Raw genomic sequence first — 355,993 nt, forward strand, 5'->3', positions numbered from 1 at the left:
TCCGAGCTTTGACAATACGATCGTCGCTTTGCAGCGTACCGGTCGCATGCTCGGCCGCGCGCAGCGTGCCTTTTCGATCCTGACGGGCACGGTCACCAACGACAATCTGGACGCGATCGACGCGGCCCTGTCGCCCAAGCTGGCAGCGCATAGCGATACGCTGTTCCTGAACGACAAGATTTTCGCACGGGTCAAGGCGGTTTACGACAATCGAGCCGCGATGAGCATGACGGCCGAAGACGCGGTGCTGCTGGAAAAAACCTATGAACGTTTCGTCCACGCCGGTGCCGAACTTTCACCCGAAGCAAAGCAGCAATTGCGCGATATCAATACGCAGCTTTCGACGCTGGATACCAAATTCGGCCAGATGCTGTCGCAAGCGAGCAAGGACAATGCGCTGGTCGTGTCCGACCGTGCGGCGCTGGCGGGACTGTCGGATGCAGAGATTACCGCAGCGGCCAAGGCTGCCAGCGATCGCGGGCTGGACGGGCAATATGTGATTGCGCTGCAAAACACGACGCAGCAGCCGCTGCTCGCCTCGCTCGACAATCGCGAAACGCGCAAGGCGCTGTTCGACAAAAGCTGGAACCGCGCCGTCAACGGCGATGCCAATGACACGCGCGAGATCGTAAAGCAGATTGCGACTCTGCGTGCCCAAAAGGCCGCCCTGTTCGGCGAGCCCGACTATGCCAGCTATCAGATGTACGATCGCATGGCCGAAACGCCCGAAAACGCGATCACCTTCATGCAGGGTTTGGCCGGTCCGACGGCGAAAGCCCAATTGATCGATGCTGCAGCGATCAATGCGATGATCAAGGCCGATGGCGGCGACTTTACCGTACAGCCGTGGGACTGGGATTATTACGCATCCAAGGTCCGTGCCGAGAAATTCGCCATCGACGACAATGCGATCAAGCCGTTCTTCGAAGTCAATCGCGTGCTGGAAGACGGTGTCTTTTTCGCGGCGAACAAGCTGTACGGGCTGAGCTTTGAAAAGCGCACCGACATCCCCGTCTGGCATCCTACCGTCTCGGTCTATACCGTGTTCGACAAGGACGGTTCCGAACTTGCGCTGTTCTATTTCGATCCGTTCCAGCGCGACAGCAAGCGCGGCGGGGCATGGATGTCGAGCTTTGTCGGCCAGTCCGGTCTGTATGGCGAAAAACCCGTTATTTACAATGTTCTGAACATCCCCCCTCCGGCCGAGGGTGAGCCCGCGCTGACCGATTTCGACAATGTGGAAACGATGTTCCACGAATTCGGCCATGCGCTTCACGGCATGTTCTCCGATGTGAAATATCCCTCGCTTGCAGGTACCGCGACTCCCCGCGATTTCGTGGAATTTCCCAGCCAGGCGAACGAGAAATGGGCGGTCGAACCCAGCGTGCTGGCCAATTACGCGAGGCATTACCAGACCGGCGCGCCCATGCCCGCCGATCTGCTGAAAAAGGTGCAGGACGCGCAAGGTTTCGATCAGGGCTACGCACTGGGCGAAACGCTTTCGGCAGCCATGCTGGACATGAAGTGGCATGATCTGGGCGCCGGCGAGATTCCCGCGGACGTGAATGCGTTCGAGGCGCAGGCACTGGCTTCCACGGGGCTGCACACCGATCTAGTGCCCCCGCGCTATCGCACGAGCTATTTCCGGCATGTCTGGGGCAGCGGTTATGCGGCGGGTTATTACGCCTATCTGTGGACCGAAATGCTGTCGGCCAATACCGGCGAATGGTATGATGCGAATGGCGGATTGACCCGCGCCAATGGCGACAAGTTCCGCGCCACCGTGCTGTCACGCGGCGGGACCATCGATTACAACGATGCGTTCGTGGCTTTGACAGGCAAGGAACCACAGGTCGCGCCGCTGCTGCGCGCACGCGGCTTGCTGTATACCGGCGAATAAGAGCGGCTATTCCAGCCGGAAACACCCCCGTCCGCCGCGTCGTTGCAGCGGGCGGGGTTGTCATTTGAGTATCGGTCAAGACGCGCGAAATTGGCGACCCCAGGGGTTGGCGTGCGGCGCGAGCGTCCTGCAAGCGCATCGCGCGCCGCCGCCTCCTCCTGCTTGGTAAGATCGCGCCCGGCCGGCCCTGCTAGCACAGCAGCGATAACGGAAAGCGCTGCCCCATCATGGCTGTAATAGACCAGCGTGGCTTCCTTGTGCGTTTCGACCAACCTTGCGCTATTTCGGAAAAGACCTTCTGGCGCTGGCGCAAGTCGCAAGGGCAGCGCGCTGACCGTCATGCTGCGCACGCAGGGTTTTGCGCGAAAATCAACTGGATTGCCGCCTTCGGACTTTCATTCCTGCGCCATCGCGCCATAATCGGCCCATATGGCGAGCGAACTTCACCTTACCCCCGTTTTGTCCGATGCATTGGTGATTCTGGGGGCGGCAGGGATCGTCATTCCCGTATTCGCCCGTTTTCGCGTCACCCCGATCATCGGTTTCATTCTGGTTGGCATGGCGGTCGGACCGTTCGGTCTGGGCCGCCTGGTGTTCGATTATCCATGGCTGCAATATGTGACCATAACCGACCCGCAAGGATTGGACCCCTTTGCGGAATTCGGGATCATCCTGCTGTTGTTCACCATCGGGCTGGAACTCAGCTTTAACCGCCTGTGGGCGATGCGGCGGCTGGTGTTCGGGCTGGGCGCGCTGGAACTGACGATATCGGCGGCGCTGATCGCCTTCGCGCTGATGGTAATGGGCCAGTACTGGAGCGGCGCTCTGGGCCTTGGCCTTGCACTGGCCCTGTCGTCGACCGCATTGGTACTGCCGATATCGGGCACCAAATCGCCGGTGGGCAAGGCGGCCCTGTCGATGCTGCTGTTCGAGGATATCGCCATCGTCCCCATCATCTTCCTGCTGGGCGCGATGGCACCTTATGCCGCGACCGAGGGGATGGACGGGTTGTGGACCACGCTTTGGACCGGCGCGCTGACGGTGGCCGTGCTGATGATCGGGGGCCGTTTCATGCTGCCCCGCCTGTTCGCACAGGCTGCCCGCACCAAAAGCCCCGAACTGTTTCTGGCCGCCAGCCTGCTGGTGGTGATCATCGCCAGCCTTGCGACCGCTGCGGTAGGGTTGTCGCCCATCGTCGGCGCGCTGATCGCGGGTTTGCTGATCGCAGAAACCGAATATCACACCGAGGTCGAAGGCATCACCGCACCGTTCAAAGGGCTGGCACTGGGTATCTTTCTAATTACGGTCGGCATGGGTGTCGATCTGGGCGTGGTGATCGACAATATCGGCCCGATTGCCCTGGCCGTTGCGGGCGTGCTGCTGGCAAAGGCGCTGGTCACCGGCGTGTTGCTGCGCATGATGGGCGCGCGGCGCGGGACGGCAGTGGAAACGGGCATATTGATGTCCGCTCCATCGGAAACCACGCTGATCGTGATGGCCGCTGCCGCCAGCGCGCAGCTGATCCAGCCCCAGACGGCGCAATTCTGGCAGATCGTTACAGCCATCGGCCTGACCATCACCCCGATCCTTGCGCTCATCGGCAAGGCGGTTGCCCGCCGCGTAGATGCCGCGCCGCCCGTGCCGGTAGAGGAAGTTGCGCAGGAACGCGCCATCATCCTCGGCTATGGCCGCGTGGGGCAATTGGTGGCCGAGATGATGCAAAAGCATGGTCGCCCGTTCCTTGCCATCGATGCCGACCCCGAGGTCGCCCATATCGCGCGCAAGAAGCAGCACCCCTTGCTGTTCGCCGATGCGCGCGGCCCTGCGCTCGACCGGCTGGATTTGTCAGGCGCGAACGCCTTTATCCTGACGATGGATGAGCCGGTGCTGGCCGCGCGCCTTGTAAAGAAGCTGCGTGAGAGCCATCCCGATGTGCCCATCATCTCGCGCGCCCGCGATACCAGCCACGCGGCGGAACTCTATCGCGCGGGCGCAACCGATGCCGTGCCCGAAACGCTGGAAAGCTCTCTGCAATTGAGCGAGGCGGCGCTGGTCAGCGTGGGCACCGCCGTGGGGCCCGTCATCGCGTCGATCCACGAAAAGCGCGACGAATTCCGCGACCAGCTAATGCTGGAAGGCGAATTGAGCAAAAGGCCAAAGCTGAAAACCTCCCCCGCAGCTGCGGAGTGAGGGTTTCGCCATGACCGCAGCGATCAGCCTGCCATAGCCGCCTTTACCGCAGCGATGGCATCGGCGGCTTTGTCGCCGTCAGGACCGCCGCCTTGCGCCATATCGGCACGGCCGCCGCCGCCCTTTCCGCCCAGGGCTGCCACGCCTTCACGCAGCAGCGCCACCGCGTCGAAACGGCCGGTCAGATCGTCGGTGACCGCCACGGCAATGGCCGCGCGCCCTTCGTTGACGGCAACGATGGCCGCGACACCCGAACCCATGCGCTTTTTCGCCTCGTCCAGCAGGCCGCGCAATTCCTTGGGGTTCATCCCGTCGAGCACCTGTCCGGAGAACTTGACCCCGCCAATGTCCTCGTCCGCGGGGCCCGCCGCCGCGCCGCCGCCACTGGCACCGGCCAGCGCGAGCGCCTTTTTCGCTTCGGCCAGTTCCTTGTCCAGCTTCCGGCGTTCGTCGACCAACGCTTGCACACGCTCCAGCGCCTCGTCCGGAGAAGCCTTGATCGCACCGGCAATCGCCTTCAACGCATCCTCACGCGCGACGAGCCATTGGCGCGCTACCTCGCCCGTCAATGCCTCGACACGGCGCACGCCCGAAGATACCGCGCTTTCCGACACGATGCGGAACACGCCGATATCGCCCAGCGCATTGACATGGGTGCCGCCGCAAAGCTCGACCGAGTAATTGCGCGCTCCCGTCCCGACACGCCCCATCGACAGCACGCGGACTTCGTCGCCGTATTTCTCGCCAAATAGCGCCATCGCGCCCGCTTCGATCGCATCGTCGGGGCTCATCAGGCGCGTCGTCACGGTTTCGTTATGGCGGATTTCGGCATTCACCTCGGCCTCGATCGCGGCAATGTCCTCGTCGGTCAGCGCTTTGGGATGCGAGAAGTCGAAGCGCAGGCGGTCTTCCGCGACCAGCGAGCCCTTTTGCGTGACATGGCCGCCAAGCCGGTTGCGCAGGGCAGCATGCAACAGATGCGTGGCCGAATGGTTGGCACGGATTGCGTCACGACGCTCCGCATCGACGGTCAGATGCACCGTCTCGCCGACCGCGATGGCTCCGGCCTCGATTTTGCCGTGATGGGCGTGGAGGCGACCTAGCGGCTTGCTGGTGTCCGAGATGGTAATCTTCAGCCCGTCGGGGCGCGTGATGGTGCCTGCATCGCCGCTCTGGCCGCCACTCTCGCCATAAAACGGGGTCTGGTTCGTCAGCACGATGACGTCCTGCCCTGCACCGGCGCTTTGGGTTTCCGCACCATTGACGATCAGCGCTACGACCGTGCCCTCGCCAGCAGTAGAGGTATAGCCGGTGAATTCGGTCGCACCTTCGCGTTCCGCGATGTCGAACCAGACCTCGCCCGAAGCCGCATCGCCCGAACCCTTCCATGCAGCACGAGCGGCAGCCTTCTGCTCGGCCATGGCGGCATCGAAACCGGCGCGGTCGACGCTGACCTTGCGGGCGCGAAGTGCGTCTTCGGTAAGGTCATAGGGGAAGCCGTAAGTGTCATAGAGCTTGAACGCGGTTTCGCCGGGGAGTTCGTCACCCTCTCCCAATCCGGCGGCAGCGTCGTCGAGCAGGCGGAGCCCCTTTTCCAGCGTCTGGCGGAAACGGGTTTCCTCACGCTCCAGCACTTCCTCGACCAGCGGCTGCGCGCGGGTCAGTTCGGGATAGGCCTGCCCCATTTCAGCCACCAGAGCGGGAACGAGCCGATGCATCAGCGGTTCGCCCGCACCCAGCAAATGCGCGTGGCGCATCGCGCGGCGCATGATCCGGCGCAGCACATAGCCGCGCCCTTCGTTCGACGGCAGAACGCCGTCTGCCAGCAGAAAACCGGTCGAGCGCAAATGATCCGCGATCACGCGATGGCTGGCGCGGGCATCGCCCTCCGCCGCTACGCCGGTCAGGCTTTCCGATGCGGCGATCAGCGCCTTGAACGTGTCGATATCGTAATTGTCATGCACGCCTTGCATCACGGCCGAGATGCGTTCCAGCCCCATGCCGGTATCGATCGACGGTTTGGGCAGCGGCTGGCGGGTGCCGTCGGCCTGCTGCTCGAACTGCATGAAGACGAGGTTCCAGATCTCGATAAAGCGGTCGCCGTCTTCCTCGGGCGATCCGGGAGGGCCGCCCCAGATCTTGTCGCCATGATCGTAAAAGATCTCGCTGCACGGGCCGCATGGCCCGGTATCGCCCATCGACCAGAAATTGTCGCTGGTGGCGATCCGGATGATGCGTTCTTCGGGAAGGCCCGCAATCTTGCGCCACAGGTCGAACGCTTCATCATCCGTATGATAGACGGTTGCAGTCAGCTTCTCGGGCGCGAGGCCCCATTCCCTGGTCAGCAGGGTCCAGGCGTTGAGGATCGCCTCTTCCTTGAAATAATCCCCGAACGAGAAATTGCCGAGCATCTCGAAGAACGTGTGGTGCCGCGCCGTATAGCCGACATTGTCGAGATCGTTGTGCTTACCGCCCGCGCGCACGCATTTCTGCGAAGAGGTTGCGCGCGGGATTTCGCGCTTTTCCAGACCGGTGAATACGTTCTTGAAGGGCACCATGCCCGCGTTCACGAACATCAGCGTCGGATCGTTATAAGGAACGAGCGGTGCTGAATGGACCTTCTCGTGCCCCTTACCGGCAAAGTAGTTCAGGAACGAGGAGCGGATATCATTGGTCGACGTCATGCGGGGCAGTTAGGACAGGCGCGCCGCTTCGACAAGAAGCCATCGTGCACAATGCCCGTTCTGTCCCGTTTCGTGTTGCCCAAAGGCCAGGTCGCCAAGCCCCCAAAGAGAAAGGGCGAGGATCGCTCCCCGCCCCTTCCGTAAAAATCAATCGCAGTGGCCGGTCATTCGTCGCCGCTGTCGTCATTGCCGGGATTGGTCATCATTTCCTCGGCCACCTGATCGGTTTTGCCGCGAATCGCCGCCTCCAGCTTTTCGCGCAGTTCGGGGTTCTCCTTCAGGAAGGTCTTCGCATTCTCGCGCCCCTGCCCGATCCGCACGCTGTCATAGCTGAACCATGCGCCCGACTTCTCGACCAGACCTGCCTTGACCCCTAGGTCGAGTATCTCGCCAACCTTGGAAATGCCTTCGCCATACATGATGTCGAACTCGACCTGCTTGAACGGCGGCGCGACCTTGTTCTTCACCACTTTCACGCGAGTGGCGTTGCCGACGATATCGTCGCGGTCCTTGATCTGGCCGGTGCGGCGAATGTCGAGGCGGACCGAGGCATAGAATTTCAGCGCGTTGCCGCCCGTCGTCGTCTCGGGGTTGCCGTACATTACGCCGATCTTCATGCGGACCTGGTTGATGAAGATCACCATGCACTTGGAACGGTTGATCGAACCGGTCAGCTTGCGCAGCGCCTGGCTCATCAAGCGGGCCTGCAGGCCGACATGGCTGTCGCCCATCTCGCCCTCGATCTCCGCGCGGGGCACCAGCGCAGCGACCGAATCGACCACCAGCACGTCGATGGCGTTCGACCGCACCAGCGTATCGGTGATTTCCAGCGCCTGCTCACCCGTGTCGGGCTGCGAAACGATCAGCTCGTCAATGTCCACGCCCAGCTTTTTGGCATAGACAGGGTCGAGCGCATGCTCGGCATCCACGAAGGCCGCCGTGCCGCCCGCCTTTTGCGCTTCTGCGATGGCATGCAGCGCCAGCGTGGTCTTGCCCGAGCTTTCGGGACCGTAAATCTCGATAATGCGGCCCTTGGGCAGGCCGCCGATGCCCAGCGCAATGTCCAGACCCAGCGACCCGGTCGAGATCGCCTCTACATTCATCGCTTCGCGACTGCCCAGCTTCATGGCCGAGCCCTTGCCGAATGCCCGGTCGATCTGGGCGAGTGCGGCGTCCAGCGCCTTTTGACGATCCACGTCGGATTCCCCGTTCACGAGTTTCAGATTTGCTGCCATTTCACGGCCCCCTGCTGCCTAGTTAGTTGCCCCCAAAGGTCAACTGCATGGACAGCTATGTATCGCATATGTTCCACTAGAACAAGGGGGGAACAAAGAAATTTCCTACAGGGCCTATCCGCCGTTTTCCGCCGGTTTCGCGCCAGCCGCCCGTTCACCCAAGATAGCCCCAGTTTTCTTTCCTATCTGCGCGACGGAAAAAGGCTTGGGCAGGAAATGCATGCCGGCGAAATCGATCTGGCGGCGCAATTGCTCCTCGGCATAGCCGGACATGAACAGGACCGGCAGGTCGGGCTTCAGCTTGCGAATCTCGCGCGCCATGGCGGGGCCGTCCATCGTGGGCATCACGACATCTGAAATCACCAGATCGAATTCGCCGCCGTTCTGCACGATCTGCAGGCCTTCCTCGCCATCATTGGCGGTGGTCACCGTATAGCCCTGTCGCACCAGCGCCCGTTCGGCCACGGCGCGGACGGTATCCTCGTCCTCCACCAGCAGGATGCGGCCCGTGCCGCCGAATACGGCGCGCGGCTCTGCCTCGGGCTGTTTGCGGGCAGGTTCCGTCCCTGCCGCGGGAACATGTACGGGAAGATAGACGGTAAAGCGCGCGCCCTCGCCCGGCTCGCTTTCGGCGAAGATATAGCCGCCCGATTGCTTGACGATGCCATAGACGGTGGAAAGGCCAAGCCCCGTCCCCTTGCCCATTTCCTTGGTCGTATAGAACGGTTCGAAAATCTTGCCCAGGGCATCGGCGGGTATGCCTGTGCCCGTATCCTCCACCACCAGAGCGGTATAATTGCCCGAAGGCAGAACGTCGTTCTTCATACCACGAATATCGCGCGGCCCGATCTTGCGGGTCGAGATCGTCAGGACACCGCCTTCGAAATCGCCCTTCGACATCATCGCGTCGCGCGCGTTGACGGCCAGATTGACGATCACCTGCTCCAGTTGCTGCGGATCGGCGCGCACCGCGCCCAGCGCACGGTCATGATCGACGCGCAGCTCGATCTTCTCACCGATCAGCCGCTTGAGGAGATTCGAAACCTCGCTCACCACGTCGGGCAATTGCAGCGTTTGCGGGCGCAATGTCTGCTGGCGGGAAAAGGCCAGCAATTGCCGGGTCAGCGATGCGGCGCGGTTGGAATTCGCCTTGATCTGCTGGATGTCGTCGTAATCGCTGTCGCCCGGCGCATGGCGCAGCAGCATCAGATCGCAGTAGCCGATGATCGCGGTCAGCACATTGTTGAAATCATGCGCCACGCCGCCCGCCAGCTGGCCCACCGCCTGCATCTTGGTCGCCTGCGCGACCTGCCGCTTCAGCCGCGTTTCCTCGGTCGTGTCCTTCAGGCTGAGCAGCACCGCCGCATCGCCCAGCCCGCGCACGCCCGCAAGGCTGAGCGTCACCGGCTCGTCCGGGCTTGCATCCAGACGCACCGGCATGGCGCCCGAGGTGGATGCGCCCGATGCATGGCGGCGGATCGAATCGGCAAAGGCGCCCTTGTCCTCGCGCACCACCAGATCGCTGGGGAACGGCGGAATTTCGCCCTGTTCCTCCAGCCCCGCGGCGCGGCGGAACGCCTTGTTCGCGAACAGGAAGCGTCCGTCGCGGTCGGTCATGGCAAGTCCCAGCGGCAGCAGGGCCAGCAATGCCTCGATCTCGGGCAAGGCGGCCGAATCGCTGGCGCGGATACCGCCGTCGAGGATCAGGAACAGCGAAGGCGCGGTCTCGTCGGGCGGCAGATCGGGATCGGCGATCGGAATATGCAGCAGACGCAAATCCTCTCCGCTCGTCCCCTCGCGGGCATAGAAGATGCGGTCATATTCGTCGGCGGTCAGGAATTCGACGAATTCGCGCCCCGCCAGCTCGCTTTCGCTGTCGCCCGTTGCGCGGCGCAGGAAATCGGCGTTCGCGCCCAGTATCTCGCCATCGGCATTGACGGCGGCGGCCTGAATCCCCGCGCGCGACAAGGCATTGCCCAGCTTGTCTGCCAGCAGACGCACGACCCGCGCGCCAAGGTCGACCATTTCGACCGGCGATAGTTCCCAGACCAGATAGTCCTGCCCGCGCCCCGCCCGCCGGATGACCGCGTGCCAGCGCCCGCTGGTGCCGACCAGCGATTCGACGCGGATCGTGCCCGTGCGCCACGCTTCACGTGCGCCTTCGCGCAGGCGGTCGGTCGAATCCTCGTCCAGTTCCAGATCGGGCGGCGCGCTGTCGAAACCGAACCATTCGCCATAGCGCGTGTTGGCGCACACCACGCGGCCCGCCCCGTCGGTAATGACGGTGGCCAGATTATCCCGCTCTATCGCAGAAACGGTGACAGACCAGTCGGGCGGCGCAAGGCTTTGCTGTTCGGGCACCGCATTGCGCGCGGCCAGCGTCCGCAGCGCCAGCGCAAAGATGACCGCGCCGCCCGCATAGGCCGCGGTCAGCAGCCAGATGCCCGACAGCAGCTGAATAATGACGGCGCTGATCACCAGGGCCGCCGCGACCGGCAGCCAGTCAGGCCATGTCGAAAGCCCGCGCGGGCCGGTTACGCTATTGCTGCTCAGCTTTCAGATCCCATCGCCGCGACTTCGCGACGGCGGCGCATGGTGCGAAACCTTTTGCGCCCGATCCACCAGCGCCAACCCCATGACGACACGAGATAACCCACCCCTGCCGACACGACCGCAAGCACCAGAAAACCGAATACCGTCACCCCCGCAAGCTGGAACAATTCGCGCAGCCAGTCCAGCCTGCCGCCTTCTATTTCCTGCATCGCCGACTGTGCGGTGGTAGCATCGATCTTCAGGATGAAACTGCCCAGCCGGTTCGCCGCCACGGCCCAGAACGGGAAGGTGAACGGGTTGGTGACGAAAGTAACCAGCGTCGCCACCGGCACATTGGCGCGGGTCGGCAGGGCAAGGAATGCGGCAAGGAAAATCTGGCCCAGCGGCACCACGAAACCCGCGAACAGGCCCAGTGCCACACCGCGCGGCACCGACCGGCGCGTAAAGCGCCACAATTCGGGCGACAGAAAGCGATGCGCAATCGGCGCCAGCCAGCGGTTATTGGCCAGCCCCTCACGCGTGGGCATGTGCGTGCGTGTCCAGCGGATCATGCGATTCAGCACTGACGGGACCTTTAGAACCTTTATCAACCAGCCGCTCTGCGCCCGTATGGCCAGAGCGATTCCCGGCATCGTTCGCCATAGCCGATGCCGATACACAAGATATGAACGGGACCGCCGATTTTCGACGTAAGCCCGAAATTTCCGGTCCAACCGACGGGCAGTCAGACCAAAGCGTCTGCCGCTAGCCGTTTTCCCGCATCAGGCGCGCCTTGTCGCGCTGCCAGTCGCGGTCCTTGATCGTCGCGCGCTTGTCGTGGGTCTGCTTGCCCTTGGCCAGCGCCAGTTCGACCTTTGCCCGTCCCTTGCCGTTGAAATAGACCGACATGGGAATCAGCGTCATGCCCTTGCGCTCTACCGCACCGACCAGCTTTTCGATTTCGCGGTGGTGGAGCAGCAGCTTGCGCGGGCGCTTTGGCTCGTGGTTGAAACGGTTGCCGTGGCTGAATTCGGGTATATTGGCATTGACCAGCCATGCCTCGCCGTCGCGCACCTCGGCATAGGCTTCCTTGATCGAGCCTTCGCCGAAACGCAGCGATTTCACCTCGGTCCCCGTCAGCGAGATCCCCGCTTCGAAAGTATCTTCGATAAAATAGTCGAACCGCGCGCGACGATTGTCGGCGACGGTCTTCACCTTGTCGAAAGCAGAGGGTTTGGGGCGGGCCATAATATCAATCTAGGCGCTGCCACCGCCCTGCAAAAGGGGCGGCAGCGGAAAACAAAAGGAAAGGAGCCTGCGGTCAGGCCGTTTCCAGCAATCCGGCATGCACCAGCGCCGCGACCACAGCCTGCCGCGCGGGTTCGCTGCAAGCGGTCAGCGGCAGGCGGACCGAACCGTTCATCCAGTCATGCACCCGCGACAGCGCATATTTGACCGGTGCCGGCGAGGAATCCTCGAACATGGCGTAATGCAGCGGATAGAGCCGGTCGTTGATCTTGCGGGCGAGCGCAAAATCATTGCTGGCGCAGGCTTTCTGGAATTCGGCGCACAGTCCCGGCGCGACATTGGCCGTCACCGAAATACAGCCCGCAGCCCCCGCCGCATTGGCAGGCAGCGACAATTCGTCGTCGCCCGACAACTGGCAGAAATCGCGGCCGATGCCCATGCGGTGATCGACCACGCGCGACAGGTCGCCGCTCGCATCCTTGATGCCGATGATCTTTTCGGGGAACAGGTTCACCAGTTCGCACACCGTTTCCGGTTCGATATCGGTGACCGTCCGGCCCGGCACGTTATATAGCACGATTGGCAGGTCCGAATGGGTCGCCAGATGCGAAAAATGGGCGATCAGGCCGGCCTGACTTGGCCGGTTGTAATAAGGCGCGACGACCAGTGCCGCATCCGCGCCGTATCGAGCCGCATGCTCCATGTGCATAAGTGCGGTTGCGGTATCGTTCGACCCGCAACCGGCTATAACCGGCACACGGCCCGCCGCCTGTTCCACGCAAATCTGGACCACGCGGTGGTGCTCGTCGACAGAGAGAGTAGAGGCCTCGCCCGTGGTGCCGCATGGGACCAGCGCGGACGAACCGCTCTCAATCTGCCAGTCGATCAATCGGCGGAAAGCGGCTTCGTCAACCGCGCCGTCGTTAAAGGGGGTGACCAGTGCCGGAATCGAACCCGAGAACATTGTTGGAATCGCTCCTGAATACAGTATCTTGTTGGCGGGGCTTGCCGCGATCCTGCGGGATCACCTGCGCGAACCCGCCGTTCATTCGCTGATAAGGAGGGACCCCCTACTATGTCCAGCATGGACACAAAACGTCTTTCTCGCCTTTTTACCGGACTTCGTACCGGCGTTGCGCCTTTGGCCGTACTGGCGCTGACTGCTTCGCCCGCGTTGGCAGACGATGCGGCGGCGGGCACCGCATCGGCAACGCAGGATCATTTCAGCGACGTTCAATGGCAGCCGGGGGACTGGGAAAGGGCGCGTCAGCGCCAGATGGCGGTTCGTCCCGGCCCGATGGCCTATGCCGTGTCGCGCTGGCAGCAATTGCAGAACCAGTCGAACCCCAGCTTTGCCGAGGTTTCGGGCTTTATCGCGCAATATCCCGGCCTTCCCAATCAGGAATCGCTGCAGGAAAAGGCCGAGGGGCGGCTGGCCAGCGAATATGTGGATGCCGCGCGGCTGGTGTCCTTTTTCGACAGCCATCCCCCGCTGACCGCGCAGGGACAGGCGCAATATGCCTTGGCACTGCGGTCGCTGGGCCGCCCGCAGGCGATCGACGCGGCCCGCCGCGCATGGCGCGCTGGCGCGATGTCGCCCACGGCAGAGGCTTCGCTTTCGGCCATGTTCGGCGGCGCGTTCACCACGGCCGACCATCTGGCCCGCGTGGACGAACTGCTGTGGCAGAACGAGGGTGAGGCCGCGGCGCGGCAGATGCGCTATATCACCGGCTCCGAACGCGGGTTGATGATGGCACGGCTGGCTGCGGCGCAAGGGAGCGATCCTTCGGCACTGGGGCTGCAGGTTCCGGCCAGCGCGGCGGGCGATCCGGGCTGGATCTATAACCGCGCACGCCAGTTGCGCAGTTCGGGCCAGCAGGCGGCGGCGCGCAGCTTTATCGTCAATTCTCCTGCCCTGAACGGTATTCCGACCGATCCGCTGCAATTCGTGCGCGAAATGCGTTATCAGGCGGGCTTCGCGGTCGAAAGCGGCGATATCGGCACAGCTGTCCGCATCGCACAGCGCGCGGATTCGGCCTTTCCGGCAGGCACCGATGTTTCGAAACTGTCGGGCCCGATCCGCGACGAATATGAAAAGCTGTTCTACACGGTCGGCGAGGCTGCGATGCGGCGCGGCGACAATGGCAGCGCGGCGCGCATGTTCGCCATTTACGGCGCATCGCAGATGACTGCCCCTGCCCGCACCAAGGGATTCTATTTCGCCGGACTTGCCGCGCAAAAGGCAGGCATGGGCGATTTCAGTCGCGCCGAATTCGAAAAGGCCGCGGCCTATCCCGACCAGTTCTATGGCCAGATGGCGCTGGAAAAACTGGGCCGTCCGCTGGCGGTACCGGCAGGCCGCCTTGCCACCCCCAGTGCCGAGGCGCGCGCCGAATTCAACCGCCGCCCGCTGGTGCAGGCTTCGCGCGAAGTCGGCCGTGCGGGCGACTGGCGCACCGGCGTCGCCTTTTTCAAGGAGCTGGGCCGACAGGCGGAGACGGCAGAAGAATATGCGCTGATCGCCGAGCTGGCGCGCGAAACCGGCCGCCGCGACCTTGCCGTAATCGCAGGACGCGAGGCTTCGACCAAGCAGGTCTATGCATTCTCGCCCTATGCGTTTCCGCGTGTCGACGTGCCGACGGGCGCGGGCGACTGGACGATGGTGCACGCGATCTCCCGTCAGGAAAGCCAGTTCGCCACCGATGCCGTCAGCCATGCGGGCGCGCGCGGGCTGATGCAGCTGATGCCCGGCACCGCGCAGGAACAGGCCGGCAAGATGTATCTGAGCTATAATTCCGGCTCTCTCATCAGCGATCCGCAATATAACATCCGCCTCGGTTCGGGCTATTTCGCGCGAATGATGGATGTGTTTGGCGGTTCCTATCCGCTGGCCATCGCGGCCTATAATGCGGGCCCCGGCAATGTCGGCAAATGGCTGCGCGCCAATGGCGATCCGCGTCGGGGCGAAATCGGCTGGATCGAATGGATCGAGGCTATTCCGTTCAGCGAAACGCGCCGCTATGTCGCCCGCGTGCTGGAAAACGCGGCCTATTACGACGCGCTCTATCCCGATGCGGGCAATAACAGCGGGGCCTATCCGCTCAGCTATTACATGCGCAAGCAACCGGGAAGCTGATCTTTATCCCATCGAAAACAGCGCCGGGCCGGGTGACAGGATCATCCGGCCCACGCTAGGGCAAATCCGATGAAACCGACCGGCAATCCCATCACCCCGCAAGGGTTCGCGGCCATGCGCGCGCGATATGATACGCTGCTGGGCAAGGACCGGCCCGAAATTGTCGAGATCATCAGCTGGGCGGCCGGAAACGGCGACCGCAGCGAGAACGGCGATTATATCTATGGCCGCAAGAAATTGCGCGAGATCGATCGCGAACTAGCCCGCCTCGCCCGCCGGATGAAGGCGGCGCGCGTCGTCAATCCGGCAGAACAGCCCGACAAGGGGCGCGTCTATTTCGGTGCGACCGTGACCATCGCGGACGAGAATGACGAGCATCGCATTGTGACCATCGTCGGCGATGACGAAGCCGATGCGGGCGCGCACCGGATCGGCTGGGGCAGCCCGCTGGCCCGTGCCTTGTGCGGCGCGGCGACGGGCGATTTGCGCACCGTGCGCCTTCCTGCGGGGGACAAGGAGTGGGAAGTCATAGGGATCGCCTATGATTAGGCGCCTTGCCCTGCTGGCGCTGATGGGCCTTGCCGTGCCCGCCATGGCGGCTCCGCGGGCGATTTCGGTGCATGCAGGCTGGGGCGCGTTTCAGGATGGCAAGCGCTGCTATGCCATTGCCGAGGCCGAGCCATCAACCGCCGCGCGCGAACTGAACCCTTTCGCGTCTGTCTCGCTTTCGCCCGATGCCCCTGCGCTTCAATTACGCCTGTCACGGGTGGTCCGCACGGGCAGCGCGGTCACGCTGCAGATCGGCAACCGGCGTTTTCGACTGTCGGGCGAAGGCGCGACGGCCACAAGCCGCGACACCGAGCGCGGCGGCAGCAAGGCGATTATCGCCGCCTTGCGAGAGGCGGACAGCATGACCGTTTTCGCCCGCGACCAGAGATCGCGCTATTTCCGGGACATCTATAATCTGACCGGTGCGCCCACCGCGATGGATGCCGCCATAGTCGCTTGCGCCCGCTGAGCCATTGGCTTGCGAAAACGGAAAAGGGCGGAACCGGTGTTGACCGGCCCCGCCCCTTTCGTGTCAGAGACTAACGCTTAGAAGCGCATGCCGACCGAACCGACGATCTGGTGACGGTCGGTATCGATGTCGAAACGGTCGCTTTCGATATCGTTGCCGTAATCGAACTCGGCCTCGCCATAGTTCGAGTAGCGATATTCGAATTTCGCGAAGGTGTTCTCGCTCATCGCATATTCGACACCGGCACCCAGACGAAAGCCGTCGGTGTCGATATTATCCTTCAGCTCGGTTTCACCGTCGCGGGCCAGCACGTTGTAACGCGCATTGGTGTAACCGCCCTTCACATAGGCAAGCACATCGGGCGCAACCTTCGCACCGACGCGCGCACCGATATAGAGGTCGCGGCCCGTATCGACGCGGCCAAGGCCAAAGCCTTCGAAATCGCCGCCGTCGCTATATTCGGTCTTGGCGGTGGAATCGGTGTATTCACCTTCGAGACCCAGCACGACGCCGCCCATATCGACGTCATAGCCAAGGCCGACACCATAGAGCAGGCCGTCGATGCTTTCGTCGTCCATGTCGTTCAGGTCATTGTCGGAATCCGAACCGGCATTCGAAATATCATAGCCGATGATCGCCTCGACGCGCGGGCCCGAGAAATCGTAATCGCCCGACTGCGCAGCGGCTGGCATGGCGACGATGGCGGCAGCGGTACCGGCGGCGGCCATGGAAATCAGCTTTTTCATAAGTACTCCAATCATTTCCCTCATTGCCCCTTTCGCGGGGCATGGACCGGGGAAATGCCTGGACACAATCTTGCGTTTCATGAACATAAGACAACAATGTGACTTGCCGCATATTATACACTTCAGGTCGCCAGAATGTGCAGGATTTGCGACAAACACCTTGCGATACAATAAGATGCGGAACTTTTCCGGAATTCATGCTTCGCGCGCGTTCTTTATATATGACGCAAGATGATCTAGGGGCGTGGGCCATGAACGCGATAACGCAAGACCAGCCCGGCATCGCCTTGCCGGAGGAAGAGATCGCCCGGGTGGCCGGCGTTTACGCCGCGACCGGCCATGCCCGTGCCGAGGGTGTTCTGGAAGAAGGGCACGCCGCGATGCTGGTCCATTTCATGATGACCGGAGCCGAATGGTGGCGGGCGTTCAATCAGGGAGAGCGCACGTGGGATCTGGGGCCCGATTCAATCGCGGAGCTGGAGAATACACCCAAGGGTGCCCAGCTGAACGCCGCGATCTATGAAGGTGCGCGCGAACAGTTCCAGCGCTATTGCGATGTCTCCCGCGTATCCGAAGACCCGGCGGAGCGCGCCGTGCGCGGCAATGTGCTGGACCGGCTTCTCGACCTGTTCAATTCGGATGCCGGTCTGGACCTGTTTCGCAGGCTGACAGGCGACGATCGCATCACCCTGGTCGACGGACAGGCCACACGCTATCAGCCCGGTCATTTCCTGACGCGCCATCATGACGAGATCGAGGGGCGAAGCCGCATCGCCGCCTATGTGCTGAACCTGTCGCCGCGTTGGCGACCGGAATGGGGCGGGTTGCTGCAATTCCACGACGACGATGGCGATATCACCACCGGCTATGTCCCGCGGTTCAACACGCTACACCTGCTTCGAGTGCCGCAATGCCATTCGGTGAGTTTCGTCACCCCCTTCGCGGGCGGCCCGCGCCTGTCCGTCACCGGATGGTTGCGCAGCGCCTGAAGCGCTCGCTTTCCGGCGGGACTGGCGCAACGGGGCGCTTCCGCTTATATGGCGGCGCATCATGACAGCAGTGCCAGCCAATATGCCCATTCCGGGCCACATCGATCCCGTGCCCGTCCCGCGCCCGATTACCGAGCGGGAGGATGGCCGCATCGATTTGCTTGGCCTGCCCAAGAAGCAGATTGCGGGCCTGTTCGAGGAAGCAGGTCTGGACAAGAAACAGGCAAAGCTGCGCGCCAAGCAGGTCTATCACTGGATCTATCACCGCGGCATTTCGGAATTCGATGCGATGACCGACATCGCCAAGACCATGCGCCCGTGGCTGGCCGAGCGTTTCGTCATCGCCCGCCCCGAAGTGGTCGAGGCCCAGCATTCGAGCGACGGCACGCGCAAATGGCTGCTGCGCACCGCCGACAACCATGATTACGAGATGGTGTTCATTCCCGACGCGGATCGCGGCACGCTCTGCGTGTCGAGCCAGGTCGGCTGCACGCTGAATTGCCGGTTCTGTCACACCGGCACGATGCGCCTTGTCCGCAATCTGACCCCCGGGGAAATCGTCGGACAGGTCATGCTGGCCCGCGATGCACTGGGCGAATGGCCCAAGGGGCGGATGGACATGGCCGACGAGGAGACGGAAGCGGAATATACCGCGGACGGGCGCCTCCTTACCAATATCGTGATGATGGGGATGGGCGAACCGCTGTATAATTTCGACAATGTCCGCGACGCGCTGGGCATTGTGATGGACGGCGAAGGGCTGGCCCTGTCCAAGCGGCGCATCACATTGTCGACCAGCGGCGTGGTGCCGATGATGGACCGCTGCGGCGCGGAGATCGGCGTGAATCTTGCCGTCTCGCTCCATGCCGTGACCAAGGATGTGCGCGACGAGATCGTGCCCATCAACAAGAAATACGGGATCGAGGAACTGCTGCAGGCCTGCGCCGACTATCCCGGCGCGTCGAATGCGCGGCGCATCACATTCGAATATGTGATGTTGAAGGACAAGAACGACAGCGACGACGACGCGCGCGAGCTTGTTCGCCTGATCAAGAAATACAGGCTGCCGGCGAAGGTGAACCTGATCCCGTTCAACCCTTGGCCCGGCGCACCCTATGAATGCTCGACGCCCGAACGCATCCGCAGCTTTTCGAATATCGTGTTCGAAGCCGGTATCAGCGCCCCCGTTCGCACCCCGCGCGGGCGCGACATCGACGCGGCTTGCGGCCAGCTGAAAACGGCCGCGGAAAAGAAAAGCCGCGCCGAGCTTGACCGGATCGCGGCGGAGAAACAGGCGGCGCTGGACTAATCGTTTTCTTCGCGCAGGTCATATGTGCTGCGCGCATCGGCCACGGCCTGCTTGTTCCGGAATGCCCATTCGCCCAGCCGGCTGACCGGCCCGCGCAGCGATTCGCCCAGCGCGGTCAGCGTATAATCCACCCGCGGCGGAACGCTGGGCGTTACCTTGCGGCTGACAAGGCCATCGCGCTCCAGCCCGCGCAGCGTGCGGGTCAGCATACGCTGCGATATGCCGTCGATCTCGCGCCGCAGCTGGTTGAACCGCATCGATCCGCCGCCCAGTTGCATAACGACTTGCATCGACCATTTGTCACCGACACGCGACAATACTTCGGTAAAGGCGGGGCATGCTGCTGCCGAATGCGCGAATTGGCCTGCAACAGTCACATCGGTGTGCCCTGCGGACGATAGTGTGCCTTCTTGCACGATGCCGTCGGTCGTCTCCATATACCGGTGGTTATCGTTTGATACCGGAGTTGTCACATGAAAATTCTACGAGTCGATTCAAGCACGAACGGTGCCGAATCCGTAACGCGTGAAGTCACCGATCTGATCGTCGAAAAGCTTAAAACACAATATCCCGATGCCGAGATCGTGACCCGCGATCTTGGCACCGAACCGCTCGCTCATTTGAATCCTGTCACGACTGGCGCCATTCGACTGGGCGAAGACCAGTGGACCGACGACATGAGGGCCGCTGCCCCCGCGGAAAGGGCCATACTCGAAGAGTTTCTGTCGGCCGATATCGTCGTGGTCGGCGCACCGATGTATAACTTCACGATCCCCTCTTCCCTGAAGGCATGGATCGACCGGCTGGGCGTGCCGCGCGTGACTTTCCGCTATTCCGCATCCGGTCCCGAAGGGCTGGCCGGCGGGCGCAAGGTGATTGTCGCATCGGGTCGTGGCGGCACTTATGGTGATGACAGCCCCATCGATTATCAGGAAAGCCTGCTGACCGCATTCTTCGGCTTTATCGGCATCACCGATGTTACCGTGATTCGCGCCGAAGGCGTCGGCAGGCCCGACGGGCGTTCGAATGCCATAGCCGCCGCGAAAGAACAGATCGCGGCGCTGTAAACCGGCCCCCTCCCCTTTCCTGCTTCGCAGTCGGTGTTCGATCCGGTTTGGTATTCAACGGGTTAACCTCATTTCATCGCCCGCTGGACACCATTCACCCGAGACAACACTGGCTGACAGGATCGTTCATCAAAGGTTTGGCTTTCCTGAAGCAATCTGCATGCAAAGCCGTCCTCGTGGCGGCATCTGTTTAGGAAAGGGACGTAACAATGAAAATGGCACTGATCGGAACCGTGCTTGCCGCCGCCGTGGCCATTCCGGCAGCCCCCGCCGCTGCCGATCCACCGCCATGGGCCCCTGCCTATGGCAAGCGCGCCAAGGACCGCCACCACTACGAACCGCGCCGCATGCGTTCGGGCGACCGTTACTGGCGCGGCGACGATGGCCGCTATCGCTGTAAGCGGGACGATGGCACCACCGGTCTGATCATCGGTGCGGCCGGCGGCGCATTGCTGGGCCGCGAAATCGATGGCGGACGCGACCGCACCACCGGCACCGTGCTGGGCGCGGCTGCGGGCGCGCTGATCGGGCGCGAGATCGATCGCGGCAACGCACGCTGCCGCTAAGATACCTTGCTATAGTCGAACCGACAGGAACGGGGCCGGAAAGCATCTGCCTTTCCGGCCCTTTTCATTGCCAGCCAACCATGGCTAGTTGACGGACATGACCAAGCCAGCCGTTTTGATCACCGGTGCCGCCAAACGACTGGGCGCGACCATGGCACAGCGTTTTGCCGATGCTGGCTGGCACGTCGTGATCCATTATCGCAGCTCGGCCGATGCGGCTCAGGCGCTTTGCGATGCCCTGCCCTCTGCCGAAACGGTTCAGGCCGATCTGTCCGATGCACAAGCGATCGCCGCCATGGCCGACGATCTGGTGGCCCGATTGCCCGACTGGCGCGCCATGGTGAACAGCGCCTCGCTGTTCGAATATGACGATGCACGCGCCATTGATCCCGCCATTTTCGCGCGCGCCATGCATACCAATGCGGCAGGTCCTGTCCTGCTGGCGCAGCGCTTTCTGGCCCGCGCGAATGCCGCGCAAGGCAAGCGCGTGATCAATGTGCTCGACCAGAAATTGTGGAACGCCAATCCTGATTTCTTCTCCTATTCCATGTCAAAGGCCGCGCTGGGTATGGCGACGCGCATGCTGGCGATGGAACATCGGGGCAGTGCCGACCGCATCTATGGCCTCGCGCCCGGTGCGATGCTGCCCAGCCATGACCAGCAGGCTGACGAGCATCAGACCAGCGGGCGCATGAACCTGTTGCAAAGGCTGACCCGCCCCGAAGAGCTGGCCGATGCGGCGGTGTTTCTGGCGCGGGGCCATCTGGCGAGCGGAGAGACGATATGCGTCGATTCCGGACAGCATCTGTTGGATCAGCCCCGCGACGTGTTGTTCATGGCGCGCGCGGCAACAGGTGCCTGAAGCGGCCTGTCAAAAACGGGCAATCAATCCTTGATCCCGCGCAATCAGGCCATAATCTGAACGGCAACGCTCCACGCGCATATAGTTTCATCTGGAGAAACCGCCCATGATCGGCGCCAAGCGTCTTCTTGAAACCATGCTGGCCAAAGCGGTGAAGCGCGGGCGACTGCGCATTGCCTATGCCGACGGATCGACCAGTTCCTTCGGCACGCCCGACGGGGTCATGCCCGAAGTTTCGATCCGCTTTACCGACAGAAGCGTCCCCCGCGATATCGTCATGGACATGCGCCTTGGTGCGGCAGAGGCATTCATGGATGGCCGGCTGATCGTCGAGGATGGCGGCGGCATCATGGAAATGGTCGAGCTGTTGCAGGGCAATAACCATTGGGACGCGGGCCAGCGCATTTCACCGCCCCGTTTCCGCCGCCGCATGGCCGACCGGCTGAAATTCCTTGCCACCCAGTTCAACAAGGCAACAAGTTCCAAGGCCAATGTCGCCCATCATTACGACATCGGGAACGACCTCTACCGCCTGATGCTGGATGCGCCCCATATGCAATACAGCTGTGCCTATTGGCCGCGCGAGGGGATGACGCTGGAGGAAGCGCAGACCGAAAAGCTGGCGCATATCGCTGCCAAGCTGGACCTGAAACCGGGGCAATCGGTGCTGGACATCGGCTGCGGCTGGGGCGGCATGGCGATTTTTCTGGCCCGTCATGCCGATGTAAAGGTGCTGGGCATCACGCTGAGCGAGGAGCAGCTGGCCCTCGCCCGCGAACGGGCACAGGCGGCGGGCGTGGCCGACCGCGTAACCTTCCGGCTGGTCGATTACCGCGATCTCGCGGCCGAAGGGGCGCAATTCGACCGGATCGTATCGGTCGGCATGTTCGAACATGTCGGACAACCGCAATTCGAAACCTATTTCCGCTGCTGCGCCCGGCTGATGAAAGAGGATGGCGTCGCGCTGATCCACACCATCGGTCGCATGGGCAAACCCGGCACGACCGATGCCTTTACGCGCAAATATATCTTCCCGGGCGGTTACATACCCGCCCTGTCCGAAACCGTCGCCGCGAGCGAGAAGGTGCGCCTGATCGCTTCCGATGTAGAGACATTGCGCCTTCATTACGCGCTGACATTGCGCGAATGGTATCAGCGCTGCCTTGCGCACAAGGACCAGATCGTCGCCATGTATGACGAGAAGTTCTTCCGCATGTGGACATTCTATCTGTCGGGCGCGACCGCCGCGTTCGAAAGCGGCGGCATGTGCAATTTCCAGATCCAGTATGTCCGCAACCGCCGCGCCCTGCCGCTGCACCGCGACTATATGGCAGAGGCCGAGCGGATGATCATGGCCGGGGAAAACGCGCCCACGCCCGAAAAGGCGCTTTCGACGGCCTGAAACAGCGCCGCTTCCCCTTGCCCCCTTATCCGCTCTGTTTTAGGGGCGCGCTGCGACGCGCATTCGCGCCGGAACCGCATATGCATCCTGTTCAGAAAGCCATGCAGCCATGACCGACACATCGAACATCAAAAAGGTCGTCCTTGCCTATTCGGGCGGTCTCGACACATCCGTCATCCTGAAATGGCTGCAAGTGACCTATAATTGCGAGGTGGTGACCTTTACCGCCGATCTGGGTCAGGGCGAGGAACTGGAACCCGCGCGGGCCAAGGCCAAGCTGATGGGCCTGCCCGACGAAAATATCTATATCGACGATCTGCGCGAGGAATTCGTGCGCGATTTCGTCTTTCCGATGATGCGCGCCAATGCCCGATACGAAGGCGATTATCTGCTGGGCACCAGCATCGCGCGCCCGCTGATTTCCAAGCGGCTGATCGAAATCGCGCATGAAACCGGCGCCGACGCGATCGCCCATGGCGCAACCGGCAAGGGTAACGACCAGGTCCGTTTCGAACTGTCGGCCTATGCGCTCGACCCCGACATCCGCGTGATCGCCCCGTGGCGCGAATGGGATCTGAACAGCCGCACCGCGCTGATCCAGTGGGCCGAGGCGCACCAGATTCCCGTGCCCAAGGACAAGCGCGGCGAAAGCCCGTTCTCGGTCGACGCGAACCTCCTCCACACTTCGTCGGAAGGCAAAGTGCTGGAAGACCCGTGGGAAGAAACGCCCGATTACGTGTATTCGCGCACGGTCAATCCCGAGGATGCGCCCGATACGCCCGAATATGTCGAAATCGGCTTTGAAAAGGGCGACGGCATATCGCTGAACGGCACGGCGATGAGCCCTGCCACGCTGTTGGCTGCCCTCAACGATCTGGGCCGCAAGCATGGCATCGGCCGGCTCGATCTGGTGGAAAACCGCTTCGTCGGCATGAAGTCGCGCGGCATGTATGAAACGCCCGGCGGCACGATCTATGCCGCTGCCCATCGCGGGATCGAACAGATCACGCTAGATCGCGGCGCAGCCCATCTGAAGGATGAGCTGATGCCGAAATATGCCGAGCTGATCTATAACGGCTTCTGGTTCGCGCCAGAGCGCGAGATGTTGCAGGCCGCGATCGACCTGTCGCAGCAGAAAGTCACCGGCACGGTGCGGCTGAAGCTGTATAAAGGCGGCGTGCATCTGGTGGGCCGCAAGAGCCCGATGAGCCTCTATTCCGAAAAGCATGTCACGTTCGAGGATGATGCCGGCGCCTATGACCAGAAGGATGCGGCAGGCTTCATCCATCTGAACGCATTGCGTCTGAAGCTGCTGGCCAAGCAGGGCGGCTGAGACCGGAGAATTTTATCCACCGGCTGCGTGGCGGTAAAAATGGCGGATTTCCGCCACGCCGCGCGCCGGGCACCGGACGAAACCGGGCACTCATAGTGGCTTTTCCACTCTTGTCCACTGCAAAACTGCTTTTCTGTGGATAAGTTAATTGCGCGACTCATGCATGCGGCGCATTCTTCAATTGTCGAACGGGAAGGTTGCTTTCCGGATCATGCCGCAAGGCACTGAAACGGGACGATTTACCGAAACGTACGATGCATCGGTCAAAGACCGGCAAGACGGAAACGGCACCCCTTTGAAGGCTTCCTTGTGAAGCATTCGAAATGCCCGACCGGATCGCACAAAGTCGATGGGCGATGGATGGCCAGAAAACCGGCAATCGCGGACAAATCACGCGGCCTTCGGGTCGATGATGCGGATGAAGCGGCAGCAGGAGACATGGCCTCGGTATGCGGATGCGCTTGCAAACCGATCCCGACGGGCTTTGCCCATGGCGATCGAACGGCAAGGCGGAAACAGACCGGATGCCGGCGCGAGCGCCGTGCGACAGAGGCGATGGCCTTACGGTCAATGCCGAAACCGCCGGGCGCCAAGCCTTCCAATCGTGCCAGCACGAGTTGGAAGCCACGGGCCGGTGAGAGTGGGGCCGGTAGCGATACCGGCCCCATTTGCTTTGGTCCGGTTCGCCCGACAGCATCCACAACAGCGACAAAACAGGCTGATTCGCCGCGCCATATGCGGCGCATAAATGCGCCGAATGCGCGCGTTAACGCAAAAATGCCGGTTCAAATGTGGCCGAAAGGCGGCAAACCGAAACCAATTGGAAGTTTTTGCTGCTATTGTCCGGCCCCATGAAGACGCAAGTCAACATGCGGCTGCGCCCGATGCGCGCCATCGCCCTATTCGGCATCGTCACCATGGCGGCAATGCCGGTATCCGTCGCCCGCGCAGGCACCGAGGACCCGATGGCCGCCGCGCTGGAGGCCGAACTCGCCCTCACCGCTGTTCCGGCGACTGCCATTGATAACGCAGGGTCCGCCGGTACGGTTCCTGAATTGGCCGAAACCGAAGCCGCAGAGCCCGAGATTGCCGAATTGCTCGGCACCGGCGAAGCCAGCTGGTACGGCCCCAAATTCGCAGGGCGCCGGACGGCCAGCGGCGAGACTTTCGACCCGACGGAACTGACGGCCGCGCACCGCACCCTGCCCTTCGGCAGCCTTGTGCGCGTTACGTCAAACCGTACCGGCAAGTCGGTAGTGGTCCGCATCAACGATCGCGGCCCCTATCACGGCAATCGCGTGATTGACTTGTCCGAAGCCGCCGCCAAGGAAATCGGCATCAAGAGCCGCGGGCGCGGCAATGTCGATCTGGCGCTGCTCGAAGGCTAAGGCCTACTTGGCGGGCGCTGTTTGCGGCTCGGCCGCTTTTGCCTCCACTTCAGCCTCTATCGCTTCATCCGCAGCTTCAAGCGTTTCGCCTCCGGCATCGGGCGCTTCGATCGCGCCCGGCGTTTTCAGCGGCGCGGCACCGGTTTGCGTCATGCACCATCGCACCTGTTCCATCGCGCGATCGCGGTGTTCGCCGTCAAGGTCGGACAGGGTAAAACCCTGCTGTGCCAGCCGCCCCGTGGTGCAATCGCACAGGCGCTTCAGCTGCTTCTCTCCATTGGCCAGCGCGGCCAGCTTCACGTCGCAGCGTTCCAGCGCCTCGGTCCGCTCGGGCGTCTCCAGTCCCGGTGGCGGATCGTCGCAGGCTGCCAATGCGACCAGCATCGCCAGCGGCACAACCGCAAAACCCGTCTTAGAAATGCGTGGCAATTGGCCTACTCCGCCCGTTCAGTCCGCTTGCAACTCTTTCGCATGTGCGCCGCGCATGCAAGCCTGTCGGACACGCTACCCCCCGCGCAAAAGCTGCACGCCATAGTCGCGTTCGAACAAATACAGCGCCAGCCGCGCCGCATCGCCGCGCGGGCCCTCCAGATCGCTGCCCGCACGGTCGAGCAATAAGCGGGCATCGTCATGCGCGGCTTCGAGCAATTCCGTAATCTGTTCGAGGCTGGCGACGCGAAAGGCAGTTTCGCCCGACTGGCGCGTACCCAGGATTTCGCCCCCACCGCGCAGCCGCAAATCCTCTTCGGCAAGGCGGAAACCGTCCTGCGTCTCACGCATCAGCGCAAGCCGCTCACGCCCCGTTTCGCTCAACATCTGGCCGCGCAGCAGCAGGCAGACCGATTCCGCCGCCCCGCGCCCGACGCGCCCGCGCAACTGGTGCAGCTGGGCAAGGCCGAAGCGCTCCGCCTGTTCGATCACCATCAGCGAGGCATTGGGCACATTCACCCCCACCTCGATCACCGTGGTCGCCACCAGCACCGCAACTTCGCCGCTGGCAAAGCGGGCCATGTTCGCGTCCTTGATCTCGGGCCGCAATTGCCCGTGGACAAGGGTCACATTCCCCTCGCCCAGCACGTGCTTCAGCGCATCGAAACGCTCTTCGGCCGCGGCCAGATCCTCGCGCTCGTGCTCGTGCACCATGGGGCACACCCAATAGGCCTGCTTACCCGATTGTACATGGCGGACCAGACCGGCGACGACATCGTCCATCCGCTCGACCGGCACGACGCGCGTATCGATGGGTTTGCGCCCCGGCGGCAATTCGTCCAGCTGGCTGACTTCCATCTCGCCATGCTGGGCCAGCAGCAGGGTACGCGGGATGGGTGTTGCGGTCATGGCAAGGCAATGGGCCGTGGTGCGCGCCTTTTGCTGCAACATCAGCCGCTGCCCCACGCCAAAGCGGTGCTGTTCGTCGATCACCACAAGACCAAGATCGCGGTAATTCACGCTGTCCTGAAAGATGGCATGGGTGCCAACGACGATATGGATCGATCCATCCAGCAGCCCCATCATGATGGATTCGCGCGCACGCCCCTTGTCCCTGCCCGTCAGCAATGCGATTTCGACGCCGGTGCCGCGTGCCATTTCCTGCAGGGTCGCGTGATGCTGGCGCGCCAGAATTTCGGTGGGTGCCAGCAGAGCGGCCTGTTTACCGCATTCGATGGCGTTCAGCATGGCAAGCAGCGCCACTACCGTCTTGCCGCTGCCGACATCGCCTTGCAACAGGCGCAACATCGGGTGCGGCTGCGCCATATCGCCCTCTATCTCGCGGATCGAGCGCGCCTGCGCGCCGGTCAGCGCAAAGGGCAGCGTCAGCCGGTCGCGCAAACGACCGTCGCCCTGCATCGACGTGCCCTTGCGGCGGCGATTGTCGGCACGCACCAGCATCAGCGCCAGCGCGCTGGCGAACAACTCGTCATAGGCAAGCCGGTCGCGCGCTTCCTTGTGCCGCCCGCGGTGGACCAGGTGCAGCGCATCGCGCCATTTCGGCCAGCCGCGCCGCTCCATCACGCCGGGCTCGATCCATTCGGGCAATTCGGGCAGCGCGCCCAGTGCCTGCTCGATCAATGGTTGCAGCCGCCCTGCCGTCAGCCCGTCGGACAGCGGGTAAACCGGCTCACACGTCTGGCCCAGCGCCGTGCCGCCATCCTCCGACACGTGATCGGGGTGCACCATTTGCAGCGTGTCGTTAAATTGCTCCAGCTTGCCCGCCACCCAGCGCGCTTCTTCCAGCGGCAGCAATTTGCGCGCGGAATAGGATGCCCGCCCGAAATAGGTCAGCGCGATCCGTTCGCCTGCGCCATCCTCGGCCATCACGCGGAACGGACCCCGCCCGCTGCCGCTGGCGCGATAGGCCTTGGGCGTCAGCCTGATGATGATGTGTTCGCCGATCCCGCCTTCGGCCAGCGCGCCGATCTGGCGGCGTTCGATAAATCGGTCGGGCAGATGATAGGCGAAATCCTTCACATGCCGCAGGCCCAGCCGGTCTAGCGGCTTTTCAAGCTTCGCGCCGACGCCCTTCAGGCTATCGGCAGCGGCGAACAGGGGATTGAGCACTTCGGGACGCATGACGATGCTATAGCGCCGCATTCCGGCGCTTGCACCGCATCGCGCACGAGTATACCCGACCAGCATGAGCGACACCGCGAAACCCGACCAAGACCGGCTGAACCCTGAACGTTTGGGGCGGGCCAAGTTCCGCGCATGGCACCGCGGCACGCGCGAAGCCGATTTCATGATCGGCGGCTATTTCGACAAATGCCACGCCGAATGGGTGGAACAGGAATTGGCCTGGTTCGAGGCCTTGCTGGACGAGGACGACGTCGACATCATGGCATGGGCACTGGGCACGCAATTGCCGCCCGATCGCTTTGCAGGGCCAATGATGGATGCGCTGCAACGGCTGGATTACGTTCATATCCATAGATAGGCGGGCCCGGCAGCCGCCGATCGGGGGTTGCGGCAGGTGTATTCCGTCGCCAGATAGCGCCCCGAAATGACGAATTGCGCATGACCGATCTTCCCCGCCTGATCGCCGCGGATCAACCGCTGGTGCTGTCTTCGCTTGCGCGCGGCGCATTGCCGCTGGTCCTGTCCGATCTGGCGCGCGCGGCGCGCGGCACGGGCAATGCCGCACGCGCGGTCTTCGTCGCACCCGACGAGCAGGCGATGCAGGCAATCGCCGATGCCGCCCCGTTCTTCGCGCCCGAACTGGATGTGATCGAGTTTCCGGCGTGGGACTGTCTGCCCTATGACCGGTCCAGCCCTGCATTGTCGGTCAGCGCGCGGCGACTGGCGGCACTGCAGGCTCTAAACAATCGTGGGCAGGGCAAGGCCGACGGCCCGCAATTGCTGGTCACCACGGTCAATGCGCTATTGCAACGCGTGCTGACCCCGTTCCGCATACGCGAAGCTACGCGCATGCTGAAACCGGGGGCGGAGATCGGGCACGAAAGCCTGATCGCGCTGCTGCAACGACAGGGTTATGCGCGCAGCGATACGGCGATCGACGCAGGCGAATTTGCGGTGCGGGGTTCGATCTTCGATATCGTGCCATCGGGCCTGAAGACGCAGAATGACGCGGGCGAGACGATACAGGCGGGCCTGCGACTGGACTTCTTCGGCGACGAGCTGGAGAGCATGCGCCTGTATGATCCCACCACCCAGCGCACCACGGGCGTGGCCGAACAGCATCTGCTGCTGCCCGCGAGCGAGGCGCTGTTGTCGGAAGACACGATCAAGCGGTTCCGCGGCAATTACCGCGAGATGTTCGGCGCGAATGCCACCGGCGACCCGTTGTATCAGGCGGTGAGCGAGGGGCGGCGGCTGGCAGGGATGGAGCACTGGCTGCCCCTGTTCGAGGAAAAGCTGTCCACCCTGTTCGATCATCTGGGCAAGGACGACACGATTGTCATCGATGGCGGCGCGATCCGCGCGGGTGAGGAGCGCCTGGCCGAAATCCGCGATTACCGGCAGGCCCGCCAGCAGGTCGCGGGACAAAAGGCAGGCAGCTATCGCCCGCTGGCGACCGACGCGCTCTATCTGTCCGAGGATGAATTCAACGCCGCGCTGGCAAGCTGGCCGGTGCACCGCTGCTCGATCTTTGCCGAACCCGAAAGCGACAGGACGCTGGATTTCGGCTTTGCCTCTGCCCGGGATTTCGCGCCCGAGCGTTCGCGCTCGGAAAACATCTATGATGCCGCGTCGAAGCATCTGGAAAAGCAGGCGAAAGCAGACAAGCGCGTGGTGCTCGCCTGCTATTCCACCGGATCGCGCGGGCGGATCGTTTCGCAATTGGGCGAAGCCGGAAAGCGCGAACCCGCGCTGGCCGACAGCTGGCAGGAAGCGCTGGGAATCGCGGCCAAGGGACGCCCTGTCGCCGTGGTGCTGCCGCTGGAGAGCGGGTTTGCCAGCGAACAGATCGAGCTGCTGACCGAACGCGACCTGCTGGGCGACCGGCTGGTCCGCCGCAAGAAACGTCGCAAGGACGCCGATGCGTTTCTGGCCGAATTGCAGGCGCTGTCGCCGGGCGATCTCATCGTCCACATGGACCACGGCATCGGCCGCTATCTGGGCTTGCAATCGGTGCCCGTGGGCAAAAGCCCGCATGATTGCGTCGCGCTGGAATATCACGGCGGCGACAAGCTGTATGTTCCGGTCGAAAACCTCGACGTGCTGTCGCGCTATGGGTCCGAGAACGAGAATGCCGCGCTCGACCGATTGGGCGGAGAGGCGTGGCAAAAGCGCAAGAGCCGCCTGAAAGAGCGCATTCGCGAAATCGCGCATGAATTGCTGGCCACCGCCGCCAAGCGCGCGCTGCAAAAGGCGCCGGTGATCGAACCGGATGCCGATTACAATGCATTCGTCGACCGTTTTCCCTGGGACGAGACGGACGATCAGGACCGTGCCATCGGCGACGTGATGGGCGATCTGGCCGACGGGCGCGCGATGGACCGGCTGGTCTGCGGCGATGTCGGCTTTGGCAAGACAGAGGTGGCCCTGCGCGCCGCTTTCCTTGCGGCAATGGCAGGGCAGCAGGTCGTGATGATCGCGCCGACCACCTTGCTTGCCCGCCAGCATTACGCCAATTTTACCGAGCGGTTTGCCGGTTTCCCCATCAAAATCGGCCGGCTGTCGCGCCTTGTCCCCGCGAAAGAGGCCGCCGAAACGCGCGACGGGCTAGAGGCCGGTACCGTCGATATCGTCGTCGGAACCCATGCGATCCTGTCCAAGAGCGTCAGGTTCAAGCGCCTCGGCCTTGTCATCGTGGACGAGGAGCAGCGCTTTGGCGTCACGCATAAGGAAAAGCTGAAAGCCCTGCGCGCCAATGTGCATGTGCTGACCCTGACCGCCACGCCCATCCCGCGCACGTTGCAGATGGCGATGTCGGGCCTGCGCGAGCTTTCGGTCATCCAGACCCCGCCCGTCGACCGGCTGGCGGTGCGCACCTATGTGATGGAATGGGACGATATGGTCGTGCGCGAGGCTTTGCTGCGCGAACATCATCGCGGCGGTCAGAGCTTTATCGTCGTGCCGCGTATTTCCGACATGGGCGCGATAGAGGACTGGCTGCGCGAGAACGTGCCCGAGGTGCGCTATGTCGCCGCCCATGGCCAGATGCCCGCGACCGAGCTGGAAGAGCGCATGAGCGCGTTCTATGAGAAGAAATACGAAGTGCTGCTGTCGACCACCGTGGTCGAAAGCGGGTTGGACATCCCCTCGGCCAATACCATCGTGATCCACCGCGCCGACAAATTCGGCCTTGCCCAGCTGTATCAGCTGCGCGGGCGCGTCGGCCGGTCGAAACTGCGTGCCTATGCGCTGCTGACGCATGATGCCGGGGTGCAATTGTCCGAAGTCGCCGAAAAGCGGCTGAAGGTGCTGGGCGATCTGGATTCGCTGGGCGCGGGCTTCCAGCTCGCCAGCCACGATCTGGATATCCGCGGCGCAGGCAATCTGCTGGGCGACGAACAATCGGGGCATATCAAGGAAGTCGGCTTCGAACTCTATCAATCGATGCTGGAAGACGCGATCATGGCGGCCAAGGCGGGCGATCTGGGCGTGGTGGAGGACCGCACCGGCCTGTCCCCGCAGATCACCGTCGACGCCCCGATCATGATTCCCGAGGACTATGTTCCCGATCTGGCCGTGCGCATGGCGCTGTATCGCCGCCTGAACGATGCCGACGACAAGGACGCGATCGAGGGAATCGCCGCCGAAATGATCGACCGTTTCGGCCCGCTGCCTTCCCCGACCGAGAATCTCGTCAAGCTGATCGAGATCAAGGCGCAGGCACTGGCCGCCAATATCGCCAAGATCGATGTCGGCCCGCGCGGCGCGCTGATCCATTTCCACAAGGACCAGTTCCCCGATCCCATGGGCCTTATCGCCTATGTCGAACGGTTGAAGGGCACCGCGCGCCTGCGGCCCGACAACAAGCTGGTGATCGAACGCGCATGGGGTGATCCGAAGGCACGGCTGAACGGGCTGTTCCAGCTGACCAAGGGGCTGTCGTCCATCGTGCGGCGAGCGGGGAAACAGGCGCAACCCGCCTGATCGACCCGTCAGCCGCCCGATGGTCCCATTCCGGCGATTGCCATTACGCCCTACCATCCATAGGGTCCGCCGCGACAAGCCGACTAGAGGGGCGCATGGCAGAGTATAAGCGACTGGCGCTGGCCGTTTCCGACACCGACAAGGCGCAGCGCGCCGCCCAGCGCCTGCAGGGTGAGCACGACTGGGCACCGCTGGAGGACGCCGATGCCGTGGTCGTGCTGGGCGGCGACGGTTTCATGCTTCAGACGTTGCACCAGATGCTGGAGGCAAAGCGGATCATCCCCGCCTATGGCCTGAACCTTGGCACGGTCGGCTTCCTGATGAACAAGCTGGGCAGCGTGGGTGGCCCGATCGTCGAACGCGTGGCCAATGCCCGTGCGCAGACCGTCTCGCCCCTCGACATGACTGCCGTGACGCGCAGCGGCGAGACGATCACCGGCCATGCCATCAACGAAGTCTCGTTGCTCAGGGAAACACGCCAGACCGCCAAGCTGCAGATCAGCGTCGGCGGCAAGATCCGCATCCCCGAACTCGCCTGCGACGGTGTGCTGGTGGCGACCCCTGCGGGCTCCACAGCCTATAATTTCTCGGCCAATGGCCCGATCCTGCCCTTGTCCTGCGGGCTGCTGGCGCTGACCCCGATCAGCGCATTCCGCCCCCGTCGCTGGCGCGGGGCGATCCTGCCCGATCATCTGCCGATATCGATCAAGGCGCTGAACGTATCGAAACGGCCCGTTTCCGCGGTGGCCGATCAAAAGGAAATCCGCGACATCGTCAGCATCGATGTGAAGATCGCGCATGAATGCGACCTCACCCTGCTGTTCGACCGCGGCCACAGCCTGGACGAGCGGATCGTGGGCGAGCAATTCATGATCTGACCTGCACTCTGCTGATCCTCCGCCCTCGCCCGACCAGCGTCGCCTGGTACGCAGGACGCTTGTGGGCGTCGGTGTGGTTCTTGAAGTGACGGCCCTGCACCGGGTTGGCCCTTCCAGAGCCAATCCATTCCTTTGGCCGGCCGGTTTCTGCGGTCCGCACGCAGTTTTGCACAGCAAGCCCGTCCGGACCGGAAAAGATGTGAAATTCGGCTCTTGCCAAACGCCGCGCCCCTCCATATAGGCACGGCCCTGCCCCCTAAGTACCGCTTGGGGGCTGCTCCCCGATAGCTCAGCGGTAGAGCATTCGACTGTTAATCGAATGGCCGTAGGTTCGAATCCTACTCGGGGAGCCACTTTCCTTTTCGCAGGCGTTCGCCAGCGACCGCAAAACACCCAGAAACCCTAGGAAAACTAATCCGCAAGCGCCCGCGTGCGTGCGTTGCGTTTCGTCCCCTTTCGCGTTAGTGGTGGGGGACGAAATGGGGGAACAGACCAAACTCTAACTTTGAGGCGGGCATGGGCAAGTTGACGCAGGCACATATCAAGGCAGCCATCGGCAAACCGGGGAGACACCACGATGGCGACGGGCTGGTGCTGTTCGTTCGCGAATCTGGCCAAGCAAGCTGGGTGGCCCGCATTCAACATGACGGCACCCGGCGCGAGTTTGGCTTGGGAAGTCTTCGTGCAGTCGGGCTTGGCGAGGCGCGAGAGAAGGCTTCGACGGTCAAGGCCGCACTGGTAGCTGGTCGCGATCCGCATTTGGCGTTGAAACCGCCCAAGGAAATGACACGGACGTTCCGCGAGGCTGCCTTGGGCTTTCTGGAAGCCAAGGCAGCGGACGCCAAAATCTCCGACGCCAAGCGCAAGCAAAACCTTTCGCAGTTGAAGACATATGCATTCCCTGCCCTTGGCAAGTTGCAAGTCCAGAGCATCGACGCGGATGCCATAGCGGCCTGCCTTCGCCCGATCTGGACGCGCAAGCCGGAAACCGCACGCAAGGTCCGCAGCCTGATCATTCGGACGCTGCGCTTCGCTCGACCTGATGGCGCGCTGTTCATCGGCACGCTCGGCCCCGCTGTTGCCGACCGCCTGCCCGCACAGCCCAAGCGGGGGAACTTTGAGGCCATGCCTTACGCCGAACTGCCCGCCTTCATGTCCCGGTTGACGGACAAGGGCGGTATGGGTGCACTGGCATTGCAGGCAGCAATCCTGACCGCCGCGCGCAGTGGCGAGGTTCGGGGCGCGACGTGGGGCGAACTCGATCTGGATGCCGCCGTCTGGACGGTCCCGGCGGAGCGCATGAAAGCGCGGCGTGCTCACCGTGTTCCGCTATCGCCAGCCGCAGTTGCCCTGTTTCGCAAGGCCGCTGCGATCAAGCGCGCCGGAACCGACCTGATCTTCCCTGCCAATAGCGGCAAGTCGCTGAGCGATATGACGCTGACGAAAGTCCTACGGGATATGGACGCCCCTTTCACCGTCCACGGCTTCCGCTCCACCTTCCGCGATTGGGCTGCCGAACAGACGAGCCTGCCCGGCGAAGTGGCAGAAGCCGCTCTTGCGCACGTAGTGCCCAAGGCAGTTGAAGCCGCTTATCGGCGCACTGATTTCTTCGACAAGCGCCGCGAACTGATGGATTCCTGGAGCCGATTTGCCTCTGGAGGCAATGCCGCGTCCGTTTTGACGTTTGCTCCCCGATCTGCTCTCTGACACCGCTCACCGGCCATCCCAGCGATAGCGTATAAGTCGGATTACTTATCCCCAAAAACGGCTTATTTCAGCCATTTTCGCCTTGCGCAAACCACCGCAGCGAATCATGATGTTCCCCACGTGTTCCCGCGCAATCATTCGATTGCGAGCGGGAACCAACAAAAAGGAACATGGCGTATGGAACCCGTCCTTTGCAGTATCGCCGAAGCCGCCCGCAGCTTGGGCATTGGAAAGACCAAGACCTACGAACTGATATCCAACAATATGCTTGAGTGCGTGACTATCGGCACCCGCCGTCTGGTCAAGGTCGCAAGCATTAAGAATCTGGTCGGCACCGGCACGACCGACAGGGCAGCCTGATATGGCCCAGCCACAGGATACCCCTTCGATTGCCGACAAGTCGGTCAAACGGCCAAAGAAGCGCGGCCACCTCTTCATTGTCGATCTGCCCACCTTCGCGAAGGTATGCGACCTCGGCGATCCCGATGCAGCGGCGGCATATCTCATCCTTGCGGCAGGCACAGGCCCGGATAATCGCACCAGCACATGGTCGCGTGAAGCCATCAACCAGCGCACGGCATTGAACTGGCGAAAGGCTGATGCCGCAATGGCAAAGCTGGAGCAGAACGGCTTGATACGCTGGAAAAGCGGCAAAGGCACTCGAAAGCCTAGGATCGACCTTCCGCCCATTGAAACGCGACCGGCCATGCCAAGGAATGTAGCTGCTCTTTCTGCGCGCATCGAGCAAGGCCACCAGCCTCGCAATCCGAGCGAACGTTCCGCCGCTACAATTGGCGTGCGCGATGGTTGGCTTGCGCGCGACGCCAACGGTGTGCTGTCGATCATCTCCGACCGCCCATTGGAGAAAGCATTTCTGCCGATGGAACTTGTCGGCGACACATTTGGCTCAGCAGGCGGTCCAACGACCACAGTGATAGATCGCATCAGATTATCACGAGATCCGATGGCCCTGCGATTGCTGGTTGACCTCTACGCTTTGCAAGACTTGGCGGAATTTGGTGGTGTGGATCGACAGCACTTTTACCGGAAATTTGAAAGGCAGAAAGCCGGAGCAACCGGGTCATTGCAAATTTGGAAATTCACACGTGGCGGATCATGGGTGGCCTGGAAAGGGCCGCTCGATCATCATTGGCGTGAGCCAACCACTGAAGAGAAGAAGCAGGATAAGAATGCTGGTTCCGACTTCTTCGGCCGAGCAGAAATTCTAGCCGATGCCGGTGCGCTGGAATGGGTCTATTATCTGGCCGAGGATGAAACCGAAACTGCCCCATTGATCTACCCCGTCGCCGTTGAGCGCCATGGCAAGATGATCTGGACCGAACTGGAGTCCATCATTGGCGGCTATGCCATTCGCGCCGCCTGTGCATTGGACGGGGCCGGATGAGAGAATGCAAAGGATTGGGAAGGCTGGGCCCCATCTTCTTTCATACTTTCTGCCGACAAGTTGGCCCGCCAAGCGGCAATGGTTGGTGTTCCACGCCTCCGCCATCGAGCACGCACCACTAATGCATCGCGCTGGCGTCAGGAACTCGTCGATGGTGCTGGCAGCATAATTGCGATGTTTCGAGGCATTATCAGCGAGAATGCGCCAGCTTTGCTCGAAGAAGCTGATCGCCGGTTTGCTGACTTCAACGGTAGTTCAACGGAGATTTCAACGCAGGGTTCAACGCTGGATCAAGGCGACATCAACGATACCTCACAGTCAACTATACACGACCGAACTCGCGCGCCCGCGCGCTCGGAGGATGCGGACGCATCCGAGTTTCCGTCTGTCTGGTTGGATCGCGTGGAGCGGGAAGAAGCGGAAGCCATCGGCACAACGCTGGGCAGATTCATCACAGATTGGCAGGACGATACCGAGGAACATTTCCGTGCAACAGGCGAGAGGTTTTGACCATGTTGGCAGAGCGGCATTTCTTGAACGCGACATACTGGATTTCCAAGGCACCATCTTTTCCATTCACTGGTGAACCACAGCCGATAAGAGGATCAGTCGTTATTCCGTTTCCGGCTGATCGCATAAGGCGAAGCTGCATTGAACGACAAAACCATCGCCATGAATGATATCGAGCGCCGAGCACTCTGGCGGAATTGGTGCGATGAAGGCGGATACCTTCCGGCAGTGCTCGCGGGCCTCACCTGCGGTGCCACAACGCGAGGGGGAACGCCGTGCAAGCGTCGCGATCTTTATCGTTCCGGGCGGTGCAAGTTGCATGGTGGCCTCTCCACCGGCCCGCGAACAGCAAAGGGGAAGCGGCGCTCCGCTCGCAACGGAAAATGCGTCTCGAAAGGCAAACTCCATGGGAGGGTGAAGAAAGCTAATGATTTAGGAAAATCTGGCGACGCGCCCGCTGGCGGGGAACGCTGACATGGGTGGCTACGGCTCAGGACGATACGGTGGCAGGCCTACCGTGGATTCGTCTTTTCGCATCGATCTGGCTTGGATGCTGCGGACCGGACGAGCCAGAAATGGCTCTTGGCTGAGTGGTAGCCTGTCATGGTCCAGAGGCGGCGAGGAAGTCGGCTCTATTGGCTATCAGGCGATCATGCACCAGCCGGGCGACGAGCGACTGGAACTGTCCTACACGCGCGGCAGCGGCAAGGATCGGGAGCAAGTCCGCCAGACCGTGCGCCTTTGCCATACCGTCCCCCAATATGGCGGCAAGCGATGGTGGATGATTTGCCCCTTTCGCCATATTCGCGTGGGCAAACTTTATATGCCGCCCGGCGGCGACCGTTTCGCATCCCGGCAGGCATGGCGGCTGGGTTATCAGTGCCAGCGCGACGCGGCACGGGATCGTCCGTTTGAACGGCTGTTCCGGCTGCAAAAGAAATTGGGCTGCGATCAGGGCTGGGAGGCGGGTTTACGTCGCCCCAAAGGTATGTGGAACCGGACGTTTGATCGTCACATGGAGCGCTATTGGGAACTGGACGATGAATGCGCGCTGGAAATGATGGTGGTGATGCGGCGACTTGGCGGCTGGCCCTCCCCCGTCTAGCGTGCCGCGAATCTAGTTCTGGGGGTTAAATGTCTACGCCGCTTCGCCAACTTCTTGCTCAATACCGTGCAGCGGCCAAAACAGAACGCGAAAAGGGAACCTATTTCGAGCGGCTGGCCCTAGCGTTCATCAAGCATGATCCGGGCATGGTCCAAGAATACGAGGACGTTTGGACCTTCACTGATTGGGCCAAGGCCCACCGGCTGGACGGCAAGGATATCGGCATCGATCTGGTGGCCAAAATCCGGGACGAGGACAGCTTTTGCGCCATCCAGTGCAAATTCTATGCGGAAGGCTACCGCATCCAGAAGGGCGATATCGACAGCTTCCTTGCCAGCAGCGCCACCAAACATTTCTCGCGCGGGCTGGTGTTCGACACCACCGGCGCGCCGTGGAGCATCAATGCCGAAGCGTTGCTGGATGATCTGAACGTCACCCGCATCGGACTGGACCGGCTGGAGGAAAGCCCGATTGATTGGGCCGCATGGTTCCAGCGGGACGAAATAAAGGTTGCCGCGCCCAAGTCCCTGCGCCCCCACCAGATCGACGCGTTGACGGCTGTTCAAGACGGATTGGCGGACGCCGACCGGGGCAAGCTTATCATGGCTTGCGGCACCGGCAAGACCTTCACCGGCCTCAAGATTGCCGAGGAAATGACAGGTCCGGGCAAGACCGTGCTGGTGCTGGTGCCGTCGCTGGCACTGATGAGCCAGACCATCCGCGAATGGACCATCGATAGCGCCACGCCGCTGCGGTCCTATGCTGTGTGTTCGGACGTGCAGGTGGGGAAGCGCCGCCGCGATGCTGATGACGTGGCCGAAGTCGAACTGCACGATCTGGATTATCCTGCCACGACCAATGCCGCCAAACTGGCCAGCCGCGCGCACCATCCCGCGCCGGATCGCATGACGGTGGTTTTCTCGACCTACCAGTCCATTCAGGTAATCAGCGACGCCCAAAAGCTGCACAGCTTCCCCGAGTTTGACCTGATCATCTGTGACGAGGCCCACCGCACCACCGGGGCCACGCTGGCAGGTGAGGACGAAAGCAACTTCGTCAAAATCCACAATCAAGCATTCATCGCGGGCAAGAAGCGCATCTACATGACGGCCACGCCCCGCGTTTATGGCGAGGCGGTAAAGGCCAAGGCCAGCGAGGCATCCGCTGAACTGGCATCCATGGATGACGAAACCCTCTACGGCAAAACGCTGTTCACGCGCGGCTTTGGCTGGGCAGTCGAGAACCAGCTACTGACCGATTACAAGGTGCTGGTGCTGGCGGTTGATGAAGGCATGGTCAGCGGCGGCGTGCAGCACCGCCTTGCCGATGGCGGCACCGAATTGAAGCTGGACGACGCCACCAAAATCATCGGCTGCTACAAGGCGCTGACCAAGGCGGGCCTGAAGGGCGAACTGCTCACCGATGGCCAGCCGATGCATCGGGCGCTGGCCTTCTGCAAGGATATCGCGTCCTCCAAGCTGGTGCGGACCGAGTTCGCCAACGTGGTCAGCGAATATCTGGCATCGGACGAAGGGCAGGAAGCCATGGGCGATACAGCCCGGCTGGAATGCGAACTTCGCCATGTAGACGGCACAATGGGCGCTAAGGAGCGCGGCGTGCATCTCGACTGGTTGAAAGAGGATGCGGGCGAAGACGTTGCGCGCATCCTGTCCAATGCCCGCTGCCTGTCCGAAGGCGTGGACGTGCCCGCGCTGGACGCCATCCTGTTCATGCACCCGCGCAAGAGCCAAATTGACGTGGTGCAATCGGTGGGCCGCGTCATGCGCCGCGCGCCGGGCAAGCAGCTTGGCTATGTCATCTTGCCGATTGGCGTTCCGGCTGGCGTCACGCCAGAACAGGCGCTGGACGATAACGAGCGATACCGCGTCGTATGGCAAATCCTGAACGCGCTACGCAGCCATGACGAGCGCTTCGATGCCAAATTGAACCAAGCTGATCTAGGCGTGGACATCACCGGCTTCATCGAGGTTGTCGCTGTCAGCAACAAACTGCCCACTCGCTCTTCGACGACCATCGCGGGACCCGGAATAGGGCAAGGCGGCGCGCGCGGTGATGGTGACGACGAACCGACTGGCGGAGACAGCACTCCGCGCGGCGGCGACGGAACTCAGGGCGCATTTGCCTTTGACGAGTTCTCCCGCGCCATCATGGCCAAGATCGTCAAGAAGTGCGGACGACGGGACTATTGGGAGGACTGGGCAGGCGATATCGCCAAGATTGCTCAGACCCACATCACCCGCATCACCGCGCTGGTGGAAAAACCGGGCACACCGGAACGCGAGGCGTTTGAAGGCTTCCTTGCCGAAATCCGCGATGACCTGAACGATACCATTTCACAGGGCGAAGCCATCGAGATGCTGGCGCAACACCTGATTACACGCCCGGTTTTCGATGCGCTCTTCGAGGGATACGACTTCGCGCGCAATAATCCCGTCTCCAAGGCGCTAGAAGCGGTCCTGGAAGCGCTGGACGAACATCGGCTGGGCAAGGAAGCGCAAAGCCTCGAACGCTTCTATGAAAGCGTGAAGCGCCGCGCGGCGGGCATCGACAACGCCGAGGCCAAGCAGAAGATCGTGGTCGAACTCTACGACAAGTTCTTCCGCAACGCTTTCCCCAAGATGACCGAGCGGCTGGGCATCGTCTACACCCCGGTGGAGGTGGTGGACTTCATCATCCATTCGGTGAACGAGGTGCTGCAAAGCGAGTTCGGGCAGACGCTGGGCAGCAAGGGGGTGCATATCATGGACCCCTTCACCGGCACGGGCACCTTCATCACCCGGCTGCTACAGTCCGGCCTGATAAAACAGGAGGAATTGGCGTGGAAATACCAGAACGAAATCCACGCGAATGAGATCGTGTTGCTGGCCTACTACATCGCGGCCATCAACATCGAGGCGGTCTATCACTCGCTGTCTGGCGGCGATTACCAGCCGTTCGGTGGCATCTGCCTGACCGACACGTTTCAGCTTTACGAGCAGGACAAAGACCTGATCGCCCACCTGATGCCGGACAATAGCCACCGCCGCACCCGGCAGAGAGAGCTGGATATCCGTGTCATCATTGGCAACCCGCCCTATTCGGTGGGACAGAGAAGCGAGAACGACAACGCCGATAATGTCGAATACCCCCGGCTAGATGGCCGCATCCGCGAAACCTATGCCAAGCTTTCTAAGGCGACCTTGGCCAAGGGCTTATATGACAGCTATATCCGCGCGATCCGCTGGGCCAGCGACCGCATCGGCGATGCTGGCGTCGTGGCCTTCGTCTCCAACGCCGGATGGCTGGATGCGAACACCACCGATGGCCTGCGCCAATGCCTGACGGACGAGTTTGCCAGCATCCATGTTTTTCACTTGCGCGGCAATGCCCGCACCTCTGGTGAGACACGCCGCAAGGAGAAAGACAACGTATTCGGTCAAGGGACTCGCACCCCGGTGGCCATCGCCCTGCTGGTGAAGAACCCTGAGGCAGCAACTCATGGCCAAATCCATTTTCACGATATTGGCGATTATCTGACCCGCGACGACAAACTGGCGACCATCGCCAAGTTTGGCAGCATCGGCGGTATCACCACGGCGGGCGGCTGGCAGACCATCACGCCGGATGAGCATGGGGACTGGCTGGGTCAACGCGACAAGGCGTTTGATACCTTCTTGGCTCTAGGTGACAAGAAGGGTGGCGGCACAAAGCTGTTCGATAACTTTTCTCAAGGAGTGCTGACCGCTCGCGATAGTTGGGCCTACAATGCAAGCCGCAATGGCGTTGCGACCAATATGCGCGCGATGATCGAAGCTTATAATGCCGAACTGGAACGCTTTGATGATGCCCACCCTCGTGCTGATCGCAAAGCGCGGGGTCATGCGGTTGATGGGTTCATAGATACCGACCCGAGCAAGATCAGTTGGACGCGGGCACTGAAGGGCGATCTAGCCAAGGGCAAAACCTTCGCCTTCGATGCGGGTTGCCTAGCCCCAAGCATCTATCGTCCGTTTACGCGGCAATGGCTCTACTTCAGCCGCACGTTCAACGAGATGGTCTATCAGATGCCGCGCATCTTCCCGATGGGCGAGGACGCCGACAATCGGGTGATTTGCACATCGGGGACTGGCGCACTCGAGTTTTCGGCTTTGATGACGGAGAGACTGCCCAGCTTTGACAACATTTCCAAAGGTCAATGCTTCCCCCGCTACCTTTACGATGGCGAAATCGAGCCGACCGACGCCGGTGCCCAAGGCGGACTTTTCGCCGCCGCACCAGCCGCACAGGGCGGACGACGCGATGCAATCACCGATGAAGGCTTGGCACATTTTCAGGCCGCCTATCCGGGTGAGACGATCACCAAGGATGACCTGTTCCACTACGTCTATGGCCTGCTGCACAGCGAGGACTACCGCGCCCGCTTTGCCGATAACCTGGCCAAGCAGTTGCCCCGTATTCCAGCCGTCAAGAAGGCGGCGGACTTCTGGGCCTTTGCCGAGGCCGGGCGCAAGCTGGGCGACCTGCATTGCGATTTCGACAGCGCAGAACCGTTCCCCGTCACCATCGCGCAAGGCGATCTGCGGCTGGCCAATATCCCCGACCCGGTGAAGTTCTACCGCGTCGAGAAGATGAAGTTCGGCGGCAAGCGCCCGAACCTCGACAAGTCCACCGTGATCTACAACCCGCACATCACCATCACCGGCATCCCGCTGGAGGCATACGATTACGTGGTGAACGGCAAGCCCGCCCTCGAATGGGTGATGGAACGCCAGTGCGTCAAAACCGACAAGGCCAGCGGCATCGTCAACGACGCCAACCGTTACGCCACCGAAACCGTGGGCGATCCGGCCTATCCCTTGGTGTTGTTACAGCGAGTTATCACCGTAAGCCTTGAAACGATGAAAATCGTGCGCAACCTGCCCAAGCTGGAAATCGACTGACCATGATTGACGAGTTGTGTCACCGTGCTGGTGGGCGGGTTGCGCTGCTAATCGGCAATGGCATTCACCTCTATCCAAACGGGGGCCAAAGCTGGAACGCATTGGTTGAACGCTTGGCGCGAACCAACGGGTTCGCTTCGCCGGAAAAGGCAAAGAACCTGGCGATGCCGGAGTTCTACGATCTGATTGATTTGGGGCGGCCTGCCGAGAATGGCTCCAAGTCGGCCAGTCAGGCTTATCCGCTGAAGCGGCAGTTCTGTGATGGGATGGAAGGCTGGCAGCCTTCAGCGCACCATCAGGGAATCGTGGAATGGGCGATAAGGCATGGCTCCCCCATCCTGACCACAAATTTCGACCTTACGTTTGCTAAAGCCGCTCAGGCAGAAAGCCACTCACTGTTTCGCCCGCGTGGCAGCCGAAAACGCGCATCTGACTATTACCCTTGGGAAAAATATTTCGCCCGAGTGCCACTGGATCAGCCATGCGACGGATTTGGCGTCTGGCACATAAACGGTTTCATCTCGCATATCCGAAGCATCCGCTTGGGCCTCAGTGATTACATGGGCTGCGTGACGCGCAGTCGTCCATGGATTCTGGACGCAAGGGAGTTTCCCCACTGGGCCGCCGAAGACACTTGGCTGGATATCCTGTTTAAGATGCCCCTTGTTGTATTTGGCGTGGGGCTAGAGGGACAGGAAGTGTGGTTACGTTGGCTCCTGATTCAACGGGCCAACCTTTACAAGAAGCGCGGTGGTGCGCGTCCCCCTGCTTGGTATGTTTACCCGGTCGGAGAAGATGACGAACGACAGCGCGAAAAGCGGTTCTTCTTGGAATGCCTTGGTGTGGAACCATTCGAGGTCACTGACTATCCGGCGATCTACGATCCGCAGCATTGGGCTGGCTGATATTTTCTGGCTGACTTTGGCAATAAGGAACCGACGGAATGACCAGTCGCGGCAAAGACTCAAATGAAGTGGTCGAGTTCATGACGTTATTCACCCGCCTCAAGGACTGGTGCGATGACGAGCCGGAGGACTTGGCAGACTTTGCTGAAAGTGATTCCAGCATCAAGGAAATCTGCAACATGCTTGCACTGCGGGCGGGCTTCCTCAGAATGTCCGAACGACGAGGACGTGCGCTGTTTGCATCGCCGGTTGACCCACACTTCCTTGAGGCCTGGCGCGATTATGAAGTGCGGTATCAGACCGTTCTCAGCAATATCTGGCTATCTGACCTTTTTGCGGAACTTGCCACCGAAAACGATAGAGCCAATCCGCTTCCTGATCAGCGCTGGGAGGATGCCGATGCCGAAGGAGAGGACCTCGCTGGCGGCATTGATCGCGCAATTGCTTTCGCACAGGACAATATCGATCAAGAACACCGCTGGGCTGACCAGCCGGATTTTGAACAGCAGGTTCGCGAGGGCCTTAATGCTTGGGAGCGCTTCAAGGAGGAAACCGATTTCGACTTGCGTGGCGTGTTTCGCAGGCGATTGCTTGTGCCATTTGTCCTCGTGCCCCGCCATGTGGCAGCCAAGCACAGCGCATCAGACAAGCACTCGATGCTCAGAAATCTCCAACAGGCCCACGACGCCTTCATCTATGGCGCGACCTACGCCGCACTGGCCCTGATGCGCTCGCTCATGGAGTCAGTCCTACGCGACCACTATGGTGCGACTGGTCGAGACTTGGAGGAGCGCATTCGCAACTCCAGCCGCAAGTTGCCGTCCGAAGCCAATCAAGCTGCCCTGCATCGGTTGCGCAAACTGGCCAACGGAATCCTGCATCTCGACCGGGAAAAGGATGAGGGCCTGCCAAAGCTGGACGACGTTCGACTGGAAAAGGAGATTGTCTCCTTGCTGTTCGTTCTCCGTGCATTGATTGAGGGCGCAAAGCGGTGATCCGGCCTGTCGCTAGCAGCTGTTCCAGCGGGCCATCACTGTCAGCCTTGAAACAATGAAGATCGTGCGCAGCGTGCCGAAGCTGGAAATCGACTGAAAGGGGACGGATTGTGCAACCGGAGCAGATAATCTTCTTTGATGTCGAGACTACCGGGCTTAGTCGCACAACGGATCGTGTCGTTCAGATCGCATGGGTGCTGACAGACCGGCGCGGAAATATCTCTTCGAAGCAAAACCTCGTGGTCAAACCAGAAGGCTACACGATCCCGGCTCAGGCTTCTGCAATTCATGGCATTGACACTCAATCGGCCTTGCGGTTCGGGAAGTCCGCGTTTGAAGTCCTTTCAAGCTTCGCCGCTGATGCAAAAAAGGCCGACATAGTGGTTGGGCACAATGTGGCCTTTGACCTTGGCATTGCGGGTGCCGATCTTCGACGCCACGCAATAGACCTGTCATTCAATGACAAGGTCCAGATTTGCACAATGCGCTCATCTACTGGCTGGTGCCGAATCCCTAAAACCAACGGGCTTCCGGGATACAAATTCCCTAGGCTCGAGGAATTGCATTATCGCCTCTTCGGACATGATTTCGAACATGCACATGATGCCATGGCTGATGTCCTCGCGACCATGCGCTGCTTTTATGAACTGATCCGCCTTGAAGTGATCCAGCTTCCGAAACCAGTCGTCACGAATGAAAATGTGTCAAACCATGCGCCAAACAATCAGGCTCAGGCTAGCGCAGGTGCAGGACGAAAACGCGCTTCCCAGAATGTTTCAGGATTTGCGCTCACGAGACACGTTCGAGCGGCCTGTGCTCATTGTTCAACGATTATCGACGTTACGTTGAACCACGGCGAAACCCAAATTGCCTGCCCAGCGTGTCATCGCATCAATCGGGCATAATTGACCGTCAAATGTCTGCCCGCATTCGCAGCCTATCGGCAGCACGGTGGGGGAACGAATGGGGGAATAACCTTTTCGACACCTATCTATTTTAGATAATAAGCAAGCTATTTCCGATAGATAGTCAAAACTGATTATATTCCTACTCGGAGCCACTTCCTTCCTTTCGCAAGCAACGGCGCCGCTAGGCCGGAACGGGCACGGCGCTATCTGCCGCGCAACCCCCTTGAAATCAGGCATTTTTGTGGCACCGCGACAAGCCGCGCGCGTCGCGCGGCAAGGCGTTGTGACGGGCGGATCGTATTGGCCGTTCGATGCGTTTTCCTATCAAAGCCCGAATGGTCGGGCACGCAAATCGAAAGGAAGACGCCATGGGCGAGCTGACCGAGAAGATCAAAGGCAACACCAATGAAGCCATCGGCGAAGTCAAGCAGCAGAGCGGCAATCCGCAGACGCGACGGGAAGGCCGCGAGCAGGAAGTCAAGGGCAAGGCCCAGCAGCTGAAGGGCGAAGTCGAAGGCGCGCTCGGCAACGACATCTGATCGCCGCCGCATCGCGATCAAAGACAAGGGCGTCCCTGCCATCGCAGGGGCGCCCTTTCTGTTTCGCGGGCTTTAGTTTATTTGGCCGAAATCGCGTCGGTCCATTTACGGTCGGCAATCTCGTCGCGTTTCGCCGTGAAATCATCCTTCGACAGGATCTCGACCGCGGGGTTCAGCCCCATATGTTCGGCAAGAAGCTTCATATCCTTGCGCGTGGGCGATCCGTAAAGCGCAGCATGGCTGCTGCGCAGATAGAGCCGCAAATCGCCGCCTTCGACTGCCAGCAGGCTGACGTTCAATGACTTGCGCGACTGGCCGCCCAGACGGCGGCACAGGCGGATGGCAAGGCCCCAGCCGATCGCCTCGTGCAGCCGGTCTTCGGGCGCAAGAGCCGCGATCGCTTCGGGCATGGCAGTCTGGCCGCTATTGGCCATGATCGCCGCGGCCAGCATGCCTCGTTCCGTATCAGACAGATCGAGCCAGCGCTTGTAGAGCGCCCATTCCACCGCCTGCGTGGTACGCAGGTTCGGCTCCACCTGCATTGAAGCGAGTGCCAGCATGGTCGCCGCCAGCCGCAGCCGTTCGGTGCCGTGCCGTTCGCCGGGCAATGCTGCCACGGTCCAGCCCGCAACGCGCGCGGAAACCGCCGGCGAGGCACCGATTTGTGATGAAAACTGCCCGACACCTGCCAAAAGCGGGTCCTGCGCGCGCTCGGCCTTGCTCAGCCGTGCGTTCAAAAGCCCTTCGCGCAGACCCCATGAGGAGAACACCAGACCTTCGGGCTGCAAACGCGCGAGCAATGCACCCAGCAAGACCGCCGCGCCCGGCAGGATCGCGGCGCGCATCGACGATACGCGCGGCACCGCTTTCAGCTCGCTATTGTCAGTACGCGCGATACGCTTGGCCAGCTTCGCCGCTTCGGACGATGTCATGCCAAGACCGTGCGGATCCGACAGCGGGTGCGACTGGCGGTGCATCGCATAAAGCGCCATCGCCCGCCACGTGCCGCCCACCATGAACAGTGGCCCCGTGATCGAATGGTCCCAGCCGGCATCGTGCAGCGCCTGTTCGATCACCTCGTCCAGCCGCCCCTCACCCTGCTCCAGCAGCGCGGCCAGACGCAGCGTGCCCAGCGGCATGCTGACCCCGCCCTGCGGCTCGCCATCGCGGATGGCGACGAGTTCAAGACTGCCGCCCCCCAGATCGGCGACCACGCCGTCGCGGCCGGGAAACGCGCCGGTCACGCCCATGGCGCTGATCCGTGCCTCTTCCTCGCCCGAGATCAGCTCGGGACTGAGCCCCAGATCGCGGACCTTTGCCAGAAACTCGGCCCCATTGGACGCATCGCGCACGGCGGCGGTCGCCACCGTCTGCACGTCCTCGATCTCCAGATCCGAAAGGATCAGCGCAAAACGGGCAAGCCCGGCCAGTGCCAGTTCCATCGCCTCGTCCGGCATGCGGCCCGTATCGGCCAGATCGCGGCCCAGCCGCGCCGTGACCTTTTCATTCATCAGCACCGATGGCGCGCGCGGCGATCCGCCATAGACGACCATGCGGACGGTGTTGGAACCGATATCGATAACGGCGCAGCTATAGCCGCCATTGTGCCTTGCGGCTTCGCGATTGCGTCGGGTGATTGAACTCATCGTCTCGATCTTGTCAGACCTGCGCACCCTTGCGCAAGGCGAGGCGCGGCACGGCATCTTCGACAAGTGCCTGTCCGCGGCCCGAAAGCGAGGGGTTGGTCATGAAATAATTGTGCAGGTTAAATGGCCTGTCGGTGGAATCGGCGCGGGTATAGCTGCCATCGGCCTGCAATATCCAGCTTTGTTCGGTGTCCAGCAGATTGGCCAGCAGCACCTGTTGCAGGATCTGGTCGTGCACCGTGCGGTTGCGGATCGGCACCATCGCCTCGACCCTGCGGTCCAGATTGCGGCTCATCGCGTCGGCGCTGGTGATGAACACACGCGCGCGCGGACTGGGAAGGCGATAGCCGTTGGCAAAGGCCCAGATACGGCTGTGTTCAAGAAAGCGACCGATGATCGATTTGACCTCGATCGTATCGGAAATGCCGGGAATGCCGGTTTTCAGGCAACAGATGCCGCGCACCACAAGGCTGACGGGCACGCCCGCCTGCCCCGCTTCATACAGCTTGTCGATCACGCCCTTGTCGGTCAGCGAATTGAGCTTGGCCCAGATCGCGGCGGGGCGTCCGGCCTGCTGATTCGCGATTTCGCGGTCGATGTTGCGATACAGCTCGTTCCGCATGTCGATGGGCGAGACGACCAGCTGTTCCAGCCCGTGCGGTTCGACATAGCCGGTGACAAAATTAAACAACTTGGCAGCGTCGCGGCCAAAGCGCGGATCGGCGGTAAAGAACGACAGATCGGTATAGATGCGCGTCGTCACCGGATGGTAATTGCCGGTGCCAAAGTGGCAATAGGTGCGATATTTGCTGCCCTCGCGCCGCACGACCATCGACACCTTGGCGTGGGTCTTCCAGTCGACGAAGCCATAGATCACCTGCACGCCCGCGCGTTCCAGCTGATTGGCCCAAAGAAGGTTCTGTTCCTCGTCGAAACGAGCTTTCAGTTCGACCACGGCGGTCACCGACTTGCCTGCCTCAGCCGCCGCGATCAGCGCATTGATGATCGCCGATTGCTTGCCTGCGCGGTACAATGTCTGCTTGATCGCCACCACATCGGGATCGTTCGCGGCCTGACGCACGAAATCGACCACCACCTCGAAACTTTCGTAAGGGTGATGGATGACGATGTCCTTTTCGCAGATCGCGGCAAAGCAGTCCCCGTCGTGCTCCATGATGCGTTCGGGATAGCGCGGGGAATAGGGCTCGAATTTCAGCTCGGGCCGGTCCTCGTCGACGATGTCGGACAGGCCTTCGACGCCGATCATGCCATTGGTCTTGATGACCTGCACATCGGTCAGGCCCAGCTGTTCGCGCAGCAATTCGCCCGCGACGGGATCGAAATCCTCTTCGATTTCAAGCTGGATCACCTTGCCGCGGCGGCGGCGCTGGATCGCCGTGCGGAAATAGCGGACAAGATCTTCGGCCTCTTCCTCAAGCTCGATATCCGAATCGCGCAACACGCGGAACGCGCCGTCTCCCTCGATCCGGAAGCCGGGGAACAGCAAATCCGCGAAACGGCAGATCAGCCGTTCTATGGAAATATAGGTCGCCTCTTCCCCGCCCGGCACGCGCACGAATCGCGGCAGGGCCGACGGGATCAGGATCATCTCTACCACCTGCTCGCCGTCCGAAATGCGGGTCAGGTGGAACAGCACACCCAGACCCTGGTTCGCGACGAAGGGAAACGGGTGGGCCGGATCGATCGCCTGCGGGGTCAGAACCGGCAGCAAGTGATCGAGGAAATATTCCTTGAGCCAGTTGCGCGCGTCGACATCGATGCGGCCTTCGTCGGCAACATGGATGCGCTCCTTGACCAGCAGGCCGTGAAGCTCGCGCCAGATGTCCTGCTGCTCGGCCTGCAATGCCTCGGTCGCCTCGCGGATGGCGGCAAGCTGCTGCGAAGGGGTGCGCCCCTCTATCGACAGTTTTGAAATGCCGCGCCGGACCTGCCCCGCCAGTCCCGCCACGCGGATCATCATGAATTCGTCGAGATTGCTGCCCGAGATCGAGAGGAAGCGAACGCGTTCCAGCAGCGGGTAATCGGGGCGCGCAGCCTCTGCCAGAACGCGCCTGTTGAACGCAAGCCAGCTCAGTTCGCGATTGTAATAGAGGTCCTGCGGAGGGATCGAGTCCATCGCCGCAGGTGTTGCATCGGCCGGCTCGGACCTGGTCATCTCGTTCATCACGCTCGCCATAGAGGATCGGATCGGGCAGCATCGGAACTGCCCGCCGCGCGATGCGGATGCGGTGTTACGACCGTGTTACAGTTTTCTAACCGGGATCGGACCGTCATCATGGCTGCATGGGCTGCTGAATGGCAGAAAACCGCCCCGAAACCGGTGCGGCAACCCCATGATCATGCGCGTTTGCAGCATGGGTTACAAGGCCGGAATAAGGCGGCGCAGTGCGCGGATATTATGCGCCCTATGATCGCACACATAAAAAAGGGTGCGGTCTGGCAAAGGGGGACGGCCAGACCACACCCTGCGTGGCAATCGTTTTGCCGAGTCGCGAAATCAGTCGGCCTTGGCCATCCGCGATCCGGTGAACTCGCCGCGATCCAGCATGCCCAGCGCCTTGCGCGCCAGCACCCGCGAATCGGCCCATGAACCGTCCGCCGTTTCCATCTGATAGCGCATGCGATTATCCGCCACGCGCGTGAACATGGCCCGTGCCTTATCCGTATCGCCCTGCCGCGCATATTCGACGCCGCGGTTCAAAAGCTGCACCGGATCGCCATTGTCGATGATGGCGGCAACCTCGATCTCGTCGGCCACAGCGGGCTGCGGCGCGGCATTCGCCTTATAGTCGGCGGCTCCGGCATTGCTGGCGGCACTCCCCGCCATAAGCAGGCCTGCAAGCAGCGTAGCAATCGCCATATCTTACTCTCCTTATCCGTCTCGTTGAGCAAAACATGCGCCCGATCACCCCGATCTGCAACATTTCTGTAACATTGTCATTTTTCTGAAACATTCACGGCAAGCACCCCCATAAAAGTTTTTGCAGGCGCGAAACCGCTGATTTCCGCGGCTTTGGACAAATATGTCAGCCGGATGATCATTTGATTGCAAAGAAACTGTCACAAGGCGGGTCTAGCGGGGCCTCGCGATCCGAAATCGCACGCAATTCGATTCTCGGTACCAAGGGGACCAACCGCCGTGACCAATATTCACCGCTCGCTTATTCTTGGCTGCAGCATGCTGGCGCTTGCCGGCTGCGGTGGCGACCAAATCGTCTCCCCCGGCACGGGCGGTGACATCATCATCACGAACCCGACGCCGACTCCCACGCCGACGCCGACTCCCACGCCGACCCCGACCCCGTCGGTGACGCCGGCAACCGGTTGCCCGACCATCAATTCGACGGGCGGTCTGACCGATTCGGGAACGATCACCGGCGACGCGGGCGAATATCGCATCTGCACGCTGCCCGCGACTTTCGACGAGAGTGACAACCTGCCTTACATCGAAGGCCTGCTCTATGCGATCAACGGCCGCGTTGACGTGGGCACCGATGGCGGCGCGACCGACACCGGCGCGGACAGCGACGTGACCCTGTCGATCGAACCCGGCGCGATCCTGTATGGCGCGACCGGCCGTTCGTATCTGGTCGTCAACCGCGGCAACCAGATCGACGCCGTCGGCAGCGAGGACATGCCGATCATCTTCACCAGCCGTGACAACGTGCTGGGCCTTGCGACCGACAATTCGGACGCGCAGTGGGGCGGCGTCGTGCTGCTCGGCCGCGCACCGGTTTCGGATTGCCGCGACGGCGTTCCGAACAAGGCCAACCAGGCCAATTGCGAGCAGGAGCTTGAAGGCGCTGCCGTGACCACGCTGTTCGGCGGCAACACGCCCGGCGACAGCTCGGGCACCATGCAATATTTCCAGATCCGTTATTCGGGCTTCACGCTGGAAGGCGGTTCGGAACTGCAGTCGCTGACCACCGGCGGCACCGGCTCGGGCACCACCATCGACCACTGGATGAGCTTCAACAGCTCGGACGACGGCACCGAGTTCTTCGGCGGCGAAGTCAACATGAAGAACGTTGTGGTCGTGGGCGCTTCGGACGACTCGCTCGACGTCGACACCGGCGCGCAGGCGAACCTGCAATATGTGATCGTGGCCCAGCGCACGAGCGCCGGCGACAACATCATCGAGCTGGACTCGCCCGATGACGATTACACCACCGGCGCCCTGCCGCGCACCAATCTGCAGATCGCAAATGCGACCTTCATCTCGCGCAGCTCGGCCAGTGCACAGGCGCTGCGACTGCGCGGCGGTGCGCAGTTCGGCCTGGTCAACACGGTTATGGACATCGACGGCGACAAGACCTGCATCCGCCTCGACGAAGCGGTTACTCTGGCCCAGAACCCGACCTTTGAATCGGTGGTCGCAGATTGCGGCACGACCCAGCCGTTCCGCGGTTCGTCGGGCGTCACCAATGCCGAAGTCGAAGCCGCTTTCGACGCCGGCGACAATAACGACTCGGCTTTCGCCATCACCCTCACCGGCTCGTTCATCAACGGCACCGGAGAGGCGGGCGTGACCGCATTCGACCCGACCGCCCTGTCGAGCTTCTTCGATGCGACCGTTTATGTCGGCGCCGTCGAGGACGCGACCGACACCTGGTACGAGGGCTGGACCTGCGACAGCGCCACCCTCACCTTTGGCAATAACACCGGCCTGTGCACCGAACTGCCGGTTTATTCCTGATAGCGTAATCGGGGAGGGCGCGTTTGACCGGACGAGTGCCGGCATCCGCCCTCCCCCTTTTCGTTTTGCGATTTTGACGGGCCCACGGGGCCCGACCCGACTGATCCATTGAGGGGGTTTCAAAGCCATGTCGACCGGCAAGCGCCTTGCAGGCGTACTCCTGCTTTCCACCGCGCTTTCCTTTCCCGCCACCGGTTTCGCGCAGGACGTAATCGGCGTACCCCCGGGCGATGATCCCAGCACCGAAGCTGCCGAGATCCAGCAGGCCGAGGATGCACTGGGCCCCGGCGCCGAGGTTCTGGCCGATAGCGACGAGCAGACCGAGGACGATTATTCCGAGCCCGATATCTCGGTGCCCGGCGGCGACATCATCGTCACCGGCCGGCGTATTCGCGACGTGACCCGTTCGTCGACGCAGGTCGTCAACGTGCTGTCCGCCGAACAGATCGCCCGCACCGGCGAAGGCGACATCGCGGGCGCGCTCAACCGCGTGACCGGCCTGTCGGTTGTCGGCGACGGCCGCGTTTACGTGCGCGGCCTGGGTGACCGTTATTCGCTCGCCATGCTGAACGGCTTGCCCCTGCCCAGCCCCGAACCGCTGAGCCGCGTCGTTCCGCTCGACATTTTTCCGACGAATGTCATTGCATCCTCGCTGGTGCAAAAGACCTATTCGCCCAACTTCCCCGGCGAATTCGGCGGCGGTGTGATCAACCTCACCACCCGCGCCGTGCCCGAGGAAAGCTTCTTCACCATTTCGGTCAGCGGTGGCGGCGATACGCGCACCACGGGCCGCGACGGCCTGTCCTATTTCGGGTCCGACATCGACTGGACCGGTTTCGACAACGGTAACCGCGATCGTCCTTCGAACCTCGAGGCCTTTATCGACAGCGGCGAGCGGATCGAAAATACCGATATCGCCACACAGGAAGGGATCGCCGCGCAGATCTGGCCGACCAATCTGGCCACTGTGCAGAAAATCGGCAATCTGCCCCCGAACTGGTCGGCTTCGGCCACGGCGGGCACATCGTTTGACGTCGGTTCCGACGCGGTTCTGGGCGTGATCGCCACCGCAGGCCTGAAAAACAGCTGGCGTAACCGTCTGGTCGTTTCGCAGACCGGCAACACCGATCTGGAACTGCGCGACGATTCCGAAAACTTCATCACCGACCAGCGCATGTTGTTCAACGCGCTGGTGGGCATCGGCATGGATTTCGGCGAGCACACCATCCGCTGGACCAACCTGTATATCCGCGACACGCGCAAGCAGGCCAGCCTTGCCAATTCGTTCCAGTACGAAGACGAATATGACGTCGTCACGCAGAACACGGCATGGTACGAACGCCAGCTGATCGACAGCCAGATCGTGGGCGAGTTCGAATTCGGGCCGCTGTCGGTCGATGTGCGCGGCGGCTATGCCCGCACCGACCGCGAGGCACCGTATAATCTGACCTTCAACTATGTCCGCACCAATCTGGACACCCCGACCGGCGATTATTACGTCGCCAATGTCACCGGCAACCAGATCCAGAACGTCGACCCGATCACCTCGGTGTTCGAGGATTTGCAGGAAGAGCTCTGGTTCGGCGGCATCGACGCCAGCTATGAAATCCTGCCGAACCTCGTCTCGACGGTCGGCTATGCCTATTCGGACACGGACCGCTATTCCGAACGCCGCGAATTCCAGCTGCAGATGAGCGTCGATCCCAATATGGTCGATTATGGCCTGACGAACGAAGTGCTGACCGCCGTCGGCCTGCGTCGTCCGGGCGACATCGTGAACGGCGCGACGCTGGCGGGCTTTAACGTCGGGCTGGTTGAGCCTTCGGAAAATCCCGCCTTCAACGCCGCGTTGGAAGTGCATGCGGGCTATGGCCAGCTGCGCTGGCTGCCGCTGGACACGATGACGGTCGATGTCGGCGTACGCTATGAAAGCGGCAAGCAGAACGTGGCTTTGGCGCCGGTGTTCAGCGACATCGACCCGACAGCCGCCGTCACCAATATCGAGAAGGATTACTTCCTCCCCGCCGCGACGCTGACCTGGGAAGCGAGCGACGATCTGCAGCTGCGCCTGTCTGCATCGAAGACCATCGGTCGCCCGCAGTTCCGCGAGCTGATCGAGCAGACCTATTACGATCCCGAAAACAACCGCCAGTTTCGCGGCAACCCGTTCCTGACCGATAGCGAGCTGTTCAATGCGGAAGCGCGCGGCGAATATTATCTGGGTGGCGGCGACCGGCTGAGCGTGGCGGGCTTCTACAAGGAAATCGACAATCCGATCGAGGCGGTGACCAACATCACCTCGGGCGGCGGGCGCATCACCAGCTTTATCAACGTGCCCAAGGCCAAGCTGTATGGCGCCGAACTGGAAGCGCAATATAGCTATGAGCTGTTCGACGTCGGCGGCTGGTTCGAAACGAAGCAGTTGATGCTGATCGCGAACTACACCTATTCGAAATCCGAACTGTCCGGCTTTGACGGTGCGACCACGGCACCCTTCCCTGGCAGCCCGGTTACCATCGACAGCTATTTCGACACGGGCGACGCCATGACCGGTCAGTCCGAGCATGTCGCCAACCTGCAGTTCGGGCTGGAAGACATGGACGTGCTTCAGCAGTTCACCATCCTGCTGAACTATGCCAGCGAGCGTGTGATCGGCTATGGCCCGCAGCAGCCCCCGATCGTCGAGGATCCCGGCCTGACCGTGGATTTCGTAGCCCGTACCGAAGCCAGCTTCCTGGGCCAGAACGTCGAACTGAATTTCCAGGCGCGCAATATTTTTGCCCGCGACCATCTGGAATATCAGGACAACGGCACCAACCGGATCGAGGTCAACAGCTACAAGCGTGGCGCCTCATTCTCGCTGGGTGCTTCGATGGAATTCTGATCCACGGTATTTTCTGCACCTGCCGGCCCGGTTTCCCAGCGGAACCGGGCCTCTTTTTTGCATGCACCACCCACGATCGGCGCCCCTTCCCTGACACATCGGGATACGGAATTTCCCAAGCCTAAAGAAGTCTTTGCCTAAACAGGTTTCACTTGGCACTAACAGGCCCAGGGGACTGAATAGGGGGAAATTTCCTGATGCGTTTTGCAACCGCGCTGCTGCTTGCACCTGTCATGCTGGCGGCAACGCCCGCCCTTGCGGGAGAGGAGGTCGTCTATGGCCCCGCGCCCGACTGGGTGGATGCCCTTGCGACCGATCTGATCGATACCGACGCCAAAACCGCGATCGCGCGTTACGACGTGCAGCAAAGGATCGAGGGCGGAACCGTCACCGTCTATATCGACCGCGCGATCAAGCTTGACAGTGCCGAGGCGCTGACTCAGGCAGGCACCAGCACGGCGACATGGATGCCCGAAAAGGGCGATCTGACGATCCACGCCGTACGCATCCTGCGCGGGGACGAAATTGTCGACGTGCTGGCAGGCGGAGAGAAATACACCGTCCTGCGGCGCGAGATGCAGCTGGAAAGCCGCACGCTGGACGGCATGTTAACGGCAACCATGGCCGTGCCGGGCCTGCGCATCGGCGATGTGCTGAATATCGTATTCAGCCAGACTATTCATGACGAAACGCTGGCTGGCGGCGCGCAGCTCAATTCCTTTCTCTTCGCCAAGCCGGCCGAAGCAGGTTTCGCACGCAATGTCGTATCCTGGCCCGCGGACGAGGCGATAAGCTGGAAGGCCGGCCCCGACTTGCCGCAGCCGCAAGAGGAAACGCGCAAGGGTTACCGCTATATCCGCTTTGACCTGCCGCTGGACGAGCGGGACGAATTGCCTGACGACGCGCCCAGCCGCTATACGCGGCCCCAGATCGTTCAGGCAGGCACGTTCCAAAGTTGGGAGCAGGTCTCTGCGGTCTTCGCCCCGCTGTACGACATGACCGGCTCCATCGAACCGGGCAGCCCGCTGGCCAAAGAAGTCGCGCGCATTGCCGGTGCCACCGATGACCCGCTGGAACGCGCCGCGATGGCCACTCGGCTGGTGCAGGAACGCATCGGCTATTTGATGAACGGCATGTCGGGCGGCAATTACACCCCGCAGGCTCCGGCGAGGACGTGGGAACTGCGCTTTGGCGATTGCAAGGCGAAATCGGTGTTGCTGCTGGCGCTGCTGCACGATCTGGGCATCGATGCCGAACCGGTCCTTGTGAACACGCAATACAGCGATGCCGCGCCAGAAATGGTGCCGATGCCTGCGGCTTTCGATCATGTGATCGTGCGCGCCGATATCGACGGAACGCCATACTGGCTCGATGGCACGATGACCGGAACGCGGATCGGCAATATCGCCAATACGCCGCCCTATCGCTTTGCGCTGCCCATCCGCGCCGACGGCACCGGCCTGCAACCGGTCGAACCGCGCGTGCCGGCACAGGCCGACATGACCATGACGGTCGTGCTCGACCAGCGCGGCGGCGTCGATATCCCGACGCTGGCCACCGTTACCACCCGCCTTTCGGGTGCCAGCGCCAGCAATCTGGCCGCAGGCGTTGGACAAATGAGCGAGGAACAACGCGACAAACTGCTGGAAAACTTTGCCGGAAGCAGCCCGCTGGGCGCGCTCACGCTGGTCGACGGGGATGTCGAAACCGATGACGAAGCGGGCACGGTCAGCTTTACCATTACGGGGCTGATGACCACGCCATGGCATACCGAAGGCGCCCGCAAGCGGCACGACTTCGATATGCTGCCCGCCGCCGGATATGAATTCAACGCCGACCGCGCGCGGGCTGCGTGGCGCGATATTCCGGTCGAACTGGGTTATCCGGGTCTGGTCGAAGCGGATGTCACCATTCTGCTACCCGAACAGGGAGAAGGCTTCGTCCTGCGCGGGCGCCCCGATCTCGACATCGGTTACAGCGGAGAGCGGGTGATCCGCCATGTCGAACTGGCCGGCGACCGGCTGGTGGCGCACGAACGGCTGGAAAGCACCGGCGGCGAGATGCCTTCTGCCGAGATCGGCCGTGCCCGCACGCAGGCGGCGCGCGCCAGCAATGCAGCGCCCTTCCTGCTCTCGCCCGCCGACGCGCCGCGTGCATGGCAATATGCGCAGCCCGATCTGGCAAAGCGGCTTGCCCCGTACGAGGATGCCTATGCCAAAGCGATCGAACGCGATGACGAGGATGCACGCAGCTATACCAACCGTGCCCTGTTCCGGCAGCTGACAGGCCGCCTTGCCCTGTCGCTGGAGGATATGGACGCCGCCATCGCCATCGATCCCGGTGCCGACAATTACCGCAGCCGGGGCTTTACCCGCCGCAATCTGGGGCGCGGCAAGGATGCCCTCGCCGACTTCCGCAAGGCATTCGAATTCGACCCCACCGGCTATAACGCCCGTATTCTCGCCGGTCAGCTGGCGCGCATGGGAGAGACTGAAGAGGCGCTCGAACTGCTCGACGATTACGACGACTACGGCGACGACCACGAAGCATTTGTCTATGTCCGGTCCGAAGTGCTCGCCTATGCCGACCGCGCCGACGAAGGCATGGCGATGCTGGATGCCCTGATCGAGGAGCAGCCCGGCAAGGGATACCACATGAACAATGCGTGCTGGTATCGCGCCCGCTTCCACGTGGGCAAGGACAACATGATCGAGATGTGCGACAAGGCAGTCGAACAGGCCGGCAATCCGGCATCGGTGCTCGACAGCAGGGCGCTGGCATGGCTGACCATGGGCGATCCTGCAAAGGCCAAGGCCGATGCCGAAGCCGCCTTGGCCACAGCGCCCGATGCCTATCGCACGCGCTATATTCTGGGCTTTGCGCAGCGCCGACTGGGTGAGGATGGCGGCGATGCGATCATCGACTATGTCGCAGACACATGGCCCGGCATTGCCGAGGATTACGCCCGCTATGGCCTGAAGCCGTAAGCGACCCTAGCCGATGTCGAGCACATAGCCGAGCGAGCGAACCGTTCGCAGCGGATTGCCTGCGCCCGCCGCTTTCAGCGCGCGGCGCAGTCGTCCGATCCAGACATCGACCGTGCGTTCGTCGATCGGCGGCTCCAGCTTGCCCAGCCCCTCGATCAACTCGTGCCTTGTCAGCACGCGATTCGGATTCTCGGCGAAAAAGCGCAGCAGGCGAAATTCATTGGGTCGCAGCGTGACCGGCGTCTGTCCCCAACGCGCCTGTAACGCCATCAGATCGATGGCAAGATCGCCTGCCTGCAACAATTGCGTCGCATGGCGATGGCGGCTGCGCGCCTGAACTGCCAATACGCGATCAAGCACCGCATTGCGGTCCAGCGGACCGACCATGTAATCGTCGGCCCCCGCGCTCAGCGCGCGGCGGCGGTCTTCGATGTCGTCGCGTTCCAATACCATGGTGACATGGGCATCGCGCGTGCGTTCGTCGGCGCGCAGGCGGCGGCACATTTCAAGCCCCGACAGATCGTCCATGACCCAATCGACAAAGGCCCAGATCGGCCCGTCGAGCAGGCGGCGCGGGCCGCTTGCTTCCAGCCGTTCGAAAACGAAGCGCATCTCGTCATGCGCGAAAGGCTCCATCGCCTCTGCGTACGGGTCGGTCAGATAGATGTAAACTTGGTCCACGATGCGACAGTCCCCCGGTTGCGGGGACGGGTTGGCGCAATGATGTGACGCATTCGTGACGCTTTCGCGGCGATCGTAACAATGAACGAAAACAGGCCTTCGGACAGCGAAAAAACCTGTCCGAAGGCCCGAATTATTGCCGGTGACGGCTGAAGATCAGCTGATCGCGCCGTGGCAATGCTTATATTTGTTGCCCGAACCGCAGGGGCACGGCGAATTGCGGTTGATGTCCATCCCCGCATAGGGATTCTCCCGCTCCGACCCGCCGGGGCCGACCTGTGCAAAGGTCGAACCCGCCAGCGCGCCGAACAGCGCCTCGCGTCCCAGCGAACCGTCGCCGTCATTGCTGTTGTCGGTGCCGGTCAGCGGATCGACATGGCCCGTCATCAGCCCCGCGCCCTGATCGGCTTCGGGCAGCATCGCACCCGGATTGGTCAGGAATTCGGGCAGTTCGGGCAGCGGCGCCGGTTCGGGCGCGGCCATACGAAGATTGGTCGTCATCAATATGCGGGTCACATCCTCGCGGATCGCTTCCAGCATGCGTTCGAACAGCGCGAATGCTTCCTGCTTGTACTCGTTGATCGGCTGCTTTTGCGCATAGGCGCGCAGCCCCACCACCTGCCGCAGCGCGTCGAGCGTGGCGAGATGTTCCTTCCAGTGGAAATCCAGCCGGTCGAGCAGCACCGATTTTTCGACTTGCCGCCAGATCGACGGGTCAACGCTGGCAATCTTGGCGTCCATCTTCGCATCGGCCTGCGCGGCAAGACGCTGTTCGATGTCCTCGGGATCGATGCCGTCTTCATCCAGCCACGCCTCGATCGGCGCATCCTCGCCGGTGATGTCCGCGAAACGCTCCTTCAGCCCCTCGACATTCCATTGCTCTGGATAGGACCCCGGCGGGCACGCTTCTCCCACCAGCCAGTTGACCGTGTCGCTGCGCATGTCGAGCACAACATCGTCCACCGTTTCGCTGTCCATGATTTCCGAACGCTGTTCGTAAATCACCTTGCGCTGGTCGTTCATCACATTGTCGTATTCGACGACCTGCTTACGGATATCGTAATTGCGCGCCTCGACCTTTTTCTGCGCGGTTTCGATGGCTTTCGACAGCCATTTGCTGCCGATCGCCTCGCCGTCCTGCAGATTGGCGTTCATCATCTTGGAAAAAAGCGTGTCGGGCCCGAAAATACGCAGCAGATCGTCTTCGAGGCACAGGTAGAACCGCGACAGGCCCGGATCGCCCTGACGGCCCGAACGGCCGCGCAACTGGTTGTCGATGCGGCGCGATTCGTGGCGTTCGGTGCCCAGCACGAACAGGCCGCCAGCCTCCAGCACGCGCTGGCGTTCGGCGGCGATCTCGTCCTTGATCTTCGCGACGGCGGCATCGCGCTCGGGCCCTTCGGGCATGTCGCGCAATTCATCCTCTGTGCGGAATTCCAGATTGCCGCCCAGCTGGATGTCGGTGCCGCGGCCCGCCATATTGGTCGCAATGGTCACCGCGCCGATGCGGCCCGCCTGCGCCACGATATGGGCTTCCTGTTCGTGCATGCGCGCGTTGAGGACGGAGTGCCGGACCCCTTCCTTGGTCAGGAAGTCCGACAAAAGCTCGGATTTCTCGATCGACACCGTGCCGACCAGAACCGGCTGCCCGATCTCGTTCTTTTCCTTGATCGCCTTGGCAATGGCGGCGAATTTTTCCAGCGTCGTCTTATAGAACTGGTCTTCCTCGTCGATGCGCGCGACCGGCAGGTTGGTCGGAATCTCGACCACGTTCAGCTTGTAGATGTCGAAGAACTCTGGCGCCTCGGTAGCGGCGGTGCCGGTCATGCCCGCAAGCTTGGGATACATGCGGAAATAGTTCTGGAAAGTGATCGAGGCCATGGTCTGGTTCTCGGGCTCGATCTTCACGCCTTCCTTGGCCTCAACCGCCTGATGCAGGCCGTTCGACCAGCGGCGGCCATCCATCATGCGGCCCGTGAACTCGTCGATGATGACGACCTTGTCGTCCTTCACGATGTAATCGGTGTCGCGCTTGAACATCATGTTCGCGCGCAATGCCTGATCGAGGTGATGGACGACCTGCGTATTTTCGAAATCGTAGAGGTTTTCGGTTTCCAGCAAGCCCGCCGCGATCAGCTTCTGTTCGACCTTCTCGATCCCGTCCTCGGTCCAGCCGATATTCTTGGTCTTCTCGTCCTTTTCGTAATCCTCTTCATCCATCGTTTTCACAATGGCGTCGATGGCAACGTAAAGCTCGGACTTGTCCTCGGTCGGGCCCGAGATGATCAGCGGGGTCCGTGCTTCGTCGATCAGGATCGAGTCTACCTCGTCGACGATCGCGAAATTGAACGGGCGATGCACCTGCTGGTCGCGCGAATGTTTCATATTGTCGCGCAGATAGTCGAAGCCCAGCTCGTTATTGGTCGAGTAGGTGATGTCCGAATTATAGGCCTCGCGCCGCTGGGTTTCGTGCAAATTGGGCACGATCACACCCACGGTCAGCCCCAGGAAATTATAAAGCTTGCCCATCGTTTCGGCATCGCGGCGGGCAAGATAGTCGTTGACGGTCACGACATGGACGCCCTTGCCCTCCAGCGCGTTCAGGTAAACCGCCAGCGTGGCCACCAGCGTCTTGCCCTCACCCGTGCGCATTTCGGCGATTTCGCCGCGATGGAGGACGATACCGCCCACCATCTGCACGTCGAAATGGCGCATGCCGAACACGCGCTTCGATGCCTCGCGCACGACGGCGAAGGCTTGCGGCAGGATATCGTCCAGCGTTTCGCCCTCGGCCAGCCGTTCGCGGAACGTCACGGTCGCGCCCTGCAATTGCTCGTCCGACAAAGCCTCGTAATCGGGCTCTAGCGCGTTGATCTTCGCGACGATCTTTTCGATCGATTTGACGTAACGGTCGTTGGAGGACCCGAAAATATTTTTGGCAAGGCCGCCGAACATGGGCGTTCCCCTCTATGATGCGGTTCGTGGAAGAATGGCGTGACCCTTCGTTCAGGGCCTGAAGTTCTGGGTTTGACGGCGCGGTGCGTATGGCACGCGGCCCCGAAACAAAAAAAAGCCGCGCAGCCAATGGCCGGCGACAGTTCGCAATCTCACTCTAGCGGTCGGTCCACCAGCATGACGGTGGGCACGATGATCGTGCGATAGCTGCGTGCAAAGGGCTTGCCCAGTTCGCGGTCGCGCTGTTTCTGCCGTGCGGACACGCTGCATTCGCAGTGCCGTTCCACGCGGATCGAGGGCGCAGCCTGCTGCCCCGCCGATTCGCTGCATTCGGCACTGACCACCATGCGCGCATGGGCGGGCGCGACCAGACTGGTCATGCCGAGCACAAGGGCAAAGAGGGCGAGGAGCCGTTTCATGCGTGCGACAAGATAGGGACTATCACGCCCCCCGTCCAGCGCGAGCAGGCGATATGGACAATTTTACCGGTCCGGCATCAAATGCCGGCGACTGGCAGAAGATGACCGGCCGAAGATGACTGGCCAAAGATCAGGCGAACAGATCGTGATCCATATCCTTCTGGTGCGAATTGGGCACCGGAAGCTGGCAATCCTCGCACTCGCGGTCGATCTCGGGGTCGTCGTCGACCTCGGTCCGGCCCATGCCCATCAATTGCGCGGTCATGGTGATCGGCATCATCCACCACTCCAGCCAAAAGGCCTGAAGCGACAGGTTGAGGTCTCGCGGTTTGCAATCGTCGGTCATGGCGTTCACCGGACACTCCCAAAAAACCGCCAGTCGCGTGGCGGCCTGTTATACGGGCGACATGCTATGCCTGTTCACCCTTTCCGGGGAACGGAGGGAATGTTATCTTGTTCCGGCGCTTGAGGGAACCGGTTTAATGCACGCGCCGCAAAGACGCGTGATGCACTTTCAAGAACCGCAATTCGCTCGCGGGATTATTCCCACTCGATGGTCCCCGGCGGCTTCGACGTGTAGTCATAGACCACGCGGTTGATGCCCTTCACCTCGTTCACGATGCGCGTCGCGCATTGGGCAAGGAATGCGCCATCAAAGGGATAGACGTCGGCTGTCATGCCATCGGTGCTGGTCACCGCGCGCAGGGCGCAGACGAAGTCATAGGTGCGATAATCCCCCATCACACCCACGGTCTTGACCGGCAAAAGAACGGCGAAGGCCTGCCAGATCGCGTCATACAGGCCGGCGTTGCGGATTTCTTCGAGATAGATCGCATCGGCCTTGCGCAAGATGTCTGCCTTTTCGCGGCTGACTTCGCCCGGAATGCGGATGGCAAGACCGGGTCCGGGGAACGGATGGCGGCCCACGAAAATATCGGGCAGGCCCAGTTCGCGGCCCAGTTCGCGTACTTCGTCCTTGAACAATTCGCGCAAGGGTTCGACCAGATCCATGTTCATGCGCTCGGGCAGGCCGCCGACATTATGGTGGCTCTTGATCGTCACCGACGGCCCGCCGGTAAACGAAACGCTTTCGATCACGTCAGGATAAAGCGTGCCCTGCGCAAGGAAGTCGGCGCCGCCGATCTTGTTGGCCTCGTCCTCGAACACGTCGATAAAGGTCTTGCCGATGAACTTGCGCTTGGCTTCAGGGTCGGAGACGCCCTCAAGCCCCTTCATAAACAGCGTCGTCGCGTCCACGTGGACCAGCGGGATATTGTAATGGCCGCGAAACAGCGAAACGACCTGATCCGCCTCGCCCATGCGCATCAGCCCGTGATCGACGAAAACACAGGTCAGCTGGTCGCCGATGGCCTCGTGGATCAGAACGGCGGCCACCGCGCTGTCGACACCGCCCGACAACCCGCAAATGACTTTGGCGTCGCCGACCTGCTCGCGGATTTCGGCGATCTTCACCTCGCGGAACTGCGCCATGGTCCAGTCGCCCGCACAGCCGCAGACATGGCGCACGAAATTGGCGATCAGCTTTCCGCCATCGGGCGTGTGCACGACTTCGGGATGGAATTGCGTTCCGTAAAAGCGGCGCTTTTCGTCCGCGATCACGGCAAAGGGTGCGCCGTCGCTGGTGGCCACGATTTCGAAGCCGGGTGCGAATTTGGTCACCTTGTCGCCATGGCTCATCCAGACCTGATGACGTTCGCCCGATTGCCACAGCCCGTCGAACAGCGCGCATTTCTCGGTCACGGTCAGGAACGCGCGGCCGAATTCGCCGCCCTCGCCGGTTTCGTGCCCCGGACGGACTTCTCCGCCCAGCTGATGCGTCATGACCTGCTGGCCGTAACAGATGCCCAGAATCGGCACCCCCGCCTCGAACAGCATTTGCGGCGCGCGGGGGCTGTTCTCGTCGGGCACGCTGGCGGGGCTGCCCGACAGGATGATCCCGCGCGGCTTCATCCGCTTGAACGCCTCTTCCGCCATGGTGAACGGCGCGATTTCGGAATAGACGCCCGCCTCGCGCACGCGGCGCGCGATCAGTTGCGTTACCTGACTGCCAAAATCGACGATCAGGATCGTGTCCGCGCTGGAATCGGAGCCGATGCGCGCCGCCGCGCCCGAATTTGCTGAGGGTTCATGAGCCATGGCCGCGCGATAGAAACGGTTCCCGATTCTGTCCAGATGCGCCGGTCAATTCGGATCAGAGGGCAACTATCACACCCTTTCCGCCACATGCTTCGTTAATACACAATTTAGTGTTGCATAAAACGCAAGCGTAGGGGCTTTTTTCGCATTTGCACAATCGAATGGTGCAGTGCACAACACACTCGAACGAATGATAACTGGCTGACCAAAACCAGACTGGATGTTTGAACCTGGCGGCAACTTTTTAGGAGGAAAATATGCGTAAGTTTATCGTTCCTGCTCTGGCCGCTCTTGCCACTTTCGGCATTGCTCCGGCCGCGCACGCTGAAGACGTCGAAGTCCGCGTGGACTTCTCGGATCTCGACCTGTCGCAGGAAACCGACGTAAATGCGCTCAAGTCGCGCGTTCTCGCCGAAGTGACCGAAACCTGCAATGAAGAGGTTCCGACCTTCGCCAGCCGTCTGCTCGTCCGTTCGTGCATCCGCGACGCGATGGAACAGGCCGATGCGCAGATCGAAGCGCAGCGTTCGCTGGCCATGGGCTCGACCGCCGAACTCGGCTGATCGCACCAGGCAGAATTCCGAAGGGGGCCGTTCCGGATCGCCGGAGCGGCCCTTTTCCTTTGGTTTTAGTCCTTGCGGGCGCGATTTTGCCCCTTCTCACTCTTCTTACTGCCGGAATTGTGGAAAATCGCCGCGCGGGCTGCGGTTCCGCTTGGGGGATTGGACCACAATTCCTATATCGTGGTCATGGAAGATAACGGTGCAACGCCTGCCAAGACGGGCGGAAACAACGGCTACGGGGCCGAATCGATCAAGGTGCTGAAGGGGCTGGACGCTGTCCGCAAGCGCCCGGGCATGTACATCGGCGACACCGACGACGGCTCGGGCCTGCACCATATGGTGTTCGAAGTGTCCGACAACGCCATCGACGAGGCGCTGGCGGGCCATTGCGACCGCGTGATCATCGAATTGCATCCCGATAATTCGGTCAGCGTCGACGACAACGGCCGCGGCATCCCCACCGACATTCACAAGGAAGAGGGCGTGTCGGCGGCAGAGGTCATCATGACCCAGTTGCACGCGGGCGGTAAGTTCGAAAACACCAGCGACGACAATGCCTATAAGGTGTCGGGCGGTTTGCACGGCGTAGGCGTTTCGGTGGTGAACGCATTGTCCGAGTGGCTGGAACTGACGATCTGGCGCGACGGCAAGGAGCACTGGATGCGGTTCGAGCATGGCAATGCCGTCGCTCCGCTGAAAGTGGTCGGCGATGCGCCGCTGAATGACGACGGCGAGCCGCGCAAGGGTACGCGCGTGCGCTTTCTTGCCAGTGACGAGACGTTCAAGAACGTCAACGAATATGATTTCGAGAAGCTGGAACACCGCTATCGCGAGCTGGCCTTCCTGAATTCGGGCGTGCGGATCATCCTCAAGGACCTGCGGCACGAGGAACCGGCCCAGCACGATCTGTTCTACGAAGGCGGGATCGGCGCGTTCGTCGCCTATCTCGACCGCAACAAGCAGCCGATGATCCCCGAACCCATCGCGATCAGCGCGGACAAGGACGGGATCGGGATCGAAGTCGCTCTCGAATGGAACGATTCCTATTACGAGAACGTGCTGTGCTTCACCAACAACATCCCGCAGCGTGATGGCGGCACCCACCTCGCCGCCTTTCGCGCGGCGCTGACGCGCACGCTCAATGGCTATGCCGACCGTTCGGGCCTGATCAAGAAGGAAAAGGTCAGCCTGTCGGGTGAGGATATGCGCGAAGGGCTGACCGCGATCGTTTCGGTCAAGCTGCCCGATCCCAAGTTCTCGTCGCAGACCAAGGACAAGCTGGTCAGTTCCGAAGTGCGTCAGCCGCTGGAAGCGCTGATGGGCGACAAGATGACCGAATGGCTGGAAGAAAACCCCGCCAATGCCAAGGCGATCATCCAGAAGGTCGTCGACGCCGCTGCCGCGCGCGAGGCGGCCCGCCGCGCCCGCGAAATGAGCCGCAAGGGCGCGATGAGCGTCGCCAGCCTGCCGGGCAAATTATCCGACTGCCGCGAGCGCGACGCGACCAAATGCGAACTCTTTTTGGTCGAGGGCGATTCCGCAGGTGGTTCGGCCAAGAACGGGCGCGACAGCCAGTATCAGGCGATCCTGCCCCTGCGCGGCAAGATCCTGAACGTCGAACGCGCGCGTTTCGACCGCATCATTTCGTCAAAGGAAGTCGGCACGCTGATTCAGGCGATGGGCACGGGCCTGCGTGACGAATTCGATCTGGAAAAGCTGCGTTATCACAAGATCGTGATCATGACCGACGCCGACGTCGACGGCGCGCATATCCGTACGCTGCTGCTCACTTTCTTCCACCGCCAGATGCCTGAAATCGTAAAGGCGGGGCACCTCTATATCGCGCAGCCGCCGCTGTATAAGGTCGCGAAGGGCCGGTCGGAGGTTTACCTCAAGGATAATGACGCGCTCGAACGCTATCTTGTCGATGCGGGTCTGGGCAATCGCGTGCTGGAAACCGCCGGCGGCGCACGCAGCGGCGACGATCTCGCCGCGCTGGTGGAAAAGGCACGCCGGTTCAGGAACGCATTGGGCTTTGCGCCCAACCGATATGATCAGGGCGTGATCGAGGCGCTGGCCCTGTCGGGCGCGCTGGCCCCCGGCATCGATGCCGCAACCCGCGAAGCCGCCTTGCAACGCGCAGCACAGTGGCTGCAGCGCGGGGACGAGGAAGCGCGCTGGTCGGCGCAGATCAATGACGAGGGCTATGGCATTTCGCGCGTCTGGCGCGGGGTGACCGATTATCACCTGATCGAGAACAAGTTCCTCGAAAGCGCGGAAGCCCGCAAGATCAGCAAGCTGGCCGAGGAACTGGCCGAACCGTTCGAACAGGGTGCCAGCCTTGTCCGCATTTCCCAGCAAGCGCAGACCGATGCTGCCGAAGAGGACGAGGAAGCGGTCGAAACGCCGACCGGCGCATCGATGAACCGGCCCAGCCAGTTGCTCGACCAGATCATGGCGGCGGGCCGCAAGGGCCTGTCGGTGCAGCGTTACAAAGGTCTTGGCGAGATGAATGCCGAGCAACTTTGGGAAACCACGCTCGACCCCAACAACCGCGCCCTGCTGCAGGTCAAGGTCGAGGACGCCGACGTAACGGACGAGATATTTACCCGTCTGATGGGCGATGTGGTCGAACCGCGCCGCGAATTCATTCAGGAAAATGCGCTAAACGTCGCCAATCTGGATATCTGACCGGATAAGCCGCTGCCTGCGCCAACGCGCGGGCGGCGGTTCAGACTTGCGCCCCGGTTTCGCAGGAAGCCGCACGTTCGGCCAGCAGGATCGCGCCCAGCGGCCCCGCATCATGCCCCAGAACCGGCGGCACCACGATCCGCGCCATCGCATCGTCATCGATATCGGGCAGATAGCCCGCCAGTAACGCAGGCACCTTGCGCGCGGCCCCTTGCACCATGGCGCGCTGCCCCAGCCCCACGCCGCCACCGATCACGATCCTCTGCGGCGAAAGCGTCAGCATGAGATTGGCGATCAGCCGCGCCAGATCGCCCGCGACCGTTTCCCAGCGCGGATCGCCTGCCGCCACTGCCGCCGGATCCGCACCCAAGCGCGCGTGAAGAGCGGGACCGCTTACCAACCCTTCGATGCAATCGCCATGGAAGGGGCAAATTCCGGCAAAATCGTCACCAGCCTCGCGCCCCAGCATCATGTGGCCCAGTTCGGGATGCAGCCGCCCGTGCGCGGGCCTGCCACCCACGACCACGCCGCCGCCGATGCCGGTGCCGATGGTGATATAGATCAGGCTGTCGCACCCCTGCCCCGCCCCCAGTGACATTTCGGCCAGGGCAGCGGCATTCACATCGGTATCGAGCGCAAAAGGCACGCCGAAACCTGACAGTCCGGCCAGCAGATCGGCCCCTTCCCAGCCGGGTTTGGGCGTTGCCAGAACATGACCGTAATCGGGGGCGGCCCGATCGATGCGCACGGGGCCGAAAGCGGCAATTCCGATGGCGGCAAGCGCCTCACTAGCATGCCAGCGTGCCAGCAATTCGCGCGCCGCGTGCAGCGTAGCCTCTGGCGTGGTGGTCGGGATCGTTACCCGCTCTGCAATGGCCCTGCCATATGCGCGTGCGGCCACCAGCTTGGTGCCGCCGATTTCCAGTCCCGCAAGATGCGATCCGGCATCATGTAACAACACGCCATCCTTTCACGCAATTTCGCAGTTGCAATGCAACACGACACGGACCGATAAGCACAGGCCATGATACGCGCCGCTCTGCATCACCGCACCGCCTATGTCTATGACAGGCCCGTCCGTCTTGGCCCGCAGGTGATCCGCCTGCGCCCAGCCCCGCACACACGGACAGAGGTGCCCAATTACGCGCTGAAAATCGAACCGGCGGGCCATTTCATCAACTGGCAACAAGACCCGCATGGCAACTGGCTGGCACGCGTCGTCTTTCCCGAACGCGTGACCAGCTTTTCCATTGATGTCGATCTGATCGCGGACATGGCGGTCATCAACCCCTTCGACTTTTTCGTCGAGGAAGAGGCCGAAGAGGTCCCCTTTTCCTATACCGACGAAGCAAGGGCCGAGCTTGCCGCCTATTTCGATGCCGAACCTGCGGGCGAGAAGTTCGAGGCACTGGTCGGCGAATGGGCAGGCAAGCAGCAGGGCCGCACCATCGATTTTCTGGTGGCCATCAATCAGGCGCTGGAACAGCGGATTTCCTATGTCGTGCGCATGGAACCCGGCGTGCAGACGCCCGAAGAGACGCTGGAACTGGGCACAGGCAGTTGCCGCGATACGGGCTGGCTGCTGGTAAACCTGTTGCGGCGGCTGGGTTATGCCGCGCGTTTCGTATCGGGCTATCTGATCCAGATGAAGGCCGATGTCGAACCGGTCGAAGGTCCCAAGGGGCCCGAGGCCGATTTCACCGATCTTCATGCATGGTGCGAGATTTTCGTCCCCGGCGCAGGCTGGATCGGGCTGGACCCCACCAGCGGGCTGTTCGCGGGCGAAGGCCATATTCCGCTGGCCGCAACGCCGCATTTCCGCTCTGCCGCGCCGATCACCGGCGTGGCCGAACCCGCCGAAGTCGATTTCACCTTCGAGATGAGCGTCGACCGTGTGCACGAGGCTGTGCGCATCACCAAGCCCTTTACCGACGGCCGCTGGCAGGCTCTGCTCGATCTGGGTGCCAGGGTGGACGAGGCGCTGGAAGCAGGTGATGTGCGCCTGACCATGGGGGGCGAACCGACCTTTGTCGCGGCGGCCGACCCCGAAGCGCCCGAATGGAACGGCGAGGCCGTGGGCCCGACCAAGGCCGATTATGCCAACCGCCTGATCCGCAAGTTGCGCGACCGTTTCGCGCCGGGGGCCCTGCTGCACCACGGACAGGGCAAATGGTATCCGGGCGAAAGCCTGCCACGCTGGGGCTTTTCGCTCTATTGGCGGCACGATGGCGCGCCGATCTGGCAAAACCCCGATCTGATCGCGGGCGGCAGCGACGATCCCGATGCGGCGGTCGAACAGATCGTCGATGCCGAAGACGCACAAGCGCTGATCGAAGGCACCGCGACGGTGCTGGGGCTTGGCGGCGAAACGGTGCAGGCGGTTTACGAAGACCCGCAGAAATGGATCGAGCGCGAGGGGGAACTGCCGGTCAATGTGACGGCGCTCGACCCCAAGATCGAAGACCCCGAGGAACGCCAGCGCATCGTAAAAACCTTTACGCGCGGGCTGACCAAGCCGGTGGGTTTCGCCCTGCCGATCCAGCGGCAACAGGCCCAGCCCGCCAAGGGTCCGCGGTGGAAGACCGAACAATGGACCACGCGGCGTGGCGCGCTGTTCGCGGTGCCGGGCGATTCGGCACTGGGCTATCGCCTGCCGCTCGGCTCGCTGCCGCATGTGTCCAAATCCGACTTTCCCTATATCCACCCGCGCGTATCCACCGATGCGGCCGAGCCATTGGCCGATTTCCGGCGGCAGTCGGTCCCCGTCGGCAGCGACAGCCGCGAGGCCGCGCCACCTGCCGAGGGCTTTGCGCCGACCGGTCAGCGGGTCGAGCGCGTCGCAGGGCCCGATGGTCATGCACAGGACCGCGTCGAACAGGAAATCAGCGCCGATGCCGTCCGCACCGCCATGACGGTCGAGCCGCGCGGCGATTACCTGTCGGTGTTCATCCCGCCGGTCGAAGCGATGGAGGATTTCCTCGAACTTGTCGCCGCGATCGAGGACGTCGCCGCGAAAATGGACAAGCCGGTGCGGATCGAGGGGTATTCCCCGCCGCCCGACCCGCGCGTCAACGTGCTGAAGGTCACTCCCGATCCCGGCGTGATCGAGGTGAACATCCACCCTGCTGCCAGTTTCGAGGAAATCCGCGCGATTACCGAAGGGCTGTACGAAGACGCGCGCGAAGTGGGGCTGACGGCCGACAAGTTCATGGTCGACGGGCGTTCGGTAGGCACGGGCGGTGGCAACCATATCGTGCTGGGCGGCAAGACCCTGCCCGACAGCCCCTTCGTGCGGCGGCCTGACCTGCTGAAAAGCTTTGTGCTTTACTGGCAGCGCCATCCGTCGCTGTCCTATCTGTTTTCCGGCCTGTTCATCGGCCCCACCAGCCAGGCCCCGCGCTTCGACGAAGCCCGGCATGACAGCCTGTACGAGCTGGATATCGCGCTGGCGCAAGTGCCCGGCCCCGAAACGCCGCCGCAATTCCCGTGGATCAGCGATCTGCTGTTCCGCAACCTGCTGGTCGACGTAACGGGCAATACGCATCGCAGCGAAATTTGCATCGACAAGCTCTATTCGCCCGACGGGCCGACGGGACGCCTTGGGCTGGTCGAGTTCCGCGGCTTCGAAATGCCGCCCGACGCGAAGATGAGCGTGGCGCAATTGCTGTTGATCCGCGCGCTGACGGCCATGTTCTGGCAGCGCCCCCTGTCGGGTTCGCTGGTCCGTTGGGGCACCAGCCTGCACGACCGGTTTCTGCTGCCCCATTTCTGCTGGTCCGATTTCCTCGACGTGCTTCAGGACCTGCGCGAGGCGGGCTTCGATTTCGACCCGAACTGGTTCGAGGCGCAACGCCAGTTCCGTTTCCCGATCCATGGCGAGGTCGAGGCGGGCGGCGTGGCGCTGGAAATCGCCCATGCGCTGGAGCCGTGGAACGTGCTGGGAGAAACCGGCGCGATCGGCGGCACGGTGCGCTATGTCGATTCCAGCACCGAACGGCTGCAGGTCAAGGCACGCGGGCTTGTCCCCGGACGCCATGTCGTTGCCTGCAACGGGCGCCGCGTGCCGTTGCACCCCACGGGCAAGCCGGGAGAAGCGGTCGGCGGCATCCGGTACAAGGCCTGGGCCCCGCCCTCGTGCCTCCATCCGCTCCTCGCCGCAGACGCTCCGCTCACCTTCGATGTGTTCGACAGCTGGAACAATCGCTCGCTGGGTGGTTGTGTCTATCATGTGGCGCATCCGGGCGGACGATCCTATGACGACGTACCGGTCAATGATTTCGAGGCGGAGGCACGCCGCCGGGCACGGTTCCAGCCGTTCGGCCACACGCCCGGCGATGTCGAGATTCCGCCCGCAGAGGATGGGGGAGAGTTCCCGATGACACTGGACCTGCGACGGCCCAAGCGCGGATAATGAACGACGGTTCGCCTGTTTTTCAGGGGGATACCCTTTTCGGCCCCGATCCCGGCAGCGATCCGCTGGGCTGGTATCCCGCGCCCGAAAGCGGCGATATCTTCGCCTCTGCCAGCAGCGATATGGCGCCGCTGTGGCATCGTGTGGCCGCCGCCCTGTGCCAGCTTGGCGAAGGCAATCTGGGGCAGATACAGTCCTATCTCGACCGCAATGTCGAGGATCTGGGCCTTGCCTTCCGCCTGACAGGGGACGAGCGGGAGCGGCCATGGCCATTGGGGCCGATGCCGGTGCTGATCGGCGCATCCGAATGGGACGTTCTGGAAGCGGGGCTGATCCAGCGGGCCGAATTGCTCGAACATGTCGTCGCCGACATCTATAGCGCGCAAAATCTGGTGGGCGAAGGGCATTTGCCCGCCGCTCTGGCCAGCGGAAGCCCCAATTTCGCGCGCAAAATGGTCGGTTTGCGTCCCCCGGGCGGCTATCATTTGCGCGTCTATGCCGTCGATCTGGCACGCGGTCCCAATGGCGAATGGCGCGTGCTGGCCGATCGCACGCGGCTGCCCACCGGCATCGGCTATGCGCTGGAAAACCGGCTGGCGCTGATCCGCAGTACCGGCAATCTGCTGGCGGGCATCGGCGCGCGCCGCATTACCGAATTTTTCGAGGCCCTGCGGTTCGGGATTGCCGAGGATTGCCAGCGGTCGGACCCGCGCATCGGCCTGTTGACCCCCGGACGGTTTAACCAGAGCTATCCCGAACAGGCGCATCTGGCCCGCCATCTCGGCTTCTCTCTGGTCGAAGGCCGCGACCTGACGGTGCGCGACGGGCGACTTTATGTGCGCACGGTTGCCGGGTTGAAGCGGATCGACGGGTTGTGGCGCTGGATCAATACCGCCGATATCGATCCGCTGGCATTCGACCAGCATTCGCAGATCGGCGTCGCGGGACTGATCGAGGCGTGCCGGTCGGGGCAATTGTCGGTGGCGAACTGGCCGGGTGCGGGCGTGGTGGAATCGCGCGCCATGTCGGCCTTTCTGCCGCGGCTTGCCCAGGTGGTGACCGGCGGGCCGCTGATCCTGCCCAATGCGGCGACATGGTGGTGCGGGCAAAAGGCCGAGCGGGACGAGGCGCTGGCCCGTTTCGACGAGCTGGTCTTTGCCTCCTCGTTTCGTGGCAGCATCCCCGGCATTCCCGAAGGCAGCACGCGTATCGGCGCGCAGATTCCGCCCGAAGAGCGAGTAGTACTGCTGCAAGGGCTGGCCCGCCGCCCGATGGATTATGTCGCGCAGGAAATCGTCGAAACCTCGACCGCGCCCGCCATCGTCGACGGGCGGTTCGAACCGCGCCGTTTTACTTTGCGCTGCTTTCTTGCGCGCGGGGCGAACGGGCAATGGGTGGTCATGCCGGGCGGCTTCGCGCGCATTTCCAAACAGGGCCATCTGCGCACCGCCTTGATGGAGCGCGACGATTTCTCCGCCGATCTGTGCGTGGTCGACGGACAAGGAAGCGCCCGTACCGTGCGCCCGCCCAATCTGGACCCGCCATCGGTGCGGCGCGGCGGCGGGCAATTGCCCAGCCAGGCCGCCGATAATCTGTTCTGGTTGGGCCGTTATGGCGAACGCCTGAACCTGACCGCTCGGATCGTGCGCATTCTGGTTGAAAATTCCGATGGCCCCGCAGGACGCGCCGCCGTGCCCGAAGCGGTGACCACCGCCGACCGGCTGGCTGCGCTGCTACGCCAATGGGGTGCCGCGCCTGCTCCGACCAAAGAGGAAGCGCATCCCGCCCCGCACGACATGGCGGTCGCCGCACTGACCGACAAGACGCTGAACGGGTCGATCCCCGTTCTTATCGAAAAGGCGCAGCAGATCGCGCTTTTGCTGCGCGACCGGTTGTCGCGCGACAGCTGGCGCGCGGTTCAGCGGCCCCTGCCTCCCGTGGATGCAATGGACAGCGATACGCTGATCGATGCGTGCGACATGGTGGTCGGGCGCGGCGCTGCGGTGGCGCAATTGCTGTCGGACAATATGGGGCGCAGCGCGGCATGGCGCTTCTTTGACATGGGCATCGCGATCGAACGCGGGTCGATGATGCTGCAGGCAGCACAAGCCATAGTTCCCGGTAGTGCCAGCGCCGAAGACCTGACTGCGCTGCTCGACCTGATCGACGGCATATCGCTTTATCGCAGCCGCTATCTCACGATCCCCTTCATCGCGCCCGTGCTCGACATGGCGCTGCTTGACCCTGCGGAGCCGCGCGGCCTTGCCTATCAGGCCAAGCGCGTGGCCGAACATCTGGCCGCCCTGCCTGACCTTCGCGAAGACGGCCTTCCCGAAGAGCCGCTGCGCATGGCGCAAATGCTCGACGCGAAGATCGGCGGCCTCGATGCCGAAGACCTCGACACCAATGTGCTTCAGGGGCTGCGCGACGATCTGGGCGCCTTGTCGGCTGCGATCGGGCGGCGCTATTTCCTGCAACCGGACAGGCCCGCCCCGCGCGATCCGGGGGCGCTGCTGGCATGAGCGGCCCCGTCACCTTCCGCGTCAAACATCGCACCGACCTGTCCTATGCCGCCCCCGTGGCGCAGGCGCGCTTCAACATCAGGCTCAAACCCTATCCATGGGCGGGGCAGGAGATTTCGGACCAGTCGCTCGTGCTCGATCCTGTGCCCGCCAGCGCGGTGGACGAGGACGGGCCCTATCTCGTCAACACCACGCGCGTCCGGTTTGAGCAGCCGCTCAGCGAATTGACCGTGCAGAGCAGCTTTACCGTCGCGATCACCCCGCCGCGCGCACCCGCGACGGCCATGACGATCGAGGACGTGCGCGAAATGGCCGCCGCTTCACGCGATCTCAGCGTATGGTCGCCCGCGCCCTATCTGTTCGCGTCGCGCATCGCAGGGCTGGATCAGGCAATCGCGGACTGGGCCGCGCCGATCCTGTCGCCCGACCGTTCGATCGTGCAGGCCGCCCATGATCTGACCCATGCGGTGCATGAAAAGATCGCCTATGTGTCCGGCTCCTCCACCAGCCGCACACCCCCGCAAGAGGCATTCGCGGCGGGACGCGGCGTGTGTCAGGATCAAAGCCACGTGATGATCGCCGCGCTGCGTTCGCATGCGATCCCGGCGGCCTATATCTCGGGCTATCTCAACACCCGCCCGCCGCCGGGTCAGGAAAAGCTGGTCGGCGCCGATGCGATGCATGCATGGGTGGCGGTATGGTGCGGAGAGGATGGCTGGGTCGCATTCGATCCGACCAACGACCGGCTGGCCGATACCGATCACGTGACCGTGGGCATGGGGCGCGATTTTGCCGATGTCTCGCCCATCGACGGCGTGTTCGTGGGTTCGGCGGTGCAGGATCTGAAATATGCGGTCGATGTCCGCCGCATCGACGAAATGGCGGATCAGGGGGCAGGCACGCCCGCCCCCTGATCCGGTATTCCCGTCAATCCCGCGCCAGTTCGCGCGAGCGTTCGGCGGCCGCCTCGACCGCTTCGGCCAGCAGGGCGCGCAGGCGGCCCGTGCCCATCAGCACATCCAGCGCCGCCGCCGTGGTGCCGTTGGGGCTGGTCACATTGCTGCGAAGCTGGCCCGGATCCTCGTCCGACGAACGCGCATAGACCGCCGCGCCATAGACCGTCTGGATCGCCAGCTCTTTCGCCAGATCTTCGGGAAGTCCCGATTTGACGCCCGCCTCGGCCATCGCCTCGATAAAATGGAAGACATAGGCAGGGCCAGAACCAGACACGCCGGTTACCGCGTCCATCAGGCTCTCTTCCTCGACAAAGGCGACGCTGCCGCTGGCCGACAGCAGCGTTTCGCAAACGGCGCGTGCTTCACCGGTCACGGCATCATTGGCACAGCAGACCATCATGCCCTTGCCCACGGCCGCGGGCGTATTGGGCATGCAGCGGATAACCGCGCTCCCCTCGCCCAGCGCCTTTTCGATGGTGCCCAGCAAGGTGCCCGCCGCAACCGATACGAATGTCGTGCCCGCCGCCGCAAAGGGGCGGTAATCGGCCAGCACCTTGGCCATCACCTGCGGCTTGACCGCGATGATCGCCATCGCCGGGGCCTCTCCGCCGATGATATCGTCCACGCTGGCATGAACCTTGGCGCCCGTTCCCCCTGCGCGTTTACGCAGATCGTCATTGGGTTCGACCACGTCGATCCGATTCGCCGGTGTGCCCTGTTCGATCCAGCCTTTCAGCATGGCAAAGCCCATGTTCCCGCATCCGACGAGAAGCACCCGACCATCGGGTTGCGCGTTCGTTTCGTTGCTGGAAATATCCGTGCTCATAATTCCTCTTTCAGGTCGAATGTCTGTCTTTTCGGATCGAAGTCCGCTGCGAACGGTTGCAGCTAACATAAAGAGATGATTTGGCCACCCGCAGCAGGCGGGAATTTGCCGATCAGGAGAGACAACGTTCAACCCGCCGAAAGGACCCCATGCTCGACAGGACTGCCGATTTGAACGACAAGTTTGCCCGTTTTGCGCCCCCCATCCGCGAAGCAACGCCGCTGCGACAGGCGATTACCGATGCCTATCGCCGCCCCGAACCGCAGGCCGTGGCCGAATTGCTGCCGCGCGCGACCATGCCCGACCATTTGCGCCAGCAGATCGAACAGACCGCCCGCGATCTGGTGCTGAAAGTCCGCAAGAAGCAGGACGGCTGGGGCGTCGACGGCCTGATGCAGGAATATTCGCTGTCCAGCGAAGAGGGCGTCGCGCTGATGTGTCTGGCCGAAGCCCTGCTGCGCATTCCCGATGCGGGCACGCGCGACGCGCTGGTGAAGGACAAGATCGCGCGCGGCAACTGGCGTTCGCATCTGGCGCCCGATCACTCACTGTTCGTGAACGCGGCCACATGGGGTCTTGTTGTCACGGGCGAGCTTTCCGAACGAACCGACGAATTCGGCCTTGCCGCCGCGCTGAAACGCCTGATCGCCCGCGCGGGCGAGCCGGTGATCCGGTCGGGCGTGCGCCTTGCCATGGAATTCATGGGCGAACATTTCGTCGCGGGCGAGACGATCGAGGAAGCGATCAAGCACGCCAAGGGCCCCGAAGCGCGGGGCTTTACCTATAGCTATGACATGCTGGGCGAGGCCGCGGTCGATCTGAACGATGCCGCAGCCTATTACGCAGCCTATGAGAAGGCGATCCATGCCATCGGCCGCCGCGCCGACGGAAAGCCGGTCCACACCGCGCCGGGCATTTCGGTCAAGCTGTCGGCCCTGCACCCGCGTTACCAGCGCGCACAGGCCGGACGGGTGATGAAGGAACTGCTGCCCCGCGTCCGTGCACTGGCCGTGCTGGCGAAATCATATGGCATCGGCTTTAACATCGATGCCGAGGAAGCCGACCGGCTGGAACTGTCGCTCGACATTATCGAGGAACTGGCCACCGCGCACGAGCTGGCGGGCTGGAACGGGCTTGGCTGCGTCATCCAGGCGTATGGCAAGCGTTGCCCGCAAGTGCTGGACTGGCTGATCGATCTGGCCAAACGGTCCGAACGCCGCATTCCGGTGCGTCTGGTGAAAGGCGCCTATTGGGATGCCGAGATCAAGCGCGCCCAGCTGGACGGGCTGCCGGATTTTCCCGTCTATACGCGCAAGGTTCACACCGACCTGTCCTATATCGCCTGCGCCCGCCAGCTGATCGAGGCGCGCGAGCATATTTTTCCGCAATTCGCCACGCATAACGCGCAGACTCTGGCGACGATCTATCACCTTGCGGACGAGATCAAGGGCCGCCCGTTCGAGGCAGGCGATTACGAGTTCCAGTGCCTGCACGGCATGGGCGAGGAACTGTATGACGAGGTCGTTCCCAAGAAAAAGCTGAACCGCCCCTGCCGCATCTATGCGCCGGTCGGCACGCATGAGACGCTGCTCGCCTATCTGGTGCGGCGCTTGCTGGAAAACGGGGCCAACAGCTCGTTCCTGAACCGCATTTCCAATCCCGATGTCGCCATCGCGGATCTGACTGCCGATCCGGCGCAGCAAGTGGCCGAAATGGAACGCCCCGGCAGCATGCATCCGCAGATCTCCCTGCCCCTGGGAATATTCCCGATGCGGCTGAATTCGGCAGGCATCGACCTGACGAACGAGGATCGTCTGGCCGAACTGACCGAAAATCTGAAGGAAAGCGCCAGCCGCGAATGGGTGGCGGGCGAAGCGGGCACCGGCACGCCCCGCGATGTGACCAATCCGGCGGACCGGCGCGATATCGTCGGGGTCAGCCACGATCTGTCGCCCGACGATGTGCCGGCCATTGCCTCTATCGTCGCCGCATCGCACTGGAACGAGGTGCCCGTCAGCCAAAGGGCTTCGGCGCTGCACCGCGCGGCCGATACGATGCAGGCGCAAATGGGCGTGCTGATCGGCCTGACCATCCGCGAGGCGGGCAAGAGCGCCACCAATGCCATTGCCGAAGTACGCGAGGCGATCGATTTCCTGCGCTATTACGCGAACCGCGCGGTCGAAAGCTTTGGGCACGAGCAGGAGCCTTTGGGCACGATCTGCTGTATTTCGCCGTGGAACTTCCCGCTTGCCATCTTCACCGGACAGGTCGCGGCCGCATTGGTCGGCGGCAATTCGGTGCTGGCGAAACCGGCCGAGGAAACGCCTTTGGTCGCCGCCGAAGCCGTGCGTATCCTGCACGAGGCAGGGATTCCCGACCACGCTCTGCGGCTGGTTCCCGGCGACGGCGCGGTGGGCGCGGCACTGGTCGCGTCGGAAGATGTGCACGGCGTGATGTTCACCGGATCGACACAGGTCGCACAGCTGATTCAAAAGCGATTGTCCAAGCGCCTGTCGCCTGCGGGCAAGCCGATCCCGCTGATCGCGGAAACAGGCGGCATCAATGCGATGATCGTCGATTCCTCCGCCCTTGCCGAACAGGTGGTGCGCGATGTGATCGCCAGCGCCTTCGACAGCGCGGGGCAGCGTTGTTCGGCCCTGCGCCTGCTGTGCATTCAGGACGATGTCTATGACCGCACACTGGGCCTGTTGAAGGGGGCATTGGCGCAGCTGGCGATCGGTTCCACCACGCAATTGTCGAACGATATCGGCCCCGTCATCACCGACGAGGCGCTGGAAGGTATCGAGAGCCATATCGCCGAGATGGAGGTCGCTGGGCACAAGGTCACGCGGCTGAAACTGCCGCAAGGGGTCGAGCATGGCAGCTTTGTAGCGCCGACCATCATCGAACTGGATTCGACGACCGAACTGACCCGTGAAGTGTTCGGGCCGGTGCTGCATGTCACCCGTTTCGCGCGCCACGATCTTGTGCCGTTGGTGCACGAGATCAACCTGTCGGGATATGGGTTGACCTTTGGCCTGCACACGCGGCTGGACGGCACGGTCGATCAGGTCGCCCGCGTGATCGAGGCGGGGAATATCTATATCAACCGCAATCAGATCGGCGCGATCGTGGGCAGCCAGCCGTTTGGCGGGCATCGCCTGTCGGGCACGGGGCCAAAGGCGGGCGGTCCGCTTTACCTGGGCCGCCTTGTCAGCCAGCCCCCTGCCCTGCCAATGGCGCTGTCCGATCCGGCCGTGCACCAATATTCGCAATGGCTGCGCATGCGCGGCGAGATTGCAGCATCCGACGCCGCCCGTGCCTGTGCCGATCAGGGCGGGCTGGGTTACCGCGAAGTCCTGCCCGGTCCGGTGGGCGAACGGAACAGCTATGAACTGCGCAAGCGGGGCCATATTCTGGTCCGACCCAAGACCACGGCCGGTTTCCAGCAGCAGCTGGCCGCCGTGCTGGCCACCGGCAATATCGCCTTGCTCGAAGATATGGGCTGGTCCGCCGATCTTCCCCCCGAATTGCACGGAAGGGTCGAGGCGCTGGCGCATCAGCCGGTCGCGGGCGCGCTGGTCGAAGGGGACGAAAGCGATCTGCGCGCGGCGCTGGCCGAATTTGCCGGGCGCGACGGGCCGCTGGTGCTGACCCAATCCGCCAGCGAGGCGGATTGCGCATCGGACAAGCCCGCCTATTGCCTGCACTGGCTGTTGGAGGAAGTCTCGATCTCGGTCGACACGACGGCAGCGGGCGGCAATGCCAGCCTGATGACGCTTGAATAATCGTGTCGGGGCCGGTTTTGCGACCGGCCCCGACACCGCGTCAGTTTAGATGCCAGCTGGGACATTCGACGGCGCTGGCAGTGCCCCTTTTGAACACTTTTGCGCGCATGCCGAACGCATCATTGCCCCATGTCTGGTTGGGACCGGCGGAAACCATCACCTTGTCCCCCGCAGCCAGATCGATATCCGCGCTGATCTGGGTCCGGCCGTTGGACAAAATCTTGGTCGTCAGCGTGTTGCCGTTGCGATCGATGGACAGGTCGATGCCATCGCCGCCCTCCTGACGCTTGTGGAAGCAGGCCGTGACAGTCACCGACATGGCCTTGTCTGCCTGCCATTGCCAAAGGGCCCGCAGAGGATCACTCGCATCGCGCGCCGGAACCGCGCCGTCGGGACCCAAGGCCAGCACCGCGTCCCACGCACTGCGCATGTCGCTGGTGTACCATTGCGCGGTATAGGTTAACGGGTTCATCCCGCCATCGCGGCTGCGCGCGAAATATGTCCAGTCGCCCGTGCCGAATTGCAGCAGCGTATCGGCCAGCACATTGCTGGTTCCCGGATCGCTGATATTGCCGCCTATGAATATCACCGGAACATCGGACACCTGCATCTGGCTGTTCGATGGCAAGCGGTTGCCATAGGCGTCATAGGCCTCGGTCGCGCCTTCCACTTGAATGGTGCGCGGCGTACCCCATACGACGGTCGCCCCCTTTCCATAGCGATAGGCGAACAGACCGGAATCGCCGGTGTTCAGCTTGACCGGATTACCGTGGGGCAGCAGCTTTGTCGTGGCCAGACGCACGGCCCGCCCCTGCTGTTTTATTGTGGAGCCGTCGAACAGGCCCAGGTTGGGAAACCAGCGCTCTTCGAACAGCGCGTACCATATTGCCGCGTCGACCCCGGCAGCCGCCATCAGGGTGATCGATTTGATTCCTTCGGAGGCAGCAAGTTTCTGGTCGGTATGGTCATGCGCGAACTCGGACGCCCAGATCTCGACCTCTTTACCGTTGTCGCGCATCGCCTTTTTCAGCAACGCAATCTCCATCGGCAGGCCATAGGCATAGCCCGAATAGGGATGCACCGCGACGCCATCGATGTGATTCAGAATGCCCGCGGCAAAGAATTTTTCCAGATAGCCGGTGCCGATCAGATTGGTCGAACCCCCAAGGATGCGAATATCGTCATGGCTTGATCCCATGGCGGCCTCGATATCTTTCAACAGCGCGATATAGGTGTCTTCCAGATCGTAACCGTCCGGATAGCTAAGGCCGAGGCCGCCGCCGCCGTTGATTTCGTTCCCGATCTCGAACGCGGCAATGCACGATCCGAAATGATCGGCCACGGCACGCAGAAATTTGGCAAAGGCCGCGCGAGAAGCGGGGGAATAGACAAACTTACCGCCGTCGTAATTCGGGTTTGTCGGTATCTGGACAAGCAATAGTTTCTTGCCGCGCGCGCAGGCAGCCTCAAGCTTTTGCGCGGTCGCGCCGGTAAAGTCGATCTTGCCTTTGGTGATCTCGGCCTGATCCCACTCCATCTCGTCACGCAGAAGAGTGACGGAAATCTCGTCGGCCCGGTCGATCGTATCAAGCTGCCAACCCTGACTGAAATGGGTGGCAGCGCCCAGTTCCATCGTCCCTGATGGCACGCTGACCGAAGTGGGTGCGGGAGCAGGTGCTGGTGCCGGAGATGGCGCAGGAGTTGGTGCCGGAGTTGGTGCCGGAGTTGGTGCAGGTGTCGGACCCGGCGTCGGCGCGGGCGCTGCGGTTACAGGAAGAGAAGCAACCGTTTCGGTGCCCGCTTCGCCCCCGCCACAGCCAGCCAGACAGGCCAGCGCCGTTCCTGCCAGTAACAACATTCCCCGACTGTTCGCCATGAAGCCCGCCCTTCGCAAGTGCGATTTGTTGCCAGATCGCGGCGGGCCCGATCCCGAATACGGCCCGTCGCTTGCGCCATGGCTTTGTGGGAAAGGGTAAATTTGGGATTAACGCGCCTCCCCCGATCGGCTCTGACGTGGGGAAGGCGCGGCGGAATGTTATACGGAAGAAAAGCGTCAGCCTTTCAGCCGCGCGGCATGCCATGCGACATGCTCGGCCATAAATGTCGAGATGAAGTAATAGGAATGATCATATCCCGCCTGCATGCGGATGTCGGCCTTCATTCCGGCAGCGGTTACCGCCTGTTCAAGCAGGCCGGTTTTCAGCTGTTCTTCAAGGAAATTATCCGCCGTCCCCTGATCGACCAAAAGATCGGGCAGGCGCGCGCCGTCCGCGATCAGGGCGCAGGCGTCATACTCGCGCCAGGCGGCTTGGTCGGACCCGATATAGCCTGTCAGCGCCTTTTCGCCCCAAGGGCAGTTCAACGGACTGACGATGGGCGCAAACGCGCTGGTCGAACGGAACCGCCCCGGATTGCGCAGCGATATGGTCAGCGCGCCATGCCCGCCCATCGAATGGCCGGTAATGCCCTGCCGCGCCATATCGGCGGGGAAATGAGCCTGTATCAGCGCGGGCAATTCCTCTTCGATATAGCGGCGCATGTTGAAATGCGTGGCCCATGGCTTCTGTGTCGCATCGACATAGAACCCTGCCCCCTTGCCAAAGTCATAGGCTTCGTCATCGGGAACATCGTCGCCGCGCGGGGATGTATCGGGCGCGACGAAGATAATGCCGTGCTGCGCGCAGGCGGCGCGATATTCGCCCTTTTCGGTCACATTGGCTTGGGTGCAAGTCAGACCCGACAGATAGGTCAGCACCGGCAGCATTGCACCTTCGGCATGGTCGGGCACGAAGACGGAGAATGTCATCTCCGTATTCGTCGCCTTACTCTGGTGCTTATAGACGCCCTGCGTGCCGCCGTGGCTGCGATTCAGCGATATCGTTTCGAGTGTCACTTCGGCTCCATGAATTTCATTGCGCATAATTTGTGCCCGTCAGGATCGCGCAAATAGGCGAGATAAATCTGCCCGCGCGCGCCTCGGTCGCGGATGCCGGGCGCATCCTCGATCAGCGTGCCGCCATGGTCCAGCCCCGCCCGAACCCATGCCGCACCCTGTTCGGGGCTGTCGACGCGGAAACCGATGGTCGAGCCGTTGCTGACAGTCGCTTCTTTTTCGTCCAGCGGTGCGCCCACGATCAGCAAGGCGCCATCGTGGCTGTAGAAATAGCGGTCGCGGTCGGGGTCCTTCGCCCCTTCCCCGCCGCCCAGCGCACCGATCAACGCGTCATAGAAACGCTTGGCACGGGCGGTATCATTGCTACCGATATGGACGTGGCTGAACATAAGGCTCTCCTCAATTGGCCAGAGCCCGCCTGCTATCAGTAAACGACCACGCTGCGAATGCTCTCGCCCGCATGCATCAGGTCAAACCCCTTGTTGATTTCCTCAAGGGTCAAGACATGGGTGATCATCGGGTCGATCTCGATCTGGCCGTTCATGTACCAGTCGACGATCTTGGGCACATCGGTCCGGCCCTTCGCGCCGCCGAATGCCGTGCCCTTCCACACGCGGCCAGTGACCAGCTGGAACGGGCGCGTGCTGATTTCCTTGCCTGCTTCGGCCACGCCGATGATGATGCTTTCGCCCCAGCCGCGATGACATGCTTCCAGCGCGGTGCGCATCACATTGGTGTTGCCCGTGCAGTCAAAGGTGTAATCCGCGCCCCCGTCGGTCATGGCGACGACCTTCTGCACGATGTCGTCATGGCTCATGCCCTTGGTGTTGAGGAAGTCGGTCATGCCGAACTTGCGGCCCCATTCCTCGCGGTCGGGGTTGAGGTCGATGCCGATGATCTTCGACGCGCCTGCCATCTTCGCGCCCTGAATGACGTTGAGGCCAATACCGCCAAGGCCGAACACGACCACATTGTCGCCCACCTGCACCTTGGCCGTGTTGGTCACCGCGCCGACACCGGTGGTGACGCCGCAGCCGATGTAGCAGCTGGTCTTGAACGGAGCGTCCTCGCGGATCTTGGCAACCGCGATTTCGGGCAGGACGGTAAAATTCGAGAAGGTCGAGCAGCCCATGTAGTGATGGATCATCTCGCCCTTATAGCTGAAGCGGCTGGTGCCGTCGGGCATCAGCCCCTTGCCCTGCGTGGCGCGGATCGCGGTGCACAGATTGGTCTTGCCCGACAGGCAGGATTTACACTGGCGGCATTCGGGGGTGTAGAGCGGGATGACGTGATCATCGGGCTTTACGCTGGTCACGCCCGGCCCGATTTCGCGAACGATGCCTGCGCCTTCATGGCCGAGGATCGAGGGGAACAGCCCCTCGCTGTCCAGCCCGTCCAGCGTATAGGCATCGGTATGGCACAGGCCCGTCGCCATGATCTCGACCAGAACCTCGCCCTCCTTGGGGCCTTCCAGATCGACCTCGACGATCTCGAGGGGCTTTTTCGCCTCGAAAGCTACGGCGGCGCGGGTTTTCATATATGTGCTCCAATCGAAAGAACGGCTTTGGCTGCATCATAGACATCGAACCGGATGGTGATAAAGCGCGATAGCTGCAAAGCATTATCCCCATATGGCAATAATCACGGGCGCTTCCTATGATCTCTGGCTGGGACGGTATCGAGGAATTTGTCGCGGTTGCCCGCGCCGGCAGCTTTACCGCAGGCGCACGGGCATTCGACGCATCGGTCACGCATATGAGCCGGTCGATCGGGCGGCTGGAACAAAGGCTGGAAACCCGCCTGTTCAACCGCACTACGCGCTCTCTGTACCTCACCGAAACTGGCCGCGTGTTCTTTGCCCAATGCCAGCGGCTGGTCGAAGAGCGCGAGGAAGCGATTGCCGCGCTCAGCCAGCATAACGAGCCGTTCGGCCTGTTGCGCGTTACCTGTTCCTATGCGCTGGGTGAGCGATTCATTTCACCCCTGCTGCGCGAATTCGCCCAGATGCACGCAGGTGTTCAGGTGGAAATCGACCTCGACAACGATGTCGTCGATATCGCAGGGCGCGGGTACGATCTGGCCGTGCGCACCGGCCATCTGGAAGATTCCCGCCTGATCGCCACCCGCGTCGCCCAGCGCGAGCTGATCACCGTCGCCTCGCGCGATTATATCTCGCACCATGGCAAGCCCGCGCGGATCGCCGATCTGGCGGCACACGAATGCCTCACCGGCTCCGCCTCGCAATGGCAGTTCCGCTATGGCCAGACCTGGCGGCCCGACGGACGGTGGAAATGCAATTCGGGGTCGTCGCTGCTCGACGCTTGCCTCGCGGGCATGGGCATATGCCAGATTCCCGCTTTTTACGTGGGCGAACATCTTGCCGCGGGACGGCTGCAGTCCGTGCTGGACGATCAAAAGCCGGAGGACGAGCCGATCTGGGCCGTCTATTCCGCCCGTCGCCAGCTGGCACCCAAGGTGACGCGACTGGTGAGCCATTTGCGCACGCGGCTGCAGGCCATGCTGGACGGGTGAAGGCAGAACGCTGGCCTACGGGCCGCTCCGGTGGTGGCAGGGCTTGAATCGAACCGCAAAAATAACGCTTTGATATCAATCCTGTTCTTGGAACAAATGCAGGCTTTCCCCCACACTCTCCCCCACATTTTCGTTCATTTAACGATGGTTCGGTTCAGCGTTTTGACCGAAAAGCTGAATAAGTGGGTGGTTCGTTGAGCGCCTTATCGCAACATAATGGCACGTTCTGACACTGTCCAATTGCGAGTTTGCGGCCTGGTCAGTTCAACGCCCGATGCCGCTCAACCAGCCTATGCAAACTGGCTGTCGTGATGCGCGTTGCCTTGCCAATCTTGACCGTTTCGAGTTCGCCGCTGGAGATCAGCTCGTAGAGCTTTGTGCGCCCGACGCCGATCATACGGGCAGCGTCATTGACCTTGACACAGATCGGCTCGACAGGTTGCTGCGCACTCATTCTGCCGGTTCCTCTTCACGATAGTGCGCAGGATCGGCAATCCAGCGATTGATTGCGGACTCATGCCAGCCTGCGCCGTGGACGCTTATCTTCACCTGTGACGGGAAAGTCCCCTCGGCGATCTTGCGATAGATGGTGGAGCGAGAGAGACCTGTGCGGTCGAGCACGGTCTTCAGTCGGATGATGCGTTCGGTATTAGACATTGGGCGTTCTCACACATTGACATTGGCAGCCCCTCTACGGAACATAATGAGAACTTTTTGACAGGACGCAAGAGTCAGATTGAGCTAGAATTTGGGCAAATCGTCAGCAATTTGTGAGGCTTGGAACGCTTTTGGACAGTTAGAGACCTTTACGGACAAACTGCTCAACAGCTGACGGTTCTGAAAATTTTCGCGCCCAGCGCGAATTAGCGACCGACGCGCGCGAAATTGCGACGGCAAGGACGTATTTCCGCGCCAACGGTGCCAGGATCTGCGCGAATCGTAAAAAAATGCACCGCTATCGCGATCCTTGCTGATTTCGAATTGGCATGAGGCGAGTGATTTATTTGCGGTCGAACCTGTCTGCCCGAAATGGCTAAAACTGGGCCGTCAGGAGACTGTCCGGTTTCAGGTGTGACCTTGGAGAAAGCAGCTATTCACGCTTCTTAGTAGGTGTGATGATTTCTGCTCTTGCGACAGAGGGAACCGCAGCGCCCAATTGCCAAATCGTTCGCCCCATATACTCAATGCACCTACTTGCTTTTGCGCACGGGGCACCACGGTTCCGATATCGGATGAACAAACGGAACGGCGGCGATCTTCGATCCAAACAAGCTATAGGCAACCTTTGCCCCGTGCTATTATAAGAAAATGAACAGCGACGAACTTGTCCGCCGGGTCCGCGCCGCGACAGAGAACGAGGTTGCTACAGCACTGGAAGGTGCCAAGGTAGCCTTGCCGCTCACAACCGCTTACGAGGCTTTGGAATACTTCAATTGCATGGTCGATGTGCTAACCGGACAGCGGGCAAAGGACGACGCTGCTGACCGCGACCACATCCCCCCGGGTTTTGGCAGTACAGGCTAACATCTCTGGCTGCCCGGGCTTCCGGCAATTTGGTGATGTGAGAAAGGCTTTCTGATCCGGCACTTCCCTGCGCGCGGACGCAAGCATTTGGTGCCTCCACCGTCCATAAGCTCTTGGTTGGCTCCTCCGCCGAACGAGATCCCTGTCGAAACCTGAGCAAGGAGAGCTTTTTTGGTTGCTCCGTCCCCACATGCGATCGGAGCGATGTTGATCGCGGTAACGGCGTTCTGGTTTTTTGCGAGCGGTCGTGTCCGGATAGAGATTGTCTCGCTCGTTCTGATCGCCGTGCTCGCGATTAGCGCCTATTTTTTCCCGATCGAGCATGACGGATCCTACACCGGGCTGGAAATTGCCTTTGGCGGATTTGGCCATGAAGCGCTGATCGCTATCTGCGCCCTCATGATCCTCGGGCGCGGGCTGGTCGTGACCGGTGCACTTGAACCGGCAGGACGTTTGCTCACGCGTCTGTGGAAGTTCAGCAGGTTGCTGGGCCTCCTGTTCTCGCTCGTGGTCGGTGGCCTGATGAGCATGTTCGTGAACGATACGCCGGTGCTGGTCCTGACCATGCCAATCATGATCAACCTGGCCATCCGCGCCGGCATACCCGCATCGAAAACGCTGATGCCGATGAATTGCGCCATTCTCATCGGCGGGATGGCTACAACGATCGGAACCTCCACCAATCTGCTGGTGGTTTCCATTGCAGAGGATCTTGGCCTTCCCCGATTTGGCATATTCCATTTCACTGATGTGGCGCTTCTCGCCGCCCTGGTTGCGCTGCCATACCTCTGGCTTGTCATGCCGCGTCTGCTCCCTGCCCACAGTGCGAGTGACGAGCAGTTGACCCGTCGATTTCGGTCCATGCTCTTCCCACGGGAAGCCTCGCCTGCAATCGGCCAATCCCTGCAGGCTCTGCGCAGGAGGTTCGATGGGGCGCTTGAAGTGGTCGGGGCTGTTCGCAAGGGCAGCTTGCAGACCGATTCTCGGTTCATTGTAGAATTTGGCGATGCCATAGAGGTCGAGGGCACAAGCGCCGAGTTGCAGGAACTCAGTTCGGCGATGAAAATGCCTCTCGTGCGCCCGGCAATGATGGAGACCGTCGAGACCTTTGCCGGAGACAAGGGTGAAGGCCAGGTGATGGCGGAGCTCGTCATTGGAGCGGATTCCTCGCTCATCGGGCAGACTATAAGATCAGCACAAGTCATCGACCGTTATGGCGTTGCAGTCATGGGGCTTCATCATCCGGAACAGGCGTTTTTCCCTGGCAGGTCCAGGGCCGATGCTGAACGCCTGGAAGTTGGCGATGTGCTGTGGGTACAGGGCGGCAGCGCTGCGTTGGAGCAAATCCAGATCAGCGAAGGCACAATGATGCTCGAGGGCGCAGCGGAAATTCCGCGTACGGCGAAGGCTGGCCTTGCCTTGCTGATATTTGCGGGAGTTGTCCTGCTTGCGGCGCTGCATCTTGTCCCCATTGCAGTCGCGGCCCTTGCGGGATCGATCGTCATGCTGGCGACGGGATGCGTGAAGTTCGATCAGTTGGGCCAGGCCTTGAGCGCCAAGGTTATCGTGCTTGTCGCCGCCAGCATCGCGCTTGGCCGGGCATTACTGGAAACGGGCGCAGCGGAGTGGCTTGGCAGTTCGCTTGCGCTTGGGATGCAGGGCTTTCCGGGAGCGGTAGTCCTGGCGGTCATGATGGCCTTTGCGACATTGCTCACGAATTTCTCGTCAAACACGGCCGCCGCGGCGGTAGGCACGCCCATCGCGGTGAGCCTGGCCGAACAACTTGCCACACCAGCGGAGCCATTGGTTCTCGCCGTGCTGTTCGGATGCAATTTATGCTATGCAACTCCCATTGCCTACCAGACCAACATCTTGATCATGAGCGCGGGTGGATATCACTTCCGGGACTATGTGCGCGCCGGCCTGCCCCTTGTCCTGCTGATGATTTGCACGCTTTCGGTGTTGCTGGTCTGGAAATACCAACTTTGAGAAACATGGCTCATTCGAGCCCTCCGTAGGAGGAGGCATTTCATCCTCTCAATGTTCTCACTGCGACCTTGTTTTTTTGGGGGTGCACCCCATTTCACAATAGCTACCTGTCGCGAACGACGGTGACTGGCGTGGCCGAAACGCCTCTTTCCTTCTTTTACGCCTCTTAGTTGCGGATGCAGCCAATCAGGGCTGCCCCAGAGCGGAAGGAATGCGCGTGATGACCCAGCACGGGAAAGTCAGCGACTACAACGAAACAACTGGCACGGGCTTCATTGCACCCGAGAAGGGTGGCGGACCCTTGCCATTCACGTGGGCCGATCTCCAGGACAAAGCTCAATTGCCGAAGCAGAATGACCGCTATGGGTACGATACGCAATCTGACCATGACGGCGAGATTTGCGCCGTGAACCTGAAGAAGGCCTGATCAGAAGTAAACTCGCCCGGCGGGAAATCCCCCATTGGGTGGCTCCAACCAGGAAAGGAGCAGTGATGGACCTCAATCAGCTTTACGCCAACCATCAACGTGCCCTTGTCGATGCGCGGCGGTCGGAGGGTCGCGAAGATCGGCCGACCTACTTCGATCTGGTGGAATATTATGCGAAGCGCATCGGCCAGCATCGGGACGAAGCTCGCGTCCGGCGACACCATTCTATTTGAGAGGCATCGGGCTATGAAAGAGCAATCTCCCGGTTTTCCCTTCGACGCGGAACCGCCGGTGGAACTCGTCAAGAGACGCGCCGCACTTACCTTTCAGGAACGTGAGATCTCTGCGCTGGAACGGATTTCCGATCAGCTTGCCTTGTTGAAGGACATGTTTGCCGTTTGTCGCGAGCAAGATCCCCCGGCAGTGACATCTACGTCAAGCCGGCCTCAAGGATTTCGGGAAGGTGAGGTCGAAAGAAACGCGTTCAGTCCGCCCGAGCCGGAGATCCCTGCCGGGATCACAGCGAGTACCGTGACGAACTACCGGGTCGGTCCTTACAATTATACGGACCTCGAGCTCGCAAAGGCTGAATTGCAGCGCCAGAGATCTGCCCGATAGGCCAGCTTTGGTGACAGTCTCCGCACCAGGAACGACAAAGGAAACGAAAATGGAAGCCGAAGCAACCGAGCTGGAGCGCAGAGTACTCGCGCATGCCAGGATTCTTCAGTCGTTGATCTGCTTTCTTGCAGAAAACCAGCCCGAAATTCTCGAGCGCTTGAAGTCAGCCTTCGGCACCGGCCATAACGTCGGGGAATACGAGCAAGACTACAGTTCAACCGAACAATATGGCGACATGTTCGTCAGGATGATCGAAAAGGAAATCGCTCGCGGTGCGCCTCGCTGAACGCAACCTCCGGTTTTGACCTTCCGACGAGGCATGGAACATCATCGATAAGAACAGGAACCAGGGTCTTCCGATCGAAGTCGCCGATCGCGTAACCAGGCCATTTGCGCGCTTCCTCAAGATTGAGGCTGCGGCAGGGGGACTGTTGCTCCTTTGCGCCATGGTCGCACTGGTGTTGGCCAACTCGCCCTTGTCCGCCCCTTTCCTGAACTTCTGGAAGATGCCGATAGGCCTTCAGGTGGGTCAGCTGGATTTCACCCGCTCGTTGCATCACTGGATCAACGATGCCTTGATGACCTTGTTCTTTTTCGTCGTCTCACTCGAACTCAAGCGGGAATTCGCTCTGGGCGAGCTTCGCAATCCGAGAGTCGCGGCCTTGCCCTTCCTGGCCGCGCTCGGCGGCATGGCGGTTCCCGTCTCCATCTATCTCGTCCTCATGAACGGGCAGCCCGGTGTACACGGCTGGGGAACCGTGATGGCGACCGATACGGCCTTTGTGATCGGCGGCCTTGCGCTGTTTGGATCATCCATACCTGCGCAGTTGCGGATATTTCTGGTTTCTCTGGCGATCTTCGATGACGTTGGCGCCATATCCGTCGTTGCGGTCGCATATGGCGAGACACTGAACTTCGGTGCACTTGGCCTGGCAATGCTTGGTCTTGGCGTTGTGGCGACGTCCGCTCGCATAGGAATCAGGAGCATCCCGGTCTATTTTGTGCTCGGCGGAGGCATCTGGCTATGCTTCGATGCCTCCGGTCTTCATGCGACAATTGCCGGCGTAATTCTCGGCTTGATGACTCCTGCTCGTCCATGGGTGGGCGATGAACGGCTACGCTCCATTATGGGAAAATTGACGTCCTACCCGACTGGCGAGCACTGGAGCGGCGACACATCGGAACGTCACGATCTGAGGGAAACCGGACGTGCGATCGAGGAATCGCTCTCTCCCCTGGAACGCCTGGAAATGATGCTGCACCCCTGGCTCGGGTTTGCGGTCATGCCGATTTTTGCACTGGCCAACGCCGGCGTGGCATTTTCGGGAGTCGATCTGGACCAGCGGGTCTCCGCTGCCATCTTCGCGGGTTTGGTGGTCGGCAAACCGACAGGTGTGCTGCTGTTCGCATGGTTGGCAGTGCGCTTCCGTGTCGCAACACTCGGTAACGGGCTCGACTGGGTATTTCTGACGGCTGGAGCCTTCCTGACGGGAATCGGCTTCACGATGTCCATCTTCATTTCGAACCTGGCTTTCACTTCGGCATTGATGCCGGCTGCCAAGCTGGGAGTTTTCCTGGGGTCGGCGACATCCGCGATAATCGGGTTGCTGATCCTGCTCTGGTGGACATCGAGACGAAATCAGGAGCAATCGTCCGAAGAGGCGACGGAGACCTCGACGTTCATCGCATCCACCAGTCCCGACAAGCCCACATAGGTTCCGGCGACCGGAATCGTTTGCCCGATTTCGCGGGCTACTGCCACAGGCACGAGATTGGCCCCGCCAACACTGCGATTGGTTGGATCGAAGGGTATCCAGCCGGCTCCCGGCACAAAGACTTCCGCCCAGGCGTGTGTCGACCCGGCCCCCGAAGTGCCGTCCAGAATTTGATCCGGATTGTGGAGATAGCCGGAAATGATCCTCGCCCCGAAGCCGAGGCTTCTGGCCGCTTCGACAAACAGCACAGCAAAATCCCGGCACGAGCCCCAGCCGCGTTTCAAGGTTTGCTCTGGCGACTGAGTGCCCTCGTCATCACGCGACTGGTATGCGATCCATCCGGTCACGCCGGTACTCAGATCCTTGAGCATGGCCAGTGTATCGGTCGGATTGCCGCCAACGAACGCCTGCGCCCAATCGCGTAATCTACCGCCCGGATCAGGATAGCTCTGCACGGTCAGGGCACCGAGGTCGGTCCATTCGTCGTCGGCGTAGCGGAAGGGGTAGGAAATTGCGGACGCCGCTATATCGAACACGGGCCATGCGACCGCTTCAAGCTGTACGCGCGCGGAGCTTGCGATAACGAGCTCTTCGGTCAGCCCCGTGAAAATCGCTGTCGCGACGGCATTCCCGAAGACGTCATGCGCCCAGGATACCTGAGCTTGCGGCAGGATCGTAAGATCGAATGTCTTGAGACGGACCTCGCAGCTTTCGCGCGGCCGAAGCATAAGCCGGTGCGGCCCGAGCTGAACCGGCACCTGATAGCGGTAGCTCGTGCGATGCCTGATGAGCAGTTCTTGCATGAGCTATCAAACGTCCGCGAAACCGCGATCCGGATTCTCGCTGAAACTTCGTATGTCATGGTCGTCGCTCCGCTGCTGCTGCACTTGCATGATTTCGGCGATCGCGCGTGTACGGCGCTTGCGTGCTTCCCGCCGTTCTGCTGCCGTCGCTTCATGCCCCCAGGCGATTGCAGCTCTCAGAGCCACAATCCGGACATTTTCGAGCGGCTCGCTCCTGGCGCGTTCCCATTGAATGGCTTCCTGTGCACGGCACTGGTCGGATGTAAGTTCCATTGGTAGTCCTTTCCTGGACGGTGAGCATGGATTGGACTCAATTGTTCATGGCAAGTTTGGCGCCGGGTGGCCCGGCCGCTTGCACGACAACTGGCCAGCCCGGCTTCCCATCAGAAGTTCCGGGCAGTGCCTCAGAATGCGATCTCTCTGCGCTTCGCCTCGGCAAGCGCATCGGCGAGCTTCGAATAGCGATAAAGCCCAACCAGATAAACCGCAGCGGGCACGCGCGTGATGCCGTATCGCTGCATTGCTTCCAGTTCGGCATCGCTTGCGTCCTCAATCGGGAGTGCTGTTGGATTGTCGGTCCTATTTATTCCTTTCAAGATTTCAGAAGTTCGAGCAGCGCCGCAGTCTCAACGGTTGCGAAGGTCGAAAAGGTGTCGGAGATGGCATAGGGAAGCACGATTCTGCCCTCCAGTTGCATGGCGCCGCAGGTGTACACGACGTTCGGCACATAGCCTTCGCGTTCGGATGCCTCCGGCTGGATGAGTGGTTGGCGGGATCGTCCAATGACCTTGGAGGGATCGTCCTTATCCAGCAGCACGGCGCCGATCGAATAGTGTCTGACCGGGCCGACACCGTGCGTGAAGAGCAACCATCCCTCGTCCAGTTCGATAGTCGAACCGCAATTGCCGATCTGGATAAACTCCCACGCATGCGTAGGCTGGAGGATAGGCTTGCCAGGCCCCCATTCATGCAGATTGTCGGAATAGATGAGGTAGAGATTTTCGTTGTCGTGGCGCGCTATCATCGCGTAGCGCCCGCCAATCTTCCGAGGGAATAGCGCCATTCCCTTGTTGCGTGCGCCTACACCTTTGAGCGGTGCCATGCGGAATGAAACGAAGTCCTCCGTTTCAAGTAACTCAGACCTGATGGCCTGGCCGCTATAGGCGGTGTAGGTCGCGTAATATGTGGTCTTGCCTTCGTGCTCGAACGCAACGAAGCGCGCATCCTCGATACCATTTGCCTGATGCTCTGTGATGGGAAAGATCACCCGCTCGGTAATCTCGCTGGCGGGATCGAAGGCGAGTTCCACCCGATCACCAACTCGCGCGGTAATTTCGGGAGCACTCGCAAGGCGCTCCGGGGCATCGATCGTAACAGTACCATCAGCCGCGACATTGCCGGTCCGGAAGGTCAGCGACGAGATGTGGCCTTCGCCCACTGCCCTTGCGCTCAGGATGAATCGGCCTCCGGTGGTGCCGAACTGATTTGGATGCGGGACAATGCTTGGGTTGAACAGCGCGGCTGCCTCGAAGCTGTATTCATTGAGGAAATAGGCGCCGATCAACTGATGCCGCGCTTCGGATAACGATGGATCGCAGGCAAATGCGCCGGACATTTCTGTCGCTCGCCGATCGAAGATGTCGCGCAGGTTCCGGTGCCTGCCTTTGAAGTTCGCGAGCGTTGCCGCCAGCAACGTTTCGATGCCTGTTTCATCGAGGGCGAGAATTCGCTCGAAGATGCGGCAAGCTCTCGATTTGTCGATCCGGTTCAGGGCTCTGGGCTCAGGTGCTGGCTCGAATGGACGCAGCACCACGCGCGCGGGATCCGGCCTCAGGTGCAGCGTCTGGCGATTGAAAAATGGCGTCGTGCGCGTGGTCGTTTCATGCATCGTCACGGTCCAGACAAACAGAGGGTTCAGGGCTGTGGCCGATCGACACGGTGTCGCTGCGGGTCATCCCTTCAAGGACATGCATGTCCGCCAGCCCCAGCAGATAGGACAAGACGGACTCGGCGCCCCGGTTTTCGTTCGCGCGGTCGGGATGAAGGCCATCCCGGCAACTCCCGGATTCGATATCGACCAATGCAATGGCGAGATCGTTCTCCCCCAGGAACCAGGCGAATGCCCGCCTTGCCTCATCCGGCCATGGCGCTGCCGGATCGATTGCATTCGCAGCCACGCATGCGGCGATCGTTGCGCAGGCTTCCAGCGGCTGTTGATCGAACAGGCGGGGAGTCGTGCGTTTCCGCGTGAACCCCATCGAGCCGACAGGCCGGAAATGGCCCTGCGGAGCCGTTTGAACGCGGATAAGCCAGCGCAAGCTGCGAAGCCCAGCTTCGGTGAAATGATTGATCTTCGTCGCTTTGCCGGTGCGGATCAATGCTTCACACAGACGGGCATTATCATAGGTCAGCCGGTCTTCGAACCAGGTCCATCCACGCGTTTCGGTCGCAATCAGCAGGCGCTCAAGCCGCTGACCCAATTCTCCACGCCGTGTGTCGGCGTTCCTGTCCTGCGGACAAGTCGCGCAATAGTGGTCGAGGCCGAGCAGCGTGAAGGCCCATGCCCGCGGAGACGTGAAGGACAGGGCACTCTCCAGCGCCTCGCAAAACAAGCGCTGGGCCCAAGCTGCTCGTGTCGAATCCGAAGCGTAGCGTGCGCACGTGCCGAGCGCCCACAATGTCCGGCCGTGACTGTCTTCGGACCCTACGGACTCCAGCCATTGTCGGCTAAAACCCATAAAATTGCGGAAGCGACGTTCGTCCGTGTTCCAGGCATGCTGGACAAAGGCTGCAAATCGCTGGGACATGGCTTCTGCAAAGGGCTCATCCAGTCCGTTTTCAGGAGTGCAGCACAGCAACAATCCCCTGGCATTGTCATCGATGCAATAGCCGTGATGGCGATCCGGGATTGAGAACACTGCATGCTGGAACATCCCGGTGTCGTCGCACATGTCGACGAGATGCCGCGCAGACGCTGCCGGAAGCATGCAGTTTGCGGTCAACAAGTGCTCCGGCGGCAGAACGTCTGCCAACTGACTTGTCGGCAGAGCCCGGCGCGCTGCGCCAAAACACTGGACATACCGCTTCGCCGTATTCGCCCAGATCATTGGGCGACTGGCCGCATAGGCCTTTTTTGCCATGTCCAGACGCGCTGAGACGTCTTCGAGCAGGCCAGCGACAGCGCGGCCCAGACTCGCCGGATCGCCGAATGGCACCAGGACTCCCGAGCCGTCTTCGAGCAGTTCGGCGGCATGCCAATAGGGGGTAGAGACGACGGGCCGGCCCAGGCCGTGGGAATAGGCCAATGTGCCCGACGTCATCTGGGCCTCATCCAGATACGGCGTCACATAGAGGTCGCACATGGCGATATGGTCGAGCAGTTCGGGGCGATCGACAAACCGGTTCAGGAACACAACGTGATCTTTGAGCCCTAGGGCTTCGACCTGCCGGACAAGGCTTTCACGGTACGCTTCCCCGGCTTCCCGCAGAAGCTGCGGATGCGTCGCTCCCATCACCACATAGAGAGCATCGGGCGAGCGCGCGATGATCGCTGGCATCGCCTCGATCATCGTTTCGATACCCTTGTTCGGGCTGATGAGACCAAAGGTCAAGATGACATTGCGGCCCGAGAAACCGAGCCTGTGCTTCGCTCCCAGCGTGTCTACGAAGGGTGCGTCAGGAATGCCATGGGGAATGACATCGATCTTTCCGGGATCGGCGCGATAGGTTTCGACGAGGATGTGCCTGCCCTTGCGCGCCATGACGACGAGGCGCCTCGATGCAGCAACGATTGCTTCTGTGACCTCGCGTTGATCATCGCTTGGCCGGTCGAGAACGGTGTGAAGCGTAGTGACCAGTGGCACCTTCAACGCCGCAATGAAGTCGAGAATGAGCCTGCCGGCTTCCCCGCCGAATATTCCGAACTCGTGCTGCAGGCAGACGAGGTCGAAACCCTCCCGATTTATGAATTTGGCTGCGTTGCGATATTGCTCCGGATCATCCTGGTCGATCCCGAGCCGAACCGAGGGAGGATAGTCATGGACGCTTCCCGGGTCGCGCATGACGATAATGGCGGTTTCGGCAACTCCGGCCGAGGATCGGAGCGCCAGTTCAAGGTCTGTCGTGAATGTCGCTATGCCGCAGCGGCGCGGCAGGGCGTTACCGACAAATGCAATCCGGAGTGAGCGCGCTGAAAAATCGTCTCACAGCTTTCCTTTCGGCTTCTTCATCAACTCGCTAACGGGAGATACCGGCGGCTTGGGGCCAGTTTTAGGCTTTTCGGCCTTGGGTTTGCGTATCTCACGATTGCTGCGCTTCTGCGATTTGGCCATCTCAACATGCCCGCCTTCATTTTCCCAAGCGGCCAGGCCGGGGATCAATCCAGACGGCTCGTTCGCTTCCGACGCCATCTGGCCATCAGAACTGTTGGTAAGGGTATAAGGACGGTGAGCGTAAGGATGTTCTTTGAGCAGTTTTTGAAACATGTTCAGCTTCCGCCGCAAGGGTTTGATCTTTGCCGCATCGTCAACTGCAGGGTGCTGCATGAGCGTAACTTGTTCATTTTCTAGGATTTGATTGAGGCACATGGTGCGCACTCCCACATCAAGCGGGGGCGCGGTCGGTCCCTCGGTCACACATGGCTCGGAAGATTTTTATGTGATGGATGCTTGTAGCATACTTCGCGCGGACCGCTTCACGAATTCGTGAAGCGGGCTTCAAATTGTCATTTGGAACGGAGCCTTGAGGGTAGCCAAAAAACATTGTCCGCTTTCCGGCGCATCAGCCGCCCGCCCAATGACCGCCTCTGGGGCGCTTATCTGCCATCAGCCAGCAGACGGAAAGCCATAAGAATTCACCATGACGCTGATCTAACTCAGTCCTGCTGCTCCGCCTCAAACGCCCGCCTTCCCTTGCGCCGGAACAGCACCAGCGCTTGCGCCCCATCCGGTCCGCGCAGCTTAGCGGCGACGGTGAGGAAAGCGCCGTAGAGCGCGGCGCGGTCATCGTCGGTAAGGTCGACCAGATCGGCCTTGGCGACCAGGCCGCCAAGCTCGATCAGTTGCCGGGTCCGCTCACGACGTTTGACCTGCCACTCGCGCATGTCGGTTCTTGCCTTCGCCGCTTCAAGCCGGTGCCGCGCCGCCATCGAGCGGGAGAGTGCCTTCCGGCTGCTGGCGAGGTCCGCTCGAAGTGTCGCGTGACTTGCCCTGAAAGAATGCCGCGCCGCGCTTGCGCCAGCCCTCCCCGATTGCCTTGTCGGAGTTGGCAGCAGCATCGAGCAGCGCGCCTGCAAGGACATCGGCATCGAGCGCGTCGGCTCCGGTTGCCATGACCAGCACGCCTAGGTCACGCACGCGGCGTTCCTTCAACTGCTTGGCCCTGTCGGCAAGTGCCTTGAGTTCCGAATCAAAATCGCGGGGTTTGCGCATGGGAAGTCTCCATCGTTGGTGTGATGGAGCCATGATAATCGGTGAGCTTTCTCAATGCAGTAAGGTCGCCGGGACAATGTGATACCGCCTAGTCCCGATCAGGATTTTATCATGAGAGGGCGCGCTTATACGTCGTGCCGACGCAGGCTTTGCGGTGTAACTGGAATGCCGCCATGGCAATCTTTCACTTCAGCGCAAAGGTAATCGGACGGTCGAGCGGACGCAGCGCCGTAGCGGCTGCGGCCTATCGTGCGGGCGAGCAACTGCACGATGAGCGGATCGACAGAACCCATGATTTCACCAACAAGGCAGGCGTTCTTCATTCCGAAGTGATGCTGCCAAAAGGCGCGCCAGAAGCCTTCACGGATCGCGCCAACTTGTGGAACGCGGTCGAAGCTGCCGAGAAGCGCAAGGATGCCCAGCTATCCCGCGAAGTCGAGTTCGCGCTGCCACGCGAACTGTCGAAGAAAGACAACGTCAAGCTGGCACGCGAGTTCGTGAAAGCCGAGTTCGTCGAGAAAGGCATGATCGCCGATCTCAATGTCCATTGGGATATCGGCGAAGACGGCAAGGCCAAGCCGCACGTGCATGTCATGCTAACGATGCGCGAGGTCACGAAAGACGGCTTTGGCGCAAAGGTTCGCGACTGGAACAAGACCGCGCTGATCGAACAATGGCGCGAGCGCTGGGCCGATCATGTGAACCGTGCGCTGGCGGAACGCGACATCGACGCGCGGATCGATCATCGCAGCCTGGAGGCGCAGGGCATTGCGCTGGAGCCGCAGGACAAGATCGGCCCCGCAGCCTCGCGCATTGGCGGGCGAGGACTGGAAGCCGAGCGGATCGAAGAACACCGCGCCATCGCCCAGCGCAATGGAGAGCGGATTATTGCCAGCCCGGTGCTGGCGCTCGATGCAATCACGCACCAGCAGGCGACGTTCACTAAGCGCGATCTCGCGGCCTTCGTTCACCGACACAGCGATGGCAAGGAGCAGTTCGACGCGGCCTACTATGCGGTGCGCAGTTCGCCCGACCTGATTGCGCTGGGCAAGGACGGACGCGGGCAGGATCGGTTCACGTCGCGGGCAATGATCGAGACCGAACAACGCCTGCATCACGCCGCCGACACGATGGCGCAGCGCACCAAGCATAATGTCAGCAACGCTCAGCGGAACGACGCTTTCGCCAGTGCTGCGAAGCGCGGCTTGGTACTCTCCGGCGAACAGAAATCCGCCTTCGAGCACGTGACCAAGAAGGGCGGCCTTGCCGTGGTCGTTGGCTACGCAGGAACGGGCAAAAGCGCGATGCTGGGCGTCGCGCGCGAGGCATGGGAAAGCGCGGGCTACCATGTTCGCGGCGCAGCGCTTTCCGGCATTGCTGCCGAGGGGTTGGAGAACGGCTCCGGTATCGCATCTCGCACTATCGCCAGCCTTGAGCATCAATGGGGCAAGGGGCGAGAGAATCTGACTGCCAAGGATGTGCTCGTCATCGACGAAGCGGGGATGGTCGGCACACGCCAGATGGAGCGCGTTTTGTCCCATGCCGCCAAGGCCGGTGCGAAAGTGGTCCTGGTCGGTGACCAGCAGCAGCTTCAGGCCATCGAGGCAGGCGCAGCCTTCCGGGCTATCCATGAACGCCACGGCGGTGTCGAGATCAGCGAGGTCCGCCGCCAGCTATCCGCATGGCAACAGGATGCCACCAGGCACCTCGCCACGGGCCGTACCGGCGAAGCACTCCAGGCCTACGAAGAACGTGGCATGGTCCATGCTGCCGACACACGTGAGGCGGCGCGCACGGCGCTGATCGAGCGGTGGAATAGCGAGCGACAGGGCAGCCCCGAAGACAGCCGGATCATCCTTACGCACACCAATGACGAGGTGCGCGAGCTGAACCAGATGGCACGCGGGAAGATGCGCGAGGCTGACGCTTTGGGCTCGGATGCCACGATCAAGGCGGCACGCGGCGAGCGGCAGTTCGCCAGCGGCGACCGCATCATCTTCCTGCGCAACGAGCGCGGGCTTGGGGTCAAGAACGGGACGCTCGGCACGGTCGCAATGGCTAGCGCGCAGCGCATGGCCGTGCGCACCGACGATGGCCGCGAGGTTGCGTTCGACACGAAGGATTATGCCCATATCGATCATGGCTACGCCGCCACCATCCACAAGGCGCAGGGCATGACGGTGGACCGCACCCATGTGCTCGCCACGCCCGGCATGGATAGCCATTCCGCATATGTCGCCATGTCGCGCCACCGCGACGGGATGGCGCTGCACTATGGGAGCGATGACTTTGCCGACCAGTCGAAACTTGTCCGCACGCTGAGCCGCGAGCGCGGAAAGGACATGGCGGGAGATTACCGCCCCAAGCAGGCCTTCGCCGAACTGCGTGGGATCAGCTTCCGCGAGCGGATCGTGCAGATGGTTCGGCAGGTGCCGGAGAAGACCAAATCGATCTTCGGAAATTTCCGTCCGCAGGCCCGTCAGCTTGAGCCGATTCCGGCGCAGGCAAACACGCAGAACGAGCAGCGCCGAGCGGTCGAACGCTACGCCCGCGCGCTTGGCGATATCGGCACGATGCAGGCCCAGGGCTTGCCCGTTCTTCCGCACCAGAAGGACGCGCTGGAGAAGGCAGGAAAGGCGCTCAGTGCGATCCGGCCCCATGCCGCCACCGATCTCGCCAAGGCGCTGGAGCGGCGTCCTGAACTAGTTGCAGAGGCCGCAGGCGGGCGCAGCCAGGAAGCCATGCGCGCCATGCAGCACGAAGCCGCAGTCCGCACTGATCCTGCGCTGCGAACCGAGCGCTTTGTCAGCGACTGGCAGGGGTTGAGCACGGCGCGCAAGCAGCTTGAGCAGCAAGGTGATCGAGCAGGCGCAGCCCGCATGTCGGCCAAACAGAATGAGCTGGCCAAGACGCTTGAACGCGATCCGCAGGTCGAACGCCTGCTGCGCGGCAAGACCCGCGAACTCGGCATCGATCCCAAGCCCGAACGCAGCATCGCAAACGAACTCACCGCAACCCTTTCCCGCGAGCGCACCCGTGCTTTCGACATGGGCATTTAGGAGAAACGACATGGAAGACGACCACATCGACGAAGTGCAGCTGGACCTCGAAGTCGAGGAACCACCCGCCCATCAACCGGAACCGGAGTTGAACGCGGTGGAAGAATCCGATCCGGCGACGGAGGCCTTCGCTCGCCTCGAAGGCGAAATGGCAATGGTGCGCCATACAGTGCAGAACATGGCCAGGGAGCGAGCCGACATCGTAATCCCGGACTACACGGCGACACTCGGCCAGATGGCCGATCAGCTGGCAAAGGTCTCGAAGACGTTGAGCACAATCGGCAGCAAGCCCGCCATCGAGCTGACGCCGGAAGACATCGCGGTTCAGATCAAACGCACCTCTCTCGACATGCTGCGCGACAGCAGCGACCTGTTCCGGCAGGGTCGCAAAGATCTGGACATCGCAACTGGTCGGCTCGCTGCAATTGTCGGGCGCGTCCGCACGGAGGACGTGCAGAAGCGTCAGACCTGGCGCTTCGCAGGCATGGGGCTGGCTGCCGGCATCCTGCTCTGGTCGATCCTTCCCGGCACCATCGCCCGCGCCATGCCCGAAAGCTGGCATTGGCCCGAACGAATGGCTCGCAAGGCGATAGGCGAACCAACCATCGTGGAGGCGGGAATACGGATGATCCGGTCACAGAATCCCGCAGCGTGGGAAGAGCTAGCAACGGCGCAGCGCATCCTGAGCGCAAACCGCGAAACCATCGACCAATGTATAGAACGGGCGCGGAAACTTCAACGACGTGTCAATTGTACAATACAAGTGTCACCTTGAAGAAGGAAAGCAGTCCATTTCTAGTGGGGCACCTAGTCAAGCCAACGCTCCATCATGGTGCAACTTGGTGGGCTTGGTGCACTGTCACACGTTCGAAGCGGACAGGCGGAAACGCCAGAAGGCAGAACCTGCCAGCTTGGACCAAAAAAGACCCCCATTCCCATCGGGAATGGGGGCCCTGAAGTCGAGGTTGGCACCGCAAAATGCGATGCGTCCCTTCGGGTCGCCTGGTTGCAGGTCTTGCTGCATTCTGCTGCGTGGCTATTCCTTGACAGGAACCGCTTCTGGATACTGGATTTCGGCGAGCGCGCCTTCGACAAGAGCGCGTCCCTCTTCGCTTTCGATGACGAGGTCGATCGGCCGTCCGCCCAACTTGTCATTTGGCGCGTTCATGAATGAAATCGCAGCCTCTCGCCCAAGAACAAGCATTGCCAATCGCGTGGCATCGCCCTGGCGGCGTGCCGCAGCTGGCGTGAGACGCACCGCCGATTTGCGGAACGGCGTCAAAAGACGGCTTTCGCCATGAGTCCGGATGGGGCGTATCGGGAATTCACGTCAGTCTCCTCGTGCAAAGCGGGAGCCCAACCTGTCTCTCAGTCGCAGGACGCCAAAGTGGTACTTACAGCGATGGGGCAAGGCGTAGCAGCTTGGCAGGATCAAGTCTTGCAAATAATTCCCAACGCAAGTCGAGCCCTGCGCAACACAACCTGCCGATGCCGCTGGCGTATAGATCAATCTACCCCGAAGCGCGTTTGATAATTTGTCGTTCCAGACTGCGGAGCGACTATCCCGGGAGGATTTCGCCCTGATGCCGGTTTTGCCCGCGACGGTTTTGTCGTCGAAGACGAACTACTCATTGGAATGGATGTCGTCGACCAATTGCAAACCTGGGACTTTCAGACGCTCGAAGCCGGGACAGGTCACTTCTTATCAAAAGAAGCCCCGTCCTGCAGCGAGTTCGCCTGAGAATCGTCCGCCTTCTTCAACCGGGCCTTTTCGCGATCAGCTTCGACCTTCCTGGCGTGGTCAGCCAGTTTCGAAAACATCGCCTCGGAGCGCAATGCTCGTAAACGAACGTTTTCCAACGTCGCCTCCGCTGCCTCCGTCTTGGCTTCAGCCGCGCGAGCGGAATAGAATTTGTAACCTTGCTGCATTCAGACCTCCCCTCGAATGATTGATAGCACGCGCCGCGAGGGCCAATTCCTTCACGGCGCTCGCCATCGTCACAGGATCAGTCGGCGACGCTGAGATTGACCGCGCTAGCCTTACCGTTGCGACCGGTTTCCACTTCGTAATTGAGGCGCTGGTCCTTATCGAGCGTCTGCATGCCAGCGGCCTGCACAGCAGAAATATGCACGAAGCTGTCGGCGGAGCCATCGTCTGGCTGGATGAAGCCATAGCCCTTGTCGCCATTGAAGAATTTTACGGTACCGATAGTCATTTCGCTTCCTTTCAAGAAACGGATTGGGCCGGTCCGCGAAGTTGCGAACCGGATTCGTGCGTCAAGTCGTCAATTGAAAGGAGGTCGTCGTCTTATTGGTATGAAAAGCGGAATGATCCGATTTCCGCGCCAATCGTCGATACCCGTCGAAATTCAACGAGAGCAGAGTTTGTATCGCACGTTTCCGCGCAACTAGATAGTCGGTTCGGGTCCTGTCCGTGAAACGGTGGGAGCTGTGAATTGCGCCTGGCTCCAAGCACATGCCGCTGCAGCACCCAAACCGTGCTGAAACTCGCTTATCCGCCCCGCTATTCGGGAGGCCTTTGCGAGCTTCGCGAGCCGGTCATCGTCGTTGGCGGCAACACCGGCACCCATGAGCGCGCGCTGGTGTGCAGCATATTCAAGGTTCAGGTCCATGTCAGTTCTCCTGCGTGGGCGGGAATGCTGCTGCATGGCCGCTGGTTGAATTGCGTGTCAGTCGACCATGGTCGCGACGAGGCGTCGCAATTCGAGGGTCGGGATCATTGCGACAATGGGCGAATAACCCTTTCTCGCCAGCGAGTGTGATGCGCCATAGCGCGGCGAAAGTATGGCACGCGACGTGGCGCGTGCAGTGCTGTTGTTCATTTGTCTTGTATCCGGCAGGTCCATCCTGCCGCCTTTATAAGAGTGTCAGCGCCTGTATCCGCGTTTGCGACCACCGCCAGGGCCTTGCCCGGGTGTTCGTTCGCGAAAGACGATCCGGCCTTTGGTCAGATCGTAGGGCGTCAGTTCGACATGTACGCGGTCTCCAACGACCGATCGGATGCGGTAGCGGCGCATCTTGCCTGCAGTGTAGCAGATCAGACGATGCTCATTATCGAGGGTGACGCCGAAGCGGCCATCGGGCAGGATCTCGTTGATCTCACCCTCCATCGTAATGAGCTCTTCCTTCGCCAATCCATCTTCCTAGCGTACGAAAAATCATCCGCACGGACGTATTCCGTCGCGGAACCATAGTGCATGAAAAGGAAGTGGTGCCGATCTCACGCTTGTGCGCAAACTGCGGCAATCATAATCCGTCGCAAACGACGTTAGGCAATATCTATATAACAGCGTATAAAAAAATTTCAACGGTCTCGGTCGAATGGCTTGGAAATTGTCGCTTGTGTCGACGGGTGCCGCTGTGACCGGATCGCGCTCATTCAGCTTCAGACTGACGCCGGTGCTCGGCCAGCGCGTCGTCCAGACTGGTATATCTGTATGGACCGACGCAGTATTGGGTGATGGTCACCGCAGTGACCCCTTCGGGCAATACCGGCGATGAAATGGGCGTGGCCGAGCCACCTTCATTTTCCCACTCGTTTGTCGTCTGGGCCTTGCCGCTTTGCGCTTCGGGAACCTGGCTCATACCTATTGGAACCTATCCGATGGAAGCTGGTCCCGTGGCGCGCCAGTCCATGACTGAAGCGAACCGGCTCGCGCTGCCCTGATGCGCTTTTCATAATAGCCGACAAGATCGAAATAGGTCTCTCGGTCTACCAACGAACCTGATCGCACCGCATTGGCCTTTGCAAGCTCGTAGTTGAAAATCAGTTGATCGAGCGTCATGGCGAACTCCTCTCGCACCGCTAAGAAAAGTCAGCCGAGGCCTTTCGGCCCCGGCTGACATTCACGAGCTAGCCCTGCTGGGCGCGCGCCTGCTGCTCCTGCAGGCCGGGACCTTCGCCCTGCTGCGGCTGCAGGTTGATGGCCCGCATGTTGCCACCGTTGACCTCGCTGGTGTCGTAACCGTAGCGCTGATCGACGCTGGGCTCCTGTGCTTCCTGCTGCAGATCCTTCCGTCCGAACGCCAGCGCGTCGCCGCCCTGGTCCGGGGTAATCATGCCGGTGCCCTTGTCACTGTTGTAGCTCTTGATCTTGCCGAAATGTGTCATGTCGATTCCTTCAGTATGAATGCAGCGCGCCAGAATTGGATCGGCTGCGACTAAGAGGCGGAACTGAAGGAGGTGGCTTCTCTAAACTGGATGCCTAAGACCGTCGATTGCGACTGGTAGCTGTATCTAAGATGGGGGCGCTTGGCTGGACATAAAAGGCCGAGCCGAAAACATATCCAAGGGATAATCAATGCCGGAGCGGCGCCCATCGCAACCAATTCTCCGAAAAATGAATTGCATTCAATTTAACCTGGGATGGCCATAATCATCAATGTACGGCGTGAACTGCTATGATCATGCACTCACTACGAAGCAACATGCGCAGAGCAATAGTCTCCCCACGCTTCCATCAGCTTCACCCGTGCGCCAGGATTGTCCGGTGTGCCCAAATAAGTCGTGCGGCGATAGGCGGCCTGCACTGCGTCAGGCGTTTTGTGCGCGAGAGCCGCTTCGACAACCGCATTGGGGAAGCCTTCGTTTGCCGCCCAGTCGGTAAAGCTGGAGCGGAAACCGTGGACGTGGAAAGGCTCCTGCATGTCGCGCATGACCTTAAGCAGTGTCATGTTGGACATCGCCTTACCGGTCATGCCGGGGAATATCACTTCGGCTCCCTCAAGCCGCATTGCGTCCGCCTTCACAAGCACCGCCAGAGCTTCCTCTGACAGCGGCACGATGTGCGCCCTGTTGCGCTTCATGTGTTCGGCAGGGATTGTCCAAAGGCGCTGGTCCAGATCGAATTCGTCCCATTTCGCGAGCCGCACTTCCTGCGAACGAACGCCAGTCAGAATAAGAAGGTCGAGCGCGAGACGCGAGTAGGATGGCTTTCGGCGTAGCGCGGTCAGGAATGGAGGAACGGCCACGTATGGCATCGCCTTGCGGTTGGCCGGTTTCTTGATCTGTCGCGGCAGACCTCGCCCCGCTTTCAAGCTGCTATTGCCCGATGGAGCTTCGGTAGAGCGCCAGCCCTTGGCATGGGAATAGTCCAGCACTGCGCAAATCCTGTTGCGAACCTGGCGGGCCGTTTCCGGGATTTCCTGCCAGATCGGCGTCAGGACCGAGATGATGTCCGCAGCGGTGATTCCGCCAGTCGTCATGTCGCCCAGTTTCGGGAAGGCGTAGTTCTCCAGACTGGCGAGCCACTGGCGACCATAGACATCGCTTTTCCAGCCTGCCTCGTTCTCCGAATGATATTGGGTGGCGGCTTCGCGGAAGGTGACCTTGGCAGCTTCCTCGTCCTTGCGCTCAGTCAGCACGTCGCGCTTCTCGACCTTGACCGCCTTGCGCAGGTCGGCGGCCTTCGCGCGCGCCTCGGCCAGTGTCACCAGCTTTGCACTGCCCACGCCGATGTCTCGTCGTTTGCCATCCTGCTGGAGTCGCAAATTCCAGTAGGCACCCCCGCGTTTGTCCACTTTCAGGAATAATCCGTCACCGTCCTGATAGGTGCCCGGATTCGCCAATGCTGCCTTGACCGCTACCGCCGTGAGTTTGCCCATTGCTCTACCCCCACACTTCTCGGGACCGAGTTGCGAAACCAAAGTGTGGGGGTAAGCCACTTTACCCCCACATTACCCCCACACTTTGTTCCGGTTGCAGGCAAATTGCAGCGGTCAAATGCGGACAGCAAAGGCGATAATACCCTTGGTTTTCTGCGATTTCTAGGGCTTTTCGGGGATGTTCTGAGAAAGGGCGGTGGTGGACAGGGCTGGATTCGAACCAGCGTACGCTTGCGCGGGCAGATTTACAGTCTGCTGCCTTTAACCACTCGGCCACCTGTCCACACCGGTGCATGATGGGCCCGAAAAGACCCTTGGCGAAATGCTCCGTAACCGGAGCCAATCGGCCGAGAGGCGCCCCTTTGGCGAAGCTGCGCTTGCCTGTCAATGGGGGGACTGGCAACAGCGCGTTGATAAAGCAGATTCATGGCCGCACCGGCCATTCCAGAAACGAGGTATCAGTGGCCAACAAGGGCGAGAAGAAAGCATTGCGCGGACGCGCGGGGCGCATGCAGGGCGGACGCGGCAGCGGGCGCGGCACCAAGGGCGCGGTGCGCCTGTGGGGCCGTCACGCCGTGCTTGCCGCCATGGAAAACCCCCATCGCAGCATCAACCGCATCTGGGCCACCCATGAAATGATGGACGAATTGCGCGCCGAAGGGATCGAGCCTGCCCCGGACGTTCGCGTCGAATTCGCCCAGAACACCGACCTTGCCCGTCTGGTCGCGCGCGATGCGCCGCATCAGAATATCGTGATCGAATGCGACCCCCTGCCCGATCTGTTCCTGAAGGACATTCTGGAAGGCGATCCCGCCGCCCCCGTGGTCATGCTGGATCAGGTGACCGATCCGCATAATGTGGGCGCCATCATGCGCTCTGCCGCGGCGTTCGGCGCGGCCTGCATTGTCACGCAGGACCGGCACGCCCCGCCCGAATCGGGCGTTCTGGCCAAATCCGCATCGGGCGCGCTGGAAACCCTGCCGTGGGTGCGTGTCGTGAACCTTGCCCGCGCCCTGGATGAACTGGCCGAGGCGGGATACTGGCGCATCGGCCTTGACGGGGACGGCGAGGTGACCCTGGCCGAGGCGTTGCCAGCCGGCCCCGTCGCGCTGGTTCTGGGCGCCGAGGGCGACGGTTTGCGCCACAATATCGGTCAACATTGCGACCAGATCGCGCGCCTGCCGATCAGCTCTACGGTAGAGAGCCTGAACGTGTCGAACGCGGCGGCGATTTCGCTTTACGCCTGCGCAATGCGTTCGTTCTAAACAGGCTGCAAAGGGACGGGCCGGACGATTCGGCCCGAAGGGGGGATCACATGTTTCTGAACAAACTGGCGCGCGCGTCGCGCATTCTGCTGGCCGGTGCGGGCGCGATGGCGTTGACGGGGTGCCTGTTCACGCCCGGCAAGTTCGATTCGCAACTGGTGCTGACCAAGGGCGGCCATTTCAGCTTTAGCTATGAGGGTGAGATCACCACCATGGGGCTGAGCCAGATGGCCGCGATGGACGAGCCGGAACCGTTCGAACCCGCCTGCTATGACGAGGATATGGAGCTGCGCGACTGCACCGGCGAGGAAATTCAGGAGCAGCAGGCCGACTGGGAAGACGAACAGGCCGAAGACGCGCGCGACAAGGAGCAATTCGCCAAGATGTTCGCCGGCATGGATCCCAGCGATCCCGAAATGGCCGAAAAGCTGGTCGCGTCGCTGAAAAAGATGCGTGGCTGGGAAGAAGTCTCGCATCGCGGCAATGGCGTCTATGATGTGAAGTTCCGCACCGATGGCATGCTGACGCACAGTTTCCTGTTTCCGGTGCTGGAAGACATGCCGGGGATGACGCAATTCGTGTCTGTCACCCCGCGCGCCGATGGCAGCGTGCGCGTAACGGCCCCCGGCTTCGGCGGCGACCAGTCGGGCATGGGACAGAGCATGTCGATGATGATGGCGATGGGCGCAGCAAAGAACAATGGCGGTGACGATACCGAAATCGTCCTGCCCGACGGCCAGTTCACCATCCGCACCGATGGAGAGATCCTGACCAACAACACCGACGACGGCCCCGTGACCGAAGGGACGCTGAAGGTGCTGCACTGGACCGTCGACACGACCAGCAAGGTCGCGCCCACCGCGCTGATCAGGCTGTAACGCGCGCCCATACGCGATCGATTTAATCCGGATCGGCCATAGAAAAACCGCGCGGAGGGCATGGCCTTCCGCGCGGTTTTGCTTGCCGTGTCCGCCGCGCTTTTCAGGCGGCGGTGCCAGCGTGCGGTGATCAGTTCACCGAGTCCTTCAGGCCCTTGCCGGCCTTGAACTTGGGCTGGGTCGATGCCTTGATGGTCATCGGCTCGCCGGTACGCGGGTTGCGGCCGGTCGATGCCTTGCGCTTGGCGACCGAGAAGGTGCCGAAGCCTACCAGACGAACCTCATCCCCTTTTGCCAGCGAGGCGGTGATCGCGTCGAAAACGCCTTCCACGGCCTTGGTGGCATCGCTGCGCGACAGTCCGCTGGTTTCGGCGACTTCGCTGATCAGCTCGTTCTTGTTCATTTAGGTAAACCCCCTTCAGTCAGGTTTGTCTTTATGGGTAACAACGATCCCTCCGCATTCGGCCGGAATCGAAAGCGCGGATGGCGGGCAAGTGAGCATTTTTTACACCGCTGTCAAAGCCAAAACTTGGCCTCAACTGGCGAAAATCCGCGATTCTTTGAACGAATGCGGCCTTAGATACGACGAGTTGAGCAGGCGCAGCAGAGCCTTGCCGAGAATGCTGCAACGCACCACGGGCCGACGGGCTTTTTATATGACAGAAAAGCGCAATTTACCGCTGGCGGGGCAAGGCGATTCGCCATCCCTGTCCCGCCAGCCTAATTAATGTGCGGTCGGCGAAAGCCCTCCGCCCGCAAGCCCGCTGGGCTGGCTGGCCAGATCGTCTTCCTCGCTCCATTCGATCGGCATGACCGGTTCGGCCAGGGCGCGGGCCAGCACTTCGTCGACATGTTCGACCGGAACGATCTCCAGACGCTCGACGATATTGGCCGGAATTTCGACCAGATCCTTCTTGTTTTCCTCGGGGATCAGCACGGTGGTGATCCCGCCGCGCAGGGCCGCCAGCAGCTTTTCCTTTAGCCCGCCGATGGCCAGCACGCGGCCACGCAGCGTGACCTCGCCCGTCATCGCCACATCGGCGCGCACGGGAATGCCGGTCAGCGTCGAGACGATAGATGTGACCATGCCGATGCCCGCGCTGGGCCCGTCCTTGGGCACCGCGCCTTCGGGAAGGTGGATATGGATATCCTTGTGGCGGAAGATCGACGGCTTGATGCCGTAATGCGGCGCGCGCGCCTTCACGAAGGAGAATGCGGCCTGCACGCTCTCGTTCATCACCTCGCCCAGCTTGCCGGTCGTCTTCACCGCGCCCTTGCCGGGGACGGTAACGCTTTCGATGGTCAGCAATTCGCCACCCACCTCGGTCCATGCAAGTCCAGTGACTGCGCCGATCTGGTTTTCCTCGTCCGAAACGCCGTGGCGGAACTTGCGCACACCGGCAAAGTCGCCAAGGTTTTCGGGCGTGATCACCACGCTCTCAACCTCGCCCTCAAGGATCTTGCGCAGGCTCTTGCGCGCCAGACGGGCAATCTCGCGCTCCAGCGTGCGGACGCCGGCTTCGCGCGTATAGAAACGGATCAAATCGCGCAGCGCGGGTTCGGTCAATTCGAACTCGCCCTTTTTCAGGCCGTGGGCCTCGACCTGCTTTTCGATCAGGTGACGCTCGGCGATCTCGACCTTCTCGTCCTCGGTGTAACCCTCCAGCCGGATGATCTCCATACGGTCGAGCAGCGGCTGCGGCAGGTTCAGCGAGTTCGCCGTGCAGACGAACATCACGTCCGAGAGATCGTAATCGATCTCCAGATAATGGTCCTGAAACTTCGCGTTCTGTTCGGGGTCCAGCACTTCCAGCAGCGCCGACGCCGGATCGCCGCGGAAATCCTGACCCAGCTTGTCGATCTCATCCAAAAGGAAAAGCGGGTTCGACGCACCGGCCTTTTTCAGATTGGTCACGATCTTGCCCGGCAAAGAGCCGATATAGGTGCGGCGGTGCCCCCTGATCTCGGCCTCGTCCCGAACGCCGCCCAGCGACTGGCGCACGAATTCGCGTCCCGTCGCCTTGGCAATCGAACGGCCCAGCGAGGTCTTGCCCACACCCGGAGGGCCGACGAGGCACAGGATAGGCCCCTTCAACTTGTTGGTGCGCGCCTGCACGGCCAGATATTCGATGATCCGGTCCTTGACCTTGTCGAGCGCATAGTGATCGGCGTCGAGCACTTCCTGCGCCTTGGCGATGTCTTTCTTGACGCGGCTCTTCTTGCCCCACGGCAGGCCGAGCAGCACGTCGAGGTAATTGCGGATGACGGTTGCCTCCGCGCTCATCGGCTGCATCGAGCGCAGCTTCTTCAGCTCGGAATTCGCCTTTGAGCGTGCCTCTTTCGACAGCTTGGCCTTTTCGATCTTCTCGGCCAGTTCGGCGAGTTCATCACCGTCTTCACCGTCGCCGCCCAGTTCGGACTGGATCGCCTTGAGCTGTTCGTTGAGGTAATATTCCCGCTGCGTCTTTTCCATCTGCCGCTTCACGCGGCCACGGATGCGGCGCTCCACCTGCAGCACGCCCAGTTCGCCCTCCATGAAGGACAGCGACATTTCCAGCCGCTTCACCGGATCCCGCTCGGTCAACATCGCCTGCTTGTCGGAAACCTTGGCGGCGATATTGGCCGCGACCGCATCGGCAAGCCGCGATGCATCGTCGATCTCGCCCAGCTGCTCGCCGGCATCGGCGGACAGCTTCTTGTTCAGCTTGGCGTAGTCGTTGAACTGTTCCAGCACCTGCCGCATCAGGGCCGACACTTCGGTCCCGCTGGCGGTAATTTCATCCATCAGCTCGACATTGGCGACGAGCATGTCGTTCTGCAGCGCCATGGATTTGACCGAGGCACGCTCCTGCCCCTCGACCAGCACGCGGACCGTGCCATCGGGCAATTTCAGCAATTGCAGCACGCTGGCGATCACGCCGATGTCGTAAAGATCGTCCGATGCCGGATCGTCGCAACCGGGGTCAAGCTGGGCGACCAGCATGATATCCTTGTCGCCCGCCATGGCGGCTTCCAGCGCGGCGACCGATTTTTCGCGTCCCACGAAGAGCGGCACGACCATGCCGGGGAACACCACGATATCGCGCAGGGGGAGGAGCGGGTAGCTGTTCATCTGTCACTTTCCGATTGACCGGCCGGCCGGACTGAAGTGCAGCCCCGCTTGCCTGATGGCGACATAACGACCGGGTTCATACAACGGCCCGATTGTCACCTTTTATACATGCGCCCGCCGCTGCGGGAGCCCGATGGCTCCGTTTTCGACCCTTTTATGCCGTTTGCGCGCATGAAATGCGCACTGGCAAGCCGCTTTGGCAGGCGTTTCCCGCAGAATATGGGGCATATGCGGCACGGGACAAGTTCCCCGCCGCACTAATCCGAACGGGACGAAACCGTCCCGTCGGAGCAGTCGCAAGACGCGCGATCAGAAACCCAGCTTCGACAGGTCGAAACCGGCGGGCAGGCCCGAACCCTGCTGCACCTTCTGCATTTCCTCGTTCGCGCGGCTGTCGGCGCGGCTGCGGGCATCGTTGAAGGCGGCCGCGATCAGATCTTCCAGCATCTGCTTGTCCGAGGGCACCATCAGGCTGTCATCGATGGAAACGCCCAGAATGCGACCCTTGGCGGTGCAGCGAATCTTGACCAGCCCGCCGCCCGATACGCCTTCCACCTCGATCGCGTCGAGCGTGGCCTGCGCCTCGTTCATCTGCTTCTGGATGTTCTGCGCGGCCTGTTGTGCGGCCTGGAACATTTCTTCCATCGATTTCATCACTTCGATCCTTATGCCTGCCGGTAGCTCGGAGCTTCGTCCGCCGTGCCACCATTGTCCATGCGCCCGTGTTCGAGCAGTTTCGCGTTCGGAAAGGCAGCCAGTGCAGCCTTTACCAGCGGAGATTCGTGAATGCCGCGCGTCTCCGCCTCGGCCCGTGCCTTGGCGGCTTCGCCCAGCGAGGGGGTGCCATCCTCGCCCGCGTCGGCCAGTTCGACCTGCCAGCGGTCGCCCGTGGCCTGCATCAGCCCGTCGCGCAAGTCGGGTCCGGCATCGCCCTTATATTCGGGAGAGAGATGGTAGCGCAGCCGTCCCTGCGCAAGTTCGACCACACGTACATAATCGCGCATGATCTGCCCGATGCGCAGCGCGCCCGCATTCTCGACGCTTTCGACCAGCGTTTCCCAATCCAGCCGTGCAGCAGGAGCCTGGGCAGTTGGCCCGCCCTGCCCGTCGGCCGCCGGCCCCGCGGCGGCAGGGCGCGAGGCGATATCGTCCAGCCTGCGCGCCAGTTCGCCCGGATCGGGCATGTCGGCGGCATGCATCACGCGCAGCAACGCCATTTGCACCGCGACCAGCGGATCGGGCGCCGTCCGCACCTCGTCATGGCCTTTCAGCAGCAATTGCCACAGACGGTGCAATTGCGCGGGACGCAGTTTCTCCGCCCATTGCGCGATGGCCTCGCGCTCCTCGGCCGTAGGGGCGTCAGGCTCTGAACCCTTGCCGCCCCTGCTACCGAGCTGGAACAGGGTGATCCGGTGCACCAGATCCATCTGTGCCCGCATCAACGCCAGCGGTTCGACCCCCAGCGCATATTGGTTGTCGATGACCGACAGCATATCCGCCCCGTCACCCGCCAGCAGAGCAGTCAGCAGGCGGCGCTGCACGCCCTTGTCGGCAAGGCCGAGCATCTCTCGCACCTGACCTGCGGTGACGAGCGTCCCGTCACCCTCTGTCGCCATATCAGCATGGGCGATGGCCTGATCCAGAATGGAAAGCCCGTCGCGCACCGACCCTTCGGCCGCGCCTGCGACCATGGCCAGCGCCTCGTCCTCGGCCTCCACGCTTTCTTCACGGCAGACCCATGCGAAATGGTCTTTCAGCATGGGCGCGGTAATGCGGCGCAGGTCGAACCGCTGACAGCGCGACAGGACAGTCACGGGCAGCTTGTCCACCTCGGTCGTGGCGAACAGGAATTTCACATGGGCGGGCGGCTCCTCCAGCGTCTTGAGCAATGCGTTGAACGCATTGCGCGACAGCATGTGAACCTCGTCGATGATGTAGATTTTATAGCGGGCAGAGACGGCGGCATAGCGCACCGCCTCGATAATCTCGCGCACGTCGTCGACGCCGGTGTGGCTTGCGGCGTCCATCTCGATCACGTCGATATGGCGTCCCTCGGCAATGGCGCGGCAGGGTTCGCACACGCCGCAAGGGTCGATGGTGGGGCCGCCGGTGCCGTCCGGGCCGATGCAGTTCAGCGCCTTGGCGATCAGCCGCGCGGTCGATGTCTTGCCCACCCCGCGCACGCCGGTCATCAGGAACGCATGGGCAAGCCGGTCGCGCTTGATCGCATTGGCCAGCGTCTGGACCATCGCGTCCTGACCGATCAGCTGCCCGAAGGTCTGCGGACGATATTTACGTGCCAGCACGCGATAGGGCTGCGCAGGCGCAGTGACGGGCGCGGTGGTGGAAGGTGCGACGGACCGGCTGTCGGTTTGGCTATCTGGTGAGGGTTCGCCCTGTGCAACGACAGGCGCGCCGAACAGGGCGTTCTGCCCCGCCGCTTCCAGTTCCGCTGACGTCGGTTGCGCTTCGCTTTCACCTTCCGGTTCAGCGCCAAAAATATCGGGTGAATCGCCCATGCCCGCCAATCTAGAAGCGCCGCGCGCGATTGTCGAAGGCGTACCGATAATTGCCTGTGGGATTATGCCCGACCCACGCCACGCAAACAATGAAAATCAGTTGCAATAGCGCTGCGCCGGTGTAATGGACGCTCGCAAGTTGCGGATGACTCGCAATAGAGGGTGGAATTTCAAGAATGCGTAAGCTGATCCCATGGGGGGCAGCCGTGGGGCTGCTATGTGTGACGTCTCCGGCGTGGGCCAATCCCGCGGCGGAAGTGCCGACCGACCTTTCGGTCGGTTCGATGTTCGCGCAGGCCGACTGGGTGGTAAAGCTGGTGATGATCGGGTTGATCGTCGCCTCGGTCGTCACATGGACCGTGTTCTTCGCCAAACATATCGAATTGCGCAAGGCGGGCCGCGATGCCGACGGGCTGCGCGATATGTTCGCTTCCGCCCGCTCGCTTGCCGATCTGCCTGCCGCTGCCGAAAACTCGCCGCTGGTCCGGCTGACGCGCGAGGAGCTGACGCAATCCGCCGATGCACTGGATGACCGCGAGGGGCTGAAAGAACGCATCATCTCGCGCTTTGACCGGCATGAGGCATTGCTGGCGCGCAAGATGACGCAGGGCGTGACCATTCTGGCCACTATCGGCGCAACCGCCCCCTTCGTCGGCCTGTTCGGGACCGTCTGGGGCATTATGAACGCCTTTATCGGCATTGCCGAAAAGCAGACGACCAATCTGGCGGTCGTCGCCCCCGGTATTGCCGAGGCGCTGCTGGCGACCGCGCTGGGGCTGGTCGCGGCCATTCCCGCCGTCGTCATCTATAACCATTTCGCCCGCCAGATCGCAGCCCATCGCGCCATCGTCAGCGACAGCGCCGCCGCGCTGCTGCGCCTTGTCTCGCGCGATCTCAGCCGCGACACGCTGCGCGCGGCACAGGGCTGATCGCCATGGCGCTTCGCCTTGCCTCTGACAGCGAAGACCTTGCGGTCGCGCACGAAATCAACGTGACGCCGTTCATCGACGTCATGCTGGTGCTGCTGATCATCTTCATGGTCGCCGCACCGCTGGCAACGGTCGATACCAGGGTCGATCTGCCGACCTCTAACGCGGCCCCTGCCCCGCGGCCCGACCAGCCGGTGTATCTGTCGATACAGGCGGACGGACAGATGACGGTGAACGACCGGATAGTCAGAACGCAGGATCTGGGCGCGGCGATTGCCGATGCGGCGGGGTCCGATCCCGAACAGCGCATCTTCCTGCGCGCGGACAAGTCCATCACCTATGACACGATCATGCAGGCGATGAACGCCTTGCGTTCGGCAGGCTATCTGCGCGTGGCGCTGGTGGGCGCGGAGACGGCGCAGGCGCAATGAGCACGGCAGCCGCCCCCATGGCCACGATGCCCGATACTACGCGCCATTGGGCGATGGCGGGCGCGGTTGCGCTGGCGGCGCATGGCGCGGCGATCGCGCTGGTCGTGGGGCTCGTCGCGCAGAACAGCGATCGTGCCGAGCCGGAACCGGTGATGATCGTCGAGCTTCCGCCCGAAGGCATCGAAACCGCGGCCGAGGCGGCAGCCGCCCCCGCGGCAGCGGCAGAGCGCGAACCGCAGCAGGCCGAACAGGCCCAACCGCAGCCGCAACCGGTGGATATTCCGCCGACCCGCGCGCCCGCGCCCGAACAGGCCGTGAACCTGCCGCCGCCCGCCGTGCCTGCACGACCCGCGCCGCCGCGTCCCGTGAAACAGCCCGTCCAGACCGCCGCCGCGCCCGTCGCGGCATCGGCCCCCGCCGAACGCGCCGCCCCTGCGGCTGTGGCCAAAGGCGCACCCGATTCCCCCGGCGACAACCCGCGCGCCAAGGCTGCGGAGACGGATTATTATTCGCTGCTGTCCGCGCATCTGAACCGCAAGAAAAAATATCCGACCGAGGCGAAGAAGGCGATGCAGCAAGGCATTGTCACCGTCCGCTTTACCGTCGCGCGCGACGGCAGCGTGTCAGGCGTCTCGATCCGCAAGACCAGTGGGCACGAATTGCTCGATCAGGCGACACTCGACCTGATGCAGCGCGTCGCGCCCCTGCCCCGCTTCCCCCGAAGCATGACGAAGGACAGCGTCACCATTTCGCTGCCCATCGAATACTCGCTCAGAACAGCCTGAAAACAGAGGAAATAATCGCATGAGGAACCTCAACAAGGGCGTGAAGCGCCCCGTAAGCCTGCGCCGTCTGGGGCGCGATGGCGCCGCAGTCGTCGGCCTGTCGGCCGCGATGATCGCCAGCCCCGCCTATGCCCAGAGCGTCGAGGATGACGAAGTCGTGCTCGACACGCTGCGGATCGAGGATGCGACCGCCGATGTGAACCCCAATGCCGAACCTGGCGCTCCCTACAAGGCGCGCACCTCGGGCGATTTCCGCCTGACGCGTCCCATCGCCGAACTCCCGAACACCATCTCGGTGCTGACCGAGGAACAGATCGAGGATTCGGGCTATACCGACCTTGCCCGCATCCTCGACGCGCAGCCCGGTGTGACCGTCGCCACGGGTGAGAACGGCAATGCGTTCGGCGACCGCTATATCATCCGCGGTCAGGAAGCGCGCAGTGACGTGTTCGTCGATGGCCTGCGCGATCCCGGCATGACGACCCGCGAAAGCTTTGCCGTCGATCAGGTCGAGATTTCCAAGGGTCCCAATTCGACCTTCGCAGGCCGCGGCACGGCGGGCGGCGCGGTAAACCTGATCACCAAGCAGGCGACCACCGATTACGATTTCATCAAGGCGAGCGCCGGCATCGGTAGCGACCGCTTTGTCCGCACCACGCTCGACGCGAACATCGTCGCCAGCGACACCATCGCGGTGCGCGCCAACGCGCTTTACGGCTATACCGAAATCCCCGATCGCGGCCCCACCGACCGCGAACGTCTGGGCCTTGCCGTTTCGGGAACCTATTCCCCGTCGCAGGATTTTGCCCTGACGCTCGACTATTACGGCCTGCGCGCCGAGGATAATGCCGACCTTGGCGATTACCTCGACGGCGATGCCAGCACCGGCGATCGCAAGCCTGTCGAAACGCCGGTCTATGCGCAGAGCCAGGATTTCCAGAAATCCGATGTCGATGTGTTCACCGGCCGTCTGGACTGGCGGATTGCCGATAATATGACGCTCAGCAACCGCATGCGTTACGGCATGTCGGACAATGGCTATGTCGTCACCGGCGCGCGCGGCACGACCACCGATGCGACCGATCCCAATGGCGAATACGATACGATTTCCTTCTCGACCCATCAGGGCTGGCAGGAAGTCGACTATTTCGCGAACCAGGCCAACCTGCTGATCGAAAGCGAGATGCTGGGCGGTCATAACGATCTGATCATCGGTATCGAATATACCGACCAGCGCGTGCTGAACGGCGTTTACGACGTACAGAACAATGGCGCGACCAATTGCGTCGTGTCGGGTCGCGGCGGCACCAACCCCAGCTGGTGCGGCATCGGTCCCGACGGGCAGGTCGTGAACGGCATCAATACCCTGCTGGGCCGCGACATTACCAAGGACCGCTGGGACCAGGACTGGCAGATGGAAACCATCTCGGCCTATGTCATGGACACGATCGACCTGACCACCGCGCTGACCCTGTTCGGCGGCGTGCGTTACGATCACTTCAGCTTCGATCTGGGCCTGCAGGGCAGCGATCTGGTCGAATCCGGCTATGATTACAGCGACGATTTCTGGAACGGCCATCTGGGCGTGACCTATCAGCTGTTCGAAGACGGCATGATCTATGCCTCTGCCGCAACGGCCGCCGATGTGAACTGCGGCGAATCCGACGTTGGCACCAATGCGGGCTATGGCGGCTGTATCGTGCTCGACGGGCAGATCGGCATGGGCAAGCCGGAACGCTCCGTGAATCTTGAGCTTGGCACCAAGTTCAACCTGTTCGACGACAAGTTCCTGCTGACCGCCGCGGTGTTCCAGATCACCAAGAGCGATGTGTTCGAGGCATCGGGCGGCGGGTATGAACCCACCGGCACCGGCAACACCGGCAAGAACCGCGTGCGCGGCGTGGAGCTGGGCCTTGCAGGCAATATCACGCCCGAATGGTCGATGCAGGGCGGCGTGACACTGATGGATGCCGAAGTGCGCGAATCCGCCAGCAATCCGGACAGCGTCGGCCTGACCCTGTCGAACTTTGCCGACTTCCAGGCGCAGTTCCAGACGCGGTACCAGATCGGCGATTTCGCACTGGGCTTTGCGGTGAAGCACAAGAGCAAGCGCTATGCCGGCCAGCCCGATACGGCGCCCGGCTTTGGCACGCGTGAAGACGGCAGCACCTATTACAGCCAGCCGGTTCCGGCCTATACGGTGGGCGACCTGTTTGCCGAGTACAAGTTCAACCGGAACATGGATTTCCGCCTGAACGTCAACAACCTCACTAACGAGGATTACTATACGGCGGCCTATCGCAGCGGCGCGTTCCTGTACAAGGGCGATGCGCGGCAGATCGTGGGCACGCTGAACCTGCGTTACTGATGCAATTGGCGGGGGGCGGTTCGTTCCGCCTCCCGCTTTTGCCCTGAATGGGTTAGGCACAGCCTATGCTGACCGTAATCGAAAACCTGCTGACCGCCGACGAAGTCCGGCATTTCCGCGCCCGCCTATACGATGCGGACTGGGCGGACGGCGCCGCTTCGGCAGGCACGCGATCGATCGCCGTCAAACAGAATTTACAGCTGGGCCGGCAGGACGAAACCGCGCGCGAACTGGGCGCGGAAATCCTGCGCCGTCTGGGGCATCATCCCCTGTTCGTCTCGGCCTCTCTGGCAGAAGTGATCTGGCCGCCGGTCTTCAACCTGTATCAGGACGGCGGCCATTACGGCACCCATTCGGACGCCGCACTGATGCGCCTGCCAGAAGCAAACCTTACGCTGCGCAGCGATCTTTCGGCCACGCTGTTCCTGTCCGATCCCAAGGATTACGACGGCGGCGAATTGCTGATCGAACAGGCTTTCGGCGCGCAGGCGGTAAAGCTGGCGGCAGGCGATATGGTACTTTATCCCAGCTCAAGCCTGCATCAGGTCACGCCCGTCACACGCGGGCAGCGCATTTGCGCCATCACATGGATCCAAAGCGCCGTGGCAGACACTGCCGCGCGCGAATTGCTGTTCGATCTCGACCAGTCGGTCCAATCGCTCTCTGTCGGCAAGGCCAAGGACGATCCCGATATCGACCGGCTGATCCATGTCTATCACAACCTGCTGCGCCGCTGGGCCAAACCGTGATGCGGGGCAAACGATTGCTGTTGTGGGCCGTGCTGGCACTGCCCGCCGCGTTGATGACCTACGACCTGCTCAGCGGGCGGGTGCTGGCCATGGACCTGCTGCATCCCAGCGGCGAGTTATCGGTGCGGCTGATGGTCGCCGCCATGTTGCCCGGACCATTGGCGGAATTCTTCGGCCTCAACCGCTTTTTCCGTGCTTGGCTGGCGGTCCGGCGCAATCTGGGTGTGGCGGCATTCCTTTACGGTCTGCTCCATCTGGCGATCTATGTGGCTGATATGCGCATGCTGTCCGCCATTGTGGACGAGCTGACTCTGCCCGCGATCTGGACCGGATGGCTGGCGCTGGCGCTGATGTCTGTGCCTGCCGCGATCAGTTTCAACGCCGCGATGCGCGCGCTGAAACGGCGGTGGAAGCAGGTGCAGATGTTCGTCTATCCCGCCTTCACACTGGCGCTGGTCCACTGGCTGCTGCTCGATTGGGCATGGCAGCCAGCCATCATTCACCTCGCCCCGCTTATCGCAGCGTGGCTGTTGCGCCTGATCGCGCGTAGCCGCAAGACACCGATAGAAAGGTCCGCCGTATGAAACGCACCCGCCAGTATCTCGCCCTTGCCGCCGCGTCCGTGCTTGGCCTCGGCATAGCCACTCCCGCGCTGGCCGATGGCGATGTCGTCTGCGGCGGCGGCCCCAAGGACAAGTGGCAGCCCGAAAACAGACTGAAGAAAGAGGCATGGCTGGAAGGCTGGGAAATCCTGAAGGTTCAGGTAGAGGGGGACTGCTATGAAGTCTATGCCCGCACCGAGCAGGGTCAGGCGATCGAGGCATTCTTTCACCCCGTCACCCTGCAAAAGCTTGTCGTGTTCCGCCGCGGGCAGGAAATCTATCGCGCCAAGGGGTTCAAAGGCTGACCGGCCTCGACCGGTATGGCATGTGCCGCAGCGGACTATGCGCTAAAGCAACGGCATGAACCGCCCAGTTTCCACCGCAGTAATGCCGTGCGACATTTTAGCCGCGATGTTTACCGTGCCGGTGGCCGCCATGCGGTGTGCGATACCGCTGGCCGGAGCCCGATTATGGCCCGCCGAAGAAGCCGCCATCGCGCAATCTGTGGCCAAGCGGCGCGACGAATTCGCGGCGGGGCGGGCCTGCGCCCATAGCTGCCTTGACCAACTGGGCCTTCAGGCCGGTCCGATCCCCGCAGGCGAGATGGGCATGCCGCTTTGGCCGAATGGCGTGACCGGAAGCATCACCCATAGCGCCGGGATCGCCATGGCCGTCGCCCTGCGCAATGGCGCAGTGCGGGCACTGGGGATCGACATCGAACCCGTCGGCAGCGTCACCGAAACCATGCATGCCATCGTGCTGACACCGGCCGAACGCGCCGCCCTCCCCTCGCAAGATCGCGCCATCGCCGCCACGGCGATCTTCTCGGCCAAAGAGGCTTTCTACAAGGCGCAGTTCCCGATCAGCCGCCGTTTCGTCGACTATTGCGAAGTCGCTGTGGAACTGGCGGAGGGGCGGTTTTCAGTTCAGATCCAGTCGGATGTTCCGTCCATCGGTGCGACAGGCCAGCGTTTCTACGGTCGCTGGTGCATGCTTGACGGCCACGTCCTGACCGCCATCGCACTTTAGCGTTCCGGCCCCGTTGCCCTGCAGGCTGCGAACGATGTAATCGGTCAATCGCGTAAGTTGCGGATCGTGCAGCAGGGCATGATGGCCGCAATCGAAGTGATAGACTTCCACCCCCGCGCAATGATTGCTCCAGCCGCCGGTGCCGGTGGGATCGACGAAGGTTGCCCAGAAGTTCTCGGCAATCGTGCCGCTGGCGCGGGTCCAGTGAATGGTTGCCGCAATATCGCTGGAAACATAGGATTTCTGCGCCTTTTCCGCCCGATCCTCGGCCAGACGCAGCCGGTATTCCAGCTCGGACTCTCCCTTCCGGCGTGTCGGCAGATAGCCGAACATACGGCGGGCGCGAAACTGCAAATGGCCTGGCACCTTACGCAGGGGCAGGCTGGCAATCTCGTCGAAATGACTGCGCCAGCGGGCACGCTGGCTGGTCAGATACATTGTGCCGGGCGCATAGGCATCGACCACCCACAAGGTCTCTACCGTCTGACCCAGCCGTTCCAGCACTGCCGCCACTTCTACCGCCAGATTACCCCCGGACGAAAAGCCGATTATCGTGAACGGCCCATCGGGCTGCAGGCGCTGCATCATATCCGCGACGATTTCGGCATAATCCTGCATCGTGGGCCAGCGGGTTTTGCCAAAGTCCAGATCGTGCAATTCAAACGCATAGACCGCACGGTCATCGCCCAGTTTTTGGGCCATATTTTCGAACTGCAGTGCAACCCCGCCCGCGCCGGGAATGCAGAATATCGCTTGCTGCCCCGGACTGCCGCGCAGGCGGACCAGCCCGTCGGGCAAATCCGCCGCGCCGCCGACTGGCAGGCGTTCGGCGATCTTGCGGATCGTCCGCCCCTCTACAACCGACCGGACCGGGAAGCGTAAGCCCATTTGCTGCTCCACACGTACCAGCATTTGCAGGGCGAGCAGCGAATGGCCGCCCAATGCGAAGAAATCGTCGTCGATCCCCACTTGCGCAATGCCCAGCATGTCTTGCCAGATCATTGCCATCGCGACCTCGATCTCGTTACGCGGGGGCGCGTGGTTGCGGCTGCTCTGCGCAGGCAATGGATCGGGCAGCGCCTTGCGGTCGATCTTGCCGCTGGGCGTCAACGGCAGCGCGTCGAGCGGCATGAAAATCGCAGGCACCATATAGGCAGGCAGGCTGTTCGCCAGATCCGCCTGCCACTGCGCGACATCGGGAACCCCGCCCTCTGCCACCACATAGGCGACCAGCTGCGCGCCCTGCATCGCATCTTCGCGCGCGATCACCACGCATTGCGAGACGCCCGAAAGCGTTTCCAGCCGCGCCTCGATCTCCCCCAGTTCGATGCGCTGGCCGCGGATTTTCACCTGAAAATCGCTGCGGCCCAGATATTCGATCGCGCCATCGGGAAGATAGCGGCCGATATCGCCGGTTTTGTACAGTCGCGCGCCTTCGCCGTCTGCGAACGGATCAGCGACAAAACGTTCCGCCGTCAGTTCGGGCCGGTTCAGATAGCCGCGCCCGACCTGTACGCCGCCAATGTGGATATGGCCGACAGCGCCATGCGCCACGGGGCGCATGTGATCGTCGAGGATGTGGATCGCCGTATTGGCGACCGGCCGGCCGATCGGCACGACCGTCCTTTCGCCGCCACGCTGACAGGTCCAATGCGTCACATCGACCGCAGCCTCGGTCGGGCCATAAAGGTTGTGAAGGTCGGCATCGGCGAAGCGGGCGAAGAAAGCCTGTTGCAGATCATGGCTCAACGCCTCGCCGCTGCAGATCACGCGTCGGATCGACGTGCATTCGTCTGCCGCCGGCTCCTCCAGGAAAACGCGCAGCATCGAGGGCACGAAATGCAGCGTTGTAATGCCGCTCTGACGGATAAGGTCGGCCAGATAGGCGCTGTCGCGATGCCCTTCGGGCCGCGCAATCACCAGACGCGCGCCCACCATCAGCGGCCAGAAGAATTCCCAGACCGAAACGTCGAAGCTGAACGGTGTTTTCTGCAACACGCGATCACCCGCAGTCAGCCCGTATTCGGCCTGCATCCAGTTCAGCCGGTTCACGATACCGCGATGTTCGTTCATCGCCGCCTTGGGCCGTCCCGTCGATCCAGAGGTAAAGATGACATAGGCAAGGTCGCCGGGCGCGTTTTCGACCTCCGGGCGCGTATCAGCCTCGCTCTCAAGCCCGGCGCCATCGGGTTCCAGTTCGATGACGGCACCCGTGAATGCGGGCAGGCCATCGCGCAGATGCGGCTGGCACAGCACCACGCGCGGGGCGGCATCGTCCAGCATATCGGCCAGACGCGCCGACGGCAGCGCAGGGTCGAGCGGCGCATAGGCCCCGCCCGCCTTCAGCACGGCATAGATCGCAACGACCATCTCAAGGCTGCGATCGGCACAAATCCCCACCAGCACATCGGGCCCGACGCCCGAACGGCGCAAGACATGGGCCAGCCGGTTCGCCCGCCGGTCCAGTTCGCCATAGCTGAGCGTCTTGCCCTCGAAATCCAGCGCTATCGCGTCGGGCGAGCGCGCGGCCTGCGCCTCGAATGCGGCATGCAGACGCTCGGGCGTGCCATAATCAACCCGCGTATCGTTGAATCGATGCAACAGGCGTGTACGTTCGCCGTCCGACAAATGCTCGACGGCGTTCAGCGATGCCGCATTCTCGCCTTCCAGCAAATCGGCAAGGCTGGTCAGCACCGCCTCTACACTCGCACACAAATCGGCGGGGGCGACGGGCGCGCGGGCCTGTGCCTCCAGCATAAAATCATCACCCAGATCGTCGACCGACAATTCCAGCGCGAAATTGGTACGTTCTTCAAACGCCAGAAGTTCAAGGCCCATTTGCGCAATGGCGGCCCCCATGGCGTGAACGCCCGTATGCGCCTCGTCACCCCTGATCTGCACATGGCGGAAATTGATGAGCGCGTTGAACAGCGGCGCGCCCGCACCAAGGCCGGTGCAATTCTGCGCCATCGACAGCGCCGCATGTTCATGCCGCAACAGGCCTGCCAATGCGCCATGCATGTCCGACAGCGCATCGCCGACCGGCCGGTCGCCCAGCCGCAGGCGTACAGGCAGCGTGTTGATCATCGGACCGAAAATATTGCGCGCATTCTCGCCCGCTTGCATCCGGCCGAACAGAACCGTGCCGAATGTCACATCCTCCCGCCCCGAACTGCGTGCGAGCACGATACCCCATGCAAGGTGGAACAGGCTGGCGACGCTGACGCCCCTGCCTTTGGCGAGGCTGCGCAATCGTGCCGCCAATCCGCCGCCCAGCCGCAGCCGCGCCTCATCGATCCCGGCGTCAGATGCGGTTTCGCCCAGCGCAAAGCCGATCGTCGGCTCGTCCACATCGCCCAGAGTTTCGCGGAAATATGCACGCGAAACATCGCTTTGCGCCTTTTCCTTCGTATGCGCCACGAAATGCCTGAACGGCAGAGGTTCGGGCAGTGACGCCCCCTGATCGGCCATCAGCGCGATGATCTCGCCGCTCATCAACTCGTCGGTGGTGTGGTCCTCTATCAGGTGGTGATGCGAACGCAGGATCAGCCAGCGGTCGTTTGCCTTGTCATGCGCATAAAACAGGCGAATGGTGGGCGCGCGGTCGACGAGCAGGCGATGGCGGCGCATATCGAACCGCGCCAGCAATTGCGCTGCAATGTCGCCGCCCGCGGGATCGAGCGCGAGTTCCTCCACCGGAACCTGCGCCTGGCGGCACACCACCTGCACCGGCACGTGCAACCCTTCGCCCAGAAAGGCGCTGCGCAAAATGTCATGCCGGTCCACCACGGCCTGCATCGCCGCGGCATATCGCATCACCTGTTCGCGCGAAGTCGCCGCCATCAGCGTGGTGACCAGATAGGGATCGCCCTTGGCCGTCACACGATGGTGATAAAGGATGCCTTCCTGCAGCGGGGTCAGCGGATAGATATCCTGAATATTCGCCGCGCCGCCCGGTATCGTGCGTTCGATCGTCGCGATTTCCCCTGCCGACAGATCGACAAGGTCCAGCATATCGGGCCGGATCGACGGGCAGTTGGCAGGGATGCGGCTGTGGCCCGAGAAACCCTCGGGCACATAGACCGTCGCCATTTCCGCCATGGCCGCGACAGTCGGGTTTAGAAAGATATCCCCTGCCGACAGGGTCAGCCCTGCGGCGCGCAGGCGTTGCAGCACCTCGATCACCAGCAGCGAGTAACCGCCCAGTTCGAAGAAATCGTCCTGTGCGCCCACGCGGTCCACGCGCAGCACATCGCGCCAGATACCCGCGATCAGTTCCTGCCGCGGCCCTTCTGGCGCGACAAAAGCAGCGCTGGCCTGCGCCTCACCCGGTTCGGGCAGTTTCGCCCGGTCGAGCTTCCCGTTCTCGGTCAGTGGCAACTGGTCCATCGGCACGAAATGCGACGGGACCATGTAGTCGGGCAGACCCGCACGCAAATTTGCACGCAGGCGCGGAACCAGTGCATCCATCGCCTCGTCCGTGACGAGATAGGCCACAATCCGCTGCTCGCCCGCGCAATCGGGACGGGCAATCACCGCGACATTGGCAATGGCCGGATCGGCGGCAATCTGCGCTTCGATCTCGCCCAGTTCGATGCGGAAGCCGCGGATTTTCACCTGATGATCGGCGCGGCCCAGATATTCGACCTCGCCCTCCTCGTTCCGCAGGGCAAGGTCGCCCGTGCGATACAGCCGCGCGCCCGCCACTTCGGAAAAGGGATCGGGCAGGAACCGTTCTGCCGTCAGTTCGGGGCGGTTGAGATAGCCCGACGCCACCCCCGCGCCGCCGACATAGATTTCGCCGCACACGCCGGTGGGGGACGGCTGCATCCCCTCGTCCAGAATGTGCATGGTCAGGTCGGGGATCGGCTCTCCGATGATGCTGCCGCGTCCTGCGTCCAGATCGCGCATGGAGACCGGGCGGTATGTGACATGCACGGTCGTCTCGGTAATGCCGTACATATTGATAAGGCGCGGGGCTTCGTCGCCATAGCGTTCGAACCATGGGCGCAGCGACTGGAACTCCAGCGCTTCGCCGCCGAAAATCACGTGGCGCAGCGCGTAACATGCGGGTTTTTCCGCCTGATCGGCCTGAATGAAGCGGCGGAAGGCCGAGGGGGTCTGGTTCAGCACCGTTACCCCTTCGTCCAGCACAAGGCGGCGGAAGCTTTCGGTGGACCGGCTTGTTTCGGCGGGCACCACCACGACGCGGCCGCCATACAGCAGCGCGCCCCAAATCTCCCAGACGGAAAAGTCGAAGGAATAGGAATGGAACAGCGTCCATACATCGCTGTCGTCGAATCCGAACCAGTGCGCGGTCGAATCGAACAGGCGCAGGACGTTATGATGGCTGACCGTCACGCCCTTGGGCTTGCCGGTGGAGCCGGAGGTATAGATCACATAGGCCGGATCGTTGCCCCTGCACGCGATCTGCGGATCGGTGCCAGCCTCTGTGCTGCAATCGGCGATATCGACCAGACGCGCGCCGCTGTCGTGCAGGTTGCCGGCCAGAGAAGCGCTGGTCACGATGATTGCCACGCCCGCGTCTTCGGCCATAAAGGCGATGCGGTCGGCCGGATAGACAGGGTCCATCGGCAGATAGGCAGCGCCAGCCTTGAGAATGCCCAGAATGCCAACCAGAATATCGAGATCGCGCCCGACATGCAGCCCGACCAGCGCGCCGTGCCCCACACCCTCGCGCAGCAGGCGATTGGCCAGCCGGTTCGAGAGATCGTCCAGCGCTGCATAGCTGAGTTCCAGATGGCCGCAGCTTGCGGCGATCCGGTTGCGGTTTTCCTGCACCACAGCGCGGAATCGGCCAATCAACCCGTCTTGCGGCGCAACAAGCCGTTCGCGATGCGCATTTGAACCCTTTGCGCTTGCCGTCGCACGGCGACGTTTGCCTTGCACAGGAAAGGCAGCCCCCCGCCTTTCATTTTCCGCCAACATTATAACCGATTTCGGCCGCATCGGCCTGCCCCCTCCAAAGAACCCATCGGTCGGCACCCGTAGAAAGCGCCCACGCACCGTCAGTTCTGAACGGTCGATGGAATTTACCCCGGAGGATGAGATACGAAAAACGCACTCCAGAATAAAACAGAGACTGGAATGCGTCCCATTTCGCTACTCTCGATTTAAAGATCAGCCAAAGGATCTTCGCATTGCAGCAATTCGAAACATGGTTAATTTGGGTCTAGCGCCTTTATCATGGATTACTGCGCCGTATTCATAAGCCCTGTTTAAGGAGAGTGCGTTCAACCTGCCAAGGCAGTCAGCTATCGATGCTGATCGCGCTGTCGGCTTGATAGATCGCAGTCACCCCCATCCTGCCGCCCCAGGGCGGGCATAGGGGATAGAATTTGAGGCCCGAAACCGCCGCGGTCGGCCGCCCGTCCATGCGCAGGCCAACCGGCCGGTGCCGGACGATCAGATCACTCGCCCTTGGCTGCCTCCTCGCTCACGACATAGAGATAGTCGACATAGGCCATCACTGCTTCGTCAAGGCCGTTGACCTTGGGATTGGCGCTGCTGATCAGGAACCATTCGTTCGGCGCATGTGCCCCGCCCCCGCGGCTCAGCCCGAATTGGGAGGCCGGCAGGTTCAGCGGCGGTCCGTTAAAGATCACGCCCGGCCAGCTGCCCGCATTGCGCGGACGGATGGAGTAGGGAATGCCGCTGCGTTCGAACAAGGTCTTCTGCGCGCGGATCAGCACGCTGTCCTCGTCCGTTTCGTTCGGGCCATAGCCGCCCGAAACCGTCACCTGCACATCGTCGAACCCGCGCTTGTCCAGATGCGCCTTCAGCTTGGTGACAGCCTCGTCCTTGGTCATGGCGGGGACCAGCCGGAATTCCAGCTTGGCCTCTGCCCGTCCCGGCAGAACGGTCTTGCCGCCCGTGCCGGTATAACCCGCGATCAGACCCTGAATATTGACGGTCGGCTGCGAGTAGTAACGCTCGAGGCTGGTGATATAGGGTTCATCGTCGATCCAGCGGCCAATGCCCAGCAGGTCCTTTTCCTGCTGCTCGGGGTTCATCTCGGCCCCTTCGGCGATCAGCTGCTTCTGCCGGTCGGTCAGCGGACGCACATTTTCGAACCAGCCGTCGATGGCAGGCGTATGGCCGTCGTCCGCGACCAGCGTGTCGAGCGCCTTGACCAGACGCCAGGCCGGATTTTCGATGCGCGAATGGTTCGACGAATGAATGTCGGTCTTGGGATATTTGTCCGAAGTCTCTCCGCCCACCACCAGCTGGAATTCGACCGCGCCCTTCGCGCCCAGCGTGATATTCGCGCCGCCATCCTTGCTCTGCGCGGCAGAGGGGATGAACACGCCGATCGTCTTGGCCAGTGCATCGCGCACTTCGGGTACGGCCACGACCTGGTCGAAATGGGTGGAGGCGACCTCTTCCTCACCCTCCGCCACCAGGACGAGGTTGACGGGAAGCTTCTTGCCGCTGGCCTGAATCGCCTTGATCGCGGCCAGAAACGCCATTTCGGGACCTTTCTGGTTGACCGCGCCGCGACCGACCAAGGTCATACCCTCGCCCTCGCGCTCGACCATCTGCCCTTCCAGCGGCGGGGAATCCCATTCGGCGGGATCGAACTGTTTGACGTCATACATGAAATAAAGGCCGAGCGTGGTATCGGCCCCCGCGTCCAGCGTTGCAAAAACGGCCGGCACCCCGTCGGTCGGGATGATCTTGGCCTGCTGGAAACCGGCGTCGAGCGCCAGTTTTTTCATATAGTCCGCACCCTCGGGCGTATTGCGCTTTTCCGCTGCGATGGTCGGCAGGGCGATCCAGTCGCGCAAGGCCTGAACCGTGGCATCGTGCTGCTGCGCGACAGTGCCAAGGATCTGGTCCCGATCGGGCGTTTGCGCCGCAGCGGGCAATGCCGAAGACGCCAGCAGCGCCGCCACCAGAACACGCGAAATCCGTATTGCCATATTCAACCCCCGGTTGCCAAAGTCCGCGAAGCTAACAGCGAACCCGTCTTACGCAACTCGTATCACGGGCTTTTCAGCCTGACCGCCGCCAGGATGGCACGACACTCATCACGGCCAGCACGACCAGCGCTGCCAATGCGGCAAGGCCGAGGAACCAGACCGGCCCCAATTGGCCCCCGCGCGCCAGACAGCAAGTGACCAGGCCCAGTGCCAGAAGAAGCCAGCCGCCGCTCCGCAGCGCAAGGCGGCGACCGGCAGGCAGCTTGCCGCCCAGCATATCGCGGTAATGCCGGTCCAGCGAGAGGGCGAGCGCGAGGAAACCGAGGCAGATAAGGATCGCAGACAGAAACAGCATCGGCATTTACTCCGCAGGAACGCTGGCAACAGGCCGGGCCCGTGGCGGGCGTGCGGCAGACGTCCGGGACCGCTTTTGCCAAAGATGAAACAGCGCATAGATCAGGCTGCCCCCGAACAGCAGGGCCGTCAGGTCGAACCCGGCGACCAGCCAGTTGCCCTGCCCCACGGCAGCGGACAGCCCCATACCGCCCGTCATCGGGTTCAGCAGCGGCAGGGTCACGAACAGACCTCCCGCTACCGCCAGTTGCTCTTGCCATGCGGAGCGGGCGGGACGGACCAGCGCGTGCACCAGTGTCGCTGCCCAGACGCCGAAGAATACCGCAATCTCGGTGTCCACGCGGTCTGGCGCATCGGCGGCGACCAGACGGTTGGCCCAGAAATAGGCACCGGTCGCCAGCGGCAGGCCCGCGACGGTGGCGATATTCAACCCGTCGACCAGCCGGTGTCCGAAATGGCCAGCGGCCCCGCGCCGCTTCTCCGCACGCTTCACCGACCAAAGCACCAGCCCCGTGCCCACCATGACGGTGCCCATCACGCCCGCCGCGAAATAGAGCCAGCGCAGGCCCCATGGTGCAAAGCGGCCGAGATGAAGCGCGCTCATCACACGGTCGGCAGCGACTATTCCGTTATCCGCCATCTCGTCCGAGCGGTCCGTCATCGCGCCGCTGCGCGCATCGAACTGCATGGCCCGCCCCGGCCCGCCGCCGGGCCTGAGCAACAGGCTGTCATTGCGCTGGATTGCCAGTTCCACGCTCTGCGCTTCACCTCCGCCGCGCGTGATGGACAGGCGACCCGCCGGAACACCCCATACGGCCTGTGCTTCTGCCAGAATCCGGTCGATCGGGATCTGCCATCCGGACTGTCCCGAGCCCGTCGCTGGCGCGGCTGCAACTGCGCCGTGATCGTCACCGCGCCCATGGCCGCCGCGCCCGTCGGACGCCCATGGCAGCAGCGTTCCGCCCAGCAGCAACAATCCCGAAAAGGTGATCATGATGTGGAAAGGCAGCGACAGCACTGCCATCGCATTATGTCCGTCGAGCCAGCTTCGCTGCCCTTTCGCGCCGCGAAAAGTGAAGAAATCGCGGAATATCTTCTTATGGGTGATGATACCGCTGATGATCGCGACGAACATGGCAAAGGTCGCTAGGCCGACGATCCAGCGCCCCCAGTCGCGCGGCATGGCGTAAAGCTGGTAGTGGAAGCGATACAGGAAATCGCCGCCAGCCGTTTCACGCGCATTCAGTACCTCGCCCGTTTTCGGATCGAGAGTCAGGCCCGGATCGCGCGGACGGCCGCCGCGCGCATTGGCGCGACGCGCGGCTTCCTCTGCTGCAGCCCTGATCTGGGCATCGGCGCCAGAAATTGCGGAATTCTGGACAGCGCCTTCGCCTCTATGGCCCGATCCGGAGCGATCCGTCCGTCCGCCGGGTTCGCCGCGTTCGCTGCGTCCGTTTGCAGTACCCTCGCGACCGCCTTCGCCGCGACGTTCGCTTTCCCATGAAATGCGCAGGGAAGGATTGCGCTCGCTTGGCAGGTTGATACCCCATTTCGACGCATCGGGGGCAATGGCATTCAGCCGCTCCATCCCCAGCCGTGCAGCCTGTTCGGCAGAAACCGGTGCCGCGCGGTGCAATTCGGGCTGCATCCAGATGGTCACTTCCTGCCGGAAGAACGCGATAGTGCCGGTGAAAAAGATGGCGAACATCAGCCACCCGAGCAACAGACCGGCCCAGCCGTGTAGCCAGCTATTGCTTTGCCGGATACCGCCCTTCATGCGCCGCCTCCGGCCTTGCCAAAGGCGAAGGCCGCCACCAGCAGGACCCCGGAAGCGCCACCGATCAACATCCAAGCCCGCGTGGCGCTGCGCATGGAAAAGGCCGCGATTGCCGCCGCGCCAAACAGGATAAAGCCGATCATTTCCCCAAGCGATGTCGCGGTGCGCCCGCCGTCGGGCCACAACCGCACGACCGCCAGCAGGCACGCGCTGGCCAGCGCATAGCTGCCGAAAATTCCAAGAATGGTGCGCGAGACGATTTCGCCCCGCCGCATCGCATCAGGCTTTGCCATCGATGATCGAACCTTTTGTCAGAAACGGGCAGTCACACCCACCCAGACGCGTGCCGGATCGATCAGATAGGCATATTCGTCATAGGTAAGCTGCTTGTTGAAGACATTCTGCACGCCGCCATGCAATTGCAGGCTGGGTGTCAGGCGATAGGACGCGCCCAGATCGACCGTCGTATAGGACGATGCGACGATATTCTCGCCGCTGATCTGCGCCTCGGTCACGGCTTCCTCGCCGCGGAAGATCGCACGGACATAGCCGCTGAACGCCTTGCCCGGCTTCCAGTTCAGCGATGCGCTGGCCTGTTGCTTGGGCGTATCGTTCAGCGCCGCGCCCTCGTTCGCGCCCGAAAGCTGTTCGGAATCGGTCAGCGTGCCCGTCACCGCCAGATCCAGCGTGGCCAGCAGCGGCAATTCGACCGATGCCTCCACGCCGCGCACGCGGGCCTTGTCGACATTGACATAGGTCGTCGGCGGGCGGCCAAGCGAGCTGAGCGGCTCGTCCACGCACCACGCCCCTGCCTCTTCACAGGTTACGCGGGTGATCTTGTCGTTGAACCGCGTGTCATAGGCCGACAGGCTGGCCTGAACGGGCCCGCTTTCGAACAGCAGCGATGCCTCCACCGTGCGCGAGGTTTCGGCCTCCAGATCGGGATTGCCATAGATCGTGCCGCCACGGCTGGTCTGTCCCCAGTCCTCCAGCGTCTGGCGCAGGTTCGGCGCGCGGAAGCCCTGCGAATAACCGCCTTTCAGGGTAAAGCGTTCGGTGAAGTTCCACACCGCATAGATACGCGGCGTCCAATGCGTGCCGTAAAGCTCGTCATCGTCCATGCGCAGCCCGCCGGTCAGCTTCAGATTGTCGGTGACCGACAATTCGTTTTCGGCAAACAGGGCCCAGTTCAGCCGCGCCGTACCCGTGCGAGTAGAGCCCGACAGCCGGTTACTGGTCAGATCGGTCAGATCCTCGTTCCGGATAAATGCACCCAGGGTCAGCACATTGGACCGCAGAGGCACGGTCCAGATCGACTGGCCGACGATATTCTTGATCTGCTTCTCGCCCTCGATATGGGTGGCATCCTCATATTGCAGATAGGATTCCGATCCGACCGCGCCCCATTTTCCGCTGTGGCTCACCGACGCGACCCAGCGCTCTTCGGTCATGGTGGATTCGGTGCCGATCGGCGCGTCTTCGGTGATTTCGACCGATTTGCCTGCGGTGGACAGGGTCTGCTGGCGGTAATAACCACCTTCGACGATCAGCCGGTGACCTGCCCCCAGATCGAAACCCAGCTTGCCGCCCAGCGATTCATCCTCACGCTGCGGCGTGCCGTCGATCACCATATCCTCGGCGCGACGGTTAAGCGATCCGCTGACCTGCAGGCCCACCACATCGCCGATCAGCGGCCCGCTGACATAGAAATTGCCGTCGCCGTAATTGCCGAAATCATCATCGGTCTGCAGCGTGCCGTTGACCCGCACCGATCCGCGCCATTCGCTTGCCACGGCGCGGGTGATGATATTGACCACCCCACCCATCGCATCGGAGCCATAGAGCGAAGACATCGGCCCGCGCACCACCTCGATCCGCTCGATCGATTCCAGCGGCGGAAGCAAACCACCTTCGCTGATACTGCCGCCATTCGTGCGCGATTCCCGCGCGCTCAGCCGCTTCCCGTCGACAAGGATCAGCGTATATTGCGGGGCCATGCCGCGAATGGAGATATCGCGGCTGTTGCGTTCGCCCTGCGTGACGGTGACGCCGGGGATTTCAAGCAAGGCATCGGTCACCTCGCGGTATGGCAGACGCTCCAGATCCTCGCGCGTGATCACGCTGATCGATGCGGGCGCGTCCTTGACTTCCTGTTCGCGGCTGGTCGCGGTGACGACGATGTCGCTTCCCGTGCTTTCGGCAACGGTATTCTCCGCTGCGGCCGCCACGGGCGCGAAAAGGCTGGTGCCCATCATGGCAGAACCGGCGAAAAGGACATATCTGGCGAACACGAAACCCCCGAAACAAATGCTATTGCGATTGAATTGCAGCAGCCTAATGTTCGGAGGCAGTATTCGGGGCAAGATTCAAATATGGATATCGCCTATTCAGCGACAACGCAGGCCTCGACCAGCCTTTCGCGCAGCCATTGCGAAGCCGGATCGCGATGGCTCCGCTCGTGCCACAAGAGCCAGTATTCCATCGCGCCCAACTCTTGCGGAGCAAGGCGATAGGGGTTTCCGTGGATTGCCCCGTAATGCCGCGCCGCCCGTTCAGGCAGGGTCAGAAGCAGATCCCCCTCCACCAATTCTGGCGCGAGCGAGAAGTAGGGAGCGACAAGCGCGAGTTTGCGCCGCGACGAATGACAACCGAGCAGCTGGTTGATCCGGTCGAACCGCGCGTCGCTGACCGTCATGCCCAAATGCGGAAAGGCAAGATATTCGTCGAGCGTGAGGGGTTCGTCCGCCCCGCCGGACAGCGGATGCTCCGGCTTCATCATGCAGGCAAAGCGGTCGGAAAAAAGCAAATGGCGGTGCAATTGCGCGGGGTCGCTATCAAGCCCCGAAATGACCAGATCGACGGCACCGTCGGCCAGCGAGCTGTGCGCCGACCAGTCCAGCGGCACGATGTGAACCGATACGCCCGGCGCCTCTTCGCGGATTTCCGCCAGCGCCGGCCTTAAGACCGACAAGACGCCGTAGTCGGTCGAGCCGATCTGGAACCGGCGCTCCAGCGTCCCTGGATCGAAACTCTGCTGATGGATCACATCGGCCGTATGGACCAGCCACCGGTCAAGCCGATCGAGCAATTCCTCCGACCGCGGGGTCAGCACCATGCTATTGCCATGACGAACGAGCAGCGGATCCTTTAATTCGTCCCGCAAACGCGCCAGAGCGCGGCTGACGCTCGGCTGGCTGACGCCCAACGCCTCCGCCGCTGCGCTGACGCTCTTGGTCCGCAGCAACATCGCCAGCTTGACGAGGAGATTGGGCTCGATCGGTACATGCATGCCCACCCCGTAATGAGAGGGCTTCGCAATAGCAAGTTGCGTTGATTCGCGCTGCTTGCAGCGGCGCAGGTGCCCCGTATTGTACCCTCACGACTGCGACAGCGTTTAAGCAAGCAGATGCTTTGTGATCCGGTTCTGACCTTGCCTCCACCCGATGCCCCCTAGAAATGCGATTCGGCAGATTTCCGAGGAGTCCCGCCGACATTGATTTTAAATCAGCGCATTAAGAATACCCGAAAGGAGCATTGCACCAGCCCCGCCAGCTCATAGAATTTTCAGGATAAGGTGGGGTGCAAGCAAAGGGTAAGGATCGAGTCAGACGAACATACGACGATGCCGTCAATGGCTCCTGATGCGTTTGCGGGGCGATGTTCGTGCAACGGGCATGGACATTCCGATTTCCGGGGGGTGTGCATAGTGAATGCAAATCTTTCCATCCCGGCAGAAGCCAGCACGCTGGGTCCGCCCCGGCCAGAAGTGCGTGGCAAGTTCCTTTATGTGGATGCCCGCAAGTTCTTCGTCAAAGGCGTCACCTACGGAACCTTTGAAAAGAACTTGAGAACCGGCGATTTCCCCACACAGGATCGGGTGGATGCCGATTTCAGGGCGATGGCGGCCAACGGGATCAATTCCGTGCGGGTTTATATCGTGCCGCCCCGCTGGCTGCTCGACATTGCCCGTATGCATGGATTGCGCGTTCTGATCGGCATGCCTTGGGAACAGCATATCGCGTTTCTGAACGATCGCGGCACTGAGAAACGCATCTGCGACCGTCTGAGGAGTGAGCTGTCCGAGATCGTGGGCCATCCCGCAATCCTCGCTTATGCCATCGGGAATGAGATACCGGCGACCGTCGTGCGCTGGCACGGGGCGAAGAAGATAGAGCATTTTCTAGGCCGGCTGGCGGGCGTGGTCCGCTCGGTCGACCAGTATGCCTTGCTGACCTATGTAAACTTTCCCACGACCGAATATCTCGACCTGACTTTCGTCGATTTCGTGTCCTTCAACGTCTATCTTGAGGACAATGACCGGCTAACGGCCTATCTTGCGCGTCTTCAAAACCTTGCCGGCGAAAAGCCTCTGCTGATGGCCGAGATCGGGCTGGACAGCATGCGCAATGGCACGCAGATGCAGGCGTCGACGTTGTCGGCCCAGATCGAGACCGTTTTCGAGGCCGGAGCGATCGGAACATTCGTATTCGCGTGGACCGACGAATGGTATCGCAGCGGCGCCGAGATCACGGACTGGGACTTCGGCCTTGTTACCCGCGACCGGATACCGAAACCCGCCCTCCCCGCCGTGCGGCAGACATTTGCCCAGCTACCCCTGCGCGAGCGGTCATGGCCAAAAATGTCGGTGGTCGTGTGCAGCTACAATGGCTCCCGCCTGATCGGAGAAACCCTCGACCACCTGATGCGCGTCGACTACCCGGACTATGAAGTCATCGTGGTCAATGACGGTTCTACCGACGACACCGGGAAGATTGCAGCACAGTTCGATGTCACCCTGATCGAGCAGGAAAACATGGGGCTATCCGCAGCCCGCAATGTCGGGATGGATGCCGCGACGGGAGAATATATCGTCTATACCGACGACGATGCCTATCCCGATCCGCACTGGCTGAAGTTTCTGGCCCTGATGTTCGAGAATGGCCACGCGGCCTGCGGCGGGCCGAACATCGCTCCGCCGGAAGACCCAGACCTGGCCGAATGCGTCGCCAATGCGCCGGGTGGACCGGTTCAGGTCCTTCTGGATGACGAGTTGGCGGAACACGTTCCCGGCTGCAATATGGCATTCCGGGCCGATGCGCTGCGGGCGATCGGCGGTTTCGACCCGCAGTTCCGCACCGCGGGTGACGACGTGGACGCGTGCTGGCGCATAATGGACAATGGCGGCACGATCGGATTCGCGCATACTGCCGTCGTCTGGCACCACCGCCGCGCTTCGCTGAAAACCTACTTCAAGCAGCAACGCGGCTATGCCCGGGCGGAGTCGTTGGTCGCGCGTAAATGGCCGCAGAAATATAATGGCTCGGGCCACATGGTGTGGCACGGTCGCCTTTATGGTCGCGGCCTGATGCAATCGCTGACCGAGAGGCAGCGAATCTACCAAGGCACCTGGGGGCAGGCCCCGTTCCAATCGGTGTATCGCCAAGCGGACGGCGTGATGACATCGCTTCCGCTGATGCCCGAATGGTATTTCATTACTGGCCTGCTGCTGGCCATCGGCGCATTGGGCTTTGACTGGGCGCCCCTTCTGGCCGTTCTTGCACTTGGCGTGGTCGCCTTTGGCATTAGCCTGGCAATGGCATGGCGCGGGGCGCGCAAGGCCCGCTTCAACGTCGTCGCAGCAACTCCCAAACGCGCTTCCTCCTTCAAGCTTCGCGCGATTGTCTTCTGGCTATATCTTCTACAACCGCTGATGCGCCTGATCGGTCGCATCCGCTATCGGCTCGGCCCGTGGAGCAGCGGTCGAATCCGCCTGCTCCCCCTGCCGCTTGGCAGCGAAATGGCCGTGTGGTCGCCGCAATGGCATGCCCCGGAAGCCGTGCTGATGACCATCCAGGAGCGCCTGTTAGCCAATGGGGCGAACACCGCGCCCGGCAGCGATTTCGATGACTGGGACCTTGCCACCGGCCTGTCGATATTCGGCGAACTTCGCGTCAAGCTGATGGTGGAAGAGCACGGCCACGGTCAGCAATACTTCCGCGCCGGCACTTCGCAGATTTTGTTCACGCCCACGATACTGATCCTGCTGCTTCTCTATGCCCTGTCGGCAGGCGCCTTTCTTTCGGGTGCAGTGATCGCGGGAAGCGTTCTTGCGGCCCTGTCGCTCGGCCTGCTGCTCTCGACATGGTCCGCCCTGTCGAGCGCGACCGCAGCGTGGCGTGACCATGGCCGCCCTGTCCTTACCGCGCTTGAAAAGGGTTCTCCAGCGGATCAGCCCCACGACGTGGCAGGCTGATCATGATCGGGCGGAGGGAATTCACCTTACGCGACCGTCTGGGCCTTGTGGCCCCCGTCATTCGGACGCAATCCCACCATGTCGGCATGATCGTGGGACTATCCATCCTCGCAGCTTTGCTATCGGCGGCGTTGCCTTGGCCCATTAAGTTTCTGATCGACCATGCGCTAGGCAGTGACGCGCCGAGCGGGTCTTTGTCAGCTGCCCTCAACGGGTTGCAACCCGCCACTTTGGTGATCATTTCCGGGATTGCGCTCTTCGCCATCCATCTATGCATTTCGGGGACGGCAGCACTCCTCGACTGGTTCTGGGACGTTGCCGGCCAGCGGATGGTATACGATCTGACAAGCCGCACGCTCAACATATTGCAGCGCAAATCACTGACATTCCATATGCGCCAGACGCCCGGCGACCTGTTGAACCGTATTTCGGTGGATTGCTGGTGCGGGTACACATTCGCCTCGCAACTGCTGGTCACGCCGATGAAGTCGGTGCTCACCATTCTGGCGATCGCGGTGGCTGCTTGCACGCTCAGCATAACGCTGACGGCCATATTACTGCTGGTCACGCCGCTATTGGCCTTTTCGGTCTGGCACTTCGGCCCGACCATAAAGCGCATGGCGCATGAAAAGCGCGCTGCCGAAGCCGCTATTTCGCGCGAGACCGAAAGCGCGCTGTCGGCCATTCCCGTGGTCCAGACCTATACGTTGATCGATCGTAACATCAGGCGATACGACGAAAACAGCGCCCGAACGCTTTCGGCCGCGATCTCGCTCGCCTGGGACCAGAACCGGTTTACGCTACTGAACAGCGTGGCGTTTGCTGCGGCGATTGCGCTGATTACCTGGCTGGCTGCAGGGATGGTCAGGGATGGCTTTCTCAGTATCGGGGGCATGCTTGTTTTTCTCGCCTATATCGAAACTCTGAAAAACAATTTCCTGATCCTCCTGAATTCCTTTTCGGCGACGCGAGCCGTGGAATCCAGCATCGAGCGATTGCTCGAACTGTCCGTCGACGGTGAAGACATGCCCGAAAGACCGGGCGCGCCATCCTTGATATTTGCTTCGGACAATTCGGGACCTGAAATCGTCTTCGAACATGTCAGCTTCGCCTATGACGAACACGCACGGGCCCTGCGCGATATCAACATTCGAATTGCTCCGGGCGAAACGCTTGCCCTCGTCGGCGAAACAGGCGGCGGGAAGTCGACATTCAGCGCAATGGTCCCGCGTTTCTTCGATCCTCTCGAAGGGCGCATCACGATCGACGGACAGGATCTGCGCGATGTCAGCGTCAGCAGTCTCCGCGACAAGATCTCGATCGTGCTTCAGGATCCGTTTCTCCTCCCGCTCAGCATTGCCGAAAACATCGCTTTTGCGCGCGCGGGAGCTGGCCGGGAAGAAATCCGCAGCGCAGCCTGGGCCGCCAGCGCGGTGGATTTCATCGAGGCTCTGGACAATGGCTATGATACCGTCATTGGCGAAAACGGCCTGACACTGTCAGGCGGGCAGCGACAACGCATCGCCATTGCGCGTGCGTTACTAAAAGACGCGCCCGTACTCATTCTCGATGAACCCACATCCGCGCTTGACCCCGATACCGAGGAGAAGGTCGTAACAGCCATTGAACGGGTTGCCAGGGCGCGCACCACGATCGTCATCGCCCATCGCCTGTCGACGATCCGCAACGCCGACCGCGTCGCGGTGTTCGACAATGGCCGCATCGTCGAACTCGGCCGCCCCGCCGAACTGCTGGAACAGGATGGCAAATTCCGGCGCTATTGCGAGTTGCAGGATATCAGGATCAAGGCGGATCGCGCATGAACGACGGCACTGCCATCTTTCTCAAGAGCCTGCGTCAATATCCCGGGGCCGTCGCAGCCATTCTGTCGATGATCGCATTGCAGGCCGCCACGGTCGCACTTGTTCCCTGGCCGCTCAAGCTGATCATCGACAATGTGCTGGGCAATCTGCAATGGCCCGATGCGCTGGGCTGGATGGCGGGCATGGGCGTCTGGCTGGCTTGCGGAATACTTGTCGCCTCCGCATTCGCCTTTAGAGCGATAGGCCAGCTGATGACGGCTTGGCTGTCGGTTCTGACCCAGCAGACCAGTTCCGTGTTGAAGCTGACCCTCGCGCGGCGCCTGTTCGCGCACATGCTGGCTCTGGACCAGGGATTCCATGTCGAAGCAAAGACAGGCGATCTGACCCAGCGCATCACTTCGGATACCGCATTCCCCAATGATATGCTGACCGGGGTGCTGATTCCGGGGATCACGGCCTTCTTTACCTTGAGTTTCAGCGCTTTTGTCCTTGCGACCATGTCTCCCCTGCTTGCGATCATGCTCCTCGTGCTCGTAATGCCTGTGCCCTTCGTGCTCGCGTGGTTCCAGCGGCGGATCATTGAACGATCCTTTGCGCAAAGCGACCATATCGGGGGACTGATGGCTCTTGCCGGGCAAGTGCTGTCATCGGTGCAGGTCATCAAGAGCTTCAACCGCGAAGGTCAGACGGAGCGGGACTTTCGCCAACGCGCCGATGAAGTCGTCGATGCCGCCCTCGCCCTGAAAGCGCCGGCGGTGCAAGCCAATTTCATCGTCGGGATGATACAAGGCATGGCCATGGCAATCATGCTGGTGGCAGGCGGCCTGCTCGTGGTGCAGGGCGACGTGACCCTTGGCACACTTGCGCTATTGCTGGGCTATGTCCAATCCGTGCTGGGCCCTGTCGCATCGCTTTCCACCATTGCAAGCGCCCATGCAACGGCGCTGGGCAAGGCGCGGCGGATTGCCGTGATCCTCGATCGCAAGCCCGCCGTCCGCGACCGTCCGGATGCCCGTCCTCTGACCCGGCAGAGCAGGAGCCAGCTACCCCCCGAACTCTCTTTTTCGAACATCACATTCGGTTACTCCCCTGGCCGCCCCGTACTCCATGACGTCAGCTTCACCGTTCATCCGGGTGAGACCGTTGCACTGACCGGCCCCACGGGAGCCGGGAAAAGCACGATAGCCTCGCTCATAATGCGCATGATCGATCCGCAGAAAGGGACTGTCGCCATTAACGGTCAGGACATCCGCAATTTCCAGCTCGACAGCCTGCGCAGGGCGATGGGCGTCGTCCTGCAGGAGACATATCTTGTTCCCGGCAGCTTTGCCGAAAATATCGGACTTGGGCGCGAAGGGTTGTCACGGCCAGAAATCGAACAGGCGGCCAGGGATGCACAGGCGCATGGTTTCATCACCGCAAGCGCCGAAGGCTATGACACGTTGATCGGACCGGGCGGCAAGGGCCTCTCAGGGGGGCAGCGACAGCGCATTGCCCTTGCCCGCGCCATTGCCCGCGATGCCTCTATCCTGATTCTCGACGAACCGACATCAGCACTGGATGTCGAAACCGAGGCATCCATATTCGATGCCCTCGCCGCAGCGAGCCAGGGGCGCACGACCCTGATAATCGCCCACCGTATGTCGACCCTGAGCCTTGCCAATCGGGTGCTGCGGCTGGAAAACGGCAAGATCGCTGAAATCGCGTTGAGCGAGGCCACCTGCAAAATCGTCACTTAGTGGATTGAGCGGAAGACAAGATTCCGGTCGGGTAACCCGCCTGAGTTGCATCTTGCGACGGTGCGTCATGCGTATTTCAGGCAGTCTCAATTGAGCTTCATCAGGCTCTCACGCTCCATCCATGCGAGCGCTGTCGAGATGATCTCGTCAATGCCCGAATGGCGCGGTTCCCAGCCCAGGATTTCCCGGGCCCTGTCCGCGGTCGGATAAAGTTCTGGCGGATCTCCATCCCGCCTTGGAGCATGGATCAGCGGCACCTTGCGCCCTCCGACCCTCTCGATCGCGGCGGCAAGCTCGAACAGCGATGTGCCGACACCCGTGCCGAGGTTGAGCGCGACTGATGCGCCGCTAGCCATCAGATATTCGGCGGCACGTACATGCGCATCGGCAAGGTCGGTTACGTGCACGTAATCGCGCACGGCCGATCCGTCCTCGGTCGGATAGTCGGTGCCGAACAGGCTGAAGGACACCCGCCTGCCTGTCGCTGCCTCAAGCGCCAGGGGGATCGCATGGGTTTCGGGATCATGCGATTCCCCGATCTCTCCATCGGGATCGGCCCCTGCGGCGTTGAAATAGCGTAAGGCCGCCCAGGAAATTCCATGGGCGTGGGCGTAATCGGCCAACATTCCCTCTGCGATCAGCTTGGTCTTGCCATAAGGATTGATCGGCCGCTGGTCCGTATCTTCCGAAATGGGCATGGCAGACGGCACGCCATAGGTCGCGCAACTGGACGAGAACACGATCCGCCCCACCCCGGCATCCAGCATGGCATCGAGCAAAATGCGTGTGCCATTCACGTTCACGTCGTAATATCTGCCCGGATCGACGACCGATTCACCGACATAGGCGAGTGCGGCGAAATGCATAATGAGGTCCGGCTTATATAGCCTCATCACCTCCTTCAGCCGATCCGCGTGGCGGATGTCCCCCTGTTCCAATGGCCCCCATCGCACGAAATCGCGATGGCCGGTGGACAGATTGTCATAAACGACAACCTTGTGACCGGCGCCTGCGATTGCCTTGCAGGCATGCGAGCCGATATATCCTGCCCCGCCAGTAACGAGTATCTTCACGCAAGCCCCTTAACCCGTCTTATTCACGGGGTTGGCTACGAAGGGTTGGCGGGAGTGGCATAAGCCTCTGATCTGAATTAGGAACTGGGTGTCTACACCGGCCCTGCTGCAGGGCAGAAAATGCCACAGGCCACACCCGCCATGAACGACGATATCGCAAGCCCCTTCCGATTCCCAGCGGTCGACCGCAAGAAAGTCACAGCCGCGTTCGACGGTGGTCGGCTCACTTCGGACGGCGGCGTTCTGTTGCTGTCGCAGGCCGAGCGCGCGATGGGTATCTGCCAGCGGCTTGCGACTTGCATTGCCGATCCGCGCGATCCTGCGCGGGTGATCCATCGCCTCGACGACATCCTGCGTGCCCGCGTGTTCGCGATCGCCTGCGGCTATGAGGATGCCGACGATCTCGATGCCCTGCGCGACGATCCGGGCTTCCGCCTGGCCCTGGGCAAGCTGCCGGGATCGGGCGCGGGGCTGGCCAGCCAACCGACGATGAGCCGGTGGGAGAATGCACCGATCACGCGCGAGTTGGCGAAGATGCTGGCCGCGATGATCGACATCTACTGCGCCAGCTATCCGGCCCCGCCGGCGGCGGTGACGCTGGATATCGATGATACCTGCGATGTCGTCCATGGCTATCAGCAGTTGTCGTTCTGGAATGGTCATCATGGCGAGCGTTGCTTCCTGCCGATCCATGTCTACGACACCGCCACTGGCCGGCCGGTGGCGATGCTGCTGCGCACCGGCAAGACACCGTCTGGTGTTGAAGCTGCCGGTCACATCCGGCGCCTCGTGCGCCACATCCGCCGGCAATGGCCCGAAACGCACATCACCATCCGCGGCGACGGGCACTATGGGCGGCCCGAGGTCATGGCCGTCTGCGAGGGTTGCGGCGTCGACTACGTGTTCGGCCTGCCGACCAACGCCGTGCTACGCGCCGATCCCGAAATCGTCGTTGCCGCCGATGCCTGTGCGGTCAAACGCGCTCAGCGCCAGTACCCGGTCCTGCGCACCTATGCCGAGACCCGCTACGGGGCCAAAAGCTGGAAGTGCCAGCGCCGCGTCGTCGCCCGGATCGAGGCCAGTACGATGGGCATGGACATCCGCTATGTCGTCACTTCGCTGACCGAAGGCTCGGCCGAGCACATCTATGATACGCTCTACTGCGCGCGCGGTCAGGCCGAAAACCTGATCAAGCTGCACAAGACCCAGCTGGCCAGCGATCGCACCTCGTGCCGCTCTCCCAACGCCAATCAGATGCGCCTCATCCTGCACACCGCCGCATACTGGCTCCTGTGGCGCATTCAGCAGGAAATCCCCAAGGCAGCCTCGCTCGCGACCGCCGAGTTCGCAACGTTGCGCCTCAGGCTGCTCAAGGTCGCTGCCCGCGTCATTGAGAGCGCCACTCGCATCCGTGTCGCCTTCGCGTCAGCCTGTCCCGATGCCTCCGTTTTGAAAGCCATCGCCACCAATCTCAGGCCTGCACCTACTTAGGCGGTGCGGCTGTGCCGCCGAACTCCGAGCTCCATTCCATCAACCTCGAAAAGCCCATTGATCCTGACGCGGTGAAAAATGCCGTCGAAGACGCTCGCCCGGACTACGCCGCCAACGTCAGATCAAGGCCCATCCACTTCGCTGCTGCGGCCTCATGAATAAACCGGGTTAATGCGCCTTGCGAGCCGGCTGGGCCATTGCAGTCCGAAAATATTCGAACGTCCGCAGAAGTCCGCCATGCAGCGGAATTGCCGGTTCCCAGCCCAGTTCTCCTTTGGCCAGGCTGATATCCGGGCGCCGACGCTGCGGATCGTCGGGCGCGGCAGGCAGGCAATTGATCGCGGTGTCCACGCCGCCGTACTCCAACACCAATTCGGCCAGTTCGCGGATCGTGAATTCGCCCGGATTGCCCAGATTGATCGGCCCGGTTCCGGCAGTATCGGAGCGCATGAAGGCGAGAAATCCGGCGATCAGATCATCGACATAACAGAATGATCGGGTCTGCTCTCCGTCACCATAAATCTCGAGCGGCTGTCCATTGAGGGCCTTCACGATAAAATTCGAGACAACGCGGCCGTCGTCCGGGTCCATGCGCGGACCATAGGTATTGAAGATACGCACCACCCTGATCTCGACACCGAAGCAGCGGTGGTAATCGAAGCATAGCGCCTCGGCAGCCCGCTTGCCTTCGTCATAACACGCGCGCGGACCGACCGTGTTCACGCAGCCCCTATAGCCCTCGTGCTGGGGATGCATCTCGGGATCGCCATAGACCTCGCTGGTCGACGCCTGAAAGAAACGCGCTCGGCTGGTTCTCGCGACATCCAGCAGATTGCGGGTTCCCACAACGCTGGTCATCATCGTGTGGACAGGGTTCGCCTGGTAACGTGGCGGCGACGCCGGGCAGGCGAGGTTCCAGACCTCGTCGACTTCCATTTCGGGAAGCGGATCGCAAACGTCATGCTCAATGAAGGAAAACTTCGGATTGCCGACAAGATGCTGAATGTTCTGGAACCGTCCTGACAACAAATTGTCCAAGCAGAAAACTTCGAGCCCCTGCTCGATAAGGCGGTCGCACAGGTGGCTACCAAGAAAACCGGCACCACCAGCAACCAAAGCACGATTCTTGACGACTCGCATCACCCGCACCCCCACGATTTGAGTGTAGCCTGGGTTAAAAACCAGACTGCGGCGACCCGACTGGAAACTTACGTCACGAATTTACATTAGAGCGGTTTTCGACCGATTTGAATCGATGAGGGATTCCCACCAGGTGTGATTTCTGATTCAGAATCCGTGCTGGTGAAGGAGGCCAGCATGGATGGGCCAACCTCTTTCGATGGATTTGCGTTCTCGGCTTCTGGCGGCAGTGGATGGCGGTATGAGTTGCCGCGCTGCTGCGGCCCGGTTTGGCGTTGCGCCTTCGACGGCGATCCGCTGGCGGGTGCAGCGGCGCGAGACGGGCGCCTTCGCGCCGAAGCCGCAGGGTGGCGACATGCGATCTCGCCGGGTCGAAGAGCGTGCGGGGGACATCCTCGCCATCTGGGAAGAGCGCAAGGACATCTCGCTTGAGGAACTTCGCCTGGCGCTGACCGAAGTTGGCCTGACCGTCTCCGTGGCCGGGCTGCATCGCTTCTTCGCGCGCAGGGGGATAACGCGCAAAAAAAGACTGGCCATGCAATCGAGCAGGACCGGCCCGACGTCCTGAAGCAGCGCCGGGAATGGTTCGAGAGCCAGATCGATCTGGAACCCGAACGCCTCGTGTTCATCGACGAGACGTGGACCGCCACCAACATGACCCGCAGCCATGGCCGCTGCCCGAAAGGCGAACGGCTGCGGATGGGTTTCCCGCACGGCCACCGCAAGACCACGACGCTCGTCGCCGGTCTACGCTTGACCGGCATGGTCGCGCCGATGGTGCTGGACGGTCCGATCAATGGCGACTGGTTCGAAGCCTATGTCACTCAGGTGCTCATTCCCGAACTGCGTCCCGGCGACATCGTCGTCATGGACAACCTGTCGAGCCACAAACGTGCGGCGGTGCGGGAAAAGATCGAGGCGGCAGGCGCGACACTGCGCTTCCTCCCGCCCTACAGCCCGGACTTCAATCCGATCGAGAAGGCCTTCTCACGCCTCAAGGCCATGCTCCGCAAAATCGGCGAGCGAACCGTCAGTGGCCTCTGGGACCTGATCGGCAAACTCGTCGATATCTTCCAGCCCGGCGAATGCGCCAACTACTTCAGCTCGTGCGGTTATGACCCGGAATGATCGAAAACCGCTCTAATTTTCGAATTATGGTCCGATTGTTAGAAATGTATGTGCCGTATTTTCGATGGTCAATCGAACCGGATTGACCTGCGTGAGTGCAGATGGCGCACTACCTCGTCCTCGCTCGAATATTCCGTTATTTCTTAAAAACTTCTGTTAACCATTCTTGATTTTAGCCCTTTTGGACTAATTCCAAATCTTTAACCGCCCTGACAACAGCGCCCATCGCGTCCACAGCGAAGCCTGAAACAGGACCGTTCGGGGGAGCGCGACGGACCGGTGTAACCAGACTTCTACGCACTGCCGTGTGGAAGGCCGACATCCGCCAGCGATCGAGCGCTTGGCCAGCCGCGCCGAAAATCGAGCCGGCTTCGGCCATTTCATCGCATGCCTGGATCAATCCCTGAACCGACCCTCTTCCGTTCTCGGAGTATCCGCGACTTCCGCAGCGACAAGGCAGGTTTCTCGATCAGGTTCCACGACAGATAGGCAACGACCAGGGCAATGGGCAAGCAAACTGCAAAGAACGACCAGCCATTCCAGCCGTCGCCAATGAAGTGGCGCACGATCTGCTGCACAGGCCAGCCGAAGATGTAGAGACCGTATGAAAGATCCCCGTACCGCCCCCAGTTCCCGAAATTGGGCGCGCTGTCGTACCCCAACCAGAGGGTCGGATAGGCCGCGAGTAGCGCGAAAACATCTGCCTTTCGCTCGGGCATAAGCCCGACCGTGGAATGATCGACGAACTGCGAAGAGATGCTGAGTGCCGCCAATATGAGAGCGATCCGTCCGTCAGGCTTGTGGCGCTGGAACAGGAAATAGCAGAATGAACCCGCGAAAAACCCTGGCGCCGCCAAGCTTAACCCGGTTTATTCATGAGGCCGCAGCAGCGAAGTGGATGGGCCTTGATCTGACGTTGGCGGCGTAGTCCGGGCGAGCGTCTTCGACGGCATTTTTCACCGCGTCAGGATCAATGGGCTTTTCGAGGTTGATGGAATGGAGCTCGGAGTTCGGCGGCACAGCCGCACCGCCTAAGTAGGTGCAGGCCTGAGATTGGTGGCGATGGCTTTCAAAACGGAGGCATCGGGACAGGCTGACGCGAAGGCGACACGGATGCGAGTGGCGCTCTCAATGACGCGGGCAGCGACCTTGAGCAGCCTGAGGCGCAACGTTGCGAACTCGGCGGTCGCGAGCGAGGCTGCCTTGGGGATTTCCTGCTGAATGCGCCACAGGAGCCAGTATGCGGCGGTGTGCAGGATGAGGCGCATCTGATTGGCGTTGGGAGAGCGGCACGAGGTGCGATCGCTGGCCAGCTGGGTCTTGTGCAGCTTGATCAGGTTTTCGGCCTGACCGCGCGCGCAGTAGAGCGTATCATAGATGTGCTCGGCCGAGCCTTCGGTCAGCGAAGTGACGACATAGCGGATGTCCATGCCCATCGTACTGGCCTCGATCCGGGCGACGACGCGGCGCTGGCACTTCCAGCTTTTGGCCCCGTAGCGGGTCTCGGCATAGGTGCGCAGGACCGGGTACTGGCGCTGAGCGCGTTTGACCGCACAGGCATCGGCGGCAACGACGATTTCGGGATCGGCGCGTAGCACGGCGTTGGTCGGCAGGCCGAACACGTAGTCGACGCCGCAACCCTCGCAGACGGCCATGACCTCGGGCCGCCCATAGTGCCCGTCGCCGCGGATGGTGATGTGCGTTTCGGGCCATTGCCGGCGGATGTGGCGCACGAGGCGCCGGATGTGACCGGCAGCTTCAACACCAGACGGTGTCTTGCCGGTGCGCAGCAGCATCGCCACCGGCCGGCCAGTGGCGGTGTCGTAGACATGGATCGGCAGGAAGCAACGCTCGCCATGATGACCATTCCAGAACGACAACTGCTGATAGCCATGGACGACATCGCAGGTATCATCGATATCCAGCGTCACCGCCGCCGGCGGGGCCGGATAGCTGGCGCAGTAGATGTCGATCATCGCGGCCAGCATCTTCGCCAACTCGCGCGTGATCGGTGCATTCTCCCACCGGCTCATCGTCGGTTGGCTGGCCAGCCCCGCGCCCGATCCCGGCAGCTTGCCCAGGGCCAGGCGGAAGCCCGGATCGTCGCGCAGGGCATCGAGATCGTCGGCATCCTCATAGCCGCAGGCGATCGCGAACACGCGGGCACGCAGGATGTCGTCGAGGCGATGGATCACCCGCGCAGGATCGCGCGGATCGGCAATGCAAGTCGCAAGCCGCTGGCAGATACCCATCGCGCGCTCGGCCTGCGACAGCAACAGAACGCCGCCGTCCGAAGTGAGCCGACCACCGTCGAACGCGGCTGTGACTTTCTTGCGGTCGACCGCTGGGAATCGGAAGGGGCTTGCGATATCGTCGTTCATGGCGGGTGTGGCCTGTGGCATTTTCTGCCCTGCAGCAGGGCCGGTGTAGACACCCAGTTCCTAATTCAGATCAGAGGCTTATGCCACTCCCGCCAACCCTTCGTAGCCAACCCCGTGAATAAGACGGGTTAACGTCCACCAGTTCATATAAAAATAATCGAACACACTGAAATATAGGAGATAGTTTAATTGATTAAAAACAAAAAATATCAGCGATATGGCGATTACAACTTTGGCACGTAATATTCTAAGCAATCCTAGAATGGCCACGAATATATAAAGAAGAACCTCAGCCTGAATTGTCCACAATACGCCATTCATCACTCCATTCAGATCCGAATCGCTTTGATAGAACGCAACTCCGCTAATCCAGTATTCTTCGTAGTCAAAGTGAAGCGCATTATTCAGCGCCCACCATGTTTCACCCGATCTGAAATAATCCACCGGCGCTTGCACAGCCAAGAGCGGAACGACAACAAGTGTCACGATCAATATGCTGGCCAGATAGGCAGGGTAAATTCGAAGAAAGCGTTTCCAGAAATAGCTGGCACCGCTTGAACTGGACAGCCAGCTTCGGGTGACCAGAAATCCGCTCAAAATAAAAAATACCTCGACCCCATAACCCCCAAGCCCAAGAATAAAGCCCTGATACTTGTCCGGGTCGTTGACCTCGGCGATCAGAAACCCATGGCTGAACAACACAGCCACCGCCCCGATAAGTCGAAGTGTATCGAAGTTACGATAATGGACCTTTGCTTTAACGGAAGAGATCTCAATATCGGACATATTGTTGAACGCTCCGAACGTGGCGACCCCAAAATTTTACCTCAGGCGTTTAGAGACAGCATTTATTCTAAAAGCACTATAATCAAACTTCGCGGGAAGAGATTACTCCAGCTATCGAGAAGTGATCTTTCCGTGATCGCCGGCGTCCCGTTATCATCGGAAAACTCCCAGCAACTTACCGACCTACCAGGCTTTCCGCAGGCTGATCCCGACGGCGTTCGCAGCATCCGTCCATCCAACCTCTCGACGCCGCAACACGGCAGAAGCGCGATCGTCCACATAATAGTCGCGCATGGTCCGCGAACCACGCAGCCCGATGTTCGTGAACAGGCGAAGGGTGATTTCGCCATCCATTTTGTACCGGATGTGGGCCTGCAATGTCTGGCTATCCCGGCTTCGAACCAACTCCGCGACGCGATACTCCTTTGACGGAGCCGAGACGGAATATTCCAATCCCCAGCTGATACCCGTTTCCGCAAAATCCTGCGTAAAACTGATCGTCGCGGCGACCGGACTCTGGCCGGAAATCCGCCGCTTTTCGCCCGTAATCGGATCGGTAATGCGCGACCAGCTACCGATCGCCTCACCCTTCAAGATGGCATTGTCCAGGCCCACCATCCCCAAGGGTAGCGAGACATTGGCGGTCAGTTCGGTCAGTCTGGCCTTACCGACATTGCCCTGAGCGTTGAATCCCCCCGGCAGCACAAGATTGTCGATTGCGTTGTCGATCCGCTCGTGCAGCAGGGTAAGCTCTACCGATCCCTCCTTGCCGAAGCGCCGCTCGGCAGATGCCTCGAATTGCCAGGACCGTTCCGGGACCAGGGATGCATCACCCGCATTGACCAGTTCGGTATCCAGCGCGGCAGATGCAGCAAAGCCGGTCAGGCTCAGCTGTGCCACTTCCCTTTTTACCGACGCGCGGATCGTGGTGACCTTGTCTGGCGTATAGGTGGCCGTGAACTGCGGCTTGAAGAAGGTGAAGCTCTGCGCCTGATCCAGGTCATCGAAGTTCACTGAAATCCGGGATATGTCGAGGGCGCCGCCGGCCACGATCGTCAGCTTGCCACCGCCCCGCCACGTCGCCTTTGCCAGAAACAGGCCGCGATCCTCGCTGATGTCGGCCCGTGCCAGCGGGATGGGAACTTCGAATCCGTTGGAGGTGAGCGAATAATCCTGCTCTGCCCGATTGAACGAGCCCTCTCCGCTTATGTCCAGGGTGACGGCGTCTCCGATCTTCTGGGTCAACAGCAGGCGCGCATTGGTTTGCTCTATCCGGAACCGGCTGGAGGATCGGGAGACATAGTACGCGTCTGCATAATCGTCGTCGGTGCGACTGATCGACAGGCTGTGCATCGCAGTAACCGTCAAGGTTGTAGCCGCACCCAGCGGGCTTTCGACTTCGATGCTGATATCGGTGAAATCGGTCTTGCTGTCGGTCAAATAGGCCCACACGAAATCCGATCCATCGACGACGTCGACATCGCCCCGTATATCCGACCTGTCGTTGGAGCCGGAATAGCTGGTATTTGCGTTAAGCCGTGCCTGCCCGATATAGATTTCAGCGCCCCCGGACGCATTCGCACCCCGACTGACATAGCGTGTGCGCATGGCTTCGGTCTGCTGCAGCGCCCCGGACGGGAGGAAGGTCTGCTGCCCCGATCGCGAGTGCCGTCCATCGTAATCGAAATAGGACGCAGACAACTGGGCGGTATCCCCGTTGCGCCGCATGCCTGCATCGACGCTAAAGGTCGCGCCCAGACGGTGGTCGATATATTCGACCTCTTCCTCAGCCACGAGCCATGTTGAACCGGATGAACGGCGGATCACATTGGCCACCATCTGCCAGCCATAAAAATTGATGCCGGGTGCCGATCCGCGCAAGACCTCGATTCTCTCGACATCGGTGGCCGGAATTCGTTCGAGCACGGCCGAGATCGAACCGCCGCGCGAAAGCGGGTAGACGCTGTCGATCAGGACATTGGGTTCATTTCCGGTGATCCCGCGTATATTGGCGCCACCGTCGATGGTAAATCCCGGCAGGCGTTCAACCATATCGAGAGCCGTGACCGGGTTCTGGCCTGCGAAGAATTCGGCCGGATAAACGGTAAGGGCTGCATCATCGGACGCCTGAACCTGATCGTCAGTCCCGGGACCATCCTGCTCCATATCCTGGGCTGCAGCGGTACGAGGCCACATCTGTGCGATCATCGCAAGCGCCAGGCAAGCATGCCACGCGCCGAAGTACCGACGATGATCCAGAGCAGCTTCTCCATGCAGCGCCGAGCCCGCTTTGATGACAGATTGTCGCACCCCCACTCCCTCAAAAATCAGGCGGCGGGCTTTCCGATCCCCTCTCCCGCAAAGCGGTAATCAATCTGCGACAAATCGACCGCCCCGATGCTCAGCGCGGTCCTTCGACAATACGGCTGTACGGCCAAAAACTGCGCTGTCTGGATCGGTTTGTAGCACGGAATTGGGCGCCCCATTGACGGAAACGCACCAATAACCCCTAGGGGGAAGATCGACCGTTGGCCCCATACCTCCAATTAGCGGTAGACTTGGCGGCGACGAAGGCAGCTATTTTCGGGTGATGGCACGCTCGGCTCCTTTGCTTGCACCCCCCCCGTCACCACCACGGGTCAGCATCGGTTTACCGGTATTCAATGGTGCCAATTATCTGCAGCAAGCCATTGATTCTATTCTCAATCAGTCCTTTACCGATTTCGAACTGGTCATCGCGGACAATGCGTCGACCGACGCAACACCCCGGATCATCAAAGAGGCCGCAAGCAGGGATTCTCGCGTGAAGCCCATTTTCGGCACAGAGAACATCGGGGCTGCACCAAATTACACACGCGTGTTCGAAAACTCTTTTGGAGAGTATTTCAAATGGGCGTCCCATGACGATGTGTGCAGCCCGCACCTTCTCGAAAAGACAGTCGCCGCACTGGATTCCAATCCGAAACTTACAGTGGCTGCAGCTCGGACCGACACGATCGATCAGGACGGAAAGTTCCTCTTCGCATATGAACCGCTTGCAGGCTTTACTTCCGACGATCCGGCCGTCCGGCTCGAAACGGTCTTCAAGCTGAGCGGAGACATTTATTACGTCTGGGGCCTGATGCGGCGCCATATGCTTGAAGAGACTGGGCTGCTCGGCTCATTCATCGGCCATGACAGGGCTCTCCTTGCCAATCTGGCCATGGTCGGTCCCTTTTGGTGCAGCAAAGATATCCTGTTCCACATGCGAGAGCATGAAGACCGCTCTATCCATCGGCACAGCTGGCGCGATCCGGAGCAGTCGATGAACTGGTACGATCCGTCAGCGAAGCAGGCCGGCAAGCAGCCAACCTTGCGGTTGTTTCGGGAATATGTTGCCTCTCTGACCAGGGCGAAGCTTTCACCATCCGACAGCATACGCTGCGCGCTGGTGATGAAAGATTGGTGCAAGACGCAGGCCCCTTCGCTTCGGAACGAGCTTAGCGATGTGCTGTCTTCAAAGGCATTTCCGGCGTCATTGCTTGCCCCCTTGATAGCCCCTTCCAAATACAGGCTTGAAAGGCTCATGCCCCCCGGATCGAAAATCATCCTGATCGACGACGAGAAGGCGGAGCTACTGATGCTGAGAGGTCGAAGTTTTCTTCCGTTTCTGGAAAGAGACGGTCGATATTACGGCCCTCCGCCTGATGAGGCGACCGCGATTACCGAGTTGGAGCGCATGCGTTCAGAAGGGGCAGAATTTGTCCTGTTGGCTTGGACGTCCTTCTGGTGGCAGGACATCTACCCTGACCTCTTCAGCTATATGAAGGTCAACTGCGCGGAAATCTACAAAGACAAGAACTTTCGGGCCTTCAAATTGTGATGAGGTCGAACCGTGACGATCCCTTCACAAGCAGCAAATTGCTCATTCCGCTTAAGGCGGTGTCAGAGCAAAATCAGACCGTGCCATCAAGAACATCCGGAAGGATGATTGCGACGATGCCCGCTGCCCACAGATTTGCCGGACAGTTTGAAGCACGCATGAGAACGGCGGTGCAAAATTAGACCACGGTAGCGGCGGCGAAGTGCTGCTGCGGGCGGCGTAAAAGTCGTCCACTTTTTCCCTTTTCGCGATGCTGGCGAGGAGGGATGAGGGATTTACACCGTGGAACTTTACCTGAAGGTTCGTCTTGCCTGCGCGGGCGGCATGAGCGCCCGGGCGGCAGCGAAGCATTTCAACATATCGCGCGACACGGTCCGCAAGATGCTGTCGTATTCCGAGCCGCCCGGTTACCGTCGCAGCGCCCCGGTGCGGCGACCGAAGCTGGAAGCGTTCATACCGATCATCGACGGCTGGCTGGATGGGGACCGGTCGGTCCCGCGCAAGCAGCGCCATACGGCGAAGCGTGTGTTCGATCGCCTTCGCGAAGAGCATGGCTTCACCGGAGGCTACACGATCATCAAGGATTACATCCGGGATCGGGATCAGCGCAGCCGGGAGATGTTCGTGCCGCTGGCACACGCACCCGGCCATGGGCAGGCAGATTTTGGAGAAGCTCTGGTCGAGATCGGCGGGGTGGAGCAGAAGGCGCACTTCTTCGTGCTCGATCTGCCGCACAGCGACGCCTGCTACGTACGCGCCTATCCGGCTGCCGTTGCCGAGGCCTGGATGGACGGCCATGTCCACGCCTTTGCGTTCTTCGGCGCGGTGCCGCTGTCGATCGTCTACGACAACGACCGCTGCCTGGTCTCGAAGATCCTGCCTGACGGGACGCGGCTGCGCGCGAGGCTGTTCAGCGCCTTCCTGTCGCACTACCTGATCCGTGATCGTTACGGCCGCCCCGGCAAGGGTAACGATAAGGGCGGCGTTGAAGGCCTTGTCGGCTATTGCCGGCGCAACTTCATGGTGCCGATCCCCCGGTTCCCGACATGGGAGGCGTTCAACCTGTGGCTCGAGGAGCAATGCCGCAAACGGCAGAACGACCGGCTGCGGGGCGAGAGTGAGACGATTGGCGAGAGGCTGCGGCGCGATCTGGCGGCGATGCAGGAACTGCCGGCTTCCCCCTTCGAGGCCTGTGACCAGACCAGCGGCCAGGTCTCATCGCAGGCGCTGGTGCGTTACCGGACCAACGATTACTCGGTGCCGGTGCGCTTCGGCCACCAGGAGGTGTGGATCAGGGGCTATGTCGACGAGGTGGTGATCGGTTGCCGGGGCGAGATCATTGCCCGCCATGTGCGCAGCTACGAGCGCGAGGATGTGATCTTCGATCCGATCCATTACCTTCCCCTGATCGAACAGAAGATCAATGCCCTCGATCAGGCCGCACCATTGCAGGGCTGGGACCTGCCCGAGGTATTTACAACGCTGCGCCGGCTGATGGAGACGCGCATGGGCAAGCATGGCCGGCGCGAATATGTGCAGGTACTGCGCCTGCTGGAGAGCTTCGCTCTGGCCGATCTGCATGGCGCGGTGAAGCAGGCCCTTGATATGGGCGCGATCGGCTTCGATGCGGTGAAGCATCTCCTGTTATGCCGGGTGGAGCGCCGCCCGCCCCGACTGGACATGGCGATCTATCCCTACCTGCCCAGGGCCAGAGTGGAGACAACATCGGCGCGCTCGTACATGCGGCTGTTGACCGGCGGAGCAGCGGCATGAGCAGCCAAGCTCCCGAACTGCTGCTCGCCAGCCACCTCAAGACGCTCAAGCTGCCAACCTTCCTGCGCGAGCATGACAAGCTGGCCCGGCAATGCGCAGCAGAGGGCGTAGATCATGTCCGCTACCTTGCTCGGCTTGTCGAACTGGAACTGATCGACCGGGAACGCCGGATGGTCGAGCGCCGGATCAAGGCCGCGCGGTTCCCGGCCGCCAAGAGCCTCGACAGCTTCGACTTTGCCGCCATTCCGAAGCTCAACAAGATGCAGGTGCTCGAACTGGCGCGTTGTGACTGGATTACCCGTCGCGAGAACGTCATCGCCCTTGGCCCGTCGGGGACCGGCAAGACCCATGTCGCGATCGGTCTTGGCCTGGCGGCCTGCCAGAAGGGCCTGACGGTCGGGTTCATCACTGCTTCCGCGCTGGTCAGCGAGATGATGGAGGCACGCGACGAACGCCGCCTACTGCGCTTACACAAGCAGATGACCGGCTATAAGCTTCTCATCATCGATGAGCTGGGGTTCGTGCCCCTCTCCAAAACCGGCGCGGAACTGCTGTTCGAGCTGATCTCACAGCGCTACGAACGCGGCTCGACGCTGATCACCAGCAACCTGCCGTTCGACGAATGGACCGAGACGTTCGGTTCCGAGCGCCTGACAGGCGCGCTCCTCGACCGGCTCACCCACCACGTCAGCATCCTCGAGATGAACGGCGAGAGCTATCGCCTGGCCCAGAGCCAGGCACGCAAAGCACGTCCCAACCCCTGACAGAAACGGCAATCCGGGTGTTGGCGACCCCCGCTCGGGCTACGCCCTCCCGGCGCTCGCCAACACCCGGATCAAGTGGCCTGGTTTTGCTCCGCCCAATGGACGACTTTTACGCCGCCGTTGACACAGGGACCGAACCTGCGCGGCAATTTGGCGATGAAGCTATGATCGAACGGACTGTGTCGGCGTGACGGTGAAGTCCCCGAGTCACTGATTGGTAGCACTCATTTTTCAAGCAAACCGCTACCAACGCTTTGCCCACAACTCTTTGAAATTTAGTAATTTATTCCCGCCGAAGCGGTGAAACTAATTTCAAAAATCATTGATTTTATTGGTGTTTTGGTAGCGGAGGAGGGACGCATAAATTTCTCTTATAATGTTGATATAGATATATCATTTTTTACTTTTCGAGAAAAATACCCCCACCGATACCCCCGCAGAAGCGATGCGATGAACCGTTACGATTGCACGACGAATCGGCGAAAAGCCTACAGTCTCTCATCGGACAATTCGCGGAGCACCTGAATGGATAGAGCCGCCAAAGGACTGGATCGCACGAAACCTGGCGCGGTTTGGGGCGGCACGTCATGGATTATGTCGGATCGCTCTTCGTCGTGCGAGAACTCGTCGCCGCGTTTCTGTTCGAACGTCGCGAGCCTTGCCTCACCGTCGATCGCGACCAGTTTGGATCGAAAGTTCAGATGCGCACCGTAGCGTTCGACGTGTTCCATCAGCGCGCGCACATAAATCGGCACGCCGAGCAGCACAGCACCGACCGTGTGGAACCGCACGTCGATGTCCTTGAGGACCCAAACCTGATCCTGCCATGGATCAACGGTTGCATTGTCATCCTGAATGAGACGCCCACTGGTCAGGATGATAGCCCGCACGAGCCTGGTTTCAGGCGTTCGAAACCCCGCCGGTAGCGCATTTCGGCTTGCGGTCACAGACTGATGCCCTGCAATCACATGTGGCCGGTGGCGATAAAGTTCTGATGCCAAGCCAGCGCCTCGCTTAGCAACGAAGGGGAATGCTTGCCGAAGGAATCGCGCAGTGCGCGCTCGTAATAGTCGGCCAGCCTGTCGCGATAGCGCGGGTGGACACAGGTCTCGATGATCAGGCAGGCGCGCTGTCTGGGCGCCAGTCCGCGCAGATCGGCAAGCCCCTGTTCGGTCACGATCACCTGCACGTCCTGGTTGATGTGATCGACGTGGCTGACCTGCGGCACGATCGTCGATATCGCCCCTCCCTTGGCCGTCGAAGGAGCCATGAAGATCGAGATATAGGCATTGCGGGCAAAGTCGCCCGAACCGCCGATGCCGTTCTGGATCGCCGAGCCCATGACGTGGGTGGAATTGACGTTGCCGTAGATGTCCGCCTCGATCATCCCGTTCATCGCGATGCAGCCCAGACGGCGGATCAGTTCGGGGTGATTGCTGATTTCCTGGGGGCGCAGGATAATCCGCTCGCGGTAGCGGTCCATGTCGGCATTCAGCGCATGCGCCGCCTCGGGGCTCAGCGAGAATGCCGTCGAGGATGCCATGCGCAGCTTACCCGAGGTGAGCAGGTCCAGCATTCCGTCCTGTAAGACCTCTGTATAGGCGGTCATGTTCTCGAACGGACTGTCGATCAGGCCGGTCAGCACGGCGTTGGCGATATTGCCGACGCCCGATTGTAGCGGTAGCAGATTTTCCGGCAGCCGCCCCTGCGCGACTTCATGCGCGAAGAATTCCATCAGGTGGCCAGCGATCCGCTGGGCGCAATCGTCGGCTGGCTTGAACGGCAGGTTGCGATCGGGCGTGTCGGTTTCGACAATAGCGACAACCCTGGCCGGATCGCAGCGGAAGGTGGGCTGGCCGATCCGGTCATCGGCGCGAACCAGAGGGATCGGCATGCGGTGCGGCGGCAGGGCCGTACCGTAATAGATGTCGTGCATCCCCTCCAGCGCCGGGTTCTGCCAGCGATTGACCTCGAGGATGACCTGCCCCGCCCGGTCCAGCCAGGTCTTGTTGTTCCCTACCGACGAGGCGGGGACCAGCGAGCCATCAGGCAGGATCGCCGTCACTTCGACAAGCGCCGTGTCCAGCGGACCGAAGAATCCCTGCCAGGCCATTGGCGCCACCTGGCTCAGATGCATGTCGAAATAGTTCATCTCGCCGCGATTGATCTGCTCGCGAGCAATCGGATCGGAATTGTAGGGCAAACGAAAATCGATGCCCTTGGCCTTGGCGAGTGCGCCGTCCAGTTCAGGCCCGGTCGAGGCGCCGGTCCACACGCTGATCGCGAACGGATCGCCGGCCGCGTGTGCCGCCTCGATCCGCCGCGCCAGCGCCTGCGGCACCGCCTTGGGATAGCCCGCGCCGGTAAAACCGCTCATTCCCACGGTCGTGCCCGGCGCGATCAGCGCCGCGGCCGCCTCGGCGTCCATCACCCGGGACTGGAGCAATGGATGGGCAATTCGTGAGGTCATCAATCTTGGGTCTCCATCGGGCCTGTCGGATTTAAGGGTGCCAATAGGGCCAACTTGGCATGGATCTGTGTAGACCTTGAATTGGAGCTCAGAGCGCGCTCTTCAATCGCTCATAGGAGGCGCGCAGTTCCTCGGCCAGCACCTCGATCGCCGACTTGATGTTCTGCCCGCTGTCATGAAGGCGCGCTTCGGCCACGAAATGGTTCCATTTGGTTTCGGCTTCCTGCCATTCCTGCTGGGCTTCCATGCTGCCCAGATGGGCCTGCACCTTGGCCTCATCGCGCAACGTGGCGAGTTCCGGCTTCAGATTTTCCAATGCGCTCATCATCTTCCTCCTGTGCTGATTTTCGCTGGTCTAAATTTCAGATTGCCGCAGCCGGTCGATCGCGCGCGCGAGCTTTTCCCGAACCGTGCTGGCGGCTTTGACCAGTTCAGGATTGCTGATCGCCTGCATCGACGCCACCGGGTCAATTGCGGCGACTTCAACTTCGTCCGAACCTGACTGCTGCACGATGACATTGCAGGGCAGCATCAGGCCGACCTTGTCTTCCAGCTGCAGCGCCTCGTGTGCCAATGTCGGATTGCAGGCGCCAAGGATCGTATAGGGGCGGAAGTCGACGTCGATCTTGGATTTGAGGGTCTGCTGGATATCGATCCAGCTGATCACGCCGAACCCCTCCGTCTTCAGCGCAGCCTCTGCGCGCGCTGGCGTCATCGAAGGGGACCTTCAACCTGGCGGAAATATAGTAGCTCATCGCCTGCCTTCTCCTGTCGGGGTGCGGGTTTCGTCAGCTTGCCGCAACCGTAGTGATCACCGGCGTGCCCTCCAGCGTGCGCTGCACCGGGCAGCGGGACGCCACCGAGATCAACTTTTCCCGCTGCTCATCGGACAGGTCCTCGCCAATGACACGGATCGTCTTGGCGAAATGGTCCGTCTTCGCCGACTTCCCCTCGACCGTGCCCTTGGCATGCGTAAGGGTGACTTCCACGCGTTCGAGCGGCCAGTTCTGCTGACGGGCATACCAACGCACCGTCATGGCCGTGCATTCGCCCAGTGCTGCCAGCAACAGGTCGTAGGGCGCCGGTCCCAGGTCCCCGCCACCCTGTTCGACGGGCTCATCGCCGATGAGGTGATGGCCGGACACGTCGATGCTGACGGCAAAAGCACTTTCACCGGTCTCGACGATGTGCGCTGTTGTCGTGCCTGTACTCAAAGAACGTCTCCCCTCATGCCGTGGCCATGCTGGGACCATAACAGGTCATTTCTCGACCTGTCTGACAAAATGCCACTTGCTTGGCGTGAGGGTTGCCGGGGTCGAGAACAGTGCGGGCCTGCCGTCACAGGCGTTCTGGTTGAAATGCGCGCAGGTGCGGAAAATCCCCCTTTTGCAGGTATGCCTTTTCCGCAGGCGTCGATTGCCTATCGAGGATTTGATTGCGGTGCGGGTGGCGGCCAAACGCAGCAATCACCTGGCGCACGTCTTCTGCCTGTTTCACCAGGGAACGATAAATCGGCTGCAAATGATCCGGGGCGCTTGACGCAATTTCTACCCGCAGGCGGATCAGAAGGTCGATCCGCTCGAGGTGGTCGTGGCCTTCGCAGTGACCGAGTGGCTGGGTGAAGGCGATCTTGAACCACGGCGTATCGAGAGCTTCATAGTGGTCAGTTGCCAACCCCGTCAGCGCCAGTTTCAGGGCGGCGGCATCCTGCGCGAATGCCCGCGTCGTGCCCCGCCAGAGTGACCGTGAAAACTGATCCAGCAGGATAATGAGCGAAAGTCGTCCCTCCGGATCGCCTGCCCAGTGATCGAGCCCGCCTTTCGCCCCACGGGTCGTCAGTTCTGGAAACCGGGCGACGATCGACTCGTCGGCGCCTCCCTGCATGCGCCAGAACCAATGCTTGCGATGAGTCTCTGCGTCCACATCCTTGCTGCGCCCTTCCGGAAACCAGAAGTCCAGAACGTCGTGCCACGGCTGAGCAGGGGTTTCGATCATGCGCTTTCAATCGGACGATATCATTGCTCGCTGCTTGCGCAGGAAATGCAGAGTGCGGCTTCCGGGCGCGCCTCAAGACGCTTGGGAGCGATGGCATCGCCGCAGCGAACACATTCGCCGTAGGTGCCATTTTCGATGCGTAACAAGGCGCGGTTGACCGACGCGATTTCGCGCGCGACCAGCGCGGCCTGCGCTTCGAGAGAGGCGTCATCCTCCATCTCGACCGCCTGTTCGGACGAGTCGGGGTTCAAGGGTTCCGCCAGATCCTGAGCGAGGCGCTGCTGCCGGCCTGCGAGTTCGGTGAGTTGTTGCGAAAGGCGTGCTCGGGCGGCGTCGGCATTCGGCATGGACAATAATCCTTTCAAGTCTCCAGCCCTTTGGTAGCAAGTGCCGCCGCTGCCTGACAACGAGAAGTCCTTCGGCGCAAAGCCGGCAGGCAAAGATTGGTTGTTTTATGCCGGCCTGCAGGATTTCTTCCGGCCTTCAAGCGACGTCGACAGTTGTGCTCGCCATCCCTAGGGTTAAAGAACGGCCAGTTCCGGCGCGGCGCGAGGGAATCTTCCAGCCGCATTTGAGACTGGGCCGTGATTGCGATTGGAGAATGTGAATGTCGAATACCCCCCACACTCTGGGCGATGAATTTCCTGACCAGATGGACCAGATCCACGCTCTGAAGGTGTCGAACACCCGGTTCGCCAAGCTCCTGGTGGACTATGACGCAGTTAACGACGAGATCCATCGCGCGGAAACCAACATCGCGCCGGTGTCGCAGGATCGCGAAACCGAACTGCGCAAACAGCGCCTCGCGCTCAAGGACCAGATTGCCCAGGCTCTTACCGAAAACGCCTGACCGGGATCGCGTGTTTGCCTCCTGCTCCCTCTAATTCAGCGTTGTGGGAGGCAATACCGATCAGAGCATAGCAGTACCGTGCCGGCAACCAATTGGACATGGTTCCTGCCCGTAACCACTGCGGTCTATCCCATGTCAGATCGGTGGTACGTAATCGCTTCGCTGCAATGATATCATGTAGGCAGCAAGGTTATCGATCTGGTCGGGATCGATGGCAAAGTTCATCACATCGGGAAAATTGTGTGATTTCTGCAGCCAGGGCTTGATCGTCGCGCCGGTCAGGCCTGGCGTGTTGACGACAGATTCAAAGGTCGGGGCATCAACGTTCGGGGAGTATCGTCGTCCGGCGCTCACAGCATGGCAACCGGAACAATGCTGTTGCGCAAATGCCAGCCCCCTGGCCTCAGCAGATTCTCGGATTGAGCCGGCACCTTCCGCAGTCGTGGCGGGGTTTGGTGCCCCTGCCTTGGGTATCATCTCGGGCGTGCACGCCGTTGTGAACAGCAAAAGAATGGTGAGACCTGGAAATTTACACATGGTCGCGACCTACCCCGATCACCATGCGGGGTCCAACTTCGAATGCGTGAAAGTCCCCCGACCACTCGCCCGCGGATATTCCGCAAGCGAGCAGTCGGGGATCAGGCTCGAGCGGTCGCCCGATGACTCGGGTAGCGATCGCTTAGCGGCGATCGCTCTCCATCACTTTCGTCCAGACCCTCACGAAATGATCCGCGAACATCTGCTTTGCGTCATCCGAAGCATAGACCTCGGCGACAGCCCGCAACTCTGAATTGGAACCGAAAACGAGATCAACCGGCGTTGCTGTCCACTTGGCAGCGCCCGTACCTGCGCACGGTCAAAATCGATTGAGCGCGAACCTCATTTGAATTTTTTTAACAGCGGGATCGGTTCGCGCCGGTCCCGCTTTTTGCTATGTAGGGAGACAATATGCTGCGCGAAAAAATCAAGACGCCCGGTCTGTCCCACTTGTCCTACCTCATCGGCTCTGGCGGCAAGGCCGCGGTGATCGATCCACGTCGCGACTGCGAATGCTACCTTGAACTGGCGCGCGCGGAGGGGCTGGAAATCACGCACATATGCTCGGAGGATGCCGAAGGCATGGATGAGAGGCAGCGGCGGTGGCAAGCATTCTTGAATGCTGCCAATGTGGTCTCGGTCAACCAACCTTCCCTGCTACAACCGACTAAACCTTGCCGACCTTCGCGGCTTGAGTCCCAGGCAGCGCGCACCGGTCATCATCGCGAACTGCGCCCATCCGGACTACCGGCCGGCGTTGGCCGACTATCTCGCGCGAGCACGCAAGGATTCCTATGGCCAGCAATCGCCCAGGCTGCTCAAGGAGGCACTGTCTTGGCACCAGCGCTTCATCGCGACGAGCACGATTCTGGCTTAGCGCGCTTGCGTAACCAGAGACGAGAGAGCGCATGGCCGATCCGACCGAGTTGATCGACCTCGACGATCCATCCACCGGATCGCCGGAGGAAGCCGCTTCCGCGCTGGGCGTCGATCCTGCAAAGGGATTGTCCGCGCATGATGCGAGCGAGCGACTGGCCCGCTTTGGCTCCAACGAACTACGGACGGTAAAGGGGCCGCCGCTGTGGCGCCGTATTCTTGCGCAGTTCCGGGATCCGCTGGTCTACCTCCTCCTCGCAGCGATTGCGGTGACGCTTGCGATCTGGCTCATCGAGGGGGAGCGGGAGTGGCCTGTCGACGCCTTGGTCATCGCGATTGTCATCCTGCTTAACGCGGTTTTGGGCTTCGTCGAAGAGAGCAAGGCAGCAAGCGCGGTAGCGGCACTTGCGAAGATGACAGCGGTGACCTCGTCGGTAATGCGTGACGGTCGCAGGCAGCGGATACCCGCTAGAGAACTGGTGCCTGGCGACGTGCTGCTGCTCGAGGAGGGCGACGCAGTCGGTGCGGATGCGAGGTTGATCCTGGCGGCCTCGCTGCGCGTTCAGGAGGCATCGCTCACCGGCGAAAGCGAAGCGGTCGCAAAGGATGCGGCCACCCTGCCCGCTCCGGCGGCCCTCGCCGACCGGACTTCGATGGTCTTCAAAGGCACCGCGGTCGCACAGGGCACCGGCCGCGCAATCGTCACCGCCATCGGTATGCGAACCGAGATGGGCCGCATCGCCACCATGCTCGACGAGACACGCGAAGAGGCTACGCCGCTACAGCGCGAAGTGGCTCGGCTGGGGCGGATCCTCGGCACAAGCGTGGTGATCATCGCGGCAGTTGTCATGGCGACGCTGATTATCGTCCAACCGGTCGAGACGCCGAACGACATCGCAACTGTCCTGCTCCTGGGCGTCTCGCTTGCGGTCGCCGCCGTGCCGGAGGGACTGCCGGCGATCTTGTCGCTCGTCCTAGCTCTCGGGGTTCAGCGAATGGCGGCGCACAACGCCGTGGTGAAGAAGCTTTCCTCGGTCGAAACCCTGGGTTCGGCGACGGTCATCTGTTCCGACAAGACAGGTACGCTTACCCGCTCGCAGATGACCATCCAGCGCGTCATCACGGCTTCGGGCGAAAGCCGGGTGACGGGCACGGGCTACTCGCCGCACGGCACTTTCGAGGCGCAAGGCAGTGCATCGCTCGATGACGCGCTGAGGGCGGAGCATATCGTCGTGCTGAGCGGCGGCAGCCTTGCCGGCAACGCCGGTCTTCGCATGCTAGCCGACGGGACCTGGGCCATCGATGGCGATCCGACCGAGGCGGCCTTCCTGGTTGCCGAAAAGAAGTTGGGCGCCGACACCCGACGACAGGCACGGTTCGAACGCACTGCCGAATTGCCCTTCACGTCTGAACGCAAGATGATGTCGACGATCGAGCGCGACCGGGAGCACGGCGGCGAACTCGTGCTGATCGCAAAGGGTGCCCCCGATGTGCTGATGGATCGATGCACGGGCATCCGCGTCGGCATGGACATCCGGCCCTTCGACGACATTGTCCGGGCAAAAGCTCGCGCCGATGTCGAGCGGCTTTCGAATGACGCGCTTCGAACGCTCGCGGTTGCCTATCGTCCGCTTGTTCCCGGCGAAGAGGCAAAGCTGGATGGATCGCTTGAACGCGACCTGATCTTCGTCGGCACGGTGGGCATCATCGATCCTCCGCGCGAAGAGGCCGCCATCGCGATCGCCGAGGCGCAGCGCGCGGGCATTCGTGTCGTCATGATCACCGGCGATCATCCCCGCACTGCTGCCCGGATCGCGGCGCAACTTGGAATAACATCGAATGATGCAAGGGTACTGACCGGGACCGACCTCGATGCGCTGGATGACATGCAGTTGGCCCGCGCGGTTCGCGAGACGCAAGTCTATGCGCGGGTTGCGCCGGTTCACAAGCTGCGGATCGTCGATGCCTTGCAGACAGATGGCGAGATCGTCGCAATGACCGGCGATGGGGTGAACGATGCCCCGGCACTCAAGTCTGCGGACATCGGGATCGCGATGGGCCAGACCGGCACCGAAGTGACGAAAGAGGCCGCGAAGATGATCCTGGCCGACGACAATTTCGCCACGATCGTTGCGGCCGTGCGCGAAGGCCGGGCCATCTTCGACAATATACGCAAGTTCCTGCGCTACCTTCTTTCCTCCAACATGGGCGAAGTGCTGACGGTATTCCTGGGCGTTGTCGGCGCAGGGGTCATCGGCCTCGACGATGCGAGCAATGGTGCTGGTCTGGTCTTGCCATTGCTGGCGACGCAGATCCTGTGGATAAACCTTATTACCGATTCCGGGCCTGCCCTTGCCATGGGGGTCGACCCGGAGATCGGCGACGTGATGGAGCGCCCGCCCCGCCGGCGCAGCTCGCCCACCATTGATGCGCGGATGTGGCGCGATGTGTTGAGTCTCGGGCTGGTGATGGCGCTAGCCGCCCTTGGGACAATCGACATCTATCTGCCAGGCGGTCTGGTTGAGGGCAGCCATGATATAGACCACGCCCGCACCGCCGGCTTCACTACTTTGGTGTTTGCGCAGCTCTTCAATGCGTTCTGCGCACGATCCGACGTGATCAGCGCATTTACCCATTGGTTCGCAAACCGCTGGCTATGGGCTGCGGTTCTCCTGTCAGCCTTGCTGCAGGTAGCGGTAATCCATCTTTCGCCACTGAATGCGGCTTTCGGCACGGTTCCGCTGGCGTTGGATGACTGGCTGATCTGCCTGGCCATGGGTAGTGCGGTCCTGTGGTTCAGTGAAGGGCGCAAGCTGCTTCGCCGACGATCGACCATGTCCCTGTGATATCAGGTCCGGCGCGCGGGGGAAGCCTCGAGCTGCAGCTCCTCGATCGTCACGCCATCGCGGATATTGTAGAGGCGGCGGAAGGTCGGGATGATCTTCTCGTCATGTGTAACGACAATGATCGCGGTTTCGAACTGTTTGGCCATGGTGTTGAGCAGATCAACCACAGCCAGTGCGCGAACGCTGTCGAGCGGCGCAGTCGGCTCGTCGGCGAGTATTACCGGCGGTCGGTTGACCAATGCCCGTGCAATGGAAACCCGCTGCTGCTCGCCGCCCGACAACTGCGAAGGCATGGCCGCTGCGCGGTGCGCGACATCGAGCGCCTCCAGCAGGTCGTGCGCCTCCTTGCGGGCCAGAGCATTTGGCTTGCCCGCCAGCATGGGGAGCAGCGCGACATTGGAAGAAGCGTCCCCGGATGGTCTGGACCTGGTTCTCGACCTGCCCTTTCTCCCATCCCGCCGCCGGAGAGCAGGCGGTCGGCTCCACCATATAATGATCGGCCATAACCAGGAACCGGCGGTTGAACACGCGCTCCTTGCCAGCGAACACGGCGGTGACCGCGGTCTTCATGTTATCGTAGATGCCGCGCAGGGGAACGCCGCCAAAGAACGCAAACCCGCGAGCATGGGCATCAAACACCATCTCCTGCGTCTCGCGCGGATAGGCCCGGACGTAGACTGCCCGTGACGCGCACAGCCGCATATGCGCCACCTTCACTCGCATCGGCTTACCCGCGATCTCCACATCCTCGTGGCTCCAGTCAAACTGGTATGCCTCGCCAGGCTTGAACATGAGCGGGATGAAGGCTGGCGCGCCGTCGCCCGCATCCTTGCGACGCGCTTCCCTCCAGCGCTGGGCATAGCGCCGGACCGCATCATAGGAGCCCTCGAACCCCTCACGGCACAGCAGATCATGGATCCGCGTCATCCGCAGCCGATCGCGCCGGTGCCGGGCCTCATTCTCCGTCAGCAGCGTATCGAGCCGCTCCTGGAACGGCCCAAGCCGAGGCAGCGGTTGAACCGTGCGGCGATAATCGAATGCGCCTTCTGGTGCCCGGATCGCCTTGCGCACCACCTTGCGGGATAACCGCAGATCGCGCGCAATCGCCTTGATCGCCTTCCCGCTCGCGTGTTCCCGCCTAATCCGAACGACCGTCTCCACCACCAACATCCCGATCTCACCACCTGGAAAACCAGGCGGTCAACTACACCATCAGAATGAGGGGTCCCTTTTAGACGCCGATCACCCCGCTAACAGGGTCCCTTTTGCACGCCGATCCACAAGCTCTCGCTTTGTCGAGCGCCCTTTCTGAAACGTCGGTAGCGACGACGCGATGGCCATGCTGGGCCAGAAATACGCTGTTGCGCCCCTCGCCATCGGCGACAGCCAAGACTTTCGATCCGGGAGTCAGGCGGTGCGCCTCGCGCGCCAGAAAAGCGTTGGGCGCGGTCCCGAACAGATACTCGTCCGCTGCGTAACGCTCGTTCCAGAACTCCGCCTAGCTCGGTTCAGTCATGGGCCGCTTTCCATGCACCCATGGAGCCGAGATAGACATCCAGCTTTTCGAAGCCGCGGCTCGCAAGCCATCCTGCAGCAACCGTGGCCCGCATCCCGCTTGCACACATCAGGGTGTAATGCTGTGACAGATCGAGATCGTGATACTGCTCGTTGAGTTCACCCACGTAGATATGCTCGGAACCCTCGATCGCGTTTTGCGCGCGTTCGTCCGCATCCCTCACATCAAGCAGCGTCCAGTCACGTTCGTCGCTCTCCAGTCGCCGTTCAACTTCGTCGGTCCCGATCATCGGGATAGTCCGCATCGCCTTGCCTTGGGCAGCGGCAGGCACGACGCCGACATAACCGCCTTCGATATTGTCGAGTGCGATCCGCACGAGATGCGTCATAGCAGCTTCGAGCTGGTCTTCATCGGAAGCGACAAGAGCGACATTGTCGCCTTCACGGATGAACCATCCGGCGAATGCCGAGATCATCCCGACTGGCAGGTTCATGGAACCGCGAAGATGGCCTGAGGCAAACGCGAGCGGCTCGCGCACATCGACCAAGTGGTCGACGTCAAGCTTTTCCAATTCGGACAGCGACAGGCGCTTGGGTCGCATCACACGAGGCGCAGCTTCGCCGCCTTCCAGATTAAGGCGCTCCATCAACCGGAAATACGGCGGCTGGTAGTGGTTCTCTTCCACCTTAAAGTCGATGAACGCATCCCGGCTTTCGAATTGAAGGCGCGGATTGTTCGCGCGTTCATGGCCGAGTGTCGAGAACTCGCGTTCCGCCATTCCCGACCCGCAGACGGAACCCGCTCCATGCGCAGGATATAGAATGACCTGGTCGCCAAGATCGAGAATCTTGTGGAGGGAATCGTAGAGAAGACCTGCGACCTCGCGTTTGCGTTCGGGATAGAAGTCCGTCCGTCCGACATCGCCAACGAACAGCGCGTCTCCCGTGAACACTCCAACTGGCCCATCGGGATAGGCAGTGTCGTGAAGAACGAAAGCAAGATGATCGTCCGTGTGCCCCGGTGTCTCCAGCACCCGAATTTTCAGCTGTCCGATCTCAAACTCATCACCTTGGTGAGCCGTCTCGGCATATTCGACCGTGCCCACAGAATTGGGACCGTGCAGGACGCGCGCGCCGGTCAAATCTCTCAGGATGGGCGCCCCCGAAACCAGATCCTCGTTGCGATGGGTTTCGAAGATATGAGTGATCTCCAGCCCCTCGGCGCGCGCCATTTCGACATAGCATTCGCAGTCGCGGCGCGGATCGATGATGGCCGCCTTCCCGCCCGAACCAATCAGGTAGGATAGGTGGGACAGTCCGGATGTCTTAATTTTCTCGAGCAGCATGGTGCCTCCTTCATAAGGAAAAAGCGGGACCGGCGCGAACCGATCCCGCTTTCAAAAGATTCGATGGCGCGTCACGCTCAATCGATTTTTACCGTGCGCAGATAGGGGCGCAGCGTGGTGAAGCCCTGCGGGAAGCGGGCTTTTGCATCCTCGTCGGAAACCGATGGTGGAATGATCGCATCCTTGCCTTCGCGCCAATCGGCGGGAGTGGCCACGCCATGCTTGTCGCTGAACTGGAGCGCATCGATCGCGCGCAGGATCTCGTCGAAGTTCCGTCCTACGCTCATGGGATAGGTCATGGTGAGCCGAATCTTCTTGTCCGGATCGATGATGAATACCGACCGCACAGCCGCCGTTTCGCTCTGATCCGGATGGATCATGTCATAGAGCTTGGCGATCTTGAGATCGGCATCAGCGACGATCGGGAACACGAGATTCGTGTTCTGGGTGTCGTTCACGTCTTCGATCCACTTGGCGTGTTCTTCGGCAGTGTCGGTCGAGAGGCCGAGTGGCTTTACATTGCGCTTGTCGAACTCGCTGGCGAGCTGCGCAGTGCGGCCCATCTCCGTAGTGCAGACGGGGGTGAAGTCGGCCGGGTGGCTGAAGAAGAATACCCAGCTATCGCCAGCCCAATCGTGCAGGCTGATTTCGCCATTCTGGGTGTCGACGGTAAAGTCGGGGGCGGTGTCACCGATGTGAAGGCTCATTTCAATTTTCCTTGTTCCGTGTCGATGCATCCTTTGTAGAGAGACCCAGGCACGCTGCCCAATTCAAATTATCGATTGCGATAAGTGATAAACCAAACAGAAGGGTAGAGAGGCCGGAGAGGCACACCTTTTCCTTTAGATGATGACCTCATAACTTAACCAATACCTATAACTGTGTTGAGCATTGATAACGTCAATTACGCTTTCAGCCAGAACCTGATGACCGAGGCTACGAGACCCAGCACGGTTATGCTGGCGAGCCAGATCACGAACATCCAGCCGAGCCGCTGCCAAAGTGGGCGATCCTGAGGCTCGTCCATCAGTGATATCCCTCATCCGCCACCTTGCCGCGGAACACCCAGTAAGCCCAAGCGGTGTATGCGATGATGAGCGGCATGGTGATCGCGACGCCAACCAGCATGAAGATCTGGCTGCGTTCGGGCGCGGCGGCGTCCCATATCGTGAGGCCCGGTGGAACGACATAGGGCCACATCGTGACGCCCAGACCGGCCATGCCGAAGAAGAACAGCGCAAGGCTCAGCCAGAACGGCTTGCTGTGCCGGTCCACTGAAAGAGCCCTCAGCAGCATGACGGCAATCACCGCTGTGAGGATCGGGACCGGCGCGGCGAAGTAGATCTCCGGCGCAGTCAACCAGCGCTCGGCATATTCGGCGTTCAGGAACACATTGTAGAGGCTGACGCCTCCCATCAAAACCAACGTTGCCCATGCCGCCCGCTTGCCCAACTTTCGGGCATGATGCTGACTCTCCCCATCCAGTTTCCACACCAGCCAGGTCGCGCCAAGCAGAGCGTAGCCGGCGACTGTGCCTAGGCCGGTCAACAGCGTGTAGGGCGTGAGCCAGTCGAACCAGCTGCCCGCATAGGATCGATCCACGACCTCGATCCCCTGGAGAAGCGCACCCAATGTCATGCCCTGCGCCATCGCCGCGACCAGCGAGCCGCCAGTGAAGGCCGCGTCCCAGTATCGGCGGTGCCCGGGGTCGCGCCAGCGATACTCGAACGCGACACCGCGGAACACCAGTCCCAACAGCATGGCGATGATGAGCGGGTAAGTGGCGGGCAGGATCACCGCGTAAGCCAATGGGAAGGCTGCGAACAATCCGCCGCCGCCCAAGACCAGCCAAGTCTCGTTGCCATCCCAGACCGGCGCTATCGAATTCATCGCACGATCGCGCTCCGGCCCGACCTCGAAGGTAGGGAAAAGAATGCCGATGCCGAGGTCGAACCCGTCCATCACCACATAGGCGAAGACGGCGAAGGCGATGATGAAAGCCCAGATCGTCGTCAGGTCCAAGTTAACGTCCATCGGTCGCCTCCTCGTGATCGCGCGGAAGTGTGTCGGGATCGCCCGGATTCTGGGATGGGCCAGGCGTAATGCCAGCAGTCCGGATCGGCCCGGTGTCCCCGCGCTTGACGCCATGTTCGCCTGCGTGCGGTGGCTTGTGCATCAGGTGCAGGATATACCAGACACCCGCGCCGAAAACTGCGAAATAGACCACGACGAATGCAAGCAATGACGCGGCGACGGCGGGGGCATCCAGCGGACTCGCAGCATCTGCCGTGCGCAAGAGATTGTAGATCACATACGGTTGCCGGCCGACCTCCGTCGTGATCCAGCCAGCGATGACCGCCACGAAACCGCTGGGAGCCATGACCAAGGCTGCGCGATGGAGCATGGGCCATTCGTAGAGCCTCTTGCGGAAGCGAGCGAACAGGCTCCACGCTCCGATACCGAGCATGGCAAAGCCGATCCCGACCATGATCCGGAATGACCAGAAAACGATGCCGACCGGCGGTTCCTCGTCGTCCGGGATCGTGTCCAGACCGGCGAGCGGCGCGTCGAGATCATGCTTTAGGATCAGCGAAGATGCCTTGGGTATCTCAATTGCGTAGTCGACCCGCTTTTCCTCGCTGTTCGGAATGCCGAACAGGATCAGCGGTGCACCATCCGGATGGCTCTCGAAGTGGCCTTCCATCGCCATGACCTTCTGCGGCTGATGTTCGAGGGTGTTGAGCCCGTGCATGTCGCCTGCGAAGATCTGGATCGGCGCAACGATGGCCGCCATCCACATCGCCATCGAGAACATCTTGCGCGCGTGCAGGTTTGTCCGGTCCTTGAGAAGGTGCCAGGCCCCGACCCCGCCGACCACGAAGGCGGTCGTGAGGTAAGCTGCGATGACGGTATGGACCAGGCGATAGGGGAAGCTGGGGTTGAAGACGATGTCCCACCAGCTTTCACCCGGCAGGTATTGCCCGTTCGCCCCGATTTCATATCCTACGGGGGTCTGCATCCAGCTGTTAACCGACAGGATCCAGAAGGCGCTGATGAAGGTGCCAACAGCGACCATGAGCGTGGCGGCGAAGTGCAGCTTCTTGCCGACCTTGTTCATGCCGAAGAGCATGACGCCAAGGAAGCCAGCTTCGAGGAAGAACGCGGTCAGCACCTCGTAGGCCATCAGCGGGCCGATAACCGGCCCCGCAATATCAGAGAAAACCGACCAATTCGTGCCGAACTGGTAGGACATCACGATGCCCGAAACGACGCCCATTGCGAAGGCGATGGCGAAGATCTTCAGCCAATATTTGAAGAGATCGAGATAGACCGCCTTGCCTGTCTTGAGCCACAGACCCTCGAGCACTGCCAGATAGCTTGCGAGACCGATGGAAAAGGCCGGGAAGATGAAGTGAAAGCTCACCGTGAAGGCGAACTGGATACGGGCCAGCAGCAGGGCATCTAGCTGTTCGAACATGTCTTTATCCGTGTTGCTTTTCGGCGCGTGCCTTGCGCCAGCGATAGAAGGTCTTTTCGGAAATCCCGATTTCGCGGCAGCTCTCGCAAACGCCATTCCCGGATGCGATCAGAGCTTCGATCTTGCGGCAGCGGGTGTCTTTGTCAGGAATGGCAGGCATCAGATCATGCCCCTCGCAGCATCGGGGATTGGTTCAGCTGGTGGTCCGCCGTTTGTCGCCAATTCCCGGAACGCGCGGTTCTGCGACAGGAAGACCTGCCCGTTCAGCTCGTCCACAAAATGGGTTCGTTTCAGGCGGTCCATGACCGGACCCTTCACTTCGGAAAGGTGAAGGCCGATCCCCGCGTCGATCATGCGGTGATTGATCGCTTCGAGGCTTTCGAGACCGGATGCGTCGATTTCGTTGACCGCGCTACACATCAAAATGACGTGCCGCACATCGGGGCGGTCGGCGATCTCCTCCAGCACATATTCCTCGAGCCACCGCGCATTGAGATAGGTCAGGCTTTCGTCGATCCGGATCGAGAGGACGTGTGGGACGGTGAAAACCTGATGCCGGTCGACATTGCGGAAGTGCTCGGTCTCGGGGACACGGCCGACGATCGCAGCGTGCGGGCGGCTGGCCCGCCACAGATAGAGCAGCAGGCCGACGCCGACGCCTGCGATCACGCCCATTTCGACGCCTGCAAGCAGCGTGATGACGATCGTCGCCATATGCGCGGCGAAGTCGGCCTTGGAGTAGTTCCACAGCTGCCCCGGCGTTTTCAGATCGACGAGGCTTAGCACCGCGACGATGATCGTCGCGGCCAGTGTGGCGATAGGCAGGCTGTAAAGAAGCGGCGTGAGGAACAGTCCCGCGAGAGCGATGCCGACGGCGGTGTAGGCCCCGGCTGCGGGCGTCTCCGCTCCGGCATCGAAGTTGACGACCGAGCGGGCAAATCCGCCGGTGACGGGGTAGCCCCCAGAAAAGGCGCTGGCGATGTTCGATGCGCCTAGGCCGATCAGTTCCTGGTTCGGTGCAATCCGTTGACGGCGCTTCGCAGCAAGCGTCTGCGCGACCGATACGCTTTCAACAAAGCCGATGATCGAAATGAGCAGTGCGGGAACCCACAGCTGCCCGATCAGACCCAGATCGGTCGACGGCAGGGCGAAAGGCGGAAGACCCTGCGGAATTGCACCGACGAGGTGTCAACGGCGGCGTAAAAGTCGTCCATTGGGCGGAGCAAAACCAGGCCACTTGATCCGGGTGTTGGCGAGCGCCGGGAGGGCGTAGCCCGAGCGGGGGTCGCCAACACCCGGATTGCCGTTTCTGTCAGGGGTTGGGACGTGCTTTGCGTGCCTGGCTCTGGGCCAGGCGATAGCTCTCGCCGTTCATCTCGAGGATGCTGACGTGGTGGGTGAGCCGGTCGAGGAGCGCGCCTGTCAGGCGCTCGGAACCGAACGTCTCGGTCCATTCGTCGAACGGCAGGTTGCTGGTGATCAGCGTCGAGCCGCGTTCGTAGCGCTGTGAGATCAGCTCGAACAGCAGTTCCGCGCCGGTTTTGGAGAGGGGCACGAACCCCAGCTCATCGATGATGAGAAGCTTATAGCCGGTCATCTGCTTGTGTAAGCGCAGTAGGCGGCGTTCGTCGCGTGCCTCCATCATCTCGCTGACCAGCGCGGAAGCAGTGATGAACCCGACCGTCAGGCCCTTCTGGCAGGCCGCCAGGCCAAGACCGATCGCGACATGGGTCTTGCCGGTCCCCGACGGGCCAAGGGCGATGACGTTCTCGCGACGGGTAATCCAGTCACAACGCGCCAGTTCGAGCACCTGCATCTTGTTGAGCTTCGGAATGGCGGCAAAGTCGAAGCTGTCGAGGCTCTTGGCGGCCGGGAACCGCGCGGCCTTGATCCGGCGCTCGACCATCCGGCGTTCCCGGTCGATCAGTTCCAGTTCGACAAGCCGAGCAAGGTAGCGGACATGATCTACGCCCTCTGCTGCGCATTGCCGGGCCAGCTTGTCATGCTCGCGCAGGAAGGTTGGCAGCTTGAGCGTCTTGAGGTGGCTGGCGAGCAGCAGTTCGGGAGCTTGGCTGCTCATGCCGCTGCTCCGCCGGTCAACAGCCGCATGTACGAGCGCGCCGATGTTGTCTCCACTCTGGCCCTGGGCAGGTAGGGATAGATCGCCATGTCCAGTCGGGGCGGGCGGCGCTCCACCCGGCATAACAGGAGATGCTTCACCGCATCGAAGCCGATCGCGCCCATATCAAGGGCCTGCTTCACCGCGCCATGCAGATCGGCCAGAGCGAAGCTCTCCAGCAGGCGCAGTACCTGCACATATTCGCGCCGGCCATGCTTGCCCATGCGCGTCTCCATCAGCCGGCGCAGCGTTGTAAATACCTCGGGCAGGTCCCAGCCCTGCAATGGTGCGGCCTGATCGAGGGCATTGATCTTCTGTTCGATCAGGGGAAGGTAATGGATCGGATCGAAGATCACATCCTCGCGCTCGTAGCTGCGCACATGGCGGGCAATGATCTCGCCCCGGCAACCGATCACCACCTCGTCGACATAGCCCCTGATCCACACCTCCTGGTGGCCGAAGCGCACCGGCACCGAGTAATCGTTGGTCCGGTAACGCACCAGCGCCTGCGATGAGACCTGGCCGCTGGTCTGGTCACAGGCCTCGAAGGGGGAAGCCGGCAGTTCCTGCATCGCCGCCAGATCGCGCCGCAGCCTCTCGCCAATCGTCTCACTCTCGCCCCGCAGCCGGTCGTTCTGCCGTTTGCGGCATTGCTCCTCGAGCCACAGGTTGAACGCCTCCCATGTCGGGAACCGGGGGATCGGCACCATGAAGTTGCGCCGGCAATAGCCGACAAGGCCTTCAACGCCGCCCTTATCGTTACCCTTGCCGGGGCGGCCGTAACGATCACGGATCAGGTAGTGCGACAGGAAGGCGCTGAACAGCCTCGCGCGCAGCCGCGTCCCGTCAGGCAGGATCTTCGAGACCAGGCAGCGGTCGTTGTCGTAGACGATCGACAGCGGCACCGCGCCGAAGAACGCAAAGGCGTGGACATGGCCGTCCATCCAGGCCTCGGCAACGGCAGCCGGATAGGCGCGTACGTAGCAGGCGTCGCTGTGCGGCAGATCGAGCACGAAGAAGTGCGCCTTCTGCTCCACCCCGCCGATCTCGACCAGAGCTTCTCCAAAATCTGCCTGCCCATGGCCGGGTGCGTGTGCCAGCGGCACGAACATCTCCCGGCTGCGCTGATCCCGATCCCGGATGTAATCCTTGATGATCGTGTAGCCTCCGGTGAAGCCATGCTCTTCGCGAAGGCGATCGAACACACGCTTCGCCGTATGGCGCTGCTTGCGCGGGACCGACCGGTCCCCATCCAGCCAGCCGTCGATGATCGGTATGAACGCTTCCAGCTTCGGTCGCCGCACCGGGGCGCTGCGACGGTAACCGGGCGGCTCGGAATACGACAGCATCTTGCGGACCGTGTCGCGCGATATGTTGAAATGCTTCGCTGCCGCCCGGGCGCTCATGCCGCCCGCGCAGGCAAGACGAACCTTCAGGTAAAGTTCCACGGTGTAAATCCCTCATCCCTCCTCGCCAGCATCGCGAAAAGGGAAAAAGTGGACGACTTTTACGCCGCCCGCAGCAGCACTTCGCCGCCGCTACCGTGGTCTAATTTTGCACCGCCGTTCTCACCTGGTTCCTTAATGGCGAAGCCGGCGCCAGCGCTGGTGTGACGAATGGTGTGGCTTCCGCGAATATCGGAGCGAAGGGCGGGCGAAACCAATCGTGGACTGACAGCGACATCGGCATCGCATCCGAAGACCGCTCACGCATCTTCGGGAGCCTCGCGCAGATGTCGGACAGTCGGAACTGGTCGAGCACGCGCGATGGATTTGTTCGCAGTGTCAGCACCTCGTCGAGTTCCTCGATTTCGTCGACCGCGAGCGGCATGAACGCTTCGCTGACCGAGGCCCAGAGTTACAGTCGCGAAGCACGGCGGGCTGAGGAACTGGCGAACCGCCTCGAAAGCCAGGCATCGTTCTTCGAAGGTAACAGCGCCGCAGGCAGCCTCAACCTGTCACAGGCCTACCGCGAATGGGGCTTGGTCGAAATAGAACGCAATCGCGACTTCTACGGCAATGTCCGCTTCGACGACCTGTCCTTCCAGCTCAGCCCGGAAGGCCAGGCGCTGCAGGGAAAATTCATAGAAAGCTACGCGGAACAGCTGCACGACGGGATCGAAGATAGGCTTGTTCTAACGCCAGGACAGCCAATCTCGCGCCCTTCGGTGACAGGACCCGGATCTGTACGCGGCCGCGCCCAAATTGGTGGAGGGGGTTCAGGAACCGTGCCGCAGTTGGACCCGGGCACTATTCACGACGAAGTGCTGCGCGCTCAGGATGCCGGTCGCCAGCGGATCCGCGGATCCAGAGGCCGTCTGGACGCAGTTACCAAAGGAGCGCAGGGAGCAAGCGCGGAAGCAGCCGATGACGTCAAGGAATGGTAGAGTTTCAGCCCTTCAAGACATCCCAGTAGAGGATAAAGGAGGCGAAAATCGCGAGAATTAGAAATACCGCGATTGTGAGTTTCCGTCCCCACGGATCGGCCCAAGACTTCTTGATCCGATACTCCATCACGCGATTGTCACGGATCGCCTGATCGATTTCGGACAGCCCCTCCCACTTCGGAGTACGATGCTCAGCGGTGTCGATGTCAAACTTGGTCATGATCGCATTCATCTCGCTTCTCCTTAGAACATAGCAGAAACAAGGGCCCACGCCATAGAAACATGCCCCACGAGAGACGCGCAGCCTTTCCTCAGAACCCAGGCAGGACGGTCACGTACCGGCGTTTTCATCCGGCAGAAGCATGATCTCACTGCGGATGCCAGGCCGGGTCATCATTTCGGCGATAGTTGGCAAACTTGCCTTCATGGACGAAAGAAGACTCGCCTCGAGTACCTTCAGTTGCTCGCCGTTCACAGAAGGTGGTTTGGGATTGTCTGCTCGTCCCAATGTGTTGAGCATCTGCAGAACCTCCCAATCCCGCAGGACATAGGTCTGCCCTTCATGATCGCGCCATGCCCCCAACACAATCCTGGTAACCGAATGGTCTTGGCCGGTGACTTGGTCCTCGACAGAAGCAATGAGCAAGGGAGCTGGCAATCGCAGGCAAATCGCCAGCGTGCTTTGCAGGCCCTCTCCTTCCTTCAAAGCGCGATCGAAAAGCGTATGCCCCACACCCACGAGACGCATTGGGCCTTCCCGATCGCCTAGCGGACATGATCTACGCCCTCTCGGGCGCGCTCGCGCTGGTTGTGCCCGCGCAGCTCATCGACCAGTTCCGGTAGTGTCACGAGCATGGCCCCGCGCTCATGCTTGCGCTCTTTCGAGCGACTGCCGAAGCGCGCTGCGAACCAGTAGAACAACACAAAGGCCGGCACGAGAAGCAAGGCCGAACGCACCAGAGCATCGCCCAGCAAGTCGAGCAGATGATCCCACGCACGGATCACCGGCGGATAGGCATCGAGCATTATGATGGGGATCTGGACGGTTCCTCCGAACCCCGTTTCGAGTGCGACCTGTTTGGCCGGATCGAACTCCATGAAGCCGTAGATGGCAGCATAAATTCGCATCCAGACGAGGTAGGCTTCGTGATCGCTCAGCCCTGCCGAAATGGTCCACCAGCTAGTCCAGGAAATGCCGATGGCGGCGATGATCAGCGGCCCCTTGAGACCTGCTGCAAACATGAAGCTGAAGTGCCCGAGCAGCTGGCTTCCGCGCGTGAAGTTGACGAGGTTACGCTTCATCGGAACCTCCCTCGCCGGCGTTTGCGGAGAGCCCCAGTTCCTTGCATTTGCGCGCGTAGGCCTGATGGGCTCGCTCACGCAGCCCGTGGTCGGCATGCCCTGCGAGAAGGGCATCGACGCCGACCATTGTGAACACCGATTGACGGCTGACGCGGTCCACAGATGTTTCGAGCTTTGATGCAAGATCGTCATTTTCGCATGCCTGCGAAAGCAGCGAGCGGATCCATTCGCTGACGCTGATATCGCGCCGCTTAGCTGCAGCACGAACCTGCTCAGCGAGCTCGACGGTGACATGTACCTGGAGAGATTTTGGCCGTGTCATGCACGGACTCCTTGTGGTCAGGAGCCCGGAACGCACTGCGAAAGGCAGTTATTGTCTAAATCAGAAACGAGAACATGTCAAGAACATGCGAGATGCGCAGGAATGCGCCATTTCTGGCTGCCTTCAATCAGATCCGATTGGCGAATTGGCGACTATTCATTTCTGATTGAGAAGCCGCCATTTTTGCAAAAATCCATCAACACGCTGTCTCTAATATCTTTTTTACCGCCTCCCGCTTGCGATTTGTCGCGTACGGTGTGCGCGAAGTTGTTCCCTATTTGGACCGATGTGATCGACCACTGCCCCGCTCGAATTTGGACGGCAAAGGTCTTGGTTTTACGCGAATTTCCTAGCCCAAATCGGGCTTGAGGAGAAGAGTCGAGAATAGCTGTTTGATCTCCCCGGGACCAAATTGGTAACAGATAGCCATCGTGTTAAGGCAATCTGTGGGTCAGCATGGGCATCAACAAACTTGTTGATGTTCTGACAAAATTCACAGGTCTAGGCCAGATCTGCGGTGGAGCGTTTGCCCATGTCCGAAGCGTCGAAGCGCCTAGAATGCCAGCAGAATTCAAGCTGCAGATTATTGGGGTCGAAGAAGAAGATAGAATCGGCATGGCCAAGGTCGATAATGTCTGACACCTCTATACCCTGGTTAACGAGCGCATTTTGCCGCGCTACCAATTCTTCGCGGGTTTCAAGGTTGAAAGAAAAGTGGAACATCCCAGCGGGCGTGCCGAGAGCTTCGTTGATCCCGGTCGGAAAATTCTCGGGAATTTCGGGTACGCCCTTCGATTCCATGAACACGAAATATGTATCCGCACCGATATCGAAATAGACCTGACGTACCCTTCCTCCCTGGCCAATCTCGGTAACGTGATCGGCAACGACGGGAAAGCCGAGAATGCCGGTATAAAAGGCGATAGTCGCTTCCATGTCGTGGGTAGCAACGCCGACGTGAGACAAGCCATGATGCTGAAGAGGGGCGGCGTTCATTTTTAGACTAACTCCGCAATGTGATCGGCAAGGCGCAGCGTACACTGCATAACCGTAAAGGTGGGATTGGCCCAGCCGACCCTAGGAAAGATACTACCTCCCGCAACGAAAAGATTGTCCACACCGAATACACGGGCATTGCGGTCCACCACACCTTGCTTGGCGGTGGTGGCCATGCGTGTAGTGCCCAGTTGGTGATTGGAGTGCAGGATGAGCTCAGACCCGATGTCGCCTGGGTGGAGCTCGCGGACTAAGCGTCCATGGCCGGCACGACTAAACGCCTCAGACAGACTGTTAGCTATGGCCGCCAACTCCTCGATATCCTGTTCAGCAATGCGCCAGTCCAGCACCAACTTGCGCACCCCGCTGCTATCGCAGCCGTCCGCGAGAGAAACCCTGCTCGCGATAATCGGCGACTGCTCGCAAAAGATGCCGAGTCTGGGAACGGCGTCTTCCGCCATGGCAGGCGTGCGGAAAAAGTGGGCTCGTGCGTTGAGGTCTGCCGCACCTGCATCAAGCGCAAAGTTGACGATTGCAGGCGAGCCATCGCGCAGGACGCCGGTAGTCGCGTAAGCGTTCAGTGGGCTGCCGGTCGCCAGTTCGAACCCTGGAACCGTGAGGTGCGGATGTTCACAGAAGCATGTACCGACCAACCCTTCATAATTGCCGACGCCAGCAGGGCTCCGACTTTGCGATGCCAACATTAGACGCGGCGTTTCCAGCCCACCTGATGCCAGCACAAAAAGGCTTCCTCGAACTTCGAAGCGCGATCCGTCCGCAGCCATGCAGGTGATCGCCTCGACCTCATTCTGCGCGTGGGTCAGTAAGATTTCGAGCGCGCGTGCGCCTGTCAGGACGGCGATTTCAGGGCTTTGCGACAGATATTGGAACCAGTCGTTGCCCATCCGCACGATGGGCTTGCTGAAGCGCCAATACTGCGGACCAACCCCGTGGGGAGAGAGTTGCCGGCGCAGCGTTTTTGGCAGATCCATCAGGTCGGGTGCGAAGTCCGCGCTGGAAATGTTAAGTAATGATGCGGCTTCATCGGCGTAGATAGCCAGTTCGTCAAATTCGATCGGCCAACCGCCAAGTTCTGTTCCAAGGCCGATTGCGAAGTCGCGACGATCAAGTTGCGCGATATAACCTGCCCAGACAGAGCTGGACCCACCCAGCCGAAAATCGCGGATTTCGCCAAGCGGATAGGGTAACCCGACAACCTCGCCGTCAGCGCAGGTTGGGTCAACCGGCACTGACCCAGGACCGCCCCGCTCAAGCACAATGACGCGGCGACCGGGAGCCAATTTGCGGGCCAGGGTGAGGCCGGCCATTCCGCCGCCCACCACAACAATATCGCCCGCAACTTCGTGTACGGGGGCTGTATTTATTGCCGTAATAGTCATCCCCGCGATACGTCCCTCACGCCTGCCCCTACTTGCATAAACCGAGCACCTAGTTATCATAGATTTCGCGATTTTTTCGTTTGGATCAACGCTCAATATGACGCAGGCCGCCATGGTATCCGCGATTTCCTGGCTTGATGGCGCGCAACTGCCCGGCATCCGGCAATCCATCGAATGTTTCGGGTTTCATTGTCTTCCTGATGCCATACCCTCCGAAATGCTCAAAGAGCTTGCGGGGGAGGCCCGTTTCAGGCGCGCCGAGGCGAAGCCCGCAGTATCGGAGAGCGCCGATCTGGCTTACAGTTCGCACGTAGCATCGCTTGGTCCATCAGCAGTCCACGTGCTCGGCAGCATGGCCTCTGCGGCCCTGCTCGAACCCGTATTCGGGCGCCCGTTTCGCTATTGCCCCGGCGCCAGTTGCTTTACCTTTTTCGAGGCGGGGGATTTCCTCGAAACCCACCGCGACGATGCTTCCAACTGCGAGGTCACCCTGCTGTTTTATCTAAATGCATCGCCGCTTCGCCCCGACAGCCAGGTGTCGGGCCTGAATCTTTCAGTCTACGCTGATGAAGGCGATGCTCCCGGCGCGCTGCTCAAGACCATTGCCACGCCGCAGGGCGCGATCATGTTCGGCCATGGCAGCCGCTTCTGGCATCGTCGCCATCGCTTGCAGGAGGGCGAGCATATCTGGATGCTGACGGCCTGTTTCACTTCGGAGGCCGTGCCCGATTAGCCACGCGTGGACTACCTCGCCAGAATGACTTCGAGATCGGCAATTCGCCGTTCGATCTGTTCGATGAGGAACCGCCAATGGCGCGCGCTGCAAAAGCCGGGCGACACGCCGATAGTCCAGCATGCGATCGAGACGCCAGATCGGGTTAGGGCGGAGAAGAAATGATCCAGCCGCTCAAGCGCAATTTTGTGCGTTGTAACCAAGTCGATCTCGCCCACCTGCCATGCGTTTCCGTTATAATCGTTGATGAAATAGTCGAGGTCGATATGGATCGCGGCGAGGCGACCTTCCGCCAGATGCGCCAGCAATTGGTGCGCATCGTTCGACCGCCGGTAGAGGCGTTGCGGGCTCTCTCCGGCGGCGCTGTCGGCTAGCTCGATCGCGTGGAACCGATACCGCGCGAGCAACTCATGACCTGTCGTTTGCGGAGCGACCGCAAAGGACTGGGCCTTCTCCAAGTCGGCCTTTAGGTGGAACACCTCGACGATACGATCAAGCGCGAAGAACGGCGTTAGGAATGAGCCTATGCTGATCGCTCCACTGGCGATGGCGCTGTGCCAGCTAGCGGGCGAAGCGGGATCGAATGCGCATCCAGAGAGTGGATCTTGGAGAACCAGCGAGCCATCCGCGTCACTTTCGACGGCCAGTAAAGTCGACATCATATCCGTATGGTCGTCGAGGTGGATGATCGTGAGCGGCTCGTCGTCCCGCAAAGTGGCAAGGTGACGGGCAAGAAATACCCCGCACCAGCTATCCTCAAGTGCAAGCGAGAAGTGCTGCCGCTCTTCGCGAAATCTGAGCCGCGAACCTGCGTCTGAGCCGACACCGAGCCATTGCAGCCCTACTTCCAAATCCGGATCGACCTCTTGATGCGAGGCATCCGGCCCGTCGATCTCGATCGCCAACTTGTCCGGATCGACCCGGTAGATATTGCTGCGAATGAGGGGCAGCACTGCCTCGCGAATTTCGCCAATACTCAGCCCCGCTGCAACCTGTCCATCGAGCAACAAGCGACCCGCGATCCTTGCTTGCGCACCGGTCACGTATCGCCCCCCAGCAATTCGTTGCGGCGCTGAAGAAAGCCCGAGAACGTAAGGATCGAAAGTGAGATAACTATCCAGCCGAAGAACGCATAGATGGCCTTGATGATCTTCAGGGTAGTCGCCTCCGCCGCCGTAGCTTCGGAGCCGTCGGCTACTCCGATCTCGCATTTCGATTCCTGTCGCAGATCGACCAGCGGAATGAACACGTCGAGCGCAAACAGTCTCGGGTCAATCATGTCGCCGCAAGGTACCTTGTCAGCTACTTCGGTGCTAAGTCCGGCGCCGATTGCCGAACGGTCGGACAGCGTTGCCACAGGCTGCTGGTCGACGATCATCAGATCCCTGCGGTTGGCGTCAGCGAACACGGTCCAGCCCAACAAAAAGGAGCCAAGCAGCGTCACTACGGCACGGCGTGGATCCAGCCCGAAACCGAAAGTCAGGCGATAGATCTGCATCATCACATAGTGGGCGAGATCTGAAATCTGCGCGAGTGAATAATGGGGAGCATTGATCGCAAAAGCCGTCGCGCGCGACCAGAGCGTTCGAGGATCGGCCTCTTTCTGCTCCGTTTGCACGGGGACGGCTTTCCGATCCCGTACCCCGCGCACCAGCATGGTCAACTCGCGGCAGAAGCGCGCAATCATGATTTCGCGGGCTTCGTTGGTCAAGGCGCTGCGTCGCAGAGCACGGGCCAGCGTCGCATAATCCTGTGCATCAAAAGGGCTGCGCTCGAGCCAAGCCTTGCGCGCCTTGAGCGTTCTGCGCAGATCCGCGGGACAGTTCCGGGCCTCCATGTCGGGCAACATGAGCACCCGGTAGGTGAAGCCGACAAGGTGTATGTCGTCCGTCCCGTCGGAGGCGGGCTTCGGGTATCCATTGTTCGTATCCCACAGAAAATCTGTGTCGGAGTAGTAGAGGTTCACAGACCCATACAGATCGTTGTCGCCGATAATCAGAATACCACCAACCTTTGAATAGCTGAGGTCGAAGGCCGTGTTGTCGGGCGCGGAACCGGACGCGTCAGCGGCCTCGGAGTTAAGGGGCTTTCTTTTGGGCGCGATGCCCACGACCTCCGTGTTGAAAAGCTGGATGTCTTTGCCAGCCTCAACCCGCTGCATCCGCAACGCTCCGTTTGAGACCAGGCTGCGCTGCCCGGGCGCCAGTTGCGATTTTTCCCCCAGCTTGATGCACCCGCCGACACGAAGATCGGAAGCGAGCAGCGCCGAATGAAATTGCTTGTCACCCACCTCCTCGATGTCCTCGAACTCGCCGTGCAGATTGGCGCCGCACAGGGTAAGGTCATTGCCAATGTGACAGCCGTGGAGGATCACCCTTCCCTTGACGAAAAAGCGGCGTTTGGTCTCGGGATCTGCCGACAGGTGCAAGCTCCCAAGAATTTGGGCGTCCTGGGCGAGGATAGCATCGCGTTGGCTGACAGCAATTTTCGCCCCGAGCAGGCTGAAATCACCTTGGCAGCGCAGCCCGGCAAAGCCGAGCCGCCCCTCCAACTCCACATTGTTGAGGCATACGCCTTCACCGATCTGCATATTGTTCATTGACAGCGCCGTTGCTTCTCTGGCGATTAAGCGGGCCTTACAGAGATTGATCCGTGATCGGACACGCGCGCCGTTTAGGGCGACGTACCCTTCAGCTTGGAGCGGCTCTCGCGTAGCATAGATCGCCCCGATTTCGGCATCGTTGGCATTGAGCGCCCACCCGTTGGTAGCGACCAGGCGACACTGGCCGAGCCACAAATCGCCCTTCAGACGCGCGAGATAGAGCGACAACCCACCAATCACCTTGCTTTTGTAAAGGTTGAGCGTCCCGCCGATCTGAGCTTCCTGCAAGACGAATCCCGTGCAGGTCGGCGCCTCATCTGGATCGGCATGCGCGATCATTGCCGATTGCAAACAAGCGTCGACCGCTACGACGTTTCCGCCGATAGCAGCATTGGACATGTCGATCCAGCAAAGCCCGCCCTCGTTCACCGGGCCGACACCGGATAGATCGACCTCGGCGCAGCAAGCCATTCCCTTGCCGGAAAAGCTAGTGAAGCGCGAACCTTGCAAGGACAGCGAGGCGACGTGAGAACGTGACAGATCGATCGAGACGGTATCTGGCGCGTCTCCGGTCAGGGGACTGACGATGCGGCATTGCTCGATCCGCAAGGCTGGCAGAGGATTTCCAGCAGATCCGCAATCGCGCAAGTCCAGCGTACCTGTGATCGTCAGGCCCACAACCCGCATTCCTGCCGGCAATCCGCCAAGTGCTAATGCACGTAGATAACCCGCATCGACCTCCCGATCCTTTTCTGGAAACTGACGGCAATCGGCAATTTGACCAGCCTCGAGAGCTCTACGGATATAGCTCTTCACTGCACGAGAAGTCATAGTGCGCAACCCCCGCCTTTACGCTTTTGCCGGCCCTAAACGCTGCGATTTTTTAGTTCTCGCTCGCAGGCGAAGGCAACACAATTTGATAGCGACCAAAGGTTTGACTCCCGGATGGCGCGCGTTATCATCTGAGTCCGGCGCAAGTCGGCGTCGAACGCAAAGGAAAAGGAAGGATATCGCATGGCCGAAGCAATCAAGAACTGCCTCAACGAGATCAAGAATGCCGCCGCTTCCGGACGCTTGGACACCGTTATGCTCTCCGATGCTTCTATTCAGAGGAGCTGGGGTCCAGCGATGCGCCGCTGATTTTTTGGTCTGTCGGCTGCCTAGTGGCGCCGACAGACCAGCCGACCACCGCCGCATGATAGCGTGCGGGCGAAGGAAATACCGAGGCGCTGTTTGTTGCAGGGCGGGGCAGTTGATACGTGCTTGATTCGAAACGCGCTGACCTTCTCCCGGTCGAAATGATTGTTCTGCAGGGGACGCCGCTGTGCAATCTCAATTGCAGTTATTGCGATCTGAGTCCGGTCAGCCGGAAACTCTCGCACAGAATGCCGATCTCGATGATCGGCACGCTTTTCTCACAGATCAAGCAGCTGGGCCTGCTCGCTGACGAGGTCTCGATCGTTTGGCATTCAGGCGAGCCGCTCTCACTACCACCCGATTATTATGACGAAGCGATCGAGCTCATCCTTGCGCTTAACAGCGACGGTCCGGGAATGCCCGCACGGATCACATTCGATTTCCAGACCAACGCCACTCTGATCGACTATAAGTGGTGCGAATTCTTTCATCGCCATCGAGACCATTTGCGGCTTGGCGTTAGCTGCGACGGCCCGCGCGAACTGCACGACCCCCTGCGCGTCAATTGGTCTGGACGGGGCTCGCACGCGCAGACCGTGCGCGGAATGGATCTGCTGGCGGAGCGCGGCATTGCATTCAACGCGATCGCAGTTGTGACAGCAGAGACATTGGCGCAGCCGCAAGAGTTCATCGACTTCTTTCTCGCCCGCGCCGATGTCCTCACCGATTTCCACTTCAACATCCTCGCCAATCACGCGGATGGAGGGCTACAGATTGGCTATTCGCGCGACGACACCCAGAAATATGCCGAATTCTACCGTGCTATGCTGTCGCTTGCGCAAAGTGCTGAGGGAAGCAAGTTGCCGGTGCGAAATTTCTCGCAGACGTTGGGGCGTATCCGTGCTGCGACTGGGCCGGATGCGCCCGATTTCGTCCGCCTAGGAACAGCGCCCTTGCGCCAGCTTAACTGCGATGCTCGTGGCGAGATCACAACTTTCTACGCCGGTCTCAACGCCGAGTTTCTGGCCGATCTTTACGGCGATGGAAAAGGACTTAGCCTCGGCAATATCGAGAAGCAGACGCTCGCTGAAATGCTCGGCGGAGACAAACTTGAGCGTATGATGGACGATTTCGGCAAGAGCCATCGTCATTGTGCACTGAGCTGCGACTATTATGCCTTGTGCCCTGGCGGATTCGAGCTCACCCAGCTAGTAGAAAACGGTGACTTCGCATCAGGCGAGACCACTGAATGCGTAATCCACGTCAAGACGTTGACCGACGCGGTAGCCACTTTCGTGTCAGATCAGTTGCGCCAGCCAGCCTAGGCCTTAGGCGTAGCCAAGCCTTTGTTGGTAGTCGGCAAAGCGACGCTCGATATCGCTCAAGACTTCGGCTGGCAGTTCATTCTGCCAATTGCCCGATCCTGGATTGCGCAAATGGCCGCGCCGATACATCTTGCCGACATACCCATCGCGCGGCCCGCCTGCCTTTCGCAGCCTGAAGGGCTCGAAGGCTCGCACCGCGGCCGCCACGCGCGCTTCGGGCACGCGAATCCGCCAGGCATTGAGGACCTTGGTCAGGGCCCTCTGCGGATCCGCGACCATGTCCTCATACCTAATCAACGGACAGTAATTCGCACAGTTGCGATCAATCCAACCGACCAGGTCCCCGCTAAAATAACGATCCGATTTCCCGATTAGCCCGACAAAGCATTCGAAATAAAAGCTAGCGATATCGGGGTAGCGCGCGCGCTCGAAGCCGGTTCTCAGATCGGAGGCAGCAACATCGTAAAACCAAGAGACGACAACGTCGCGCATATCACGGACCAACGAAACCGCACCGCCGAGATTTGGCTGATTCTGGTCGAAGACGAGATCGGCGCAATGCGAAATGCGAACCCGGTCAGAACCGGAAACGTCCAACACATGTTCGAGCATCCCGCACAGCCACACTGAGCCCGATTTGGGCAGGCTGTTGACTAGAAAGACCAATCTCGAAGGTAACGGCAAATGGTGCGGTTCGATCAGCGTATGATGCGGCTCGGTCTGGCCGACTGGGTCGAGCATCGCGGGAACCCTGCTGCCCGCAAAACCAGGCGCAAGCGCTACCAGCAGCCGCAGCTTGGCCGACATCTCGCGCGCGATTTCGTTGAGGTTGTAAACGTGGGCATAGCCCGCCAGAGCCAGCTGATCGATCCGCTTCGAAACCAACGGACCGCCAACTAGGAACACGGAATCGGAAGGCAGAGTCCGACCTAGGTCTTCCAAGGAAACACGCTTGGTGCTGGTGGGAAGTGCGTGCGCCCACGTATCATCCGAACCGTCCAGAATGGCATAGTCGAAAAGCTGCGCCAGAATATCGCCGCCGCGCGCGGCGATTCCCGTCAACGCTTCCAGCGATTGTAGGTCGGCATATACGACGATGGTCGGCTCACGATTACCCGCCGGCGGCCAATTTCGAGTTTCCATGCGCTCCGCTTCTCCTGCGTTGCTGGCCCAGTTCAAGCCACCGCATCCAGCCCACTGCGCTGGATAATCGACAGCAGCCGCAGAGCCGGACCTCCCGGCTTTTTCGCTCCTCGTTCCCAGTCGGAGACAAGGTTCTTCGACACGTTGAGATAGCGCGCGAACACCGGCTGCGAGACATGCTCTGCCTCTCGGATGGCCTTGATTTCGTCCGGTGACAGAACCGGCGCAGGCGCAACGCAGGCGTCATCGAACTCGCGCATGGTGCGCTTGTCGATGCTGCCAGCGTCGTGGAGGCCTTCCATCATTTCGTGGACGGCGGCCATCGCCTCGCTCTTGTAGGTCTTTGCCTTAGCTTTGCTCATCGTCTTTCACCTCGACCAATCGGCCTGCTTCAACTTCCGTTTCGATCTGGTCATCGCCTAGCTCCAGCATGATGCCGGCAGCCTTGCGATAGGCCTTAAGTTCCGCCGCACTCAGGTTCGCCTTGTCGCTCTTGGCGAAGGCAAACACGAATATGGCCCGCTCGCCCGAGCGGAAGATCAGAATCGAGCGATACCCGCCCGATTTCCCTCCGCCCTGGCGCGCGATGCGCTGCTTGATGAGGCCGCTGCCAAGGTCAGCATCGATCAGGCCGGATTTAGCCCGATGCACGGCACCAGCAAGCATGGCATCGCTGATTTTTTCCTTTGCCGCGAACTTGGCGAACCAGCGGTTGGCGTAGATGCGGATGCGCGGGTTGTCAGTCATGCAGCAACGGCCGACTATCATACTTAGTGTTACGGTTCAATGAATATGAGCCGCTCATGTTTTGCTCGATCTGGTCGCCGATGCGCTGCGCTGCCTCGATGACGTGCCCATCGTCAAGATGGGCATAGCGGGTGGTCGTCCGCACGTCTGCATGGCCAAGCAGCTTGCCGATCATCGGCAGCGTTTCCGAATGGGCGGCGGCGTGGCTGGCAAAGCTGTGCCGCAGATCGTGGATACGAACGCCGGGAAGGCCTGCCTCGTCGCGCAGCTTGCTCCACAAGTTGCCGATGTCCGTGATCGGGCGCTGGGTGGCCGGGTTCCAGAACACATACCGCTGCTTCTCCCGGCGCGGCAGCGCGTGGAGGATGGTTGCAGCCGCTTCGGCCAGCCAGACCGTGCGCGGGCCGGTCTTGCTGTCGGTCAATAGCAAGCGCCTTCCCCGCACTTCGCTCCATTGGAGGCATGTAATCTCCGACTTGCGGCAGCCGGTCAGGATCAGCAGGCTGATCGCGGCGCAATGCAGCGGGAAAGCCTTGCGGTGCCGGTCGAGCACTTCGCCAATTCGCTTGAACTCCTGATCGGACAGGAAGCGCTCGCACTTCCGCCCCTTGTTCTTGCGGATGTAGAGGCAGGGGTTCGATCCTTCGGGCCGCACGCCCCATTGCTCGGCCTTGTTGAACATGGCGCGCAGGATTTCACCGCAACGGTTGGCAGCACCGGGTCCACCGGTGTTGGTGATCCGGTTGAACCATTCCTGGACATGGCGCTCCTCGATCTCGTCGAGGAACAGGCCTTCGAACGCGCGGTCTAGATATTTCCGCTTGTAGTAGCGGTGGGTGTAGAGCGTGGACGGTTTCCATTTGGGCGAAACCCGCTCCCAGTAGGTTTTCAAGAAATCCCGGTAGGAGGGAACCTTGCGCAGCCGCTTGCGCTCCTCTGCCGGATTGTCGCCAGTCTGGGCACGGATCAGCACGCGGCGCGCAACATCCATCGCCTGCGCACGGCTCAGCACCTTGGCATTGCCGATCGTCACCGTGCGGGTGCGTCCTTCCATTCGTGCCTGGACGATATATACCTTGCGACCGCTGGCGTAATGCCGCGTCCCGAAGCCGGGCAGTTCGCGCGTCCAGCAGGTCTTGCGCAACTTGCCCAGGCCACCGCACTTGCCAATGACATGGAGCCGGAGGCTGCCCAGCTCTTCGGCGACGATCCCTCGCAGGGTCAGCGCGTTCATGGCGCAACTCCGATCAGGCGTGCGATAGAGCCGGATACGCGCTCCGCTGCATCTGCGACGATCTCGTCGGAGAGGTGCGCGTATCTGGTCGTCGTTTCTGCCAGCGCATGGCCCAGCAGCTTGCCGATGACCATGAGCGAGATGTTGTCCCGGATCGCGACCGAGGCAAAGCTGTGGCGCAGGTCATGTAGGCGCACATCCGGCAATGCTGCGCAATTGCGGATTTTCGACCAATGGATGCCGAGCGTGATCGGCTTGTCGGGATTGCGGAACGAGGGAAACAGCAGGCCGGTTGCTTTCCGGTCTGGGAGCGATTCAATCACATCGATAGCCTGTCGATTGAGATAGACGATCTTCGCGCCGGTCTTGCTGTCAGGAAGCATCAGCCGCGGTTCCTGCACCCATTCCCAGCGCAGTTGCTCGATCTCTCCGCAACGTGCGCCGGTGAAGATCAGCAGGCGGATCGCCGTGACATAGAGCGGCTGCTCCGCCTCGTAGTCGCGCAATGCCGTGGCTAGCCGCGCGTATTCATGTGGCGACAGAAACCGCTCCATCGGTTTGCGCTTGTAGCGCGGCGTGCCCTTGCAGGGGTTGGAACCACGGGGCCGCAAGCCTAGGCGCTCCGCGTATCCCATCATCACCGAGAACACCGGCAAGGTGCGGTTGAACACGCCGGGGCGTTCGGCAAAGCTGTCGCGCCAAAAGAGAATGTCGCCCTTCGCCAGATCGTCGATCCGCCGGTCGCCGAATGCGCCGAGAATTTCCTTGAAGATGGCGCTCTCATTGCGCTTTCGGGTCGATGGCTTCCAGTGCCGCGCATAGTCAGCCCAGAAGCGCTCGGCGTAGTCGCGCAGCAGGGGCGCATCCCTCTTCTGCGCAGCGCGGGCCTTCTTGCGCGTTGGCAGACCGTCCAGCGCTACCTCCACAAGCTTCGCCCGCGCGAGGCGGCGAGCGGTGGCGGGCGAGATATCGCGGGAAGTACCGAGCGACACACGCCGTAGCTTGCCGCGCTGGCGGAACAGCACGAACCATGTCCGCCTGCCGCCGGGATTTACTCGCAGGCCAAAGCCCGGCAGGTCGATATCCCAATACTCGCGAATGCGCTTGCCCGGTTTGCGCCGGGCAATGTTGCCGTTGAGCCGAACCCGGTTGGACGGCTTTGCCTTTTCACCAATCCCACGCCCGTCACCGGATCGGGGCAGCGAATGATTCGGGGCTTCTTTCGCTGGTAGCAGATAGCCATTTGCTTGCATTGATTTGCTCCTCTCTGTAGAGGAACAACTTCGCGTAACCTATTACTTAACAATCTCTTTCTGCCGCATGGCGGCGTACGGTGTGCACCTCTGTCCCCAGCTTAGAGGGTAGGTCCCAGTGTCATAACCAGCACGGGATCGGCGGTTTTGAAGTCCCAAGTCCAAGGGATGAAGTTGATGCCGTTCGATTGCCGATCGTGTTAAAGATCGATCGAGTCCACCGCAGGAAGAATGGTGCGCGGGCATCTCTCCGGGAGTATGGCTATGGCGGACGTAACACCGAGCGCGACACCCAAAGGCAATGGTTTCCAGGCAACCGTGACCTATTCGAGCGGCGTGTCGATCAGTTCGGCAGAAGCCTTTCCGACGAAGGCAGAAGCCATTTCAGCAGCGGCAATGAAGGTACTCGACATGCCCCATCAGCTCGAGATATTCGATGCGTCGGACGCCGAGGACTGATGCTGCAGGGAATGCTCGCGCGATACCTACGGAAGCGACAATACGGGACCCGAGCAAAAGGAAAGGAGGAAGCCCTGACGGACTTCCTCCTTGTTTGTGGCATCAGAATTCATCGCTCAGCTTTCCGGGCACTGTGTCGATGACCCGGTCCAGCATGGCCTTGGGCAGTGCGCCGTAATCGCCCTCATCGACCGCGATGTAACCTGCCTCACCATCGGTCAGGACATATTGGGTGAAGTAGCTGTGAAGGGACCGGGCATGAGCCTTGTCGAGTGCGGCAACGAAAGCTGCCTGATCTGCCTGGAATGAACCCTGCGCGATATTCAGTGAAGCGTACATGATCTTTCCTCCTGATGTTCGATGCGTCGCATCAGGAGCTGCGAGGATGTGGGTGACGGGCCGGGTCAGGGACCGCGCATAGCGCGGCCGCGAAGCGGCGATGGGGGAAACGATTTTTGCCGGGCTTGCCCGGCAAAAATGGTGGGGCCCCGTCGTCCTTGACGCGGCCCCAAAGCCCGCATCACACTTGGACTTTCTGCGAGAGAGACCTCTCCAACGTCAGCGTGAAAAGCACTGGCATCGCGGCAAAAACCGTTTTCCTACATCGCCCCATGCTGGCACTGTCGCGCGTGGAGGGGACCAACGGCCAGCGAAAGGACTAACTCATGGCCAGGTCCAAACCGAGCGCGCGGAATGCGCTCAAGAAGCTGCGCGAGCAGCGCGAAGAACTCGATGCACAGGAGGCCAGGCTCCGCGAGGAAGCGGCAGGCGAACTGGGCAAGGTTCTTCTCGAATGCGGAGCCGAGACTATCGAACCTGCGCAACTGAAGCAGCTCATCCGCGCATCGCTCACCATCGGGATCGACGATGCTCTCAAGCGGCTCTCCCCCGCCTGACACTTCAACCGCGGCGGGGCGCGGGCTCGATGCCCCGCCCCGCCGTCCAAGCAGCGAGCACAAAAAAGGCCCCGATGGCGCGAACCATCGGAGCCTTGTTGTTTGCGGGAGGCACTCAGTCCTCATCGATGTCGGGCGCACCTTCATTGTTCGACGTCCGGCCCTTGGTGAGGAAGTCCACCTTGTCAGCGATGATCTCGCAGCCGTAGCGCTTGGTGCCGTCCTGGTCTTCCCATTGTGTATAGTGGATGCGCCCCTCAACCGTCACGAGCTGGCCCTTGGTGCAGTACTTGGCGACGTTCTGGCCGAGACCGTTGAAGCAGGTCACGCGGTGGAATTCGCTGTCCTTGGCGGTGTAGCCGTTTTCGTCCTTGTAGGTCTTGCCGTCCTTGCGAGCGGGACGGTCGGTGACGACCGAGATCGAGGTGATGCTGGTCCCGCCCTGGGTCGTGCGGGTTTCGGGGTCGCGAGCGATGCGGCCAACGAGGATTACGAGATTGGTCATGGTCTTTCTCCTGATCGAGCATTCCGGGTCCATCCCGGCTGCAAACCCGACTAGGAAGCGGCCACGGCGAAGCGCACCGAAGGGAAACCTCGATCTGGTTCGGGTGGTGCGGGCAGCCGGGCGCAGCCCGGCAACTCGGCCGGACCTGATCGGGGTTGCGCGTCTCGACGGGGATGCTTCAGGAAAGGTTTGCTTACAGGCCGGGTTGGTCCCGAGTGCCTTGCACAGGCCAAGCCATGACTTTTCGTATTATCGGGATGCCACGTACCCCTGACCTCGCCTGCCTCGAAGGCGACATCATATCTCGACTACGGACGCTCCTCCCGAAGCGGACGAAAGACCCCCTGAAAACGCACCGCCAGCAGCAGTCTCCACAGTGCCAAGCGGCATAGGCTCTTCCAGACGATGACCCCGCAACATCCAGTCTTGGGGCGTGATTAGGCGCCCCCAATCCGCAAAGGAAGGAATCGTACCCAAGTCCTCGCGGACGTGCTGTTCGCCTACAAGGCGAACGGGCACAACACGGCTATCGGCGTTGACGATAGTAGGCCCGAACAGCGTTTCGAGCATGAAGATGCCTTCGGCATGGTGCCGAAGGGCCCGGTGCCGCGGATCAGCAAAGATCGCCTTTGACTGGTCAAACCATTGGTGGAGCGGGAGGTAATCGTCCACCCCCCCTCCCCATTTCCGAACCGACGATAGGGCGTGATAATAGCAATGAGCCATCGCACTTCTCCTAGAGATCAGTCGAATGGTCGTCGGTCGCCGTGTAACGCAGCTGGCAGTCCAGAACGAAACTCGGCGTAGCCACGTCGACGACCAGTTCGCCGCAGGCACCATCATTGATTTCCCATCCGGGATGATGGCGTTCGAGAGCAAGGTAAGTCAGTTGCTCGAGGGCGGAATTGAGGCTCTTGTCGTCGCCTTCTCCAGCACAGTCGATCGTCACTTCGGGACACGGAACACTCGCCCCGACGGCGTCAGAGAATACGCATTCTTCGACCGCACCGCTGTCGCCGCACCCATCGAAACGGATTTCTACGCGGGCAATTTCGGCATTGCGCAGCGGGGCAATGATAGCTGCCTTGAGCCGTTGGATTTCACTTTGTGCCTGCGCCGCGCGCTCGGCCTGGCGGACAGCAAAATCCGCCATGATCGCCTGAAAATCAGTCATCAGATTTCTCCTGCAATGTGGGGGGAAGGACCGATCGTCTTGCCCACGATAACAGGCGATCTCTTTCCTCTGACGGCCTGCGCCAGCGCCGATGGCGCTGGCGCGATGCCGGACGCATCAGTCGGTATCCAGAGCCGCGCGCTTGGGAGAAGTTCCAAGCGGACCGCGGCGATCTACGACGGTAATCCGACGGGATTTCGCTTCGATGACGAGGCGCTCCAGGACCCCGTTTCCGGGAAAGGCGACGACATAACGGGGGTCAAGCGAGAGCATACGCTCATTGCGCTTGAAGCCTGCGCGTGCCCCCAGGCGCATGTCGAGGGAGAAGCTGATTTGCGGGATGTTGTGAGAACGGCGGTGCAAAATTAGACCACGGTAGCGGCGGCGAAGTGCTGCTGCGGGCGGCGTAAAAGTCGTCCACTTTTTCCCTTTTCGCGATGCTGGCGAGGAGGGATGAGGGATTTACACCGTGGAACTTTACCTGAAGGTTCGTCTTGCCTGCGCGGGCGGCATGAGCGCCCGGGCGGCAGCGAAGCATTTCAACATATCGCGCGACACGGTCCGCAAGATGCTGTCGTATTCCGAGCCGCCCGGTTACCGTCGCAGCGCCCCGGTGCGGCGACCGAAGCTGGAAGCGTTCATACCGATCATCGACGGCTGGCTGGATGGGGACCGGTCGGTCCCGCGCAAGCAGCGCCATACGGCGAAGCGTGTGTTCGATCGCCTTCGCGAAGAGCATGGCTTCACCGGAGGCTACACGATCATCAAGGATTACATCCGGGATCGGGATCAGCGCAGCCGGGAGATGTTCGTGCCGCTGGCACACGCACCCGGCCATGGGCAGGCAGATTTTGGAGAAGCTCTGGTCGAGATCGGCGGGGTGGAGCAGAAGGCGCACTTCTTCGTGCTCGATCTGCCGCACAGCGACGCCTGCTACGTACGCGCCTATCCGGCTGCCGTTGCCGAGGCCTGGATGGACGGCCATGTCCACGCCTTTGCGTTCTTCGGCGCGGTGCCGCTGTCGATCGTCTACGACAACGACCGCTGCCTGGTCTCGAAGATCCTGCCTGACGGGACGCGGCTGCGCGCGAGGCTGTTCAGCGCCTTCCTGTCGCACTACCTGATCCGTGATCGTTACGGCCGCCCCGGCAAGGGTAACGATAAGGGCGGCGTTGAAGGCCTTGTCGGCTATTGCCGGCGCAACTTCATGGTGCCGATCCCCCGGTTCCCGACATGGGAGGCGTTCAACCTGTGGCTCGAGGAGCAATGCCGCAAACGGCAGAACGACCGGCTGCGGGGCGAGAGTGAGACGATTGGCGAGAGGCTGCGGCGCGATCTGGCGGCGATGCAGGAACTGCCGGCTTCCCCCTTCGAGGCCTGTGACCAGACCAGCGGCCAGGTCTCATCGCAGGCGCTGGTGCGTTACCGGACCAACGATTACTCGGTGCCGGTGCGCTTCGGCCACCAGGAGGTGTGGATCAGGGGCTATGTCGACGAGGTGGTGATCGGTTGCCGGGGCGAGATCATTGCCCGCCATGTGCGCAGCTACGAGCGCGAGGATGTGATCTTCGATCCGATCCATTACCTTCCCCTGATCGAACAGAAGATCAATGCCCTCGATCAGGCCGCACCATTGCAGGGCTGGGACCTGCCCGAGGTATTTACAACGCTGCGCCGGCTGATGGAGACGCGCATGGGCAAGCATGGCCGGCGCGAATATGTGCAGGTACTGCGCCTGCTGGAGAGCTTCGCTCTGGCCGATCTGCATGGCGCGGTGAAGCAGGCCCTTGATATGGGCGCGATCGGCTTCGATGCGGTGAAGCATCTCCTGTTATGCCGGGTGGAGCGCCGCCCGCCCCGACTGGACATGGCGATCTATCCCTACCTGCCCAGGGCCAGAGTGGAGACAACATCGGCGCGCTCGTACATGCGGCTGTTGACCGGCGGAGCAGCGGCATGAGCAGCCAAGCTCCCGAACTGCTGCTCGCCAGCCACCTCAAGACGCTCAAGCTGCCAACCTTCCTGCGCGAGCATGACAAGCTGGCCCGGCAATGCGCAGCAGAGGGCGTAGATCATGTCCGCTACCTTGCTCGGCTTGTCGAACTGGAACTGATCGACCGGGAACGCCGGATGGTCGAGCGCCGGATCAAGGCCGCGCGGTTCCCGGCCGCCAAGAGCCTCGACAGCTTCGACTTTGCCGCCATTCCGAAGCTCAACAAGATGCAGGTGCTCGAACTGGCGCGTTGTGACTGGATTACCCGTCGCGAGAACGTCATCGCCCTTGGCCCGTCGGGGACCGGCAAGACCCATGTCGCGATCGGTCTTGGCCTGGCGGCCTGCCAGAAGGGCCTGACGGTCGGGTTCATCACTGCTTCCGCGCTGGTCAGCGAGATGATGGAGGCACGCGACGAACGCCGCCTACTGCGCTTACACAAGCAGATGACCGGCTATAAGCTTCTCATCATCGATGAGCTGGGGTTCGTGCCCCTCTCCAAAACCGGCGCGGAACTGCTGTTCGAGCTGATCTCACAGCGCTACGAACGCGGCTCGACGCTGATCACCAGCAACCTGCCGTTCGACGAATGGACCGAGACGTTCGGTTCCGAGCGCCTGACAGGCGCGCTCCTCGACCGGCTCACCCACCACGTCAGCATCCTCGAGATGAACGGCGAGAGCTATCGCCTGGCCCAGAGCCAGGCACGCAAAGCACGTCCCAACCCCTGACAGAAACGGCAATCCGGGTGTTGGCGACCCCCGCTCGGGCTACGCCCTCCCGGCGCTCGCCAACACCCGGATCAAGTGGCCTGGTTTTGCTCCGCCCAATGGACGACTTTTACGCCGCCGTTGACACCGGGAAGAGAAACTCGCCAGGCGCTGCTGCTATCATGGATTTTGCGATGTGCGTTGCCTGCTGCGAGAGGGGTACCAAATGCTCTCGTCCCATCTTCATTCGCTCGGCTGGTATCCTCCAGACAGGTGTTTTTCCGCCAAGGTCTTCAAACTCGGATTTGACGGCGAAACGCAGTTCCTTGGTTCGAACCCAAGTCAGGAGCGCAAAGAGAACTGCGTCACGGGTGATCGCGGACCGTCGTTCGCCCTCTTCCTGGTAGGCATGCAGCTTCTCGATGAATGCGGGCAACTCGCTGAGCGGCAGCCGGCTCATATGCTTCACTCTTGGTCGCGGCTTTAGAGCCCCGCGCAAATGCGTCGTCGGATCGTTCGAGGTCAGACCACACGCGATTGCGAACTGGAAGACTTGCCCCACCCCTTGTTTCGCACGCCGACTGATATCGAGCGCGCCTCTTGCTTCGATCTTGCGGATCATTGCCAGGACGTCGGGTGCCGTGATTTCATTCACGAGTTTCTCGCCGATGACTGGAAAGACGTCCCTTTCCATGCGCGACCAGACGCGTTCGGCGTGCGCGGCATTCAACGCGCTCTTTCGATTTTCATGCCAGCGCTTTGCGACCTCGAAGACGGTGGCTCCTTCCTGCGAGATCACTTCTCCCTTGGATTTCATTGGATCCTTGCCCTCGGCTAGCAACGCCTTTGCGGCTGTGCGCTTGTCGCGCGCGGCAGCTATCCCGAGATCTGGGTAAGCGCCGAACGAGAGCAACTTCTCCTTGCCCGCGAAGCGGTACTTCATCCGCCATAACTTTGACCCGTTCGGCTGTACGAACAGGAATAAGCCCTCCCCGTCGGCCATCTTGTAGGCGCGCTCGCGTGGCTTGGAATTTCGGGCCTGAATCTCCGTGAGAGGCATTGGGGGTATCGCTCCTTTCCGATACTCCGCGAAAATACCCCCAAAATACCCCCACACCAAATCTGGCTGCATGTGGAAGACCATGGGCGCATGCGGACGCGAATCACCCGCAACCCTCTGCTTTTCTTTCAATTTTTGGAAAAATGCGGAAGCTAGTGGAAGCTTCCGGATCAAGGAATGGTAGCGGAGGAGGGACTTGAACCCCCGACACGCGGATTATGATTCCGCTGCTCTAACCGGCTGAGCTACTCCGCCCCATGGGCTTTGCGCCGGTGCCTGAAATGGCACGTTGCGCGTCCGGCAGGCGCGCCTCTTAGGGGCAGTGTGCGTGGCGGTCAATATGGGAGTTTGCGGGTTTTTCGCGATCGGCCGATTTTCATCCCCCCGCCCTTCCCCGCAACGGCCAGCGCCCTGCCGCTTCCCACGGCCCGCCACGATAAAAATGAGCCTGCAACGCAGGTATGACGAACGAGCGCGGGGTGAAGTCGGGCTGCAGACTAGCCTGCAAGGCTCGGGCTTCTTGCGGGCTGACCTTGTTCTGGATGGTGATGTGAAAACGCGGGCGATGGTCGTCTTGCGCCGTCAGGCAACCGGCGAAACGGTCGGCAATAATATCGCGCAGGTCCATCAGTGGCTCGCTCTCGACCGCCAGCGCCGTTCCGCGTCCCAATGACACGATACGTGCCAAACGGGCCGGCAATGGCGTATATTCAGCCGCCAGATCGGCCAGAAGTGTGCGCAATTCGCGCTCCAATGACGGCGGTATGGCGTGAAACATGGTCAAATGCGCCGACAGAATGTTTCGGGCTGGCGGAAAATGAGCGCGCCGCAGCGTATCGGCCATGCCGAATATGTCGGGCGGCAGGGCGGCGGTGACGATGATGGGATCGGCCATGCCCTGTCTGATGCCAGCCCGTGCGAAAAGGGGAAACAGATCTTGAACGGAGCAAGCGGCGACTGGAGGGGGGAGTGTTGCCGCCTGCCCCGTTCAAACGGTCTCTTGCGGACCGCATTCGTGTTGATACGAGCAGGTGACGGCAGACTGCTTGGGGGCGTTCTGCATTTCTGCGGGGCAAATTTGCCGTCACCTGCTATGACCCAAGAACGCACGGGGGCTGCCGCCCGTTCCGCATCTGCGAAACGACCTGTCGCCTCTCGCGCACGGCTGGTGCCCGTTCGGGCGATATTGAGGTGGAAACGATGCGCACATTCTGGATCGTCAGCGGGCTGCTGTTCGTATGGGCCCTGATCGGGGACATGGCCTATCTGGCGCAGGTAACCGCCGATCTGGACGAGCTGGCGAAGACCGATCCGATATCGGCCAGCGCGTTCCGCACGATGCCCGAGTGGGTGTGGACGGCCTATGCTGTGGCAGTCTGGGTCGGCACGTTGGGCGCCATCGCGCTTTTGCTGCGGCGCAAATGGGCGGTGCCACTCTATGCCGTTTCGCTGATCGCGGTGATCCTGCAATTCGGCTGGACCTTTCTGGCGACCCAGCTGATCGAGGCGAAGGGCGCCGATGTGCTGATCTTTCCCGCGGTGATCATCGCGGTGGGCGCATTCTCGCTCTGGTGGGCGATGAAGCATGCGAAATCGGGCGTGTTGAAGTAACGCCTATTCGATCTCGCCCCGCTGGCGGCGCAGTTTGCGCCACGCGGCGACATTGTCGTTATGGCCATCCAGCGTATCGCTGAAGGCATGCCCGCCCGACCCGTCGGCGACCATATAGATCGCATCGGTCTTGGCGGGATGCAGCACGGCAAGAATCGATTCCCTGCCGGGATTGGTAATCGGCCCCACCGGCAGTCCCGCCATGGAATAGGTGTTATAGCCGTTCACCGCGTCGATCTCGCTGCGGCGGATACGGCGGCCCAGCGGCTTGCCCTTAGTAATGGGATAGATGATCGTGGGGTCCGCCTGTAACCGCATGCCTTTGCGCAGGCGATTGGTGTAGAGTCCCGCGACCATGCGCCGCTCTTCGGGAACGCCGGTTTCCTTTTCGACGATCGCGGCCAACGACAGCGCCTGTTCGGGCGTTGTGACAGGCAAATCCTTGTCGCGCCTGGGCCATTCGGCGGCGATGAAATCGCTCATCGCCTTTTGCATGCGGGCCACCACATCGGCGCGCGCCTCGCCGCGTTCGAAATCATAACTGTCGGGCAGGACCGAACCCTCGGCAGGCACCGGCACTTGCCCTGTCAGCAAGGGTTCCGCCATCAGCCGTTCGTGCACCATGATAGAGGGTAGCCCCTCTGGCACGGTGACAAAGCGGCGGATCACCTCGCCATGCTGCAAGATGTCGAGGATGGTCGCAGGGCTTGCACCCTTGGGGATAGCGAATTCGCCTGCCTTGACCGGATCGCCGCTGGCCAGAACCTTGGCTCGCAACAGGAAACCGTCAGCGGAAGCGATCAACCCCTCCTCTCCCAGCTTGTCCGCCGTCGACGTAAGCGTAGCGCCCGATGGAACAACGAAGCTGGTCGCCTTTTCCGGCCCGGCTCCGCCATACCAACCGGCCATGAACCAGCCGCCCGCGCCCAGCATCGCAAGAATGGCGATGGCAACAAGGACAGCGCAGCCCCGTTTCATGGATCAGTCGTCCACGGCCTTCATGACCAGCGAGGCATTGGTGCCGCCAAAGCCGAACGAATTGTTCAGCACCGCCTTCACCTCGCGCTTTCTCGCCTTGTGCGGGACAAGATCGACACCCTCGGTCCCTTCATCGGGGTCGTCGAGGTTCAGCGTCGGCGGAACGATGCCGTCGCGCATCGCAAGGATGCAGAAAATCGCTTCCACCGCGCCCGCGCCGCCCAGCAAATGACCGATGGCCGATTTGGTCGAGCTCATCGACGCACCGCCCAGATCGTCGCCCAGCACGCGCTTTACCGCAGCCAGTTCGATCGTGTCGGCCATGGTGGAGGTGCCGTGCGCATTGACGTAATCGATGTCACCCGCTTCCATGCCAGCCTTGCGCAGGGCCATGCGCATCGCGTTTTCGGCGCCCTTCCCTTCGGGATGGGGCGCGGTCACGTGATAGGCATCGCCCGACAGGCCATAGCCGACCACCTCGGCATAGATCTTCGCGCCGCGCGCCTTGGCATGCTCGTATTCTTCCAGAACGACGACGCCTGCGCCTTCGCCCATGACGAAACCGTCGCGGTTCTTGTCATAGGGGCGGCTCGCCTGTTCGGGACGGTCGTTATAGGAACAGTTCAGCGCCTTGGCCTGCGCAAAGCCCGCCACGCCTAGAGGATTGATGGTGCTTTCCGCACCGCCTGCCAGCATGACGTCGGCATCGCCGTCCTTGATCATGCGCGCGGCATCGCCGATCGAATGCGCGCCGGTCGAACAGGCGGTCACGACCGCATGGTTGGGTCCCATCAGCCCGTATTTGATCGATACCTGGCCCGAAATCAGATTGATCAGGCGCCCGTGCACGAAATGCGGAGATACGCGGCCCGGCCCTTTTTCGGCCAGCACCAGCGATTCGCTTTCGATACCCGGCAGCCCGCCGATGCCCGACCCGATCGAGCAGCCTGCGCGCAGCTTCAGATCGTCGTCCATGTCGGTAAGCCCGGCGTCTTCCAACGCCTGCCCTGCAGCATCGATGCCATAGACGATGAAGGGATCGACCTGACGGCGGATCTTGAAATCGACGCGCTTGTCGGGGTCGAAACCATATTCGTGATCGGCAGGCTTTACCTCGCACGCGATAAGGCATTTCTGCCCTTCGGTGTCGAACCGCGTGATCGGACCCGCGCCCGACTTGCCCGCGATAAGATTAGCCCAACTCGTCTCTACATCACCGCCCAGCGGGGTGACGAGACCAAGTCCGGTAACAACGACACGGCGCATCCAGGATTCTCCGTTATTCCATGGCGCGGGCCTGTGCACCCGCTGTATTGTCTGGCCCGTTCTATTATCTTGCCAGCATCAAACGCAACAGGCCCAGCCCAGCGGGCCGAGCCTGTCGGTCAAGGCCCGAACCGCTAGCGCGGCGGGCAGAGCAAAAATTGCTTCAGACCCTGCGGCCTCAGCCCTTGTGCTCTTCGATATATTTCACCGCGTCGCCGACGGTGGTGATCTTTTCGGCCGCATCGTCGGGGATTTCCACGCCGAATTCTTCTTCGAACGCCATGACGAGCTCGACGATGTCGAGGCTGTCCGCGCCCAGGTCGTCGATGAAGCTTGCGTCCATCGTCACCTTGTCGGCTTCAACGCCCAGATGTTCGACGACGATCTTCTTTACGCGTTCCTCGGTGTCGCTCATGAATAAACCTCTTGGTACTGTGCGCCCCTGCCCCGAGCGTACGCGGCAGGAACGGTTTAAATCTCAGGCGTGGCCCTAGTCGGCCAAAACGCCTCTGGCAAGAGCGCCTGTCAAGCACTGAACAATTAGTGCGGGAACGCAGGGCGGGTTCGATGCCACCCTGCGCGGACAATCCTGTCCCGTTTGGCCCCGCCGCCGCGGTCCCCGATTACTCGCTGGCAGGCTTGGGCGGTTCGACGGTGCGGATCGACAGCTCGCGCAATTGCTTGGCGCTCACCACGCTGGGCGCGCCCATCATCAGGTCCTGCGCACGCTGGTTCATCGGGAAGGCAATGACTTCGCGAATGTTCGGTTCGTCCGCCAGCAGCATGACGATGCGGTCGATGCCCGGCGCAGAACCGCCATGCGGCGGCGCGCCATATTTGAACGCATTGATCATGCCCGAGAAATTGGCGTCCACGTCTTCACGCGAATAGCCCGCGATCTCGAACGCCTTGTACATGATGTCGGGACGGTGGTTCCGGATCGCGCCCGAAGACAGCTCGTAACCGTTGCAGACGATGTCGTACTGCCAGGCCAGAATGTCGAGCGGGTCCTTGGTCTCCAGCGCCTCCATTTCGCCCTGCGGCATGGAGAACGGGTTGTGGCTGAAATCGACCTTCTTCGCGTCCTCGTCATATTCGAACATCGGGAAATCGACGATCCAGCAGAACTTGAAGCAGCCCTGTTCGATCAGACCCAGTTCCTCTGCCGTGCGCGTGCGCGCGACACCCGCCAGCTTGGCCGCGTCCTTTTCCTTACCCGCAGCGAAGAACAGACCGTCGTCCGGGCCAAGGCCCAGCTCGTTATACAGTTCTTCCATGCGCTCAGGCCCATGGTTCTTGGCGATCGGGCCACCGAACTCGCCGCCCTTGCGGGTGACATAGCCAAGGCCTGCGAACCCTTCCTGACGGGCCCAGTTGTTCATGTCGTCAAAGAACTTGCGGCTCTTGTCCGCGGTGTTCGGCGCGGGGATAACGCGCACCTTGCCGCCCGAACCGACGATCTTTTCGAACAGGCCGAAACCCGACTGGGTGAAATGATGCGTCACATCCGAAATGATCAGCGGGTTGCGCAGATCGGGCTTGTCGCTGCCGTATTTCAGCAGCGCCTCGGCATAGGGGATGCGCGGGAAGCTGCCCGCGGGCGTCACCGTCTTGCCGCCCGAAAATTCCTCGAACACGCCTGCCAGCACCGGTTCCAGCGTCTGGAACACGTCTTCCTGCGTGACATAGCTCATCTCGAAATCGAGCTGATAGAATTCGGGGCTGCGATCGGCGCGCAAATCCTCGTCGCGAAAGCAGGGCGCGATCTGGAAATAGCGGTCGAAACCCGCCACCATCAACAGCTGCTTGAACATCTGCGGCGCTTGCGGAAGCGCATAGAAACGGCCCGGATGCATGCGCGCCGGCACCAGATAGTCGCGCGCGCCTTCGGGGCTGGATGCGCCGAGGATCGGGGTCTGGAACTCGGTAAAACCGGCGTCGATCATGCGGCGGCGGATGCTGGAAATGACTTGCGAACGCAGGACGATGTTCGAATGCACCTTGTCGCGGCGCAGGTCGAGGAAACGGTTCTTCAACCGTATTTCCTCGGGGTATTCCTGCTCGCCCGCGACCGGCATCGGCAATTCCTCGGCCTTGCTCTGCACGGTGATGCCGCGGGCATAGACCTCGATCTCGCCGGTCGACAGATTGGGATTCACCGTTCCTGCCGAGCGGGCCTTGACCTCGCCGTCGATGGTCACGACCGATTCCACGCGCAATCCGTCAAGCACGGCCAGCGCGGGACTGTCTTCGTCCGCGACAATCTGGGTGATGCCGTAATGGTCGCGCAGATCCACGAACAGCACGCCTCCATGGTCGCGCTTGCGATGAATCCAGCCCGACAGGCGGATCGTCTCGCCGACATTGGCGGCCGTCAAAGCGCCGCAGGTGTGGGTCCGATAGGCATGCATGGAGATTGTTCGCTTCTCGTCTGTGATCTGATGAACGGGCCCCTTGCATGGGCCCGCAATGCTGTGATGCGCCGCGCACTAGGAGAAACCGGCCCGCTTTTCCAGTGGGCATTGCCGTGCATCTGCCGATGCCATTCGCAATACAGTGGATTTCACGTGCGTTCGCATCTTTCCACCCATGGTTACCCGATCTTAACCGCAGCCATGCCAAAACCAGTGCTCGGGCTGCCTGCCGCATGTCGGGCGGAACCGGCGCAAGGGGCGGTTCGAAGGCTTGGCGCGGATATTCAAGCGTTTCCTTCCGCCTCTTGATCGCGCGCCCCCTGCGGCACTGCGGATCAAAACTGTCGGAACCTTTGGCGCGTTAAGCATGCCGGCCAAGCCATTCTTAACCAAAGGCAGTTTATGACAGGTCCGATGCACAGTCATAAGTGCGCCAGGAGATTATGTTCATGTCCGTAACCGACATCTTCGCCAGCGAGATATTCGAGTCAGAAGACGAGCTCGATCAGTTTCTGGGCAATGTCGAATCGCTGATGCGTCAGGGACAGCCCGACGTGGCCGCCACGCTGATCACGGCGCAGCTGATGGAACTGAACGACGGACGCCACGATATTGGCAAGCTGGCACAGGCAACACCGGTCGGCTCGGTACGACTGATCGGTTGGGAAACGCTGGACCAGACCTTTAAGAAAATCGACCGTCCCGATCAGCCGGTAACCGCCATGTCGATCGATATCAGCGCGCCGCTGGTTTTGCCTGCCCCGAATGAGGAAACGGGCAATTTCCGCGAGCCTGATCTGGAAACGCTATATTTCACCGACAGCGCCTTTGCCTTCAACCGCGCTGGGCGTGAGGAAATCAATCACGGCTATGGCCGCAAGGCGGGCGTGTGGCGCAGCGCTTTCGAGGAAGCGGGCACCGAAGTGCAGGTCCGCGGCCTTGGCGGCATTTATGGCGAAGTGCTGGCGTATGAACGCAGAAGAGAGCAAGGCGAACTGACCGAACCCGCCGATTGCGACGCGCTTGTGCTGGGCCATGCGTTTGTCGCCGTGCGCCTGCATCAGGCGATCCGCGCCGTGATCGAGGGCCGAGGACTGCCCCGTGCAATTACGGTTCTGGTCGGCAGCAACGAAAGCTATCCCTTTTTCGACGCCCCCGCCTTTACCCGCGACGAATATTACGACCTGATCGAGGATGGCGAGGACGGTGAGGTCGAGGAATCGAAATTCGCCAGGCTGTCGCTTGCACCCCGACCTGCCGATTACGACCCGGGCAGCATATTCCAGGACGATAGCCAGGTCAGCGGCACCAGCCTGCGCCGCCGCATACGCGATGCCACTCCGGTAGAAGAACCGGCGAATGACACCGCCCCTGCGGGCGGCAACAGCATCGTGACCAGCCTGTTCGGCAGATTGCGCCGTCGCCATACCGAGCACCACGCCTGATCCGCCCTTCCGAGTTCGCTTCGTCCGGCCGCCGGAAATATGGCCAGAAAAAGGGGGATGCCGCCCGCTGCCATGATTGCCAGCGGCCTTCAGGCGGCGTAACCCGCCCGAAGCCATGAAAATTCACGATCTGATCACCACGACCGAGGCGCTGGCCGACATCTGCGAGCGGATGGCCACAGCCGATTTTGTCGCCGTCGATACCGAATTTATGCGGGAATCGACCTATTGGCCGCTTCTCTGCCTTGTCCAGATATCCGACGGGAAAGAGGCTGCGGCCATCGATCCGCTGGCCGACGGCATCGACCTCAAACCCCTGCTCGACCTGCTGACCGAGAATGAGGAGGTTCTGAAGGTCTTTCACGCGGGCGGGCAGGATGTGGAAATCATCTACAACCTGACCGGCAAGACCCCGCACCCGATCTTCGACACGCAGATCGCGATGATGGCGATCAGCCAGTCCGAACAGATCGGCTATTCCAACCTTGTCGACAGCTGGCTGAACATCCAGATCGACAAGGGCGCGCGTTTTACCGACTGGTCGCGCCGCCCGCTGACCGAACGGCAGATCGAATATGCCATCGGCGACGTCACCTATCTGTCGCGCATCTTCCCCAAGATGCTGAAAAAGCTGATCAAGACGGGCCGCGGCGAATGGCTGAACCGCGAGATGGACCGCCTCGCCGACCCTGACAATTACGCCACCGATCCCGAGACGCTGTGGCACCGCATCCGCTCGCCCGGACGCAATCCGCAGGTTCTGGGCCGGCTCAAGGCGCTGGCCGCATGGCGCGAGACCGAGGCGCAGGACAAGAACATCCCGCGCGGCCGCATCATCCGTGACGAGACGCTGGCCGACCTTGCCAGCCATCCGCCCAAGAAACAGGGCGACCTTGCCAAGGTGCGCGGCCTGTCGGGCGGGTGGAAGGACAATGACATCGGCAAGCGCCTGATGAAGGTGCTGGAAGAGGCCGAGCCGCTGCCCAAGGACGAAATGCCCGAACGCAAAAAGGGCGTGCCGCTGGGCAAGGAAGGCGCTCTGGTGGCCGACCTGCTGAAATTGCTGCTTAAAATCCGCAGCCGCGAGATCGACGTCGCCTCCCGCCTGATTGCGCGGGCCGACGATCTTGAGGCTTTGGCCGCGGGCGTTCGCAGGAATCTGGAACTGCTGGAAGGCTGGCGCTTTCAGGAGTTCGGCAAGGACGCGCTCAATCTGGTCGAGGGCAAGCTGGCCTTTGCGGTCGAAAACGGGCGATTGGTGATGACCCATATCGACGAGATGGAGCCCGACGCAGCCCCCGCCGATCCGGAAACGACAACGGGCGAATAAAGGCACGCGCTTGAAGAACACCTATCTGCCGACCCTAAAGCAGCTGCAATATCTGCTGGCGCTGCATGAAAAGCGCCATTTCGGGCGCGCGGCGGAAAACTGTTACGTTTCGCAATCCACCCTGTCGGCCGGTATCCGCGAGCTGGAATCGCTGCTGGGCGTAACCCTGGTCGAACGCACGCGCCGCGTGGTGCGCTTTACCCCGCTGGGCGAGCGGGTGGTGGAAAAGGCCCATGTCCTGCTGCGCGAGGCGGAGGAACTGGCTGAGCTGGTTCAGTCCGCGGGCAAGCCTTTGTCGGGCGAATTGCGCATGAGCGTGATCCCCACCATCGCGCCCTTCCTGCTCCCCAAGATACTGCCGCGCCTGCGCAAGGAGCGCCCCAACCTGAAGCTGTTCCTGCGCGAGGAGCCGAGCGCGGACGCCATCGAATCGCTGCACCACGGGCGCGCCGATTGCGTGCTGCTGGCCCTGCCCTTCGCGACGGGAGAGGTGGATAGCGAGGTGCTGTTCGACGACCGCCTGTTCGTCGCCTTTCCCAAGGACGACCCGCGCGATCCGCCCGAAGTGGTCCCTCCGTCGATGATCGACGAGGCGCGGCTGCTCTTGCTGGAAGACGGGCATTGCCTGAAAGAGCATGCTCTGGCGGCCTGCAACCGCCCCGAATTGCGGGCGTCCGCCACCATGATCGGCACATCGCTGCATACTCTGGTGCAGATGGTGGACAACGGGCTTGGCCTGACCATGCTGCCCGAAATGGCGCTGGAAGCGGGCATTCTGGACGGCACAAACGTCGTGGCGCGCCCCCTCAAATCGAAGAACGCCTCGCGCCAGATCGCCCTTGTCTGGCGGCGCGGTTCGCCGCGTGCGGACGAGTTCCGCCTGCTCGCCAGGGAATTGCGCGAAGGCTAAACGCCGCGCCCGCGCCATGGGTGACAAAAGTGACACATGTCACCCATCGTGTCCGCCCCTGCAACCCGCACAAATGCGCGGCTTAAGAGCCATAGGGTGCAGGTTACACCTGCCGGTAAATCTTACGTGTGAAAGAGCCGGTCGCCGCATTTGGCGTGGCGGCGGTGTAGGCTGGCAGGGCGGTGTAGGACAGTGAAATTGTCGGGTTCGGGCGGGGTTTGAAAGCGGACATGCAGCTTTGCGGGATTTTTGTCTGAAAGCGGATTGTTGGCAAACGACCGATTGCAGAGGATGAAGCGGAAAAGTAAAAGTGGCGCCATCGAAACGGGACATGGGAGGTGGGGAGTAGGATTATGATCCCGCAAGCGCTCACCGAAGCCTGCGAGCGAAACAAATTCGTCTGGCATCGGGAATCCTCACAAGATGTCGATTTCGCGTTCGATGATCTAATGATCGAGCAGCAGGGAGAGTTCTGGCAGTTCAGTCGAGTGTATTGCCTTCAATTCGTCTCTGAAACTTTGCCATTTGAAATGGCAGACTTCCTTGAAGACGATGGTCAGATTTCTGACCTTGTTGAATACGCGCATCGGGAGCTTCAAATACCGAACGATCTGATCCCGATTTCAACCTATGAAGCCGAGTCGCTTTATTGCGTCCGTCCTGGCACCAGCCAGCTTGTGCTATTGACACCAAGTAAAGGCGGCGAGGCATGGGACGAGCAAGAAATCAGCAGCAGCTTCTTCACGTTCATGCTTGAGCACCTTCGATGATCGGCCAGCCGATATGACGGACAAAACCGGCGAAATTCGTGCGATTATCGAAGAGGTGCTGGACGACAGCCGTCGGTGCGAAGAAGTTGCGACGGTCGTCGGAAAGCGTATGCGCGAAGCCGGGATACCTGTCGATCGGGTGTTCATTAGCACCCGTTTTCAAGATGGTATCTCCAGCGACATATTCCTTGGCGATTCAGCCGACATCGCAAGTTTTGAAGTGGATGCGCGGACACTCGGTTGCGCGATAATCTTTGAGGAAATGGTCAGGGAATTCGAGGAAAGGGGCCGGAAGCCCGTCACCATCGAGATAAAGAGCTTTAAAGAAATCGCGGAGAAATATGGCGGGAGCTATGATCGGTACCTCACGTCGAACTGATTGCAGTCAAACGCCTGCCAACCATCCCGTTCCGCTCATTCGTTCTCTGGAGAGGCATGCCTGAAAGCAGCCCAGGCCGCGGCAAATCGGCAGCCGTGGTCTCGAACAGCGCGCTGCGGACCCGCTCCGCTTGCCAGCCGCCGGCCGGTGCGCCGCCTCTGGCGCGTTAAGGCTCCGCCCGCTGCGCGATGCTCGCCTTAACGCTCGGGCGGCTTACTCGGCAAAATCCGCCGAAATCACAATCCGCGCCGCATCCCATTCGGGCACCGCTTCGGGCCGCATCGGCACCATGAAGCGTTTGGGCTTCTCGCCTTCCGCCGCGGGGCATTCGATTTCGATGACGTCGCCTGCGCCGTAATTGTCGACGGCGATCACCGTGCCCAGCGCTTCGCCATTGTCGGACACGGCAGGCAGGCCCAGCAGGTCGGCGTGGTAATATTCGCCCTCTTCCAAGGGCGGCAGTTCTTCGCGCGCAACGGTCAGCACCATGCCGCGCAGCGCCTCGGCCCCGTTGCGATTGTCGATGCCGGCCAGTTTCAGGATCGCCCCGCCCTTGCCGTCATCGCGCAGTTTCTTCGCGCTGACCTCGCGGCTCTCACCAGACGCCTCGCGCAAAAGCGTGAAGGCGCGGAACCGCGATAGCGATTCCACGCCTTCCCCGAACAGTTTCAGCCGGATCTCGCCATTCACCCCATGCGCGCCGGTAATAGCAGCGAGCACGATACGATCGGCAGTCATCGATCCGGCCTTTACCGCAATTACTCTTCGGTCGCTGCTTCTTCAGCAGGCGCTTCTTCGGCCGGAGCTTCGGCAGCAGCCTCTTCAGCCGGTGCTTCTGCGGGCTTGCTGGCTTCTTCCTCGGCAGCCTTCTTGGCTTCCTCGGCTTCGCGGGCCTTCTCGGCCTTTTCCTCGGCGCGTTCCTTGGCCTTTTCGCCCGGTTCGGCCTTCTTCGGGTTGTTGCGGGCCGCACGCTCAAGAATGCCGGCAGCATCGAGGAAGCGGGCAACGCGGTCGGTCGGCTGCGCGCCGACGCCCAGCCAGTAACGCACGCGGTCTTCGATCAGCTTGACGCGGTCTTCCGAATCCTTGGGGAGGACGGGGTTATAGGTGCCGACCTGCTCCAGATACTTACCGTCGCGGGGTGCGCGGCTGTCGGCCACGACGACGCGGTAATAAGGACGCTTTTTCGCGCCACCGCGCGACAGACGGATTGCAATTGCCATTTCAAATACCTTTCAAACAAATCACAAATTGGAAAAATTCACGAAATCATTTCTTTTTCAGCAGGTTCTGCAGCTCGGGCGGGATATCGCCGCCGCCCGGAAGGCCCGGCATGCCGCCCCCCATTCCGCCGCCGCCACCAAGGCCCGGCATGGCGGCACCCAGACCGCCTTTTCCGAACAGCTGGCCAAGGCCCTTCAGCCCGCCCATCTTCTTGATCTGCTTCATGGCTTTCGCCATTTCCTGATGCATTTTCAGAAGCTTGTTCACGTCCTGCACCTGCGTGCCCGAACCGGCCGCGATGCGTTTCTTGCGCCTGGCGTTCAGCAGTTGCGGCTTCTCGCGCTCTTTGGGCGTCATCGACCCGATGATCGCGTCCATGTGCAGCAGCACCTTGTCGTCCATGCCCGACTGCGCCATCGCCGCCTTGGCCTTTTTCATGCCCGGCAGCATGCCCGCGATCGCGCCGATACCGCCCATGTTCGACATCTGCTGCAATTGCATGCGCAGATCGTTCATGTCGAATTCGCCCTTGGCCATGCGCTTGGCAAGGCGTTCGGCGTCTTCTTCCTTGACGGCGGTCGCGGCCTTTTCGACCATCGACACGATATCGCCCATGCCAAGGATGCGATTGGCCACGCGCGAGGGGTGGAACACCTCGATCGCGTCCAGCTTTTCGCCGGTGCCCGCGAACTTGATCGGCTTGCCGGTAACCGCGCGCATCGACAGCGCCGCGCCGCCGCGCGCATCGCCGTCCATGCGGGTCAGCACCACGCCGGTCAGCGGAACCTCTCCGGTAAAGGACTGGGCGACGTTCACCGCGTCCTGACCCGTCAGCGAGTCGACGACCAGCAGCACTTCGCGCGGGGTCGATACGGCGGCGACCGCCTTCATCTCGGCCATCAGCGCTTCGTCGACATGCAGGCGGCCCGCGGTGTCGAGCATCAGCACGTCGAAGCTTTGCAATCTCGCCGCCGAAATCGCGCGGGTTGCGATTTCCACCGGCTGTTGCCCCGCGATGATCGGCAGCGTCGCCACGCCCGCCTGCTCGCCCAGAACGGCCAGCTGGTCCTGCGCCGCCGGACGATTGACGTCGAGCGAGGCCATCATGACCTTCTTGCCCTCGGTCTCTTTCAGGCGGCGGGCGATCTTGGCGGTGCTGGTGGTCTTGCCCGAACCCTGCAGGCCGACCATCATGATCACGACCGGCGGTTTGGCATCCAGATCCAGTTTCGCCGCTTCGGGGCTGCCGCCCTGTTCGGGATCGCCGCCCAGCATTTCGACCAGCGCGTCATTGACGATCTTGACGACCTGCTGCCCCGGCGTGACCGAGCGGAGCACTTCCTGCCCGATCGCGCGGTCGGTAACCGTATCGATAAAGCGGCGCACCACGGGAAGCGCGACATCGGCCTCAAGCAGAGCGATCCGCACTTCGCGCATGGCGGTGCGGACGTCGTCTTCCTTCAGCGCGCCGCGACCGCGCAGCGAATCGAATACATTGCCGAGCCGGTCGGACAGTGCATCAAACATGGGTCACCTCCGGCGTGTCCGCCGCTTCTCCTGTTATGCCTGCCGCGAAAACCGCCGCAAACCGTTCAAAACCGGCGCAAAACGCCGAAAACGCCGGTGGGCGAAACCTCGCCGACCAGCGTGTATGTCAATGCGTGCGGCGCCATGGGAACCGCCCTTGTGCATGATCCCGTTCGCGGCAGGCCGATGGCCTTTCCCGTCCGGTTCGGTGCGCCCCATACATCGGCCCTTCCCTGCTGGCAAGCGCAAGCACTGTTTCGGCTTTGGTCCGGCGCAATGGCTGCGGACAACAATAACTGCCGTTTAACCTCTTTTTTAGGGTCTGGCGGCTATTGCCACCGTTCAGGCGCCGGAATCGCGCCAAGGGCCGTGGAGCAGATATTTGCGATGAGTGATCGCGCCAAACACCCCGAGGGTCAGGGCAAGAGCCGCCCGACCGACCGGTATCGCCGGGCGGAGCGCGACCTTGTGCTTCTGGGCGTGATCATCGCGGCGACCATCATGCTGGTGGGCCATGCAGGCGCTGTCATGCCGCAGGTTCTGGGTTTCTTTAACGGTGACGGAGACGGCCCCGCGCAATGGGCGGCCAGCGCCCTGCTGCTGAATATCGCGCTGATCATCTTTGGCTGGCGCCGGTACAAGGAGCTGATCGGCGAAGTCGAAAAGAGCCGCATCGCCGAGGAAGAGGCCCGCGAACTGGCGCTGACCGATCCGCTGACGGGTTCGCTCAACCGCCGGTCGATCCTGCCCCTGACCGAGGAAATGGTGCTGGAGGCGGAGAAGGCCGACAAGGCGGTCGCCTTCGTCATGATCGACCTCGACAATTTCAAACAGATCAACGATCTCAACGGCCATCGCGCAGGCGATTGCATGCTGATCGAAATTGCACAGCGCATCCGCGCGCAAATGCCGCCCGGTGCGCGGCTGGCGCGGCTGGGCGGTGACGAATTCGCCTGCGTGGTTCCCTATAACCGCTCCTCGCCCGATTTGATCGACCAGCTGGCGACCAGCATCATCGATATCGCGCAGCAGCCCATCGCCATCAATGGCGGCGAGCTGGCCGTTGGCCTGTCGCTGGGCCTAGCGACCAGCGTGGAGCTGGACCAGCCCGGCCCCAATGCGGCGGGCGAGCTGCTGCATATGGCGGATATCGCCATGTATCACGCCAAGAAGATGGGCCGGAACCGGTACGACTGGTTCACCCCCGAAATGGAGCGCGAGCTGAAGCTGCGCAGCGAGCTGGAAAGCGGCATCCGTCGCGGCATCGCGCGCGGCGAATTCGTGCCCTTTTACGAACAGCAGGTCGATGTGGAGACCGGCGAGCTGACCGGTTTCGAAATGCTGGCCCGCTGGCAATCGCCCACGCTGGGCCTTGTCACCCCCGATTTCTTCATCCCCGTGGCCGAGGAAATCGGCTGTATCGCCGAATTGTCCGAAGCCGTGATCGCACAGGCGCTGAAGGATGCAGCCGACTGGGATCCGGCACTGACCCTGTCGGTCAATATCTCGCCCGTGCAATTGCGCGATCCGTGGTTTGCGCAGAAACTTCTGAAACTGCTTTCCGAAGCGAAATTCCCGCCCGAACGGCTGGAAATCGAAGTGACCGAAAGCTGCCTGCACGAAAATATCGGCCTCGTCCGGTCGCTGGTCACTAGCCTGAAGAACCAGGGCGTATCGGTCAGCCTGGACGATTTCGGCACCGGCTATGCGTCGATCGCCCAGCTTCGTGCCCTGCCCTTCGACCGGATCAAGATCGACCGCAGCTTTATCGCAGAGCTTGGCCGCAGCGGCGACAATGCCGCGCTGGTTAGCGCGATCACCTCGATCGGTGCGGGCATGCGCCTGCCCGTCACGGCAGAAGGGATTGAGAGCGAGCATGTGCGCGACCGTTTACGCGGCCTGGGCCAGTTCAAGGGTCAGGGCTATTTCTATGGCCGCCCCGAGCCTGCCGAAAAGGTCCATGCCCGCCTGAAAAGCGAAGCGCGGCTGGCCGAGGATGTACGAACGCCGTCGCGTCTTGGCCCCCAGTCCGCCAAGACACCCGAAGACGGCGAACCGCCCCGCGCCGCCAAGGGCTGATCGCCGCATAGGGCGATTGGTCCGAAAGACGCAGCGCAGGACTGGACGTAACGCCCCCCGCTGCATAGATGCGAGCCTGTTATGCGCATCCCCTTCACCAAGATGCACGGGCTTGGCAATGATTTCGTCGTGCTCGATGCCCGTGCCGAGCCGCTGCCGCCGATCAATGGCGAAATCGCGGCCGCGCTGGCCGACCGTCATACCGGCATCGGCTGCGACCAGCTTGTGCTGATCGAACCGTCGGACATGGCCGATATCCGCATGCGCATCTTTAATTCCGATGGCGGAGAGGTCGAGGCCTGCGGCAATGCGACCCGTGCGGTCGGCCTGCTGGTTGGCGGGGAACTGACCGTCGAGACATTGGGCGGGCTGCTGGCGGTACGCCCCGATGCAGCGGGCATTGCGGTCGACATGGGCGTGCCGCGTTTCGAATGGGATGCGATCCCGCTGGCCTATGCGATGGACACGCTGGCGATGCCGGTCGGCTGGGACATGCTGGACGCTCCTGTGGCGGTGAATGTCGGCAATCCGCATGCGGTGTTTTTCGTCGACGATCTGGCCGCGATCCCGCTGGGCGAGATCGGACCGGTGATCGAACATGATCCGGTGTTTCCGCAGGCCGTGAACGTCAATGTCGCGCAGGTCCTGTCGCGCGGCGCGATCCGCCTGCGCGTATGGGAACGCGGCGCGGGGCTGACGCGGGCCTGCGGCACGGGCGCCTGCGCCACGGCGGTCGCGGCGATGCGGCGCGGTCTGGTCGATCGCGAGGTGACCGTGTCATTGCCCGGCGGCGATCTGGTGATCGGCTGGGGGCAGGACAGTGCAGAGGCGAAGGGCCGCATCACCATGACCGGCCCCGCGACCATATCCTATACCGGCGCTTTCGATTGGGGGGCTTACGCTTGAGCGCCTCTGAAATCGTGACCCTGGGCTGCCGCCTGAACATGGCGGAGAGCGAGCGCATTGCCGCGATCCTGAATGGCAGCGCCGACAAGACCGTGGTGGTGAACAGCTGCGCCGTCACGCAAGAGGCGGTGCGCCAGACCCGCCGCGCGATCCGCCGCCTGCGCCGCAGCCATCCCGACGCGCGCCTGCTGGTCACCGGATGCGCCGCCGATATCGAGGGTGAGCAGATCGCCGCCATGCCCGAAGTCGACGGGCTGGTCGCCAATGCGGCCAAGCTGGAACCGCGCGCATGGTCGGCAGGCGATGCACCGCGGCACGCACCGCAGCCGGCCGCCCGCGCCCGCACGCGCGCGTTCGTTCCCGTGCAGAACGGCTGCGACCACAGCTGCACCTTTTGCGTGATCCCGCAGGGTCGCGGAGCCAGCCGGTCGCTGCCGGTCGACGACATCGTGCGGATCGTGACCGACCATCTGGATCAGGGCGCGCCCGAGATCGTGCTGACCGGCGTCGATGTCACAAGCTGGGGACACGACCTGCCCGGCGCGCCCGCGCTGGGGGTTTTGGTACGCGCGCTGCTCGATGCCTGTCCCGGCCTTGCGCGTCTGCGCCTGTCCTCCATCGACGGGGCGGAAATCGATCCTCTGCTGGAAGACATGGCCGCGCATGAGCCGCGTTTCATGCCGCATCTTCACCTGTCGCTGCAATCGGGCGACGATATGATCCTGAAACGGATGAAGCGCCGCCACAGCCGCGCCGATGCGATCCGCCTTGTCGAACGGCTGAAAAACCGCCGCCCCGATCTGGCTGTGGGCGCCGATCTGATCGCGGGATTTCCGACCGAAACGGACGATATGCACGCCAATAATCTTTCCATCATCAGCGCCTGCGATATCGTGCATGGCCATGTCTTTCCCTTCAGCCCGCGCCCCGGCACGCCCGCCGCGCGCATGCCGCAAGTCGATCCGGTGCGCGTAAAGGCCCGCGCTGCCGAAATGCGCGGCGCGGTCGCCGTGCAGCGGCGCCAATGGCTGGACGGGCTGATCGGCAGCACACAGACCGTGCTGGCCGAACGCGATGGCACCGGCCATGCCGAGAATTTCGCCCCCGTCCGCCTGCCCGCCGGCATGGCACAGGGCGAAACCGCCCGCCTGCGCATCACCGCGCGCGACGAAGGCCTGCTGGTCGGAGAAGCGGCATGAGCGAGAGCTGGCAGACCCGCGTCTTCGGCGGTTTCCGCAAGACATCCGAACGGCTGAGCGAGAACCTTGCCGGTATCGGCGGGCAGACGCGGCTGACCGATGCGCAGCTGGACGAGCTGGAAGATGCGCTGATCCTGTCGGACCTTGGCCCGCGCGCGGCGATGCGGATCCGCGAGAAACTGGCCGAACGCCGCTTTGACCGCGGTGCCGACCAGCGCGCCATTCAGGAAGCGGTGGCCGAAGAAATTGCCGAAATCCTGCGCCCCGTGGCGAAGCCGCTTGATGTTACCGCCTTTCCCCGCCCGCATGTCGTGCTGGTCATCGGGGTCAACGGCAGCGGCAAGACGACCACCATCGCCAAGCTTGCCCATCTGTTTCAGGAAGAGGATTATTCGGTCATGCTGGCCGCGGGCGACACGTTCCGCGCCGCTGCCATCGGGCAGTTGAAAGTATGGGCCGACCGCATCGGCGTGCCCGTGGTGACCGGGCCCGAAGGCGGCGATCCGGCCAGCGTGGTGTTCGACGGGGTCAAGGCCGCGACCGACAAGGGCAGCGACGCGCTGATCGTGGACACGGCGGGCCGCCTGCAGAACAAGCGCGAGTTGATGGACGAGCTTGCCAAGATCCGGAAGGTTCTGGGCCGCCTCAACCCCGAAGCGCCGCATGATGTGGTGCTGGTGCTGGATGCAACCAACGGGCAGAATGCGCTGTCGCAGATCGATGTGTTCAAGGAAGTGGCGGGCGTGACCGGCCTTGTGATGACCAAGCTGGACGGCACGGCGCGCGGCGGCGTGCTGGTTGCGGCGGCAGAGCAATATGGCCTGCCCATCCACGCCATCGGCGTGGGCGAAGGGATCGACGATCTGCGCCCCTTCGATCCCGATCTGGTCGCCCGCGTAATCGCCGGAGTGGCATGATGACCCAGCAGACCGAAGCAGCGCCCGCCAAGAGGAAATCCGGCTGGCTGAACCTTGCCATCGATTACGGGCCGCTGCTGATCTTCTTCCTCGTCTATCGCTATTTCAGCCCCGAGGAAAAGGGCAATGCCGTGGGCGAGGTGCTGGCCGTGGTGAAAGGCACCGGCGCGTTCATCGTGGCCGCGCTGGTCGCTCTGGGCGTGTCAAAATGGAAGCTGGGGCACATCACCCCGATGCTGATGCTGTCGACCGCGCTGATCGTGTTTTTCGGCGGGCTGACGATCTTTTTTCAGGACCCCGTGTTCGTGCAGGTCAAGCCGACGATCATCTATGCGATCTTCGCGGTCGCGCTGCTGGTCGGCTGGCGCATGGGCAAGCCGCTGCTGAAATATCTGCTGGGCGCCGCGTTCGAGGGCTTGTCGGATCGCGGCTGGCTGATGCTGTCGCGCAATTGGGGATTCTATTTCGTCGGGCTGGCGGTGCTGAACGAAGTAATGCGCGCGGCGCTGCCGTTCGAACAATGGCTGACCGCCAAATTCTGGCTGTTCATGCCGCTGTCGTTCCTGTTCACCTTTATGCAGCTGCCGATGATGATGCGCGAAGGTCTGGGCAAGGAAGACGAGGTCGAGGAAGAAACGACCCACCCGCCCGTCTGAGAGCATCCCTTCTGACAGCTCCCCGTCAGACAACTACGGGCAGCGGGCAGGCCAGCCGCGGCCCGCCCTGCACTGCCCGTCATGCGTGTACAGTGTTCCGCCCGTTCAGGCGGCGGCGTGTTGCGATGCCAACTGCGTTTGCAGCACGCCGATCCGCTTGCGCTCGTCCGTCCAGCTGCGGTTGGGCTGGGCGCTGACCTTGTCGATCAGCTGGCGCAGTTCGTTTTCACGGTCTTTGCGGGTTGTTTCCTGCATATCGACTCTCCTCTCGTCTCATGCGCTTCTTCAAAGCGGAAGCATCATAGCATGAAATGCGGCACGAAGGGGGCGGTTCCGACGCAAAAACGCGTTGGACCGGCCCCGAACGGGCGTACGCAATCAGATTTCCAGCTGGCTGCCCAGTTCGACCACGCGATTGGTGGGCAGACGGAAGAATTCCATCGCATTGGCGGCATTGCGCAGCATCCAGGCGAATATCTTCTCGCGCCAGATCATCATGCCCGGATTCTCCGAGGGCAAAAGCGTCTGCCGCGACAGGAAAAAGCTGGTCTGCATCATGTCGAACATGCCGCCGCAATGGTCGATATCGGCCAATGCCTTGGGCACGTCGGTTTCCTCCATGAAACCGTAATGCAGGATCAGGCGATAGAATCCGCGCCCCAGATCGTGAATCTCGTGCCGCTTGGCCGGATCCACATAGGGGTAATCCTCGATCTTCACCGTCAGCACGACCACGCGTTCGTGCAGCACCTTGTTGTGTTTGATATTATGCAACAACGCCGATGGCACGCCCGCCGTGCTGGACGCCATGAAGATCGCCGTGCCCGATACGCGCGTGGCCGAATTGGTCGCGGACTTGGCGAAAATCTCGATCGGCAGCGCAACCTCGGCCATGCGTTCGTGCATCAGCTTGCGCCCCTTGGCCCATGTGGTCAGCAGGGTGAACGCCACCGCGCCGATCAGCAGCGGGAACCAGCCCCCGTCGGGCACCTTGGTCGCATTGGCCGCGAAATAGGCGCCGTCGACGATGAAGAACAGCACCACCACCGGCACCGCCATCCACCATTTCCACCGCCACACGGCCAGGAACAGCGCCGCCAGCAGGCAGGTATCGATCAGCATCGCGCCCGTCACCGCGATGCCGTATGCGCTGGCAAGATTGGACGAGTTCTGGAAGGTCAGCACCAGCAGGATCACCGCCACCATCAGCGCCCAGTTGATCGCGGGGATATAGATCTGCCCTGCCTCGGTCTCGCTGGTGTGCAGGATCGACAGGCGCGGGATAAAGCCCAGTTGCATCGCCTGATGCGTGATCGAGAACGCGCCCGAAATCACCGCCTGGCTGGCGATGAAGGTCGCCATCATGGCAAGGATGACGAGCGGGAAGCGCATCACTTCGGGCGCCATCATGAAGAAGGGATTGCGGATCGCCTCTGCCGCGTCGGGGCCCGACAGGCTGGTCACCATCGCCGCCTGCCCGAAATAGTTGAGCAGCAGCGCGGGCATCACGAAGGCGAACCAGCTGATCCGCAGCGGACCGCGACCGAAATGGCCCATATCGGCATACAGCGCCTCTGCCCCCGTGACGGCCAGAACGACCGAGCCGAGCGCCAGAAACGCCAGCGTCTTGTCGACCATGAAGAACTGCACCGCATACCACGGGTTCAGCGCCACCAGCACGCCCGGGTTCTGCACGATATGGGTTACGCCCAGCACTGCCAGCACGCAGAAATAGGTGATCATGATCGGCGCGAACAGCGCCCCCACCTTGGCCGTGCCGCGTTTCTGAAGCAGGAACAGGCCGACCAGCATGACCAGCGCGATGGGGATCACCCATTGTTCGAAACGCGCTTCCACCACGGTCAGGCCTTCCACGGCGGAAAGCACCGAAATCGCAGGGGTTATCATCGAATCGCCATAGAACAGCGATGTCGCCATCACCCCCAGCAACACCGTCAGCCACCCAAATCGCGACTTGCCCATATGGCGCGAGATCAGCGCGACCAGCGCAAGGCTGCCGCCCTGCCCCTTGTTGTCGGCGCGCATCAGGATCGTCACGTACTGGATCGAAACCACCAGCGTCATCGACCAGAAGATCAGGCTGACCACGCCAAGGATATGCAGCTTGTCCAAAGCCAGCGGATGCGGCCCGACAAATGTTTCGCGGAAAGCGTAAAGCGGGCTGGTGCCGATATCGCCGAACACGATGCCGACCGCGCCCGCCGCCAGCTTCAGCTTGGCGCTGGTGCGTTCCTTGCCGGTAAGCGCATGTCCGCCCCCGTGCGATGCCAACTCGCTGCTCAAGCCAGAAAAAACTCCGGTCTGTGGTCGTTGCCCGCCCCGATTCCGTCGGGCCCGGCAAACAGGGCTGCGCGATTAGCAGCGCCCATGATGCACCGCAAGCGAGCACTGGGGGCATACTTCCAATGCCCCTGCTGCGATTGCGAACACCGCCATGGCGCTGCGTGGATCATCGCGCGGGGGCTGCCATTGGACCTGCCGGCGCGGGCATCTGGCCCTGCTGCGCTTCGATCAGCGCGTCAAGTTGCCGCACCTGCGCCTCCAGCACGGCGCGCCACGGTTCGCTGTCCGCCGTATCGCCATCGGCCAGCGGACGGTCGAGCAGCGATTGCCAGCGGTCTCGCGCTTCGGCGTATCGGCCCGTCTGCGCCAGTGCCAGCCCGGCGAAAAACGGCGGGCCGGGATGGCGCGGCGCCAATGCCGCCGCCTTGTCATAGGAATAGAGCGCCGCCGGAGTAGCGATGCCCTGTGCATGGCCGACCAGCGCATTGCCCAGCGCCAGCCACGCATCGGGATCGTCGGGATGTTCGCGGATCGCCCCGCGCAAGATCGCTGCCGCGGCGGAAAACTGCCCGTTGCGCGTCATGGCATCGGCCGTCACCAGATAGCGGCGGCCCGGCGCGAATTCGGCCTGCATGCCCTGCCGCACCTCGACAAGGGCGGCCTCCATGCTCTCGCGGCTTTCGCGCGGCGGCTTGGGCGCGCCCTGCAGCGACGGGCTGCCTTGCGCGGCATAGCCCGCAAGGCCGAGCAGCAGGGCCGACCCCGTCAGCTCCCACGCCGGACGCGGCAGTTTCAGCACGAAGATCAGCGCGGCGAACACCGCGACCGCCAGCGGGACGACGATAAACCAGCTCATTCGCCGCCTCCCGATTCCGGACTATGCCTGTTGCGGCGGAACCGTCCGCGCAGCAGGAACAGGGCCAGCAACAACAGCACTACGGGCGCTGCGAACAGCGGCCATGTCAGCCCCGTGACCACCGGCTTGTAGCTGATGTAATCGCCATAGCGATCGATCAGCCATTGGCGGATCGCCTCGGGATCCTCGCCCGCCGCGATGCGCTGGCGCACTTCGCTGCGCATGTCGCCCGCCATGGGCGCGTCACTGTCGGCGATCGACTGGCTCTGACAGGTCAGGCAGCGGATCGTTTCCATCAATTCCTGCGCCCGCGCTTCCTGCGCCGGATCGTCGAGCTGGCGATAGGCATAGGGCGCGGGCGGCAGCGAATCCTGCGCCAGACCCGGCGGCGTGAACAACACCAGCAGCAGGATTGCGGCGATCGCGCCTGCGGCCAGCCACGCCCTCGGAGCGAAGAGATTCCTCACAGCGGCGCCTCTGCCGCGCGCAATTGCGCCATGATCTGCAGCACGTCACGCTCCATTATCGGGCCGATGTGCTGGTAACGGATGATACCCTGCGCATCGATCACAAAGGTTTCGGGCACGCCCGACGAACCGATAGCGAGTTGCAGCGCGCTGACATCGTCGCGCGCGACGGCGCGATAAGGATTGCCGTGACGGGCCAGAAAGGCGGCGATATCCTCCTGCTTGTCGCGAATCGCCACGCCGTCGATGGCCACACCCTGCTGCGCCAGCGCGTCCAGCACGGGCGCCTCGACGATACAGGGCACGCACCAGCTGGCCCATACGTTCAAAAGACGCGGACCTTCGCTGCTCGCGCCCGCCAGCACCACGGTCGGCAGATCGTCGGTTCCCGCGGGCAGCTCCAGCGCGGGCAAGGGGCGGCCGATCATGCGGCTTTCCACCTCGGTCGAAGCGGGATTGGCAAGCCCCCATGCCACCAGCGCCCCCAGCATCACGAAAATCGCCAGCGGCAGCCAGATCAGCCATGCGATGCCGGGCTTGTCCGCCGCGCCTTGCGTTGCCGTATTGCTCATGCTCCGGTCCCTGCCGTGGTGCCTGACGAAGGGCCGGATCGTACCAGCGGATTGACTTCCCGCCGCTCGGCAATGCGGCGCATGCTCGCCTGACGACGCCAGCCGCTGGCGATCCTGCCGACCAGCGCCAGCGCCCCGCCGAACGCAATCAGCAAGCCGCCCAGCCAGATCAGCGGGACGAAGGGCTTCCACCACAGGCGAAGCTGCCAGCGCCCGTCCTCACCCTGCTCGCCCACAACGGCGTAAAGCTGGCCGTTCCAGCGGGTCGCCAGCGCGCTTTCGCTGGTAGTCTGCACCGGCGAGGTGAAGGTGCGCGATTGCGGATGCAGCGCAATCGGCGCAGCCCCGCGATAGCGCGCCTGCATATCGGCCTGCAAAGCGGTCCAGTTCGGGCCCGCGACCGGATCGATGGCGGCCAGTTCGATGTCCCACGGGCCAACCCCGACACTGTCGCCCACCTGCGCTGCGACCAGTTTCTCGATCGAAAAGGCGCTTTCGCTGGCCATGCCCGCCACCGCGACCGCAAGGCCAAGGTGCGAGACGACCATGCCCCACACCGGCAGCGGCGTGCGGCGCAGATTGCGGCCCGCCAGCGGCAATACGCTGGCAATCGCCAGCCCCGCCGCCAGCGCAAGGCCCAGCAGCGGCAATATGCCGATGTCCGGAGACAGCACCAGCGCTGCGATCAGCGTGGCGAGTGTAGCCGCCGCAGGCAGCATCAGGGGTTTTGACACGCGCCCCGCCCGGTCGCCGCGCCAGCGCAGCAGCGGACCGACCGCCATCACCGCCATCATCGGCAACGCAAAGATCGCGCCCACCGGATTGAAATAGGGCGGACCGATGGACACGCGCGTATCGAACGCCTCTGTCACCAGCGGATAGAGCGTGCCCAGCAGCACGATCGCAAGGATCGCCGTCAGCATCACATTATTGAACACCAGACCGGCCTCGCGGCTGATCAGGGTGAATTGCTTGCCTTCCTGAATCGATGTGGCGCGCAGGCCGAACAGGGTCAGCGCCCCGCCGATGTAAATGCCTAGCAGCACAAGGATGAACGTGCCGCGTTCGGGATCGACGGCAAAGGCATGCACGCTGGTCAGAATGCCCGAACGGACAAGGAAGGTGCCCACCATGCTCATCGAAAAGGCGACCACGCCCAGCATGATCGTCCATGTCCGCAGCGCATCGCGCGATGCCAGCACGCCCGCCGAATGCAGCAATGCGGTCGCCGCCAGCCATGGCATCAGCGAGGCATTCTCGACCGGGTCCCAGAACCACCAGCCGCCCCAGCCCAGTTCGTAATAGGCCCAGTAGGAACCGGCGGTGATGCCCACGGTCAGGAAGATCCACGCGCCCAGCACCCATGGCCGCATCGCGCGGGCAAAGGCGGGGCCAACTTCGCGCGTGACCAGCGCACCCACGGCAAAGCTGAACGCGACCGACAGGCCGACGTATCCGAAATAAAGCGTCGGCGGATGGAAGGCGAGGCCGATATCCTGAAGCAGCGGGTTCAGCCCTGCCCCGTCCATCGGCGGCGTCGGCAAACGTTCGAACGGGTTGGAGCTGAACAGCAGGAAGGCATAAAAGCCCAGCGAAACAAAGGCCTGTGCCGCCAGTGTCGCCACGATGGTCTTTTCGGGCAGCCGCCGTTCGACCAGCGCGACCAGCGCGCCCGCCAGCCCCATCACCGTCGCCCACAGCAGCATGGACCCTTCGTGATTGCCCCACGTGCCCGCCAGCTTGAAGATAAGGGGCTTGTCCGAATGCGAATTCGACGCGACCAGCAGCACCGACAGATCGGTGCGGATGAACAGGATCATCAGGGCGCAGAACGACAGCGCGGCCAGCACGCCCTGCATCACCGCGGCGGGGCGGACGGCGGCCGCGGGCTGTTCGCGCATCTGGCCATCGCCACCCGCCAGGGCCCATACGCCCGACGCGAATTGCAGAAACGCCAGCGCACCCGCCAGCCACAGCAGCGCAAGACCGGTTTCCGCGATCATTCGGTTTCGGCCACCACTTGCCTTGCCTGCGCCTCGCTCATGTCCTGTAATTCGCGGGGCATGTAATTCTCGTCATGTTTGGCCAGCAGGTTGGTGGCGATAAAGGTGCCGTCCGCATCCATGCTGCCTTCGGCGACCACGCCCGATCCCTCGACAAACAGATCGGGGGCGATACCGGTAAAGCGCACCGGAACCGTCGCCGTGCCGTCGCCGACGATGAAATCGATCGTCACCCCGTCGGGCTGGCGGCGGATCGATCCGTTCTGCACCATGCCGCCCAGCCGGATGGCGCGGCCCGTTTCGGGCGGATCGCCGGCAATGTCGGAGGGAACATAGAAATAGCTGGCCTGATTGCGCAAAGCCCATGCCGCCAGCAGCCCCGCCCCGATCAGCACGACCAGTGCGATCACCAGCAGCACCAGACGCTGATGCTTGGGCTTGATACCTTGCGGATTGACGCCAGCGCTCATTTCCGGCCCCTGATGTCATCGCGGCGCTTTTCGGCGCGGCGCATCGACAGCCAGCTCCACCCCGCCATTGCCACAGTGCCCGCGATGCCGATGGCATAGCAGGCGATCACAAAGGGCCAATGGTCAAGGTTTTCAGTCAATTTGGGGGGTCACTTCGAATCCGTCGCGCGTGCCTTACAGACTATCGGGCGCGGCGGAAAGAACCTCTGCCTGCGCCTCTGCCTTTTGGGCCTTGCGCCGCAACCGCGCCTCGGCCTGAATGTCGGCCAGCAATGCCCGCATGCGCGCCAGCACCACGCCGCCAAACAGCAGCGAAAAACCCACGGTCGCGATCAGCAGCGGCCACAGAAAGGCCGGATCGATCGCGCTTTTTCCCATGGTGATGCTGGGCGGCTGGTGCAGCGAATTCCACCATACGACCGAACGGTTGATGATCGGCACATTGACCGCGCCCACCAGCCCGAAGATCGCGGTGACGCGGCTGCCTGCCCCCGAAAGCCCGCCACCGGCCGACATGTCGCGCTGTGCCGCGCCTGCCAGCGCGATATAGGCGAAATAGAGCAAAAGCAGCACCAGCATGGATGTCAGCCGCCCGTCCCACACCCACCATGTGCCCCATGTCGGCCGGCCCCAGATCGAACCGGAGACAAGGCAGATCGCGGTGAACACCGCGCCCGGCACCGCCGCCGCGCGCGCCGCGATCGCGGCCAGCGGGTGCCGCCAGACCAATTCGACCAGCGAGGCAATGGCGATGGTCGTCCAGCCGCCCATCCCCAGCCACGCGGCAGGCACATGAATGTAAAGGATGCGCACCGTATCGCCCATCAGCCGGTCGGCAGGCGCAAGGAACAGGCCATAGGCCAGTGCCGCGCCGGTAACGACCAGCCCCGACAGCAGCAACAGCGGCGTCAGCCAGCGGGCGATGCGCAGAAAACGGGCGGGATTGGCGAAACCGTGCATGGATGTCTTTAAGCAAACCTGTGACCGAAAGGCCGGTCAAGGCTCATGCCGGTTTGCAGGGCACTAGACAAGGCCGCAGCCGCGAAATCGGCGGGCCGCGGCGATCCCGCGGCCCGATTTTTCCCGGTATTTTGCGCGATCAGCGCCCGATGGCGCGGCGTGCCATGGCATCGGCGACCAGATTGACCGGCTGGCCAGTGCTGGCCGCTTCGTCCCAGATCGCCTGCAGACGGCCCGGAATACCGGCGATCTTGGCATCGATCGTGTCGGTGCTGACCGCCACCCCGTCGCGGCGCGCCAGATATTCATAGGTCACCGCGATGATCCCGCCGCCGTTCAGCACGTAATCGGGCGTATAGAGAATATCGCGCGCGGCCAGCTCGCTGCCGTGATCTGCCGTGGCGAGCTGGTTATTGGCCCCGCCCGCAATGATCGCGCAATCGAGAGCGGCAATGCTGGCGCTGTCAAGGATACCGCCCAGCGCATTGGGGCTGAACACATCGCAGGGCACGGTCATGATGCTGTCCGCAGATACCGCCTTGCCGCCCAGTTCGGCGGCCAGCGCCTCTGCCCGTGCGGCGTTCACATCGGCCAGCGTCAGCCTTGCGCCGTCCTTTGCCAGCAGGCGGGCCAGGCCGCCGCCGACGCTGCCCACGCCTTGCAGCGCGACATGCACGCCGTCCAGCGAACGGCCAAGCCTGTGCTGCACCGCAGCCTTCAGGCCCAGATAGATGCCATAGGAGGTATAGGGCCCCGGATCGCCGCCCGCGCCGCTATCGTCGGCGGGAAGCCCGGTGACATAGGATGTGCGTTGCGACACCGCGACCATATCGGCCTCAGAAATGCCGACGTCTTCCGCCGTTACGTAACGCCCGCCCAGCGCCTCGACCGCATCGCCGAACGCGGCGAGCATGTCGGGGGTCTTGGTCCCGTCCTTGGGTGCAAGGATCACGGCCTTGCCGCCGCCCATCGGCAGATCGGCCATGGCGTTCTTGTAGCTCATCCCTTGCGACAGGCGCAGCGCATCGGTCAATGCATCGTCGGGATTGGCATAATGCCAGAACCGCGTGCCGCCCGCCGACGGGCCGAGATGGGTGGAGTGAATGGCGATAATCGCGGCCAGCCCGCTCGCTCGATCATGGACGAGGGTGAGCTTTTCATGCTCGTCGAATGCGGGATTGCTCCACATCGCTGGGCCGCCTTTTTGCCGTGTCATGGGGAGCAGGACAGGCTCACCCACAAAGTGAAAATGGGGCGACCGATGGGGTTCGAACCCACGACCTCCGGTACCACAAACCGGCGCTCTAACCAACTGAGCTACGATCGCCATAATGCGCGTGTTCCGCCGGATTTTCGGGCCGGCAGGGGCGCCCTGTTTTCACTGTCGGCATCATGCGTCAAGCACTAGCAAACGGCGGAGGCGGCCTGTTGCACAAAGCGTCGCCCATGAAAAGCAAAATCGGCGTTTTCGTGACAGAAGGCGCAATATTATAATTCGGCGCAATTTGCGAAACACGCGCGGCGATGAAAAACCGCGCGACTCACATGCGCTTACCGGTCCGCACCCCATGATCGCGCCGCCACGCGGCCTGCCCCGTCCTCCACATCGATCAGCGCGGTTTCCTCGAGCACCACCGAGTCCACCCGCACCACGATGCGGGCGGCGAACAGCTCGCTGCGCACGGCCAGCTGCGACAGGGCGGACGGTCCGAATACCGAATCGTCCCCGCGCGCCATCTGCCCGACTGCGCCCGCCACCGAACTCCACCCCGCAGGCGGGCGCGATGCGATAAAGGCGCGCGCGCGGTCGATGCTGAGCGTGCCTGCCGTCATCGCCGCGATCAGCCGCGCCTGATCGGGACGCAAGGTATTGATATTGAGCATCGCATCGTCGCCCGACGGCAGGGCGCAGACCCATGGCAGCAAGCGGCGATAGACCGGCTCTGTCATGCCGCGCACGGCCCGCAATTCGGAAATATCGGCCATGGCCCTGCCCGGCGTGCGATAGGGAACGGGCAGCGAGAGGTAATAATCGTCCTCCGCCCCGTTGGGCTGGGGCGATGCATCGGCGTCCACCCAGTCGCCCACGGCGTCGGCAATGACCGCCGCATCGTTGGCGGGGATCGCCAGCCCCTCCATCAGCCGCAGGAATTGCCCCTGCGCGCGGCGGTTGAATCGCTTGCCCTCGCCCGTCTCGCCCGCGCCGATGGAATTCACATTGAAGCAGTTCTGCGCATCGGTAACGGTCACCGCCACGCTGCCGCGCGCCAGCGGCATCGCCTGTTCGCGGCCCAGCAGGCCGATGCGGTCCACTGTCTTGTCGCTATCCGCACCGACAAGCCGGGTCAGGCGGGCGGCGGCGATCTGTTCGGCGCTGGCGGCATAAAGCTGCGCCTGCGCCATCGACTGGCTGTTCGACGCCAGCCGCGTCGCCAGATTCAGCCGGTCGAGCATCAATGTCGCGATGATCGTCATCAGCGCCACCAGCACCAGTACCGACAACAAGGCGGCGCCCCTGCCCCGCTCGGCAAACCAGCCCTTCGCGGTCATCCGGCGGCTCATCGCGCATCCTCCGGCGCGGGGCCCGATCCGACAAGCGTGACGACGCGCAGATTGGTGCCATCGCTTTGCGGCAATGTCAGTTCGACCGCCACGGGCAATTCGGCGGGGTCCTGCGGACGCCATGTGCCCACCCAGTTGCCGCCCCGCAGCCGGAACCGCAGGACCGGCGATGCGCGCAGTTCGGCCATCACGCCGGGTTCGGGCCGCGCCGCGCCGTCGACGAAAGGCATGCCGATCCGCACCAGCCGGTTCCCGTCCATCCGCCAGATCACGCGCTGCAACGAAGCGCGGTTCCGGCCCGAAGGATTGTCCCAGCCGCCGCGCGTGATCGCCAGCAGATCGCCATTCTCGCCCGCCAGCAGCGCCGGTTCGGGCGCGCCGCCGCTGTCGCGCGCGGGTCGGGGCGCGGCCTGCTGCATATCGGCGCTCCATACCGCGATCAGGCGGCGCTGCGCCGCGATGTCGCCGGTCTTTTCGCGGCTGGCCATTTCGGCATCGACCGAAAAGCGCAACAGTCCCAGCGCGCCTGCCGCGATGATCGAAAAGATGATCAGCGCAACCAGCATCTCGACCAGTGTGAAACCGTTCCGGACGGGACGCGAAATCATTGCGGCGCGGCCCTGACCAGTTCGAAACTGATGCCGCCCGACGGCTGGCCCGCTTCGCGCACCGACATGACGATGCGGATCGTGCCGGGAAACGCTTCGGGCGCGTCAACGCGGCGGGTCCACGCAAAGCGGCGCCCCGCATTCTCCACCATGCCGCTTTCGTCGCCCAGCGCGGGCGGGACCGGATCGCTCATCCATTCGGCGGCCAGATTGCGCGCCGTCACTTCCATCGCCAGCCGCCGGTCCAGATCCGCCGTGCGCGCAATCGATGCGCCTTCCATCCGCAGCAGCGCCAGCGCAGCCAGCGCAAAAATCGCCAGTGCCACCAGCATTTCGATCAGGGTAAAGCCGTTGCGCCTCATCGCCCCGTTTCCGTGCGAATATCACCATTGCGCGCGATCGAGACGGTGGCGTCATGCCCCTCGCGGCTGAGGTGGATGCGCGCTTCCTCGCTCGCAAGGCCGAGGCTGTCGAACACGATGCGGCGATTGCCGCCCGCGACCATGCCGTCGGCGGTTGCTTCCGCGCCCGACTGGCTGACCACCGTGCCCGATGGCCAGTCGCCCCCTTGCAGGCTTTGCGCATCGGGCGGCTGCCAGCCGCCGTCGCCGCGTGTTTCGAAGTAATAGCCTGCGGGCCCAACCACGACCGACACGGGCCGCGAGGTCACGATCGCCTCGTCCCGGGCAGCGCCGGTGCGGGCGGCGAAACGTTCGGCACCGCGGCGCAAATCGCCGCCACTGTCGGGCAGGGCCAGCACCGCTGCCGAAGCAAGCAGGGCCAGCACGAACAGGGCGACCAGCAATTCGATCAGGCTGAATCCGTTGGCCCGCGCCGGTTGCGCAGCGGGGAGGCGAAGATTCGGATGCCTGTCCATCGCGGCAGAGCCTATGCGCCCAGCCGGTGGCGGTAGCAAGGCCGTTGCCGTGTTTCCCCTTTGCAGCGGATCGCCGCGCCATTATGGGCAGGCACATGGCCAGCGAAGCAATCGAACAGGCAGCTATCGTCAGTGCGCGTCTGCGTGAAACGCCGCATATCCAGCGGCTCCCCTCGCCCAAGCTGGAATTGTTCACCCTACGCGATTTCCTGCCCGACGACGAACGCGCGCGGCTGATCGAGCTGATCGACCGGAACCGCCAGCCTTCGACCATTACCGACAGCAATGGCGACCATTATTTCCGCACCAGCGAAACCTGTCATTTCGACGAAAGCGATCCGGTCGTGACAAGGCTGGAGGAACGCCTGCTGGAATTATCGGGCATCGATGCCGTCTATGGCGAGCCGCTGCAGGGCCAGCGGTACGAGGTGGGGCAGGAATTCAAGGCGCATACCGATTATTTCGAGCCCAACGGGCGCGATTACGACGCGAATTGTTCGCGCGGCGGCAATCGCACATGGACCTTCATGATCTATCTCAACACGCCCGAGGCAGGGGGCGCGACGCGGTTCAAGGTGGCCAACAAGATGTTCCAGCCCGAAGCGGGCCGGCTGGTCTGCTGGAACAACCGCCGTGCCGACGGATCGCCCAATGCGGCCACGCTTCACCACGCGATGAAGGTACGCAAGGGGCTGAAATATGTGATCACCAAATGGTACCGCGAACTGCCCTATCGCCAGTAAACGAAACATCTGTTGTTACCGCCAGATGAACATGCGCCTTTTCGGTACGGCGCCAAGATCGCGGATGCACGATTAGGTAATATCCCCTAAGTATTCTCCCAAGGTTTTCTTCGTACCCCTGCGTCTAGATAAGACGGTGAAGGGCCAGTCGAAGGGATGTGGCCGGTTTGTCGGCCAGTGTGACCGGCGCAAAGGTCAACGGGGGAAGCAATGGAAGGCTTCGTTCACGAACAGGATTTTGGCAAAGAGGTTGAGGCGGCTGCATCCGATCCCCTGGTGCCGTCAGCCATATCGCATGTGCAGTCCTGCCCCACGGCGCATGACGACACGATCCGCACCTATCGCGGGCTGCTCTTTGGCCTGCCCGTCGCGGTCGGCCTGTGGGCGGCGATTATCGGCGTTTCAGCCTATCTGATTGCCTGAACCCGATTGCCGCACCGGCGCGACCGGCAATCAATCCCCGCATTCCGAAACGCAAAAGGCGGCCCGCAGGGGCCGCCTTTCGTTTGTCAGCGCTGCGCCAAAGGGCGCGCTGGCAGGGCTTACTTCTTGAGAGTAAGACCGCCGAACTTCTTGTTGAAGCGCGCCACGCGGCCACCTTCCTGAAGCTGCTTGGTGCCGCCGGTCCATGCCGGGTGCGAGGTCGGATCGATTTCGAGAGCAAGGGTATCGCCCTCTGCACCCCAGGTCGAACGGGTCTCGAACACGGTGCCGTCGGTCATCTGCACCTTGATCATGTGGTAATCGGGATGGGTATCGGCCTTCATGGCAATTATTCTCCGCGTGTTGCATCCGGTTCCGACCGGACACTCGGGTTTATATAAACCGGGTTTCAGCAAAGGCGGGCGCATAGCGCCGCGCGTCGATTCTGGCAAGAGCCTAGGGGAAACGCCCTATTTCTCGATCATCGCGGTGAACTCGACGTCGCAGGTCACCTCGCCATCGATAGAGGCTTCGCCCTTGAACTTGCAGATCCGCGCGCGGCGCTGCACGAATTCGACCTTGAGATCGAGGAGATGGCCCGGTTCCACCATCTTGCGGAACTTGGCATTTTCGATCGCCAGGAAATAGACCAGCTTGCCCGTTCCGGCGAGGCCCAGCGCCTCGACCGCGAGCAGCCCCGCGGCCTGCGCCAAAGCCTCTATCTGCAGGACGCCCGGCATGATCGGACGGCCCGGAAAATGGCCCTGAAAGAAATCCTCGTTGAACGAGACTGCCTTGACCGCGTGAATGCCGGTTTCCGGATCGAGCGACACCACACGGTCCACCAGCAGCATCGGATAGCGATGCGGCAGCAGTTCGAGGATGCGCGGGATCGCCATTCCGGCGACATTGTCCGTTCCGGCGGGCGGGGAGGACGTCTCGCTCATCGATGATCTCTCCGGCTCGCTTAGCGGCTGGCCGGTGCGGCAGCGGCGGGCTGCTGCGCCTGCTGCTGGGCGGCAGCGGCTTCGCGCTGCGCGCGCGGCATCCAGCCGGCGGGCGGCACCAGCTGCGCATTCGGGATCAGGCGGTTCAGCTCGTTCACCACGTCCTGATTGAGGTTATAGGCCTGTTCCGCCGAAATCACCGCGCTGGGCGAGATGACGAGCGTGATCTTGCGCTTGGCCTTGGCCGCATCCATCGCCGCGTTCAGCTGGTCGGAAATCTGTTCGACGACATAGGCGCGCGACAGGGCCACGGGCTGCAGCATGCGGTTGATTTCGGCCTGGCCCGACTGTTCGATCTGCTGAATCTGCGCGGCCTGCTGCTGCAGCGCCTGACGGTTGGGGCTGGCGGCCTGCGAATCCGCTTCCAGCTTGGTGTACAGCGGTTCAAGCTGTGCGGCGATCTGCGCGCGGCGTGCCTCTGCCTGATCGATCTGCGCCTTATAGGTCGTCTGGCGCTGCGTTTCGGCGTTCTGGAACGCGCTGGATGCGGCGACGATCGCATCAGGGTTGGCGATGCCGATGCCGGGAACGATCTGCGCCGCGGCAGGGGCCGACAGGGCGATCATCGACACCGGAGCGGCGCCAAGGGCGAGAGCGGCCAGAACCGCTTTGGGGGCATTGAGTTTCATCAGAATTGCGTTCCTACATTGAAGCTGAAGGTCTTGGGATCATCGCCTTCGACTTTGACGAGAGCCTTCGAGAAGTCGATCCGCAGCGGACCGAACGGTGAATTCCAGTTGACGCCGATACCCACGGCCACACGCGGCTTGGGGCTGTCGCCGACATATTCCTCGACGAATACCAGCTCGTTATCGCTGCCATCGGGCGCGACCGGATTGGTGACATAGGAAAATCCGGTCGGATTACCCTCATCGTCAACCGAATCGATCTGGTAATAGATGTCGTTCACTTCCGGATCGGTCAGGCCCCACACGGCGCCCACGTCGACGAACACCGAAGGGCGCAGTCCCATTTCGCGCGCGCCCGATCCCAGCGGGATCTCCATCTCGGCGCGGGCCATGTAATAGGCGCGGCCACCCAGCGCGTCGTCGGTCCAGTTGTCGCGGTCCTCGCTCACCTCGCCGTCGATCACCGCCTTGCGCAGCACGCGCGGACCGATGCCGCGAATGTCGAAACCGCGCATCTGCGGCTCGCCCAGGAAGAAACGGTCGGTCAGGCGGACATCGTCGGTAAAGGGCTCGTTATTGTCCTCCAGCGCGTGGATATAGCCGCCCTCGCCCTGAACCGAGAAGATGAAGCCCGAACCCAGACCCCAGTATTTCGCGGCGTTCACGCGGCCGCGCAGATATTTCACATTGCCGCCAAGGCCCGCGAAATCGACATTGCCGACGATGCGGTGCCCGCGGCTGGGCCGGATGCGGTTGTTGAGGTTATCCCACACCAGAGACGCGCCAAGGATCGAGCTGGTCCGCTTGCCCAAAGCGTCGCACAGATAGCGGCCCGCGATCAGCGGATCGCAGGTTTCGATACCGTCGCCATCGGGATCGGAGAAATACTGGTCGCCCAGCGACACATCCTCGAAATTCAGCGTATAGCGCCCGATCACCGTCAGATATTCGCTGAGCGGCGTGCCCGCACGCAGCGAGAAGCCGGTGGTCTGGTTTTCGTACGTGTTGTTCCGCTCGTTCGAATAATAGTTGAAGCTGTTGTAATCGCGCCGATAGATATCCGCCCCGAACGAGATATTGCGGTCGAACACATAGGGTTCGGTAAAGCTGACCTGCGCCGCCTTGGAATAGCGCGAATAGTTGAGCGACAGGCCCACCGTCTGCCCCCGCCCGCGGAAGTTCCGCTCGCGGATGGAGCCTTGCAGGATAAAGCTTTCAAGGCTGGAGAAACCGGCCGACAATTGCAGTTCGCCGGTGGGGTTTTCCTCGACATTGGCGATCAGGTTGATGCGGTCGTCGGCACTGCCGGGTTCCTGCGCAATCTCGAAGTTTTCCTGAAAGAAGCCCAGCGAGTTGATGCGGTTGGTCGAACGGCGCACCTGCAGCGAGTTGAACGCATCGCCCTCGGCCAGACGGAATTCGCGGCGGATCACCTTGTCCTGCGTCAGCGTATTGCCGTTGATCTCGATCTTTTCGACATAGGTGCGCGGTGCCTGATTGATCACGAATTCCACGCTCATCGTGCGGTTTTCGGGATCGCGGTCGTAACGCGGATCGACCGTGGCAAAGGCATAGCCGAACGCGCCGATTGTTTCCGACAGGCCCTCGATCGTATCCTCGACCTGCTGGGCGTTATAGAATTCGCCGGTCTTCATGGTCAGCTGACGCGTCAGCACTTCGGAATTGAAGTCGCGCAGCTGGCTGTCGACCGAAACGTCGCCGTATTTATACCGCTCGCCCTCTTCCACCACATAGGTGATGATGAAGTCTTCCTTGTCGGGCGTAAGCTCTGCCACGGCGGAAACGACGCGGAAGTCGACATAACCATTAGTCAGATAGAACTGGCGCAGCTTCTGCTGGTCGAATGCCAGCTTGTCGGGGTCATAGCTGGTGTTGCCGGAAATGAAGGAGAGGAAGCCGGTCTGCTTCGTCAGCATCTCGCCGCGCAGCTCGCCGTCGGAAAACTCCTCGTTCCCGATGATATTGATCTGGCGGACCTTGGACTTGGGCCCTTCGCTGATTTCGAACACGATATCGACGCGGTTCTGGTCAAGCTGCACCGCCTTTGGCTCGACCGAAGCGGCGAAACGGCCCTGCCGCTTGTACAGCTCGATAATGCGGTTGACGTCGGCGCGCACCTTGGACCGCGTATAGATCTGGCGCGGGGCCAGCTTGATCTCGGGCAGGATCTTGTCGTTCTTGAGGCGCTTGTTGCCTTCAAGAATGATGCGGTTGATGATCGGGTTTTCCTCGACCTGGATCAGCACCTGGCCATCGGTTTCGGAAATCTTGACGTCGCCGAACAATTCGGTCGCGTACAGATCCTTCAGCGCCTGGTCGGCGCTGGCCTGCGTATAGGTCTGGCCCGGACGCAGCTGGATATAGGACATGATCGTCTGCGGCTCCAGCCGCTGGGCGCCCGATACCGAAATGGTGCGGATCACATTGCCTTCGGGCACGGTCCGCAGCGCCTGCGAGCCGGGAGCGATCGACGGCGCCTCTTGCGCGAGGGCCGGAACGCTGAGTGCCGAGGTCGCCAGCAGGGCGCCCAGCATGCCTGCACCGGCCAGTCCCGACGCGGTTTTATTCATGCCTGCCGCTTTCGCCATCGGCGATCCATCCCGTCTTATCATGCGCAATACTCGATCCTGACACTTCGCGGTGCAAGCGCACCGGCGGGTTTTGTCCCCATCCCGCGTAAAAACACCGGCCCAAGGGGCATCTCCGCATCCTGAAAACCGCGCGGTTCACCGATAGGCCTGACCCCGGCGGGATTCCGGATGCGGGCCATCTGCCCGATGCGGCGACGGCGATCAAGACAAAGCCCCCGCTTATCCGCGATGCCCGTTCGTCCGGTCGCATCGCTGCGGCACCCTGTCGCCCCGACGGGCGCGGTCAGCTGAAAATATTGAGCGAGCTGATGTCGAGGATCGTGACAAAGACCATCAAGGTCAGCACGAGCGCCATTCCGGTGCGGAAAGCCCATTCCTGGCCCTTTGCGGATATCGGTTTCCGACGGACAGCCTCCGCCGCGTAAAAGGCGAGATGCCCGCCGTCGAGCGCCGGAATTGGCAGGAGGTTAATGAATGCCAAGTTAATTGAGATCATCGCGATGAAAGAGATGAACGCATACCAACCCGAGATCAGCTGTTCGCCCGAATATTTCGCGATCTTGATCGGCCCGCCCAGCTCGCTGACGGGGCGGCGGCCGGTGACGATCTGCCACAGACCCACCGTGGTCAGGTGCAGTAATTGCCCCGTGGTCCGCGTCCCTTCCCATAAGGCGCCCAGCGGCCCCACGGGCACGGCATGGCCTTCCTCGGCCAGAACGCCGATACGGCCAAGGCGGAATTCGTTTCCGAAACGGTCGCGTTCGATATGGGTGTCGATGTTAAAGCTGATCTCGCGCTCTTCCCCGTCGCGCAGCACGGTCAGGGTCAGCGGGTCGCCCGGATAGGGCAGCACGCGGTCGCGCACATCGTCGAATGTTTCGACGGGCGCGCCGTCCACCCGCAGCACACGGTCGCCCAGTTCCATGCCTGCGGCCAGCGCAGGCGAATCCTCGACAAAACCGCCGACGACGGGGTCCGCGACCAGCTTGCCAAAGGCCATGGTGAACCCCGCGATGATCAGGATCGCAACCAGCAGGTTCGTTACCGGCCCTGCGGCCACGATCGCCGCGCGCGCACCCAGCGATTTCGACTGGAAGGTCCGGTTCCGCTCTTCCTCGGGCAATTCGAGCCATTCGTCAGAGGGTTGGCTGGCGGGGTTCATGTCGCCTGCGAACTGGACATAGCCGCCCAGCGGCAAGGCCGAGAGCTTCCAGCGTGTGCCGCGACTGTCGGTAAAGCCGGCGATTTCCTTGCCGAAACCGACCGAAAACGCCTCTGCCTTTACGCCGAACCAGCGGCCGACGAGATAATGGCCCAGCTCATGCACCACGACCAGCGGGGCAAGGACGAGAAGAAAGCCGATAATGGCGGTGAAAATGGACGGATTTTCGAACATCGGTCGCCTTTACTAGCCCGCCCCATTGCGCGGTCCAAGCAGGAAATGCAGCGATCAGGCCGCTTGCAGCAATGCCCGCGCCCTGATGCGCGTCTCGCCATCGACTAGCAGAACATCGTCGAGCGATGCGGGCGGCGGCGGAAGCGTCCCTTGCTGGAGCATATCCTCGGCCATGGCGGCGATGCGGGTGAAAGCGATCTGCCCGTCCAGAAAGGCGGCCACCGCAATCTCGTTCGCGGCATTCAGAACGGCGGGCGCGGCCCCGCCATGGGCGGCCGCCTCGCGCGCAAGGCGCGTCGCGGGGAAGCGAACCTCGTCCGGAGCGCGGAATTCCAGCGTGCCGATGGCAGCCAGATCCAGCGGGTCGCACGGCGTATCCATCCGCGCGGGCCAAGCCAGCGCGCTGGCGATGGGCACGCGCATGTCCGACGGCCCAAGCTGCGCCAGTGTCGACCCGTCGCGATATTCGACCATGGAATGGACGATGCTTTGCGGGTGAACGATGATCCGCAGCCGGTCCAGCCCCACGGGGAACAGGTGGAACGCCTCGATAAATTCCAGACCCTTGTTCATCATCGTGGCCGAATCGACGCTGATCTTGGCGCCCATCGACCAGTTCGGATGCTTTACCGCCTGCGCGGGGGTAGCTGCGTGCAATTGTTCCATGCTGGCATCGCGGAACGGCCCGCCGCTGGCAGTCAGCGTGATCCAGCGGACATCGCTGATCCGCCCGCCCTGCAGGCACTGGAAGATCGCATTATGTTCGGAATCGACCGGCAGCAGGGTCGCGCCGTGGCGCTGCACGGCGGCGGTCATTACCTCGCCCGCGGACACCAGCGCTTCCTTGTTGGCCAGCGCGATGGTGCCGCCCTGTTCGATCGCGGCCATGGTGGGGGCCAGCCCCGCACAGCCGACGATGGCGGCAACGAACATGTCGACCGGACGCGACGCTGCCTCGACCAAAGCGTCCGCGCCGCCCGCAGCCTCGATCCCGCTTCCGGCCAGCGCCTCGCGCAGGTCGGGCAGGCAGGCTTCGTCGGCGACGACCGCGACCGCCGCGTTGAATTCGCGCGCCAGCGCCGCCAGTTCGCGCACATTGCATTTGGCCGACAGCGCGACCACGCGCCAGTCCGCCGGATTGCGGCGCACAAGGTCCAGCGTCGACGCGCCGATGGAGCCGGTGGCCCCCAATATGGAAATCGTCCGCATTACAACACGTACATGAAGAGCAGACCGACCAGAATGGCAACAGGCAACAGCCCGTCGATCCGGTCGAACACACCGCCATGGCCGGGGATCAGCCCCGACGAATCCTTCATCGCCGCCTTGCGCTTCATCCAGCTTTCAAAGAAATCGCCCGCCTGCGCGGCCACCGCCAGCACCGCGCCCAGCACCACATACAGCCCGCCCAACGGGGCGAACAGCAATTCGGGCACGCTCTGCCCGCTTTCGCCGTCGGCCCAGACCAGCACGGCCATGATGATCCACAGGAACAGCGCCGCCCCCGTCATCCCGCCGACCAGACCCGACCATGTCTTCGACGGGCTGATGCGCGGCGCGATCTTGGGCCCGCCGAACGTGCGCCCCGCGAAATAGGCGCAGGTGTCGGTAAAGATCACCACGCCCATGATCACCGGCAGCGCGTCCAGCGGCAATTCCATCAAGAGCCAAGCGGCAAGGCCGATATACAGCACTCCGCCCGCCATCCAGATCGCCTTGGCGAACACCGATATGCCGCGCGCGCGCACCATGCGCTGCCATTCCCAGAAACAGGCCAGCGCCACCGCGCCGATCAGCACGCGCACGGCCATGCCGCCGATCCAGAACGCCAGCGCGACCACCGCCAGCATCACCACGGCCGAGGCCGCGCGCTTGGGCAGATCCGATGTACGCACAGCAATGGGCACGCGCATCGCGCGCATCAGCCGGTCGCGCCTGCGTTCCGGCAATCCGGGAGAGGTTTCAGCGTCCGCCATAGCGCCGCTCGCGGCCTTCGAAGCTGGCCACGGCTTCCTGAAAATGCGCGGGCGTGAAATCGGGCCAGAGCACATCGGTGAAATACAATTCAGCATAGGCCGATTGCCACAGCAGGAAATTCGACAGGCGGATTTCGCCGCTGGTGCGGATCAACAGGTCCAGCGGCGGCAGGTCCGCCGTGTCGAGATGCGCCGAAATGCTGTCGACCGTCACCTCGCCCGATGCGGCCGCAGCCGCGGCGGCGCGGGCGATTTCCTGCTGCGCGCCGTAATTCAGCGCCACCGTCAGCACCGTGCCGGTATTATGCGCGGTGCGCGCCAGCGCATCGTCGATCAGCGCCACGGCCTCCGGCTCGAACGCCGAATGGTCGCCGATGATGCGAAGGCGCACGCCATTTTCGATCATCTCGCCAAGGTCGGACCGGATGAAATGCTTCATCAATGCGGTCAGATCGGCGATTTCTTCCGCCGTGCGCTTCCAGTTTTCCGAACTGAACGCATAGAGCGTCAGCGCCTCTACCCCCGTGCCGCGCAGCGAACGGACCAGCCTGCGTACCGCTTCCACGCCCTTTTTGTGCCCCATGGCGCGGGGCAGCAGGCGTTTCTTGGCCCAGCGCCCGTTGCCATCCATGATGATGGCAACATGGCGCGGACCACCGCCATCGCAGCCGGCCACGGAAACCGAAGGCGCAGCCTTGCTCACTGGCTCAGGATTTCCTTTTCCTTCGCCTCGGCCGCCTTGTCGGTTTCGGCCACATATTTGTCGGTCAGCTTCTGGACCTCGTCCTCGTGACGCTTGCGCTCGTCTTCCGAGATTTCCTTCTTCTTCTCGTCTTCCTTCAGCGCTTCCATGCCGTCGCGGCGGACGTTGCGGATCGCGATCTTCGCGGCCTCGGCATATTTGCCCGCCAGCTTGGCCAGATCGCGGCGGCGTTCCTCGGTCAGATCGGGGATCGGCAGGCGCAGCGTCTGCCCGTCTATCGAGGGGTTAAGGCCGAGGCCCGCATGGGCGATGCCCTTTTCCACCGCGATCACGTTCGACTTGTCCCACACCTGCACCGACAGCATGCGCGGTTCGGGGGCGGAGACGGTCGCCACCTGGTTCAGCGGCATCATTGCGCCATAAACCTCGACCACCACGGGATCGAGCAGCGAGACGTTTGCACGGCCGGTGCGCAGACCCGCCAGATCTCCCTTGAGCGATTCCACGGCCCCTGCCATGCGGCGTTCCAGATCGGCCTTATCGAATTTGGCCATGGTTCAAGTTCCTCTCGGTTCGAAACAAAGGGGTATGACACCCCGTCAAATCAGCTGTTGCCCACCACGGTCTGCACGCCCTCTCCCGCCAGCACGCGGGCCAGATTGCCCCGCTCGCGGATGGAGAACACGACGATGGGAATATCATTGTCACGACACAGGGCGACGGCGCTGGCATCCATCACCTTCAGATTATCGGCCAGCACCTTGTCGTAACCCACGGTATCGTATCGGGTTGCCGATGCGTCCTTCTTGGGATCGGCATTGTACACGCCGTCGACGCTGGTGCCCTTGAACAGCGCGTCACAACGCATTTCCGCGGCGCGCAGGGCTGCGCCGCTGTCGGTGGTGAAATAGGGCGCGCCGACACCGGCGGCGAAAATCACGATCCGGCCCTTTTCCATATGCCGTTCCGCGCGGCGGCGGATCACCGGTTCGCAAACCTGATCCATCTGCACGGCGGATTGCACCCGCGTTTCCACGCCGATCTGTTCCAGCGCGCTTTGCATGGCCAGCGCATTCATCACCGTTGCCAGCATGCCCATGTAATCGGCCTGCGCGCGGTCCATGCCCTTGGCCGCGCCCGCCATGCCGCGAAAAATATTGCCGCCCCCGATCACAAGGCAGATTTCCAGCCCCGTTTCCTTGGCCGCCTTCACCTCTTGCGCCAGCTTGGCGACGTAATCGGTATCGATGCCAAAGGGCTGGTCGCCCATCAGCACTTCGCCCGAAAGTTTCAGGAGGATGCGTTTGAATTGCGGAAGGGGCATGAAGGACGATCTCTGCGCGATGTCGGTGGGTGTGTTCGGGCCTTAAAACCGCCGCGCGCGAAAGCCAAGGGCGCTGTTGGTGGCGTCCTCTGCAAATTCCGGACTAATCCGCCGCGCCATCAGGCGAATATGCTGGCCCAGTCGTCCTTCATGCTGACTTTGGTGATGCCGTATTCCCCGGCCCTGTCCAGCGCCTCGGCCAGCGGGCTGAGCAGGAAATCGCGGTCATAGGCGAATTCGCGGGCGTCGTCGTCATGGTGCAGCAGCAAGGCCATGCGCGCGCCCTCTCCCGACAAGGTATAGCGCATCATCGCCAGATCGCCGTCGGAATTGCCGAACGCCAGTATCGGCCGCCGCCCGATATGCAGCGCGATATTGACGGGCTTCACCTCGCGGTCGTCAAAGCTGTTGAGGCTGGCCTGCTTGACGATCACGCCCGTATCGCCGCGCATTTCGAAAGCAAGCTGCTGGCTGGAGCCGATCACGCATTCGCGCGGTATGCCATAGGCCTGTTCGGAAAAGCCGCGGATCACATCGATCCCGCCGCCCGAGACGATAAAATTCCTGAAACCGTTGGCGCGCAGATAGGCCAGCAATTCGATCTGCGGCCGATATGTCAGATCGACGAAGCGCCGCCCCAGCACCGGATTGGTCGCGCGGCCCAGCCATTCCTGCACGATGGCGGCGAATTCCTCCTCGGTCGATCCGCCATGCACCGCGGTCAGCACTTCCAGCAGGGCGCGCTTGCCCAGCTCCTTCATGCGCGGCACATCCCGCTCGGCATAGGCCTTGAACGGATCGCGGGCGGCGATGGCGGGATCGCGCACGATCAACGCGTCCAGACGTTCCTGAGCGAAGAAGCACTGCGCCAGAACCGGCCGCTCGCACCACAAAGTGCCGTCATTGTCAAATGTCGCGATCCGGTCGGCGGGCGGCACAAAGGCAGGCCCGTCGGGATCGGTAACCCGCGTCACGAAATTCACGATCGCGCTGCGGGCGGCACCCTTGCGCCACGATGGAAGCGGTTCTTGTGTCACGGGCGGCCCCCTTTATTTGGCAATTCGGCGGATTTGGAGCCATTGCGGGCCGCGCGGCAATCGGGGGTTACCCTGATGGCCGGACCGAACAGCGATACACGCCAAAACAAACGGGCCGGAAAGCGCAAATGCTTTCCGGCCCGTCCATAAGTCCCGTAAAGGAACCGCGTGGCTGAAAGTTCAGCCGCCCACGGCAGCGGCGACTTCGGCTGCGAAGTCGCTTTCTTCTTTTTCGATACCTTCGCCAAGCTGGAAGCGGACATAATCCTTCAGCACGATCTTGGCGCCCGCATCCTTGCCAGCCTGATCGACGACCTGCTGGATCGGGGTCTTGTTGTCCATCACGAAGATCTGCGACAGCAGAGCGTTTTCCTTGGCGTATTTCGCCACGGCGCCTTCGACCATCTTTTCCTGCACGTTTTCGGGCTTGCCGCTTTCGGCAGCCTTTTCACGGGCAACGGCACGCTCACGCTCGATCACGTCGGCGTCGAGGCCTTCGGCGGTCAGCGCCTGCGGGAAAGCTGCGGCGATATGCATGGCCAGCTGACGGCCCAGCTCTTCCAGCTTCTCGGTCGGAGCCGAACTTTCCAGCGCGACCAGAACGCCGATCTTGCCAAGGTTCGGGGCGGCGGCATTGTGCATATAGGGCACGACCACGCCTTCGCTGACCGCAACCGACTTGATGCGGCGGATCTGCTGGTTTTCGCCGATGGTGGCGACATTGTCAGTCAGCTTTTCGGCAACCGTGCCCGCACCGGGGTACGAAGCCGCCTTCAGCGCCTCGACATCGTCACCGTCCACGCCAAGCGCCACTTCGGTCGCGGTGCGAACGAAGTTCTGGAACTGGTCGTTCTTGGCGACGAAGTCGGTTTCCGAGTTCACCTCGACCGCAACGCCCTTGGTCCCTGCAACGGCCACGCCGACCAGACCTTCGGCCGCGGTGCGGCTGGACTTCTTGGCAGCAGCGGCAAGGCCCTTGGCGCGCAGGAAATCGACAGCGGCTTCCATGTCGCCGTCGGTTTCGGTCAGCGCCTTCTTGCAATCCATCATGCCCGCGCCGGTCTTCTCGCGCAGGGCCTTCACGTCAGCGGCGGTGTAAGCCATCGCTCATGTCCTTTTCAAATGTGATGCCCGGCAGGCAGCATGATGCTGGACCGGCCGGGCAGAATTTCCGTGCGGCCGCTTCTCAAGCAGCCTTCGATGACGCGGGCATGACGTAACCGGCCATGCCCCGCATCACTCATGGATCAACCGGCGACTTCTTCCGCGACCGGTTCTTCCATCGCGCCGATGTCGACGCCGGCATCCGCTGCGCCCTTCTGCCCGCCGCGACGTGCAGCCTCGGCAATGGCGTCGCAGTACAGGCGAACGGCACGGGCCGCATCGTCGTTGCCTGGGATCGGGAACGAGATGCCCGACGGATCGACATTGGTGTCGAGGATGGCAACGACCGGAATGCCAAGCACATTGGCTTCCTTGATGGCCAGTTCCTCGACATTGGCGTCGATCACGAACATCACGTCGGGAATGCCGCCCATGTCGCGGATGCCGCCCAGCGAAAGCTCGAGCTTGTCCCGCTTGCGGGTCATGTCGAGGATTTCCTTCTTGGTCAGACCCGAAGTGTCGCCCGACAGCTGTTCCTCGATGGTTTTCAGCTTCTTGATCGACTTCGAAACGGTCTGCCAGTTGGTCAGCATGCCGCCCAGCCAGCGGTGGTTCACGAAATACTGGCCCGAAGCGAGCGCGGCCTCGCGGATCGGGTCCTGTGCCTGCCGCTTGGTGCCGACGAACAGCACCTTGCCGCCTGCCTGCGCAGTGGCCGACACGAAGTCGAGCGCGCGCTGGAACAGCGGCACGGTCTGCGACAGGTCGATGATGTGAACACCGTTGCGGGCGCCGAAGATATACGGCTTCATCCGCGGGTTCCAGCGGTGGGTCTGGTGGCCGAAGTGTGCGCCGGCCTCGATCAATTGCTGCATGGTGACGCCAGTGGACGCCATAATCGTTTCCTTTCCGGTTTGACCTCTGGAAGGCGGATGACCCGCAGGCTGTGGCCCGCGCGGCACCGGTTGATGTGTGCCTTCCATGTGGATTTGCCCGCCTGACCCGCCCAGGAAATCCGGACGCAGAATCATGCGAACGGCGCGCCCTTAGCGGCAATTGCAGGCAATGGGAAGCCCCGATGCGTTACGGGGCGCCGGACGGTCCGCATACGACGGGCCCGATGAACAGGCTTGACAGATCGGAACAAAAAGTGAACAAAGCTGTCAGACAGTCAATTACGTATCAATGCCTAACGTCACATTTCCGGATCGCCTGCGTTCTATAGCAGCAAGGCGAATGGAACAAAAGGGGATCGTAAACCATGACCGATTTTCTGACCGGCGATCTTGTCGCGATCGCACCCGTTCTTACCTTTGCCGCCATTGCGCTGGGCTGCGCATGGGGCGTGCGCAGGATGCTGATCGAAATGCTGGCGGATTACCGCGCGCTGGACGCGGCAAGCGAGGTGCCGGAGGCACCGCGCCGTCACTACGCCGGGACAAAGGCCGAAATCGTGGAACTTCCGGTCCGCAAGCGGGCTGTCAGCCCGCTGCCGAACGCTCCGCTGCGCGCTGCCGCTTGACCTTGCGATAGCGCCAGAGGCCATAGGGGATCAGCGCAATATAGACGACGCAGACCGCCACCAGTGTCAGCCAGGGTTCCAGCAACAATGCCGCGCCCAGCAGTCCGACAAAGGCGATCAGCTCGATCCGCACCGACCGGCCCGGCTTGATCGACGTCCAGCTCAGTGTGGCAAGGTTCGAGATCATCAGGAACGCGATCAGCACGACCCAGACCGCAACCAGCACCGGATCGCGGAACATCGCCTCGCCCGTCGCCATCCACAGATAGAGCGGCAGGAATGCCAGCCCCCCGCCCACCGGCGCAGGCACGCCGGTCAGGAAACCGGCGGACTTATGCGGCTGATCCTCGACGTCGATCTGCGCGTTGAAACGGGCCAGCCGCAGCATGCAGCACATGGCCAGCGCCAGAGAGGCAAACCAGCCTATACGCGGCAGATCCTGTAACGACCAGAGGTAAAGGATCAGCGCGGGCGCCACGCCGAACGAAAGCGAATCGGCAAGGCTGTCGAGTTCGGCGCCGAACCGGCTTTGCGCGCGAAGCAAGCGTGCGATCCGCCCGTCGATCCCGTCAAGCGCGCCCGCCATCAACACGGCCAGAACCGACATCGACCATTGGCCCGCAATGGCGAACTTAATGCCCGTCAGCCCCAGACATAGCGCCGCCGCCGTGATCGCATTGGGCGTGACCGCCCGCATCGACAGGCCCCGCGTCCGGCGGCGCGGAACCGCCCGTTCGCCATGGGTAATGCGCGGACCGATATCGCCATCCGCACCATTCGGGTCGTCGAAAAGATCGTCGCTGTCGGACGGGCCGTTCATCAAAGGGCGATGCCTTCGATCAGCTTCGTCTGTCCGATACGCGCGATCACGGTTTCGCCCGCGATCGTCTTTTGACCCAGCACGACCGACGGTTCGGTGTTGGCGGGCAGATAGACATCGACGCGGCTGCCGAACCGGATCAGGCCCACGCGCTGCCCCGCCGCCAGCATGTCGCCGGGCTTGACGAAAGGCACGATGCGCCGCGCGACCAGCCCCGCGATCTGCGTAAAGCCGACCAGCACGCCATCCTCGCGCTCCATCAGGAAATGCTGACGCTCGTTATCCTCGCTCGCCTTGTCCAGATCGGCATTCATGAACTTGCCGGGAATATAGACCAGACGGCGCAGCGTACCCGAAATCGGGGCGCGATTGATGTGGACGTCGAACACGGACATGAAGATGGAAACGCGAATGACCTCTTCGGTTCCAAGCCCTGCCGAACCCGAACCGTCGTCCAGCTGCAATTCGGGCGGCGGCGGCACCTTGCGGATCAGCGTGACGAGCCCGTCTGCGGGCGCGATGATCGCATCGGGGTCCTGCGGCACCACGCGCTTGGGATCGCGGAAGAATGCGAATACGCCAAATGTCAGCAGCAAGAGCGGCCAGCCGACGATCTCCCAGTCGAGCCCCAGCAAGAAGCCCAGCGCGATCACGCCGGAGATCAGACCGTATTTGCGGCCTTCGGGATGGATCGGCGGCCAGCTCCAGCCAGCTTCGCCGCGTCCTTCATTATCGAGTATTTCACCTGCCATCATCGCCATCTAGGGCCTGCCAGCCGTAGCGGCAAGCGCGATGGCCATGCGAACCCACGATCTTGTTGCGCAAAAGCGATGCCGGCAAAAAGCGCGCTAGCCGCGTTCGGCCAGCGGGTTGATCCGCCAGAAACCGCCACCCTGCCGGTCGCGTTCCAGCGTGCAGACCAGATGCTCGCCGCTCCATAATTCGGCGCGGCGCCCGTCCATCTCGTTACGCAGGACCGACAGGGCGGAGCTGGCGTCGATCCCTTCGAAGTCGATAAATTTCTCGATCCCGATGCCATCGTCGGTCAGCTTCAGGCGATAGCTTTGCATGATGGCGATCCCTTTCCCGGCCATGGCGAACCGGCCCGACCTGATCCGATAGGGCGAAGTCCCGGCTCCAGTCCGTCCCCCGCGACTCGAGCCGGAACCGCTGCCTGACTAGACGCTTGGCAACGGGGGCGCTGTATCAATTGGTACAGCCCCCCGTTCGTCAGGGGTCGCCGTGCGCGCGATCCGGTCAGAACCGGTAGCTGAGACCGGCGCTGAGCACCCACGGATCGAGCTTGTGCGTAGTCTGGATCACCTTGGTCCCGTCCACGTACCATTTGGCATCGGTGTCGATGAAATAGCGCTTGGCGTCGAGGGTCACGCCCATCGGTCCATCGCCCAGCGGAATATCGACGCCCGCCTGCAGCGCAAAACCCAGCTCGTTCGACATCTTGAACCTGTCGACCCCCAGATCGACCGCGGTCGAACCCGGCTTTTCGTCGATCCACAGGAACAGCGATGGGCCTGCCCCGATATAGGGCTTCACCGCGCCCAGATCGGCATGCAGCTTGGCCGTGACGGTCGCCGGGATCAGTCTGGCGTTGGACACCAGTTCCGCGCCGGGAATGCCGCTGGTCGCGTCAACATCGTGCTGGGTCAGGCAACAGATCGTTTCGACCGACAGATAATCGGTAAAGAAATATTCGATCGCCAGCGTGGGCACGAAATTGTCGTTCGCCCTGGTCTGCGTATCGGCGGGCAGCCCGACCAGATCGGTGTCGACATCGGTGATCTTGCCGTCGGGCATCACGGCGGTGCCCAGCAGCTTGACCTGAACCGTACCGGCTTCCTGGGCCTGCGCGTGGCCCGCGGCCATGGCAAAGACGGCCGCAGCCGCCGCGAACAGGGTCTTTTTCATTATCGCGTCCTGAACCTTGTGATGAAAGCGACACGGCAAGGCACGCACCATGCGGCCTGTTCGAACCGCGACGCCTGCCCGGCCAGATGCGCCCGCCCCGCCCCGCATTCATTGACGCATATCAATGATCGCGGCGCGTAATCGGGCCAGGGGTTTCCGCATGATGACGACCATTCCCATGCGCCCGGCCCGGCCCGCGATGCCGATTCGCGGCTCTTGCAGCCTGTTGCGGTGCATCCGGCCATCCGGCAGCCGGTTTGCGGCATTGGCGCGGCGTGTCCTGTCCTCCCGATCAGGGTTAGCCCTGAGATCGGGCAGGCAATGCCCGCCCCCGCCCCGACAATTTCGCGTCGCAGGCTGAATGGGGCTAGACCTTTCAAATTTGCTTTGGATCAATGCGGCCACGGGTCGCGCCGCCTAGTCCGACAGGACAAGGCGGAACGGAGGACTCTTTTCATGCAAGCGGAATCGGCAGTCGGACGCGTCATCCTATGGTTTGGCGTGATGCTTCTGGCCGGGTTTGTCGCCCTGGTCACACCGGACAAGGGCTTTGCCGCCCATGCCACCATCATTGCCCTTGTCGGTTTCGTACTGATGTGGGTGTCGGCCGCGCGGTTCGATCCCGCGTCAAAGGCGCGCAGCTTTTTCAAAATGCCCGCCAATACCGGCATGTACGATGACGATCCGGTCCGCTGGGGCGTGATCGCGACGATGTTCTGGGGCCTTGCCGGATTGCTGGCGGGCGTGTTCATCGCGCTTCAGCTGTCGTTCCCATGGCTGAACCTTGAACCCTACCTCAATTTCGGGCGCCTGCGTCCGCTGCACACCAGCGCGGTGATTTTCGCGTTCGGCGGCAATGCGCTGATCGCGACCAGCTTTTACGTGGTGCAGCGCACCTGCCGCGCGCAACTGGCCTTCCCTTCGCTCGCCCGTTTCGTGTTCTGGGGGTATCAGCTGTTCATCGTGCTGGCCGCGACCGGCTATCTCCTCGGCATCACGCAGTCCAAGGAATATGCCGAGCCGGAATGGTATGTCGATCTGTGGCTGACCATCGTCTGGGTCGCCTATTTCGCGGTGTTCGTCGGCACGATCCTGAAGCGCAGCGAACCGCATATCTATGTGGCGAACTGGTTCTATCTGGCGTTCATCGTCACCATCGCCATGCTGCATATCGTCAATAATCTGGCGGTCCCCGTCAGCCTGATGGGCACGCGCAGCTATTCGCTGTTCAGCGGGGTTCAGGACGCGCTGACCCAGTGGTGGTACGGCCATAACGCGGTGGGCTTTTTCCTGACCGCGGGCTTTCTGGCCATGATGTACTACTTCGTGCCCAAACAGGCCGAACGTCCGGTCTATTCCTATCGCCTGTCCATCATCCACTTCTGGTCGCTGATCTTCCTGTATATCTGGGCGGGTCCGCACCACCTTCACTATACTGCCCTGCCCGACTGGGCGCAGACGCTGGGCATGGTGTTTTCCGTGATGCTGTGGATGCCCAGCTGGGGCGGCATGATCAACGGGTTGATGACGCTGAACGGCGCGTGGGACAAGGTGCGCACCGATCCGATCATCCGCATGATGGTGATGGCGCTGGCCTTTTACGGCATGTCCACTTTCGAAGGGCCGATGCTGTCGATCAAAAGCGTCAACAGCCTGTCGCATTATACCGACTGGACCATCGGCCACGTCCATTCCGGCGCGCTGGGGTGGAACGGCATGATCACCTTTGCCTGCATGTATTACCTGATGCCGCGCCTGTGGAAGCGCGAGCGGATGTATTCGCTGCGCATGATCAACTGGCACTTCTGGCTCGCGACCACCGGCATCGTTTTCTATGCCGCCAGCATGTGGGTCGCAGGCGTGATGCAGGGCCTGATGTGGCGCGAATACGGCCCCGACGGCTATCTCGTCTGGTCGTTCGCCGACACGGTTGCCGCCATGTTCCCAATGTATGTGCTGCGCGCGTTCGGCGGGCTGCTCTATCTCTCGGGCGCGCTGGTCATGTCCTATAATTTCTGGATGACGCTGGCGGGCAGGCTGCGCGACGAAGCGCCGATGCGCGACGCGGCCTACAACCCGCAGGCCGACCGCCCCCTTCCCGCTGCCGTTCCGGCCGAATGAGGAGCCATCTGATGAGCACGACAGCGCAGCCCGAAGCCAAGGGCATCATGAACAAGCACAAGAAGCTGGAACGCAACATCACCCTGCTGAGCATCGGGACTTTCGTCGCCGTTGCCATCGGCGGGATCGTGGAAATCGCGCCCCTGTTCTGGATCGACAACACGATCGAGGAAGTGGAAGGCGTTCGCCCCTACTCCCCGCTGGAGCTGGCAGGACGCGACATCTATATCCGCGAGGGGTGCTATACTTGCCACAGCCAGATGATCCGCCCCTTCCGTGACGAGGTGGAGCGTTACGGCCATTACAGCCTGGCCGCGGAATCGATGTACGACCATCCGTTCCAGTGGGGGTCGAAACGCACGGGGCCCGATCTTGCCCGCGTGGGCGGACGATACTCTGACGAATGGCATGTCCAGCATCTCAAAGACCCGCAAAGCGTGGTGCCGCAAAGCGTGATGCCGCAATACGGGTTCCTGGCCGAAAACGACCTCGACGTGCCCGATATTTCCAGAAACCTGTCGGCGCTGGCGTCGATCGGCGTGCCCTATACGCAAACCGATATCGACAATGCGAAGGCGGACCTGCGCGCGCAGGCGGGCGATGCCATCGACGCGGGCGATCTGGCCGACCGCTATCCCAAGGCGCAGATCCGCGATTTCGACGGCAATCCGCAGCGCCTGACCGAGATGGATGCGGTCATCGCCTATCTGCAGATGCTGGGCACTCTGGTCGATTTCGAAAGCGCCGCCGCGATGGAGGAAATCGCCGTGGATGACCCCGCCCTGCGCACCCCCGCGAACGAAGCGGAGCAAGCCGGTATCGAAGGCCAAGTGGAAGGGGAGCAACCGCGATGAGCACCTATGACACGCTGCGCCATTTCGCGGACGGCATCGGGCTGGTCGTGATGTTCGCGATCTTTGTCACCCTGTGCGCATGGCCGTTCCGCCCCGGCGCAAAGAAGCACAACCGGACGGCTGCAAACTCGATCTTCGAGGAGAATGACGGTGGAGAATAAACGGTTCGACGAGCCCACCGGCACCCACACCGTCGGGCATGAATGGGACGGTATCGAGGAGCTGGACACCCCCCTGCCCCGCTGGTGGCTGTGGGTGTTCTATGCGACCATCGTGTTTTCGATCGGCTATGTCATTGCCTATCCGGCATGGCCGATGATCGACAGCGCGACCAAGGGCTATCTGGGATGGAGCAGCCGCGGCGAGCTGCAAAAGGAACTGGCCGCGGTGGAAGACGGGCGCAGCGCCTTTCGCGCGCAACTGGCCCGCATTCCGATCGAGCGGCTGCCCGAGGATTCGACCATGATGGCGCAGGCCGTGGCCGGTGGCCGCGCCGCGTTTCAGGTGAATTGCGTGCAGTGTCACGGCTCGGGCGCAGCGGGCAGCGCGGCTGGCGGGGCCAAGGGCTATCCCAATCTGAACGACGACGACTGGCTGTGGGGCGGCGATCTGAAAGCGATCGAACGCACGATCCGGCACGGCATCCGCCATCCGGGCGACGATGAAACCCATCTGTCGGTCATGCCCGCCTTTGCCGGCATGTTCGAAGCGCCGCAGCTGGCCGCGCTGACCGATCAGGTGTTGTCGTTCAGCGGGCGGGGTAAGGCGAATGCGACAGGCGCGCAGCTCTATGCCGATAATTGCGCGGCCTGCCATGGCCCGACCGGACAGGGCATGCGCGAATTCGGCGCGCCCGATCTGGGCGATGCGATCTGGATCTATGGCGACAGCCGGGAGGATATTGCCGCGCAGATCCTGAATCCGCGCATGGGCGTCATGCCCGCGTGGCAGGGCAGGCTCGATCCGGTGACGATCAAGATGCTGGCTGCCTATGTCCACTCGCTGGGCGGGGGCGAGGATGTCGTGCCCGAAACTGCGCCAGCTACCCCGGACGAGGCCGATGCAGCACGGTGACGGCGATCTGAAGCGGCCCGACAAGGGCACACAAAGCGGGGCATCTTCGGCAGATGCCCCGCCGCTCCAGCTCTATGAAAAGCACAATGTCGTCCATAACAAGCGCATCGACGGCCCGTTCCGGCGCTTCAAATGGTTCGTCATGGTCGTCACGCTGGCGATTTACTACATCACGCCCTGGCTGCGCTGGGACCGCGGTCCCTATGCACCCGATCAGGCAGTGCTGGTCGATCTGGCCAATCGCCGCTTCTATATGTTCGGCATAGAGATCTGGCCGCACGAATTCTATTACGTCGCGGGGCTGCTGATCATGGCGGGGATCGGCCTGTTCCTCGTCACCAGCGCGGTGGGGCGCGCGTGGTGCGGCTATGCCTGTCCGCAAACCGTGTGGACCGACCTGTTCCAGCATATCGACCGGCTGGTCGATGGCGACCGCAATGCACGCATCCGGCTGGACAAGGCGCCGTGGGGCCCTGCCAAGATCGCGCGGCGCGCGTTCAAATGGACGATCTATCTGGCCATTGCCTTTGCCACCGGCGGCGCGTGGATCCTGTATTTTGCCGATGCGCCCACATTGCTGCGCGAATTCTTTACGGGAACCGCCGATCCGGTCGCCTATGCCACGGTGGCGGTGCTGACCTTTACCACATTCGCGCTGGGCGGTTTCATGCGCGAACAGGTGTGCATCTATATGTGCCCATGGCCGCGCATCCAGACCGCGATGCTGGACGAGAAATCGCTGATCGTCACATATAAGGACTGGCGCGGGGAACCGCGCGGAAGCGTGAAGAAGGCCGCGAAAGCGCCCGACGCGTTCGGGGACTGCATCGATTGCAACCAGTGCGTTGCGGTATGCCCCACCGGCATCGACATCCGCGAAGGGCCGCAGATCGGCTGCATCACCTGCGCGCTGTGCATCGATGCGTGCGACCGCGTGATGAAGGATGTGGGCCGCCCGCGCGGTCTGATCGATTACGCCACGCTGGAAGATTGCAAGGCCGAGGCCGAAGGCGCGCCGCCGCGCCCGATCCTGAAAACTCTGCTGCGACCGCGCACCATCGTCTATTTCGGCATCTGGGTCGCCATCGGCCTTGTCATGTTGTTCGCGCTGGGCAATCGCAGCCATACCGGCCTGACCGTATCGCCCGATCGCAACCCGCCCTTCATGGTGCTGTCCGACGGCACGATCCGCAATGCCTATACGCTGAAACTGCGCAATATGGAGAGCAGGCCGCGCGACATGGAAGTCGCGGTACAGGGCCTGCCCGGCGCGGTGATGTGGACCGATACGATCATGCGCGACAATGCCGCCCCCACGCAAATCGTGCATGTCGATGCCGACCAGACGCAGACGGTGCGCGCCTATATCGCCGCGCCTGCCGGCACCGGGGAACAGGAATTCCGCATCCTCGTCACCTCTCAGGACGAACAGCGCGAACAGGATGCGGAAGAAACGCGGTTCTCCGCGCCGGGGGGGCAATGATGGCGGGAAGCAAGCAATGAAGGGCGAATTCACCGGAAAACACATGCTGGCGGTGCTGGTCACCGGCTTTGGCATCGTGGTCGCGGTCAATTTCACCATGGCCGCATTCGCGGTAAAGGGGTTCAACGGCGTGGTCGTCGAAAACTCCTATGTCGCCAGCCAGAATTATAACGGCTGGCTGGATCGCGCCCGCGCGCAGGAAGCGCTTGGCTGGTCCGCCACCATGGCGCGGGCACCGGACGGCAGGCTGGCGATTGCAACCGGCGGCGTGCCCGCCAGTGCGAAGGTCGATGCCATGCTGCGCCGCCCGATGGGCGACAGCACGGTCACGCATCTGGCGTTGCGGCCGCGCGGGGATGGCGCCTATGCCAGTGCCGATCCCTTGCCCGGGGGGCGCTGGATCGTGCGGCTGACCGTCAGCGCGCATGGCGATGAATGGAAAGGCGAAGGGGAAGTCGATTGACCGGCACGCTCTCCGCCAATGCCGTTTTTGACGACCCGACCGCGACCGGGCTTCCTCTGTTCGATACGCGGCTGACCGTGCCCGGCATGCGCTGCGCGGGCTGCATCGCCAAGATCGAGCGCGGGCTGGGCGGGCTGGACGGGGTGGCATCGGCGCGGGTCAATTTCTCGGCCAAGCGGGTCGCGGTGCGCCACGATGCACGGCTGGATGAAAGCGATCTGGTCGACGCGCTGCGGCATCTGGGGTTCGAGGCGCAGGCACTGGCCGATAATCCGCTGGGCCGCGACGACCGCGATACCAAACGCCTGCTGCGCGCCCTTGCCGTGGCGGGGTTCGGCATGATGAACATCATGCTCTTTTCGGTCAGCGTATGGGCAGGCGCAGAGGGTGTGAACCGCGACATGTTCCACTGGATCAGCGCGCTGATCGCGCTGCCGGTGGTCGCCTATGCGGGCCAGCCGTTCTTCGCATCGGCATGGATGGCGCTGCGGTATCGCCGGACGAACATGGACGTGCCCATTTCCATTGGCGTGCTGCTCGCCACGGGATTAAGCCTGTATGAGACGCTGACGGGCGGCGAACATGCGTTTTTCGACAGCGCGGTGATGCTGCTGTTCTTCCTTTTGGCGGGCCGCGTGCTGGATGCGATGATGCGCGACCGGACGCGCGCGGGCATCGGGGCGCTGCTGGGCCGGATGGGCCGCAGCGCCAGCGTGATCCAGCCCGACGGCTCCTCGCGCCGTGTCGCGGCAGAGCGGCTGGAGCCGGGCATGCTGATGCTGGTCGCGGCGGGAGAGGCACTGGCCGCCGACGGCATCGTCGAAGGCTGTGCCGCGACGGTCGACAATTCCATGCTGACCGGCGAAAGCGCCCCCGAACGCATCGGTGCGGGCGGCACGGTCCATGCGGGCGCGATCAATATGATGGACCCGGTCAGGGTGCGCGTTACCGCCGCCGGACCGGACACGGCCATTGCCGAAATCGCGCGGCTGATGGACGAGGCGGGGCAGTCGCGTTCGCGCTATGTGCGGATCGCCGACCGTGCCTCGCGCCTCTATGCCCCTGCCGTGCATTCGCTGGCGGCGCTGGCGTTCACCGGCTGGATGATCGCGGGCGCAGGCTGGTATCAATCGGCCGTGATCGCGATTGCCGTGCTGATCATCACCTGCCCCTGCGCGATGGGGCTGGCCGTGCCTGCCGCGCAGGTCGTGGCCAGCAATGCGCTGATCCGGCGCGGCCTGCTGGTGAAAGACGGCAGCGCGCTGGAACGTCTGGCAGAGGTGGACGTGGCGATTTTCGACAAGACCGGCACGCTGACCCTTGGCGAACCGCGCCCCGATGTGACGGCGCTGGACGCAGAGCAAAAACCGGTCGCGCTGGCGCTGGCGCAGCACAGCCGCCACCCGCTCAGCCGCGGGCTGGTCGCTGCCTTGCAGGCCGAAGGGGTCGAACCCGCCGCCCTGACCGATGTGGTCGAAAGCGGCGGGCGCGGGCTTTCCGGAATGCTCGGCGATGTCGGGGTCGCGCTGGAACGGGTGGAGGATGCAGGTGCCGCCATGGCCAGTTCGCTGCGGATCGGCGACGCGCGCATCACGATCCGTTTCCGCGATCCGCTGCGCCGCGACGCACGGCAGGCAATCGGCGCGCTGGAAGCGATGGGCATCGCATCGCGCATCGTGTCGGGCGACCGGAACGCGGTGGTCGCCCCGCTTGCCGCGCAGCTGGGCATCGACGGCGCGGGCGGCCAGTTGCCCGCGGACAAGCTGGCGGTGCTATCCGCATTGAAAGATCAAGGGCGTTTTCCGCTGATGGTTGGCGACGGGCTGAACGACGGGCCAGCCCTTGCCGCCGCCCATGCATCCATCGCGCCCGGCACGGCCAGCGATGCCAGCCAGCAGGCCGCCGACGCGGTCTTCGTGGGCGAAAGGCTGATGCCCGTGGTCGCGGCGCTGCGCGTGGCGCGCGCGACCATGCGGGTCGTGCGGCAGAACTTCGGCGTTGCGGTGCTGTATAATATCTGCGCGGTCCCGCTGGCGCTGGCAGGCATGGTTACGCCCCTGATCGCGGCCATCGCCATGTCGCTCAGCTCTCTGGTCGTGGTCGGCAATTCGCTGCGACTGGCCCGCGCGGCAAAGGCAGACGCGGCATGAGCGGCATGGTCTTCCTGATCCCGATTGCCCTGCTGATGGGCGCATGCGGGCTGGCGGCGTTCTTCTGGGCGATGCGCAGCGGGCAGTTCGACGATCTGGACGGAGCGGCCAATCGCATCCTGATCGATGAGGATGAGGATGGTGCCAATGCCGCCGATTCAGGGGGAGAACACCCGTGAAGGCCGAAATCCTTGCGCTGACCGCGTTGGTCCCGTTGATGGCGGGCACCGGCCCTGCGCGCGCGGGCGATACGATCACGGTCGCCCTATGCGATGGCGGCACCGTCTCCATCCCCCTGAACCGCAAGGACAGGCACGAACCCGCTCCCTGCCATCCCAAGGGCTGCCATGGCGGCGCATGCCGGAACGAAGCGGCCAAAAAGAAGGGCGCGCGCGGGAAAGTTTGATCCAGCGCAAGGACACCTATCCTGCTGCGTGAAACAAAGGCCTCATGTGGCCTTATCATCCCGATCTGCTGGCAACGCCGGTGCCGCGTTACACCAGCTTTCCGACCGCGGCCGAATTCGGCCCGCTATCGCCCGATGTCACGCGTGACGCGATCCAGCGCGCAGAGGGCGATGTTTCGCTCTATGTCCATATCCCCTTTTGCGAGAAGATCTGTTTTTACTGCGGCTGCAACACCGGCGCATCGGGCCGCCGCCAGCGGCTCGATTCCTATCTGACGGCGCTCTATCGCGAAATCGCGCTGACGGCCTCGCTATTGCCGCGCCATGCCCGGGTGCGGCGTGTGTCGTTCGGCGGGGGCAGTCCCAATGCGCTCGACCCCGTCGATTTCGTGCGGCTGATGGACCGGCTGACGCTGGAATTCGCGCTGGTCGATCCGGTGCTGTCGATCGAACTGGACCCCCGTTCGATGACGGCGGACTGGGCGCATGTGATCGGCCATGTCGGGATAGAGCGCGCCAGCCTTGGCGTGCAGACATTTGCCCCCCATTGCCAAAAGGCGATCGGCCGCGTCCAGGCCGAGGACGAGATCGTCCGCGCGGTCGACTGGCTGCGCGATGCGGGGGTCGGATCGCTGAATTTCGACCTGATGTACGGGCTGCCGATGCAGACGCAGGAAGATCTGGTCGATTCCATGCACCGCACCCGCGTTCTCGGCGCGGACCGGGTGGCGCTGTTCGGCTATGCCCATGTGCCGCATATCGTAAAGCGGCAGGCGGCCATCGACGACAGCCGGTTGCCCGACGGCGGCGCGCGCTTTGCCATGGCCTCGCTCGGCTACAGCTATTTCTGTACCCATGGCTATGCCCCCGTCGGCTTCGACCATTTCGCCAAGCCGGGGCACGACCCGCTGGCCCGCGCGGCCCTGTCGGGCACGCTGCGCCGGAATTTTCAGGGCTTTACCGATGACGAGGCCCCCGTTCTGATCGGGCTTGGCGCATCGGCGATCAGCAGCTTTCCCGATCTGCTGTCGCAGAACGAGAAGAACAGCGGGCGTTACCGCATGATCGCAGGCGAAGGGCGGCTGCCGGTCGAACGCGGCATTGCCCGCAGCGATGACGACCGCCGGCGCGCATCGGTGATCGAAGGGCTGCTGTGCCAACAGGCCGCATGGGTGCCCCCTGCCCTGCGCGCCGAAGTCAGCGACCGGCTGGCCGTGTTCGAGGATCGCGGCCTTGCCGCCATGCAGGGCGAGCATCTGCATATCACACCCGAAGGCCTGCCCTATGCACGCGGAATCGCGGCGCTGTTCGATCCCTATCGCCAGCAATCGCCGCGGCGGTTCAGCTCGGCGATATGACCGCAATCAGTCGCTGAACACAACCGTGCGTTCGCCGTTCAGGAACACGCGGTCTTCCAGATGCGCCTTGACCGCGCGGGCCAGCACGCGGCGTTCCACATCGCGCCCGCGCGCGACCATGTCCTCGGCCGTGTCCTTGTGGGTAATCGCCTGCACGTCCTGCACGATGATCGGCCCTTCATCCAGATCGGCAGTCACGTAATGGCTGGTCGCGCCGATCATCTTCACCCCGCGATCATGCGCCTGGTGATAGGGTTTGGCCCCCTTGAACCCCGGCAGGAACGAATGGTGGATATTGATGCACCGCCCCGACAGGAACGCCGCCATGTCATCGGACAATATCTGCATATAGCGCGCCAGAACGACCAGTTCGGCCCCCGTTGCCGTGACCAGCGCCTTGACCTGCGCCTCCTGCTGCGCCTTCGTCTCGCGCGATACGGGCAGATGATGGAACGGGATATCGCCGATCAGCGAACCGGCCAAGGCTTCTTTCGGATGGTTCGACACGATGGCGACCACATCCATCACCAGCTCGCCCGAACGCTTGCGGTTCAAAAGGTCGGCAAGGCAATGGTCGAACTTGCTGACCATCAACAGCACCTTGGGCCGGTACGCAGGCGCGCGCAAACGCCAGTCCATTCCCAGTTTCGCCGCCAGCGGACCGAATCCACTGTGATAATCGGCAGGATCGGTCGGCCCGTGGTCAAATGCGACGCGCATGAAGAAACGGCCCGTCGAAGCATCGTTATATTGTTCGGCATCGGTGATATTGCCGCCGCGTTCGGCCAGAAAGCCCGCGATGGCGGCGACCAGCCCCGGCCTGTCGTCGCATGACAGGCTGAGCACGCAATTCCTGTTCAACTCTACCACTCCTTCGGCGCAATATGTCGCGCCGCATGGGGGGCAGACGCGCGTTAGTCCAGCATTTCCGTCACGAACTATTCCAGTTTGCCGGAAACAAGGCGCGCAATCGCCATCGACGAAGTCAGCCCCGGGCTTTCGATGCCGAACAGATTGACCAGTCCCGCGCAGCCATGGTCGGCGGGGCCGGAAATCACGAAATCGCCCGCCGCCTCGCCCGGCCCGGTGATCTTGGGCCGCACGCCCGCATATCCGGCCTGCAGGCGCGTGGGATCAAGCGCGGGCCAGATGCGCCGTGCAGCGGCGGCGAACCTGGCATGGCGCGCAGGATCGACGGTGTAATCAACCGCCTCGATCCATTCGACATCGGGGCCAAAGCGCGCCTGCCCGTTCATATCCAGCGTCAGATGCGTGCCCAGCCCGCCGGGTTCGGGCACCGGATAGATCAGATGGCGGAACGGCACCTTGCCGCCATAGGTGAAATAGACGCCGCGCGCATAAAAGGCGGGCGGCACATGGGCGGGGTCCAGCGTTTCTGTTGCCAGCGCCAGTTCCTGCGCCGCCAGCCCTGCCGAATTGACCAGCACGGGCGATGCCACCACCGCGTCGTCCGCACCGTCCAGAAAAACCTGCCACAAGCCGCCAGCCTGCGCGATCCGCGCCACGCGGCTGCCCGTGACCAGCATGGCGCCATGTGCCTCCGCCTCGCCCAGCAGGGCCAGCATTAATGCGTGGCTGTCGACAATGCCGGTCGACGGCGACAGCAGCGCGCCCGCGCAGGCGAGTTCTGGTTCCAGCGCCAGCACAGCATCGCGGTCCAGCCTGACCAGATCGCGAACGCCCGCCTGCCGGCCCCGCGCCTCGATCGCGTCCAGTTCGCCCGTTTGCGCAGCATCATGCGCGAATATGATCTTGCCTGTCCGGCGATGCGGCACGCCGCGCGCCTTGCAGAAATCGTACAGCAAGCCGCGCCCTTCGACGCACAGGCGCGCTTTCAGCGAACCTTCGGGATAATACAGGCCGGCATGGATTACTTCGGAATTGCGGCTGCTGGTCCACGATCCGAACTGCGCTTCGCCATCCAGCACCAGCGGCGCTCGGCCCGCCAGCGCCAGATCGCGCGCAATGGCAAGGCCGACCACCCCTGCCCCGACGACAATCGCATCGACTGTTCCGACCACTGCTTCGCCCCATCCCGATTGGCCGCATTTGCCCGCCAAGCCTCGGGACTAGACCGCTGACCGCCACAAAGTCACGGCAGCAATGGGATTAGCGCCCTATCGCGATACGCGCTATCGGATCGGTCCCGCCATTGATATCGGGTGCCGATTGTTCAGAATTCTCCGCAAGATCGACCGTTTCAGCATCGCCATTCTGGTCAGCGTGATCGTCGCCAGCCTGCTTCCGGTATCGGGCATGGCGGCGGTCTGGCTGGGCTGGATCGTCAAGGCGGCGATTGCGCTGCTGTTCTTTCTGCACGGGGCAAAGCTGTCGCGCGCGGCCATCCTGTCGGGGCTGACCAGCTGGAAGCTGCATATCACCGTGTTTCTGGCGACCTTTGCGCTGTTTCCGCTGCTGGGTCTGGGCGCGTCGGCATTGGCGGCGCTGTTCCTGCCGGGCATATTGGCGACGGGATTCCTGTTCCTCACGCTGCTGCCGTCGACGGTGCAATCCTCCATCGCCTTTACCTCCATCGCGCGGGGCAATGTTCCGGCGGCAGTCTGCGCGGCGTCGTTTTCGAACTTTGCGGGCATTTTCATCACCCCGCTGCTGACCGCCCTGCTGATCGGGGCGCGAGGCGCGTCGGGCGATACGCTCGCCTCGATAGAGGCGATCGTGGTGCAATTGCTGCTGCCCTTTCTGGCGGGCCATCTCTCTCGCCCCATCACGGCGGGCTTCATCGACCGGCACAAGGCGCTGGTCGGCTTTACCGATCGCGGGTCGATCCTGCTGGTGGTCTATGCCGCGTTCAGCGCGGCGGTGGTCGACGGTTTGTGGCGCCAGATCGATCCATGGCAACTGGCCGCGATCATTGCGCTATGCTGCGTGCTGCTGGCGCTGGTGCTGGGCATCGTCGCCTTTACCGCGCACAAGGCGGGGTTCGACAGGGCCGACCGCGCCACGATCCTGTTCTGCGGTTCGAAAAAGAGCCTGGCCTCGGGCGTGCCCATGGCGGGCGTGCTGTTTCCGGCGGCGCTGGTCGGGCCGGTCATCCTGCCGCTGATGATCTTTCACCAGCTGCAATTGCTGGCCTGCGCCGCGATTGCCCAACATCTTTCAACCAGGCATGTTTCGACTCATTCCGACGACTGATCGGGCGGCTGGCAGGGCATCCACCCCACCAGCCGACCTGTCAATCAGACCGTCTCGGTCATATTGGCGCGGATCTTCGCCTTCATTTCGGGCGTGACGCCCAGTTCCTGTTCGATGAACGCATCGACCGATCCGTATTTCTCTTCCAAAGCGGCCAGCGCGCTTTTGATATAGGCCGGGTCCGACGCCACCAGCGGTGCGACCAGTTCCCACGGCATTTGCGCCAGCGCGGCATAGGCAGGGTTCTTCGCCGCCGTTTCCTGCATTTGCGCGCGGTAATCGACGATATCGTCCGACATCGCATAATCGGCCACCACCGTTTCGCGCGGAACACCCAGCAGGGTCAGCAGCAACGCCGCCCCCGTGCCCGCACGATCCTTGCCCGCGGTGCAATTGAACGTCAGCGGGGTGGCGCCTTCGGCCAGAAAGCGGAACATCGCGCGATAGCTGTCGGCATTGGCCTCGGGCAGGTCGCGGTACATGGCGATCATGGTCGCGCGGGTCTTCTCGGGGCTCGCGTCCTCTCCGCCCAGAACCGCCGAAAGATCGCCGCTGGCGCTTTCGCTGGAATAGTTGCGGGTCCAGTATTCGACATCCGAATTGGCCTCGACAAAGCGGTTCGGCTCGGCCTCGCGCTCGTCATTGGCGCGGAAATCGCAGAAGGTGCGGATACCGCGCCGCTTCAGCTCGGCCACATCGGCATCGGTCAACCCTGCGGGAGAGCCGGAGCGATAGACCGTTTCCCATTTGGTGATCCGCCCGTCGTCGGTGCGATAGCCGCCCAGATCGCGGAAATTGACCCCGCCTTCCAGATCGAGCACGCGGCGCGCATCGGCCAGCGCAATCTCGTTCGCGGCAACGGGCGAGAGGGTTTCGGCGGTCGCTTCGGGGGTTGCCGCCTGCTCGCAAGCGGGCAGCAGGAACAGGGCTGCCAGCGGCAGTGCAATCTTACGCATCGAACAGTTTCCCTTATTCGGCGGGCGCGGTCAGGAAACCGGCCAGTTTTTCGGCAATCAGCGCTTCGTCCGCCGCACCGGCAGCATAGCCCGCCTGCATCGGGCTGACGGCGATGGCGCTGCGATAGACGATGGATTCGTCCGAAGCCTGCTCCTGGGTCGACTTGGCCGTGTTCATGCCAAAGGACAGACCCGGCAGGGCGGGAATTTCCATGCCGCGCTCTGCCGCCATCGCCTTCATCACCGGCGTGGCGCTGGCGGCCATGTCGTCGCTAAAGCTCATGGCATAGGCGTTATAGGTGCCGATGCGGGAAAGCCGCCATTCCGCCCCGTCCAGCCTGTCGGGGAAATTGACGTTCAGCGCGATTCCCGCGGGCAGCATCGGGCCATCGCCCGCACGTTCTGCCAGTGCCTCGACCAGATCTGCCGACAATGCGGCGACGGTGGCGGAATCGGGATGGTCCAGCCCTTCCTCGTCCACGGTGCGCGCACCCGCGCTCAGCGCGATGGCTGGATGGCCCAGCACGGCGGCATATTGCGCATTGCTGACCGTCCCCGAACTCAGCACGATCGCGCCCACGTTCTGCCCTTCGTTCGGGCCCGACAGCACCAGATCGGGCGCCCTGCCCCAACGCTTCTGGCCCAGCACGTCGACGCCGTACAGCATCGACATCACCGGCGTACCGTCGACGTAAAAGAAGTCGCCCCCGGGCAACCCCTCGCGCGTCATCGGACCGGCAGCGGGCGCGCCTGCTTCGGCCGCATCGGCAAGGCAGTTCTGCTTCAGCGGGGTCAGCGGACGTCCGACCAGAATGGCCGCGCCCATGCCGCTCTGGTTCTGGCAGGGAACGGACACGATCACGTCATGCCCGTCCTCTTTCAGCGCCTTGTACAGGGCCAGCACATTGCTGGTCAGCCCGTCGTCGTTCGACAGGACGATATTCCTGGCCGATGCCGCCCCCGCCTGCACGAACAGGCCAAGGGTAGCGATTGCGATTGCGGTCTTGCGCATGGTCACCTCAAAAGCTGAAACGGATGCCGAACATGTAACGCGAACCGATCTGTTCGACTTCGGTGGGATGAGCCATCGTATCGGAATAGGCGATGTATTTCTCGTCAGTCAGATTGGCCAGATCGGCGTAAAGCGTGAACGCATCGGTCACCGCATAGCGCAGCGACACGTCGAGGTTTTCGTAACCCTTGCGGTTCTCGCCCGCGCCCATGCCGCCCAGCGTATCGGTCCAGTCCGAACGCCATTGATAGCTGACGCGCGCCGAAATGCCGTATTTCTCGTAAAACAGCGAGGCATTGGCGATGGTGTCCGACATGCCCTGAAACGGCAGCCCGCTTTCGGTGGGCGTATCGAAATCACCGTCGAGCAGCGTCAGATTCCCCTGAAAACCCAATCCGTCCAGCGGTCCGGGCAGGAAATCGAACTGCTTCAGCGCGTTGAATTCCAAGCCATACAGCGTCCCGCTTTCCCCGTTATAGGTGCCGCCAAGGAGATAGCCGGTGCGGTCGAACCCGTCGCTGTCATAGAAATCCGACGTGACGAATTCGGCCGAGCTGTAGAACACATTGTCGACCCAGCGATAGAAACCGGCGACCGACAGCAGGCCGTTGCCCGGCAGGTAATATTCGACGCTGGCATCCGCGCCCCAGGTATATTCTGGCTTCAACGCCGGATTGCCGCCCGAAATCGTACCCGGCGTCGCCGTATCGTTGATGCTGGCCCCTACGCGGATCGCGCCATAGGCCGGGCGCGAGACGCCGCGCTGACCCGCCAGACGCAGGACCACATCGTCGCTCGCCTCGAACTTCAGGTTCAGGCTGGGGAAGAAATCGGTCTTGTCGAAATCATAGGTCTGGGGCGTGAAGACCGTCGACCCGTCGGTGGCGACCGACTGAAGCTGGCCGGTGTTCTCCATCGAATATTTCTCGATCCTCAGGCCGCCGATCACAGTCAGCGGGCCGCTGGCATATTGCGCCATGCCGTACCCCGCCAGCGTGCGTTCCTTTTGCCCGTAAAGCGTGGTGGGCGCGATGGCGCTGGACGGATCCCACAGCCCCGCGGCGGCCAGCCCGTCGAGCAGGTCCATCGCATCGCCCGTCATCGCCTTGTTATCGGCATAGTTCAGCGCAAGGCCGGAGGGGAAATTCGTCTCCCACGGGCGGTCGGTGATATAGGAATTGATGTCGAACGGCTGCCCGATCGCCATGCCATAGGCAAGCGGCACATAGCTCGACTGCGACATGGTGTTGCCCTGAATATCGCGGTCGGCGAACAGCATGCCCGCAAAGAGGGTCAGATCGCCCGCTTCCTTGGAAATATCGCCCTTCAGCGTATAGCTGTCGGATGTTGTTTCCTGAATCAGCGGCAGCAGGATCGCACTGGTCGTCGACAGGCCGGCCTGTTCGAAAGTGCCGCTTTCCACGGTGAAGATCGGGAATTCGGGGTTGGAATAATCGACCGTCATCTCGGGCAGGGCCGAAGCGCTCGACATGATCAGCGGCAGGTCGGTGGTGTTTTCGGTGCGCGTATAGTTGAGCTTGAACGAAGCGGTGAACCCGTCGAGATCGTCGTAATCTCCGCCGATCGTGCCGATGTAGTTGCGGTTGCGGTATTCGCCATAGTTGAAACTGCCGCGCATGCTGACGACATCGTTGCCGCTGACGCCAAAGTCATACTGGTTGCGCTGTTCGTCATCGCTGAATTCGGAATAGATGAATTTGGCGAACACGCGCTGGCCTGCATCGGGGCTCCATTCCAGCCCGCCGAACAGGCCGTTGTTCCAGCGTTCCAGCTTGTAATTGCGGACGGAGAAGCTGGTCGGGTCCATCGTCTCGCTGTCATACGATGCCTCGCGATTGTCGGTCACCTGCTTGCGGCGGTAATGCGATCCGCCGACCACCACGCCAAAGCTTTCGTTCGACCATGACGCGCGCAGCGAACCCTGACGCTGTTCGCCGTCGCCCAGATCCATGAAGCCGTAACCGACATCGCCGTCGACGTGGAAGCCCGTGCGGTCCAGCGGGGAATAGGTTTTGAGGTTGATGGTCGCGACGACCGAATCGGCCTGCAGGTCCGACGTCAGCGACTTGTTGATCGCCATTTCCGACAGCATCACGGCGGGGATTGCGTCAAAGCGGAAGGCGCGGCTTTCGCCCCCTTCGTCCACGCCGATCATCGGCACCCCATCGATGCTGACCGAAGTCCAGCGGTTGGGCGCGCCGCGCACCTGGATATAGCGCTCCTGCCCCTGATCGCGCTGCACCGCGACCGCAGGCAGGCGCGCCAACGCGGCGGCGGCGTTCTGATCGGGGAAGCGGGCGGCGGCGTCGGCGGAGGCGATATCGGTCACGTTCACCGCCTTGCGCTTGGCCTCGATCGAATCTTCCTGCGCCTGAACGATCGAACCGCTGACGACGATATCCGCACCGGCATATTCGATTTCGCTGACCGTTTCGGCAGCGATTGTTTCGGCTTCCTCTGCCGATGCCTGGCCGGCGGCGAAGAACGAGACGACAGCAGCGCTGTACAGCAGACGACGGCGCGTGGACGGAACGGTAAGACGCATGACCCAAAGACCCCTAAGCATTGATTTCGGGGCGGCGGCTAGAACGTCTGTATGTAACTTTTGTGACGCAAAGACCCTATATTGATAAGCGACTGTATAGAGAGGTTGATTAGTCGCGAATTGGGCGGCACAATTGCCATAAGAGACAAGCAGACATCAAAATGAAGTCAGAAAAAATACACAATTCTGTCACTTTTGAGACTTTCGACCGTCTTCTGGCCGCGACACTGGCCAGCTGGAGCGATTCTTCGAGTGCGAATGTCTCGGTCCGCACGATTGCGGCCCGCGCCGGTTGCGCGGCATCCGCGATCGATTATCACTTCGGAAATCTGGAACACTTGTATGCGGCGGCGCAGCAAGAGGCGTTGCAGCAGGCCGAAGCATGGGTGAAAGACCGGCTGGACGGGCTGGAGTGGGTCCGCGAAAGGCCGCTCGACACGTCTGCCCGCGCCGCGCTCGTGGCCGGTCTGATCGACGACTGGTGCGAAGGGCAGCGGCCGCTCGCCATGGCCATGCGCGAGGCGTGCAGCGCTGCTCCGAACGGCGGCAACGGGCAGGCGCATGGCGCATGGATGGCGCTATGGCGTCGCTTCTGGACGCAATTTGCCGCCATTACCGGCATGGAGGCGCACGCCGCGATGCTGGCGCTCTATTTCGATGGAGAGGTTTCGCAGCATGTCCTGCGCTGGAACCGCCCGCTCGACCGCGCCCTGACCGGAGAGACGGCGCAGGTCCTGTTCGCCTTTGTCGAGAACCATCCCCTGCCCCGCCCGCAGATCCGGCAAGCCTTCCGCGATATGGCAGCACGCGAATTCGGAGTGGCGGAGGACGGGGCCGAGCCCGACCCGCTCGATCAGGCGGCTGCGCGCATCCTGCTGCAATCGGGCTTTGCCGCCCTCACCTTCCGCAATGTCGCGCGCGAAGCGGGCACGACGCTGGGCAGCACGTCCTATCACTTTGGGTCGAAATCCAGCCTGATCCGGCGCGCCTTCGAAATGCTTTATCGCAGCAATGCAGGCACGGCGGAACGGTTGACGGGCCTTGCCGGCAATCTACGCCACGCCATCGTGCAGGTACTGGTGAACGAGCGGCAACCGATCCTGCGCGCCTATGACGAGCTGATCCTGCATATTTCGCGCGATCCGGAATTCATCGATCTGCGCGGCGCGATCCGGGGTTATCATGATCCGGCAGCGGGGTGGAGCGTTGCCAGCATGATCGGATCGGACGAACCCGTCAGCCCCGCCCTGGCGGCGGCCTATTCGTCGATCTGTCGCGGGATCGATCATCTGGCGCTGGCCGTGCCTGCAGGTGAAGCGCTGCAAGCCGGTATCGCCGCGCTTGCCCCGTTCGACCGCGCTTCGGGCGCGGAATAGGGGCCCTATTCCTCGCGGGCGGCGATGCGGCTTTCGATCAGGCTGCCGTCGCTCTGCGTCAGACGGTATTCGATGGTATAGCCGAAGTGGTCGGACAACGGCTTGCCCCGCGTTTCGCTGCCAAAGGGGATGCTGGCTGCCACGGGGGCCAGCGTCCTGCCGCTGCCGGGCAGCACATATTGCATGTCGCGCGCGCGTTCGACCACCCATTGCGCATCGCTGGACCGTGCAAGATGCGTGTCCGCAGCCTCGACAAAATGGCGCAGGGGTTCGGCGGGCGCATTCCCGCCGTTCAGCCCCAGCAGCGCGGGCGGCAGGATGGCCAGCCGTTCGGCGCGGTCACCCAGATTGAAATCGCCTGCCAGTACCAGCGGCACCGAATGATCGCGCTTGTCCGCCAGAAATTCGACCAGAAACTCCACCTGCTCGCGATAGGCGCGTTCGGTTTCCTTTTCCGATGCCCATGACGCGCCCTTGCTGTTCAGATGGGTGGTCGCCACTTCGATCCGGCCCTTGCCCGGCAGGGCCAGCGTGACCAGCACCACGCCCTTGGCGGCATAGCAATCGATCCCCGCACAGGCGCTTTCGGGAAAGCTGGCGCGGTTGACGTCGAGGATGGGGTAATCGCTGAGCACCACCAGCCCGCTATCCAGTTGCGGCGCGTTTGCGCGCCGACGAAATGGGGAGCGTCTGGATACGGGCGAGGTCGTGCGCGACAAGGTCTCTCCGCCGATCTGAAAGCGGTAACCGGCACGGTCGCCGATCTCTTTCGCCTCTGACCGGAAAGCTTCCTGCAAAACGACCACGGCAGGCTGCACTCCGCCCTTGCGCATCCATGCCAGCCGGTCCGCGATCCGTTCCAGCGCGGCGGCGCGGCCGGTGGCGATCGGCCATGGCAGGCCCTTTACATTATAGGTCATCACCGAAAAGTCGGCGGGCGGCAGATTGGCCAGCGGCGGTTTAGGAAGGGCCACATCGATCTGCGGCAATCCGGTGGCCGGCAGATCGACGCGCTTGATAGGCGGAATATCGGGCTTGGGGATCGCCACTTCCAGCGTGGAAAGCGGCGCGGTCGGCTGCGCAATCGAAGCCCCTGCGAAGAGCAACGATCCGGCCAGGAATAAGGCCAATCGCGGTCGGCGAGCCAGTATGCGCATCAGTCCCCTTCGATGCCCCCGTGTCGATAATGTCCCTGTTAAAGCATATGACAGCGAAAAGCTGCAAGTTGATGCGATTTTCGGGGCATTTTCGTGGCAAGCGCCGACTGGCGGTCAGAATTCCGCAACCGGACGCCTATTCGCCCGACGCCAGATCGGGCAGACGGCTGGCATGCACCGTCCGGGACTTGCGGTCGATCGACCAGATCAGGCCGGTGTCCACGGGATCGATATCGATCGCCTGCCCGTGCGAGATGATCGGGATCGTCGCCACATGGCGCAGCACACCGCCCGCGACCGGCAGCGCAACGACATAAAGCTCGGGCCGGTCATGCCCGCTGAGGTACAGCAATCCGTCCTCGCTCCAGCTTGCGCCCGAAACGCTGCTGGGTGCCAGCCGTTCGAGCACGGCTTCGGGCAGGCCCCACATGCGGACGATGCGGAAATCATCGTCCATCTGCGCCAGAAAGCTGTCGCGATGGTCGCGGCCAACGGGCGTGCCGCGATTGTCGTAATTGGCGAAAGTCGCCCACCATTTGCCGTCATGCCGGTCAAGCGCGGTCAGAGATCCCGGCATTGCACCCAGCACGACCGAGCGCGTGTGATCCAGCGAAGCCAAATCATAGATCTCGACCGTCGATAGCTGCGGCACGGCCGGATAGTTGGACGAGGCGCAGACCAGCTCTGCCTTTACCACCGTACAGCTGTTGAGATGGGGAAACAGCGCGGGATCGCCCGTCCATTCGCCGGTCACCCGCCGATCCGCGATGGCGATGCGGGTGATGGCGTTATTGTCGATGACATAGATCGAGGTTCCGTCGGATGCGACGCCCTGCCGCGCATGATCGGCGGCGATCACCTGTTCCGATACCGCCTCTTGCGCAGCAGCGGGAAACACGGCGAAAGCGGTGGCGGCAGCAGCAAGGGCAAGGGCCCCTTTGAGCAATGTCATGTCGGAAATCTCTCGATGTGTTGGCGTATGGCTATATCAGGCTGCACGGCGGCGGGCGAAACAGCTTTCGTATCGGGTGAACAGCTCTTCGAAATGGCGGTCCATGGTGCGAACATCCGCAGCCGCCAGTTCCGAACGCGCGCGCGTCGGCGCGATCAGTCCGCGCCCCAGCACCTTGCGCAGCCGCGATGTCAGCGCAGGGCCGTTGCCGGACTTATAGCTCCATCCCATGCCGCCCGCGGCCTGATCGGTCATGCCGCCGCGATCGGGCACGATCAGCGGCAGGCCGCTGGCCCGCGCCTCGGCCCCGACCATGCCAAAGCTCTCGCTCTCGCTGCCGTGGACCATGCAATCCGCACTTGCCAGCAGCCGCGCCATCGCCGCGCGGTCGCGGGTGGGTTCCAGCAAGCGGATATGCGGATTGCCCGCGATGGATTTCCGAATGCGCGGCGTATCGCGCCCCTCGCCGATGATGACCATGCCGACATCGTGGTCATATCCCACGGCCGTCACCGCATCGACGATCATCGGCCAGCGCTTTTCGGGCGAATGACGGCCCACGCCCACCAGCAGGGTCGCCGTATCGGGCAGGCCGCAACTGGCCAGAACCTGCGCGCGAAATGGCATGTCGCGCCGGTCCGGTCCGAACACGCCCGGTTCCACCCCCATAGGTTCGATCACCACATTCGGCACGCCACCGTTCGCGGTGCGGGTGCCCAGTTCATTGTTTGCGCAGACCACGAAATCATATTCGCGGCCCAGACGCCGCAGCCGCCGCCAGAACCAGTCGAACCCGCGATCGATGGATTTCTGGTCCATCATCTTGCCCAGCCACCGATAGGGATAGGTCGCGAACACATCCAGATGCATAATCAGCGCGCGAGGCGCATCGCCGCGCCAGTTGGCGACCATGTCGGCACTGCTCCACGGCGTGCCGCATTCGACGAAATCGGGCCGCAATTCGTCCAGCGCGGCGTGAAGCTGCGTCTCGCTGTGAAAATAGCGGTATCGCGGGTCCAGCGGAAATGTCGGCGTCGCCAGCGAGCGGATCCACGCATTGGGCGCGACTTGCACCATGCTGTCGCTTTCGCCGGGGACCAGCGCGATCAGTTCCTGCCCCATGCGACCGGCGGCTTGCAGCTTGCGGTCGATATAGGTGCGCACGCCGCCGCCGCGCGGCGTGTAAAAGGCGCAGACATCGACGATCCGCATCAGCTCTCTCCCTCTTTCTCGACCAATGCGTAGATGCCTGTGCCCGCCGCGACGGCCAGATGCATCACCAGCACCAGACCCGCGACCAGCGCCATCAGCGCGGGGATCATGGTTTCGCCGCCGACGAAAAAGATCGCCATGCTGGCAAAGACCACATCCTTGTTCGCAACGAACGGCAGGCGCGTGACCAGCTGGCGCAGCAGCGACAGCAGCACCCACCACACCAGCCCGACCTGCGGCAGCGCCAGATGCCACATCAATGCCAGCACGCCCGCCCCCGCCACGATGCGGATCGAATGCATGGCAAGCACAAAGACAAGCTCGTCCCTTGGCAGGCTGAGCACGCGGCGGCGCAGGGCCAGCACCATGATCGAGCTGACCGCCATGAAGGCGACCGAAAACGCCAGTGTCCGCTGGCTGAGATCGAGGTCGAGCCCGTCGGCCAGACCGTAAAGCAGCGGAAAGCCGACTGCCATCATGACCAGCGTGATCGCATTGCCTGCCATGGCCGACAGGATCGCCACATCCTTGATCGCCCCGAACGGTGCCGCCGTCAGATTGCCGTGGCGCCGCGCCCAGCTATAGAAATAGACTTCGCCCAGATAGCCCAGCACCAGCTCGTTCGAGACTTTCTTGCGCAGCAGCGGCACGATACCGGCGGGCGGCAATCGCCACAGGCGGCGAAAAATCAGCCACTCGCTGACCGGACCCAGCATGTAATAGACGACAAAGGCGATCCAGAACGCGAAAGACGTGGGCAACAGGGTGCGCAGCGTCGCAAAATCCAGTTGCTGCCACTGCGAAAGCGCGGCCACCAGTACCGCCAGCGAAATCAGCGATCCGAGCCATCTGGCCCAGTGGCGCTTGCCCGCACGGATGATCTGGTCGCCGCTGGGGATCGACGGCGCGATGGCCGTGTCCGCCGCCAGAACGGGTGCGGCGGCCGATTGTCCCTGTGCTGTCGGTTTCACGCTTTGGCCACCCTCGATTCCGCCCTGTGGAAGCCCGCCCTTGCATCGCTTTCGTGACGGTGTTGCGACTGGATTACCGCAATGTTTCAGTCCGCCCCGGCGACGGAGCGGCAAAGGTTTCAGTCATGCGACGGCCTGGCCGGAACTGTCCCGTCGATGTCGCAAATTGCTGTCATGGGGTGGCGTGAATCCTTGGCCCGAACGACCATGCAGGTGATCACAAGCAATGCGCTGGACCGTCGTCATACCCGTTTTCAACGAACGCGATTTTTTACCCGCCACGCTTCGTTCGCTGGCGCAGCAATCACTGCCGTTCCGGCTGGTGCTGGTCGATAACGGATCGACCGACGGCTGCATCAGTGATGCCCGCGCGATCATCGCCCAAACCGGCATCGACGCGCAGATCATTACCGAACCGACGCCCGGACAGGTTCATGCGTTAAAGGCCGGTATCGACGCCGCCGATAGCGAGCTTGTGGCGATTTGCGATGCCGACACATTCTATCCGCCGCATTATCTGAAACGCGCGGGCGAATTGTTCGACGCGGGCGGCATGGACCGCGTGGCGACGGCGGCACTGCTGCTTCCCGAAAATCCGCACGGGTTCAGGGCAACGCTGGCCCGCTGGCACAAGCTGGGCGCGGCAAGGCTGATGCCGCGGCAGAACCATACCAGCGGCGCGGGCCAATGCTTTCGCCTGAACGCGCTGCGCGCGGCGGGCGGTTATGACGCGGCGATCTGGCCCTATGTGCTGAAAGACCACGAGATGATGCATCGCGTGCTGCAACTGGGCACGCAGGCCTATGACCGCGACTTCTGGTGCATTTCGTCCGACCGGCGGACCAGCCGCAGGAATGTGCGCTGGACGCTGGGCGAACGGATTGCCTATCACCTGACCCCCTTCTCGATGAAAACACGGTTTTTCAATAATTTCCTTGCCCCGCGCTTTGCCGCGCGCGCGCTGGGAGACACGGTGCTGCGCCAGAGGGCGTGGGAAGCGGAGGGAGCCGGAGCATGAATGCGTTCTTCGCCCATGCGGGCCTGTTCATGGGCCTTGCCGTGGTCACTGCCACGGTCGCGCCCATTGTCGCCTGGGCTGCCCCGCCTTTCCCCGTCCCCCCGCGCGAGGAACGCGGGCGCGAAGGGGCCGATTGCCGCAGCCCCGAACCGGGCCCCGCCGTGCGCCTGACGGTCAAGGGGCTGAAGGACCGCGAGGGCCGCCTTCAGGTCGAACTTTATCCCGCGAACGACAGCGATTTCCTGGCTGCCGACAAAAAGCTGATTGCCGAGGGCAAGCCGTTCAAACGCGTGCGTTACAATATGCCCGCCAGCGGCGATCCCGTCGTCTGCATCCGCGCGCCCGAGGCGGGCCGCTATGCCATCGTGGTGCTGCACGACCGCGACAGGAACGGCAAGTTCGGATATTTGCGCGATGGCGTCGCCTTTCCCAACGATCCCAATATCGTGCGCAGCAAGCCCAAGGCATCCGCCGCCAGCGTGCAGATCGGCAGCGGCACGGTGGTGCGCGAAACGGTCACCATGCAATATCTGCGGGGTCTGCAATTCGGACCGGTGGGCTGATGGCCAGCCTTGCCGACGCGTCCTTTCGCGCCCGCGACGGGGGCACGGAGTTCACCTCGACACGGCTGACGACCGCGCTACTGGCGCTGTTCGCGACCTTGCTGGGCTTTACGCTGCTGAAGCATGGCACCGATTTCATCGCGGTCGAACGACCCGAACTGGTGTTCGTCTGGGTCGGCGTGGTCGGGTCGCTGGCCGCGCTTTTTCTGCCCGCAGGCTATCGCCCGCTGCCCCGCTTCGCATCGCGCGGCCTGCGCGCGGGCGCGGTGTTTCTGGCGCTGTATATGGCGGTCGAGCCTTTCGCCATTCCCTATGCCGCCATGCCTGCCGACCATCCGGCGGTGCTGTTCCACAGCCATGCGCGCTGGTTCGGCGTTGCGCTGGCACTGGCTGGATTGTGGCGTCCCAGCCTTGTCTTTGCCGCCGCCATGCTGCTGTGGATGATCCGCGAATTGCAGACGGGGCTGACGGGTTTCTATTTCTCCACCCTCGACATCCGCAATATTGCCGAGGTACTGGCATTCTGGGCCATCGGCTATGCGCTTTTGTCCGCCGCCGACCGGATCGGCACGCTGCGCAAGGCAGTCGGGCTGGATGCCGATGCGTTGAAACTGGCCGCGCTGATGCTGTTCGCGGCGGGCGTGGGCGCGCATCTGGCGAATTATTTCTGGTCGGGCCTTGCCAAGCTGGCGATGGATGGCGGGGTAACCTCGTGGCTGTTCGACAATCGGCTGTATGACGGCATTCCCGCCGCGCTGGAAAAGGGCACGCTGCCACTGGCCGCCTTTCCATGGGCGGTCGAATGGCTGGATGCGGTCCTGCAATTTCTTTTTCTGCCGATGAACCTGTTCGCGTTCGGCGTGCAGATTTTCGCGCTGGTCGCCCCGCTGCGCCGCCGCTGGCTGATCGCGTCGATCGTGCTGTTCGACCTGTTCCATCTGGCGGTCTGGTTCACCCTTGGGCTGCTGTTCTGGAAATGGATCGCGCTGAACATGATCCTGCTGGTCGCACTGGCCGCGATCAGCGACGCGGAATGGACCCGCCCTGCCCGCTATACCGCGCTGGCATTCGTGATCGTCGGCATGGCGACATTCCGCACCGCATCGCTGGCATGGTACGACACGCCGGGTTTCGCCTCTCCGCATTTCGAGGCGGAGATGGACGACGGCACACGGATGAAAGTGCCCAATGCGTTCTTCCTCTCGTCATCCTATCAGGTGTCGCAGGGGCGCATCTGGTGGCCGGGCGGGCGGGGCCATTTCAATCCGTCGATCTGGGGATCGGTGCTGCATCACGACGATCTGGTCGCAGGTCGCGAATGCCGCGCGCCCGCCCGCACAGAGCCTGCCGCCGAGGAATGGGGCCCGTTAGAAAACGTCGGCCGATTTGTTCAGGCGCATCACCGGCAGATCACCTCGCGGCTGAATGACAAGGGGCAGCTCAATTACTATCTTGTTCCGCACCACCACGTGCCAAGCCCGATCCTGCCGGACCCGTTCTATGAAACGGACAAGCGCCGGATCGTGCGATACTGGTTCGTGATCGACTCCGTCTGCCTGTCGTTGCAGGACGGCGGACTGGACCGGCGGGTGATCGGGCATACCGAGCGTCCCGTCTATGACGTAAAGGCCGACCGGATCATCGCATGAACGCGCCTGTGATCATCGTATATGACGGCGAATGCCCGTTCTGTTCGGCCTATGTGTCGATGCTGCGGCTGAAACGGGCAGCGGGCGATGTCGAACTGGTCGATGCACGGTCCGGCCATCCCGCCGTGGCGCGGTTGCGGGCGCTGGATATCGACCTTGACGAAGGCATGGCCGTGATCGCCGGCGATGCGGTGCATCATGGCGCAGCGGCGATGCAATGGCTGTCGATGATGACCACGCCGTCGGCCACGCTGAACGGGTTGATGGCGCGGGTGCTGCGGCACGAGCGGCTGGCGCGCGCGGCCTATCCGTTTCTGCGCGGCGGTCGCAATGCAGCGCTGGCACTGATGGGACGCCGCAAGATCGCCGACTGACGCGTCAGAACGCCGCGTTCAGGATCAGGAAGCACGCTGCCGACAGGCTGGCCGCGGCAGGCAGGGTGATCACCCATGCCATGGCGATGGGCTTCATCAGCGCCCAGTTCGTCTGCTTGTTCACCAGCCCGATGCCCAGCACCGCGCCGATCAGTATGTGCGTGCTGGAAACCGGCAGGCCCAGCGTGCTGGCCATCATCACCACCGCGGCCGCCGCCAGTTCTGCCGAAAAGCCCGACGCGGGGTGCATCTCGGTCAGATTATGGCCAACGGTCGCGATCACTTCCTTGCCGATAAACCACAGCCCGACGATCAGCGCGACGCCGAATGCCATCATCGCCGCAGGGGGCACCGCCGCTTCTGTCCCGACGGTGCCGGTCTTCAGCACGTCGAGGATCGCGGCAAACGGTCCGATGGCATTGGCGATGTCGTTCGCCCCGTGGCTGAATGCAAAGCCGCTGGCGGTGAAGACCTGCAGCCAGCTGAAGATCAGGAAGGTCGACCGGTCCAGCGAATCCCCGCGCAGCGTGCGCGCGAAAATATAGGTCGCCATCCACGCCGCCGCCCCGATCATGCCCATGATCAGATAGTTGTTCAGCGTGGTCAGCCCCAGATCCATGTGCTTCAGCCCCTTGAACAGAAGCATGGCCGAAATCACCGCCGCACCGAACGCCGCGACCAGCGGCACCCAGTTCTGCAACGCCTTGTGCGCCGCCAGTTCGGTGCGCTGCGTGCGCAGATCGTGCAGTCTGCGGTAATATTCGGTTTCCAGATCGTCGGGTGTGAACCCCTCTTCGTCCAGCGCCTCGGCATCGCGGACCATCATGTGGGTATAGCTGATCTTCTGAATGTCGGAGAGGCGTTCGAACCGGCTCTTGTGTTCGTCGCGCAGCTTGCGGCGCTGGTTCTGCAAATGGTGCAGTTGTTCCTTCATCCGGTCGTTGAACAGCAGGATATGTTCCTTGATCAGCCAATACAGGCCATAGGACACCAGCCCGCCCAGCACCGGCGACAGCACCCACGAAATCATGATGGTGCCGATCTTGTCCCACTGCACCAGTGCCAGCGCCGCATCCCCGCCGCTAAGCAATACGCCCAGCGCGATCGAACTGCCAACGATGCCGCCGACGATCGAATGGGTCGTCGATACCGGCCAGCCGCGCTTTGTCGCGAACAGCAGCCATAATGCCGCCGCCAGCAGCGCGGCCATCATGATGAACACGAATTGCATCGGTTCGACCGACATGGCGCCCAGATCGACGATGCCCGACCGGATCGTATCGGTAACCTCTCCGCCCGCGATCACCGCACCGCTGACTTCGAAAATGGCCGCGATGGCCAGTGCCTGCTTGATCGTGATCGTGCCCGCGCCGACGCTTGTGCCGAAACTGTTGGCGACATCGTTGCCGCCGATATTGAACGCCATGAACAGGCCGAACGCGGTTGCCAGCAGGAATATCGCGATCTGCGAGGTGTTGGTGTAATCCAGCCCCCAGATCAGGAAACCGATGCTGGCAATGGCGAACAACAGGCCGAAACCCAGATCGGCCACGCCGATTTTCAAGCCGAAACTGCCCGAAACGGGTTCGCTTGCCCCAGTCGCCATGAATTGCCCCTTTTCGGCTGCCGCCCCCGCCCGCGGGCGATTGCCGTAAAGGCAGCACAAATTGATCGATCGGTGGTGGCGCTATCGCCGGTTTGCTGCAAACTTGTGACAAGATCGCACCGCTTGCCGGTCGGGCGGGGCATACCCCTTTCTCGCAAAATTTCCGGCGCTGCCATAATGGCTAAGGAATTGCAGGGCATAGGGACCGGATGACTGCCGAACTGCCTTCAATACCGCCCTCTTTCCCGGCCCCCTCCCTCCGCCGCAGCCTGCCCGGCGGCATGGCGATCGACCGTTGGCACGCGCCCGATGGCTGGCCCCTGCGCCGCTTTGCCCTGCCGCATCGCGGCGAATGGCGCGGCAGCGTGCTGTTTCTGGGCGGACGGGCCGACTTCCTTGAAAAATATCTGGAGGCGTTCGACGACTGGGCAGGCGCAGGATGGGCTGTCGCGGGGTTTGACTGGCGCGGTCAGGGCGCATCGGGCCTGCTGCATCCGGCGGGCGGCTGCCACATCGACGATTTCGCGGTGTTTGCGGACGATCTGGCAGCCTTCGTCGCGGACTGGCAGCGCGAAAACCCTGCGCCGCATGTGGTGATCGGCCATTCGCTGGGCGGGCATATCCTGCTGCGCGCGGTGGTCGAACGGCGCATTGGGCCCGACGGCATCGTGCTGCTGGCGCCGATGCTGGGCATACGCGCCGGCCCCTTGCGCGGGCGCGCCATCGGTGCGCTGGGACAGATCGGGCGCGTGCCCGCCCTGCGCCGCCGCACGATATGGAGCCGGTCGCGCAGCCCCGGCCCCGGTCGCATCACATCCTGCCCCGACCGCGATGAAGACAAGCGCTGGTGGAAAGAGGCCTGCCCCGAACTCGCGCGGTCGGGCCCGACATGGGGCTGGCTGTCCGCCGCAACGCGCTCCATCGCGCATGTCGAACGGATGCTGGACGAATATCCCGCCGGTCTGCGCGGCTTGACGGTGACGGCAGGGCTGGACCCCGTGGTCGACAATACCGCCATCGCCCGCGTGCTCGCCCGCCTGCCCGCAATGGAGCATGCGGACATCGCCGGTGCCGGTCATGAAATCCTGCGCGAGCGGGACGAATTGCGCATCGCGGCGCTGGACTGCATCCGCAGGTTCCTGTCCGAAACCGCGATTTGACCCGCGATTTATCGACAGGCAATCGCATCAATGACGCGCTTCTGTCGTGTTGCTGAAACAATTTCAATCCAATCAGGCCGCTCTACGGGATCTGGGTGGTATCGAAATGCAGACTGCAAGTGTTGCGGCGGCCTATGACAAATGGGCCCCGATTTATGATCTGGTCTTCGGCAATGTTTTTGCCACCGGCCGCGCGCTGTCGATTGCCGCTGCCGAACAGGTCGGCGGGCGTATTCTGGAAGTGGGCGTCGGCACCGGTATTTCGCTGCCCCGTTACAGCAAGGACGTGCGCCTTGTGGGTGTCGATATTTCGGATTCCATGCTGGACAAGGCACGCGAACGCACGCGCCGGCTGAACCTTGAAAATGTCGAACAGATCCGCGTGATGGACGCCGAAGCGATGGATTTCGCCACGGGCGAATTCGACGTGGTGGTCGCACAATATGTCGTGACCGCCGTTCCCAATCCCGAAAAGGCGCTGGACGAATTCCTGCGCGTTCTGCGCCCCGGGGGCGAGATTGTGATCACCACCCGCATCAGCGCCGACAAGGGCGTACGCGACCGGATCGAAAAAATGCTGATGCCCGTCACAAGCAAGCTGGGCTGGCGCACCGAATTCCCCTGGGAGCGATATGAGGCATGGGCGGCCAGGACCCCCGGTGTCCAGCTTGTCGAACGGCGGGCGCTGCCCCCGCTCGGCCATTTCTCTCTCGTCCGCTATCAGAAAGTGGCCTGAAGACATGAACAGTTTCAAACCGAATGGCGAACACGGCAGCGAACTGACCGGCATCGCCCGTTTCCGCGACCAGCTGCGCGAACAGCGCTGGGACGACCATCGCTATTACCATCACTCGATCATCAACCAGAGCCTGCATTTCGTCAGCGCCTGCACCTTCCTTGTCGCCTATGCGATGCTGTGGACCAATCCGGCGCTGGCGGCCCTGCTGGCGTGGGGCGTGGCGATGACCAGCCGTCAGGCGGGCCATTTCTTTTTCGAACCCAAGGACTACGACTACGTCAACGATGCGACGCACGAGTATAAGGAAGACATCAAGGTCGGCTATAATCTGCGGCGCAAAGTGGTGCTGATGGGCCTGTGGGCATTGAGCCCGCTGCTGCTGCTGGCACAGCCCTCGCTGTTCGGGCTGATGCAGCCGCACACCGGCGCGGAAAGCTTTTTACGCAATGTCGGCCTGATGTGGCTGGTGCTGGGCATAGCGGGCATCGCGTTCCGCACCGTCCAACTGTTCTTTATCCGCGACGTGGAAACGGGCCTTGTCTGGGCGACGAAGATCGTCACCGACCCGTTTCACGACTTCAGGATCTATCGCGGGGCCCCTGCCAAGCTGGCCAAATCCGCGATGGCATGGCGTCCGGCGCGCTAGGCAGCGCCTGTTTTTCAGCCGGTTCAACCTTTCCTGAACCGGCTGCGCAGCATTTCCCGCATCAGGCGATGGCGCAATGCCTTGCCCGCATCGCCCCGTGGCCGCCACCACCAGCCATCGCGCTGCATCGCCCGCGCCGCGGCCATGAAACGGTTCGCCACCTCGGTGAATTCATCGTCGCCAAAGGCAAGGCTGAAGATGAAGCGACCCGTGCCGACCCAGCTCAATGCCAGCCCCTCGGCCCGCAGGTAATATTGGAGCATCCAGTGATAGCGGCCGGGTTCGAGGAAATTGACGGTCCAGATCGTGCCCAGATTGCCGATGGCGACGGGCAACCCCTCGGCATCCAGCCGCGCGTTCAGACTGGCGGCGCGTTCGTTCCATGCCTCGTCCACCCCAACGTACAGCGCCTGCCCCTCGGCCGTTTCCATGCGGCGCAGGAATGCATCCATCGCGCCCATGACATAGGGGTGCGAATTGAACGTGCCGCGCGCGAAACAGATGTCAGCGGGCCGGTCGTCGCGATACCGCTTCATCAGATCGGCCCTGCCGCACAACACGCCCACCGGCAGCCCCCCGCCCAGCGTTTTGCCATAGGTGACCATGTCGGGCCTGATACCGCCGAAATATTCGCATGCTCCACGCGGGGCGAGGCGGAAGCCGGTGAAAATCTCGTCCATGATCAGCACGATCCCCGCCTTGCGGCAGGTGTCCTGCAAACGCCGCAGCCAGTCGGCATAGGCAGCGCGGTCCGTTTTCGCCCCCGCGCGCCGCGACACCAGCGTCGAATCCCCCGGTGCATTGCGATTGGGGTGCAGCGCCTGAAGCGGGTTCACCAGCACGCAGGCGATATCCTTGCGGCTGGCCAGCACGGCAAGGCTGCGCTCGCTCATATCCGCCAGAGTATAGGTCCGTTCGGCCGCGACCGGATTGCCGACGCCCGGCTGCACATCGTCCCACCATCCGTGATAGGCGCCCGCGAACCGCACCAGATGGCTGCGCCCCGTGTGATAGCGTGCCAGCCGCACAGCCTGCATCACCGCCTCTGTCCCCGACATGTGGAACGACACGGCGTCGAGGCCCGATATCGCCTGCAACCGGCGCGCATTATCCGCGACCACCGGATGCAGCCCCGCCAGCGTCGGCCCCAGTTCGCGGGTCGCGGCGATGCCGGCGTCGGTCAATGCGCGATAGGCATCGACCCCCAGCAGGTTGACGCCATAGGAACCGGTCAGGTCATAGAATTCGTTCCCGTCCAGATCGGTCAGCATCACGCCGCTGGCCGCACAATAGAAGCTGCCCGCCGACAGATGTTCGCGCACCACGGGGCTGAACTGGAACGGCACGCGATAGCTGCCGGTGAAACGGACATCGGGGATCGCATCCGCCGCTGCGCCGGTATAGGCCGCCGTTTTGGCGAACCGCTGCCGGTAAAGTGCCGAAAGCGCGTCAAAACCGGCACGCCGCTGCGCCACCACGTCACCCGGCGCGCCATCGGCGGCGAAGAATTCGTCGCCCACGAAATGATAGTTCGCCACTTGTCGCGCCATGCGCCGCGCCATGCGCGAATGGCCTGCCAGCGAACGGTGCTTGGCCCGCGACAATTGCACGCGCTGGCGGATTTTTTGCGCCGAAAGCACGCCTGCCAGAACCGTGGCCACACTCAACGTCAAACGCTTCAACTCATTGCTCCCCACATGCAGAGACCGACATGATGCTTCGCTCCGCCGTCCAGCGCCTTGCCATGCAAGAGGAACTCAACTTCCTATTGACCAACCGCATCCCGCGCCATGCGCTCACCCGTTTCATGGGCTGGTTCAGCAAGATCGAGAATCCGGTTGTCAGCAGCGCCTCGATCGCCCTTTGGCGCTTCTTTTGTGACGTTGATCTGACAGATGCGCCCGAAAAGCGCTTTCGCAGCCTGCATGCGGCCTTTACGCGCCCGTTAAAGCCGGGCGCGCGGGTCGTGGATGCCGATCCAGCCATCGTCGCCTCGCCCTGCGATGCCATTGTCGGCGCGCATGGCCGGGTGAAGGACGGACAGGCCTATCAGATCAAGGGGCTGGAGTATTCGCTGGCCGAGCTGCTTGGCGATGCGGCGACGGCAGCTGCATTCGCGGACGGCTGGTTCGTTACATTGCGGCTGACGGCAGGCATGTATCACCGCTTTCACGCGCCGCACGACCTGACGGTCGATAGCGTACGCTATATCTCGGGCGATACGTGGAACGTGAACCCGGTCGCGCTGAAACGGATCGAAAAGCTCTATTGCCGAAACGAACGCGCGCCGATCATCGCACGGCTGAACGCGGGCGGCGCGCGCATCGCGCTGGTGCCCGTCGCCGCCGTGCTGGTCGCCAGCATCCGTCTGCCGTTCCTCGACAGCGAAAAACCTGTCCGCGACGGGGGCACAGGCGTCCGCCCCGTTTCAGCCCGTTTCGCCAAGGGAGAGGAAATGGGCTGGTTCGAACACGGATCGACCATCGTGGTCCTGTCGCCCCCCGATTGCCCGCCGGTCGCACTGGAACAGGGCGCGCAGATCCGCATGGGCCAGCCGCTGATGCGCGTGCCCCGAAACAGCGATCCGGACTAGGCCGCCCCCTCACCCTCCGGCCCCGGCGATGCGGCGGCCAGATGCAGCGCGATATAGGCCCCCGACAGATCGGCCATATTGTCGAGCAAGTCCTCGCGGCTGCCGATCAGCTGGCGCTGGGCATCCAGCACGTCGAACAGAGAGGCCAGCCCCTCGCGATAGAGCGCGTTCGATTGCTCCAGCGCGGCCTCGCTCTGCTCGATGGCGGCGGACAGGGCAACCTCCCGCTGCCCGAAAGCATCGATGGCGACCAGCGCGTTTTCGGTTTCGCCCAGCGCGTCCAGAAACGCATAGCGATATTCGGCATAGCGCGCGCCCAGTTCGGCATCGGCGGCGTCGACCTCGGCGCGGCGGCGACCTCCGTCGAACAGGGGTATGTCCAGCGCTGCACCGACACTGGCAAGGAAATCGTCGAAGAAATCGCCCAGATTGCCCCCGCCCAGCACGATAGAGGCAGGCACGGTCAGCGACGGGCGCAGATCGGCCTGTTCGATGCCGACATTGGCCGCGGCCTCTTGCAAGCGGGCTTCGGCAGCAAGAATATCGGTGCGCCTCCGCAACAGATCGACCGGCTGGCCCAATGCCGGTCCGCCGCGATAGGCCGGAATCGCGTCGATGCCGCTGGCCCCGTCGGGTGCGAAGGTGCCCGGCACCTCGCCCAGCAACAGCGCCAGTGCATGCACCGCCTGCGCGCGCTGGATTTCCAGAATGCCGCGCCGCGCCCGCGTTTGCGCCAGATCGGCGGCGGCGCGGCGCACATCCAGATTGGCGGACAGCCCCGCCTCATACCGCAGGGTCACGACATCCAGCGTCTGTTCCTGCAGTCCCGTCGATTCTTCCAGCAATTCCAGCTGCGCGCCGGTGCGGCGATATTCGACATATTGGCGCGCGATGGCGGCGGCCACGATGCGGCGCTGGTCAGCGCGCAGATAATCCGCCTCGGCATAGCGGGCGGCGGCGGCGCGGATTTCCGCGCCCATCCGGCCGTTGATATCGGGGTCGAATTCCAAAAACAGCCCCGCACTGGCGCTGCTGCGGCTGTTGTCGCCGGTCGCGGTGCCGATATCGGCCGCGCCGTCGATCGCGGGCAGACGGTCGCCCCGCTCGGCGCGCAACAGCGCCTCTGCCGCACGCATGCGTTCGCGCGCAGCCGCAATGTCGAGATTGGCGGTCAGCCCCCTCTCGACCAGCGTGTCCAGCACCGGATCGCCGAACCCCTTCCACCAGTCGTCGTTCGTTCCGGCATCGGGCAAATCGGCCGCGAATACCGGCGGCGCGACGATATCCGCCTGCGGCTCGACCTGCGGACCGGCGGCGCATGCCGACAGCGCGGCCGCGCACAGAAGCAATGCAGGCAAACGGACCCTCATGCCGGTGCCATCGTCATGTCTTCGTCGACTTGCCCGATCTCTTCATTCAGGCGCGCCAGATCCACGCTGCGCGGCTTGCCGAAACGCGCGATGCCCAGATAGATCACGGGGGTCAGGAACAGGGTGAAGACGCCCGCGATGCCCAGCCCGCCGAAAATCACCCAGCCGATCGACTGGCGCGCTTCCGCCCCCGCGCCGCCCGCAAGGATCAGCGGCACTGCGCCGACCACGGTGGATATCAGCGTCATCGCAATCGGGCGCAGGCGGATCGCGGCGGCCTCTTCCACCGCTTCGCGCACGCTGCGGCCCTGATGGCGAAGCTGGTCGGCGAATTCGACCACCAGAATGCCGTTCTTGGCCATCAGCCCGATCAGCATCACCAGACCGATCTGCGAATAGATGTTGAGCGACACGCCCGACAGATACAGCGCAAGGATCGCCGCCGCCAAGGCGAAGGGCACGGTCAGCAACACGACCAATGCGCTGGTCAGGCTTTCGAACTGGGCGACCAGCACAAGGAACACGATCACCAGCGCGAACAGATAGGTGACGAGCACGTCGCTCGACGTTTCATTCAGGCTTTCGGCATCGCCCTGCAGGATCATGTCGATATCGTCGGCCACGGTTTCGTCGGCCAGCCGCTCCATCTCCACGATCGCGTCGCGCAGCGATACGCCCGATGCGATATCGGCCCCCACTTCGATCGCGCGGCGCTGTTCGGTGCGGTCAAGCTGCGCGGCGACGCCCTGTTCCACCACTTCGGTCACCAGCGACAGCGGCACCATTCCGCCCGATGCGGTGCGGACATACAGGTTCGACAGATCGGCGGAATTGGTGATCGACACCGCGCGCGATGTCAGGAAGATCGGCACGGCCTGATCGCCCACGTTCAGATCGGCAATCTCCTCGCCCCCGACCATCGCGCTTAACGTCTGCGACAGATCGTCGAGGTCGATGCCAAGGTCGGACGCGCGCTGGCGGTCGATCCTCAGCGACAATTGCGGCTGGGTCGGCTGATACGAGATATCGGGGTTCGACAATATGTCGGACCTTGTATCGATCGCCTCTGCCAGGGCCAGCGCGGAACGGTAGATATTGGCATATTCGCCGCCGGTCAGCGCGACTTCCAGCCCTTCGCCCCCGCCCCCGAAGCTGAGCGTGCCGCGCCCGCGCGCATTGGTGCGAGAGCCGGGAATCTCGCGCAGCGGCGGATTAAGCGCGTCCACGATCTCGCTCTGGCTGCGGCTGCGATCGTCCCAGTCGGCCAGCTGCGCGGTGACACGCACACGATTGGGATCGTAACGGCCGACGACCGAGAAGGTGCTCTCGATCTCTCCGCTGTCGAGATAGGGCTGCAAGACTCGCTCGATCTCGTCCAGCTCGCGGTCCATAAAGGCAAGGCCCACCCCGTCGGGACCGGTCGCATCCACCTCGATCACGCCGCGATCCTCGTCGGGCACCAGCTCGTTATCCAGTTGCGTATAGAGAAGGCCGGTCAGCACGGCGAGCAGCACGGCAGCGCCCACCACCAGCCTGCCGCGGTCGAGGCACCAGACCAGCATCGCCATATAGCGGTCGCGCGCCTTGCCGCCCCAGCGGGTCAGCGCATCATCCTCTGCCGCGCCATTGGTCAGATCGATGCGCGCCGCCAGCGCAGGAACAAGCGACAGGGCGATGAACGAGGAAATCACCACCGCGACCGACAGCACGAACCCGAATTCGCGGAACAGGCGGCCCGTTTCCGATGGCAGAAAGCTGATCGGCACGAACACCGATACCAGCACGGCCGTGGTGGCTACCACGGCGAAGAACACCTGCCGCGTTCCCACGACCGCCGCCGCGCGCCGCCCCAGACCCTTGTTCTGCAGGCGCTGTGTGTTTTCCAGCACCACAATGGCATCGTCCACGATCAGCCCCGTCGCCAGCACCAGTGCCAGCAACGTCAGCAGGTTGATCGAAAATCCCATCGCCCAGATGCCCGCGATCACGCCGACCAGCGCGATGGGGATGGTGGTGCTGGGAACGACGGTGGGCCGCCATGCGCGGAAAAAGACCAACATGGTGCCGATGACGACCAGAATGGTGAAGCCCAGCGTGATCAGCACTTCGCGCACCGAAATCTCGATAAATTCGGCATCGTCCGAAATCACCTCGACCCGCACATCGTCGAACCGCGCGTTCACCCGTTCGACCGATGCGCGGATGGCATTGGATATCTGGATCGTGTTCGAACTGGCCTGTCGCACCACGCCCATGCCGATCACGCGCTTGCCGTCCAGCCGGACGAAGTTGCTGGCATCGGCGGGGGCGAAATCGACATCGGCCACGTCGCCCACCCGCGTATTGCCGGTGATCACCAGATCGCGCAGCAATTGCGGATCGGTGGCGCTGGCCTCTGCCCGCACGACCAGTTCCTGCGCGTTCGACCGGAACGATCCGACCGGCACGTCATAGGGCGCGCGGCGCAGCGCATCGGCGACATCGGTGATGGTAAGGCCGAACCGGTTAAGCCGCGCCGGATCGATCGCCACGCGCATTTGCAACGCGCGCTCGCCGAACAGGTCGATGCTGGCCACGCCCTCGGCCGTCAGCAGTTCGGGGACGATATCGTTTTCGACCAGACGGGTCAGCTCCGCCTCGCCCAGATGATCGCTCAACACCACCAGCCGCATGATCGGCTGCGCATCGGCATCGGCCTTGACGATATTCACCTGCTCCACACGCTCGGGCAAGTCGCGGGTCACGCGGCTTACTGCCTCGCGCACGTCGGACGCCGCGGTGTCCAGATCGACACCCGGATTGAATTCGGCCCGCACGCGCGTGTTGTTTTCTTCACTGGAAGACCGGATCTGCCGCACGCCGGTGACGCGGGCGACCGCGTCTTCCAGAATGCTCGTCACCTCGGCATCCATGGTTTCGGGCGCGCCGCCGGGCAGGACGGCAGACACCGACACGATCGGGCGGTCTACATTGGGCAATTCGCGCACTTCGACGCCGAATACCGCCGCCAGACCCGCCAGCAGGATCAGCAGGTTGAGCACGCCCACCAATAACGGCCGCTTGACCGCCAGCATGGGCAGGTCGGTCTTATGCTCCATCGCGGCTGTCCGCCTTGCGCAATTGCGCCTTGCCCGCGGGCGGGGCCTCAGGCGCGACAAGGCGGATCGCCTGACCGTCGCGGATTTTCTGTACCCCTTCGACGATCACGCGATCGCCGCGAGCCAGCTCTCCGTCGACAAAGGCCAGTCCTTCGCGCCGCGCGGTGATGGTGACGGGCACTTCATGCGCCTTCCCCTCGCGCAGGACGAACAGATGCGAACCTTCGCCGCCCCAGACGATGGCCTCTTCGGGTACGGCGGGTCGCGGCTCTCCGCTACGGGCGACGGTGACGCGAAAGCTCATCCCCGGGCGCAGGCTGTCGTCGCTGTTGGGCACCGATGCGCGCACGGTGAAATCGCGACTGTCCTGAGCGACGCGGCTGTCGGTGGCGATGATGGTCGCCGCGATCCGGCGGTCGGGCTGTGCAAAGGGCGTGATCGTCACGGATTGCCCCGGTTGCAGCGCGCTGAACACGGTTTCGGGCGCGGGGAAATCCACGAACAGCGTGCCGCGCCGGTCAAGCTGGGCAATCGGCGTCGCATCGCTGACGCGGTCGCCCACATCGACTTCGGTCAGCCCGATATGGCCCGAAAAGGGCGCGCGGATCGTGCGGTCGGCCAATTGGGTGCGGGCCTGTTCCAGCGCAACGCGCGCCGATGCCAGCGCGGTCTCTCCCGCCTCGATCTGGCTTTCCGAAATCGCGCCCGTATCCTCGATCCGGCGATAGCGTCCCAGCAACTGGTCCGCTTCGCGCAATTCGACCTCGGCCGCCTCGACCGCCAGCCGCTCGCGCCTTGCGTCCAGTTCGACCAGCACTTGCCCCTTGCGCACGTAATCGCCCGCGGCAAAGCGCACGCGGGTCACCCTGCCCGCCGATTCCGGAAAGAGCTCGGCACTGACCGACGCGCGCGCAGTGCCGATCATCTCGGTGTCGATCCGTTGCGGCAGAAAGCGCAAATCCTCGGCAATCACGGGCACGGGGGCCGGTTCGCGATCGCCCTCAGCGCCCGAACATCCCCCCAAAAAAAGCGCGGCAAACAGGGGCAGTAACGGGGCAAGACGCTGATTCATCGGCACTGCATAACGGGTAAGAACCGTTCGCAAAAGCGCCATATGCCCCCTTTTGACGGGTGGTAATTACTGATACTGCGCTGCGCCCGTCGCGGCTGGGTCCAAAGACACCGGTTTGCGCGCCATCGGCTGCCATCGCCAATATGTCAGCGTGCGCCACACCCATTCCAGCGGGCCAAATCGGAAATGCCGCAGCCACAGCACGCTCCACACCATTTCGACGACCGCAATGGCCAGAACGATCAGGTAAAGCTGATAGCGTTCGAACATATTATACAGGCCAAAACCAAAGCCATAGAACAGCAGCGTGCAGATCAGTGTCTGCGCGATATAATTGGTCAGCGCCATCTGACCCGCCGCCGCAAAGCCGCGCATCAGCCATCGGCACAGCCCCAGCCTGATCACGCAAAGCACCAGCCCCAGATGGCCGAACACCATGGCAAGGCGGCTGAATTGATAGGTTCGCCCTGCCTCGGCCGATGCCAACGGCCCGTATTCGCCCGCTTGCAACAGGCCCAGCTCGTACAGGCCCAGCGGGATGCCGATGGCATAGCCCGCCCCCATCAGCGCGGCATAGAACCGCGTGCTGCGCCCTGCTGTCAGAACGTCCGATTTCAGCAGCGCCATACCGATCAGCATGAACGGCATCATGTCGAACACCAGCCAAAAGGGCGCCTCTACCCATTGAAACTGATAGCTGAACGACAATTGCCCCGTCACCGCGTCGAGATAGGAACCGCTGTGCCAGCCGGTGAACATCGCGGTCGTTTCCTCGGTCGGGATCGCGAAGGACGATGCTTCCTGCCAGCCTTCCAGCGCCTCGGCCTGCTCCTCGTCGGGTGTCCCACCGCCATCGACAATCGCCTGCGCCGCGGCAGCCTTGTGCGACAGTTCCAGCGTGCCGTGATAGCGCATGTTCGACAGGCCCGCCGCGATCAGCAAGGCCGCGATCCCGATGGCGAATTGCCAGCGCGCCGGTATCTTGCGCAACGCGAACAGGAAAAACCCGCACAGTGCATAGGCAAACAGGATTTCGCCCGTCCACAAAAGCAATGTCCAATGAATGATCCCCGCCAGCAGCAGCCAGCTCATCCGGCGGAAGTGGATTTCGGCCGTCGCCAGCCCCGCGCCCGCCTTTTCCATCCGTTCGGTCATCAGCACGATGCCCGCGCCGAACAGCATGGAGAATATGCCGCGCATCGTTCCTTCGAAACCGACATTCATGATTTCGAACAGGCGCAGGTTCAGCCCCGTGCTGCCCCCGGCCGCCATCGGATTGCCATAGGCCTGCCAGATCAGCCCGAAGGCCGAGATATTCATCAGCAATATGCCGAACACCGCGATTCCGCGAAGAATGTCGAGTGAATCGATGCGGTCGGCTTTCGTAACGGGCGCGGCGTCAACCGGCGCGCTTACGCCTTCCGTCAGGACGGTAGCGGTCATAAAGACCCCCTTCCCAGGGCAGCACATATGGCCGCGACCCGCATGTGTCGGCGCCGCCCCCGGTTACCGGCGCCCGAGTGGCAAACCGTAATACGGCCTGTCCCGATTGGCAATTGACGCCATATCGGGCCAATCGTCCCGAAAGAGCTTGCCGTAGAATCCCCTGATTAATCCGCGCGTGTCTTGTGCACGCGGCGCACGACGGCGCGATGCTGCGTCCGCTCCAGCCATTCCTCCACGCTCAGATTGCCTTCTTCCAGATCGGCCAGCACCGCCCCGCGCTCACCCATCGGGCGGTCGGGGCCGACGGTGGTATCGCAGCGGACCTGCCGCTCCATCTCGGCATTCAACAGCGCACCCAAAAGCACGCCATAGGCCGACAGGAACAGCCACATCAGGAACACCACAATGGCCGAAAGCGAGCCATAGGTGGCGTTATAATCGCTGACATAGGCGACATAGGCGGAAAATCCGAAAGAGATCATCAGCCAGACCATCGTCGCGCACAAAGCCCCAGGCGCCAGCCAGCGCCAGCGCGCAGGGCGGCGGTCGGGCGCGTAACGCATCACCACCGCAAAGCCGAGGCTGCCCAGCGATATCGCCGCAACCCACGCGACCGCCTTGAAGGTCAGCCCCATGCCCACGCCCAGAAACGCTTCTGAATGGCGTTGCAACCACGCGAACGCGCCCCCGCTGGCAACGCCGGTAATCGCGATGCCGATGGCCGCCAGCGTCAGCAGCAGACCGCGCAGGGTCAGCTTGATAAAGCCCCTGCTCTCATGCTCTTCATTGATGACGTTCAGTGCGCCGATAAAGCCATTCGCGGCGCGCATCGCGCCATAGATCGCGAAAAACAGCGCAATCGCAAGCGCCACGCCGGTCACGCCCTTGCTGGTGCTGACGGCGGCCATCATCTGCCGCTCGATCATGCTGGCGGCATCGGCGGGCAGCACTTCGACCAGGCTGAGCATCTGGCGTTCCACCGTCGATACATCGCCCACCAGACCATAGATCATGACCATCGCGGCCAGCATCGGGGTAATTGCCAGAAAGGTGAAAAATGCCACACCCGCGCCAAGAAGTGACAAATTATGGAAACCCCACATGGTATATACGCGTTTAGCGATCTGCAGCCATGCCGCGCGCGGCAGTTGCAAGGGGGATTTGGCCGCAGCGCCGGGCGCGTCTTCCTTTGAATTCTCCGGGGTGCCGCTTGCCGGTGCCACGGGATCGACACGGTCGGCATTCGGGCCGTCCGTGCTGTCATAAGGGATTGTTTTGCCGGTATCCAATGCGTCTCGCCTCTCCAGCCTGCGGAACGGAGTTGATGTCCCCCTAACGGAGCATCGCGGATTTTGTGCCGGTGGAATTGCCGTTCCGGCCGCCAGATCGCGCCTGCTGACCGGCATTTCCGCGATGGCCGCCATGGGGAGCCTGCTCGCCTTCAGCATGCCTGCTGCGGCGCAGGATGCAACCGGCGATGATTTCCCTGCCCCTCCCCCCGGCATCACCCTGCCAGTGGTTGAACCCGTCATCAGCGACGAGGAATTCGACAGCACCGTGCCCGCTCTGGACAGCGACGATCCGGCCATGGACGCCCCGCTGGAATCGATCGAGGCGTTCGAGCGCCGCATCGCCGCCGAACAGGGTGACGAGGCGCAGATTCCCCCCCAGACCACAGAAGGCCCCCAGACCACAGAGGGACAGGCCGCCCCGCTGGACGATCCCGCGCTGGCCGATGGCGATACGGTCGAGGAAATCGGCGATGCCCCCGTGCGCGACAGCGAACTGGCAGCCCCGCTCCCTCCGCTTGAGACATTCGACATCGAACCGGTCGAACTGGCCGAAGAAGCGCCATCGGCGGACGAGCCGGTCGAGATCACCTATGGCATACAGATCAACGGGCTGGAGGACGCCGACAGCGAAACCGATACCGACATGGAGGGCATGTTCAACGGCCTCGCGTCGCTACGCGAAGACGGGCGCAAGGCGGCGAATATGGCGCAGGTTTCCGCGCGGCTGACCGAGGATAGCGCCCTGCTGCAACAGATCCTCAATTCCGAAGGGTGGTATTCGGCAGAAGTGACTACACGGCTCGACCGCGACGATGCGGGCGTGACCGCCGTGCTCGACGTTGCCGCGGGGCAGCGGTTCAACTTCTCCGACATCGTGATAGACGCTCCGCCAGTGGTGCCCGAAACGCTGCTGGCCGATAATTTCCCGCTGCAAACCGGTGAACCCATCGTCGCCGCCCGCGTCCAGGGGGCAGAGGCAGGTCTGGCCGTCGCGCTGCCGCAGAACGGCTATCCCTTTGCCAACATCGGCCAGCGCGATATCTTGCTCGACCAGTATGAAGGCACGGGGCTTTACACCCTGCCCGTCGATCCCGGTCCGCGCACGGCGTTCGGCGGGATCGAAACGACGGGCAACCTTGCCTTCGATGCCGATCACGTCGCCACGCTGGCGCGTTTCGAACAGGGTGAACTCTACAACAGCGACGATGTCGACGATCTGCGCAAGGCACTGGTCGCGACCGGCCTGTTCAATACCGTTTCGGTCACCGCCCAACCTGCCGGCGAAGATGCGGGCACGGTCGAAGGGCCCGATGGCAACGTAGCCCCCGCGCAATATGCCACGATCCTTGTCGAACAGGACGCCGGCCCTGCCCGCACCATCGCGGGCGGCGCGGGTTACGGCACCGATCAGGGCATTCGCGTGCAAGGCAGCTGGACCCATCGCAACATGTTCCCGCCCGAAGGCGCGCTGTCGTTCAATGCCATACTCGGCACCAGCGAACAGGGCGTGGGCGCCAGTTTCCGCCGGTCGAACGCGGGGCAGCGCGACCGGACCTTTGCGCTGACCGCGGACCTCAACCATTCCGACTACGACGCGTTCGAGGCGTTCACCGGCAGGCTGGGCATCAACTGGAGCTATGGCTCCACCCCGCTGTGGCAAAAACGGCTGAGCTATGCCTATGGCGCGCAGATCATCGGCACGGTCGAGGAATCGTGGGACCCCGATCTGGGCGAGCGTGTGCAGCGCACCTATTTCATCGGCGGGCTGACGGGGCAATTGGGCCTCGACACGACCAACGACCTGCTCGACGCGACGCGCGGTTTCCGGCTGACCACGCTGATCGAACCCGAAGGTTCGCTGCAAGGCAGCTTTACCCCCTATGTCCGCGCGCGGATCGACGGTTCGGCCTATTTCCCCGCCACCGATTCCATCGTGCTGGCCGGTCGCATCGCGCTGGGATCGATACAGGGTATCGCGCGCGGCGATCTGGCCCCTTCGCGGCGGTTCTATTCGGGCGGCGGCGGTTCGGTGCGCGGCTTCGGCTATCAGCAACTGGGCCCGCGTTCGCAGGAACCCAATCCCGATTACGATCCGACCGATCCCGATAATGACGAGGACGAGTTCGATTATTATCCCATCGGCGGGCGCAGCATGAACGAGGCTTCGGCCGAAGTCCGCTATCGCTGGGGCAATTTCGGCGTGGTCGGCTTTGTCGATGCCGGACAGGTTTACGAGGAAACCATGCCGCAGTTTTCCGATATCCGTTACGGCGTCGGTATCGGGGGGCGATATTACACCAATTTCGGGCCGATGCGGCTGGACGTCGCCATGCCGCTGAACCGGCGCGAGGGCGAGAGCAGGTTCGGCCTCTATCTCTCGATCGGACAGGCGTTCTGATGGCGGAGGAAGCGACCCCGATGACCGAAACCACGCCCGAGACGATCCCAACCGGCCATCGCGGGCGGCGCATTGCGAAATGGGCGGCGATCGCGGTGGCGGCGCTGGTCGCACTGGTCGCGGCCCTGCTGCTGCTGATCAATACCGGCCCGGGCAAGCGTTTCCTGATCGGCCAGCTGGAAGCGATGGAATTCGAAAGCGGGATGGAGATCGGCATCGGCGCGATCGACGGATCGCTCTATGGCGCGATGGTGGTGCGCGATCTGGAATTGCGCGACCCCAAGGGCGTGTTCCTGACGTCCCCCGAAATCGCGGTCGACTGGCGCCCGTTTCACTTCATCGGCAATCATGTCGATGTCCGCTCGCTGACCAGCCCGCTCGTAACCTTGCAGCGACTGCCCGAATTCAACGAAACCCCGACCAGCAACGAACCGCTGCTGCCCGACCTCGATATCGATGTGAACGAATTGCGCGTCGAGCGTTTCGTGGCCGAGGCGCCCGTCGCGGGCGAACGCCGCGTGGTCGGCATGGCGGGCAATGTGCATATCGCCGATGGCCGCGCGCAGGTGAAATTCGATGCCGACACAATGCGCGAGGCCGGATCGAACGCGCCGGGTGGCGACCGGCTGGCGTTGCTGCTGGACGCAGTGCCCGAACAGAACCGGCTGGATTTCGACCTGACGCTGGACGCGCCCGGTGACGGGGTGATCGCGGCCATGGCGGGCCTGACCGAGCCATTGGCCGTGCGTGCGGGCGGCGAAGGCGATTGGCAAAGCTGGACCGGAAAGCTCGACGCCGATCTGGCGGGCAGCGAATTCGCGCGGCTTGGCATCACGGCGCGCGACGGCACGTTCGCGGTCGAGGGGCCCACCCGCATCGCCCGCCTGTTCGATGGGCCGACCGCCGCCCTGCTGGGGCCGGTCATGTTCATCGACCTAACCGCCGACTTGCAGGACCGCCGCGCGCAATTGTCGGGCGGCGTGGGCAGCGACGCATTCCGGCTGGATACCGATGGCGGGATCGACCTGTCGGACAATCGTTTCGACGGGCTGAACCTGCAATTCGTGCTGTTCAAGCCATCCGCCCTTGCCGAAAATCTGTCTGGGCGCGGCATGAATGCAAAGCTGGCTCTGGACGGCGCGTTCGCTGCCCCTGCCGTCGATTACGACATCACCGCGGCCCAAATCGCGATGAACGACATGGGGGTCGAGAATTTCGTCGCCAGCGGCGCGGCGCGCGTGGATGCGGACCAGATCCTGATCCCCGTCAGCGCCAGCGTAGGCCGGATTACCGGCGTCGACACGGTCGCAGGCGGAAAGCTGGAGAATGTCCGCCTGGCAGGCGATATCGCGATCGAGGGCACGCGCATCCTGTCGGACAATATGATGATCCGGTCGGACAGGCTGAATGCCGATCTGACGCTGCTGGCCGATACGTCCACCGGCATCTATACCGGTGCGATCGACGGGCGGCTCGACGATTACCGCATCGAAAGCGTCGGCATTTTCGACATCAACACCGACATGGACCTGACGACCGACCGCGACGGCAGCTATGCGCTGGCAGGGCGCGTGGGCGTGCGGTCGCAGCGGATCGACAATGAAAGCCTTGCCGGTTTTCTGGGCGGACAGGCCGTGGCGGGCGCCGACATACGCTATGGCGGCGACGGAACGCTGCGGTTCCGCAATCTGCAATTGCAGGCACCCGCCGCACAGATCAGGGGCGGCTATGGCTCATATTCTCCCGACGGGAAGATCGCGCTGAATGCCGATGCGACGACCGATGCCTATGGCGCGGTGGGCGTGCGCGTGGCGGGCACGATCAGCGATCCCGACGCGCGCATCACGGCTGAACGGCCCGGACTTGGCATCGGCCTTGCCAATCTGAACGCGCGGGTTACCGGCGCACGGGTTAATGGCGCAGGGAGCGGCTATCGCCTCGTCGCCGATGGCGATACCGATTACGGCCCGCTGACCGCCGATGTGGTGCTGGGCGTGGGCGACGTGACCACGCTGGACATTACGCGCGCCGATCTGGGCGGGATCGGGTTTGCCGGATCGCTGCGCCAGACCCCTTCCGGCCCCTTTGCGGGACAGTTGACGGCCAATGGGCAGGGGCTGGGCGGCGTGGTCCGCCTGTCGGCAGCGGGAGAATATCAACAGGCGCTGATCAACCTGCGCGCAAAGGATACGCAGCTTCCCGGCCCCGGCAATTTCGCGGTGGGATCGGCCATCGTGGATGCGCGGGTCGTGCTGTACGACCAGCCACTGGTAAAGGCCGATGCCCAGCTTTCAGGCTTTACCTATGGCACCACGCGGCTGGCCGCGGGGCGGGTCAAGGTCGATTACCGCGACGGACGCGGCAATGCGCAACTGCTGGCCGAAGGGGTCGCCGGCGTGCCGTTCAGGCTATCGGCAAATGCCGATCTGCAACCCGAAATGTGGCGCATTGCCGCCAAAGGGCGCGCACGCGGGATCGATTTCGCAACCGCCAGCCCGCTGCGCATCGTGCCCGGTAAGGCCAGCTATGAACTGTTGCCCGGCAAGATCGATGTCGGTGGCGGCCATATCCAACTGGCGGGCGAATATGGCACCGGCATGAAACTGCAAAGCCGGATGGAAGGGATCGACATATCGCTTGCCAATGCATTCTCCCCCGCATTGGGCGTAGGCGGCAAGGCCAGCGGCAGTTTCGATTTCCAGCAAGCATCAAGCGGCGCATTCCCGCGGGCCGATGCGCGCATGCGGATCGACGGTTTCACCCGCACGACCGCCGCCGCCGTCAGCCAGCCGGTCGATATCAATTTTGTCGGCAAGCTGCTGCCCGACGGGGGAGAGGCACGCGCCGTCCTGCGCAGCCGTGGCACGGTGATCGGCCGCCTCGTCACCTCGCTTCGCCCGCTGCCCCCAGGTTCGGGAGATTGGGTCACACGGCTGATGTCGGCTCCGCTGGGCGGCGGTTTCCGGTATAACGGCCCCGCGACTACGCTGTTCTCCTTCGCGGGCATGGCGGACCAGACGCTGACCGGACCTATCGCAGTCGCGGCCGATTTCTCGGGCCGGGTCAGCCAGCCGCAACTGGCAGGCATCGTGCGCGGCAAGGATCTGGTCTATGAAAACCACACCTATGGCACGCGCCTGTCGCGCATGGCCCTCAACGGACGGTTCACCGGCAGCCGGTTCGAGATCGAGAGCTTTAACGCGCGCGCGGGTGACGGGACGGTTTCGGCCAAGGGCTTTGTCAGCCTGGCCGAGGCAGAGGGCTATCCCATGGATATCGCGGTCGACATGGACCGCGCGCAACTGGCCGATAGCAATGCGCTGGCCGCGACGGCCACGGGCAATATCGCGCTGACCAAGCAGGCGGGGCAATCCGCGCTGCTGGCGGGTACGATCCGCCTGCCCGAAACGCGTTACCAGATCGTCACGCAGGCCGCTGCCGAGGTGCCCACGTTAAAGGGCGTGCGTTTCAAACCACCGCGTGGTCCGGTGCGGATCACCGGCGACGAACCTGCCGAACCGCAGCCGGGCATGTTCGATCTGGTGCGTCTGGACCTGTCGGTGAAAGCGCCCGAAAAGCTGTATGTCTCGGGCATGGGGCTGGAGAGCGAGTGGAGCGCCGATCTGAAGCTGTCGGGCACCAGCGCGGCCCCGCGCCTTGCCGGTAGTGTCGAGCTGGTGCGCGGCACATTGGGCTTTGCGGGCCGGTCGTTCGAGCTGGAGAACGGGGACATCGACTTTACCGGCGGCACCACGATCGACCCGACGATCGACATCGCCGCCAGCGACGAGATCGAGGATGTGACCGTGCGCGTGAACGTTACCGGCCGCGCCTATGATCCGCAGATCGCGTTCAGCAGCACGCCCGGCCTGCCGCAGGACGAGATCGTGTCGCGCATCCTGTTCGGAAGCTCGGTCGGGAACCTGTCGACCATACAGGCCGTGCAACTGGCCGCCTCGCTCAATTCGCTGCGCGGCGGGGGTGGCGGGCTGAACCCGCTGGGCACATTGCGGTCGGCCACCGGCGTTGATCGTCTGCGAATTCTGGGCGGCGACGACGATACCGGCCGCGGCACCGCGCTGGCGGCGGGGCAGTATTTGACCGACGACATCTATGTCGAGCTGATCACCGACGCACGCGGCTTTACCGCGACCCAGCTGGAAGTGGCGCTGACCCCTGCCCTGTCGGTGCTGAGCCAGGCAGGCGGATCGTCGGCGGTCGATGTGTCGGTGCAATATCGAAAGGATTACTGATGCGCGCCGCTGCCTGCATCGCCCTGCTGGCCCTGTGCGCCTGTAGCGCGGAGCCCGACTTCGACGAACGCTTCGAAAAGGCCGACGCCGAAACGCGACAGCTGGCGCAGGAGATCGACGGCCAGTTGGAGGCGTCGCCCGTGGAACCGGTCGGGGACGCGGAGGCGGCGCAATCCGGCCGAGGCTTGCGGTAAAGCACACTGGCGGACAACAATTCCGGTCCCGGCAATCTAGACTGAGCTTGCCAAATCCGCCTGCACCCGTAAGCTTTCACAATGGATCCGGCAGGTCACAAAATGCGGCGATCAGCTTACGACCAGCCCCCCGCCAAACGGGGGCTGTTGCTGGGCCTGTGGTTGATGGTCGCGGTGGTCGTGCTATCGGCCCTGCCGACGCAGGCGCAGCCGCGCAGCCGGATTGTCGGATCGGCATTCGACCCCGGTTCGGTGTCGGTCCTCGTCAAGACGCGCGACGAACATCCTGCCGCCAGATCCGAACAAAGGCGCAAGCAGGATCCCGATACGTCATCGGGTGCAGCGGTCCCCGTATCGTCGCGATCCGCAGCCCGGCCTTTTGCAGCGGGTCCGGTTCTCCATGAGATTGCCGCCGCAGCGCCGCCGCATACACCGCGCCTGACGGCCAATGCGCCGCGGGCACCGCCTTTCCGCAAAGCCTGATACCGGCAAGACTGCACCGTCCTGCCGGATAGTCGCGCGCGGCCCGTTCCGGCCCCCGCGATGGCCCCCTTATATCCGCCGCACACTGTCCAAGGGGTTCGACGCCCCCTTACGGCAGTGGCGGCACCCCGTCTCCTATCTGGCAGGAGATTACATTGCCCCATTATACGCCCCTGATCGGCACCATCGTGGCCGGTCTCGTCACTGCATTCATCATGGGTGCGCTTGCCCAACGCCTGCGTATCTCGCCCATCGCGGGCTATCTGTTCGCGGGCGTATTGATCGGCCCGTTTACCCCCGGCTTCGTCGCCGATATCTCGCTGGCGAACGAGCTGGCCGAAATCGGCGTGATCCTGCTGATGTTCGGGGTCGGGTTGCATTTCTCTTTGCGGGACCTGCTATCGGTCAGGAAGATCGCGGTTCCCGGTGCGCTGGTGCAAATCGTGACCGCCACACTGCTCGGCCTTGGCCTTTCGCACTGGATGGGCTGGCCGCTGATTGCGGGCCTGATCTTCGGCCTTGCGCTTTCGGTGGCCAGCACGGTCGTGCTGCTGCGCGCCATCCAGTCGCGCGACCTCGTCAACACCGATCGCGGACGGATCGCGGTGGGTTGGTTGATCGTCGAGGATCTGGCGATGGTCGTCGCGCTTGTCCTGCTGCCGCCCGTGGCGCAATTGATGGAGGGCGGCGGTTCGGCATCGGGCATTGTCGCCGTTCTGGGGCTGACCACCGTGAAGGTCGGCGGCTTCGTCGCCTTTATGCTGATCGTGGGGCGGCGACTGATCCCGTCGGGCCTGCACTGGGTCGCGCATAGCGGTTCGCGCGAATTGTTCCGTCTGGCGGTGCTTGCCATCGCACTGGGCGTGGCCTTTGGCGCGGCGCATATCTTTGGTGTGTCCTTTGCGCTGGGCGCGTTTTTCGCCGGCATGATCCTTGGCGAAACCCCGCTCAGCAAACGGGCCGCAGAGGAAACGCTGCCCCTGCGCGATGCCTTTGCCGTGCTGTTCTTCGTGTCGGTGGGCATGCTTTTCGACCCGTCGGTGATCGTGGAAAGGCCCCTGCCCTTGCTGGCCACGGTGGCAATCATCCTGCTGGGAAAATCGCTGGCTGCCTATGCCATCACCCGCGCCTTCGGCTATGAAAACCGCACGGCGCTGACAGTGTCGATCAGCCTTGCGCAGATCGGCGAATTCTCGTTCATTCTTGCCGGTCTGGGCACCGATCTTGGCGTCCTGCCTGATGAAGCACGCGACCTGATCCTTGCGGGCGCCATTCTGTCGATCTTTGCCAATCCGATCCTGTTTACGCTGGTATCGAACCACATTGCTGGCGGCGCGCATTCGCGGCGCTCTGCCAGCGGTGCACATGGCAAGCAGGTCGAACGGATCGTGCTTGTCGGCCATGGCCGCGTCGGCAGCCTGCTGGCCCGCGACCTGCGTTCGGCCGATCGGCACATGCTGGTTATCGAGGACCGGTCCGAAACCGCCGAGGCCGCCTCGCAAGAAGGGTATGAGGTGATCATCGGCAATGCCGTCAACTGGCAAGTGCTGGCCGAGGCCCGCATCGAAAGCGCCGACGTGCTGATCATCGCCATTCCCGAGGGATACGAAGCGGGAGCCATCGCCGAAACAGCGCGCGGGATGAACCCCGCGATCACCATTCTGGCGCGCGCCCATTCGGAACAGGAAGTGAAACATCTGGAACGGCTGGGCGTCGATCACATCATCATGGGCGAGCGCGAGATCGCCCGTGGCCTGTTCGATCATATGCGACGGCGGCGCGAGACCGTCTGAACCCGATTGCGGCAGGCGGCCCCCACCTGTCGCAGGAACGGCGTGCCCGAACCCCTCCCCACCAAAAGGGCACGCCGTTCCATTCCCGTCAGCCGAAGCCGCTTCCCCACAACAGGAAGCACGCCAGAGGTATTCCGGCGATTACGCCCAGAAAGACCGCCGCGTTGCGCAGATCCCGCAGGCCAAAGCGGTCGATGTGGTCGCTGCGGAACTGGCGATATTGCGGGGCGATGTCCTCCTCGCAGGACAGCATGGCGACATCCATGGCAGTGGCTTCCTTGCGGAACCAGCGCAGCACGCGCTGCAACTCGGCGTCGGTCAGATCGGGGTAACGGGCAAGGATCGCGGCAATTTCCGCACGCAGCATTATGCACGCCGGTTGGCGCGTTGTTTCGTTGGTCATATTTCACCTGATGAACGATGGGGATTATGGCCCGACCGTGCGGGCCCGTTCGATCAGACGCGAGGGGGTGCCCGTGCCCGGTTGGCCTGTGCGGCGGACTGGCGCATGCCAGCCGCCGGTTTGCTGTGCCATCGGGTCGTCCCGGACATATCCGGCTGAGCGTGGTGCGATGCAGGCCAGACCGGCACCGGCGCTTTGCCGCCACCGCCCGTCTTGGAATCCCCGTCACGCCAAGCGTTCTGCAACGCAGGTATAACCGCCTTGCGCAATTCCAGAGGCCCGCCCGCCGCCGCGCTGCGTTCGCCGGTACTGGTGACCGAGACTGCTTGTCCGCCTTGCGCAGGGGCAGCCGACGCCAATGCCAGCGCGACCAGCGCAAGCAGCCGGAACATCAGGAGGGGCAGGATTCGCACCTTTCGCCCATCCACCGAATCTCGCTGCGGCGCAAGATCGCATTGCGTCGCACGTCAAAAGCGAATGGCAGACTTCGCACCCCGGCGTTCTCGACAATAGCCCAGAATGCCCCTTGCAAATGCGAATGCCTATCATTAACGGGGTTCGCGCAAATCTTGAGGGGACCCCATGCGACTGCTGAAATACTCCATCCTGACGGCCACCATGCTTGTGCCGGTGACCGCTTTTGCCAACGACGATGCCGCCGGGGCAGAGCAGCCGCGCGACATCGTCGTGTCGGGAATGATGGAAGAAAGCGCGACGGCCACAAAAACCGATACGCCGGTGATCGAGGTTCCGCAGCCCGTGACCATCGTGGATGACGAAGTGTTCGAGGCGCAGGGCGCCGTGTCGGTTAGCGATACGCTGAACTATGTCGCGGGCGTGACTGCCAATCCCTATGGTCCCGACAGCCGCGTCGACGGCGCGCTGGTGCGCGGGATCAGCGCGCTGCAATTCCGCGACGGCATGCGCGATATCTTCAGCTATTACGCCAGCATCCGCGCCGACCCGTATAATTTCGACCGCATCGAACTGGTGCGCGGTCCCGCGTCGGTCCTGTTTGGACAGGGTTCGCTGGGCGGCATCGTCAATATGGTGTCCAAGACCCCGCAATTCGAAACCGGCGGCGAATTCTCGCTGCGCTATGGCTCTTTCGATCGCAAGGAGGCGCTGGCCGACATTACCGGCCCCGTCACCGACACGCTGGCGGCGCGCGTCGTGGCGCGGGTGCGCGATTCAGGGTCGCAGACCGATCACGTACCCGATGACCGCGTGATGTTCTCCCCCTCCGTCACCTTCGCGCCGGCCGACACCACGCAGATCACGCTGATCGGCCTGTATCAAGAGGACGATGGCGGTTCGACCTCGCAGTTCCTGCCGCTGGTCGGCACCATTCTGCCCAATCCCAACGGGCAGCTCGACAATGATCTGTTTATCGGAAAGCCCGGATGGGACCGCTATGACGGGCGCCTGCTGCAAGGCACGATCATCGCCAGCCACGAATTCTCGCCGGAGCTGACGGTGAATGCCAAGGCGCGCTATATCGACAGCGACCTCACCTATCTGACCCATTATCCCAACAGCTATTCCAACCCGCAGAACCCCTATGTCGATGCGGATCAGCGCCAGATCTATAATTATGCCAGCGGCAGCCTTGCCCGCATGGAGATCTTTTCGACTGACAATAATGTGCAATATGACTTCCGCACCGGCGACGCGATCGAACACACGCTGCTGGCGGGCATCGATTACAGCTGGAACCGCGTGCGCAAGGACAGCGGCTATGCGCTGGAGCTGATCAATATTTACGACATCGATTACGACAGCCTGTCGGATTTCAACGGCACCATCCCGATGCCGGGCGATGCGGGCTATCTTTATGGCTTTGCCGAAGATGTGAAGCAGACGCAGATCGGCTTTTACCTGCAGGACCAGATCCGCATGTGGGACCGCGTGTCGATCGTGCTGGGCGTCCGGAGGGACGAGGCGCGATCGACCTCTTATGGCGAGGAAGTCTATGATCAGGGCGCGACCACGTTCCGCGCCGGTATCATCGGTGAAGTCGTCGACGGCGTATCGCCCTTCTTCAGCTATACCGAGAGTTTCGAGCCGATCAGCGGTTCCGACCTCTACGGCGACCCCTTCGTGCCCAAGACGGGCCGCCAGTTCGAGGCGGGGGTCAAGTTCCATCCTGCCGACCAGATCATCGTGACCGCCACGGCCTATCACATCAAAGAGGCGAACCGCCCAGTCGCTGCGGTGGTGCCCAGCCCCGACGATCCGAACGTGATCCTGAACGGCCAGTTGCAAATCGGCTCGCTGACGTCGAAGGGCGTCGAGTTCGAGGCCAATGCCACCCTGCCCGGCAATCTGCTGCTGATCGCCAACGCCAGCTATAACGAGGCGGAGATCGAGGATACGGGCCAGCAGCTCGACAATGTGCCCAAGTTCAATGCCTCGCTATGGGCGATGAAGGATTTCGCCCTGTCGGACAGCACCGGCGCGCGGATCGGCGCGGGCGTACGCCATGTGGGCAAGAACAAATCATACGGCGCGGCCTTCCCCGACGGGCTGACCACGCCTGCCTTCACACTGGTCGACGCGGTCGCCGAAGTCAGCTGGGAAAGCTGGAGCCTTGCGCTGAACGCCACCAACCTGCTGGGCAAGGACTATTATTCCGCCTGCCTTGCTCGGGGCGATTGCTTCATGGGAAGCGAACGCAATGTGTATGGCACGCTGAGCTATCGGTTCTGATGGGCGGCGATGCCCCGCTGCTGACCGGCAGTGCGCTGGCGGTCCTCGGCGTTGTCATGCTGCGCTGGTCATGGGGGCGGCCCCGGCGGGCCACCTTGCCCAATCTGGCGGGCTGGGCATCGCTTGCCGCTGCCGTGATCTGCGGCGCGGCTGCGGCGGGCGCGTGGGGCATTGCGGTCGCTTCGCTATGGGCGATGGGCGCGGCGTGCGCCTTGCTGGCATGGGCGGGCCTGACCGCTGCACCGCCCGCGACCAATGCGCGGCGCGCGTCCGATCGGCGCGCGGGCATGCTGCCGCAGGGTGACGAGCCCTTGCGCCTTGGCGGGCGAGTGCTGACCTTCCTGCTGGTGGCGGTGTTGTCGATGGCGGCGTCCATCGCCATCGCGCTTGGCATGCGCTGGATCGCGCTGCTGTGCGGCACGGCAGAGGGCAATGCGTCGGTGCTGGCGCTGTTTGCGGCGCCGCTGGCGTGGACGATCCTTGCCTATGCGCTGCTGATGACAGCCAGCCGCAAGCGGCAGTTCGCGATGATCGCGTGCAGCCTGCTGGCCGTCCTGCCCCCCGTTCTGACAGGAATCATGGTATGAGCCGGACAATCGAAGCGGGCACGGTCAAACGCGCCCTTTCCGCCCACGCCGCCACCGGGCTGATCGCGGGGGCCTTGCTCTATCTCGTCTCGCTGACGGGCACGATCGCGGTGTTCTATGCCGAATTACAGCGTATCGAGCAGCCTAACGCGCCTGAAATGACCGCAATTGCGCCCGAAGCGGTGCAGAACGGTGTCGAACATGCGCTGAAGCAGCCATCGGGCGATGCGCCGACGACGCATCTTTACGTGCATATGCCGGTCGACGATCTGCCCCGCACAACGATCACCACCGATAACGATGCGTGGCATCTGGATATCGACGGCAATATCGCCATGCCCGAGGAAATCGCATGGTCCGACTTCCTCGTCGCGCTGCATTACACGCTGAACCTGCCCGCGCTGGTCGGCATCACCATCGTCGGCATTCTGGGCGTGATGATGCTGGCATTGTCGCTGTCGGGCGTGGTCGCCCTGCCGCGCATATTCCGCGATGCGTTCCGCCTACGCGCGCGTAGTCCGGGCGGCGTGGCGCTGGCTGACTGGCATAACCGGCTGAGCGTGTGGACACTGCCGTTCGGCATCGCCATCGCACTGACCGGAGCATTGATAGGACTGGCGACGGTCACGGCCTATGGCATTGCGGCCAATGATTACGGCGGCGATGTCGGGGCAGTTTACGAACCCATATTCGGCGGAGAACCGGTGGGCGACGATGCGCCTGCCCCTGCGCCCGATGTCGCGGCGGCCTTGCGCTATATGGCCAGCCACTACCCGCAGGTCGAACCCAGCTATGCGATCCTGCACGATCCGCTGACGCGCGGTCAGCATATTCAGATCGTGGGGCTGCACGATAAACGGCTGATCTTCGGCGAATATTACAGCTTCGACGCCAGCGGGAAATTCACCGGCACGGCGGGCCTGTCCGATGGCGACTGGGGCCAGCAGGCCGCCGCATCGACCTATCAGCTGCATTTCGGCACCTTTGGCGGAATCTGGGTCAAGATCGCCTATGCGCTGTTCGGCGCGGCGCTGACGGCGGTTTGCGCGACAGGCACCTATATCTGGCTGGGCAAACGGCGCCGCCGCGGGTTTGACGAACCGAAGCTGAGGGCATTGTGGAACGGCGTGGTGATCGGCGCCCCGGTCGCGCTTGCACTTAGCTTCGCTGGCAGGCTGCTGATCGGCAATGCGGCCCCTCTCTTGGCGATTTTCTGGGTTTCCTATGCGCTTCTTATCGCCCTGTGCCTTGCGCGATGCCGCACGCGTGGCAGCATTGTCTGACAGCTAGACCCTGGGTTCAATCGTCGCGTTGCAAATCGGGCGGGGCGATGCAAATCGCTTGCCTCTGTCCATGCTGCGATGCAGTAGAGGGCGCATGCGGATCGCCATCATCGACGAAAGCGCCTCGCGCGCATCGATTATCGAAGAAGGCCTGTCGCAACTTCCCGATTGCCAGATTTCGGTGATCACCAGTCGTCACGGCCTGCTGGCCCGCATGGCCGAGATCGATCCCGAAATCGTGCTGATGGATCTGGGCAATCCGTCGCGCGACGTGCTGGAAGAATATTTCGCGGTCAGCCGCGCGCTGTCGCGCCCCATCGCCATGTTCGTCGACCAGTCGGACGACGATGCCATCGCGGCCAGCATCGATGCGGGCGTATCGGCCTATGTCGTCGACGGGCTTGCCGCCAATCGCATCCGCCCGCTGATCGAAATGGCGGTGCGCCGGTTCAACGCCTTTGCCCGCCTGCAATCCGATCTGGACGAGGCGAACAGCAAGCTGGCCGAACGCGCCAATATCGACAAGGCGAAACGCATATTGATGGACACGCGCGGCATTACCGAGCCCGAGGCCTATGCCGAATTGCGACGAAAGGCGATGTCGTCATCCAAGCGGATCGCCGATATTGCCGAGGCGCTTGTCACCGCCCATGATCTGATGCGCGAATGAAGCGGGGGATGGAGATGCAGACGGGGGCCGCCCTGTGACCGAGGAACTGAATGTCGGCTTTTTGCCGCTGGTCGATGCGTGCCTGCCGATCATCGCGCAAGAGGCGGGTTTCGCCGAAGAGGAAGGGCTGAACCTGCGCTTTGTGCGCGATGTCAGCTGGGCGACGGTGCTGGACCGGCTGTTATACGGGCATAGCGATGTCGCCCATATGCTGGCCCCGCTGGCGATTGCGACCACACTGGGACGGGGCCGCCCCGCCCAGCCGCTGGCCGCGCCTTTCGTGCTGGGCCTCAACGGCAATGCGGTCACATTATCGAACGAGCTGGCCGATATTCTGATACCGGACGAATCCGATAAATTAAGCGATCCCAAGGTCTTGGGCGCGCGACTGCGTGAGGAAGCGCTGCGGCGGAGCGCGGCGGGCAGGCCGATCCGCTTTGGCGTGGTGCATCGCTATTCCAGCCATAATTACATGCTGCGTTACTGGCTGGCGGGCTGCGGCATCCGGCCCGATTCCGATGTAGAAATCGTGACCGTCGCCCCACCCTTCACCGCCGATGCGCTGGCAGGCGGAGAGATCGACGGAACATGCGTGGGCGAGCCGTGGAATTCGGTCGCGGTGGACCGCGGGGTAGGCCGCATCGTACTGGCGACGGCGCAAATCTGGCGCCGCGGTGTCGAAAAAGTGCTCGCCATGCGCGAAAACGTGCTGGAAGAGCGGCGCGACGCGGTCGAACGGCTGATCCGGGCGATGCGGTGTGCGGGCGAACATTTCACCGATCCCGCCCATTGGGAGGCCAGCGCCGAATTGCTGGCGCGGCCCGAATATCTGGCATCCGATCCCAAGCTGATCCTTGCCGCCATTTCCGACCGTCTGGTGCTGCGTCAGGATGGCGCGCCGGTGCATTATTCGGACTTCATGTTCCAGTACCGCGAGGCCGCGAACTTCCCGTGGATCAGCCAGGCGCAATGGCTCTATACCCAGATGGTCCGCTGGGACGGCATGGCGTTCGACGCGGGCGATGCGGCAAAGGCCGCGCGCGTGTTCCGGCCCGATATCTATCGCAGCGCCTTGCGCGGCGCCGATTCGCCGCTTCCCGGCGCAAGCAGCAAGGTCGAAGGCGCAGTCAGGGGCACCATCGGCGCGGGGACGGAGCAAGGCCGGTTGGTCATGGAACCCGACGCATTTTTCGATGGCAAAACCTTTGATCCAGAGAAACTTGAGGAATATCTGGCCAGCCAGAACTGAACGAAATTTCATGGTGCAGTGCAAAAACCGCTTTACGCATCTGCCGCGAATCGGTTAGGACAAAGGCACAGCGCACGGATCGCCGCCCACGGACGGGTGACCCAGCGAACCGCGCTGCACTTACGAAATTGCGTGGCAACGTCGCCGCCCGAACCTTCCCTGTGGGGATGTTTCGAGGCGGCTTTTTTGCGTTGTCCGACGACAGAGGGATCGATTGGCGATGTTCGGACGTGATGGAAAGATTTCGGGTTTCAACCGGCGCTCTGTGATGGCGGCGATGCTGGCATCGGTCGCGCTGGCGGGGTGCGGCGGCGGCGGCGATAATGGCGCCAGCGACGCGGTCGTGGCCGCATCGGTCGACGGGCAGCCGGAAAAGCCGAACCTGAAGCTGGGCTTCATCAAGCTGACCGACATGGCCCCGCTCGCCATTGCGAAGGAAAAGGGCTTCTTTGCCGAAGAAGGCCTGAACGTAGAGCTTGAACCGCAGGCGAACTGGAAGGTCCTGCTCGACGGGGTGATCGGCGGGCAGCTCGACGGCGCGCATATGCTGGCGGGCCAGCCGATTGCCGCGACCATCGGCTATGGCACCAAGGCCGATCTGATCGCGCCGATCTCGCTCGACCTCAACGGCAATGCGATCACCCTGTCGAACAAGACATGGGCCGCGATCAAGCCGACGCTTCCCGTTGAAGGCGGCAAGATCAAACACCCGATCAGCGCATCGGCGCTGAAGCCGGTGGTCGACAGCTATGCCGCGCAGGGCAAGCCGTTCAACATGGGCATGGTCTTCCCCGTTTCCACCCATAACTACGAACTGCGTTACTGGCTGGCGGCAGGCGGGCTGAACCCGGGTTATTACACCGACGGCGATGTGTCGGGCACGGTCGATGCCGATGTGAAACTGTCGGTCACCCCGCCCCCGCAAATGCCCGCCACGCTGGAAGCCGGCACCATCGAAGGATATTGCGTGGGCGAGCCGTGGAACCAGGCCGCTGTGCAAAAGGGCATTGGCGTTCCCGTCATCACCGACGACGAAATCTGGCACGACAATCCCGAAAAGGTCTTTTCGATCCGCAAGGATTTTGCCGAAAAATACCCCGCCACCACCGCCGCCATGCTGCGCGCCATCATCAAGGCGCAGCAATGGCTGGACGCCGACAATGGCGCGAACCGGGCCGAAGCGGTGAAGATCCTGTCGCAGCCCAATTACGTGGGTGCGGACGAAGAAGTCATTGCCGCATCGATGACGGGCAAGTTCACATTCGAAAAGGGCGACACCCGCGATGCCATGGGCTTCAACATCTTCTTCGATAAATATGCAGGCTATCCCTATTACTCGGATGCCGTCTGGTATCTGACGCAGATGCGCCGCTGGGGCCAGATCCCCGTCGATCATCCCGACGACTGGTATATCGCACAGGCCAAGGCCGTGTACCGCCCCGACCTCTATCTTGCCGCTGCGCAAAAGCTGGTCGACGATGGCGTGATCCCCGCCGATGCCGTGCCCGAAACCGACGGTTTCAAGGGCGAACAGGCAGGCTTTATCGACAGCATCACTTTCGACGGTTCCGCGCCCAACGCCTATCTGGCGAAGTTTCCCATCGGCCTGAAGCAGGGCCAGCGGGTCACTGCATCGGGCGTGAGCAGCCAGTAATTCCGATCAAGACACCGATATGACCGCGAACAGGAGCGATCAGATGGCGACCGTATTTGCAGACGAGTTCGAATCCGTGAATGATGCGAACATGCCCGACCAGACGGCAAAAACGGCGCCGGTCGCGGCGCCCGCTGCCCCCAAGGCGCAGGCAGCGAAGCAATCCGCTTCGCCGCTGGCGGGGATCATGGCGAAATGGGGTCAGACCATCATCGCGCCGGTTCTGGGCATTCTGGCCTTTCTGGGCCTGTGGGCGGCGCTGGCCCCGCAAGTCGATACCTCTCTGGGCGCGCTGCCCGGCCCGGTCGAGGTGGCCGAACAAGGCGTCAGCCTGTTCGAGGAATGGCAAGCCGCCAAGGCGACCGAAGCGCAATTCTATGCCGATCAGGATGCCCGCAACGCGGAGGCCTTGTCAGCGGGCAATCCGGCGGCAGTGCGCAATTTCGAATATGCGGGGCCGCCCACATTTCTGGACCAGATCTTCACCTCGCTGAAAACCGTGGCGCTGGGCTTTGGCCTTGCCACGCTGGTCGCGGTGCCGCTGGGGCTGGCGGCGGGCCTGTCGCCCCTGTTCAACGCGGCGATCAACCCGCTGATCCAGATCATGAAGCCGGTCAGCCCGCTGGCATGGCTTCCCATCGTGACCATGGTGATTTCGGCCACCATCACCAGCGCCGATCCGCTGCTGGCCAAGGCCTTCGTCATCTCCGCGCTGGTGGTGATGCTCTGCTCGCTGTGGCCCACGCTGATCAATACCGCCGTGGGCACGGCCAGCATCGACAAGGATTTGCTGAACGTGGGCCGCGTGCTGAAACTGGGCTGGTTTGCAAAGCTCACCCGCCTCGTCCTGCCTGCCTCGCTGCCCTATATCTTCACCGGTATGCGCCTGTCGCTGGGCGTGGGCTGGATGGTGCTGATCGCGGCGGAAATGCTGGCGCAGAACCCCGGCCTTGGCAAATTCGTGTGGGATGAATTCCAGAACGGATCGTCGCAATCGCTGGCCCGCATCATGTTCGCGGTGGTGGTGATCGGCTTCATCGGCTTTGGTCTCGACCGGATCATGATGGCGCTGCAGTCGCTCGTTTCCAAGAACCACAAGATCTGAGCCTGCGCGGCAAACAAGGAGGACAGGACATGCAGCCGATCCTTTCCCTGAAGAACGTGACCAAGAGCTATACGGGTAAAACCGGCGGGACGACCGAGGTTCTGGGCGGCATCGACCTTGACGTCGAAGAGGGCGAGTTCATCGCGATCCTCGGCTTTTCGGGCGCGGGCAAGACCACGCTGATCAGCACGATCGCCGGTCTGGTAGAGGCCGATGGCGGCGAGGTTCTGCTGCGCGGCAAGCCCGTCGACGGTCCGGACCGCGACCGCGGGCTGGTGTTCCAGTCCTACTCTCTGTTTCCGTGGCTGAGTGTGCAGCAGAATGTCGCGCTGGCGGTGGATGCCGTGCACAAGGACCGGTCCAAGGCCGAGCGCGCAGCCCTTGTGAAGCAAAAGGTCGAGCTGGTCGGTCTGGGCCATGCGATGGATCGCAAGCCCGCGCAATTGTCGGGGGGGATGCGCCAGCGCGTTTCGGTCGCCCGTGCGCTGGCGATGGAGCCGGAAATCCTGCTGCTGGACGAGCCCTTGTCGGCGCTCGATGCCCTGACCCGCGCGAAATTGCAGGACGAGATCGAGCGTATCCGCGAAGAGGAAAAGCGCACCATCATCCTCGTCACCAACGATGTGGACGAGGCCCTGCTTCTGGCCGATCGCGTGGCGGTCCTCTCTCCCGCGCCTGCCGCGACGATCGGCCGGATCTTCGACGTCGATATCGACCGCCCGCGCGAGCGCGAGGCGATGAACGACGACGATCATTACAAGAGCCTGCGCGGCAAGATCGTCAACTATCTCGCCAATCTGAACGATGCGGCCTCCAGCGTGGGCGAAAGCGCGACCGAATTGCCCGGCGTGATCCCGCTCGACCTCGCCCCTCCCCCGCAGGCCTATCGCGAGGCGGGGCACAGCGCGGTCGAGAACCGCTATCTGGAATTCTTCAAGCTCGACAAGGTGTACCCGACGCCCAAAGGCCCGCTGACCGTGGTCGAGGATTTCAACCTGATCATGGACAAGGGCGAGTTCGTGTCGCTGATCGGCCATTCGGGCTGCGGCAAATCGACCGTGCTGACCATGGCGGCGGGGCTGAACGAGATTTCGAAGGGCGGCATCGTCCTCGACAATCGCGAGATCAGCGCGGCGGGGCCGGACAAGGCGGTGGTGTTTCAGGCCCCCAGCCTGATGCCATGGCTGACCGCACGGCAGAACGTGGCGCTGGGCGTGGAGCGGGTCTATCCGCATGCACAGCGCAGCGAACGCCGCGATATCGTCGATTATTACCTCGACCGAGTGGGACTGGCCGATGCCAGGGACAAGATGGCGGCGGAAATGTCGAATGGAATGCGCCAGCGTGTCGGCATTGCGCGTGCCTTTGCGCTGTCCCCGCGCCTGCTGCTGCTCGACGAACCCTTCGGCATGCTCGACAGCCTGACCCGCTGGGACCTGCAGGACGTGCTGGTCGAAGTGTGGAACCGCACCAAAGTTACCGCGATCATGGTGACGCATGACGTGGACGAGGCGATCCTGCTGGCCGATCGCGTGGTGATGATGACCAACGGGCCACGCGCCACCATCGGCAAGGTGCTGAAGGTCGACCTGCCCCGCCCGCGCGACCGCAAGGCGCTGCTGGAGGATCCGAAATTCTACCAATACCGGCAAGAGGTGCTGCACTTCCTGGCCGAATATGATCACGGTCCCTCGGCCAAGGCGGCCTGACCGTTTCGCCCGGACCGGAAACATCCGGCCGGGCCATTCCCCGCGTATGAGAGGATGACGCAGGGCGCGCGACACGGGCAAGGATGCCCGGCGCGGCAGTGATTTACACCGCAGGCCCGATGATGAGGGGGCCTGCCTTTCCAGCCACATTGGCGGGCGATGAAGCCTGCCCTTCGTTCACGGACACCGGACGCCCCCCATGCGTCCGGCAGGGAGGTCATGTTTGATGAAGAAAATTGCTCTGCTTTGCGCCGCATCAGCCGCCGGCATCGCCGCGCCCGCATTTGCGCAGTCGTCCGGCCCGATCGAGATTGCCGATGCGACCACACTGGACGTGATCGTCGATGGCACGCTGCGTTACGAAACCGTCAGCCAGCCTGACACCGCCGCCGACGATGCCGATGCGCTGACCTTTCGCATGCGCTCGGGCATCGAACTCGTCAGCCACGGGTTCTTTGCGCTGGGCGAAATGGAAGCGACAATGGCCATCGTCGACGATTACAACGATACTATTCCCGGCAATGGCATCGAACCCTATTCGGTGATCCCCGACCCCGAGAATGTCGAGCTGAACCGCTTGCAGATCGGGTACAAGAGCAAGGCCGCCACCGTCACGCTGGGCCGCCAGCGGATCGCTCTCGACGATCACCGTTTTGTCGGCAATGTCGGCTGGCGGCAAAATGAACAGACCTTCGATGCCGTGCGCGGACAGGGTAAAATCGGGCCGGTCGCGCTGGACGCCACCTATGCGATTTCGCAGCGCACGATTTTCGGCGTCGACAGCCCCAATGCGCATTTCGATGGCGACATGATCCTGCTGAATGGCGGGATCGATGTGAAATTCGCGCAGATCAAGGCATTCGCCTATCTGCTCGACTTTGACGACGAGAAGCCCCTGCGCCTCCCCTTCTCCAGCCAGAGCTATGGCCTGCGGGCGGCGGGCGCGATGCCGATCGGCGAGAGCTTCAAGATCAACTATGCCGCCAGCTATGCGCGTCAGAGCGATTATGGCGACAATCCGGTGTCCTATTCCGCCGATTTCATCAATGGCGAGGCGGGCTTTGCGATTGGCCCCGTCGGCCTGACCGGCGGCTATGAATTGCTGGGCAGCGACGATGGCATCGCCGCGTTCCAGACCCCGCTGGCGACGCTCCACAAGTTCAACGGCTTTGCCGATCTGTTCCTGACGACCCCCGCGAACGGTCTGCAGGACTATTACGGCACCGCCAGCATCAAGGCGGGCGATGTGGCGATGATGAAGGGGCTGAACGCCAGCGTCACCTATCACCAGTTCGACAGCGATGTCGGCGGCATGGATTACGGCAGCGAGTGGGACGCGGCATTGGCGTTCAAGATAGGCAAGATCGGCCTGCTGGCGAAATACGCCAATTACAAGGCCGATGAATTCGGCACCGATACCGAGAAATTCTGGCTGCAGGCCAGCTTCGGCTTCTAGGGGCAGGAGAGTCTTGCCGCAGTGCAATAAATCGCGTTATAATGCAGGGTCGATGCCGGGGAATCCATGGATGGATTCCGCAATCGCAAGGCATCGACCCGATATCGCAACTCGCGTGGCAAAGGCGCCGCCCGAACCTGCCCCATGGGCGCAGGATCGTGGCGGCTTTTTTGCGTGCGCATGACGGAAAGGTTGGCGTGACAATGTCCGAATTACGCACCACCTGCGCCTATTGCGGTGTCGGCTGCGGCATTGCCGCGCGCGTCACCGGCCCGCGCAGCATCGAGGTGAAGGGCGATCCCGACCACCCCGCCAACCATGGCCGCCTGTGTTCCAAGGGCACATGGCTGAGCGAAACCGTCGGGCTGGAGGGCCGGCTGCTGTACCCGATGATCGGCGATGCGCGAGCCGATTGGGACGACGCGCTCGACCTTGTGGCGCAGAAGATGCGCGACACGATCGCCGAACATGGCCCCGACAGCGTGGCATTCTACGTGTCGGGCCAGCTGCTGACAGAGGATTACTACGTCGCCAACAAGCTGCTGAAGGGCTTTGTCGGGACGGCGAATATCGACACCAATTCACGGCTGTGCATGGCAAGCGCCGTCGCCGCGCATAACCGCGCCTTTGGCGAGGATGTGGTGCCGTGCAGCTATACCGATCTTGAACAGGCCGATCTGGTCCTGTTGGTCGGTTCGAACACCGCATGGTGCCATCCCGTCATCTGGCAGCGGATCGAAAAGGCGCGGGAAGAGCGTGGCACAACGCTGGTGGTGATCGATCCGCGCCGCACCGAAACCGCCGAGCGGGCCGATCTGCACGTTGCGGTCGCGCCCGATGGCGATGTCGCGCTGTTCAATGCGCTGCTGGCCGCGATGCGGACACGCGGGGCGCTGGACGAAGCCTATATGGCCGAACATTGCGTCAGGCCCGACGGTTACATCGATGCGCTGAAAACGCAGGCACACGGAATCGACGACGCCTGTTTCGCGCAGCTTTGCGATCTGGTCGCCGCCCATCCGCGCATGGTGACCCTGTTCAGCCAGGGCGCGAACCAGTCCGTCTGCGGGACGGACAAGGGCAATGCGATCATCAACCTGCATCTGGCGACGGGCCGGATCAATTGCGCGGGCAGCGGGCCGTTCAGCATGACGGGCCAGCCCAATGCGATGGGCGGGCGCGAAGTGGGCGGGCTTGCCAATATGCTGGCCTGCCATCTGGGGTTCGACGCGGACGAGCGGGCATCGGTCGCCGCGTTCTGGAACGCGCCGAACCTGTGCACCGGACCGGGCCAAAAGGCGGTGGAGATGTTTCGCGCCGTGCATGACGGCCGCATCAAATTCCTGTGGGTGATGGGCACCAATCCCGCCGTTTCCATGCCTGACGCGGGCTTTGTGCGCGAGGCGCTGTCACGGTGCGAAACGCTGGTCGTGTCCGAAGTGATGGCCGAAACCGATACCGCCCAATTCGCCCATATCCGCCTGCCCGCCATGGGCTGGGGCGAGAAGGACGGCACGGTTACCAATTCCGAACGCCGCATCAGCCGCCAGCGCCCGATCCTGCCCCCGCCGGGCGAAGCGCGGGCCGATTGGCGGATCATAAGCGACGTTGCGCAGCGGCTGGGCCATGGCGCGGCCTTTGCCTTTGACCATCCGGCTGATATCTTTGCCGAATATGCGGCAATGACGCGGTTGAGCAAGAAGCACGGCAGGCTGCTCGACCTGACGCGTTGGGCCGGTTGCAGCCGCGCGGATTACGATGCGATGGAACCTTTCCGCTGGGGCGGCGAGCATCCGACGGCGGCGCGTTTTGCCCATGCCGATAGCAGGGCGCGCATCGTCGCGGTTCACACCCCCGCCCAGCCCCCCGTCGATCCCGATTTCCCTTTGCGGCTGAACACCGGACGCTATCGCGATCAGTGGCACACGATGACGCGCACGGGTCTAAGCCCGAAACTGTCGATCCACCGCCGCGAACCATTGGTCGAAATCGCGCCGCAGGACGCGCAGGCATACGGGCTGACCGATGGCGGTTTCGCGCGGGTTTCGACGCCATGGGGTCACGCCGCCTTTCGCGTGGCGGTGACGGACGGGCAGCGCAAGGGCGAGATTTTTGTGCCGATGCACTGGACCGACCTGACCGGCAGCGGGCGGACGGGCATGCTGGTTCATCCGGCGGTCGATCCGGTGTCGGGCCAGCCGGGGTTCAAGAATGTCGCGGCCCGCATCGCCCCCGTTACCCCCGACTGGCGCGGCTTTCTGGTCACGCGCGATGCCGTGCGCCCCGACAGCCTGTTCTGGGCTTTGGCCCGCGTCGAAGGGGGCTGGCTGACCGAGCTGGCGGGCATGGGCGCGGTCGATATCGATGCGCTGCTGCCCGGTGGCATCCGGTCGGAAGTTGCGGACAAGGCCCATGGCATGACCCGCATCGTCGTACGCGGCGATGATGGCGTTCTGGCTGCGGTGCTCTACCTCACCCGCAGCGGCACACTGCCCGACCGCGACTGGATCGCGCGCCAGTTCGTAAGCGAGGATGCCAGCGCCATCGAATTGCTGGCGGGCCGCCCGGCGCAGCCCGCGCCCGATCGCGGGAAACTGGTGTGCCTGTGCCTTGACGTTGGCGAAACCACGGTGCGCGATGCCATCCGGCAGGGGTGCTGCAAGCTGAACGAGATTGCCGACAAGACCGGCGCGGGCAGCAATTGCGGATCGTGCCGCCCGCTGATCGCCCGCATGGTGGAGGAAGAAGCCGCAGCCAGCACCGCCTGACCCGAAATCCCCGCAATTACCGGCGCTTGCGCCCGCCGTCCTTTTTGCATTGCAGCAAAAGCCGAATCGCGGTAATAATAATGCATTGATGACAGGCGATCCGGTCATTCCGGGCCGTCCTCCGCGCCGAGGCGGAAATGTCATCATCCAGATCCAATCTGTAAACAGCAGCAATGGCGCTGCGCGGTCGATCAACCGGACATCCGGCTGATCGGGGAACGCGGTCGGCCAATGCTTCCTTCCGTGTTCCTGCTTCCCAGCAACCCGCAGCCTGACCGCTGCCGAACACGGAGAGCCGACATGGCAACCGAAAAACTGGTAATCGTCGGAAACGGCATGGCCCCGGGCCGCATGCTCGAACATCTCTTCGAGCAGGCGCCGGGTCGCTATGACGTCACCATCTTCAACGCCGAACCGCGCGTGAATTACGACCGCATCATGCTGTCGCCGGTTCTGTCGGGCGAGAAATCGTTCGACGAGATCGTCATCCATGACGACGCGTGGTACGAAACCCACGGCGTCACGCTGCATCGCGGCGCGCGGGTCACCGAAATCGACCGCGCTGCAAAGACGGTGACTTCGGCCAATGGCATCACGGCGGAATATGACCGGCTGGTCATCGCCACCGGTTCCAACCCCTTCATCATCCCCGTCCCCGGCCATGATCTAAAGGGCGTCATGGCCTATCGCGATCTGGACGATGTCGAGGCAATGCTGGCAGCCACCAAAAAGCGCAGCGGCCGCGCCGTCGTCATCGGCGGAGGATTGCTGGGCCTTGAAGCTGCCGCCGGACTGAAGATGCGGGGCATGAAGGTGACCGTGCTGCACCTGATGCCCACATTGATGGAGCGCCAGCTGGACCAATCCGCCGGATTCCTGCTGCAGGAAGACCTGCGCGCCCGCGGCATTGGCGTATTATGCCAGGCGAATACGAAAAAGATCCATGGCGACGACTGCGTCACCGGCGTCGAGCTGGAAGACGGCACGCTGATCGATACCGACATCGTCGTCATGGCTGTCGGCATCCGGCCCAGCACCTCGCTGGCGCAACAAGCGGGTCTTGAAGTCAATCGCGGCATCGTCTGCGACGCGCAGCTGACCACCAGCGATCCCGCCATCAGCGCCATCGGCGAATGCGTCGAGGTCGATGGGCGCGTCTATGGCCTTGTCGCGCCGCTATACACCATGGCGAAGATTCTGGCGGCAAGGCTCGCCGATGCGCCGATCGACGATTACGTCCATGCCGAAACCCCGACCAAGCTGAAGGTCACCGGTGTGAACCTCTATTCCGTGGGCGATTTCGCGGAAGGCGACGACCGCGAGGAAGTGGTCCTGCGCGATGCCGCGCGCGGCACATACAAGCGGGTTCTGATCAAGGAAGACCGCGTGATCGGCGCGGTGCTCTATGGCGATGTGGCCGATGGCGGATGGTACAACGAACTGCTGCGCAAGGGCGAGGATGTCCGCGACATTCGCGAGACGCTGATCTTCGGACAGGCGTTCCAGAACGCGGGAAATTCTGACCCCCTTGCAGCGGTCGCCAACCTTGCGGACGACGCGGAGATCTGCGGCTGCAACGGTATCTGCAAGGGGGCTATCACCGGTGCGATCAAGGACAAGGGGCTGACCACGCTGGATGAGGTGCGCGCCCATACCAAGGCTAGCGCCTCCTGCGGCACCTGCACCAATCTGGTCGAAAGCCTGATGGCGCTGACCCTTGGCGACGGTTTCGACGCCTCGGCCCCCAAGCCGATGTGCGGCTGCACCCACCTTCCCCATGGCGACGTGCGCCGCCTTATCAAGGCAAATGGGCTCAAGAGCATTCCCGCCGTGATGCAGGAACTGGAATGGACGACCAGCGGCGGGTGCGCCAAGTGCCGTCCGGCGCTCAACTATTATTTGCTGGCCGACTGGCCCGGCGAATATGTCGACGACAACCAGAGCCGTTTTATCAATGAACGCGTCCACGCCAATATCCAGAAGGACGGCACCTATTCGGTAATCCCGCGCATGTGGGGCGGCATGACCAATTCCGACGAATTGCGCGCCATCGCCGATGTGGTCGACAAGTTCGACATCCCTACCGTCCACGTAACGGGCGGCCAGCGCATCGACCTGCTGGGCGTGAAGAAGGAAGACCTGCCCGGCGTCTGGGCCGACCTGAACAAGGCGGGCATGGTTTCGGGCCACGCCTATGGCAAATCGCTGCGCACGGTGAAAACGTGCGTCGGCACGAACTGGTGCCGCATGGGCACGCAGGATTCGACCGGCCTTGGCGTCGCGCTGGAAAAATTCCTCTGGGGTTCGTGGACGCCGCACAAGGTGAAGCTGGCCGTATCGGGCTGCCCCCGCAATTGCGCCGAGGCGACCTGCAAGGACATCGGCGTGGTCTGCGTCGATAGCGGCTATGAACTGCATTACGCGGGCGCGGCGGGCATCCATATTCAGGGTACCACCAAGCTGGCCACGCTGGAAAGCGAGGAGGAGGTGATGGAAGTCACCGCCGCCATGATGCAGATGTACCGCGAGCAGGGCTTTTACCTCGAACGCATCTATAAATGGGCCGACCGCGTCGGGCACGACACGATCCGCGAGCAGATCCTCGACAATCCGGAAACCCGCCGCGCCTATTACGATCGCTTCGTATTCTCGCAGCAATTCGCGCAGACCGATCCGTGGTCCGAACGCGTGTCGGGCAAGGACAAGCACGAGTTCAAGCCGATGGCGGACCTGTCGTCGCCCGGACTTTCCACCAGCATGGAGCCTGCCGAATGAACGCCGTCATGAAAGTCGCATCCGATGCCGCGCGCTGGGTCCGCGTCGGCACGGTGGATGACATTCCGCGCCAAGGTGCGCGCTGCGTGAAGACCGATGGCACCACCATCGCGGTCTTTCGGACCCAGGATGACCGCATCTTCGCAATGGAGGACAAATGCCCCCACCGCGACGGACCGCTCAGCCAAGGCATCGTCCACGGCAACTGCGTCACCTGTCCGCTGCACAGCTGGGTGCTCAGCCTTGAAACCGGGCTCGCGCAGGGGGCCGACGAAGGCAGCGTGCCGGTGTTCCCCGTCCGGCTGGAGGGGCGCGACATCCATTTGCAGGTCGGTGAGGCATGACCGCGGTCATGAGAGGAAGCGAGCTGATCGCGCCAGGCGAAGTCTGGCTGGTGGGCGCAGGCCCCGGCGATCCCGACCTGCTGACGCGCAAGGCGGAGCGGCTTTTGAATGCATGCGACATCGTGTTCTATGACGCGCTGGTCGGCACGGGCGTGCTGGACCTGATCCCCGACCATGTCGAACGCGTCCCCGTCGGCAAACGGTCGGGCCGCCATTCGAAAGACCAGCGCACGATCGACGAGATGCTGGTCGGTGCCGCGCTGGAAGGCAGGCGCGTGGTGCGGCTGAAGGGCGGCGATCCGGCGATCTTTGCCCGCGCGGCAGAAGAAATCGCGGCGCTGCGGGCCGTGGGCGCAAAGGTGCGCGTGTGCCCCGGCATTACCGCTGCCAGCGCGGTCGCCGCATCGGCGGGTCTGTCGCTGTCGCTGCGCGGCACGGCGCGGCGGGTGCAATTCGTCACCGCGCACAGCCGCAATGGTCAGGCGCTCGACCTTGACTGGCAGGCGCTGGCCGATCCCGCGTCGACGCTGGCGGTCTATATGGGCAGGGAGGCCGCGCCGGAGCTGAGCGCAAGGCTGATCGCGGCGGGGCTGGCCGGTTCGACCCCCGCGCTGATCGCCTGCGATGCATCGCTGCCCGCCGAACAGCAATTGCACACAAGGCTGGACCTGCTACCTTTGGTGGCGCGAGGTTTCGCAGCGGACCGGCCCACGCTGATCCTGATCGGAGAGGCCGTGGCGCAGGCCGCGCCTGACCTATCTGCGCATCTCGCTGCCGTCGGCGCCGTCGGAGAGTTCGCTATAGAAGGATAGCAGGGGTTTTGCAGGATAGATCGCCATGACCGTGCTGGGTGCGATCATCGGCGGCGGAAAGTCGCGCCGCTTCGGATCGGACAAGGCTGCCGCGCTGGTCGATGGCGTGCCGCTGATCGATCACGTCCACGCAGCGCTGCGCCCACAAACCGCCGATATCGTCATTTGCGGACGCGAATGGCGGGCCTGGACCAGCCTGCCCGATATGCCGCAGCCCGATCTGGGCCCGCTGGGCGGCCTGAACGCCGCGTTGGCCCATGCCAAGGCCCATGGATTCGATGCGGTGCTGACCGTACCGGTCGACACAATGCCCCTCCCCGCCGATCTTTGCGCCAGACTCGATCCCGGCCCATCATTCATTGCCGATCAGTGGCTGATCGGCCTGTGGCCGGTGACCCTGGCGTCCGCGCTCAACAGGCATATCAAAGCCGGGCACCGCTCGGTCCGGTCCTGGATAGACGCCAGTGGCGCGCGGGCGGTGGACGGCAACGGGCTGGGCCTGCGGAACGTGAACCGGAAATCGGATCTCCGCTGACAAGTTCTACTTAATGCCACTTGCTGTCGAAATTTTCCGCAGAGCTTAGTCTTGGCTTGTTTTTTCGCAGATTGTTGGCTTGTGGGCGGCCACGGTGGCGCCGGTGCATGAGGTTGGTGTTTTGAGGTGTTTTATGGTGTTGGTTGCGGGGGTTGGATTTGAACCAACGACCTTCAGGTTATGAGATTTAAGAACTGCAAAATTCTCAACAACCTCCAACAATCAACAGTATATATTTCAATAGTTTATGAAATTTCAGTTACTGCGGCTTGTTGTGATTTATGGGCAATTTTTGGGGCTTACTGTGCCAAAATTGTGCCAAATTTTCTTTGCGCCGCACCCCATAAGCAGTTAGAATATATCATAAATTTTAACTGACTGGAAAATATACGTAAATGGCGACCATTCAAAAGAGAGATGGCAAGAACGGGCAAACTTACCGCGTGATGATCCGAATGCACGGATATCCGCCAGTTCAGCGTACTTTTAAGCGGCTCACAGATGCAAAGGCGTGGGCTCAGGAGACTGAACTCAGCATGCGCCGTGGTGACATTCGGTCAACCGCCAGTGAAGCGAAGAAGCGCACTCTCAGTGATGTGATCGAAAAATACAAAGAGGACATCCTCCCCCATAAAGCCGTATCAAGCCAACGAGTGGAAACCACCTACCTGAACCACTGGGAGCGAGAGCTCGGCGAGTATGCGCTCTCCTTCCTGACCCATGAGATCATCAGCAAAAAGATTGCCCAGCTGACACACGCGGGCGATCAGCGCGCACAGCTTGAGGAAGGTGAAAAGCCGACGAAACCGAAGTCGCGCAAGACGGTGAAGCACTACCGCGACAATCTGGAGATACTGCTCAAGTTCGCCCAGAAGTGGGGATGGATCGGTTCAGCCAATCCGATGGAGGGTGTGAACAGGATTACGAAGGCGACCAAGGAGCGTGTTCGCTTCCTCGATGAAGACGAGCGCAAGGCCGTTTTGGCGGCGTGTAAGGCCAGCCCGAACAAGCAGCTCTTCGCAGTCGTCGTGTTTGCACTCTCGACAGGCGCTCGGAAGAACGAAATTTTGAAATTGACGCTCCGCGATCTCGATCTTGAGCGCCAGGTAGCGGTTCTGCGGGAAACCAAGAACCGCGAGACCCGCAAGGTGCCTATTGTGAGCTTTCTCAAGGGGGTTCTGGAAGAGCACCTAGAGTGGCGCGAAAAGTATCTCGCGAAGCGCGAGATCAAGTCGGATTACCTTTTCCCGCGCAGCGACGGGAAAGGCCCGATTGATATTCGAAAAGCATGGGAGAACGCGCGTGAAAAAGCGGGCATCATTGACTTCCGCTTTCACGACCTACGCCACAGTGCCGCAAGCTACCTTGCGATGAACGGCGCAAGCCAGTTGGAGATTGCCGAGGTGCTAGGACACAAAACGCTTCAGATGGTGAAGCGATACTCGCACCTATCGGAAGACCACACTCGCGATGTGGTTGAAAAGATGAACGACAAAATCTTCGATATGGCTGACTGAACGGCCTCGCGGCGTCCTTCATTGTCTGTTTAGCCGCCGTCGGTTATGCTGCCATCAGTCCGATTTTTCTTTTCTCGGCTTTTTCTATATGCCCATGGAGGAATGGCCGGTGGACTATACCGACCTTCGGACAGTGAAGCAGCTCGCCCAAGAGGCGCCGTTTGTGACCGAGAATACGCTCAGGTGGTGGATTTACCATGCGAACCGCAACGGTTTTGACACCGTTCTGATCAAAATCGGAGGCCGTGTTTACATCGATAAGCACGCGTTCAACAAATGGCTTGAAGGCCAACGCTTGGCTGCCCCTGACAGCGAAGCTGCCTAGCGAACAGTCCAATTTTTTTGGACGGGAGCCCCGCCAGAGATGGCGGGGCTCTTTTTATGCCATTACGCGCTCAAGCCTTCGTTTGCGCTTCGGCCAGTCCGACATGACACTCCCAAAAAGCTCGAAAAACGCTGCGCCATGATTAGGGTGCGCAATATGACACAGTTCATGTGTGATTACATAGTCAATGGCGTCCGTCGGTGCTTCAACTAAGCGGCGATTGAGCAGTAGCCTACGAGATGGGGACATCGAACCCCACCGCTGCTTGAGCTTCCGGACAATGATTTCCTTTGGCTGAAAAGCAGCCTTTTCCGGAAACCGTTCTAGACAAATTTTTAGGCGCTCAGCAAACTTGATTTTCGCGCGTTTCCGATACCACTCCTCCACAAGAGAGCGGGTCATTTCGGTCTGATCTGGTGAAGGCGAAGCAACAAGAATGAAGCCACGAACGAGCTTAACTGACGCATGTTCGGCCAAGCGCACCTTTAGTCGATATTGGCGTCCAAGGTAGAGGTGGGTCTCACCTGACTCGTATTTTCGAACAGGCGTTCGCGGAAGGAATTGTGCGAAATATGCCTGCTGCTTTCGAATCCAGCCGGCGCGCTTCTTCACCTTCGCCTCGATATCAGCTTTGGTTGCATCGAGCGGAGCAGCGATAATGACTGACGTATCGGGCTCAACAGCAATTTCTAGCGTGCGTCGTTCACGCCGGATAACCGAAAAGTCGATGAGATGCTTGCCATATTCAATGGCACCAAATTCATTCGTCATCCTGGAAATCTAGCCCGCGCCAGATCCATGATCTTACGTTCAAGCTCGTCCATCACATGGAGCGGCAAGTCGAGTGCCATTTCGTCTCGCAAAACATCAAAGAAGTAATCGTCAATTGCGTTCCGCATTTCGTTTTGGGCCACATCGTTGGACCACACATCCACAATATGATGCTGCTTGATAATTTCGATGATCCTGAGCGCAATCGTCGCCACCTCATCTGGCGGCAAAGCACCCCCATCATTACGGGCCAGTTTGCTGTTCAAAATGCCGAAGAATGCTTGTCCGTGATCATTGCCTTTGATGGGGTCAGGAACATCTTGTCCGCGATCCTTCCGAGCTACCTTGCTCGCCAGATCGACAATGTTGCTAAGGTAGTCTCGCTCAGAAATTCGCTTGGCACGGTACTCCCGAATTGTCTCCTCCAGCAGCTCCGAGAACTGCCGGTAGAAGGTCGGGTCTTCCTCCATTCGTTCGGTGACGGTCTTGCGGGTCGCGCTTGCGATGCGGTCGGCCTTGGATGCATCTGATACGCCAGTTTCATCAACGACTGCCTTTAAGGCGTCAGGGTCGTTGATGTTGACCACCTCGATAATAGTCTCGGCAGGGGTGGCGATTACATGGTCATCAAGGAGCTTTTGAATCTTCGGCTCGAATTCTTTGACATCCACAGTCTCTTGGTACCTGAGCTGTACGGACCGCCGCAGCTCGGAAAACTGCTTCCAGTCCCGCTTCATGCTATCGACTTTTGCCTCATCAAACACGTCGTACAGCTTGTCTGACGATAGAGAGATATGAAGGCAGCGACTGAACGCACGTAGTCGTCCATAAAAGTCCTGTCGGATAGCATCGTCAGCCAGGAACTGCTCAAACTGTTCCATATCCCGCTTGTTCTTCACAGGCTTGAACAAGTCCCAAAGTTGGTCGTGAAGCTGGGGCAAACGCCGAATTTCTTCACGGACATCGTGGACAGTCCCTGTCAGATCGGATGACTCGTAACCATCAAATGCGCTGTATGTAGTGAGAGCCTGATCGAGCTCCCCCAGCAATCCTTCATAGTCGATGATAAAGCCAAACTGTTTCTCTTTGCCGTCCTCTTCGTAGAGCCGGTTGACACGCGCAATAGCTTGCAAAAGGTTATGTTCGCGCAGGGACTTGCACACATAAAGCACGGTATTTCGGGGGGCATCAAACCCGGTCAGGAGCTTTGACACCACGATTAGGATTTCCGGATCACCCGAACCCTTGAATGCGTCGATTGTCTGGCGGTTATATTCTTCTTCGGTTTTGAATTGCGCCATCATCTTCGACCAGAAGACGCGCACCAGGTCTTTTGATTCCTTATCGACCTCTTCGTTGCCCTCATTGTCATCGGGGGGCGAGATTATGATCGCGCTGCTGACGTGGCCAATCTCATCCAATACCTCCTTGAAGCGGACCGCTGCCGCTTTCGAAGGCGCAACGAGCTGTGCCTTGAAACCTGTTCCTTGCCAGTGCTGACGAAAGTGCTCCGAGATGTCGAAGGCCTTGGCGCGGATAGCCTGCCCCGTCTTTGACAAAGCATCCATGCGCGAAAATTTGCGCTTCAAGTCTGCCTTTTGCTTTTCCGTGAGGCCTTCGCTGATTTTTTCGAACCAGCGGTCGATAACGTTTCCTGAGACCTGTTGTTCAACGAGGCGGCCTTCATAGAGCAGGGGCACAACCGCACCATCAGCCACAGCCTCGTCGATTGCGTACTTGTGGATCAGACCACCAAACGTCGAGAGTGTGTTTTTGTCCTTCTTAAGAAGTGGCGTACCGGTGAAACCTAGGTAGCATGCCTTCGGCAAAAGGCGGCGCATCTTCGTCGCAAACTGACTGTGACCTCCATATCGACCTGTTTGAGTCCGGTGGCTCTCGTCCACGAGAACAAAAATGTTCTCATCCTCATCAGCTGCCTCTTTTCCGCGAAGAGCAGTGTCGAACTTGTTGATGATGGTAGTGATGAGCGGTGTCTTATTTCGGATCAAGTCGATCAGATGCGAGCCACTGGTCGCGCGGATTGGCTCAAGCTCGCAGGATTTGAATGTTCCCTTGATTTGCTTGTCTAAGTCGTCGCGGTCAGTCACGATGATGATGCGGGGATTTCGCACAGCTTTATCCAGCGCCAGCGCCCTTCCAAGCATGACCATAGTCAATGACTTACCAGAACCTTGTGTGTGCCAGATCACACCGCCTTTTCGGACTCCGTCGGTATCCTTCTGCTTCACTCTGTCGACGGCTTTGCGAATGCCGAAGAATTGCTGGTGGCGAGCCACCTTTCGAACGCCCCCATCAAAAACAGTAAAGCGGCGGATGAGGTCGAGCAGGCGTTCGGGGCGACAAAGCGCATAGATAAGGCGGTCTTGCTCTGAAACTGCTCGGTCGCCTTCAGAGACCATAGCATCAAAGAAGCGACGGGCACCGGCGAAGTCACCGGAAAAGATGGCATCCTTCTCGACGACTGAGAGTGGTCGGTTCGCGACGGGCATTATCACCTCGTCGCTGTCCTCCTCGTCACGCCAATTCTGCCAAAACTTTTGTGGCGTTCCGACTGTCGCATAGCGCGCCTCAACGCGGTTCATCGTCAGGAGCAATTGCGCGAAATGAAAGAGTTGCGGGATATTATCTTCGTTCTGATAACCGATGAGTTGGCTACCTGCCTTTTTCAGACTTTCGGTTGGCCGCTTGTTCTCGATGATGAGGACAGGAATACCATTTACGAAGGCCACGACATCGCAGCGCTTGGTCTTTGTGCTACCAGTTCGTTCAACTGCGAACTCGGCGCTCACATGATAGGTGTTATTGTCAGGGTTTTCCCAGTCGATGAAACGGAACGAGTAGCTCTTCGAGTCTCCGTCAATCGTCTTTGTGATCGTGGTCCCAAGAACCAAGCTGTCGTAGATGTCCTGATTAGTGCCGCGCAGCCCCTTCATACGATCCGGCGTGGGCTTAAGCCGTCGCATGGCCTCATGAGCATCTTCAAGATCGAAAGCATACTCCTTGCCACGATGAGTGAAGCGGTTGATCCGCATCACACTCTCAGCAAGGACATCGTCAAGCACCACATTACGCAGACGTCCTCCGCGTAACGCTACTGTTTCAGCTTGGGATAGCGGCTTGAAGCCCAGCGCCACCAGCATTTGCAAGGCGGGGATTTGTGATTGCTGCTTTTCAGCAGCGTCGAATCCTTGTCCATTCATGCTGCCGCCCCCCAAACCTGAGCAGAAACAGCGTCATAGAACGCTACCTCTAACGGGTGTGATCCCGAACGTGCTGATGCCAGCGCCTGAGCTGACGAGATAATTGCCTTATTATTCTCACTATCGGCAGCTCCGTAGAGGCCGACATAAACTTTTGACACCTTGCCCTTCGCTATCTTCTTTAAAACGTGATGGTCGTTTGCAGCCAAACTATGGCCAAAAATAAAGAGAACCTGCTTTTGTTGCGCCATCTGTGACGTAAAGCTTTTGTAGGAGTGGTGTAAGTACGCACTGTGTTTGACTTTGGAGAGCTTCTGATTGCTCTTGCCCTCAGCCACAAACAGAGGAAATTTGGCCGCACTCATGGCTTCGCGCGCCTGCTCAAGAAGGGGCTTTCCAGTGTTTATCCATGTATATTTTTGGAGCTCCGAGCCTGCGTCAAAGAGATGTAGCGCGCCGTGAAGATAATGCACTCGTTGGCCATGCGAGCTGGTTTCACCCATCCAGTTTACATATTCTGGTTCAGTATCTTCATCTCTTCCGAAACCATCATTCGCGGCCAAAGGTATTGGATCCCCGAAAGGCATGTCTTCATGCATCAGCGTCCAATAAAGAAGTAGGTCATAGTTCAATGTGTATACTTGCCCGCCGCGCTCTCGGTCGGCCAAGAAATGAGCGAGAAATTTGCGACATGCCCAAAATTGTTCATCCGCAATATCGTTGGGAATGTTGGGATGATTGCTCGCTATTGTCTTAATCAAGATGTCCTTCAGAGTCTCTGAATCAGACGCCATATCTCGCGCAACGTCGCTAAGGTCGTCTCCATATACAGGGACTACCCGTGAAGCATCCTCCAGCATCCGAATGACATGTTCGAAATCAGTGCTTTTCACTGCCTCAAACACATCGCGAAGTCGAGGTGAAGCAGAAAAATCAGCCTGCTCGAACAGAGAGCCGTAGGTGAAAATTTTCGGGCGACACGCAATGCTAAAGCCGTTTCCGAGGAGCAAGTGGCGCTTCTTGAACTGCTTCGAATCTTCAATCGCTTGGTCGAATGATATGACGTCTACCATGCATCAGCCCTTTGGCGGGTACGGGTCTTTGCCGTAGGTGTTGCGTTCCCGAATTTCATTGTTACGACCTTTCAAGAAGGCTTCGCCGCCGCCCTCCTTTGCCTTGGATTTGGAGTAGGCCCATGCTTCGGCCTGGGTATCCGATACTTTTGAGGCACGTTCTCCGCCTTCGCGCTTACTTTCCCACCTCCCGTCGGGGCGCTTTTGGGTCCAATAGTTCTTGTCATTAGCCATGAGCGGCCTCCTTTCTGATGTTTTCCGTTTGATCCTGATTAAGTGCAACGCGCCATTCTCCCGTCAAAAGCTTCTGCATCAATCCGCGTTTCTGACGTTGAAGTGCCTCAATCTCTGCCTCGACACCTCGAACCAATTGCTGGTCAGCTTCAATGACCGCCGCTAGCGCTTGCTGCTCTTCCGGGTCTCGTGGGAGGTGTAGCTTACCTTCGAGAAAGCGCTTATTTGTAATAGCGATGGTGTTCTTCGCGCCCTTTTGCACCAAGGGATGTAGGTAGTTTCGTACAGTAACGGGGGACTCGAAAAATGCGTCGAGGATCACGCCCAAAGCCGGAGTTTCAGGGGTGAAAACTCCGTAGAGTGGCGAGACAATGACAGCCTTATCGATCTTGCTTTGCTTGATAATACCAAGTGGGAAGTCTCCCGTTGGACTTTTGGTGTAGACAATGTCACCCGGCAGTACTCGGTTATAGTGATCGGTGTTTGCAGCCGCGAAAGAACGGCCTAGGTGCTCAATCTGGTTGATGAGTCCTTTGTGAACAGAGACTGAGTAAACTTCGTCGTTACCATTGCTGCTTGTACCATGCTCGTAGAGGACGTCGCCTAGCTGAACTTCTTGCCATTCATCAGCAAAGCCAGGCAATCTGACGCAGCCACTTAAAACACTACTGCGGAACCATACTCGACGTTTGATGATAGCTTCACGAAGCGCCTCCAAATTCTCGATGGCCTCGTCCCATGTCCGCAGGATTTCGGCGATCTTGCGCTGCTCAGAAAGGGGGGGGAAAGGCGCCGTCACGTCCTCAAAGGTAGACTTGTTAACGATGGGTACGGCCTGAGCGCCAGCCAGTCGCTTAATCTGCTCTGCACGCATATTGAGCAGATAATAAACGAACGTGCTATCTGCCTTTTGAGGACTGCATATGACAGCATTGACTTGTTGGTTGGTTGCCAGCTCTCGACCGGCAATGGCAGATTTTCCAATGGTTGCGCCTATGCAGGTGAAAAGTACTGCGCCCGCAGGGAGCGCTTTAGCTTTGGCTAAGCCTTCGGCCGTAAGCGTCCGCTCCGTAAAATTGACGAACAGATTTTTCCCAAGGTCGCCTGGCGCAACAAACGGTATGTCCCCTCCATAGTACTCCGAATTGATGGTTGGCGGAGTAGTGCCAGTTACCACGTGGCCAATTTCACCAATTGACGTCCGCTTCCAGCCTTCAATCATCGCCGCCCCCTTTTTTCCGCTCTTTGGCGGCTTTTTCCATGTGTTCCAATTCAGCAATATCGGCTTCGTCGGCGGCAAGCGCCTCAGCCCCTTTGCGTTGTGCGTCGAAAACCTCAAAGCGTTCCGCAGCCAATTTTTGTGCGACTGTCGCCTGGAGCTTGCCCGCATGGGTGAGCACATCTCGGTCATTGAACGATAGAAATGCGTCGAGCTTATCCGCCCAATCCGCCATGGTGACGGGGCGGCGTCGCTTTGCCTGATCTTCTGCATAATCGAGATACATCACCACGATGCGGTTGAGCTCTTCGACCTCCTCAGATTTCAGGTAGTTCTTGGCAGTGCCGACATCGCCCTTGCGAACGATTGCCCCCTTCCAGCTTGTCAGCCCCATGTTGGGTGCTTTCGGGTCACTGCGGGCTTCAATCAATTCTGCTGCGGTCTTCCCAGTGACCGCCCAGAGCATCTTATTCTGCACCTTCTTGAAGAAGGCTTGAGCCTGTTCAGACGTTTTGTCATAATCGATGGCGGTAGCGTAAAGATCGCGCACCTTTTGATAGAAGCGTTTCTCGGACGCGCGAATATCGCGAATGCGCGCAAGCCATTCGTCAAAATAGTCCCACTGCTCGGCTTGCTTTAGGCGCTCATCGTCCATGGCAAACCCCTTGACGAGGAACTCACGCAAGACGGTTGTTGCCCACCGGCGAAACTGCGTGCCGCGAGGTGAACGGACACGATAGCCGACCGCCAAGATTGCCTCTAGGTTGTAGACTTTAGTCCGGTAATCCTTGCCGTCAGCAGCAGTGGTCAAGGAATCCTTGACAACTGAATCCTCAGCCAGCTCCCCTTCAGAAAGGATGTTGTTGATGTGAAGGCTGACGTTCTGCTTGGTCGTATCAAATAGCTCCGCCATCTCCAGCTGGGTCAGCCAGACAGTACCGTCCACTGCCCGAAGGCCAATGGTTGTAGTGCCATCTTCCGTTCTGTAGAGAATGAGCTCGCCCTTAGACATCGACACCTAGCTCCTTCAAGTAGCCGGCCATTTTGGCGCGCACGTCAATGAGCTCGCCCTCAATGCGGTTGATGTCCTTTTGCAGCGCGGCAACGTCGATTTCCTCTTCGGGCTCAAACGTATCCACATAGCGCGGGATATTCAGGTTGAAGTCGTTCTCCTTGATCTCGTCGAATGAGGCGAGATGAGAGTATTTTTCGACCTCAGCGCGGTCGGCATACGTCTCAAGGATCTTTTTGGCGTGATTTTCATCCATCACGTTCTGGGTTTTTCCAGGCGTGAACTCCTTGCTGGCATCGATGAAAAGCACGTCCTCACGGGCCTCATTCGCACCGCCTTCCTCACGGGAGCGATCGAAGATGAGAATGGCCACTGGAATGCCGGTGGTTGTGAACAGGTTGGCAGGCAAACCGACAACTGCATCAAGCAGATTTTCTTCAATCAATGCCTGACGGATTTTACCCTCCGCACCTCCGCGGAAAAGAACACCGTGAGGCACAATCACCGCAACGCGGCCGCTTTGGCGCTTGGCGATCTCGATCATGTGCGTGATAAACGCATAGTCGCCCTTCGACTTGGGCGGGATACCACGCCAGTAGCGATTATATTGGTCGTTAGGCGCATCTTCCGCGCCCCACTTGTCGAGACTGAATGGCGGGTTCGCCACCACAACGTCGAACTTCATCAAGTGGTCACCCTCAATAAGCGCAGGGCTGTTGAGCGTGTCGCACCATTCGATGCGGGCCGCATCCTTGGAATGTAGGAACATGTTCATGCGGGCGAGTGCCCACGTTGCACCATTGACCTCTTGGCCATAGAGCGCGAAGTTATCTGAACCCACTTCCTCAGCGGCGCGTATGAGCAATGAACCTGACCCACAAGCTGGGTCGCAGATCGTATCCCCGGCTTTAGGCGCAGCCAACTTTGCGAGCAGGCTTGAAACGGCAGTAGGCGTGTAAAATTCACCGGCTTTCTTGCCAGCATCCGAGGCAAAACGTGAAATGAGGTAGATGTAACATTCACCGATAATGTCTTCGGTGACGCGCGACGGCCGTAGATCAAGAGCAGGCTTAGCAAAGTCCTCCAACACGTTTTTCAGACGGCGATTACGATCCTTGACGCGACCGAGATTGGCCTCCGAGTTGAAGTCGATATTGCGGAACACACCTTCGAGTTTGGCGCGGTTGGCGTCCTCAATTTTCTCCAGCGCAATGTTGATCAGCTCACCAATGTTGGGCTCGTTGCGCTTTTCATATAGGTCATAGAAGCTAGCCCCTTCCGGAAGCACGAAGCGCTCGCGTTCAAGACGACGCCGAATTCGGGCATCATCGTCGCCGTATTGCTTCTTGTATGTTTCGATGTGATCGTTCCAGAGGTCGGAAATATATTTCAAGAACAACATCACGAGGATGTAGTCTTTATATTGGCCAGCATCGACAACACCCCGGAAGGTATCGCACGCTGACCAAGCCGTTTGGTTGACTTGCTGCTGAGTTGTTTGATCAGTTGCCATTGTTCCCTCCATGGGTCTTTTTCATGTTAGTTTTTGTAGCTTGTGCCAGATACGCGCTCGCTAGCGCATAGCGCTTGTCTGACAATTCCATCATAAGTCGGCGCTCTTCTTCTGCGAGCGCCGACGCCGAGACAACGCTCTGCTGCATAGCCAAGTCCGGCAGGGCCAGTTCAAAGCTGGCAAGCGATGACTTTGAAATCATTCGCATGCTTGTGCCTTGAGCTTCAGTATCGAAGTATCGTTGCGCACCTGGCTGATTCAGCGCCCACGCAAGGTACTCGGGGAGAACCGTTTCCCTATTGGCGCGCAGCACAACGACGGGCAGAACCGCCAAGGCCTTCCATTTAAATTCCGATCCAAGAGCCGTAGCAGTGTTGCGCGTCCCACGTGATCGGAACAGCACATCTCCTGCGCCAACCAAGTAGCGATCATCCGCATCCTCAACCTGAATCGCCATAAGCGCCTCTGGGTCAATCGTGCCGTCGTCAGCGAAGTCGCGAAGCTGGATGATTGGCACACCGCCAACCTCAACAGCCTGAAGGCCGCGCTTGGCGGTGTACCCCATCTGTATATCACAAATCGACTCGAGCTTCACGAACATTTTCCTCTGTAGGTTCTCCTACATAAAATCATGCAGAACTCGCTACGTCAAGAAAATTTTCTGTAGGTTGCTCTACAGATTTTTGAATTGCGGCGTCTCGGAGCTACTCTGGACAGGATAGACATTATGGACAGCAACCAGTCAGTCTGGCTGGTTCCGTCCAGTTTTCCGGTTCGGGTTGCGGTGCAGAAGTCTTCAGAAACAACAATCTGGAGGCTTTTGCCATGGGCTTCATACGCACCCTGTTCCTGTCGCTTTACGCGACCCTGACCCTTAGCTGGAAATTTCTGCCGATTGTCGGCGCATTGGTGGGGTATGCCCTTTTCGCCCCACCTGCGTGGGTTGGGGGCATCATGGCCGCCGTTCTCGGGATAGCAGGCTATCTGGCCAAGAGCACGGCAACGACGATATTCTATAAGCCGGACACGCATGGTTCGGCTCGCTTTGCGGGGCTTGCTGATGCTCGAAAGGGTAAGCTGCTCACGAGCAGAGGCCTTATCCTAGGCCGTAAGCATGGCCGGATGCTGCGCTATCGCGGTGAAGGCCACCTTCTGACTTTCGCACCGACACGGAGCGGTAAGGGTGTCGGCTGCGTCATTCCCAATTTGCTCGACTACCCCGGCTCGGTGGTTGTGACGGACATCAAGGGCGAGAACAGCGACATTGCTCGCGCCTACCGCGCAATTCTCGGTCCGGTTTATGAGCTGGCACCGCTCGGCGGTGCGAAAGCCAACCGTGCGACATTCAACCCGCTCGACTTCATCCGTATTGCCACCGCCTATGAGGTCGATGATGCGCGCCTGGTCGCGGAAATGCTGGTGGTGCCAGAACATGCCCAGCCAAACCACTGGGAGCGCGAAGCGCGAACACTTATCACGGGCCTACTGCTCTATATCCGCCACCATTGGGATTTGCTGGAGCAAAACCTCGGCACACTGCGCGACCTGCTCATGCAGGACAGCGAGGAATTCGAATTGCTACTGGCCAAGATGGCGGTCAGCCATCAAGAGAACGTCGCGCGCATTGCGCGCGGGTTCGGCCAGAAGGAACCAAAAGAACGCTCGGCGGTCATCTCAACTGCACAAGGGGCGACGGAGCTTTTTGAAAGCCCAGAACTGCGAGCGGTAACGGAACGCTCGTCCTTCAGCTTTGAGCGCCTGAAGGAAGAAGTGGCCTCGGTGTTCATCATCGTGCCGCCGGAATATCTCGAAGCCTACCGCCCCTTCCTGCGGCTGATGACCGGCCTGGCCACCGTGGCGATGACGCGGAATATGGCCAAGCCTGCGCAACCAGTGCTTTTCATGCTCGATGAGCTGCCAGCCCTTGGCTACATGCGCCCGATCGAAGAGGGCATCGGTTATCTGGCTGGATACGGCGCGAAGCTGTGGCTATTCGTGCAAGACTTGGATCAGCTCCAGAAAACCTATCCGAAAGCACGTTCTATGATCGCAAACTGCGCGGTGCGTCAGGCATTCAACGTGCAAGACCCCGAAACCGCAAAGCTGCTTTCGGACATGCTGGGCACAGCAACGGTGCGGATGCACTCAGAAGGCCAGAGCTCACCGCTGCCCTTCAATCTCGTCGCTGGTTCTTTCCATTCGGGCGCATTCGAAGGCGCGCGCCAGCTGATGACGACGGGCGAGATACTGACCATGAAAGCCAAAGAGCAGCTGGTGTTCGTTCAAGGCTTCCCGGCCTTCCGCGCCCGCAAAATCCGCTATTTCGACTGGTGGGAGCGTCGGCTGAAAAAGCGCGCCTCACAGTAATCAGCGCTTAATGAGGTCAAAGCTGAGCGCACGCTTCGCGCCAGGAAAATTCGACACACTGGCCTCATACTCCCCTGCATTCATGTGCGGCACGATCACACCAAAGTGGCGAGTGCTCAGCGCCGGAACGCTCCCCAATTTGCCGCTAGTGTATGTGATGCGCTGCGAACTCTCTCGATCTAGCAGAAACGCTTCGTCGTTGAGCAGCTCAAGGGCGTCGGAACTGAAAGTGGCATAGTCCACTCGGGCCCCGGCCTTCGTGACAAGCAGCACCTTAGCGGCGCTCGCGTCAACATCTTGGCGGCTATCGTTCTGGACCTTAAAGACGATCACCTCATTCAGCACGCTAAACTCATCTTCAAATTCCGCAGAGACCTTTGCCCATCTGGTGCGTTCAGGAATATCCCCCGCGTCATGCGCTTGAATATATTTGTATTTCTGGGCTGAGCGGACGTCCGCTAATTGGGTTGGGGTTAGGACTTGCGGGACTGAGGCGGAAATAGCGACCTGACCAACTTGGTGAGAACCGGCTGCATCGACCTTACTGGTGTTCACAATCGTATTTTGGCTACGTACGCGCTCAGAAAAGCCCTCAATGCTGCTCGTCATTGATTGCAAACCTGATGAGAACGAGGTGCTGTTGCAGCCCGAAAGCACGCAGGCAGTGAGCATTATTGAAATTGCTGGCATTGATTTAGTAAGTCGAGATGGTTTCATCGCGCCCCCTGTTTTTGATTTTATTTTGCATATTTGCGCGAAATTTTTCCACAATTTCAGATTGCTGTCATCTATTTTGTCACGCGACCTTATTGCCGGGTTGGCTGATCACACCTCCTACCAGTCCAGATAGTCGAGGCCCTGAGTGCGGTTGTAGTCTCGATCCCGCTCGCGTTCCCGCTTGCGCTCCATGTAGATGCGGCGGGCGCGAAGCAGCTCCATCTTGCGATCTTCGGCAAGGTTGCTGGCGAGGATGGCCTTATCGGTGGCACGGGTCAGCGCCTTGGCGCGGCGCATAGCCTTTTCTTTCATGATTTCGCGCAATTCGAAAGGCACGTCGGCTCGCAAGCGCATCATGGCGAAGTCATTCAGCGCGATCCGCAAGGCCCGGCGGTTGGCCTCGATGCGGTCTCGATGGTGGGCAAGTTTAAGCTTCTGCTCGCGCCAGCGGCGACGTTTCACATCAAGATAGCGAAATGCACGCTTGGCCCTTCGCCGAGCGGGGGTTTCTTTGCCGAAAGCACTATTGCCGTGCATGCGCCCCAGAAGATTGGGTTTTTCCTTCACCATGCGCTCGGCGTCGGCAATGCCGAAGGTCTTTTCCAGTTTTCGCCAGCGTTTGGTCGCTTCTGCGGGGTTTCGGAAAATGTCGAACATCGCCTGTTTATAGGTCTCCGCAGAGGCCCGCTCGCGCAACACGTAGTTGCGCTCCGTGCCCTTCAGCCAAGCGCGGTCACGCTCCAGCCGCGAGATGCGACGTTCGCCCGCACGGTACACCGCCTCCACGCCCTTCCAGTAGTGATAGTCTAGATCAGCGGCATCCACTTCCAGCACGGCGTCGGTGTTCTTCCGCTCGACGGCGAGCTGAGCTTCGCGAAGTCTTTTTGCACGACGCTGCTCGGCAGGCGTCATTTCTTCATAGCCTGGGATCTGCGCCTCGGGCGCGTCATCCCGCGCGAGGTCTTTCATGCGTTCGGCCATGAACACGTCGAACCGCTCGCCGAAGCGATCCTCCAGCTCTGTCAGCCGCACACCCTTACCCATCTGGGACAGCTTGGCGAAGCGTTCGCCTTTGGCGAGCACAAGCCCCTGCCCCTTGCGCTGTAAGAATACGCCCTGAGCCCCCAGCCGCGCGGTCAGGTCATGCCAGTCTGTTGCGTTGTAGAAGTGCACTTGCACCTTCTCGCGAAGGGCTTTGACCTCGCCCTTGCCCATTGCAATCTGGGGTTCACGCTCCTCGCGCTTGGCCTGCCAGTATTCGCCCTCTGTTGGGGTATCGAGGCTTTCGACCAGGTCGAAGTCGTCCACCTTCTCGAGCTCGCCCATTCTAATTCGTTCGCGTTCTTTATCGCGGGGAATGTTGAGCTCACGCTCGCGGGCAATCTCTCGACACAGTTCCGTAAGACGGCGTCCATCATTGTGCCGGTCGAACGCTCTGCCGGTGGCCGGATGCACCCTGTTGATCAGGAAGTGCATGTGCGGATGCTTGGTATCCTTATGGGCATAGACAAGCATCTGATGCTCGGTCAGCCCCATACGTTCGATGGCTTCGGATGCGATCTCGCGCAGCACCTCGGGCGGTAATTTGCCCCGCTGCGCGTCCTTCGGATCGAAGGACAGGACGAAATGATAGACGGGTTTCCTACAGCGCAGGTTCTGGGCAGCCGTGGCTTCCATGATGGCGGACGTGGCCAGCGGATCAGTGGTTTCAAGGTTGCGGGCTTCCATCCACGCCACACGATCGGTGGACAGCCCTTTGGTACGGCCTGCCAGATACAGCGCCGATGACTTGAAGGCGGCAGGCTGCTTGGCTGGAATCTTGAACCGCATGCCCGCCCCCTACTCCTTGCTGCCCTCACCCAGCGCGTCCTCCAGCGGTGCCAGGGCGAGCTTCAAACCTTGTATCGCCCACTTGCGATCTTCGGGGTCAAGGGCAGCACCTGAGTTGGCGCGGCGGGCGAGCCCGTTGATGGCATGGCCAGCACCGTTGAGCGGTTCCAGTTGCTCCTCAATCAGGCCAATCATGTCGTTTCGGCCAAGCAGCTTTTCCACCATATGCCCGCCCACATACCGCGCCATTTTCAGGTAGCGTTCGTCGCCAGTCGCATCGTGAAGCTGGCGAAAGTTCGTGGCGATGGATGAGAGCTCATAGAGCAGCTTCTCGAAGACCAGATTGGTGACGGGTTTGGAGCGCGGACGCTTGTCCAGAATGGTGGCACGGGCATAGGGGCCAGCCAGCATTCCAGCATCGCGCGCCATGGCCTCGACGCGGGCATATTCGTCAGCGGTCAGCCGCACGCTGAGGACGCGGGTGCGCTGGTCTTCCGGAGCCTTTCTCGGTCGCGCCATGGGGCCACCTCCAGTGCCGTTTCACAAGGTGCCTGGGCTGCCTTTCAAGCCCGCTGCAAGCGCAAGATGACAGCTCGGCTTGAGACCCCCCAGAGGGGTGGTCGAATGCCATCTGAGTCTTTTCGCCAGAAAGCCCGAGGCTGTCAGGGCCGAAGGGTTTTCGTATGCGAAAATACATCTTGCCGTCAGCGTGAGCTGCAAAAGCACCTCCCTGCTGTATGGAAAACAGTAGAAACACAAACGCTATAAGCCGCAGGACCACTCTATAATACGCATACGAAAACAGCAAGAGACAACAAAGCGCAACAAAAGCCAGCACCCGACAGAGCGCCACAACACCGTCAGGAGAAATCCTCAAGCCACGCCTGACACCTCAGAAATGAGCCCGAAAAGGCCGCGGCGAGCGAAACGATGCCGCCAAAAAACTGACGTGGTGGGGTTGAAATGAGCTAGAAGCGTGACCACACCTCTGAGGAAGTTGTAAGCTTCATTTCCTTTTTTTTGCGCGGCCAGCTGGCCATTTTTGCGCACAAAAAAGAACAATTTCACATGGATGATTCAAAGGCACGGAGGCGTAACATCTACGTCGTGGAGCCCCGCCAGCAATGGTGTGGATTTCGATATGTCGAACTTACTCGAAAAGGCACGCAATCTTTCACAGCAAGCTCAACAGACGAACCGAGAAGCGGTATTATCAACCCTAAGGACCGAGATGGAATTTTTCTTCAAGGGCTTAGAGGCTGAGATACTCCAACAGGCTGGGAAGGGATTTCATAATGTCCGGATTTGTATCAGCCGACCATTGTGGTTTGAACTGGCGGCGGATGCCGCGAAGAACGTCATACAGCTGGAATTCTTGCAGCGGCTGGAAACTGAGTTTGGTATTTTCAGTTATCAGTTTGAGCTGGAAGCATCTGATAACAGGAAGGCCAACGCCGCATATTATGTGGTGTTCAAATTCTGATCCCTCGCGAAAGGCCGCCCCATGGGGCGGCCTTTTCGCTTTTTCAGCCCAGCGCAATTTCAGCCGTTTCAAGCCCGTCCCAAGGACGCTCGGTGATGAAGTAGCCGAGGCGGTTCACGAAATGCCAACCGCTCAATATGACGAGCTCGTCTTCAGCCTGAACCAGCGTCCAAATGCACTCACTGTTATGACGGAGGACATACTCCCGCTCAGCGCCGTAGGTCTCGAACATGAGCCCGTCGTAGGGCGCGCCCTGGCAAAGGTCATTGGCGATGGGTCGATACTTTTCGCGCCACCGATCGTAGGTCAATGAAGGTTCGGCTTCTGGCTCGACAGGCCCAACAAAGTAGGTTGTGAGCTCGTGCTGCTCGCCCTCGGCGGGTCCAGCATCTGGCAGCTCGCCTGCACGGAAACGCTCTAACGCGATGGCTTCGGGGTCGCTTACATCATCCGTCATTTCGACGTGGTAGCGATAGACCGTGAGCTGCTCGACGGTGATTTCAAAAATTTCAGGTTTCTGGTTTTTGGTCATGGTTCGGTTCCTCCCGATTATGTTTATTGGCCACGTCGCCCGCCGCTCCGATCAAGGTCGAGCGACGGGCCGGCGGCGGGTCATTAGCGGTTCCAGATCAGCAGGTGCTGGCCGTCACGCTCGACGAGGTTGGCGTAAACCGGCGCGGTGAAGCTCGGGTCGTCGAGGCGGACTGAGAGGTAGGCGTTGCCGCTCTTGCTCTTGCGCTTCCAAGCGCCGCCGATCTCGATGCCGTCTTCAGCGATTACGCGGAAGTCGGGAGCTTTGCCCTTGGTATTGTCTGCGGGGCTTAGCGTCAGCCTCGATTTCAGAGCCAGCGTGTGGATTTCGCCGATGTAGCCGGTCTCGGTTTTCGTGAAGGTTGCGATGGTGGTCATGGTATGTGTCTCCTGTTTTGGTTCGGAAGCCCGCGACCGTCGCGGGCCTTTCCATGGCCAAAATGAGAGACCGTCTCAGCCGGGCGCTGCACCCCCACGAGCATCAAGGGGGCCGAAACGCAGTGGAGGACGGCAAGCGGCCTGTTTCTTGTTCCGCGAGGAATGACCGAAGGTCAGGGGAAGAAACTGGCAAGCGCGCCGTTGCGGCGACTGGCGACGGGATCAATGACTGGCCATGAGAGGAAAGGCCGCGATGGGATGCGGTCAGGACAAAACGCCTCAAGGAGTCACACCAGCACCGCCCGTCGTCCTGAATGCCAAGTGACTGAACTGCGCTGGCCTCGATTCAGCTATGAGGCACCCCAAGACCGCAAAGGGCAGTCAGTCGCCGCGTTCACGCAATTCGGGACGGCTGAGAGGTCGGCGCTGGAGCAGATAAGCAGCGCCCGCCTTATCGGAAAGCGCCGCGTGACAAGAGCTTTGCCTCTGTTCGTTTCCAACCTCGCACATATGGCGGTTCGCATGTCGCAGATATGCGATAGCCTCCCAGACCCGCCAACCCCGTTCCGCAGGCCCATTCGGGCGGCGGAGGGGTTCCCCGCTGACTGCATCATCGGTGTCGGGGCTGGACGACCATCCCCTGTTTCCTTGCGAGCGACCGCCATGACGGAGGTTGCAGTAACGAACGAAGGGGTAAGCTCATGCCAATCCTCGGCACCTTCCTCAAAGACGGTGACTGCCTGACTGGCGTCATCCGCACCTCAACCACTCAGGCCCGCTTGACCTTTACACCTGACAGCGATGGCATCTTGATCGCCAGCATCGACGGCCAGCCGGTCGGCCATGCCGAGCCTCGCCCGAGCGGCGACGGCATAACCTGCTTCGTGGTTTACCTCCGACCAGAGGTTCTGCCCGAAGCACCATTCGCTGCACTGGTCGCCAAAGCCTGTGTCTTTGTCCTGACCACATGCCGCTAGCCACCGTTGCAAAAGAAAAGCCCTCCCGAACACGGGAGGGCTTTCATGCGGCAGAGCGCTACCACCAAGACGAGTAAAACACGGTCTTGCCTTCCTCGATCGCAGCACGAGCCTTGGCGACGAAGGCCAGGTCGTCGTCAGACTCGCTGCCGTCACTGGCGCCGAAAAAGAAGCCACTGGTCGGCGGCAGGTTGCCTGCTTCAATGTCGATCTCAAGCTGATGGATGTCATCAGCGCTGAGCGCGACCGAAACGCAGTTGAAGGTTTCTTCCTGACCGCCTTTTTCGCGGTACAGGCGCTCCATCCAACCGTGCAGGTTGGGATGTTTGCGCCAGTAATGGAGCTGGCTGGCATCATCCGGCTCGCTGAAATCCACGGGCGGTTTTGGTTTCTGGTTGGTGGTCAAGGCATACATATCGAGGCCCATTGTCGTCTCTCCTTTTGATTGATTGTTGCTGTCCCGAAGGATGCCAACCAAAAGGCAGGCGGCTGAAGCCGCGGCTGTCCTGAGCAACACGGGCCATGGGCAAGCTCTGCTTGTCATGGCTGGCGCGGGCAGCTCATGGACAGCAAGGCGTCGCCTGCCACAAGGGCGTTCATGGTGAGGGACTGCGACTTTCAAGGAGAGGCGGCGACATTTGCCGCTTGTCGCTTGAGCACAAACGCCAGCAGCCCTGCGTTAGTGCAAGATGATGCTATTGCCACATACGAGCAGCCAGTGTCCTTTCTTCCGGTCCCATAACATCGGCGTAAATGGCGGTGGTGCTGATCTGCGCATGGCCTAGCCAACGTTGGACCAGGTTGAGCGGAACGCCGGTGGAGACTGCGGCAACGCCAAAGCCGTGCCGAAGGCCTCGTGGCGTTGCGCGAGCACCCGCCACAATGCCTGCATCAGCCATAACCGCTTTGATATGCCGCCAAGCGACGGTGCGATCCATTGGCCACAACCGCCTTGAGCGGCCGCCACCTTCCTGTTTCCAGATGGTCGTCAACCCATGAACCCAGATAAGCTCGTTCATAAGGTCAGTAGGCACAGGAACAGCGCGAAAATGCCCCCGCCGCCGCTTCTTTAGACTTTCGAAGATGAGCATATTGTCAGTCGCATCGACCCTGTCCCCTGTAAGGGCTAGCGCTTCTGATATGCGGCACCCAGTCATTGCCAAAACTGCGCACAACGTCCGAATGCGTGGATTGCTATAGCGGGCCGCTGCGGCGAGAAATGCCTCGCGCTCCTGCTGGTTAAGATATTTGCGTTGTCCGTCACCTGCATACAATTGCCACGACATGGTTTTTCTCCTGTTGTTATGAACAAGCAAAAACCACTTTCTCTATCAGTCTATGAAGGATTTAGGTGAGAGTCTATTGCGCCTTGCACGCCTTTCAGCGCCCGCAACAAAATCACCAATAATGTTGCAATCCAACAAGACGCTTATTTTTCATATACTTAACTAATGCATAGAGATTTTTCAGCAATTTTTTGTGGCCCGCTTCATAAAGTTATGTGTATATTATTATTAGTATAATCACATTATTGGTGATTTTGTTGCAAATAATAGGAGCAAACACATGAAATGATGAATTTTAAATCTTTACAAGAAAATGGCCTTTTACTTTCTTTATGTTTATTAGGTTCGACAAGCTTTAGCCACGCCACTCACGCACAGAGCAGTGCCCTCATCACCAGCGGAATGGGCGGTGGGGCATCAAGCACGGCGCGCCTCAGTGCGATCCAAGCACACCAGATGAACCGCCTCTACGCCGCCGAGAGCTGTGGCAGCCTGGGCCAATTTTATGGTCCCGCTTTCGCAGGAGACAAGGATGCGCAAGACTGCTTGAATGACCTTCGCATCACAGCCGAGGGTAACATTGGCGTTGGCACGCCTGCCCCCGAAGAAAAGCTTCACGTCACCGGCAACGTGAAGATTGACGGGACGCTCGCTGCCAGCGTGGAAGCCCCGATCGAGAACACCGATATAGCTAACAAAGAGTACGTGGACACGACCATCGCCGCTGCGGGCGGAGGTGGAGGTCGCGGACTCGTTATATGGGGCTCTGCGGGCTGCCCGACCGACTGGACTCAAGCCTATAGCGGAAGAGCAGTTGCTGCCCATATCGCGAAGTCCGACTTGGACCCCAATGCGTGGCAAACCGATCTGAGTAGCCTAATTTGCGTCGCGAACACCTTTGCTTTCGGGACTGGTTATGGCCCATCGCTAGTTTGGAACGACGGCTCCGGACGAGTTAAGAAATCACTATTGCTAGGCTGCGCGCTTTGCGTGCAATAATGGTGAGGTGAAGAAATGTCGTTATTTTTAAATGTCTTTTCGTTTCTTGCTTTCGCGCTTTTATTCGTATCGTTTCATTTTAATGAACGCGGGAACGAACGTCCGAATTCATACGCAGCCTTCGCCACATCTATCCCAGCTCCAGATGAAAGCAAGCCGACGATTCATGCCGTCGCGGCGGGCACCAATGGTGGAGCGGGCATTACCATTTGGGGGACTACAAACTGTCCAGAGGACTGGTCCGCAGTCTATGTCGGAAAAGCGATTGTCGCATCTGGAGTTGCTGAATCGGGCTCAGGGATATCGATGCTTTACGGTTTGACCAACACAGTATGCGCCGCTGGTCTCGGAGCGTTTAACGAATTTGACTACCGCTCAAACTATAGCACTCAGAACGATTTGAGATGGCTGGACGGTATGGCAGATCGCCCATCGGCATCAAGCGGAAATACAGCGATCCCCTGCGCCCTTTGCATAAAACAAGTTGATTGAGGAGAATAATGAAATACGACGCATTAATTATATCATTTTTTGTGGCTTTGTTAGTCTCAGCCCCGCCCTCTCTCTGGGCAGATGAGGTCTCGGCCTCTTGTATAATCTCTGACGCCAGAATTTTTGGCTCATCACTAGAGCCTATTGTAGAACGCGGATCCGTGCTGAGGGTTGCTAAGGGCGAATGCTCCATTGAGATCGAGCGAAATTCTCTAGTGCTTTTTCGCTCAGGCGCAATGTCGAAGCCTATCATCAAACAAGTGCGCGGTTTGGGTGGTGATACCCTTGAACTCAAAGATGGCAACGTTCTAGTTAATGAAAAAAAGCTAAGCACCGCGACCGGCAAGCCCTTCTCGCTATCTGAGGAGCGTCAAGCCGTGCTGCACATGTATGTGCGGGACTACAACGGCATCATCCCCGAAAACACATTCTTGTTGCTGGGCACGAACCCGGCTGGTGCGCTTGACAGCACTCGCCTGGGCCTCATCCACCGGAATGACATTATCGGCGTTGTGAAGCCCTAGGGGATAGGGCTGCGCACAGCCTCCAACAAGTTAAGGAATGGCGACGGAACCTCCAACCCGTCGCCTTCCACCAAATTGAACCGAAATAGGAAATCATATGCTTTGAAACTTCGCACGATCTTTATGGCAGCTTTCATACTCTCGACATGCTCACAAATGGCTCAAGCTCAGAGCATGAGCGCACGGGGCATTGGCAGCAGTAGCACTGAAGCGACCTTTGATCGCTGCGCACAGAGAGCGCCCAGCGTGAAACAGCGAGCGCTCCTAATTGAGCGGCGCATTCAGATCATTCTCAACTGCCACAACCAAGGCCAGCTGTACGACCCGCAGCAAGACGTCTGCATTATGCCTGATTTCTCGCCAAATCACCGCTTCACTTCCCGTCCCTATGGGGACACTTTGGTTCTCCAGAACCCAGATGGTACATGGGGGGAGGAAGTAACCCTCGGAGGGAATGTCGGCGGCAGCGTGACATGTGTTGAACAACCGGTAGCTGTTTCACCCGTGGCGGCACCTCCGGTCAGTGCGGCACCGCCGCCGATAACTCCGCCGTCGACAAAGCCGCCAGCGTGCTCATCAGATGAAGGAAGGTCTTGTTGCCCTTACACCTCTTGCAGCTCCAACGGCACGGTTCAGTGCAACGGGAGCTGTTCGGGAGCAGTCGAGCAACCCGCGTGCGCGGCAAGCACGGGCGGTTCATGTTGTCCCTATGACGCATGCAGCTCGAACGGCACGGTCCAATGCAATGGGAGCTGTGCGGGGGCTGTCGAAGACACTGGTCCGCCGTGTAGAACCATCACGATATGTCCGCCAATATGTGTGCCAGGGCCTCACGGCGAATGCCAATCCGAAGAACCCGGGCCATGTCATTCCTTCGAGATATGCGATTAAGGAGTAGGCCACTGAGAAGAGTTATGGAGAATGCGTTTGACTGCTCACTGTCGGGTACCTGTGCGCATTCTCCACCAAAATTACGAAGAGCGTGGAGGTTATGAGCGTCCCTGCGCTCTTCACCAGATTGATCTCTGTTATGGAGAATACGTCCCGAGCCACGGCGCGACCCCAAACGTGCCCGCGTATTCTCCACCAATTTACCTATGAGGGCCGGTAACGCCTCCAACCTACCGCCCTCACCAGATTGAGTTGAAGCTGCTCATGCAGCGGCCTCAAAGAACAACAGACCGCTGCCTGTGTCGTCATCGTGGTGGCGACTATGCTGACGGTGATCATCATCATCGTCGGCAGCACTTATGATGGTGATGACGATCATCATCACGACAAAAGAAGAGCGCTCCAGTGGAGCGCCTTCTTGGTCGTGGTGGTGGACGGGCCGCCGATCAGGCGGCCGCACCCACCGCAGGGGTGAAGCGGTAATCGCCGCCGATGTCGTCATCATATTCGATGCCGTAGAGGGTTTCGGCCATGACCGAGAAGACCTCGTCGGGCGCGACGCCGCGATTGTAGGCGGTGGTAATGTCGCAAAGCTGCTCGTGGGTGGCGGGCTCGCCGAACTCGGCGATCAGCATCATGTCCACTTCGTAGGTGTATTCGTCCCAGCTCATGTCGAGGGTGGTTTCGCGGGTGTAAGTCATTGGTCTCGTCCTTTCGTCTTTTCGGTTGAGGCCGGGGTCGTTCGGCCTTTCTGGCAACCAAAAGGCGGGGGCTTCAGGGGGACGAATGCACCCGCAGGGACGAAACGAAGTGGAGGACGGGAAGCTGGCTGTTTCTTGCTGCGCGAGGAATGGCCGAAGGCCAGGGGAAGAAACCGACCAGCGCACCGTTGCATCGGACGCCGCCCCCGCAAGGGTGCCAGTGAGTAAAGGCCAGGACGGCACCGGCAGAGCGAGAAGAGCCGCGAAAGGATTTGCGAGAGACCAAGTTTCCCGCGAAACCGACGTGAAAAGCGGTAGGGATAACACGGTGGCCATAATGCGACCTCTTTGCCGCGCCCTCCCTACCCCTCGATTTGCGACATGAAAAACCCGCCTCAGCGAGAAGCTGAGACGGGCGATTCAAATGGCTGCCATTCGCTAGAGCAGCGACATTTGCCGAGAGGCGGCTTCGAGCTCTTTCCATTTCGGCGACCGCGCTTCTTCATCCAACCAAGCGCGCGCAAATGCGACAGCGCCGCCTTGGTCGTCGATGAACTTGGCGGGGATGAAGTGTGAGCGATAGCCCGTCTCGGTGACGGGCAACGCTCGGCGGGGCTCCTCCAGCGACATCAGCTCCAGATGCGCCATGCACTCCCCGTAGATTTCCTCGTAGGATGGCGACCAGCTGGGGCAGTAGCGCACCTCGATGCGATACCCCTGCCAGTCTATCTGATGGATTTCGACCGCCCTTCGATTAGTCGTGCTCATGGTCTTACTCATGCCCGCGCCTCCTTTCTGAGGTCGTTCATGACTTGGTCGCGGGCGGCATTGAGCGCGCGCGTGTCCTCGGTGATGCGCCCTGCGACGGTTGCCGCGCGCGCATAAACCCAGAGGCAATCCTCGCCTTTGAAGTGGCGGTCGCGCTCGATGCGCAGCCCAGCAGGGCCGCGCACGCTTTCCAGCTCACTTAGGCGCACCGAGCCAAGCTCGGGGCAGCCCATGCCGAGGTCACACAGACCGAAGGCGATGTCTTCGTCTTCAGGGTCAAGCTCAGTCAGCAGCCAAGTGGCTGCACCCCATGGGGCAAAGAGCTTGACCACGGGGCTGAAATTGAGGGTTTCACCGTTCTCTTTCATCTGCTCGGCATTCATCCGACCGTTTATTTTCAGGTGCTTTCGCTGCAAGTCTGTCAGCAATTTCATGGGGGCAGTCCTCCTTGATGGTTCAAGGCGAAAGACAGGTCGGCTCCATGCCGACCCGCCCAATCGGCAAAGCCGATCGCGCCTGACCCTCTGCCCAGCGGCGAGCGTCACAATCGGTGACAGCAGTATCCAAGGTGATGCGAGCGCCAGCCCAACGATAAGCGGCAAGAAAACCGCCCCGCACGGGGCAGCCATAAGCTGGCTCGAAGGGGTGAAATCCGCCGCCACCCGAATGGTGGCCTAAGCCACCCAGTCGATCACAGTCGCGGGCAGCGGCGGACGGCGACCTTGCAAGCGGTCGTGGCTGGCATAAGCTCGAAGGTGAGGGTCAAGCAAAGAACGCCGCAGCGCTCGCGCTGCGACCATCCCGTCCTGTATAATTTTTCGGCTTTAGTGCTGTACCGATTTTCGGTTTTGATGTCGAAATCCATTGGCACTGTAACAAACCGGGGGCGTTGCGGGGTCTCCCCGCTCGAAGGGGTGACGGAAAACGGCGCAAGAATCTGCTTGCGGCGGTTGCAGGCAGGGGAAGGCGTTCCCCACCCCCAAAAGGCATCGGCAAAAGCATAATGTCAGCTTTTTTATCATATAGCTTGACTTTGTCAGCTTATACCCCCATATTGTAAACATAGGAGGGTGCAAATGACTGACGGCCCATTCAAGAATCTAAAGCTCGACAGCCGCTCTAAGCGGTTTGCTGAAGCCGTTCAGACTGACGCCGTCGATCACGAAACCCGTTGTGCTCTTGCGAACGACGCAATCCTGCGTGGTATTCTGCGCGAAACCCAAGCGCTCATTCGGGCCCTCCGAGCATACGGCCAAGATGGCCAGCTTGACCTCGATCCAAAGGCGTCGATCAAAGCAATATTCGACGCCTGCCCGAAGTCAGAGTTTGGCGATCACCTACAACGTGAAATCGGACTTCGACTTCACGAGGGAGAGGTATCGCAGGCGGCAATAGATAACGGCCTCGGAGCGGCGCTCGAAAGCGGTATCGGGGAGCTTCGCACCCGTACTCATGAGGCTTGTCTAGAAGCTCACCAAAGCGGCGAAATGCGAAAAGATCAGTTCGATAGGTTTGTTGAGGGGAGCAATCAGGCTCTGCAAGGCATCGACCGAAATCGAATTTTGGAGGCTCTCAAGGAGGGCAACAGAGGCGCGTTCAAAGAGGACGTTAAGAAAAAAGAAGGTCTAGATGAAGGGCCCAAGTTGTGAATGTGATAAGTGATTTTCAGAAAGTTTCGGAGCGCCATCTCCATATTCTTGAGACTGGCAAGCAAGCGCCGCGTCGCGGGCGTAAAGAGTGCGTCTTCGCCACCATAGGATCGGAGATAAAGTGCGATAAGGACATCTTTGACAGCTACTCATATGAGGGCTGGAAAGACATTCATCACGACTTGCTGATTGTTTGCGCGGCAGTCGAGTATGCTGACCGCCGCTGGGCGCGGAGCGCTCGTCAGTGGTCGCGGCCAATACACGCAACGATCCCGGTGTTAGAGCTTGCGACCTGGCTTGATGCTAATGTGCAGCAACATCTCCGCGATACCCTGCGGCATCTGACCGGCGATGATTGGCGATTTACCTTCGTGCAAAACGAAGCGCCCGCGAGTGACAAAGACCGTCAACCGCCCCTCTTCCCGAACCAGAGGAAAGAGTTCGCCATCGCTTATAGCGAGGGCTTGGACTCATGGTGCGTATCTGGACTGTACAACGAAAACGATGTGGCGGTGCGGGTTCATGTCTCGAAATACCGGGCGCGACGGCGCAGAGACGAGCAGCCTTTTGACCGGTTGCCGTTCAACGTGACTGTGAAGCCCAGTCAGGAAGACAGCGCCCGTTCTCGCGGCTTCAAATTCGCAGCGATCACCGCGATCGCGGCCCATCTGTCCAAGGTCAGCCGTATCATCGTGCCAGAAAGTGGCCAAGGGGCGCTTGGTCCCGTGCTGTTGCCCCTGCGGAATATCTACCCCGACTATCGCAATTACCCCACCTTCTTTCGTCGCATGGAGAAGTTCATCAAAGCCTTGCTGGGTGTTGACCTAACTTATGAGCAGCCTCGGCTGTGGCATACCAAAGGTCAGACGATAGCGGCATTTCTGGCAAAACCGGGCGTGAGCGCTGAACAGGTCATCAATACCCGTTCATGCTGGCAGCAACGACACAATGTCCGTGTCGGTGGCGGTAAGCCGCGCCAGTGTGGTATATGTGCCGCTTGCCAGCTTCGGCGCATGAGCTTGCACGCCGCTGGCGTCGATGAGCCACCTGAGGCGTACACTGTCTCGGACCTTCGGGCCGCCCGATACGAGACTGCCCTACCGAAGCAGAACAGCTTCCAGCCGACTTCGACCCTGTACGAATACGGGTTTATGGGTACGCGGCATCTGCAACAACTTACGGATTTCGCGGCAGAGCCGGACGCGAAGCACAAGCCCTACGTGTGTGAGCTGGCGGAAGCTCTCGGAACATCGATGGCCGACGTTCAATCGAATCTCCGAGACATGCTGAACCAACATTCAGAGGAATGGGCGGCATTCGTCGCAGCCCAGGGGCATGAAAGTTTTCTAACACTATGGACGAAGGGAGGCCGTCATGGCTGATCTCAATGATCTGACCGCACAAGAAATCGGTCGTCGCCTTCGCCTTGCCCGTGAAAACGTGAAAATACGTCAGGACGAGGCGGCTAAGGTGATTGGCATGTCTCGCCCGACTCTCGTTTCCATCGAGAAGGGCGACCGGCGGGTTCGCATTCAAGAACTTCAGGCTTTAGCCAACCACTACGGCGTTTCGGTCAATGCCTTGCTCAGACGAGAAGCGGTGCACACCGATCTCGTGCCACGCTTCCGTCGCCTCCGCGAAACCGAGGAAGACCATACGGGCGAAGCCGTGAAGCTTCTGAACGACCTGGTGAAAGCGGAAGTCGAGCTCGAGAACATACTCGGTATAGAGCGTCCGAAAAATTACCCGCCGGAACGAGGTATCAATGACGGCGATGTGATTGAGCTTGCCGAGAGCCATGCGCAAGGACTGCGCGACTGGCTCGGCTTGGGCTCAGGTCCGATTGCGGACATCTTCACGCTGATGGAGCTGGATCTCGGCATCCGGCTGTACCAGCGACGGTTGTCATCTAAATCCAAAGTCGCAGGGCTGTTCACTTTTGACCAGAATTTGGGCGCGTGCATTCTCTTGAATGCCAATCATCCGTGGGAGCGTCGTGTCCAGTCAGCAGCACACGAGCTAGGACATTTCATTGGCACGCGGCAGGCCCCCGAAGTTCTCGAAGAGAACGAGCAATTCCTGTCGCGGGAAGAGCGGTATGCGAACGCATTTGGGCGAGCATTCCTCACCCCCCGCAAGAGTTTCGAGCAGGCGTTTCGCCAGCTTATTGCTGGTTCGGACTCCCTCACTCGAAGGCATGTGATTTTGCTGGCCCATCAGCACAACATTTCGCGCGAAGCCTGCGTGCGCCGGCTGGAAGAACTGGGGCTGGTCAAAAAAGGCATTTGGGCGTGGTTTGAAGCCAACGGCGGGATAACTAATGCACAGGCGCGGGATGTGCTGGGCGATGTATGCACGAAAGCTGACCCGATAAAGGACGACGCAGACCAACCGGTGTCGCATCGGATGGGCTTGATGGCATATGCTGCTTGGAAGCGCGAACTTATGTCGGAGGGGCAATTAGCGGAGCTGTTGAACATTCGGCGTCTGGATTTGCGCGCCCTGCTCGATCAATTCGAACTGGAGGAGAGCGAAACGGATGACCTGTTCAAGCTCCCTCGCTGATGATTTAACGCCGCTGGTTCTTGATACGAGCGTACTGATAAACCTGCATGCCTGCTCCCAGGGCGTGCGGATTCTCACTGCCATTCCGAACGAAATTGCCATCCCTGACGTTGTGGTGCGGGAGTTAAGCCACGAGACGAGCCGTACCAATGGCGAGCATCAGTTCATCCAAGACATCCTCGCGCAGAATGTTGCGCGAGCTGTGTCTCTCGACGACGCCGGATGGGAGGTTTTCGGAAAGCTGACGACTGCCTCGCCGTCTTTGGGTGACGGTGAGGCGGCTACGATTGCGCTAGCAGCCACGAGTGGATTCCGCCCCGTCATCGACGATGGCAAAGGCCGAAAAAGCGCTGCGACCTTGGTCCGCGAAAGCACGGCTGCATGGTCACTTGACCTTCTGCTGCATCCCCAAGTGCAGGCGGAATTGCCCAACGGCGGATACGTCGAAGCGGTCTATCGAGCGTTGAGCGAAGGCCGAATGAGAATTGATGAAGCCCGCTGCGATGCCGTCGTGAGACTCATCGGTGTCGAACGGGCGTTATGCTGCACGAGCCTGCCAGGGTTCAAAGTGCGCAGGGAGATGTGGCGGCGCTGGTCTCAAACAGACAAAAGCTGAACGCCCTGCACGGAACGGAGGCATTGCGACAGCCGCCGCTTTAGTCCCCGCTCAAAAATCCATGTTGGCGTAGCGATCGTTCAGGTGCGCTTGGTAGTCCGCATAACTCTCCATGGCCTCGACTGAAGCCATAGCACGCGCATAATCGCCATTGACCACCTTGGTAAGGTTGAGCGGCAGTCCATAGTCCTGAATGTGGATTTTCGCAGGCTCACGCGGGCCGGACCAAAGATGGTCAATGAAATCACGGATGAGCGCGATGGCCTCGGCGGCCACGAAATCAACGCCCTGCCCAAACTTCAAAGCGGCGCGATCACGCCGATGGGGCAACAGCATTGGCACAGCCCCGGCGGTGGAATGGAAATGAAACGCCTCGCCGTCTTTCCCGAATGCCCCATGGGCAACGAAGTTGCGAAGCTGACGCCGTACGATGGCGAGCTGATCGTAAAATCGCTTCGTGGTCGGGTCTGCAATATCCAGCGCTGCCTTGAATTTCTCGGCCCATTCCGCCTTTGCGAGCTTGGCGACATCCTCCCCTGTCGCGCAGCTACCGCGAAGAATAGCGATGTGGATGAAGACGTGCTCAGTCCAACTGAAGAAGCACTCGATGGCAGAGAGTCCAAGCCATTTGGCTTCGCGGTAAAGTTCGGCAGATGGAAAAGCGATCGTGTAGCTCATTTTGCTGAGATCAGTGACGACCTTCTCGGCCTTCCGTGCGTCCGCTTCCCGTTGCCGATCATCATAAAGATCGAGGTAGAAATTCAGCCGCTCAAACAGCTCTGGCGAGCGGTTGACGACATTGAGTTTGGAGGCCTTTGCGGCCTGTTCGGCCCTCCAATCAAAATACGGTTGGGCCGCTTTGGTGGCCTTATGGATCAATCGGACAATTTCGGTCGCAGCCGCTTCGTCCTCGGGCACATTGGCTGCAAACACGCCCAGCCCAAATTTGCGGTGTTCCACGAGGAAGGGCCGTTCGTCGTATTCCACAGGGACGGACCAGGCCACCTTTTCGAATTGGCCGAGATTCTTGAAGCCCAGCAAATCGACGAGAAGAAAATAGACCAGATAGTATGGTGGCAGCGAGCGTCCGGCGTCAGTGCGCTTGGCGTTGAAGAGAAATCCCTTCGGTGCGCGCGTGTTGGCATCCGCCGCTTTCAGCGGAGATATCGCCTTAAGGGCGCGTGCTCTTACAGTTTCGATATCCACGTCAGGAGGTCGCTCCTTTCGCGAGCTCTAGGTGCTGCTCGATGCGACTGACCCGCGAGTGAGCCCCCTCAGCGATGGGTTCGACAATGGCGGGCGCAAAGCCCTTCGGCATTTGTGAGATGGCGCGATCAATCGCGTTGCCGGTTTCCTTGGCCATCTCTGAGAAGAGCGCCTCGACTTTCTCCTCCGCCACACCTTCGGCCCTCGCGTTTTGCAGGAAGTGGCGCGGCATGATTTCGTCGATATGATAATGGCGCTTGTCGCCGACGGCCATGGCGAGACGAAACTCCTTCCGCTGAAGTTGCTTTGCGGCGTAGTTCGGCTGCGTGGACATAATGTCGTAGAGCGGCGTCATGCGGTATCGCCCACCGGGTGTGAGGAAGAGGCTGAAGTTCTTCGCGTGGCCGTCGGGTGCACCAATCAACCAGAAGGCGACCTGCGCCTTGAGGAAAGCAAGGCGATCTTCTTCAGCATAGTCACTTCCGTTGAGCAGGTTGAGGCATTCCCGAATGCCAGGACCGCCATCGCTATTGTACTTGATGGTGGGCGGCACGGAGAGCGCCTGACAGAAGTCTTCCTGCGGCACGCGCAGCAAGCGGCCATCGCTGGCCTTCAAGCGATCGAAGCGCTCGACGGCAAGCACGCGCACATCGTCGAAAGTGACGATCTGGCTTTGCGCCACATCGAGCCCAAGCTCCCGACAGAGCGTCAGGCAAAAGTGCTCGTTCTCAACGCTAAGGGTCATATCCAGACCGTTGGGCAGCTTGCCCAGCTCGGGCTTCAGGATATGCGTGGTGGGTGTCGTCCCCTTGGGTAAACACCAGCCATTGTCCCAGAGCAGCGCGGTCTTCTCCTGAGCGCCGGCGATAGAGATACGCAGCTCGCGCTCGCCATCGGGACGAATGCCCAGCGGCGACGTGGCAAGGTTGCGAATGATGTCGGCTACGTCGGCATCGCTGAGAGGCGCACACTCCGGTGGCCCCGGTGGGGTAATCTCGCCCCCTTCGGGGACAAACTGCAAAGCGCCCACACAATCCCGGCCGATTTTGTTGAGCAGACTGAAGGCGTCAGTCCCTTCCGCCCCGACCTTCTCGGCGACCTTGCGTCGGATCTGGTCGTTGTCAGGAAGGAGATTGTCGAAAAAGGCCGAGACCTCCGCCCCTGAATAGCGTTCTTCCCGTAGTGGGAGGGAAAGCGAGACAGGAATGGCGCGGCGTTCGTCCGCAAGCCACTCCTTGTCATAGACAAACGAGATGGCGCCATTCGCTGCGCGGTCGAGCACGCCGACAGGCCGCCCGTTGAGAGCGACCGAAAGGCGAGCACTTTTGCGCGCGCGCGCCATTAGAACATATCCTCAATGTCGCTGTGCGAGCCTTTGGTGCGCGGCTGAATGACGACCTCAAGGTCGAGCGCGCGCAGCATGTCCATGACTGTGGTCAGCTTGACCGTTTCGAGCCCAGTTTCCACCTGAGAGATGGTGCCCTGCCGCACCCCTGCCCGCTTGGCCAGTTCGGCCTGGGTAAGGTTGTGCGTGCGCCGAAAACGCCGCAATGCGACGCCTAACTGCTTTGGTGATCTGACGAGTTCCGCCATGGCATAATTCCCACTTGTTTTGAGAATTATACGTCATAGCGTATATGACGTCAATATGCGTTGTAGCGTATAAATTGATTTTATGCGCTGTAGCGTATAAATTGATACCCCTCAATTAAGGCAAATTACAACTTAAAAAGATTGCCACTTCTCGACATCCAATATAATATTCTTCCGTATTTGAAAAATAAAATAAAATATTTTGCCATGAAGTTATCGAGATTCCATTGTTCTTTGTTTTTAGCTTTTGTCGTTTTAGGCTGCACACACCAACCCCCACAGCCCAGAAGCATTGTGGTCCAAGACGGATGGCGAGTCGATGAGGTTCTCTTTGAGGCTGAGCATGACTCGCCCTTGGCAGCCATGAACCTCCCAGCGCACCGGACAGGGGTTACCGAAAATGGTTTTACATATACAATATACCCTGATGGCAGTGCAGGACTCAGACTAGGCCAAAATGCAGTAGCAGAGTGGAGCATAGATTGCAGTAAGGACAAAATGTCAGACCAACGGAATTGCACCGTCACTTCTAGTAAAAACAACATACAGATTATGTATGGTCCAGCAGGAGTCGCCAAACAGATTTGTATCATCGATCATGATTTTCCTAATCGGTTGGGCGCAATAAGGATCGATAACGAAGAGCCGATAAGCACCGACACTGATGGCTGCATAAGCGGCAAATTCGAAAATAAACTAACACAAGCCTCTTCCGTCACAACTCGGAGTGTAAAATGGCCTTACGACCACCATCGAGACCGGAAGAATCCTTTAAAAGGATTGAAAACTGCAATTGGTTTGAAAGACTACGTGCTCTCCAACATCGACGACATGTCATTTAATTTTCAAGAGAAATAAAGAGGCCGCCTAAGCGGCGGCCTCGAGCTGATCAGCTGCAGCAGCCTTATCCCGAAGCCCAGCCAGAAAGTCAGCGGCTTTCGAGGCCTGTGATGCGGCGGTGAAAATGGCCTTCTTGTCGGCCTTCAGCACCTTCAGCCAGTGATCCACATAGGCCGCATGATCGGGCCGCGGATGCGGTGAAATCCCGATATCAGCGCACAGGAACGCCGCCCCCAGCTCAGCGACCAGCTCTTCCATGGCGTAGGCCTCGTCACCGAAGCGTTTGCCGAACTCCCGTTCGCAGCGGGTCTTGTGCCCCGTCCAGTGGGTCAGCTCATGCAGGAGCGTGCCGTAGTAGGCTTCGGTAGGCGTGCTGGTATCAGTGCCAAGAAAGCGGTCACGCTCGGGCATCTGGATGAAATCCTGATTGGGATTGTAGTAGGCACGCCCGCCGCCGTGACGCACAATAGCCGTGCTGGCGGCGACAAAGGCTTCAGCCTGCTCGATAGGCGTTGCGGGATTTTCCGGCGTAGGCAGCGGTTCACGCTCATAGCCATCGACCTGTTCCGCGTTGAAGACGGTAGACGCGCGCGCCATCAGACGGGTTTCAGTCGAGGTCATGCCGGTGTCAGCATCCTGATCCTCGAACTCCAGTTCCTTGTAAAAGACCACAAGCGAGCCCTTCTCGCCTTTGCGGACTTGGCAACCACGGTTCTGCCACTGGCGATAGGTGCCCCAGACGCCTTCGGTATAGCCTCGCGCTTCGCCTGCGACCCAGAGATTGAGGATGTTGACGCCGCGATAGTGCGCGCGCGTGTCGATATTGACCGGGCGATTGAGCCCCTTCCCTGAGCGGTGCCAGGGCATCTGCCATTCGCCTGCGCCAGCTTCGATCGCGGCGATGATGTTATCTGTCACCTGCTGATGAACGTCGCGGCGTTCCACGTTGGTGCGTCGTGAGCGACGTGATTTCGTTTTGGTTGTCATTGGTCTTGCCTCCTTTGCTGTTGGAGGCCGCGCTTGATCGCGGCCTTTCGTGAGGCTCGACCAAGCGGACGGGCTGGCTGCGCGCACCCGAAGGGCGGCAGCGAAGCGAACGAGGGCAAGAAGGCTGTTTCTTGAAGCGAAGCGGCGCGAGGAGCCGTTCTCGAACGGCGGGGAAGAAACTGCCGCCGCGCCTTTGCGCGCCGGAAGCCAACCGGACGCTAGACAGCCATCACAAGGGAAAGGCCGCCAAGCACGGCATCAGGCAAAGGGTGGGCGAAGATTTGCCAACCGCAACGGAATGCTTACGATTATCCCGGATGCTCAGCTGAGAAATTGTTTCAAGAAAGAGAGGCCATAGGCTTAAGCTAAAGGAGAATGTGAATGTGCCAATGCAAACTGCACCGCGAAGACTATTCAATGGCGCGGGCGTGTTGAACGATGGACGGGCTCATTGTTCTGATCGTCATCGCAGCGATTGTCGCATTGGTGTTCCTCGCTCCCGCATACTTTCGAAGCCTTGGCGCTGTGTATAAAGACAGCTACAATCAAGCGAGACGGCAAGGTCTCGCTCGGAAGGCCGCTGAAGGACAGAAGCCCTTCGGCGCTCCGTGGGAGCAAACCTACGGCTCGGCATATTTCATGATCCCCGAGCAGATGATTGCTGCGGGTATCGGCATGTCGGGGGAAACGTTCCAGCAACGGGTCGCCGCCGATGAACAAAGGACATTCCGGCTGCTGGGCTTGTCGGGCTTCAACGGGAAGTTCGCGGTCAATGTACTTGAGAGGGATGGCCATATTTTGACGATTGCGCCGACGCGATCCGGCAAGGGTGTGTCGGCCGTCATACCGAACCTCATGACCTACACAGGGTCGATGGTCGTGAATGACGTGAAGGGGGAGCTCTACGCTGTCACGTCAGATTGGCGTCGGCGACTAGGACACCGTGTGCTCAGGTTCGCGCCTTTTGAGAATGATACGGATTTCTGGAACCCCTTCGATTTCATCGAAGAAGACGATGAAGACGCTTGGGAGGAAGCCAGAACCTTTGCTGAGCTGCTTTTGCCTGAGCGGACGCAGAATGAGGAATTCTGGAATAGCGAGGCGAAGAATCTTCTGAGTGGGGTGATCCTCCACATGGTGAACACGCTGCCCGAAGAAGAGCGGACCATGTGGCAGTTGCGTCATTTGCTGACCCAGGAACAGGAAGAATTCGACCTGCTGCTAGCGGAGATGGCCGCCAGCAATCAGGCGATGGTTCAGCGCGCGGCTTCGACGTTTCTTCGCGCCGATGTGAAGGTGCGCGATGGCATCATGAGTACGCTCAATTCCCATATGGGGATCTGGGACAGCCCGCGCCTGAAGCACATGATGTCGAAAAACAGCTATCGGCTCCCAAGGATGCTGTTTGAGCCGATGACCGTCTATTTCTCAATCCCGCCTGGGAAGCTCGATAGCTACGCACCCGTCATTCGGTTGTTCATGGGAACGCTGATCAAGCACTTCTCGGGCTACAGTGGGAAATGCGATTATCCGGTCCAATTTATGTTGGATGAGTTCCCTGCCCTCGGGCGCATGAAAGTTGTCGAAGACGGCATCACCTACATGGCTGGGTTTGGCATCAATTTCTGGCTGTTCGCTCAGGATTTGAAGCAGCTGGTCGCCACCTATGGCGACAAGGCGGAATCGATCATTGCGAATTGCACGGTCAAGCAGTTCTTCGGCGTATCGGACTTCGAGACAGCACAGCTGGTGAGCCATATGTGCGGGTCAACGACGATCCCGCATATCAGCTATTCCAGCGAGAGCGGTGTCGTCTTCAAGCCAGCCAGCTTGGCGACGGGCACGGGCGAGCGTCCACTGGTAACGCCGAATGAGGTCATGAGCCTGCCTGCGGATACGCAGTTGCTATTCTATCAGGGGCAACAGGTGGTGAGCGCGGCTAAGATCAATTATCTGACCGACGATTTGTTCAAGGACGAGAACGGGCAGCCACACTATAATCCCAACCCTTACCATCGATGAGCGTGGAATCCCGCATCGGTGGTACATCCACCGATGCAGGCCAAGTTCCAATCATTGTGTGTGAAGGCCTATTCAATGGCTTCGAGCTCTTCCTCCGACTTCGAGAAGTCATCTGGGACATCTCGAACAGGACGGTGGCTCTTGATCCATTCGATGAACCGGTTCCGATCGATGTAGATACGGGACCCGATACGAATGAGACAGGCCTCGAAACCATTGCTCTTGCCGTTGTAAATCCACCAGCGGACAGTCTTTTCGCCAAAGGCTGGAAAGGCCGATACCAGCTGGTCAATTGTCAGGATGTTCTCTCCATCCATGAGCAGACCCTTTCATTTGACATAATGGTCTTAATCTTATGGAGGTCGGCAGAAATCCGCCAAAGTTTGGCCTGACCCTGTAAGTTCTTACAGTGGAACGGACGAGCTCGCTGTGGATGGCGGCATCTGTCGATTGCTGCGAATGCCTGTGCAATCCCGTGAGCACTGCGTTGTTCGATGTCAGCGAGTCTGAAGATAAGCAATCTGCGCGTCTGCAAGTTTTTGGTGCTGTGCGGCTGCAAGTAGTTTCTGCGCGAATGCCCCTCGGTACAATCCGTAGGATCGCCTCGAATGACCGATGGATGAAGCAAATCGGGTAGATATGACCGCTCCATCGGTCACGTTGCCTCATACGCAGAAAGGGCCTGGCCGCGAGGCCAAGCCCTTGAAAATGGTTGCGGGGGCAGGATTTGAACCTGCGACCTACAGGTTATGAGCCTGTCGAGCTACCGGACTGCTCCACCCCGCGTCATCAACAAAAATATGGGATGGTTTTGCAAAATTTTCAACCGTCTCAGCTCGTCCGCTGCGTGTTGAGATTTGCTGTCGGCAACTGTGCCAATTTTTCTCTTACTGTGCCAAAATTGTGCCAAATGCAAAAAACAAGGGGCTAGCTAATCAGCTAACCCCTTGATTTATTTGGTTGCGGGAGTTGGATTTGAACCAACGACCTTCAGGTTATGAGCCTGACGAGCTACCGGACTGCTCCACCCCGCGTCACCATTGCTGCTGGTTGCAGCGTAGAGACTAAAAAGCCGCCGCTCGGTTGTACAGGCAGCGGCTTTTTGGTGTTTGTGAATGGGTTTTAGCTGATGACGTCGGCTGCAATGCCTGGCGACGACCTACTCTTCCAATGCTTAGGCATTAGTACCATCGGCGCAGTCTGGTTTCACGGCCGAGTTCGAGATGGGATCGGGTGGGTCACAGACGCCATGGTCACCAAGCAATGAAGCCGGCGTATCAGCGGTTTTAAATCGATGCGCACCCTGGTGGGTGAAGATATATCTGGATGAGGATCGTCCTCATCAAGGACATGCCAGGATCTGGCAGGACTGTCATTGATGATGTGGAATTCTCAAGCGCGAACAGAACTATTAGGACCGGTTAGCTCCATGCGTTACCGCACTTCCACACCCGGCCTATCAACGTCGTGGTCTACGACGGTTCGAAGATACCTAATCTTAAGGGAGGCTTCCCGCTTAGATGCTTTCAGCGGTTATCCCGTCCATACATAGCTACCCTGCGGCACCCTTGGCAGGATGACAGGTACACCAGAGGTATGTTCACCCCGGTCCTCTCGTACTAGGGGCAACTCCTTTCAAGTATCGACGCCCACGGCAGATAGGGACCAAACTGTCTCGCGACGTTCTGAACCCAGCTCACGTACCACTTTAATTGGCGAACAGCCAAACCCTTGGGACCTGCTCCAGCCCCAGGATGTGATGAGCCGACATCGAGGTGCCAAACGATTCCGTCGATATGAGCTCTTGGGAATCATCAGCCTGTTATCCCCGGCGTACCTTTTATCCGTTGAGCGATGGCCCTTCCACGAGGGACCACCGGATCACTATGACCGACTTTCGTCTCTGCTCGACTCGTCAGTCTCGCAGTCAGGCAGGCTTATGCCATTGCACTCTTGCAGCCGGTTTCCAACCGGCCTGAGCCTACCATCGCGCGCCTCCGTTACTCTTTAGGAGGCGACCGCCCCAGTCAAACTACCCGCCACAGAGGGTCCCTACGCCGGCTAACGGCGCGAGGTTAGACATCAGAAAACAGCAGGGTGGTATTTCACCTATGGCTCCACGTCAGCTGGCGCCAACGTTTCAAAGCCTCCCACCTATGCTACACAACTCTTTCCTAATGCCACTCTGAAGCTGCAGTAAAGGTGCACGGGGTCTTTCCGTCTAACCGCGGGTACTCCGCATCTTCACGGAGAATTCAATTTCGCTGAGCATATCCTGGAGACAGTGGGGAAGTCGTTACGCCATTCGTGCAGGTCGGAACTTACCCGACAAGGAATTTCGCTACCTTAGGACCGTTATAGTTACGGCCGCCGTTTACTCGGGCTTCAATTCGGAGCTTGCACTCCTCCTCTTAACCTTCGAGCACCGGGCAGGCGTCAGACCCTATACGTCGTCTTGAAGCCGACTTAGCAGAGTCCTGTGTTTTTGCTAAACAGTCGCTACCCCCTGGCCTGTGCCCCCTCCTACTGCTTGCGCAGAAAGAGGGCCTCCTTCTTCCGAAGGTACGGAGGCAATTTGCCGAGTTCCTTCAGGATACTTCTCTCAAGCGCCTTGGTATACTCTACCTGACCACCTGTGTCGGTTTCGGGTACGGTCTATACGGAGAGGCTATTTCCTGGGACCACTTGGCTGCCCTTCCAATCCGATAAGGAAGAACAACGTCCGCAATCCGTCACACATCTCCAGGCCCACGAATATTAACGTGGTTCCCATCGACTACCCCCTTCGGGCTCGTCTTAGGGGCCGGCTCACCCTGCGCTGATTAGCATTGCGCAGGAACCCTTGGTC

The 355,993-nt window shown here is 61.5% G+C and carries 323 protein-coding genes, 6 tRNA genes, 2 rRNA genes and 5 pseudogenes (2 of these 336 only partly in view); 146 read left to right on the forward strand and 190 right to left on the reverse strand.

What is annotated here, in order from left to right; translation table 11 throughout:
• Both LOZ77_RS06455 and LOZ77_RS06460 read left to right on the forward strand, forming a co-directional pair.
• On the forward strand, positions 1–1,900 hold the 3' portion of the coding sequence (locus LOZ77_RS06455) for a M3 family metallopeptidase (RefSeq protein WP_230281355.1). 272 nt of this gene lie to the left of the window's left edge; 1,900 of the gene's 2,172 nt are visible here — the last part of the coding sequence; its start codon lies off the left edge, out of view; its stop codon occupies positions 1,898–1,900.
• Between the two features lie 429 nt (positions 1,901–2,329).
• On the forward strand, positions 2,330–4,090 hold the full coding sequence (locus LOZ77_RS06460) for a cation:proton antiporter (RefSeq protein ID WP_230281356.1): 1,761 nt from the start codon (positions 2,330–2,332) through the stop codon (positions 4,088–4,090).
• Between the two features lie 23 nt (positions 4,091–4,113).
• Here LOZ77_RS06460 and alaS read toward each other — a convergent pair whose 3' ends face one another.
• From alaS to dapA, 6 genes are all read right to left on the reverse strand, one after another.
• Positions 4,114–6,774, reverse strand: a complete 2,661-nt coding sequence (alaS, locus tag LOZ77_RS06465; RefSeq protein WP_230281357.1) for an alanine--tRNA ligase — start codon at positions 6,772–6,774, stop codon at positions 4,114–4,116.
• Positions 6,775–6,938: 164 nt separating this feature from the next.
• Positions 6,939–8,009, reverse strand: a complete 1,071-nt coding sequence (recA, locus tag LOZ77_RS06470; RefSeq protein ID WP_230281358.1) for a recombinase RecA — start codon at positions 8,007–8,009, stop codon at positions 6,939–6,941.
• Between the two features lie 114 nt (positions 8,010–8,123).
• On the reverse strand, positions 8,124–10,487 hold the full coding sequence (locus tag LOZ77_RS06475; protein WP_370638052.1) for a response regulator: 2,364 nt from the start codon (positions 10,485–10,487) through the stop codon (positions 8,124–8,126).
• Between the two features lie 71 nt (positions 10,488–10,558).
• Positions 10,559–11,113, reverse strand: coding sequence for a DUF2062 domain-containing protein (locus tag LOZ77_RS06480; protein ID WP_230281359.1), 555 nt, complete (start codon positions 11,111–11,113; stop codon positions 10,559–10,561).
• A gap of 193 nt (positions 11,114–11,306) precedes the next feature.
• Positions 11,307–11,789, reverse strand: a complete 483-nt coding sequence (smpB, locus tag LOZ77_RS06485) for an SsrA-binding protein SmpB (protein WP_230281360.1) — start codon at positions 11,787–11,789, stop codon at positions 11,307–11,309.
• Between the two features lie 73 nt (positions 11,790–11,862).
• Positions 11,863–12,753, reverse strand: coding sequence for a 4-hydroxy-tetrahydrodipicolinate synthase (gene dapA / locus LOZ77_RS06490; protein ID WP_230281361.1), 891 nt, complete (start codon positions 12,751–12,753; stop codon positions 11,863–11,865).
• A 120-nt stretch (positions 12,754–12,873) separates the two neighbouring features.
• Here dapA and LOZ77_RS06495 point away from each other — a divergent pair, with 120 nt between their 5' ends.
• The 3 genes from LOZ77_RS06495 to LOZ77_RS06505 all read left to right on the forward strand — a co-directional run bounded on the left by LOZ77_RS06495 (position 12,874) and on the right by LOZ77_RS06505 (position 15,943).
• Positions 12,874–14,925 carry a lytic transglycosylase domain-containing protein gene (locus LOZ77_RS06495; RefSeq protein ID WP_230281362.1) on the forward strand — a complete coding sequence of 684 codons (2,052 nt, stop codon included), beginning with the start codon at positions 12,874–12,876 and terminating at the stop codon, positions 14,923–14,925.
• A gap of 69 nt (positions 14,926–14,994) precedes the next feature.
• Positions 14,995–15,474 carry a GreA/GreB family elongation factor gene (locus tag LOZ77_RS06500; RefSeq protein WP_230281363.1) on the forward strand — a complete coding sequence of 160 codons (480 nt, stop codon included), beginning with the start codon at positions 14,995–14,997 and terminating at the stop codon, positions 15,472–15,474.
• Positions 15,467–15,943, forward strand: coding sequence for a hypothetical protein (locus tag LOZ77_RS06505; protein WP_230281364.1), 477 nt, complete (start codon positions 15,467–15,469; stop codon positions 15,941–15,943). The genes LOZ77_RS06500 and LOZ77_RS06505 overlap by 8 nt, the downstream gene beginning before the upstream one ends.
• Before the next feature lie 77 nt (positions 15,944–16,020).
• On the opposite strand, the gene LOZ77_RS06510 is transcribed toward LOZ77_RS06505, so the two are convergent.
• Complete coding sequence (locus LOZ77_RS06510) at positions 16,021–16,704, reverse strand: outer membrane protein (RefSeq protein ID WP_370638053.1); 684 nt, start codon at positions 16,702–16,704, stop codon at positions 16,021–16,023.
• 236 nt (positions 16,705–16,940) lie between these two features.
• On the opposite strand from LOZ77_RS06510, the gene LOZ77_RS06515 reads away from it, so the two are divergent.
• Together LOZ77_RS06515 and rlmN are read left to right on the forward strand one after the other, a co-directional pair.
• Entirely contained in the window at positions 16,941–17,678 is a 738-nt protein-coding gene (locus tag LOZ77_RS06515) for a 2OG-Fe(II) oxygenase family protein (protein WP_230281365.1), read from the forward strand.
• A gap of 61 nt (positions 17,679–17,739) precedes the next feature.
• On the forward strand, positions 17,740–18,987 hold the full coding sequence (gene rlmN, locus LOZ77_RS06520; protein ID WP_230281366.1) for a 23S rRNA (adenine(2503)-C(2))-methyltransferase RlmN: 1,248 nt from the start codon (positions 17,740–17,742) through the stop codon (positions 18,985–18,987).
• On the opposite strand, the gene LOZ77_RS06525 is transcribed toward rlmN, so the two are convergent.
• A complete protein-coding gene (locus tag LOZ77_RS06525) occupies positions 18,984–19,424 on the reverse strand; it encodes a helix-turn-helix domain-containing protein (RefSeq protein ID WP_230281367.1) in 441 nt (146 codons plus the stop codon). The two genes, rlmN and LOZ77_RS06525, sit on opposite strands and share 4 nt — an antisense overlap.
• A 36-nt stretch (positions 19,425–19,460) precedes the next feature.
• On the opposite strand from LOZ77_RS06525, the gene LOZ77_RS06530 reads away from it, so the two are divergent.
• From LOZ77_RS06530 to LOZ77_RS06555, 6 genes are all read left to right on the forward strand, one after another.
• Positions 19,461–20,054 carry an FMN-dependent NADH-azoreductase gene (locus LOZ77_RS06530; protein WP_230281368.1) on the forward strand — a complete coding sequence of 198 codons (594 nt, stop codon included), beginning with the start codon at positions 19,461–19,463 and terminating at the stop codon, positions 20,052–20,054.
• A gap of 209 nt (positions 20,055–20,263) precedes the next feature.
• A complete protein-coding gene (locus LOZ77_RS06535) occupies positions 20,264–20,620 on the forward strand; it encodes a glycine zipper 2TM domain-containing protein (protein WP_230281369.1) in 357 nt (118 codons plus the stop codon).
• A gap of 97 nt (positions 20,621–20,717) precedes the next feature.
• Positions 20,718–21,482: an SDR family oxidoreductase gene (locus tag LOZ77_RS06540; protein ID WP_230281370.1), complete on the forward strand. Its 765-nt coding sequence runs from the start codon at positions 20,718–20,720 to the stop codon at positions 21,480–21,482.
• A 106-nt stretch (positions 21,483–21,588) separates the two neighbouring features.
• Complete coding sequence (locus tag LOZ77_RS06545; RefSeq protein ID WP_230281371.1) at positions 21,589–22,884, forward strand: cyclopropane-fatty-acyl-phospholipid synthase family protein; 1,296 nt, start codon at positions 21,589–21,591, stop codon at positions 22,882–22,884.
• A gap of 109 nt (positions 22,885–22,993) precedes the next feature.
• Positions 22,994–24,217, forward strand: a complete 1,224-nt coding sequence (locus LOZ77_RS06550; protein WP_230281372.1) for an argininosuccinate synthase — start codon at positions 22,994–22,996, stop codon at positions 24,215–24,217.
• An 851-nt stretch (positions 24,218–25,068) separates the two neighbouring features.
• Positions 25,069–25,605, forward strand: coding sequence for a septal ring lytic transglycosylase RlpA family protein (locus LOZ77_RS06555; protein WP_230281373.1), 537 nt, complete (start codon positions 25,069–25,071; stop codon positions 25,603–25,605).
• Between the two features lie 3 nt (positions 25,606–25,608).
• Here LOZ77_RS06555 and LOZ77_RS06560 read toward each other — a convergent pair whose 3' ends face one another.
• Positions 25,609–26,034: a hypothetical protein gene (locus LOZ77_RS06560; RefSeq protein ID WP_230281374.1), complete on the reverse strand. Its 426-nt coding sequence runs from the start codon at positions 26,032–26,034 to the stop codon at positions 25,609–25,611.
• A 75-nt stretch (positions 26,035–26,109) separates the two neighbouring features.
• Positions 26,110–28,176 (reverse strand): ATP-dependent DNA helicase RecG, encoded by a 2,067-nt coding sequence (gene recG, locus LOZ77_RS06565; protein ID WP_230281792.1) that lies wholly within the window; start codon positions 28,174–28,176, stop codon positions 26,110–26,112.
• Between the two features lie 64 nt (positions 28,177–28,240).
• On the opposite strand from recG, the gene LOZ77_RS06570 reads away from it, so the two are divergent.
• The 8 genes from LOZ77_RS06570 to LOZ77_RS06605 all read left to right on the forward strand — a co-directional run bounded on the left by LOZ77_RS06570 (position 28,241) and on the right by LOZ77_RS06605 (position 36,663).
• The gene (locus LOZ77_RS06570) at positions 28,241–28,537 is read left to right on the forward strand and encodes a succinate dehydrogenase assembly factor 2 (protein ID WP_230281375.1); all 297 of its coding nucleotides are present in this window, start codon (positions 28,241–28,243) and stop codon (positions 28,535–28,537) included.
• An 80-nt stretch (positions 28,538–28,617) separates the two neighbouring features.
• The gene (mfd, locus tag LOZ77_RS06575) at positions 28,618–32,163 is read left to right on the forward strand and encodes a transcription-repair coupling factor (RefSeq protein WP_230281376.1); all 3,546 of its coding nucleotides are present in this window, start codon (positions 28,618–28,620) and stop codon (positions 32,161–32,163) included.
• Between the two features lie 95 nt (positions 32,164–32,258).
• On the forward strand, positions 32,259–33,041 hold the full coding sequence (locus LOZ77_RS06580) for an NAD kinase (protein ID WP_230281377.1): 783 nt from the start codon (positions 32,259–32,261) through the stop codon (positions 33,039–33,041).
• Positions 33,042–33,319: 278 nt separating this feature from the next.
• Positions 33,320–33,394: transfer RNA gene (locus LOZ77_RS06585), tRNA-Asn, on the forward strand.
• 163 nt (positions 33,395–33,557) lie between these two features.
• Positions 33,558–34,748 carry a site-specific integrase gene (locus LOZ77_RS06590; RefSeq protein ID WP_230281378.1) on the forward strand — a complete coding sequence of 397 codons (1,191 nt, stop codon included), beginning with the start codon at positions 33,558–33,560 and terminating at the stop codon, positions 34,746–34,748.
• Between the two features lie 177 nt (positions 34,749–34,925).
• Entirely contained in the window at positions 34,926–35,108 is a 183-nt protein-coding gene (locus LOZ77_RS06595; protein ID WP_230281379.1) for an excisionase family DNA-binding protein, read from the forward strand.
• Position 35,109: 1 nt separating this feature from the next.
• Positions 35,110–36,153, forward strand: a complete 1,044-nt coding sequence (locus LOZ77_RS06600; RefSeq protein WP_230281380.1) for a hypothetical protein — start codon at positions 35,110–35,112, stop codon at positions 36,151–36,153.
• A gap of 60 nt (positions 36,154–36,213) precedes the next feature.
• Positions 36,214–36,663 (forward strand): hypothetical protein, encoded by a 450-nt coding sequence (locus tag LOZ77_RS06605; RefSeq protein ID WP_230281381.1) that lies wholly within the window; start codon positions 36,214–36,216, stop codon positions 36,661–36,663.
• Between the two features lie 102 nt (positions 36,664–36,765).
• Here LOZ77_RS06605 and LOZ77_RS06610 read toward each other — a convergent pair whose 3' ends face one another.
• Positions 36,766–36,984 carry a hypothetical protein gene (locus LOZ77_RS06610; protein ID WP_230281382.1) on the reverse strand — a complete coding sequence of 73 codons (219 nt, stop codon included), beginning with the start codon at positions 36,982–36,984 and terminating at the stop codon, positions 36,766–36,768.
• Between LOZ77_RS06610 and LOZ77_RS17930 the strand changes: the two genes are divergently transcribed.
• From LOZ77_RS17930 to LOZ77_RS06640, 7 genes are all read left to right on the forward strand, one after another.
• Positions 36,892–37,137, forward strand: coding sequence for an HGGxSTG domain-containing protein (locus LOZ77_RS17930; RefSeq protein ID WP_370638070.1), 246 nt, complete (start codon positions 36,892–36,894; stop codon positions 37,135–37,137). The two genes, LOZ77_RS06610 and LOZ77_RS17930, sit on opposite strands and share 93 nt — an antisense overlap.
• 43 nt (positions 37,138–37,180) lie before the next feature.
• A complete protein-coding gene (locus LOZ77_RS06615; protein WP_230281383.1) occupies positions 37,181–37,768 on the forward strand; it encodes a hypothetical protein in 588 nt (195 codons plus the stop codon).
• 29 nt (positions 37,769–37,797) lie between these two features.
• On the forward strand, positions 37,798–42,708 hold the full coding sequence (locus tag LOZ77_RS06620; RefSeq protein WP_230281384.1) for a type ISP restriction/modification enzyme: 4,911 nt from the start codon (positions 37,798–37,800) through the stop codon (positions 42,706–42,708).
• Positions 42,709–42,710: 2 nt separating this feature from the next.
• Positions 42,711–43,613: an SIR2 family protein gene (locus LOZ77_RS06625; protein ID WP_230281385.1), complete on the forward strand. Its 903-nt coding sequence runs from the start codon at positions 42,711–42,713 to the stop codon at positions 43,611–43,613.
• Between the two features lie 38 nt (positions 43,614–43,651).
• Entirely contained in the window at positions 43,652–44,608 is a 957-nt protein-coding gene (locus tag LOZ77_RS06630; RefSeq protein WP_230281386.1) for a hypothetical protein, read from the forward strand.
• A 110-nt stretch (positions 44,609–44,718) separates the two neighbouring features.
• The gene (locus LOZ77_RS06635) at positions 44,719–45,513 is read left to right on the forward strand and encodes a 3'-5' exonuclease (protein WP_230281387.1); all 795 of its coding nucleotides are present in this window, start codon (positions 44,719–44,721) and stop codon (positions 45,511–45,513) included.
• A 371-nt stretch (positions 45,514–45,884) separates the two neighbouring features.
• On the forward strand, positions 45,885–46,055 hold the full coding sequence (locus LOZ77_RS06640) for a CsbD family protein (protein ID WP_230281388.1): 171 nt from the start codon (positions 45,885–45,887) through the stop codon (positions 46,053–46,055).
• Between the two features lie 77 nt (positions 46,056–46,132).
• Here the strand turns inward: LOZ77_RS06640 and LOZ77_RS06645 are convergent, their stop codons facing one another.
• The 3 genes from LOZ77_RS06645 to LOZ77_RS06655 form a co-directional block, all read right to left on the reverse strand.
• Positions 46,133–47,701 (reverse strand): Ppx/GppA family phosphatase, encoded by a 1,569-nt coding sequence (locus LOZ77_RS06645; protein ID WP_230281389.1) that lies wholly within the window; start codon positions 47,699–47,701, stop codon positions 46,133–46,135.
• Positions 47,702–47,714: 13 nt separating this feature from the next.
• A complete protein-coding gene (locus LOZ77_RS06650) occupies positions 47,715–49,838 on the reverse strand; it encodes an RNA degradosome polyphosphate kinase (RefSeq protein WP_230281793.1) in 2,124 nt (707 codons plus the stop codon).
• A gap of 381 nt (positions 49,839–50,219) precedes the next feature.
• Entirely contained in the window at positions 50,220–50,582 is a 363-nt protein-coding gene (locus tag LOZ77_RS06655) for a hypothetical protein (protein WP_230281390.1), read from the reverse strand.
• Positions 50,583–50,861: 279 nt separating this feature from the next.
• Between LOZ77_RS06655 and LOZ77_RS06660 the strand changes: the two genes are divergently transcribed.
• The 3 genes from LOZ77_RS06660 (at position 50,862) to LOZ77_RS06670 (ending at position 58,289) form a co-directional block, all read left to right on the forward strand.
• Positions 50,862–52,418 (forward strand): hypothetical protein, encoded by a 1,557-nt coding sequence (locus tag LOZ77_RS06660; RefSeq protein WP_230281391.1) that lies wholly within the window; start codon positions 50,862–50,864, stop codon positions 52,416–52,418.
• 127 nt (positions 52,419–52,545) lie between these two features.
• Positions 52,546–55,302 (forward strand): TonB-dependent receptor domain-containing protein, encoded by a 2,757-nt coding sequence (locus LOZ77_RS06665; protein ID WP_230281392.1) that lies wholly within the window; start codon positions 52,546–52,548, stop codon positions 55,300–55,302.
• 197 nt (positions 55,303–55,499) lie between these two features.
• A complete protein-coding gene (locus LOZ77_RS06670; protein ID WP_230281393.1) occupies positions 55,500–58,289 on the forward strand; it encodes a DUF3857 domain-containing protein in 2,790 nt (929 codons plus the stop codon).
• 6 nt (positions 58,290–58,295) lie between these two features.
• Here the strand turns inward: LOZ77_RS06670 and LOZ77_RS06675 are convergent, their stop codons facing one another.
• The 5 genes from LOZ77_RS06675 to guaA form a co-directional block, all read right to left on the reverse strand.
• Positions 58,296–58,970, reverse strand: coding sequence for a response regulator transcription factor (locus LOZ77_RS06675; RefSeq protein ID WP_230281394.1), 675 nt, complete (start codon positions 58,968–58,970; stop codon positions 58,296–58,298).
• A 156-nt stretch (positions 58,971–59,126) separates the two neighbouring features.
• Positions 59,127–61,925: a preprotein translocase subunit SecA gene (gene secA / locus LOZ77_RS06680; protein ID WP_230281395.1), complete on the reverse strand. Its 2,799-nt coding sequence runs from the start codon at positions 61,923–61,925 to the stop codon at positions 59,127–59,129.
• A gap of 152 nt (positions 61,926–62,077) precedes the next feature.
• Positions 62,078–62,344 (reverse strand): hypothetical protein, encoded by a 267-nt coding sequence (locus LOZ77_RS06685; protein ID WP_230281396.1) that lies wholly within the window; start codon positions 62,342–62,344, stop codon positions 62,078–62,080.
• A gap of 130 nt (positions 62,345–62,474) precedes the next feature.
• Positions 62,475–62,699, reverse strand: coding sequence for a hypothetical protein (locus LOZ77_RS06690; protein WP_230281397.1), 225 nt, complete (start codon positions 62,697–62,699; stop codon positions 62,475–62,477).
• 185 nt (positions 62,700–62,884) lie between these two features.
• On the reverse strand, positions 62,885–64,501 hold the full coding sequence (guaA, locus tag LOZ77_RS06695) for a glutamine-hydrolyzing GMP synthase (RefSeq protein WP_230281398.1): 1,617 nt from the start codon (positions 64,499–64,501) through the stop codon (positions 62,885–62,887).
• A 257-nt stretch (positions 64,502–64,758) separates the two neighbouring features.
• Between guaA and LOZ77_RS06700 the strand changes: the two genes are divergently transcribed.
• On the forward strand, positions 64,759–65,064 hold the full coding sequence (locus LOZ77_RS06700; RefSeq protein WP_230281399.1) for a UrcA family protein: 306 nt from the start codon (positions 64,759–64,761) through the stop codon (positions 65,062–65,064).
• Between the two features lie 186 nt (positions 65,065–65,250).
• Positions 65,251–67,755: a DNA topoisomerase (ATP-hydrolyzing) subunit B gene (gene gyrB, locus LOZ77_RS06705; protein ID WP_230281400.1), complete on the forward strand. Its 2,505-nt coding sequence runs from the start codon at positions 65,251–65,253 to the stop codon at positions 67,753–67,755.
• A gap of 40 nt (positions 67,756–67,795) precedes the next feature.
• Here gyrB and LOZ77_RS06710 read toward each other — a convergent pair whose 3' ends face one another.
• Positions 67,796–68,716 (reverse strand): ROK family protein, encoded by a 921-nt coding sequence (locus LOZ77_RS06710; protein WP_230281401.1) that lies wholly within the window; start codon positions 68,714–68,716, stop codon positions 67,796–67,798.
• Between the two features lie 63 nt (positions 68,717–68,779).
• On the opposite strand from LOZ77_RS06710, the gene LOZ77_RS06715 reads away from it, so the two are divergent.
• Genes LOZ77_RS06715 through LOZ77_RS06725 form a run of 3 tightly spaced genes read left to right on the forward strand, consistent with a single transcriptional unit; the run spans position 68,780 to position 75,602 of the window.
• Positions 68,780–72,166, forward strand: a complete 3,387-nt coding sequence (locus LOZ77_RS06715) for a DUF2126 domain-containing protein (protein WP_230281402.1) — start codon at positions 68,780–68,782, stop codon at positions 72,164–72,166.
• Positions 72,166–74,688: a circularly permuted type 2 ATP-grasp protein gene (locus LOZ77_RS06720; protein ID WP_230281403.1), complete on the forward strand. Its 2,523-nt coding sequence runs from the start codon at positions 72,166–72,168 to the stop codon at positions 74,686–74,688. The genes LOZ77_RS06715 and LOZ77_RS06720 overlap by 1 nt, the downstream gene beginning before the upstream one ends.
• A complete protein-coding gene (locus tag LOZ77_RS06725; protein WP_230281404.1) occupies positions 74,685–75,602 on the forward strand; it encodes a transglutaminase family protein in 918 nt (305 codons plus the stop codon). Before LOZ77_RS06720 ends, LOZ77_RS06725 begins: the two co-directional genes overlap by 4 nt.
• 13 nt (positions 75,603–75,615) lie before the next feature.
• On the opposite strand, the gene proC is transcribed toward LOZ77_RS06725, so the two are convergent.
• Positions 75,616–76,470 carry a pyrroline-5-carboxylate reductase gene (gene proC, locus LOZ77_RS06730; RefSeq protein WP_230281405.1) on the reverse strand — a complete coding sequence of 285 codons (855 nt, stop codon included), beginning with the start codon at positions 76,468–76,470 and terminating at the stop codon, positions 75,616–75,618.
• A gap of 149 nt (positions 76,471–76,619) precedes the next feature.
• On the opposite strand from proC, the gene putA reads away from it, so the two are divergent.
• Positions 76,620–80,258 (forward strand): bifunctional proline dehydrogenase/L-glutamate gamma-semialdehyde dehydrogenase PutA, encoded by a 3,639-nt coding sequence (gene putA, locus LOZ77_RS06735; RefSeq protein ID WP_230281406.1) that lies wholly within the window; start codon positions 76,620–76,622, stop codon positions 80,256–80,258.
• 40 nt (positions 80,259–80,298) lie between these two features.
• Here putA and LOZ77_RS06740 read toward each other — a convergent pair whose 3' ends face one another.
• The 4 genes from LOZ77_RS06740 to LOZ77_RS06755 form a co-directional block, all read right to left on the reverse strand.
• Complete coding sequence (locus LOZ77_RS06740; protein WP_230281407.1) at positions 80,299–81,891, reverse strand: hypothetical protein; 1,593 nt, start codon at positions 81,889–81,891, stop codon at positions 80,299–80,301.
• Positions 81,892–82,311: 420 nt separating this feature from the next.
• The gene (gene fghA, locus LOZ77_RS06745) at positions 82,312–83,151 is read right to left on the reverse strand and encodes an S-formylglutathione hydrolase (RefSeq protein ID WP_230281408.1); all 840 of its coding nucleotides are present in this window, start codon (positions 83,149–83,151) and stop codon (positions 82,312–82,314) included.
• Positions 83,148–83,540 carry a VOC family protein gene (locus LOZ77_RS06750; protein ID WP_230281409.1) on the reverse strand — a complete coding sequence of 131 codons (393 nt, stop codon included), beginning with the start codon at positions 83,538–83,540 and terminating at the stop codon, positions 83,148–83,150. The genes fghA and LOZ77_RS06750 overlap by 4 nt, the downstream gene beginning before the upstream one ends.
• Before the next feature lie 35 nt (positions 83,541–83,575).
• Positions 83,576–84,688 carry an S-(hydroxymethyl)glutathione dehydrogenase/class III alcohol dehydrogenase gene (locus tag LOZ77_RS06755; RefSeq protein WP_230281410.1) on the reverse strand — a complete coding sequence of 371 codons (1,113 nt, stop codon included), beginning with the start codon at positions 84,686–84,688 and terminating at the stop codon, positions 83,576–83,578.
• Positions 84,689–84,807: 119 nt separating this feature from the next.
• Between LOZ77_RS06755 and LOZ77_RS06760 the strand changes: the two genes are divergently transcribed.
• On the forward strand, positions 84,808–85,683 hold the full coding sequence (locus LOZ77_RS06760; protein WP_230281411.1) for a LysR family transcriptional regulator: 876 nt from the start codon (positions 84,808–84,810) through the stop codon (positions 85,681–85,683).
• 259 nt (positions 85,684–85,942) lie between these two features.
• Here the strand turns inward: LOZ77_RS06760 and LOZ77_RS06765 are convergent, their stop codons facing one another.
• A complete protein-coding gene (locus tag LOZ77_RS06765) occupies positions 85,943–86,137 on the reverse strand; it encodes a helix-turn-helix domain-containing protein (RefSeq protein WP_230281412.1) in 195 nt (64 codons plus the stop codon).
• Entirely contained in the window at positions 86,134–86,340 is a 207-nt protein-coding gene (locus tag LOZ77_RS06770; protein WP_067673162.1) for an AlpA family transcriptional regulator, read from the reverse strand. Before LOZ77_RS06770 ends, LOZ77_RS06765 begins: the two co-directional genes overlap by 4 nt.
• 651 nt (positions 86,341–86,991) lie before the next feature.
• Between LOZ77_RS06770 and LOZ77_RS06775 the strand changes: the two genes are divergently transcribed.
• The 7 genes from LOZ77_RS06775 to nhaA all read left to right on the forward strand — a co-directional run bounded on the left by LOZ77_RS06775 (position 86,992) and on the right by nhaA (position 91,956).
• Entirely contained in the window at positions 86,992–87,207 is a 216-nt protein-coding gene (locus tag LOZ77_RS06775; RefSeq protein WP_230281413.1) for a hypothetical protein, read from the forward strand.
• Positions 87,208–87,411: 204 nt separating this feature from the next.
• Entirely contained in the window at positions 87,412–89,196 is a 1,785-nt protein-coding gene (locus LOZ77_RS06780) for an SLC13 family permease (RefSeq protein ID WP_230281414.1), read from the forward strand.
• Positions 89,197–89,416: 220 nt separating this feature from the next.
• Positions 89,417–89,623 (forward strand): cold-shock protein, encoded by a 207-nt coding sequence (locus tag LOZ77_RS06785; RefSeq protein WP_230281415.1) that lies wholly within the window; start codon positions 89,417–89,419, stop codon positions 89,621–89,623.
• A 65-nt stretch (positions 89,624–89,688) separates the two neighbouring features.
• Entirely contained in the window at positions 89,689–89,856 is a 168-nt protein-coding gene (locus LOZ77_RS06790) for a hypothetical protein (RefSeq protein WP_230281416.1), read from the forward strand.
• Positions 89,857–89,869: 13 nt separating this feature from the next.
• Positions 89,870–90,241 carry a hypothetical protein gene (locus LOZ77_RS06795; protein WP_230281417.1) on the forward strand — a complete coding sequence of 124 codons (372 nt, stop codon included), beginning with the start codon at positions 89,870–89,872 and terminating at the stop codon, positions 90,239–90,241.
• 49 nt (positions 90,242–90,290) lie between these two features.
• Complete coding sequence (locus LOZ77_RS06800) at positions 90,291–90,527, forward strand: hypothetical protein (RefSeq protein WP_230281418.1); 237 nt, start codon at positions 90,291–90,293, stop codon at positions 90,525–90,527.
• Positions 90,528–90,648: 121 nt separating this feature from the next.
• A complete protein-coding gene (gene nhaA, locus LOZ77_RS06805; protein WP_255671249.1) occupies positions 90,649–91,956 on the forward strand; it encodes a Na+/H+ antiporter NhaA in 1,308 nt (435 codons plus the stop codon).
• Here the strand turns inward: nhaA and LOZ77_RS06810 are convergent.
• The 8 genes from LOZ77_RS06810 to LOZ77_RS06845 form a co-directional block, all read right to left on the reverse strand.
• The gene (locus tag LOZ77_RS06810) at positions 91,881–92,759 is read right to left on the reverse strand and encodes a transglutaminase family protein (protein WP_230281420.1); all 879 of its coding nucleotides are present in this window, start codon (positions 92,757–92,759) and stop codon (positions 91,881–91,883) included. The two genes, nhaA and LOZ77_RS06810, sit on opposite strands and share 76 nt — an antisense overlap.
• A 6-nt stretch (positions 92,760–92,765) precedes the next feature.
• Positions 92,766–93,032, reverse strand: a complete 267-nt coding sequence (locus LOZ77_RS06815) for a hypothetical protein (RefSeq protein WP_230281421.1) — start codon at positions 93,030–93,032, stop codon at positions 92,766–92,768.
• Positions 93,033–93,163: 131 nt separating this feature from the next.
• Positions 93,164–93,355, reverse strand: coding sequence for a hypothetical protein (locus LOZ77_RS06820; RefSeq protein ID WP_230281422.1), 192 nt, complete (start codon positions 93,353–93,355; stop codon positions 93,164–93,166).
• A complete protein-coding gene (locus LOZ77_RS06825) occupies positions 93,352–94,647 on the reverse strand; it encodes a glycoside hydrolase family 130 protein (protein WP_230281423.1) in 1,296 nt (431 codons plus the stop codon). Before LOZ77_RS06825 ends, LOZ77_RS06820 begins: the two co-directional genes overlap by 4 nt.
• Entirely contained in the window at positions 94,640–96,934 is a 2,295-nt protein-coding gene (locus LOZ77_RS06830) for a glycosyltransferase family 4 protein (RefSeq protein ID WP_230281794.1), read from the reverse strand. The genes LOZ77_RS06825 and LOZ77_RS06830 overlap by 8 nt, the downstream gene beginning before the upstream one ends.
• A 27-nt stretch (positions 96,935–96,961) precedes the next feature.
• On the reverse strand, positions 96,962–97,345 hold the full coding sequence (locus tag LOZ77_RS06835) for a hypothetical protein (RefSeq protein WP_230281424.1): 384 nt from the start codon (positions 97,343–97,345) through the stop codon (positions 96,962–96,964).
• A 287-nt stretch (positions 97,346–97,632) separates the two neighbouring features.
• Positions 97,633–97,905 carry a conjugal transfer protein TraD gene (locus tag LOZ77_RS06840; protein ID WP_230281425.1) on the reverse strand — a complete coding sequence of 91 codons (273 nt, stop codon included), beginning with the start codon at positions 97,903–97,905 and terminating at the stop codon, positions 97,633–97,635.
• Positions 97,883–98,188: a conjugal transfer protein TraD gene (locus tag LOZ77_RS06845; RefSeq protein WP_230281426.1), complete on the reverse strand. Its 306-nt coding sequence runs from the start codon at positions 98,186–98,188 to the stop codon at positions 97,883–97,885. Before LOZ77_RS06845 ends, LOZ77_RS06840 begins: the two co-directional genes overlap by 23 nt.
• A 173-nt stretch (positions 98,189–98,361) precedes the next feature.
• On the opposite strand from LOZ77_RS06845, the gene traA reads away from it, so the two are divergent.
• Complete coding sequence (gene traA / locus LOZ77_RS06850) at positions 98,362–101,247, forward strand: Ti-type conjugative transfer relaxase TraA (RefSeq protein ID WP_230281427.1); 2,886 nt, start codon at positions 98,362–98,364, stop codon at positions 101,245–101,247.
• Positions 101,248–101,257: 10 nt separating this feature from the next.
• Entirely contained in the window at positions 101,258–102,022 is a 765-nt protein-coding gene (locus LOZ77_RS06855) for a DUF6118 family protein (RefSeq protein ID WP_230281428.1), read from the forward strand.
• A 261-nt stretch (positions 102,023–102,283) separates the two neighbouring features.
• Here the strand turns inward: LOZ77_RS06855 and LOZ77_RS06860 are convergent, their stop codons facing one another.
• From LOZ77_RS06860 to LOZ77_RS06870, 3 genes are all read right to left on the reverse strand, one after another.
• Positions 102,284–102,529: an antitoxin Xre/MbcA/ParS toxin-binding domain-containing protein gene (locus LOZ77_RS06860; protein ID WP_230281429.1), complete on the reverse strand. Its 246-nt coding sequence runs from the start codon at positions 102,527–102,529 to the stop codon at positions 102,284–102,286.
• Between the two features lie 413 nt (positions 102,530–102,942).
• The gene (locus LOZ77_RS06865; RefSeq protein WP_230281430.1) at positions 102,943–103,176 is read right to left on the reverse strand and encodes a hypothetical protein; all 234 of its coding nucleotides are present in this window, start codon (positions 103,174–103,176) and stop codon (positions 102,943–102,945) included.
• A gap of 77 nt (positions 103,177–103,253) precedes the next feature.
• Positions 103,254–103,463 (reverse strand): cold-shock protein, encoded by a 210-nt coding sequence (locus LOZ77_RS06870; RefSeq protein WP_230281431.1) that lies wholly within the window; start codon positions 103,461–103,463, stop codon positions 103,254–103,256.
• Positions 103,464–103,745: 282 nt separating this feature from the next.
• On the opposite strand from LOZ77_RS06870, the gene LOZ77_RS06875 reads away from it, so the two are divergent.
• Positions 103,746–104,030, forward strand: a complete 285-nt coding sequence (locus LOZ77_RS06875) for a hypothetical protein (RefSeq protein WP_230281432.1) — start codon at positions 103,746–103,748, stop codon at positions 104,028–104,030.
• 105 nt (positions 104,031–104,135) lie between these two features.
• Here the strand turns inward: LOZ77_RS06875 and infA are convergent, their stop codons facing one another.
• From infA to LOZ77_RS06905, 6 genes are all read right to left on the reverse strand, one after another.
• Positions 104,136–104,402 (reverse strand): translation initiation factor IF-1, encoded by a 267-nt coding sequence (gene infA, locus LOZ77_RS06880; protein ID WP_230281433.1) that lies wholly within the window; start codon positions 104,400–104,402, stop codon positions 104,136–104,138.
• Between the two features lie 241 nt (positions 104,403–104,643).
• The gene (locus tag LOZ77_RS06885; protein ID WP_230281434.1) at positions 104,644–104,853 is read right to left on the reverse strand and encodes a hypothetical protein; all 210 of its coding nucleotides are present in this window, start codon (positions 104,851–104,853) and stop codon (positions 104,644–104,646) included.
• 2 nt (positions 104,854–104,855) lie between these two features.
• Positions 104,856–105,053, reverse strand: a complete 198-nt coding sequence (locus tag LOZ77_RS06890; protein ID WP_230281435.1) for a hypothetical protein — start codon at positions 105,051–105,053, stop codon at positions 104,856–104,858.
• A gap of 68 nt (positions 105,054–105,121) precedes the next feature.
• A complete protein-coding gene (locus LOZ77_RS06895; protein WP_230281436.1) occupies positions 105,122–105,379 on the reverse strand; it encodes a cold-shock protein in 258 nt (85 codons plus the stop codon).
• Positions 105,380–105,684: 305 nt separating this feature from the next.
• Positions 105,685–106,872, reverse strand: coding sequence for a site-specific integrase (locus LOZ77_RS06900; protein WP_230281437.1), 1,188 nt, complete (start codon positions 106,870–106,872; stop codon positions 105,685–105,687).
• Between the two features lie 197 nt (positions 106,873–107,069).
• Positions 107,070–107,155: transfer RNA gene (locus tag LOZ77_RS06905), tRNA-Tyr, on the reverse strand.
• Between the two features lie 127 nt (positions 107,156–107,282).
• Between LOZ77_RS06905 and rlmB the strand changes: the two genes are divergently transcribed.
• Both rlmB and LOZ77_RS06915 read left to right on the forward strand, forming a co-directional pair.
• Complete coding sequence (gene rlmB, locus LOZ77_RS06910; RefSeq protein WP_230281438.1) at positions 107,283–108,137, forward strand: 23S rRNA (guanosine(2251)-2'-O)-methyltransferase RlmB; 855 nt, start codon at positions 107,283–107,285, stop codon at positions 108,135–108,137.
• Between the two features lie 50 nt (positions 108,138–108,187).
• Positions 108,188–109,015 (forward strand): hypothetical protein, encoded by an 828-nt coding sequence (locus tag LOZ77_RS06915; RefSeq protein ID WP_230281439.1) that lies wholly within the window; start codon positions 108,188–108,190, stop codon positions 109,013–109,015.
• A 130-nt stretch (positions 109,016–109,145) separates the two neighbouring features.
• Here LOZ77_RS06915 and LOZ77_RS06920 read toward each other — a convergent pair whose 3' ends face one another.
• From LOZ77_RS06920 to LOZ77_RS06935, 4 genes are all read right to left on the reverse strand, one after another.
• Positions 109,146–109,418, reverse strand: a complete 273-nt coding sequence (locus LOZ77_RS06920) for an HU family DNA-binding protein (RefSeq protein WP_230281440.1) — start codon at positions 109,416–109,418, stop codon at positions 109,146–109,148.
• Between the two features lie 321 nt (positions 109,419–109,739).
• The gene (gene lon / locus LOZ77_RS06925) at positions 109,740–112,127 is read right to left on the reverse strand and encodes an endopeptidase La (RefSeq protein WP_230281441.1); all 2,388 of its coding nucleotides are present in this window, start codon (positions 112,125–112,127) and stop codon (positions 109,740–109,742) included.
• A 309-nt stretch (positions 112,128–112,436) separates the two neighbouring features.
• Positions 112,437–112,781 (reverse strand): YbaB/EbfC family nucleoid-associated protein, encoded by a 345-nt coding sequence (locus LOZ77_RS06930; RefSeq protein ID WP_230281442.1) that lies wholly within the window; start codon positions 112,779–112,781, stop codon positions 112,437–112,439.
• Positions 112,782–112,792: 11 nt separating this feature from the next.
• Positions 112,793–114,646 (reverse strand): DNA polymerase III subunit gamma/tau, encoded by a 1,854-nt coding sequence (locus tag LOZ77_RS06935; protein WP_230281443.1) that lies wholly within the window; start codon positions 114,644–114,646, stop codon positions 112,793–112,795.
• 176 nt (positions 114,647–114,822) lie between these two features.
• Here LOZ77_RS06935 and exbB point away from each other — a divergent pair, with 176 nt between their 5' ends.
• The 8 genes from exbB (at position 114,823) to LOZ77_RS06975 (ending at position 121,539) form a co-directional block, all read left to right on the forward strand.
• Positions 114,823–115,575: a tonB-system energizer ExbB gene (exbB, locus tag LOZ77_RS06940; RefSeq protein ID WP_230281444.1), complete on the forward strand. Its 753-nt coding sequence runs from the start codon at positions 114,823–114,825 to the stop codon at positions 115,573–115,575.
• Between the two features lie 5 nt (positions 115,576–115,580).
• The gene (gene exbD, locus LOZ77_RS06945) at positions 115,581–116,006 is read left to right on the forward strand and encodes a TonB system transport protein ExbD (protein ID WP_230281445.1); all 426 of its coding nucleotides are present in this window, start codon (positions 115,581–115,583) and stop codon (positions 116,004–116,006) included.
• Entirely contained in the window at positions 116,003–116,791 is a 789-nt protein-coding gene (locus tag LOZ77_RS06950) for an energy transducer TonB (protein ID WP_230281446.1), read from the forward strand. Before exbD ends, LOZ77_RS06950 begins: the two co-directional genes overlap by 4 nt.
• Positions 116,792–116,810: 19 nt before the next feature.
• On the forward strand, positions 116,811–119,159 hold the full coding sequence (locus tag LOZ77_RS06955; protein ID WP_230281447.1) for a TonB-dependent siderophore receptor: 2,349 nt from the start codon (positions 116,811–116,813) through the stop codon (positions 119,157–119,159).
• 65 nt (positions 119,160–119,224) lie between these two features.
• A complete protein-coding gene (locus LOZ77_RS06960) occupies positions 119,225–119,908 on the forward strand; it encodes a Fe2+-dependent dioxygenase (RefSeq protein ID WP_230281448.1) in 684 nt (227 codons plus the stop codon).
• The gene (locus LOZ77_RS06965; protein ID WP_230281449.1) at positions 119,908–120,492 is read left to right on the forward strand and encodes a ferric reductase-like transmembrane domain-containing protein; all 585 of its coding nucleotides are present in this window, start codon (positions 119,908–119,910) and stop codon (positions 120,490–120,492) included. The genes LOZ77_RS06960 and LOZ77_RS06965 overlap by 1 nt, the downstream gene beginning before the upstream one ends.
• Positions 120,489–120,815: a PepSY domain-containing protein gene (locus LOZ77_RS06970; protein WP_230281450.1), complete on the forward strand. Its 327-nt coding sequence runs from the start codon at positions 120,489–120,491 to the stop codon at positions 120,813–120,815. The genes LOZ77_RS06965 and LOZ77_RS06970 overlap by 4 nt, the downstream gene beginning before the upstream one ends.
• Positions 120,816–120,870: 55 nt before the next feature.
• Positions 120,871–121,539, forward strand: coding sequence for a 4'-phosphopantetheinyl transferase (locus LOZ77_RS06975; RefSeq protein ID WP_230281451.1), 669 nt, complete (start codon positions 120,871–120,873; stop codon positions 121,537–121,539).
• On the opposite strand, the gene LOZ77_RS06980 is transcribed toward LOZ77_RS06975, so the two are convergent.
• From LOZ77_RS06980 to LOZ77_RS07010, 7 genes are all read right to left on the reverse strand, one after another.
• Positions 121,432–127,365 (reverse strand): non-ribosomal peptide synthetase, encoded by a 5,934-nt coding sequence (locus LOZ77_RS06980; protein ID WP_230281452.1) that lies wholly within the window; start codon positions 127,363–127,365, stop codon positions 121,432–121,434. The two genes, LOZ77_RS06975 and LOZ77_RS06980, sit on opposite strands and share 108 nt — an antisense overlap.
• 605 nt (positions 127,366–127,970) lie before the next feature.
• Positions 127,971–129,482: a M20/M25/M40 family metallo-hydrolase gene (locus tag LOZ77_RS06985; RefSeq protein ID WP_230281453.1), complete on the reverse strand. Its 1,512-nt coding sequence runs from the start codon at positions 129,480–129,482 to the stop codon at positions 127,971–127,973.
• Between the two features lie 73 nt (positions 129,483–129,555).
• Positions 129,556–129,837 carry a DUF3325 family protein gene (locus LOZ77_RS06990; protein WP_230281454.1) on the reverse strand — a complete coding sequence of 94 codons (282 nt, stop codon included), beginning with the start codon at positions 129,835–129,837 and terminating at the stop codon, positions 129,556–129,558.
• A 6-nt stretch (positions 129,838–129,843) separates the two neighbouring features.
• Complete coding sequence (locus LOZ77_RS06995) at positions 129,844–131,613, reverse strand: PepSY domain-containing protein (protein ID WP_230281455.1); 1,770 nt, start codon at positions 131,611–131,613, stop codon at positions 129,844–129,846.
• Complete coding sequence (locus LOZ77_RS07000) at positions 131,610–131,906, reverse strand: hypothetical protein (RefSeq protein WP_230281456.1); 297 nt, start codon at positions 131,904–131,906, stop codon at positions 131,610–131,612. Before LOZ77_RS07000 ends, LOZ77_RS06995 begins: the two co-directional genes overlap by 4 nt.
• An 18-nt stretch (positions 131,907–131,924) precedes the next feature.
• On the reverse strand, positions 131,925–133,868 hold the full coding sequence (locus tag LOZ77_RS07005) for a TonB-dependent receptor domain-containing protein (protein WP_230281457.1): 1,944 nt from the start codon (positions 133,866–133,868) through the stop codon (positions 131,925–131,927).
• A 128-nt stretch (positions 133,869–133,996) separates the two neighbouring features.
• Positions 133,997–134,902, reverse strand: coding sequence for a LysR family transcriptional regulator (locus LOZ77_RS07010; protein ID WP_230281458.1), 906 nt, complete (start codon positions 134,900–134,902; stop codon positions 133,997–133,999).
• 417 nt (positions 134,903–135,319) lie between these two features.
• Between LOZ77_RS07010 and LOZ77_RS07015 the strand changes: the two genes are divergently transcribed.
• From LOZ77_RS07015 to LOZ77_RS07025, 3 genes are all read left to right on the forward strand, one after another.
• A complete protein-coding gene (locus tag LOZ77_RS07015; RefSeq protein WP_230281459.1) occupies positions 135,320–137,866 on the forward strand; it encodes a glycosyltransferase in 2,547 nt (848 codons plus the stop codon).
• An 86-nt stretch (positions 137,867–137,952) separates the two neighbouring features.
• The gene (locus LOZ77_RS07020; protein WP_230281795.1) at positions 137,953–139,689 is read left to right on the forward strand and encodes an ABC transporter ATP-binding protein; all 1,737 of its coding nucleotides are present in this window, start codon (positions 137,953–137,955) and stop codon (positions 139,687–139,689) included.
• The gene (locus LOZ77_RS07025; RefSeq protein ID WP_230281460.1) at positions 139,686–141,428 is read left to right on the forward strand and encodes an ABC transporter ATP-binding protein; all 1,743 of its coding nucleotides are present in this window, start codon (positions 139,686–139,688) and stop codon (positions 141,426–141,428) included. Before LOZ77_RS07020 ends, LOZ77_RS07025 begins: the two co-directional genes overlap by 4 nt.
• Before the next feature lie 86 nt (positions 141,429–141,514).
• Here LOZ77_RS07025 and galE read toward each other — a convergent pair whose 3' ends face one another.
• The gene (gene galE / locus LOZ77_RS07030) at positions 141,515–142,501 is read right to left on the reverse strand and encodes a UDP-glucose 4-epimerase GalE (RefSeq protein ID WP_230281461.1); all 987 of its coding nucleotides are present in this window, start codon (positions 142,499–142,501) and stop codon (positions 141,515–141,517) included.
• A gap of 141 nt (positions 142,502–142,642) precedes the next feature.
• Here galE and LOZ77_RS07035 point away from each other — a divergent pair, with 141 nt between their 5' ends.
• Complete coding sequence (locus LOZ77_RS07035; RefSeq protein ID WP_169749280.1) at positions 142,643–143,992, forward strand: IS1380 family transposase; 1,350 nt, start codon at positions 142,643–142,645, stop codon at positions 143,990–143,992.
• Positions 143,993–144,160: 168 nt separating this feature from the next.
• On the opposite strand, the gene LOZ77_RS07040 is transcribed toward LOZ77_RS07035, so the two are convergent.
• Positions 144,161–145,147, reverse strand: coding sequence for a UDP-glucuronic acid decarboxylase family protein (locus LOZ77_RS07040; RefSeq protein WP_230280508.1), 987 nt, complete (start codon positions 145,145–145,147; stop codon positions 144,161–144,163).
• Positions 145,148–145,313: 166 nt separating this feature from the next.
• Here LOZ77_RS07040 and LOZ77_RS07045 point away from each other — a divergent pair.
• Positions 145,314–146,260, forward strand: a protein-coding gene (locus tag LOZ77_RS07045) for an IS630 family transposase (RefSeq protein WP_230279141.1) whose coding sequence is annotated in 2 segments (ribosomal slippage) — positions 145,314–145,650 and positions 145,650–146,260 — 948 coding nt in all. Because the reading frame shifts where the segments join, the coding sequence is not laid out codon by codon here.
• A gap of 380 nt (positions 146,261–146,640) precedes the next feature.
• On the opposite strand, the gene LOZ77_RS07050 is transcribed toward LOZ77_RS07045, so the two are convergent.
• From LOZ77_RS07050 to LOZ77_RS07065, 4 genes are all read right to left on the reverse strand, one after another.
• Positions 146,641–147,117 carry an acyltransferase gene (locus LOZ77_RS07050; protein WP_230281462.1) on the reverse strand — a complete coding sequence of 159 codons (477 nt, stop codon included), beginning with the start codon at positions 147,115–147,117 and terminating at the stop codon, positions 146,641–146,643.
• Positions 147,118–147,291: 174 nt separating this feature from the next.
• The gene (locus tag LOZ77_RS07055; RefSeq protein WP_169749280.1) at positions 147,292–148,641 is read right to left on the reverse strand and encodes an IS1380 family transposase; all 1,350 of its coding nucleotides are present in this window, start codon (positions 148,639–148,641) and stop codon (positions 147,292–147,294) included.
• Positions 148,642–148,719: 78 nt separating this feature from the next.
• On the reverse strand, positions 148,720–149,427 hold the full coding sequence (locus LOZ77_RS07060; RefSeq protein WP_230281463.1) for an acyltransferase family protein: 708 nt from the start codon (positions 149,425–149,427) through the stop codon (positions 148,720–148,722).
• Positions 149,428–149,610: 183 nt separating this feature from the next.
• On the reverse strand, positions 149,611–151,623 hold the full coding sequence (locus LOZ77_RS07065) for a TonB-dependent receptor (RefSeq protein WP_230281464.1): 2,013 nt from the start codon (positions 151,621–151,623) through the stop codon (positions 149,611–149,613).
• 394 nt (positions 151,624–152,017) lie between these two features.
• Here LOZ77_RS07065 and LOZ77_RS07070 point away from each other — a divergent pair, with 394 nt between their 5' ends.
• The 3 genes from LOZ77_RS07070 to istB (LOZ77_RS07080) all read left to right on the forward strand — a co-directional run bounded on the left by LOZ77_RS07070 (position 152,018) and on the right by istB (LOZ77_RS07080) (position 155,826).
• On the forward strand, positions 152,018–153,289 hold the full coding sequence (locus tag LOZ77_RS07070) for a glycosyltransferase family 2 protein (protein ID WP_230281465.1): 1,272 nt from the start codon (positions 152,018–152,020) through the stop codon (positions 153,287–153,289).
• A 282-nt stretch (positions 153,290–153,571) separates the two neighbouring features.
• Positions 153,572–155,062 carry an IS21 family transposase gene (gene istA / locus LOZ77_RS07075; protein ID WP_081261070.1) on the forward strand — a complete coding sequence of 497 codons (1,491 nt, stop codon included), beginning with the start codon at positions 153,572–153,574 and terminating at the stop codon, positions 155,060–155,062.
• Positions 155,059–155,826: an IS21-like element helper ATPase IstB gene (gene istB, locus LOZ77_RS07080; RefSeq protein WP_048578302.1), complete on the forward strand. Its 768-nt coding sequence runs from the start codon at positions 155,059–155,061 to the stop codon at positions 155,824–155,826. The genes istA (LOZ77_RS07075) and istB (LOZ77_RS07080) overlap by 4 nt, the downstream gene beginning before the upstream one ends.
• A gap of 488 nt (positions 155,827–156,314) precedes the next feature.
• Here istB (LOZ77_RS07080) and LOZ77_RS07085 read toward each other — a convergent pair whose 3' ends face one another.
• The 7 genes from LOZ77_RS07085 to LOZ77_RS07115 form a co-directional block, all read right to left on the reverse strand.
• Positions 156,315–156,827 (reverse strand): hypothetical protein, encoded by a 513-nt coding sequence (locus LOZ77_RS07085; protein WP_230281964.1) that lies wholly within the window; start codon positions 156,825–156,827, stop codon positions 156,315–156,317.
• Entirely contained in the window at positions 156,791–158,296 is a 1,506-nt protein-coding gene (locus tag LOZ77_RS07090; RefSeq protein WP_119083547.1) for an acetyl-CoA hydrolase/transferase family protein, read from the reverse strand. The genes LOZ77_RS07085 and LOZ77_RS07090 overlap by 37 nt, the downstream gene beginning before the upstream one ends.
• A gap of 88 nt (positions 158,297–158,384) precedes the next feature.
• Entirely contained in the window at positions 158,385–158,624 is a 240-nt protein-coding gene (locus tag LOZ77_RS07095) for a hypothetical protein (protein ID WP_230281466.1), read from the reverse strand.
• A 27-nt stretch (positions 158,625–158,651) separates the two neighbouring features.
• Positions 158,652–159,011 carry a DUF302 domain-containing protein gene (locus LOZ77_RS07100; protein ID WP_230281467.1) on the reverse strand — a complete coding sequence of 120 codons (360 nt, stop codon included), beginning with the start codon at positions 159,009–159,011 and terminating at the stop codon, positions 158,652–158,654.
• A 73-nt stretch (positions 159,012–159,084) separates the two neighbouring features.
• Positions 159,085–159,510 (reverse strand): OsmC family protein, encoded by a 426-nt coding sequence (locus LOZ77_RS07105; RefSeq protein WP_119083549.1) that lies wholly within the window; start codon positions 159,508–159,510, stop codon positions 159,085–159,087.
• Between the two features lie 124 nt (positions 159,511–159,634).
• Positions 159,635–160,291, reverse strand: coding sequence for a DUF924 family protein (locus tag LOZ77_RS07110; protein WP_119083550.1), 657 nt, complete (start codon positions 160,289–160,291; stop codon positions 159,635–159,637).
• Positions 160,292–160,311: 20 nt separating this feature from the next.
• Positions 160,312–160,638: a TraR/DksA family transcriptional regulator gene (locus LOZ77_RS07115; RefSeq protein ID WP_119083551.1), complete on the reverse strand. Its 327-nt coding sequence runs from the start codon at positions 160,636–160,638 to the stop codon at positions 160,312–160,314.
• A gap of 260 nt (positions 160,639–160,898) precedes the next feature.
• On the opposite strand from LOZ77_RS07115, the gene LOZ77_RS07120 reads away from it, so the two are divergent.
• Positions 160,899–161,141 (forward strand): YdcH family protein, encoded by a 243-nt coding sequence (locus LOZ77_RS07120; RefSeq protein WP_088473117.1) that lies wholly within the window; start codon positions 160,899–160,901, stop codon positions 161,139–161,141.
• Positions 161,142–161,276: 135 nt separating this feature from the next.
• Here LOZ77_RS07120 and LOZ77_RS07125 read toward each other — a convergent pair whose 3' ends face one another.
• The 3 genes and pseudogenes from LOZ77_RS07125 to LOZ77_RS07135 all read right to left on the reverse strand — a co-directional run bounded on the left by LOZ77_RS07125 (position 161,277) and on the right by LOZ77_RS07135 (position 162,287).
• Positions 161,277–161,678, reverse strand: coding sequence for a c-type cytochrome (locus LOZ77_RS07125; RefSeq protein WP_172593097.1), 402 nt, complete (start codon positions 161,676–161,678; stop codon positions 161,277–161,279).
• Between the two features lie 142 nt (positions 161,679–161,820).
• Positions 161,821–161,985 (reverse strand): annotated as a pseudogene (locus LOZ77_RS07130) (catalase/hydroperoxidase HPI(I)); the annotation flags it as partial.
• Between the two features lie 35 nt (positions 161,986–162,020).
• Complete coding sequence (locus tag LOZ77_RS07135) at positions 162,021–162,287, reverse strand: hypothetical protein (RefSeq protein WP_230281468.1); 267 nt, start codon at positions 162,285–162,287, stop codon at positions 162,021–162,023.
• Positions 162,288–162,351: 64 nt separating this feature from the next.
• Between LOZ77_RS07135 and LOZ77_RS07140 the strand changes: the two are divergent.
• Positions 162,352–162,555 (forward strand): annotated as a pseudogene (locus LOZ77_RS07140) (acetyl-CoA hydrolase/transferase C-terminal domain-containing protein); the annotation flags it as partial.
• Positions 162,556–162,586: 31 nt separating this feature from the next.
• Positions 162,587–165,400, forward strand: coding sequence for a cation-translocating P-type ATPase (locus tag LOZ77_RS07145; protein ID WP_119083553.1), 2,814 nt, complete (start codon positions 162,587–162,589; stop codon positions 165,398–165,400).
• 2 nt (positions 165,401–165,402) lie between these two features.
• Here LOZ77_RS07145 and LOZ77_RS17935 read toward each other — a convergent pair.
• From LOZ77_RS17935 to LOZ77_RS07215, 12 genes and pseudogenes are all read right to left on the reverse strand, one after another.
• Positions 165,403–165,804, reverse strand: a pseudogene (locus LOZ77_RS17935) (ABC transporter ATP-binding protein); the annotation flags it as partial.
• Positions 165,791–166,570, reverse strand: a pseudogene (gene istA, locus LOZ77_RS07160) (IS21 family transposase); the annotation flags it as partial. The pseudogenes istA (LOZ77_RS07160) and LOZ77_RS17935, both read right to left, overlap by 14 nt.
• 338 nt (positions 166,571–166,908) lie before the next feature.
• The gene (locus LOZ77_RS07170; RefSeq protein WP_119083555.1) at positions 166,909–168,261 is read right to left on the reverse strand and encodes a rhodanese-like domain-containing protein; all 1,353 of its coding nucleotides are present in this window, start codon (positions 168,259–168,261) and stop codon (positions 166,909–166,911) included.
• Positions 168,262–168,338: 77 nt separating this feature from the next.
• Positions 168,339–168,968, reverse strand: coding sequence for a peroxiredoxin (locus LOZ77_RS07175; RefSeq protein ID WP_119083556.1), 630 nt, complete (start codon positions 168,966–168,968; stop codon positions 168,339–168,341).
• Positions 168,969–169,165: 197 nt separating this feature from the next.
• Entirely contained in the window at positions 169,166–169,288 is a 123-nt protein-coding gene (locus LOZ77_RS07180) for a DUF2474 domain-containing protein (RefSeq protein WP_119083557.1), read from the reverse strand.
• Positions 169,288–170,295, reverse strand: coding sequence for a cytochrome d ubiquinol oxidase subunit II (gene cydB, locus LOZ77_RS07185; RefSeq protein ID WP_119083558.1), 1,008 nt, complete (start codon positions 170,293–170,295; stop codon positions 169,288–169,290). The genes LOZ77_RS07180 and cydB overlap by 1 nt, the downstream gene beginning before the upstream one ends.
• Positions 170,285–171,739 (reverse strand): cytochrome ubiquinol oxidase subunit I, encoded by a 1,455-nt coding sequence (locus tag LOZ77_RS07190; RefSeq protein ID WP_230281469.1) that lies wholly within the window; start codon positions 171,737–171,739, stop codon positions 170,285–170,287. The genes cydB and LOZ77_RS07190 overlap by 11 nt, the downstream gene beginning before the upstream one ends.
• 4 nt (positions 171,740–171,743) lie before the next feature.
• Positions 171,744–171,899 carry a helix-turn-helix domain-containing protein gene (locus LOZ77_RS07195; RefSeq protein ID WP_230281470.1) on the reverse strand — a complete coding sequence of 52 codons (156 nt, stop codon included), beginning with the start codon at positions 171,897–171,899 and terminating at the stop codon, positions 171,744–171,746.
• Positions 171,899–172,912 carry a SulP family inorganic anion transporter gene (locus LOZ77_RS07200; RefSeq protein WP_255671250.1) on the reverse strand — a complete coding sequence of 338 codons (1,014 nt, stop codon included), beginning with the start codon at positions 172,910–172,912 and terminating at the stop codon, positions 171,899–171,901. Before LOZ77_RS07200 ends, LOZ77_RS07195 begins: the two co-directional genes overlap by 1 nt.
• 139 nt (positions 172,913–173,051) lie before the next feature.
• Entirely contained in the window at positions 173,052–173,819 is a 768-nt protein-coding gene (gene istB / locus LOZ77_RS07205) for an IS21-like element helper ATPase IstB (protein ID WP_048578302.1), read from the reverse strand.
• Positions 173,816–175,306, reverse strand: coding sequence for an IS21 family transposase (gene istA, locus LOZ77_RS07210; protein ID WP_081261070.1), 1,491 nt, complete (start codon positions 175,304–175,306; stop codon positions 173,816–173,818). The genes istB (LOZ77_RS07205) and istA (LOZ77_RS07210) overlap by 4 nt, the downstream gene beginning before the upstream one ends.
• Positions 175,307–175,406: 100 nt before the next feature.
• Positions 175,407–175,688 (reverse strand): hypothetical protein, encoded by a 282-nt coding sequence (locus LOZ77_RS07215; RefSeq protein ID WP_230281471.1) that lies wholly within the window; start codon positions 175,686–175,688, stop codon positions 175,407–175,409.
• Between LOZ77_RS07215 and LOZ77_RS07220 the strand changes: the two genes are divergently transcribed.
• The gene (locus LOZ77_RS07220; RefSeq protein ID WP_230281472.1) at positions 175,687–176,244 is read left to right on the forward strand and encodes a hypothetical protein; all 558 of its coding nucleotides are present in this window, start codon (positions 175,687–175,689) and stop codon (positions 176,242–176,244) included. The two genes, LOZ77_RS07215 and LOZ77_RS07220, sit on opposite strands and share 2 nt — an antisense overlap.
• Positions 176,245–176,248: 4 nt before the next feature.
• Here the strand turns inward: LOZ77_RS07220 and LOZ77_RS07225 are convergent, their stop codons facing one another.
• The 6 genes from LOZ77_RS07225 to LOZ77_RS07250 all read right to left on the reverse strand — a co-directional run bounded on the left by LOZ77_RS07225 (position 176,249) and on the right by LOZ77_RS07250 (position 180,264).
• Positions 176,249–176,476: a hypothetical protein gene (locus LOZ77_RS07225; protein ID WP_230281473.1), complete on the reverse strand. Its 228-nt coding sequence runs from the start codon at positions 176,474–176,476 to the stop codon at positions 176,249–176,251.
• Between the two features lie 99 nt (positions 176,477–176,575).
• Positions 176,576–176,992, reverse strand: coding sequence for a hypothetical protein (locus LOZ77_RS07230; RefSeq protein WP_230281474.1), 417 nt, complete (start codon positions 176,990–176,992; stop codon positions 176,576–176,578).
• A gap of 17 nt (positions 176,993–177,009) precedes the next feature.
• Positions 177,010–177,546: a hypothetical protein gene (locus LOZ77_RS07235; protein ID WP_230281475.1), complete on the reverse strand. Its 537-nt coding sequence runs from the start codon at positions 177,544–177,546 to the stop codon at positions 177,010–177,012.
• Positions 177,536–177,868 (reverse strand): ribbon-helix-helix protein, CopG family, encoded by a 333-nt coding sequence (locus LOZ77_RS07240; protein ID WP_230281476.1) that lies wholly within the window; start codon positions 177,866–177,868, stop codon positions 177,536–177,538. Before LOZ77_RS07240 ends, LOZ77_RS07235 begins: the two co-directional genes overlap by 11 nt.
• Positions 177,869–178,369: 501 nt before the next feature.
• Positions 178,370–178,864, reverse strand: a complete 495-nt coding sequence (locus LOZ77_RS07245) for a VOC family protein (RefSeq protein ID WP_230281477.1) — start codon at positions 178,862–178,864, stop codon at positions 178,370–178,372.
• Between the two features lie 2 nt (positions 178,865–178,866).
• Complete coding sequence (locus tag LOZ77_RS07250) at positions 178,867–180,264, reverse strand: GMC oxidoreductase (protein WP_230281478.1); 1,398 nt, start codon at positions 180,262–180,264, stop codon at positions 178,867–178,869.
• Between the two features lie 97 nt (positions 180,265–180,361).
• Between LOZ77_RS07250 and LOZ77_RS07255 the strand changes: the two genes are divergently transcribed.
• On the forward strand, positions 180,362–180,997 hold the full coding sequence (locus LOZ77_RS07255; RefSeq protein ID WP_043151713.1) for a hypothetical protein: 636 nt from the start codon (positions 180,362–180,364) through the stop codon (positions 180,995–180,997).
• A gap of 11 nt (positions 180,998–181,008) precedes the next feature.
• Here LOZ77_RS07255 and LOZ77_RS07260 read toward each other — a convergent pair whose 3' ends face one another.
• Both LOZ77_RS07260 and LOZ77_RS07265 read right to left on the reverse strand, forming a co-directional pair.
• Positions 181,009–181,902, reverse strand: coding sequence for a hypothetical protein (locus LOZ77_RS07260; protein WP_230281479.1), 894 nt, complete (start codon positions 181,900–181,902; stop codon positions 181,009–181,011).
• A gap of 134 nt (positions 181,903–182,036) precedes the next feature.
• A complete protein-coding gene (locus tag LOZ77_RS07265; protein WP_230281480.1) occupies positions 182,037–184,415 on the reverse strand; it encodes a hypothetical protein in 2,379 nt (792 codons plus the stop codon).
• A 198-nt stretch (positions 184,416–184,613) separates the two neighbouring features.
• Here LOZ77_RS07265 and LOZ77_RS17830 point away from each other — a divergent pair, with 198 nt between their 5' ends.
• Positions 184,614–184,739, forward strand: a complete 126-nt coding sequence (locus LOZ77_RS17830; RefSeq protein WP_255671227.1) for a hypothetical protein — start codon at positions 184,614–184,616, stop codon at positions 184,737–184,739.
• Positions 184,740–184,897: 158 nt separating this feature from the next.
• A complete protein-coding gene (locus tag LOZ77_RS07270) occupies positions 184,898–186,061 on the forward strand; it encodes a radical SAM protein (protein ID WP_230281481.1) in 1,164 nt (387 codons plus the stop codon).
• 3 nt (positions 186,062–186,064) lie between these two features.
• Here the strand turns inward: LOZ77_RS07270 and LOZ77_RS07275 are convergent, their stop codons facing one another.
• The 5 genes from LOZ77_RS07275 to LOZ77_RS07295 are packed head-to-tail and all read right to left on the reverse strand — an operon-like array spanning position 186,065 to position 190,438.
• A complete protein-coding gene (locus LOZ77_RS07275; RefSeq protein WP_230281482.1) occupies positions 186,065–187,204 on the reverse strand; it encodes a sulfotransferase domain-containing protein in 1,140 nt (379 codons plus the stop codon).
• A gap of 32 nt (positions 187,205–187,236) precedes the next feature.
• Positions 187,237–187,566 (reverse strand): DNA-binding transcriptional regulator, encoded by a 330-nt coding sequence (locus LOZ77_RS07280; protein WP_043151718.1) that lies wholly within the window; start codon positions 187,564–187,566, stop codon positions 187,237–187,239.
• Positions 187,553–187,951, reverse strand: coding sequence for a type II toxin-antitoxin system RelE/ParE family toxin (locus LOZ77_RS07285; RefSeq protein WP_230281483.1), 399 nt, complete (start codon positions 187,949–187,951; stop codon positions 187,553–187,555). The genes LOZ77_RS07280 and LOZ77_RS07285 overlap by 14 nt, the downstream gene beginning before the upstream one ends.
• A complete protein-coding gene (locus LOZ77_RS07290; protein WP_230281484.1) occupies positions 187,944–189,185 on the reverse strand; it encodes a tyrosine-type recombinase/integrase in 1,242 nt (413 codons plus the stop codon). Before LOZ77_RS07290 ends, LOZ77_RS07285 begins: the two co-directional genes overlap by 8 nt.
• Positions 189,182–190,438, reverse strand: coding sequence for a site-specific integrase (locus LOZ77_RS07295; RefSeq protein ID WP_230281485.1), 1,257 nt, complete (start codon positions 190,436–190,438; stop codon positions 189,182–189,184). The genes LOZ77_RS07290 and LOZ77_RS07295 overlap by 4 nt, the downstream gene beginning before the upstream one ends.
• A 264-nt stretch (positions 190,439–190,702) precedes the next feature.
• Here LOZ77_RS07295 and LOZ77_RS07300 point away from each other — a divergent pair, with 264 nt between their 5' ends.
• A complete protein-coding gene (locus LOZ77_RS07300; protein ID WP_230281486.1) occupies positions 190,703–190,897 on the forward strand; it encodes a hypothetical protein in 195 nt (64 codons plus the stop codon).
• A 102-nt stretch (positions 190,898–190,999) separates the two neighbouring features.
• Here the strand turns inward: LOZ77_RS07300 and LOZ77_RS07305 are convergent, their stop codons facing one another.
• The gene (locus LOZ77_RS07305; protein ID WP_013832744.1) at positions 191,000–191,236 is read right to left on the reverse strand and encodes a hypothetical protein; all 237 of its coding nucleotides are present in this window, start codon (positions 191,234–191,236) and stop codon (positions 191,000–191,002) included.
• 326 nt (positions 191,237–191,562) lie between these two features.
• Here LOZ77_RS07305 and LOZ77_RS07310 point away from each other — a divergent pair, with 326 nt between their 5' ends.
• Entirely contained in the window at positions 191,563–191,793 is a 231-nt protein-coding gene (locus LOZ77_RS07310) for a DUF6437 family protein (protein ID WP_038577042.1), read from the forward strand.
• 115 nt (positions 191,794–191,908) lie between these two features.
• Here the strand turns inward: LOZ77_RS07310 and LOZ77_RS07315 are convergent, their stop codons facing one another.
• From LOZ77_RS07315 to LOZ77_RS07330, 4 genes and pseudogenes are all read right to left on the reverse strand, one after another.
• On the reverse strand, positions 191,909–192,298 hold the full coding sequence (locus LOZ77_RS07315; RefSeq protein ID WP_230281487.1) for a single-stranded DNA-binding protein: 390 nt from the start codon (positions 192,296–192,298) through the stop codon (positions 191,909–191,911).
• Between the two features lie 297 nt (positions 192,299–192,595).
• A complete protein-coding gene (locus tag LOZ77_RS07320) occupies positions 192,596–193,024 on the reverse strand; it encodes a hypothetical protein (RefSeq protein WP_127692019.1) in 429 nt (142 codons plus the stop codon).
• A gap of 10 nt (positions 193,025–193,034) precedes the next feature.
• On the reverse strand, positions 193,035–193,472 hold the full coding sequence (locus LOZ77_RS07325) for a DUF6878 family protein (protein ID WP_127692018.1): 438 nt from the start codon (positions 193,470–193,472) through the stop codon (positions 193,035–193,037).
• 117 nt (positions 193,473–193,589) lie between these two features.
• Positions 193,590–193,814: pseudogene (locus LOZ77_RS07330) on the reverse strand (chromosome segregation ATPase); the annotation flags it as partial.
• 127 nt (positions 193,815–193,941) lie between these two features.
• Here LOZ77_RS07330 and istA (LOZ77_RS07335) point away from each other — a divergent pair.
• On the forward strand, positions 193,942–195,432 hold the full coding sequence (gene istA, locus LOZ77_RS07335; RefSeq protein ID WP_081261070.1) for an IS21 family transposase: 1,491 nt from the start codon (positions 193,942–193,944) through the stop codon (positions 195,430–195,432).
• A complete protein-coding gene (gene istB, locus LOZ77_RS07340; RefSeq protein ID WP_048578302.1) occupies positions 195,429–196,196 on the forward strand; it encodes an IS21-like element helper ATPase IstB in 768 nt (255 codons plus the stop codon). Before istA (LOZ77_RS07335) ends, istB (LOZ77_RS07340) begins: the two co-directional genes overlap by 4 nt.
• Positions 196,197–196,305: 109 nt before the next feature.
• On the opposite strand, the gene LOZ77_RS07345 is transcribed toward istB (LOZ77_RS07340), so the two are convergent.
• The 3 genes from LOZ77_RS07345 to LOZ77_RS07355 form a co-directional block, all read right to left on the reverse strand.
• Positions 196,306–197,235, reverse strand: coding sequence for an integrase arm-type DNA-binding domain-containing protein (locus LOZ77_RS07345; protein ID WP_230281488.1), 930 nt, complete (start codon positions 197,233–197,235; stop codon positions 196,306–196,308).
• A 178-nt stretch (positions 197,236–197,413) separates the two neighbouring features.
• A tRNA-Met gene (locus LOZ77_RS07350) sits at positions 197,414–197,490 on the reverse strand.
• 121 nt (positions 197,491–197,611) lie between these two features.
• Entirely contained in the window at positions 197,612–198,130 is a 519-nt protein-coding gene (locus LOZ77_RS07355) for a 2'-5' RNA ligase family protein (RefSeq protein WP_230281489.1), read from the reverse strand.
• Positions 198,131–198,435: 305 nt separating this feature from the next.
• Between LOZ77_RS07355 and LOZ77_RS07360 the strand changes: the two genes are divergently transcribed.
• A complete protein-coding gene (locus tag LOZ77_RS07360; RefSeq protein ID WP_370638054.1) occupies positions 198,436–198,846 on the forward strand; it encodes a sugar transporter in 411 nt (136 codons plus the stop codon).
• A gap of 3 nt (positions 198,847–198,849) precedes the next feature.
• Here the strand turns inward: LOZ77_RS07360 and mltG are convergent, their stop codons facing one another.
• From mltG to aspS, 4 genes are all read right to left on the reverse strand, one after another.
• The gene (gene mltG / locus LOZ77_RS07365; RefSeq protein ID WP_230281491.1) at positions 198,850–199,824 is read right to left on the reverse strand and encodes an endolytic transglycosylase MltG; all 975 of its coding nucleotides are present in this window, start codon (positions 199,822–199,824) and stop codon (positions 198,850–198,852) included.
• Between the two features lie 3 nt (positions 199,825–199,827).
• Entirely contained in the window at positions 199,828–201,090 is a 1,263-nt protein-coding gene (fabF, locus tag LOZ77_RS07370) for a beta-ketoacyl-ACP synthase II (protein WP_230281492.1), read from the reverse strand.
• 178 nt (positions 201,091–201,268) lie between these two features.
• Positions 201,269–201,505, reverse strand: coding sequence for an acyl carrier protein (locus LOZ77_RS07375; RefSeq protein ID WP_047821044.1), 237 nt, complete (start codon positions 201,503–201,505; stop codon positions 201,269–201,271).
• A gap of 208 nt (positions 201,506–201,713) precedes the next feature.
• Complete coding sequence (gene aspS / locus LOZ77_RS07380) at positions 201,714–203,501, reverse strand: aspartate--tRNA ligase (RefSeq protein WP_230281493.1); 1,788 nt, start codon at positions 203,499–203,501, stop codon at positions 201,714–201,716.
• Positions 203,502–203,953: 452 nt separating this feature from the next.
• Here aspS and LOZ77_RS07385 point away from each other — a divergent pair, with 452 nt between their 5' ends.
• The 5 genes from LOZ77_RS07385 to LOZ77_RS07405 all read left to right on the forward strand — a co-directional run bounded on the left by LOZ77_RS07385 (position 203,954) and on the right by LOZ77_RS07405 (position 208,338).
• Positions 203,954–204,949 (forward strand): hypothetical protein, encoded by a 996-nt coding sequence (locus LOZ77_RS07385; protein ID WP_230281494.1) that lies wholly within the window; start codon positions 203,954–203,956, stop codon positions 204,947–204,949.
• A 115-nt stretch (positions 204,950–205,064) separates the two neighbouring features.
• Positions 205,065–206,279 carry a ribonuclease D gene (rnd, locus tag LOZ77_RS07390; protein WP_230281495.1) on the forward strand — a complete coding sequence of 405 codons (1,215 nt, stop codon included), beginning with the start codon at positions 205,065–205,067 and terminating at the stop codon, positions 206,277–206,279.
• Between the two features lie 10 nt (positions 206,280–206,289).
• Positions 206,290–207,189: a hydrogen peroxide-inducible genes activator gene (locus LOZ77_RS07395; protein WP_230281496.1), complete on the forward strand. Its 900-nt coding sequence runs from the start codon at positions 206,290–206,292 to the stop codon at positions 207,187–207,189.
• Between the two features lie 353 nt (positions 207,190–207,542).
• Positions 207,543–207,959: a hypothetical protein gene (locus tag LOZ77_RS07400; protein ID WP_230281497.1), complete on the forward strand. Its 417-nt coding sequence runs from the start codon at positions 207,543–207,545 to the stop codon at positions 207,957–207,959.
• Between the two features lie 13 nt (positions 207,960–207,972).
• On the forward strand, positions 207,973–208,338 hold the full coding sequence (locus LOZ77_RS07405) for a hypothetical protein (RefSeq protein WP_230281498.1): 366 nt from the start codon (positions 207,973–207,975) through the stop codon (positions 208,336–208,338).
• Between the two features lie 213 nt (positions 208,339–208,551).
• Here LOZ77_RS07405 and rimM read toward each other — a convergent pair whose 3' ends face one another.
• From rimM to ffh, 3 genes are read right to left on the reverse strand one after another with little or no spacing between them, the layout of a single operon-like run.
• Positions 208,552–209,076 carry a ribosome maturation factor RimM gene (gene rimM, locus LOZ77_RS07410; RefSeq protein WP_230281499.1) on the reverse strand — a complete coding sequence of 175 codons (525 nt, stop codon included), beginning with the start codon at positions 209,074–209,076 and terminating at the stop codon, positions 208,552–208,554.
• Positions 209,077–209,096: 20 nt separating this feature from the next.
• Positions 209,097–209,561 (reverse strand): 30S ribosomal protein S16, encoded by a 465-nt coding sequence (gene rpsP, locus LOZ77_RS07415; protein WP_230281500.1) that lies wholly within the window; start codon positions 209,559–209,561, stop codon positions 209,097–209,099.
• 46 nt (positions 209,562–209,607) lie between these two features.
• On the reverse strand, positions 209,608–211,089 hold the full coding sequence (ffh, locus tag LOZ77_RS07420) for a signal recognition particle protein (RefSeq protein WP_230281501.1): 1,482 nt from the start codon (positions 211,087–211,089) through the stop codon (positions 209,608–209,610).
• A 369-nt stretch (positions 211,090–211,458) separates the two neighbouring features.
• Between ffh and LOZ77_RS07425 the strand changes: the two genes are divergently transcribed.
• The 5 genes from LOZ77_RS07425 to LOZ77_RS07445 all read left to right on the forward strand — a co-directional run bounded on the left by LOZ77_RS07425 (position 211,459) and on the right by LOZ77_RS07445 (position 216,846).
• Positions 211,459–213,168: a bifunctional diguanylate cyclase/phosphodiesterase gene (locus LOZ77_RS07425; RefSeq protein WP_230281502.1), complete on the forward strand. Its 1,710-nt coding sequence runs from the start codon at positions 211,459–211,461 to the stop codon at positions 213,166–213,168.
• Positions 213,169–213,249: 81 nt separating this feature from the next.
• Complete coding sequence (gene dapF, locus LOZ77_RS07430) at positions 213,250–214,074, forward strand: diaminopimelate epimerase (protein ID WP_230281503.1); 825 nt, start codon at positions 213,250–213,252, stop codon at positions 214,072–214,074.
• A gap of 14 nt (positions 214,075–214,088) precedes the next feature.
• Positions 214,089–215,273: a MiaB/RimO family radical SAM methylthiotransferase gene (locus tag LOZ77_RS07435; protein WP_255671233.1), complete on the forward strand. Its 1,185-nt coding sequence runs from the start codon at positions 214,089–214,091 to the stop codon at positions 215,271–215,273.
• Complete coding sequence (ftsY, locus tag LOZ77_RS07440) at positions 215,270–216,190, forward strand: signal recognition particle-docking protein FtsY (protein ID WP_230281504.1); 921 nt, start codon at positions 215,270–215,272, stop codon at positions 216,188–216,190. Before LOZ77_RS07435 ends, ftsY begins: the two co-directional genes overlap by 4 nt.
• Entirely contained in the window at positions 216,187–216,846 is a 660-nt protein-coding gene (locus tag LOZ77_RS07445; protein WP_370638055.1) for an inner membrane-spanning protein YciB, read from the forward strand. Before ftsY ends, LOZ77_RS07445 begins: the two co-directional genes overlap by 4 nt.
• A 105-nt stretch (positions 216,847–216,951) precedes the next feature.
• On the opposite strand, the gene LOZ77_RS07450 is transcribed toward LOZ77_RS07445, so the two are convergent.
• The 15 genes from LOZ77_RS07450 to LOZ77_RS07520 all read right to left on the reverse strand — a co-directional run bounded on the left by LOZ77_RS07450 (position 216,952) and on the right by LOZ77_RS07520 (position 228,525).
• Positions 216,952–217,101 carry a hypothetical protein gene (locus LOZ77_RS07450; protein WP_230281505.1) on the reverse strand — a complete coding sequence of 50 codons (150 nt, stop codon included), beginning with the start codon at positions 217,099–217,101 and terminating at the stop codon, positions 216,952–216,954.
• A 123-nt stretch (positions 217,102–217,224) separates the two neighbouring features.
• Positions 217,225–219,138, reverse strand: a complete 1,914-nt coding sequence (locus LOZ77_RS07455) for a potassium transporter Kup (RefSeq protein ID WP_370638071.1) — start codon at positions 219,136–219,138, stop codon at positions 217,225–217,227.
• Between the two features lie 178 nt (positions 219,139–219,316).
• Positions 219,317–220,006 (reverse strand): tetratricopeptide repeat protein, encoded by a 690-nt coding sequence (locus tag LOZ77_RS07460; RefSeq protein ID WP_230281506.1) that lies wholly within the window; start codon positions 220,004–220,006, stop codon positions 219,317–219,319.
• Positions 220,003–220,419, reverse strand: a complete 417-nt coding sequence (locus LOZ77_RS07465) for a cytochrome c-type biogenesis protein (protein ID WP_370638072.1) — start codon at positions 220,417–220,419, stop codon at positions 220,003–220,005. The genes LOZ77_RS07460 and LOZ77_RS07465 overlap by 4 nt, the downstream gene beginning before the upstream one ends.
• Before the next feature lie 50 nt (positions 220,420–220,469).
• Positions 220,470–221,045: a DsbE family thiol:disulfide interchange protein gene (locus LOZ77_RS07470; RefSeq protein WP_230281507.1), complete on the reverse strand. Its 576-nt coding sequence runs from the start codon at positions 221,043–221,045 to the stop codon at positions 220,470–220,472.
• A complete protein-coding gene (locus tag LOZ77_RS07475; RefSeq protein ID WP_230281508.1) occupies positions 221,042–223,048 on the reverse strand; it encodes a heme lyase CcmF/NrfE family subunit in 2,007 nt (668 codons plus the stop codon). Before LOZ77_RS07475 ends, LOZ77_RS07470 begins: the two co-directional genes overlap by 4 nt.
• On the reverse strand, positions 223,045–223,518 hold the full coding sequence (gene ccmE / locus LOZ77_RS07480) for a cytochrome c maturation protein CcmE (protein WP_230281509.1): 474 nt from the start codon (positions 223,516–223,518) through the stop codon (positions 223,045–223,047). Before ccmE ends, LOZ77_RS07475 begins: the two co-directional genes overlap by 4 nt.
• Positions 223,515–223,658 (reverse strand): hypothetical protein, encoded by a 144-nt coding sequence (locus LOZ77_RS07485; protein WP_230281510.1) that lies wholly within the window; start codon positions 223,656–223,658, stop codon positions 223,515–223,517. The genes ccmE and LOZ77_RS07485 overlap by 4 nt, the downstream gene beginning before the upstream one ends.
• A gap of 34 nt (positions 223,659–223,692) precedes the next feature.
• A complete protein-coding gene (ccmC, locus tag LOZ77_RS07490; RefSeq protein ID WP_230281511.1) occupies positions 223,693–224,478 on the reverse strand; it encodes a heme ABC transporter permease CcmC in 786 nt (261 codons plus the stop codon).
• Positions 224,479–224,617: 139 nt separating this feature from the next.
• Positions 224,618–225,667: a Glu/Leu/Phe/Val dehydrogenase gene (locus LOZ77_RS07495; RefSeq protein ID WP_230281512.1), complete on the reverse strand. Its 1,050-nt coding sequence runs from the start codon at positions 225,665–225,667 to the stop codon at positions 224,618–224,620.
• A gap of 61 nt (positions 225,668–225,728) precedes the next feature.
• A tRNA-His gene (locus tag LOZ77_RS07500) sits at positions 225,729–225,805 on the reverse strand.
• A 224-nt stretch (positions 225,806–226,029) separates the two neighbouring features.
• Complete coding sequence (gspK, locus tag LOZ77_RS07505) at positions 226,030–227,040, reverse strand: type II secretion system minor pseudopilin GspK (protein WP_230281513.1); 1,011 nt, start codon at positions 227,038–227,040, stop codon at positions 226,030–226,032.
• Complete coding sequence (gene gspJ / locus LOZ77_RS07510) at positions 227,037–227,648, reverse strand: type II secretion system minor pseudopilin GspJ (RefSeq protein WP_230281514.1); 612 nt, start codon at positions 227,646–227,648, stop codon at positions 227,037–227,039. The genes gspK and gspJ overlap by 4 nt, the downstream gene beginning before the upstream one ends.
• Entirely contained in the window at positions 227,645–228,010 is a 366-nt protein-coding gene (gspI, locus tag LOZ77_RS07515) for a type II secretion system minor pseudopilin GspI (RefSeq protein WP_230281515.1), read from the reverse strand. The genes gspJ and gspI overlap by 4 nt, the downstream gene beginning before the upstream one ends.
• Positions 228,007–228,525: a GspH/FimT family pseudopilin gene (locus LOZ77_RS07520; RefSeq protein WP_230281516.1), complete on the reverse strand. Its 519-nt coding sequence runs from the start codon at positions 228,523–228,525 to the stop codon at positions 228,007–228,009. The genes gspI and LOZ77_RS07520 overlap by 4 nt, the downstream gene beginning before the upstream one ends.
• Positions 228,526–228,620: 95 nt before the next feature.
• Between LOZ77_RS07520 and LOZ77_RS07525 the strand changes: the two genes are divergently transcribed.
• Complete coding sequence (locus LOZ77_RS07525; protein ID WP_230281517.1) at positions 228,621–229,268, forward strand: 2OG-Fe(II) oxygenase; 648 nt, start codon at positions 228,621–228,623, stop codon at positions 229,266–229,268.
• 210 nt (positions 229,269–229,478) lie between these two features.
• Positions 229,479–229,691 carry a hypothetical protein gene (locus LOZ77_RS07530; protein WP_230281518.1) on the forward strand — a complete coding sequence of 71 codons (213 nt, stop codon included), beginning with the start codon at positions 229,479–229,481 and terminating at the stop codon, positions 229,689–229,691.
• A gap of 119 nt (positions 229,692–229,810) precedes the next feature.
• Here the strand turns inward: LOZ77_RS07530 and rpmE are convergent, their stop codons facing one another.
• From rpmE to rpsB, 13 genes are all read right to left on the reverse strand, one after another.
• On the reverse strand, positions 229,811–230,035 hold the full coding sequence (gene rpmE, locus LOZ77_RS07535) for a 50S ribosomal protein L31 (protein ID WP_230281519.1): 225 nt from the start codon (positions 230,033–230,035) through the stop codon (positions 229,811–229,813).
• A 126-nt stretch (positions 230,036–230,161) separates the two neighbouring features.
• Positions 230,162–230,638, reverse strand: a complete 477-nt coding sequence (gene fabZ, locus LOZ77_RS07540) for a 3-hydroxyacyl-ACP dehydratase FabZ (RefSeq protein WP_230281520.1) — start codon at positions 230,636–230,638, stop codon at positions 230,162–230,164.
• A gap of 20 nt (positions 230,639–230,658) precedes the next feature.
• A complete protein-coding gene (locus tag LOZ77_RS07545) occupies positions 230,659–231,327 on the reverse strand; it encodes an OmpH family outer membrane protein (RefSeq protein ID WP_230281521.1) in 669 nt (222 codons plus the stop codon).
• The gene (gene bamA, locus LOZ77_RS07550) at positions 231,327–233,918 is read right to left on the reverse strand and encodes an outer membrane protein assembly factor BamA (protein ID WP_230281522.1); all 2,592 of its coding nucleotides are present in this window, start codon (positions 233,916–233,918) and stop codon (positions 231,327–231,329) included. The genes LOZ77_RS07545 and bamA overlap by 1 nt, the downstream gene beginning before the upstream one ends.
• 304 nt (positions 233,919–234,222) lie before the next feature.
• A complete protein-coding gene (rseP, locus tag LOZ77_RS07555; RefSeq protein WP_230281523.1) occupies positions 234,223–235,335 on the reverse strand; it encodes an RIP metalloprotease RseP in 1,113 nt (370 codons plus the stop codon).
• A gap of 54 nt (positions 235,336–235,389) precedes the next feature.
• Complete coding sequence (gene dxr, locus LOZ77_RS07560; RefSeq protein ID WP_230281524.1) at positions 235,390–236,544, reverse strand: 1-deoxy-D-xylulose-5-phosphate reductoisomerase; 1,155 nt, start codon at positions 236,542–236,544, stop codon at positions 235,390–235,392.
• Positions 236,544–237,311 carry a phosphatidate cytidylyltransferase gene (locus tag LOZ77_RS07565; protein ID WP_230281525.1) on the reverse strand — a complete coding sequence of 256 codons (768 nt, stop codon included), beginning with the start codon at positions 237,309–237,311 and terminating at the stop codon, positions 236,544–236,546. The genes dxr and LOZ77_RS07565 overlap by 1 nt, the downstream gene beginning before the upstream one ends.
• Positions 237,298–237,942, reverse strand: a complete 645-nt coding sequence (gene uppS / locus LOZ77_RS07570) for a polyprenyl diphosphate synthase (RefSeq protein WP_230281801.1) — start codon at positions 237,940–237,942, stop codon at positions 237,298–237,300. Before uppS ends, LOZ77_RS07565 begins: the two co-directional genes overlap by 14 nt.
• 68 nt (positions 237,943–238,010) lie before the next feature.
• A complete protein-coding gene (frr, locus tag LOZ77_RS07575; RefSeq protein ID WP_230281526.1) occupies positions 238,011–238,568 on the reverse strand; it encodes a ribosome recycling factor in 558 nt (185 codons plus the stop codon).
• 50 nt (positions 238,569–238,618) lie between these two features.
• Complete coding sequence (gene pyrH / locus LOZ77_RS07580) at positions 238,619–239,338, reverse strand: UMP kinase (protein ID WP_230281527.1); 720 nt, start codon at positions 239,336–239,338, stop codon at positions 238,619–238,621.
• Positions 239,339–239,457: 119 nt separating this feature from the next.
• Positions 239,458–240,375, reverse strand: coding sequence for an HAD family phosphatase (locus tag LOZ77_RS07585; protein ID WP_230281528.1), 918 nt, complete (start codon positions 240,373–240,375; stop codon positions 239,458–239,460).
• 180 nt (positions 240,376–240,555) lie between these two features.
• A complete protein-coding gene (gene tsf / locus LOZ77_RS07590; protein ID WP_230281529.1) occupies positions 240,556–241,479 on the reverse strand; it encodes a translation elongation factor Ts in 924 nt (307 codons plus the stop codon).
• A gap of 143 nt (positions 241,480–241,622) precedes the next feature.
• Complete coding sequence (gene rpsB, locus LOZ77_RS07595) at positions 241,623–242,375, reverse strand: 30S ribosomal protein S2 (protein WP_230281530.1); 753 nt, start codon at positions 242,373–242,375, stop codon at positions 241,623–241,625.
• Between the two features lie 365 nt (positions 242,376–242,740).
• Between rpsB and LOZ77_RS07600 the strand changes: the two genes are divergently transcribed.
• Entirely contained in the window at positions 242,741–243,001 is a 261-nt protein-coding gene (locus LOZ77_RS07600; RefSeq protein ID WP_230281531.1) for a hypothetical protein, read from the forward strand.
• Here LOZ77_RS07600 and pssA read toward each other — a convergent pair.
• From pssA to LOZ77_RS07620, 4 genes are all read right to left on the reverse strand, one after another.
• The gene (gene pssA, locus LOZ77_RS07605) at positions 242,961–243,821 is read right to left on the reverse strand and encodes a CDP-diacylglycerol--serine O-phosphatidyltransferase (protein WP_370638056.1); all 861 of its coding nucleotides are present in this window, start codon (positions 243,819–243,821) and stop codon (positions 242,961–242,963) included. The genes LOZ77_RS07600 and pssA overlap by 41 nt on opposite strands.
• On the reverse strand, positions 243,821–244,573 hold the full coding sequence (locus tag LOZ77_RS07610) for a phosphatidylserine decarboxylase (protein WP_230281803.1): 753 nt from the start codon (positions 244,571–244,573) through the stop codon (positions 243,821–243,823). Before LOZ77_RS07610 ends, pssA begins: the two co-directional genes overlap by 1 nt.
• Before the next feature lie 96 nt (positions 244,574–244,669).
• Positions 244,670–244,891 (reverse strand): hypothetical protein, encoded by a 222-nt coding sequence (locus LOZ77_RS07615; RefSeq protein ID WP_230281532.1) that lies wholly within the window; start codon positions 244,889–244,891, stop codon positions 244,670–244,672.
• Positions 244,892–245,078: 187 nt separating this feature from the next.
• Positions 245,079–245,747, reverse strand: coding sequence for an OmpW family protein (locus LOZ77_RS07620; RefSeq protein ID WP_230281533.1), 669 nt, complete (start codon positions 245,745–245,747; stop codon positions 245,079–245,081).
• A 504-nt stretch (positions 245,748–246,251) separates the two neighbouring features.
• On the opposite strand from LOZ77_RS07620, the gene ccoN reads away from it, so the two are divergent.
• Genes ccoN through hemN form a run of 10 tightly spaced genes read left to right on the forward strand, consistent with a single transcriptional unit; the run spans position 246,252 to position 255,656 of the window.
• Positions 246,252–247,868, forward strand: a complete 1,617-nt coding sequence (ccoN, locus tag LOZ77_RS07625) for a cytochrome-c oxidase, cbb3-type subunit I (protein WP_370638073.1) — start codon at positions 246,252–246,254, stop codon at positions 247,866–247,868.
• An 11-nt stretch (positions 247,869–247,879) separates the two neighbouring features.
• Complete coding sequence (gene ccoO, locus LOZ77_RS07630; RefSeq protein ID WP_230281535.1) at positions 247,880–248,722, forward strand: cytochrome-c oxidase, cbb3-type subunit II; 843 nt, start codon at positions 247,880–247,882, stop codon at positions 248,720–248,722.
• Complete coding sequence (locus tag LOZ77_RS07635; protein WP_230281536.1) at positions 248,719–248,883, forward strand: cbb3-type cytochrome c oxidase subunit 3; 165 nt, start codon at positions 248,719–248,721, stop codon at positions 248,881–248,883. Before ccoO ends, LOZ77_RS07635 begins: the two co-directional genes overlap by 4 nt.
• Positions 248,867–249,796 carry a cytochrome-c oxidase, cbb3-type subunit III gene (ccoP, locus tag LOZ77_RS07640; RefSeq protein WP_230281537.1) on the forward strand — a complete coding sequence of 310 codons (930 nt, stop codon included), beginning with the start codon at positions 248,867–248,869 and terminating at the stop codon, positions 249,794–249,796. The genes LOZ77_RS07635 and ccoP overlap by 17 nt, the downstream gene beginning before the upstream one ends.
• Positions 249,783–251,279, forward strand: coding sequence for a cytochrome c oxidase accessory protein CcoG (gene ccoG / locus LOZ77_RS07645; protein ID WP_230281538.1), 1,497 nt, complete (start codon positions 249,783–249,785; stop codon positions 251,277–251,279). Before ccoP ends, ccoG begins: the two co-directional genes overlap by 14 nt.
• 16 nt (positions 251,280–251,295) lie before the next feature.
• A complete protein-coding gene (locus LOZ77_RS07650; protein ID WP_230281539.1) occupies positions 251,296–251,742 on the forward strand; it encodes a FixH family protein in 447 nt (148 codons plus the stop codon).
• Positions 251,739–253,892, forward strand: coding sequence for a heavy metal translocating P-type ATPase (locus tag LOZ77_RS07655; RefSeq protein ID WP_370638057.1), 2,154 nt, complete (start codon positions 251,739–251,741; stop codon positions 253,890–253,892). Before LOZ77_RS07650 ends, LOZ77_RS07655 begins: the two co-directional genes overlap by 4 nt.
• Entirely contained in the window at positions 253,889–254,071 is a 183-nt protein-coding gene (gene ccoS / locus LOZ77_RS07660) for a cbb3-type cytochrome oxidase assembly protein CcoS (RefSeq protein WP_230281540.1), read from the forward strand. Before LOZ77_RS07655 ends, ccoS begins: the two co-directional genes overlap by 4 nt.
• Positions 254,068–254,298 carry a hypothetical protein gene (locus LOZ77_RS07665; RefSeq protein WP_230281541.1) on the forward strand — a complete coding sequence of 77 codons (231 nt, stop codon included), beginning with the start codon at positions 254,068–254,070 and terminating at the stop codon, positions 254,296–254,298. Before ccoS ends, LOZ77_RS07665 begins: the two co-directional genes overlap by 4 nt.
• Positions 254,299–254,342: 44 nt before the next feature.
• On the forward strand, positions 254,343–255,656 hold the full coding sequence (gene hemN, locus LOZ77_RS07670; RefSeq protein ID WP_230281542.1) for an oxygen-independent coproporphyrinogen III oxidase: 1,314 nt from the start codon (positions 254,343–254,345) through the stop codon (positions 255,654–255,656).
• A gap of 6 nt (positions 255,657–255,662) precedes the next feature.
• On the opposite strand, the gene purU is transcribed toward hemN, so the two are convergent.
• Together purU and LOZ77_RS07680 are read right to left on the reverse strand one after the other, a co-directional pair.
• Positions 255,663–256,517, reverse strand: coding sequence for a formyltetrahydrofolate deformylase (purU, locus tag LOZ77_RS07675; RefSeq protein WP_230281543.1), 855 nt, complete (start codon positions 256,515–256,517; stop codon positions 255,663–255,665).
• Positions 256,518–256,594: 77 nt separating this feature from the next.
• Positions 256,595–257,698, reverse strand: coding sequence for an NAD(P)/FAD-dependent oxidoreductase (locus LOZ77_RS07680; RefSeq protein WP_230281544.1), 1,104 nt, complete (start codon positions 257,696–257,698; stop codon positions 256,595–256,597).
• A gap of 148 nt (positions 257,699–257,846) precedes the next feature.
• Here LOZ77_RS07680 and LOZ77_RS07685 point away from each other — a divergent pair, with 148 nt between their 5' ends.
• Complete coding sequence (locus LOZ77_RS07685) at positions 257,847–258,830, forward strand: bile acid:sodium symporter family protein (protein ID WP_230281545.1); 984 nt, start codon at positions 257,847–257,849, stop codon at positions 258,828–258,830.
• Positions 258,831–258,874: 44 nt separating this feature from the next.
• Here the strand turns inward: LOZ77_RS07685 and LOZ77_RS07690 are convergent, their stop codons facing one another.
• Genes LOZ77_RS07690 through LOZ77_RS07700 form a run of 3 tightly spaced genes read right to left on the reverse strand, consistent with a single transcriptional unit; the run spans position 258,875 to position 263,364 of the window.
• Complete coding sequence (locus tag LOZ77_RS07690; RefSeq protein WP_230281546.1) at positions 258,875–259,786, reverse strand: tyrosine-protein phosphatase; 912 nt, start codon at positions 259,784–259,786, stop codon at positions 258,875–258,877.
• Between the two features lie 13 nt (positions 259,787–259,799).
• On the reverse strand, positions 259,800–260,798 hold the full coding sequence (locus LOZ77_RS07695) for a 5'/3'-nucleotidase SurE (RefSeq protein ID WP_230281547.1): 999 nt from the start codon (positions 260,796–260,798) through the stop codon (positions 259,800–259,802).
• Positions 260,799–260,805: 7 nt separating this feature from the next.
• Positions 260,806–263,364 (reverse strand): TonB-dependent receptor, encoded by a 2,559-nt coding sequence (locus tag LOZ77_RS07700; protein ID WP_230281548.1) that lies wholly within the window; start codon positions 263,362–263,364, stop codon positions 260,806–260,808.
• A 161-nt stretch (positions 263,365–263,525) separates the two neighbouring features.
• On the opposite strand from LOZ77_RS07700, the gene LOZ77_RS07705 reads away from it, so the two are divergent.
• Positions 263,526–264,740 (forward strand): TetR/AcrR family transcriptional regulator, encoded by a 1,215-nt coding sequence (locus tag LOZ77_RS07705; RefSeq protein WP_230281549.1) that lies wholly within the window; start codon positions 263,526–263,528, stop codon positions 264,738–264,740.
• A 5-nt stretch (positions 264,741–264,745) separates the two neighbouring features.
• On the opposite strand, the gene LOZ77_RS07710 is transcribed toward LOZ77_RS07705, so the two are convergent.
• The 4 genes from LOZ77_RS07710 to LOZ77_RS07725 form a co-directional block, all read right to left on the reverse strand.
• Positions 264,746–265,897, reverse strand: a complete 1,152-nt coding sequence (locus tag LOZ77_RS07710; protein ID WP_230281550.1) for an endonuclease/exonuclease/phosphatase family protein — start codon at positions 265,895–265,897, stop codon at positions 264,746–264,748.
• Between the two features lie 136 nt (positions 265,898–266,033).
• Complete coding sequence (locus tag LOZ77_RS07715; RefSeq protein WP_230281551.1) at positions 266,034–266,849, reverse strand: hypothetical protein; 816 nt, start codon at positions 266,847–266,849, stop codon at positions 266,034–266,036.
• Between the two features lie 36 nt (positions 266,850–266,885).
• On the reverse strand, positions 266,886–268,061 hold the full coding sequence (locus LOZ77_RS07720; protein WP_230281552.1) for a glycosyltransferase: 1,176 nt from the start codon (positions 268,059–268,061) through the stop codon (positions 266,886–266,888).
• Complete coding sequence (locus tag LOZ77_RS07725) at positions 268,061–269,032, reverse strand: hypothetical protein (RefSeq protein ID WP_230281553.1); 972 nt, start codon at positions 269,030–269,032, stop codon at positions 268,061–268,063. The genes LOZ77_RS07720 and LOZ77_RS07725 overlap by 1 nt, the downstream gene beginning before the upstream one ends.
• A gap of 226 nt (positions 269,033–269,258) precedes the next feature.
• Between LOZ77_RS07725 and LOZ77_RS07730 the strand changes: the two genes are divergently transcribed.
• Genes LOZ77_RS07730 through LOZ77_RS07745 form a run of 4 tightly spaced genes read left to right on the forward strand, consistent with a single transcriptional unit; the run spans position 269,259 to position 272,636 of the window.
• Positions 269,259–270,050 carry a glycosyltransferase family A protein gene (locus LOZ77_RS07730; RefSeq protein WP_230281554.1) on the forward strand — a complete coding sequence of 264 codons (792 nt, stop codon included), beginning with the start codon at positions 269,259–269,261 and terminating at the stop codon, positions 270,048–270,050.
• On the forward strand, positions 270,047–270,613 hold the full coding sequence (locus LOZ77_RS07735; RefSeq protein WP_230281555.1) for a DUF2141 domain-containing protein: 567 nt from the start codon (positions 270,047–270,049) through the stop codon (positions 270,611–270,613). Before LOZ77_RS07730 ends, LOZ77_RS07735 begins: the two co-directional genes overlap by 4 nt.
• A complete protein-coding gene (locus LOZ77_RS07740; RefSeq protein ID WP_230281556.1) occupies positions 270,613–272,262 on the forward strand; it encodes a hypothetical protein in 1,650 nt (549 codons plus the stop codon). Before LOZ77_RS07735 ends, LOZ77_RS07740 begins: the two co-directional genes overlap by 1 nt.
• On the forward strand, positions 272,259–272,636 hold the full coding sequence (locus LOZ77_RS07745) for a DCC1-like thiol-disulfide oxidoreductase family protein (RefSeq protein WP_230281557.1): 378 nt from the start codon (positions 272,259–272,261) through the stop codon (positions 272,634–272,636). Before LOZ77_RS07740 ends, LOZ77_RS07745 begins: the two co-directional genes overlap by 4 nt.
• Positions 272,637–272,640: 4 nt before the next feature.
• On the opposite strand, the gene LOZ77_RS07750 is transcribed toward LOZ77_RS07745, so the two are convergent.
• Positions 272,641–274,242, reverse strand: a complete 1,602-nt coding sequence (locus tag LOZ77_RS07750; RefSeq protein WP_230281558.1) for an inorganic phosphate transporter — start codon at positions 274,240–274,242, stop codon at positions 272,641–272,643.
• 281 nt (positions 274,243–274,523) lie between these two features.
• On the opposite strand from LOZ77_RS07750, the gene LOZ77_RS07755 reads away from it, so the two are divergent.
• The 3 genes from LOZ77_RS07755 (at position 274,524) to LOZ77_RS07765 (ending at position 276,787) form a co-directional block, all read left to right on the forward strand.
• Entirely contained in the window at positions 274,524–275,402 is an 879-nt protein-coding gene (locus LOZ77_RS07755) for an alpha/beta fold hydrolase (RefSeq protein WP_230281559.1), read from the forward strand.
• 106 nt (positions 275,403–275,508) lie between these two features.
• Complete coding sequence (locus LOZ77_RS07760; RefSeq protein WP_230281560.1) at positions 275,509–276,138, forward strand: class I SAM-dependent methyltransferase; 630 nt, start codon at positions 275,509–275,511, stop codon at positions 276,136–276,138.
• Positions 276,139–276,142: 4 nt separating this feature from the next.
• A complete protein-coding gene (locus tag LOZ77_RS07765) occupies positions 276,143–276,787 on the forward strand; it encodes a hypothetical protein (protein WP_230281561.1) in 645 nt (214 codons plus the stop codon).
• A gap of 23 nt (positions 276,788–276,810) precedes the next feature.
• Here the strand turns inward: LOZ77_RS07765 and LOZ77_RS07770 are convergent, their stop codons facing one another.
• Positions 276,811–278,469, reverse strand: a complete 1,659-nt coding sequence (locus tag LOZ77_RS07770) for an aminotransferase class III-fold pyridoxal phosphate-dependent enzyme (protein ID WP_230281562.1) — start codon at positions 278,467–278,469, stop codon at positions 276,811–276,813.
• Between the two features lie 29 nt (positions 278,470–278,498).
• Here LOZ77_RS07770 and asd point away from each other — a divergent pair, with 29 nt between their 5' ends.
• Positions 278,499–279,380: an archaetidylserine decarboxylase gene (gene asd / locus LOZ77_RS07775; protein WP_230281563.1), complete on the forward strand. Its 882-nt coding sequence runs from the start codon at positions 278,499–278,501 to the stop codon at positions 279,378–279,380.
• Here asd and LOZ77_RS07780 read toward each other — a convergent pair.
• The 5 genes from LOZ77_RS07780 to LOZ77_RS07800 all read right to left on the reverse strand — a co-directional run bounded on the left by LOZ77_RS07780 (position 279,377) and on the right by LOZ77_RS07800 (position 287,655).
• A complete protein-coding gene (locus LOZ77_RS07780; protein WP_230281564.1) occupies positions 279,377–280,750 on the reverse strand; it encodes an efflux transporter outer membrane subunit in 1,374 nt (457 codons plus the stop codon). The genes asd and LOZ77_RS07780 overlap by 4 nt on opposite strands.
• Positions 280,747–283,848 (reverse strand): efflux RND transporter permease subunit, encoded by a 3,102-nt coding sequence (locus tag LOZ77_RS07785; RefSeq protein ID WP_230281565.1) that lies wholly within the window; start codon positions 283,846–283,848, stop codon positions 280,747–280,749. The genes LOZ77_RS07780 and LOZ77_RS07785 overlap by 4 nt, the downstream gene beginning before the upstream one ends.
• The gene (locus LOZ77_RS07790; protein ID WP_230281566.1) at positions 283,838–284,920 is read right to left on the reverse strand and encodes an efflux RND transporter periplasmic adaptor subunit; all 1,083 of its coding nucleotides are present in this window, start codon (positions 284,918–284,920) and stop codon (positions 283,838–283,840) included. Before LOZ77_RS07790 ends, LOZ77_RS07785 begins: the two co-directional genes overlap by 11 nt.
• Before the next feature lie 66 nt (positions 284,921–284,986).
• Entirely contained in the window at positions 284,987–286,363 is a 1,377-nt protein-coding gene (locus LOZ77_RS07795) for a DUF418 domain-containing protein (RefSeq protein ID WP_230281567.1), read from the reverse strand.
• 167 nt (positions 286,364–286,530) lie between these two features.
• Positions 286,531–287,655: a YihY/virulence factor BrkB family protein gene (locus LOZ77_RS07800; RefSeq protein ID WP_230281568.1), complete on the reverse strand. Its 1,125-nt coding sequence runs from the start codon at positions 287,653–287,655 to the stop codon at positions 286,531–286,533.
• Positions 287,656–287,779: 124 nt separating this feature from the next.
• Between LOZ77_RS07800 and LOZ77_RS07805 the strand changes: the two genes are divergently transcribed.
• The 5 genes from LOZ77_RS07805 to ybaL all read left to right on the forward strand — a co-directional run bounded on the left by LOZ77_RS07805 (position 287,780) and on the right by ybaL (position 296,779).
• Positions 287,780–290,056, forward strand: coding sequence for an autotransporter assembly complex family protein (locus tag LOZ77_RS07805; protein ID WP_230281569.1), 2,277 nt, complete (start codon positions 287,780–287,782; stop codon positions 290,054–290,056).
• On the forward strand, positions 290,056–294,309 hold the full coding sequence (locus tag LOZ77_RS07810) for a translocation/assembly module TamB domain-containing protein (RefSeq protein WP_230281570.1): 4,254 nt from the start codon (positions 290,056–290,058) through the stop codon (positions 294,307–294,309). The genes LOZ77_RS07805 and LOZ77_RS07810 overlap by 1 nt, the downstream gene beginning before the upstream one ends.
• Positions 294,309–294,503 carry a hypothetical protein gene (locus LOZ77_RS07815; RefSeq protein WP_230281571.1) on the forward strand — a complete coding sequence of 65 codons (195 nt, stop codon included), beginning with the start codon at positions 294,309–294,311 and terminating at the stop codon, positions 294,501–294,503. Before LOZ77_RS07810 ends, LOZ77_RS07815 begins: the two co-directional genes overlap by 1 nt.
• Positions 294,504–294,605: 102 nt before the next feature.
• On the forward strand, positions 294,606–294,986 hold the full coding sequence (locus LOZ77_RS07820; protein WP_230281572.1) for a hypothetical protein: 381 nt from the start codon (positions 294,606–294,608) through the stop codon (positions 294,984–294,986).
• Positions 294,987–295,141: 155 nt separating this feature from the next.
• Entirely contained in the window at positions 295,142–296,779 is a 1,638-nt protein-coding gene (gene ybaL, locus LOZ77_RS07825; protein ID WP_230281573.1) for a YbaL family putative K(+) efflux transporter, read from the forward strand.
• An 88-nt stretch (positions 296,780–296,867) separates the two neighbouring features.
• Here the strand turns inward: ybaL and LOZ77_RS07830 are convergent, their stop codons facing one another.
• Both LOZ77_RS07830 and LOZ77_RS07835 read right to left on the reverse strand, forming a co-directional pair.
• Positions 296,868–297,146, reverse strand: coding sequence for a hypothetical protein (locus LOZ77_RS07830; protein ID WP_230281574.1), 279 nt, complete (start codon positions 297,144–297,146; stop codon positions 296,868–296,870).
• A gap of 89 nt (positions 297,147–297,235) precedes the next feature.
• A complete protein-coding gene (locus tag LOZ77_RS07835) occupies positions 297,236–297,595 on the reverse strand; it encodes a hypothetical protein (RefSeq protein ID WP_230281575.1) in 360 nt (119 codons plus the stop codon).
• 169 nt (positions 297,596–297,764) lie between these two features.
• On the opposite strand from LOZ77_RS07835, the gene LOZ77_RS07840 reads away from it, so the two are divergent.
• The 10 genes from LOZ77_RS07840 to LOZ77_RS07885 all read left to right on the forward strand — a co-directional run bounded on the left by LOZ77_RS07840 (position 297,765) and on the right by LOZ77_RS07885 (position 312,372).
• On the forward strand, positions 297,765–299,891 hold the full coding sequence (locus LOZ77_RS07840) for a TonB-dependent siderophore receptor (protein WP_230281576.1): 2,127 nt from the start codon (positions 297,765–297,767) through the stop codon (positions 299,889–299,891).
• On the forward strand, positions 299,891–300,478 hold the full coding sequence (locus tag LOZ77_RS07845; RefSeq protein WP_230281577.1) for a hypothetical protein: 588 nt from the start codon (positions 299,891–299,893) through the stop codon (positions 300,476–300,478). Before LOZ77_RS07840 ends, LOZ77_RS07845 begins: the two co-directional genes overlap by 1 nt.
• On the forward strand, positions 300,475–301,761 hold the full coding sequence (locus LOZ77_RS07850; protein WP_230281578.1) for a PepSY domain-containing protein: 1,287 nt from the start codon (positions 300,475–300,477) through the stop codon (positions 301,759–301,761). Before LOZ77_RS07845 ends, LOZ77_RS07850 begins: the two co-directional genes overlap by 4 nt.
• A 94-nt stretch (positions 301,762–301,855) precedes the next feature.
• Complete coding sequence (locus LOZ77_RS07855) at positions 301,856–302,431, forward strand: ANTAR domain-containing response regulator (RefSeq protein WP_230281579.1); 576 nt, start codon at positions 301,856–301,858, stop codon at positions 302,429–302,431.
• 34 nt (positions 302,432–302,465) lie between these two features.
• Complete coding sequence (locus LOZ77_RS07860; protein ID WP_230281580.1) at positions 302,466–303,680, forward strand: ABC transporter substrate-binding protein; 1,215 nt, start codon at positions 302,466–302,468, stop codon at positions 303,678–303,680.
• Between the two features lie 220 nt (positions 303,681–303,900).
• Entirely contained in the window at positions 303,901–305,334 is a 1,434-nt protein-coding gene (locus LOZ77_RS07865) for a CmpA/NrtA family ABC transporter substrate-binding protein (protein WP_230281581.1), read from the forward strand.
• Positions 305,335–305,377: 43 nt separating this feature from the next.
• Positions 305,378–306,439: an ABC transporter permease gene (locus LOZ77_RS07870; protein WP_230281582.1), complete on the forward strand. Its 1,062-nt coding sequence runs from the start codon at positions 305,378–305,380 to the stop codon at positions 306,437–306,439.
• A 29-nt stretch (positions 306,440–306,468) separates the two neighbouring features.
• The gene (locus LOZ77_RS07875) at positions 306,469–308,148 is read left to right on the forward strand and encodes an ABC transporter ATP-binding protein (protein WP_230281583.1); all 1,680 of its coding nucleotides are present in this window, start codon (positions 306,469–306,471) and stop codon (positions 308,146–308,148) included.
• A gap of 226 nt (positions 308,149–308,374) precedes the next feature.
• Positions 308,375–309,604: an alginate export family protein gene (locus LOZ77_RS07880; protein WP_230281584.1), complete on the forward strand. Its 1,230-nt coding sequence runs from the start codon at positions 308,375–308,377 to the stop codon at positions 309,602–309,604.
• A 203-nt stretch (positions 309,605–309,807) separates the two neighbouring features.
• The gene (locus tag LOZ77_RS07885; protein ID WP_230281585.1) at positions 309,808–312,372 is read left to right on the forward strand and encodes a nitrate reductase; all 2,565 of its coding nucleotides are present in this window, start codon (positions 309,808–309,810) and stop codon (positions 312,370–312,372) included.
• Positions 312,373–312,388: 16 nt separating this feature from the next.
• Here the strand turns inward: LOZ77_RS07885 and LOZ77_RS07890 are convergent, their stop codons facing one another.
• A complete protein-coding gene (locus LOZ77_RS07890) occupies positions 312,389–312,604 on the reverse strand; it encodes a hypothetical protein (RefSeq protein WP_230281586.1) in 216 nt (71 codons plus the stop codon).
• 68 nt (positions 312,605–312,672) lie between these two features.
• Between LOZ77_RS07890 and nirB the strand changes: the two genes are divergently transcribed.
• From nirB to LOZ77_RS07920, 6 genes are all read left to right on the forward strand, one after another.
• Positions 312,673–315,147, forward strand: coding sequence for a nitrite reductase large subunit NirB (gene nirB / locus LOZ77_RS07895; protein WP_230281587.1), 2,475 nt, complete (start codon positions 312,673–312,675; stop codon positions 315,145–315,147).
• The gene (nirD, locus tag LOZ77_RS07900; protein WP_230281588.1) at positions 315,144–315,491 is read left to right on the forward strand and encodes a nitrite reductase small subunit NirD; all 348 of its coding nucleotides are present in this window, start codon (positions 315,144–315,146) and stop codon (positions 315,489–315,491) included. Before nirB ends, nirD begins: the two co-directional genes overlap by 4 nt.
• 8 nt (positions 315,492–315,499) lie before the next feature.
• Positions 315,500–316,303 (forward strand): uroporphyrinogen-III C-methyltransferase, encoded by an 804-nt coding sequence (gene cobA, locus LOZ77_RS07905; protein ID WP_230281589.1) that lies wholly within the window; start codon positions 315,500–315,502, stop codon positions 316,301–316,303.
• Positions 316,304–316,328: 25 nt separating this feature from the next.
• Positions 316,329–316,838, forward strand: a complete 510-nt coding sequence (locus tag LOZ77_RS07910; RefSeq protein WP_230281590.1) for a molybdenum cofactor guanylyltransferase — start codon at positions 316,329–316,331, stop codon at positions 316,836–316,838.
• 395 nt (positions 316,839–317,233) lie between these two features.
• Positions 317,234–318,355, forward strand: coding sequence for a site-specific integrase (locus tag LOZ77_RS07915; protein ID WP_230281591.1), 1,122 nt, complete (start codon positions 317,234–317,236; stop codon positions 318,353–318,355).
• A gap of 109 nt (positions 318,356–318,464) precedes the next feature.
• A complete protein-coding gene (locus LOZ77_RS07920) occupies positions 318,465–318,680 on the forward strand; it encodes a helix-turn-helix domain-containing protein (RefSeq protein WP_230281592.1) in 216 nt (71 codons plus the stop codon).
• Positions 318,681–318,734: 54 nt separating this feature from the next.
• Here the strand turns inward: LOZ77_RS07920 and LOZ77_RS07925 are convergent, their stop codons facing one another.
• The 8 genes from LOZ77_RS07925 to LOZ77_RS07960 are packed head-to-tail and all read right to left on the reverse strand — an operon-like array spanning position 318,735 to position 328,318.
• Complete coding sequence (locus LOZ77_RS07925; protein WP_230281593.1) at positions 318,735–319,451, reverse strand: M48 family metallopeptidase; 717 nt, start codon at positions 319,449–319,451, stop codon at positions 318,735–318,737.
• Entirely contained in the window at positions 319,448–322,672 is a 3,225-nt protein-coding gene (locus LOZ77_RS07930; RefSeq protein WP_230281594.1) for a type I restriction endonuclease subunit R, read from the reverse strand. The genes LOZ77_RS07925 and LOZ77_RS07930 overlap by 4 nt, the downstream gene beginning before the upstream one ends.
• Entirely contained in the window at positions 322,669–323,745 is a 1,077-nt protein-coding gene (locus LOZ77_RS07935) for a DUF4917 family protein (RefSeq protein WP_230281595.1), read from the reverse strand. The genes LOZ77_RS07930 and LOZ77_RS07935 overlap by 4 nt, the downstream gene beginning before the upstream one ends.
• A gap of 3 nt (positions 323,746–323,748) precedes the next feature.
• The gene (locus tag LOZ77_RS07940; RefSeq protein WP_230281596.1) at positions 323,749–323,979 is read right to left on the reverse strand and encodes a DUF2188 domain-containing protein; all 231 of its coding nucleotides are present in this window, start codon (positions 323,977–323,979) and stop codon (positions 323,749–323,751) included.
• On the reverse strand, positions 323,972–325,201 hold the full coding sequence (locus tag LOZ77_RS07945) for a restriction endonuclease subunit S (protein ID WP_230281597.1): 1,230 nt from the start codon (positions 325,199–325,201) through the stop codon (positions 323,972–323,974). Before LOZ77_RS07945 ends, LOZ77_RS07940 begins: the two co-directional genes overlap by 8 nt.
• Positions 325,194–326,210, reverse strand: coding sequence for a virulence RhuM family protein (locus LOZ77_RS07950; RefSeq protein WP_230281598.1), 1,017 nt, complete (start codon positions 326,208–326,210; stop codon positions 325,194–325,196). The genes LOZ77_RS07945 and LOZ77_RS07950 overlap by 8 nt, the downstream gene beginning before the upstream one ends.
• The gene (locus LOZ77_RS07955; protein WP_230281599.1) at positions 326,203–327,723 is read right to left on the reverse strand and encodes a type I restriction-modification system subunit M; all 1,521 of its coding nucleotides are present in this window, start codon (positions 327,721–327,723) and stop codon (positions 326,203–326,205) included. Before LOZ77_RS07955 ends, LOZ77_RS07950 begins: the two co-directional genes overlap by 8 nt.
• The gene (locus LOZ77_RS07960) at positions 327,713–328,318 is read right to left on the reverse strand and encodes a restriction endonuclease subunit S (protein WP_230281600.1); all 606 of its coding nucleotides are present in this window, start codon (positions 328,316–328,318) and stop codon (positions 327,713–327,715) included. Before LOZ77_RS07960 ends, LOZ77_RS07955 begins: the two co-directional genes overlap by 11 nt.
• Before the next feature lie 230 nt (positions 328,319–328,548).
• Here LOZ77_RS07960 and LOZ77_RS07965 point away from each other — a divergent pair, with 230 nt between their 5' ends.
• Entirely contained in the window at positions 328,549–330,090 is a 1,542-nt protein-coding gene (locus LOZ77_RS07965) for a type IV secretory system conjugative DNA transfer family protein (protein WP_230281601.1), read from the forward strand.
• Here LOZ77_RS07965 and LOZ77_RS07970 read toward each other — a convergent pair whose 3' ends face one another.
• Positions 330,091–330,699, reverse strand: coding sequence for a hypothetical protein (locus LOZ77_RS07970; RefSeq protein ID WP_230281602.1), 609 nt, complete (start codon positions 330,697–330,699; stop codon positions 330,091–330,093). It lies immediately after the preceding gene.
• Between LOZ77_RS07970 and LOZ77_RS07975 the strand changes: the two genes are divergently transcribed.
• The gene (locus LOZ77_RS07975; protein WP_230281603.1) at positions 330,686–330,940 is read left to right on the forward strand and encodes a hypothetical protein; all 255 of its coding nucleotides are present in this window, start codon (positions 330,686–330,688) and stop codon (positions 330,938–330,940) included. The genes LOZ77_RS07970 and LOZ77_RS07975 overlap by 14 nt on opposite strands.
• On the opposite strand, the gene LOZ77_RS07980 is transcribed toward LOZ77_RS07975, so the two are convergent.
• The 3 genes from LOZ77_RS07980 to LOZ77_RS07990 all read right to left on the reverse strand — a co-directional run bounded on the left by LOZ77_RS07980 (position 330,925) and on the right by LOZ77_RS07990 (position 333,705).
• Positions 330,925–332,637 carry a relaxase/mobilization nuclease domain-containing protein gene (locus LOZ77_RS07980; protein WP_230281604.1) on the reverse strand — a complete coding sequence of 571 codons (1,713 nt, stop codon included), beginning with the start codon at positions 332,635–332,637 and terminating at the stop codon, positions 330,925–330,927. The genes LOZ77_RS07975 and LOZ77_RS07980 overlap by 16 nt on opposite strands.
• A gap of 9 nt (positions 332,638–332,646) precedes the next feature.
• The gene (locus LOZ77_RS07985) at positions 332,647–333,156 is read right to left on the reverse strand and encodes a hypothetical protein (protein ID WP_230281605.1); all 510 of its coding nucleotides are present in this window, start codon (positions 333,154–333,156) and stop codon (positions 332,647–332,649) included.
• Between the two features lie 354 nt (positions 333,157–333,510).
• Positions 333,511–333,705, reverse strand: a complete 195-nt coding sequence (locus LOZ77_RS07990; RefSeq protein WP_230281606.1) for a hypothetical protein — start codon at positions 333,703–333,705, stop codon at positions 333,511–333,513.
• 73 nt (positions 333,706–333,778) lie between these two features.
• Here LOZ77_RS07990 and LOZ77_RS07995 point away from each other — a divergent pair, with 73 nt between their 5' ends.
• Positions 333,779–334,120 carry a hypothetical protein gene (locus LOZ77_RS07995; RefSeq protein WP_230281607.1) on the forward strand — a complete coding sequence of 114 codons (342 nt, stop codon included), beginning with the start codon at positions 333,779–333,781 and terminating at the stop codon, positions 334,118–334,120.
• Between the two features lie 43 nt (positions 334,121–334,163).
• Here the strand turns inward: LOZ77_RS07995 and LOZ77_RS08000 are convergent, their stop codons facing one another.
• Positions 334,164–334,652, reverse strand: coding sequence for a hypothetical protein (locus tag LOZ77_RS08000; protein ID WP_230281608.1), 489 nt, complete (start codon positions 334,650–334,652; stop codon positions 334,164–334,166).
• An 83-nt stretch (positions 334,653–334,735) separates the two neighbouring features.
• Positions 334,736–335,029, reverse strand: a complete 294-nt coding sequence (locus LOZ77_RS08005) for a DUF736 domain-containing protein (protein WP_230281609.1) — start codon at positions 335,027–335,029, stop codon at positions 334,736–334,738.
• A gap of 701 nt (positions 335,030–335,730) precedes the next feature.
• On the opposite strand from LOZ77_RS08005, the gene LOZ77_RS08010 reads away from it, so the two are divergent.
• Positions 335,731–336,006 carry a hypothetical protein gene (locus LOZ77_RS08010; RefSeq protein WP_230281610.1) on the forward strand — a complete coding sequence of 92 codons (276 nt, stop codon included), beginning with the start codon at positions 335,731–335,733 and terminating at the stop codon, positions 336,004–336,006.
• A 58-nt stretch (positions 336,007–336,064) separates the two neighbouring features.
• Here the strand turns inward: LOZ77_RS08010 and LOZ77_RS08015 are convergent, their stop codons facing one another.
• Both LOZ77_RS08015 and LOZ77_RS08020 read right to left on the reverse strand, forming a co-directional pair.
• The gene (locus LOZ77_RS08015; RefSeq protein ID WP_230281611.1) at positions 336,065–336,433 is read right to left on the reverse strand and encodes a hypothetical protein; all 369 of its coding nucleotides are present in this window, start codon (positions 336,431–336,433) and stop codon (positions 336,065–336,067) included.
• A 268-nt stretch (positions 336,434–336,701) separates the two neighbouring features.
• Positions 336,702–337,292, reverse strand: a complete 591-nt coding sequence (locus LOZ77_RS08020; RefSeq protein ID WP_230281612.1) for a site-specific integrase — start codon at positions 337,290–337,292, stop codon at positions 336,702–336,704.
• Between the two features lie 285 nt (positions 337,293–337,577).
• On the opposite strand from LOZ77_RS08020, the gene LOZ77_RS08025 reads away from it, so the two are divergent.
• From LOZ77_RS08025 to LOZ77_RS08040, 4 genes are all read left to right on the forward strand, one after another.
• The gene (locus tag LOZ77_RS08025; RefSeq protein ID WP_230281613.1) at positions 337,578–338,291 is read left to right on the forward strand and encodes a hypothetical protein; all 714 of its coding nucleotides are present in this window, start codon (positions 337,578–337,580) and stop codon (positions 338,289–338,291) included.
• A gap of 15 nt (positions 338,292–338,306) precedes the next feature.
• The gene (locus LOZ77_RS08030; RefSeq protein ID WP_230281614.1) at positions 338,307–338,783 is read left to right on the forward strand and encodes a hypothetical protein; all 477 of its coding nucleotides are present in this window, start codon (positions 338,307–338,309) and stop codon (positions 338,781–338,783) included.
• 8 nt (positions 338,784–338,791) lie between these two features.
• Entirely contained in the window at positions 338,792–339,307 is a 516-nt protein-coding gene (gene lepB, locus LOZ77_RS08035; RefSeq protein WP_230281615.1) for a signal peptidase I, read from the forward strand.
• Between the two features lie 1,213 nt (positions 339,308–340,520).
• On the forward strand, positions 340,521–340,673 hold the full coding sequence (locus LOZ77_RS08040) for a hypothetical protein (protein ID WP_230281616.1): 153 nt from the start codon (positions 340,521–340,523) through the stop codon (positions 340,671–340,673).
• Here LOZ77_RS08040 and LOZ77_RS08045 read toward each other — a convergent pair.
• The 3 genes from LOZ77_RS08045 to LOZ77_RS08055 all read right to left on the reverse strand — a co-directional run bounded on the left by LOZ77_RS08045 (position 340,645) and on the right by LOZ77_RS08055 (position 342,101).
• Positions 340,645–340,899, reverse strand: coding sequence for a hypothetical protein (locus LOZ77_RS08045; RefSeq protein ID WP_230281617.1), 255 nt, complete (start codon positions 340,897–340,899; stop codon positions 340,645–340,647). The genes LOZ77_RS08040 and LOZ77_RS08045 overlap by 29 nt on opposite strands.
• A 438-nt stretch (positions 340,900–341,337) precedes the next feature.
• Positions 341,338–341,679 carry a hypothetical protein gene (locus LOZ77_RS08050; protein ID WP_230281618.1) on the reverse strand — a complete coding sequence of 114 codons (342 nt, stop codon included), beginning with the start codon at positions 341,677–341,679 and terminating at the stop codon, positions 341,338–341,340.
• On the reverse strand, positions 341,676–342,101 hold the full coding sequence (locus LOZ77_RS08055; RefSeq protein ID WP_230281619.1) for a DUF2958 domain-containing protein: 426 nt from the start codon (positions 342,099–342,101) through the stop codon (positions 341,676–341,678). Before LOZ77_RS08055 ends, LOZ77_RS08050 begins: the two co-directional genes overlap by 4 nt.
• Positions 342,102–342,743: 642 nt before the next feature.
• On the opposite strand from LOZ77_RS08055, the gene LOZ77_RS08060 reads away from it, so the two are divergent.
• Genes LOZ77_RS08060 through LOZ77_RS08075 form a run of 4 tightly spaced genes read left to right on the forward strand, consistent with a single transcriptional unit; the run spans position 342,744 to position 346,497 of the window.
• The gene (locus LOZ77_RS08060; RefSeq protein WP_230281620.1) at positions 342,744–343,316 is read left to right on the forward strand and encodes a hypothetical protein; all 573 of its coding nucleotides are present in this window, start codon (positions 342,744–342,746) and stop codon (positions 343,314–343,316) included.
• A complete protein-coding gene (locus LOZ77_RS08065; RefSeq protein WP_230281621.1) occupies positions 343,313–344,698 on the forward strand; it encodes a 7-cyano-7-deazaguanine synthase in 1,386 nt (461 codons plus the stop codon). Before LOZ77_RS08060 ends, LOZ77_RS08065 begins: the two co-directional genes overlap by 4 nt.
• Positions 344,691–345,881 carry an ImmA/IrrE family metallo-endopeptidase gene (locus LOZ77_RS08070; protein ID WP_230281622.1) on the forward strand — a complete coding sequence of 397 codons (1,191 nt, stop codon included), beginning with the start codon at positions 344,691–344,693 and terminating at the stop codon, positions 345,879–345,881. The genes LOZ77_RS08065 and LOZ77_RS08070 overlap by 8 nt, the downstream gene beginning before the upstream one ends.
• Positions 345,856–346,497 (forward strand): hypothetical protein, encoded by a 642-nt coding sequence (locus LOZ77_RS08075; RefSeq protein ID WP_230281623.1) that lies wholly within the window; start codon positions 345,856–345,858, stop codon positions 346,495–346,497. Before LOZ77_RS08070 ends, LOZ77_RS08075 begins: the two co-directional genes overlap by 26 nt.
• A 51-nt stretch (positions 346,498–346,548) precedes the next feature.
• Here the strand turns inward: LOZ77_RS08075 and LOZ77_RS08080 are convergent, their stop codons facing one another.
• The 3 genes from LOZ77_RS08080 to LOZ77_RS08090 are packed head-to-tail and all read right to left on the reverse strand — an operon-like array spanning position 346,549 to position 349,296.
• Positions 346,549–347,703 carry a hypothetical protein gene (locus LOZ77_RS08080; protein ID WP_230281624.1) on the reverse strand — a complete coding sequence of 385 codons (1,155 nt, stop codon included), beginning with the start codon at positions 347,701–347,703 and terminating at the stop codon, positions 346,549–346,551.
• Between the two features lies 1 nt (position 347,704).
• Positions 347,705–349,045, reverse strand: coding sequence for a type II toxin-antitoxin system HipA family toxin (locus LOZ77_RS08085; RefSeq protein ID WP_230281625.1), 1,341 nt, complete (start codon positions 349,043–349,045; stop codon positions 347,705–347,707).
• The gene (locus tag LOZ77_RS08090) at positions 349,045–349,296 is read right to left on the reverse strand and encodes a helix-turn-helix domain-containing protein (protein ID WP_230281626.1); all 252 of its coding nucleotides are present in this window, start codon (positions 349,294–349,296) and stop codon (positions 349,045–349,047) included. The genes LOZ77_RS08085 and LOZ77_RS08090 overlap by 1 nt, the downstream gene beginning before the upstream one ends.
• A 180-nt stretch (positions 349,297–349,476) precedes the next feature.
• On the opposite strand from LOZ77_RS08090, the gene LOZ77_RS08095 reads away from it, so the two are divergent.
• On the forward strand, positions 349,477–350,154 hold the full coding sequence (locus LOZ77_RS08095) for a hypothetical protein (protein WP_230281627.1): 678 nt from the start codon (positions 349,477–349,479) through the stop codon (positions 350,152–350,154).
• Positions 350,155–350,163: 9 nt separating this feature from the next.
• Here the strand turns inward: LOZ77_RS08095 and LOZ77_RS08100 are convergent, their stop codons facing one another.
• On the reverse strand, positions 350,164–351,123 hold the full coding sequence (locus LOZ77_RS08100) for an ArdC family protein (protein WP_230281628.1): 960 nt from the start codon (positions 351,121–351,123) through the stop codon (positions 350,164–350,166).
• Between the two features lie 438 nt (positions 351,124–351,561).
• On the opposite strand from LOZ77_RS08100, the gene LOZ77_RS08105 reads away from it, so the two are divergent.
• A complete protein-coding gene (locus LOZ77_RS08105; protein WP_230281629.1) occupies positions 351,562–353,145 on the forward strand; it encodes a type IV secretory system conjugative DNA transfer family protein in 1,584 nt (527 codons plus the stop codon).
• Positions 353,146–353,213: 68 nt separating this feature from the next.
• Here LOZ77_RS08105 and LOZ77_RS08110 read toward each other — a convergent pair whose 3' ends face one another.
• The 5 genes from LOZ77_RS08110 to LOZ77_RS08130 form a co-directional block, all read right to left on the reverse strand.
• Positions 353,214–353,462 (reverse strand): hypothetical protein, encoded by a 249-nt coding sequence (locus LOZ77_RS08110; protein ID WP_129542786.1) that lies wholly within the window; start codon positions 353,460–353,462, stop codon positions 353,214–353,216.
• Between the two features lie 392 nt (positions 353,463–353,854).
• Positions 353,855–353,931 (reverse strand) — tRNA-Met (locus tag LOZ77_RS08115).
• Between the two features lie 171 nt (positions 353,932–354,102).
• Positions 354,103–354,179: transfer RNA gene (locus tag LOZ77_RS08120), tRNA-Met, on the reverse strand.
• 112 nt (positions 354,180–354,291) lie between these two features.
• Positions 354,292–354,406 (reverse strand): 5S ribosomal RNA (rrf, locus tag LOZ77_RS08125).
• Between the two features lie 130 nt (positions 354,407–354,536).
• A 23S ribosomal RNA gene (locus tag LOZ77_RS08130) occupies positions 354,537–355,993 on the reverse strand; it runs 1,334 nt beyond the window's last position.

It is taken from the genome of Croceicoccus sp. Ery15 (assembly GCF_020985305.1).
GTDB lineage: Bacteria > Pseudomonadota > Alphaproteobacteria > Sphingomonadales > Sphingomonadaceae > Croceicoccus.

Excerpts from the sequence above, each read along its gene's own strand:
- LOZ77_RS06685 (WP_230281396.1), bottom strand. The coding sequence starts at position 62,344 with ATGAAACGGCTCCTCGCCCTCTTTGCCCTTGTGCTCGGCATGACCAGT.
- LOZ77_RS07125 (WP_172593097.1), bottom strand. The coding sequence starts at position 161,678 with ATGTGTAAATTTCCAGGTCTCACCATTCTTTTGCTGTTCACAACGGCG.
- LOZ77_RS06620 (WP_230281384.1), top strand. The coding sequence starts at position 37,798 with ATGTCTACGCCGCTTCGCCAACTTCTTGCTCAATACCGTGCAGCGGCC.
- LOZ77_RS06580 (WP_230281377.1), top strand. The coding sequence starts at position 32,259 with ATGGCAGAGTATAAGCGACTGGCGCTGGCCGTTTCCGACACCGACAAG.
- LOZ77_RS07475 (WP_230281508.1), bottom strand. The coding sequence starts at position 223,048 with ATGATCGCGGAAACCGGTCTTGCGCTGCTGTGGCTGGCGGGTGCGCTG.
- LOZ77_RS07460 (WP_230281506.1), bottom strand. The coding sequence starts at position 220,006 with ATGAGCTGGTTTATCGTCGTCCCGCTGGCGGTCGCGGTGTTCGCCGCG.
- LOZ77_RS06525 (WP_230281367.1), bottom strand. The coding sequence starts at position 19,424 with ATGGAGACGACCGACGGCATCGTGCAAGAAGGCACACTATCGTCCGCA.
- istB (WP_048578302.1), top strand. The coding sequence starts at position 195,429 with ATGAGCAGCCAAGCTCCCGAACTGCTGCTCGCCAGCCACCTCAAGACG.
- LOZ77_RS07695 (WP_230281547.1), bottom strand. The coding sequence starts at position 260,798 with ATGCGCAAGACCGCAATCGCAATCGCTACCCTTGGCCTGTTCGTGCAG.
- LOZ77_RS07020 (WP_230281795.1), top strand. The coding sequence starts at position 137,953 with ATGATCGTGGGACTATCCATCCTCGCAGCTTTGCTATCGGCGGCGTTG.
- lon (WP_230281441.1), bottom strand. The coding sequence starts at position 112,127 with ATGAACAGCTACCCGCTCCTCCCCCTGCGCGATATCGTGGTGTTCCCC.
- LOZ77_RS07405 (WP_230281498.1), top strand. The coding sequence starts at position 207,973 with ATGACGGACAAAACCGGCGAAATTCGTGCGATTATCGAAGAGGTGCTG.
- LOZ77_RS06650 (WP_230281793.1), bottom strand. The coding sequence starts at position 49,838 with ATGGACTCGATCCCTCCGCAGGACCTCTATTACAATCGCGAACTGAGC.
- traA (WP_230281427.1), top strand. The coding sequence starts at position 98,362 with ATGGCAATCTTTCACTTCAGCGCAAAGGTAATCGGACGGTCGAGCGGA.
- LOZ77_RS07785 (WP_230281565.1), bottom strand. The coding sequence starts at position 283,848 with ATGGAGCATAAGACCGACCTGCCCATGCTGGCGGTCAAGCGGCCGTTA.
- LOZ77_RS07375 (WP_047821044.1), bottom strand. The coding sequence starts at position 201,505 with ATGAGCGACACCGAGGAACGCGTAAAGAAGATCGTCGTCGAACATCTG.
- LOZ77_RS07060 (WP_230281463.1), bottom strand. The coding sequence starts at position 149,427 with ATGTCCGATATTGAGATCTCTTCCGTTAAAGCAAAGGTCCATTATCGT.
- LOZ77_RS07945 (WP_230281597.1), bottom strand. The coding sequence starts at position 325,201 with ATGATTGAAGGCTGGAAGCGGACGTCAATTGGTGAAATTGGCCACGTG.
- LOZ77_RS07275 (WP_230281482.1), bottom strand. The coding sequence starts at position 187,204 with ATGGAAACTCGAAATTGGCCGCCGGCGGGTAATCGTGAGCCGACCATC.
- LOZ77_RS06890 (WP_230281435.1), bottom strand. The coding sequence starts at position 105,053 with ATGACGCTCGATCAACTGATTTTCAACTACGAGCTTGCAAAGGCCAAT.
- LOZ77_RS06540 (WP_230281370.1), top strand. The coding sequence starts at position 20,718 with ATGACCAAGCCAGCCGTTTTGATCACCGGTGCCGCCAAACGACTGGGC.
- LOZ77_RS07255 (WP_043151713.1), top strand. The coding sequence starts at position 180,362 with ATGACGCAGGCCGCCATGGTATCCGCGATTTCCTGGCTTGATGGCGCG.
- istB (WP_048578302.1), top strand. The coding sequence starts at position 155,059 with ATGAGCAGCCAAGCTCCCGAACTGCTGCTCGCCAGCCACCTCAAGACG.
- LOZ77_RS07795 (WP_230281567.1), bottom strand. The coding sequence starts at position 286,363 with ATGACCGCTACCGTCCTGACGGAAGGCGTAAGCGCGCCGGTTGACGCC.
- ftsY (WP_230281504.1), top strand. The coding sequence starts at position 215,270 with ATGAGCGAGAGCTGGCAGACCCGCGTCTTCGGCGGTTTCCGCAAGACA.
- LOZ77_RS07845 (WP_230281577.1), top strand. The coding sequence starts at position 299,891 with ATGGGCGGCGATGCCCCGCTGCTGACCGGCAGTGCGCTGGCGGTCCTC.
- LOZ77_RS07220 (WP_230281472.1), top strand. The coding sequence starts at position 175,687 with ATGAACGCTTCGCTGACCGAGGCCCAGAGTTACAGTCGCGAAGCACGG.
- LOZ77_RS07110 (WP_119083550.1), bottom strand. The coding sequence starts at position 160,291 with ATGATCGAAACCCCTGCTCAGCCGTGGCACGACGTTCTGGACTTCTGG.
- LOZ77_RS07600 (WP_230281531.1), top strand. The coding sequence starts at position 242,741 with ATGACCGATTTTCTGACCGGCGATCTTGTCGCGATCGCACCCGTTCTT.
- LOZ77_RS07875 (WP_230281583.1), top strand. The coding sequence starts at position 306,469 with ATGCAGCCGATCCTTTCCCTGAAGAACGTGACCAAGAGCTATACGGGT.
- LOZ77_RS07745 (WP_230281557.1), top strand. The coding sequence starts at position 272,259 with ATGAACGCGCCTGTGATCATCGTATATGACGGCGAATGCCCGTTCTGT.
- LOZ77_RS07805 (WP_230281569.1), top strand. The coding sequence starts at position 287,780 with ATGGCCGCCATGGGGAGCCTGCTCGCCTTCAGCATGCCTGCTGCGGCG.
- LOZ77_RS07935 (WP_230281595.1), bottom strand. The coding sequence starts at position 323,745 with ATGGTAGACGTCATATCATTCGACCAAGCGATTGAAGATTCGAAGCAG.
- LOZ77_RS07965 (WP_230281601.1), top strand. The coding sequence starts at position 328,549 with ATGGGCTTCATACGCACCCTGTTCCTGTCGCTTTACGCGACCCTGACC.
- LOZ77_RS06775 (WP_230281413.1), top strand. The coding sequence starts at position 86,992 with ATGAACAGCGACGAACTTGTCCGCCGGGTCCGCGCCGCGACAGAGAAC.
- LOZ77_RS07450 (WP_230281505.1), bottom strand. The coding sequence starts at position 217,101 with ATGCAGGAAACAACCCGCAAAGACCGTGAAAACGAACTGCGCCAGCTG.
- LOZ77_RS06665 (WP_230281392.1), top strand. The coding sequence starts at position 52,546 with ATGTCGACCGGCAAGCGCCTTGCAGGCGTACTCCTGCTTTCCACCGCG.
- LOZ77_RS06920 (WP_230281440.1), bottom strand. The coding sequence starts at position 109,418 with ATGAACAAGAACGAGCTGATCAGCGAAGTCGCCGAAACCAGCGGACTG.
- LOZ77_RS07290 (WP_230281484.1), bottom strand. The coding sequence starts at position 189,185 with ATGAACGCGCTGACCCTGCGAGGGATCGTCGCCGAAGAGCTGGGCAGC.
- LOZ77_RS07615 (WP_230281532.1), bottom strand. The coding sequence starts at position 244,891 with ATGCAAAGCTATCGCCTGAAGCTGACCGACGATGGCATCGGGATCGAG.
- hemN (WP_230281542.1), top strand. The coding sequence starts at position 254,343 with ATGTGGCCTTATCATCCCGATCTGCTGGCAACGCCGGTGCCGCGTTAC.
- LOZ77_RS07070 (WP_230281465.1), top strand. The coding sequence starts at position 152,018 with ATGGCACGCTCGGCTCCTTTGCTTGCACCCCCCCCGTCACCACCACGG.
- putA (WP_230281406.1), top strand. The coding sequence starts at position 76,620 with ATGCTCGACAGGACTGCCGATTTGAACGACAAGTTTGCCCGTTTTGCG.
- LOZ77_RS07195 (WP_230281470.1), bottom strand. The coding sequence starts at position 171,899 with ATGCCTGCCATTCCTGACAAAGACACCCGCTGCCGCAAGATCGAAGCT.
- LOZ77_RS07730 (WP_230281554.1), top strand. The coding sequence starts at position 269,259 with ATGCGCTGGACCGTCGTCATACCCGTTTTCAACGAACGCGATTTTTTA.
- LOZ77_RS07520 (WP_230281516.1), bottom strand. The coding sequence starts at position 228,525 with ATGGACAGGCATCCGAATCTTCGCCTCCCCGCTGCGCAACCGGCGCGG.
- LOZ77_RS08005 (WP_230281609.1), bottom strand. The coding sequence starts at position 335,029 with ATGACCACCATCGCAACCTTCACGAAAACCGAGACCGGCTACATCGGC.
- LOZ77_RS08050 (WP_230281618.1), bottom strand. The coding sequence starts at position 341,679 with ATGAGTAAGACCATGAGCACGACTAATCGAAGGGCGGTCGAAATCCAT.
- LOZ77_RS07215 (WP_230281471.1), bottom strand. The coding sequence starts at position 175,688 with ATGCCGCTCGCGGTCGACGAAATCGAGGAACTCGACGAGGTGCTGACA.
- LOZ77_RS07305 (WP_013832744.1), bottom strand. The coding sequence starts at position 191,236 with ATGTACGCTTCACTGAATATCGCGCAGGGTTCATTCCAGGCAGATCAG.
- LOZ77_RS08070 (WP_230281622.1), top strand. The coding sequence starts at position 344,691 with ATGGCTGATCTCAATGATCTGACCGCACAAGAAATCGGTCGTCGCCTT.
- LOZ77_RS07345 (WP_230281488.1), bottom strand. The coding sequence starts at position 197,235 with ATGCCTCTCACGGAGATTCAGGCCCGAAATTCCAAGCCACGCGAGCGC.
- LOZ77_RS07525 (WP_230281517.1), top strand. The coding sequence starts at position 228,621 with ATGGCCAGCGAAGCAATCGAACAGGCAGCTATCGTCAGTGCGCGTCTG.
- LOZ77_RS07245 (WP_230281477.1), bottom strand. The coding sequence starts at position 178,864 with ATGAACGCCGCCCCTCTTCAGCATCATGGCTTGTCTCACGTCGGCGTT.
- LOZ77_RS08100 (WP_230281628.1), bottom strand. The coding sequence starts at position 351,123 with ATGACAACCAAAACGAAATCACGTCGCTCACGACGCACCAACGTGGAA.
- LOZ77_RS08040 (WP_230281616.1), top strand. The coding sequence starts at position 340,521 with ATGCTGACGGTGATCATCATCATCGTCGGCAGCACTTATGATGGTGAT.
- LOZ77_RS06670 (WP_230281393.1), top strand. The coding sequence starts at position 55,500 with ATGCGTTTTGCAACCGCGCTGCTGCTTGCACCTGTCATGCTGGCGGCA.
- LOZ77_RS07355 (WP_230281489.1), bottom strand. The coding sequence starts at position 198,130 with ATGGCCGATCCCATCATCGTCACCGCCGCCCTGCCGCCCGACATATTC.
- LOZ77_RS07175 (WP_119083556.1), bottom strand. The coding sequence starts at position 168,968 with ATGAGCCTTCACATCGGTGACACCGCCCCCGACTTTACCGTCGACACC.
- LOZ77_RS08045 (WP_230281617.1), bottom strand. The coding sequence starts at position 340,899 with ATGACTTACACCCGCGAAACCACCCTCGACATGAGCTGGGACGAATAC.
- rseP (WP_230281523.1), bottom strand. The coding sequence starts at position 235,335 with ATGTTCGAAAATCCGTCCATTTTCACCGCCATTATCGGCTTTCTTCTC.
- LOZ77_RS07915 (WP_230281591.1), top strand. The coding sequence starts at position 317,234 with ATGGCGACCATTCAAAAGAGAGATGGCAAGAACGGGCAAACTTACCGC.
- LOZ77_RS07880 (WP_230281584.1), top strand. The coding sequence starts at position 308,375 with ATGAAGAAAATTGCTCTGCTTTGCGCCGCATCAGCCGCCGGCATCGCC.
- LOZ77_RS07810 (WP_230281570.1), top strand. The coding sequence starts at position 290,056 with ATGGCGGAGGAAGCGACCCCGATGACCGAAACCACGCCCGAGACGATC.
- LOZ77_RS07755 (WP_230281559.1), top strand. The coding sequence starts at position 274,524 with ATGGCGATCGACCGTTGGCACGCGCCCGATGGCTGGCCCCTGCGCCGC.
- LOZ77_RS06970 (WP_230281450.1), top strand. The coding sequence starts at position 120,489 with ATGAAACGCACCCGCCAGTATCTCGCCCTTGCCGCCGCGTCCGTGCTT.
- LOZ77_RS07225 (WP_230281473.1), bottom strand. The coding sequence starts at position 176,476 with ATGAATGCGATCATGACCAAGTTTGACATCGACACCGCTGAGCATCGT.
- LOZ77_RS07240 (WP_230281476.1), bottom strand. The coding sequence starts at position 177,868 with ATGACACGGCCAAAATCTCTCCAGGTACATGTCACCGTCGAGCTCGCT.
- LOZ77_RS07980 (WP_230281604.1), bottom strand. The coding sequence starts at position 332,637 with ATGCGGTTCAAGATTCCAGCCAAGCAGCCTGCCGCCTTCAAGTCATCG.
- ccmE (WP_230281509.1), bottom strand. The coding sequence starts at position 223,518 with ATGAGCGCTGGCGTCAATCCGCAAGGTATCAAGCCCAAGCATCAGCGT.
- LOZ77_RS08030 (WP_230281614.1), top strand. The coding sequence starts at position 338,307 with ATGTCGTTATTTTTAAATGTCTTTTCGTTTCTTGCTTTCGCGCTTTTA.
- ccoN (WP_370638073.1), top strand. The coding sequence starts at position 246,252 with ATGCTTCTGGCCGGGTTTGTCGCCCTGGTCACACCGGACAAGGGCTTT.
- LOZ77_RS07230 (WP_230281474.1), bottom strand. The coding sequence starts at position 176,992 with ATGCGTCTCGTGGGTGTGGGGCATACGCTTTTCGATCGCGCTTTGAAG.
- LOZ77_RS07065 (WP_230281464.1), bottom strand. The coding sequence starts at position 151,623 with ATGTGGCCTCGTACCGCTGCAGCCCAGGATATGGAGCAGGATGGTCCC.
- LOZ77_RS07720 (WP_230281552.1), bottom strand. The coding sequence starts at position 268,061 with ATGCGGATCGTCGATGTCTGCGCCTTTTACACGCCGCGCGGCGGCGGC.
- rpsB (WP_230281530.1), bottom strand. The coding sequence starts at position 242,375 with ATGGCGTCCACTGGCGTCACCATGCAGCAATTGATCGAGGCCGGCGCA.
- LOZ77_RS07180 (WP_119083557.1), bottom strand. The coding sequence starts at position 169,288 with ATGGACGAGCCTCAGGATCGCCCACTTTGGCAGCGGCTCGGCTGGATG.
- LOZ77_RS07115 (WP_119083551.1), bottom strand. The coding sequence starts at position 160,638 with ATGCCGAATGCCGACGCCGCCCGAGCACGCCTTTCGCAACAACTCACC.
- cobA (WP_230281589.1), top strand. The coding sequence starts at position 315,500 with ATGAGAGGAAGCGAGCTGATCGCGCCAGGCGAAGTCTGGCTGGTGGGC.
- LOZ77_RS06640 (WP_230281388.1), top strand. The coding sequence starts at position 45,885 with ATGGGCGAGCTGACCGAGAAGATCAAAGGCAACACCAATGAAGCCATC.
- LOZ77_RS07320 (WP_127692019.1), bottom strand. The coding sequence starts at position 193,024 with ATGGCTCATTGCTATTATCACGCCCTATCGTCGGTTCGGAAATGGGGA.
- ccoG (WP_230281538.1), top strand. The coding sequence starts at position 249,783 with ATGCAGCACGGTGACGGCGATCTGAAGCGGCCCGACAAGGGCACACAA.
- dapF (WP_230281503.1), top strand. The coding sequence starts at position 213,250 with ATGCGCATCCCCTTCACCAAGATGCACGGGCTTGGCAATGATTTCGTC.
- LOZ77_RS08075 (WP_230281623.1), top strand. The coding sequence starts at position 345,856 with ATGACCTGTTCAAGCTCCCTCGCTGATGATTTAACGCCGCTGGTTCTT.
- LOZ77_RS07235 (WP_230281475.1), bottom strand. The coding sequence starts at position 177,546 with ATGAAGCGTAACCTCGTCAACTTCACGCGCGGAAGCCAGCTGCTCGGG.
- LOZ77_RS06715 (WP_230281402.1), top strand. The coding sequence starts at position 68,780 with ATGATACGCGCCGCTCTGCATCACCGCACCGCCTATGTCTATGACAGG.
- LOZ77_RS07650 (WP_230281539.1), top strand. The coding sequence starts at position 251,296 with ATGAAGGGCGAATTCACCGGAAAACACATGCTGGCGGTGCTGGTCACC.
- LOZ77_RS06545 (WP_230281371.1), top strand. The coding sequence starts at position 21,589 with ATGATCGGCGCCAAGCGTCTTCTTGAAACCATGCTGGCCAAAGCGGTG.
- LOZ77_RS07760 (WP_230281560.1), top strand. The coding sequence starts at position 275,509 with ATGCAGACTGCAAGTGTTGCGGCGGCCTATGACAAATGGGCCCCGATT.
- LOZ77_RS06655 (WP_230281390.1), bottom strand. The coding sequence starts at position 50,582 with ATGGCGATTGCTACGCTGCTTGCAGGCCTGCTTATGGCGGGGAGTGCC.
- LOZ77_RS07445 (WP_370638055.1), top strand. The coding sequence starts at position 216,187 with ATGATGACCCAGCAGACCGAAGCAGCGCCCGCCAAGAGGAAATCCGGC.
- LOZ77_RS07870 (WP_230281582.1), top strand. The coding sequence starts at position 305,378 with ATGGCGACCGTATTTGCAGACGAGTTCGAATCCGTGAATGATGCGAAC.
- LOZ77_RS06950 (WP_230281446.1), top strand. The coding sequence starts at position 116,003 with ATGAGCACGGCAGCCGCCCCCATGGCCACGATGCCCGATACTACGCGC.
- LOZ77_RS06625 (WP_230281385.1), top strand. The coding sequence starts at position 42,711 with ATGATTGACGAGTTGTGTCACCGTGCTGGTGGGCGGGTTGCGCTGCTA.
- LOZ77_RS06570 (WP_230281375.1), top strand. The coding sequence starts at position 28,241 with ATGAGCGACACCGCGAAACCCGACCAAGACCGGCTGAACCCTGAACGT.
- frr (WP_230281526.1), bottom strand. The coding sequence starts at position 238,568 with ATGGCCAAATTCGATAAGGCCGATCTGGAACGCCGCATGGCAGGGGCC.
- LOZ77_RS07820 (WP_230281572.1), top strand. The coding sequence starts at position 294,606 with ATGCGGCGATCAGCTTACGACCAGCCCCCCGCCAAACGGGGGCTGTTG.
- LOZ77_RS08090 (WP_230281626.1), bottom strand. The coding sequence starts at position 349,296 with ATGGCGGAACTCGTCAGATCACCAAAGCAGTTAGGCGTCGCATTGCGG.
- LOZ77_RS06480 (WP_230281359.1), bottom strand. The coding sequence starts at position 11,113 with ATGATCCGCTGGACACGCACGCACATGCCCACGCGTGAGGGGCTGGCC.
- LOZ77_RS06720 (WP_230281403.1), top strand. The coding sequence starts at position 72,166 with ATGAACGACGGTTCGCCTGTTTTTCAGGGGGATACCCTTTTCGGCCCC.
- exbD (WP_230281445.1), top strand. The coding sequence starts at position 115,581 with ATGGCGCTTCGCCTTGCCTCTGACAGCGAAGACCTTGCGGTCGCGCAC.
- gspI (WP_230281515.1), bottom strand. The coding sequence starts at position 228,010 with ATGAGGCGCAACGGCTTTACCCTGATCGAAATGCTGGTGGCACTGGCG.
- LOZ77_RS06700 (WP_230281399.1), top strand. The coding sequence starts at position 64,759 with ATGCGTAAGTTTATCGTTCCTGCTCTGGCCGCTCTTGCCACTTTCGGC.
- LOZ77_RS07145 (WP_119083553.1), top strand. The coding sequence starts at position 162,587 with ATGGCCGATCCGACCGAGTTGATCGACCTCGACGATCCATCCACCGGA.
- nirB (WP_230281587.1), top strand. The coding sequence starts at position 312,673 with ATGGCAACCGAAAAACTGGTAATCGTCGGAAACGGCATGGCCCCGGGC.
- LOZ77_RS06515 (WP_230281365.1), top strand. The coding sequence starts at position 16,941 with ATGAACGCGATAACGCAAGACCAGCCCGGCATCGCCTTGCCGGAGGAA.
- LOZ77_RS06845 (WP_230281426.1), bottom strand. The coding sequence starts at position 98,188 with ATGCGCAAACCCCGCGATTTTGATTCGGAACTCAAGGCACTTGCCGAC.
- smpB (WP_230281360.1), bottom strand. The coding sequence starts at position 11,789 with ATGGCCCGCCCCAAACCCTCTGCTTTCGACAAGGTGAAGACCGTCGCC.
- LOZ77_RS07705 (WP_230281549.1), top strand. The coding sequence starts at position 263,526 with ATGAAGTCAGAAAAAATACACAATTCTGTCACTTTTGAGACTTTCGAC.
- LOZ77_RS08010 (WP_230281610.1), top strand. The coding sequence starts at position 335,731 with ATGCCAATCCTCGGCACCTTCCTCAAAGACGGTGACTGCCTGACTGGC.
- proC (WP_230281405.1), bottom strand. The coding sequence starts at position 76,470 with ATGAGCACGGATATTTCCAGCAACGAAACGAACGCGCAACCCGATGGT.
- mltG (WP_230281491.1), bottom strand. The coding sequence starts at position 199,824 with ATGAAACGGGGCTGCGCTGTCCTTGTTGCCATCGCCATTCTTGCGATG.
- LOZ77_RS06780 (WP_230281414.1), top strand. The coding sequence starts at position 87,412 with ATGTTGATCGCGGTAACGGCGTTCTGGTTTTTTGCGAGCGGTCGTGTC.
- LOZ77_RS06500 (WP_230281363.1), top strand. The coding sequence starts at position 14,995 with ATGAAACCGACCGGCAATCCCATCACCCCGCAAGGGTTCGCGGCCATG.
- LOZ77_RS06810 (WP_230281420.1), bottom strand. The coding sequence starts at position 92,759 with ATGCAAGAACTGCTCATCAGGCATCGCACGAGCTACCGCTATCAGGTG.
- LOZ77_RS08020 (WP_230281612.1), bottom strand. The coding sequence starts at position 337,292 with ATGTCGTGGCAATTGTATGCAGGTGACGGACAACGCAAATATCTTAAC.
- LOZ77_RS07315 (WP_230281487.1), bottom strand. The coding sequence starts at position 192,298 with ATGACCAATCTCGTAATCCTCGTTGGCCGCATCGCTCGCGACCCCGAA.
- ffh (WP_230281501.1), bottom strand. The coding sequence starts at position 211,089 with ATGTTTGATGCACTGTCCGACCGGCTCGGCAATGTATTCGATTCGCTG.
- rimM (WP_230281499.1), bottom strand. The coding sequence starts at position 209,076 with ATGACTGCCGATCGTATCGTGCTCGCTGCTATTACCGGCGCGCATGGG.
- LOZ77_RS07950 (WP_230281598.1), bottom strand. The coding sequence starts at position 326,210 with ATGTCTAAGGGCGAGCTCATTCTCTACAGAACGGAAGATGGCACTACA.
- LOZ77_RS06985 (WP_230281453.1), bottom strand. The coding sequence starts at position 129,482 with ATGGCAATACGGATTTCGCGTGTTCTGGTGGCGGCGCTGCTGGCGTCT.
- LOZ77_RS07025 (WP_230281460.1), top strand. The coding sequence starts at position 139,686 with ATGAACGACGGCACTGCCATCTTTCTCAAGAGCCTGCGTCAATATCCC.
- LOZ77_RS07530 (WP_230281518.1), top strand. The coding sequence starts at position 229,479 with ATGGAAGGCTTCGTTCACGAACAGGATTTTGGCAAAGAGGTTGAGGCG.
- gspJ (WP_230281514.1), bottom strand. The coding sequence starts at position 227,648 with ATGATTTCGCGTCCCGTCCGGAACGGTTTCACACTGGTCGAGATGCTG.
- LOZ77_RS07545 (WP_230281521.1), bottom strand. The coding sequence starts at position 231,327 with ATGAAACTCAATGCCCCCAAAGCGGTTCTGGCCGCTCTCGCCCTTGGC.
- LOZ77_RS17830 (WP_255671227.1), top strand. The coding sequence starts at position 184,614 with ATGGCCGAAGCAATCAAGAACTGCCTCAACGAGATCAAGAATGCCGCC.
- LOZ77_RS06750 (WP_230281409.1), bottom strand. The coding sequence starts at position 83,540 with ATGTTCAGCCACGTCCATATCGGTAGCAATGATACCGCCCGTGCCAAG.
- aspS (WP_230281493.1), bottom strand. The coding sequence starts at position 203,501 with ATGCATGCCTATCGGACCCACACCTGCGGCGCTTTGACGGCCGCCAAT.
- LOZ77_RS06870 (WP_230281431.1), bottom strand. The coding sequence starts at position 103,463 with ATGACTATCGGTACCGTAAAATTCTTCAATGGCGACAAGGGCTATGGC.
- LOZ77_RS08025 (WP_230281613.1), top strand. The coding sequence starts at position 337,578 with ATGATGAATTTTAAATCTTTACAAGAAAATGGCCTTTTACTTTCTTTA.
- ccoS (WP_230281540.1), top strand. The coding sequence starts at position 253,889 with ATGAGCGGCATGGTCTTCCTGATCCCGATTGCCCTGCTGATGGGCGCA.
- LOZ77_RS07940 (WP_230281596.1), bottom strand. The coding sequence starts at position 323,979 with ATGGCTAATGACAAGAACTATTGGACCCAAAAGCGCCCCGACGGGAGG.
- LOZ77_RS07000 (WP_230281456.1), bottom strand. The coding sequence starts at position 131,906 with ATGGCAAAGCCTGATGCGATGCGGCGGGGCGAAATCGTCTCGCGCACC.
- LOZ77_RS07700 (WP_230281548.1), bottom strand. The coding sequence starts at position 263,364 with ATGCGTCTTACCGTTCCGTCCACGCGCCGTCGTCTGCTGTACAGCGCT.
- LOZ77_RS06790 (WP_230281416.1), top strand. The coding sequence starts at position 89,689 with ATGGACCTCAATCAGCTTTACGCCAACCATCAACGTGCCCTTGTCGAT.
- LOZ77_RS07295 (WP_230281485.1), bottom strand. The coding sequence starts at position 190,438 with ATGCAAGCAAATGGCTATCTGCTACCAGCGAAAGAAGCCCCGAATCAT.
- LOZ77_RS07495 (WP_230281512.1), bottom strand. The coding sequence starts at position 225,667 with ATGTGGAGCAATCCCGCATTCGACGAGCATGAAAAGCTCACCCTCGTC.
- LOZ77_RS07985 (WP_230281605.1), bottom strand. The coding sequence starts at position 333,156 with ATGGCGCGACCGAGAAAGGCTCCGGAAGACCAGCGCACCCGCGTCCTC.
- LOZ77_RS06975 (WP_230281451.1), top strand. The coding sequence starts at position 120,871 with ATGAACCGCCCAGTTTCCACCGCAGTAATGCCGTGCGACATTTTAGCC.
- LOZ77_RS07840 (WP_230281576.1), top strand. The coding sequence starts at position 297,765 with ATGCGACTGCTGAAATACTCCATCCTGACGGCCACCATGCTTGTGCCG.
- LOZ77_RS06915 (WP_230281439.1), top strand. The coding sequence starts at position 108,188 with ATGTTTCTGAACAAACTGGCGCGCGCGTCGCGCATTCTGCTGGCCGGT.
- LOZ77_RS07565 (WP_230281525.1), bottom strand. The coding sequence starts at position 237,311 with ATGGCGGACGCTGAAACCTCTCCCGGATTGCCGGAACGCAGGCGCGAC.
- LOZ77_RS06645 (WP_230281389.1), bottom strand. The coding sequence starts at position 47,701 with ATGAGTTCAATCACCCGACGCAATCGCGAAGCCGCAAGGCACAATGGC.
- LOZ77_RS06760 (WP_230281411.1), top strand. The coding sequence starts at position 84,808 with ATGATCTCTGGCTGGGACGGTATCGAGGAATTTGTCGCGGTTGCCCGC.
- LOZ77_RS07035 (WP_169749280.1), top strand. The coding sequence starts at position 142,643 with ATGAACGACGATATCGCAAGCCCCTTCCGATTCCCAGCGGTCGACCGC.
- LOZ77_RS07930 (WP_230281594.1), bottom strand. The coding sequence starts at position 322,672 with ATGAATGGACAAGGATTCGACGCTGCTGAAAAGCAGCAATCACAAATC.
- LOZ77_RS06990 (WP_230281454.1), bottom strand. The coding sequence starts at position 129,837 with ATGCTGTTTCTGTCTGCGATCCTTATCTGCCTCGGTTTCCTCGCGCTC.
- tsf (WP_230281529.1), bottom strand. The coding sequence starts at position 241,479 with ATGGCTTACACCGCCGCTGACGTGAAGGCCCTGCGCGAGAAGACCGGC.
- LOZ77_RS07250 (WP_230281478.1), bottom strand. The coding sequence starts at position 180,264 with ATGACTATTACGGCAATAAATACAGCCCCCGTACACGAAGTTGCGGGC.
- LOZ77_RS07995 (WP_230281607.1), top strand. The coding sequence starts at position 333,779 with ATGTCGAACTTACTCGAAAAGGCACGCAATCTTTCACAGCAAGCTCAA.
- LOZ77_RS07780 (WP_230281564.1), bottom strand. The coding sequence starts at position 280,750 with ATGAGGGTCCGTTTGCCTGCATTGCTTCTGTGCGCGGCCGCGCTGTCG.
- LOZ77_RS06505 (WP_230281364.1), top strand. The coding sequence starts at position 15,467 with ATGATTAGGCGCCTTGCCCTGCTGGCGCTGATGGGCCTTGCCGTGCCC.
- LOZ77_RS06555 (WP_230281373.1), top strand. The coding sequence starts at position 25,069 with ATGAAGACGCAAGTCAACATGCGGCTGCGCCCGATGCGCGCCATCGCC.
- LOZ77_RS06770 (WP_067673162.1), bottom strand. The coding sequence starts at position 86,340 with ATGTCTAATACCGAACGCATCATCCGACTGAAGACCGTGCTCGACCGC.
- asd (WP_230281563.1), top strand. The coding sequence starts at position 278,499 with ATGATGCTTCGCTCCGCCGTCCAGCGCCTTGCCATGCAAGAGGAACTC.
- LOZ77_RS08000 (WP_230281608.1), bottom strand. The coding sequence starts at position 334,652 with ATGACCAAAAACCAGAAACCTGAAATTTTTGAAATCACCGTCGAGCAG.
- LOZ77_RS08085 (WP_230281625.1), bottom strand. The coding sequence starts at position 349,045 with ATGGCGCGCGCGCGCAAAAGTGCTCGCCTTTCGGTCGCTCTCAACGGG.
- LOZ77_RS07710 (WP_230281550.1), bottom strand. The coding sequence starts at position 265,897 with ATGCGCATACTGGCTCGCCGACCGCGATTGGCCTTATTCCTGGCCGGA.
- LOZ77_RS06785 (WP_230281415.1), top strand. The coding sequence starts at position 89,417 with ATGACCCAGCACGGGAAAGTCAGCGACTACAACGAAACAACTGGCACG.
- fabZ (WP_230281520.1), bottom strand. The coding sequence starts at position 230,638 with ATGAGCGAGACGTCCTCCCCGCCCGCCGGAACGGACAATGTCGCCGGA.
- LOZ77_RS06960 (WP_230281448.1), top strand. The coding sequence starts at position 119,225 with ATGCTGACCGTAATCGAAAACCTGCTGACCGCCGACGAAGTCCGGCAT.
- LOZ77_RS06590 (WP_230281378.1), top strand. The coding sequence starts at position 33,558 with ATGGGCAAGTTGACGCAGGCACATATCAAGGCAGCCATCGGCAAACCG.
- ccoO (WP_230281535.1), top strand. The coding sequence starts at position 247,880 with ATGAGCACGACAGCGCAGCCCGAAGCCAAGGGCATCATGAACAAGCAC.
- LOZ77_RS07190 (WP_230281469.1), bottom strand. The coding sequence starts at position 171,739 with ATGTTCGAACAGCTAGATGCCCTGCTGCTGGCCCGTATCCAGTTCGCC.
- LOZ77_RS07910 (WP_230281590.1), top strand. The coding sequence starts at position 316,329 with ATGACCGTGCTGGGTGCGATCATCGGCGGCGGAAAGTCGCGCCGCTTC.
- LOZ77_RS06755 (WP_230281410.1), bottom strand. The coding sequence starts at position 84,688 with ATGAAAACCCGCGCCGCCGTAGCTTTCGAGGCGAAAAAGCCCCTCGAG.
- LOZ77_RS06460 (WP_230281356.1), top strand. The coding sequence starts at position 2,330 with ATGGCGAGCGAACTTCACCTTACCCCCGTTTTGTCCGATGCATTGGTG.
- guaA (WP_230281398.1), bottom strand. The coding sequence starts at position 64,501 with ATGGCTCATGAACCCTCAGCAAATTCGGGCGCGGCGGCGCGCATCGGC.
- LOZ77_RS07850 (WP_230281578.1), top strand. The coding sequence starts at position 300,475 with ATGAGCCGGACAATCGAAGCGGGCACGGTCAAACGCGCCCTTTCCGCC.
- LOZ77_RS06795 (WP_230281417.1), top strand. The coding sequence starts at position 89,870 with ATGAAAGAGCAATCTCCCGGTTTTCCCTTCGACGCGGAACCGCCGGTG.
- LOZ77_RS06495 (WP_230281362.1), top strand. The coding sequence starts at position 12,874 with ATGGACACAAAACGTCTTTCTCGCCTTTTTACCGGACTTCGTACCGGC.
- LOZ77_RS06895 (WP_230281436.1), bottom strand. The coding sequence starts at position 105,379 with ATGACACATTTCGGCAAGATCAAGAGCTACAACAGTGACAAGGGCACC.
- LOZ77_RS07270 (WP_230281481.1), top strand. The coding sequence starts at position 184,898 with ATGATTGTTCTGCAGGGGACGCCGCTGTGCAATCTCAATTGCAGTTAT.
- LOZ77_RS06550 (WP_230281372.1), top strand. The coding sequence starts at position 22,994 with ATGACCGACACATCGAACATCAAAAAGGTCGTCCTTGCCTATTCGGGC.
- lepB (WP_230281615.1), top strand. The coding sequence starts at position 338,792 with ATGAAATACGACGCATTAATTATATCATTTTTTGTGGCTTTGTTAGTC.
- LOZ77_RS07690 (WP_230281546.1), bottom strand. The coding sequence starts at position 259,786 with ATGCGTAAGATTGCACTGCCGCTGGCAGCCCTGTTCCTGCTGCCCGCT.
- LOZ77_RS07970 (WP_230281602.1), bottom strand. The coding sequence starts at position 330,699 with ATGACGAGCAGCATTGAGGGCTTTTCTGAGCGCGTACGTAGCCAAAAT.
- LOZ77_RS07385 (WP_230281494.1), top strand. The coding sequence starts at position 203,954 with ATGTCCGTAACCGACATCTTCGCCAGCGAGATATTCGAGTCAGAAGAC.
- LOZ77_RS06825 (WP_230281423.1), bottom strand. The coding sequence starts at position 94,647 with ATGCATGAAACGACCACGCGCACGACGCCATTTTTCAATCGCCAGACG.
- LOZ77_RS07885 (WP_230281585.1), top strand. The coding sequence starts at position 309,808 with ATGTCCGAATTACGCACCACCTGCGCCTATTGCGGTGTCGGCTGCGGC.
- LOZ77_RS08060 (WP_230281620.1), top strand. The coding sequence starts at position 342,744 with ATGACTGACGGCCCATTCAAGAATCTAAAGCTCGACAGCCGCTCTAAG.
- LOZ77_RS07325 (WP_127692018.1), bottom strand. The coding sequence starts at position 193,472 with ATGACTGATTTTCAGGCGATCATGGCGGATTTTGCTGTCCGCCAGGCC.
- LOZ77_RS07285 (WP_230281483.1), bottom strand. The coding sequence starts at position 187,951 with ATGACTGACAACCCGCGCATCCGCATCTACGCCAACCGCTGGTTCGCC.
- LOZ77_RS06815 (WP_230281421.1), bottom strand. The coding sequence starts at position 93,032 with ATGGAACTTACATCCGACCAGTGCCGTGCACAGGAAGCCATTCAATGG.
- fabF (WP_230281492.1), bottom strand. The coding sequence starts at position 201,090 with ATGCGCCGTGTCGTTGTTACCGGACTTGGTCTCGTCACCCCGCTGGGC.
- dxr (WP_230281524.1), bottom strand. The coding sequence starts at position 236,544 with ATGCGGACGATTTCCATATTGGGGGCCACCGGCTCCATCGGCGCGTCG.
- LOZ77_RS07360 (WP_370638054.1), top strand. The coding sequence starts at position 198,436 with ATGCGCACATTCTGGATCGTCAGCGGGCTGCTGTTCGTATGGGCCCTG.
- LOZ77_RS07470 (WP_230281507.1), bottom strand. The coding sequence starts at position 221,045 with ATGAGCAATACGGCAACGCAAGGCGCGGCGGACAAGCCCGGCATCGCA.
- rnd (WP_230281495.1), top strand. The coding sequence starts at position 205,065 with ATGAAAATTCACGATCTGATCACCACGACCGAGGCGCTGGCCGACATC.
- recA (WP_230281358.1), bottom strand. The coding sequence starts at position 8,009 with ATGGCAGCAAATCTGAAACTCGTGAACGGGGAATCCGACGTGGATCGT.
- LOZ77_RS06510 (WP_370638053.1), bottom strand. The coding sequence starts at position 16,704 with ATGATTGGAGTACTTATGAAAAAGCTGATTTCCATGGCCGCCGCCGGT.
- nirD (WP_230281588.1), top strand. The coding sequence starts at position 315,144 with ATGAACGCCGTCATGAAAGTCGCATCCGATGCCGCGCGCTGGGTCCGC.
- gspK (WP_230281513.1), bottom strand. The coding sequence starts at position 227,040 with ATGAGCCGCCGGATGACCGCGAAGGGCTGGTTTGCCGAGCGGGGCAGG.
- LOZ77_RS07120 (WP_088473117.1), top strand. The coding sequence starts at position 160,899 with ATGTCGAATACCCCCCACACTCTGGGCGATGAATTTCCTGACCAGATG.
- LOZ77_RS07830 (WP_230281574.1), bottom strand. The coding sequence starts at position 297,146 with ATGCTGCGTGCGGAAATTGCCGCGATCCTTGCCCGTTACCCCGATCTG.
- LOZ77_RS07735 (WP_230281555.1), top strand. The coding sequence starts at position 270,047 with ATGAATGCGTTCTTCGCCCATGCGGGCCTGTTCATGGGCCTTGCCGTG.
- LOZ77_RS07635 (WP_230281536.1), top strand. The coding sequence starts at position 248,719 with ATGAGCACCTATGACACGCTGCGCCATTTCGCGGACGGCATCGGGCTG.
- LOZ77_RS08105 (WP_230281629.1), top strand. The coding sequence starts at position 351,562 with ATGGACGGGCTCATTGTTCTGATCGTCATCGCAGCGATTGTCGCATTG.
- LOZ77_RS07855 (WP_230281579.1), top strand. The coding sequence starts at position 301,856 with ATGCGGATCGCCATCATCGACGAAAGCGCCTCGCGCGCATCGATTATC.
- LOZ77_RS06900 (WP_230281437.1), bottom strand. The coding sequence starts at position 106,872 with ATGGGCAAACTCACGGCGGTAGCGGTCAAGGCAGCATTGGCGAATCCG.
- LOZ77_RS07310 (WP_038577042.1), top strand. The coding sequence starts at position 191,563 with ATGGCCAGGTCCAAACCGAGCGCGCGGAATGCGCTCAAGAAGCTGCGC.
- LOZ77_RS06835 (WP_230281424.1), bottom strand. The coding sequence starts at position 97,345 with ATGTGCCTCAATCAAATCCTAGAAAATGAACAAGTTACGCTCATGCAG.
- LOZ77_RS06600 (WP_230281380.1), top strand. The coding sequence starts at position 35,110 with ATGGCCCAGCCACAGGATACCCCTTCGATTGCCGACAAGTCGGTCAAA.
- LOZ77_RS07925 (WP_230281593.1), bottom strand. The coding sequence starts at position 319,451 with ATGACGAATGAATTTGGTGCCATTGAATATGGCAAGCATCTCATCGAC.
- bamA (WP_230281522.1), bottom strand. The coding sequence starts at position 233,918 with ATGAATAAAACCGCGTCGGGACTGGCCGGTGCAGGCATGCTGGGCGCC.
- LOZ77_RS07955 (WP_230281599.1), bottom strand. The coding sequence starts at position 327,723 with ATGGCAACTGATCAAACAACTCAGCAGCAAGTCAACCAAACGGCTTGG.
- LOZ77_RS07610 (WP_230281803.1), bottom strand. The coding sequence starts at position 244,573 with ATGGCAGGTGAAATACTCGATAATGAAGGACGCGGCGAAGCTGGCTGG.
- LOZ77_RS07300 (WP_230281486.1), top strand. The coding sequence starts at position 190,703 with ATGGCGGACGTAACACCGAGCGCGACACCCAAAGGCAATGGTTTCCAG.
- LOZ77_RS06530 (WP_230281368.1), top strand. The coding sequence starts at position 19,461 with ATGAAAATTCTACGAGTCGATTCAAGCACGAACGGTGCCGAATCCGTA.
- gyrB (WP_230281400.1), top strand. The coding sequence starts at position 65,251 with ATGGAAGATAACGGTGCAACGCCTGCCAAGACGGGCGGAAACAACGGC.
- LOZ77_RS07975 (WP_230281603.1), top strand. The coding sequence starts at position 330,686 with ATGCTGCTCGTCATTGATTGCAAACCTGATGAGAACGAGGTGCTGTTG.
- rpsP (WP_230281500.1), bottom strand. The coding sequence starts at position 209,561 with ATGGCAATTGCAATCCGTCTGTCGCGCGGTGGCGCGAAAAAGCGTCCT.
- LOZ77_RS06865 (WP_230281430.1), bottom strand. The coding sequence starts at position 103,176 with ATGCAGCAAGGTTACAAATTCTATTCCGCTCGCGCGGCTGAAGCCAAG.
- LOZ77_RS06800 (WP_230281418.1), top strand. The coding sequence starts at position 90,291 with ATGGAAGCCGAAGCAACCGAGCTGGAGCGCAGAGTACTCGCGCATGCC.
- LOZ77_RS07815 (WP_230281571.1), top strand. The coding sequence starts at position 294,309 with ATGCGCGCCGCTGCCTGCATCGCCCTGCTGGCCCTGTGCGCCTGTAGC.
- LOZ77_RS06610 (WP_230281382.1), bottom strand. The coding sequence starts at position 36,984 with ATGCAACTTGCACCGCCCGGAACGATAAAGATCGCGACGCTTGCACGG.
- LOZ77_RS07715 (WP_230281551.1), bottom strand. The coding sequence starts at position 266,849 with ATGACATTGCTCAAAGGGGCCCTTGCCCTTGCTGCTGCCGCCACCGCT.
- rpmE (WP_230281519.1), bottom strand. The coding sequence starts at position 230,035 with ATGAAGGCCGATACCCATCCCGATTACCACATGATCAAGGTGCAGATG.
- secA (WP_230281395.1), bottom strand. The coding sequence starts at position 61,925 with ATGTTCGGCGGCCTTGCCAAAAATATTTTCGGGTCCTCCAACGACCGT.
- ccoP (WP_230281537.1), top strand. The coding sequence starts at position 248,867 with ATGACGGTGGAGAATAAACGGTTCGACGAGCCCACCGGCACCCACACC.
- LOZ77_RS07865 (WP_230281581.1), top strand. The coding sequence starts at position 303,901 with ATGTTCGGACGTGATGGAAAGATTTCGGGTTTCAACCGGCGCTCTGTG.
- LOZ77_RS06930 (WP_230281442.1), bottom strand. The coding sequence starts at position 112,781 with ATGAAATCGATGGAAGAAATGTTCCAGGCCGCACAACAGGCCGCGCAG.
- LOZ77_RS06740 (WP_230281407.1), bottom strand. The coding sequence starts at position 81,891 with ATGGAACTGGGCGCTGCCACCCATTTCAGTCAGGGTTGGCAGCTTGAT.
- mfd (WP_230281376.1), top strand. The coding sequence starts at position 28,618 with ATGACCGATCTTCCCCGCCTGATCGCCGCGGATCAACCGCTGGTGCTG.
- LOZ77_RS06765 (WP_230281412.1), bottom strand. The coding sequence starts at position 86,137 with ATGAGTGCGCAGCAACCTGTCGAGCCGATCTGTGTCAAGGTCAATGAC.
- LOZ77_RS08055 (WP_230281619.1), bottom strand. The coding sequence starts at position 342,101 with ATGAAATTGCTGACAGACTTGCAGCGAAAGCACCTGAAAATAAACGGT.
- LOZ77_RS06630 (WP_230281386.1), top strand. The coding sequence starts at position 43,652 with ATGACCAGTCGCGGCAAAGACTCAAATGAAGTGGTCGAGTTCATGACG.
- LOZ77_RS07005 (WP_230281457.1), bottom strand. The coding sequence starts at position 133,868 with ATGATGGGCACCAGCCTTTTCGCGCCCGTGGCGGCCGCAGCGGAGAAT.
- LOZ77_RS06885 (WP_230281434.1), bottom strand. The coding sequence starts at position 104,853 with ATGAGCCAGGTTCCCGAAGCGCAAAGCGGCAAGGCCCAGACGACAAAC.
- istB (WP_048578302.1), bottom strand. The coding sequence starts at position 173,819 with ATGAGCAGCCAAGCTCCCGAACTGCTGCTCGCCAGCCACCTCAAGACG.
- LOZ77_RS07010 (WP_230281458.1), bottom strand. The coding sequence starts at position 134,902 with ATGCATGTACCGATCGAGCCCAATCTCCTCGTCAAGCTGGCGATGTTG.
- LOZ77_RS06995 (WP_230281455.1), bottom strand. The coding sequence starts at position 131,613 with ATGAAGGGCGGTATCCGGCAAAGCAATAGCTGGCTACACGGCTGGGCC.
- LOZ77_RS07095 (WP_230281466.1), bottom strand. The coding sequence starts at position 158,624 with ATGATGAGCGCATTGGAAAATCTGAAGCCGGAACTCGCCACGTTGCGC.
- LOZ77_RS06595 (WP_230281379.1), top strand. The coding sequence starts at position 34,926 with ATGGAACCCGTCCTTTGCAGTATCGCCGAAGCCGCCCGCAGCTTGGGC.
- LOZ77_RS07620 (WP_230281533.1), bottom strand. The coding sequence starts at position 245,747 with ATGAAAAAGACCCTGTTCGCGGCGGCTGCGGCCGTCTTTGCCATGGCC.
- LOZ77_RS07765 (WP_230281561.1), top strand. The coding sequence starts at position 276,143 with ATGAACAGTTTCAAACCGAATGGCGAACACGGCAGCGAACTGACCGGC.
- LOZ77_RS06840 (WP_230281425.1), bottom strand. The coding sequence starts at position 97,905 with ATGGCGGCGCGGCACCGGCTTGAAGCGGCGAAGGCAAGAACCGACATG.
- LOZ77_RS06955 (WP_230281447.1), top strand. The coding sequence starts at position 116,811 with ATGAGGAACCTCAACAAGGGCGTGAAGCGCCCCGTAAGCCTGCGCCGT.
- LOZ77_RS07055 (WP_169749280.1), bottom strand. The coding sequence starts at position 148,641 with ATGAACGACGATATCGCAAGCCCCTTCCGATTCCCAGCGGTCGACCGC.
- pyrH (WP_230281527.1), bottom strand. The coding sequence starts at position 239,338 with ATGCCCCTTCCGCAATTCAAACGCATCCTCCTGAAACTTTCGGGCGAA.
- LOZ77_RS07790 (WP_230281566.1), bottom strand. The coding sequence starts at position 284,920 with ATGAATCAGCGTCTTGCCCCGTTACTGCCCCTGTTTGCCGCGCTTTTT.
- alaS (WP_230281357.1), bottom strand. The coding sequence starts at position 6,774 with ATGACGTCGACCAATGATATCCGCTCCTCGTTCCTGAACTACTTTGCC.
- LOZ77_RS08015 (WP_230281611.1), bottom strand. The coding sequence starts at position 336,433 with ATGGGCCTCGATATGTATGCCTTGACCACCAACCAGAAACCAAAACCG.
- LOZ77_RS07750 (WP_230281558.1), bottom strand. The coding sequence starts at position 274,242 with ATGGCGACTGGGGCAAGCGAACCCGTTTCGGGCAGTTTCGGCTTGAAA.
- recG (WP_230281792.1), bottom strand. The coding sequence starts at position 28,176 with ATGCGTCCCGAAGTGCTCAATCCCCTGTTCGCCGCTGCCGATAGCCTG.
- LOZ77_RS06935 (WP_230281443.1), bottom strand. The coding sequence starts at position 114,646 with ATGGGCGATTCACCCGATATTTTTGGCGCTGAACCGGAAGGTGAAAGC.
- LOZ77_RS06725 (WP_230281404.1), top strand. The coding sequence starts at position 74,685 with ATGAGCGGCCCCGTCACCTTCCGCGTCAAACATCGCACCGACCTGTCC.
- LOZ77_RS06855 (WP_230281428.1), top strand. The coding sequence starts at position 101,258 with ATGGAAGACGACCACATCGACGAAGTGCAGCTGGACCTCGAAGTCGAG.
- LOZ77_RS07100 (WP_230281467.1), bottom strand. The coding sequence starts at position 159,011 with ATGACGCCAGCGCGCGCAGAGGCTGCGCTGAAGACGGAGGGGTTCGGC.
- cydB (WP_119083558.1), bottom strand. The coding sequence starts at position 170,295 with ATGGACGTTAACTTGGACCTGACGACGATCTGGGCTTTCATCATCGCC.
- LOZ77_RS07400 (WP_230281497.1), top strand. The coding sequence starts at position 207,543 with ATGATCCCGCAAGCGCTCACCGAAGCCTGCGAGCGAAACAAATTCGTC.
- LOZ77_RS08110 (WP_129542786.1), bottom strand. The coding sequence starts at position 353,462 with ATGGATGGAGAGAACATCCTGACAATTGACCAGCTGGTATCGGCCTTT.
- LOZ77_RS06535 (WP_230281369.1), top strand. The coding sequence starts at position 20,264 with ATGAAAATGGCACTGATCGGAACCGTGCTTGCCGCCGCCGTGGCCATT.
- LOZ77_RS07280 (WP_043151718.1), bottom strand. The coding sequence starts at position 187,566 with ATGAGCAAAGCTAAGGCAAAGACCTACAAGAGCGAGGCGATGGCCGCC.
- ccmC (WP_230281511.1), bottom strand. The coding sequence starts at position 224,478 with ATGCACGGTTTCGCCAATCCCGCCCGTTTTCTGCGCATCGCCCGCTGG.
- LOZ77_RS07740 (WP_230281556.1), top strand. The coding sequence starts at position 270,613 with ATGGCCAGCCTTGCCGACGCGTCCTTTCGCGCCCGCGACGGGGGCACG.
- LOZ77_RS07170 (WP_119083555.1), bottom strand. The coding sequence starts at position 168,261 with ATGCTGCTCGAGAAAATTAAGACATCCGGACTGTCCCACCTATCCTAC.
- pssA (WP_370638056.1), bottom strand. The coding sequence starts at position 243,821 with ATGAACGGCCCGTCCGACAGCGACGATCTTTTCGACGACCCGAATGGT.
- LOZ77_RS06965 (WP_230281449.1), top strand. The coding sequence starts at position 119,908 with ATGCGGGGCAAACGATTGCTGTTGTGGGCCGTGCTGGCACTGCCCGCC.
- rlmN (WP_230281366.1), top strand. The coding sequence starts at position 17,740 with ATGACAGCAGTGCCAGCCAATATGCCCATTCCGGGCCACATCGATCCC.
- dapA (WP_230281361.1), bottom strand. The coding sequence starts at position 12,753 with ATGTTCTCGGGTTCGATTCCGGCACTGGTCACCCCCTTTAACGACGGC.
- uppS (WP_230281801.1), bottom strand. The coding sequence starts at position 237,942 with ATGGATGGCAACGGGCGCTGGGCCAAGAAACGCCTGCTGCCCCGCGCC.
- LOZ77_RS07090 (WP_119083547.1), bottom strand. The coding sequence starts at position 158,296 with ATGACCTCACGAATTGCCCATCCATTGCTCCAGTCCCGGGTGATGGAC.
- exbB (WP_230281444.1), top strand. The coding sequence starts at position 114,823 with ATGCGTAAGCTGATCCCATGGGGGGCAGCCGTGGGGCTGCTATGTGTG.